The sequence below is a fragment of the Polaromonas sp. P1_E11 genome (assembly GCF_056405995.1).
The window spans coordinates 1,126,195-1,541,104 of record NZ_JBFUBA010000001.1; the positions used below are offsets into that span (position 1 = coordinate 1,126,195).

A 414,910-nucleotide genomic window follows, 5' to 3' on the forward strand; every position below is an offset into this window, starting at 1 on the left:
GTTGGAGCCGCCGCCCGAAATCAGGATGACGATGTTTTTCTGCGCAGTTGCCATAACCCTCTAGTTTAGAACGCTGCCGAGGGGCAAAGGAAAAGGCAAACTGACTTCTCATTGCCCGGCCTTTGCGTATGTCCCACCTGAGACATAAAATTGCGAACGACCGTGCTAAAAATAAGAAATCGACTGCAGGAATGCCTGCCAACCGCCTGGAGACAACCCCGCCATGGATTTAGCATTCACCCCTGAAGAACAGGCCTTTCGCGAAGAGATACGCGCCTGGGTTCACGCCAACCTGCCCAAGGACATCTCGCACAAGGTGCACAACGCCCTGCGCCTGAGCCGTGACGACATGCAGCGCTGGGCCAAGATCCTCGGCAAAAAAGGCTGGCTGGGCCACGGCTGGCCCAAGGAATTCGGCGGCCCGGGCTGGAACGCCGTGCAAAAGCATTTGTTTGAAGAAGAGTGCGCACTGGCCGGCGCGCCGCGCGTGGTGCCCTTCGGCCCGGTGATGGTCGCGCCCGTGATCATGGCCTTCGGCAGCCCCGAGCAGCAAAAGCGCTTCCTGCCCGGCATCGCCAGCGGCGAGGTGTGGTGGAGCCAGGGCTACAGCGAGCCAGGCTCCGGCTCCGACCTCGCCTCCGTCAAATGCCGGGCCGAGCGCCAGGGCGACAAATACATCGTCAATGGCCAGAAGACCTGGACCACGCTGGGCCAGTACGGCGAGTGGATTTTCTGCCTGGTGCGCACCAGCACAGAAGGCAAGCCGCAAACCGGCATTTCGTTTTTGCTGATCGACATGAAGTCGCCCGGCGTGACGGTGCGCCCCATCGTGCTGCTGGACGGCGAGGCCGAGGTCAACGAAGTCTGGTTCGACAACGTCGAAGTGCCGGCCGAGAACCTGATCGGCGAAGAGAACAAGGGCTGGACCTACGCCAAGCACCTGCTGAGCCACGAACGCACCAACATCGCCGACGTGAACCGCGCCAAACGCGAGTTGGAACGCCTCAAACGCATCGCCAAGGCTGAAGGCGTGTACGAAGACCTGCGCTTTCGCGACGAGATAGCCAAGCTCGAAGTCGACGTGGTGGCGCTGGAAATGCTGGTGCTGCGTGTGCTGTCGGCCGAAAAGTCGGGCAAGAACTCGCTGGACATCGCCGGCTTGCTGAAAATCCGCGGCAGCGAAATCCAGCAACGCTACAGCGAGCTGATGATGCTGGCCGCCGGCCCCTTCAGCCTGCCCTTTATCGAAGAAGCCATGGAGGCCGGCTGGCAGGGCGACTTCCCCGGCGGTCTGCCGGGCGATGCGCCGCTGGCGTCCACCTACTTCAATATGCGCAAGACCACGATTTACGGCGGCTCCAACGAAGTACAACGCAACATCGTCTCGCAAGTCGTTCTCGGCTGATTTGGTCGCACCAGAAAACAGGAAACACACCATGGATTTCGATTTCACCGACGACCAGGAACAGCTGCGCGACGCCGTGCGCAAATGGGTCGACAAGGGCTACGACTTTGAACGCCGCCGCGGCATCGCCAAGGCGGGCGGCTTCTCGCGCGAGGCCTACGGCCAGATCGCCGAACTGGGCCTGACCGGCCTTTACATTCCCGAAGCCGACGGCGGCCTGGGCATGGGCCCTGTCGAGGGCATGGTGGTGATGGAAGAGCTGGGTCGCGGCATTGTGCTGGAACCCCTTGCGCAGACATTGATTGCCGGCGGCGTGCTGTCCAGCTATGCCCCCGAAGCCGTGAAGGCCAACTGGCTGCCGAAAATCGCCGCGGGTGAAAGCCTGGTGGTACTGGCCTACCAGGAACGGGCTGCACGCTACGACTTCAAAAAATGCGAGGCAAAAGCGGCTGCAGCCGGCGATGGATGGGCGCTAACAGCTATCAAAAGCATAGTGCCGGCCGGTGACAAGGCCGATGCCTTTATCGTCCCTGCCATGGCCAATGGCAAGCTGGCGCTGTTCCTGGTTGAGCGTGCGGCAGCCGGAGTTACAGCCACGGGTTACGGCACGCAGGACGGCGGCCGCGCTGCCGAAGTGACACTGAAAAACGCCCCCGCCTCTTTGATCACCCTGGAGGGCCTCACGGCCCTGGCCCACGGCGTCGACATCGGCATCGCCGCCACCTGCGCCGAAGCCGTCGGCGTGATGGACAAGACCCTGGCCATCACCGTCGAATACATGAACACCCGCAAGCAGTTCGGCGTGGCCATCAGCAGCTTCCAGGCGCTGCGCCACCGCGTGGCCGACATGAAGATGCAGCTGGAGCTGGCGCGCTCGATGAGTTACTACGCCTCACTCAAGCTCAATGCGCCGGCCGACGAGCGCGCCCGGGCGCTGGCGCGCGCCAAGTACCAGTTGGGTGTGTCCATGCGCTTTGTGGGGCAGCAGGCAGTGCAGTTGCATGGCGGCATCGGCGTGACGGACGAATACATCGTGAGCCACTACTTCAAGAAGCTGACGCAGCTGGAGATGACTTTTGGCGACACGCTGCATCAACTCGGCGAGGTGTCGAGCCGCATGCAGGAGACGGCTGGCGTCTTTGCCTAGAGCAACACTCACCCCCGATGCGGCCTGCGGCCGCCTCCCCCTCAAGGGGGCGCCACCAGCGGCCCGGCGAAGCCGGTTCCGCGGTGGCCTTGGCCCTGCCGCGCGCGCGCTATCAGGAGAGTTACGCGTGCAGGCGTGAGGGGATGGAAGGCGTCACGCGTGCAGGCGTGACGTCTTCGGAATATGCGCCATCAAAAACTCCATCTGGTCCGCCAGGATGCGGCGGTTGCGCAGGATGAAGTCTTCCCAGAGGCTGGGCACATAAGGCGTGTAAAGCAGCGGCATGTGGGCCTGTTCGGGCGTGCGGCTGCTTTTGCGGTGGTTGCAGGCGCGGCAGGCGGTCACCACGTTCATCCAGGTGTCTATGCCTTTTTGGGCAAACGGAATGATGTGCTCACGCGTCAGGTCTTCCTCATGGAAATGACCGCCGCAGTAGGCGCACACATTGCGGTCACGGGCGAAAAGTTTGCCGTTGGTCAGGCCCGGTTTCAGGTCAAACGGGTTGATGTTGGGCACGCCCTTGGTGCCGATGATGCTGTTGACGGTGATGACGGACTGCTCGCCCGTGATGGCGTTGTGCCCGCCATGGAAGGTGACGACCCGCGCGCCCATCTCCCAGCGCACCTCGTCAGCCGCGTAATGCAACACGGCTTGTTCAAGGCTGATCCAGGATTGCGGCAATCCCTGGGCTGAGAGCTTCAAGACCTTCAAAACGAACCTCCATCATGGTGGATGACGCATGGAAACACGGCGTTCGGCTGACTGTGTATCAATATACAGTGAAATCATGGCAAACAGGTTCAAATCCCCCATAAACCACTTTGAAGCCCCGTTGAGACGGCCTCCAGCGCTATAAAAACGATAATTGCCCCCATGAAAATTTTCCGCGGCTACCACCATCCCCAGCTGGCGGCGCAATGCGCCCTGACCATCGGCAATTTCGATGGTGTGCACCGCGGCCACCAGGCCATGCTGGCGCTGCTGAAAAATGAGGCGCAGCACCGCGGGGTTCCCAGCTGCGTCATGAGCTTCGAGCCCCATCCGCGTGACTACTTCGCAGGTGTGGCCCGCAAGCCCGAACTGGCGCCTGCGCGCATTGCCACATTGCGCGACAAACTCACTGAACTGGCTCGCTGCGGGATCGATCAGTGTGTGGTTCTGCCCTTCAACGCCGCGCTGGCATCCCAGCCCGCCGAATCGTTTATTGAAGATGTGCTGATCAAAGGCCTGGGCGTGCAATACGTGCTGGTGGGCGACGACTTCCGCTTTGGCGCCAAACGGGTGGGCGACTACGCCATGCTGGACGCCGCTGGCGACCGCCTGGGCTTTGACGTGGCCCGCATGAACAGCTACGAGGTGCGCGGCCTTCGGGTGTCCAGCTCCGCAGTGCGGGAGGCGCTGGCCGAAGGCCGGATGGACCGCGTCGCCAGCCTGCTCGGGCGGCCTTACAGCATCTCCGGCCACGTGGTGCATGGCCGCAAACTGGGTCGCGACCTGGGTTTTCGGACACTCAATTTACGGTTTTCGCACTGGAAACCAGCGGCCAGCGGGATTTTTGCGGTGCAGGTGTTTGGCCTGGCCGATCAGCCCATTCCCGGCGTAGCCAACCTGGGGATCCGGCCCTCGCTGGACCCTGCCGACATCAACGGCGGGCGCGTGCTCCTGGAGACCCACTGCCTCGAATGGCCGGCCAGCCTGGGCCCCGAGGGGGCATACGGTAAAATCATCCGTGTGGAACTGCTGCACAAACTGCACGACGAACTGAAGTACGACAGCCTGGACAGCCTGAAAACAGGCATCTCCAAGGACTGCGATGAGGCGCGGGCTTTTTTTGCCTCCATGCACACGGAAACCAGCCGCCAGACCACGCGCGACCGAATTTAGACGATCTCGTCGCCTCTGGCCCTCGCTTTGCCTTCCACTGGCGAGCGGCTTACTTCCCCACCGTATTTCCGGCGGCCCGGCCTTTTTTCAGGCCGCCTAACAAAAGCATTCCAAGAGCATCCCATGTCCGACACCAAAACCGATTACCGCAGCACCCTGAACCTGCCCGACACCCCCTTTCCCATGCGTGGCGACCTGCCCAAGCGCGAAGCCGGCTGGACAAAAGAGTGGGACGAAAAAGGCATCTACAAAAAGCTGCGCGACGTGCGCGCCGGCAAGCCGAAGTTCGTGCTGCACGACGGCCCACCCTATGCCAATGGCCAGATCCATATGGGACACGCCGTCAACAAGATCCTCAAGGACATGATCGTCAAGGCCCGCCAACTCAAGGGCATGGACGCGATTTATGTGCCGGGCTGGGATTGTCACGGCCTTCCAATCGAGAATCAGATCGAAAAAACCTTTGGCCGCAACCTGAGCCGCGATGAAGTGCAGGCGAAAAGCCGTGCCTACGCCACCGAACAGATCGCACTGCAAAAAGAAGACTTCAAGCGCCTGGGCGTGCTCGGCGAATGGGACAACCCCTACCTGACAATGAACCCGGCGAATGAGGCCGACGAGATCCGCGCGCTCAAGCGCATCATGGAGCGCGGCTTTGTCTACCGGGGCCTTAAACCCGTGTACTGGTGCTTTGACTGCGGCTCGTCCCTCGCCGAATTCGAGATCGAATACGCCGACAAGAAATCGCAGACGCTGGACGTCGGCTTCAAGTGCGCCGAGCCGCAGAAACTGGCACTGGCTTTCGGCCAGGCCTCTCTGCGCAAAGACGCCTTCGCCGTCATCTGGACGACGACCGCGTGGACCATCCCCGCCAACCAGGCGCTGAACCTGAACCCCGAACTCGAATACTCGCTGGTGGACACCGAGCGCGGGCTCCTGGTGCTGGCATCGGTGCTGGTCGACAAATGCCTGGAGCGCTATCAGCTGGAAGGACGCGTCATCGCCGTCACCAAAGGCGAAAACCTCGCGAAAATCAACTTCGAGCATCCTTTCTACGACGTTGACCCCGGCTACCAACGTTTCAGCCCGGTGTTCCTGGCCGACTACGCCACCGCCGACGACGGCACGGGTATCGTGCATTCGTCGCCCGCCTATGGCGTGGAGGATTTCAACTCCTGCATCGCCAACGGCATCGCCGTGGACGACATCCTGAATCCGGTCCAGGGCAACGGGCGCTACGTCGACGAATTGCCTCTCTTCGGCGGCCTGAACATCTGGAAGGCTGCGCCCCTCGTCATCGACAAGCTGCGCGAAAGCGGCCGCCTGTTCGCCACTGAAACCATCAGCCACAGCTATCCCCATTGCTGGCGCCACAAGTCGCCGGTGATCTATCGCGCCGCGGCACAGTGGTTCATCCGCATGGACGAGGGTGAAGGCGTATTCACCAAAGACAAAGCACCGCAGACGCTGCGAAAGCTGGCATTGGACGCCATCGAACAAACCAGCTTCTATCCCGAGAACGGCAAGGTGCGCCTGCGCGACATGATCGCCGGCCGGCCCGACTGGTGCATCAGCCGCCAGCGCAACTGGGGCGTGCCCCTGCCCTTCTTCATCCACACCGCCACCGGCGAGCTGCACCCGCGCACCATGGAGCTGATGGACACCGCCGCCGCCATGGTGGCCGAAGGAGGCATTGAAGCCTGGAGCAAGGCCACGGCCGAATCGCTGATCGGCGACGACGCTCCGTTCTATACAAAAAGCAACGACATCCTCGATGTCTGGTTCGACTCGGGTACGACGCACTTTACCGTGCTGAAAAACAGCCACAAAGCGCAGTCCACCTGGCCGGCCGACCTCTATCTCGAAGGCCACGACCAGCATCGCGGCTGGTTTCACTCCTCGCTGCTGACGGCTTGCGCGATGTACGACCGCGCGCCGTACAAAGGCTTGCTGACGCACGGCTTTACCGTCGATAGCCAGGGCCGCAAGATGAGCAAGTCGCTCGGCAACGGCGTCGATCCGCAAAAGACCAGCGAGAAACTGGGCGCCGAGATCATCCGCCTCTGGGTGGCGTCGAGCGACTACTCGGGTGACATCGCCGGCGACGACAAGATCCTCGCCCGTGTGGTGGACGCCTACCGCCGCATCCGCAACACGCTGCGCTTTTTGATGGCCAACGTGAGCGACTTCGACCCGGCAAAAGACGCCGTGCCGTTTGAGCAGATGCTGGAAATCGACCGCTACGCGCTCAGCCGCGCGTCGCAGCTGCAGGCGGACATCCTGGCGCACTACGAGGTGTATGAATTTCACCCGGTGGTTTCCAAGCTGCAGATCTATTGCAGCGAAGACCTGGGCTCTTTCTATCTCGACATCCTGAAAGACCGGCTCTACACCACCGGCCCCAAATCGCTGGCCCGCCGCAGCGCGCAAACTGCGCTCTGGCAGATCACGCACGCCATGCTGCGCTGGATGGCGCCTTTCCTCAGCTTCACGGCGGAAGAGGCCTGGAAGGTGTTCGGGCAGTCCGAGTCCATCTTCATGGAAACGTATGCCGAGTTTCCTGCGCCCGACGCCGCGCTGCTTGCCAAGTGGTCGCGCATCCGCGAAATCCGCGACGCAGTCAACAAGGACATCGAAGCCCTGCGCACCGATGGCAAGGTAGGCTCTTCGCTGCAAGCCAACGTCGCGCTGGAAGTGGCAGCTGAAGACCATGTGCTGCTGGCCTCGCTCGGTGAAGATCTCAAATTTGTCTTCATCACGTCGGCTATCGATTTGATAGCTGCTGGCGCAGTTTCAACGCGGGTTACAGCCAGTTCTGATATCAAGTGCGAGCGCTGCTGGCATTACCGGAGCGACGTGGGCCACGACCCGGCCCACCCGACCATTTGCGGTCGTTGCACCAGCAACCTGTACGGTGCCGGTGAAGACAGGAAGTTCGCCTGATGCCCAAAACGACCTTCATCAAATCACCGGGCAGCATGCTCCCCTGGCTGGGCCTGGCACTGCTGATCCTGATCGCTGACCAGTTCACCAAAGTATTGATCCTCGGCTATTACCGCCTGGGCGACACCACCTACGTGACCAGCTTTTTTAATGTCGTACGGGTGCACAACACCGGTGCGGCGTTTTCTTTCCTGGCGGAAGCGTCGGGCTGGCAGCGCTGGTTCTTCACCGCCATCGGCGTTGCCGCGGCGCTCTTTATTGTGTGGATGCTGCGCTCGCATGCCGGGCAAAAGCTGTTTTCCTTCGCGCTGGCCTGCGTCCTGGGCGGCGCGGTCGGCAACGTGGTTGACCGCACCCTGCATGGCTACGTAGTGGATTTCCTGCAGTTCCACTGGCACGGCTGGTATTTTCCATCGTTCAATATCGCCGATGCCGCCATCACCGTTGGCGCGGTTTGCCTCATCCTGGATGAGCTGCTCCGGGTTCGGCGTACCCGATAAACCGGGGCCAAACCGCTTGCAGCCACCCGGTTCAAGGGTATAGTGGTTCCGACCTTATGAAGCATTTGTTGAATCTTTTGGCAGCCATTGCGCTGCTCGTGTGGGGCACCCATCTCGTTCGTACCGGCATCCTGCGGGTGTTTGGTGCCAATCTGCGCCACGTGCTGGCGGTCAGCATCAGCAACCGGCTGGCGGCGGCCGTCTCGGGCATCGGGGTGACGGCCCTGGTGCAGTCCAGCACCGCCACCTCCCTTATCGTTTCGTCATTTGTCGGGCAAGGCCTGGTCACCCTGCCGCTGGCGCTGGCTGTCATGCTGGGCGCGGACATCGGCACCAGCCTGATGGCCGTGGTGTTCTCTTTTGACCTGTCCTGGCTGTCGCCGCTCTTTATCTTTGTCGGCGTCGTGCTGTTCATCTCGCGGCAGGACACCAATGTCGGCCGCTTTGGCCGGGTGCTGATCGGCCTGGGCCTGATGCTGCTGGCCTTGCGGCTGGTCACGGCTTCCACCGAAGTTCTGACCCAGGCACCGGCCGTGAAAGCCCTGCTGGGCTCCCTCAGCAGCGACCTGCTGCTCGAAATCACCGCCGGCGCCTTCCTGGCCGTGGTGTCGTATTCCAGCTTGGCGATCGTGTTGCTCACGGCCACGCTGGCCGCCTCGGCCGTCATTCCCATCGACGTGGCGCTGGGCCTGGTCTTGGGCGCCAACCTCGGCAGCGGGCTGCTGGCGGTGCTGACCACACTGCGCTCGGCCGTTGAAGTGCGGCAGGTGCCGCTGGGCAACCTCTTCTTCAAGCTCTTGGGTATCGTCGTCGCGGCACCCTTCATCGGCCTGTGGCTGCGCCACGTGCGCCCCTACCTCGGCGAAGCGGCCACCGTGGTCGTCCTGTTCCACCTCACGTTCAACGTGGTGGTGGGCGCCATGTTCATCGGTTGGACGCAGGTGATCGCGCGCTGGGTGGAAAAACTGCTGCCCAAGCCCGACAAAAACAAGGCCGGCGGCCGCCCCCATCATCTCGACCCTTCCGCGCTGGCCACGCCGTCCCTGGCCATTTCCTGCGCGGCCCGCGAAGCGCTGCACCAGGCCGACGTGGTGGAAACCATGCTGCTGGGCGTGCTGGCAGTCATCCAGAAGAACGACCTCAAGCTGGCCGAAGACCTGCGCAAGATGGACGATGCCGTCGACGAGCTGTATTCGTCGATCAAGTACTACCTCACCAAGATTTCACGCGAAGCGCTGGCCGAGGAAGAAAGCCGCCGCTGGACCGACATCATCAGCTTCACCATCAACATGGAGCAGATCGGCGACATCATCGAGCGTGTGCTGATCGACATCGAAGACAAGAAGATCAAGCCGGGCCGCAACTTCTCGGACGCCGGCATGGCTGAAATCGTCGAACTGCACGAGCGCCTGGTGGCCAACCTGCGCCTGGGCATGAGCGTGTTCCTCAACGGCACGGTGCGCGACGCGCAAAAGCTGCTGGAAGAAAAAGCCCGTTTCCGCGACCTGGAACGTGCCTATGCCACGACCCACCTGGGCCGCCTGTCGGCCAATACGGTGCAAAGCCTGGAAACCAGCTCACTGCACATTGACCTGATCAGCGAACTCAAGCGCATCAACTCGCACATCTGCTCGATCGCCTACCCGATCCTGGATTCGGCGGGCGCACTGGCCCCCAACCGCTTGCGCCAGCCGGCGCTGACCGACCAGGTCTAAGTAAGGCCCATGGCGCCTGAAAGAATCAGCGTCGCTTCGGCCGTGAATTCGCCGCGCTGCATGGCCTCGAGCAAGTCCCCGGCCTCCATCAGGCGAAACTGCTCGACCTCGCCGTCCTGGTTGTCGGGCACCATGCCCTCAGGTACGGTGCAGACATACCAGTCGATGTCCTCCACCACATAACCCGCGCCGTTGCCGTCGGTGGCCGGCCGCCGCGCCGCCAGGCGCCCGCCGTAGCGCATAGCCTGCAGCGCGGCCGTGTGCAGGCCGGCCTCTTCCCAGGTCTCGCGCACGAGCGCGGTTTCCACCGTATCGGCCGCCGACACCATGCCGCCCATCAGCGTGTCCCACAGGCCCGGATCATTCGATTTGTTGAAAGCACGCTGCTGCACCCAGAAGCGCCCGTCAGGTGACTGCCCCACCAGGTGCACCGCCAGCGTGGTGATGCCCAGCGGCCGCACAGCCGCGCGCTCCACCGTGCCCTTGCGGTGGCCGAACTGGTCGGGCACCGCGAGCTGCTCGTCGCGCCAGGCACCGGCGAGGCCCGCTTCATGCAGCGCCACCGCGATTTTGTTCAGGCTGGTCGTGACGTCACCCATCACGCGCCAGCCCAAGGTTGAGGGGCGCTCTTCCTTGAGCAGCGGATGGTCGCCGTCGGTCATGGTGTGGAGGGCCAGCTTGTGGAAGAAGCCGGGTTCTACCGAGCCGATTACCGATTCACCGGCCCACAGCGGCACACGTGGGCGCAGCGGTGGCTGGATCGCTCCGGCGCGCAGGGCTTGCAGCCATTGGGCATCAAAAGCAGGCGGCATCATCATGCGTCCTTGGGGCCAGGCAGGCCGTGGATATGCAAAAGACCGGGGGGCAGCAGGCTCAGCCGGGATTCTGCTGAGCAGTTTACTTCGCCCGTACCCACCGGCGCTGCAAGCCTTGCGGTAAAACACAATGCATCACCTTCCGGAAGTTTATTTGCTATTAATTTAATAGCTGCTTGCGCACGTCCTTATTGGGCGGAACGGCAAAATCCTTAAATCCCGGCCTGCAGGGTCAAGCCTTGACGAACAAACCGTCCAGGCGCTTGTCCCACCTGGCTCCCGGCAATACATCAGCCAGCTGCGCATCACCAAACGCAAAAGTCCTCCGCAGCACCTGGGCCAGCACCGCGCGGTAATCGTGGTGCGCCGGCAGGTCGCGGCCTTCGTTGAGTTGGGCCAGGCCCGTCCATTGGCCATGCCAGCGTCCGCCGGCGACACGGTTGCCCATGAGCCACATGGCGTTGCCAAAGCCGTGGTCGGTGCCGCGTGTGCCGTTTTCGGCGCTGGTGCGCCCGAATTCGCTCATCACCACGACAACATCGCCGGGTTCGGAAAAATCCTGGCGCAGCTGCGCGATGCCGCGCGCCAGGTTGCCGAGGTTGTTGGCCAGCTGGCCGGTGGCAGCGCCCTGGTTGGCATGGGTGTCCCAACCGCCGGCCGACAAAAAGCCGAGGCGCAGTTTGCGGTCGTTGCGCATCAGCGTGCCCAGGTGCTGCGCGTCGAGTTGCAGGCCCACCGGGTCGGCCGCGCCGTTGCTGGCCGCCTGCATTTGCGCGTTCAGCGCCTGCGGATTGCCAGGCGTGCCATCGCGGTCCAGGCGCTTGTCTGCCATGCGCCTGCTGTCTTCCGCCATTTTCTCGGTCCTGGCATTTTTCTGCTCCGTGAGCTCCTGCGCACTCTGCATGCGGCTACCCGCACCCTGGCGGAAGGCTTCGCTGATCTTGTCATCACCGGCATACAGGTCCATCAGCGCCTGGCGGGTTCTGTCGTTGGCCAGCACGCCGGTGCGTTCGGCCGACTGGCCGCGTGGAATCAACCTGACGGCCGCCTGCCCGCCCAGGATGGCAGGGTTGGCCTCGCCCACGCCGAGAGCGGCGGCGCCCGATGCAGCGGCTTTACCCAGGCCCGCTGTGGTGTTGAGCCATCCCGGTGCGCTGCTGGTCTTGCCGCCCTGCGCAATCTCCATCTGGTACTGCGCATCGAAATGCGAACGGTTGGGCGCGGGCAGGCCGGCCGCGGGCACAAAACCCAGAACACCTTGCTGCCACAGCGGCAGCAGCGGGGCCAGCGCGGGATGCAGGGCAAAAGTCCTGTCGAGCTTCAAGGCGGTTTGCGCCGTGCCGTCGGGCGCCGCAATCGCGATGTTGGGGCGCAAAGCGTAGTAGTCCTTGTCGGCGTAGGGCACAAAGGCCGACAGGCCGTCATACGCGCCGCGCAGGAAGACGACGACGAGGCGCCCGCCATCCAGGCTTGACCGGCTTGCGGGCAAGGCTTGCGCCCACACGCCGGGCGCTGCCAGCGACAAGGCGGACAGCGCGCCCAGGCCCAGCAGCCGGCGGCGTTGCTGCAGATTCGCCGATGAAGAAAAAATGGAGTTCATAGGAGTCCTTGTTGCGGCATATTCCATGTCCAAATCAAGCGTGAACGCGAAGGCCCGCCGCAGACAGTGCTACAGCACGGCAAGGCGGGCCGACAAAGTGCACGTTTGATTTGGACATGGAATTATTTGCGCATGAAGTCGGGGCTGGCCAGCATCAGGCCGGTGCGCATCTGCGCGGGTTCCTGCGCGATGCGCTCGCGCGTCGCAATGCTGAAAAAGGCGTTGAGGTAAGACGGCTCAGCTGTGCGCTGGGCCAGGCCCATGGCGTAATCGGCGCGGCGCGTCAAAGCCTCAGGCGCAAGCCAGGTACCTGCATCGGTTTTATAGCCGTCGGGCGTTTGCCAGCCATGCATGGGCTGGCCGGCCTGCGCCAGGAAGCCCAGGGTTTGCACGACGTCGCGGCGCTCCTTGACGCCCCCGGCCGCAGTGAGCGCCGAACAGGCAAAGTCCAGCGGGGTTTTAAACAACTGGTTGTCTTGCGCCCAGAACTCCGGTGACTCGATCAGGGCGCGCATCACCGCGCGGATGTCGCCCTGGGTAGCCGTGAAGGCAGTCGCCAGCCGGTTGACCAGCGCGGCAGAGGGTTTGTCGGCCACGAAAAAACTGGCCAGCCGGATAGACACACGCCGTGCCGTCTCGGGCCGACGTGCCAGGTAGCGAATGGCTTCCTCGCCTTCCGCAACGCCCTCGCTGCCGAACGTACGGCCCAGCAGGACCTTGCCTTCCTTGTCGTGCAGGCGCTCGGCAAAACGAAAACCCTCGCCGTCCTTGAGGTTCACCGTCCAGCCGGTGAGAATGCGGGCCAGTTCGTGCACGTCTTTTTGCGTGTAGCCGCTGTTCACGCCCAGGGTGTGCAACTCCATCAGCTCGCGCGCGTAGTTTTCATTGAGGCCGCGGCTGTTGCTCTGCGCCTGGTCCAGGTAAAACAGCATGGCCGGGTGCCTGGCGCTGGCCAGCAACAAGTCTTCAAAACGGCCCAGGGCGTTGGCGCGAATCACATTGATTTCGTAGTGACCGACAAAGGGGCGCACCGGGCCCTTGCCGACGAACACGTTAAGGTGGTTGAACCAGAACTCGGTCATCCGGGCCAGCAGCGGATTTTCCAGGGCCGGATCGCTGCAGGACATCAGCCGCCAGGCGGCCGCGCCCTGGGCCATCTCGCGGCTGAACTTTTCCCCGCCTGTGTCGGCCGCGGCGGCCATACCGGGCTTGGGCGTTTCGCGCGCGGTCTTGCGCGCCTCCCGCTCGGCCTGGAAGCTGCGCGCAATGTCACTCAGCGGTGCGTTGATGCCGGCAAGTTCGGCGGGAAGGTTGGGAGGCCGCAGGCTTGCGGCATAGGCCACATCCAGCTGCTGCAACGCCCAGGCGCGGGGTGAGGCCGCGGCGGCCTGCGTCGAGGCCGGCGTGGGCGCATACCCCAGGCGCGAAGCGGCGCGCCATGTGGCGGCAAGCTTGGCCGGCGGCGGCACGGCATCGGCCTGCGCCTGCGCCGCCGGGGCGGCGAGGCAAGCCAGGAAGGCCGCGAGCATGCCGGCCTGGGTGATCGCTGGGGGCATCATGTTCTCCTGGGGTCTGTTAACAGGCCCTCGCCCCTTGTAACGCATCCGCCACGCCTTGCGTTGAATGCCGCCCGTGGCTTTACACAGGTTTACCGCCCCAGGGCCGGTGGTTACAGCGTCAGGATGGTGCAGCCCGTGGTCTTGCGCGCTTCGAGAGCGCGGTGCGCCTCGGCCACATCCGCCAGCGCAAAGCGCTGGTCTATGGGGATGTGGACCTTTCCGCTGGTGACCATGGCGAACAGCTCGTCCGCCATTTCCTGTGTGGTCTCACGCGTCGCAATGTGGGTAAAGAGCGTCGGCCGTGAAACGTAGAGCGAGCCCTTGGCAGCCAGCAGGCCGAGGTCCAGCGGCGGCGTCTTGCCCGAGGCATTGCCAAAGTTGGCCAGCAGACCAAAGGGGCGCAGGCAGTCCAGTGACTTGAGGAAGGTGTCCTTGCCGACTGAGTCGTACACCGCCTTCACGCCCTTGCCACCGGTGATCTCCTTGACGCGGGCCACGAAGTCTTCTTTCGTGTAATTGATGGCGAAGGCTGCCCCCTGCGACAGGGCCAGCGCGCATTTTTCATCGGAACCGGCAGTACCTATGAGTTGCAGGCCCAGAGCTTTGGCCCACTGGCAAGCGATCAGGCCCACGCCACCGGCGGCCGCGTGAAACAGCACATGGTCGCCGGCCTGCAAGCCGCCCTGCGGTTGCGTGCGGCGCAGCAGGTACTGCGTGGTCAGGCCCTTGAGCATCATGGCCGCGCCGGTTTCAAACGAGATCGCGTCGGGCAGCTTGCACACGCACCTGGCCGGCATCACGCGCACTTCACAGTAGCTGCCGGGCGGCTGGCTGGCATAGGCCGCGCGGTCACCCGCTTTCAGGTGGGTCACACCCTCACCAACGGCCTCGACGATGCCGGAAGCCTCCATGCCCAGCTGAAGCGGCATGGCAAGCGGGTAGACACCGCTGCGTTGGTACACGTCGATGTAGTTCAAGCCAACGGCCTTGTGACGGATACGTATTTCGCCCGGGCCGGGGTCGCCTACCGTCACGTCTACCAGTGTGAGTTCTTCAGGTCCGCCGTGCTGGTTGATGCGTACGGCTTTGGAGGTGATGGAGGCCATGGATTTCCTTGCAAAGGTTGCAGATGGAGAAAGAAAAAGGGTGGCTGCCATGGTGCCATGAATCGAAATGGGCCGCAGGCGCCGAGGGTTGAACCCCGTACGGCGAGAGGAAAACCATCGTGCTTGATAAAGTCCCCGTCATGACCCAACGCCTTACGCCCGCCACCGCCACGCTGCTGGTGGTCCCTCCCGTGCTCTGGGCCGGCAACGCCGTCGTCGGCCGCCTCGTCACTGGCCTGGTGCCGCCCATGACGCTCAACTTCCTGCGCTGGGCCCTGGCCTTCGTGATCCTGTTGCCGCTGGCCTGGCACCTGCTCAAACCGGGCAGCAGCCTGTGGCCTCACTGGAAACGTTTCGCGGTGCTGGGCCTGCTGGGTGTGGGTTGCTATAACGCCTTGCAGTATCTGGCGCTGAAAACCTCCGCGCCGCTCAACGTGACGCTGGTGGCGTCCAGCGTGCCGATCTGGATGCTGATTGTGGGGGCGCTGTTTTTTGGCCAGGCTGTGTCGAAGCGACAGATCGCCGGTGCCGTGCTGTCGATTGCCGGCGTGCTGGTGGTGCTGTCGCGTGGCCAGTGGGAATTGCTCATGCAGGTGCAACTGGTGCCCGGCGACCTTTACGTGCTGTTGGCCACGCTGGCCTGGGCGTTTTACAGCTGGCTGCTGTCGCAACCCAAAGAGCCGGCGGAAATCCGCCACGACTGGGCAGCCTTCCTGCTCGCGCAAATCGTGTTCGGGCTGGCCTGGTCGGGCGCGTTTGCCGCCGGTGAATGGGCGTTGACCGACGCGCATATCCAATGGGGCTGGCCGTTGGCCCTGGCCCTGGTGTATGTGGCGGTGGGGCCTGCAGTCATTGCCTACCGCTGCTGGGGCATGGGTGTGCAGCGTGTAGGGCCGGCGATTGCGGGCTTTTTTTCCAACCTCACGCCGCTGTTCGCTGCGCTGCTGTCGGCGGCCTTTCTCGGTGAGTTGCCGCATCTCTACCACGCGCTGGCTTTTGTGCTGATCGTGGGTGGCATCGTGGTGTCGTCGCGGCGCTGAATCGCGCAGCAATGAACGCAACGGCGGTTTGATTTTCACAACACATTGCGAAAAAACGCTGCATAAAACTTGCCAAGCCCGCGCGGGCTCTTCAAAATCCGTTCCTTGCTTTGAGCCACTGCGCAACGAATGACCTTGTGCAGCCACCCTTGAAGCCCTCAAGACCCATGACTTTGTTCACTCACACCTGACGCACCCTCCACTGCCCCCGGCTGGATGTGGTGCCCACCATACCCAGCCCTGCGGGCAGTCGGTGCCGCGCCTTCACGTGTGAAGCGCGCTCCGCGAACCCCAGGCTGATTTTTTCGCCGGGGTTTTTTGCTTTCTGGAGCGTGCACATGAGTGCCAAAACTTTTTCCCGTGACTTTGCCGACGGCAAGGTCAAGCATTTGCGGCGCATGAAGCAGCCGCTTGCCTTGACATTGCCACTGCCCGCCCCGCGCAATCCCGTGGTGCAGGCCCTCGCCCAGCGTGCCATCACGTCCGGCGCGGGCAAACATATTCGCAGCAACGGCGCCCATCGCCGTGCTGAAACCGTGGCTTTGCAAAAAGCCCTCCGAAATTTGACTGACTGACATGAAAAACGATATGACAACCGAGACGGTGGCCGCAGCCCGCGTGCCGCCCGAGCTCATGCGCGAGCGCAGCGCCCACCTGGCCCTGGTCGCCGCAGAACTGAAGACCGAGCTGTTCGGTATTGACGACATCATCGACCGGGTGATCGAGTCGATCCGCGCCTGGTATGTGCTGCCGCACATCATTCGCCGGCCGGTGATCGTGTGCCTGTGGGGACTGACCGGCACCGGCAAGACCCAGCTCACGCGCCGCCTGGCGCAGAAGCTGGGCTTTTACGACCGTTTTGTCGAAGTGCAGATGGACGGCTTCAGCAACGGCAGCAGCTGGCGCAGCGCCGACTCCATCAGCGGCATGCTGTCGGAATCCGCCGTTGCCGAGAGCGAGCCGGGCATTCTGGTGCTGGATGAATTCCAGCGCTTTCGCACCATCAACGAAAAGGGCGACGAGGTCGCCGTCAAACGTTACCAGGACGTGTGGCAGCTTCTGTCCGACGGGCGCCTGCCGCCGTCGCTGTCTTTTCTGCAGGAATTGGAATCGTCCCTGGCTTTTTCGCTGTACGACCACGAACGCGAGGAACAGGCTGATGAAAAGCCCGCAAAGAACGGCGTCCAGCCCAAAAAACTGAAATTCGCCCTCTCGCCCTACCAGGCCCAGGAGTTCAAGCAAAGCCTCAAGCTCAAGGAACCGCTACAGGAGGTGATGACCTGGACACCCCAGCAACTGCAGGAGCGCATGCTGGCGTTCAGGGCATCAACCGACTCGTGGGAAACGGATTACAGCCGCCTGCTCATCATCGTCTCGGGCAACCTCGACGAGATGTATGAGGGCACCGCCAAACGCGTGGAAGACTGCGACACCGACGCAGACATCTTTCACACACTGACGAAAAAGCTGTCGGTCATTGACGTCAAGAAGGCACTGGGAGAGCGCTTCAAGCCCGAGCAGATCGCCCGGCTGGGGAACAACCACGTGATCTACCCTTCGTTGAGCCAGGCCACGTACGAGCGGCTGATCCGCAGCACCTGTGCCAGGTACGTTGGTGAAATGCAAGCGAGTGCGGGGCTGTTTTTTGACCTGCATGAATCGGTGTATGAGGGCATTTATGCGAACGCAGTCTTCCCCGCCCAAGGCACACGCCCGCTGTTCTCGTCGATTCACGCCATTCTGAGCGCGCCGCTGGTGAGTGCCGTGCTGTGGGCGTTTGAGCATGATGTGCCGGCGGACACCACGCTGCATGTGAGGCTGGACGCCGCCACGCAATCCCTGCACGTCAGCCATGGCGAGTGCGGAGGCGGGAGCGTCGCCTACCCCGTGCCGCTGGACCTGAACCAGCTCAAGCAGCGCGCCAGCCCCGACTTTCGGGCCTTGCTGGCCGTGCACGAGGCCGGCCACGGCCTGGCCTACGGCCGGCTGTTCGGCCATGCACCGCAGGAGGTGAAGATCAACGTAGCCTCTTTCGAAGGCGGCTACAACAGCTATGTTCGCCTGAAAGCCGAGTCGCGGCAAAGCTGCCTGGACCGCATCTGCGTGGGCCTGGCCGGCCGCGCCGCCGAAGCGCTGGTGTTTGGCGAAGACGCCTGCACCACGGGCAGCGAAAGTGACTTCAAGAACGCCACGGCTCTGGCCGCGCGCTTTGTGCGCCACTTCGGATTCAGCAACCGGCTGAGCCGCACCGATGTGACCGACAGCACCGAGGAAAACCTCAACACCGACGTTGAACCGACCAACGCCGAGATCGAGGCCCTGCTCGCGCAGGCCTATGCACGAGCGCAGGCGCTGCTCAAGGCCGATTCGGCCCTGCTGCTGCGCATCGTGGAAGAGCTGCTGGCGCACGGCCAGGTGAGCAAGGAGAAGATGGCCGGCCTGCTGGGCGTGGGCATCGCGACGGAAGAGAGGACGCTCATGCCTTATGCCGAGCAGCTCCAGCTGTTCAGCCTGCAACACGGGCTGATGCAGCGGGTTAGTGCTACTGCTGTGGAGGCTGTCGAACCTGCGCTTGAATGATTGCCTGAACGTTAAGGCTGACTTGAGTGCTGGCGGCACTCAATCCAGGTCCAGGCCGAAGTGCCGCCTGAAGGCATCGCAAAATTCCGCGGTCCCGCTGAACGACAAGGTCAGCGTGTGCCGCGGCTTGCCGGGCGTGCCGGCTTCCACCTTCAGGCGATGCGCCGCCTCGTCATAGTGCAAGGCCTCGGGCGCCGTCAGCTCCTGCATGCCATGCAGGTCGTAGTCCCAGTCAAAGCCGTCCTCAAGCGGGCCGCGCCGCCCGGGGAATTCCGCGTGGGCCCATGTCAATACCTGGACGGCTTCAGCATGGACGGCCAGCACCTGGTCCGGCCATGTGGAGGCCATGGCTTCCAGCGTGCCCGTGCCGTCACTGCCCTCGGCGTAGTCGAATTGGAGGTAGTCCAGGCTCAAGGGCAAGCGCCTGGTGCTCAATAAGTACCCGGATAAGCCCCGCCGTCGGCCAGCACGTTCTGCCCCGTCATGTAGGCGGCATGCGTGCTGCACAGGAAGGCGCAGATGGCGCCGAACTCCTCGGGCGTGCCGAAGCGCTGGGCCGGGATGTTCTTTCGGCGCGCATCCATGATGGCCTCAAGAGGTTGACCGGTTTTTTGCGCCGCGCCGCTCATGGTGCCGCGCAGGCGGTCGGTATCGAAGGCGCCCGGCAGCAGGTTGTTGATGGTCACGCCTTGCGCCGCGAGTTTGGTGCGTGCCACGCCGGCCACAAAACCGGTCAGGCCGCTGCGCGCGCCGTTGGACAGGCCCAGGATGTCGATGGGCGACTTGACCGAACTGGAAGTGATATTGACGATGCGCCCGAAGCCGCGTGCCGCCATGCCGTCGACCGTGGCCTTGATGAGCTCGATGGGAGTCAGCATGTTGGCGTCGACCGCCTTAAGCCAGGCGTCACGGTCCCAGTCGCGGAAGTCACCGGGCGGCGGGCCGCCGGCATTGGTCACCACGATGTCGAAGTACTTGCGCAGCGCGAACACCGCGGCCCGGCCTTCGGGTGTGGTGATGTCGGCGGCGACGTACTGGACGCTCGCACCCGCGGGTTTGCCCTTATCCGCCTTCAGTTTTTCAGCCGCGGCCTTCAGCGTTTCCTCGCCGCGCGCCACGATCATCACATTGACGCCTTCGCGCACCAGCGCCTCGGCGCAACCCAGACCCAAACCTTTGCTTGCGCCGCAGACCAGCGCCCATTTGCCTGCAATACCCAAATCCATAATAATTCCTCATTACAACCACGGGGGAGAGCGGCTCATGATACTGAGTAAATACAAAATACAGGCGGGGATGGTTATCGTTCCCCTGCTCACATCGCTGCTGGTTTTCAGTGCGGTGGCACAGGCCCAGCCTCAAGGCGAAGCCGTATTGATCAAGCGCGCAGCCCAATTGCGTGAAGGCCCGGGGGAATCCGCCCGCAGTCTGGCGCCGCTACCGGTACAAACTTCAGTGACCCGGCTGGGTGAACGCAGCGGCGCGTGGATCAAGGTCCGCACAGCAGACGGCACCAGCGGCTGGGTGCACATGTTTGACATCACGGCCCCCAGCTCACAGGCCGGTGCCGGCACCGGTGCACTGCGCAGCCTCTCGAGCTTTTTCAACAAAGGCAGCGCACAGGCGCCGGGCGGCGCAGTTGCCACATCCACCGTCGGCATTCGCGGCCTGGGTGCGGAAGACCTGGCCAATGCCGTTCCCAACCTGGCGGCCGTGGCGCAAGCCGACGCCAACCGTGCAAACGCTGCGCAAGCCCGGCAGTTCGCGGGCGGTGCCGCTCTGAACGTCCGGCAGGTCGATCCCCTGCCCACACCCGCACCGCCGGCTGCCGCACCCAGCGCCAGAACCGAACAATACGGCGGCTGAAAAAACAAGACAAGAGGCACCGCAATGAATCTTCACATCCTCCAAACACTGGCAACGCCCGCACGCCATGCAGTTTTTGCATTGACCCTGCTGGCCGGCTCACTCCCCCTGGGCGCCCATGCCCAGGATGCAGGTAAAGCGCTGGGCGGCCTGTTCCAGTCACTGATACGCCCGAACCAGCCGGCGCAGCCCGCACCCGCGCAACCCAATTCCGCCGCCGGCCTGGCCGGCGCATTGCTGGGCGCCAGCCTTACACCAGGCGGGCAGCAGGCCGCCCAGGGTGGCGACCTGTTCCAGCTGTTGTCACAGTCGCTGGATCAGATTGACGAGCCACGTGAAATCCAGATCGGCCAGCAACTGGCCGCCGTGCTGCTGGGCAGCAAACCGCTCTACCCTGACGTGGCCGCGCAGCGTTATATCAACCAGCTGGGCCGCTGGATCAGCCTGCAGTCATCGCGGCCCGACCTGCCCTGGACCTTCGCCATCCTCGACGACCCCGGCTTCAACGCATTTGCCACACCAGGCGGTTATGTCTTCGTCACCAAGGGCCTGATGGACCGCGTGGCGGACGAAAGCGAACTGGCCGGCATACTGGCCCATGAAATTACCCATGTCACAGCCAAGCACCACCTGATCGCCATGAACAAAGCGGCACGCGCCGGCCTTCTGACGCAGGTGATCAGCTCTCAGCTAAAGAGCGACCTGGGCGGCCTGGTGTCATCGCAGTTGCTGGCACTGGGCAAGAACATGTACACCAAGGGCCTGGACCAGCAGGACGAGTTTGACGCCGACCGTACCGGCGTGGCTCTCGCCGCGCGCGCAGGGTTCGATCCCTACGGCCTGGTGGCGGTGCTGCAGCAACTGCGCAGCGCCGCGCCGGACGATGCGCTATTTGCCCTGTCGCTCAGTACCCATCCCCCGGCACAGGTTCGCCTGAACCAGCTTGAGCAGGCCATGGGTAACCGGCTCGATGCTTACGCGGGCCAGCCGTCCGTCACGGTAGCGCAGCGAATGAGCGCTTCGAACCGCCGGCCTACGGCGCAGGCACCCGCACCCACGCGCACCACCGGCAAGAAAACGAACTAGGACGTAACGGGCCTGCGACGGCGGCCTTTCTTCACCAACCGGGGCCGCGGGACTGGCCTTGCCAGACCGCCGGCGCAGCGGCCCCTGGGTAATGAAAGGGGCAGGGAGAAGCCGCAGGCTACACGAAGTGAGCGACCGTGGGGGCTATCTGGTTCTGGTGAAGACGAATATTCCGGCGATGACCAAGACCGTCCCCGCCGCCACCCAGACCGTAAACGGCTCACCCAGAATCAGCACGCCCATCAGGATCGTGGACATCGGCCCCACCATGCCAGTCTGTGCGGCCATGCCGGCGCCGATGCGCTCGATGGCCATCATCACCATCAGCACCGGTACGGCCGTACACAACGTGGCATTGAGCAGCGACAGCCAGATCACCTCCGGCGCCACGGCCGCCGCACTCAGGGGCCGCAGCAATACAAACTGCAGCAGGCAGCACAGGCAGGCCACGGTGGTAGCCAGCCCCACCAGACGCAATGAGCCGAGCCGCCTGACCATCTCACCGCTGTAAACCAGATAGAGCGCATAGCTCACCGCGCTCAGGAACACCAGCAGCGCACCCCAGGCAGCGTCCGCGCCCTGCAGCGTGATCTCGTGGCCGAACACCAGCACCACGCCGCAATAGCTGATGGCCATGCCGATGATTTGCAGCGCACCAACTCGGCGCTTGTACATCACCAGGCCCAGCAGCAAGACCAGCGTGGGATTGAGGTAGAGGATCAGCCGTTCCAGCGACGCACTGATGAATGCGAGGCCGGCGAAGTCCAGGAAACTGGCGAGGTAGTAGCCCGTGAAGCCCAGCCAGAGCACACCCAGCCAGTCCTTGCGCGTCAGCGGGGCCTTGCCCCGGCTGGCCCACCACGCCATCACGGCGAAGATCGGCAGGGCAAACAGCATGCGGTACATGATCAGCGTGACGGCGTCGACTCCGTAGCGATAGGCCAGCTTGACGATGATGGCTTTACCGCTGAAGGCAATCGCTCCGAAAGTGGCGAGCAGCAAGCCGGGCGCTATGCTTTTTGTAGCTGCTTGCGCCCGTCCTGCCTGATCTGGCGGCCTGTTTTTATCAGATTTATCGCTCAAGGTCGCTTCTTAAAAACCCACGGCCTGACCGTCGCGGCGCGGATCACTCGCCGCCACATAGCCCTCGACCTTGGGGTTGCCGGCGCGCCAGATGAACTGGCCGGCGCCGAAGTCCTGGTAGGAGTCGTTGATAACTTCCATGCGGTGGCCGCGATCGGCAAGGCCCTGCACCGTGCCCGGGTCCATCGTGGCCTCCACATTGATCTCAAGGCCGGCGTTGTAGCGCCAGCGCGGTGCATCGCAAGCCACCTGTGGGCCCTGGCCGTAGTCCAGCATGCGCACCAGTGTCTGCATGTGGCCCTGCGGCTGCATGTTCGCGCCCATCACGCCGTAGCTCATCACCGGCTGGCCGTCCTTGCTGAGGAAGGCCGGAATGATGGTGTGGAAAGGCCGCTTGCCCGGTGCGACCTGGTTGGCGCCCGGTTGCAGGCTGAAGGCATGCCCACGGTTCTGCAGGCTGATGCCGAACTCGGGCTCGACGCAGCCCGAACCGAAACCCATGTAGTTGCTCTGGATGAAGCTCACCATCATGCCGTTTTCATCGGCTGCCGTCAGGTAGATCGTGCCGCCCTTGACAGGGTTGCCCGCACCGAAGTCCTGCGCCTTTTTCATGTCGATGAGTTTGGCACGGGATGCGAGATACGCGTCATCGAGCATTTGCTCGGCCGTCACCTCCATTGACGAAGGCTCGGCCACGTATTGGTAAATGTCGGCAAACGCCAGCTTCATGGCTTCGATCTGCAGATGCTGCGAATCCACGCCGTCAACCGGCAGCCCGGCCACGTCGAATTTATCGAGGATGCCCAGCGCAATCAGCGCCGCAATGCCCTGCCCGTTGGGCGGGATCTCGTGGAGGGTGTAGCCGCGGTAATCCTTGCCGATGGGCTTGACCCATTCCGGCTTGTAGCTTTCAAAGTCTTTGGCGGTGATGCTGCCGCCGTTTTGTGCGGAGAATTTTTCGATGGCCTGGGCAATGGCGCCGCCGTAATACGCCGCGCCCTTGGTTTGCGCAATCGACCGCAATGCTTTGGCCGCAGCCTTGAACTGGAACAGTTCACCGACATTCGGCGCGCGGCCCCAGGGCAGAAAAGATTGCGCAAAGCCCGGCTGCGACTTCAACTCCTCCGTAGCGGCCGCCCACTTCTGCTGCACCACGGGCGGCAACAAATAGCCGCGCTCGGCAATTTCAATCGCGGGCTCCATCAGGTCGGCGAACGGCAGCTTCCCGAAACGCTCGCTCAAGGCCACCCAGCCGGCCACCGCGCCCGGCACACTCACGGAATCCATGCCGCGCTTGGGCGGCGTCTGCGCATCGCTGCCGTATTTGCGTTTGAAGTAGTCCGGCGTCCAGCTTTGCGGCGCGCGGCCCGAGGCATTGAGCCCATGCAGTTCCTTGCCGTCCCAGAGGATGCAGAAAGCATCGCTGCCCAGGCCATTGCTGACAGGCTCGACGATGGTCATGGCGGCTGCGGCAGCGATCGCGGCATCTACCGCATTGCCGCCCTTGAGCAGCATGCGCAAACCGGCCTGCGCACCCAACGGGTGCGAAGTCGAAACAACGTTGCGGGCAAACAGCGGCAGGCGGGTGGAGGTGTAGGGGTTGCTGTAGTTGAACTTCATGGGTCACCTGTTGGAGGCAAGGAAGAATGGATGCCGGCGGTCATGGCGCGCAACCGCAGGCGGGGAAGTCAAACTGACCGGTATCGCCATGACCAGGGGGAGCGATGCGGTGAAAGGCACTAATCGGCGCTGATTTTCCGCTCGACAATGATTTTCTTCCACTTGGCCGTGTCCGTCTTCACCATGGCCGCAAAGGCCTGCGGCGTGCCGCCTGTGGGTTCGGCGCCCAGCCGGGCGAAGCGGTCTTTCACGTCAGCGTCGGCCAGGGCTGCGTTCACGGCCTGATTGACCTTGCCTGCCAGGTCTGGCGGCATGCCTTTCGGGCCGTACACCCCGAACCAGGTGACTGACTCAAACCCCGGCAGGGTCTCCGCCACCGCCGGCAGATCGGGAGCGAGCGCCGTGCGTTTGAGGCTGGTGACCGCAAGGACCCACAGCTTTCCGTCTTTCACGTGCGGCATGCCGGTGACGAAGGAGTCGAACAGCACGTCGATCTTGCCGCTGATCAGGTCCGGCATGGCCAGCGCCGTACCGCGGTAAGGGATGTGCAGGATGAAGGTCCCCGATTGGGCCTTGAAGTACTCGCTGGTCAGGTGGATGATGGTGCCGTTACCGCTGGACGCATAGTTCAGGCGCCCGGGATTTTTGCGCGCATGGTCGATGAATTCATCCATGGTTTTTGCTGGCGATGTATTGGGGACCAGCACCACGTTGGGCGAACTGGCCACATAGGCAATCGGCGTGAAGTCGGTTTCTGCGTTGTAGGGAATCCGCGGATTGATGGCCGGCCCGATGCTGTGGGTGCTGGATGTGGCCAGCAGCAGCGTGTAACCGTCCGGCGCAGATTTGGACGCCGCATCTGCCCCTATCGTGCCACCGGCGCCCGGCCGGTTTTCGACCACGACCGTCTGGCCAATTTTCTCGCCCAGTTTTTGCGACAGGGCCCGTGCCAGGATGTCCGTCGCGCCGCCTGCCGGAAACGGCACGATCATGCGAATGGGTTTGGATGGGTAGTTCTGGGCCACGGCAGGGCCCGCGAAAGTCACGGCGGAAGCCGCAGCCAGGGAAATAATATGTCTACGTTTCATCTGGCCATTGTGCAACGATTTTGGGCGCCGACTATGTAGCAAACAGGCAAAACAAAAGGCACCCAAAGGTGCCTTTTTTTGCGTGCGCTTTCGCGCCGGTTCTGCCGATTACTCCTCGACGAAAGCTTCTTCCCGTTTGTTTTTAATGCTCGGCAGCAACACGATGACCAGCAGCAGCAAGGCGGCTCCCAGCAGTCCGGCCGACAGCGGACGCGTCACAAACACGCTCCAGTCGCCGCGCGAGAGCAGCAGGGCCCGGCGCAGATTTTCTTCCATCATGGGGCCCAGGATGAAACCGAGCAACAAGGGAGCGGGTTCGCAGCCGAGCTTGACGAACATGTAGCCGATCACACCAAAGATGCCCACCATCCAGATGTCGAAGGTGTTGTTGTTGGTGGAGTAAACGCCAATCGCGCAGAACAGCACGATGGCCGGGAACAGGTAGCGATAAGGCACGGTCAGCAGCTTGATCCACATGCCGATCAGCGGCAAGTTCAGGATCACGAGCATCGCGTTGCCGATCCACATCGAAGCGATCAGGCCCCAGAACAGTTCAGGGTTGCTGGTCATGACCTGTGGGCCGGGCTGGATGTTGTGGATCGTCATGGCGCCCACCATCAGGGCCATCACGGCATTGGGTGGAATACCCAAAGTGAGCAACGGAATGAAGGACGTCTGCGCACCGGCATTGTTCGCCGACTCGGGGGCGGCCACGCCACGAATGTTGCCCTGGCCGAAAGCCACCTCGCCCGGCTTCGACTTGATCTTCTTTTCCAGTGCATAGGCAGCGAAGGCCGCGAGCAGCGCGCCGCCGCCCGGCAAAATGCCCAGTGCAGAACCCAGGAAGGTACCGCGCAGCACGGCCGGCAACATGTTCTTGAAGTCCTCCTTGGTCGGGAACAGGCCCGACACCTTGGCGGTGAACACCTCGCGCTCATGCTCAGGCTGCGCCAGGTTGCTGATGATTTCGCCGTAACCGAACACACCCATGGCGATGGTCACGAAGCCGATACCGTCGGTCAGTTCAGGAATGTCAAAACTGAAGCGGGCCACGCCGGAATTCACGTCGGTGCCGACAAGGCCCAGCAGCAGGCCCAGCACGATCATGGCAATGGCCTTGAGCAACGAACCGGAAGCCAGCACCACGGCGCCGATCAGGCCCAGAACCATCAGGGCAAAATATTCAGCAGGGCCGAACTTGAAGGCCAGTTCGGTCAGCGGGGGGGCAAAAGCCGCCAGGATCAGGGTGCCCACGCAACCGGCAAAGAAAGATCCCAGACCTGCCGCAGCAAGCGCCGGCCCGGCCCGGCCTTTTCTCGCCATCTGGTACCCGTCAATACAGGTCACCACTGAAGACGACTCCCCTGGCAGATTCACCAGAATGGCGGTGGTGGAACCACCGTACTGGGCGCCGTAATAAATACCAGCCAGCATGATCAGCGCCGACACGGGTGGCAGCGCATAGGTTGCCGGCAGCAGCATGGCGATCGTAGCCACAGGGCCGATACCCGGCAGAACACCAATCAGGGTACCCAAAATACAACCGATCAGGCAGTACAACAAATTGATGGGCGTGAATGCCACGCCAAAGCCTATCGACAGGTGATTTAGCAATTCCATTTTTTATTCTCCTTAGCCGATAAAGAATGGCCAGACCGGGAACTGCAACTTGAGCAGGACGACAAAAGCGAGGTAACTGCCGATGGCCAGCACCGTCGCAAGAATGAAGGTGTTTTTGACCTTCCAGCCTTCTTCAGCCATGCTGGAAATGAAGGTCAGCGCGTAGATTGCCACGATCATGCCCATGGCGGGAATCTTGATGCTCGGCAAACCGGCCAGCAAAATGCCGAATACCAGATTGGCCAAAATAATGAAGGAAAGGGGCTTCCAGGCCCACTTGCCGATCTTGTCGCCGCCCACGGTTTCCACAACCAGTGCCTTGAAAGTGATCGCAGCGCCCAGAACGGTCATCAAAATACCCAGCATGAGCGGGAAGTACCCCGGTCCCATACGGGCACCTTCACCCACGTTGTAGGTGGTAGCCCCCCATGCGAACGCCACACCGACGCCCATGAACATGAGGCCGGAGAAAAAGTCTTTCTGACTCTTGATATTCACGGCTGTCTCCTCAATACATATAAAAGAAAGAATCGGTGGATTGTGCATTCAATCCCCCTACCCCCGACATGTGGCTTTCACTTACCTTTCGTTTATCTTTGGCTTACCTCTTGCTTACATATAGAAGCAGGCGCCGGGAAAAACAGTGAAAACCCGCAGTAGCAGAACCTGTTGACGGCCAAAAACAGGGGCCGCGTTCAGGCGGTGTGCAGCTTCTCAAGCCAGAGGCGGAGTGGAGGCCAAGATTTCCTCGATGGTTGTCAGGCCCTCTGCCACTTTCAGTGCGCCGGCCAACCGAAGCGGGCGCATACCTTCGCTGACCGCCTGGCGGCGCAGCGCGTCGATGTTGGGCTCTTTCGAGACCTTTTCCTTGAAGCCCTCCGTGACCGTCAGCAGCTCATAAAGACCCATGCGCCCACGAAAACCGGTCATCCGGCAATCCACACAACCCACCGGCTTGTACGGCCGGTAGCCGCCGCTGATTTGCCAGGGTTTGACAAGGTCGGCGAGCGTTTCGCGTGAGGCAGCCTCATCGGGCTGACGGCAATTGCTGCACAAGGTGCGCACCAGCCGCTGGGCCAGCACACCCAGCAAGGTGGCGTTGATCAGGTAAGAAGGAACCCCGAGTTCCATCATGCGGGACACTGCCGACGGGGCGTCATTGGTATGCAGCGTGCTGAAAACCAGGTGGCCGGTCAGCGCGGCTTGCACGGCCATCTCGGCCGTCTGCAGGTCGCGGATTTCGCCCACCATGATGATGTCCGGATCCTGCCGCATCAGCGCGCGCAACCCTTCGGGAAAGTCGAAATCCAGATGCGGCTGGACCTGCGTCTGGTTAAAAGAGGCCTCGATCATTTCGATCGGGTCCTCAATCGTGCTGACGTTGACTTCTTCAGTCGCAAGCCGCTTGAGCGTTGAATAGAGCGTGGTGGTCTTGCCGGAACCGGTAGGCCCGGTGACCAGGACAATGCCATAGGGCCGCTTGACCAGTTGCTCCCATCGTTCGGCGTCGTGCTGCGAAAAACCCAGGGCATCCAGGTCCTTGACCGTGGTGTCTGGATCAAAAATACGCATGACCATCTTCTCGCCGAAGGCTGTGGGCAAGGTGGACAGGCGCATTTCAATCTCGTCACCGCGCGGGTTGCGGGTCTTGATGCGGCCATCCTGCGGGCGGCGCTTTTCCACCACATCCATGCGGCCCAGCAGCTTGATGCGGGCGGTCATGGCGTTGTGCACGCCCATGGGCAACTGATACACGGGATGCAGCACGCCGTCGATGCGGAAACGGATCACCCCCTGCTCGCGCCGCGGCTCCAGGTGGATGTCGCTGGCGCGCTGGTCAAAGGCGTACTGCCAGAGCCAGTCCACGACCTGCACCACACCCTGGTCGTTGGCGTCCAGCTGCTTGTTGCTTTTGTTGAGTTCGACCAGTTGCTCAAAACTGGCCGAGCCCGAGCTTCCGCCCGACTTGATGGCGGCCTTGACCGATTTCGCAAGCGCAAAAAATTCGGCGGTGAACTTGGTGATTTCCAGCGGACTGGCAACCACAAGGCGCACGCTGCGCTTGGCTTGGCGTTCGACTTCCTGCACCCAGTCGGTCACGAATGGCTCCGAGGTGGCAATGACCACTTCGCTGGACGTCACCTGCACCGGCAGCACCTTGTGCCGCTCGGCGTACATGGCCGACATGGTGTCGGCCACCTTGCCCACGTCAACCTTGAGCGGATCGATCCGCAGGTAGGCAAGGCCGGCCCGTCCGGCCAGCCATTGCGTAATCGTTTCCATATCAAGGGGTTTGCCGTCAGCCACGCGTGTCATGCCGACACTGGCAAGCCGGGTCAGCGGAGGCTGCGCACTTTGCACCTGCGAGCAGCGTGCAATCGTTCGTTGCGCTTCGGCGGCGCTGATAACACCATCTTCACTGAGCCATTCAACCAGCATGCGCCAGTCCAGCAGTCCGGTGTGGGCCTTTTTCGCGTGCAAGTCTTTGGGGTGTTTGGAATGCGTCACGGCGCTCATGGGTCGCACTGTACCCCATCCACCCGGGTCTTTACCATCCGCACCTCTGCAGCATTACGCCGCCGGCGCAAAGAGCCGCAGCCATTTTTTGGCAGGCAGGTCCCAACGCGACTCAATGACACCGGCTTGCTGCAACAGGTCAGCCCGCTCGGGTCGCGTCGGGTCGCGTTGGGCAAGCACCACAGTGTTGCCTTCGCGCGTCGGCCGGAATGCCCAGACCGCCTCGGGCCCAAACGCTTCCGCGATTTTTGTCAGCGACTGCACGTAACTGGAATCACGGCCAAAAAGATTCACCGTCATCACGCCGTCTTCCGCCAGAAGCCCGCGGCAGTCTTCATAAAAATCCGCGCTATCCAGAACCGGCGCCGCCGCTTCGTGGTCATACAGGTCGACATGCAGAAAGTCCACCGTTCCCTGGTGCGCAGGTTTTTTTATTTCCAGCGCCGCATCGGCTTCAATGACATGCAGCCTCAGGTCGTCCCGCGGTAGCTTGAACCAAAGCCGGCAGGCCGTGATCACCTGCGGATTGATTTCAATCGCCGTGGTTTTCATGCGCAGCTTTTTATAGCAAAACTTGGTCAGCGCGGCAGAGCCCAGGCCCAGCTGCATGGCATGTTTTTTAGACACAGCCGCCGCGTCGGTGAACAGCAGCCCCGCCATCATGCGCTGCACATACTCCAGTTCGATGTCATACGGCGCATCGCGCAGCATGGAGCCTTGCACCCATTCGGTGCCCAGATGCAAAAAGCGCACCTCACCATAGTCGGAGAAATTGACTTCAGGTAGTTCGGCCGTCGTTTTCGCTGTTTCTTTTTTTGACATCAAACCAGTCCATGCTTTTCAAATACTTCACGCCAGGCAGCGAGTTTGCGCTCAAAGCTCCAGGAGGCGTTCGCCGGGCTGGTCGAGGGCAATTTATAAACCGGCAAGCCCAGCGCCAGCGTGTGTCTGGCATGCTTGAAGCTTTCGCCGCCGTTGTGCGCAATCGCTTCCAGTGCCGGGCACAGTTGCCGCAAGCTGGCGAGGTCATTGACCTGCGCATTGCGAATTGCGCTGTCCAGGCTGCCCTCGCGTTCACAGGCAGCGTACACGTCCCACAGGCCAAGCCCTTTTGACAAAAGCCATTCGCTACGAATTTGATAGCTGCTCGCGCCCGTCCCCACTGGCCCATCAAGCCAAATGGCTTGCAAAATCTTCCAGAAATGGTTTTGCGGGTGGCCGTAATACTGCTGCGCAGCCAGTGAGGCGGCGCCCGGAAAGCTCCCCAGTACCAGCAGGCGAGTGCCGGGAGAAACCAGCGGCGCCAGGCCCGCCAGCACAGGTTTCGCGGTGTCATTTTTCACGCCAGCAGGGCTCCCAGTTTCGGCAGCGCCCGCAATGCGTTGGCGGTCGTTGCGGTCGCCAGCGACTCCAGCGAAATTCCGCGCAAACCCGCCACCTGCTGCGCAATGCGCGGCAACTCGCCCGGCTCATTGCGGCCCTGGGCACGCCCCGCTTCGCGCTCCGCCGCGGTTTTGTAGATCCAGTGGGGCGGAATGTCAGGCGAGTCCGTTTCCATCACCAGCGCCTCCAGGGGCAGATCCGCCGCCAGGCGCCTGAGTTGCAAGGCCGGCTCAAACGTGACGGCGCCGCCAAAGCCCAGCTTCAGGCCCAGCTTGATGAATTCCCCCGCCTGCTGTTCGCTGCCATTGAACGCATGGCCGATGCCGCGCCAGCCGCCCTCAGGCGCCAGGTCGCGCAAGTGCTTGAGCAATTTGTCAGCCGATCGCCGCACGTGCAGGATGACCGGCAGGCCGTGCTTGCGCGCCAGCTTGAGTTGTTCGCGGTAGAAGTGCTCCTGGCGTTCACGCATCGGGCTTTGCGTCAGGGCCGGCACAAAATAATCAAGGCCGATTTCACCCACCGCGACCAATCGCGGATCAGACCGCCTCAACGCAAGTTCGTTATCCAGTGCCTGCAGGTCGGCGTCTTGCGCCTGGGGCACACACAGCGGATGGATGCCCAGCGCATAGCTGTCGGAAAAACGGTGTGCCAGCACACGGACTTCCTCGAAATTGAACACGCCCACCGCCGGCAGCACGCAGTGAGCAACGCCTGCAGCGGCTGCCCGCGCACGAACTTCGGCGACATCGGCGGCCAATTCACCGGCGTCAAGATGGCAGTGTGTGTCTACCCAGAAAGTCATTCAGTCAATGCGGCAGGGCACCCGGGATGTGAAAAGAAAAGGTACAAAAAAAGGGAAGACCTGGCGCAGGCCTTGCTTGCAGAAGATGTTGACACAGAAATGAAATCGGGACACGCTATGCTTTTTTTGAGGAAATGCACGCGCAATTCGTTACCGTTTTTTTGCCCCTGATCTCTTTTCGTCAACCACTGTCTACCACCGTCGACTGATAACACAAGGAAAAGCCAACATGAAATTATCCCGTCTGATGAGCCACATTCTCGGAGCCGGCCTCGTTGTTTCAGGTATGGCCAGCCCCGCCTGGGCACAAGACCAGAAGTTGCGGCTGATTACCTGGGCGGACTATGTGCCGGCTGATGTCGTGGCGCAGTTCAAGAAAGAGACCGGAATCGACGTTGAACTCACGCTGTCCAATAACGAAGAAATGATTTCCAAGCTGCGCGCCACCGGCGGCGCCGGCTTTGACCTGGCCCAGCCCTCGCAGGACCGCATCACCGGCCCGCAGCAGGAGTTCGGCATTTACAAGCCCATGGACCTCAGCAAGATCAAATCCGATCTGTTCATCCCGTCCATGCTGGAAGCCACCAAGAAAAACACCACACTCGATGGCAAGGTTTATGGCCTGCCGCACATCTGGGGCACCGACGGCCTGGTCGTCAACACCAAGCTGGCCAAGATGACCGACTACCCCGACCTGTGCAAGGCCGACGTCAAGGGCAAGACCGCCGTGCGCCTGAAGCGCCCCACCCTGCTGGCCTTCGCCTTTGCGTCCGGCAAAGACCCGTTTGCGCTCTACAAGGACCCGAAGGCCTATGGCGCGCTGATGGATGAAGTCGGCAAGACCATGATTGCCTGCAAGAGCAACATCAAGTTCTACTGGGACAACAAGGACCAGTTGCTCAACGGCATGCGCGCCGGTGAAGTGGTGGGCGCCATGATGTGGGACACCGGCGGCTGGAAGCTCAATGCCGAAAAACCTGAAATCCAGTTCATCGCACCGAAGTCGGGCGCACTCGGCTGGATCGACACCTTCGCCATCCCGGCCAAAGGCCGCAACGATGCCGCCGCCTACGCCTGGATCAACTTCAACATGCGCCCCGAGATTGCCGCAAAAGTGGCAGGCTCTGCCGGCAACTTCACCGCCTCCAAGGGAGCCGACCAGCTGGCCGATCCCAAGCTGAAAGCCCAGTTCGCCGCCAGCTTCCCTGAAGCCGCGTTGAAAAACGTGAAGTGGTATCCCGCAGTGCCTGCCGGCATCGAGGACATCGAAGGCCGCGTATTAGACCGCGTGAAAGCAGCCCAATAACCGGCAACCGGCCTATCACCGGTGCACGCAGACCTTCAAGCCGAACACGTCGGTAAAACCTACGCCGGCCAGCCCGCGGTCAAGGACTTGTCCTTTACCGTGGAGCGCGGCAGCTTCTTTTCCATCCTCGGCCCGTCGGGCTGCGGAAAGACGACGCTGCTGCGCATGATCGCCGGCTTTCTGTCGCCCGATGCGGGCCAGATCCACATCGGCGGCAGACCCATGAACGGCGTGCCGCCCAACCAGCGGCCCGTCAACATGGTGTTCCAGCACCTGGCGCTGTTCCCCATGATGTCGGTCGGTGAAAACGTTGGCTACGGCCTGGCACGGCGCGGCCTCTCGCGCGCCGACATCAGCGCCAAGGTCGGCGCCATGCTCGAACGCGTGAGCCTGCCCGGCATGCAGGACAAGCGGGTCGACCAGCTATCGGGCGGGCAGCGGCAGCGCGTGGCGATTGCGCGAAGCCTGGTGCTCGAGCCCACCCTGCTGCTGCTCGACGAACCCCTGGGCGCGCTGGATTTAAAGCTGCGCGAGCACATGAAAGTCGAGCTCAAGCAGCTGCAGGCGGCCTTCGGCACCACCTTTGTTTACATCACGCACGACCAGTCCGAGGCATTGGTGCTGTCCGACCATGTCGCAGTCATGAATGCCGGCAGCTTTGAGCAGGTGGGTACACCGCAAGAGCTGTACTACCAGCCGCAAACGCCTTTTGTGGCGGGCTTTGTGGGCGCCAACAACAAGCTGAGGGGCGGTGCCACCGCAGGCGCAGAGCCCGGCAACGTGGCGGCACTGACGACCGGCCAGGGCCTTGCCATGCATGCCCGTGCCGTCGGCAAAGTTCTGCCGGGTCAGACCGTGCAGGCTTTCGTGCGGCCCGAAGCGATCAGCCTGGCCCGCGACGCCGCAGAGCTGCCCGTTGACCACACCGCCTATGCAGGCCAGGTTGAGAGCCTGCTCTTCGACGGCGCCAATTCGGCCGTCTTGCTGCGCGAGACCACCAGCCGCACGGAATTTCGCATCGCGCTACCCCAGACCGGCCGCTTTGCCGACTTGCGTGTCGGTGAAACAGTGGCCTTCAGCTTCGACCCCGCGCAAGCCACCTGTTTTGGGACAGCCGGCGCCTAGCGCCCGCAGATCATGCAAGCCGCAGCCGCCATGCCCGCAGCAAATGCCGGATCCGCATCAGCACAGGCCAAACTTATCCTGCTGCTGTTGCTGGCACCGGCGCTGATCTGGCTGGTGGGCCTCATCGTGTTGCCACATATCGACCTGGCCATCCTGTCGCTGCGCGAACGCATCGCACCCCGACAATATGCACCCAGCATCGCGCAGTACCGCACCTTCATCGACGAGCCGTTGTACTGGCACACCTTTGTGCGCACGGCCGTCATGTCCATCCTGGCCACGCTGATCACACTGCTGCTGGCGTTTCCCATCGCCTGGACGATTGCCAAGCTGGTGCGCGGCCGTGCCAAGTCGCTGCTGCTGGTGATGTGCCTGATTCCTTTCTGGGTCAGCGAAACCGTGCGCACCCTGGGCTGGATGATTTTGCTGCGCGAATCCGGCGTGCTGCCCGCCGTGCTGGTGCAGCTGGGCCTCACCGATGCACCCGTCGAGTTGCTCTACCGCGACGCCACCATTCTGGTCGGCCTGGTCTATACCTCCATGTTGTTCATGGTGGTGCCGCTGATCAGCGCCCTCGAAAGTCTGGACGACACGCTGATCGAGGCCGCCTACGACCTGGGCGGGAATGGCCCCTCCATCCTGCGGCAAATCGTCATTCCGCATGCCGCGCCCGGCATCCTCGCCGGCTGCATTGTGGTCTTCATGCTGACCCTGGGCAACTACCTCACGCCTACCTTGCTGGGCGGAAAAAATTCGCTCTGGTTCACTGAACAGATCTACACCCAGTTCATCACGCGCTTCAACTGGGAACAGGGGGCCGCGTTTGGCTTTTTGCTGCTGGGTTTGTCGACGGCCATTGTCTGGCTCGGCCTGAAACTCACCGGACAAAAATTCGGCGAAGTCATGCGGCGCTCATGACCATGAAAGCCGCCGCATGATCGCCTCCCTGCCCCGCCCCGCCTGGCTGCGCACCGGTACGGTCGTGTATGCCCTAGCCTTCTTCGCCTTTTTATTCCTGCCGCTGGTAGTGGTGGCGGTATTCGCCTTCAACGACGCACCCTACCCGGCGCCGCCCTGGCGCGGCTTCACGCTCGACTGGTTTTTTGGCAGCAAGTCCGGACGCACAGGCCTTTTTGCCGACGGCCCCATGCTCGCCAGCCTCTGGACCAGCGTGGTGGTGGCCGGATGGGTCACGCTGCTGGCGGTGCTGGTGGGTACGACCAACGCCTTTTTGATTGAACGCAGCCGCTTTCCGGGAAAACAGGCGCTTTCGATGCTGATGCTGGCGCCGCTGGTAATTCCCGGCGTCATCCTGGGTATTTCGATCCTGGCCTTTGCCAGCCGGCTGGCGCAACTGGCCGACGACTGGTGGGGGCTGGAGCTGGATTTCCTGCGGCCGGGGCTGCCGCTGGTGGTGATAGGCCAGTTTTCTTACATCGTCTCCATCTCCACCCTCATCATTTCCGCCCGCCTGAAACGTTTTGACATCACGCTGGAAGAAGCCGCCTACAACCTGGGCGCCTCCCGCGCCGCGGTCTTCGCCACCATCACCCTGCCTTATCTGAAACCCGCGCTGATCGGCGCTGCAGCGATCTCGTTTTTGATGTCATTTGAGAACTTCAACACCACGCTGATGCTGGTCGGCTCAGACGCGCCACTCACCGTCATGATGTACGGCCGCATGCGCGAGGGTGCCACACCGGTGCTCAATGCCGTGAGCCTGTTCCTCATGCTGGCCTCGGCGGCCCTGGCGCTGACCCTGCTGCGCAGTCCTTCCGACACCTCCGGGCGTTAACAGCCGCTCACAAAACCCAGCGAAGCGGTCCTGGCTAGGCGCGACGCCGCAGACAGTGCTCCAGCACGGCAAGGCGGCGCAACAACGCCAGGAGGGTTTTGTGAGTGGCTGTTAGCGTCCGGGGCGCTTTACAAAGCCCCCTACGCCTATACCCAAATCACGTGCACGGATGCACAAATCGTGATACGGTGCAAACTGTAAATACGGGGCCTGAAGCAGGTTTTCACGCCCGGTGGTACCAGCCCGGTTTTGACATTGACCTCACAGGTGAACGGATGCGCAGGCCAGCCCTTTACAGCAGTTCAAACCGTCCGGCGCAGGGCGCAGGTGTTGCCGAGGCGCAGCCACTCGAGCAGGCTGCCGGCCCAGACGGAGCCGTTCCGGCCCCCGCACCTTCCCCACCTTCCCGTTTCCCCCGCGCCTCCCGCCTGGCCAAACGGCTTGCCCAAAACCAGCTTTACCTGCTCTGGTCGGTCGTCGGCCTGCTGGCCCTGTTGCTGGCCATCAGCTTTGCCTCTCCGCTGCGGCCTGCGGCCCGCAAGCTGACGCAGGAAGACATCAACGCGGCCGTCCTCAAAACGCTGGAGACCACGGTCCTGCCCTCCCCCGGAACCCGGGCTTACGACACCATCATCCCCTCTGTCGTGCGCATCGTGGGGCTGGGTAAAGACAAGGACGGCAAGGAAGATGGCGAGCGCAGCGTGGGCACCGGCGTGGTCATCGTCGACAAGGGCATCATCCTGACCAACCTGCACGTGGTGCAGGGCGCCACCACCATCAAGGTCACGTTCGCAGACGGCCTCGAATCCACCGCCAGCATCACCGGCGTGCAGCCCGAAAACGACCTGGCCGTGCTGCAGGCCCACAAGATTCCCGACGACCTGATTGCCGCCACCATGCGCTCCACCGCCGACCTGGCCCCCGGTGACCAGGTCATGGCAGTGGGCTACCCCTTCGGCATAGGGCCCTCGGCCTCGCAGGGCGTGATTTCCGGGCTCAAGCGCAACTTCCGCTCGCCCGAAGGCAAGCAGATGATGAGCAACCTGATCCAGTTCGACGCCGCCGCCAACCCCGGCAACTCCGGCGGGCCGCTGGTCACCATGGACGGCGAAGTGATCGGCATCGTGACCGCCATCTTCAACCCCAACCAGCAACGCACGTTTGTCGGCATCGGTTTTGCGGTGCCGATTGAAAACGCGGCCTCGGCCGCCGGCATGCCCCCCTTCTGAAGACTTTAAGGACATCGACGCATGGAACAGCACACGCCCGAACATTCCGCCACCGGCCATGACGCCACCGCGCAGCTGATGGAGCAGATCCTCTATGAAGTCAAACGTGTGGTGGTGGGGCAAGACCGCTTTCTTGAACGCGTCATGGTCGCCATCCTGGCACAGGGCCATTTGCTGGTGGAAGGCGTTCCCGGCCTGGCCAAGACGCTGACCATCAAGACGCTGGCCAACACCGTGCAGGGCAATTTCAAGCGCATCCAGTTCACACCCGACCTGGTACCGGCCGATCTGGTGGGCACACGCATCTACAACCAGAAAACCGGCGAGTTCACCACCTCGCTCGGGCCGGTGTTTACCAACCTTTTGCTGGCCGACGAAATCAACCGCGCGCCCGCCAAGGTGCAGAGCGCGCTGCTGGAAGTGATGCAGGAGCGCCAGGTCACGATTGCCGGCATCACCCACAAGGTGCCCGAACCCTTCCTCGTCATGGCCACGCAAAACCCGATTGAAACCGAAGGCACCTACCCGCTGCCCGAAGCGCAGGTCGACCGCTTCATGATGAAGGTGCTGGTGGACTACCCGACCGACGAAGAAGAATTCGTCATCGTCCAGCGCGTCACCGGCCCGGCTGTGGCGGTCAGCGCCGTGGCCACCACCGACCAGCTGGCCGCGCTGCAGGCCGAATGCCGCCGCATTTATGTCGACCCTTCCCTTGTGCAATACGCCGTGCGCCTGGTGTCGGCCACCCGCAACCCGACAAAGCATGGCCTGAAGGATTTGCAGCGCTTCATCACCTTCGGCGCCAGCCCGCGCGCCACCATCAACCTGACCGAAGGCGCCCGCGCGCTGGCCATGCTGCGCGGACGCAGCTACGCCTTGCCCGAAGACATGACCGACCTCGTACCCGACGTGTTGCGCCACAGGCTGGTGCTGTCGTATGAAGCACTGTCCGAAGGGCTGTCGGCCGACGGCCTGGTTGCGAAGATCATGGCCAAGATCCCCCCGCCCGCCAAACCCTTAGAGCATGAAAAACTCGCAGCCTAAAAATGTGAGCCCCCACGCTCCGCCGCTCCGCGGGTCGCTGCCCCCCGAGGGGGCCGCCCGCCTGCGGCCCGGCAAAGCCGGTTCCGCGGCTCATGCTGGTTTCGGAGGATCGCCATGAGCGCACCTTCATCCAACGCAGAACAACTGCTGCGCCGGCTGGAGTGGACTGTGCTGCGCCGGCTCGACGGCCTGCTACAGGGCGACTACCGCACCCTGCTGCGCGGCACCGGCATGGACCTGGCCGACCTGCGTGAGTACCAGCACCACGACGACGTGCGCCATATAGACTGGAATGTCACGGCCCGGCTTGAACAACCCCACGTACGCGTGTTTACCGAAGACCGGGAAATGAGCGCCTGGTTCCTGCTGGACCTGAGCCCCTCGATGGACTTTGGCTCCAGCGAGCTGCGCAAACGCAATGTGTCCGCGGAATTTGTCGCCGTGCTGGCCCGCATGCTGACGCGCCACGGCAATCGCGTGGGCGCCATGCTCTATGGCTCCGGTGTTGATGCCGTGATTCCCGCGCGCGGCGGCCGCCACCACGTGTTGCATTTGCTGCACACCCTGCAGGCCCGGCCCGAAACCACAGACCTCGGCCCCACACGCCTGCACGAACTGCTCGAGTCCGCGGCCAGCTTAATACGCCGGCGCTCCACTGTGTTTGTGGTGTCCGACTTCATCAGCGAGCCCGGTTGGGAAAAGCCGCTGGGCCAACTCGCCCGCCGGCATGAAGTGGTGGCCGTGCGCCTGCTCGATCCGCTGGAGCTGGACTTGCCGGACCTGGGCCTGATCCCCATCCGCGATGTCGAAACCGGCGAGCAACTGCTGGTCGATACCCACGACGCGGGCTTTCGAAAACGTTTTGCACGCATCGCGGCCCAGCGCGAGGCCGAGCTGCGCCAGTCGCTGGCGCGTGCCGGCGTGGACACGCTGGAGCTTTCCACCGACGACAACCTGGTTGATGCCATCCTGCGGTTTACCGAGCTCCGCAAACGGCGCAGCCGCACGTCAGGCGCCAACGCAGCAGGCGGCAAGCTGCCGGCCCACCTGAAACACGCCGCCTGAAGAAGCCGCCAAGGAACATCCATGAACTTCAGCTGGTTGACCTCATTCATGTCAAAGTTTCCCCTGCCGACTTTCCTCTGGCCGGAATTTTTGTGGCTGCTGCTGGCCATTCCCCTGCTGGTGGCCGTGTATGTGTGGCTGCTGCGGCGCAAGAAAAAAATGGCGCTGCGCTACGCCAGCCTCTCCATCGTGCGCGAAGCCATGGGCCGCGGCCAAAGCTTTCGCCGGCATGTACCGCCCCTGCTCTTTTTGCTGTCCATCGCCGCCATGCTGGTGGCGGCATCGCGCCCCTTCGCCGTGATCAGCCTGCCGTCGCAGCGCGAGACCATCATCCTCGCGATGGACGTCTCGGGCAGCATGCGCGCCACCGACGTACAGCCCAACCGCCTGGTCGCTGCACAAAATGCCGCCAAGGCTTTTCTGGCCGACTTGCCGCGCAATGTGCGTGTCGGCATCGTTGCGTTTGCCGGCACCGCCGCCGTCGTGCAGCAGCCCACCCTCAGCCGCGAAGACCTGACGGCAGCAATTGACAAGTTCCAGCTGCAGCGCGGCACCGCCATTGGCAACGGCATCGTCGTGTCGCTGGCCGAGCTGTTCCCCGACGCAGGCATCGACATTGCCTCCATGCAGTACGGAAGGGAAAAACCCCGCGGCACATCGCTGGACCAGGCCCTGAACCCCGACAAGAACGCGAAGAAAGAATTCACCCCCGTCGCTCCCGGCTCCTATACCTCGGCCGCCATCATCCTGCTGACCGACGGCCAGCGCACCACCGGCGTGGACTCCATCGACGCCGCCAAGCTCGCAGCAGACCGCGGTGTGCGCATCTACACCGTCGGCGTGGGCACGGTGGATGGCGAAACCATTGGTTTTGAAGGCTGGTCCATGCGCGTCAAGCTCGACGAAGAAACCCTTAAAGGCATTGCCCGCGCAACACAGGCCGAGTACTTCTACGCAGGTACGGCGGCCGACCTGAAGAAGGTGTATGAAACCCTCAGTTCGCGCCTGGCGATCGAGAAAAAGGAAACCGAGATCTCGGGGTTGCTGGCGCTTCTTGCCGCCGTGCTGGCGCTGGTGTCGGCGAGTTTATCGCTGCTGTGGTTTAACCGGATTCTTTGAGAGAAAGCCCCCGCGCAAGCAGCGATTACGACGCAAAAGTGATCGGATCAGGTCGGTCCAGCCTTGATAACAAAGGCCCGCAGCCCGGCCATCTTGCCATCCCGAAATCGCCAGACATCACAGTAGGCGTGGCGGACCGCCTTCCCCTCTTCGTCCTTCAAGGTGATTTCACCGAGCGCCGCGACAAAGTCATGCTCCGCAACCATGTGATGGACTTCAAACCTGGGCGGTTCTTTGTACGCGGTCATCATCCACTGGCGAACGGCCTCTTTCCCTTTGATCGTCCTGTCGCCCACAAAAATCCATTCCGAATCTTCCGTGCAGAACTTCAGGAATCCTTCAACGTCGCCTTCGGCGATAGCCGCGTTGGCCTTCTTCAGAATCTCTCTGTTCCTCTCTGACATCAAAAAATCCCTTCTTTGAGACTGCCGCAGTTCTACCCGTTCAATGCTTCTGGCATTCCTTCGCGAACGAAATCAGTGCCTGCGTGAAGGCTTCAGGGACCTCCAGCGGCGCGAATTCGCCGCTGCCGCGCAGCACTTCGCCTTTGATACGCCTGGCGCCGGCAGCCTTCAAGGCGGGAAGGTAGTCGTCGGGTGAACGCCCGTCGGCGTCGCCGCGGAGGTAGAGCATCGGTGTTTCGATATCCTTGTGCCGGCTGTTGTGTTGGGCGTCGGCCTGCAGGGTACGGTACCAGTCGAAGCCGGCCTTGAGCGCCTCGGGGCGCTCATAGGCGCGCGCAAGCGCGGCGCGATGCACTTCGGTCACGGCCTCCTTGTTGCCCGCCAGGAAGTCCGTGAAGAAATCAAAGTAGGTACGCTGGTGGCCTGAAACCAGGAGCTCCGGCAGCTCCGGCAACGCATGAAATGCAAAGTGCCAGATACGAGGATCCGACAGCACCTTCTCCCAGGGATCTATGCCGGGGACGACGGTATTCATGACCACAGCCCCCGCGATGCGGTGCCCATGGTCGCGTGCGGCTGCATAGGCGATCATGCCACCCACATCAAGGCCAGCCACGACCATTGAGCGCGCGCCAGCGCGTTCTGCTGCGCTGACGACGATGTCGGCCAGGATGGTTTTTTCGGCAGAAGGCGGCGCGCCACGCGAATCTCCTATCGCCGGCAAGTCAAAGGCCAGAACAAAATGGTCAGCAGCAAGCGCATCGACCACCGGTGCATAGACTTCCTTGCAATGGGGCCAGCCGTGCAGTAGCACAATCGCGGGCCTGGCGGAATCACCCGCCGCCAGCAAGCCCAAGCTCAGGCCTTCATGCTCTAGGGTGTCGACGCGCATACCGCAATGTACGAATGCACGCGCATGGAGCGCCTGCAAGGACACTCACGCGCGTGCGAGTCGTTCTGTGAACGAGGGCCGGTTTACCTCTTCGGTTTGGTGACCTCATGGCCAATCACACCGCCGACCGCGGCGCCGCCTACAGTGCCCAAGGCGCTCCCGCCTGTAAGGGCCGCGCCGGCCACACCGCCTACACCGGCGCCGATGGCGGTATTTTTCTCCTGAGTCGTCATGCCGCTACAGCCCGCCAGACCGGCAAGCACCACCGCAAAAAGCGCAGTTTGTTTGATTCCAATCATTTCAGTCTCCTTGAGAACGTTAATGAAAGTGAAGAGCAGATGCCGCTTGATCATGCCGCAAACTCCTCTTCACGTGAATGAATCGCACACGGTTACCGGCTGCACGCCGCGGTGGCTTTTCATTGCTGGTGTCTTCATGCTAGGAGGCTGCGGGTTCGGCGGTGTAGGACGAACTCCCGATATCGGTACGTACTACGTCCGGTACCTTCGGAGGAAATTTCGCATGCAAATCACGCCCGGACCACTTCTCAAGCCTGAACAGGAGCGCATGCGCAGCGGGACGCAAACGCGCGTCATCCCATCAAGCGTCTCAGCCCCGGCGCGCCGCCTCTATCGCGGCGACGTCAATCTTTTTCATGGTCATCATCGCGTCGAACACGCGCTTGGCCACCTTGGGGTCGGGGTCGGCTATACCGTCAGTGAGCGCGCGCGGGGTGATCTGCCATGACAGGCCCCACTTGTCCTTGCACCAGCCGCATTCGCTTTCCTGCCCCCCATTGCCGACGATCGCGTTCCACAAGCGGTCGGTTTCGGCCTGGTCATCGGTGGCAATCTGAAAAGAGAATGACTCGTTATGCTTGAAGAGCGGGCCACCGTTCAGCCCGATGCAGGGAATGCCGGCGACGGTGAACTCGACCGTGAGCACGTCACCCTGCTTGCCGTCGGGGTAGTCACCCGGCGCATAAAAGAGTTTGCCCACAGTGCTGTCGGGGAAGGTCTTGGCATAGAAGTTTGCGGCCTCAACGGCACCACCGTCGTACCACAGGCAAATCGTGTTCTTGCTGGTCTTTTTGCTGGCCATGTCGTGTCTCCTGAAGGGTTAGGCATCCAGCACCTGGCGCCCGCCAGAGTGCAAAGGACTCCCATCGTATTCAATTTCGGAAGCCGGGGCCAAGGGTCCCGGCGCAGGTTCCTGGCCGTTCCTAGCCTTTCGACCTGGAAGGGTCGGCAGAGCCTGGATAGGTCCGCTCTTCTTCGAACGTTCCGTCGGCGCGGTGAATTTTGACCGAAGCGGTTTTGCCCACCATGAACTCTCGCGTTGCCTCCAGAATCTCCGCCTTCGTGGGCTTGCTGATGGCCGCGCGGTCGGCGCCCTGCCGGGTCAGGTCCCAGTGGCCGTTGTGCGTCTTGATGTGATAGTTGTCCATACACGGTCTCCAAAAAAAGCCATCGTATTGGCAGGCTTCGAAACTCCGCTGTAGGACGGCGCCTATGGATTGCCGGCATCAAGTCGACTTTCAGCCGGCTGGTGCTTAAAAAATTCCGGGGTCGTGGCCAGCGTGGGCATGGGCTCGTCTTGGGACCCGTTGCGGTTTGCCGGTATGGGCATCGCAACGTTCTTGAACTGCTCGTACGCCGCCTCTTGCGGATCGCGGTGGCCCTGCGCATGCTGCGCCTCCATCGCCCAGATTGCCGCCTCGAGCACATCGACCGTGCCTCCGGCCAGGCCCATGATGGTTTCCGTAAAACTTCTGCGCCATTCCTTGCGCTCTTTGGTTGACATGTTGATTCCCCTTCGAGACAGATGAGTGGCATTTGCCACGGGCTCGACGGGGGCTGTCGCACAGCCGACAAGCGGTTAATGCTATTGCACCCTGACTTCAGCGGCTGCTTTGTAAGGGTATCGAACTGGCAGCTGTAAGACACGAGCCAGTTGCTGCGGGGCGCAAAGGCGCTGGAAGCATTCTGATGATCGTGGCTTTCGGACCGGTTATAGGCGTCGATGGTCAAAAAGGGAATGAGCTGTTTACGTGCGATCGTTCATATTGACGAGGCGGTTGGCAAGCTGTCCGCCTAGAATCGTTCGCGAAGCGTAGGCCCCTTTTCCCTCTTTTATCGAACTAAAAAAGCAAAGAATTCTTCATGCGTTACACAGTCATCTTGTCAACATTGCTGCTTTGCTCCGCCTGCAGCGAAACATCGTCGCAACCCGCCGCTGTCATTACGCCCACAGTGCCCGCCACCGCACCCGCCGCTGCCACTGCCACTGCCACTGCACTCGTGTTACCCGACGCAAAAGAGGCGACGCAAGCATTCCTTCTGATGATGGAGATGCAGGAGTACAAAACTGCCGAACTCAAGCTTGGCACCTGCATCCCGGCTGTTGATGCCAAGCACCCAGGTCAAATCGCCTGCTCGGTGTCATTGAAAATCGGGGCTGGAAGTTCTGAAACCCAGGCAGATTTTTACCGTCGCGGTAATAAGTGGGTGGCCCAGCCGAGCAGCTCGCAAGACAAGTTGCCGTTTCCGGATCCCAAGCTTTGAAAGCCATGTCTGACAGGTCGCTCAATGTCGGCAAGTCTGTTTTGGATGCCACATTCTTGGTGCATGATCGATCCAGCCATTTTTTCGCTGTACTTTAGTTAGATTCAGTGCCACGTTATCCGGTCTAAGTATGAAATTTATTGCACTTCTTTTGGTGATCTTTTCGGGTGTGTTCTATCTATTCGGCTCGGAAGAAAAAGAGCGGGTTGAGACGATGACCTCAGTTGCCAATTCTCCGGGCTTTGCCCCTGCCAAGATGGATGGCATGACCAAGACATCCGGAAAGCGCAGAGATTCATACCGGGTTCACTTTAAATACGTCGTCGACGGCGTGGCATATCGCACAAGTACATCATCGACAGATGAAAACGGTGCCCTGCAGTACGCCGCCCAGGCCAATGTAGAAGTGGCTTACGATACGCGCAAGCCGTCGGTCGCCACGCTGCGGCGCTACTACGACCTGCGGGACAAGCGGGATAGTGTTGGACGCGCCTTGTTCCTGTCTGCCGTTCTTTCGCTGGGCATTGCATTACCCATCGCCCTCGGCTTTGCCTGGCCACTTGGGTGGCTGCGCCGCAAGAAAAAGAATGCGGTCTGAGTCATCCATGCGCCAGCCTCTAGAAGTCACTTGCAATTTCAACGAAAAAATAGGCGATAAAACATTCAATATCGAACACTGGATGGATTCACCCGCAGAAAAATTGCGCGGTGCACATTTCCCCATACTGCCGGAGACAACACGTTGAAACATGGATCTCGACTTCTCGGCGCTGGCCTCATCGCATCGGTGGCCTGGGCTGTAATAGTTTTTGTGCTCACGTTACATACCTATCTAAAAGCGCCTACCTTTCAGGACGCACTCTCAAGGCCATGTCCGTTGCTGTTGAACCAGCTCCTTCCATCGATTGAGCCGGACCTTCAGGCTTTTCATCCTTCGTTGCAACTGCCGATCGTTGTTTGGTGGGATCGCAAGGCTCAAGCGCCTATCTCCATGTTTTATCCGGGCGAACAGGCAACGTCGTGCGTCTCTCTGGAGCAGCGTGCCAGATTGCAACTGGAACGCCAACGCTCCGGGGCGACGCAGCCCAAGCTCCAAATCATGAACCTCAGGCTCGCTGCGCTCGCTCTTACGCCTCTGGCTTTTTTTGCACTCCTGTCCTTGCTGGGCAAACGTCGGCCACCAAATAAAAGATAGATATGAAATGCTCTAAACGGTACTTTTTGCACATCAGCTTCGCGACGTTCGTTGGCACCGGGTTTGCCACCGCGTCCTCAAGCACTGAAGCGGCCGCATCAGGCGATTTATTGGGGCGCTGGGAGGTTGAAAACTCTACCGAGAATCACGAGTTGCAGGGCGTCAAGTCGCTGCTGATTAATGCCGATGGCAGCCTGGTCAAGTACTACAAGTCGTCTGACTTCCAGAAGCGGTGGAGCATCTCGAAAGGAAACCTGGTGCTTGCAGATGTGCAGGGCGTTACCCCGGGCCCACCTGAAGAGTTCGTCGCAACCTTCGCTGACTCCAACAAGCAACAGCTGCGCTTGAAAGTCGTGAATTCACGCCACGCCAAGGAGATCAGGCTGGTCAAAGTCCGCTAAGCCTCGCGGCACGAAGGAAACATATAAAACCCGCGTTCCCATCATCGCAGGCACAAACCGCCTATTGCACGTGGCATTCCCGCCGCAGCAGGGCCAGCGCGTCGTGTAGCGCATGGACGGCATCGCTTTGCAGCGCGGCCTGCGCCTCTTCCACAAAGTCATCCCACAAGCTGGCGTAGGCGTCCTGGTGCTGCACCGGCGCGTGGTCCACGATGTACTGGTGGGCCAGCTCGGGCTTGAAACCGGATTTGCGGATCTTGCGCAGCAGGGTTGCGGCGCTTTTCCCGGTCAGCAGGGTCTTGGGTGCGGAACCGGCGGCCACGCACAAAAACAGGGTCAACAGCGAACCATCGTCCGCATTGCCGCCGGTCACCTTGCTCCACACAGCGGAAGCCTGACGGTCATGGTGATCGACCTCGTTCAGGCCGTCTTCCACCCAGAAATACCGGCCCATGAAGGCCGGGCTGCGGTCAAACAGCTGGCGCGGCGGCAAGGCCGGATCGAGTATTTTTGGCGCGTCGGCCATCACGGACTGCCGCACTGCCTCCACCACATCCTGCAGGTGGGCAGGCAGCTTTTTCGGAACGGCGAGCGGTAACGCAATGGGAGCAGCCCCGTGCTTTTTGCGCAAGGCAGCAATCATCTTCTCGAACGCGACCCAGTCGGGCATCTCGGTGCGGCCCGTCGCCAGCACCAGCAAGGCGGTGCGAATCACCGCTTCGGCATCCGCACCCGCATCATCGAGTTCGGCGGCATCCATGCCCAGCTCGCCGGCAAGCCAGACGGCAGCATCCACCACCTGCGCCACCTGGCTGCGCCTGGCAAGTTCGGCCTGGTAGTCGGCCAGGTTGCGCAGCGACCATTTGGCCAGCAGCGGAATGTGCTCGTCGGTGAAGCCGCCGCTTTCATTCATGCCGAAGTGGCTGTTTTGCGGCATGGCGATCAGGTCCTTGAGCATGTCCGAGCCGCCCTTGGAGCGAGACAGCAGCGAGAAATCGCGCAGTGATTCAGCCGCCTGGTGGAGGTCACCCTCACAGGAATGTTCAAGGTACAGGCTGATCAGGTTGACCATGCGGTCACGGGCTTTTTCAAGGTCCGGGCGCAAATATTCATTGCCGAAATAACGCGCGATCTGCACCATGCCTTTGGGGCCTTCGACCCGCATGGCTTCGATTTTTTCGGCATCGATGATGCCGTGCTGCACGCCGTACTGCAGCGCCTTTTCAAAAAAAGCGCGCGTATCGTAGAGCGAGATGACGGAAGGCGAGGACATGGGTGTTTGCAAGTTCAGATCGCCGATTCCTCATCGGACTCGCGTGCCGTAGGCGTGGCCTTGCCGCGATCGGTGTCGCCGGTCTCGACCTTGCCGTCGTCCCGCGCATCGTCCTCGTTCTCTTCATCCTCATCAGAGGCCGCCTTGTGGGCACTGCCCTTGGCACGCAGCACCATCAGCATTTCAATGAACAGGTCCGGCAGTTCGTAACGCAGCAGCCAGGCGAGTTGCATCCAGTCCTGGTCGGCGATTTCATCCAGCTGTACACGCGGTCTCTCGTATGCCGAGGCCAGCAGCGCGGACTGGGACAACATCTTGCCGTACTCGTCGGCCAGCTCAAAGCTGCCACTGCGCGCAAAGGCCTCGACACGGCTCCACTGGTCAGAAAAATAATCGGCGAGGGCTTCGCTGCCGCCGTCCAGGTCACCAATCGCAGTGAGAAATTCCAGCGGGTCCGCGTCTTCCCGGAAGATCACCGCATTGACCATGCCGCGCAGGTGCGTGCGGGTCAGGTCCTTGTAGAGCTTTTCAATCACCACGGCGCGGGCAAACTGCGCGGGCGTGACCAGCAGGCTGACCACCGACTCCCGGGAATTGTCGTATTCGCGAATGACGGCCAGGACGTCCTTGGGCGGCAACTGCTCCAGCACCACCATCAGCGCTGCATCACCTTCGGCATCGGCCAGCCCGACCAGTGCAGCCTCGGCGCCGACGATGTCGCCGGCCGCAATCAGGCTTTGGGTTTTTTCAATCAGGGCGAGATGTGTTGTCATCAGTGTTTTACCTTCCAGGTCATGCTTGCTTGCGTCAGTCTTTGGCGTCAAAGCCCTGCTGGACCAGCCAGTCGGAACCTGCCTCGTGGCGTGCCCGGGCATCGGCGCTTTGCTCACGATCGTCATCGCCCTCAAACATCACCAAGGCGCCGTCGCCGCTCTCATCACTGTCTTCGTCGCCGTCATCGTCGCCGTCACCATCTGCTTCGGCGCTCACGGTGGACGCGGCCACCGGCAGACCCGCCATGTATTCCAGCCCCGCCGTCAGCGTCAGGAATTTCTCCCCGCCGGGCGCCTGCAGAACGATGTGCGCCAGGTCCTGGGCCCAGGGCGCCAGCACAAAGCCATCCGCCAGGCTGGCCCAGGCCGGAAAGCCATCGGCGTCGTGGCTATCGTGGGTGAGCAGGTGTTCCATCACGGTTTTCCCCGTGAAGTTAAAACCCTGGTGAAACACCACCGCCACCATCTCGGGGCTGGTGTCCATCATCTGGACCAGAAAAGCCATCTCCTGGCGTTTGCCGGCCAGGCGCTGGTGCAGCACGTCGCGCCCCTCAGAGTCGAATCGCAGGTCATCCATCTCGGACTGGTAGGCCGAGCGCAGGTCGAGGAAATAGGGGGAGACGCTCATGCTGCCGGGTTTTTCATGGGGTGTTCTTTTTTTGGTCAGCCAGGGTCACAGTAGCGGGTTGAAATAATCGGCCCAGATGGCACGCGCCGTGTCTATCGGGCTGTCGAGCAGGTTGCGGCGGCGGTTGTCGTCATAGGCCTGGCGCTTGTCCGCATCCGACAGCACCTCATACGCCTGCTGCACCGCCCGGAATCGCTCGGGCGCCTCGGGGTTGGGATTTTTGTCTGGGTGCCAGAAGGAGGCCTTCTGGCGAAAGGCTTTTTTGACATCGGCCAGCGTTGCGGCGCTGTCCAGCCCGAGGGCGGTGTAGTGATCAGTCATGCAAAAGTGGCTGTGTCCTGGACCGCAGGCAGGGAGCTGCACGGCATGTTGAAAGACTCACGAGATGAGGTGGATGCGCCTGCGCGCGCGGCGGAGGGATCAAGGATTATGCCCGTTCGGTGCCATTCAGGCTGGCGGCCGGCAAATGGCCTTGTTTGGTATTTTCCGCCCGCAGGTCGGGCCGCAGGTGCGGCCTGGGATGGCGGTGGTGCGAGAAGAGACCTTCGGCCCGGATTGTGCGACATGCTAGTGCACAAATGGCTGGCTGATTGATAGCAGACAGTCGAGCTTAGCCGTTCACTGATTTGTGTATATTGCAGCGAGATTCCGCGCTACAAACAACGACTAAATTGGGAGATGATGTGCGTTCTAAAATCAAATGTGCCATTCTTTTAGCCAGCTTCTGCCTTGCAAGCTGCGCGCCGCCTACGTTATACGTAGACAAAAATCCCGTGATCAACGAGCGCATGAAGAGTGCCAAGATCGTGTTTGGCAGACCCGCTGAAATGAGCATTTCTTATAAAGTTTATCGAGGCCAAACTCAACAAGCGGCTTTGAAGATCGCCACGGATCGCATTGAGCAAATAACAAAGGCGGTTGAGAACCATGTCCCTACTCAACTTGCAAGCGCTTTGCAGAAAAAGGGCGTTGCCCCGGGATCGGACGTCATTATTTCTCTAAGGCCGACATCTGGGTGGGGCGAGACGAATACCACGCCGCGCATCCAGTTAGAAGTCAGTGTTCAAGCTAGTGACCGAACAAAGCAACCCTGGATTGCGAGAATTTCGGATGGTAGCTGGGTCGAGCACACGACTGCAGAGCAAACCGCCCAGATATTCACCGACCGCATTGTTTTGGAGCTGGCTAAAGCGGGGTTTTTGCCGCAGTAATCTCGCAGCCTGGCCGCCAGCAGTGAATCATTTCGGGTTCGAACTCAACGAAGGCGCCAGTAACTACCTGCGCCACCGCCCTGATGCGACGGTACATGGTCACCTGGCATGACAAGCACCTAAAGCTTATTAGCGCAGCCGATCATTCCCACTCCGACAGGCGCCCCGATACCAACCTGAATCGCCGCCCACATCGCGAAGCTAGCGTTTCATCGTGCGTGACCAGCACAAAGGCCGTGCCGAAATCGCGTGCCAGTTGCAGCATCAACTCAAACACGCCGTCGGCGGTTGATCGATCCAGGTTACCGGTCGGTTCATCGGCCAGCACGCATGCGGGTTGCGTGACGAGCGCACGCGCAATCGCGACGCGCTGGCGTTCACCGCCCGAGAGTTCTGCAGGGCGGTGGTGGATACGATCTTGCAGGCCCACAGCCGCCAGCATCTTCGTCGCAACCCTTGCGCATTCCGCGGGCGATTCGCGGCGAATCCACAGCGGCATGGCGACGTTATCGAGCGCGCTGAACTCGGGAAGCAGGTGGTGGAACTGGTAAACAAAGCCCAGATGCTTGTTGCGCAGGTCGCCTTGTTGTTGGGGGGACAACGACGATAGCGTCTGGCCCTTGAGTTCGACTTGCCCGCTGGTGGGGGCGTCCAGGCCACCCATCAGGTGCAGCAGCGTGCTCTTGCCGGAGCCTGAGGCGCCGACGATGGCCAGCGTTTCGCCGGCGTGGACCTGCAGGTCTACGCCGTGGAGTACGGTCAGGTCGATCAGGCCTTCGTGGAAGCGCTTGGTGAGGCCGTTGGCTTTGAGCACTACTTCGCCGTTCGCGTTGGTGCTTTGCAGCGTATTCGTCATGTCGTTTTTGAGTTCACTCATAACGGAGGGCCTCCGCGGGGTTCACGCGGCTGGCGCGCCAGCTGGGGTAGATGGTGGCCAGGAAAGACAGCACCAGGGAGATGACGACGATCGGCATGATGTCGGCGTATTGCGGCTCACTCGGCATGCGGCTGATGAGGTAAATGTCTTTGGGCAAAAAGCTGGCATTGAGCGCGCGCTCAATCGCCGGCACGATGACGTCGATGTTGAAGGCTATGCCCAGGCCCAGAATCAGGCCCGAGAGTGTGCCGATGACGCCGACCAGTGCGCCTTGCACCATAAAAATTTTCATGATGCTTTTGGGGCTGGCGCCCAGGGTGCGCAAGATAGCGATGTCGGCGCGCTTGTCGGTCACTGTCATCACCAGCGTGCTGACGAGGTTGAAGGCCGCCACCGCCACGATGAGCGTGAGGATGATGAACATCATGCGTTTTTCGAGCTGTACGGCGGCAAACCAGGTTTTGTTCTGGCGCGTCCAGTCGCGAATCAGCAAATCGCCGCTCAGGCTGCGTGACAGCTCAAACGCGACTTCGCGCGCCTGATGCAGGTCTTTGAGCTTGATGCGGATGCCGGTGGGGCCTTCGAGGCGGAAGATCCGCGCGGCGTCGTCCTGGTGCATCATGACCAGGGCCGAGTCGTATTCAAAATGGCCGGAGTCAAAGGTGCCGACCACCGTCATTTGCTTTAAGCGCGGCACCACGCCCGCCGGGGTGACCTGGCCGCTGGGCGCAATCAGGGTGACGCTGTCGCCCTCACGCACACCCATGGCGCGGGCCAGCTCGCCGCCCAGCACCACGCCGAAGCTACCGGGCACCAGCTTGGCCAGCGTGGGGCCAGACGTTACGGCGAGGTCGGTGACCTGGCCTTCGAGTGCCGGGTCTATGCCGCGCACGACGGTGCCTTTCATGTCTTCGCCGCGCGCCAGCAAAGCCTGCGCGGCGATGAAGGTGGCGGCGCCGGTGACTTGCGGGTTGGCCTTGATTTCAGCCAGTGTTTTTTGCGGGTTCAGCAGGGCAGCGCCGTTGGGGGCGAACACCTCGATGTGCGAGATCACGCCCAGCATGCGGTCGCGCACTTCTTTCTGGAAGCCGTTCATCACGCTGAGCACGATGATGAGCGCGGCCACACCGAGCGCAATGCCCAGCATGGACACGCCTGAAATAAAAGAGATAAAGCCGTTGCGCCGGGTGGCACGGCCGGCGCGGGTGTAGCGCCAGCCCACGATCAGCTCATAAGGAATTTGCATACTCAACCTGGTAGTCGTTGCGGGCCACGGGTGACCAGCTCGAACGGATTCTTATAGGGTGCGATTTAAGCGCCCAAATTGAGCGCCCAAATTTGAACGCCAATTGTGGCATCCCGGACAATAGCCCCATGTCAGCCAATTCCCCCACTCATTTCACAGGGCCGCAGCTGCTGCTTCCCTTTGCGGCCTGCAGTGCAGAGGCCTGGCTGCCCACCATGAAGGCGCTGCCGGCGCAAAGCACGCACAACCTGAGCCAATTGCTCAAAGGCATGAAGTCAGTACACACTGATACGGCAGATGCACACACGCTGTCGCCGCCGCACGAGCGAGCCCTGGGCCAGGCGCTGGGCCTTGCCACTGCGGACACGCCCGACGGGTTGATTCCCTGGGCGGCGCAGGATGCGGCGCAGTACCTGCAGGCTGGCACCGACAAGGCCTGGGCCTGGGTAACGCCCTGCCACTGGGCCATGGGCCGCGAACACGCCACGCTGACTGACCCGGCTGCACTGGGCCTGACTGAAGCCGAATCCCGCACCTTGCTGGCGGCCATGCAACCTTACTTTGATGGCGACGGCATCACGATTCACTACGTGCCTGCCTTGGGGCCGTCGCGCTGGCTGGCTGAGGGCGAGGTGTTTCGGAACCTGCCCACGGCCTCACTAGATAGAGTACTAGGCCGCAACGTGGACCCGTGGCTGCCCAAGCAGAACAAGGACGACGCTCAGGGTATAGCCCGGAAGATGAAATTGCTGCAGAACGAAATGCAGATGCTGCTGTACACCCACTCGTTGAACGATGAACGCGCCGAGCGCCGCCAGCCACCGGTCAATTCTTTCTGGCTGAGCGGCACCGGCGCCCTGCCTGCCGGGCACGTGCCCACCAGCCAAACGCCGACCGTGCCGCGCAGCCTGGCGCAAGCGGTTTTTGCCGACGACTGGCAAGCCTATGCCCAGGCCTGGGCTGCGCTGGATGCGGGCGACATCGCGCAGCTGCTGGCCCGCCAGCGCGCGGGCGAGACCGTGCGGCTGACGCTGTGCGGCGAGCGCGGCTGGCAGACGTTTGAGACACAAAAAACGGGTTTTTTGGCCAAAATTTCAAGCCTTTTGATGCCGCAGCCCTTATGGTACGGGCGCGAGCAGCTATAAAAAAGATAGTAGACACACATGAAAATACAGGTACGCGATGTGCCCCCGCGCAGCGTCTGGGCGCTGCAGCAAGCCGGCATTCACCCGCTGCTGGCGCAGTTGTACGCCGCGCGCGGCGTGAATGCGGCCGACGAGCTGGACGACGGCCTGGCCCGGCTGCTGCCACCCGCTTCACTGCACGGCGCTGCCGAGGCGGCGCGCCTGCTGGCCGACGCGATGGCGGCCGGCAAAAAGATCTGCGTGGTGGCCGACTACGACTGTGACGGCGCGACCGCCTGCGCCGTGGCGCTGCGTGGCCTCAAGCTGCTGGGTGCGCAGCATGTCAGCTACCTGGTGCCCGACCGCGTCACCGACGGCTACGGCCTCACGCCGCCCATTGCCGAGCGGGTGAAGGCCGCTGGCGCAGACGTGCTGGTGACGGTAGACAACGGCATCGCCAGCATCGACGGCGTGGCGCGTGCGCGCGCCCTGGGCATGCAGGTGCTGGTGACAGACCACCACCTGCCTGCGCTGAAAGACGGCGAAGTGGTGCTGCCCGAGGCCGACGTGATCGTCAACCCAAACCAGCCTGGCTGCACGTTTGAAAGCAAATCGATTGCCGGCGTGGGTGTGATGTTTTATGTGCTGCTGGCGCTGCGGGCCGAGTTGCGCGCGCGCGGTGTGTTTGACGCGGGTCCCGCCGCCGGGCCGCCCCTAGGCGGGACAGCCCCCTCGGGGGGCAGCGCAGCACACGCAGTGGCAAGCGTGGGGGCCAATCCCCAGCCGAAGCTTGATACGCTGCTGCCGCTCGTCGCGCTCGGCACCGTCGCCGACGTGGTGAAGCTGGATGCCAACAACCGCCGGCTGGTGGCGCAGGGCCTCAAGCGCATACGCACGGGCCATTTGCCCGCAGGCCTTGCCAGTTTGTTCAAGGCAGCGGGCCGGCAGGCGCCCGTGGCCACCACGTTTGACTTTGCGTTTGCGCTGGGCCCACGCATCAATGCGGCGGGCCGGCTCAGCGACATGACGCTGGGCATTGAATGCCTGCTGACCGACGACGCGGCGCGCGGCGATGAGCTGGCGCAAATGCTGGACGGCATCAACCGCGAACGCCGCGACATTGAAGCCGGCATGCGCGAGCAGGCGCAACTGGCGGCCGACGCGATGATTGACGAAGACGAGGAGCCGCCGCCGGCGATTGCCATCTTCGACCCGGAGTTCCATGAAGGCGTGGTCGGCATCGTCGCCTCACGCGTCAAAGACAAGCTGCACCGCCCGACGTTCGTGTTTGCCGCCAGCCAGGCCGACGGCAAGGAGCACGAGCTCAAGGGCTCGGGCCGTTCGATTCCCGGGTTTCATCTGCGCGATGCGCTCGATTTGGTCGCCAAGCGCCACCCCGGCGTGCTGCTGCGCTTTGGCGGCCACGCCATGGCGGCCGGCTGCACCATTGCCGAAGAGCACTTTGAAGTGTTTGAAAGTGCGCTGCAGCAGGTGGCGCACGAATGGCTGGATGCCGCCACGCTGACGCGCCGCATGGACACCGACGGCCCGCTTCCGGCCGAATACCGCCGTACCGACGTGGTCGACACGCTGCACAAAGAGGTCTGGGGCCAGGGTTTTGCGGCGCCGACTTTCAGCGAAGTGGTGGAAGTCGTGTCTCAGCGGCTGGTGGGTGAAAAGCACCTGGCGCTCAAGCTCAAGCACCAGGGCCAGCCGGTCGACGGCATCTGGTTTGGCCATACCGAATCGCTGCCCGCGCGGGTCAAGCTGGCCTTCAGGCTGGATGCGGACGAGTGGCAGGGCGTGAAACGGGTGCGGTTTCTGGTGGAAGGCGCGGAGCTTTAGGCGGAGCGCTGCGCTCGCTTGGCAGCCGATGCACCTTCTGCCGCCCAGACCTCCAGGCCTTCACGCTGTAGCGCTTGTCCGACGGCTGCCGGGTGGAGCCACCTACAGCTGACTGCCGACGCGATGGGAATGATGACGCAAAGGTGCCCAACCCGGTGCGCCGCCTACCACCCCTGAGGCATCCATGAACACCATCATTTATATCGTCGGCCTTGTTGTCATCATCGGCGCCGTCCTGTCTTACTTCGGTTTTCGCTGAAATTTCAAGAAATCGGGGCTCTGGCCAACAGGAACGTGCGCGAGCAGCTCCTGAATTCATAGCAAATCGGGCTTCAATCTTTACTCCAAATGAGAGCAATTCTCATTTAAGATGGGTTTCCCCTCTTCCTTCGGCTGCGGATCGCCGGTTGTGGAGTGGGGCACCTTCATCTTCTGGAGACCCGACATGCAAGGACCCTGTAACGCTCTGCCCGGGCTTGACCGCGAACACCGCGCTTTGCTCGCCCAGTACGGCGAGATCCAGAAGCGCTGCAGCACCGTGATTGCCGCGCAGGCTGCGGAAATCGCGCGCCTGCAATCCCTGACGCTGCGCCTGCGCGCAGCAGCCATGGTGCGGGAGACGGCGCTGGCCTGGGAGCGTGAAGACCGCCAGGCCGTGGAGGCGGCGATCCCCGGCCTTCCCAAACGGCTGACGCTGGCGCGCCGGGTGGATTGGCTAATGGGCCGTGTTCATGATTTGCAGGGTTTGGTGCGGGAGCGCCTGGGCCGGCAAAAGAACGCGGTGGCGCCGGCAACGCTGACGGCGGCTTTGTCAGCTTCGCAAGCCACAGCCGCCCTGCATGAAAAGTCGGTGCTGTGCGTGGGCGAACAGGGCGCCGGAACCACCGCAGCCCGGCGCGTTGTTGAAATGGCTGGCGGGCACTTTTTGCACCATGCGGGCGACGACCTGCAGGACGCAGCCGCACTGGAGGCCAGCCTGGTCGCCGCCGACCTGGTGATCTGCCAGACCGGTTGCGTGAGCCACGACGCCTACTGGCGCGTGCAGGACCACTGCCGGCGCACCGGCAAGCAGTGTGTGCTCGTGGGTCAGCCGCAGGCCATGCAGTTTGTGCGCAGCAGGCATGCGCCGGGTTTGCGAATCACCCCGGAAGCAGAAAATATCAAGCCAAAAACGGCCCCAGCCCTTTAGGAATCAGCACGAGCAGCTATTTATTTAATAGCAAATCTTGCCGATATCACTGCAACGCAAACTCGCCACCGCGCGCAATGGCACGCTGGTAGGCGGGCCGGGCATGGATACGCGCCAGGAAATCCATCAGCCGGGGCCGGCTCTCGTTCAGCCCGCCGCGCGCAGCTGCCGCCTCTAGCGGAAAGCTCATCTGGATGTCTGCGCCGCTGAACTCGGCGCCGGCAAACCAGTCGCTCTGGCCCAATGACATTTCCAGGTAATCCAGGTGCTGCCGCAGTTGCGGCTCGATAAAGGTCTTCTTGACCTTGCCGGCGATGGCGCGGGCAATCGGCTTGACAAAAAACGGCATCGGCGAGTTCTCTACCTTGTCGAACACCAGCTTGAGGAGCAGCGGCGGCATGGCCGAGCCTTCGGCGTAGTGCAGCCAGTAGGTGTAGCGCAGGTGCGCCGGCGTGCCGGCCTCGGGCGCCAGGCGGCCGGCGCCGTAGCGCGCCACCAGGTATTCAATGATGGCGCCCGACTCGGCGAGCGTGAACTCGCCGTCGGTGATCACCGGTGACTTTCCCAGCGGATGCACCGCGCGCAGTGAAGGCGGCGCCAGCATGGTTTTGGGGTCGCGCTGGTAGCGCTGGATTTCATAAGGCAGGCCCATCTCTTCCATCAGCCAGAGGATGCGTTGCGAGCGGGAATTGTTGAGGTGGTGCAGGGTGATCAAGGGCGGCTCCATAAAACGGAAGCGCTGATGGTAGGCCATCGACTGCTGGCTTCAAGCTCCGGCGGCGACAGGAAGAAAACCTGAAAAGGGCAGGTGGCACCTCATGGTGGGCTCCCAAACCTGACGGCCAGAAGTTTCAGGAACTTCTGGTTACAGCATGCACCAGCATGGCAGGCGGGCACGGCTTCCTCGGCACCAGAATCATGCATTTTGTACACAATCCAGGTATAAATCGCATACAAAGCTGGCACAAGCCTTGCAAAGAGGGTTGGCATGAACGCTCTTGCCAGCCCGCCCCCCGCCGCCATTGAAGCCATTGCGCTGACCAAACGGTACGCGCAGCAAGACAAGCCGGCGGTTGACGGCATCAACCTGCGCATTGCCAGCGGCAGTTATTGCTGCCTGCTCGGGCCTTCGGGCTGCGGCAAAAGCACGACGCTGCGCATGATGGCGGGCCACGAGTCCGTCACCAGCGGCGACATCCTGCTGGAAAACCGCAACATCACCGACCTGCCCGCCGCCGGCCGCGGCACGGCCATGATGTTCCAGAGCTTTGCGCTGTTTCCGCATCTTTCGGCGCTCGACAACGTGGCCTTCAGCCTGAAGATGAAAGGCGTGGACAAGGCGGCGCGCCGCCAGCAGGCCAAAGACTTGCTGGAGCGCGTGGCGATGGGCCACCTGGCGGAGCGCAAGCCGGCTGAACTTTCGGGCGGGCAGCAGCAGCGTGTGGCGCTGGCACGCGCGCTGATCACGCAGCCGCGGGTGCTGCTGCTCGATGAGCCGCTGTCGGCGCTGGACCCTTTCCTGCGCATCCAGATGCGCGCCGAGCTGCGGCGCTGGCAAAAAGAACTGGGGCTGACCTTTATCCACGTCACCCACTCGCAGGAAGAAGCCATGGCACTGGCCGACACCATGGTGGTGATGAACCACGGGCTGATCGAACAGGTCGGTTCACCGCACGAAATCTACAACCGCCCCGCGAGTGAATTTGTGGCGCGCTTCATGGGCGGGCACAACGTGCTCGACACCCCCACCGGCAAGATCGGCGTGCGCACCGACCACATGCAGATCACCCCGGCCGGCCAGGCCGCGCCCGACGCGCCGCACAACCGGCGCGCTGTGGTCACCGATGTCGAATACCAGGGCCCTTACGTGCTGCTGGGCCTGCAAAACCCGGGCGTTTCACCTACGGCCCACAGCACAGCCGAGTTGTCGGTGATGGTGCCGGAAGCAGCGTTTGCGGCCCGGCCCTATGCGCCGGGTGACAGCGTGCAACTGTCATGGGCGCCCGAGGCGGCGCACACGCTGCAGGCCGCAGTTCCTGCCTGACAAGCACAGAGATACAGAGTTTTTCCACCCGTCCCTTCGCAAGAAGATTTCCACCCAAGCCACCAGGAGTTTTTCACCATGTCCGACGCTCTTCCTGATCAAAAAGACACCGCCATCGACACCACCGCGGGCGGCGTGCCGCGCCGCGCTTTGCTCAAGGGCACGGCGGGCATTCTGGCTACGGGCCTGTTCCCGGCCGTGCACGCGCAGGAAAAAATCGTGCTGCGTTACCTGGGCACCGCGGTGAATCAGGACAAGGCCATCGCCGAAAAATTCAAGGCCGACACCGGCATCACGATTCAATATGTGGCAGTGACCACCGACGACGTGACCAAACGCGCCGTGACCGCGCCCAACAGCTTTGACCTGATCGACACCGAGTACTTTTCGCTGAAAAAAATCGTACCCACCGGCAACCTGAAAGGCATTGACACCAAGCGCATCAAGAACGCCGACAAGATCACCACGCTGTTCACCACCGGCACCGTAGCCGGCAAGGCCGTGGGCGACCAGGGCACCGCGCCCAAGAAGGTGATTTACCTGGAAGGCGAAAAAAGCAAGGTATTCGCCAAGAGCCCGACGCAGTTCATGTCGCTCATTCCCACGGTGTACAACGCCGACACGCTGGGCATTCGCCCCGATTTGATCAAGCGCCCGATCAGCTCGTGGGCCGAGCTGCTGAACCCCGAGTTCAAGGGCAAGGCGGCCATCCTGAACATTCCGTCGATCGGCATCATGGACGCGGCCATGGTGGTCGAGGCCAAGGGCATCTACAAGTACCCGGACAAAGGCAACATGACCAAGAAGGAGATCGACCTGACGATTGCCACCCTGATCGAAGCCAAGAAGGCCGGCCAGTTCCGCGCGCTGTGGAAAGACTTCAATGAGTCGGTCAACCTGATGGCCTCGGGCGAAGTGGTGATCCAGTCGATGTGGAGCCCCGCCGTGACGGCCGTGCGCACCAAGGGCATCGCCTGCAACTTCCAGCCGCTCAAAGAAGGGTATCGCGCCTGGGCTGCCGGCTTTGGCCTGCCCGCCACGCTGTCGGGCAAGAAGCTGGACGGCGCCTATGAGTTCATCAACTGGTTCCTCGACGGCTGGGCCGGCGCTTACCTGAACCGCCAGGGCTATTACAGCGCCGTGCTGGAAACCGCCAAGGCCAAGATGGAAGCGTATGAGTGGGCCTACTGGATGGAAGGCAAGCCGGCCTCGCAGGACATCAAGAGCCCCAATGGCGATGTGCTGGCCAAGACCGGCGCGGTGCGCGACGGCGGCAGCTATGAAGCCCGCATGGGCGGCATCGCCTGCTGGAATGCGGTGATGGATGAGAACAATTACATGGTGCAGAAATGGAATGAGTTCGTCGCTGCGTAGGCACACCCCCGTTGACGCTCACTTCGTGTAGCGTCCTCCCCCCTTGCAGGGGGCGACACCAGCGGCCCGGCGAAGCCGGTTCCGCGGTGTCCTGGAACAGGCTTCGCTTCGCTCGCCCTAGCTCTTTTTTATTTTTGGATATTTATGAGCGCACCTGCAATCACCGCCCATTCCAACCCAGCGCAAGCGCCGGGGCGTGCGCTGGCCGCCTGGTGGCAGGCTACGCCGTTGACGGCGGTGTTTGTGGTGTTCTTTCTGGTTCCGCTGGCGCTGGTGTTGATGGTCAGCTTTTGGGACTTCAATGAGTATGAGTTGCTGCCGGGCTTTACGCTGAAAAACTACTTTGCCGTCTTTGAAGGTTGCGGCAACACGTCGGAGATGTGTGTCACCTTCAAGACCTATTTGTCGACCTTCAAGTTCAGTTTCCTGGTCTGGCTGATCACGTTGGTGACGGGGTTTTCGGTGTCGTACTTTCTGGCTTTTTATGTGCGCTCGCAAAGCGTGCAAACGCTGCTGTTTGTGCTGTGCACGATACCGTTCTGGACGTCCAATGTGATCCGCATGATCTCGTGGGTGCCGCTGCTGGGCCGCAATGGCCTGGTCAACCAGAGCCTGGCCGGCCTGGGCATCGTGAACCAGCCTGTGGAGTGGCTGCTGTTTTCGGACTTTTCGGTGGTGCTGGCGTTTGTGCACCTCTACACCATGTTCATGATCGTGCCGATCTTCAATTCAATGATGCGCATAGACCGCAGCCTGATCGAAGCGGCCAACGACAGCGGCGCCTCGGCCTGGCAAACGCTGTGGAATGTCATCGTGCCGCTGTCGCGCACGGGCATCATCATCGGCTCCATCTTCGTCATCACCATCGTGATGGGCGACTTCGTGACCATCGGCGTCATGGGCGGCCAGCAGATCGCGTCCATCGGCAAGATCATCCAGGTGCAGACGTCTTACCTGCAGTTTCCGCTGGCGGCGGCCAACGCGGTGATTTTGCTGGCGATTGTGCTGATGATCATCTGGGCGCTGACCCGCCTGGTCGACATCCGAAAGGAACTGTGATGCAAGACAAACGCACCGCCGGCTTCTGGTTCCTGGCCGCATTTTTTGCGCTGTTTGTGCTGTTCCTTTATGGCCCGATGTTTGTCATCGTGGTGCTGAGCTTTCAGGGGCCTGAAGGCGGGCTGACGTTTCCGCTGCGCGGTGTGTCGCTGCACTGGTTTTACAAGCTGGCCGAAGGGCTGGGCGTGGTGGACATCGGCGCGGCGCTCAAGCGCTCGCTGGGCCTGGGCCTGGCCGTGATGGCTTTCACGGTGGTGCTCTCGGTGCTGGCCGGCCTGGCTTTTCGCAAGAAACTCGCGGGCGGCAACACGCTGTTTTTTGTGGTGGTGGCAAGCCTGATCATGCCGTCGATCATCGTGTCGCTGGGTATTGGCCTGGAGTTCCGCCTGCTCGACACCGGCGTCAAGAAAGCGCTGGAGGCTTTCGGCATGGCCGATGCACTGGAAGGCTACGGCACCTCGCTGGGGCTCTTCACGTCGGCGCTGGGCGCGCACCTGACCTGGACGCTGCCCTTTGGCCTTTTGATCATGTTCGCGATTTTCAATCGCTTCAATCCGGCTTACGAAGAAGCCGCGCGCGACCTGGGCGCCACGCCGTGGCAGGGCTTCCGGCATGTGGTGCTGCCGTTGATTGCACCGTCGGTGGTGGGCATTGGCATGTTTGGTTTTACCCTGAGCTGGGACGAGATCGCCCGCACCTCGCAGGCCATCGGCGACGTGAACACCCTGCCGCTGGAGCTGCAGGGACTGACCACCACCGTCACCACGCCGTCCATTTATGCTCTGGGTACCGTCACCACTGTGGTGTCGTTGCTGGTCATGGCCCTGGCCCTGGGCCTGGCCTGGTGGCTGGGCCGCCGGCAAAAGAAAGGCACCCGATGACCGAGGCAACGACAGCCACTCCCCTGACCGATAGCGAAATGTATGAGCGCGTGATCTCGGCCATCCTGGACCACCGCCTGCCGCCGGGCACCAAGCTGGTCGAAGACAAGCTGGCCGGTGCCTTCGGCGTGTCGCGCACGCGCATACGCCCGGTGCTGGTGCGCCTGGCCAATGAGCAGGTCGTCACCCTTATCCCCAACCGCGGCGCCACTGTGGCCCAGCCTACCGAGCAGGAGGCGCGCGAAGTTTTTGAAGTGCGCCGGCTGATTGAACCCACGCTGGTGGAGCTCTTCATTGCCAAGGCGAGCGAGGCCGACATGCAGCAGCTCAAACGCTGCATCGACGACGAAGAAGCCGCGCGCCTGGCCGGCGACATGCACCGCGCGATCCGCCTGTCGGGCGACTTTCACCTGCAGATCGCCGAGCGGGCCGGCCACCAGACGCTGGGCCGCATCCTGCGCGAACTCACCTCGCGCACGTCGCTGATCCTGATGACCTACAGCACGTCCCACAAGGACAGCCGCGACGAAGCCGCCGCCTGCGGCTGCCGCGAGCACCGCAAGCTGCTGGACGCGATTCGCCTGCGCGACGTCCAGGAAGCCGCGCGCCACATGCGCGAGCACCTGACGCGGCTGGAGTCACAGCTGCAGTTCACACCGCCCGCAGACGACGCGCCTGATCTGTCTACGCTGTTCAGCTGATATGGCCACCAGAGGAGGTATTTCACCAGCGGGGGCCGAGGGCCCGGCTTTGCCGGCCCCAGGCGCCGTCCCCTTGAGGGGAGAACAGGCTACACGCAGTGAGCCTGGACAGGGGTGAATTTTTAATCATGCGCCGGCTGCTGGTGATCAATCCCAATACGTCTGTTTCGGTCAGCGCCTTGCTGCAAACCCACGTGCAAGCCGCCGCCGGGCTGCACGTGCAGGTACGCACCGTCACCGCGCGTTTCGGTGCGCCTTATATCTCGGACGAAGCCAGCTACGCGGTCGCCTCCCACGCCACGCTGGACGCCTGGGCCGCGGCGCTGGCCGGCACAGGTGAGACGGGTGGCGCACCTGAAACGCCTGATGCGGTGCTGATCGGCTGCTTTGGCGATCCTGGCTTGCTGGCGCTGCGCGAAAGCAGCCCGGTGCCGGTGACCGGCCTGGCCGAAGCGGCGTTCATCGAGGCGGCACGCCACGGCCGTTTTGCCATCGTCACCGGGGGTGAACGCTGGGGCCCGATGCTTCAGCGGCTGGCCCAGGCGCTCGGCCATGCGCCTGCGCTGGCCGGCATCCACACCGTTGCACCGACCGGGGCACAGCTTGCGGCCGACCCTGCCGCCGCGCGCACCCTGCTCGCCCAGGCCTGCCGCGACGCGGTGCGCCAGCTGGGCGCGCAGGCCGTCATTCTGGGGGGTGCAGGCCTGGCGGGAATGGCCGCGGCCCTGCAACCCGGGGTGAGCGTGCCGCTGATCGACAGCGTGCTGGCCGGCGCCCACTGGGCCCTGCGCAGCCATGCGCCGCCACCGCAGCGCAGCCAGCCGGGCTTTGATGTGCCGTGGGAAAAACTCTCGCCGGAGCTTACGGCTTTGGGGCTGTAAGGCTGCAGCCCAATTAAAACGGGCGCAAGCAGCTATATATTTAATAGCATCCGGCCGCCGTGAAGCATAAGGGCGCATACCATGCCAGCCAGCAATCGCTATCAAATATATAGCTGCTTGCGCCCGTCATCATTGGGGTTGCGACCTGAAACTCATCAAAATCGTCCTAGGTGCAAGGGCACCGCATGCCGGCGCACAGCGAGCCTTCTGAGGTCAGGGAGATTGCGCCCAGCCTGCACCAATACCCCGCAAAGCCTAAAATGGCTCAGTGACTCCCAAAAACATCCTGAATGCCGACCTGCACTGCCACTCTGTGGTGTCAGACGGCACGCTGACACCGGAGGCACTGGCTGAACGGGCCAAGGCCAACGGGGTCGAACTCTGGGCCCTGACAGACCACGACGAAATAGGTGGCCAGCACCGCGCCGCCGCCGCCGCCAAAGCGCAGGGGATGCACTACCTCACGGGCACCGAGGTGTCCGTCACCTTCGCGGGGCAAACGGTCCACATCGTTGGCCTGGGTTTCGACGCCAACGACCCTGCGATGCAACAAGGCCTGCGCAATACGCGCGGCGGCCGTGAACAGCGCGCCATGGAGATGTCGGACTCGCTGGCCAAGGTCGGCATCATGGGGGCTTACGAAGGCGCGCTGAAGTTTGTCGGCAACCCCGAGCTCATTTCACGCACGCACTTTGCCCGTTTCCTGGTGGAGTCCGGCGTGTGCCGCGAAACGCCTGAGGTCTTTCGCAAATACCTGACCGAAGGCAAGCCCGGCTATGTGCCGCACCGCTGGGCCAACCTGCGCGACGCCGTCACCTGGATCACCGAAGCCAAGGGCATTGCCGTGATTGCGCACCCGGGCCGCTACAAGTTCACCCCCAACGAGGAATACGCCTTGTTCACCGAGTTCAAGTCCCATGGCGGGCGCGGCGTGGAGGTTGTCACCGGTAGCCACACGCCGCAGGAATACCTCAGGTACGCCGAAACGGCCAAAGAGTTCGGCCTGGCCGCCTCGCGCGGCAGCGACTTCCACAGCCCCGACGAAAGCCACACCGACCTGGGCACCCTGCCCTTTCTGCCGGGCGAACTGACACCGGTGTGGGAGCTGCTGGCGGACCGCATCCAGTGATGGCCGGCCCCGCGAACAACACCTCGCACGTTCCGACCGGCATTGCGCTTTTGGTAGCCGCAGTGGCCTGCTTCGCGATTCTGGACACCACCACCAAATTCATTTCCGCCGGTGTGCCGCTGTTGATGGCCCTGTGGTTTCGCTACGCCTTCCAGGCCGTTGCCACCACCGTCGCTGTACTGCCGTCGCGCGGCTGGTCTGTGCTGCGCACGGCACACCCGAAATTCCAGTGCCTGCGCGGTGTGCTGTTGCTGTGCAGCAGCATGCTCGCGTTTTTCAGCCTGAAGCACATGCCGGTCGGTGAGTTCACGGCCATCGTCATGATCACGCCACTGGTCATCACGCTGCTGGCATCCCTCACACTGGGAGAGCGGGTGTCGTGGTTACGCTGGGCACTGGTCATCGGCGGATTTGCCGGCACGCTGATCATCATCCGCCCCGACGGCGACGACTTCACCTGGGCCATGCTGCTGCCGCTGGGGCTTGTGGTCACCAACGCCTGGTTCCAGATCCTGACCAGCCGGCTGGCGCGCACCGAAGACCCCTTCACCATGCACTTTTATACCGGCTGGGTCGGCACGCTGGTGGCTTCGCTGGCTCTGCCCTTTGTCTGGACCTGGCTGGACGCCTGGACGCTATGGGCCGGCCTTTGCCTGATGGGCTTCCTGGGAACGGTGGGACATTTCATGATGATCCTGGCGTACGGCCGCGCGCCGGCGTCGACCCTCACGCCGTTTCTGTATGCCCAGATCGGCTTTGCCATGCTCGGCGGCTGGCTGGCGTTTTCACATGTGCCTGATTTTTGGTCGATGTTTGGCATGGCCATGATCGCCATCTGCGGAGCCACAGGCGCGTGGCTGGCCGTGCGCGACAGCCGGGTCGCCATTGAACCGGTTGAGTCTTGAATTCGGTATACCCGGACAACATCTAAGCCACCTGAGTCACCATGTCGCAGTTTTTTGAAGTTCACCCCGAGAACCCGCACACGCGCCTGCTCAAACAGGCGGTGGCGCTGCTGGAGCGCGGCGGCATTGCGGCCGTGCCGACCGACTCCAGTTATGCGCTGGTATGCCATCTCGACGACAAGGCCGCGGCCGACAGCCTGCGCCGCATTCGCGGCGTCGACGACAAGCATCACCTGACCCTGCTCTGCCGCGACCTCAGCGAGCTGGCCAACTACGCGCGCGTCGACAACAAGCAGTTCCGCTTGCTCAAGGCCGCCACGCCGGGGCCCTACACCTTCATCCTCGAAGCCAGCAAGGAAGTGCCGCGCCGCGTGAGCCATCCGTCGCGCAAGACCATAGGACTGCGCGTGCCCGAACACAAGGTGCTGCAGGCGCTGCTGGAGCTGCATGGCGCGCCGCTGCTGGCCACCACGCTGATCCCCCGGGACGGTACCGAGCCGTTGAACGACGCGCACGAAATCCGCGAGCTGCTGGAGCATGAACTGGCTGCCGTGATCGACGCAGGCGCCTGCCACCAGGAGCCGACCACCGTGATCGACCTGACGGCGATGGGCGACGGCGGCGAGCCTGTCGTGGTGCGGCAGGGACGGGGTGAGCTGGCCGCGCTGGGCCTTTAGGTGACATTGCCCTGGCGGCGCCGGGCGGTCTGAGACAATCCCGGCATGGATATCGCCAACCTGATTCAAACCGTAGCCATCTACGCCTTGCCCGTGCTGTTCGCCATTACCGTGCACGAAGCTGCGCATGGGTATGTGGCCCGCTATTTCGGTGACAACACCGCCTGGATGCTGGGCCGTGTCACGCTGAACCCCGTAAAGCACATCGACCCCCTCGGTACCATCGTCATGCCGCTGCTGCTGTATTTCGCCACCTCAGGCACCTTTCTGTTCGGCTACGCAAAACCGGTACCCGTAAATTTCGGAAATTTGCGCAAACCCAAACGCGACATGATCTGGGTGGCACTTGCGGGTCCCGCCGCCAACTTCATACAGGTCGTACTTTGGGCCGTGTTGTATGCAGTACTGGTCAACGCCGGTGTCCAGGAGCCGTTCTTCCTGGTCATGTGCCAGGCCGGCGTACTGGTCAATCTCGTGATGTGGGCCTTCAATCTTTTTCCTTTGCCTCCGCTTGATGGCGGCCGCATACTGGTGGGCCTGCTGCCCTGGAAGCAGGCTCAGTTTGTCGCGCGCCTCGAACCATGGGGGTTTTTCATCGTCATGGGGCTCGTTCTCCTTGGCATCGTCAGCGCTTACTGGCTCTGGCCACTGGTGGTGCTGGGATACAGCTTGCTGGATCTGATCAACCTCCCCATTTCATTGCCCCCAAGATTGTCATGAGTACACCGTCCCCCACCCGCTTCCTCACCGGCATCACGACCACCGGTACGCCCCACCTGGGCAACTATGTCGGCTCGATCCGGCCATCGGTCCAGGCCAGCTTTCGCGACGATGTGCGCAGTTTTTACTTTCTGGCCGACTACCACGCACTGATCAAATGCGACGAGCCCGCGCGCATCCAGCAGTCCACACTCGAGATCGCAGCGAGCTGGCTCGCCGCAGGGCTGGACCCGGAGCGCGTCACGTTCTATCGCCAGTCCGACATCCCGGAAATCCCCGAACTCACCTGGTTGCTGACCTGCGTGACGGGCAAGGGCGTGCTCAACCGTGCCCATGCCTACAAGGCCTCGGTCGACAAGAACGAGGCTGCCGGCAACGACCCTGATGCCGACGTTACTGCCGGCCTCTTCATGTACCCGGTGCTCATGGGCGCGGACATTTTGATGTTCAAGACGCACAAGGTGCCGGTGGGGCGTGACCAGATCCAGCACATCGAAATGGCGCGCGACATGGCCCAGCGCTACAACCACCTGTACGGTGAGCACCTGGTGCTGCCCGAAGCGGTGATTGAAGAGTCCGTCGCGCTGCTCCCCGGGCTGGACGGACGCAAGATGAGCAAGAGCTACGACAACACGATTCCGCTTTTTACCCCGCGCGAGCAGATGCGCAAGCTGATCGCCGGCATCCTCACCGACTCACGCGCACCGGGCGAACCCAAGGAAGTCGAAGGCTCGGCGCTGTTCCAGATTTACCAGGCCTTTGCGAGCGCGGACGAAACGCAGGCTCTGCGCAAGGCCTATGCCGAAGGCATTGCCTGGGGCGATGCCAAACAGCTGCTGTTCGAGCGCATTGACCGCGAAGTCGCGCCCATGCGTGAGCGATACCACGACCTCATCAGCGACCCGGCAAAGATCGAGGCGACCTTGCAGGCGGGTGCGCAGAAGGCGCGCGCGGAGGCCACGCCTTTCATGGGCGAGTTGCGTCGCGCCGTTGGCTTGCGCAACCTCGCGACAAAACCGGCGGGCGCGTCGAAAGGGAAGTCAGTCAAAAGTGTTGCTCCGGCCTTCAAACAATACCGCGAGAAGGACGGCCAGTTCTATTTCAAGCTGCAGGACGCTGATGCCAAGGTGCTTTTGCAGAGCCAGGGCTTTGAATCTCCCCGTGAAGCCGCGCTGCTGATTTCCACCCTGCAGAACGAAGGAGCCGGCGCGCTTGCTGCACTGCAAGATAAGCTTCAAATCTTGCCCGGTATCGAGGCAGCCGAGGTGGAAATGGCGCTACGTTTCTTTGCACCTGTAACCCCCTGAGTTGCGGGATTAAGCAATTTGGGCCAGAGGCTTTGGCCGTACGCGGCGGCCCTCAACAGAATCACATTGGTACGAAAGACTTATTCATTGTTGTTTTGGGGTATTACCACCCTGAAAAAATACCGCAATTTCAAGTTTATTAGTGCCCCAAAGTTGACATTCACCAGTTATGCTCGATAGCTGACAGGAACGATACTTCAGACGTGAACTAATGAGTATTTTTGTAATAGATGACCATCCGCTGATGCGCGAAGCGGTTGTCATGTTGATTCGCCGCCTTAGCAGCAAGGCCACTGTGACCGAGCTGGACCGGCTCGCCGCGGTAACGCCTGCCGTGCAGCAACACGGGGTCCCCGAACTCATCTGCCTCGACTTGAGGTTGCCTGACACCAATGGTGTTTCTGGCGTGCGTGAGCTCAAACACCAATTCCCCAACGTGCCCCTGGTGGTGCTGTCGGCTGCGCCGGCCCAGGACTACGAGGACTTGTCCATTGAGGCAGGTGCCGATGCCTACATCCAGAAGTCTGCGGGGGCTACCGAGATATCGAACGTCCTGCGCGTCTTCCTGAGCGAAGAACTCGACCCGGAGCCATCCACCCCGACGGAAAAGCTGTCAAAGCGGCAAAAGCAGTTGCTGGTCATGCTCGACAAGGGCATGAGCAACCGCGACATCGCCGAAGAGCTGCAGATCAGTGAGCACACGGTGAAAGTGCATTTGTGGCGGCTGTTCAGGCGCCTGAATGTCAAGAGCCGCTCACAGGCCAGCCACCTGGCGCGTACCCAGGGCTTGCTTTAACAACACCGGGCCGGGTCACTGGCCCGGCGCGCGTAACTCCACCCAGAAGACACTGCCACGCCCGCTCCTGGAGGCAAGCCGCACAGGATGCCCCAGCGCCTCGCTCAGGCGCGAGACGATGGCCAGGCCCAACCCAAATCCTTCTTCGGTACCCTGCAGCGGAATCCGGTAGAACTCCTGAAAGATCGCCTTCTGGTGTTCTTTCGCGATGCCCACACCGGTGTCCCATATCTCGATGCATGGCACCCCGCGGCGCCGGCGCACAGCCAGCAGCACACCTCCGCGATGCGTGTTGCGCAGCGCGTTCGACAACAGGTTACCGACCAGCCGCTGAAGCAGCACGGGGTCGGACCTTACCTGTCCCACCGCAGGGCGGATTCTGAGGCGCAGGTTGCGCTCCCGCGCGAAGGGTGCGTATTGCGCCTCCAGATCCTGCACCAGCCCCGCCAGGTCTACGGCCTGCAGGTTGACCCGCAGTGGGCTGGACTCCAGCCCCGCCAGGTCGAAGAGGGAGTTGAACAGGTCGTTGACTGCCTTCGTCGACCGGACGATCTTGGGTGCTATCTGCGCCACGAATTCAGGCTCGGCAGCCAGCCAGCCGGCGTACAGGTCCAGGGCATGCACCGGCTGGCGCAAATCATGCGCGGCGCTGGCAATAAAGCGGTTCTTGATCTCGATGGCCTCAAGAGCGGCACGGCTTTTTTCAGTCAACGATCGGATCAGTTCGGAGTTGTCGTACTGCAGTTCGAGGTTGGCACGCTGCACCTGGTGAAAGCGCTGGCCCGACACGCGAATGACCACCCAGTAAATCACGATCAACACCACCATGCCCCAGGTATTGAACGTGGAAGAAATTCCTCTTTCCAGCATCAGCTGGTAGAAAAATACCGTCAGGGTGGAAACGCCCAGGCCGTTTACATAGCCCTTGAAGCAGGGGGGCCAGGAGGAAAAGGTGCCCACCGCAAACCCGGCCATCCCGACCAGGACGATCATCCCGAGGAACTGGTCATACACGGGCGCTTTGAGGAAGTACACAAACATCGACGCGCCCCAGACCATGGCGCTCATGGCCCACGTCCACGTGTAGCGCGCCATGAATGCGCGCAACGCAGGGCCGCTGACGCCCACCAGGGAACGCTGGTAGATGCCGATGACGCGGTACCGCACCAGGGTCACCAGCGTCGCTGCCGTTGCCCAGATGCCCAGGTTGAGCAGGTCTACATGGCGGTAAAGAATCGCCACCATGGACACGATCAGCACCAGCGCGGAATGCAGGGCCGGCCGGGCATACCGCATGAAGATATGGATCAGCCGCATTTCCACCCACTCCTCGCGCGAGATATCTGGCGCGCCCTGGATAGGCCGGATCGCTGTGGGGTGGTCCATGGAAAGCGAGTTTACGTCGCATCCGGGGCCGCGATGCCATCTGCGGCATACGCTTTTTGCGTTGCGGTCTAGGGACTTACGCTCAGTTAAAAGTCACGCCGGCCCAGCGCACACGGCCAAGCACGGCAAAATCCCGGTCCGTACTTTCGTAGCCCTGGATGTCAAACGGTTCATACGCCGGGTTGTAGCTGCTGACGCGCAATATCTTGCCGGGCAGGCGCTGCAGTTTTTTGATCAGCAAGGCCCCGTCAAGCCGCACCATGTGCACGCCCTCTGTCAGGGCATCGCGATCCCGCAAGTCAGTCAGTACTGCGTCCCTGGAATGCAGCCACGGCTCCATGGAGGCACCCGCCACCGTGGACATGACAATATCGTTATGGTCAATGCCCAGGTCATACCGGATGAACTGCACATCAAAGGGACGCATCGCCACAACCGAGCCAAGGTCGTTGAATACGTCCCGGCCCGGCGAAGCGCGGAGGTCAAACAGGGGCGCATAGACGAACGTGCCGGCCTCGACCGCGCGCACGTCGCGCGCCACTGCCACAGCAGCCCGGCTTTCGTCCGGAGCTTCCCGGCCCAGTAGCTGCCCAGGCGTCAACCGGTATTCCCTGGCGAGTACTTCCAGCTCGAACGCATCCGGCAGGCTGTCGCCACGCTCTATGTTCCAGATGGTGTTGCGGTGAACCCCGACCGTGGCCGCAACCTCATTGATTTCCCTTGTGCCCCGGGCCATGCGGCAACGCTGGCCAAACTGGCGCATGAAAACCGACCTGGCTTCGGTTCGCACTGACCTGGCACTCGCCTTGTCGACGGCTGCTGCGGCCTCATGCAGGTACCACGCAACGGGCTCTTCCGCCTTGACCGGCGTTACGGCGGCAAAGGAATAGTGCTGGAGCTTGCCAGATGAGCCAGAACCCCCCGCCCCCGATGCTGTTTCTTTTGTGTTCATGAACACTATTTTGTTCCCCCAACCACAAAATGAGCAAACATAACACTCATTTAATTAGTAAAAAATACAATAAAAGTAGCACAAATTGAAACAAGCAGAAAAAACCGTTTGACTTGGCCTGTTTTGTGCTCAAAATATTAGATATGAGCACAATTAAATCGACACCCGCACAGGAAGATATGCACCCCGCCGATGTCATTGCTGCCCTCCGCAAACGCGGTACCAGTCTTCGAAAAATTGCCATGGAAAACGGTTACAGCCACATACAACGCGTGCTGACCAGCCCCTGGCTGGCGGCCGAGCAGCTCGTGGCACGCGCCCTCGACAAAAGGCCCGAGGATCTCTGGCCGTCGCGCTACCTCAATCCCGCCAGCCGGGCACTGGCCTTTCAGCAGACGCGCAAGATCACGGTCACCATGCCGCACCAGCGCAATCAGGTTCAGCGCAAACTGGCACATGAGCTGACCGCCAACAATGCTCTCACGGATGGGCCTCCGTGCTCCCAACCGTAAACGACATCAGAGCGCCTGAGCGACATCGCGACCAATCATGGGCGACCTTATCACCCACGATGTACGTGCCCTGTGGTTGCTGTTGCGCGCCACCGGCGGCTGGTGGACGCTAGCCTCGCTTCACCCTCACTGGAAACCCACGTACGAACCCAGCGATGTCCAGCAAGCCATGGACATGCTGGAAGCGGGCGGCTTTGTGGAAAGCCGCCACCAGACCAGCCGGCTGAGCTACAGCGTCACCCCCGATTGCCAAACTCCGCCCGGCCTTGAGCCTGACCAGGAAGCCGCCACCCAGGCGGTGACGAAATGGGCCGATTGGCCCATCCGCCGATGGGTTGACTGGCAGGCAGCCAGAAATGAATTCATCGAAAGACGGATGGCCGGCGCCGTGCTACGGCGGCCACCTCATCCACACCGACACGACATCCAGTCAACCCGATCACAAAGGAATCACATGCTGCTATCCAGCACCGGAATCAAGTTGCGCGTTCATCTACGTACCCACGACGGTGAAAACGTCTTTGTAGAACTGGAAAACGAAGACATCGAGAAAGCGGCAATGGCCAAAGCCAGCGTGACCGAAGCCGAAGTTCATCCCATCAGGATGATGTGCGTTGAATTCGTGCAGGCGATGACCAGTCCGTTAAACAGCAGTGACCGCCTGAAAGCGTAACCGTAGCCTGGAAGGCCTTCCGTCCTTCGCGGGTGCTGTCCTGAGGGGCCATCGACGCCGTTGCGGCAGCCGCCCCTGCCAGGCGCAGCGGCGGTGACAGTCACCAGCACTGCGCATTCATGCCGCCAGCGTGAGCAGCAGCAAACCCCCAAAACCACAGCAGCATGAGCGCATGGAATGGTTTCATGGCGCCGGTCTTGTCACATATCGTGACATGTACCTCAACAGACATCTCCTCCAATTGAAGGATGCGGTATTCATCGAAATATAGGAAAGTGCACAGGTAAAGCGTGGTCGGTGCAATATGGCGTGATTTTTTGCACCAATTACTTACTACAGGTCCGCACTGCTACGCTTCAGTGGGCCTCCATGAAATGTCCCATTTGAAGGGGGTACGTCATGTCACAAAAATTTCCTGACGCAGACAGCACGACCAACCGCATCAGCCTGACTGATCCGCGCGTCGTGGAGTCGTGGTGCTCCGAGTTGAAATGCACAGAGTACGAATTGCGTGTGGCGGTCTATGCGGTAGGCAGCGAACCTGACGAGATTCGCAGCTATTTTCATCGCAGCAGAGACACCTGCCAGCAATGATTGCGAGCTGAGGCGTTTAGCAGAAATGCGGGTGCGCTACGATGAAACGAAAGAGAGCACCCCATGCCACGACGCCGAAAACCGAACTACCTCAGATCGCTTGTAACCCTGTTGCCAGGATTGTTTGCCGGCGCTGGGGCCTTTGCCGTCAGCCATTTTGACGAGTGCTCAATGATGCCGGCCGCTGTTGAGTGCCCGGGATTGATCCCAGCCTGGGGTTATCTCGTGGCATTTTCGGTGGTTATTGGATCGGTCGCCTGGACCTGCTGGGCCTGGTACAAAGATCATGTTCGCGGCGGCTACCAGGTCGACGTAATGACGGGTAAGGACAGATATAGGAACTGACCCATCAGCCTGCGCTCAGTCATTGCAATTGATTGCAAAGATGGCCGCGTAACGATACGGGGGAACTCCCGCCACCATTCCCCCAAAAATGCCTGGGTGTCAAAAGACCCATCTGGACTTTATGAAAACAAAAAAGCCCCGATTTACGGGGCTTTCAGGGCATTTCTCAGATCAATCGAGACTTCTCTGGATGCAATTTTGGCGGAGAGGGTGGGATTCGAACCCACGGTACCTTGCGGTACGCCTGATTTCGAGTCAGGTACATTCGGCCACTCTGCCACCTCTCCAGTGTGGAGCCGATATTCTATCAGCCCAGATATGGCCCCCACGGTCACTCATTTCATGTGTTCCCTGCCCCCCGAGGGGGCCGCCCGCCTGCGGCCTGGCAAAGCCAGTTCCGCGGCTCGGGCTGGGCTGAAGATTTACTTCCCCGCCGCCGGGGCCAGCACCTTGATGCCGCCCATGTACGGTTGCAGCACTTCCGGCACGGTGACTGAGCCATCGGCGAGCTGGTAGTTCTCCAACACGGCGACCAGGGTGCGGCCCACGGCCAGGCCCGAGCCGTTGAGGGTGTGCACAAACTCGTTCTTGCCTTGCGCGTTCTTGAAGCGGGCCTGCAGGCGGCGCGCCTGGAAGGCTTCGCAGTTGGAGACCGAGCTGATTTCGCGATAAGTGTTTTGCGCGGGCAGCCACACTTCCAGATCGTAGGTCTTGGCGGCGCCAAAGCCCATGTCGCCGGTGCACAGCAGCATGACGCGATACGGCAGGCCCAGCTTTTGCAAAATGGCTTCGGCGTGGCCCGTCATGGCCTCAAGCGCTTCGTAGCTTTTGTCGGGGTGGGTGATCTGCACCATCTCGACCTTGTCGAACTGGTGCTGGCGGATCATGCCGCGGGTGTCGCGGCCGTAGCTGCCGGCTTCGGACCTGAAGCACGGCGTATGGGCGGTGTACTGAAGTGGCAAGTCAGCTTCGGCGACGATTTCATCGCGCACGAAGTTGGTCAGCGGCACTTCCGATGTGGGGATCAGGTACAGCGCGGTGCTTTCGGCTTCAGCGGCGCCCTCTTGCCCGCCTTTTTTGGCGGCAAACAGGTCTTCTTCAAACTTGGGCAGCTGGCCGGTGCCGCGCAGCGAATCACCGTTGACGATGTAGGGCGTGTAGCACTCGGTGTAGCCGTGCTCTTGCGTCTGCACGTCGAGCATGAACTGCGCAAGCGCCCGGTGCAGGCGGGCGAGCGGGCCCTTCATCACGGTAAAACGCGAACCGGTCAGCTTGGTGCCGAGTTCAAAGTCCAGCCCCAGGGGCTGGCCCACGTCGACATGGTCTTTCACTTCAAAAGCAAAAGCCGGAGGCTCGCCGCCCGGGCCTTCAATCGGGGCCCATTTGCGTACTTCGACATTGCCGGCCTCGCCTGCGCCTTGCGGCACGCTTTCATGCGGCAGGTTGGGCACAGCCAGCAGCAGGGTTTGCATGTCGGCCTGGATCTGGTCCAGACGGGCGGCAGACGATTCAAGCTCGGCCTTGGAAGCGCTCACCTGCGCCATGATGGTGCTGGCGTCTTCACCCTTGGACTTGAGCTGGCCGATCTGCTTGGACAGCGTGTTGCGCTGGTTCTGCAGCTCTTCGGTGCGGATCTGCAGGGCCTTGCGTTCGGCCTCCAGCGCCTGGAAGGCTTCCACATTGAGGAAGGCTTGCGGGGTTTTACGGGTTTCCAGCCGGCGAATAGCCGACGGCAGGTCTTTGCGAAGCAGGTTGATATCTAGCATGGGGCCATTGTATTTTGTGCAGCTGCGATCACCAGAGCCCGTTCAGCTCAGTTCAGGCTGGCCGGGTCCAGGTTGGCGCCGCAGATGATGAGGCAGACCTTTTCGTCGGCGCGCGGGCTGTAGCGGCCGCTTTGCAGTGCGGCCAGCGGCAGGGCCGCGGCGGGCTCCACGGCCAGTTTCAGTTCCTTCCACAGCCACAACTGGGCGACACGGATGGATTCGTCAGTCAATAGCAACGCATCGCGCACATGCGCCTGCGTGGCCTCCCAGGCCAGGCCGCCAATGCGTTTGGCGCCCAGTGAGTCGGCGGCGATGCCGCCAACGGCCACGTCGATCGGCTCACCGGCCTCGCGGGCTTTGTACAAGGTGGGCGCCAGCTCAGGCTCCAGCGCCACCACACGGCTGCGCTGCTCAAACCAGCTGGCCACACCGCCAATCAGGCCGCCGCCGCCCACGCTGACGAGCACGGAGTCAGGCAGGCCGCCCTGCTGCTCAATCTCAGCCGCCATAGTGCCGGCGCCGGCCAGCACCTCGGGCTGGTCATAAGCATGGGTCAGCAGCGCGCCGGTTTCCTGCTGACGGGCCAGGCAGGCCTTCAGCGCATCCGCGTACGCCGCACCCGTCACCACCACCTCGGCGCCCAGCGCAGCCAGCTTGGCGCGTTTGGCGGGCGTCGACACTTCAGGCACAAAGACTTCGCAACGCACGCCCAGCTCTCGGGCCGCGGCGGCTGTGGCAATGCCCGCGTTACCGCCAGAAGCCACGATCACGCCGCTGGCGGGGATGGGGTTGGACAGCAGGCGGTTGAGCATGCCGCGCGCCTTGAAGCTGCCACCGGTTTGCAGGTGTTCGAGCTTGAGCCAGACCTCAGCGCATTCCACACCCAGCGCCTTCCCGGGCAGCTTCCACAGCGGGGTTTTATGAATAAAGTGGCCGTAGCCCGCTTCGAACGTGCGCAAGCAGCTCTCAATTTGATAGCGATTGGTCATGTAAAAAATCAGGTCAGAGCTGATGCAGCTGGCTGTCGTTGACTTCCAGCATCTGGCCTTGGGCATCGAGCTTCAGGCCCTTGGGCAGCGGGAACTTGATGGTTTCCTCAATGCCTTCCATCTTGCGCACCGACACGGCGCCCAGCGCCTTGATGCGGTCGATCACCTGCTTGACGAGGATCTCTGGCGCCGACGCACCTGCCGTAAGGCCCACCCGGCCCTTGCCCTCAAACCACGACTCTTTCAGCTCGCTGGCGTCGTCCACCATATAGGCCTCGGTGCCCAGCTTGGCGGCCAGCTCGCGCAGGCGGTTGCTGTTGGAGCTGGTCGGGCTGCCGACCACAATGAGGATGTCGACCTGCGGGCTCAACACCTTGACGGCGTCCTGCCGGTTCTGCGTGGCGTAGCAAATGTCCTGGTGTTTGGGTTCGCGCACTTGCGGAAAGCGCGCCTTTACCGCCGCACTGATCTCTGCCGCGTCGTCCACGCTCAACGTGGTTTGCGTCACTACGGCCAGGCGCTCGGTCTGGGCGGGGCTGATGCGCCACACGTCGGCCACGTCTTCCACCAGGTGGATGCCGCTGTCGAGCTGGCCCATGGTGCCTTCAACTTCCGGGTGGCCCTTGTGGCCGATCATGATGAATTCGTAGCCCTCTTTGTGCAGCTTGGCTACTTCCACATGCACCTTGGTCACCAGCGGGCAGGTGGCGTCAAAAATCTGGAAGCCGCGGCGCTCGGCCTCTTTCTGGATGGCCTGGCTCACGCCGTGGGCGCTGAACACCAGCGTGGCGCCCGGGGGCACATCGCTTAGCTCTTCAATGAAGATGGCGCCTTTTTCCTTGAGGTCGTTGACGACATAGGTGTTGTGCACGATCTCGTGGCGCACATAAATCGGCGCGCCGAATTTCGTCAGGGCACGCTCGACGATTTCGATGGCGCGGTCCACACCTGCGCAAAAACCGCGCGGCTCAGCGAGCAGGATTTCCTGGGGAAGCACTTTGGATTCAGTCATAGAACGCCTATTACCTGCACTTCAAACACCACCGGCTGGCCAGCCAACGGGTGGTTGAAATCAAACTGCACGGCATCGCCGCCTTCTTTAACCTGCTGCACCGCACCCGCGTACTGGCCCATGCCGTCCGGCGTGGGGAACTGCACCACGTCGCCCACCTTGTAATGTTCATCCGGGTCGCCCAGTTCGTTGAGCAGCTTGCGCGCCACCCACTGCACCAGCTCCGGATTGCGGTCACCAAAGGCAACGCCTGCGGGCAGCTCGAAGGTTGTGCGCGTGCCTTCGGGCAGGCCGATCAGCCGCTGCTCGATGGCCGGAGAAAGCTCGCCCGTGCCCAGGCTCAGGGTGGCGGGCTTGCCATCAAAGGTGTTGATGATGTCCGCGCCCGGTTTACCGTTCACGGACGGCCCGGCCATGCGGTAGTGCAGGGTCAGGAACGAGCCTTGCTGGACAAGGGTAGCGTCGGGGGATTCCACGGTGGACATAAGACTTTCTGCGGCCGGGCTGGCGCCGGGCAAGTGTTTGTAAACTGCCTCTATTGTAGAAAGTACGGCTTGACCGGACCAAATCAGGCTTAATCCGGTTTTTTAGCCTCACCGGCGCCGGCTTTCCTCTCCACTCAGCCCTACAGGCCTATCCATGCTCCTGAAAGACCTCCCAGAGGACGCCCGCCCCCGCGAAAAACTGCTGGCCCGCGGCCCCGGCGCGCTCAGCGATGCCGAGCTGCTGGCCCTGCTGCTGCGCACCGGCCTGCCCGGCAAGAATGCGCTGCAGATGGGCCAGGAACTGGTCGATACCTTTGGCGGTGTTGCCGGGCTGCTGCACACCGGCCCCGAAGCGCTGAAAAGCATCAAGGGCTTGGGCCCGGCCAAGCGCGCCGAACTGGTGGCGGTACTGGAGCTTGCCCGGCGGGCGCTTGCCGAAAAGCTCCGTGAAAAAACGCTCTTTGACACACCGCAGGCGGTACGGGACTATTTGCAGCTGCAGCTGGGCAGCCGGCCGCACGAGATTTTTGCAGTGCTGTTCCTGGACAGCCAGCACCGGCTGATCGTTCTGGAAGAACTGTTTCGCGGCACCTTGACGCAAACATCCGTCTACCCGCGCGAGGTGGTGGTGCGCGCGCTGGCGCTCAACGCCGCCAGCGTGGTGCTGGCCCACAACCACCCCAGCGGCACCGCCAAACCCTCACGCGCCGACGAGGCGCTGACGCAAACTCTGAAGTCTGCGCTCGCGCTGGTCGACGTGCGTGTGCTGGACCATTTTGTGGTGACAAGCTCCCAGGCCGTGTCGATGGCCGAATTGGGATTGTTGTAGAAGTCGAAACTCTTTCTAGATCGCCTCTTTTTTTACAACTTCCGGATTGATGGAAAGAAAGGGGTTGGACTTCCCGAATGCCTTGACGGCGGCATCAATCTCGGGTCGCCCAAACGCAGACAAGCCTTCCGATTTGGGGTCGAGATAAAACAGCATCGCCAAGGCCCGCCTGCGCTCGGCAGGGTTCCTGGTCAACCTGGCTTCCAGTGCATAAGCCCAGGATTGCCAGGGTTCGAACTTCTGACTCTTCTGGGCCCACTCCAGCGCCAAGGCCCTGATCTTGCTGCTGCCGGTCATTTCCGCCACCAGTTCGGAGATCTCTCCAAAGGTGTACTGCGTCAGCAAGGCCCTTTTCTCAGTGTGCGGACGCAGGTGCCGCGCGCGTTGAAGAAATTGCAACGCTTCCTCGTTTTTGCCGGATGCTGCGGCAAGAATCGCCATGGTCAGCTGATAGTCAAAGTCCTGTCTGGAGACCTCGGTGCCGCTTACCATCTTCTCAATCATTGAGGTGTCTCCCGCCTTGACAGCCGCATAAGCGTAGTAAGGCAAATAGCAGGTCAACGTTGAATTGACCTGGTAATCGGTCAGGTCGTAAAACTTTGCAGACTCGGAGAAAATTGCCTTCGCACCGGCAAAGTCCTTGAGTTTGATGGCCCGGTAAGCCTCCACAAAATACGCGTGCATGGATTTCACGCGCTCTTTCACTGGCGCTTTCAGCAGGATCGAATGCCCTTCATAAACCGGCTTGGGGTATTCGGGTAATTTCCATCGCGGCAAATCCAGTGCGTCTACCGCCTGAGACAAGCTGCTGGAAGGCGTGCGGTCCGTGGTTGCAAAACGCACAAGGTAAACGGTTGCGGCGATCTTGTCCTCCGTTGTGCCCCGGAATTTCCCCTGTTGCGCCCAGCTCACGACCTCCGCTTCAGGCTGACCGGAAATGTGATGCCCTACCAGCGCAGACTCCCAAATGTGAGGAGCGCGGCTTTGTTTCGCCAGCATTTCAAAGCCGGCCCAGGCCTCTTTGGAATGGCCGCTTGCGTGAAGAAGCCCCAGATAGTCCCGGTAAGCATACGACTCCTGGTAACGTTGCGCACGCCGCAAGGTGCCGGCCATCGCGCCCTGAATATCGCCGGCAAGAAGCTTCAGACGCGTATCGCTCGTGATTTCACCGGAAGACCCCGACCTCTGAGACACGGCGATTTGATAAAACGGCCTGGCAAGGTCGAAATAACCCGCCCAGTAAAAATACGACCCGGCCTCATAAGCAAGGTTCGCGGTGGCAACCCGGCCGTCTTCGGACCCTTTCTTGAAGCCCTCGTAAGAATGGAACATCTTGGCGGCGGCCTTGACGTCACCCGCCGCGAACAGCATCCATGCCACATCGCTATAGGAAGTCCACCGCGTGGGTGCCAGCTTGAGGTTGTCCCGATAGTAAGCCTGCGCTTTCCCGGTGTCTCCCTGCCTCGTAGCCTCGGCGCCGAGGATGCTATTGAGTTCCGGGGAGCCCACGAAACGCCCGGCGATTGACGCCAAAAGATCGGTGTCCCGCCCCTGGTCGGGGAAAAACTGACGGTATAGCCCGTGCAGCTGCGAGAAGGTTCCGATTTCCGAAGTGGCATTCTTCAAAGCGGCAATTTCGTTTTCAACATGCGTCTGCAAGTTGCCGCCGTCTGCCCAGGTCCAGTAATAAGGACGGAACGGAACATCGGCATAGTAAAGATTGTCGTAGTGTCCATAGTACTGACCGCCGTCAGCATTGAAATGATTCAGGGCCCTTACTGCGACGAGCGACTGGCCTTGCTCCCAGTAGGCTGCGTCGAACGCGTTTTGGTGCGCGGCCTTGAGCAATTGCTCTTTTTCGGCTCCGGCGGACTTTGCAGCGAGCCTTGCCTCCACTCTTGAGCGCTCATACGCGTAGTACGGGTAACCCTTGTAGGTTGCGTCAATAGTGTTCGCAAAAACCAAGGCCTGATTCGGAATGCCCTGGACGTCGGACAGGAAATTGATGCGGCTCATCAGGTTGTCATGGCCAATAGCCTGGAGCAAGTCCAGATAGTCAAACGGGCCCGGCTTGCCAGGTGTGAGCCCACAGCACAAAATGGCCGTGTTGGCCTCGATGAACTTGCGGCCGTGATGAAACACCGACAGATTCACCATGGCCTGAACCTTGTCGGGGTCGGCAAGGGGCAATGCCGCGCGTGCCATGTCCACCATCGCGTAACCTTTGACCGGCAGTTCATAGTCAAGAAGCATTTTCAGGGAAGCATTATCGTTCTGAACCCACGGGTCTGTTTCTACAAAAACCCGCGTCACGATGAACGGCCATATGGTTCCGGGCAGCTTCAACGCCGCCACTTCGGCGACTGCCTTTTTGGTTGTCATCGTGCCGTAGGCTGTAGCAATCCTGTTCTCATCGATCTTTTGCAACAAGCGTTTTAAGGGATTCTTTTCAAGCGCCGCCATTGCACGCACTTCCAGGATATTTCCGTTCAGCGCGCCAAGCAGTTCTTTTTCCTCGACAGTTTGCGCGTCGCCCAGTGCCTTGATGGCAGCCATACGCAAACCCAATGCCATGTAGGTCCGCGCCCGAAGCGCCCGGTAGTCTGGCGACTGCGGTGACAAGTCCAAAAGCGCCAGATACGCCTTTTCGGCAAATATCTCTTTCGTTCTTTCGACGGTTGTGGGCGCCAGTGCGCTGTACAGCAGAAAAGCATATGCATCCTGCGCCGGGTTGCCGGCCGGTGCCACCAAGCCGAGCGGAGATGACGGCAGCGCTTCCAGCTCCAGCCGGCTGGCTGTCTTTTCGTCAAGCGGCGACGGGGGATAGGCGCCTACGGACTTGAGGATTTCCGGCAACACGGACTCATAGGCCTCGATGGCCGGGACTTCATCGCCAAATGGAATATTCTCAAATTTCTTCGTCTGAACAGGGCCGGTCCAGGCAGCGCCATTGCGCGTGGCGCCTGCGTGGTCCTGGGTCAGGATGGCGATCGCCATTTTTCCTTTCCGGTCATGCCCCGCGTAGCCCCGGACAATGCGTTTTGCACCAATGGCGTCGGCAAGTTTGTAGATTTCTTCCTGCTTGAGCTGGCGCTGTCCCTCACCAAGCGCTTTTGCCACCAGGTAAGGGTCAGGAATTTTCACTTTCTGTGATTTGGCGACGCCTGCGGCGAGCTCCGCTGTCATGATGGACCGGCTTGCCCTGTCGACAGCCCAGCCCCCAACCTGGAACGGCACAACGAGCACATCAAACTTTCCGCCCGACAGCAGCTGGCTGTAGAAGAGCTTTTCCTTGCCCTGCCAATCGGAAGCCTGCGGTGAATAGCGCTGCGGCAGGAACCGGGCCATTGCAATATCCGCAGACCACGGATTCATCTCGATCCTGTTGAACATGTCCACTCGAGCCTTTTCCGGAGAGGCTTCCCATCGAGCCTTTTCCGGAGAGGCTTCCCATTTCGCCCTCGCCTCTTTCTCGGCGACCGCGATGCGAAATTCCTGGATCTTGTTGACAGCCAATACACCCATGCAGAGCAACAGGACTCCGCAAAGCACGGCGGTGGACCGTTTCATTTTTTCTCTCCCTCAATTCAAAATCCGGATCTGGCAGAACGCGCGTCGATGACCTGATATCGCTCAGCAAGTTAGCGGAACATCGTAGCGTAGCCATCGCCAGATCCGCCGCTGAATGACCCGACGCGTGGTTTATCTACATCGGTGAGTACTGAAGCACTACGATAAAGTAAGCATCATGAAAGCGCCCGCACTCAAAAGCCTGCAGGACCTCAAGGCCGTCAAGCGGGACATTGAAGCCCGCGCGAAGTTTGAAAAAGAACAGGAAGCCGCGCGCGTGGCAGCAGCCGCCAAGGCCAAAGCCGAGAAAGAACTCTTCTCGCGCGCGGTCGGCCCCGTCAAGGCCCTGCCGGCCAAACACCTGCCGGGCCACAAGGCGGCGTTGCCGGTGGCGCAGGCAGCGCCCATCCCGGTGCAGCAGCAGCGCGATGAACTCGCGGTGATGCGTGAAGCCATCTCGGACGAGTTCGACGTGGAAACGCTGCTGGACACCGATGAAGCGCTGAGCTTCAGGCGGCCCGGCATGGGGCCTGACGTGGTGCGCAAACTCCGCCGCGGCGGCTGGAGCATCCAGGGCCAGCTGGACCTGCATGGACTGCGCCGCGAGGACGCGCGCGAAGCATTGGCTCACTTCATCAAGGATGCGCACAAGGTGGGCTGGCGCTGCGTGCGCGTGGTGCATGGCAAAGGCCTGGGGTCTCCCGGCAAGACGCCGGTGCTCAAGGGCAAGGTGCAAAGCTGGTTGATCCAGAAGCAGGAGGTGCTGGCCTTTGTGCAGGCGCGGCCGGCGGAAGGCGGCGCCGGGGCGCTGGTGGTGTTGCTGGAGGCTGGATAATAAGTACACCCCTATCGACGAGGATAGGCACACCCCTATCGACACTCACTTCGTGTAGTGTCTTTTCCCCTTGAAAGAGTCAGTACACCCCTATCGACACTCACTACGTGTAGTGTCTTTTCCCCTTGCAGGGGACGGCACCCTGCGGTCCGGCAAAGCCGGTCCCGCGGCGCCTGCTGGAACTTGGGCAAGATTGGCTGACTCCACACATTGCTATCAATTCAATAGCTGCTCGCGCTTTATGTGATTGGGTGGAAGGCGGATTTGATGCCTGAAATTCACCGAAAAAGGCCCCGGGCGGCTGTTTTTTTGCCCGACGGGCACCAATAACCCGGTTCGACGCCGCGAAAAGGCACTTTTCACGAACAGAAAATGCCTGCAGCCCAATCAGAATCTGCGCGAGCAGCTATATTTTTGATAGCAAGCCAGATACCCAGTCCCGTTTCAGCCGCCAGCCGTTTAAAGCCCGAACCCCGCCCGCCCGGCAGCGGCACATTCATAGCCATGCCTGAACACAAGCTCATACGTGGGCAGCGGCACCTTCTTCAATGAGGTCGGATAGGCAGCGGCCGCCATCACGCTCTCCGCGTCCAGCCATTCGCCGGCCGGGCAGTCGGCGCCTGCGCGTTCGGCGACCTCGTGGGCGGTGGCGCCTATGCGCAGGTAGGCCGCGCGGCCGGGCTGGCGCGCGGCGTAGGCCATCAGCCCCCTGGCGCGCAGCGCGCGGACCTGGTCGGACATGATGTCGGCCACATGCTTGAGCCGAAAGATGCTGAGGGGGCCCATCGCAAAGCCCACCGGCAAGGGCGCGCCGGCATCGGACGCGATGATCACGCCGTCGATTTTCGGCTTGGGGCCAAAGCCGGCGTCAAAGAACGGCTCCAGCCCGAGGTTGTCGTACACACCGCCATCGTAGAGGTGGATGCGGGCAAAGCGGTCTTCGGCCGGCCGGGCGTCTTCGCCGGAGGCAAACATCGGCAGGTTCCAGTCAAAGCTGTCGGTCGGCAGGACATAAGGGCCGATCAGGCCCGGAAACGCCGCCGACACGGCCATTGCGTCACGCAGCGGCAGTTGCTTCAGGCGTGTGGAGCCCAGCATCCAGTCGCGCAGCGCGTCGCCTTCGAGGCTGGCGCGCTTGCCGGTTTCGGCCGTGGTGGCATTGACCACCCAGGCCGGCGAAGCGGGAACGTCCTCCATGAGCGCGTTGACACCCCAGGCGCTGCCGATGGCTGATGCCAGCACGTTGGCGCGGGACAGCGCAAAGCGCCAGTTGCGCGGGTGCAGCATGGCGCGCATGGCGGCGTTCTGCAGGTCTGTGGTGGTCAGCAGCGTTTTCACGCGCGGCAGCAGCACCTCCAGGCATTCATTGCTGCCGGGCCAGCGCATCCCGTTGAGCTGCAGCAACAGGCCCACCAGCAGGCTGCCGCCCGAAACAGTAGACACCTTGCTGACCCGCTCCAGTGCCTGGTGTTCCGCCAGGAAGCTCAGCACGCCGCAGTGAAACACCATGGCGCGTGTGCCCCCGCCCGACAGCGCCAGGTACACGGGCCTCATGCCGCGGCCTTGCAGCGCACGTGGAGAGAAAGCGGGCAATGCGCAGTGATCACTGTGGGGTAGCCGTGTTGCATGTTTTTTTGTGGGGGTGGTAGCAGCCCCCGATTCTCCTACGGCTGCCGCCTCCATGCCGGCTTGCTTTATCTGTCCGCAGCGTGCCCGGCCTGCAGCAACGACCGGCCGGAAATCTGCCACGCATGTGAACGAATGCTCATTTCCGTTGGCCTCAGGCCACTGGCGCGTGGAATATGGCGCCGCCCCCTCCTTTAGTTGCCAGGGCCATCCGCGCAATGCGTCACATGCCGTTAGAGTCGCCCTACTAAAAACAAAGAGGAGTTGTCTGGATGAACGCGCTGCACAGGAAAAAACTTGGCATTGAAGATGGCAATCGGATCGTCCAGAGGGACATCAAGGTGGAAGCCAGTGAAACCCACGTGACGTCGGTGTACTGGTATGACGAAATTGACGGACAGGGAGATTTTGTGCGCGGCCATGTGCTCAGGGAAACCAACTTCATCCAGAAAGACAGGCAACCCGAACCCGCCAAGGCAGCAGAAGCCCCGCGCAATCGCGGTGAGGATCATCCGGATGATTTGTCGGCCAATTCGCTACGGGCGCACATTCGTGAGCGCATGTGGCTTCACAACGTGCTGCCTCACGGCCGGCGCCGGTACGCCCTCTAGCGGGGATCAATACCGGCTGCAGCCCTTTGCAGCCGGGCGCAGGCAGCTATATTTTTCATAGCATTCGGTGAACCGGCATTGCACCGGGGCGCGGCATCATCACTCGCCCCTGTTGCGCATCCAGTCGGCCGTCTGGAAAAACGACGCATTCAGCCGCGTACGCAGCGCTTCATCGACACCGGTTTCACGCATGGCCTGGTCCATGCACGCCAGCCACTGGTCACGCTCTGCAATGCCGATCGAGCCGCCACCGGTTTGCTGGGGCATGTGGCGCATGCGCAGGCGCGGATGGCCGAAGCGGTCGGTGTAGTACTGCGGCCCGCCCAGCCAGCCGCATAAAAACCAGAAGAGACGCTGGCGGGCGTTGTCCAGGGTGCTGCCGTGCGCGGCGCGCAGGGCTGTGTAGCGGGGCTCCAGGTCCATCAGGTCGTAGAAGCGCTCGACCAATGCCTTGACCCGCTCTTCGCCGCCTATCCAGGCATAGGGAGTTTCGAAGGGAGGGTTTCCTGGGGGCTTTTCTTCTATCTGCATCTTTGGATTATCGAATGTTGGGGTTTGGGGTTGGTTGAGAGGGGTCATTGGCCGGTTCTCGTTCCGGCTATGCGTCTTCTTCTGAGAGCTGCTGGCCGGGGGTAGCCCGGCGGCTACTCACTTTTCTTTTGCTTCGCCAAAAGAAAAGTAAGCAAAAGAAAAGGCGACCCTGCTGTCTGCGTCCCTTCGCTTCGCTACGGGCAACCTGCGGTGCTCGGTTCAGGCGGGGTCTCGCTCGAACTCGCCTTCGGCTCAGACAATCGCGATCCCTGATCCGCCTGAACCTGCGCTCCTCGGCGCAGACAGAAGGGGGTGGAGGCAGGAATACCAAACAACCGAAAACAAAACCCGAAATACCAGAAGAAACAAGGACTCGCCGTGGCGAGTCCTTGTTGGTATTTGTGTTGGTTTTGTATTTCTGTCCCCGCTCCCGATTGGCCCTTGTGTATGCGCCGAGGAGCGCAGGGCCAGACGGATCAGGGCAAAAACTTGTTTGAGCCGAAGGCGAGTTGTTTTTGACCCCGGCTGGACCGAGCACCGCAGGTTGCCCGCAGCGAAGCGCAGGGACGCAGGAACCAGGGTCGCCTTTTCTTTGCTTACTTTCTTTTGGCGAAGCAAAAGAAAGTGAGTTGCATGCCGGGCAACCCCCGGCCAGCTATCCTTTGATGAGAGCGCTACGCCGGAGCAAAAACCGGCTCGGCTACTGAGCCTTCCGCAAAGTCTCCACCACCGGCGTATTCAAAACCGACCTCAACCCCCACCACCCCGCCGCCAGCGCCAGCAAAGCCCCCGCCAGGCTGCCCACCAAAGGTACCGTCCACGAACCAGTCCAGCTGAAGTCAAACACAAAGCGAGCCAAACCCCAGCCCACCGCTAGCGCAACGATGGATGCCAGAAAGCCAGCCAACAAACCAACTCCGGCCAACTCAGCCCGCTGCACCTGCCGCAGCAAGGACGCACGCGCGCCGACCGCCCGCATGATGGCGAATTCCTTGGCGCGCTCTTCGCGCGTGGCGGTGATGGCGGCAAACAGCACGACCAGGCCCGCGGCCAGCGTGAAGCCGAACAAAAATTCCACCGCGCGTATCACCTGGTCAAGCACGCGCTGCACCTGCGCCAGCGTGCTGCTCATGTCGACATTGGTGATGTTGGGAAACGCCCTGACCAGTGTGTTGTCAAAACTCTGGGGCTGCGGCTGGCCGGGCGCCACAGCGGGGGCCTCGGGTGCGCGAAAAGCGCTAATAAAAGACACGGGCACATCGGCTGGGAGCTGCGCCACCGGATACATCACAAAAAAGTTGACGCGCATGGAACCCCAGTCGACCTTGCGCAGGCTGGTGATCTTCGCTTCACTGATCTGGCCGCCGATGTCAAAGCGCAAGGAATCACCGAGCTTGAGGCCCAATGTTTTGGCCAGGCCTTCTTCCACGCTCACGGCGTCTTTTTCGCCGCCGGTCCAGCGCCCGCCAGTGACCTGGTTGTGACCTGGCATGTCGGCACTGTTGGAAAGATTGAACTCGCGGTCCACCAGGCGTTTGGCGCGGTCGTCTTCAAAGTCGTCGGGCGTGACAGCCTTGCCGTTGACCGCCACCAGGCGGCCGCGGATCATGGGGTACCAGTCGAATTTTTTCACGCCGCCGTCGCGCAGTGCTTTCTGGAAAGCCTCGCCCTGCTCAGGCTGCACGTTGATGACAAAACGGTTGGGTGCATCGGGCGGCGTCGCCTTGCGCCAGCTGCTGATGAGGTCGGTGCGCAGCAGCACGAGCAGCATCAGGGCCAGCAAGCCGACCGCAAGGGCGCTGGTCTGCACCACGGCATACATGGGCCGGGCAGACAGCTGCCGTGTGGCCAGCACCAGCCAGCGCGGGGCGGTGACTTCGTTGACGCTGGCGCGCAGCAGCTTGACGGCGGCAAAACTGGCCGCGGCAAACACCAGCACCGCGCCGGCAAAACCGCCGACGGCAATCAGGCCCAGCTTAAGGTCGCTGCTGGCAGCAACCAGCAGGGCCGCAAAGCCGGCCACACCCACGCCCAGCACTGCCATTGACGCGGGCTTGAGGTTGCCGACGTCGCGGCGGATGACGCGCAATGGCGGCACCTGCGCCAGCTGCAGCACGGGCGGCAGGCCAAAGGCCAGCAGCAACGTCAAGCCCATGCCCATGCCAAAAACGACGGGCCACCAGGTGGCCGCCGGCAACGCGGTTTCAACCAGCCCGGCCAGCAGCAGCACAAAGGCGTAATGCACGGCGAAACCCACCGCCACGCCAAGGGCGCTGGCCAGCATGCCGGCGACGACAAACTCAAAGGTGTAGGCCAGCGCAATGGTGCGCTGGGGCTGGCCCAGCACGCGCAGCATCGCGCAGTCGTCCAGGTGCTTGGTGGCGAAACCGCGCGCGACGATGGCCACGGCCACCGCGCTCAACAGGGCCGCCAGCAAGGCCACCAGGTTGAGGAATTTTTCCGCGCGGTCCAGCGTCTGCCGCATCTCGGGGCTGCCCGACTCGAGCGACTCCAGGCGCACGCCGCGAATGCCCGACTCCGCACCGGGTTTCTTGATCTCGTCGGCGGCCCACTTCACATAGGCCTTGACGGCTTTGTCGTCGCCGGCCACGGCAAAGCGGTAGTTGGTGCGGCTGGCGGGCTGGATCAGGTTGGTGGCGGCCACGTCGGCCTGGTTGATCATCACGCGTGGAGAAAAACTGATGAAACCGGCCCCGCGGTCGGGCTCCTGCACGATGACGCGGGTGAGCTTGAAGCTGGCGTCGCCCATCAACAGCGTCTGGCCGAGCTTGAGGCCCAGCGCATCGATCAACGAGGCGTCGGCCCAGGCCGTGCCAGGAGCCGGCACCTCTCGCGTGTCCTCGCCGGGGCCGTCCAGGCTGTCGGCGATTTTCATGCTGCCGCGCAATGGGTAGCCCTCCGGCACCCCCTTGAAAGCCACCAGCTTGCTGGCGCCGCCGTCAGCGTCGGTTGCGCGGCCCATGGTGGGAAAGGTAACGGTGGAAATCGCCTTCAGGCCCAGCGCCTGAGCCTTGGCAATGAAGGCTTCCGGCGTGATGCCGTCGCTGCGGATCACGGCGTCGCCGCCCAGCAGCTGGCGGGCATCGCGTTGCAGGCCACCCTTGAGGCGATCGGCAAAAAAACCGACCGCGGTGAGCGCAGCAACCGCCAGGGTCACCGCGACGATCAGGAGGCGCAGCTCGCCGGCGCGCAGGTCACGCAACAGGGTTTTCCAGCCGAGCTTGAGGAAAAGGGTGTTCATGAAGCGACCATAACGCAAAGTCCGCATCCCGGCATCATGGCCGGGTTTTGCGAGGGATTTAGCGCAGGGTTACGGAGACGTTTTGAAGCCGGGTCCCGCCACCACCGGGGCTGGAGCTGGGGCCGAAACCGGAGCACCCGGCAAGGCATCCAGCCGCTGCTCCAGCGCGCGCAGCACCGGCCCGATGCCGGTTCCCGCCCTGATCTGCGGGTTGGAAAAGCCGTCATCCTTGCCGGCGTCGATTTCGCGCAGCTTGATCACCGGAACGGCACGGGAAAAAGCCTGCTCAAAAGAATGTGTCTTGCGCAACTGCTCGTCAAACATGGCGCGGCCGAAGAAGGTCAGTTCGGACAGGCGTCCACAACCGTAAGAGGTATGGGTGGCGTCGGCCGCCGTCATGACCAGGGTGGTGTCGCCAGCGAGCGCCTCGATCCAGCCGCCTGAATAGCAGGCCGATATCGCGATGACGCGGTGGCGGATACCGGCGTTGTCGAGCGCTTCACGCAGCTCGCCGGGGGTCAAGGGCGCCACTTCGAGCGGCCAGTGGGAAGCGGCCAGCTTGAAGTCGCTGGCACCGTGCGAAGTCATGTAGACCACCAACACGTCGTTGTCGCGATCCATGCGCTGGGCCAGCGCGTCGATGGCGCGCTGCAAATTCAGCGTGGTGGCCCAGGGATGGGTTTGCACGGTGCTGACATGGTTGACCAAGTGCATCACGCGGCCTTCGGCATCGAAGCGCTCGACAAGCACACGGCTGACCATGCTGCTTTCCCGCAGGAATACATCTTCCGCGGCATAAGGAGCAAACACCAGGCCGTAGACGTCGGTGATACCGCGACGCTGCGGCTCGATGGCGGCCATGGTCTTTTCCATCAGCGCCTGCTGCTCTTCAAAAACCTGCTGGCTCAGCTGCAGGCGGGGCCGGCCGTCTTCGGTGGCCTGGCTCGCGTAGTCCACCCCCCAGGTACGCGCCTCGAATTGCCAGGCGGAAAGGCCTGTGGTTGCCAGCAGGACCAGCGCAAATACGACAGTCCGCCAGGTCCATCCGGCGAAACGCACGAAGAGGAAAAGGCTCACGCCAAGCGCCCAGACCGTCACCGCCGAATAGAACGCCCAGTAAAACCAGGGAGCCGAAAACACCGCCGCCTTGATCCAGCCGTGCGCAATCGCAGCAACCACGCCCTGGGCGAGCAACACATTGGGCAGCCCCGCTGCCAGCCACAGCGCGAAAAAGGCCGCCACACCGCGAGGCGGCTGGTCACCGGGAAACGGCTCGTCCGCTTCAGGGGCAGGCACAACTGCCGAAGCAGGAAAAGCCCACCACGCCAGGCCAACGCCCAACCCGATCGTCCACCATGTCGACAACCAGGCCTGCAGGTTAAACACCGCGGGACCTGCAATTTCCAGCCGCATCAATGCAACTTCCATGGTTGCGGCCAGAATCACAATACCCATCACCTGCAATGGCGTCGGTGTTTTCCCCGCCACGCGGACAGGCAGGAAAAACGCAGCACGGACCCCCTCCTTTATCCAGCGTGATGTGCTCAGCCTCCCAGAGGTATCAGGACGACCGCGGTCCACCGGGCTCAGCAAGGGTTCCGGGATGCCAGGCGAGGTGTGTTGAACGCGGGCGTCGTGCATGGCGGCATCATGCCACGGCAGATTCAGGGCTCAGCGCCCGCCATGCGAGGGCGGGGGCCGGCCAGTTCGGGCTGCAGCTTGAGCCGCTGTGGGTTGGCATAGCAGACAAAGCGCTTGTTGGTGGCGCGGCCAATCGCACACAGGCCGACGGATTGCGCGACCTGGTGCCCCATTTGTGTGATGCCGCTGCGCGAGACCACGATGGGGACCCCCATCTGCGCGGACTTGATGACCATTTCGCTGGTGAGGCGGCCGGTCGTATAAAAAACTTTGCCTGCCTCTCTCACCGAGGCGCTGGCCTGCATCCATATCCAGCCGGCGATGGTGTCTATGGCGTTGTGGCGGCCCACATCTTCGACGAAGAGCAGCATCTCGGGGTCACCGGCCGTCATCGCAAACAATGCACACGCATGCACCGAACCGGCAGACTTGTATGTCGTTTCCTTGAGCCGTATGGTGTTGACCAGGGCATAGAGCTGACCATGGCTGATGTGTGCATCGGCCGGCAGCACGATCGCATCGACCTCGTCCATCAAGCCGCCGAACACACTGCCCTGGCCACAGCCGGTGGTCACCACGCGTCTGGCAGTTTTTTCCTCAATGTCCTCAATACCGTGGCGCGTCTTGACGGCGGCCGCGCCCACATCCCAGTCGACGGTGATGGATTCGATATCGGCCACGTCCTTGACGAGCCGCTGGTTGCGCAGGTAGCCAAGCACCAGCAGCTCGGGGTGGGCGCCCAGGGTCATGAGCGTCACAAGCTCGCGCTTGTCGACATACACGGTGAGCGCGCGCTCGGCGGGGATGGCGACTTTGTGCGTCTCGCCATATTCATTGACGGCGTCAACCTCGCAGGTCAATGGTGCCTGGGCGTTGGTCAGCCGGGGCAGGCTTTGCAGGCGTGAGGGAGGAGGTGTCGAAGCGGGCATGAAGGAAGACTACAACAAAAAAGCCGGCCTCTTGCGGGGTCGGCTTTTTGAGGAAGCGAATGAATCCCTGGATAGTTCAGGACTTCTTGGCAGGATTTCCAACCGCATCGGGCTGCTTGGTGCTGGGCGGGCTGGTGGCCGTGCCTGCGGGTGAATGCGCACCGGAGGCTTCGATCGGCTTGGCTTCAGGCGGGGTATAGGCGAAGGGGCCGGGGTCTGCGCAGGCAGGCGCTGCGGCCGGCGGCTTGGTTTCCTTGCCGGCAGCCTTGGCCGATTTGTAATAGGCGGCGGCGACCTTGTCTTGCGACTTGCACAGCTGGTAGGCCTCGAGCTTGCCCGTCCATGCGGTCTTGGCGGCGGCTTCTGCGGCCTTGGCCTTGGCTTCGTCGCTCAGGGCGGGCAGCTTGGCCAGCGACGCGGCCGACGCGGCGGCCAGCAAGCTCATGATCAGGATTTTTTTCATGGGATTCCTCACTACAACTCTTCGGGGCTTATGCCTGCGCCGTCTGACCGGGTGGGTCAACAGGCGTGCTGCGCTGGGCCGGGATGTTTCCGGCTTTCACGTCGTCATACCAGTATTCGTGGTGCTCGCGGGCCCAGGTCTCGTCGACATACCCGGTGCGCATGGCCTTGTAGGCGCCCTGCATGCCGATGGTGCCGAGATAAATGTGGCCCAGAAACAAACACATCATGAGCACGGTGGCCACGGCGTGCACCATGTGTGCGACCTGCATGGTCGAGCGCTCATAGATCAGGCCGGGCAGCAGCTTGTCGAGCACAAAACCCGAGGACACGACAACGATGCCCAGGAAGAACACGCCGCCCCAGAAGATGAGTTTTTCGCCGGCGTTGAAACGGTTCGAAGGCGGTTCTTCGCCGCCGGTGATCAGGCCACCGCCTTTGGCCAGCCAGTGCAGATCGCCCTTTTGCGGCCAGTTGTCGCGCAGGAAGGTCAGGAACACGATCACCAGAGACACCGCGAACAGCGGGCCGGCAAAGTTGTGCATGGTCTTGAGGGTCCAGGTCAGCCAGCCGAAGAGCGCGCCACCAATGACGGGCAGCAGGAAGAATTTGCCAAACGCCATGACCAGGCCTGAGATGGCCAGGATGCAGAACGCAATCGCGTTGGACCAATGCGCGGCACGCTCAAACGGCGTGAATCGTTCGATCTTGCGGCCAGTGTCGACGCCGTGGGTTTTGATCGAACCCTTGCTGAAGTAAAAAATCGCGATGGCCAACAGCACGATCAGGAACAGCGAGCCCCCATAGGGAATGATCCAGTTGTTGCGCACCTGGCGCCAGGCTTCGCCGGCGTTGGTAAGACGTGAGCCTGGGTACTGCACAAAGGGCTGAATCAGGTTGCCGGCTTCGGGCGCTTCGCTCCTGGGCAGGCTGCTATAGCCGGTGACGCCCTCGCCCACCTGGCGCCACATGGGCGCGTTGTTGCCCGGTTGCACCTTGGCGCGTTCACCATTGGTCTGCTTGGCGTAGTTGGGGTCGGCGCTGGCTTCAGGTTTGACCTCAAAGATGCTCTGGCCCTGGATGCCGCCGGCGGCGGCGGGAGCAGCAGCTGGCGCGGCGGTGGCCGGCGCAGCCGCAGGCGCCTGCGCGCAGGCTAGTCCCGCCAGGCAGGCCGCTATGAAAAATATAGCTGTTCGCGCACGATACATAAGGCCTCCGGTCACTATTTCGAGTTACCGATCTTGTTGTACTCGTTCTGGCTGTTCTGCGCACGGGCCTTCAGGCCTTGCTCCCAGCTGGTCTTGTCACCGGCCTTCCAGCCCGGCGCCGCAAACTGGGTTTGCACGCCCTGGTAGGCAGCGCCGTCGCTTTTCACACCGCTGCCCAGGGTTTGCGGTTTTTCGCCGCAGGCCGACAAAGCCGACAAGGAGAGGGTCAGGACAAGAAGGCGCATCATGATTTGGCTCCTGCGGGCGGCTGGCCGGCCTGTTTGGATCCGTAGGCCGTGCCCCAGCCCCAGACTTCGGCGCCCTTGCCGCGTTGCACCACACGGTTGCGGAAGATGTCGGCGACCACATCACCGTCGCCGGCGAGCAGGGCCTTGGTCGAGCACATTTCGGCGCAGGCCGGCAGCTTGCCTTCGGCCAGGCGGTTACGGCCGTATTTTTCAAACTCGGCCTGGCTGCCGTTGACTTCAGGACCGCCGGCGCAGAAGGTGCATTTGTCCATCTTGCCGCGCACGCCAAACGTGCCGGCGGCCGGGAACTGCGGCGCGCCGAAGGGGCAAGCGTATGAGCAGTAGCCGCAGCCGATGCAGACGTCCTTGTCATGCAGGACCACGCCTTCGTCGGTGCGGTAAAAGCAATTGACGGGGCAGACAGCCATGCAGGGGGCGTCGCTACAGTGCATGCAGGCCACCGAGATGGATTTTTCACCAGGGACACCGTCGTTGAGCGTGACCACGCGGCGGCGGTTCACACCCCACGGGACTTCGTTTTCGTTTTTGCAGGCGGTGACGCAGCCGTTGCATTCGATGCAGCGCTCAGCGTCACAGACAAATTTCATGCGTGCCATGGTGATTCCTTATGCTCGCTCGACGTTGCAAATGGTTGTCTTGGTTTCTTGCATCATCGTGACGCTGTCGTAGCCGTACGTTGTCGCGGTGTTGACGGCCTCGCCGCGCACAACAGGCGCCGCGCCATTGGGGTAGTAGGCCAGCATGTCGGCGCCCTGCCAGCGTCCCGAGAAGTGGAAGGGCATCCACACCGTGTCGGGGCCGACGCGCTCAGTCAACATCGCTTGCACATTGAGGCGTGCGCCGGTCGGGCTGTTCAGCCAGACACGTTCACCGTTGCGGATGCCGCGGTCAGAGGCCGTCTTCGGATTGATTTCGACGAAGGCTTCCTGCTGCAACTCGGCCAGCCACGGGTTGGAGCGGGTTTCTTCACCGCCACCTTCGTATTCGACCAGCCGGCCTGAGGTCAGGATGAGCGGGTACTTTTCGCCGACCTTGTCCGCGATGTTCTTCTGCTGAATCGTCTTGTAGAGGGTGGGCAGGCGCCAGAACGCTTTCTTGTCGTCATGCGTGGGGTACTTGACCATCAGGTCGGCCCGCGTGCCGTAGAGCGGCTCGCGATGCTGCGGTATGGCATCAGGGAAGTTCCACACCACGGCACGCGCCTTGGCATTGCCGAACACGTGGCAGCCGTGGACCTTCATGGTGACGCGGATGATGCCGCCTGATGAATCGGTCTTCCAGTTCTTGCCTTCGGCCGCGGTTTTTTCGGCGTCGGTCAGGTCGGCCCACCAGCCCAGCTTCTTGAGCAACAGGTGGTCGAACTCGGGATAGCCCGTCGTGATGTCGGCGCCCTGCGAATAGGAGCCGTCTTCGGCCAGCAGGTTGACGCCGTCCTTTTCAACGCCGAAGTTCGCCCGGAAATTACCACCGCCGTCCATGACATGTTTGGAGGTGTCGTACAGATTGGGTGAGCCGGGGTGTTTGAGGTCCGGATTGCCCCAGCAAGGCCAGGGCAGGCCGAAATAGTCGCCCGTGGTGTCGTAGCCGGTGGCCTTGTCCTTGCCGCCTTTGGACTTGAGGGTCTTGACGTCGAACAGGTGCATGTTGCGCATGTGGGCCTGCAAGCGCTCAGGGCTCTGGCCGGTGTAGCCGATGGTCCACACACATTTGTTGATCTCACGCAGGATGTCGTCCGGCACGGGCTCGTCCATGCCCTTGACCTTTTGCATCTTGTAGTTCTTCGACAGCTCCTTGGCGAAGCCGAGTTTTTCGGCGAACTGGTGCATGATCATGTGGTCGGTGCGGCTCTCCCAGAGCGGTTCGATCACTTTTTCGCGCCACTGGAGGGACCGGTTGGAAGCCGTCACCGAGCCGCTGGTTTCAAATTGCGTGGCGGCGGGCAAGAGGTAAACCGCGCGTTTGGGGTTGAGGTCTTCCGCCTTGCCGGGCATCGCTGCCATTGCGGCGGTGGCCGATGGATACGGGTCCACCACCACCAGCAAGTCCAGCATGTCCATCGCCCGCTTCATCTCGAGGCCGCGCGTTTGCGAGTTAGGCGCATGGCCCCAGAAGAAGACGCCGCGCAGGTTGGAGTCCTGGTCGATGAGTTCGTTTTTCTCCATCACGCCGTCGATCCAGCGCGAGACGGTGATGCCGGGCTTGCCCATCATCGCGGCCGATGCGTAGCGGCCCTTGATCCAGTCGAAGTCCACACCCCAGGTCTTGGCAAAGTGCTTCCACGAGCCTTCTGCCAGGCCGTAGTAGCCGGGCAGTGAATCGGGGTTGGGGCCGACGTCGGTCGCGCCCTGCACGTTGTCGTGGCCGCGGAAAATGTTGGCGCCGCCGCCGGACACACCGATGTTGCCCAGCGCCAGTTGCAGGATGCAAGAGGCGCGCACGACCGCATTGCCGGTGGTGTGCTGCGTCTGGCCCATGCACCAGACGATGGTGCTGGGACGGTTCTGGCTCATCATGGTGGCCACCTTGAGCGTGGTGGCCTCGTCAACACCGCAGGCCTCCAGCACCTTGTCCGGCGTCCACTTGGCCATCACGTCGGCCTTGACCTTGTCCATGCCGTAGACACGGTCGTTGATGTACTTCTTGTCTTCCCAGCCGTTCTTGAAGATGTGATACAGCACACCGAAGAGAAAGGGGATGTCGGAGCCGGAGCGGATGCGGACGTACTCGTCGGCCTTGGCGGCCGTGCGGGTAAAGCGCGGGTCGACCACGATCATCTTGCAGCCCGCCTCCTTGGAGTGCAGCATGTGCAGCAGGCTGACCGGGTGGGCTTCCGCGGCGTTGGAACCGATGTACAACGCGCACTTGCTGTTTTGCATGTCGTTGTACGAATTGGTCATGGCGCCGTAGCCCCAGGTGTTGGCAACGCCGGCCACCGTGGTCGAGTGGCAGATGCGGGCCTGGTGGTCGCAGTTGTTGCTGCCCCAGAAGCTCACGAACTTGCGCATCAGGTAGGCCTGCTCGTTGTTGTGCTTCGAAGACCCCACCCAGTACACCGAGTCCGGCCCGCTCTCCTTGCGCAACTCCAGCAGCTTCGCGCTGATTTCATTGAGTGCGGTGTCCCAGCTGATGCGCTCGTACTTGCCGTTGACCAGCTTCATCGGGTAACGCAGGCGGTATTCGCCGTGGCCATGCTCGCGCAATGCCGCGCCCTTGGCGCAATGGGCCCCAAGGTTGATGGGCGAATCAAACACCGGCTCCTGGCGGACCCAGACGCCGTTCTCCACTACGGCGTCGACCGCACAGCCGACAGAGCAATGGCTGCAAACGGTACGCTTGACCTCAATTTTCCCGGTGCCGTCGCCGGCGCCAGGTGTGGCCGCCTTGGCCTTTTTGACCAGGGTTAATTGCGTAGCTGCCAGGCCAACGCCGACACCCAGGCCGGAGCGGCGCAGGAAGGCGCGGCGGTCCATGGTAGGCAGCGCGTTGGACAGGCCCCGCGACAGGCTTTGCACAAAGCGCGCGGAACCCGCGCGGTGCACGGGATGGACATCAGAAGATTTTTTCGTGAGCAGCATGAAGCTCTCCGTAGAAGGTGAAATCGGGGGCCGGTCGGTCGGAACTGGAAGCCAGGGCTATCTAGACGCGGGTGGTCTTGTAGTAGCGTTTGACGTGTTCCGAGAGGCTGTAGCCGCCGCCTTTTTCAGGGGCCGGCTTGGGCTCTGGAAGCTCGGCTTGAAGCGCAGGTGCGCCGGGCAACGCGACGATGGCCGCGGCTGCCGCGCCGGTGGCGGCTGCGCCGAAAAAGAATCCCCTGCGCGAGGGTTTTGGCTGGCTGTCCTGCATGGTGATCTCCAGGGAAGGCTTGCTGGCTATGTAACCGTTTGCATAGTACTGTAAGGCAGAGTGCTGCGCACCACAATGGTTAGCGCCGCTCAACGTCCAAGTCTAGGGAAAACGATAAGCGATCTTATTGTCAGACCCGGCGGATCTGGCCGGCTGGCCATTCAAAAGCTGTCTCATTTTGAGAAAAAAAAGTTCATGCACTCCCTCAGGCCAGCATGTCGAAGCCCTGCGCCTCAACGCTGATGAAGGTCTGGGTAAAGGCCGCGAGCGCGGCGTAAAAACGCGCCTTGGGATGCGCCGTGATGGCATCGCACATCAGCGGCACCCAGGGCTGAACATGGCGCGCGAAAAATTCGCGCTGCCGCGTGAGATTGGCGACCTCCACGTCGTCACCGGCAATCAGGTAGCGCATGACTTCGCACAGGTAGGCCACGTGGTCTTCGGTTTCGGGCATGGCCTCGTCACGTGCCAGGCCCAGCGCGGCGATGTCGGTGCGCAAGGCCGCCAAAGGCTTCTCATTGAGGAAACCGCTGAGGTAGTGCGAACCAAAGAGGTACACCTCAGGTTTTCCAACGCCGCCGAACAGGGCATCATGCTCCTGCGTGACATCTGCAAGGCTCAGCGTGCGGGCGGCTGCCACGAGTTCGCTCCACGAACTTTCAAGCAACCCACCGGCGGCGGGTGCCTCGGTCACGGCAATGCGGAGGTTTTCATGCAGCTCCGCCGAAGGCGCGGCGTAGTAAAGCGCAGCCAGCAGCCCATAAACTTCGGCCCGCGCGGTTTCTTCGTCCAGGGAGGAGGCGGTGAGTTGGGCTTGCGTCATGGTGCGTCTGGTTTTATGGGCTTACCGGATGTCGGTGATCTTGAGTTCGTTTTCGGCGGAGTAGATGTCGATGACCCGGCAATCACCGCACATCTTGAGGCGATCTGCTGCCGCGCCCTGGAACATCGCATGCCCCGCGAGCTTGCCCAGCATGGACTCGATGGCCTTGAGTGTGCCGAAGGGTTTGCTGCAGCGTATGCACTGGTAAGGCAGGCTTTCATTGAGCACGCGCGCCTCTTTGCGCTGCGGTGTCAGCAACAGGCGCGGTTGCAGCGTGATGGCGTCCTCAGGACAGGTGGTGGCGCACAGACCGCATTGCACACAGTTTTTCTCGATGAACTTGAGCTGCGGGCGGTCGGGGTTGTCTTGCAGCGCGCTGGCGGGGCAGGCGCTCACGCAGCTCAGGCACAGCGTGCAGGTGTTTGCGTTGACGGTCAGGCTGCCGAAGGGCGAGCCTTTGGCGGGCAGCGCGATGGCTTCGGGCAAGGCTTCGGGCGCCTGGCTCATGAGGTGGTCCAGCGCCATATCGAGCGTGCTGCGCTTTTCTTGCGCCACTGCAAAGCGCGCCGCAGTGGCGGGCACTGTGGGACGTCCGCGCGCCAGCGTCTGCAAGCTGGCGTCGAGCCCAGTGATTGCGTCAGCACCCTCGCTGGCTTGCAACAAATGAAGGTGAACGCCCGCATAGCCCAGACCATTGAGCAGAGTTTGCGCGATGCGCATTTGATCCGTCAGGCCTTCGAGGTAAGCAGGCGCCTCTTCGCGCGTCACCAGCACGGCGACCTGGGACGCACCAAAGGCAATGGCGCTGAGCCACAAATCCAGGCCCACGCTGGCCGTGTGCCACAACGCCTGCGGGATCACATTGGCCGGCACACCCCGCACGGTTTTTTGCAGCCGCGCGGCGCGCCCCAGGGACTCAACCACCTGCTGCCCGCTGTCCTGACTGTGAAACAGCAGCACCGCTTGCGTGCCGCCGGCTTTGGCATACGCCGACAGCAGGGTCTTGATGCGAACGCCCTGCTCGCTGGCACGCGGGTAGGCGTAGGTGAGAGCGCCCGTGGGGCACACCGTGGTGCACGCACCGCAACCCACACACAGGTTGGGGTTGACGACGATCTGCTGGCGGCTTTTCTCGCTGCTGACGGCGCCGGCGGAGCAGATGTCGATACAGGCATTGCAACCTACGGTTTCATTGCGGCTGTGGGCGCAGAGTTTTTGCTTGTAGGCGAAAAATTTGGGCTTTTCAAACTCGCCCACCATGTCGCGCAGCTTGACCATCGTGGCCAGCAGGCCGGGTGAGGCCAGGCCGGCGGAAGCATTCAGGGCAAAGTAGCCTTGGGGTGGCGCATGCAGCGCGACCAGCGGTTTGGCGCCAAGGTCGAGCACCAGGTCAAACGCTTCGGTGAGTTTTTGCGGCGCGCGGTTGAAGTCTATGGCGCCGGCCACCTTGCATACAGCTACGCAATCACGGTGGGATGTGCATTTGGCCGCGTCGACCTGGTAGCTCAGGTCGATAGCGCCTTCGGGGCACACGGCAACGCAGGCATTGCATCGTGTGCAAAGGTCCAGGTCGATCGCGTTGGTCTTGTCCCAGCTCGCCTCAAACGCACCCAGCCAGCCTTTGAGCGCGAGCCGCTCGCCGCTGATCACAGGATATTTTCGCTCTTGCGAGGGAAACCCGGCCTGCGCCTGGGACGAAACGCCCTGGGCGAAGATCGTCACGTCCAGCGTGTCGGCCACAAGCGCCGCCACCTGCTCGGCCTGGTCGATCGCGCCCACGATGAGCAGGCGCCCGGCGCTTTTGTAGGTGACCGTGGCCACCGGCTCGGCGTCCGGCAGGTGGGCCGCGGCCAGCAGGGCGGCGATTTTGGGTGTGGCGCTGGCAGCGTCCTTGCTCCAGCCGCCGGTCTCGCGGATATTGACGAACTTCACCACCGAGGTGACGCCCTGGGTCTGCTCGCCGACTTCGGCAAACAGCCGCTTTTCCTGGGTGCAGGCAACAACGACATCGTCGCCGGACTGCGCGGCCTTCTGGAAGGCGCCTACCTCGCGGCGACACAGCGCCGAATGCAGCGTCAGGGTCTCGTTAAGTGCCGCGCCCAGCGCCTGGGGCTGGAGCGGCATGGTCTGGTTGCAGTCGCAAATCAGTGTGGGCATGGTCTTCTTGGCTGGCACCGGCCGGGTCGGGCTGGGATTGGCTGGTTGATAAAGCGCCTGGCGCTTGCGACGGGGCTATGTCCGGATTTTCATAGGACTGTGCCACGGTTTCGCCCGTGGGGTTATTGGCGCTTTCCCGTGGCGGGTTGGCGGGGTCGTCTTGCGGGCCGGTGATGGAGCCTTCAGCCTGCTTGGCTTTCCCTTTGTCCTCGTCGTCATCAAAGAGGTTGAGAAACTTCGCACTGGTCATCTGCCGCAGCATGGACTCGGGGATGGGGTCGGACTTGGAATAGTCGTCGATGTAGATGTCCAGGCCGTCCATCACATTGAAATGCGGGTCGGCAAAGAGCTGTTTCATCGCCGCGTTGCGCACATCAGGTGTCACATCGCCGGCCATGAAAGGCTTGAAGTCGGAATCCTTGGTCAGCAGTTTGGCGTCTGCCAGTGTGAGCGCCTTCTTTTCCGGTGGCGGCTCCACGGGTTCCTGTTGTGCCTGGCTTTGTGCAGCGGGTGCCTTGGCATCCGCTGGCGGCGGGGCGTGCGCCACCGGCTCCTCCAGTGGTTTGCCCTGCACAGCGTCGGCCTTGCGGCGGGACCATCGCCCCAAAAAGCCCTTCGGTTCGTCAGCCATGCTGGCCCCCGCCGGTTTTCTTTTCCGTGCTGACCCGCGCCGGATTGCCGAAGCGGTCCGTCAGCGGCTTAAAGCTTTGCGGGCGCTGCCGGCGCTTGGCTTCGATGACGTAGTGCTGGTCCACAAACTGCTGCAGCCACTGCACGACCTGCAGCGGCGCGGGCACCTGCTCGACCGTTTCCTGCGCGTCCAGCCACCGCCCGGCATCGTGGTAACTCAGGGTGACGATTTGCGGGATGGCGATGGGTTCATCGGCCAGCAGGGCTTCTTCTTCCATACGCCAGACCACCCAGAAGCAGGGCTGCCCGGTGCTGGCATTGAGGTAATAGCCTTCGGCGTCGTCGGTGAAAAGCTCGACCTTGAAGTGGGGGTGCAGCCAGCGCTCTTCACGCTCGTCTTTCAGCAAGAGCCGCGGCGCGGCGCCAAAGGCGTCCTCGTGGGGAACGATGTCGGCCAGTTCCCAGCGCCAGGGCTGCCAGCGGTTGTCGATGCGCTCGCGGCGCATGACAACGGCGACCGCGGTGCACGGGCGGTGCAGCGTGGCGTCTGTTTCAGGGGACTGCAGCAGGAAATCCGACATGCCCGCAGTGTACGGCGGGCAAATGGGACGCTCGCAATAACCCTATCCCCAATAAACCTCTAGACCAGCAAGGACCGGTGTTCCAGGGCGGCACGGCGCACCACGTCGCTGATCCCGTCGCCACCGTTGCCTTCTATCAACTCCAGCAGCGCCTTGCGCATGCGCGGGTCCCAGAACTTCTTGAGGTGCATGGCCAGCTCCTGGAGGGCTTCCGTGCGGTCGGGCATGGTTTCAAAGAATGCGCCGATCTGGTTGACCATGCGGATCAGGTTGTCGTTGTTCACAGGATGTACTCCAGGTTGACACGCTCCTTGTGGCTGTACACGGAAAGGTCTTCACCGCGCACAAAACCCAGAAGCGCCACGCCGGCGGTTTGCGCCACATCAATCGCCAGGCCGGTCACGCCCGACACGGCGGCCAGCAGCGTCACGCCGGCCATGGCGGTTTTGTGCACCATCTCGTAGCTGGCGCGGCTGGTGACGACGATAAAACCTTCATTGGCCTTGACCCGGCCGCGCTGCAAGGCGCCTATCAATTTGTCCAGCGCGTTGTGCCGGCCGACGTCTTCGCGCAGCACCACGATGTCGCCGTCCGCATTGCACCAGGCGGCCGCGTGGGTGGCGCCGGTGGCGCTGAGCAGCAACTGCTGCTCGCGCAGGTTGACCAAGGCGCGGGTGATGGCGCCCGCTTCAAATCCGGCACCGCCGTGCAGGCGGGGCGGCAGCCGCACCGCGTGCGCCAGGCTTTCAGTGCCGCACAGGCCGCAGCCGGTGCGCCCGGTCATGCTGCGGCGGCGGTCTTTCAGGCGCGCAAAGCACGATGCCGCGATGGTCAGGTGCAACGTCTGCCCTTGCTCACTGCTGGTCTGTTCAATGTCGTGAATCTGGGTGTAGTCGTCCACGATGCCTTCGGTCACGGAAAAGCCGAAAGCAAAGTCTTCCAGGTCGGAGGGGCTGGCCAGCATCACGGCGTGCGAAATACCGTTGTATTCCAGCGCCACAGGCACCTCTTCGGCTACCCAATCCGAACGATCGAACGCGCGATGCGCCCGCACCCCCGTCACAGGGGCTTCGCGGCAACCTTCAACCACCTGCATGAGCTGCCTCCGCTGCAGAGCTGCCTGCCGGCTGTGACGCGGCATCCAGCAGCTGCAGTTGCTGCTTGTTGAAGCGCGAGTAGGATTTTTGCCATTCCGACGGCTGCGCCACCGGCATCACCTGCACCGCCGTGACCTTGTATTCCGGGCAGTTGGTGGCCCAGTCGGAGCTGTCGGTCGTGATGACGTTGGCGCCCGATTCGGGGAAGTGGAAGGTGGTGTAGACCACGCCCGGCTGCATGCGCTCGGTCACCACCGCGCGCAGCACGGTTTGCCCGGCGCGGCTTTCAATGCCCACCCAGTCGTCGGCCTTGATGCCGCGGTCTTCGGCGTCGTGCGGATGGATCTCCAGCCGGTCTTCACTGTGCCACTGGTTGTTGTCGGTGCGGCGCGTCTGGGCTCCGACGTTGTACTGCGACAGGATGCGGCCGGTGGTGAGCAGCAGCGGGAATTTGCGCGTGACCTTCTCGTCAGTCGCTACGTATTGGGTGATGATGAAACGGCCCTTGCCGCGCACAAAACCATCCTTGTGCATGAACTCGGTGCCGAGCTCGGCCGTGTCTTCGTTGCACGGCCACTGCACGCTTCCGTGCTTTTCGATCTTGGCAAAGGTCACGCCGCGGAAGGTCGGCGTCAGCGACGCGATCTCGGCCATGATGTCGCGGGGATGCACGTACTTCATCGGGTAGCCCAGTGCATTGGCCAGCTTGACGGTGACTTCCCAGTCGGCCAGGCCTGCCTTGGGCGGCATGACCTTGCGCACGCGCGAAATGCGGCGCTCGGCATTGGTGAAGGTACCGTCTTTTTCCAGGAAGGACGAACCCGGCAGGAACACGTGCGCGTACTTGGCGGTTTCGTTCAGGAAGATGTCCTGCACCACGATGCATTCCATCGACGTGAGGGCCTTGGCCACGTGCTGGGTGTCGGGATCTGACTGCACGATGTCTTCGCCCTGGCAATACAGGCCCAGAAAGCTGCCCGCTACAGCCGCATCAAACATGTTGGGGATGCGCAGGCCGGGCTCTTCATTGAGCGTCACACCCCAGGCCGTTTCGAACTCGGCGCGCACCGTGCTGTCGGACACATGGCGGTAGCCCGGCAGCTCGTGCGGGAAAGAACCCATGTCGCAGGCGCCCTGCACATTGTTCTGGCCGCGCAGCGGGTTCACGCCCACACCTTCGCGGCCCACATTGCCGGTGGCCATGGCCAGGTTGGCAATGCCCATGACCATGGTCGATCCCTGCGCATGCTCTGTGACGCCCAGACCGTAGTAAATGGCGGCATTGCCGCCGGTGGCGTAGAGGCGTGCGGCTGCGCGAACGTCTGCGGCCGGCACGCCGGTGACGGCTTCCATGGCTTCAGGGGAATTGTCGGGACGGGCGACAAACTCACGCCATTCGCGGAAGGATTTTTCGTCGCATCGCTCGGCAATGTAGTCGTCGGCCAGCAGGCCTTCCGTCACCACTACGTGAGCCAGCGATGAGATCATGGCCACGTTGGTGCCGGGGCGCAGTTGCAGGTGGAATTCAGCCTCGACGTGCGGTGAGCGGACGATATCAATCTGGCGCGGGTCGACCACGATGAGGCGGGCGCCTTCACGTAAGCGCTTTTTCATGCGCGAGGCAAACACCGGATGGCCGTCAGTCGGGTTCGCGCCGATGATCAGGATGACGTCGGCCTTTTCAACCGACTTGAAGGTCTGCGTGCCGGCTGAGGTGCCGTAGGTCTGGCTCAAGCCGTAACCGGTGGGTGAATGGCAGACGCGGGCGCAGGTGTCGACGTTGTTGTTGCCGAAAGCGGCGCGCACCAGCTTTTGCACCAGGTAGGTTTCTTCGTTGGTGCAGCGCGATGAGGTGATGCCGCCAATCGAATCCTTGCCATGTTTGGCCTGGATGCGGCGGAACTCGCTGGCGGCGTAATTGATGGCTTCGTCCCAGCTCACTTCCTGCCACGGGTCGCTGATGTTCTTGCGGATCATGGGCTTGGTGATGCGGTCCTTGTGGGTGGCGTAGCCCCAGGCAAAGCGGCCTTTCACACAGGCGTGGCCTTCGTTGGCCTTGCCGTCTTTCCACGGCACCATGCGCACCACTTCGTTGCCCTTCATCTCAGCCTTGAAGGCGCAGCCCACGCCGCAATAGGCGCAGGTGGTAATTTTGTTGTGTTCAGGCTGACCCAGCATGATCACGGTTTTTTCCTGCAGCGTAGCGGTCGGGCAGGCCTCAACGCAGGCGCCGCAGCTCACGCATTCGGATTCCATGAAGGGCTGGTCTTGTCCCGGCGATACGCGTGACTCAAAGCCTCTTCCTTGAATAGTCAGCGCAAACGTGCCCTGGGTTTCTTCGCAGGCGCGCACGCAGCGGTTGCACACAATGCATTTGGAAGCGTCGTAGCTGAAATAAGGGTTGGAGTTGTCGATTGCCGGCTTGCTCTCGTTACGAAAGTGGTTGGCGCCCTCCATGCCGTAACGTACTTCGCGCAACCCCGTCACGCCGGCCATGTCCTGCAGCTCACAGTTGCCGTTGGCCGAACAGGTCAGGCAGTCCAGCGGGTGGTCGGAGATATACAGCTCCATCACACCCTTGCGCAACTCCTGCAGGCGCGGTGACTGGGTGCGCACTTTCATGCCGGCTTCTGCCGGTGTGGTGCAAGAGGCCGGAAAGCCCTTGCGCCCATCAATTTCAACCATGCACAAGCGGCAGGAGCCAAAGGGCTCCAGGCTGTCGGTGGCACAGAGCTTGGGCACCTGGATGCCTGCATCGACCGCCGCACGCATGAGCGAAGTGCCCGCGGGAACCGTGACGCTTTCGCCGTCGATCTCCAGCGTGACTTCCTGGGTGGACTCGCGTTTGGGGGTGCCGTAATCGGTTTCTTTGAGGTGTTCGAGCATGGGGTCTCCTGTCCGTCTTGTCTTGTTGGGTGTTGCCGGTGCTGGGGAATTACGCGGCTTTGCGGTCCGGCACGGTCATGCCGAAGTCCTGCGGGTAATGGTCGAGTGCCGAGAGCACCGGGAAAGGGGTCATGCCGCCCATGGCACAGAGCGAGCCGTGCACCATGGTGTCGCAGAGGTCGCGCAGCAGCTTGATCTGCTGCGGGCGTTGTTCACCCGGGCCGTTGGCGATGCGGTCAATCACTTCCACACCGCGTGTGGAGCCGATGCGGCAGGGCGTGCATTTGCCGCAGGACTCGATGGCGCAGAATTCCATCGCGTAACGCGCTAGGCTGGCCATGTCGGCCGTGTCGTCATGCACCACGATGCCGCCGTGGCCCACCACTGCACCGACGGCTGCATAGGCTTCGTAATCAAGCGGCGTGTCCCATTGCGATTCAGGCACATAGGCGCCCAGCGGGCCACCCACCTGTACGGCCTTGATGGGCCGGCCCGAAGCCGAGCCGCCGCCGTAGTCGTACATCAGCTCGCGCAAAGTCACGCCGAAGGCTTTTTCGACCAGTCCGCCGAACCTGATGTTGCCGGCCAGCTGGATAGGCAAGGTGCCCCTGGAGCGGCCCACGCCGTAGTCTTTGTAAAAGGTTGCGCCGCGCGACAGGATGATGGGCACGGAGGCAAAGGTGATGACGTTGTTGATCACGCTCGGCTTGCCGAACAGGCCCTGGATGGCCGGAATGGGCGGCTTGGCACGCACGATGCCGCGTTTGCCTTCGATGCTTTCCAGCATGGCGGTTTCTTCGCCGCAGACATAAGCGCCTGCTGCCTTGCGCACATGCAGGTGAAAGCTGTGACCCGAGCCGAGGATGTTGTCGCCCAGAAAACCACCTGCCTCGGCCACGGCGATGGCCTCGCGCATGGCCGCCACGGCGTGAGGGTATTCAGAGCGTATGTAGACATAGCCCTGCGTGGCACCGGTAGCCACCGCGGCAATCGTCATGCCTTCGATCAACATGAAGGGGTCGCCCTCCATGGTCATACGGTCCGAGTAAGTGCCCGAGTCGCCCTCGTCGGCATTGCAGACCACATACTTTTGGGTGGCTTTCAGGCTCGCCACAGTTTTCCATTTGATGCCCGCTGGAAACGCTGCGCCGCCGCGGCCGCGCAGGCCGGCGTCCAGCACTTGCTGCACCACGTCTGCGGCAGGAAGGTCCAGTGCGCGGCGCAGCCCGTCATAGCCCTCATGCGCCCGGTAGTCTGCCAGCGATAGCGGGTCCGTTATACCCATGCGCGCAAAGGTCAGGCGCTCCTGCCTTTTCAGGTATGGAATCTCTTCGGTAAAACCCAACTGCAGCAGGTGGACGCCGCCCAGCTGAAAACCGGCATCAAAAAGGCCTGCGACGTCCTCAACCTCAACCGGGCCATAGGCGATGCGGCCTGCACCGGTCTGCACTTCGACCATGGGCTCCAGCCAGAACAGGCCGCGGGAGCCGTTGCGAACCAGCTCGATGCCGATGCCACGCTTTGCGGCCTCGGCGGTGATAGCTGCAGCCACCTCGTCAGCGCCCGCTGCCAATGCGGCGGAGTCGCGGGGCACGTAAATCTTGATGCTCATGCGGCGCTCCCGGCTTGCGCCACCAGGCGGTCGAATTTTTCAATCCCGACGCGGGCATGGACCTTGTCGTCCAGCGTCATCGCGGGGGACTGTGCGCACAAGCCGAGGCAATACACCGGCTCAACCGTGAAGGCGCCGTCTTTGGTGGGGCCGTGGCCGTCGCTACCCAGGTGGGAGCAGGCATGCGACCACAGCGCGTCTGAACCCATGGCCTTGCAGCTCTCGGCGCGGCAGATCTGCACCACGTGCCGGCCCGGCGGCTCGGAGCGGAAGTAGTGGTAATACGTCACCACGCCGTGCACTTCAGCCCTTGACAGGTTCAAGGCCTCAGCAATGGGCGGAACAGCTTCGGACGGGATATACCCCAGCGCGTCCTGAATGCCGTGCAGTATGGGCATCAAGGCGCCGGGCACATGCTTGGCCGACGCAATGACGCGTTCGACGGCCTGGCTTGCAACTTCATTCATCGTGTGGACCCCTGTCTCTGTCTATGCACAAAGTATGTGCAAGGGACAGGGGCTACGTCCAATTGAATCGGGACACTGCCCTATTCACGGATTGAATGTATGCAAACGCTTGCCTAGGTTGGCTTGTTTCCCATGCTCTCTGGGTGCGCGCTGTAGTCAGCCGCGTGGCGCAGCCAGGCGGGCTCGGCGGCCAGCGCCATCGCGGCCTCCAGCGTGCGGGAGGGCCTGTCGCTGGCCTGCATCATGAAGCCGACGGGGGTTTCCACGTCCGGCGTCAAAGGCAGGGCTTCGAGTTCGCGGTAACCCTGCACGGCGCACACCAGGGCACCGGCCAGCACGCTGCAGACCTCGCCGACGACGACGGTCAGGGCCAGCGTCAGCATGGAATTGGTTTCCATCACGGGCTTGACGATGACTCCCGCAGCGGCAAACGCGGCATCCACCCGCGTGCGGCTGTGCATGTCGGGTGTGAGCAGGCACAGCGGCAGTTTGGCGGCATCGGCCCAGGTCATGGATGCGCCAAAGCGCAACACATCGGGGCTGGGCGTGGCGGCGCGGCGCACCAGGAAATAACGCTCGGTGTACTGCGGCAGCGTGGTCAGCCGCGTGTTGCGCGCGCTGAGGCGCTCGGTGTAGCCCAGCGCCATGTCCAGCGACAGGTTTTCGAGCCGGGTTTCGATGTCGTGCGAATTCAGCGACAGCACCACTGGCGTGATGCCTGGGTGCCGGGCGTGCAGCATCGCAGCAAAGCGCGCGGCGATGGAGACCGCCGTGGGAACGACGCCTATCGTCAAATGGCCACGCGGGCTGTCGACTGAGCTGTCAAGCTGCTGCTTGAGGATTTCGCGCTCATGCAGCATGCGCCGGGCGCTGGCGAGGACGCGTTCACCTTCTTCGGTGAAGCCGACAAACGCACGCCCGCGGACCACGATGGCCGCACCGAACTCGTCTTCCAGCGCGCGCAAGGCGTTGGACAAGGCGGGCTGGGTGATGTTGCAGGCCTGCGCCGCCCGGCCGAAGTGCTTGTGCTCGTCAAGCGCGGCCAGGTAGCGCAGTGAAGCCAGCAGGTTCATGGCAAGAACGCCTTAAGTGTTCTTGGAGATCGTGATGGTCGGAAACTTGGCGGAAAAATCCTTGGCCTTCGCGGCCACGGTAATGGCCATCTTGCGCGCCACGGCCTTGTAGATGCCGGCGACCTCGCCGTCGGGGTCGGCCACCACAGTAGGGCGGCCGTTGTCGGCCTGCAGGCGGATCTGGATGTCCAGCGGCAGGGCGCCCAGGTAGTCCATCTTGTAGTCGGCCGCCATTTTTTTGCCGCCGCCTTCGCCGAAGATGTGCTCGGCATGGCCGCAATTGCTGCAGATGTGCACCGCCATGTTTTCGACGATGCCCAGGATGGGCACGCCGACTTTCTCAAACATCTTGATGCCCTTCTTGGCGTCGAGCAGCGCGATGTCTTGCGGCGTGGTGACGATGACCGCGCCCGTCATGGGCACCCGCTGCGACAGTGTGAGCTGGATGTCACCGGTGCCGGGCGGCATGTCGACGATCAAATAGTCCAGGTCTTTCCAGTTGGTCTGGCGCAGCAGCTGCTCCAGCGCCTGGGTGGCCATGGGGCCGCGCCAGATCATGGCTTCGTCCTGCGCGACCAGAAAACCGATGGACATCACCTGGATGCCGTAGTTCTCCATCGGTTCCATGTTTTTGCCGTCCACGCTCTCGGGCCGGCCTTCAATGCCCATCATCATGGGCTGGCTGGGGCCGTAGATGTCGGCGTCGAGCAGGCCGACGCTGGCGCCTTCAGCTGCCAGCGCCAGGGCCAGGTTGACGGCGGTGGTGCTTTTACCCACACCGCCCTTGCCCGAGGCCACGGCGATGATGTTCTTGACGTTGGGCAGCAGCTGCACGCCGCGCTGCACGCTGTGGCTGGCGATCTTGACCGTGACGTTGACGGAGACATTGCCAACGCCCGGCACGCCCTTGACGGCGGTGATCAGGCTTTTGCGCAGGCCGGCGATCTGACTTTTGGCGGGGTAACCGAGTTCGACATCAAACGAGACGTCGCTGCCGCTGAGCTGCAGGTTTTTCAGCGCCTTGGTTGTGACGAAGTCTTTGCCGGTGTTGGGGTCCAGCACGGTTTGCGCGGCGTTCAAGACGGCCTGTTGGTCCAGGGACATGGGGAAATACTCCGTTGAAACTGACTGAGCGGGACGGGCGCCTGGGGGCGGCGCGCCGGCGGGGGTGTTGGCGTGAAGTCTAACGCTGCGCCGCCAGCCTTGGGGTCATGGGGACTTGCCGGGGCGGGCCCAAGGCCGGGCGACTTAAAATCGCGGGTTACCCCTCCCCATAGCCATAAAGCCCCCTATGTCCCAGCGCCGCCTGTTTGTCACCACCGCCCTGCCCTACGCCAATGGCAATTTCCATATCGGCCACATCATGGAATACATCCAGGCCGACATCTGGGTGCGGTTTCAGCGCATGCAGGGCCATGCGGTGAACTTTGTGGGCGCCGACGACGCCCACGGCGCGCCCATCATGATCGCGGCTGAAAAAGCCGGCAAAACGCCGCAGCAGTTTGTGGCCGACATCGCCGCGGGCCGCAAGCCCTACCTGGACGGCTTTCACATCAGCTTTGACAACTGGCATTCGACCGACGGGCCGGAAAACCACCAGCTGGCGCAGCAGATCTACCTGGACCTGAAAAAGGCCGGCCTGATTGAGACCAAAACGATCGAGCAGTTCTTTGACCCTGAAAAGAACATGTTCCTGCCGGACCGCTACATCAAGGGCACCTGCCCCAGGTGCGGTACCAAAGACCAGTACGGCGACAACTGCGAGAACTGTGGCGCGGTGTATGCCCCCACGGATTTGATCAACCCGTATTCAGCCTTGTCGGGCGCCACGCCCGTGCTTAAAAATTCGGAGCATTTTTTCTTTAAATTGTCTGACCAGCGCTGTGTCGACTTTCTGGAAAAGTGGACGCAAGACGGCAAGCTGCAGCCTGAAGTTGCCAACAAGGTCAAGGAGTGGTTCAGCATTCGTACCAACCCTGACGGCACCCAAAGCGAAGGCCTGGGCGACTGGGACATCAGCCGCGACGCGCCCTATTTCGGCATCGAGATTCCGGATGCGCCGGGCAAGTACTTTTACGTGTGGCTGGACGCGCCTGTCGGCTACCTGGCCTCACTGAAAAACCTGCTGGAAAAGCGCGGCGAAAACTACGATGCCTATATGGCGACGCCGGGCCTGGAGCAGTACCACTTCATCGGCAAGGACATCGTCACCTTCCACACGTTGTTCTGGCCGGCCATGCTGCACTTCAGCGGCCGCAAGACGCCCGACAACGTGTTTGTGCACGGTTTCCTCACGGTGAACAACGGCGAGAAGATGAGCAAGAGCCGCGGCACCGGGCTGGACCCGCTCAAGTACCTGAGCCTGGGCATGAACCCCGAATGGCTGCGCTATTACCTGGCCGCGAAGCTCAATGCGCGCAACGAAGACATCGACTTCAATGCCGACGACTTCATGGCACGCGTCAACAGCGATCTGGTGGGTAAGTACATCAACATCGCCAGCCGTGCTGCGGGCTTTGTCGCCAAGCGCTTTGCCGGCAAGCTGGGCGAAGTGTCTGCCGACGGCACGGCACTGCTGGACACCCTGCGCGCCGCAAAGGAAACGATCGAGCCGCTGTATGAAAGCCGCGAGTTTGCCAAAGCCCTGCGCGAAACCATGCTGCTGACGGACCGCGTGAACGCGTATGTGGACCAGAACAAGCCGTGGGAGCTGGCCAAGCAGCAAGGCATGGACACGCGCCTGCAGGATGTCTGCACGGTATGTATCGAAGCCTTCCGCCTGCTCACGATCTACCTCAAGCCTGTGCTGCCCGCCCTGGCGGCGCAGGTGGAAGAGTTCCTGAAGGTCAAACCGCTGACGTTTGCGGATGCCGTCTCCAGTCTCGGTAACGGCCACGTCATCGGCGACTACAAGCACCTCATGCAACGCGTCGACATCAAGCAACTTGAGGCATTGTTTGAGCCTCCAGCCCAGGCAGAGCCAGCGCAAGCAGCTACTGAATTGATAGCAGAAGCAACTGTGCCCGGCGGCGAGGCCATCGCGCCCGTCATCACCATCGACGACTTCGCCAAGGTCGATTTGCGCATTGCAAGGATCGTCAACTGCGAACCCGTGGAAGGCTCGACCAAACTGCTGCGCCTGACGCTGGACGCCGGCGAAGGCCGCATGCGCAACGTGTTCAGCGGTATCGCTTCAGCCTACAAGCCCGAAGACCTGGTCGGCAAACTCACGGTGCTGGTGGCCAACCTGGCGCCGCGAAAAATGAAGTTCGGCATCAGTGAAGGCATGGTGCTGGCCGCCAGCCACGCGGATGAGAAAGCCCAACCCGGCATCTATGTGCTGGAACCCTTGCCGGGCGCAACACCGGGCATGCGCATTCACTGAGTTTGCGGCGCAACGCCGCCGTCTGCTTCAGGCCGGTGCCGAATTCCTGGCATCCGCCGCCCCGGCCGCAAAGCGCAGCCCAGTGCCCGAACGGCTGGAAAGCTCGCCAAGCACAAGGCCCAGCGAGTGCAGCAATTGCGTGGCATCGCCTTCCCTGAACGGCGCTTCGGCCACCGCGACCTTGAACTGCAGCACGGTGTTGGGCGGCAGGCTGGGGCTGTCGGCCAGTCCGCGGGCAATCAGCCGCTGGCCGATATCGGTAAGCGCCCCGCGCGTCAGGTGCCCCTGCAGGATCAGCACAAAGTCTCCATCGCGGTGCCGGGCAACCGTATCGCCTTCCTGGGCAACACTTGTGACACAGGCGCCGGCCTGGACCACCGCGCTTTGTGCCGCCTCCATGCCGTAGTCCTGCCGGATATCCACGGCGTTGCCCAGCCGGATGCGCACCACCGCGCCCGCACCGGGGTCGCGCTGCTGGCGAATCAGCAACGCGTCCAGCCGCTGCAGCAGCACGCGGTGGTTGCCCAGGCCGGTCAGCGGGTCGACACGTGTCAGCGCACCGACGCGCGCCTGGTTGTCGCGCTTTTCCCGGCTGCGCAGATACAGGGCCATCATCAGGAAAAGGATTTCCAGGGCGGCACCGATTTGCGCGCCGAACTGCGTGGCCGTGCCCAGGGGCATCAGGCCCTGCGTGCGCAGGATAGGGAAGATGGAGCCCACGGTGAGGCACACCATCGCGGCCATGATCCAGATACCCACGGCCGGCCGGCGCCAGGTGTACCAGGCGGAAACAAAAAGGTAAACGGCGATGCTTCCAACGTAGTAAGGCGTGGCCAGGTTGAAAGACGACTTGTTCCCCAGAGCCAGGAAGGCCAGCACGATCGCAAAGCCCAGAACGGTCATGGCCAGCAACCCGCGGGAAAGCCAGGGCACATCGCGGTCAACCACCATCTGGCGCAGCACAAGATGCAGCAATGCGGCAGTGGCAAGCGACAGCGCCACGGGCGCGCAGTCGTTCCACCAGGCATTGCGGGGCCAGAAAAATTCCCCTGCCAGGCCGGTCAGCGACAACTGGCCAAGCGCCACGACCAGCACATAACCGGCGTACAACAGGTGGATGGAATCGCGCCACGAGACCGCGTGGAAAGCGCTCATCAGCGCCATCAGCAGCACCAGGCCGATGTACACCCCCAGCAGGAGGTGCCATTGCTTGGACTGCTCGTGAAAACTGCCCGGGTCGGTCAGAACCCAGTGCATGCTGATCGGATAGTTGTGGGTGACCCGAAGGTAAGTGGGCCGCGTCTCACCGGGGCGCAGCAGCATCTCGAACGCCGGTGTCAGGTGGCGCACCGGCCACTCTGCTACGGGGATGGAATCACCTGAGCGCCTGATTTGCCATTGCCCCGCAGCGAGAGGGTCTTGCGAGGGGCGGTACAGCGAGACACTGTCCATGTTGGGATGCGGTGTCGTGAGCATGACCCGTGTGGGCTGGCTCACCGAAGGCAGCGTCAACCGGTACCACAAGGCACGCCCGTCGCCAGTCGGCATGATCTGTTCGGGCCTGGCCGGCTCGCCTTCACCGGCTTCAAAGCGGCCGTGGGCCTGCTCAAAGGTCAGCGAGCCGGTGTTGTCGACCAGCACCAACCCCTGGCCAACCGCGTCGTAGCCCGCAGACGGCACGCTTTGTGCAACAACAGCCGCGACGGGGGAAGGCGGGGCGGCCGTTTCCTGTGCAACGGCCGCAGCGTGGGCCAACAGCAAGGCCGCCAGGCAGGCAGACAGGCGCGGCGGCATTGCAGACAAAAAACTTAAAAGGCCAAACAATCACTTCCCCAAAAAACCATACGCAGATGATCAAAACGGGACGACACTGATGATTCGACCCTGAAATCACACGAAAAGTAACTATTTCTACCTAACAAAACCTTCTAATGTACCGAATGTTGAGGCTTCGAACAATGGAAAAAAGTCATACGGGGCATTCAATGCCTGCGCCGTTGCCCATACCACCAGTCACGCAAATCCCACGCCCCACGCCCGCCGCATGATGCATTTACCGGCCTATCTCGCCCCGTTCCGCCCTCGCCTGTTTTCAGCGCTTGCCGGCTACACCCGCGAGCGGTTTTTCAAGGATGCCGGGGCCGGCGTCACGGTGGGTATTGTGGCTTTGCCCCTGGCCATGGCTTTTGCCATCGCTTCCGGCCTCAAGCCCGAGGCCGGCATCTGGACGGCGATCATCGCCGGCGCGCTGATCTCGGCGCTGGGCGGCTCGGCGGTGCAGATAGGCGGCCCGGCCGGCGCCTTTATCGTCATTGTCTACGGCATTCTTGAACGCTACGGCCTGGCCAACCTGCTGATCTCCACTGCCTGCGCGGGCGTGCTGCTCTTTTTGCTGGGTTTTTTCAAAATGGGCACGCTGGTGCGTTACGTGCCGGTGAGCATCGTGGTGGGTTTTACCAACGGCATCGCAGTGCTGATCGTGCTGTCGCAGGTCAGGGACCTGCTGGGGCTGGTGGTGCCCAAGATGCCGGCCGATTTTTTCTCGCAGCTGCGTGTGATCGGCGAACACCTGGACAGCTTCAACCCCTACGCGCTGGGGCTGGGGCTGGCCTGCCTGCTCGGCCTCTTTGTATGGCCCAAGCTGTTTGCCGCGCACACGCGAAGCGCCGGCGGTTTCACCACGCGGCTGATCAGGCTGATGCAGGCCGTCGAGGGCGTGCAACTCAAGCGGGCCACGCGCATGGCCTCGCGCATGCCGGGGCCTATCGTCGCGCTGGTGACGCTGACCGCATTTGCCTATTTATTGCACCTGCCGGTGGAGACCATCGGCACACGCTTCGGCGGCATCCCGCGTGCGCTGCCTTCATTTGCGCTGCCCGACTTTTCCTGGGAAACCGTGCGGCTGCTGGTGGCGCCCACCATCACCATTGCGCTGCTGGGCGCAGTGGAATCGCTGCTCTGCGCGCGCGTGTCCGACCAGATTTCCGGACTGCCGCGCCACGACCCCAACCAGGAGCTGATGGCCCAGGGCGTGGCCAATTTTGTGGTGCCGTTTTTTGGCGGTATGCCCGCCACCGGCACCATTGCCCGCACGGTGACCAATGTGCGCTCGGGCGCCACCTCCCCCGTCTCGGGCGTGGTTCATGCGCTCACGCTGGTGGTCGTGGTGCTGGTAGCCGCCCCGCTGGCAGTGCATGTACCGCTGGCGGTGCTGGCGGGCATCCTGCTGTATGTGGCCTGGAACATGGGGGAATGGCGCGAATTCGCCCGCCTGCGCCAGGCCAGCAGCCACTACCGGCTCATCATGCTGGGAACGTTTTTGCTGACCGTGGTTTTTGACCTGACGGTAGCCCTGCAGGTCGGCCTTATCCTGGCCTGCGTGCTGTTTGTGCGGCGCATGAGCACTCTGTTTCAGGTGGTGGAGGTTTCGCGCAGCGCCGATGGCGCCAGCTTCCAGCTGTACGGCTCGCTGTTTTTTGGCGCCGTCGCCAAGCTCGACCCCATCCTGAACGTGGTGGAAAGCGCGCCCAAAGGCCTGGTGGTACGGCTGGATGTGCAATCGCTGCAGTCGCTGGACACCTCCGGGCTCGATGTGCTGGAGCAGCTGCACAAGGCCATCGTGCTGCGCGGCGGCCGGCTGGTCATGGCAGGGCTCAATGCCCAGCCGCGGGCCGTGATGCAGCGCTCGGGCTTCCTGGAGAAAATTGAAACGCTATGAAAACAGGAGCTGCTTGCGCCCGTCACTGTTGGGCTGCAGCCATTTTTCCTTTATAAACCCGGCTCGTCAGCGATTGCCGCCTGCGGTGCTCGCGCTTTCATCGTCCACCGAGCCCGTGCTGACCACCTTCAGGTCCCGATCAAACACCACGGTAAAAATACGCGCCGCCGACGGTGGCTCCACATAACGCCAGTCGTAGTGGGTTTCCTGTTTCAGCGCATAGGGGGTGACCTTCATTGGCTTGCCCAGCATTTTGCGCACCTGCTCCATGCGCATGCCGGGCTGCACCCTGGCGAAATTTTGCGGTGTCAGCACCTGCCGAAGCGCACTCATCCTGCCGTCTGCGCCTATGGTGATCATGTAGTTGACCTTGCCTTCCGGCTGGCGGTTGTATTCGAAGGTACGGGCGCCCGGCGCCGCTGCAGCGCCGGGCTGCGGGGTTTCGGCCATATCGGCCGCTTCCCAGATTTTTTCGGGCTCACCAAAACGGGCGCGTACATCGGCTTCCGTGGCCACGCCCTCTTCCAGTTCGGCAATACGCTGCGCGTCGCACGCCACCAGGCCCAGGACAAATGAGAGCAGACCCATACAGATGACCGTCCTGACGGAAAAAAGTGCTGAAAAGCCCCTTCGGGCCGGTGCAAAGGAGGGTGGGAAAGGTGGTAACAATGGGCGCAAGGCAGACCCCGGTAAAATCAGCAAACTATACGATTCAGGCAGTTTAGACCCATGTCCCTCCTCAACTTCTTCCGCCGCTCCGACTACACCTCCGATACCACGCAGTTCATCGACCAGCTGAAGGCCAACAAGCCCACCCTGGAAGCCGAGCAACGCGCCGGGCGCGCGCTGTTGTGGGATAAAAACCTGAACCGCACCGAACAGGCGGAATACGGCGAGGCCAAGGTTCCCCAGCAGCCTTACGTGTACGGCACCAGCAGCCACCCGAACGGAAAATAAGGGCCGAACAGGCTTTCAGCCCTTGCAGGACGAGCGCAAGCAGCTATCTTTTTCATAGCGAATCTTTAACGCGCGCACCGCTTCGGCCTCTTTCATGTCCCAAACCCCTTTTTCACCATCCCCCCAGGAACTGCCGCCGGCCGCCGGGCAGGAGCTGTCCGCAGCCCTGAGCCCGGACATGCCCGCCGTGATCGACCAGGTGGCGCTGGCCCGCCTGTACGGCGAGCCGCTGTTTGCCATGCCGCACGACCTGTACATCCCGCCGGATGCGCTGCAGGTCTTCCTGGAGGCGTTTGAGGGACCGCTGGACTTGCTGCTGTACCTGATCCGCAAGCAGAACTTCAACATCCTCGACATCCCGATGGCGGCTGTGACACGCCAGTACCTCACCTACGTCGACGAAATCCGCTCCACCAACCTGGAACTGGCGGCCGAGTACCTGCTGATGGCGGCCATGCTGATCGAAATCAAGTCGCGCATGCTGCTGCCGCCCAAGAAGGTGGCGGAAGGCCAGGAGCCCGAAGACCCGCGCGCCGAACTCGTTCGCCGCCTGCTCGAGTACGAGCAGATCAAGCTGGCCGCCCACAAGCTCAACGAAGTGCCGCAATTCGGCCGCGATTTCCTGCGCGCGCAGGTGTATGTCGAGCAATCGCTGCAGCCGCGCTTTCCGGATGTGCACATCGTGGACCTGCAAGACGCCTGGCGCGACATTGTCAAACGCGCCCGCCTGGTGCAGCACCACGTCATCAGCCGCGAAGAACTCTCGGTGCGCGAGCACATGAGCATCGTGCTGCGCAAGCTGCAGGGCCGCAAGTTCCTCGAGTTCGAAGACCTGTTCGACGCCACACGCGGCATGCCGGTGCTGGTGGTGACCTTTATCGCGCTGCTCGAGCTTTCCAAAGAAGGCCTGCTGGAAGTGACGCAGGCCGAGGCTTTCGCACCCATCTATGTGCGGCTGGCATACACCCCCGCCTAAATATTGTCCCCACGGTCCATTGGAGCCCCACGGTCGCTCACTGCGTGTAGCTCCCTGCCCCCGAGGGGCCGCTCCGCCTGCGGTCTGGCAAAGCCAGTCCCGCGGCTCCTGCTTGACTGGGATAGCCCACCCCGCCAGGACCTGATTTCATTTCAACGATGAATGAGTTTCCATGACCGCTGACAGCCTGGGTTCACACAACTTCGATGTACTCATCATCGGCAGCGGCCTGGCGGGCCTGTCTGCCGCGCTGCTGCTGGCGCCGGGCCGGCGTGTAGCGGTAGTGACCAAACGTGCGCTTGGCGACGGGGCCAGCGGCTGGGCGCAGGGCGGCATGGCTGCCGTGCTGGCCGAGGGTGACTCGCTGGAGCAGCATGTGAGCGACACGCTGGTCGCAGGTGCGGGCCTTTGCGACCTGCCCGCCACGCGCGCCGTGGTCGAAGGTGCGCCCGAAGCCATCGTCTGGCTGCGTGGGCTGGGCGTGGCCTTTTCCGAAGACGCCGGGCACCCCGGCGAGCTGCACCTGACGCGCGAGGGCGGCCACAGCCAGCGCCGCATCGTGCACGCGGCCGACGCCACCGGCGCTGCCGTGCAGCGCACACTGATGCAGCAAGTCCGCAAGACGCCTGGCATCACGCTCTATGAGCACCACATGCTGGTCGACGTCATCACCGACCGGCATCTCAAACAACCCGGTAACCGCTGCCATGGCGCCTATGTGCTCGACACGGCCGGCGGCGAGGTGCTGACCTTCACCGCCGGACACACGATCCTGGCCACCGGCGGCGCGGGCAAGGTGTATCTCTATTCCACCAACCCCGACACCGCCACCGGTGACGGAATTGCCGCGGCCTGGCGCGCAGGTTGCCGCGTGGGCAACATGGAGTTCATCCAGTTCCACCCAACCTGCCTCTACCACCCGGACGCCAAATCGTTTTTGATCACCGAAGCCGTGCGCGGCGAAGGCGGCAAGCTGCTGCTGCCGCCCTCGGCCGGCGGCGGGCGCTTCATGCCCGCGCACGATGCGCGTGCCGAACTCGCACCGCGCGACGTGGTGGCCCGAGCCATCGACTTTGAAATGAAAAAGCACGGCCTCGACTGTGTCTACCTGGACATCTCGCACCAGAGCCCGGCCTTTTTGCAGGAGCACTTCCCCAACATCCTCAAGCGCTGCCTCGAACTCGGCATCGACATCACACGCCAGCCCATCCCGGTGGTGCCCGCCGCGCACTACACCTGCGGCGGCGTGATCACCGACCTGGCCGGGCGCACCGATGTGGCGGGCCTCTATGCCGTTGGCGAAACCGCCTGCACCGGCCTGCACGGCGCCAACCGCCTGGCGAGCAATTCGCTGGTGGAGTGCGTGGTGCTCGCACGCGCCACAGCCCACACGATTGAAGCCCAGGCACCAGCCGAAGTCCCCGCCCTGCCCGCCTGGGACGAAAGCCAGGTCACCGATGCCGACGAAGCCGTGGTGATTTCACACAACTGGGACGAGCTACGCCGCTTCATGTGGAACTACGTGGGCATTGTGCGCACCACCAAGCGGCTCGAACGCGCGGCGCACCGCATTGCCTTGCTCAACGCGGAGATCCAGGAGTTCTATGCCAACTTTCGCGTCACGCGCGACTTGCTGGAGCTGCGCAACCTGGTGCAGGTGGCTGATCTGATCGTGCGCTCCGCACACGGCCGGCACGAAAGCCGCGGCCTGCATTTCAGCCGCGACTTCCCTGGTACCGCTGAACAGGCTGTTCCCACCATACTGGTGCCGCCCGAAAACTGATCTTCCCTGAAAAAATTTTGCCACTTTTAATCCGGAACTCACATGCCTCACCTGACCGTTGAATACTCCGGCAACCTGGCCGGCTTTCCCAAGACCGAAGTGCTCCAGGCGCTGAACCAGGCCGTCGCCGCCAGCCCTGAAATACAGGACGAGTCCGACCTGAAAACCCGGCTCGTCGCCCTGGACGATTTTGAGATCGGCACCGCGCCGGCCTCACGCGCTTTTGTGCATGCCCAGCTGCGCTTGCTGTCGGGCCGCACGCCGGAAGCCAAGAAGGACCTGGGTGAGCGCATCGCCGGCGTGCTGCGCCGCCTGACCCCACGGCCAGCGGGCGTGATGGTGCAGCTGAGCGTGGAGATGGTGGACATGGACCGCGCTTCCTACGTCAAGGAAAAGCTTTAACGGTTTTGGAACGGGCAGGGCTTAGACAACCATCGCGTCTATCCAGCCCCTCAGGCTGTTCACAAACGCCCAGGCTTCTACCGTTGCCAATGCGTCCACCCGCACGACGCGTTCGGTCAGCCGGCCCTCTTGCAGCGCCAGCGCGCGGCCTACGCCCGGCAGCAGCCCGCAAGCCAGCGGCGGCGTGACCCAGCAGCCGTCCACGCGCATCGCGATGTTGCCACGCGTGCATTCGGTGATCTCACCCTCAGCATTCCACAGCACGCTGTCAAACACGCCAGGTTCGGTCGGCGTGAAGGCGTCGTAATGCGCGCGGCGCGTCGTTTTGAAGCGCACAAATTCGCCGTGCGCCGCGTCCAGCGGGCGGCCGGCCAGTTGCAGGCGCACCTGGGGCAGCGACGGTTCCATGGCATAAGCCTGGGCGGTGAATTTTCCGCTGGCGCTGAGCAGTAGCCGCACGCGCCAGAGGCCCTGCGGGTGCGCCTGCGCCAATGCCTGCAGGCACGCATGGGCCTGCACGGCATCCCATCGGTGGCCAAAGTGGGTCGCAGAAGCCGCCATGCGCGCCAGGTGATCTTCCCTATGGCGCAACTGACCCGCTTCCAGCGCCAGGGTTTCCAGAATCTCGAAGGGCATGCTGGCTCGCTCCAGGAAGGCCTGCTTGTGGCTCCACTCCTGCCATTCCCCTTCAGCCACAGAACCCGAGGTGATGCCGCTGCCGATGCCACAACGGGCTTGGGCGCCGCGCAGGCTGACGGTGCGGATCGGCACGTTGAAAGTCGCCGCGCCGCCGGGCTGCACCACGCCGACGGCCCCGCAATACACACCGCGCGGCCCGGCTTCCAGCTCACGAATCGCTTGCATGGCCCGTACCTTGGGTGCGCCGGTGATCGAACCGCAGGGGAACAGCGCGGCAAACACCTCGGCCAGGCTACAGCCGGGCCGCGTGCGCGCCTCGACGTCCGACGTCATCTGCCAGACCGCGGGCAGCGCCTCAGCGTGAAACAGGCGCGGCACACGCACGCTGAAGGGCTCGGCGATGCGCGACAGGTCATTGCGCAGCAGGTCCACGATCATCACGTTTTCGGCACGCTCCTTGGCTGACGTGCGCAGCATTTCGGCCTGGGCAGCATCGCTTTCGGGAGTTGTGCCGCGCGGCGCCGTGCCTTTCATCGGCCGTGTCAGGAGCTGACCGCCGCGCCAGTCAAAAAACAACTCGGGCGACACCGACAAGATCTGCTCATCACCGGTATCCAGGAAAGCGGCATAACCGCCGGGCTGCGCGCGCTGCAGGGCGCCAAACAGGGCATGGGCCGGCGCGGCATTCTGGCCTGCCGGCAGCCGGCCGGTCATCTGGGCCGTGAAGTTAACCTGGTAGTACGCACCGTTGGCAATCGCCCGTTGCAACGTGTCGAGGGCCTCGTCAAAAGCCGGGCGATCCAGCCCCGGTTGCCACTGCACCTGCACGTCGGCACTCGGCACGGCCTGTGGCCAGGGCAAGGCTTCGTCGTGTACCGCAAACCAGGCCAGCGGCCCGTCCGCGTCATGCACAGCCAGCGCCGCATCAAAAGCCGGCGCAGCTTCATAGCGCAGGTAACCCACACACCAGGCGCCCTGTGCGGCAGCGGCCTGCACGGCATCCAGTACCGGCCGTACCTCGCCGAGCGTGCGAGCCACCAGCACCGCACGCGGCGCGCCGAAAGCACGGCGCAGGCGCGGCGCGGCACTGTCATGCGGGTCCGAGAAGTCAATACAGGCTGTCATGGGGCTCATATCGGCCTCCAGCCCATACAAAACAAGCGCGAGCAGCTATCAAAACAGGAGCATCTACCGTACCCGGATCCGGCCTCAAGCCGCACCGATATGCGGCACCAGCCCTGCCGTGGGCTGTCCGTTTTTCAGGGCGGCTGTGAAAGCCAGCATGCGGTCTATCGGCAGCCGGGCACGCAGGCCCAGCGCGGGGTCTATCTTCACTTCATGCGCACCGGTTTCCAGCACGTGGGCCAAACCGGCCAGGCCATTCATGGCCATCCACGGGCAGTGCGCGCAGCTTTTGCAGGTGGCGCTGTTGCCGGCGGTGGGGGCTTCAATAAACACTTTACCGGGGTTGAGCGTGCGCAGCTTGTGCAGCATGCCGTTGTCGGTTGCCACAATGAATTCGCGCGCGTCCATCTCGCGCGCCGCCTTCAAAATTCCCGAAGTGGAGCCCACGGCATCGGCCAGCGCCACCACGTCGGCGGGCGACTCAGGGTGCACCAGCACTTTGGCGCCGGGGTGCTCTTTTTTCAGGGCCTGCAGTTCAAAGGCCTTGAACTCGTCATGCACGATGCAGGCGCCATTCCAGAACACCATGTCGGCACCGGTCTCGCGCTGGATGTAGCTGCCCAGGTGGCGGTCGGGCGCCCAGAGGATTTTCTGGCCCTGGTCTTTCAGCGCACGCACGATGTCGAGCGCGCAGCTGGAGGTCACCACCCAGTCCGCCCGCGCCTTCACGGCGGCGCTGGTGTTGGCATACACCACCACCGCGCGGTCCGGGTGAGCATCGCAAAAAGCGCTGAATTCATCCACCGGGCAGCCCAGATCAAGCGAACAGGTCGCGTCCGGGTCGGGCATCAGCACGCGTTTTTCAGGTGAAAGAATCTTTGCCGTCTCGCCCATAAAGCGCACACCCGACACCACCAGCGTCTGTGCCGCATGGTCACGGCCAAAGCGTGCCATCTCCAGCGAGTCCGACACCAGGCCGCCGGTTTCTTCAGCCAGGTCCTGCAGGTCGGGGTGTACGTAGTAATGCGACACCATGACAGCGTTGCGGGCCTTGAGCAGTTCGCGGATGCGTGCCTTCAGCGCGGCGCGCTCGGCCTGCGTGGGCTCGGCCGGCACACGGGCCCAAGCCTGGTGCGTGCTGCAAGCAGCGCCCTCGGGCTGCTCGTAGTCCACGCGAATGATCGGCAGCACCGCGCTCATGCCGCCACCGTGCTCTCGGCGTCAAAGCGCATGGAAAAATCAATCGCCCGCACGTCTTTGGTCAGGGTGCCGATGGAGATCCGGTCCACGCCGGTTTCGGCCAGGGTGCGCAGGCCCTCCAGGGTGACCCCGCCCGAAATTTCAAGGATGGCTCGCCCATTGTTGATGCGTACAGCCTCTTTGAGGTCGGGCAGGCTCATGTTGTCGAGCAGTACCATGCGCGCACCGGCGTTCAGCGCCTGGGCCAGCTCGTCCAGGTTCTCGACCTCAATCTCCACAAAGTCTGCCTGTGCGGCGACGTCCGCAGCGCGTGCCAGCACCTGCGCAATACCGCCCGCGGCCGCGATGTGGTTTTCCTTGATGAGCACCGCGTCATACAAACCCACCCGGTGGTTGGTTCCGCCGCCCGCGGCAACCGCGTATTTTTGCGCCAGCCGCAGGCCGGGAAGGGTCTTGCGTGTGTCCACAATAGCAGCCCGCGTGCCTTTCACGATGTCAACATAGACAGCCGTTTTACTCGCAACGGCGCTTAACAACTGTAAGAAATTCAACGCCGTGCGTTCGGCCGACAGCAGGGCCCGGGCCAGACCGCGCACCTCAAACACCACCTGGCCGGCTTCGCAGCGCTCGCCATCCTTCACATGCCAGACCAGCTGGGCCTCCGGGTCCAGCTGCCGCATCGTGGCTTCGACCCAGGCGCTGCCACACACCACCGCGCTTTCACGCGCCACCACCTGCGCCCGTGCCTGGCGGGCCGGGTCAATCAGTGCGGCGGTCAGGTCGCCGCTGCCGATGTCCTCCGCCAGCGCGCGCGCCGCATCCGCCCGGGCCAAGGCGCCAAGCACTTCGGTCGTGAAATCAAATGACTTTTTCATAAGTAATCTAAGAAAGAAACCGCGCAGTACCCTGCACTAAACTATTGAGTAGACCTCAAAACTGCCGCGAATGTTACAGCGCCCTTTGCCGCTGCCCGCCGCCGGCCCCTTCGCCCACCCCGGCGTTTTCCTTTTGCCTGAGTACATCCTCCACACACCATGTTCAGAACACTGCTCAAGTCCAAGATTCACCGCGCTGCAGTGACCCACTGCGAACTCAACTACGAAGGCTCCTGCGCCATCGACGAAGACCTGCTGGATGCCGCCAACATCGCCGAAAACGAGCAGGTGCACATCTGGAACATCAACAATGGCGAACGCTTCATCACCTACGCCATTCGTGCCGAACGCGGCAGCCGCATCATTTCGGTCAACGGTTCCGCCGCGCGGCGGGCTGCCGTAGGCGACCTGGTCATCATTGCGGCGTTTGCGCAGGTGCATGAAGAGCATGTCGCGGGCTTCAGCCCCAAGCTGGTGTTTGTCAACCCCGACAACCGCATCAAGGAAGAGCGCTCGACCATTCCGGTGCAGAAGCCCTGACCCGCGCCCGACTCGTGCTTTAGCCCCGGCTTGCAGCGCACGCCTGAGCTTTCGCCCTCCACTCTTCACCACGGGCCTTCATGGACAACCTCTCAATGATCCAGCGCAGCCTGCGCCATGTGTGGCACCCCTGCACGCAGATGAAGCTGCACGAGTCGCGACCTCCTGTGCCCATCGCCAGGGCCGAAGGGGTCTGGCTGTACGACTTCGAAGGCCGGCGTTACCTGGACGGTATCAGTTCCTGGTGGGTCAACCTGTTCGGCCACGGCCACCCGCACATCAAGGCGGCGCTGCGCGACCAGCTGGATCGGCTTGATCACGTCATGCTGGCCGGTTTCACGCACCAGCCCGTGGTGGAGCTGTCTGAGCGGCTGGGCGCATTGACCGGACTCGGCCACGCTTTTTACGGCAGCGATGGCGCCAGCGCCACCGAGATCGCCCTGAAGATGAGCGCGCATTACTGGCGCAACACCGGAAAGCCTGAAAAGTGCCGCTTCATCGGGCTGGCGGGCGGTTACCACGGTGAAACCGTGGGCGCACTGGCCGTGACGGACATTGCCATTTTTCGTGAAGCCTATGCGCCGCTGGTGCGGCTGGCTGCCACCGTGCCCAGCCCCGACGCACGCGGTGCACAGCCCAGTGAAAGCGCCGCAGACGTAGCACGTCACGCAGCCGCAGACCTGCAAAGCTGGCTTGAGCAGCATCACGCGCAAACTGCCGCGCTCATTTTGGAACCCATGGTGCAGTGCGCGGCCGGCATGGCCATGCACGATGCCGCCTATCTGCGCGAAGCGCGCGCGCTGTGCGACCGCTATGAAGTGCATTTGATTGCCGATGAAATCGCCACCGGATTTGGTCGCACCGGCACCATGTTCGCGCATCAGCAGGCAGGCATACGGCCTGACTTCATCTGTCTCTCGAAAGGCCTCACAGGCGGCACGCTGCCGCTGTCGGCCGTGCTGACCACCGATACCGTCTACAAAGCGTTTTACGACGACGACGTAGCGCGCGGCTTTTTGCATTCGCACTCCTACACCGGCAACCCGCTGGCCTGCCGCGCCGCGCTGGCCACGCTGGAGCTGTTCGGGCAAACCGATGTGCTGGCAGACAACGCGGTCCTGGCCAACACGCTGGACCAGGCCTTTGCGCCGCTGACACAACACCCCGCTGTACGGAACGCACGCAGGCTGGGCATGATCTGGGCTTGGGACATCGAGCCCACGACGGCGCCACACTTCGCACGCCGCTACACGCAGCACGCCATGGCCAACGGTGTCTTGCTGCGCCCGATAGGCCAGACGGTCTACGCCATGCCGCCCTATGTGATGGATGAAGAGGCGATTGATCACCTGGCGCGCGGCGCGCTGGCCGCGCTTGACGCCACCCTGGCCGAAGAAATTGCTGCACATGGCTGAAGCGGCGCACAAGACGGTTTCACTGTTCGTGACCGGCACCGACACCGGCGTGGGAAAAACGCTGGTCAGCGCTGCACTGTTGCATGCGCTGGCCCGCCGGCACCTTCGTGTGGTGGGCATGAAGCCGGTGGCGGCAGGCACGGTGCTGGTTGACGGTGTCGATGCCAATGAAGACGTGCTCGCCCTGCGCGCCGCTTCCAGTTGCCGCGTACCCCCCGAACTCGACAACCCGGTGTTGCTGCCCGACCCGGTATCACCACACATCGCAGCCGCCCGCGCTGGTGCACGCATTGACATTGCCCACCTGGTGGCCTGCCACCGCCAGCTCGCGCTGCAGGCCGATGCCGTGGTGGTGGAAGGCGCGGGCGGCTTTCATGTGCCGCTCTCGCCCACGGAGACCGGCGCCGATCTGGCTCAAGTGTTGGGCCTGCCCGTGGTACTGGTGGTGGGCCTGCGGCTGGGCTGCCTGAACCACGCCCTGCTCACCGCCGAAGCCATCCGCGCGCGCGGCCTCACGCTGGCCGGCTGGGTCGCCAACCACATTGACCCAAACATGCTGGCACAGGGGGACAACATCGCCTTTCTACAAAAGCAGTTGCAGGCGCCATTGCTGGCCACTGTTCCCTGGCAACCCAATATTGACGCACGCGAGGTCACCATCAACCTTCCTGCTGAATGGCAATGAACATCACCTCCTCCTGGCTCGACGAATTTCCGGCACGCGTGGCCGAACTGGACCGCACGCACCTGCGCCGCCAGCGCCGCGTGGTCATGCCTGAAAGCGGCGCACGCCTTTCGGTTAACGGGCAAAGCATGCTGGCCTTTTGCAGCAACGACTACCTCGGCCTGGCCACACACCCGGCCCTGGTGCAGGCGGCTTGCACCGGCGCACAAGCCTACGGTGTCGGGTCGGGCGCATCGCCACTGGTCAGCGGCCACAGCGCCGCCAACGAGGCGCTGGAACGCGAACTCGCGGCCTTCGTGGGCCTGCCGCGCGCGTTGTATTTTTACGCGGGGTACGCCACCAACATCGGCATCGTGCCGGCGCTGGTGGGTGCCGGTGACGCGATTTTTTCGGATGCGCTGAATCACGCCTGCCTGATCGACGGCGCAAGGCTGTCGCGCGCAAAAATCCACCGCTACGCACACACCGACCTGGACGCGCTGGCGCGAGAGCTCGCGCAAAGCGACGCACCGCGCAAGCTGGTCATCAGCGATGCGGTGTTCAGCATGGATGGCGATAGCGCCGACATTCGCGCCCTGCTGGCGCTGTGTGAGCGCCATGACGCCCTGCTGCTGCTGGACGATGCACATGGCTTTGGCGTGCTGGGCCCGCAAGGGCGCGGCAGCCTGGCTGCAGCCGGGCTGCATGGCGCGAAGGCCTCGCGCCGCGTGCTCTACATGGCCACGCTGGGCAAGGCGGCAGGCGTGGCGGGCGCGTTTGTGGCGGGCGACGAGGCCCTGGTTGAATGGCTGCTGCAAAAAACCCGCAGTTATATTTTTGCGACTGCCGCGCCGGCGCTGCTGGCCAGCGCACTGCGTGCCAGCCTCGCACTGATTGAACAGGATGACTGGCGCCGCACGCATTTGCAGCAACTCATTGCGCGCTTGCGCAGCGGCTTGCTGGCGGGCCTGAAAGGCAGCCACTGGCAGTTGCCGCCCTCGCAGACGGCCATCCAGCCGCTGCTGATCGGACGCAACGACGAAGCCCTGGCCGTGATGGAGGGCTTGCGCGCACGCGGCATCTGGGTACCGGCGATTCGCCCGCCCACCGTGCCCGATGGCACGGCACGCCTTCGCATTGCGCTGTCGGCCGCGCACACCGAAGCCGATATCGACCTGCTGGTCGAAGCCCTGACGGCCCTGGCAAAGCATTCGCTGCCAGGCTGAAGCAGGCTACTAAAAAACGCATCAGATAGACTCAAAAACCCTGTCCCCGAAAGGAAAGAGAACCATGTCCCACGTTGCAGAACAAACCATCACGCTCCACCGCCCGCGCCCTCAGCCATCGCCAGCTGAAAAGGCCGGCGCCGAGCGCTGGAGCGTAGACGCCATCGAAGCGCTGTTCAACCTGCCTTTTCCGGAATTGATGCACCGCGCCCAAACGGTGCACCGCGAAAACTTCGACCCCACGCACATCGAATTCGCCACGCTGCTGTCGGTCAAGACCGGCGGCTGCGCCGAAGACTGCGGCTACTGCCCGCAGGCCGCGCGCTACGACACCGGCGTGGAAGCCAGCAAGCTGATGGAGCCAGCCGAAGTACTGGCCGCCGCCCAGCGCGCGCAGGCCGCGGGCGCCACACGGTTTTGCATGGGCGCCGCGTGGCGCTCACCCAAAGACCGCGACATTGAAAAAGTCGCCGAGCTGGTGCGCACCGTGAAAGCGCTGGGCCTGGAGACCTGCGCCACGCTGGGCATGCTGGAAGACGGCCACGCGCAAACACTGCAAAGCGCGGGCCTGGACTACTACAACCACAACCTCGACAGCGCGCCTGATTTTTACGGCGACATCATCACCACGCGCGACTACCAGGACCGGCTGGACACGCTGGCGCGCGTGCGCAGCGCCGGCGTCAAGGTCTGCTGCGGCGGCATTGTCGGCATGGGCGAAACGCGACGCCAGCGCGCCGGCCTCGTGGCCGAACTCGCCAACCTCACGCCCTACCCCGAATCGGTGCCCATCAACAATCTGGTGAAAATTGAAGGCACGCCGCTGGCCAACCAGGCCGACCTGGACCCGTTTGAATTCGTGCGCACGATTGCCGTAGCCCGCATCACCATGCCGACCGCACGCGTGCGCCTGTCGGCCGGCCGCCAGCAAATGGGCGACGGCGTGCAGGCGCTGTGCTTCCTGGCCGGTGCCAACTCCATCTTTTACGGCGACAAGCTGCTGACCACCGGCAACCCCGACACCGAGGCCGATGTGAAGTTGCTTGAGCGCCTGGGCATGAGCCGGTCCGCGCCTGAAGCGCGCTAAGACGCACGGCTTGTCTGGACTCTCTAAACCGAACACAAAAAAGCACGCTGAAGCTGGTTAGACTCTCGCTAAATTCCGGACCTGCCCCATGACGACCCCCGCCAACACTACCGTTACGCCTTACGGCACCCTGCCACCGTCGTCCACGCCATCCGCACCGCCTGCGCGCAAGCCGGTCAGCCTGCCGCGCCTGCGTGAAATGCAGGCGCACGGCGAAAAAATCACCATGCTGACGGCCTATGACGCGACGTTTGCCGCCGTGGCCGATGCGGCGGGCGTGGAATGCATCCTGGTGGGCGACTCGCTGGGCATGGTCTGCCAGGGCCTGACCAGCACCGTCGGCGTGACGCTGGAGACCATGCGCCACCACACCGAATGCGTGGCCAACGGCCTGCGCCGTTCGCAGGCCACGGCCTGGCTGATCGGCGACTTGCCGTTTGGCAGTTACCACGAGTCCAAAGAGCAGGCGCTGCGCAGTGCCGCGGTGCTGATGCAGGCCGGCGCCCACATGGTCAAGCTCGAAGGCGGCGGCTGGACGGCCGAGACGACGCGCTTCCTGGTCGAGCGCGGCATCCCGGTCTGCGCCCACCTGGGGCTGACACCGCAAACCGTGCACGCGCTGGGCGGCTACCGCGTGCAGGGCAAGGGCGACGAAGCCGCTGCCACGATGACGCGCCACGCGCGCGAATTGCAGGACGCCGGCGCTGCGATGATGGTGCTGGAGATGGTGCCCGCAGCCCTGTCGGCCACACTCACGCAGGAGCTCACCCATTGCGCCACCATCGGCATTGGTGCGGGCAACGGCACTGCCGGCCAGGTGCTGGTGCTGCACGACATGCTGGGCATGAACCTGGGCAAGATGCCGAAGTTTGTACGCAACTTCATGGAAGGCCCGGACAACAAGACCGCCAGTGTGCGCGGCGCCATGGAAGCCTATGTGCGCGCCGTGAAAGACGGCAGCTTTCCGGTGAACGCCACCCACGCCTGGTAGCCCCACCGCCCCTTTCAGGAGACAAGATGCAGATCGTCCACACCATCCCGGAGCTGCGCGAGGCCCTCAGCCCGTTTAAACGCCCTTCCTTCGTGCCCACCATGGGCAACCTGCACGACGGCCACATCGCCCTCGTCAGGCAGGCCAAGCCGCTGGGCGACGTGAGCGTCTCCAGCATCTTCGTGAACCGCCTGCAGTTCGCGCCGCATGAAGACTTCGACAGCTACCCGCGCACGCTGGACGCCGATGCCGAGCGCCTGAAGGCGGCCGGTTGCAATGTGCTGTTTGCCCCGCTGGAAAAACACCTTTACCCCGAGCCGCAAAGCTACAAGGTGCATCCGGCCACCGACTTGAGCGACATCCTTGAAGGCCACTTCAGGCCCGGTTTTTTCATCGGGGTGAGCACCGTGGTGCTCAAGCTGTTTTCCTGTGTGTTTGCCGGCATGCCCACGGGCGTGGCGGCTTTTGGCAAGAAGGACTACCAGCAGGTGATGGTGGTGCGCCGCATGGTGCAGCAGTTCGCGCTGCCGATCGAGATCCTGGCCGGTGAAACCCAGCGCGCCGAAGACGGCCTGGCGCTGTCATCGCGCAACGGCTACCTGAACGCCACGCAGCGCGCCGAAGCGGTGGAACTGTCCAAAGCCATACGCGCATTGGGCGAAGCCGCGCGCGCCAGCGGCACGCCCGACCTGCCAGCTCTGGAAGCCCAGGCCATGCAGGCGCTGGCCCGCCGCGGCTGGAAGCCCGACTACCTCACCGTGCGCCGCCGCGCGGACTTGCTGGCGCCGCAAGGGCCGCTGGCCGATGTGCCGCTGGTGGTGCTGGGCGCTGCCAAGCTCGGCAGCACCCGGCTGATCGACAACCTGGAAATCTAGGCACGGGCCCAACCACGGCCAATCCCGGCCACCGCCGGACGCCATCCGGCGGACCGCCACGTTGCTCCATTTTTGATAGCTGCCTGCGCTCGAACCGCCTGGGCTGCAGCCATTTTTATTTAACAAACCGGTTCGCCACCTGATGGCGGATCTTTTGGCTTTTTTTTAACAGCTCAACATGAACACCCCTTCTGTACGCCTTGCCACTTTGGACGACCAGCCTGCCGTGGCCGCGCTGTTTGACACCTACCGCCAGTTTTACGAACAGCCCGCCGATGCCGCGCTGGCGCTGGACTTCATCGGCAACCGGATGCGAAACCGCGAATCGGTCATCCTGGTGGCCGAGCCGCAAGGCGCACCCGGTGCCGGCCCGCTCGCCGGTTTCTGCCAGCTGTATCCCGGCTTCTGCTCGGTGATAGCCCAGCCCATCTACACGCTGTATGACCTGTATGTGGCGCCCGCTTCACGCAAGAGCGGCGCGGGCCGCGCGCTGATGCAGGCCGCCCACGTGCACGCAAAACAGCACGGCTTTGCGCGGCTGGACCTGACCACCGCCAGGACCAACCACACCGCGCAGGCGCTGTATGAGTCCCTGGGTTGGGTTCGCGACGACATCTTCCTGGCGTACAACAAGGTGGTTTAGCCGCCGCGAGCACAGCTTCAGCCCGTGCGGGCCTTGGGGTATAACGCTTTCAGGTGGTTCAGGCACATGCCGCCACCTTTGCAGGAGTTTCACCATGGCCATTCCCCACGCCGCCTCCGGGCAACTCATCGACGTCCAGCCGCTGGCAGGCAAGCTCCTGGAGGCCCGGACCGTCGCGCTGTTCAAAAGCGATGAGCTGGAAGTCATGCGCCTCATCGTGCCGGCCGGCAAGCTGGTGCCCTCGCACCGGGTCAAGGGCGAAATCACCGTGCAATGCCTGGAGGGTGAAGTGGCCTTCACGGCAGAGGGGCAAACCCAGCGCATGAAGGCAGGCCAGCTGCTGTGGCTGGCGGGCGGCGTGGAACACGGCCTGACTGCCGTGCATGATGCATCGCTGCTGGTGACGCTGCATTTGCGAAAGTAGGGTCGGCTCCTGCTTCGTGGATTAATGATGCTTTAGGGCATTAGCCCAAATAGGGACGTGCGCGAGCAGCTATTAATTCAATAGCAAAAAAAATGACAACCGGGAAAAATCAACCGTGTGTCAGGCCAGTTCGGCAGTCGGGCCACGGCCCATCAGTGCCGCCACGGCTTCGGCCGGCCTGAGCTTGCCGTCCAGCAAGGCCACCACGCTTTGTGCAATTGGCATCTCGATGCCCAAACCGGCAGCGCGCTGCACCACGGTGCGGGCGCAATACACGCCCTCGGCCACATGCCCCAGCGAATCCACGGCCTGCGCCAGCGTCTTGCCCTCGGCCAGCAACAGGCCCACCTTGCGGTTGCGGCTCAGGTCGCCGGTGGCCGTCAATACCAGATCGCCCAGACCGGAAAGGCCTGTGAAGGTTTCGGCCCGCGCGCCCAGCGCCACGCCCAACCGGGTCATTTCGGCCAGGCCGCGGGTAATCAGCGCAGCGCGGGCGTTCAGCCCCAGCTGCAACCCGTCACAAAGCCCCGTGGCGATGGCCAGCACATTCTTGACGGCGCCGCCTACCTCCACCCCCACGACATCGTCATTGGCGTAAACGCGCAGGGTGGCGCTGTGAAAGGCGGACACCAGCGCTTCGCGCACTTCGGGGTGCTCGCTGGCGGCCACCAGCGCGGTCGGCTGGCCGCGAGCGACTTCGAGGGCAAAGCTGGGCCCGCTGAGCACACCCGCTCTTAAATTGATAGCAGCCTGCGCCCGTATTTCATGGACCATCAGGCCAAATGATGCTGAAGGAGGGGCAGAGGCAAGAGGCGCCTCAAACCCTTTGCTCAGCCAGGCCACCGGAACACTGGCGTGCTGCAGGGACTGCAGCATGCTGCGCGCCGCTGAGACGGGCGTTGCCAGGATGATGAGGTCCTGCCCTTGAATCGCCTCTGCCAGGGGCACATCGCCGCCCTGCAGCCGCAGGCCGGCAGGCAGGGACACGCCCGGCAGGTAGCGGGCATTGGTGCGGCTGGCCTGCAAGTCTTTGGCCAGCGCAGCATCGCGCGCCCACAGCGTGACATCGTGCCTGGCGGCGCTGCTCACGGCCACAGCCGTGCCCCAGGCGCCGGCACCGATGACCAGAATTTTCATGCGTGGATGGGCAGGAAGGCAGCCACCGGGGAAACCCCGGCAAGCCGTCAAACGATGATCTGGGGCGCAGCCGATTCGGCAGCGGCCTGGGACTGCTGCTGTTCGTACATGGCCTGGAAGTTGATTTCAGCCATGTGCACAGGCGGGAAGCCGCCGCGCTGGATCACGTCGGCTACATTGCCGCGCAAGTAGGGGTAGACGATTTGCGGGCAGGCAATGCCCAGGATGGCGCCCATCTGGTCATCGGGCACATTGCGGATTTCAAAGATGCCGGCCTGCTTGGCTTCCACCAGAAACACGGTTTTGTCGCCGATTTTCGTCTGCACGGTGGCCGTCACGGAAACCTCAAAAAGGCCGTCTGCCACAGGGGTAGCGCCCACGCCCAGCTGGATGTCCACCGCTGGCTGCTCCGGGCTCAGCAGGATTTCGGGCGAATTGGGCTGCTCCAGCGACACGTCCTTGAGGTAAACGCGCTGGATCTGGAATACGGGGTCAAGATTGGCTTCAGCCATGGTGCTCTTTCGGGTACGGGGAAGGTTGGATAGAGGATTCGATGCGCCGGCTAGCCGGTGACCAGCGGATTATAGGGAGCCCCCACGGTCGCTCACCTCGTTTAGCTCCCCGCCCCCCGAGGGGGCCGCCCGCCTGCGGCCCGGCGAAGCCGGTTCCGCGGCTCATGCTGGCAGGGAAGATCCCCCTGAAATTCAGGCGGGGGTATTCAGTAGGGGCATCAAGCCGCCGCGGCCATCGAGAGCCATCAGGTCGTCGCAGCCACCGACATGGGTATCGCCGATAAAAATCTGCGGCACGGTGCGCCGGCCGGTGATGTCCATCATTTTCTGGCGTTCACCAGGCACCATGTCCACACGGATTTCGTCAAGCTCGGTGACGCCGCGCTGCTTCAATATCTGCTTGGCCTGGATGCAATAAGGGCAGGTACCCGTGGTGTAAATTTTGACGGTTTGCATGGTTCCTCCGGAGGGGCTGGTCTACGCGCAGCGCAGGAAAAAATGGATAGCCAGGGTGAAAGCCGGGTCAACGCCCGGTCGCCATGGCATTGCAGCTTTCATGCCTGCCAAAAACCGGATCAGGAAACTGGTCAGAACCGATCTGATCAGGCCTTCTCAAGTGGCAGGTTAGCTTCTTTCCACGCTTTGAGCCCGCCGCCCAGCGATTGGGCCTGCTCGTAACCGAGCTTTTTGGCAACCGCAACAGCGCGGCCGGCGCGCGCGCCCGTGGCGCACACCAGAATCAAGGGCAAGGCCTTGTTTTTGACGGTGGCGGGGAGTTTTCCTTCCAGCTCGCTGAAGGGCACGTTTTTGGCGCCCGTGACATGGCCGGCAGCGAATTCTTCGGCCTCGCTGACGTCCACCACCACCGCTTTTTCGCGGTTGATCAGCTGTACGGCGCCGCTGGCCGTGAGCGCGCCGGCGTTCATGGCGCCGGAAATCATGGGCCAAACCAGCATGCCGCCCGAGGCGACCGCTATCGAAATCAGCATCCAGTTATCGATCAGAAATTTCACGTTGTACCCTTTGTATATTTTTCACCTAACCCGTGATTTTAGAATGGAGGGGCAAAACCGCCCTCGCGGCCCCGTCCATTGCCCCTGTTCCCCTTCCTTTACATCCCTAATCCACCATCCCGACCATGTACAAACTCGTGCTCATCCGCCACGGCGAATCGACCTGGAACCTTGAAAACCGCTTCACCGGCTGGGCCGACGTTGACCTTACCGAAACCGGCATCGAACAGGCCAAAAACGCCGGCAAACTGCTCAAAAGCGAAGGTTATGACTTTGACGTGGCCTATACCAGCGTGCTCAAGCGCGCGACCCGCACGCTCTGGCACACGCTGGACGAAATGGACCGCACCTGGCTGCCCGTGGTGCACAGCTGGCGTCTCAACGAGCGGCATTACGGCGACCTGCAGGGACTGAACAAGGCCGAAACAGCGAAAAAGTTCGGCGACGAGCAGGTGCTGATCTGGCGCCGCAGCTATGACACGCCGCCCCCGGCGCTTGATGCCTCCGACGAGCGCAGCGAACGGAACGACCCGCGCTACGCGAAGCTGCAGCCCGGCCAGGTGCCGCTGACCGAATGCCTCAAGGACACGGTGGACCGCGTCCTGCCGTTCTGGAATGAGTCCATGGCGCCGGCCATCAAGGCAGGCAAACGCATTGTGGTGGCCGCCCACGGTAATTCCATCCGCGCCCTGGTGAAGTACCTGGACAACATCTCCGACAGCGACATCGTGGGACTCAACATTCCCAACGGCATCCCGCTGGTCTATGAGCTGGACGCCGAACTGCGGCCCTTGCGCCATTACTACCTCGGTGACGGTGAGGCCGCGGCCAAGGCAGCAGCGGCCGTGGGTGCGCAAGGCAAGGCTTGAGGGGCAATTCAATGGCTCCCGTCAGCCCTGCGGGAGCCATTCTTGTAAAAGTCCTGTAAAAACTGGCTGTTTTGGCTCTTTTGCGGCGCCGGGTAGCATGAATGGCGGAACTGTGGCGACCGGCCTTTCTCCAAGGTGTATATTGCTTCACATAGGGGGAGCAGGGGCTCTTCAACAGGTTTACGAAGGTATTTTCTATGGGTCAGAAGCTCAAGATAGCAGGCTGGATTTCAATTGGTGCCGTGGCCGGAGCCCTCACCACCGTGCAGCTGCAAGCCGTGGCCCGTGCCGGTCTGGCACCTCTTCCCCTGGAAGAACTGCAGCAGCTCGCCGCCGTTTTTGGCATGGTCAAGACGGACTATGTCGAACCGGTAGACGAGAAAAAACTCATCACCGACGCCATTTCCGGCATGGTGGCCAGTCTTGATCCGCACTCGGTTTACTTCGACAAGAAGTCGTTCAAGGAATTCCGGGAAGGCACCACGGGCCGTTTTGTCGGTGTCGGCATCGAAATCAGCCAGGAAGACGGCCTTGTCAAGGTGGTGTCTCCCATCGAAGGCTCCCCTGCGGACCGTGCCGGCCTCAAGCCGAACGACCTGATCACACGCATCGATGACACGGCGGTCAAGGGCCTGAGCCTCAACGACGCGGTCAAGAAAATGCGCGGCGAACCCAAGACCAAGGTGCTGCTGACGATCTTCCGCAAGGACGAAAACCGCACCTTCCCGGTCACCATCACGCGCGAAGAAATCCGCACGCAATCGGTCCGCAGCAAAGTGGTGGAGCCCGGCTATGCCTGGATTCGCCTGAGCCAGTTCCAGGAACGCACGGTCGACGACTTCGTGACCAAGCTTGAGCAGATTTACAAGCAGGAGCCCAACCTCAAGGGCCTGGTGCTGGATCTGCGCAATGACCCGGGCGGCCTGCTGGATGCGGCAGTCGCCGTCTCGTCAGCTTTCCTGCCTGAAAACGTCACCGTGGTGTCCACCAACGGCCAGCTGGCTGAAAGCAAATTCACCTACAAGGCAGCGCCCGAGTTTTACCAGCGACGCAACGGCGCCGACCCGCTCAAGCGCCTGCCGGCTGCCCTCAAGAACGTACCGCTGGTGGTGCTGGTCAATGAAGGCTCGGCATCTGCCAGCGAAATCGTCGCGGGTGCTTTGCAGGACCACAAGCGTGCCACCATCATGGGCAACCAGACTTTCGGCAAGGGATCGGTGCAAACCGTCCGCCCCCTGGGGCCGGATACCGGCCTGAAGCTCACCACCGCGCGTTACTTCACGCCCAGCGGGAAATCCATCCAGGCGCGCGGCATCGTGCCTGACGTCATGGTCGATGAAACCGCTGAAGGCAGTCCTTTTGCCGCATTGCGCACCCGTGAAGCCGACCTTGAGAAACACCTCAACAGCGGCCAGGGCGCTGAAGTGAAAGACGCCGGCCGCGAAAAGGCTCGCGAAGAGGCCCTGAAGCGCCTCGAAGAAGAAGCCAAAAAGACACCTGAGCAACGTCGCCCGCCTGAACTGGGCAGCGACAAGGACTTCCAGCTGGCTCAGGCGATCAACAAGCTCAAGGGACGTCCCGTGCTGGTCAGCAAGACAGCCGTGGTCGAACCGAAAAACGAGAAAAAAGACAACTAGTAGGCCGATGCGCGGAGCAGAGCCGGCTTGCGCCGGATCCGCCCGCCCCTTCCGGGCCAGCCCGTCCTGCAGCCTGAACGGTTTCCCCTCATGAACGACGAACAGCTGCTTCGTTACTCGCGGCACATCCTGCTCGACGAGATCGGCATCGAAGGCCAGGAAAAAATCCTCCAGTCGCATGTGCTGATCGTCGGTGCGGGCGGGCTGGGCTCGCCCGTCGCGCTTTATCTGGGCAGCGCCGGTGTCGGCCGCATCACCATCGCTGACCATGACCGGGTGGATGCCACCAACCTGCAACGGCAAATCGCCCACAACCTGTCTCGCATCGGGACGTTCAAGGCAGAATCCGTTGCCCAGTCCATCGCGGCCATCAACCCCGACGTCGTGGTCACCCCGGTTACCCGGCGCGCGGAGGGCGCGCTGCTCGATCAGCTGGTCCAGGATGCCGATGTTGTGCTGGACTGCACAGACAACTTCTCCACGCGCCATGCCATCAACCGGGCTTGCGTCAAACACCGCAAGCCATTGGTATCGGGTGCAGCCATCCGCTTTGACGGCCAGATCGCCGTCTACGATTCGCGACGCGAGGATTCACCGTGCTATGCCTGCGTGTTTCCCGAATCAGACCAGCTGGAGGAAGCCCTTTGCGCGACGATGGGTGTTTTCGCGCCGATGGTCGGCATCATAGGCAGCACGCAGGCTGCCGAAGCCCTGAAGCTGATCTGCGGCATCAGCGGGTCGTTGACCGGGCGGCTGTTGATGCTGGACGGCAAACACATGGAATGGAGTGAAATGAAAATTGCGCCCCATGCGGCATGCGCAGTCTGCGGCGGCGGGGCCAAAAAAATTTCCTGAAAGAATCCGGCCGAAAGGCCGCGGGGAAACCTTATCTGGTGGCCGATGCCGGCATCCGGGAACCGGCAGAAGAGGCTGCGGCCTTCGCAAGAATCGCTGCACAGTTTTCGTCCTGGCCCGGTCCGGTTTCAATGGTAGCGGCCAATGCCAGCAAGGGATTGATCACCCCCAGTCCGATAGCAACGGCTGCACGTCCCGCGAGGGCTCCCTTGTCAGGGCCAGCCGATGGGGAGGCGAAGGTACCGCCAATCTTCAGGGGAGACCGCAAGCTCAGTATGCTGCGGTCTTTGGGCGCGGGATCCAGAACAAGGTCCAATGTCTCATCGGCAAGGCTAACCGTGCCGCGACCGTTGATGACCGTATCTGTCGTATCCAGCACAATCGTTTTGGTCGTCATCAGGCCTTTGTTCACTTCAAAAGCCGCAGCAGCGCAGCGCAACTGCACATTGCGGTCACCACGAACCAGGAACTTGATCACCTCTCCGCCGTCCAGGCCCATGAACTCAAGCAGGATATTGCTGATCTCACCCTTGCCCATCAACACGGCGACGTCGCCGGATGCGGTTCCCAGCATTTGTGCCAGTGAATTTCCACGCCCTTTCAGGTCCAGCTGGCCGCTGACCTTGCCCAGGCTGCTCCTGGTCGTTTCAACGGCAGGAAAGAGCTGGTTGAGCTGCACGGCCCGCAGGTCCAGCCGCGTCGTGAAAACCGCGGGCACAGGGTTGGAGTCGATGCGGATACTCCCTGCCACCGTACCGCCTGCAATGCCCAGCGAGATCGGTTCGAGTTGCAAAACACCGGCTTTCAGCTGGACATGAACGCTGCCCTTGTCAAGCGGCAACACTTTCACATGCCGTATATCAGCCGCAGAATAAATCACGTCGGCGTTCATCGCCTGCAACCGCGTTACATCAAGCACTGCGACAGGCAGAACCTTGCGTGCAGCGGGCACGGTTTTTCTGCCCGGCGCCGCCACCGAATTGCTGTCAGTCCTGGCGACGGGTGTGTCGGCACTGGCGGGTGCGGCCTTCCCTGATGGAGCCAGGCCGATCACGGGCGCAAGGTCGGCAAAATCAAGCAACCTGGACTGGACCTTGCCGGTCAGAAGCGGCACGGCAGCAGACTGGTCAAAACTGAGCGCCCCATTGATATCCGACCCCCCCAGAACGCCCTGCATCTGGGTGGCGGCCCATACCTTGCCATGCCTGGCCAGTTTGCCCCGGACTTTGTAGGGTGGTGTTGAAGGCAGCACAACGCCCACCAGCTTGTAGAGTTCTTCCAGGTTGCGTCCCTGCAGGTCGAAGGTCGCGTCTATGCCGGCCAGTTCTGCGAGATTGGATACCGAGCCTTTGGCCTTGAGGCTGGTCTTGCCGGCTACAGCGTTCACTTCTACCGGGAACGGCGCTTCGAGGTCTTTGCTCAGCTGGAGTACGCCGCCGGTGCGGCCAGTCGCATTGAAGGACTCGTTTTTCCACTTGCCGGCCGCCTTGTAGCTCAGGGGCAACTGCTCATTTGCTTCTTGTGCCAGTGAGAACTGAACATGGATATTGGCGCCTTGCGCTGCTGCCTGGTAGTCAACCGTGCCGCGGTCAATGACCAGCGCGTCGATTCGTGGAACGGATCCTTCGTCGGACGTATCCCGCGACAAGGCCCAGGTCCGGCGGCCATCGGGCTCTATTTGAAGCCCTATCTGCGGCTCGGTCAGCACAATGCGGGGCAACTCTACCCGGCCAAAGAGAAGCGGCCACAACCGGATATCAAATTCTGCGGCGGTTGCCGTCACCAGATAGGGTTTGCTGGCCCATTCGGGATTGGCGATTTCTACCCCGTCGGCCTTGACTGTCGCAGTACGTCCGAGCTGGACCGACAGGTGCCGGGTAATTTCAAAGCGCCTCCCGAGTTGCTCGGATACATGACGATTGATCGGGCCACGAAGCATGTCCCACGGAAAAAACACCGCAACCAGCACCAGAACCGCCACCAATACGGCAATGCCGATGAGTGTTCTACGCAGAAGAGGCGATGGGGACAAGATGTTGTTCATGCTGGGGGAGGAATCGTTCAAACCATTGCAAAGGCAGTCTGTAATGGCCAACAATGCGCGGCTACCGGCAATGTCCATCACCATGCAAGCAAGCGAAGCGCGCTGAACTACAGAGAATCACATTCAAATGTGCGACAGCTCACTCCAGAGGGCAGTCGGCAAGCGCCATGAGACGCTGTGGGCATGTGCCTACAGTTCTTTCGAGCGGGTCGTAGGAAACCTCCTACAGGCACTGCCCATGGTCACTGGCAGAATGGGCCACAATAAAAAGATACATTAGGAAACAAGGACACCGCGTTCTTGAGCCTTTTGTAATATTTCCGAGAAGCACGTAGCCTTCCCACCTGGACCCGAGCAGTGAGACTGAAAACGTACATCGTAGAAGACAATCCCACCATTCGAGAGAATCTGATCGGGACGCTTGAGGAATTGGCAGGCATTAACGCGGTAGGCACCGCCGAAACTGAAAACGAAGGCAAGGCCTGGCTTGTCGAGAACAGCGGCGATTGGGATTTGGCGATTGTTGACCTGTTTCTGAAACAGGGAAGCGGTTTGGGTGTGCTGGCTGCCTGCCGCGATCGCCCCTCCACGCAAAAAGTCGTCGTCCTCAGCAATTACGCCACTGCAGACATCCGCCAGAGATGTGCCCAGCTGGGTGTTGATGCCGTTTTTGACAAGTCCAACGAAATCGATGCCCTGGTGGACTATTGCATCCAGCAGAGCACCATTTCAGATTGAACTCAATCGATCAGCTTGTTCTTGAGCGCGTAGTAGGTCAGGTCGCTGTTGGACGACAGGCTCATTTTCTCCATGACACGCGTCCTGTAGGTGCTCACGGTTTTCACGCTCAGCGAAAGCGCCTTGGCAATATCGCCTGCGGTTTCGCCCTTGGCCAGCTTGAGAAAAACCTGGAACTCCCGCTCGGACAATTGTTCGTGGGAGGCCACGTCGTTGGGCCGGTTCAGCTGCTGCGCAAGGAGCTCTGCCACCGCCGGGGTAATGTAGCGTTTGCCAAGAGAAATCACGCGGATCGCATCCACAATCTCGGATGGATCGCATTCCTTGTTCAGATAGCCGCTGGCGCCCTGGCGAATCAGGTTGACCGCATAGTGCTCTTCAGGATACCCGCTCAAAATGAGGATGCCGACATCAGGCGCCTTGGCGCGAATCATGGCCAGCGCATCGATGCCGCTTTGCCCGGGCATGGACAAATCCATGACCAGAATATCCAGCTCAACGTTACGCACCAGATCAATTGCCTCACGGCCACTGCCGGCCTCCCCCACGACGCGCAGGTCTACCTGGTCGGAAAAAAACTGTTTGAGTCCAGAACGCACAATGGCATGGTCGTCCACAATTCCAATTTTGATCATGTCGCTGTCTTTCTATAAGGTCTGCGCAAGCGGGCAACGCAATGAAAAAGATGGCCTGCAGGACATCCGCATTGATTTTCAGTGTTCATTATTGACGAAATTCTCACCGAATTACTGAACGGAGTTTGCCGTGAAACGATTTGCGATCCCAAAAATGGCCATCAGCCTGCCCCTGGCGGTGCTGGCTGCCGCCATTCTTATCTTCATAAACGAGGCAAGCTTCCAGAAATCCACGGAGGCGGCGGCCAGTATTGAAGAGGCCCAGCAAACCCGCGGCGCCATCAACCGGTTGATGCAGCACATGCTGGATGCGGAAACCGGGCAGCGCGGCTACCTCCTGACCGGCGATGTTCGATATCTCGAGCCCTACAACTCCGCCCTGGCCGATATCGACCAGAACCTGGATGCCTTGCGCCGGTTGTTCACCCCCTATCAGGAGCAACTTTCAGAGTTCGGCGTCATGTCCAGGCATGTTTCGCGCAAGCTGGCCGAAATGGACCTGAGCGTGCGCATGCGCAAGGAAGGCAACGAGGACGCCTGGAAATTTGTCCTGACCACGGATGTCGGGAAGGAGCACATGGAGGCGATTCGCGCGCAGTCGGCGAAACTGGCTTCCAACAGCGTCAGCAAAATGGAGCAGGGGCAGGTTCAGATCAAGAAAGCGCTGGAGCTCTCCCGCATCGGCATTGCGGCCATGGCTTTGGCGGGCCTGCTGGCTTTTTACATGTACCTCCTTCAAACCAAGGCGCTGCTCGCTTCCGGCCGGCGCGAGCAGGAATCCCTGCAACGCGAGCGCGACTTCCTCGAAATACAGGTACGTGAAAGAACCGCCAACCTGGCCGAGCTCGCCACCCACCTGCAAAACGTGCGCGAAGACGAACGGGGTCACCTGGCGCGTGAACTGCATGACGAATTGGGCGCGCTTCTGACTGCCGCGAAACTGGATGTGGCCCGATTGAAATCCCGCCTGGCAGGCAATCTGCCGGAAGCGGCTGAACGGCTGACGCACCTGACCAACACGCTTAACAGCGGCATTGCGCTGAAACGCCGCATTGTGGAAGACCTGCGGCCGTCCTCGCTGTCGCACCTGGGGCTGGTCGCCTCTCTCGAGATCCTCGCACGCGAGTTTGAAGAACGCTCCGGACTTTCCATCACCACCGATCTGGAGCCTGTCGAACTCGGCGGCTCGGCCCAGCTGACCATCTACCGGCTGGTGCAGGAGTCACTGACCAACATCGGCAAATACGCAGAAGCCCGGCAAGCCGAGATCAGCCTTCACAACTTCGACAGCTACATCACGGTGGAAGTCAAAGACAACGGCAAAGGCTTCAAGCTTGAAAGCGTGGGCCCGGGAAGCCATGGCCTTGCCGGCATGCGCCATCGCGTCGAAGCCGCAGGCGGACGGCTGACGGTATCCAGTACCGAAGGCGACGGCACACGCATCTCAGCAGTGCTGCCCAAAACACTGTGACCCGTCTCTGAGCGCAGGCAAGCCGCCTGCTGTCATGCACTGCCCACCAAAGGGCTCAACACCCATCAGTTTTTCGAGGCATGCGACGCGTTGCTGGCGTAACAAAATGTCGGCCACCTCCTACAGGGCATGGCCGCTCGAACTGACAGGGGCACACGCTGGCAGCCGATGAAGGAAATCGAAGGCACTCATTAACCTTGCTGAAGGCGTTTCAAAAGAAGCACCACCCCCTTTTAGCCAAGCAAGGAGCCCGAGATGCTGCACTACTCCGTCGTTTTCCTGATCATCGCGCTGATCGCTGCCGTGTTCGGTTTTGGTGGCATCGCCGCAGGTGCCGTCGAGATCGCCAAGATCCTCTTCTTCATCTTCGCCGTCATGGCCATCGTGAGCTTTGTCATCAGCTTGCTCCGAAAGAATTGATTCCGTCCCTCCGGGAGCGCCGAACGCTTTTTCCGGGCGAGCGGCACTCTCTCCTCGCATCTCCATCGTCATTCACTCAACTCACCAAGGACCTGACATGAACACCCAAACCGCCACCAAGACCGCCCGCCAAAGCTCGGATGAGTTGCTGCAGAACGCAGAAAAAGCTGTTGACTCCACCCGCAGCTATGCCAACGAGGCATTTGACAAGGCAGAAACCAAAGTGCGCGAACTGCGCGGCAGTGTGGATCCCGTCGTGGACATGCTGGCGTCCAAGGCCCAGCACCTTGCCCGTCAGAGCCTTGAGATGGCATCTGAAGCCAAGCATCGCGCACAGCAGTCGCTGTCCAATGCCGCAGGTGCAACCACCCGTTATGTTGCCGAACAACCCCTGCGTTCGGTGCTGATTGCCGCCGCCGTCGGCGCCGGCATTGCGCTGCTGGTGTCGTCTGCACGCCATCGCAACCAAAACCGTTACTGATCGCCAGGCTCCCGCCCCCTTTCCCGGTACACCCCCCCGCACGCAGATTCGCCCACCCAATGCTTCACCCTCTGTTTTCCACCATCGTGCAGCGGCCTGACCTCGTCATGGACCATGTATCTGCTTACGCGGCGCTCTTTCATGAAGAGGCTTCCGATGCGGGTGCCGAGCTGGTTGCACGGGCTGTGGCGTGGGTGATTGCGGTGCTGGCGGCTGCCGTATTTTTGGGGCTCGCAGGAACTGCCGTCATGCTGGGGGCGCTTCAAAACCAGTTTCATTGGGCACTGGTGGTGGTTCCGGGCATTGCGCTGGCCATCGCCATCGGGGCGGCACTGCGGGCCAGAAAACCTTTCGCGAATGAACGCTTTCCCGAATTGAAAGCCCAGATCGACAGCGACGCACGTGCATTGCGCATGGCCGCCTGAGCCCGCGAGCCGGCAGAAACCACAATGTCTACCCTCACCGCCCCAACGCCACAGGAAAGACTGGCCAGTAGCCGCAAGGCCATTGTTCGGCACATGAGCCGGGAAAAACTGGACCATGAGGAAAACCCGGGCAATCCAGAGGCCGGCCCGGAGGATGATCCGGCGCACTTTCTCGACCGTGGAACCTGGGGCGTTCTCAAACATGCTTTGGGGAGCTGGTGGCGGCATCACCCCGTGAGCGTTGCAGTTGACATTGCCCGCCCGATGATTGACAGGTACGCCGAAGAAAAGCCGTTGCAGCTATTGGGTATTGCAGCTGCGGCAGGCGCCGCAGCGGTGGTGCTGCGGCCCTGGCGACTGGTATCTCTTGGCGGCTTGCTGCTGGCCGCCCTCAAGACGTCCGAACTCCCGGGCACCTTGCTGTCCATGTTGTCTGGCGCGCCGCACAAGCCTGAAAAAACACCCTACACACGATGAACACCTCCACGCTTTCCCGCACCGCTCCAGAGGAGCTGGCGCTTGACGAAACAGGGCTGAACGCGGCCCGCAACAGCCTCAATGACGGCGCAATCACGCCGGCCTACGGGCCGCACCGCGACGCGATCGTCAAGCTGCTGAATGACGCACTGGCAACAGAACTGGTTTGCGTATTGCGCTACAAGCGGCACTACTTCACGGCCAGCGGTGTGTCGTCACCGCCCATCGCCGACGAATTCCTGGTCCACGCGAATGAAGAATCCGGACATGCGGACCGCATTGCCCGGCGCATTGTGCAGCTGGGAGGCGAGCCGGACTTTTCGCCGGCCACTCTGTTGCAGCGCAGCCATGCGGATTACGACGAATCGAACGACCTCAAAACCATGGTGCGGGTCAACCTGATCGCCGAACGCATCGCGGTCGAAACCTATCGCCAGATGATTGCGCTGATCGGCGACAAGGACCCCACGACACGCCGCCTGCTCGAAGATGTTCTTGCCGATGAGGAAGAGCATGCCGACGAGCTCAAGGACTGGCTGGAGAAATAACGATTACCGCAGGTCGGCCGGCGTGGTGCCGCCAGTCGACAGGCCTTTTTAACCATGCACCAGACGATTAAATCAACTTAGAGGAAAACAATATGAAATACGCTCGCGCAATTGCATTCGCCGCACTGGCAGGCATCACCATCATCGGCAGCGGCTGCGCCGTTGGGCGTGGTCAGGAAACTGCTGGCGCTTATGTTGATGATGCTGCCATCACCACGTCAGTCAAGGCCAAGTTCGTCGAGGACAAAACCGTTGCCGCGTCCTCCATCAAGGTGGAAACGCTCAATGGCACCGTTCAGCTGTCCGGTTTTGCCAAGTCCAGCGCTGAAAAAGCCCAGGCCGAAAACATTGCCCGCAATGTGAAGAACGTCAAGGGTGTGCGTAACGACATCGTCGTTCGTCCTTGAGCGTAAGCGGCTGAACAAGCCGGGCCACCGCGCAGGTGGCTAAAAAAAAGCAGGCTACAGATAATCTGTGCCTGCTTTTTTTCGTTGTGACCAGGCGGCGATGCGGCCACTGCGGCGCCTGGAGCCTGCAGCAGTCTTCCTGCAGGCCCCAGGCCCCGGGTCTTTCAGTGGCAGCTTCCATGCTGCTTGCGGAACAGCGCCGGATACACAGGCGGCGCGCCCTTTGTCGATGCAAACAGCCCCAGCCTTGCGGCCTGGGCACGCTTTTCCGCCTGGGCATAGGGACCTGCATTGCCGCGGCTGCGGTAGGACCAGGCCATACCGTTTGCGACCATCCATTTGCCGGCATCTTCTCCGCTGAACACCACCCTGGCCAGGAGGCGGCCGTAGTCGTCGTGGTATTGGCCATGCACCGCCACACGCTTGCCCAGAAGCCGGCGCATCAGCGCATCGCGCGCGAGGGCCCCGCCCGGCTGGCAGATTTCCGGCGCGTCAATACCCTGGATACGAATGCTGACCGGCTTGCCCCCTGCCACCGGGCGCACCCGGACGGTATCGCCATCAACCACATAGGTGACGATTCCGGGCCATGCCACCATGGGGGGCGAGGCCGTGCGCGCCGACACACCCCCATGCATGAGCGCCACCAGAAAGAACACGCCCACGGACTTGACTGCGGAATTTTTCGTCACGTTAATTTGCTACTAAATTAATAGCTGCTTGCGCCCGCCAATATTGACCTGGAGGCAGAAATCTTGATAAACATTGAAGATCGTCTGCTTCGTTTTTTCTGCTGTCATCGCCAGCGCGCATTAAAGAGGAGCAGAGAAGCCCTGAATATACTGTACAAATAAACAGCCTCACTCCCGCCCTGATCACGCTGTAACGATCCACCCTTCCAGCGCATCCATTTCCACCGGCAAGCCGTAGCGGGGCGCACCCTGCTGTGCCGCCCAGGCCGCCTGCATCAGGCACAGCACGGCATCGAGGCTGTCGCCGCTGGCGTCGTCGGCCAGCAGGTCGCGCTGCGCGTGGCTGACCTTCAGGCGCAGCCCCAGACGCGTTTGGCCGTTCTCCAGCGCGGTGATCAGGTCTTTGCGTGCAATCAGCCGGTCGGGCGTCTGCCTGGCTTTGTCGTCGCTTTTGTAAGAGCGGCTGCCCAGCACCTCGCGCGCGAGCAGGCCTGGGTAACCCTCGAGCGCCACACGTTGGGTGTCGCCGTCATGCAGGCCGGGCAGGTGCACGCCCGCCGCGAGCAAACGCGGCACACCGGCGTGCAGCATGTAGGCCACAGGTGGGTTGACCCATTTCATCGAGGGGCTGGAGCCGGCCGGGCCGTCGGCGGCACGATGGGCGAACTTGCCGCCCACTGGCCGCGCGTCGCAGAAGGCGGCAAAGGTGCTCCGGATGTCTTCGCGGCTCAAGGCCGCATAGTGGTGCATGCAGGCTTCCCACTGCAGCGGCCAACCCAGATGCGCCACCAGTTCACGCGGCAGGCCAAATGGAAAATCAAACGCGCCCAGCCAGGGCTGGGGCTGTTGCAGCCAGTGCCCGAACGCCGCCAGGGACTCCAACCGCTCTATTTTTGATAGCACGCAGCGCCCATGAAACATAGACCCGAGGGCTAAAACAATGGGTTTTTTTCGGGTCGGGCTGCTGGAGAAATCGCAGCCGAGCAGCAAGGGCACCGTCATCGCGGCCTCGATCACGGTCTCAGCCCAGCGCCAGCGCCATCACGCCTGCCGCAATGCAGGCGGCGCCGATCAGGCGTAAGGCACGGTCGCCCTCGCCCAGCAAGTGGCCGCCTATCAGCGCGGCAAACAACATGGACACCTCGCGCGCAGGCGCCACATGCGACAGCGGCGCGGTCTGCATGGCGTACAGCACCAGCACATAGGACACGGGGCTGACGACGCCGACAAACACCGCGTACTTCCATTGCTGCTTCCACAACACCCTGGCCGCAGCGGGGTCGCGCAGCAAGGCGGGTGCCAGTACCACCATGCGCAGCAGGCAGCCCATGTAATCCACCAGGATCGGCGACATCAGCAGGATCTTGACCGCATAGCCATCGACGACGGTGTAGCTGGCGATAAAGGCGCCGCTCAGCAAACCATAGACCATGCCCTTGCGCACCCGCTGGCGCTGCGCCGGGTCGTGCGAGGCGCGCCACAGGCCCGGCCCACCGGCGACCAGAAACACGCCGCCCACGACACCCGCGATACCGGCAACACCGAGCGCGGAAATCTGCTCGCCCAGCAGCAAGATGGCGGCCAGCGACGACAGCAGCGGCCCCGAGCCCCGCGCCAGTGGATAGACCACGGTGAGGTCCGCCTTGCGGTAGCCGCGCAACAGGACGATGTAATAGATGGTGTGCAGCAAGGCGCTGGCGCACAGTAGCAGCCATTCAGCCCAACCCCAGCGCGGCAGCTCGGCAATGCCGAACCAGATACCCAACGGCGCCCACGCCACCAGCAGCACCAGGCCGGTAAAAGCGGCAAAGCGGGCATCACCGCCGGCCTTCTTGGCGGCGATGTTCCAGCTGGCGTGAATTAGTCCGGCGAGGAGTACGAGGGCCAGGGCGCCTGGAGACACGCGTCAGGCCTGGCGGTACGCAGGCCTCAAACCCGGCCGCAGATGGAAGCGGTCGCCATCAGGTCTTCCAGCAGTGCGAAAGACACCTTGCCCGACACCGAGTACGGATCGAGTTCGGCTTTTTCGGAGTATTTGAGCAGGATGGAATGGTTGAGTTTGGACAGGTTGACCTGGCCCATGGTCCATCCGCCGAAGCGCCGCTCGGAGATTTCTTCAAAATGCAGGAGGATCACGTCCTTGTGGCGGGCGTCCTGCTGGATGTGGCCGAACAGTTCGCTGACCGCCATGCGGCCGCCTTCAATCGCCTGCAGGAAGATACCGCCGCCGTAGCAGAGGATGCCGGTGATGCCGGACGAGGGGTTGTGCTGGCGCGACTGCGAGAGGATGCCCTCGATAGCTTCCGGGCTCGTATCAACCGCGCGGCTTGCGTAAAGTAAACGTACCAACATGGTCAGCCTTTCTGCGGGATCAATGCGAGGAATTCGCGGCGCAAGGTCGAATCTTTCAGGAAGACGCCGCGCATCACCGAGTTGATCATCTTGCTGTCCATGTCTTTCACGCCGCGCCAGGCCATGCAGTAGTGGCTGGCTTCCATCACGATGGCCAGGCCGTCGGGCTGGGTTTTTTCCATGATGAGGTCGGCCAGCTGCACCACCGCCTCTTCCTGTATCTGCGGACGGCCCATGACCCACTCGGCCAGGCGCGCGTATTTGGACAGGCCGATCACGTTGGTGTGCTCATTGGGCAGCACGCCGATCCAGATCTTGCCGATGACGGGACAAAAATGGTGGGAGCAGGCGCTGCGAACCGTGATGGGCCCGACGATCATCAGCTCGTTGAGGTGCTCGGCGTTGGGAAACTCGGTGATGGTGGGCGCATGCACGTAGCGGCCCTTGAACACCTCGTTGAGGTACATCTTGGCCACGCGGCGCGCGGTGTTGTTGGTGTTGTGGTCGCCGTCAGTGTCGATCACCAGGCTGTCGAGCACGCCCTGCATCTTGCCGGTCACTTCATCGAGCAGCTTTTCCAGCTCGCCCGGCTCAATGAATTTGGCGATGTTGTCGTTGGCGTGAAAACGCTTGCGTGCCTGGGCCAGGCGTTCGCGGATCTTGACGGAGACGGGCGTGCCCTCGTCGGTCGCGTCCTGGGGGGGCGTATCGGATTTCATAAGCATGCCAGATATTACCAGCCCGCCCCTAAACCGTCTTGTCCGGAATTTGATAAGGTTTTTGGCCTCCAGCCCTTTCCTCATGAGCGCAAGCAGCTATCAAATTCATAGCTAACGGCATGAAGGCCGGGCAGGCGCAAGGCGCCTCAATAGCGCTGGCCTGCCACCAGCAGCGCCAGCCGCACCAGGGCATAGGCTATCCAGCCCCGCAGCCGCTGGCCAAAGGGGCGATGGCTGTGGTCGGCCGGCTCCATGCGCCGCCCCTGTTTCGCCATGGCCTCGCGCACAATACCCGCCAGGCTTTCGGCAAAGGCCTTGTCTTCGACCACCACATTGGCCTCGCGGGCCAGCAGCAGGCTCAGCGGGTCCAGGTTGGATGAACCCACGGTGGCCCAATGCCCATCCACCACAGCCACCTTGGCGTGCAGGAAACCGGCTTCGTACTCATGGATTTCCACGCCGGCTTCCAGCAGGGCGCCGTAGACGGGCCGGGCCGCATGGTATTGCATGAAGTACTCGTAGCGCCCCTGCAGCAGCAAGGTGACACGCACACCGCGCCTGGCCGCCCCGATGAGGGCGCGCCGCAGCTTGCCACCCGGCAGGAAATAGGCATTGGCAATGATGATTTCGCGGTGCGCCTTGCCGATGGCCCTGCGGTAAGCGCGCTCGATGCTGCTGCGATTGCGCAGGTTGTCGCGAAGGATCAGCGCTGCCTTGGGGCCGGCAACGCCAGACCCGTCACCCGTCGCGAGCGATGTGCTGCCGGTGCGCCCGCCGTACCCCGCCGCCTTGAACTTCTCCCATGCGGCGGCCATGTGACGCTGCCGCGCACTGTAACCGGCCTGCACACGCCACCACAGCAGCGCCATGGCATCGGCGGCCTCCTGCGCCAGCGGGCCGGTGGCAGCCACAGCGAAATCGACGCGCGGAGTCTGGAGCTCCCCGTGGTTGGGATCGTAGAAATCATCGAGCACATTGATGCCGCCGCAAAACACCGTGTGCTGGTCCACCACGCAGAGCTTGCGGTGCAGCCGGCGCCAGCGCTCCGGCAGGAGCAGCCCCAGGCGGCTCAGGCCCGTCCCCAGGGGCGAGTACACGCACCAGTCGACTTTCGACGCCGCGAATTTTTCGCGCCACTCGGCCGGAAGGGGACCGGTGCCTATGCCGTCGACCAGCACCTGCACCGTTACGCCGCGCCGGGCCGCGCGAACCAGTGCTTCGGCGACATCCGTGCCGGCACCGTTGAAATCAAAAATATAGGTTTCCAGCTGGATCCAGGTCTGCGCCGCATCCAGGGCCTTGACGAGTGCAGGGAAAAAGTCCCGGCCGCCCTGAAGCAGTTGCAACGCACCGGACTTGTGGAGTGGAAACATGGCCAGCGGCTTTTTTCCTGGAAGTGTGGAGAGTTGGCGGGAAGGTCCATTCCATTTGAACCGACTGGCCGATGTTTGCCAATCCAGTGAAACGCCAAACTCACAAAGTGTTGCGCCTGCGCGCTGCGCGGCTCAAGCCATGAATTTCGGCAGGAGGAGCACCGCTTCCGCATTTGAAGGGGAAAAACACAGGTCGGCGGCGGCGTAGTGCGGCAGCCATTGCCAGGCGGTGTGCTCCCTGGGGCTGAGCTTCACATCGCAGGCCTGAGGCACACACAGGCTGAAGACATGTTCGGTGTTGTGGGTGATGCCGGGCGCATACCTGGCGCGCCAGACTGGATAAATCTCGTAGACGTTGGACAGGCCCCAGTCGCGAAACTGGCCGGGCGCGGCTGCGATGCCGGTCTCTTCCAGCACCTCGCGCACCGCGGTCTGCAGCAAGGTTTCGCCCGCCGTATCTTTGGAGCCCGTGACGCTCTGCCAGAACCCCGGGTTGTCGGTGCGCTCGATCAGCAGCACGTCCAGCTGCGGTGTGTGAATAACGACCAGCACAGACTCGGGGATCTTGAAGGCTTTCAAGGCACTCACTTCCCGAATCGAGTGACGTCAACGGAGCGCGCCGCGCCGCGAAGGGCCGCCCCGAGCAAGCGACGGCCCCCTAGGGGCTGGAGCCCGCGGCTCCCAAGCTGCCTGCGCAGCTTGGGACGGGCGACAGAGGCGAAGCGTCCCGCAAGCCGCGGCCTGCAAGGCCTCGCGCAGCACACAAAGTGGCAAGCGTGGGGGCACTATGACTAGACGGGCTGTGGATTACGCAGGCGAATGTGCAGTTCGCGCAGTTGCTTTTCGTCCACCGGGCTCGGAGCATGCGTGAGCAAATCCTGGGCGCGCTGGGTTTTCGGGAAAGCGATCACGTCGCGGATCGACTCGGCGCCCGTCATCATGGTGACGATGCGATCCAGGCCGAAGGCCAGGCCGCCGTGGGGCGGTGCGCCGTACTGCAATGCGTCCAGCAGGAAGCCGAACTTCTGCTGCGCTTCCTCCGGTCCGATCTTCAGGGCATTGAAGACCTTGCTCTGCACGTCCGCCTGGTGGATACGGACCGAGCCACCGCCCAGCTCCCAGCCATTGAGAACCATGTCGTATGCCTTGGCGATGCAGCGGCCCGGGTCGGTGTCCATCCAGTCTTCGTGCCCGTCTTTGGGTGCGGTGAACGGATGATGCACCGCGCTCCAGCGCTGGCCTTCCTCGTCAAATTCGAACATCGGAAAATCTACCACCCACAGCGGCTTCCAGCCTTTGGTGAACAGGCCGGTTTTCTTGCCGAATTCACTGTGACCGATCTTCAGGCGCAACGCGCCGATGCTGTCGTTGACGACCTTGGCCTTGTCGGCGCCGAAGAAAAGGATGTCGCCGTTCTGGGCCCCGGTGCGCTTGAGGATTTCTGCAATCGCCGCGTCATGGATGTTCTTGACGATGGGGCTTTGCAGGCCGTCGCGGCCCTTGGTGATGTCATTGACCTTGATCCAGGCCAGGCCCTTGGCGCCGTAGATCTTGACGAACTCGGTGTAGCCGTCGATCTCGCCGCGGCTCATTTCGGAACCCCCGGGAACGCGCAGGGCAACCACACGGCCGCCAACGGTAGTGGCAGGCGTGCTGAAAACCTTGAAGTCCACCGTCGCCATGACTTCGGTGAGTTCCGTGAACTCCAGGTTCACACGCAAATCGGGTTTGTCGGAACCAAAGCGATGCATGGCTTCGCTGTAGGCCATCACCGGAAATTCGCCCAGGTCGGTGTTGAGCACGGTCTTGAAAATGTTGCTGATCATTCCCTGGAACAGGTCACGGATGTCCTGCTCGCCCATGAAGGACGTCTCGATATCGATCTGTGTGAATTCGGGCTGGCGATCGGCGCGCAGGTCTTCGTCGCGGAAGCACTTGGTGATCTGGTAGTAGCGGTCAAAACCGGCCACCATGAGCAGTTGCTTGAACAGCTGCGGGCTTTGCGGCAGCGCGAAGAACATGCCTTCGTTGACGCGGCTGGGCACCAGGTAATCGCGCGCGCCTTCGGGCGTGCTCTTGGTCAGCATCGGGGTTTCGATGTCGATGAAGCCGTTGGCGTCGAGGAACTTGCGGGTTTCCATGGCCACGCGATAGCGCAGCATCAGGTTGTTCTGCATGTAGGGGCGGCGCAAATCCAGCACACGGTGCGTGAGGCGCGTCGTCTCCGACAGGTTATCGTCGTCAAGCTGGAACGGCGGCGTGACACTCGGGTTCAGCACGATCAGTTCGTGGCACAGCACCTCGACCTTGCCGCTTTTGAGGTTGTCGTTGGTCGTGCCTTCAGGGCGGGCCCGCACCACGCCTTTGACCTGCACGCAGAACTCGTTGCGCACGCCTTCGGCGGTTTTGAACATGTCGGCGCGGTCCGGGTCGCAGACCACCTGGACGTAGCCTTCACGGTCCCGCAGGTCGATAAAAATCACACCGCCATGGTCGCGGCGGCGATTGACCCAGCCGCACAGGCTCACGGTTTGGCCCAGCAAGGCCTCGGTCACCAGACCGCAATAGTTCGAACGCATTTGGGAAACGATAGCCATAAAAATCTCGGACTTTCAGCGCCTCGCGCGCAGTGTTGCAATTTTCGCCGTTTAAAGGGGAGGGGTCAGCGGCCGCGGTACAGGTTTGGAGGGCACCACGACGCCCATGGAAATCACGTAGGTCAAAGCCTCATCGACGCTCATCTGGAGCTCAATGCAGTCGCTTCTTTTCAGCATCACAAAATAGCCACCGGTGGGATTGGGCGTGGTGGGTACATAAACACTCAGGTAGTCGCCCTGCAGGTGATTGACCACATCGCCGCCGGGCAGTCCCGTCAGAAAGCCGATGGTCCAGACACCTTCACGCGGCCACTGCACCAGCAAGGCCTTGCGAAAGGCATTGCCGTTTTCCGAGAACACCGTATCGGAGACCTGCTTTACGCTGGAATAGATGGAGCGCACGATGGGAATGCGGCTCAGGAACGAGTTGCCCCAGCGGACCAGTTTCTTGCCGAAGAAATTGCTGGCAACCGCGCCCATCAGCAGCACGATCAGCAGCGTCAGCAGCACGCCGAAACCGGGGATATGGAAACCCAGCAGCTTGTCGGGATGCCAGGCGCCGGGAAGAATCAGCAGCGTCTGGTCCAGCGTGCCGACGATCCAGTCGAGCACCCACAGCGTGATGGCCAGGGGCACCAGCACCAACAGTCCGGCCAGAAGCCATCGGCGGATCGAAGCCATCACGAGGAAGTCTTGGAAGAGGAGTCGCTGGCCGAAGCCTTGGCGGGTGCGGCTGGCGCGGGAGCGGGGGCTGCTGCGGTGCTTGCCGGCGCGGCTGCACCGGAATCGGCCGGCTTGCTGTCCGCCCCGTTGCCGCTGGCAGTGGCGGCTTCGCCGCCGTCAGTCTTGGGCGCGGGCACGCCTGTGCTGTTGCCACCGCGAAAGTCCGTCACGTACCAGCCCGAGCCCTTGAGCTGGAAACCCGCCGCCGTGACCTGCTTTTTGAATGCGGGTTCGCCGCATTGCGGACACACCGAGAGGGGAGCATCGGAGATTTTTTGCAGAACGTCCTTGGCATGCCCACAGGACTCGCATTTATAGGCGTAGATTGGCATAGTGCTTAAGGCTTTGAGGGGCTGTCCCCGGGGTATTCCCGGGAATATCCCGGGGAATTTGCCTGGAAAAGGCTCCCAGATGCAAAGCCTTCAATTATAGGCCGTTGAGACCTTCCCCGGCCGGCCCTAAAACACCCGTATCCGCAGGACAAACTGCATGGCAATCAGCCCCAACACAAAGCCCAAACCGCCATAAATCAGGCTTTGCAGCAGTTTGTTGGTACGCTTTTGCTCATACAGCAGCTCCTCAAGCTCCCGCCGGTTGATTCCGGGGGGTGATTTCAGGTACTGGGACAGCAGGCGCGGCAAACCCGGGAGCAACTTGGCATAAGCGGGCGCTTCCGCCTTGAGCTGGGCCAGCAGTTTTTCCGGTCCCACCTGCTCGAGCATCCATTTCTCGAGAAAAGGCTTGGCGGTGCTCCAGAGGTCCAGGTCAGGGTCCAGCTCGCGGCCCAGGCCCTCGATGTTCAACAGGGTCTTTTGCAGTAGCACCAGCTGAGGCTGGATCTCGACATGGAAACGGCGCGAGGTCTGAAACAGCCGCATCAACACCAGCCCCAACGAAATTTCCCTGAGAGGACGGTCGAAGTAGGGTTCGCAGCAAGCGCGAATGGCGGCTTCCAGCTCGTCCACGCGTGTCTCGGGCGGAACCCAGCCGGATTCCAGGTGCAACTCGGCCACGCGTTTGTAGTCGCGCTGGAAAAATGCGCTGAAATTCTGCGCGAGGTATTCCTTGTCGACCTCGGTCAGGGTGCCCACGATGCCGAAGTCCAGCGAGATGTAGCGGCCAAAGGTCTCCGGCGCCAGACTGACCTGGATATTGCCGGGGTGCATATCGGCATGGAAAAAACCGTCGCGGAACACCTGGGTGAAGAAAATGGTGACGCCGTCGCGCGCCAGTTTTTTCATGTCGACACCGGCATCGCGCAGGCGCTGCGCCTGGCTGATCGGAACGCCTTTCATGCGCTCCATCACCATGACGTCGGGCATGCAGAAGTCCCAGACCATTTCAGGGATCATCACCAGGTCGAGGTTTTGCATGTTGCGGCGCAGTTGGGCCGCATTGGCCGCCTCGCGCAGAAGGTCCAGCTCGTCGTGCAGGTATTTATCGAACTCGGCCACCACCTCGCGGGGCTTGAGGCGTTTGCCATCAGCCGACGCGCCTTCCACCCAGCCGGCCATCATGTGCATCAGCGCCAGGTCCTTCTCAATGGCAGGCAGCATATTGGGCCGCAGCACCTTGACGGCCACCTCACGGCCGTTTGGCAGGGTCGCGAAATGCACCTGGGCGATCGAGGCGCTGGCGACGGGGATTTGTTCGAAGCTTGCAAAGATGCGGTCCAGCGGCCGACCAAAGGCTTTTTCGATGATGGCGACGGCGACGGCGGACTCAAAAGGGGGCACCCGGTCCTGCAGGCGCGCAAGCTCGTCGGCGATGTCGGGCGGAAGCAGGTCGCGCCGTGTCGACATCACCTGGCCGAACTTGACGAAGATGGGCCCCAGGCTTTCGAGCGCTTCGCGCAGGCGCTCGCCGCGCGGCGCCTTCAGATTGCGGCCCAGCGAAACGATGCGGGTCAGCAAACGGATCCAGGGACGTTCGAAACTGGAGAGCACCAGCTCATCCAGGCCAAACCGGAGCACGGTCCAGACGATAAAGACACCTCGGAAGAGGCGACTCATGCAGCAGGTGCTTTCACTGGCTCGGCATCGCCGCCTGCCGCAGGAGGACCCGCCTTGGGCACCGTTTCAGGGGGTTGGGCGCCGGAGGTTGCTGCCGCGGAGGAAGTTGGGGCTGACGCAAGAGGTGTACTTGCCAGAAACTGCTTGAGTCCCGCAAAAATTCGCCGCCCGGCGTCGGCCACTGCATGCGCGGGAGCGTCGCCGATCAAGCGGGAAAGGTCCTCTTCGGCATCCCAGCGCAGGTTTTCAGCCAGCCATCCCAGTTCGGCGGCCAGCTGCACATCGCCTTCGATTTTCACCGGCGGCGGCTTGCCGGCCAGTACGGACTGCATCACGGTCAGGGGCGATTCGGTGGCCACAGCCAGCAGCAGGTCCGGTTTGGCAGCAGGCTGGGCTCGATCCACCAGGCCCGCCGGCGTCACCACCAGGTCAATAGCAAACAGGCCCCAGCGCAGGTGCACCACGCGCCCTTTTTGCCGCAGCAGGCGGTCCTGCGCCTGCTTTTCCTGCATCAGGACATGGTTCAGGAAGAGCACCAGCCGTTGCTGCCCCTCATCCACCACCCAGGCGGGCGGCTGAAAGCGGGTGGCAATGGATTCCAGAAAAGAAAAAGGGGACGTGGTATTCATACGTCCCCATTCTGACATGGCCCCCACGGTCGCGCACTTCGTGTCGCTCCCTGCCCCCCGAGGGGGCCGCCCGCCTGCGGTCTGGCGAAGCCAGTCCCGCGGCTCATGCTGGCTTGAAGAATTCTTTGGGCACTACCACTGGAGGTATTTCACCAGCGGGGGCCGCGGAACCGGCTTTGCCGGGCCGCAGGCGCCGCCCCCTGAAAGGGGGGAACAGGCTACACGAAGTGAGCCTGGACGGGGGTTATTGGAGCGCTTGTACACCGGCAACCAGCCAGCCGCTGCCGCCGCTGCGTGGCTTGGTCATGTTCCAGACTTCGCGGAAGGGGCTGGCGCCTGCGGAAGCGTCTTCGCGGATCATGCCGGAAAACTCCACGCTGGCCATATAGACGTCGCTCAGTTCCTCGATGCCCAGCAATTGCGCATCCAGCATCACGACCTCGGTCTTGTTGACCACGCCGCCGGTGTGCGACTCGCGGTCGGCCAGCTGGGTCTTGATCTGCTCGAGCATGTCGTCCGTCATCATGGCGCGCAGGTTCTGGATGTCGGAGCGGTCCCAGGCATCCTGCAGCGTGACGAAGTTGGCCTTGCTGGCCTTGAGAAAGCCTTCGGCGTCAAAACCAGCCGGCACACCCCAGGACTGCGCCCCCAGCAGGGCCGAGCCGATCATGGAACCGCCTGCGGGCGCTGCCGCATCGTATTTGTTGGCGTCAAAAGCCATGCTGCTGCGTTCCCAGGGGCGTGCGGATGCATCGTTGCCGACGTTTTCAGGGCTGTAGTTCTTGGGGGTGGTGGCATTGCCCGCACCCTGGAAGGCAAAGGGTGCCTGCCCGGGCGCAGAACCTTGCGCACCAGCCGCTCCGCCCTTGAATTTGCGCATGATGAAGCCGATCACCAGCATGACCACCAGCGCCAGCAAGGCGAACATGATGATCTGGCCGAAGGCGCCGCCCAGGCCCAGCGACGAAGCCAGCCACGCCAGGCCCAGACCTGCGGCCAGGCCGCCCAGCATGGCACCCCAGGGTTTCTTGGGCGCAACAGGCGCCGGCGTTGCCGCAGGGGCCGCCGGTTTGGCGGCATTGGCACCGCCAGGCGCCGCCTCACGCTTGGTCACGTTGGACGACTGTTTGCCAAATGAAGAACCACCGCCCAGTCGTTTGGCGTCAGCAGCCGTTCCCCCCAGGGTCAGGGTTAACGCAAGCACTGCGGAAAAAATTGCCGGCCAGATTTTCATATCGTCTCCTTGATCACGGTTTTCAGGCCGTTCGACTTTTCAACACTTGATTCCAACATGCAATGCCACAACTCCGCCTGTCATGTTGTGATAGTCCACATGGCCGAAACCACTTTTATGCATAAGGGCTTTCAGCTCGTCCTGGCCGGGGTGCATGCGAATTGATTCAGCAAGGTACTGGTAGCTTGAATCGTCATTGGCCACCAGCTTGCCCAACCGCGGCAACACCTTGAAGGAATACCAGTCGTAAATTTTTTCCAGCGGCTTGGCGACTTTGGAGAACTCCAGCACCAGCAGCTTGCCGCCGGGCTTGAGCACGCGATTCATTTCGCGCAGCGCATCTTCCTTGTGCGTCATGTTGCGCAGCCCGAAGGCGACAGTCACCACGTCGAAGTTCGCATCGGGAAACGGCAGGTGTTCGGCGTCGCACACCAGGGTGGGCAAGCTGACGCCAGCATCGAGCAGCCGGTTGCGGCCTTCGCGAAGCATCGCCTCGTTGATATCGGTATGCACCACACGCCCTGTGCTGCCCACCTTGGGGGCAAAGGCCAGCGCCAGGTCGCCCGTGCCGCCGGCGATGTCCAGCACCTGGTAGCCCTCTTTGACATTGGCCACCAGCACCGTGTAGGCCTTCCAGGCACGGTGCAGGCCCATGGACATCAGGTCGTTCATCACGTCGTATTTGGGGGCCACAGAGTCAAACACCCCGCGCACACGGCGTGCCTTGTCCTGCTCGTCGACGGATTCAAAACCGAAATGGGTACTGCTCATACCATCAATGCTAGAGGGCAAAGGTGTAATTGCTCTCGACAACCCTGAGCTGACATGGGGCATTGCGGCTTATTGCCCACTTTTATGCTGGAAAAACAACAGTGGTGTGAACCGCGCATTCCCCGCCGCGGAGCGACAAAGGTCTTCGTACCGCTCGCCGAATCAGTGGCTTGCACAGCCGTGGCCGCCGGGGGCGGCCATGGGTGCGTCGCGCTCAACACCGGCCGCCTGCAGGCGCCTCTGGTACTCGTCCCACAGCTGGGCCTGGTCGGTGCCCAGTTTGTAGAGGTAGTCCCACGAGAAGATTCCGCTCTCATGGCCATCGGAAAACACGGGCTTGACCGCGTAATTGCCAATAGGCTCGAGCTCAACCACAGTCACTTCGCGTTTGCCGGTTTGCAAAATTTCCTGGCCCGGGCCATGGCCCTGCACCTCCGCCGAGGGCGAATAGACGCGCATGAGTTCAAACGGAATCCTGAACTCGGCGCCGTCGGAGAACGCGATTTCAAGAATGCGCGACTGGCTGTGAACCGTCAGTGCGGTGGGCGTGGGTGAACCGGGTTGAAGGCCTGCCATGGGAAATCGCTTTCTGAAAAGAAAAGGCCGGACGCATCAGGCCTTCATGAGGATTCGGCATTCTGGCAATAAGCCCGTTGACATCAAAACCAGAAATCGCCCTAGACCAGCACCCGTTCGATGCCGCCGTGGTTGGCCGCCTCCACATACGTGGGCAGCCACTCCTTGCCCAGGATCTGATTGGCCATTTCCACCACGATGTAGTCCGCCTCGAGCAGGCCGTTTTGCAGATCGTTGCCGTAGCGCGAGAGGCCTTGCAGGCAACTCGGGCAGCTGGTGAGTATCTTGACGTTCCCCGCCTCGGCAACGGCACCAGCTTCGCGAAGCTGGGCTTCGCCCTTGCGCAGCTCTTCTTCCTTGCGAAAACGGATCTGCGTGGAAATGTCCGGCCGGGTAACGCCCAGCGTGCCCGACTCACCGCAACAACGGTCATTTTTAAGCACGTTGTCGCCCAGCAGCGCCTTGACGGTCTTCATCGGCTCCTGCAGCTTCATCGGGCTGTGGCAGGGGTCGTGATAGAGGTAGCCCGCGCCGGGCTGGTCGGTGCGCAGGGTGATGCCTTTTTCGAGCAAATATTCGTGGATGTCGATGATGCGGCAGCCCGGGAATATCTTGTCGAATTCGTAACCCTGCAGCTGGTCATAGCAGGTGCCGCAGCTCACCACCACCGTCTTGATATCCAGGTAGTTCAGCGTGTTGGCGACGCGATGGAACAGCACCCGGTTGTCGGTGATGATTTTTTCGGCCTTGTCGAACTGGCCACTGCCGCGCTGCGGATAACCGCAGCACAGGTACCCCGGTGGCAGCACGGTCTGCACGCCCGCGTGCCAGAGCATGGCCTGCGTCGCCAGGCCCACCTGGCTGAACAGGCGCTCGGAACCGCAACCGGGGAAATAGAACACCGCCTCGGTTTCCGACGTGGTGCTCTTGGGATTTCGGATGATGGGAACGTAGTCCTTGTCCTCGATGTCCAGCAGCGCACGCGCGGTCTTCTTGGGCAGGCCGCCCGGCATCTTCTTGTTGATGAAATGGATCACCTGCTCTTTCACAGGTGCCCTGCCGACTGTCGCGGGCGGCAGCGCCGTCTGTTTGCGCGCCAGCCGGCGCATCAGGTCGTTGGCCAGGCGCTGGGCCTTGAAGCCCACGTCCACCATCGCACTGCGCATGAACTTGATGGTCTGCGGGCTGGTGGCATTCAGGAAGATCATGGCGGCGGCGTTGCCGGGCCGGAAGGACTTCTGCCCCATCTTGCGCAGCAGGTTGCGCATGTTCATCGATACTTCGCCGAAGTCGATGTCTACCGGGCAAGGCGTCAGGCACTTGTGGCACACAGTGCAGTGGTCAGCCACGTCTTCGAACTCTTCCCAGTGCTTGATGCTCACGCCGCGCCGGGTCTGCTCTTCATACAGAAAAGCTTCCACCAGCAGCGAGGTGGCCAGAATCTTGTTGCGAGGGCTGTACAGCAGGTTGGCGCGCGGCACATGGGTGGCGCATACCGGTTTGCATTTGCCGCAACGCAGGCAATCCTTCACGCTGTCGGCAATGGCGCCGATGTCCGACTGCTGCATGATCAGCGACTCATGCCCCATCAAGCCGAAGCTGGGGGTATAGGCATTGGTCAAATCGGCATGCAAGATCGGTTTAGCATCGTTTTTGGCCTGCAGCCCGCTTCCACCGTGCGCGAGCAGCTCCTGATTTCGTAGCAGCTTGCCTTTGTTGAAGCGGCCTTCCGGATCGACTTTTTGCTTGTATTCGGTAAAGGGCCGCAGCTCTTCGTCGGTCAGGAACTCCAGCTTGGTGATGCCGATGCCGTGTTCCCCGGAGATCACGCCATCCAGTGAGCGGGCCAGCACCATGATGCGCGCCACCGCCACATGCGCGGTTTGCAGCATCTCGTAGTCATCGCTGTTGACGGGCAGGTTGGTATGCACGTTACCGTCGCCGGCGTGCATGTGCAGCGCCGCCCAGACACGGCCCTTGAGCACACGCTTGTGGATGGCATTGCATTCCTCCAGGATGGGCAAAAACGCGCCGCCCGAGAAAATCGCCTGAAGCTGGGCCCGGATATCGGTTTTCCAGCTGGCGCGCAGCGAGTGGTCTTGCAACTGCGGGAACAGGGTCCCTACACCCGCCAGCCAGCCGGACCATAGCGCGCGTACCTCAGCTATCAGCGCCAGCGCCTGGCCCACACGGTCTTCCAGCAGTTCTGCCGAAGGAATATCGTTGGCATCGTCCGATTTGCCCAGGGGCAGGTTGCCCTTGAGGAAAAAAGTCTCCAGCTCGTCGCACAGGCGTATCTTGTTGGCCAGGCTGAGCTCGATATTGATCTGCTCGATGCCGTCGGTATATTCGGCCATACGGGGCAGCGGAATCACCACGTCTTCATTGATCTTGAAGGCATTGGTGTGCTTGGAGATCGCTGCGGTGCGCTTGCGGTCCAGCCAGAATTTCTTGCGGGCGTCGGGGCTGATGGCGATAAAACCTTCGCCGTGTCGGGAGTTGGCAATGCGCACGACTTCCGACGTGGCGCGCGCCACGACATCGGCGTCGTCGCCAGCGATGTCGCCAAACAGCACCATCTTCGGCAGGCCGCCGTGCTTTTTCGATTTGGTCGCATAGCCGACCGCCTTCAGGTAGCGGTCGTCCAGGTGTTCCAGCCCCGCCAGGATGGCGCCGCCGCGCTTTTGCTCGGCGAACATGAAATCCTTGATCTCGACGATGCTGGGCACGGCATCCTTGGCATTGCCGAAGAACTCCAGGCACACGGTGCGGGTGTGCGCCGGCATGCGGTGCACGATCCAGCGCGCGCTGGTGATGAGGCCGTCGCAACCCTCTTTCTGGATGCCGGGCAAACCGCTGAGGAATTTATCGGTGACGTCTTTGCCCAAGCCTTCCTTGCGGAAGGTTTTGCCGGGAATATCCAGCCGCTCGGTGCGGATAGGCGTTTTGCCGTCGGCTTCGAAATACTGGAGTTCGAAACTGGCCATCTCGGCATCGTGGATCTTGCCGAGGTTGTGGCCTACGCGCGTGACTTCCAGCCACTCGGCCTGGGGCGTGACCATGCGCCACGAAGCCAGGTTGTCCAGCGCCGTGCCCCACAGCACGGCCTTCTTGCCGCCCGCGTTCATCGCGATGTTGCCGCCTATGCAGGAGGCTTCGGCAGAGGTCGGGTCGACCGCGAAGACGAAACCGCCGCGCTCGGCCGCGTCGGCCACACGCTGGGTGACCACGCCGGCTTCAGTCCACACGGTAGCCACTAGCTTGTCAACGCCGGGCAACGAAACCATTTCGACCTCGGTCATGGCTTCGAGTTTTTCGGTGTTGATGACGGCCGATTTCCAGGTCAACGGAATCGCCCCGCCGGTGTAACCGGTGCCGCCGCCGCGCGGCACGATTGTCAGGCCAAGCTCGATACAGGCCTTGACCAGGCCGGCCATTTCAGCTTCAGTGTCGGGCGTGAGCACCACAAACGGGTACTCGACGCGCCAGTCAGTCGCATCGGTGACATGTGACACCCGCGAGAGGCCGTCGAACTTGATGTTGTCTTTGAGCGTCAGCTTGCGCAGCTTGCGTTCCGTCAGGCGGCGCAAGTCGTACATCTCGCTGAAAGAGGTGTAGAAGCGGGCGACGGCGCCGCGGGCGGCGTCCAGCAGTTCGCCCACAATGGCGTCGCGCTGCTGGTCTGCATCCGGTGTGCGGCGTTTTTCTACCTCAGTCAAACGGTGCTGCAAGGCGTCGACCAGCAGCTTGCGCCGCTTGGGGTTGTCCAGCAGGTCGTCCTGCAAATAGGGGTTTCGCTGCACGACCCAGACATCGCCCAGCACTTCATACAGCATGCGTGCGGAGCGGCCGGTGCGCCGTTCGTCGCGAAGCCGGTTCAGCAGGTCCCAGGCCCGTTCGCCGAGCAGGCGGATGACCACTTCGCGGTCGGAAAACGAGGTGTAGTTATAGGGAATCTCGCGGATGCGGGCTTCGCCAGCCTTTGCGTCATCGGCAAAGACGTTCAATTCTTGGAGGGTAGTAGGGGCGTTCATCGTGAAAAGCCAGCGGCTTCGGACCCGTGTCCAGCGCTGTTGCCCTATATTACCGCAGCGCAACATTTACCCTTGGCGCATGGAAGTCGTATGTGTCCTTATGGAAATCCCGCTTGTCGGGAAGCCCGCAAATCGATTAAATCGCGTGTCACAAACAGTTTCTACACTGTCCCGTTTAACGTGGCGCGCCCCGGTGCGCGCCCAATCCCAGGAGTTTTAATGAAAAACCGTCTCTCAGCATTCGCCTTCGCGGCCCTCGGCCTGTGTGCCCCGCTGGCCAGCCAGGCCCAGACCGAGATCCAGTGGTGGCATTCAATGACGGCCGTCAACGGCGAATGGGTCAATGACCTGGCCAAGCAATTCAATGAGAGCCAGAAGGAATACAAGGTAGTGCCCACCTTCAAGGGCACGTACGACGAATCCATGACGGCCTCCATCGCGGCTTTCCGCGCCGGCAATGCGCCGCATATCCTTCAGGTTTTTGAAGTGGGCACCGCCACAATGCAGGCCAGCAAGGGAGCCATCGTCCCGGTCGGCAAGATCATGCAGGACGCCGGAGAAAAATTCGACCCGAAAGCCTACATCCCCGCTGTTGCCGGGTACTACACCGCGCCAAACGGCCAGATGTTGAGCTTTCCGTTCAACAGCTCCACCACTATCTTCTATTTCAACAAGGACGCGTTCAAGGCTGCGGGCCTGCCTACCGACAAGGCCCCCGTCACCTGGCCTGAAGTCGTCAACGCCGCCGCCAAACTGAAGGCCTCCGGTCACAAATGCCCCTTCACGACCGCCTGGCAGAACTGGACACAGGTTGAGAGCTTTTCAGCCTGGCACAACGTCGAGTTCGCCTCCAAAGCCAACGGCCTGCAAGGCATGGATGCGCGCCTGAAGGTGGATTCGCCGCTGCACGTGCGCCACATCGAGAACCTGGCCAACATGGCCAAACAGGGCCTCTTTATCTACAAGGGCCGCGGCAACGTACCGGAAGCCAGCTTCGTGTCGGGCGAGTGCGCCATGATCAACACGTCTTCAGGCTTTTACGGCAACGTGGCGAAAAACGCCAAGTTCGCCTACGGCCTGGCCCCGCTGCCTTATTACCAGGACGTTCCCGGCGCGCCGCAAAACACCGTCATCGGCGGCGCCAGTCTGTGGGTCATGTCGGGCAAAAAGCCGGCCGAATACAAGGGCGTCGCCAAGTTCTTCAGCTTCATATCCACGCCTGAAGTGCAGTCGGCCAGCCACAAGCGCACCGGTTACCTGCCTGTGACGATGGCATCGTACGACCTGACCGAAAAGTCCGGCTTCTACAAGCAGAACCCGGGCACCGATGTCGCGGTCACGCAGATGATCCGCAAGGTCACGGACAAGAGCCGCGGCATCCGTCTGGGCAACTATGTGCAGATTCGCGCAATCGAGGACGAAGAACTCGAGCAGGTCTGGAACGGCAAAAAGACTGCCAAGGAAGCGTTGGGCTCCATCGTCAAGCGCGGCAATGAGCAGCTTGAGCGCTTCCAGAAAGCCAACAAGGGCGGCTGATCGCCCACGAGACAGAGCAAGCCCGACCGACGGGCTACACTCGGCCCGCCTGACTCCCCGCTCTTCCAGACAAGAGACGGCCAGGCGGGTTTTTATGTTTTAGCACTCACAGTTTTTGCCCACTGAAGGCCCTATGGAAAAACGCGTTGTCTTCCGATCCAGCTGGTTGCCCTGGCTGCTGCTGCTGCCGCAAATGGCGGTCATTTTGGTGTTTTTCTTCTGGCCGGCGGGGCAGGCCCTGCTGCAGTCGCTGCAACAGCAAGATCCTTTCGGCACCTCCATCGAGTTCGTCGGGCTGGATAATTTCAGGCAGCTGCTGGACGACCCAAGTTATGTGGAATCGTTCAAAACCACCGCTTTTTTCTCGGTGATGGTGGCCGGCATCGGCATCAGCCTGTCACTGTTGCTGGCGGTGTTTGCCGACCGCATCGTGCGCGGCGGCATGTTCTACAAAACCATGCTCGTGTTGCCCTACGCTGTGGCTCCGGCTGTGGCGGCCGTGCTGTGGGTCTTCATGTTTTCGCCCTCGCTGGGCGTGGTGGCCTATGCATTGGGCAAGATAGGCATCAACTGGAACCACCTGCTCGATTCGGGCCACGCCATGACCCTGATCGTGATGGCCTCGGTTTGGAAACAGATTTCCTACAACTTCCTCTTCTTCCTGGCGGGCCTGCAGTCCATACCAAAATCGCTGATAGAGGCCGCCGCGATTGACGGTGCCCGCCCATGGCGCCGCTTCTGGACCATCCAGTTCCCGCTGCTGTCGCCCACGACCTTCTTCCTGCTGGTGATCAACGTGGTCTACGCCTTCTTCGACACCTTTGCCATCGTCGACGCCGCCACGCAGGGCGGGCCGGGCAAGGACACGGCCATCCTGGTCTACAAGGTGTATTACGACGGCTTCAAGGCCATGGACCTGGGAGGTTCGGCTGCGCAGTCGGTGGTATTGATGATCATCGTGGTGGCCCTGACGGTCATCCAGTTCCGCTACGTAGAGAAGAAGGTTCAGTACTGATGACGCCCCCACGCTTTTCATTTCATGTAATGCGCTGCCCCCCGAGGGGGCGCTTTTTTCCTTGGGGCGGCCCGGCGGAAAAACATGTCTATCCCTCACACATACAGTCCAAGGTGAACGCCAATGGTTGAAAAACGCGGAACCCACGGCATACTTGCCCACGTCATCGTGATCCTGGGCGTCTTTATCGTCGCCTTCCCCCTCTACCTGGCCTTTGTGGCTTCGACCCACACCGCGCAGGAGATCGTGCAGGCGCCCATGCCATTGCTGCCGGGCACCAACATGCTCGACAGCTACAAGGCCGCGCTGTTCGGGCGTGAATCCGCTGCCGGCTCCAACGCACCCGTGGCGCACATGATGTGGGTCAGCTTCGTCACGGCGATGGTGATAGCCATCGGCAAGATCACGATCTCGCTGCTGTCGGCATTCGCCATCGTGTACTTCCGCTTTCCGTTCAAGAAGACCTGCTTCTGGGCCATTTTTGTGACGCTGATGCTGCCGGTGGAGGTGCGCATTTTGCCCACCTACAAGGTGTTGTCAGACTTGAACATGCTCAACACCTATGCAGGCCTCACGGTGCCGCTGATTGCCTCGGCCACGGCGACTTTCTTGTTCCGCCAGTTCTTCCTGACGGTGCCTGAAGAGCTCACCGAAGCCTCACGCATGGATGGCGCCAGCCCCATGCGTTTTTTCTTTGATGTGCTGCTGCCGCTGTCGAAGACTTCGATCGCCGCGCTTTTTGTCATCCAGTTCATCTACGGCTGGAACCAGTACCTCTGGCCGCTGCTGGCCACGACCAGTGAAGACATGTACCCGGTCGTCGTGGGCATCAAACGCATGATCGCCGGCGGCGACGGCCAGAACGAATGGAACGTGGTCATGGCCACAGCGATTCTGGCGATGCTGCCGCCCGCCCTCGTGGTGGTGCTGATGCAGAAATGGTTCGTCAAGGGCCTGGTCGACACCGAGAAATAAACGCCACAGCCCAGAGCGGCCCTGACAGCCAAGAACAACCAAGACACAACGGAAATACAGACATGGCATCCCTTTCATTCAACAACGTCATCAAGCGCTACGGCTCCGGCAAGGACGCACTTCAGGTTCTGCACGGCGTGAACGCTGAGATCAACGACCACGAGTTCATCGTCATCGTCGGGCCCTCGGGTTGCGGCAAGTCCACCCTGCTGCGCATGGTGGCTGGGCTGGAAGAAGTCAGCGACGGGCAAATTTCCATTGGCGGCAAGGTCGTCAACGAACTGGAGCCTTCCGAGCGCGACATCGCCATGGTGTTCCAGAACTACGCGCTTTACCCGCACATGAGCGTGTTCGACAACATGGCTTACGGCCTGAAGATCGCCAAGGTGCCCAAGGACGAGATCAAGACGCGTGTCGACAAGGCCGCCAAAATCCTCGAGCTGGGCCACTTGCTGGACCGCAAGCCGCGTGCCCTGTCCGGCGGGCAGCGCCAGCGCGTGGCCATGGGCCGCGCCATCGTGCGCCAGCCGCAGGTTTTTTTGTTTGACGAGCCGCTGTCCAACCTGGACGCCAAACTGCGCGTGCAGACGCGTCTTGAAATTCAGAAGCTGCACCGCGAACTCGGCATCACATCCCTCTTCGTCACGCACGACCAGGTCGAAGCCATGACGCTGGCCCAGCGCATGATGGTGATGAACGCCGGCCGCATGGAACAGTTCGGCACACCGGAAGAGGTTTACAACCGGCCTGCCACCACCTTTGTGGCCAGCTTTATGGGTTCACCGCCCATGAACTTGCTCAAGCAGGCACCGAACACCGACTTCGGCGGCAAGCCCGGCGCCATTCTGGGCATACGCCCCGAGCACCTGACGGTGGGTCCCACCGGCTGGGCAGTGCAGGTCGACACGATCGAAATGCTGGGCGCCGAGCGCCTGTTGTACTGCCGCATGGGCAGCGAAGCCATCATCGTGCGCACCGACGAAAGCCTCTCAACGGCACCCGAGATCGGCGCGACCATCCACGTTACGCCGCGCGCAGACCGCCTTCACTGGTTTGACTCCGAAACGGGCAAGCGGATCTAATTTCCGGCTTTCGCCTCGTCTCCACAGGTCCTGAGAACACCATGACAAATCCCGTATCTGCCGCCAACTGGCCGTATCCGCGCTGGGTGGCACACCGCGGCGCCGGCAAGCTGGCGCCTGAGAACACGCTGGCCTCGTTCATGATGGGCGCCAGCCATGGCTACCGCATGTTTGAGTGCGACGTGAAACTGAGCGCCGACGACGTTCCCTTTTTGCTGCACGACGCCACCCTGGAACGCACCAGCAATGGCAAGGGTGTGGCTGGCGCACAGCTCTGGAACGCGTTGGCAAAGCTGGATGCGGGCGGTTGGCATTCGCCGGCTTTTGCCGCGGAAGGCCTCGCCAGCTTTGAGCGCATTGCCCGCTACTGCCTGGACCACGGCTACTTCCTGAACATTGAGATCAAGCCCACGCCGGGTTCGGAAAGCCATACCGGGACGGTCGTCGCCAATGAGGCGGTCCGGCTGTGGCAGGGCACGGCGGTTCCGCCGCTGCTGACGTCTTTTCAGCCGCTGTCGCTGGAGGCCGCCAAAAACGCCCAACCCCAATTGCCGCGCGGCCTGCTGCTCGACCAACTCCCCGCCAACTGGCTGGAAACTGCGACAGGCTTGGGCTGCGTGGCCATCGTTTGCAACCACAAGCTCTGGAATGCCGATACGGTGGCCCAGGCCAAAAAAGCCGGATTCAAATTGCTGAGCTATACGGTAAATGACGAAGCGAACGTGCAGCGGCTGCTGGCCCTGGGCACCGACGGCATCATCACGGATGCGGTCGACGTCTTCAAGCCCGACTAGGGTCTCAGGCCCGCCAGGCGCCCAGCAAAAACCACTGGCAAACTGCGGCCCCAACCACCATGGCGGCGTAGGTCAGCATCTTCCCGTCATGGCCGAAGAACAGCAGGCCGGCGACCAAAATCGCCACATTTACTATAAAAACAATAGCTGCTTGCGCCCACCAGCTCTGGGCTAACGGCCTTTTTGAGCCAAACAAACCACCCAAAAGACGGCTGCACAACACCAACAGCACGGCCACGGCGACCGCTGGCACGACAAAATTGAGCAGGTGATTGGCCAGCAGGTAAAAGGTCATGCGTTGGGTCGATGGGGAGAACAACCGGGCGCCAGAAAGACGTCCGAAAAAGGGCTATCACGGTGATTGTCCGGGTTTCCTGCCTGCCGGAGCGCTTCAATTTTATAATCGGGAGATGTCAGTCTGGGCCCTTGGGCTAAACCATAACACCGCACCGCTCGATTTGCGCGGGCGATTTGCCTACGCCCTGGACCAAATCGAGCCCACTTTACGCGGCCTGCGCGAGTCGCTGGCGCGCCAGCCCGAGGCGACCCTGCTGTCGACCTGCAACCGCACCGAGATTTATTGCGCGGGCGAAACAAACGACCTGGAACACACGCTGGACTGGCTGGCACACAGCGGCGGCGTTTCGCCGGCTTTGCTGCGCTCACATGCCTATACCCTGCACGACGATGCGGCGGCCCGTCATGCTTTTCGCGTGGCCAGCGGGCTCGATTCCATGGTGCTGGGCGAGCCGCAAATCCTGGGCCAGATGAAAGACGCCGTGCGCGCCGCCGAAGACGCAGGCGCCATGGGCACCACCTTGCACCAGCTGTTCCAGCGCTCGTTTGCCGTGGCCAAGGAAGTGCGCAGCAGCACCGAAATCGGTGCGCACAGCATCAGCATGGCGGCGGCCAGCGTGCGGCTGGCCGGCCAACTGTTTGAAGACCTGGGCGATATCAAGGTGCTGTTTGTCGGCGCCGGCGAGATGATCGACCTGGCGGCCACCCACTTTGCCGCCAAGAACCCAAAAGCCATGGCAATTGCCAACCGCACGCTGGAGCGCGGCGAAAAGCTGGCCGGCCGCTTCGGCGCCGAAGTGATGCGCCTGGCCGATTTGCCCAGCCGCCTGCATGAGTTCGACGCGGTGATCAGTTGCACCGCCAGCACACTGCCCATCATCGGCCTGGGCGCGGTCGAGCGCGCCGTCAAGCTGCGCAAGCATCGCCCGATGTTCATGGTTGATCTGGCCGTGCCGCGCGACATCGAACCCGAAGTGAAGGCCCTGCCCGACATCTACCTCTACACGGTGGACGACCTGGCCCACGTGGTGCAGACCGGCAAGGACAACCGCAAGGCAGCCGTGGCACAAGCCGAGGTCATCATCGACGCGGGCGTTCAGAATTTCATGCACTGGCTGGGCCAGCGCCGCAGCGTACCGCTGATCCAGCAGCTCAACGCGCAGACCGACGAGTGGCGCGCCGCCGAGATCTTGCGGGCCAAAAAGCTGCTGGCCCGGGGCGAGCCCATCGACACGGTGCTGGACGCGCTGACCCGCGGCCTCACCCAGAAAATGCTGCACGGCGCGCTGGCTGAGCTGCATGCGGGCGATGCCAACAGCCGCGAAGCCACGGCACAGACCGTATCCAGGCTGTTTTTGCGCGGCCAGCTGCCCAAAATCCAGTCCGACGACAAAGAGCGTTAGCGGCCGCCAAGGCACTGACTTCCTGTGCCGGCGCAAGCCGGTGGCTCCGCTGGCGGAGCGTCGTTGTTGACGGCCTAGCGCCCCCCCTTTTTCCCAGTCCTCATTCCCATGAAACCTTTTCTTCGCCAAACCCTGGACCGCCAGCTGCTACGGCTGCACGAGCTGGACTCGCTGCTGTCCGCCAGCGACGTGGTCAGCGACCTGGACCGCTTCCGTTCGCTGACCCGGGAACATGCCGAGGCGAGCGTGATCGCCGACCAGTATTTGCGGCTCACCAGCCGCGAGGCCGACCTCAGCAGTGCCGAAGGCATGCTGGCTGAAGCCAAAGACGACCCGGAAATGGCGGCAATGGCGGAAGAAGAAATCGCCGCAGCCAAAGCCGATATTGCGCAGATCGACGAAGCCTTGCAGCTGATGTTGATTCCGAAGGACCCGGACGACGCGCGCGCGGCTTTCATCGAAATCCGTGCCGGCACCGGCGGTGACGAATCGGCGCTGTTCGCGGGTGACCTGTTCCGCATGTACACCCGCTTTGCCGAGCGCAACCGCTGGCAGGTCGAAATCATCAGCGAGTCATCCAGCGAACTGGGCGGCTACAAGGAAGTCGTGCTGCGCATTGACGGCGCAACAGACGCCCTGGGCGTCGGTGTGTACGGCAAGCTGCGCTTTGAGTCGGGCGGCCACCGCGTACAGCGCGTGCCCGCCACTGAAACGCAAGGCCGCATCCACACCAGCGCCTGCACGGTGGCCGTGATGCCGGAGCCCGACGAAGCCGTGGCCATCCAGATCAACCCGGCCGACCTGCGCATTGACACCTACCGCGCCAGCGGTGCCGGCGGCCAGCACATCAACAAGACGGATTCGGCCGTGCGCATCACGCACATCCCGACCGGCATCGTCGCCGAATGCCAGGAAGGGCGGAGCCAGCACAGCAACAAGGCCCAGGCGCTCAAAGTGCTCACGGCACGCATCCACGAAAAAGACCGCTCCGAGCGCGCCGCCAAAGATGCGGCCCTGCGCAAGGGACTGGTGGGCACGGGCGACCGCAGCGACCGCATCCGCACCTACAACTTCCCCCAGGGGCGGCTGACCGACCACCGCATCAACCTGACGCTGTACAAGCTCCTGGCCATCATGGAGGGCGACCTGGGCGACGTGGTTACCGCGCTGCAGGTGGCGCGTGGCGCCGAGCTGTTGGCGGAGCTTGAAACCGCCAACAACGGACTTTGAGACAACCACGCAATGGCCAGCCCCTGGTTTTTATATGTCAAATCGGCCAATAGACCAATAAAGACGGGCGCAAGCAGCTCCTGTTTTTATAGCAAAGAGAAAGCTCTTTCATGAATCCGCCAAGCTGCGCACAGGCCCTTGCAGCCGCCCAGAGCCTCGGACTGGACCGCCTGGACACCCAGCTGCTGCTGCTGCACGCGCTAGGCAAACCCGCTGATGCCCGGGCCTGGCTGCTGGCGCATGACACCGATGTGCTGCCGCAAAAAGCTGCCGAGGACTTTCGCGCCCTGAGCCTGCGCCGGGCCGCCGGTGAGCCTCTGGCCTACATCGTCGGCAGCAAAGAGTTTTTTGGTCTGGCGCTGGAGGTGGACGCTCGCGTGCTGGTGCCGCGCCCCGACACCGAAACACTGGTGACCTGGGCGATGGAGCTGCTGCAAACCCGCGCCATGCCCGCGGCGCCTGAGATTCTGGATCTGGGCACAGGCAGCGGAGCCATCGCACTGGCCATCGCGCACAGCTTGCAAACGGCCGGCCGCCAGAGCCATATCGTGGCGGTGGACGCCAGCGCGGGCGCGCTGGATGTGGCCCGTCACAACGCAGCCCGGTTGGGCCTGAGCCTGGATTTCATTCAAAGCCACTGGCTGGAGGAAGTTAGCGGACACTTCCATCTGATTGCCAGCAATCCGCCCTATGTCGCCAGCGCCGACCCTCACCTGGAGGCCCTGACCTATGAGCCTCTGGCTGCGTTGGCTGCCGGCCCGGACGGGCTGGATGACATCCGGGCGATCGTCCGGCAGGCACCTGACAGCCTGGTGCCGGGGGGTTGGCTATTGCTGGAGCACGGTTACGACCAGTCTGAGGCGGTGTGCGCCCTGCTGTCCCGGGAGGGCTTTGCCCAGGTCCAGAGTCGGCTCGACATGGCTGGCATCGCGCGCTGCTCGGGCGGATTGTGGCCGGGTGAATGAGGAATCGGCGCGAAATTCCAAACGGCGGGATAATTGGCCTGTTGAATTCTGGTTTCCAGATTCCATCTAAATGAAACGCCCGGCTGAAATTGTCAGCCCGGCACCGGCCCTTCGGCCCCTATCCCAGGATTCCTAAAGGACTTCATCATGAGCACGACAGACCCCACCCAGCAACGCATCGCCGAGATCGTCAAATCCAGCGACGTTGTCCTCTTCATGAAGGGCACGGCCCAATTCCCGATGTGCGGTTTTTCCGGCCGTGCCATCCAGGTGCTCAAGGCCTGCGGCGTGAACAAGCCCGCCACCGTGAACGTGCTGGAAGACGAGGAAATCCGCCACGGCATCAAGGAGTTCAGCAACTGGCCGACCATTCCACAGCTGTATGTGAAAGGCGAGTTCATCGGCGGCTCGGACATCATGATGGAGATGTATCAGAACGGCGAGCTGCAACAGGTGCTGGGAACCCCCACCACCAACTGAGCATTGCAGGCGTTGTGCCGGCTTTGCACCGGCACCATCGATGGATCAGCGCGTGTAGCCCGCGCAGGCACCCGCATCCACTGCGCCCTTGCATTCGCGTTTGAGCCGGGCATCGCGCTGGCCGGGTGTCTCGCCGGACCCTGAAATGAATTTGACTTTGCCGCCTGAATTTATCGCACCAGGCTGAGCGGCGGTCTTCCTGGTTTTTTTGGCCTTGGCGGGCTTTACCCCATCCTGGGCCGATTGAGCCTGCACATTACCGCCCAGCAGCGCCATGGCCAAGACGGCAGCCAGCGCATTGCAAAAATTCCTGTTCATACCTTTTTCCTCCCTTTTTTATTCTTTCGCAAACGCAGGTGACACTGCGTTTTGCCTCAAGCTTTATTGCAGCTTGGGGTCACCAAATTGTTCATCATCAGGTGGCACATCAGCCGGCAGGCGGAACCCTTCGCTGGCCCAGGCGCCCAAGTCTATGTTCTTGCAACGCTCGCTGCAAAATGGGCGAAAAGGGTTACTGGGTGCGTAAATGCTTTCACCGCCGCAGCCCGGGCATACGACCCGTTTTAGAGGCGGGGAATCTTTCTTCATCGCAGGCATGTTTGCAGACAGGTCTGGGGATCAATCGGGTGTGATGGCGAGGGAGGCAGCAAGTCCTGAAATCAGGAGCAAAGCGTCAGCTCAAACGCAGAATCTTCGGTGCTGGCGTGCAGCCGGTCGTCACTGCCGTGACGCATGAGGCGCACCGACACAATCAGCCGGTTACCGCTGATTTCGGGAATCAGCCCCAGAGCCGGGTCTATCCGCAGGCGCAACAGCTGGAAGGTACGCCCCTGCGGCAACGTCTGCTGGTATTGCCCGCCAGGCGCCACCACTTTTTGAGGCGCCCCGGAGTCACGCAACAGCGTTAGCAGTACACGTATGGATTCGGCCAGCGGCACCAGCGGCGTGATCCAGCGCTGCAGGTCTTGCTTGCGTGTCTCGGTGTCCAGGTGCTGCCACGCATAGTAGGCCGGCAAATCAAACTCACAGGTCCCGCCCGGGATGCCGACACGGCTGCGAATGCTCATCAGCCAGTCGTTTTCCGTCAGGGAATGACCGGCTTTGCCCGGCAGGTTGTTCAAAGCGGAAAAACAGCCTTCAAGCTGGCCGGTCACCTCGTCAAGAACAGCTTCGGAAATGGCCGGGTTGCCACGGTAACCATTGAGGACATGTTTTTGTTTCTCAAGGTCCTTGAGCACGTCGGTCTTCAGGTCGGCCCGCGCGCCGACATCCATGATTTCAAAAATGGTCGTGATCGCGTAATGATGATCCGTCGGGCTCTCACGTTCCACCAGTTCACCAAGACGGCGAAACAGGTGTTCAAGTCGCAGATAAGTGCGTATGCGTTCGTGAAAAGGATACTCGTAAAGGATCACAGCGCTAGATTTCGTCGGCTTTAAATGAGGAGATTTGTTTGCGCATCATAGCCCGAAGCGCCCGGCAAGCTGTCGGACCAGGGCTTCCAGGCTCGCCAGAGACAAGCCATCGTTATAGAGGCATATGTCAGCTGCAGACAGGCGCTGCGTGCGGCTTGCCTGGCCAGCCATGATTTTCTCCACCACTTCCCGTGGCCAGCCGTTTCGGGCCATCACGCGGTCAATCTGGGTCTTTTCACTGCAATCCACAACCATAACCTGGTCAAGCTGCTGCCGCCATCGTCCTGACTCCACCAGCAACGGGACGTCAAACACTACGCACGCACTGCCGCCTGCGACCGCCTGCTCATATTGGCGCAGGGTTTCCCGGCTTACCCAGGGATGCACGATGGACTCGAGCCTGCGACGTGCAGACGGGTCGTCAAAGACCAACTGTCGCATCCGTTCCCTGTGCATGGCGCCTTCGGGGGTGATCAATTCTCCGCCGAACAACGCTGCAATTTCCGGCACAGCCGCCCCGCCGGCTGCCGTGACCGCACGGGAAATGGCATCGGCATCCACCAACGCCGCGCCGTGGGCAACCAGAATACCGGCAAGCGTACTTTTACCGCTGCCTATGCCACCGGTCAGGCCAATACGCAGGGCTGCACGGGCCATGGCATCTCACAGACCAGCAAATCGCAAAATGGATTGCGGCCCAAAAATCATGGCCGTGAAACCCGCACCGGCCAGGAAAGGCCCAAAGGGCACATAACCACCTTCGCGCAAGCCCGTGGAAAATTTCATCGCAATGCCTATGACAGCACCAATCACCGAGGCCATCAGGATCATGGGAACCAGCGCAGGCCAACCGAACCAGGCGCCGAGTGCGGCGAAAAGCTTGAAGTCGCCATAACCCATGCCTTCCTTGCCGGTGGCCAGTTTGAAGGCCCAGTACACCAGCCACAAGGACAGGTAGCCGGCGACTGCGCCCCACAAGGCTGTTGGCAGGTTAACCGCCGGGTTCCACTGAAGGGCTGCGACGATCAGGCCGGCCCACAGCAAAGGCAAGGTGATGTCGTCCGGCAGCAAGGTGGTGTCCCAGTCGATCACCGCCAGGGCCAGCAGTGCGGCGGAAAAGCCGCACCAGCCCAGCGCAGTCAGCGACCAGCCCCAACGCCACACACAAAAGAAGAACAAGGCGCTCGTCACTGCCTCCACGACGGGGTAGCGCATACCGTAGGGCGAGCCGCATACCGAACACTTGCCGCGCAGGAACACGTAACTGACCACCGGAATGTTCTCGTACCAGCGGATGGCATGGCCGCAGCTGGAGCACCGTGAGCGTGGCACCAGCAGATTGAATTTGTCAGAAGGTTCTGCTGGATGCCCAGCCAGTTCCGCGCATTCCTGCGCCCACTGCCGCTCCATCATTTTGGGGAGACGGTAAATCACGACATTCAGGAAACTGCCAATCAGCAGGCCCAGGATGCCGGCCAGCGACGCATCAAACGCCGGGCCCAGACCCGTCCCCATCAAACGACTTGACCCAGCTTGAAAATGGGCAGGTACATCGATACCACGATACCGCCAATGAGGGTACCCAAAAACACGATGATGATGGGCTCCATCAGGCTCGAAAGGCCGGCCACCATCTCGTCGACTTCCGCTTCATAGAAGTCGGCGGCCTTACCGAGCATGTGATCGACAGAGCCGGATTCCTCACCGATGGCGCACATCTGCAACACCATGGTCGGGAACAGGTTCGCATTGCCCATCGCGGCCGTCAGGCTGGTGCCCGTGGAAACCTCCTGCTGGATTTTCTCGGTGGCATCGGCATAGAGGGAGTTGCCAGACGCTCCACCGACGGAATCCAGCGCTTCAACCAGTGGAACGCCGGCGGCAAACATGGTGGACAAGGTACGGGTCCAACGGGCAATGCATGACTTTTCAATCAAGGCGCCAAAAACAGGCACCTTGAGCAGCACCCTGTCCATCACCCTTTGCATTTTTTCATTGCGTTTCCAGGCCTGGAAGAAAAAGTAAAGGCCGCCGCCGATGCCACCAAAAATGAGCCACCAATAGGCTACGAAAAATTCACTGACGGCGATCACGAACAGCGTCGGCGCAGGCAAATCGGCGCCAAAAGATTTAAACACCTCTTTGAAAGCCGGAATCACAAAAATCATGATCACCGCGACCACCACAAAGGCCACAATCACCACCGAAATGGGGTACATCAGGGCCGACTTGATTTTCGATTTGATGGCTTCGGTTTTTTCCATGTAGACCGCAAGCCGATCCAGCAGGGATTCCAGAATACCCGCAGCTTCACCAGCTTCCACGAGGTTGCAATACAGTGCGTTGAAATACATCGGGTATTTGCGAAAGGCTGCGCTCAAGGAGGTGCCGGTTTCCACGTCAGTGCGCACATCATTGAGAAGCTTGGTGACACTGGCGTTCGCATTGCCGCGCCCCACAATATCAAACGATTGCAAAAGCGGAACGCCCGCCTTCATCATCGTAGCCAACTGGCGGGTAAAAATGGCGATGTCCCTCGGCTTGATCTTCTTGCCGGAGCGCATGCTGCGTTTTTTGATCTTGGTGGGCAAAACGCCCTGGCGGCGCAGGGAAGCCTTGACCTGATTTTCTCCGGCGGCCCGGATCTCGCCCCGAACCTGTTTGCCGCCACGGTCCTTTCCCTCCCACTCGAAAACAAATTCCTTGATGCCCCTGGTGGATGCTGCAGTTGCCATGATGGTTTTCTCGTTTTATCGATGGCCAAGCCATCTTTCGCTACAGACGCCGATTGTTCAAAACTTTACGTGAGTAAATTTAAACATTCGTGCAACCCAAAACCTCTTCCAGTGAAGTCATTCCGAGTTTAACTTTTTGCAATCCGGACTGGCGCAGGCTTCTGACCCCTTCGAGTTCGGCCTGCGCAGCGATTTCAAGCGCACTGCCGTCGCGAAGGACGATACGCTGGATTTCCTCAGAAATCGGCATCACCTGATAAATACCGACTCGGCCCTTGTAACCATTTGTGCACATGGAACAACCGACAGGCCGATACGGAGTCCACGAGCCGTCGACGTCATCCTCTTTGAAACCGGCCTCCAGCAACGTCTCGCGGGGGATATCCGCAGGCGCCTTGCAGTTTGGGCAAAGCCGGCGCGCCAGGCGCTGGGCGGTGATCAGGATGACGCTTGAAGCAATATTAAAAGGAGCGATGCCCATGTTGCGCATACGCGTCAACGTGGTCGGCGCGTCGTTGGTGTGCAGCGTGGACATGACCATATGTCCGGTCTGCGCGGCCTTGATGGCAATATCAGCCGTTTCAAGGTCGCGGATCTCACCGACCATGATGATGTCCGGATCCTGGCGCAAAAAGGCCTTGAGCGCGACAGAAAAAGTCATGCCCGCCTTGTCATTCATGCTGACCTGGTTGACACCGGGTAACGTGATTTCGGCGGGATCTTCAGCGGTGGCAATATTGACGCCCGGCTTGTTCAGAATATTCAGGCAGGTGTAGAGCGACACGGTTTTACCGGAGCCCGTCGGCCCCGTCACCAGCACCATTCCATAGGGCCGCTGAATAGCGGCCATCAGGCGCTCCTTCTCAATCGCCTCATATCCCAGCGCATCGATGCCCAGCTTGGCGCTGCTCGGATCCAGAATACGGATAACGATTTTTTCGCCATACATGGTCGGCAAGGTGCTCACCCGGAAATCGATCACACGATCAGGACCGATCTTGAGTTTCATCTTGCCGTCTTGCGGCACGCGTTTTTCCGAGATATCCAGCTTGGAAATAACCTTGATGCGCGCGGCGAGCTTTTCCTTGATGGCCACCGGCGGTGACGCGATTTCGCGCAGTTCGCCGTCTACCCGGAAGCGAACCCTGTAGGTATGTTCAAACGGCTCGAAATGCAGGTCAGAAGCGCGCATGCTGAAAGCATCGAGCAGCATCTTCTGAAGAAATTTGACGACCGGCGCGTCCTCAACTTCGGAGACACCCGCATCGTCTTCCACCGCACCAGAATCGGCACTGGTCTCATCAAACTCAAAGTCGTCGCCGATGATACTTTCCATCGCCTCAGAGGCGCTGGTGTTGGACACTTCCGACAGCTTGGACAGCTTGTCGTATTCAGCGATGACCCAGTCGACCCCCATCTGGGTGGAAAACTTGATTTTTTCGGCCGCCTCCTGATCGGAAGGATCTGCCGTCGCAACAATCAGCCGGTTATTGCGTTTGCTCAGGACAACGATGCGGTACGTTGCACAAATCTTGGTATCGAGCAGTCCCTTGGGCAGGCGCTGTATGTCTATGGCGTCCAGGTCAAGCAAAGGCGCCGCAAAGGCGGTCGACATGGTGTGTGCAAGGTCAGACGCGGAAACCGCCCCCGAGCCTGTCAGTTCGGCGATGAAGCTGGTGCGCCCCGTTTGGGCTTTGCGAAAGATGTCTTCGGCGGCCTTTTGACCCAGTTTCCCCGCAACCACCAGAGCCCGGCCCAGACCCGGCAATGCCATGGATGGCGGTTGGTTGATAGCGGTGTCGACAGCGGCCATGGGTTCTCTGGATAGGCTTAAATAGGTATCATCGCTTATAGATTACAAGGTGTAAATCGAAAACGCGCCGCAGACCTGCCAGACGTTGGAAGTATGCGAAGAAACGCACAGATATGGCCAAGGCCGAAACATTCCTGGTCGGGGTGAGAGGATTCGAACCTCCGGCCTCTACGTCCCGAACGTAGCGCTCTACCAGGCTAAGCTACACCCCGATCCGGCAGCTGTCAGAAACGCCTCTCAAGCAATTGGGAGGCCAGCTGCATCAGGGCATTACTGTAAATGTTTTGGGGCAATGCCTGCAAGGCATTCAGTGCGCGCTGTGCCTCCACAGCCGCAGCATCCCGGGTGGCCTGTAGTGCACCTGTCTGCTGCACGATGGCAATGATCTGCGCCATCTGGCCCGTGCCGCCAGTTTCAATCGCCTGCCGGATGGTCGTGCGTTCGGCCTCTGTGCCTCGCTGCATGGCAATGATCAGCGGGAGTGTCGCCTTGCCTTCGCGCAAGTCATCCCCCAGGTTTTTGCCCATTTCAGACACATCCCCGTCGTAGTCCAGCACGTCGTCGATCACCTGGAATGCGGTGCCAAGCGCCTGGCCGTAGTCTGCGCAGCTTTGCTCAATGGCTGGCGGCGCCTGGGCCAGCAAGGCCGCCAGGCGGGCGCTGGCCTCGAACAGCTTGGCCGTCTTGGAGCGGATCACCCGGAGGTAGCCCTCCTCCGACAGTGTCGCGTCATGCATGTTCATGAGCTGCAACACCTCGCCCTCGGCGATCACGTTGGTTGCTTCGGCAAGTGTCTGCATGACACGCATATCGCCGGCTTCGACCATCATCTGGAACGCCCGGGAATAGAGGAAGTCACCGACCAGAACGCTGGCAGGATTGCCGAAGGCTTCGTTGGCAGTCGTGCGGCCCCGGCGCAAGGTGGATTCGTCCACCACGTCGTCATGCAGCAAGGTGGCCGTGTGGATGAATTCCACCACGGCCGCGAGGTTGTGGCGCTGTTCCCCCCGGTACCCCAGTACACCGCACAGCAGCAGCAGCAGGGCGGGACGAAGTCGCTTGCCGCCGGCTGCCACGATGTACTGCGACACCTGGCTGACCAGCGGCACGTCGGATTTGAGCCGCCGCTCGATGACCGCGTCCATTCCACGCATGTCGTCGGCAATCAGGGCTAGGGCTGCGGCAGTGCTTGAAGAGTTGACGGACAAAGCGGATCCAGATGTTGAGAGATGGTAAGTTTGGGCAGATTATAGGAAGCCCCCTCCGTCCGGTGGCGCTGCCGCGCAGCCCGCAACCACCGCCTGAAAGCCGTAAAACAGCACTTCTGGCCAATTTGGCCCCGCCATGCTAGAATATTGGGCTCTGCGGAAATCCGTCTGCAGAACTCAATAAAGAGGTCTTACATGTACGCGGTCATAAAAACCGGTGGCAAACAATACAAAGTTGCTACTGGAGAAAAAATTAAAGTAGAACAGATTGCTGCGGACGTAGGCCAAGAGATCGTTATTGACCAGGTATTGGCTGTCGGCACCGGCAGCACAATCACGGTTGGTACGCCCTTGGTGTCCGGCGCCACTGTTACAGTCACTGTCCTTTCCCAAGGTAGGCACGACAAGGTTCGCATTTTCAAAATGCGCCGTCGCAAGCACTACCAAAAGCGTCAGGGCCACCGGCAAAACTACACGGAACTGCAAATCGGCGCCATCGCCGGTTAAGCACGGACGTACCAGGAGTAACGAAAAATGGCACAGAAAAAAGGCGGCGGCTCTACGCGAAACGGGCGTGATTCACAGCCCAAAATGCTCGGCGTCAAGAAATTTGGCGGTGAAGTCATCAACGCAGGCAGCATCATCGTGCGCCAGCGTGGCACCAAGTTCCACCCAGGCGTCAATGTCGGCATCGGCAAAGACCACACGCTGTTCGCGCTGGTTGACGGCTCGGTCTCGTTTTCCGTCAAGGGTGCGCTGAACAAGCACACCGTGAATGTGACCCCGGCGTAAGCTGATCACTTCGATAAGTCACTTCGACTGAAACGAAGCCCCGACCTGTCGGGGCTTTTTTGTTTGTAAACTTGATCTCCGGCCCCTGACGCCTCTGTTTTTTAACCGCAGCACAGCAGCACTCCATCATGAAATTTGTTGACGAAGCCTTTATTGACATTGCCGCAGGCGATGGCGGGAGTGGCTGCGTCTCCTTCAGCCATGAAAAATACAAGGAGTTCGGCGGCCCCAACGGCGGCGACGGCGGACGCGGCGGCCACGTGTATGCGGTGGCCGACATCAACCTGAACACCCTGGTCGACTTCCGGTTTTCACGCCGCCACGAGGCCCGTAACGGCCAGCACGGCATGGGTTCAGACATGTTCGGCGCCAAGGGCGACGACATCATCCTGAAAATGCCGGTCGGGACCATCCTGACTGACGGCGAAACCGGGGAAGTGCTGTACGAGCTGCTGGTCCCCGGTGAACAAGTGCTGATTGCCAAGGGTGGGGATGGCGGCTTCGGCAACCTGCGCTTCAAAAGCTCGACCAACCGCGCGCCACGCAGCAAGACGCCCGGCTGGCCCGGCGAGCGAAAAAGCCTCAAGCTCGAGCTCAAGGTGCTGGCCGACGTCGGCTTGCTGGGCATGCCCAATGCCGGCAAGTCCACCTTCATTTCGGCCGTGTCGAACGCGCGCCCGCGCATTGCAGACTACCCGTTCACCACCCTGCATCCCAACCTCGGCGTGGTACGCGTGGGCCCGGAACAAAGCTTCGTGGTGGCAGATCTTCCCGGCCTGATCGAGGGTGCTTCGGAAGGCGCCGGCCTGGGCCACCTGTTCCTCCGGCACTTGCAGCGCACCCGCCTGCTGTTGCATATTGTCGACATGGCACCTTTCGATGAAGGCGTGGACCCCGTGGCGCAGGCCAAGGCGATTGTGGGCGAACTCAAAAAATACGACGAAGCCCTTTACGACAAACCACGCTGGCTCGTCCTCAACAAGCTCGACATGGTGGACAAGGACAAGCGCGCAGCGCTCGTGAAGGATTTCGTCAAGCGCTTCAAGTTCAAGGGCCCCGTCTTCGAAATCTCGGCCCTGACGCGCGAGGGTTGCGAGCAGCTGGTCAAAACCATTTACCAGCATGTGAAGAGCGTCCAGAAAAGCGAACAGCCGGTGGAAGAGGTTGATCCGCGATTTGCCGAACTGCCGCCGGAATCCCCGTAACGGCCTTTCCCCGCTGATCTCCGGGCAAACGCCGCCGGCATTTGCTATATAAACGATAGCTGCTTGCGCCCGCCCTGATTGGGCCAGAGCCCTAAAATACACTTAAATGCAAGAACAAACCGGCTCCCTGGTCCTGCGCAACGCCAAACGCATCGTGGTGAAGGTTGGTTCCAGCCTGGTCACCAACGAGGGGCGCGGGCTGGATTCCGTGGCCATCGGCCAGTGGTGCGAGCAGCTGGCAGCCCTCGTGAAGGACGGCCGGGAGGTCATCATGGTCAGCAGCGGCGCCATTGCCGAGGGCATGAAACGCCTGGGCTGGGCGACCCGGCCCAAGGCCATTCATGAGCTGCAGGCCGCCGCCGCCGTGGGCCAGATGGGTCTGGTCCAGGTTTATGAAACCAAGCTGCGCGAAAACGGCATCGGGAGCGCCCAGGTTCTGCTGACGCACGCCGACCTGGCAGACCGCGAACGCTACCTCAATGCGCGCTCCACCCTGCTGGCGCTGTTGCAGCTTGGCGTAGTACCCGTCATCAACGAAAACGATACCGTCGTCAATGACGAGATCAAGTTTGGCGACAACGACACGCTGGGCGCACTGGTCGCCAACCTGGTGGAAGCCGATGCGCTGGTCATCCTCACAGACCAGCGCGGCCTCTACACCGCCGATCCGCGCAAGGACCCGGCCGCACAGTTTGTGCATGAGGCCAAGGCCGGCGACGCAGCGCTGGAGGCCATGGCGGGAGGCGCAGGTTCCAGCATCGGCAAGGGCGGCATGATCACCAAGATCCTGGCCGCCAAACGCGCCGCGGGCTCAGGCGCATCGACAGTTATCGCCTGGGGCCGCGAGCCGCAAGCCCTGGTCCGGCTGACCCGGGGCGAGCCCATCGGCACGCTGCTGGTGGCGCAAACCCAGAAGATGCAGGCCCGCAAGCAATGGATGGCCGATCACCTGCAGATGCGGGGCTCAGTGACTGTGGACGCAGGTGCCGTGGGCAAGGTGCGCGATGAGGGAAAAAGCCTGCTGCCCATCGGCATGACGGCCGTTCAGGGGGAGTTTTCACGCGGCGACGTCATCGCCATCAGGGACCCTGGAGGCGCCGAGATCGCGCGCGGCCTGGCCAATTACTCAAGCGCCGAAGCCCGCATGATCTGCCGCAAGGCATCGTCAGAATTCGAAAAACTGCTGGGCTACACGGGCGAGCCCGAAATGGTTCACCGCACCAACCTGGTATTGAGCCGCTAGGTTTGCCGGGCGCCACGCTGCGGCGTCGCAGCCGCGAGCCCTCGCCTATTCCCGGGTCCTGAAATTCGGGTTCTTCAGCCGCGACACCATCAGGTCCACTGTTTGCACAGGTGCCGCGCTGTCGCAGGCGCCGGCCCTGGCCAAACGGAAAGCATGCTTGGACGGCATATTGCCGAACACCGACTTCCACTCCGGATTGCTGACGTTGGTCCATTTGCCGTCTGAATAACGGGCGTAGGTCTTGAATTCTCCGGTGCTGCACCGTATGCCTTCGTACATCACATTGCGTGCGCCGCTGGAATTCGAGGCCACGATCACGTAGCGCACGACGCTGTCCTTGTTCGAAATCTGGATGGTCGCAGGGTCCACACCGTACACCAGCTGGGAATTGGGCGACACCTCAAACGTGACCAGTTTGGTGAGGTCGAAGGCCGGCGGCGCCGGGACGTTGTCTTCTTTCCAATCTGCGGGATCTTCCAGCGGGGCCACGGCCCACGATGTACAGCTGATCCCCAGCAAAAGGGCGGCGGCCACAAGGGCGGGTTTGAGATTCATGGTTTGGTTGGTTGGCTATTCGCATCCAGGCTGGTCTGCGGATCGGGTTCAAAAGTGGCGCCGGGCGGCAATTCAAAAGACGCCCCCAGCCGTGTCAGTGGTGCATGAAAGGGCTCACCAGCGGGCGCAAAACCGCCCTCGCCGGCCTGGCCCGCGTGGTCACGCTGATGCAAGCCCCCGCGCAAATAACGGTTGCGGTGGTCGGGGCGCTGCTCGAAACGCGCGTCCGTGCGCGGAACGAACCGCGACAGCTCGGTCAGGGCCATTTCGTACACGCCGCGCTTGAACTCGACCACCACGTCCAGCGGCACCCAGTAGTCGTTCCAGCGCCAGGCATCGAACTCCGGATGGTCTGTGGCGCGCAGGTTCAAGTCCCAGTCGTGGCCGACCAGTTGCAGCAGGAACCAGATTTGTTTCTGGCCTTTGTAATGTCCGCGCGCATCGCGGCGGATGAACCGGTCAGGCACCTCATAGCGCAACCAGTCTCGGGTTCGGGCCAGCACATTCACATGCTGCGGCATCAGCCCCACTTCTTCATGCAACTCGCGGTACATGGCCTGCTCGGGATTTTCGCCCCGGTCAATGCCACCCTGCGGAAATTGCCACGAGTGGGTACGGATACGTTTGCCCCAAAATACCTGACTTCTCTGGTTGAGCAAGATGATGCCGACGTTGGGCCTAAAGCCGTCCCGGTCAAGCATAATCAAACCTCAATTTTTTAAACTGAGTCCATTATGCACAGCGAAGGCCCCAGCGCCAAGCGCACGGCGGGCTGCAGCACCCCATTCCCGTTCCCTTTTCGTTCCTTTTTCGACTCATTTCCATCCTTTTTTCCAACCCCGGAATCCCCGAAAACCGCCCATGAAAGCCTCCCAGTTCTTTATTTCCACCCTCAAGGAAGCGCCTGCCGACGCGGAAGTCGTCAGCCACCAGCTCATGATGCGGGCCGGCATGATCAAGAAACTGGGCGCCGGCGTGTACAACTACATGCCGATGGGCCTGCGCGTGATCCGCAAGGTCGAGGCCATCGTGCGCGAGGAAATGAACCGCGCCGGCGCGATCGAAATGACCATGCCGGTGATCCAGCCGGCCGAGCTCTGGCAGGAAACCGGCCGCTTTGAAAAAATGGGCCCCGAGCTGCTGCGCATCAAGGACCGCCACGGCCGCGACTTTGTCGTCCAGCCGACCAGCGAGGAAGTCGTCACCGACGTGATGCGCCAGGACATCAAGAGCTACAAGCAGCTGCCCAAAAACCTGTACCAGATCCAGACCAAGTTCCGCGACGAACGCCGCCCCCGCTTCGGCCTGATGCGCGGACGCGAGTTCATCATGAAGGATGCCTACAGCTTCGACCGCGACCAGGCCAGCGCCAAGGCCAGCTACCAGGTCATGGCCGCAGCCTACCGCAAGATTTTTGACCGCTTCGGCCTGACCTACCGCGCCGTCGCGGCAGACAGCGGCGCCATCGGCGGCGACCTCAGCGAAGAGTTCCAGGTGATCGCCGCCACCGGCGAAGACGCCATCGTGTATTGCCCCGGCAGCGATTACGCGGCCAACATGGAAAAAGCCGAATCGCTGGCGCCCCAGGGCGCACGCAAGGCCGCTTCCCAGGCGCTGACCAAAACCGCCACGCCCGGCAAAGCCACCTGCGCCGACGTGGCGGAGCTGCTGGGCATCCCGCTCGCTTCCACCGTCAAGTCGCTGGTACTGGCCACCGACCAGATGGATGAAACCGGCAAGATCGTCAAGACGCAGGTCTGGCTGCTGCTGCTGCGCGGCGACCACGACATGAACGAAGTCAAGGTCGGCAAGGTGCCGGGCCTGGCGGACTTCCGCTTTGCCACCCTGCCCGAAATTGAAGACCATTTCGGCTGCAAGCCCGGCTACCTCGGCCCACTCAATTTGAAGAAGCCCGTCAAGCTGGTGGTTGACCGCGAAGTCGCGGCCATGGCTGACTGGGTGTGCGGCGCCAACGAACTGGACTTTCACACCACCGGCGTCAACTGGGGCCGCGACCTGCCCGAGCCCGAACTGGTGGCCGACATCCGCAACGTGGTCGCGGGCGACCCTTCGCCCGACGGCAAGGGTGCGCTGGTGATTGAGCGCGGCATCGAGGTCGGCCACGTCTTTTACCTCGGCACCAAATACAGCCAGGCCATGAACGCCACCTTCCTCGGTGAAAACGGCAAGCCCCAATTCCTGGAAATGGGTTGCTACGGCATCGGCATCACGCGCCTGCCGGCCGCCGCCATTGAGCAGAACCACGACGAGCGCGGCATCATCTGGCCCGACGCGATTGCGCCCTTCACCGTGGTGCTGTGCCCCATCAGCCCCGACCGCTTTCCCGAAGTCGAAGCGGCCGCCAACAAGCTTTACGCAGAACTGCTCGCAGCCGGCGTGGACGTGATCCTGGACGACCGCGGTGAACGCCCCGGCGCCATGTTTGCCGACTGGGAACTGATTGGCGTGCCGCACCGCGTCACCATCGGCGACCGCGGCCTGAAAGATGGCCAGCTCGAATACCAGCACCGGCGCGATGCGGCTTCCAGCAAGATCGACGTTGCCGGCGCCTTTGATTTCCTCAAGGGAAAGCTGGCGCTTTGACGCTCCAATGGTTTCCGTGCGCTCATTAACCCTGTCCGCATCCGGTGCCGCCCCGGCCAGGGCGCAGGGGATTTCCAGGCGAAGCTGCCTGCAGGCCCTGCCCATCGCCCTCAGCCCGCTGCTGCTGGCGCAGCAGGCGCATGCCGGCGCGCAGGTTGAAGAGCCGCTGATCGACTCGGTACGCACCGCGCTGAGTTCGGCGATTGCCAACCAGGCGCCTCCCGTGCCCGAGTTCAAGGACACCGAAAGCCGGCTCGCCTACCTGCGCTGGCTGGGCGCCATGAGCGAGCGGCTCAAGAAGAAGAAACCCGAGTGGCAGATCCGCAAGGAGTTTTTGCAGACTGTCTGGTACGAAAGCCGCCGCGCCGGGCTGGACACCACGCTGGTGCTGGGCCTGATCCAGGTGGAAAGCAACTTCCGCAAATTCGCCGTGAGCAACGTCGGCGCGCGCGGCTACATGCAGGTCATGCCTTTCTGGACGCGCGTGATCGGTGACGGGGATCCGTCCAAGCTCTTTCACATGCAGACCAACCTGCGCTTTGGCTGCGTGATCCTGCGCCACTACCTGGACCGCGAACGCGGCGACCTCTTCATGGGCCTGGGCCGTTACAACGGATCGCGGGGCAAGTCGCCTTACCCCAATGCCGTGATGGGTGCCAGCAAAGCCTGGGAATATTAGGCACACCCCCGTTCAGGCTCACTTCGTGTAGCCTGCTCCCCCCTTGCAGGGGGCGGCGCCTCCAGGCCGGCAAAGCCGGACCTGCGGCCCCTGCTGGTAAAGCGGGATGCTATCAATTCAATAGCTGCTTGCGCACGTCTCTATTAGGCTGAGGCGCTATTTGATGCCTGAAAATCGGGTTTTGGCGCTGTTTGGCGGCCGATACAACGGGTCTTGAGGGGCTTTTGAGCCTCTTTTTACCCAGAAATAGTGCCGCTATCCTAATACTGGCGAGCGCAAGCAGCTATAAATTTAATAGCGGCCGGCTGCCTTGCCAGCAGGGGCCGCGGATCTGGCTCTGCCAGTCCGCAGGCGCCGCCCCTGGAAGGGGGAAGGCGCTACACGCAGTGAGCGTCCGACGGGGTGAACTTAGTTTTCGGCTTTGCCGGGCCGCAGGCGCCGCCCCCTGCAAGGGGGGAGCAGGCTACACGCAGTAAGCCTGAACGGGGGTGTTCTATTTTTCTGCGGCAAACCAGTCGAGTACAGGCACCGTGCCCGGCAGCACCGGCTGCACTGTTACCGGCAGGTTTTGCCAGGCGTACGACTGGCCTTCATGCATGTGCAGCTCGCCGGTCCAGTCGAAGACCTTGCAGAAATTGAGACGGACCAGCGCATGCGGGTAGTCGACCATCTCGACTTTCCAGGGCTGGGCGGCGCCTATGGTGACGCCGATTTCTTCCTGCAGTTCGCGGCGCAGGGCCTGCTCGACGGTTTCGCCGGCTTCGAGCTTGCCGCCAGGGAATTCCCAATAACCTTCGTAAACCTTGCCGGGCGGGCGTGAGGTCAGAAGGAAATCACCATTAGGGCGAATCAGCACGCCGACGGCCACGTCGACCACCTTGCGGTCCACACCGCCCTCGCGCGGGCGCTCACCGTCGGCGACCAGCACGCTCATGTCGAATGGTCGGGGGCGTGGTCGCCGTCGGGCGACGCAGCCGCAGCCGCCGCGCCCGGCCGCTCATACGCCGCGATGGGCGCAGCCGCCACAGGCCGGCTGGCGCTGTCGCGGCCGGCGTAGTCGCGGGCGAACTGGTAGGCCACGCGGCCGCTGCGCGAGCCGCGCTCCAGCGCCCAGACCAGCGATGCCGGCCTGGCGGCTGCAATCGCGTCGGGGCCTACGCCGAAGGACGACAGCCACTGCGCGACGATGGTCAGGTATTCGTCCTGGGTGAAGGGGTAAAAACTGACCCACAGGCCAAATCGCTCCGACAACGAAATCTTTTCCTCGACCACTTCACCGGGATGCACCTCACCATCGTCACCGTGCGTATAGGTGAGGTTTTCCGTCATGTATTCGGGCAGCAGGTGGCGCCGGTTGCTGGTCGCGTAGATCAGCACGTTGGGCGTAGCCGCTGCCACGGACCCATCGAGGATGGACTTGAGCGCCTTGTAGCCGGGCTCGCCTTCTTCAAAACTCAGGTCGTCGCAGAAGACGATGAATTTTTCGGGTAGCCCGGACACCACGTCAACGATGTCCGGCAGGTCGGTCAGGTCGGCCTTGTCGACCTCGATCAGCCGCAGGCCACGCGCCGAGTATTCATTGAGGCAGGCCTTGATCAGCGAAGACTTGCCGGTGCCGCGGGCGCCGGTCAGCAACACGTTGTTGGCGGGCTTGCCGCTGACGAACTGCTCGGTATTGCGCCTGATTTTTTCCTTCTGGTCCTCGATTTCCTTGAGGTCACCGAGGCTCATGTTGCCAATGTGGCGCACCGGCTCCAGCGAGCCGTGACCGGAGCTGCGTTTGCGATAACGGTAGGCAATCGAGGCGCTCCAGTCGGGTGCGGTGAGCGGTTGCGGCAGCACGGACTCAATCCGCGCCATCAGGGACTCGACGCGGGTGATCAGGCGTTCAAACTGCTCGTTCATGCTCGGCCGGACTAGCTGCGGTAATCCGCGTTGATTTTGACGTAGTCATAGGAGAGATCGCAGGTCCAGACGGTGTCGGCTGCATCACCCCGGCCCAGCACCACGCGCACGGTGATCTCGCTTTGTTTCATCACGCGCTGGCCGTCGGCTTCGACATAGGCAGGGTGGCGGCCGCCGTTTTTGGCGACCAGCACATCGTCCAGGTACAGATCGATCTTCGTCTGGTCCAGGTCGTCGATGCCGGCGTAACCGACGGCCGCCAGGATGCGGCCGAGGTTGGGGTCGCTGGCGAAGAAGGCGGTTTTCACCAGCGGCGAATGCGCAATGGCGTAGGCGACCTTGCGGCACTCTTCGCCGGTCTTGCCGCCTTCGACGGCGACGGTGATGAACTTGGTCGCGCCTTCGCCATCACGAACAATGGCTTGTGCCAGCTTCTTCGCGATGCCCAGCATGGCGGCGCGCAGGGCCTTGCCTTCCGCGCTGTCCAGCGAGGTGATGGGCGGGTGTTTCGCCTTGTTGGTGGCCATCACGACGAACGAGTCATTGGTCGAGGTGTCGCCGTCGACCGTCACGCGGTTGAAGGAGCCTTCGGCAAGCTCCGTGGCCAGTTGTGCCATGAGCGGCTGGGCAACACAGGCATCCGTCGCCATGAAGCCGAGCATGGTGGCCATGTTGGGCCGGATCATGCCGGCGCCCTTGCTGATGCCGGTGATGGTGATGTCGGCGCCTGCAATCTTCACGCGCGCGGAGAAAGCCTTGGCGACGGTATCCGTCGTCATGATGGCTTCGGCGGCGTTGTCCCAGTTGTCGGCCTTGGCGGCTTCCAGCGCGGCCGGCAGGCCCGCCGCGATACGGTCGTTGGGCAGCGGCTCCATGATGACGCCGGTGGAGAACGGCAGGATCTGCTCGGGCGCAATGTCCAGCAGGCGGGCCAGCGCAATGCAGCTGGCGTGCGCGCGGCTCAGGCCGTCGTCACCGGTGCCGGCGTTGGCATTGCCGGTGTTGATGAGCATGGCGCGTATGCCGGCTGTTTTGCCGTCATTTTTGGCCAGGTGCTCACGGCAGATCTGCACGGGCGCAGCACAAAAGCGGTTTTGCGTGAAGACGGCCCCGACCGAGGCGCCCTCGTCGAGCAGCAACACCGACAGGTCTTTGCGATTGGCCTTGCGGATGCCCGCTTCGGTAATTCCCCAGCGCACGCCGGGCACAGGGTAAAGGTCCGCGGCGGGTGTGGCAACCAGATTGACGGGCATGTTCCAGGACTCCGGAAAATCAGGGTTAAATCGGCAGTGTTCAGCGCTGGCCGGGTTGTCAGTTCAGGCGGCCGTGGCAGTTTTTGTACTTCTTGCCCGAGCCGCAGGGGCAAGGGTCGTTGCGGCCCACACGCGGCACTTCGTCGGCCGGTATGGCCGATGCGCGGCGCTGAGATTCGCTGTCCAGCGTCGTTTCCACTTCACCGGTTTCAGTGGGCGCGGTGTAGGTGACGTTGGTGATGTTCTCGGCGCGGTTTTCCAGTTCCTCGGCAGCCTGCTCCAGCTGTTCGCCCGACTGGACCTTGACCGTCATCAGCACCTTGGTGACCTCGTTCTTCACGCTGTCCAGCAACTGGCCGAAGAGTTCAAAGGCTTCGCGCTTGTATTCCTGCTTGGGCTGCTTCTGTGCATAGCCGCGCAGGTGAATGCCCTGGCGCAGGTAGTCGAGGGCGCTCAGGTGTTCACGCCAGTGGCTGTCGATGCTCTGCAGCAGGACGATGCGTTCGAACTGCGTGAAGTTTTCTTCGCCGATTTTTTCGACCTTGTCGGCGAATGCGGCGTTGGCCGCAGCGATGACTTTTTCCACGACTTCGTCGTCGGTGATGGCGGTCGCGGCTTCCAGTTCCTGGCGCAGGGGCAACTCGATCTGCCACTCATCGCCCAGCACGTTCTCGAGCCCGGCGATGTCCCACTGCTCTTCAACGCTTTCAACCGGCACGTACTGCCGAGCCAGGTCGGTAAAACAGCCCTCGCGCAGGGAAGCGATTTGCGCCTGCAGGTTGGCCGCATCCATGATGTCGTTGCGCTGCTGGTAAATAACCTTGCGCTGGTCATTGGCCACGTCGTCATATTCCAGCAACTGCTTGCGGATGTCGAAGTTGCGCGCCTCGACCTTGCGCTGGGCCGATTCGATGCTGCGGGTCACAATGCCCGCCTCGATCGCCTCGCCGTCGGGCATCTTGAGCCGCTCCATGATGGCCTTGACGCGGTCGCCCGCGAAGATGCGCATCAGCGGGTCGTCCAGGCTCAGGTAAAAGCGCGATGAACCGGGGTCGCCCTGGCGGCCCGAACGGCCGCGCAACTGGTTGTCGATACGGCGCGATTCATGACGTTCAGTCGCGATGATGCGCAAGCCGCCCAGGGAGGTAACCTGTTCGTGTTCTGCTTTCCACACCGCGCGCAGACGGGTGATTTCCGCTTCCCTGGCCGCCACATCGAGCGACTCGTCCGTTTCAACCGCTTCAATCAATTTTTCAACATTGCCGCCCAGCACGATGTCGGTGCCGCGGCCCGCCATGTTGGTGGCGATGGTGATCATTTTCGGCCGCCCGGCCTGGGCAATGATGTCGGCCTCGCGGGCATGCTGCTTGGCGTTGAGCACCTGGTGCGGCAGGTTCTCCTTGATCAGCAACTGGTCGATGATTTCGGAGTTCTCAATCGACGTCGTGCCGACCAGCACGGGCTGGCCGCGCTCATAGCATTCACGGATGTCCTTGATCGCGGCTTCGTACTTCTCGCGGGTGGTCTTGTAGACGCGGTCCAGCTGGTCGTCGCGGCGGCTGACGCGGTTGGGCGGGATGACCGTGGTTTCGAGGCCGTAGATTTCCTGGAATTCGTAGGCTTCTGTATCGGCCGTTCCGGTCATGCCGGCCAGCTTGCTGTACAGGCGGAAATAGTTCTGGAAGGTGATGGAGGCCAGGGTCTGGTTCTCAGCCTGGATCTGCACGCCCTCCTTGGCTTCGACAGCCTGGTGCAGGCCGTCGCTCCAGCGGCGGCCCGACATCAGGCGGCCGGTGAATTCGTCAACGATCACGACCTCGCCGTCCTGCACCACATAGTGCTGGTCGCGGTGGTAGAGCAGGTTGGCGCGCAGCGCTGCATACAGGTGGTGCATCAGCGAAATATTGGCCGGGTCGTACAGTGTGGCGCCTTCCGGAATCAGGCCCAGGTTGAACAGCAGGCGCTCGGCGTTCTCATGGCCCTGCTCGGTCAGGAAGACCTGGTGGGTTTTCTCGTCGATGGTGTAGTCGCCGGGCTTGGTCACGCCTTCGCCGGTGCGCGGGTCGGCTTCGCCTTCCTGGCGCGCCAGCAAAGGCACGACCTTGTTCATCGCCAGGTACATCTCGGTGTGGTCTTCAGCCTGGCCGCTGATGATGAGCGGCGTGCGCGCTTCGTCGATCAGGATCGAATCGACCTCGTCAACGATGGCGTAATTCAGGCCGCGCTGCACGCGGTCAGCCACCTCGTAGACCATGTTGTCGCGCAGGTAGTCAAAGCCGTACTCGTTGTTGGTGCCGTAGGTGATATCGGAGCCGTAGGCTGCCTGCTTTTCCTCGCGCGACATGTTGGGCAGGTTGATGCCTACCGTCAGGCCCAGGAAGTTGTAGAGCTTGCCCATCCAGCGCGCGTCGCGGCTGGCCAGGTAGTCATTGACCGTCACCACATGCACGCCTTTTCCGGTCAGTGCGTTGAGGTAGACCGGCAGCGTGGCGGTAAGGGTCTTGCCCTCGCCAGTGCGCATTTCGGAAATCTTGCCGTTGTGCAGCGACATGCCGCCCAGCATTTGCACGTCAAAGTGACGCATCTTCATGACGCGTTTGCTGCCCTCCCGGACCACGGCAAAAGCTTCGGGAAGAATGGCATCGAGTTCTTCGCCTGCGGCCACCCGGTCTTTGAATTCCTGGGTTTTGGTGCGCAGCTGGTCGTCGCTCAGCTTCTCATACTCGAGTTCCAGCGCATTGATGCGTTCTACGGTTTTGCGGTAGGTTTTGAGCAGGCGGTCGTTGCGGCTGCCGAAAATTTTGGTCAGGATGTTGGAAGCCATAAATGCGAGGCCGCCTTTGACCGCTCCCGCGAGCTAGGCAATGCGGCCGAAATCCCTTTTTGTGTACGGAACCTAGGTGTGGGCGCCAACAGTTACTTCAACTGGGCCCAAACCCCTGATTTTAACTCTGCCAAGGGAGTCGCATGGCCCGTCGCCGTAAAACCGCAGCGGCAAGCCAAAAGCCGTGCACTTGGCACGGCTGCGGCAAGCGCCTAGTGGGGGCGCGGCAACTGGGGAGCCGGCACGGCCGGCCGCGGAGAAACCGCTGCCACCGTGGGCCCGGGCAGTTTTTGCCCTGCGGTCAGGAATTTTTGCGGGTCCTGGAAGACGCCCTGGACCAGCACCTCGAAATGCAGGTGCGGACCGGTGGAACGGCCCGTGGTGCCCACTTCTGCAATCTTCTGGCCGCGCTTGATCAGGTCGCCTTTTTTGACCAGCACGCGGGACGCATGGGCGTAGCGTGTGACGAGTTCGTTGCCGTGATCGATTTCCACCATGTTGCCGTAGGCGGGGTGGTATTCCTGCGTGACGACCACACCGCCTGCGGCGGCAAGAATCGCGGTACCCGGCTCGGACGGGAAATCCAGGCCGGTGTGCAAGGCGGAGCGTCCGTTCATCGGGTCAATGCGCCAGCCGAAAGGTGAGCCCAGATTGCCGCCGGCCACCGGTTCCTGGGTGGGAACCATCATTTTCTTGATCTTCTGGTCGAAGAGGCGCGACTCCATCACGGTCATGAGGTCCACGCGCTGGTCGGTCAGCTTGTCCAGGTCAGCCAGCGTGGCTTGCAGCTCTTCCATGGTCAGCGAAGGACCCGCCACCAGCACGCCGCCGCGGCCCGGCGTCACCTTGATGTCATTCGGGCTGACCCCTGCCAGGCCCGACACCCGCTCGCCGAGCGCTTCGAGCTGCATCATCTTGGCCTGCATTTCACCGACCCGCCTGGCCATGACATCAAGGTTCTCACGCATAAATCGGTCACGCTGGTCGAATTCGTCCTTGACCATGAGCTTGACCAGCGAGCCGACGACCGGCCAGCCTTCCCGCGCTCCCTTGAGGAACACCCAGTGATAGAGGCCCGCGGCCACGAGCATGAGCGCCAGGGCGGCGACAAAGCCGGCCAGCACCAGTTTGGTACCGCTTAAATAAATGGCCCGGCTTTTCGCCAGCCACGCATCCGTGATAATCAAATGCACTTGTCTACCTCTTTTTTTTCAGCTTGCGCTTGCCAGGCTGCTATCTGCCCATCATGACCACTGACCGGCGCCTTCCCCAGGCGCTTTCCGTTTACCAGGCGGCCGGGAATTCACCTTCCCTGGCACGGCTGACGGAGCTCGTTCAGGAGTCCGGCGAAAGGCTCAAGGCCATTGAATCGCTGCTTCCTGAAGCCCTGCGGCCCGCCGTTCAGGCCGGACCGATTGACGGTGAAACCTGGTGCCTGCTGGTAAATGGCAATGCGGCTGCTGCAAAAATCCGGCAGTTGCTCCCCCTGATCCAGGCGCGCCTTCTCGGCAAAGGTTGGAAGGTTACATCAATTCGGCTCAAGATACTAATAGCCAAAAAGTAGTCGTCCAGACCGGCTCACAGAAGCCTCAATACGTCCTGGCCCGCATGTTGATCACATTGCCTGCTACCAATTTCGTAGCGTATGGTACCCATATGGCATGGGGAAGGCAACAGGAAAGGGGAAATGGTGCCGCTTGTCGGAATCGAACTGACGACCTACCGCTTACAAGGCGGTTGCTCTACCAACTGAGCTAAAGCGGCACAAAGCTATTTTACTTGACCCGTTTCAGTGAAGGCCGTGTGCGCGGCGACTTGGGCGGATCCGGCGGCTCGGAACCGTCATCGGCTTGCGTATCAGCGTTGCTTTCGGGCACCAGCTGCATGATCTTTTCCGGGCCTTCCGCCGGATTGTGCGGGTGCGCAGCCGACGCGGCAGCCACCGGAGGTGCGCCATGAGGGTCTTCGGCACCCGCCTCAGCGCCGGAAACCGGACCGGCGGAAGCCGCAACCATGGGAAAGGCCATGCCTTGCCCGTTTTCACGGGCATAGATCGCAATCACGTGGCTGATGGGGACCATGATTTCCCGGGCACTGCCGGCAAACCGCGCCTTGAACTCGATGAAATCGTTGCCGAGCTTGAGCGACGAGGTCGCGTCAAAACTGATGTTGAGCACGATCTCGTTGTTCTTGACGTACTCGCGCGGCACCTGCACTGTGTCGTCCACCGACACGGCCACATAAGGCGTGAAGCCGTTGTCGGTGCACCACTCGTACAAGGCCCGTATCAAATAAGGACGGGTCGACGTGGAGTCCAGGGCGTTCATGAATTCAGCCAAGCTGCTTGTCCAGGAAATCGGATTCGATGCTTACTTGCGCATCACTTTCTCGGACGGCGTCAGTGCTTCGATATAGGCGGGGCGCGAAAAAATGCGTTCCGCATACTTGAGCAGCGGTGCGGCATTTTTCGACAGGTCAATGTCGTAGTAGTCCAGGCGCCACAGCAACGGAGCAATCGCCACGTCCAGCATGGAGAAGTTGTCGCCGAGCATGAACTTGTTTTTCAGGAAGATCGGTGCGAGCTGCGTCAGGCGGTCGCGGATGTGCGAACGGGCTTTTTCAAGCGCCTTTTCGTTGCCTTTGGAGGCGCGCGATTCCAGCGTGCTGACGTGGACGAACAGTTCTTTTTCGAAGTTCAGCAGGAAGAGGCGCACGCGCGCACGGTCAACCGGGTCACCGGGCATGAGTTGCGGGTGCGGAAAGCGCTCGTCGATGTACTCGTTGATGATGTTCGATTCGTACAGGATCAGGTCGCGCTCGACCAGAATAGGTACCTGTCCGTAAGGGTTCATCACATTGATGTCTTCGGGCTTGTTGTACAGGTCAACATCGCGAATCTCGAAATCCATGCCCTTTTCAAACAGCACAAAACGGCAGCGGTGCGAGAAGGGGCAGGTTGTGCCTGAATAAAGGACCATCATGGTGCGGAACTCCTAAATGCAAAGGAGTGGATACATTGAAAGCATCCACTCCAGAAGGTGCCGGGAGCTTAGCCCCGGCGAAAAATTACTTGACGTCTTTCCAGAACGCCGCATTCAGGCGCCAGGCAACAAAGGTCAAGCCGAGAAGGAAAATCAGCACCCAGACGCCGACGCGAATACGGGTGTTCTGGGCCGGCTCGCCCATCCATTGCAGGTAACCCACGAGGTCGCCCATCGCCTGGTCATACTGCAGCGGCGTCATGGTGCCGGGCGTGACCTGCTTCCAGCCCTTGAAGACCGACACCTTGTGGCCGTGCTCTTCCTTTTCGTCGAACACCGGCGCGCGCACGCCCTGCAGTTCCCACAGCACATGCGGCATGGCCACACTCGGGAAAGCCAGATTGTTCCAGCCGGTAGCCTTGGTTTCGTCGCGGTAGTAGGTACGCAGGTAGGTGTAAAGATAGTCGGCACCCGTGCCGCCGGCACCCGAGCGCGAACGCGCAATCACGGTCAGGTCGGGCGGATTGCCGCCGAACCAGTCCTTCGCCTGCTTGGGATCAATCGCGGCCTTCATGGTGTCGCCGACCTTTTCGGTCGTGAACAGCAGGTTGTCCTTGATTTGCTGCTCGGTCAGGCCGATGTCTTTCAGGCGGTTAAAACGCATGAAAGCAGCGGAGTGGCAGTTCAGGCAGTAATTGACGAACAGCTTGGCACCGTTTTGCAGGGAGCCCAGGTCATTCGTATTGTTCGGCGCCTTGTCCCAGGCCATGCCGCCTTCGGAAGCGTGTGCACCGGCAACCAGGCCGAGGGCTGCGATCAGGGAAAAAATCAGTTTTTTCATTGTTGTTATCTCCTGCTTAGTGACCGTGGAAAACAATACGGTCAGGCGGCGTTTTGGGCGTACCCAGGCGGCTCCACCACGGCATCAAAAGGAAGAAACCAAAATAGAACAGGGTGCCGAGCTGGGACACGCGCTCGCCGATGGCCGATGGCGGCTGAACACCCAGGTAACCGAGTACCAGGAAATTCACGACAAAAATGCCGTAGAGGTATTTGTGCCAGTCAGGGCGGTAGCGGATCGACTTGACCGGGCTGTGGTCCAGCCATGGCAGGAAGAACAGGATGATGACCGCACCACCCATCACGACCACGCCCCAGAACTTGGCGTCGATACCCTTGATCATCATGCCCCAGAGCTCGCCCAGGAAAGGCACGCCGGCCAGCGGTTTGGCCAGCGCATCCAGGCCGTGCGCAATACCGGCGCCGGCGGAAGGAATGACCAGGCCGATCCAGTTGGCGATGGAAGGCAGCAGGCCCAGCAGCAAGGCCGCGCCGATGGCAATCACCAGCACCGCCGGCTTGAAGATGCCGGAGAGTTTGCGGGCGGCAAGCACTGCGGCGACGATCGCGATGATGCCCAGTGCACCGGCCATTTCACCGGTGATGGCGCGCAGCATCGAGTAGTAAGGCGTGAAGTACCAGACCGGTGCGATGTGCGCAGGCGTCTTCAGCGGGTCGGCCGGGATGAAGTTGTTGTACTCCAGGAAGTAGCCGCCGAACTCGGGCGCGAAAAAGATGATCGCCGTGAAGATCATCAGGAAGACGCTCACACCGAAGATGTCGTGCACCGTGTAGTAAGGGTGGAAGGGAATGCCGTCGAGCGGGTGGCCTGCGGCGTCCTTGGGCGCATTGGGGCCCTTGATTTCAACGCCGTCAGGATTGTTGGAGCCGACTTCATGCAGCGCGATGATGTGCGCGGCCACCAGGCCCAGCAGCACCAGCGGCACTGCAATGACGTGGAAAGCAAAGAAGCGGTTCAGCGTCGCGTCGCCCACCACATAGTCGCCGCGGATCAGCAGCGCGAGGTCAGGGCCGATGAAAGGGATGGCGGCAAACAGGTTGACGATCACCTGGGCGCCCCAGTAGCTCATCTGGCCCCATGGCAGCAGGTAGCCCATGAAGGCCTCGGCCATCAGGCACAGGAAAATCGCGCAGCCGAAGATCCAGACCAGCTCGCGCGGCTTGCGGTAGCTGCCGTAGAGCAGGCCGCGAAACATGTGCAGGTACACCACCACAAAGAAGGCGGAAGCGCCGGTGGAGTGCATGTAGCGGATCAGCCAGCCCCAGGGCACGTCGCGCATGATGTATTCGACAGAGCCGAAGGCCAGTGCGGCGTCGGGCTTGTAGTTCATCGTGAGGAAGATTCCGGTCACGATCTGGATGACCAGCACCAGCATGGCCAGCGAGCCGAAGATGTACCAGAAGTTGAAGTTCTTCGGTGCGTAGTACTCGCTCATGTGCTCTTTGTAGAGCTTGCTGGCGGGAAACCGGTTGTCGACCCAGTTCATCGCCTTGACGGCGAGCGGGGCATCGGGGGAAATTTCTTTGAATTCAGCCATAACTGATCCTGGTTCGGTGGGATTCTTTGGCAAGCACCTGGTACGCGGCAGAAGGGTCGGCGGGTATCAGGTGCTGGCTACAGGGTCTTGTGAAGGAGCTTGGTTAACGCGGGTTACGGCAAGCGCCTTCAGGCCTTCTTGTCTTCACCAATCAGCAGACGGGTGTCCGAAAGGTACATGTGCGGCGGCACTTCCAGGTTGTCCGGCGCGGGCTTGTTCTTGTACACGCGGCCGGCCATGTCGAAGGTCGAGCCATGGCAGGGGCACAGGAAGCCGCCGGCCCAGTCGTTGGGCAGCGAAGGCTGCGCGCCAGGCTGGAACTTGTCGGAAGGCGAGCAGCCCAGGTGCGAGCAGATGCCCACCACCACCAGCGTTTCGGGCTTGATGGAGCGGTTTTCGTTGCGGGCGTATTCAGGGGTCAGTTCGTCGGGCTTGCGCTCGGATTTGGGGTCGGCCAGGAGGGCGTCGACCTTGGGCAGCTCGGCGAGCTGCTCGGGCGTGCGTTTGATGATCCAGACGGGCTTGCCGCGCCATTCCACCGTGATCTTTTCGCCGGGCTTCACGCCGGAAATATCGACCTCGACGGCCGCACCGGCAGCCTTGGCTTTTTCGGAGGGCTGGAAAGTGCTGACAAAGGGGATTGCGGTGGCTGCAACGCCTGCGCCGCCTACAGCGCAGGTGGCCACGAGCCAGTTTCTTTTATCTTTATCGACGGGGGCGCCGTGGGGCACACCGTTCGCGCTTGCTTCGCTTGCTTGGGTCATGAGAGTCCTTCAAGAACTGGCTTGAAATAGGCTTGGTGGGAGGCTTAGTGGGGTCAACCCGCAATTGTAGCGGAGCGCGATGTCGTTTTTCAAGGCAGAGGGCCCGGCCCGGGCGGTGGCGGCCCGCATGGCTGGGCTGGAAGTGCCTGTTTTTAAGGCAGCTGGCCACCTTCGCATACTTTGTTGCAAGCCGCCCCTTCCGCACCGGGCCTAAAAACACGGCCAGCCTTCATAATCATTTTTTTCGCGGTACGCCGGCATGGCGGACAACCGCTGCCAATAACAGGAGAGACTCATGGGAATGATGCAGGAATTCAAGGAATTTGCCGTCAAGGGCAATGTGATCGATCTGGCCGTAGGCGTGATCATCGGCGCCGCTTTCGGCAAGATCGTCGACGCCGTGGTGAGCGACCTGATCATGCCGCTGGTGGGCCTGGTCTTCGGCAAGCTGGACTTTTCCAGCATGTACGTATTGCTGGGCACTGTGCCGCCGGGCACCGACATGTCGCTTGAAGCCCTGAAAAAGGCAGGCGTCCCGGTCTTTGCCTACGGCCACTTCCTGACGGTGAGCGTCAACTTCGTCATCCTGGCCTTCATCATTTTCCTGATGGTCAAGCAGATTAACCGGCTCAAACGCCACCACGAAGCCGCACCACCGCCCGCCGCGCCGCCTGAAGACATCGTGCTGCTGCGCGAAATCCGCGACAGCCTCAAGAAGTAAGCACCCCCCTGTGGTCCGCTCACTTCGTGTAGCGGGCCTCTCCCCTGCAGGGGACGGCGCCTTGCGGCTGGCAAAGCCAGACCGCGGCCCCCGCTTGAAAGATATCTACCCCCCTGTTGCCCGCTCACTTCGTGTAGCGGGCCTCTCCCCTACAGGGGACGGCGCCTTGCGGCTGGCAAAGCCAGACCGCGGCCCCCGCTTGCGAAGAGACGGTGCTTGCTATTGATTCAATAGCTGCTAGCGCAGACTGCTATTGGGCCAGAGCCCGATTTCGCTTGATTTTTAGCCGACAACAAGCTGGCGCGCCATGCGAACAGCCGCCAGCAAGCTGGATGCGTCCGCGCGCCCCGTGCCGGCGATGTCAAACGCCGTACCGTGGTCGGGGCTGGTGCGCACCAGCGGCAGCCCCAGCGTCACATTCACGCCCTGCTCCACGCCCAGGTATTTGACCGGGATCAGCCCCTGGTCGTGGTACATCGCCACCACCACGTCAAACTCGCCGGGCTTGCCGGCGGCATGGCGCGCGCGCATGAATACCGTGTCGGGTGCGAAGGGACCGCTCACATCCAGCCCTTCTGCGCGAGCGGCAGCGATGGCCGGCGCGATGATGGCCTGCTCTTCGCTGCCGAACAGTCCGCCTTCACCGGCGTGCGGATTCAGCCCTGCCACCGCAATGCGCGGTGCCCGGCCCAGGCTGGCAGCCACCGCGCGATGGGTGATGCGCAAGGTCTGCAACACGTTGTCATAGGTGACGGCCTCAATGGCGCTGCGCAGTGACATGTGAATGCTTACCAACACGGTCTTGAGTTCGTCGTTGGCCAGCATCATGCGCACCGGCACGTCCGCCGCCGATTTACCCAGAAAAGCGGCAGCTTCAGCCTGGAGCATTTCGGTGTGGCCCGGAAAGGCCGCCGCCCAGCCGCCGGCCGCCGCCAGTGCCTCCTTGTGGATGGGCGCCGTCACCATGGCGCACGCCTCACCGGCCAGTACGCTGCGGGCAGCCCAGACGATGCAGTCGGCCGCAGCCTGGCCCGCCTGCGCATTGACCTGGCCGTAAGGCACGGCCTCCAACTCGCATTTTTGCAACACCCCGATGCAATGGGGCGGCACCCCCGCCGCATCGGCCAGGGCGTCCAGCCGGGCTACCGGCAACGCCAGCGGGGACGCTGTCAGCGCGGCAGCGCGGCGCATCGTGGCGACATCGCCCACCACGGCGCAACCCGCCATTTCAACGGGCGCATCGCGAAAAGCCCTGGCGATGATCTCCGGGCCGATGCCGGCGGCGTCACCCATGGTGATGAGCAGCGGCTTGTTCACAAGCCGGGCGCCGCCGCGGTGAATTGCGGCCGCGGGGTGCATTTGGTTACAGGACAGCCCATAATCACAAAGAAACAGGTCAACACACCGGCTGCACAGCGCGGCGCCGGATCAATGAATTCAGGGGGGTCGGTCAGATGCATGCTGGGGGTATTTTGGCGCAAACCACATCGCAGCGGCAGCTCGCCAGCGCACAGGACATCAGCCTGCCATGAATGCTGCCATGCCCGTCCTGATGTCCGACGGTGAAATGATGCTGTGGAGTGCTGCGGCCGGCGCACTTGGCCTGGTGCTGCTGCTGGCCCTGGCCGATGCCCTGTACAGCCGCACCCGCGCTGCCTGGCAGACCCTGGCTTACCTCGCGCTTTGCTGGCTGGTGGTGATGCTGCTGTGCGGCCTGCCCATGGAGCTCTGGCCGGACGGCAAGGAGTCGCTGGGCATTGCGCAGCTCCTTGTCGGGCCGACTTGCGCCTCGATGGGCAGCTTCGGCGCCAGCAAATGGCTGTCGGCCCACCAGCGCGACCACCTGATGAAGGTCAGCCTGCTAACCATCACGCTGGTCTGCATCGCCGGCGGGCCTCTCTGCCTGCTGCTGGAGCCGCAGTGGGCCCTGCCCGCCTCGGCAACGCTCGCCGTCGTCAATCTTTCCGTGGTGCTGTGGCTGTCGGTTCGCGCCACGCAACTCGGTGACCGGATGGCCTGGGGCCTGGCGCTGGGCTGCCTGCTGACGCTGCCCGCGCAGATCGGCCTGTACGGCCTGGCGCTGAGCCCCACCCGGTTTTCACTGCCGCTGCAGGCCGGCGTGGCCATGGCAGCCTTGCTCAGTGTGGTCATCACGGCCGCCATGCTGTGGCTGCGCAACCGGCAGACCCGGCAGTTGAAGCACGGCGAAGCGTCGGGGCACGACCCGATCACCCAGCTCTATGACGGCGTGGCGATGGTGCAGAAAATCATCCGGGCGCAGCGCCGGCGTCTGCGCACGCGGCGCGACGGCGCGCTGATGGCCGTGCTGCTGTTCGAGCCCGAAGGCCTGCTGCCCCAGATCGGCCAGGCTGGCCTGAACGAAATCTACATCCAGATGGCGCGCCGCATTCAGCGCCACACCGGCGCCGTCAACCCGGCCGGCCGTTACTACGACCGCTGCTTTGTGGTGCTGCTGGAAACCATGCATTCGCCGCGCTGGATACGCACACTGGGCCTGCGCGTAGCCTCCGACCTGCGCCGGCCGATGGACGTGACAGCCCTGGGCGGGGGGCGTGCCCGGATCAAGCCGGACATTGCCGTCGGCATCGTTCATCTGTCGGTCGCCGGCAAGGACGTCGCCCAGCTGCTGCACGAAGCGCAGTCTGTGGCGCAGGCTGCCCGCGCCATGCGCTCCCGCGCCGCGCTGCTGGACCCGGAAACCCGCACCGCCGTGCCGGTGGAGCATGCCGAGCTGGGCTCCAGCTGGCATGCGCTGCGAAACGCCGCGCCGCAAACACCGCTGCGGACCAAACCCGCCGGCCCTAACGCCAGCCCCAACACCGGCCGCGCCGGGCGGCAGCGCCACAAGCCGGCTTGACGCCGCAAGAAGCGCCTCAGGCCGGGTTGTCGATGTCGATGAACTGGTGGACCAGGCCCAGTTGCGTGGCAACCTGCGCCGCCACGGCCGGCGCGCCGTAGCGCTCGGAGGCGTGGTGCCCGCAGGCAATAAAGGCCACGCCCATCTCTCTCGCGTAGTGCGCCTGGGGCTCGGAAATCTCGCCGGTGATGAAGGCGTCGGCGCCTGCGGCAATCGCCGCCTCAAAATACCCCTGCGCGCCGCCCGTGCACCACGCTATGTTTTTGATAGCTGCTTGCGCTGGTCCTGCTTTGGTTACAGCCCGATTAAGTACTTTTTCCACATGTGTTGCCAGTGCGCCGGCATCTGAAAACTGCCCTCCATCGACACGCCCACCGATAAAACCCAGGTCCTGTTCGCCGAAGCGCCCCGTCGCCGTGAGGCCCAGTTGCAAGCCCAGCTGGGCGTTGTTGCCGAGCTCGGGGTGCGCGTCCAGCGGCAGGTGGTAGGCATAGAGGTTGATGTCGTGCGCCAGCAACAACGCCAGGCGCTGCTTCATCCAGCCCGTGACGCGGCCGTCCTGGCCGCGCCAGAACAGGCCGTGGTGCACAAAGACAGCGTCGGCCTGCGCCGCAATCGCCGCTTCAATCAGCGCCAGGCTGGCGGTAACGCCGGAAACGATCTTGCCGACCGACGGTTTGCCTTCGACCTGCAGGCCGTTGGGGCCGTAGTCCTTGAAGCGCGCGGGCTGCAAGAGCGTGTCAAAGGCCTGCAGCAAGTCCTGTCGTGTGGTGCTCATGGCCCCATTGTCTCAGGGCGCTGCCTGAGGACGCTCAGCTTTTCTCGAGGCCCAGCAAAGCGTCCTTGAGCATGAAGTCCGCCGGAACGGACCCCAGCCAGATGCCCAGCACCATGCGAAAGAACTCCGCATCACCGACGGCTGCGCCCTGTGGCTGCTCGGCGATGAAAAAGCTGGTGCCCTTGCCCGGCATGAACTCCATCGCGAACGAATCGCCGGGCATCAGCTTGCTGCGGCCCGAGAAGATATCGATCAGACGGTTGCTCGACACCGAGTGGCGGCTGACAGCGTCGCGGCTTGAGTTCTCGGCCATGCCTCGCAGGAAGAGCCGGCCCAGGTCGGTGCCGGAGACTTCACGCAGCGCCACAAAAGCCAGGCGGATGGGCGTGCCGAGCTTCATCGCCTCGTCGGCCGACGAGACCTTGCGGCTCGTGTACAGGGCCATGTCATAGACCTTGAAAATGGCCTTGAAGCGGGTGCCGGCGCCGTTGAGCTGCAGTGTGGTGCCCTGCGCCACCACACTGGCTGGAAATTTCGTCGCCGTGGGTGCGGCCAGAACCGGCAATGCCAGTCCCGCCGAACCCGCTGTCAATGCGGCCGCGCCACGCGCGAGCCAGGTCCGCCTTGAACACTGATGCATGTTGTCACCTCCGTTATGGTTGTTGACCGCGGGCAGCGGTTCAGGCTGCCCGCGGCTGCGGCCTTGCGGCAGCCAGGAACATGGTACCGGAGCCAGCCGGCGTGCTTCCTTACAGCGAGCGGGAACCCGAAGCGATAAACTCCATCAGTTGGCGCCGCGCCCCTTCCGGCCCTGTGCCGCCCCGGATTCCCGCCCCCTTTTGTCTTCCGCACCTTCGTACCGGCACGCCGACCCTCACGCCTCATGAAACGCACCTGGCTTCTTTTTTCCCAAACCGTCACCGTCCTGCTGGCGGCCTACTTCGTGGTGGCCACGCTCAAGCCGCAGTGGCTGGACCGCGGCAACATGCCGGGCGTGTCCGTCATCGAGGCCCCGGCCGGCAGCGCGCCGCGCAGCGGCGGCGCCGGAAGCGGCTTCGCGTCGGCGGCCAAAGTTGCCTCGGCAGCGGTGGTCAGCATCAACACCAGCAAGGCCGCTGCCAAAAACCCGCATGCCGAAGACCCGTGGTTCAAGTTTTTCTTCGGTGACCAGAGCCCCAATGAACCGCAGGGCGGACTGGGCAGCGGCGTCATCATCAGCGCCAGCGGCTACATCCTGACCAACAACCACGTGGTGGAAGGCGCCGACGAGATCGAAGTCATCCTCAATGACACGCGCAAGGCAAAAGCACAGGTCATAGGCACCGACCCCGACACCGACCTGGCCATCCTCAAGATCGACCTGGACAAGCTGCCCGTCATCGTGCTGGGCAACTCCGACGCCCTGCAGGTGGGCGACGCCGTGCTGGCCATCGGCAACCCGTTCGGCGTGGGCCAGACGGTCACCGGCGGCATCGTGAGCGCACTGGGGCGCAACCAGCTGGGCATCAACACCTTTGAAAATTTCATCCAGACCGACGCCGCCATCAACCCCGGCAACTCGGGCGGTGCGCTGGTCGACGTGAACGGCAACCTGATGGGCATCAACACCGCGATTTATTCACGCTCGGGCGGCTCCATGGGCATTGGTTTTGCCATCCCGGTGTCGACCGCCAAGCTGGTGCTCGACGGAATCGTAAAGGACGGCCAGGTCACGCGGGGCTGGATCGGCGTGGAGCCGCAGGACCTCAACCCCGAACTGGCTGAAACATTCGGCCTTCCGGCGGCTGCGGCCAAAGAAGGCGGTGTCATCATCACGGGCGTTCTGCAAAACGGCCCGGCCGCGCAGGCCGGCCTTCTGCCCGGCGACGTGATCACCGCCGTGAACGGCAAGGGTGTGCGCAACGTGAGCCAGTTGTTGACCGCTGTGGCGGCCCTCAAGCCCGGCACGCCGGCGCCTCTGACGGTATTGCGCAAGGACAAGCAGACCGAGATCCCCGTGACGCCCGGCAAGCGCCAGCGGCCCAAGGTTCAGCAGCGCTGACTAGCCAGGGCGGCGGGGAGCCCGCAGCCATCAGTGCGAAGGCGCTATTGAATTAATAGCTGCTTGCGCCCGTCCATATTGGGCTGCAGCCCATTTTTATTCAGGTTTTTTGAACAACCCCGGCGGGAAATCAGGGTTTGGCCACTTCGGTGTCGCTGTCGGTCTCTGGCGCCTTGGTGTGCTTGACGAACAACAGGGCCGCCAGGATGCCGACCTCATACAGCCCACCCACCACCATCAGCAGCATGATCATGGAGCCGGCGTCGGGCGGCGTGACCAGGGCGGTGCCGATGGCGGCAATCACCCAGAAATAGCCACGGTACTGGCGCAGCTGGGCCACGGTGAGGATGCCCATGCGCACCAGCAGGATCACCGCAATCGGCACTTCAAAGGCCAGCCCGAACGCCAGGAACATGCCCAGCACGAAGCTCAGGTATTCCTCGATGTCCGGCGTCGCCGTGATGGATTTGGGCGCAAAGCTCTGGATGAAGGCAAATACCTGGCCGAACACGAAGTAATAACAAAAAGCCACGCCGATGAAAAACAGCAGGGTGCTGGAAACCACCAGCGGCATGACCAGTTTTTTCTCATGCGAATACAGGCCCGGTGCGACGAAGGCCCACACCTGGTACAGCACCACCGGCAGCGCGATCATGAAGGCGGCCATGAAGAGTATCTTGATGGGCACCACGAACGGCGTGATCACGCTGATGGCGATCAGCGTGGCGCCCTTGGGGAGCGTGGCCACCAGCGGGGCGGCCATCAGGTCATAGAGGGCGCTGGCACCGGGGTATACCGCCAGCACGGCGGCCGCAATGCCGATGGCAATCACCGCCTTGATCATCCGGTCGCGCAGCTCCACGAGGTGCTGCACAAAAGGCTGCTCGGTACCCGCGAGTTCGTCGGGCTTGTCGGTGTGGGGATCGCTCATGGGAGGAATTTGCGCTGGTGGGGCTGCGCGGGGAGGCACGCAAACAGGAAGGAATCAGCAGGAAAGCAGCTCAAGGCATGCGGCCCGGCTGCGGACGGAAGCGCGCCACCCGGGCCGCGCCGGACTGGGCCTTGGTGCGCACGCCCGAACGGGCCTTGTACCACTGGGGTGTCGCGCCCTGCTTGAGCCGCCACTTCTTTTTCGGGTGCCGGTACTCGGGAAAGATTTCCATGCCCGGCAGGGCGCCGGAGGACGACTCGCCCGTGGCTTCGGCCCAGGACTTTTCAAAATCGCTGGCGTTGGTCTGGATGGAGTTCTCGACGTCGCGGGCGGCGCCCTCGACGGTTTCCTTCATCTTCTTGAGCTCGTCCAGCTCCATGGAGCGGTTGACCTCGTTTTTGACGTCGGCCACATAGCGCTGCGCCTTGCCCAGCAGCGTGCCCACGGTGCGCGCCACGCGCGGCAGCTTTTCCGGACCGATAACGATCAGCGCCACGGCGCCGATGAGCGCCATTTTGGAGATGCCTAGATCAATCACTGCAGAAGGTGTCGCTGGAAGGTTGCGTCAGATGATCGCGCTCAAGACTTCTGCTTGGCTTCAACGTCGATTGTCGTTTTGTCAGCGGCCTGGGCGTTGGTGACGCTGGCGGGCGGCACAGGCACGTCGGCGGGCGTCTGGCTGCCGTCCTTCATGCCGTCTTTAAAACCCTTGACGGCGCCACCGAGGTCGCTGCCCATGTTTTTGAGCTTTTTGGTGCCAAAAACCATCACCACGATCAACAGCACGATCAGCCAGTGCCAAATGGAAAATGAACCCATGATTTGCTCCTAATCTGTAAATACAGGTGTAAATGCAATATTGCCGGTTTGAGGCGGTTTGCACGCAGTTGCGTTGATTCTAAAGGCCCGGCCTGCCGGAAAACCAATTACACACATTGGCCTACCGGTTTAGTGTGATTGCGAGCGCCGGGGTTCCCTTTGGCTTGTAACCCTCTTAACCTTTCAGCCATGGACGTGGGCCGCCGATCACGTGAAAGTGCAGGTGATGCACTTCCTGCCCACCCTCGGCGCCGGTATTCGTCACGATGCGGTAGCCGCCCTCCGGATAAGGGTTACAGCCCTGCTCCATCGCCAGCTTGGGGGCCAGCACCATCATGCGGCCCAGCAATGCGGCGTGTTCCGGCCCCACCTGCGCCATGGACGGAATGTGGTCCTTGGGGATGATCAAAAAATGCACGGGCGCCCAGGGGTTGATGTCATGGAAGGCAAACAGTTCGTCGTCTTCGTACACCTTGCGGCTGGGAATGGCGCCCGCGGCGATCTTGCAGAAAATGCAGTTGTCGGAATGGTTCATGGCTTGGGGTGTGGCTGAAAGGGTTTACGTGGGACGGTGGCTGTTAAAACGCATCCAGCCGCGCACGCAACGGTACAGGTACCAGAGCCACACGATGCCGTGAGCCAAAAGTCCGGGCGGAAAAAGAAGCAACAACAGCCCCGACAGCAGCCAAAGCGGTGACAGCAGCACCAGCCACGCCAGCGTCCACCAGAAGGTACGGATCATGTAGCTGTGGTGGTCGATATAGAGCGCATCGGTTTCGTCGGCTCGGCGGATGTAGTTGATGATGACCGCGATCACCGCAAACACGCCGCCGCTGAACCACGCCAGCGTGTGCAGACCGTAGAGCACATGCATGATGTTGCGGTCGTTGGGATTCTTGCCTTCGAATTCGGCCAGGTCGGTTTCCATGCGTTCAGGTTCCAGTCAAAGCGATATCAGGGAGAAGAAAAATCAGTCTGGGTGATGAGGGGCCAGGAAACGCCCCTCTCAGGGCTTTTCGGCCGCATCACGGCGCTGGGCCTTGCGCAGGGCTTTTTCCTCGATGCCGCTGGTGCCTTCGCGGCGCTCCAGCTCGGCGATCACGTCCAGCGGGCTAAGGCCGTAGTGTGCCAGCGCGATCAGGCTGTGAAACCACAGGTCGGCCACTTCGCCGACCAGCTTGCCCTTGAGCTCCGCCGTGGGCCCGCCGCGGTCGATGTCCTTGGCCGCCATCACGGTTTCCGTGGCTTCTTCGCCGATTTTTTTCAGAAAAGCGTCGGGGCCTTTGTGCAGCAGGCGTGCCACATAGCTGGTGTCCGGGTCGCCGCCGTTGGCAGCCTTGCGGCTTTCGATGATCTGCGCCAGGCGCTGGAGGGAGTCATTCGTGGTCATGTTTGCCGGGAGTCTGTTTGTACATGGTTGTCGGGTCTTTCAGGACCGGCTCGGTCACCACCCACCGGCCGTCTTTATACACACTGAAAAAGCAGCTGTGGCGGCCCGTGTGGCACGCGATGCCCGGCGTGTGGCCGAGTTGCGTCACCTTGAGCAGGACCACATCGTTGTCGCAGTCCAGGCGGATCTCATGCACTGTTTGCTGGTTGCCGGACTCTTCACCCTTGTGCCACAGTCGCCCGCGCGAGCGGCTGAAATACACCGCCTGGCCGAGCTCGGCGGTTTTTTGCAGCGCCTCGCGGTTCATCCAGGCGAACATGAGCACATCGCCACTGGAGGCTTCCTGCGCAATGACAGGGATCAGGCCCTTGTCGTCCCAGCTGACTTCATCTAACCAGTTCATAAGGCTATTGTCGGGGATTTACTAGGACCCGATAAAGCAAGGATATCGCGGGACCGGCTTTGCCGGACCGCAGATATCGCCCCAGCAAGGGGGAAGGCGTAGCGACACGCAGTGCGCGAAACCTACGGGGGTTACGTCATCCTGACTGGGATTCCACGTGAAGCCATATGTTGCTTGGCCTGCTGCACCGTGTATTCGCCGTAATGAAAGATGCTGGCAGCCAGCACCGCATCTGCGCCGCCGTTTTGTATGCCGTCGGCCAGGTGCTCCAGATTGCCAACGCCGCCCGAGGCGATCACGGGCACGCTGATGGCGTCACTCACCGCGCGGGTCAGCGCCAGGTCAAAACCCGACTTGGTGCCGTCGCGGTCCATGCTGGTCAGCAAAATCTCGCCGGCACCGCGGCGCGCCATCTCGGTGGCCCAGGCCACGGCATCCAGGCCGGTGTTCTTGCGCCCGCCGTGGCTGTAGACGTCCCAGCCCGGGCCGACCGGTTCGCCGGTGGGTGTGAGGCGCTTTTCGTCCTCCACGCCACGACGTTTGGCGTCGATCGCCACCACGATGCATTGCGAGCCGTATTTGGCGGAAGCGTCGGCGATCACCTGCGGGTTGGCGATGGCGGCCGAATTGAAGCTGGTCTTGTCGGCGCCGGAGTTGAGCAGGCGGCGCACGTCTTCGACGGTGCGCACACCACCACCCACGGTGAGTGGAATAAACACCTGCGAAGCCACCGCCTCAATGATGGGCAGGATCAGGTCGCGGCCATCGCTGGTGGCGGTGATGTCGAGGAAAGTGAGCTCATCGGCGCCCTGCTCGTTGTAACGCGCGGCGATCTCCACCGGGTCGCCTGCGTCGCGCAGCTGGGTGAAGTTGACACCCTTCACGACGCGGCCGCCGGTCACGTCCAAGCAGGGGATGATTCTTTTAGCTAGCATGTGGCCCCCACGGTCGCCCACTGCGTGTGGCTTCCTGCCCCCCGAGGGGGCCGCTGCGCCTGCGGCCCGGCAGAGCCGGTTCCGCGGCCCCTGCTTGCTTGGGGCGCAGCGCCGCTATTTATTGCAGCGGTGGTCATCCGTTTAGTTCGTCGGCTCTCGCCTGAGCTTTCTCAAAATCGAGATCACCGCTGTAGATCGAGCGCCCGCAGATCACGCCTTCCACGCCCTCTTCCTCGACTTCGCAGAGCTTTTCGATGTCGGCCATGTTCGAGAGGCCGCCGGAGGCGATCACGGGAATCGTCAGCGCCTGAGCGAGCTTGACGGTGGCGTCGATGTTGATGCCGGTCAGCATGCCGTCGCGGCCGATGTCGGTGTAGATGATGGATTCGACGCCGTAGTCCTGGAATTTCTTGCCGAGGTCTACGACCTCGTGGCCGGTCATCTTGCTCCAGCCGTCGGTGGCTACTTTGCCGTCCTTGGCGTCGAGGCCGACGATGATGTGGCCGCCGAATGCGGTGCAGGCGTCTTGCAGGAAGCCGGGGTTCTTCACGGCAGCCGTGCCGATGATGACGTAGCGCAGGCCGGCGTCGAGGTAGCGCTCGATGGTGTCCAGGTCGCGGATGCCGCCGCCCAGCTGCACGTCGATTTCGCTGCCGACTTCGGCCAGGATCTGCTTGATGGCGGCCTCGTTCTTGGGCTTGCCTGCAAAGGCGCCGTTCAGGTCCACCAGGTGCAGGCGCCGCGCGCCCTTGTCGACCCAGCTGCGCGCCATGGCGGCCGGGTCTTCGCTGAAGATGGTGGATTGATCCATGTCGCCCTGTTTGAGGCGGACGCAGTGACCGTCTTTCAGGTCAATCGCGGGGATAAGTAGCATGTGCGGTTAAAGACGGTAAAACGGTAAAGGACAAAACGGACGCTCAGGGTAACAAAAAGCCGGACACCCCGGTACCGGGTCTGACCCAAGGCATTCAGGGATTCCAGTGCAGGAAATTGCGGTACAGGGCCAGCCCGTGGTCGGCGCTCTTTTCGGGATGGAACTGGGTGGCAAAAATATTATCGCGTGCAATCGCCGCCGTAAAGCGCGCGCCGTAGTCGGCCTCTCCCGCGATGTGGTGTGCATCCGACGGCCGGGCATAAAAGCTGTGTACAAAATAAAAGTACGCGCCGTCGGGCACGCCAGCCCAGACCGGGTGGGCCCTGGCCGTGCCCGCACCATTTTGGTAAACCTGGTTCCAGCCCATCTGCGGCACCTTGTAACGGCTGCCGTCGGGCTGGATTTTGCCGGCCAGCTCGAATTTGGTGACCTCCCCAGGGATTAATCCGAGGCCGGTGGTACCCACACCGCCGTCGCCAGGCTGGCCTTCGTCGCTGTGGCTCAGCAGCATCTGCATGCCGACACAAACGCCGAACAGCGGCTTGTTGGCGGCCGCGTGCAGCACCGAATCCAGCATGCCGGATTCGGCCAGCTCGCGCATGCAGTCGGCAATGGCGCCCTGGCCGGGCAGCACGATGCGTTCGGCCGCCATGACGTCTTCGGCCCGGGAGGTGACCAGCACGTCAAAGCCGCTGCCGCCCGCCACATGGCGAACAGCCTGTGACACGGAATGCAGGTTGCCCATGCCGTAGTCGACCACGGCGACTGTTTTGGGTTTTGCCATTGAAAGTCGAAAGGTAGTTTGCTACGAATTTAATAGCTGCTTGCGCCCGCCACCATTGGTCTGGAGGCAAAAACAAGCATGAAAACAAGGATTGGACGTGTTCCCGGCGTTGAGTGCGGAGGGGTTACAGCGAACCCTTGGTCGATGGAATCACGCCTGCAGCGCGCGGGTCGATCTCCAGCGCCATGCGCAGCGCGCGGGCAAATGCCTTGAACACGGTTTCAGCCTGGTGGTGGGCGTTTTCACCCTTGAGGTTGTCGATGTGCAAGGTCACAAAGGCGTGGTTCACAAAGCCCTGGAAGAATTCGTAGGCGAGCTGGCTGTCGAAAGTGCCGATCATGCCGCTCTTGAAAGGAACATGCATCTCAAGGCCAGGGCGGCCCGAAAAATCGACCACCACACGCGACAGCGCCTCGTCGAGCGGCACATAGGCGTGGCCGTAGCGGCGCAGGCCTTTTTTGTCACCCACAGCCTTGGCCACGGCCTGGCCCAGCGTAATGCCCACGTCTTCCACCGTGTGGTGGCCGTCGATGTGCAAATCGCCCTTGGCCTGGATGTCGAGGTCGATCAACCCGTGGCGGGCGATCTGGTCCAGCATGTGGTCGAAAAAGCCTATGCCCGTGGACAACTTGGCCTGGCCGGTGCCGTCGAGGTTGACCCTGACGGTGATCTGGGTCTCGGCGGTGTTGCGTGAAACCTCGGCAATGCGGGGAGCGTGGGTAGGGGTGGTCATAGGGATTTTTCAAGCGCCGCCAGCATTTGCACGTTCTCGTCCGCGGTGCCGACCGTCAGGCGCAAACAATTGGCCAGCAATGGATGCATTTTAGAAACGTTTTTGACCAGCACCTTGCGCGACCTCATGCCTTCGAAGGTTTTGGCCGCATCGGGCACCCGCACCAGGATCATGTTGGCGTCGCTTTTCCAGGCTTTGACGCCTTTGGCCTCCATGCCGGCCAAGGCTTCCAGCAACACAGCACGTTGGGCCACCAGCTCCGCGGCCTGGGCGGCGAATTCACCCTGATGCTCCAGCGCGAACAATGCGCATTCGTAGTTGAGCACACTGATGTTGTAGGGCGGACGCACCTTGTCGATCTCGGCAATCAGCGCTTTCGGGCCCATCATGTAGCCGATGCGCACGCCGGCGAGGCCGAACTTGCTCAGGGTGCGCATCAGCAACACATGGCCGTGCCTGGCGATGCGGTCGATGTAGCTTTTGCTGGAAAACGGCTGGTAGGCCTCGTCCATCACGACCAGGCCACCTTGTTCACCCATGGCTTCGATGATCTTTTCAATCACCGCGTCGTCCCACAGGTTGGCCGTCGGGTTGTTCGGGTAGGCCAGGTAGACGATGGACGGCTGGTGCTCGGCAATGGCGGCCAGCATGGCGGCTTCGTCGAGCTCAAAGTCGGCCGTCAGCGGCACGCCGATGAATTTGAGGCCTTGCAGCTGCGCGCTCATGGCGTACATCACAAAGCCCGGCAGCGGCGCCAATATGGAGCCCCCTTCCACATCGCAGGCCATGGCCAGCAGCGAGATCAGCTCGTCCGAGCCATTGCCCAGCATGATGTCGAAGCCCTCGGGCATCTGCGCATAGTCGGCCAGGGCCTTGCGCAGATCATTCACGCGGCCATCCGGATAGCGGTTCAATGCCAGCGCACCCAGGCGCTGGCCCAGATGGGCCTGCAGCGATGCCGGCAGGCGGTACGGGTTCTCCATGGCATCGAGCTTGACCATGCCGGCCGATTCCTGAATCGCATAGGCGTGCATGGACTGCACGTCCTGACGTATCAGTTTTTTGAGCTTTGGAGCCACTGCGGTGTCTGCCTGTTTCATGATCTGTAAATTGACTGTGTCTGGCGGTATTGTGAATGTCGGCGGTCAGCAACTGCTTTTCTGCACAAAAGCTGAGCCCGTGGGCATGCTCATGTTTGCCACATCCTTGCGGTTCAACAGCTCGCGGAACATGGGATCTACAAAAAGCTTCACACACTCCCCAGGCTGGAAAGTACCGCTCACGGGAAGCGTCAGCGATAAGGCGCTCGAAACCTTCACCAGGATGGAGCTGACGTCACGATTGCCCTGCTGCGCACCAATGGCGTTGGCCAGCATGACGCCAGCAGAGCCCCCAGCAAGCGTCGCGCTACTTTGCTGAACCGAACTCAAACCATAGTAGGGCGATGCAGACACTTCGGAGATCACTCCTGAAAGCTCAATCGCGTTGGGTGGCTTCTCTGAGGGTTGCACCACGGACGCGCAGCCTTGCAAGCCTGCCAAGACAATGCATGCCGCAACAAAATTCAGCGATCCGATGCTTGTCATTTACGACTTAACGGGCTTGGAAAGCCGCATCTCGGCGGCGCGGGCATGCGCCTGCAAGCCTTCCCCATAAGCAAGTTCAGCGGCGATCTTGCCGAGGACTTGCGCACCGGCTTCGCTGACTTCGATCAGGCTGGAGCGCTTCTGGAAGTCGTACACGCCCAGCGGTGAGCTGAATCGTGCCGTGCCGCTGGTGGGCAGCACGTGGTTGGGGCCGGCGCAGTAGTCGCCCAGCGATTCGCTGGTGTAGGCACCGAGGAAGATGGCGCCGGCGTGTTTGAGCAGCGGCTCCCACTTGTGCGGGTCGCGGCTGGAGACTTCGAGGTGTTCGGGTGCGATGCGGTTGCTGATCTCGCAGGCTTCTTCCATGCTGCGGGTGTGGATCAGCGCGCCGCGGCCGGTGAGGGACTTGGCGATGATCTCGGCGCGGGGCATGTCGGGCAGCAGGCGGTCGATGGCGGCCTGTACGGCATCGATATACGCGGCGTCGGGGCACAGCAAGATACTTTGCGCGAGTTCGTCGTGCTCGGCCTGGCTGAACAGGTCCATGGCCACCCAGTCGGCCGGCGTGCTGCCGTCAGCCAGCACCAGGATTTCGCTCGGGCCGGCGATCATGTCGATGCCCACCGTGCCGAAGACGCGCTTTTTGGCGCTGGCCACATAGGCGTTGCCGGGGCCGGTGATCTTGTCGACCTTGGGGACGGTCTGCGTGCCGTAGGCCAGCGCGGCCACAGCCTGCGCGCCGCCAATGGTGAAGGCGCGGGTGACACCCGCCACGTAGGCGGCGGCCAGCACCAGGGCGTTTTTCTCGCCCTTGGGCGTGGGAACCACCATGATGATCTCGCGAACGCCGGCCACGTGGGCGGGGATTGCATTCATCAGCACCGACGACGGGTAGGCCGCCTTGCCGCCGGGCACATAGATGCCGACGCGGTCTAGCGGCGTGACCTTCTGGCCCAGCAGGGTGCCGTCTTCGTCGCGGTAGCTCCAGCTTTCGCCGCTGGCCTTCTTCTGGGCCTCGTGGTAGCTGCGCACACGGCGTGCGGCGGCTTCGAGCGCATCGCGCTGGGCTGCGGGAATGGCGTCGAATGCGGCTTTCAGCTCGGCCTGGGTGAGTTCGAGCTGACCCATGGAAGACACATCCAGCCCATCAAAGCGCGCCGTGTATTCCAGCACCGCCGCATCGCCGCGCTGCTGCACATCGGCCAGGATGTCGGCCACGCGCTGCTCAATGGCTGCATCGGTGTCGGCAGACCAATGCAGGCGCGCCTTGAATTCAGCATCAAAATCAGCTGAAGCCGTTGACAGACGAGCGGGAGCAGCTATTAATTTCATAGCATCAAGATTTAAGGGAAGGTGCAGAGGTGGCGGCAGAAAAAGCGTCGATCAGCTTGCGGATGGGCTCTTGCTTGAGCTTGAGCGCAGTCTGGTTCACGACGAGGTGCGAGCTGATGTCCATGATGCGCTCGACCTCGACCAGGTGGTTGGCCTTGAGCGTGCTGCCGGTGGAGACGAGGTCGACGATAGCGTCGGCCAGGCCTGTGAGCGGCGCCAGCTCCATGCTGCCGTAGAGCTTGATCAGGTCGACGTGCACGCCCTTGGTGGCGAAAAAGTCCCGGGCAATCGCCACGTACTTGGTGGCCACTTTCAGGCGCGAGCCCTGGCGCACGGCGGCGGCGTAGTCAAAGCCCTCGCGCACGGCCACACTGATGCGGCATTTGGCGATTTGCAAATCGAGCGGCTGGTACAGGCCCTGGCTGCCGGATTCGATCAGCGTGTCTTTGCCGACCACACCGAGGTCGGCACCGCCGTACTGCACATAGGTGGGCACGTCGGTGGCGCGCACCAGCACCACGCGCAGGCCGGGCTGGTTGGTGTCCAGGATCAGCTTGCGGGACTTTTCCGGGTCGTCCAGCACCTCGATGCCGGCGCTTTTAAGCAGCGGCAGGATGTCGTCGAAGATGCGGCCTTTGGATAAAGCAAGCGTGATCATGCTTTTACCCTTTCGATGTCGGCACCAATTCCGCGCAGCTTGGCTTCCATCTGGTCATAGCCGCGGTCCAGGTGGTAGATGCGGTCCACCATGGTTTCACCTTCGGCCACCAGACCGACAATCACCAGGCTGGCGGAGGCGCGCAGATCGGTGGCCATCACGGTGGCACCCGACAGCTTTTCAACGCCTTCCATGACGGCAATCTTGCCGTCAATCTGGATCTTGGCACCCAGGCGCACCATTTCGTTGACGTGCATGAAACGGTTTTCAAAAATCGTCTCGGTCACCGTGCTGCCGCCCTGTGCAATGGCGTTCAGCGCCATGAACTGGGCCTGCATGTCAGTCGGGAAGCCGGGGTATTCGGTCGTGCGGAAGGATTGCGCCTTCATGCGGCCGCTGGCCTGGATGCGGATAAAACCCTCGCCCGCCGTCACCACTGCGCCGGCTTCGCGCAGCTTGTCGATCACCGCGTCGAGGTGGTCGGCGCGGCCGTGCTTCAAGACAACATCGCCGCCAGCAGCGGCCACCGCGCACAGGAAGGTGCCGGTTTCAATGCGGTCGGCCACCACCTGGTGGGTGCAGCCATGCAGGCGCTCGACGCCCTGGATACGAATGCGGCGCGTGCCGTGGCCTTCAATCTTCGCGCCCATCTTGATGAGCATTTCGGCCAGGTCGCCGATCTCGGGCTCCTGTGCGGCGTTTTCCAGGATGGTTTCGCCCTCCGCCAGGCTGGCAGCCATCAGGAAGTTTTCGGTACCAGTCACCGTCACCATATCGGTGGTGATGCTGGTGCCCTTGAGCCGCTTCTGACCAGCCGGCAGCTTGGCGATCATGTAGCCGTGCTCCACGGCAATTTCAGCGCCCATGGCCTGCATGCCCTTGATGTGCTGGTCGACCGGCCGCGAACCAATGGCGCAACCGCCGGGCAGTGACACGGTCGCCTCGCCAAAGCGCGCCAGCAGCGGGCCGAGGGCCAGCACGGAAGCGCGCATGGTTTTGACGAGCTCATAAGGGGCCTCGGGTGAGCTCAGGCCGCCGGCATTGAGGACCACGGTGCTGGGCACGTCCTGGCTGCGTTCGGCCTGCACGCCCATGTTACGCACCAGCTTGAGCATGGTGGCCACGTCCTGCAGGCGCGGCACGTTCTGCAGCGTCACCGTGTCGGCTGTCAGCAGGGCTGCACAAAGCTCCGGGAGCGCGGCATTCTTGGCGCCGGAAATTTCGACCGTGCCGGCGAGTGATTTGCCGCCCCTGATGAGTAATTTGTCCATGTTCTTTTATTGCGTATTGTTGTTGGCCCATTCCGCGGGCGTATAGGTCTTCATCGACAGCGCATGCACTTCGTCGGTCTGCATGCGGCCACCCAGCGTGGCGTACACCTTCTGGTGGCGCTGGATCAAACGCAGGCCCTCAAAGGCACTGGAGATGATTGTCGCGTACCAGTGGCGGCCGTCGCCTGACAGTTCTATGTGCTCACAGGGAAGGCCTGCGGCAATGATGGCTTGGAGTTCTTCGCTGGTCATGTTTTAGTGTCTTATTTTGTAGCCGGTGCGCAGCATATTGACGGCGATAGCGCTGACGGTCAGCAAGGCTGCCGAGACGATACCCAGGCTCAGCCAAGGGGACACATCGCTGACGCCGAAAAATCCATAGCGAAAACCATCAATCATGTAGAAAAACGGGTTCAGGTGGCTGACTTTTTGCCAGAAAGGCGGCAGCGAGTGGATCGAATAAAACACGCCGCTCAGGAAGGTCATGGGCATGATGACGAAATTCTGGAAGGCCGCCATCTGGTCGAACTTCTCGGACCAGAGGCCGGCGATGACGCCCAGCGCGCCCAGCATGGCAGCGCCCAGTACCGCAAACAGCACAATCCACAGCGGCGCCACAAAGGCGGGTTGGCCGAAAAATACGGTGACGGCAAACACGCCGGTGCCCACCAGCAGGCCACGCGCGACGGACGAGCCGACGTACGCAAAAAACCAGTGCCAGTGCGACAGCGGTGTGAGCAGCACAAACACCAGGCTGCCCATGATCTTGCTCTGGATCAGCGAGGAAGAGCTGTTGGCAAATGCGTTTTGCAGCACGCTCATCATCACGAGGCCCGGCACCAGGAAGGCTGTGTAGCTGACCTGGTCGTATACCTTGACCTGGTCCTGCAGCACATGACCGAAGATCAGCATGTAGAGCACGGCGGTCAACACCGGGGCTCCGACCGTCTGGAAACCCACTTTCCAGAAGCGCAAGGTTTCTTTGTAAAGCAGTGTTTGCCAGCCAGTCATTCAAAAGCCCCCACGCTTGTCGCTTCGCGTACTACGCTGCCCCCGAGGGGGCTGTGCTTGCTTGGGGCGGCCCGGCGCGGCGCACGGCCCTTCCTCCGGATGAACGCGATCATGTTGCCACTCCCATTAAATTCAGTTCGGTGGCTTCTCCGGCCGGCTTTTTGTTCATGACGTCCAGGAACACATCTTCCAGGTCGGCCTTACGGATTTCAACGTCTTCCGCGACCAGCCCCGCTTCGCGGATCGCCGCGAGGTATTGCTCGATCTCGTTGGCGTTGTGCGCCGGAAACTGCACGATGCGACCGGTGATACGGGCCTGCGCGGCCAGGTGTACCGGCAATTCGCTGTCGATCTTGAAACGCAACACGTTCGACGAAGCTGCCTTGAGCAACTCGGAAGTCTGGGCCAGCGCCACCACCCGCCCCTGCTTGAGCATGGCGATGCGGCTGCACAAAGCCTCGGCTTCTTCGAGGTAGTGCGTGGTGAGCAGCACCGTGCTGCCCTGCTTGTTGAGTTTGGCGATGAACTGCCACAGCGTCTGGCGCAGCTCCACGTCAACGCCTGCAGTGGGTTCGTCCAGCACGATGACCTGCGGCTTGTGCACCAGCGCCTGCGCCACCAGCACGCGGCGCTTCATGCCGCCGGAGAGCTGGCGCATGTTGGCATTGGCTTTGTCGGCCAGCCCCAGGCTGACCAGCAGTTCGTCGATCCAGTCGTCGTTGCGTTTGATTCCGAAATAGCCGGACTGGATGCGCAGTGCCTCGCGCACGGAGAAAAAAGGGTCGAACACCAGCTCCTGGGGTACGACGCCGAGCTTTCGCCTTGCATTGGCATAGTCGGTGAGTACGTCGCTGCCATGCACCAGGACCCGGCCGCTGCTGGCGCGCGAAAGGCCGGCGAGTATGCTGATGAGAGAGGTTTTGCCGGCGCCGTTGGGACCGAGCAGGCCAAAAAACTCACCCTGCCGGATGTCAAAACTGACGTCGTCAAGCGCCCGGACAATGGGGCCTGTTTGGCTTCGCGCAGAGGAATAGGTTTTGGAGACGGACTGAAATGAGATCGCTGGCATTAGCCCATCATTTTAAGGGCTGGCGCCGTTTTATCCCGGCGGGCACCTGAATGCCCTGCGGTCGGCCGATGCTGCAGCGGTACGGCTCAGGCCGTGGCAGGCACCAGCTCCGCCACGCCATAAAGGCCTGCCAGCTGGCGCAAGCGTACAGGCAAGCCGGTTACCGTGAACCCCTTGCCAGCAGCCAGCGCCTCACGGCGGCATTCGAGCAGGACGGCCAAAGCGGAAGAATCAAACTCGGTGAGTGCGCTTGCGTCCACCACCACCCCGCCCGGCTGGGACTGCACGGCCTGCTTCAGGCCGCGTGAAAAACCGGCAGCCACCGCATGGGTCAGGGCGGAAGGGAGCGTCAGCATGGCGCGGTCGCCGCTCAGGATTTCTTGGCGCCTGCGCCGGTATTGGACTGATTGCGCTGAACCAGGGAAGCGATCAGGCCATCAACGCCCTTGGCGCTGATTTCCTGGGCGAACTGGGTACGGTAGGTTTCCACCAGCCAGACGCCCAGCACGTTGAGGTCATAGATCTTCCAGCCGGTCGGGGTTTTTTCCATGCGGTAGTCCAGCTGGACGGGGTCGCCCCGGCCCAGAACTTCAGTGCGCACGACGACTTCCGTATCTTCCGGCGTTGCGCGCAAGGGCTTGACATTCACACTTTGATCGCTCACCTGCGCCAGCGCGCCCGAATACGTGCGGATCAGCAGGATCTTGAACTCTTCCTGGAGCTTCTTTTGCTGCTCAGGCGTGGCCTGGCGCCAGTTGCGGCCCACGGCCGAAGCCGTCATGCGCGTGAAGTTCACGTTGGGCATGATCTTGCTGTCGACGAGCGCAAGCACCTTGGTAAGGTCGCCGGCTTTTACGGCCTTGTCTGTCTTGATGTTGTCCAGCACCTCGGCTGATACGCGCTTGATCAGGGCATCGGGTGCCTCATCGGCTGCGCGAACGAACGGTGCGGACCCCATCAGAGCCAGGCTGAGGGCGGCGGTAAATAAATGGCCAAGTGTTCTACGTTTCATGATTTTCCTTCTATGACAAAGCATGCGGTTGCGAAAATTGCTGTACCCCTATGGATACGTCTCTGTTGCAACCGATGGTTCGATGGTTATTCTGGGGGATGGTTTCCGGGCTGTGAATGAAGTTTTACGGCAGTCTTGTAAATATTGTTTGCAATCAACAGCCTTTTGACCCCGCTCAGCCCCGGCAGGACGCTATTTGGCGGCGGGTGATGACACGGGTGCCGCTGGAGCAGCTTCCGGGAGGTCGTAGCGTTCTTCTTTTTCCGCAGAAGGCCTGCCTATCAGGCTGCGGCGTCGCTGCAGGTAGATTTCACGGGTGAAGCTGTATTTATCGAGTGCGGCCTGATCCAGGACATCACCGGCCCCGAGCACGTTGGCCCTGGCATTCACCAGGCGCAAAGTCGTCAGGGAATTGCGGGCACGGACATTGTCGATCCGGCTTACCAGGTCGCCCTGGTAGTCGACCAGCGAACCTACAGAATCACGCGCAGAAGAAGGGCCCAGCAAAGGCAGCACGAGGTAGGGGCCCGAGCCCACACCCCAAACGCCGAGCGTCTGGCCAAAATCTTCCGTGTGTTTGGGAATCTTCAGATCGCTGGCAACGTCAAAAATGCCGCCCACGCCCCAAAGGGTATTGGTCGTGACGCGGAAAAGACTTTCGACAGAAGCCTGGCCTTTACCCTGGAGCAGGTTGTTGACGGTGGACCACACATCGGAAATGTTGCCGAAGAAATTGGTAACGCCGGTGCGTACTGGCGCAGGCGTGATATCCCGGTACACGGTTGCCACGGGTTTGACGACGGCGCGGTCCACACCGTCATTGAAATTGAACATGGTCCGGTTAAACGGCTCCAGCGGATCGGTCGGATTGGCATTGGGACCGCTAGCACACCCCTGGAGAAGTGCCAGTGCAAGCACTGCCGCAGCCCAGCCGGTCGGCTTTTTCATCGTGATTTCTGCTGTCATTTTTTTTCTGGCGTCCCTGATGGCGGCGCAGACCCTGATCCGGAACTGCTGTCTGCCGCCTTGCTGTATAAAAACTGGCTGATCAGATTCTCAAGCACCACGGCGGACTGCGTGTTTTTGATCACGTCCCCTGCGGCAAGATTTTTCTCGTCCCCACCGGCCTCCACGCCGATGTACTGCTCGCCCAGCAATCCGCTGGTCAAAATCTTCAGCGAGCTGTCTTTCGGGAACACGTAACGGCTTTCCATGGCCAGATTGACGCTGGCCTGGTAGGACTTGTCGTCGAAAGTGATATTTTCAACCCTGCCCACCACCACGCCAGCGCTCTTGACCGCGGCTCGCGGCTTGAGGCCGCCAATGTTGTCGAATTTCGCCGTCACCTTGTAGGAGGTGTCGAAATTCAGGCTGAGCAGATTCGCGGACTTGAGCGCCAGAAACAGGATGGCGGCGCCGCCAATGAACACGAACAAGCCCACCCACAGATCATTTTTTGAACGTTGCATCGTTTTCTTTCAGTGGCCTGGTCCGGCGTTCGCCATTCCGGGCTGTTTTGTCCTTGCGGGTTCACCCAAGGCAAACACTGGGAAGCAGGATTTTCTCATGGGCGAATTAAAAATGTATGAAGACGGTTTTAAAGGCTGAACATCGAGGCGGTCAGCAGGAAATCCAGCCCGAGCACGGCCAGTGATGCAACCACCACGGTCCGCGTGGTCGCGCGCGACACGCCCTCGGGCGTCGGCTGGGCCTCGAAACCCTGGTGCAAGGCCACAAAAGTGACCGTGACGCCAAACACAAAGCTCTTGATGATGCCGTTGCCTACGTCGCGCCAGACATCGACTCCCGACTGCATCTGGCTCCAGAAGGAGCCCGCATCAATACCGATCATGACCACGCCCACCAGCCAGCCACCCATGATGCCCACAGCGCTGAACACGGCAGCCAGCAGGGGCATGGCGATGATGCCGCCCCAGAAACGGGGCGCCAGGATGCGCCGCACCGGATCCACCGCCATCATTTCCATGGCCGAGAGCTGTTCGCCGGCTTTCATCAGGCCGATTTCGGCCGTCAACGCCGTGCCGGCGCGGCCGGCAAACAGCAAAGCAGTGACCACCGGCCCCAGCTCACGCACGAGGCTGAGCGCCACCAGCAAGCCCAGCGCTTCTGCCGAGCCATAACGCTGCAGCGTGTAGTAGCCCTGCAGGCCCAGCACAAAACCGACAAAAAGGCCCGACACGGCAATGATGGCCAGCGAGTAGTTGCCCAAAAAGAAAATTTGGTCGCGCACCAGGCCAAAGCGGGCCAGGGCGGGGCCGGTGAGGGCCACCAGCCGGGACATCAGCCGCGCGGCGTAGCCCAGCTCGGCCAGCTGGCTGCGCACGGAAAAACCGAGGCCGGAAATCAGGGCGACAGGGCTATAGCGGCTCATGCGCGCTTCCCTGATTTGGCCGCCGGGTTGCCGAAATCGGCATCCACAGTGGGGCCCGGATAGTGGAATTTCACGGGGCCTTCGCTTTCGGCATTGACGAACTGGTGCACCAGCGGATCGGTGGAGCGACGCACCTCATCAGGTGTGCCCTGCGCCGCAATGCCGCCATTGGCCAGGATGATGACCTTGTCGGCAATGCGGAAGGTTTCTTCCAGATCATGCGACACCACCACGCTGGTAATGCCCAGCGTATCGTTGAGCTGGCGTATGAGCTGCGCGGCGGTACCGAGCGAGATCGGATCGAGCCCGGAGAACGGTTCGTCGTACATGATGAGTTCCGGGTCCAGCACAATGGCCCGCGCCAGCGCAACCCGGCGGGCCATGCCGCCCGAAATTTCGCTGGGCAGCAGGTCCCGCGCGCCGCGCAGGCCCACCGCATTAAGTTTCATCAGCACGATATCGCGGATCAGGGCTTCACCCAATTCGGTGTGCTCGCGCAAGGGAAACGCCACATTGTCGAAAACACTCAGGTCGGTGAACAAGGCACCGAACTGGAACAGCATGCCCATGCGGCGTCGCGCGGCGTAGAGTTCCGCCTGGGCCAGCTTGCCAACGTCCTTGCCGTCGAACAGCACAGCGCCGCTGACAGCCTTCTGCTGCCCGCCGATGAGGCGCAGGACGGTGGTTTTGCCACCTCCCGAAGCGCCCATCAGCGCGGTAACCTTGCCGCGAGGCACGGACAGCGTGACCTTGTCCAGGATGACGCGATCACCGGCGGAGCCGGGATACGAAAACGTCACATCCTTGAACTCAACCAATGATGAAGCGGAAATATCGGGCATTGAAGGAGAAAAGACAGGCCAGCAGGTGTGTTGGCTTGGGTAAGTAATACCGAATGATACGGGGTTTGCCCTTATACAGCCCCTGACCGGAAACCAAAAACCTTGGGCTGAGCGGCCTAAAGCAGCGAGGGTGGTCCAAAAAAACGGCCGCCTTATCGGGCAGATAGTGGCCGCAAGCCACAACTATCCGGCGCAAGCAGCTATTTTTTTGATAGCATCCGGGCTTTTCGGTGTTATTTGCCAACCAGGCAGGTGTGCGCAAAGCGCAACGGACCGTCACGCCAATTGGGTGATTTCCGGGCGTCCGGCACCATTTCACGCGACCCGGGCACCAACCTGGGCCTCTTGATCGCCCCTTTTTGGCGATTTGCGAAGGCCGGGCGTGGCGATTAACGCGGCAAGTCGCTAAAGCCCATCAGGAACTCGTCCACCGCTCGCGCGGCCTGGCGGCCTATGCGCACCCCAAGCGCGAGCTTGGGGTTTACTTAACCGCCCTTTGGGGCGATTTGCGAAGGCCGGGCGCGGCGATTAACGCGGCAAGTCGCTAAAGCCCATCAGGAACTCGTCCACCGCTCGCGCGGCCTAGCGGCCTACGCGCACCCCAAGCGCGAGCTTGGGGTTTACTTAACCGCCCCTTGGGGCGATTTGCGGAGGCCGGGCGCGGCGCTTAGCGAGGAAGGTCGCTATAGCCCATCAGGAATTCGTCGACAGCACGCGCGGCCTGGCGGCCTTCGCGAATCGCCCAGACCACCAGGCTCTGGCCACGGCGGATGTCGCCGGCGGCAAAAACTTTGGGCACGTTGGTGGCATAGCCACCGGTGAAGTCGGTGCCGGCCTTGGCATTGCCGCGGTTGTCTTTTTCGACGCCGAATGCGTCCAGCACGGAGGCCACCGGCGAAACAAACCCCATGGCCAGCAGCACCAGGTCGGCCTTGAGGGTTTGCTCGGAGCCAGGCACTTCCACCATCTTGCCGTCTTTCCATTCGACGCGAACGGTCTTCAGGCCGGTGACCTTGCCTTTTTCACCGATCAGTTCCTTGGTGGAGATGGCGAACTCGCGCTCGCAGCCTTCTTCGTGGCTGGAAGACGTACGCAACTTGATCGGCCAGTAAGGCCAAGTCATGGGACGGTTTTCTTCCTCGGGCGGCTGGGGCATCAGTTCAAACTGGGTGACGCTGGCAGCGCCGTGGCGGTTGCTGGTGCCCACGCAGTCGGAACCCGTATCGCCGCCGCCGATGACGATGACATGTTTGCCGTCCGCGCGCAGCTGGCCTTTGACCTTGTCACCGGCGTTGACCTTGTTCTGCTGGGGCAGGAATTCCATTGCAAAGTGCACGCCGTCCAGGTCGCGGCCGGGCACGGGCAGGTCACGCGACTGCTCGGCGCCACCCGTGAGGACCACGGCGTCGAAGTCTTTTTGCAGCTGCTCGGGGGTGATGCTTTCTTTCGCCCAGTTGGTGACTTTGGAGTCCTTGGGCAGGCTGCCCACCATCACGCCGGTGCGAAAATTCACGCCCTCGACCTTCATCTGATCGACGCGACGGTCGATGTGGACTTTTTCCATCTTGAAGTCGGGGATGCCGTAGCGCAGCAGGCCGCCAACGCGGTCATTCTTTTCAAACAGCGTCACGTCGTGGCCGGCGCGCGCCAGTTGCTGCGCGGCGGCCATGCCGGCAGGGCCGGAGCCGACCACGGCAACCTTCTTGCCGGTCTTGTGCTTGGGCATCACGGGCTTGACCCAGCCTTCGGACCAGGCGCGGTCGATGATGGCGTGCTCGATCGACTTGATGCCGACAGCGTCGTCATTCACGTTCAGCGTGCAGGCGGCTTCGCAGGGCGCGGGGCAGATGCGGCCGGTGAACTCGGGAAAATTGTTGGTGCTGTGCAGCGTGTCGATCGCGTTTTTCCAGTCAGCGCGAAACACCATGTCGTTGAAGTCGGGAATGATGTTGTTGACCGGGCAGCCGCTGTTGCAAAACGGCGTGCCGCAGTCCATGCAGCGTGCGGCCTGCTTGTTGGCCTGCGCGTCGTCCAGCCCGATGACAAATTCCTTGTAGTTCTTCAGGCGCTCCGGCACGGGCTTGTAGCCCTCTTCGATGCGCTCGTATTCCATGAAGCCGGTGATTTTTCCCATGATGCGGTCCTGTGCAATTCTTTAAGCGTTTTATGCCTCTAGCCCTTTAAAATCGGGCGCAAGCAGCTATAAATTCGATAGCAGTGAGTTTTGTGCGTGAAAAGCGTATTGGCCTATTTAGCCGCCACCGCTTCCTGGTTGGTGGCGACCTGAACCCTTGTGGTCTCTGTCGCGGCTTCCAGGCGGCGTTCCTTGCGCTCAATCAGGGCCTTCTTGTATTCGTTCGGGAAGACCTTCACAAACTTCAGGCGTGACTCGCTCCAGTTGTCGAGCAGTTCGCGCGCACGCTTGCTGCCGGTCCAGCGGTTGTGGTCTTGCAGCAAGCGCTTGAGCAATTCCTCATCGCTTTGTTCGGCATGCCAGTCAGCCTTGTCATGGGTGTGCTGTTCGGCCGTGGTGACGATGCGGTCCATCGACACCATGGATGTGTTGCAGCGCGTGGCAAACAAGCCGTCCTCGTCATACACATAAGCCACCCCACCGCTCATGCCGGCGGCGAAGTTGCGGCCGGTCTTGCCCAGCACCGCAACAGTACCGCCCGTCATGTATTCGCAGCCGTGGTCGCCTGTGCCTTCAACAACCGCCGTGGCGCCCGAGAGGCGCACGGCAAAACGTTCGCCGGCCACACCGCTGAAGAAGGCTTCGCCTGTGGTCGCGCCGTAGAGCACGGTGTTGCCGACGATGGTGTTCTTCACCGCGTCGCCGCGGAAGTCGATGCTGGGGCGCACGACGATACGGCCGCCCGACAAGCCCTTGCCGGTGTAGTCGTTGGCGTCACCGATCAGGTACATGGTGATGCCTTTGGCCAGGAAGGCGCCGAAAGATTGGCCGCCCGTGCCTTCGAGCTGGATGCGCAGCGTGTCGTCGGGCAGGCCTTGCGGGTGGTGGCGTGTCAGCTCGCCCGACAGCATGGCGCCGACGGTGCGGTTGACGTTGCGCGCCACTTCGATGAACTGGACTTTTTCGCCCTTTTCAATCGCGGCTTTGGATTTTTCGATCAGGCGCACGTCCAGCGCTTTTTCGAGCGCGTGGTCCTGCGCCATCACATGCATGCGCGGCACGTCGGCCGGCACGTTGGGCTGGTAGAACAGGCGGGCGAAATCAAGGCCACTGGCCTTCCAGTGCTCGATGCCTTTTTGCGTGTCGAGCAGGTCGGCACGGCCGATCAGGTCGTCAAACTTGCGCACGCCGAGCTGCGCCATGAGCTGGCGCGCCTCTTCGGCGACGAAGAAGAAGTAATTGACCACATGCTCGGGCTTGCCGCTGAATTTCTGGCGCAGCACAGGGTCTTGTGTGGCCACGCCAACAGGGCAGGTGTTGAGGTGGCACTTGCGCATCATGATGCAGCCTTCAACCACCAGCGGCGCGGTGGCAAAACCGAACTCATCGGCGCCCAGCAGCGCGCCGATGATGACGTCGCGGCCGGTCTTCATCTGGCCGTCGGCCTGCACGCGGATGCGGCCGCGCAGGCGGTTGAGCACCAGCGTTTGCTGCGTTTCAGCCAGACCGATTTCCCACGGCGAGCCGGCATGCTTGATGGACGACCAGGGCGAAGCACCCGTGCCGCCGTCGTGGCCGGCAATCACCACGTGGTCGGACTTGGCCTTGGCCACGCCCGCTGCAATGGTGCCAACGCCGACTTCACTCACCAGCTTGACGCTGATGCTGGCGCGCGGGTTGACGTTCTTCAGATCATGGATCAGCTGTGCCAGATCTTCGATCGAGTAAATGTCGTGGTGCGGCGGTGGCGAGATCAGCCCCACGCCGGGCACCGAGTAACGCAGCGAACCGATGTATTCGCTGACCTTGCCGCCGGGCAGCTGGCCGCCCTCGCCGGGCTTGGCGCCCTGCGCCATCTTGATCTGAATCTGGTCGGCCGACACCAGGTATTCGGCGGTGACGCCAAACCGGCCCGACGCGACCTGCTTGATGCGCGAACGCAGCGAGTCACCGTCTTGCAGCGGCAGATCAACCTCAACCTGTTTAGGGCCGATCACGCTTTTGAGGGTCTCGCCCTTCTTGATCGGGATGCCCTTGAGTTCTTGCCGGTAACGGTTCGGGTCTTCACCACCCTCGCCCGTGTTGCTCTTGCCGCCGATGCGGTTCATGGCCACAGCCAGCGTGGCGTGGGCTTCGGTGCTGATGGAGCCCAGAGACATGGCGCCGGTGGCAAAACGCTTGACGATTTCCTTGGCCGGCTCGACTTCATCAATCGGGATGGCCTTGGACGGGTCGATCTTGAACTCGAACAGGCCGCGCAGCGTCATGTGACGGCGGTTCTGGTCGTTGATCAGCTGGGCGTATTCCTTGTAGGTGTTCCAGTTGTTGGACCGCGTGGAATGCTGCAGCTTGGCAATTGCATCGGGCGTCCACATGTGGTCTTCGCCGCGCACGCGCCAGGCGTATTCGCCGCCGGCGTCCAGCATGTTGGCCAGCACCGGGTCGTCGCTGAAGGCAGCGCGGTGCATGCGCAGCGCTTCTTCGGCAATCTCAAACACGCCCATGCCTTCAACCTGGCTGGCCGTGCCGGTGAAGAACTTGGCCACGGTGTCACGGTTCAGGCCGATGGCCTCGAACAGCTGCGCACCGCAGTAGCTCATATAGGTCGACACGCCCATCTTGGACATGATCTTGGACAGGCCCTTGCCGATAGCCTTGGTGTAGTTGTAGACCGCCTTGTCGGTGCTGAGGTCGCCGGGCAGGCCTTTGGACAACTCGGCCAGGGTTTCCATCGCGAGGTAGGGGTGAACAGCTTCGGCGCCGTAGCCAGCCAGCACGGCGAAGTGGTGCACTTCGCGCGCGGAACCGGTTTCGACCACCAGGCCGGCGGTCGTGCGCAGGCCTTCCTTCACCAGGTGCTGGTGAATAGCCGACAGCGCCAGCAGGGCCGGAATGGCAACCTGCGTGGCGGTGATGCCGCGGTCGCTGACGATCAGGATGTTCTTGCCGTCCTTGATCGCGTCGACCGCCTCAGCGCACAGCGAAGCCAGCTTGGCTTCGACGCCCTCGTGGCCCCAGGCCAGCGGATAGGTGATGTCCAGGGTGTAGCTCTTGAACTTGCCCTGCGTGTGCGCTTCGATGTCGCGCAGCTTTTGCATGTCGGCCACGTTGAGCACGGGCTGGCTCACTTCAAGCCGCATCGGCGGGTTGACCTGGTTGATGTCCAGCAGGTTGGGCTTGGGGCCGATAAAGGACACCAGCGACATCACGATGGCTTCGCGGATCGGGTCGATGGGCGGGTTGGTCACCTGCGCGAACAACTGCTTGAAGTAGTTGTAGAGCGGCTTGTTCTTGTTGGACAGCACAGCCAGCGGGCTGTCGTTGCCCATGGAGCCGGTGGCTTCCTCGCCGTTGGCGGCCATGGGGGACATCAGGAATTTGATGTCTTCTTGCGTGTAGCCAAAGGCTTGTTGCCTGTCGAGCAGGGGAATGGTCGAAGCCGCGGGCACAGTGACCGGAGCGGTCTTGGCGGCCTTGCCGGCCACGTCGTCCAGCTTGATGCGCAGGTTTTCAATCCACTGTTTGTAGGGCTTGCTGTGGGCCAGTGTGGCCTTGATTTCCTCGTCGTCGACCATGCGGCCTTGCTCCAGATCGATCAGGAACATCTTGCCGGGCTGAAGGCGCCATTTGCGCACGATTTTGTGCTCGGGAATCGGCAGCACGCCCGACTCCGAGGCCATGATGACCAGGTCGTCGTCGGTCACGCAGTAGCGCGAAGGGCGCAGGCCGTTGCGGTCCAGCGTGGCGCCGATCTGGCGGCCGTCGGTGAACACGATGGAAGCCGGGCCGTCCCAGGGCTCGAGCATGGCGGCATGGTATTCATAGAAGGCCTTGCGGCGCTCGTCCATGGTGGTGTGCTGTTCCCACGGCTCGGGAATCATCATCATCACGGCCTGGCTGATGGGGTAGCCGGCCATGGTCAGCAACTCAAGGCAGTTGTCGAAGGTGGCGGTGTCGGACTGGCTGGCAAAGCTGATGGGGTAGAGCTTTTGCAGGTCGGCGCCCAGCACCGGCGAAGACATCACGCCTTCACGCGCCTTCATCCAGTTGTAGTTACCCTTGACGGTGTTGATCTCGCCGTTGTGCGCCACATAGCGGTAAGGGTGGGCCAACGGCCATTCGGGGAAGGTGTTGGTCGAAAAGCGCTGATGCACCAGGCCGAGCGCCGAGACGCAGCGCGGATCGGTCAGATCGCGGTAGTAGGTGCCCACTTGATCGGCCAGCAGCAGGCCTTTGTAGACCACCGTGCGGCTGGACATGCTGGGCACGTAATACTCTTTGCTGTGCGTCAGGCGCAGGTTCTGGATGGCGGCGCTGGCGGTCTTGCGGATGACATACAGCTTGCGCTCCAGCGCATCCTGCACGATGACGTCATTGCCGCGGCCAATGAAGATCTGGCGCAGGATGGGCTCTTTTTCGCGCACGGTGGGCGACATGGGCATGTCGCGGTTGACCGGCACGTCGCGCCAGCCCAGCAACACCTGGCCTTCGGCCTTGACTGCGCGCTCCAGCGCCTGTTCGCACGCCAGGCGGGATGCGTGCTCTTTGGGCAGAAACACCATGCCGACGCCGTATTCACCGGGGGGCGGTAGCTGCACGCCCTGGCTGGCCATTTCCTCGCGGTACAGCGCGTCGGGCAGCTGAATCAAAATGCCGGCGCCGTCGCCCATCAGTTTGTCAGCGCCTACCGCGCCCCGGTGGTCGAGGTTTTCGAGGATCTTCAGGCCTTGCTGGACGATGGCGTGGCTTTTGTGCCCCTTGATGTGCGCCACGAAACCGACGCCGCAGGCGTCATGTTCGTTTGCACCGGAGTACAAACCGTTTTCTTCAAAATGCTTGATTTCAGCAGCCGTGGTCATGGCAATTCCTCGTCAGTTGGGATGACGGCGGTGCCGCGAGGCCTTAGAAAAGACCTGGCAACGCTTCCATCCGCAAGGTTCATAATTTTTCGCAGGGAATGGGAGCATATTGCATTGCAACAACAATGCCAAGCGCTTTAAATGGGGTCAGATAACAATTAAATGTCGATTAATTTAATCAACAATAAATTAGGGACATATCATATTCAGACGCATCAAGCCTTGATAAATAAGGAATTAATCATCATCCACCACCTCGGCCACGCGTAGAGGTGGGCGCCCCGCCTGGTTCCTGGTGACGCGGCGCTCCGTGCGCTTTTGCAACTCCACCAGAAAGCCATCTCCACCCAGGGCCCAGCCACTCAGGGCGGACCGGGTCAGCTGGTCCTGCTGCTCCAGCGTGATGCCGGCGCGCACCAGTTCGGCGTAGGCCGCTTCACGGGCGAAGGGCGTGTTGCCCAACGCCCAGACCATCGGGTGCGGCGTGAGCAGGCCGTCGACCCGCAGGCCTGCGTAATGGCCGTAGCTGGACCATGGATAGTCTTTGACCTCGGCCACCAGTCCCGCGCGGACTGGATTGAGGTCCATATAGGCCATGCACGCCAGCAGGTAGCGCTCGGCCTCGATCACGGTGGCCCGGTAACGCCCTTCCCACAAGGTGCCGGAGCGGCCCTGGCTGTCGTTGAAGTAACGCACATAGCGCCGCCCGGCAGCTTGCATCATCTGCGGCAGGCTTTCTGCTGTGGACGGCGTGGCGAGCAAATGGAAATGGTTGTCCATCAGCACATACGCATGCAGGGCGACGCCGAATTTTCGGGCGCTTTCGTCCAGCAGCGCCAAAAACATCTGATGGTCGGCAGCTGAAGAAAACACGGCTTGCCGGTTATTCCCCCGCTGGATGATGTGGTGGGGATAACCGGGAAGCGTCAGACGGGGAAGACGGGCCATGGGATGCAATGCCAGGAGTTTGCATCATGATAAAAGGAATCTGGCCCCGATTTTTTGTACCCTGCACCAAGTCCATCGAAGCGCTGTTGAAGGCCCCGGAACGAAGGCGCTTAACGAACGACTTTGCCGTCAGGCGTGATGGTGACGAGGTCAATCGCGCGCACCGATTCGTATTTCTTGGGGCGCAGGTTCACACGAAAGCCGCCCACGTCGTAGTCCGTCATGGTTTCAAACGCCTTTTGCAGGCCTGCCCTGTCGGGTTTGCCGCTGCCGGCCGCACTGCGGCGCACGCCTTCGGCAAAAGTACGGGCAGCAATATAACCCTCCACACTTTCGTAACTCGGCGTCTGGTCCGTCTGGTTCAGTACATCCAGGTACTCCTTGATGATGGGCGTACCCGTGCTGCGTGGCGACGGCACCACCTGCGAGATCACCACACCGCCTATCTCCTTGCCCAGGGCACTGAACAGCGGATCGATACCCACGACGGAGAAATTGAGGAACTGCCCGCCGAAGCCGGCCTGGCGCATCTTGCGGATGAACGCTGCCGATGAATTGAACAGGCTGACCTGGATCACGGCCTGGGGTTGCGCCTTCATCAGCTGCGCCACCGCAGCATCGACCTTGTCGCTGTTGACCGGCGACAGGGCGCTACCAACGATGGCCGGGCGCTTCAGATCGATCAGGGCCTGGTTCACCGCTGCAAGGCCGCCCCGCCCCATGGCGTCATCTTCGGCAAATACACCGATACGGTCCTGATTGAGGGTGGCGCAGTGGCGCGCAATTTTGTAGGCCTCATCGGCCAGCGCCGGACGCACATGAAATATGTTTGCCAGAGAAGGATCGTGCAGCGCGTCTGAAGCCGCAAAAGGTGCGAAAAAGAGCGCCCCGGACGCCTTGGAAGCGGCAAACGCGGCGTCGCAGCTGGCTGTTCCGGCAAAGCCGAACAGCGCGTCGACGCCTTCGTCGATCAGCTGCTTGGCATTCGCGGCAGCCTTCGCCGGGTTGTAGCCGTCGTCGAGTGTCTTGACTTCTATCCTGTGGCCGCCGGCACCGCCCTTTGCATTGATGGCGTCGAAATAAATCTTTGCCCCATTCAGATACGCCAGACCGATCTGGTCGGCTGCACCTGTCAAGGGCACCGATTGGCCAAGAACGATTTTGCGGCTGGTTTTGCTTTGAGCCCAGAGCACAGGGCTTGCTACCGCAGCGCCCGCGGAAACCCCGCGCAGAATTAGTTGACGTCGATTGAAACCCATGAAAACACCTTTTGAGAAACGAAATAGCCAAAGCAGGTTTGATGCCCGTACCCCAGCATGCGCTCAATATTCCAGCGAAATGTCACAAATTGTGCGCAGACCCTCAGCGTAATCTGTGCAAACCTAAAAAACCAGCCTTGAAATGCCAACACGTCATAAGCCTATGCCACGGGTCGGCAACACCGGCAGAAGCTGATTTCGATGTGCGCGTTCAGATGTTTTGGTTGGCAGGTCCGCGCAAGCGATGAAGCAACATCGCCAACACGAGGGCGATGGCGGAACTGGCGGTCGCAAGCCAGCCCGTCCATTGCCATCCTCCCGCAGTGCCAGCCACCCAGGCAACCATCGGAGGGCCTGCAAATTGCCCCAGCGCCGACCATTGCTGAATCCAGCCGACGGTGGTCGACACGGCATCACGGCGAGGCGCAAGCTGGATTGCCAGGTTAAACAGCGTTGCGGGGATCAGGCCGCCCACCATCGAAAAGACCAGTATGGCCACGTACTGTATTTCCGGGGACAGTTGCACGGCAAATGCGAGCTGGGCACCTCCAGCCATCGACAGGAAACCTGCGCCGAGCAGAACCACCGGTCTTACACCACGCTCCAGCAGCCTGCCTGCCGCGACGTTGCCGATGATATTGACGGCAGCCGCAAGCGCCGTGAGCCAGGCCACCCATGCACCACTCACACCGGCCTGGGTGTAGATGGACGGCAGGAAACCGACAACGGCAAGCCACTGCCCCGAGTACATCGCAAAAGCAACAGCCATGTACCAGGCTGCGCGCGACCGCAGGGTCGCGCGGACAAGGTCTCTGCCACGGGAAAGAGGAGCCACCGATTGCCGGGAAGGCATGCCCTCCTGCAAATGCCCCTGTGCGGGGACTTGCCACGCGACCAGCAAGGCCAACACTGCGGCCAGTACGGCCAGAAACCACCACAAAATTCGCCAACCCCAGTCCGGTGCGGCCAGCCCGATGATCGCGGGGCCGCCCAGCAAGGCCAGAGAGGCCCCCAGCGGCATGTAGGCGCCCCATACTCCCAGCATGCCGTTGAGCCGCTCCTGTGGCACCAACTGGCGGATCATGGCTGGAGCCGGTAACACCACCCAGAGGAATCCCAGCCCTTCGAATACACGTGCGGCCAGCAGCCAATGCACATCGGGAGACATTCCACCCAGCAAGCCCGCACCACACAACACAAGCAGCCCGGCAACCATACTGCGCTTGAGGCCGGCACGCTGCACCGCAAGCCCGGTGACCAACCCGAGCGCCATACCTGCCAGTTGCACCAGCGACAACAGGAACCCCGCCTGCAACAGCGACACGCCGAGGGCTTGTCCCAACACAGGCAGCGCAGGCGGAAGCTTGCCCACGTACAGGGCGGCCACCACACCGGCAGCCATCACGTACCAGGCAGCCTTCGGCCTCGGGGATAGCGTGGGTCCGGATTCAGTCACGCAGGACGCGGTATGAGTGACGGCAGTTCAATCTAAACCGGAAAGGCTGCGCGCCCCTTAAGGCGCTCATGCTCTTTGGCGGCAAAGCGGTCTGTCATGCCGGCAATATAGTCGGCGACCACCCTCTCGGGTTTTGCGCCTGCCGCATGGGGGGCATCAATGCCGTCAAACCGGTCGATGTGAGCCTGCGGCATCTGGGCCGGGTCGGCCATATAGGCTTCGAACAGGTCGCGGACTACCTGCTTGGCAGCCTGCGTGGTTTCCACCACTTTCGGGTGGCGGTACAGGTTTCGCAGCAAAAACCGTTTGAGGGATGCAGACTGCGTCGCCATTTCTTCGGTAAAACACACCAGCGCGGGATGCCTGCGAACTTCGTCCACGCTGGCAGGGGCAACCTCGTGAATCGCAAGCGATGTCGCATCCATCACGTTGTAGACCTGTGCACTGAGCATGCGCCGTATGGTTTCAAACAGCAGCCGCCGGCCTTTCAAGGCTCGGTGCGCCAGCTGTGTTTCCCGGCAGTGCTGCGCGAACAACTCGACGCCCTCCAGTTGCTCCAGGCTTAACAGGCCGGAGCGCACGCCGTCGTCAATATCGTGTGCGTTGTAGGCTATTTCGTCCGCAAGGTTGGCCAGTTGTGCTTCCAGACCGGGTTGCTGCCAGCGCAGCCCGTCAGCGGGCTCTACGAACCGGCGGGCAACACCGTCCGGCTCGCGGGCTTCAATATGGCGAGCATTGCGCCTGGAACAATGCTTCAGGATTCCTTCTCGCGTCTCAAAGGTCAGGTTCAGCCCGTTGTAGGCCGGATAACGTTCCTCAAGGGAATCCACCACGCGCAGGCTTTGCAGGTTGTGCTCAAAGCCTGCGCTGTCCGGGTTGCAGGCCTTCAGGCAAGCGTTCAAGGCATCCTGGCCGGCATGGCCGAACGGCGTATGGCCGAGGTCATGCGCCAGCGCAATGGCTTCCACGAGGTCTTCGTTGAGCTGAAGCGTGCGGGCGATGGACCTGCCCAGTTGGGCAACTTCCAGCGAATGGGTCAGCCGGGTGCGAAACAGGTCACCTTCGTGATTCAGGAACACCTGGGTTTTGTACACCAGGCGCCGAAAAGCGGTGGAGTGCACGATACGGTCGCGGTCGCGCTGAAACTCGGACCGGGTTGGCGCAGCCGGCTCGGCAAAGCGGCGGCCACGCGAACGCGAAGGGTCACAGGCGTAGGGCTGGAGATTCATGGATGAAACGCAAAAATGGCCGGAATCCCATACTGCATGAGCGCAAGCAGCTCCTGAATTGATAGCATGGGAACATACTCCTTTTACGCTTTTTGCCGCTTATGCACAGCACATATCGATGACACTGCGCACCATGGCATCCGGCGCGCTGCGAACGGCTGCCTTCCCGGGGCCGTCGATCACAACAAACCTTATCTCACCCGCTTCGGATTTTTTGTCGATGCGCATAAGTTCGAGATAGCGGCCGGCATTGTCGGTGGTTGACAGCACAGGTCCTCGCACCGGCAGGCCGCATCGTCGGACAAGATTGGTCAGGCGTTCCGTAAAAGGCTTGTCAACCAGGCCCAGACGCTCTGACAGAAGCGCCGCCATCACCATGCCGCAGCCCACACCTTCGCCATGCAGCCATTCCCCATAGCCCAGGCCGGATTCAATCGCGTGGCCGAAGGTGTGACCGAAATTCAGGACGGCCCGCAAGCCCGACTCGCGCTCGTCCTGGCTTACGACCCATGCCTTGATTTCACAACTGCGCCGGATGGCGTGGGCCATGGCCACGGGCTCCCTGGCGAGCAGGTCCTCTAAGTTAGCCTCGATCCATTCAAGGAATGCCATGTCGGCAATGGGGCCGTATTTAATGATCTCGGCCAGGCCCGCACTCAGTTCGCGAGAGGGCAGCGTCGCCAGGACATCCAGGTCGCACACCACCTGCAAGGGCTGGTAGAACGCACCGATCATGTTTTTGCCCAGCGGGTGGTTGATCGCCGTCTTGCCGCCTACCGAGGAATCCACCTGGGCCAGCAATGTCGTGGGCACCTGCACAAATGGTACGCCGCGCATGTAGCTGGCCGCGGCAAAGCCGGTCATGTCGCCGACCACGCCACCGCCCAAGGCAAACAGCACCGTCTTTCGGTCGCAGCCGTTTTCCAGCAGCGCATCAAAAATCAATTGCAGGGTTGGCCAGTCCTTGTGGGCTTCACCATCCGGCAAGGTGACCAGCAGCACCTTGGCATAGCGTTGCTGCAATGCCCGGGTGAGTTGCACGGCATACAGCGGTGCCACGGTGGTGTTTGACACCACCAGCGCCGCCGCGGCTTTGGGCACGTCCTTGTAGGTATCGCTGCTTCCCAGAAGCCCGCTGCCAATGACGATCGGATAGCTGCGTTCGGCCAGATCAATCCGGATTGTCGCAACGGCGGAAGAGGAATTTTCTTGCATGGAAGAAGTGTAGAGGCTTCCACCCTTTCCAAGGCTTGCCAATGGTTATGGCCGGTCGGGAGGCGGAGCCATCACGCCTGCCAGCTCCAGCTGCATCAGGATCATGTTGACCAATGTAGAGACCGAAGGGCGGCCTGTTTCAATGACATAGTGTGCCGTTTCCCGATAGAGGGCGTCACGGGCGGCGTAAAGATCCCTGAGCCGCGCCAGCGGATCGGCCACCTGAAGCAAGGGGCGGTTCTGGTCATGCCGCAAACGGCGAAAAACCTCTTCGGGGATGGAATGCAGGTAAACCACCTGCGCCCGCTCCCGAAGATGTTGCCGGTTGGCGGGGCGCAGCACAGCCCCTCCGCCGCTGGAGAGCACGCAAGCCTCACCCTGAGTCAACTCATCGATGATCAGTTGCTCGATGTCGCGAAATGCGTCTTCACCTTCGCGCTCAAAAAACTCCCGGATAGAGCAACCGATACGTTGTTCTATTACCTGATCCGAGTCAATGAACCGCAACCCCATTCTTCGGGCAAGATGCCTGCCGACGGTGGACTTCCCCGATCCAGGCAAGCCCACGCAGGCGATTCTCAACGGATGTGCATTCAATTGATATGGAGGAAAGGTTGCCCAGAAGCATACCAAGCAACTACGCAGGGGACTGACAGTCCCGCGCGCAGTCCTTTGGCACTACGCCTTCTTTACCTACCGCTCTCGAACTCGCCCAAGGCGATCAAACAGGTGGTCGGAATTAATGCAGGGCAGATCCGTTGGTCAGCATTTTGGGTGTGATGAACACCAGCAATTCAGACTTCGTGGCAGATCGCGTTCTTTGTTTAAAGAGATTGCCAACACCGGGGATGTCTCCCAAAAGAGGGACTTTGGTTTCATTGTCGCGATCATTTTGCTCAAAAATACCGCCGATGACCACGGTTCCACCATTTTCCACCAGTACCTGCGTTTGAATATGCTTGGTATCAATCGCGAATCCATTTGCTGTTTCACGTCCCACGCTATCCTTGTTCACGTCCACTTGAAGGATGATGTTTCCCTCTGGCGTTATTTGCGGAGTGACTTCGAGTTTCAAATTTGCCTTTCGGAAGGCAATAGATGTAGCGCCGCTGGAGGTCGCCTGTTGATAGGGCAGCTCTGTACCCTGTTCAATCAAGGCTTTCACCTGATCAGCTGTCACTACACGCGGACTGGAAACAATTTTTGTCTTGCCATCTGCCTCAGATGCAGAAATCTCAAGGTTAAGGAATCGTGTCTTTGCGGCATTGAACAAAGAAATGGCAAACGTACTTGCGCTGAATCCGTTTTGACCTACGCCAGGCAAGCTCACGAACTCACCTGCAGTAGTTCCCGCCGCAAACGCGTTGTACGTTCCGCCAAAAGCGGTGTTCGTATTCTGGTTGAAAGGCCGTCCCCCCAACCTCACACCCAGAGATTTACCGAAGGAATCTGACGCTTCAACGATGCGAGCTTCAATCAACACTTGACGGACTGCTACGTCCAGTTTCGCGATCAACGCCTGCACTTGTTCAAGTCGCGATGGTATGTCAGTCACGAACAATTGATTGGTGCGCGCCTCCGATATCACGCTGCCTCGCGCAGACAGTATCTTTGTAGCACCGGAGCCGGAACCCAACAGCCCCGCTGCAATGTCTGCAGCCTTTGCATAGTTAAGCTTGAAATCCTGGGTCCGAAGCGTTTCCAGACTTTGAATCGCGTTCTTTGACTCCAGTTCCGTCTTGTCTTTGGCTGCAAGTTCGTCCTTGGGGGCGATCAACAGGACGTTGCCTGTTTTACGCATGCCCAGGCCCTTGGCCTGAAGAATAATGTCCAGCGCCTGATCCCAGGGAACATCTTTCAGACGCAACGTTACCGCACCGGTAACCGAGTCCGATGTCACGATATTGAAGTTCGTAAAGTCTGCAATCACCTGCAGGAGGGAGCGAATTTCAATGTTCTGGAAATTCAGGGACAGCTTCTCACCGTTATACCCAGGCCCTTGTGTCACCTTGCTTGGGTCATTTTTTTGCTGGCGTACTTCCAGGACAAACTGGTTATCGCTTTGATACGCACTGTGTTCCCAGGCACCCTTGGGTTCAACCACCATGCGGACCTTATCTCCCGTTTGAAACGTAGTGACGGTTTGCACCGGTGTTCCGAAATCGCCTACATCCAGGCGACGACGCAGACCTTCTGGCAGTGCTGTTTTCAGGAATTCGACCACCAAAGTCTGACCCTGTTGGCGAATATCCACGCCCACCTGGTTATTGGGCAAGTCCACGACAATACGGCCAGAACCCTCTACGCCGCGCCGGAAATCTATGTCCTTCAGGGGGAACGTATCGGTATTGCGATTTTCAGCAAATACAGGAGGCGCCACGGCGGATGGCGCAGCTACCGCCGCACCATCGAGAATGATCAACAACGATTTCCCCTGAATCTCAGCCTTATATGCTGTTGGTACTTTGAGGTTGAGCACCACTCGAGTTCTTTCGCCCGCCTGCACGACGTTTGCCGAACGCAGATTTCCCAAATTAAGATCAACGGCTGACCGCCCCATGGAATTTCCGACGCCTGGAAAATCAAGCGCGATACGCGCTGGGGTTTGAATGCTGAACCCTGTTGGAATTGCCGTTAAAGGCTCAGCCAAATCAATCCGAATGACTTCCGAACCGCCCTGAACCGATCCCGAAACCGCTTGAATGGCATTTTGCGCCTGTGCAAGCGATGGACTGGCGGTGACGAAAAATGCCAGACTGAGTGATGCGCAACGCAACACGCGCCCAAACAAAAGCTGCAGGCGGCCTCCCATTTCCTGCGCCTCTAATGCCCGTGTCTGCTTGTTCATTTTGATCCCTCTAATAGCTGTAATGTCGCGGTCCGCTCTATCCATTCACCCGCGGCGTCTTGCACTATCTCGCGCAAGGCGAGATCCGTTTCAGTGACCTTGGTGATCCGGCCGTAGTTTTGCCCCAGGTGATTTCCTACCCGAGCCTGATATATCAGGTTGTCCACTCGTACGAGCGCGACTGGCTGGCCAACCTTGATCAGGCTCCCTACCATGACAATGGCATCCAGCGGATATGCCTCCAGCGGTTCTTTGCGCCGGCTCAGTTCGGGCGCAATCAAGGCAGCGTTGGCCGTCGCCTGGTTGGACTCGCGCTTCAGTGCCTGTGCCAGCTTTTGGTTGCTAAAGGGTTCAATTGACCCCTCCTGACCATATGGCTGCGGCGAAAACTTGGTGGGCTCCGGCAACGGCTCCACTTTTGGCTTGGTGGCATTACGCTGTTGCGTCATCCACTCCTGCAACTCCTCTTGCTCAGAAGAACCACAACCGGACAAGCTCAACATCGCTCCCGCCAAACTGCAGATGACTATCGTGTATTTGCCTGCATTCATTTTTTGGCTCCCGGAGCACTCTTGCGCTGCAAGGCTACTTCGTCAGTATCCAGATAGCGGAATGTCTTGGCCGTAGTGTCCATGACCAGGGTCCCGTCCTTGACTGGCGTTATGGTCAGATTATTCAAGGTGACGATGCGGGAAAGATTGGCAATATCAGCTGCAAAAGCACCCATGTCATGGTATCTACCGGTGACTCGAACAGCGATCGGCAATTCTGCGTAATACTCTTTCACGCTGACCTGGCCAGGACGAAACAATTCAAACTGCAGACTGCGTCCTAAACCCGCCTGATTGATATCAGAAAGCAGCGCGTCCATCTCGGCTTTGCTCGGCAGCTGCTTTTCAAGCTGGGTTACATACTGTTGAACCTGTTCACGCTGCTTCTTCAGCACGTCCAGATTGACAGCCTGCGCAAGCTTCGCTGTGTAATCTTCCTTGAGCTTTACTTCCTTGGCCTTCTCCGCGGTCAGCTCTTCATCGGACGCGTTGAGCCATACAAACCAGAGCGCCACGACAACAAAAATCGTTACGGCCACGCACAGAAGGTAACGCGGAAGCGCTGGCCACGAAGGCGGATCATTGGGATCCAGGCCCACGAACTGGGACTTCAGACTGCTTTGAATGGCAGCAAAGTCGATGGAATTTTTAGAGGTTTTTGCCATGATCAAACTCGTTCATTCCGCCTCATACCTTGGCCGGCGCCGAAGCGGCGGAAGCGGGCTTGGCAGCCGCCCCGGAACCCACCGCTGCCGCCCCAGAGCTTGCCGGCGTCGCGCCGACAGCTTTCGAATCGCTGGCCCGCTTCAGGCCGACCTTCATCGAAAAATTGGATATCCTGCGCTGATCACGGGCAGTCAGCGCCACCGTGCTCGCAGTGATTTCCACAAGCTCCGGACGTGTCAACCACGCACTGTTGTTAGCAAGGTTGCGCAACAGTTCCGAAACACGTTCGTTCGACTGTGCGATGCCGCTGATCAATACGGTCTGGTTTTCTTGCCTCATGCTGGTGATATACACGCCATCGGGCAACTGCTTGACCAGTTCGCTCAGCAAATACACCGGCAGATTGCGGTTCCCCTGAAGATCTTCCACCGCATTCTGACGAGCCCTGAGTGCGGAAATCTCCGCCTGCAGCGTGGCTATATCCTTGATTTGTCCTTCCAGCCGGGTAATTTCCGTTTTCAGGAAATTGTTCTTTCCGCGCTGGCCCTCAATTTGGGCCAGATACCAGGAATAAACAGCACCGCAAATAAGACCACCGATCAAGGCAGCGATACCCAGCGTGGCAAAAAATACTTCGCGCCTGCGCTTGCGCGCAGCTTCGCGGTGGGGAAGCAGATTGACGAGAATCACTGCAGAAACCTCCGCAAAGCCAGACCGCAAGAGGTCAGGTAGGACGCCGCTTCGCGCCGCATTTTCTTTTCACGCACCCCATCACCGAGTTCCATTCCTTCGAAAGGATTGGCAAGCACGCAGGCAAACGAAGTCTGCTGGGTGACAGAATCGGTCAGACCTGGCAGCGCGGACGAGCCGCCGGCCAACATCACATAGTCAACCTTGTTGTGCGGGGTGCTGGTAAAGAAGAACTGCAAGGCTCTTCCGATTTCCTGCGCCATGCTCTCGACAAAAGGCTTCAGCACGCCGGATTCGTAGTCTTCCGGCAAATCGCCACTGCGCTTTTTGCTTTCTGCTTCTTCAGGAGAAAAACCGTACTGCCGAATGATGAGCTGCGTCAGCTGGGCTCCACCGAAAGCCTGATCACGTTCATAAAGTACTTCGTCGTTTTTGATGACCTGCATGCTGGTCGTCAATGCACCCACTTCAAACAGGGCCACCATGGTGTCCGCGCCCTGGTTGGGAAGGCTCTCAATCAAGCGGGCGGTGGCCAGGCGAGAAGCATACGACTCCACATCTATAACGATGGGCTTGAGCCCTGCGGCTTCTGCGAGGCCCTGCCGGTCCTGCACTTTTTCCTTGCGCGAAGCAGCAATCAGCACTTCAACGTCGCCGCTGGAGGTAGCGCTCGGACCCACCACGCAGAAATCGAGGCTGACTTCATCCAGCGAGAACGGAATGTATTGATTGGCTTCGGATTCCACCTGGATTTCCAGCTCTGCATCGCTGAGGCCGCCCGGGAGGATGATTTTTTTGGTAATGACCGCCGAAGCAGGCAGGGCCATTGCCACATTCTTGGTGCGGGTTCCGCTTTTTTTGACAAGCCGGCGCACCGCGTCGGCCACTTCGTCGAATTTTTCGACGTTGCCATCGGTAATCCAGCCTCGTTCCAGCGGTTCGATCGCACAGCGATCCAACACCAGATTACCGGCCTTGTCACGGCTCAACTCCACCAGTTTGACACTGGATGAGCTGATATCTAAACCCAGCAAAGCGGGTTGTTGGCGGTTGAATAACGATCCCAGAGAGATCAAGGCGGTCCCCAAATGACGGCTAATATGTAGCCCTGCATACTTAAGAAATCACTTGAATAGTAGCAGTAAGCTCTTTGTGCAGTAAGGATTTTTCCTGTTTTGGACATCTGGAACGTTGTCAAAAGCAGACGGTCGTGCCGGACCATGAGTTTGCAAGGTTCCCTAAAACGATGTCTGCAAACGTAAAAGTATGGCACTTGCCCTGACACCCCGCACAACCCGCTTCCCGGGATTTTTATAATGGTGACGCGACTTTACGATTGTCTACATGCCCTCCACACCCACGTCTTCTGATTCAAACTCTGCCCCGGTCAAGCAAGGTCGCGCAAAGTCCCTCGTCCCCCGCTGGCTGGTCATGCTTTTTTTATGGAGTGGCGGCCTGTTGCTGGCTGGTGTTGCCGCCGTCTTGCTGTTTGTGGCTGTAGCGCTGTCGGTTGCCTACCCCAACCTGCCGGATATCTCTGACCTGTCGGACTACCGGCCAAAGTTGCCGTTGCGGGTTTACTCCGCCGATGGGGTGGTTATTGGCGAGTTCGGGGAAGAACGCCGCAGTCTCACCCCGATCAAAGACATCCCGCAGGTCATGAAGGACGCGGTACTGGCCATTGAAGATGCCCGCTTTTTCTCGCATGGCGGCGTGGACTACCTGGGCGTGATCCGGGCCGGCTTTGCCAATGTGGGCCGGGCCAAGAGCCAGGGCGCCTCCACCATCACCATGCAGGTGGCCCGCAATGTCTATCTGTCAGCCGAGAAAAGCTATACCCGCAAGATCTATGAAATCCTGCTGACCTTCAAGCTGGAGCACCTGCTGACCAAGGACCAGATCCTTGAGATCTATATGAACCAGATTTTTCTGGGAAACCGGGCTTATGGCTTTGCCGCGGCCTCAGAGGCCTATTTCGGCAAGCCCCTGAAGAACATCACCATCTCCGAGGCAGCCATGCTGGCGGGCCTGCCCAAGGCGCCCTCAGCCTACAACCCCATCATCAACCCCAAGCGGGCCCGGGCCCGCCAGCTCTACATCATCGAGCGCATGGAAGAAAACGGCTTCATTACCGCCGAACAGGCCAAGGCCGCAAAAGAAGAAGAGCTCAAGGTCAGGACCGGGCCAGATGCAGGCCGGGTGCACGCGGAATACGTCGCGGAAACCGTGCGCCAGCTGGTTTACAACCAGTACGGGGACGAAACCTACACCCGCGGCCTGAATGTCTATACCACCCTGCGCGCCACCGACCAGACGGTCGCGTACAAGGCCTTGCGCAAGGGCATCATGGATTACGAGCGCCGCCAAATTTACCGGGGCCCCGAGAAGTTCATCGATCTGCCGGCCAATGCGCAAGAAACGGAAGATGCGATTGACGATGCGCTGACCGACAATCCCGACAACGGAGATGTGATGTCGGCGGTCGTGTTGGAGGCCAATCCCAAACGGATTTTGGCCATGCGCCAGAACAGCGAAACAGTTGAAATTACCGGCGACGGCCTGAAACCCGCCCAATCCGGGCTGGCAGACAAGGCCGGGCCCAACATCAAGATTCGCCGCGGCGCCTTGATCCGCGTGGCAAGAACACCAAAAAACACCTGGGAAATCACCCAGCTGCCTGAAGTGGAAGGCGCTTTTGTGGCCCTTGATCCGCGCGACGGCTCCATCCGCGCCTTGGTGGGCGGGTTTGATTTTGAGAAAAACAAGTTCAACCATGTGACCCAGGCGTGGCGCCAACCGGGTTCCAGCTTCAAGCCCTTTATATACTCCGCAGCCCTTGAGAAGGGCTTTACCCCGGCGACCGTGGTAAACGACGCCCCGCTGTTTTTCGACGCCGGCGTCACTGGCGGCCAGCCCTGGGAGCCCAAGAACTACGACGGCACTTTCGACGGCCCCATGAGTCTGCGGACCGGCCTGAAGAAATCCAAGAACATGATTTCCATCCGCATACTGCAGGCTATCGGTGCCCCGTATGCGCAGGACTGGATCACCCACTTCGGCTTTGAAGCCGAAAAACATCCCGCCTACCTGACCATGGCGCTGGGCGCCGGGTCAGTCACCCCGATACAGATGGCCACCGCCTATTCGGTGTTTGCCAACGGCGGTTACCGCGTCAATCCCTACCTGATCACCAAAATCACCGACCAGCGCGGCAAAGTCCTGCTGGAAAGCAAGCCCCCCGTGCTGGACGAATCAGCCCGGGCCATCGATGCGCGCAATGCGTTCATCATGGACAGTCTGTTGCAGGAAGTCGCGCGCTCGGGTACGGCGGCCAAAGCGCAAGCCACGCTCAAGCGCCCCGACCTTTTCGGCAAGACCGGTACCACCAATGACTCGATCGACACCTGGTTCGTGGGTTTCCAGCCCACCCTGACAGCAGCGGTGTGGATGGGTTACGACACGCCGAAAAAACTCGGCGACCGGGAAACCGGCGGCGGCCTGAGCCTGCCGATCTGGATCAACTTCATGGAATACGCGCTCAAGGGCGTTCCAGTGGCCGAATACCCGCCACCCGAAGGTGTCGTCAACGTGGGCGGAGAGTGGTATTACAGCGAATATGCCAAAGGCTCCGGGGTCAGCACGGTGGGCATACAACAAGACCCGGCAGCAGCAGCCACGCCGGCAGCGCCGGGCGCAATCCAGGTGCTGCCGCCTTCGGACGAGAAAAAGCGCATTCTGGATCTGTTCAAGAACTGAGATGAAACGCATCAAAAAAGGGCTCCACGGAGCCCTTTTTTGTTTCAACGCCCATCACGGCACACCTGCAAGCTTCGGCTGCTACGCTTTATTTGCTTCCACGGGGGCCGCGAACACCAACGTCTGGCCGGCCTGCTCGCTGGCATAGCGAGACAAGTTGGCAAAAAACTCGCTCGAGTCCTTGGTGTCAGCCCATTGCCCATTCCTGAATTTGTAGTGGAATCCGCCGGCCTTGGCCGCCATCCATATTTCCTGCAAGGGTTTCTGGAGGTTGATGATGATCTGGCTGCGGTTGGAGAAAGTCAGCGTGACCATGCCGCCGGTGCGCTGGTTATCAATGTCCGCGTCGGTCTCATCATTGATCCGGTCGCAGGCGATTTCAACGGCCCTGAGTGCACTCTCGGCCAGATCCTGGTATTCAAGGTCCGTCATTACAATCCCATCATGGTTTCTTCAGCTCAAATTTTAGGCCGCAACCGCTCTTCGGTCTCTCGCTATAGCCTTGCCGCAATTGTGGTCGGCGCGGCCTTGCTGGCCGGTTGTGGACAAAAAGGCCCACTTTACCTGCCAGTTCCCCCGAAGGTGCCGGCCACGGCCACCACAGCGCCGCCGGCTGCCGCGCCTGCGACGCCGGCGTCAGCCGCTCGCTGACCTGCAACCTGGCCGATTCATTGAAGATTCAGGCCATCCGGTGGCTGGGCCTTCAATCTAAAGGTGCCCGACCGTTCATGCCGTCAATCGATCATGGCGCGCAAGCCCTGCGCTCCTTAAGATAGTTGCCAATAACTCCAACCGCTTCAAAGCCCATTCTTCATGACCCGCCAACCTCTCCCCGGCCACCCCCATTTCGCTTACCGCGATACCGAGCTGTTTGTTGAAAATGTCCGGCTTGGCGATCTGGCCGCGGCACACGGCACGCCGCTGTTTGTGTATTCCAAGGCGGCCATGCTTTCGGCGCTGGCGGCTTACCAGCGTGGCTTTGCAGGGCGCAACGCACAAATTTGCTATGCCATGAAAGCCAACTCCTCCCTCGGCATCCTGCAGGCGTTTGCCCGGGCAGGTTGCGGCTTCGACATCGTTTCGGGCGGAGAACTCAATCGCGTACTGGCCGCTGGTGGCGAAGCCCGGAAGATCATTTTTTCAGGTGTGGGCAAAACCCGCAGTGAAATGCGCCAGGCCCTGAATGCCGGTATCGGTTGTTTCAATGTCGAAAGCGAAGCCGAGCTGGACGTGCTGTCCGGGGTGGCTCTCGCCATGGACATGCGTGCGCCGGTCAGCATTCGCGTCAATCCCGATGTCGACCCCAAGACGCACCCGTATATTTCCACGGGCCTTAAAGACAACAAGTTCGGCGTGGCGCACGAAGACGCGCTGCGCATCTACCGGCACGCGGCCTCACTGAAAGGTTTGCAGGTCGTCGGCATCGACTGCCACATCGGCTCGCAAATCACCGACACCACACCGTATCTTGACGCCATGGACCGGGTGCTCGACCTGGTAGCGGCCATTGAAGCCGCGGGCATCCCGCTCGAACATATCGATTTCGGCGGCGGCCTGGGCATCAACTACAACAACGACACCCCTCCCGAAGCCGACGCGCTCTGGCAGCAGCTGCTCGCGAAGATCGACGCGCGCGGCTACGGCAGTAAAAAATTGATGATCGAGCCGGGCCGTTCGCTGGTCGGCAATGCAGGGGTTTGCCTGACGGAAGTGCTCTACGTCAAGCCGGGCGAGCACAAGAACTTCTGCATCGTCGATGCAGCGATGAACGACCTGCCGCGCCCCGCGATGTACCAGGCTTTCCACGCCATCGTGCCTGTATTGGCCGGGGGCAAGACCGCCGAAGCGACGTATGACGTCGTGGGCCCGGTCTGCGAAAGCGGCGACTGGATAGGCCGCGACCGCGTGTTGTCTGTCGCGGCGGGTGACCAGTTGGCCGTGATGTCGGCAGGTGCGTACTGCATGAGCATGGCCAGCAACTACAACACACGTGGCCGGGCCGCTGAACTTCTGGTTGATGGTGGCGAAGTGCACCTCATACGCCGCCGGGAAACCGCCGAGGACCAGATGCGGCAGGAACAGCTGGTAGCGGGTTAATCCGGAACCACGCCCGGGGCAAGCGCGCGCCTCATCGGATCAGTGTCGATCAGCGCACACCGCTATCATTATGATAGTGGTTGCGCACATCGTATATGGGCTTCAACCTCTTTTTCCTCAAGAACTGCTGCACGCGCCAGCCGAGCAGTACGGCGATGATCGCGGCGTAAACAAACACTTCGGCAAAATTGTTCTTGCCGGCGCGCATCCAGAAAAAATGCAGCAGCCCCAGCCCGGCGATCAGGTAGACCAGCTTGTGCAGCCACTGCCAGCGTTTGGCACCCATGGCTTTGATGGCCGCATTGAAGGACGTGGCCGCCAGCGGTGTCAGCAACACAAAGGCCGAAAATCCGACCAGGATGAACGGCCGCTTGGCAATATCTTTGGCAATATCGGCAAAGTCAAAGCCCATGTCGAACCAGCTGTAGCTCAGCAGGTGGATGACTACATAGAAATACGCGAACAGCCCCAGCATGCGCCGAAAGCGCGCCAGTGCAGGCGTGCTGGTGATGACCCGCAGCGGCGTGACCGCCAGTACGATGCAGATAAAGCGCAGCGTCCAGTCGCCCGTGGCGCGGATCAGCGCCTCAGCCGGGTTGGCGCCCAGCTGGTTGGTGAAGGCGCCGTAGAAGAGCCAGGCAAAGGGCAGCAAACAGACAAGGAACAGCACCGGTTTGGCCGCAGGGTGTAGCAAGTATTTTTGCGCTGTCGACATCACAGCAATCCACCGCCGGGTCGACCTACATCGAAACGCAGCGCAGCGTGCGCCCCAAACAAGCAGGGGCCGCGGAACCGGCTTTGCCGGGCCGCAGGCGCAGCGGCCCCCTCGGGGGGCAGCGCAGTACGCGAAGCGACAAGCGTGGGGGCCATATCAGTCAGAAATTCTTCTTGAGGTCCATGCCAGCGTAAAGCTGGCCCACCTGCGCCTCATAGCCATTGAACATCAGCGTTTTGCGCTTCTTGGCAAAGAGGCCGTCTTCACCGATACGGCGTTCGGTGGCCTGGCTCCAGCGCGGGTGATCCACATCAGGGTTCACGTTGGAATAAAAGCCGTATTCCTGCGCAGCAGCCTTGTTCCAGGCGGTGCGCGGCTCCTTGTCGGTAAAGCGGATCTTGACGATGCTCTTGCCGCTCTTGAAGCCGTACTTCCAGGGCAGCACCATGCGCACCGGCGCACCGTTCTGGTTGGGCAGCACTTCGCCATACATGCCGAAAGCCAGCAGCGCCAGCGGGTGCATGGCTTCGTCCATGCGCAGGGCTTCCACATAAGGCCAGTCGAGCACGCGAGAGCCTACAAACGGCATGGTCTTGGGATCGGCCAGGGTGACGAATTCAACGTATTTGGCGTTGCCGAGCGGCTCGACCTTCTTGATGAGTTCCGACAGCGAATACCCCACCCACGGGATCACCATGGACCAGCCCTCGACACAACGCAGGCGGTAAATACGCTCTTCCTGCGGCGCCAGCTTTAGCAGGTCTTCGAGCGTGTAGGTCCTGGGTTGCTTGACCAGGCCTTCGACAGCCACCGACCAGGGCTTGGTCACCAGCGTGTGGGCGTTCTTGGCTGGGTCGGCCTTGTCGGTGCCGAACTCATAGTAATTGTTGTAGGTGGAGGCGTCTTTGTAGTCGGTGATCTTTTCCATGGTCACCGCACCGGCCACCGCCGATTTGCCGCCGGCCAGCGCCGCCAGCTTGCCGGGTTTTTGTACCGTCTGTGCCATCGCCTGGCGGCCCGCCCAGCTGGCCATGGCCGCGCCCGCGGCACCTGTGGCCATCAGCTTGATCAGGTCGCGGCGGCCGTGGTAAACGCCGCGTGGCGTAATCTCGCTGGGAACGAGGTGGTCGAAACCATCGGCATGGGTCTTGATGAGCATGTGAGTCCTTGAAATCCGTTGAGGGTTAGTCTGAATACGCAGCAACTTCTTACAGGGATTCAGCCAGGGCTTCTAAAAGACTCGCCGGCAGCTACAAGGTTCCGTAACTGTGCAGTCCCGACAGGAACATGTTGACGCCCAGGAAAGCGAACGAGGTAACTGCCAGCCCGACCAGCGCCCACCAGGCGGCGACGGTGCCGCGCAGGCCCTTCATGAGCCGCATATGCAGCCAGGCCGCGTAGTTGAGCCAGACAATCAGCGCCCAGGTTTCCTTGGGGTCCCAGCTCCAGTAGCCGCCCCAGGCTTCGGCCGCCCACAAGGCGCCGAGTACGGTGGCAATGGTGAAAAAGGCAAAGCCGACGGCAATGGCCTTGTACATCACGTCATCCAGCACCTCAAAGCTGGGCAGGCGCGCAGCAATGCGCTTGCGGCCCAGCAAGATGCCCGCAGCGATCAGCCCCGACACGGCCAGGTAACCGACCCAGTAATAGCTGCCGCCCACTTCAGCCGGCGACTTGCTGCGAAACACGATGGGCACGAAGCACAGCACAACGCCCAGCAGCCACAGTGGCGTGAGCCGGTGCCAGCGCGTTTCACCGGCCTGCTGCTTGATGAGATAGGACAGCGACACCATGGCAGCGAGCGAAAACATGCCGTAGCCGATGAAGTTGGCCGGCACATGCAGCTTCATCCACCAGCTTTTGAGGGCAGGCACCAGCGGCTGGATTTCATGGGCTTCGCGTATCACGGTGTACCAGAGCAAAAAACCGACCGCGGCACTGACCACCAGCATCACGAAAGCGCCGAGAGCGCGGGTGTTGTACTGCGATTCAAAGTACAGGTAGAACGCCGCCGTCATCCAGCAGAACAGCACGAACACCTCGTACAGGTTGCTGACGGGGATGTGCCCGACGTCGGCGCCGATCAGGTAGCTTTCGTACCAGCGCACCAGCGTGCCGATCAGCGCCATGCCAATCGCCACCCACGCAATTTTGGAGCCCAGCGACTCCAGCGTGCTGCTCTGGTCTTTGGCGAACATGCCCAGCCAGTAAAAAATCGTGCTCATGAAGAACAGCACGCTCATCCACAAAATGGCCGACTGGCTTGACAGGAAATATTTGAGCCAGAACACCTGTTCGGCGCGCGCCAAATCACCCTGGTAAGAAGCGATGCCCAGCAGTGCGAAAGCGCTGACCACCATCATCAGCACCCGCAACGGCCGCCAGAACCAGCCCATGGCGATAGCCGCCGGAATGGCCGCAAACAGGATGCCTTTTTCATAGACATCCATGAAGCCGCTGTAACGGGCGAAGGCATACAGAAAGCCGCCGGCGACCAGCGCGGCAAATACCCAGTCCAGCACATTGCGGCGGGCGAAATAGCCCTCGTTCAGGCTCAGCGTACTGTCGCCACCCGCCTTCAGCGTGGTGGTGCTCACCGCGGTGTTGTTGATCGTGGAGGTATTCATAAAGGCGCCTGCAACAGTTTCGTTTTCAACATCTCAAACTCCTTGTCGCCGTCCATGGTCTTGCGGTTGGTCGACAAGGCCATGGTGGCCTGACTGTGGCTTTCGGCCGATTCTGGCATTGAACCCGCAACATTGCCATCTTCTGCCTGACCGCCCCCTGCGCCGCGCGGCGCCAGCCAGACCCAGACACGGCGTTCGCGCACGTACAGCATGGCGAACACGCCCAGGATCAGGAAGGCACAGCCCAGGTAGACGATGGTCTTGCCCGGTGCACGCGCCACCTGGAACACACTGGCCTGGACCTGGGTGAAGTCTTTCAGCTCAAACGCCATGGGCGCGGGATAGAAATTGGCGTCCGACAGGCTCAGCACCATTTGCGACATGAAGGCCCGTGTTTTTTCATCCTGGCCCAGCGGCTTGAGCCCCGCTTGTTCGCGGGTCATCTGCGTCAGCTCAAACAAGGCACCGTTGAGGATGCGGATCAGCACCTCGCCGGCGCGGTTGCGCTCGGCCTCGGGCACATTGGCTTCCATGAAATCAGAGATGGCCTGCAGGCCTGCAGCGGTTTTGGGCTTGCCCGTCGAGCCTTGCGCGGCGCCTGCTGCATCTGCAACGTCACCGGCAAAAAGAGCCAGCGCCCGCGACGTCGATGCGGCGAGCTGCTGCATCAGTTCCGGCCGCTCCCGGCCAATGGCCTGGCTCGCGTAGCGCCTGACCGCCAGCTCACGCTGCGCCGGATTGGCGAGCGCCGCGCGCAGCCGCAAAAAGGTCTCCATGCTGCCTTCGGCGTCCACCGGGATCCGGAGGTACTGGAAGGGTGCGGACGGTGTTTCGCGCACACCCATCAGGTAGACCGCCGGGCTGTCTTCCGCCGGGTCCGTCTTGACCGGCAGCATGTAGTTGTGGAATTCACGGGCCTGCCCGGAGGCATCGCGCAGCTTGTAGCTCACGCTGGGGCCTACGTTGCGCAGCTCTTTTTGCGTCACGGTCTTGTTTGCCGCACCCAGCCGCGTGTCAATCGCCTGGTGCAGGTCGACCTTGCGCACATCCGCGCCGGAACCCATGCTCCCGCCCGACGCAAAATTTTCCACGTTGATGACTCGCAGCGCGGTGTATTCGAGTGTCAGCTTTTCGGCGCCTTCGCCCTGCCCGTTGGTCAGACCGCTGGAGCCGCCAATCGTGCCCTGAATTTCAAACGGCTTGCTCGCCGCAGCCATCGGAATGGCCTTGAGCGTCACGCTGGAGCCGCCGTCGTCAAAGCTCGACTGATAAATCTCAATGCCGCGGTGATTGGCCGGGTGATTGACCTCCACCCGCGCCGGGATCTTTTCACCGGTTTCCTTGTCGTGGATGATGATGTCGCTGGCAAAGAGCTTGGGCATGCCGGTCGAGTAGTACTCAACGATGAATTTCTTGAGCTCAATGGAAAACGGCAACTCCTGCAGCAATACGCCGCCGGGCTGGTTCAGGATGGCGGTGCTGGACTGCGTGCCTTCGGCCACCAGCAGGTTGGCGCGAAACGTCGGGTTTTTGTCGCTGAGCCTGTGCTGGGCCGGCACGTCGGCAATCAGGCCGCCGCCGGCATAAATCGACTTGCCGTTCAGCCACATCTGCGCGCGCACGATCATGTCGCCGTCGAGCAGGCCGCCCACGCAGACCAGCACGATCGCGCTGTGCGCCGCGATGTAGCCCAGTTTGTTGGCCGCGCCTTTTTTGGCCGCCACCATCCAGCCGTTGCCGGCGCGCTGCTGCAGCTTCACCTTCCAGCCGCTTTGCACCAGCGTCTGGCCAATGCGGCGCGCAGCCGCTTCGGGTGACTCGGCCAATGCAGCCTCGGCACGATGGCCAAAGGCCTTGAGGCTTTGCTCCCGGACGTTTTCCTTGAGCTGGTTCAGGTCCGCGAAGATCTTGGGCGCGTTGCGCGCAATGCACAAGGAAGTAGAGACCACCAGAAAAGCCAGGATCAGCAGGAACCACCAGGCGCTGTACACGGTATTGAGGCTGAGCAGGCTGAACACCTGCGCCCAGAACGGACCGAACTGGTTCACGTAGTTGCCCAGCGGCTCCGCCTGCTTGAGCACCGTGCCGATGATCGATGCGATGCAGATCACCGTCAGCAGCGAAATGGAAAACCGCATGGACGACAGCAGCTCCACCGCCGCCCGCCAGCTGCGGGAGCCCCAATTGACCTTCATACCCTCGGTGGAAACTGTCATGCTTGAAATGGAACCTGCGGTTGGCTCAGGAAAGCCTGCGAACCAGAAAAAGAAGGGACAAAGAAAAAAGGCGGGCTTTCATCAGAAAGACCCGCCTTGGTGTGATTGGTTTTGGAGGCTTGGGTTCAATACTGCAGGCAACCTGCGGGTACTTTCAGCAAAAAAACGCTCGCCTGCCAGTCCTTTGCTGTACTTTGCTTAACGCAGGCCGGCAATGTAGTCGGCCAGCGCACGGATTTCACGATCATTCAGCTTGGCAGCCACCTGGCTCATGGGCAGGCTGTTGCCGCGGCCGCCGTCACGGAAAGCCGTCAACTGCGTCACCGTGTACTCAGCATGCTGGCCGCTCAGGCGGGGATACTGGGAAGGAATGCCGGCGCCCGTGGGGCTGTGGCAGCCCGCGCAGGCTGCGATCTGGCGGTCCTGCACGCCGCCGCGGTAGATCCGCTCGCCGAGTGCGACCAGTTCCTTGTCTTTGGCAAAGCCGGTTTTGGCTTTCTTGGACGTCGCCCAGTAAGCGATGTTTTTCATGTCGTCTTCAGACAGTGCAGCCGCAAAGCCTTGCATGATGGGGTTCTTGCGCTTGCCGGCCTTGAACTCCTGCAGCTGCTTGACCAGGTATTCCGGGTGCTGCTGCGCGAGCTTGGGGTTGGCAGGGGTGCCGGAATTCCCGTCAGCACCGTGGCAGCTGGCGCAAACTGCGGTGAAGCTGGCCTCGCCCTTGACCAGATCAGGCTTGGCAACCTTGGCCGGGGCTGCTGCAGGAGCCGAAGCGGCGCCATGTGCAGGTGCGGCTTCGCCGGCAGCAAAAGACGACACAGCAGGCACGGCCAGCAAGGCGGCCAGGAGAGAAGTAACGAACAGCTTCATATCGGGGGTTTTAATTGGTTGGCGCACAAAACTTATAACTTTCTGATTTTACAATGGCTTCAGGGCACCCCCGATTATTCGGGTCTTGCCGCGGCAACGGGCCAGCAGCTCCGCACCGCCTCAGCGCTTAACGGGTTCCGCCCCCGAAGCCATTGCTCCCTCCAACGCATGCCGGTAGCGTGCAACCGATCTCCAGGGACCGCCCGATCATGACCTCACCCTCTCCGTCCAAACAACCTGTAGCCGCAACCGGCGTGCCCGATCCCAAAATCGCGATGGGCTGGCTGCACACTGCCAAATTTCTCACGACAGCGCCCGAGCTCAAGCACCTGCCCCGTGTCGACGTGCCGGAAATCGCCTTTGTCGGCCGTTCCAACGCCGGCAAATCCACCTGCATCAACACGCTGACGCAGCAACACCGGCTGGCGTTCGCCTCCAAGACGCCGGGCCGTACGCAGAGCATCAACCTCTTCAGCCTGGGCAAACAGGGTGTGACGGACGCCGTGCTGGCCGACCTGCCGGGCTACGGCTATGCGGCCGTGCCCAAGGAAGCCAAGTACCGCTGGCAGCAGGTGATGGGCAACTATTTGCAGACGCGCGACAACCTCAAGGCCGTGGTGCTGCTGTGCGACCCGCGCCTGGGCCTGACCGAGCTCGACGAAATCCTGCTGGACGTGATCCGGCCGCGGGTGGAAGACGGCCTGAAGTTCCTGGTGCTGCTGACCAAGTCCGACAAACTCAACAAGACCGAAGCGGCCAAGGCGCTGTCCATTGTGCGACTGCAGGCCGGCGGCGGAGACGTCAAACTCTTTTCTTCGCTGAAGCGCCGCGGTGTCGAGGAAGTCGCCCAGCATTTGTGGGACTGGGCCCATCCGGCAGAGAAGCCGGTAAAACCCGCCAAACCAGCGCCTGAAGAGCTGCCTGAGATCAACGACTGAGCAGTTTCAGCCGCAGTGGGTGCCGGGGCCTTGATTTTTTAAGGAAAAGCGGCTTTAACCCAACAGGAACGGGCGCGAGCAGCTATAAAAAATATAGCAAATGATAGCCACCAGCTTGCACATATTGCCCCACGGCATCACATTGTCTTGCCGGACTGCGGGTGAAAAAGGCCGCCCTGTCCTGATGTTCCTGCACGGCTTTCCGGAAGCCGCTTTTGTCTGGGACGGCTTGCTGGAACACTTTGCGCGGCCCGAAAACGGCGGCTTTCGCTGTGTGGCGCCCAACCTGCGCGGGTTTGAACATTCCAGCGCACCGCCGGACGTGGCCGCCTACCGGCCCAAACACCTGGTGCAGGACATTGCAGCGCTGATTGCGCTGGAAGGTGGCCAACTGGAATGCCTTGTGGCCCATGACTGGGGCGGCGCGGTGGCCTGGAACCTGGCTGCGGCTCATCCTGCGCTGATGAAAAAGCTCGCCATCATCAACTCGCCGCACCCCGGCACTTTTCTGCGCGAACTGCAGCATTCGCCGGCGCAACAAGCCGCCAGTGCCTACATGAACTTCCTGATTCGCCCCGACGCCGAAGCCTTGCTGGCCGAAGACGACTTTCGGCGGCTCTGGGATTTTTTTGCCAACATGGGCGCGGTCGATGGGCCGCACGCGTGGCTGACCGAAACCGTCAAGGACCAATACCGCGAAATCTGGCGCCTGGGCCTGACAGGCCCCTGCAATTACTACCGGGCTTCGCCCTTGCGCCCGCCCCGGCCCGGGCCGCCGCACAACGACCCGGCGGCCGCCGCAGTAAACATTCCGCGTGACATGCTGGAAGTCCACCTGCCAACGCTGGTGCTCTGGGCGCTGGGCGATACGGCCTTGCCGCCCGCGCTGCTGGAAGGCCTGGGCGACTATGTGCCGCAGATGGATTTACGCCGCATCGAAGGCGCAACCCACTGGATCGTGCACGAGCAGCCCGCATTGGTGGCGGCCCACCTGCAGGATTTCCTGCGCCGCTAGATTGCTATTGATTTAATAGCCGACCGCGCTCGCCCCACCTGGCCACAAGGCATTTTTTCCTAAATTTCCGACCCCAACCCGCCCGCCGTCAATACAGGGACGGTTCGCCTTCGGGCCGGGTTTTAAAGCGCTTGTGCACCCAGTAGTACTGGGCGGGCATGGTGTTGATGTAGTCCTGCAGCTGCGCATTCATGCGCGCGGTGTCGGCCACCGGGTCGTCGCTGGGGAAATCCGCCCAGGCCGGCAGCACCTCCACCTCATAGCCCGTCGGGGTGATTCGGGGCAACAGGGGCAGCACCTTGGCGCGGCCCAGGCGTGCAAATCGAGACAGAGACGGGACCGTTGCGGTTGGTATGCCGTAAAAAGGCACGAACACCGAATCGTCGGGGCCGAAGTCCATGTCGGGCAACAGGTAAAGCGGCTGCCCTTCCCGAAGCGCAGCCACAATGGGCTTGACGCCGTCACCCCGGCCAAAAAGCCGCAGGTTGCCAAAACGCCGACGGCCCCGCAGTATCCAGCGGTCCACCAGTTTGTTCGACTGGTCGGTGTAAATGGTGGTCGAGGGCCGCGGCATCTGCAGCGCCACACCGGCCCATGCCGCATCCAGGCCGACGAAATGCGGCAGGAATATCACCGTGGGCTCATTACCTTCCAGTTCCTGCACGGCACCCGTTACCCTAACGCGCCGCTGCACCCATGCCTGGGGTGCATGCCAGAGCCAGGCGCGGTCCAGCCAGGCCTGGGCAAAAAAAACAAATGTCAGCACCGTGAGGCGGCGCCGTTCTGCGGCCGGATAACCAGGAAAGCACAGCGCGAAATTGGTGGCCACCACGCGCCGCCGTGAGCCCACCACCGCATACAAAATCCAGCCGAACAACACGCCCAGGCCGCGGGTCCAGGACAGCGGCAGCAGGGCCAACACCCTCATGAAAGCAATGCCGCCGCGGGTCACGATCCGGCTGGCCATCTGGCGGGGAGTCTTCAAAGGGATGTTTCCTTGCGTGGTGTCTTGTAGCGCGCGTAACCCCACAAATACTGGCCCGGCTGGCTCAGCACAATGGCTTCGATCGCCCGGTTGATCTGTGTCACCCCATGCAGCAGGTCGGCGCGCGCGCCGGAATCCGAGGCGTCCATCCCCTGCACCGGTGGCCATATCTTGAGGAAATACCCTTTGCCGCGGGCCAGGCGCTCGCAACTGACGGGCAGCAGCACCGCACCGCTTTGCAGCGCCAGCCGAGCGGCCAGCGTCATCGTGTAGGCCGGCTTGCCAAAAAACGGCGCCCATACGCCCAGGCCTTCAGGTGGTACCTGGTCTGTCAGCAAGGCCACGGCCTGGTTGGCTTTGAGGGTTTTGTGCATGAGGCGAATGCCACTCAGGGACGCGGGCACGACGGTGAGGTTGGCCCGGTCGCGCGCCAGGCGTTCCAGCCGGGCCAGCCAGGCCTTGCGCGCGGGCCGGTAAATCGCGGTGATGGGCCCATACAGTTCGGCGAGCGCCTGAGGGCCCAGCTCGAAGCTGCCGCAATGGGGACCGAAAAAAATCACACCGCGGCCCTCGGCAAAAGCCTGCTCCGCATGCACCTGGCCTTCGACGCGGACATTGCCCAGGCAGGATTCCGAAGCCGGCCGCATCCACAGCTTGGGCAGTTCGGCAATAAAGCGCCCAGCCTCGGCAATCGCCGGGCGGGCGACCACGAATGGCAGCCCGGCCTGCGCCACATGCGCCCTGAACTGTGCGCGATAGCGCGGGCTCAAGCCCCACACCAGCCACCCCAGCATGCCGCCCAGCGCATGCAGGGCGGCCAGCGGCCAGAGGGAAAAGAAACGGAACAACCAGGGCATGAATCAGGTGAAAGGGGTATCGAAAGGTTACGCCGGCCAAAAAAACAGCCGCCATATAATGTTGGCTGTCGCCGAGTTACTGAACAACTTGCAGGGCGACATTAAACCAAACTGCTAAAGCGTTCGCCGAGGCATTCCAGGCCGGCAACGCGCCGACAAACTTCATGGAGTGTACGCAATGGCGAACGATTTTCTCTTTACATCCGAATCCGTCTCTGAAGGCCATCCCGACAAGGTCGCCGACCAGATTTCCGACGCGATCCTTGACGCAATTTTCAAACAGGACCCGCGCAGCCGCGTCGCCGCCGAAACCTTGACCAACACCGGCCTCGTCGTGCTGGCCGGCGAGATCACCACCAACGCGCATGTCGACTACATCCAGGTCGCCCGCGACACCATCAAGCGCATCGGCTACGACAACACCGAATACGGCATCGACTACAAGGGTTGCGCCGTCATGGTCTGCTATGACAAGCAGTCCAACGACATCGCCCAGGGCGTGGACCATGCTTCCGACGACCACCTGAACATCGGCGCCGGCGACCAGGGCCTCATGTTCGGCTATGCCTGCGACGAAACGCCGGACCTGATGCCCGCGCCGATTTATTACGCACACCGCCTGGTCGAGCGCCAGGCACAGCTGCGCAAAGACGGACGCCTGCCTTTCCTGCGCCCTGACGCCAAGAGCCAGGTGACCATGCGCTATGTGGACGGCAAACCCCACAGCATCGACACCGTGGTGCTGTCGACCCAGCACAGCCCCGACCAGAGCGACACCGCGCACAAAATGAAGGCCTCGTTCACCGAAGCCATCATTGAAGAGATCATCAAGCCGGTGCTGCCCAAAGAGTGGCTCAAGGACACCAAGTACCTGATCAATCCGACCGGTCGCTTCGTTATCGGCGGTCCTCAGGGTGACTGCGGCCTGACCGGCCGCAAGATCATCGTCGACACCTACGGCGGTGCCTGCCCGCACGGCGGCGGCGCGTTCAGCGGCAAAGATCCCAGCAAGGTGGACCGTTCGGCCGCCTACGCAGCCCGCTACGTGGCCAAGAACATTGTGGCCGCAGGACTCGCACGCCAGTGCCAGATCCAGGTGGCGTATGCCATCGGCGTAGCCCGCCCCATGAATGTGACTGTTTACACCGAAGGCACCGGCGTGATCTCCGACGAGAAACTCTCGGCTCTCGTCAACGAACACTTTGACCTGCGCCCCAAGGGCATCATCCAGATGCTGGACTTGCTGCGCCCCATCTACGAAAAGACGGCAGCCTACGGCCACTTCGGCCGCGACGAGCCGGAATTTACGTGGGAACGTACCGATAAAGCTGCTGCGCTGCGCGCTGCAGCCGGCCTGTAAGGCCGCTGGGCAACGCCCGGTATCGGTAGGTGGGCGACACTCATATCGCGCAGCGATGTTAGTGGCGACCAAAAGACGGACAAGGCAGCTGCGCTTCGCGCGGCTGCGGGCCTGTAAGGCCCTGAGCGAAGCGAGCTTATCTGGCTTTCAGCGCAGGCTCACTTCGCGCAGCGAAGTCAAAACCTAAGAGGTCCCTCCCGCTCGCTAATCCAGGAGATCGACCCCGCGCAGTTCAACCGCGCGTGTACGGGCTTTTCCCGACATGCGGGGTATTGCCCAATTCTTCGGAAGGCGCGTTGTCGGCCTTGGGCTGCGCGATGGTCTTGTTGGTGCCCTCTCTGCCGTATTCCTCGGCAGATATGGGGTCAGGCCGTGCGGCTGACCCGTTCTTGCGGTCACCATCACTCTTTGGATCGATGCGTTTTTTCAGACCCATCTTGCGTCCTTCGTGTCGCTGAACGTCAGGTTACAAAGCTGCCGGGATCCGCGGCGGGAAATGCGGATGCCGACATTGATGGCATTCCCCCCCGGGAATCACGGGCAGCGTGCGACACACCAAAACCGTTGCCGGTAACGATGAACGGCCAGGCACTGCGGGATTTCCCCGCTTCCATGGCGACTTCGCGCACAGGCCGGGTTGCCCGGATTTCTGGTTCATGCAGGGGAAAGCTGTCTAGAAACATGGCGGCGCCAATGAAGGCTTTGAGTGGCTGGATTTTGACTGTAGGTTCACGCCTGGCCACGATGCGTCAGCGGGATAGGAAATGTGTGTAGGACAAGCTCGAATCAGGCAGCACTTCCCTGGTTGGAGCTTCAATTCCCTGCTTCCGGCCGCTGTTTTTACCTGCGTCAGGCAACGAGGCAGGACATCAGGCTTTCGTAATCCACCGGTTTGACCAGGTGATGGTTAAACCCGGCCAGACTGGCAAGGGCTTTGTCTGTTGTCTGTCCCCAGCCGGTGAGCGCAATAAGGACCATGTTTTCAGCGGCCGGCTGCTGACGGATCAAGCGTGCTGCGTCGTACCCGTTCATGCCGGGCATTCCGATGTCCATGACGATAACGTCCGGCCTGTGGGCCCTGGCTGCGGCAACGGCGGCCACACCGTCATACGCCGTTGTTACTGCAAAACCGTCCATGCCAAGCAAAGCGCCCAAGGTATTGGCCGCATCCACGTTGTCGTCCACCACCAGGATTTTTTTGGCATTTCCGGACCGGACGGAGCCCGCCACTTGCACAGGCGCTACAGGCTGCCCGCCCTCCAGAACCACCGGCAGCGCCAGGACGAACTCACTGCCATGACCCAGGCCTTCACTGCTGGCGTGCAGAGTGCCGCCGTGCATCTCGGCAAACTGCCTGGCCAGGCTCAGACCGATCCCCAGGCCGGTCGGCGCCTCGCCAGGCACGGGCGTCTGGGCAAACAGGTCAAATATCTTTGCCAGAGAAGACGCCTCAAGCCCGATGCCGTTGTCGGCGACGCGGAAAGTCACCACAGGCCCCTCGACTTCCGCGCGCAGCACGATATGCCCGCCTGGATGCGTGAACTTGGCGGCGTTGACCAGAAGGTTGGCAACGCTTTGCACCAGGCGCGCGTGATCGGCATCCAGCAGATACGGTGCGTCCGGCTCCTGCACGTCCAGCCGGTGCTGCTTGCTTTCCATGGCGGAACCGGAAATCTCCACCGCATGGTTGATCACTGATTGCAGCGTGATCTGCCCCTTTTTCAGGGTGACCTTGCCGCTGGTGATGCGGGCCACGTCCAGCAGGTCATCCACCAGGCGCGTCAGATGCGCCACCTGGCGGTCCACCACATTGCGCAGCTGCGTGATCTGGCCCACCTCCGGATAAAGATGCTTGAGGATGCCCATGGATGTGCGGATCGGCGCCAGCGGGTTGCGCAGCTCATGCGCCAGCGTGGCGAGGAATTCATCCTTGCGCTTGTCGGCATCGCGAACCTGGTATTGCCTTTCGCGCGCCCGCACGGCTGAGCGGGTTGCGGTAATCAGGGCAATGGTGCGCACCGGCCGCTCCACCAGTGTCACGTTACCCAGGTGCTCGACCGCGCGCTGCACATCCAGTGAGTCTGCGCCGCTGCGTGTCAACAGCAAAATGGGTATGTCCGACCAGGTGGGTTGTGATGCGACGTATTCGGCCAATGGCCGCATGCCACTACCGCTGACGACTTCCTCCACCAGCAAGAGGGCGCCGGCACCCAGCGGCAATTGCGTCATAAGTTCGTCGCTGTTCGCGCAGACGATGCTGTGGATTCCCACCGACTGCAACACTCTGGCAGTCAGCGTCGCATCCCGGCCCGTGGGCGCACAAATGACGATTCGCCGCTCCACCTATCTTGCTCCGCGGGCAGCACCCACCTCAGGATCGTTGCCGAGGTAGACGGGCACCCCCGTCAGAATGCCGCGGAAGCCGCGCAGCGGCGCGCCGACATGGATGCCCTTGTGCGACATCGAGAATTCGCGGATGGTGCGCTCGTGCAGGCTGCCACGCTTTTTAAACACCGAAACGGCCTGCTTGACTTCACCGTCGTGCTCGAAGTAACGCAACATGAGCACGTTGTCGGCGAGGTAGCTGGCATCCACCGTGGTGGACATCTGGCCGCCCAGCATGCCTTGCTGAACGCCTATCAGGATGGTCACCACACCGCGCTGGCCCAGGTAGGTCAGCAATTCGTGCAAATGCGTTGTCAGAAAACGCTCGTCCGGCATGGCATTGAGGTAACCGTTGATGCTGTCGATGACGATGACTTTGCAGCCCCGGTCTGCGGCCCGGCACACCACGGTCGTGAACTCCCCGGGGGACAGCTCGGCCGGGTCAATCTGCTGAATGCTCAGCACGCCGCTTTCATAGGGCTCGCGGATTTTCATGCCCAGGCCGTCTGCGCGGTTCAGCAAATTGTTGGCCGCTTCTTCAAACAGGAACATGGCGCTGGTCTGCCCGCGCTGCGCCGCGGCAGTGACAAACTGGGCTGCCAGCGACGACTTGCCGGTACCGGGAGGCCCGGCGATGAGAGTACTCGTGCCCTCTTCCAGGCCGCCGCCAAGGAGGGTGTCGAGCTCGGTGAGGCCGCTTTTGAGCTGTTCCCGTTTTCCCATCACCCGCGACTCGGCCGCCACCAGGCGCGGGTACACGCACAGGCCCCCGTACTGGATGTCGTAGTCATGCAGGCCGCCACGAAAGGCGATGCCGCGGTACTTCACCACGCGCACCCGGCGCCGCTCGGCCCCGTAGTCCTTCACGGACTGGTCCAGCGTGATCACACCGTGCGCAATGCTGCGCACCTGAAGGTCTATGCCGGCAGCCGTGCGGTCGTCGAGCAACATCACGGTGCAGGAACGGCTGGCGAAGAACTGCTTGAGCGCCAGCACCTGGCGGCGATAGCGCAGCGGCGTATCGGCCAGCAATTGCAATTCGGAGAGGGAATCAATCACCACCCGGGTCGGTTTTCGCTCTTCAATCACGGACAGAATCATCTGTGTGGTGGTGCCCATCTCCACCTCCGAAGGGTGGAACATGGTGTATTCCGCCTCCGGCATCAGCAGGTTTTCAGACGGCAGTACCTCATGGATGTGAATGCCCCCCATGTCCCAGCCATGGGACTCGGCAACCCCGGCCAGTTCTGCAGCCGTTTCGGCCAGTGTGATGTACACGACGGACTCACCCTGCCGGGCGCCTTCCACCAGAAATTGCAGGCCGGTGGTGGTCTTGCCGGTGCCAGGCTCGCCTTCGATCAGGTAAATGCGGTCCTTGATGAGCCCGCCTCCCAGAATGTTGTCCAAGCCTGGGATGCCGGTTGAAAGGAACTGAAGCCCGGTTGAGGTCTTTGTGGTCATGGTTACAGGGATGCGGTTGTGAGCCAACATGGCACGGAAAGAACAATCCGCAACACCCCGTTAAAGAACGAAGCGGCTTGTAACACCTGGATAAATGGTAGCCAGCAGCCTCCAAAATCCCTGGTTTGCAGAGCCTGAGTTGAGCGTAGGACGACACGCCGTCCCTTAGTCTCCCATCAGCGTTGCTCCGCTGCCCCTCCGGGACGCCGCCGGAAGGCCCGGGGGTGGGAATCCGAGAATCAGTCCGGTTCACGGGTAAAGCACCAAAACAGCGGTTTTCAGCAGCGCCACCTTGAAAACAGGCCTGATTGCCTCTATGATTAGCACTCGATGGTATTGAGTGCTAACAAAGCACTGTCACACCACCAAGTTAACAGGCACTCACTTCTTTTGTGAGCCTTTTGATTCCTCTAAAACCATTGTTCTCAAACAAGGAGCTCTCATGAAACTTCGTCCTTTGCACGACCGCGTGATCGTCAAACGCGTGGAAAACGAAACCAAAACCGCTTCCGGCATCGTCATTCCTGACAGCGCCGCTGAAAAGCCTGATCAAGGCGAAGTGCTGGCCGTTGGCCCAGGCAAGAAGAACGACAAGGGCGAACTGAGCCCCGTGGGCGTGAAGGTCGGCGACCGCGTGCTGTTCGGCAAATACAGCGGCCAGACCGTCAAGGTCGACGGCGACGAACTGCTCGTCATGAAAGAAGAAGACCTGTTTGCAGTGGTCGAGAAGTAATCTCTCTTCTGCTATTTATTTGATAGCTGCTGGCGCACGTTATATATGGGCTGGCAGGCGATTTCATCCATAAACTTTAAGGAATCTGCATCATGGCAGCAAAAGACGTAATTTTCGGCGGCGAAGCCCGCGCACGCATGGTCGAGGGTGTGAACATCCTGGCCAACGCCGTCAAGGTAACCCTGGGCCCTAAAGGCCGTAACGTGGTTCTGGAGCGCTCGTTCGGCGCCCCCACGGTGACCAAGGACGGTGTGTCCGTCGCCAAGGAAATCGAACTCAAGGACAAGCTGCAGAACATGGGCGCGCAGATGGTCAAGGAAGTCGCTTCCAAGACTTCTGACAACGCCGGCGACGGCACCACCACCGCCACCGTTCTGGCACAAGCCATCGTCCGCGAAGGCATGAAATACGTGGCCGCCGGCATGAACCCGATGGACCTGAAGCGCGGTATCGACAAGGCCGTGCTGGCCCTGACCGAAGAGCTGAAGAAGGCTTCCAAGCCCACCACCACCTCCAAGGAAATTGCCCAGGTCGGCTCCATCTCGGCCAACTCCGACGAATCCATCGGCAAGATCATTGCCGACGCGATGGACAAGGTTGGTAAAGAAGGCGTGATCACCGTGGAAGACGGCAAGTCCCTGCAAAACGAACTCGACGTCGTTGAAGGCATGCAGTTTGACCGCGGCTACCTCTCCCCTTACTTCATCAACAACCCTGAAAAGCAGTCCGCACTGCTGGACAACCCCTTTGTTCTGCTCTACGACAAGAAGATCAGCAACATCCGTGACCTGCTGCCTACCCTGGAGCAAGTTGCCAAGGCTGGCCGTCCGCTGCTGATCATTGCCGAAGAAGTCGAGGGCGAAGCCCTGGCAACTCTGGTCGTGAACACCCTGCGCGGCATCCTGAAGGTTGTGGCTGTGAAGGCTCCTGGCTTCGGCGACCGCCGCAAAGCCATGCTGGAAGACATCGCCTGCCTGACCGGCGGCAAGGTCATCGCTGAAGAAGTCGGCATGTCGCTCGAAAAAGTGACGCTGGCTGACCTCGGCCAGGCCAAGCGCATCGAAGTGGGCAAAGAAAACACCATCATCATCGACGGCTCCGGCGCCGCTGCCGACATCGAAGCACGCGTCAAGCAAGTGCGCGTCCAGATCGAAGAAGCGACCAGCGACTACGACCGTGAAAAACTGCAAGAGCGCGTGGCCAAGCTGGCCGGCGGTGTTGCCGTGATCAAGGTTGGCGCTGCCACCGAAGTCGAAATGAAGGAAAAGAAGGCCCGCGTGGAAGACGCACTGCACGCAACCCGCGCTGCCGTGGAAGAAGGCATTGTGGCCGGCGGCGGCGTGGCTCTGCTGCGCGCCAAGCAAGCTGCAGGCAAGATCGCCGGCGACAATCCTGACCAGGATGCCGGTATCAAGCTGGTGCTGCGCGCCATTGAAGCCCCCCTGCGCGAAATCGTTTACAACGCAGGCGGCGAAGCCTCTGTGGTGGTGAACGCTGTTCTGGCCGGCAAGGGCAACTATGGCTTCAATGCAGCCAACGACACCTACGGCGACATGATCGAAATGGGTATCCTGGATCCCACGAAGGTCACCCGCACCGCACTGCAGAACGCAGCCTCCGTCGCATCGCTGATGCTGACGACCGAAGCCATGATTGCCGAGGCTCCGAAGGAAGAGTCCGGCGCTGGCGGCGGCATGCCAGGCGGCATGGGTGGAATGGGCGGCATGGGCGACATGGGCATGTAATACCTGCCTGAGCTTCTCGCTCCATCAAAAAGGGCCGCTTTCGCGGCCCTTTTTTTTATTGCCGCTTCATTTTGTACGAAAAATGTTTACACGCAGCAAGGCCCTTCGTCGGCCGCACCACAGTCTCTTCACAAAAATGGAATGGAAGATGCTGCATGCCGGCGCTAGCCGCTACCATGATTTCTCATGAGCCCTCGGATGACTTTCCTCACCCCGCGCGATGTCGCGAATACCACCCAAAAAATATTCATGGCGGCCGTCTTTGCGGCCTCTTCAGCACATGTTTTTGCACAACAGGCCGGAACCTGGTCCATCTCGGCAGGGTTCACGCGCATTGCGCCCTCGGTAGACAGCGGCAGCCTTTCGGCGCCATCCGGGACAGGCGTTATTCCAGATGCCAAGGTGGACGTCAGCAGCAACACCCGCTTAACCGCCGCAGTGAATTACATGGTCACTGATCACGTCAGCCTACACCTGCCGGTGGGCTTGGGTTTCAGGCATGACGTCAGCGGCGCAGGCGTGCTTACCGGTGTCGGCAAGGTGGCCGAGACCCGGGCTTTGCCCATCACGCTGATTGCCCAATACCGGTTTCTTGATGTCGACGCCCGGTTTCGCCCCTATCTGGGCGCCGGCCTTTCCTATGTGAAGTTCTACAAGGAACGCGGCTCGGCCATGCTGACTGCGTTGACCAACCCAGGGGGTCCTGCCACAGGCGTGTCTTTCAAATCGAAACTGGCACCCACTTTGCAAGTTGGGGGCATCTTCAATCTCGACAAAAAATGGTTTGTGGAAGCGAGTTATGCCAAGACCTTCCTGAAAACCCGCGGCACGCTCACGACCAACCAGACCATTGATGTGGGCCTTGACCCCAACTGCTTCACCTTGCAGCTGGGGTACAAGTTTTAATTTCACGCTTGCTTCCTGAAGCAAGATCGCACTTCGAATGCAGGCCCTCGTCAGGAGCGCAGGCCGCAAGGCTGGAGCGCAACGCGGATAAAGGTCCGAAAATTTTGTGCCGCTCTGCCAGGGTCGCGAGGCTAAGCGGCTCGGACTCCGAAGTGCCCGGGGTTAAGGCCCAAATAGATGCATGGCCTCCGACCAGGATTAAAACCGTCAGAAAAATCAGGGTGACCGGCCAAAACGGCCGTCGGCCTGCCGTCTGAACTCGGTAGGCGTCATGCCCTTGATCTCCAGAAAACGCCGGTTGAAGTTTGCAACATTGTTGAAACCGACCTGATAGCAGATGTCGGTGACGTTGTGGTCGGTCTGCATCAGCAGGTGGCAGGCGCTGTTGATCCGCACACGGTTGACGAAGTCGGTAAAGCTGTTGCCGGTGGAGCGCTGGAAGAAGCGGCTGAAGCGGCTCTCGCTCATGCCGAGCTCGGCCGCCACGACCGACATCGAGATGGGCTCCGCCATGTTGGCGGTAATGCGGTTGACGATGCCGTTGATCTGGTCGACCTGCGCGTCGCCATCAGCGCCCTGCGTGCCCTGCATCTGTACGCTCGACAGCAACCGGTAGTCCGTCCATTGCGCCAGGTCGGCCATGAACTCAAAAAAGTGGCCGAGGCGGCGCACGCCGCGCGCGGCCTTGATGTTGTCCCAGTGCGTCTGCGCCTGCTGCGACATGCCGAAGAACTCGATGCCATGACGTGCCCGTTCGAGCAGCTCCATCACTTCGCGCAATTCAGGAATTCCGGTTGCCGCGCGCTCGATGGGCTCGTGGTGGAACTGGATCACCCGGTCGCGTCCCGCAGCGCCGCCTTCGGGGGCGTCGAGCGAAATCCAGTTGTGCGGCAGGCGAGGGCCGCACAACACCAGATGACCGGGCTGAAACGGTCCGATCCAGTCGCCGACAAACGCTTTTCCCGAAGTCTCCGTGATCAGGTGCAGTTCATACTCTTCATGAAAATGCCAGCGTACCAACGGGCTCGGAAAGCCGTGTGCAAGACAGCGCACCAGACCGGTTTCAGGTGCCTCGTAACCCAGTGATGGGGAGCGCGCAATATCGCGCTCCAGCTCGGGTTGGCGCTGACGGGGGATCGGGCGTTTGGATGTGGACGTTGTCATGGCAGCCTGGGTCAGGACCGGGACGCAACGGCCTCATTGTCCTCCCGCACGAGCGCAGCGTGAACGGCTTCCAGCGTGGGCGGATCGGCACCTTCGCGGGTGCAGTTCAATGCGGCGGCCGTGGCAGCAAAGCGCATCACTGCGTGCCAGGCGTCGCCGCTCAGCTTGCCAAGCTGGGCCGGGTGTTCGACGTCATGCGCAAGCAGCGAGACTGAAAGCCCGGCCGTAAAAGTATCGCCCGCGCCGATGGTGTCGACCACCTCAACACGCGGTGCCGCCACGGTCAACGGCTCGTGCCCTGTGCGCCAGAGCGTGGCACCGCCGGCGCCGCGCGTGACGATGAACGCTCGGGCGCCGGCCCGCAGGCAATCGGCTGCCAGCGCATCGACAGGTCTGCCGGGCGCCAGCAGTCCGGCATCTTCGTCGCTGAGCTTGACCAGATCGGCCATCGCAAACCAGCTCATGACGCGCGCGCGGTAGGCTGTCATATCGGAAATCAGGCTCGGCCGCACGTTGGGATCGAACACAATCACACGGCGCCCGGCGTTGGCGGCCATCAGCCCGGTGATGCGCGCGGCAGCTGGTTCCTGCAGGAGCGCGATCGAGCCGAAATGCAGAAAGCGGCATTCCGCCGGCAACTGCGGCGGCGGTTCGGGTGCCCAGGTCGCATCGGCGCTGCCGTGCGTGTAGAAGGCATAGCGGTTGGTCTGTGGTGTGCGCTCAACGAAGGCCAGGGTCGACGGCGCGGGGCTGCGCAGGATGAAACGGGTGTCCACGCCGTTGCGTTCGAGAAAACGCATCAGGCGTTCGCCAAACAGGTCGGTCGACAGTTGCGTGAGGAAGCCAGTGGGCTGTCCGAGGCGTGCGCAGGCGACAGCCGTGTTGAGCGGCGAGCCGCCCTCGTGGCCGAGAAACGCCAGCGTGCCCGCCTCGCTGGCGGTGAAATCGATCAGGGCTTCGCCCGTGATTGCAATGCGCATGATGGATTGTCGGTCAATGCAAGGCGCCGTCGTCGGCCAAATCAGCTCATGACGTTGCCGCCATCGACATTCAGGGTCTGCGCCGTGATGTAACGCGCCTCGTCGCTGGCAAGGAATATGGCCGCTCCCGCGATGTCAGCGGGTACACCCATGCGGCCGAGCGGCACTTCGAGGCCCACGCGCCGCTTCTTTTCTCCCGGTGGCAACCCTTCTGCTCTGGCGAAGAGGCTGTCGACATGGTCCCACATCGGCGTATCGACCACACCGGGTGCAATGCCGTTGACGCGGATTCCATGCGGCGCCATGGCCAATGCGGCGCTCTGGGTATAGCTGATGACCGCGGCCTTGGTGGCGCAGTAGTGCGACACCAGGGCCTCGCCGCGCCGCCCGGCTTGCGAGGCCATGTTGATGACCGACGCGCCCTGAGTGCCGGCCTCGACCATGTGACGAAGCACGGCCTGCATGACAAAGAACATGCCTTTCACGTTGACGGCAAAGAGCCTGTCGAAAGAAGCCTCATCGCTGTCGAGCAAGGGCGCGAGATCGAATACGGCCGCGTTGTTGAACAGGGTATGAATGGGGCCAAAAGCGGCCTGTGCCTGCGCCAGCAGGCGCGCAATCGCCTGGGCTTCCGTCACGTCCGCCGCGATGTAGGCCACGCGGCCGGGATGACGTTTCTGCAGTGCCTGCACGGCTTCAGGCGTCGCCACTACCCGGTCGACCACGCTGCAGTGCGCGCCCTCGGCGATGCAGGCTTCAGCCACCGCCAGACCGATGCCGCCACCGGCGCCTGTCAGAAGCACATGACGGTTCTTCAGACGTTCGCTCATGTTCTTTTAACCCCTGAATTGACAAAACCGGCTACTCGCCCGATCGCGCCGCGCACGGCATCGGTCAGCCGGGTATCGCCTGCGGCACTCCCCCATAGCCCCGCGTCGGAGCACAGCGCGCGCACAGGATCGACAGCGTCGCAGATCGCGCGGGCCACGGCCTCGTCCATACCCTGGTCCTGGTAGGCATAGGGCAGCGCGCCCCGGTGCCAGCGCCGCAGGAAAACAAGGAACAGCGCAGGCAGCATTGCGACGCTGTCGATGGGCTGTCCCGCGGCGAGCCGCTCCCGTACCGTGGGCGCGATAAACCCTGGAATCTTCGAAAAACCGTCCGCTGCCACGCGTTGGTTGGTGTCGCGGATAGCAGGGTTGCCAAAGCGCTCGAGCACCACATCGCGGTATGCCGCGAGGTCGATCGGCCCGGGAGTGTCGGGAGAACTCAGGCAGGGAATCACGTCGTCGGTCACGTAGTCGTAGGCCATCTTCCGGATTACCGCGTGGTGTGTTCCTTCGTGAATGAAATTCAGCCCGACCAATGTGCCGGCCCACGCAATGCAGCTGTGCGTGGCATTGAGGATGCGGATCTTGGCCTCCTCGTAGGGCTGCACCGATTCGACCAGTTCCACGCCCACGCGGCCCCAGTCGGGGCGCCCGGCCGCGAAATTGTCTTCGATCACCCACTGGATGAAACTCTCACCAGTGATCGCGGCCGCATCATCCCGCCCCGTGGCGGCCTTGACGCGAGCGCGCAGCTCGGGTGGCGGACGCGGCGTGATGCGGTCGACCATCGTGTTGGGGCAGCGGGTGTTCCCCGCGACCCACGAAAGCAGCCCGGTATCGCCTGTGAGTTCGATGAATTCGCGCAACCCGGCACCGAAGCGGTCGCCGTTGTGGCGCAGGTTGTCGCAGTTGAGCAGGGTGACCGGGCCGGCCTGCGCCGCCTTGCGCGCGCGCAGGATCGCGCAGACGGCGCCGTAGATTGTCACGCCCGCCCCTCCTGCTTCGCAGCGGCGTGCGCGCTCAAGGTCTGCCGCGAGATCATTGAAAGACAGGTCCAGCCTGCCTTTCGTGTCGAGGTAGTAGCCTGCCTCGGTCACGGTGAATGAAACGACGCGCGTGGAGGGCGCCGCGCCGCGAGAGATCACCGCAGCCAGCGAGTCTTCCCAGGGAAGCACTTCGCGGATGGCCTCAATCTGTTCATAGCGGTACTCGCCGGCCGGCGATACGGTTTCCAGCGTGTAACGCCCGCCCTGTGCCTGCAAGGCCGCGACGACCTCGGCCATATCGGGCCGGATGTTGGCGCCCACTAGTGACCAACGGGTATCGCCCGCATCGATCAGCCGCTGAAGATAGACGGCCTGGTGGGCGCGATGAAATGAACCCAGTCCAAGGTGAAGCACCGTGAATTCCGAAGGCGCCGGTGGCGTTTGCGCAAGAAGCGCTGTTGCGAGAGTCAAGGGATTGTCCGAGGAAAAAAAGAAAATCAGGCCGGAACCGCACGGCCTTCACGGTTGAACAGATGAAGCACTGAAGGGTCGAGCTCGACCGCTACATCGTCACCTGCATGCAGCGGTGTCCGTTCGTTCTGGCGCGCTATCAACGGCACGCCGCCGACGTCGACGTGAATCAGGGTGTCGGCACCGAGTGCCTCGATCAGCTCCACGCGGCCTTGCACCCCCAAAGCAGCGGCCTGCTTCGGATGCACGCGCAAGCCTTCCGGCCGCACGCCCAGGAAACCATCGCTCGGCAGGCGCCCACCCGTGGCCGCCGAGAAGCTCGGAATCGCGCTCGCCGCCACCATGTTCATCGACGGCATGCCGATGAACTGCGCGACAAACCGGTTCGCCGGGTGGTCATAGAGCTCGAGCGGTGTACCGACCTGCTCGATCAGCCCGTCCCTGAGAACCACCACGCGGTCGGCCAGCGTCATGGCTTCGACCTGGTCGTGCGTGACGTAAATGGTCGTTGCGCCGAGCGCACGGTGCAGCTTGTGGATTTCGACGCGCGTATTGCCGCGCAACGCGGCATCCAGGTTGGACAAGGGCTCGTCAAACAGAAACACCTTGGGCGCGCGCACGATGGCGCGGCCAATCGCCACCCGCTGCCGCTGCCCACCCGACAGGTCTTTCGGTGTGCGGCCCAGGTACTGGGTGAGGTTGAGCGTTTTGGCCGCGTACTCGACCTTGGCCTGGATCTCGTCCTTCGGCACGCCCGCAAGCTTGAGCGCAAAGGACATGTTGTCGTACACACTCATGTGCGGGTAGAGCGCGTAGCTCTGGAACACCATCGCCAGGTCACGCTTGCCCGAAGGCGTCCAGGTGATGTCTTTGCCGTCCAGCAGCAAGTTGCCCCTGGTGATGGGCTCAAGCCCAGCGATGAGGCGCAGCAGTGTCGATTTTCCGCAACCCGAAGGACCGACAAAGACGATGAACTCGCCCTTGTTGATTTCAAGATCAACACCGCGGATGATTTGGGTTTCCCCGAAACTTTTCTCGATGTTCCTGAGTTCCAGATAAGCCATAAGTCAATTCCTTTCACTTCACCGCACCGAATGTCAGGCCCTGCACCAGCTGTTTCTGGCTGAACCAGCCGAACACGACGATGGGTGCGATCGCCATCAGCGAGGCGGCTGACAATTTGGCCCAGAACAGGCCTTCAGGGCTGGAGTACGAGGCGATCAATGTCGCCAGCGTGCCGGCCTTGGCCGAACTGAGGTTGAGCGCCCAGAAGGCCTCGTTCCAGCTCAGCACCAGGCAGAGCAGGCCCGTCGAAGCGAGACCGCCTACCGACAGCGGCAGCACCACATGGCGAAACTCAGTCCAGAGGCTCGCACCGTCCATGCGTGCGGCTTCCAGTATCTCGTTCGGAATGTCCTTGTAGGCGCTGTAGAGCATCCACACCATGATCGGCAGGTTCGCCAGCGTGAACACGATGATCAGCGCTGTGAGCGAATCCAGCAGGCCCGCGGTCTGCGCGAGAACGTAGATCGGCACCAGCGCGCCCACCGCCGGCATCATCTTGGTGGAAAGCATCCACATCAGGATGTCGCGCGTCCTCTTCGTACGGAAGAAGGCCATCGAGTACGCGGCGGGTGCCGCGATCAACAGGCCGATGAGGGTTGAACCCAGGCTGGTAATGAGCGAGTTGCGCGCATACAGCAAATAGTCGCTGCGGCGCTGCACTTCACTGAAGTTGTCGAGCGTGGGCTCGAAAATAAAGAGCGGCGGCACATGAATCGCCTGCAGTTCGGTCTTGAACGCTGTAAGAAACAGCCAGCCGAGCGGAAAGAACAGCAGCAGCGCCACGGCCCATGCGCCCACGGTGCGCAGCAGTTGCGGAAGGAAGTTGCTTGGTTGCATGACTCAGTTGCTCCACCGCATAGGGGTCAACACAAGGCTCATTCCAGGAACACCACGGAACCGGCTCTGCCGGGCCGTTGGTGTTGCCCCCTGCAAGGGGGTTGGCAAAGCGACACGAAGTGCGCGAAGACTGGGGGTGTGCGTCATTTTTTCAGTCGAGGTTCTTGCCGACGATGCGAATGAGGAACACCGCCACGATGTTGGCCACCACGACCGCGAACAACGCACCTGCCGATGCCACACCCACGTCAAAGTTCATCAGCGACTGCTTGAAGATCATGTAGGTGAGATTGGTGCTCTCGTTGCCCGGGCCGCCATTGGTGGTGATGGCGATCTCGGCGAACACGCTGAGCAGAAAGATCATTTCGATCATGATCACGACCGCCATCGGCCGGCCGAGGTGCGGAATGATGAGATAGAAGAAGCGCTGGAACGAACTTGCACCGTCCATGCGCGCCGCTTCCATCTGCTCGCGGTCGAGCGACTGCAGCGAGGTAATGAAGATCAGGCAGGCAAAGGGCAGCCACTGCCAGGCCACCATGATGATCACCGACAACAGCGGCACATCGGTGAGCCAGTCGACCGGTTGCGCGCCGAAAAAACGCCAGAGGTCGGCAAGCACGCCGTAGATCGGGTTCATCATCATGTGCTTCCACAGCAATGCGTTCACTGCGGGCATGACGAAGAACGGCGAAATAAGCAGCACGCGCACGATGCCCCGCCCCGGGAAGGGCTCGTTCACCAGGAGCGCGAGCAGCACGCCGAACACCACCGTGATGGCGATCACGCTGCCGATGAGCAGCAGCGTGTTCCAGGTCGCGGGCCAGAAGTCCGGATCGGTGATGAAGTACTGGAAGTTCTCGATGCCGACGAACGGATGGTCGCCGGGCTGCATGAGGTTGTAGCTCACGAACGAGAAGTACAGGGTCATCACGAGCGGCACGATCATCCAGAGGAAGAGCGTGAGCACTGCGGGCGCCATGAGCGCGCGAGGCAGGAGGCGGTTCATGTTGTGGGTCCCGGGGGCGTCAGGGCAGAACTGCCGCGAACCCGGCTTCGCCGGTCCGCGGGCAGGGCATGCTGCCTGTGGGTTTACTTGTAATACCCGGCCTTCTTCATCTCACGCTCGGCGGCCGTCTGTGATGTCTTCAGGGCCTGGTCCACCGTGACCTTGCCCGACAGCGCGGCACTCATCTGCTGGCCCACCGCCACGCCGATGGCCTGGAACTCGGGAATGGCGGCGTACTGCACGCCGACGTAGGGCGACTTGGGCAGCGTGCTGTCGCTCAGGTTGGCGCTGTCGATGGCCTTCTTCTCGGCGGCAGCAAACTTCGCAACCTTCTGGAACTCGGGGTTTGCGTAGGTCGACTTGCGCGTGCCGGTGGGTACCGTCCCCCAGCCATGTTCTTTGGCGACCAGATTGATGTACTCCCTGGAAGTAGCCCACTTCACGAAGGTCTGGGCAGCCGCGCCCTTGGTCGAGCTGGCCGGAATGGCCAGGTTCCAGGTCCACAGCCAGTTAGCGCCTTTGGGCGTGACGGCAACGGGTGCCTGGGCAAAGGCCACCTTGTCGGCCACCTTCGACTGCTTCGGATCGCTGATGAACGAGGCGGCGATGGTTGCGTCCACCCACATGCCGCACTTGCCTTCGTTGAAGAGTGCGAGGTTTTCGTTGAAGCTGTTGGCCGAGGCGCCGGGCGGGCCGTAGGCTTTCATCAGGTCCACGTAGAAGCCGATCGCGTCCTTCCAGGGCTTGGTGTCGATCTGCGGCTTCCACTGCATGTCGAACCACTGGCCGCCGTTGGTATTGACCAGCGTGGTCAGGAAGGCCATGTTGTCGCCCCAGCCCGGCTTGCCGCGCAGGCACATGCCGTACACCCCGGCTTTCGGATCGTGGATCTTGCCGGCCAGTTCCTTCACCTGAATCCAGGTGGGCTGCTCGGGCATCTTGAAGCCGACCTTGTCGGCGAGGTCCTTGCGGTACATGAGCATCGAGCTCTCGCCATAGAACGGCGCGGCGTAGAGCTTGCCTTCATGCGACAGGCCGGCGCGGATGGCGGGCAACAGGTCGTCGACGTCATAGGCGGCATCGGTGGCAATGGGCTGCAACCAGCCCTTCTTCGACCAGATCGGCGCTTCGTACAGGCCGATGGTCATCACGTCGAACTGCCCGCCCTTGGTGGCGATGTCGGTGGTGACGCGCTGGCGCAGCGTGCCTTCTTCGAGCGTGACCCACTTGAGTTTGATGTCAGGATGGGCCTTCTCGAAAACCGGCGTGAGCTTCTGCATTTCGATCATGTGGCCGTTATTCACCGTCGCCACCACGAGTTCGGTCACGGCATGGGCCATGCCGGCGCCCGAGAGTGCAAGCACCAGGCCTGCCTGGATAAAACGCTTCATAAGGGTGTCTCCTTCGTTATGTCAGTCGAAACGGCCGCTTTGCCGTTCACTGCATTTTGAAGAAAGGTCCTTGCGGGTTTGATACCAGATCAGGGCACTTCAATACTTTATTGCATTGAAGGAGTGGTAATTTCCCTAAACCTCGCATTATTAGATGCAACAAATTGTCAAGACCGACGTGACGCGCACTGCCAATCCAGGCCGCCAGCCTGCGTCGCTTGCTCAAGAGGCAGAAAAATGAAATCGGTCGGCGCAGACACGACCACCGGTCGCGGCGCTATTTGCGCGCGACAGCTGAAGCCGGCACCAGCTTGAGTGGCCCGTAAAAGGCCTGCAGCTGACCCTCGTTCTTTTCGCCTTCGGTAAAGACCGCGAAGCTAAGCAAGGCGCCCGGATCTTCGCCAAAGGCCTTGCGGTAGTCGGCGCGAATGTCACGCTCGTAGCTGCGCCATTCGTTGTAGCCGTGGTCGCCCGAGTCGACAATGATCTTGCGGATACGGTCGGTGCGGTCGTTGACGACGACTTCACCCGGCCGGTTGACGCGTGACCACGAATAAACCAGCGTCGCGAACGGCATTTCTTCGCCGGTCAGCAGCCGGCTCAGCTCGGACAGCAGGGAATTTTTCATCGACAGCCGCGAGCGGTCGCCTTCGAACGCGAGCACCACCCGCACCGGCACGTCCTCGAGTTGCGGCAGCGCAAGGTTGGTGCCCGCACCGGCGTCTGGCACGTTCCAGGAAAAGCGCACGAGGCCAAGCTGGTCGGGCTCGATGCGGTGGCGGTGGCGCAGGATGCTGCCGGACGCCTCGACCTTTGCGAGCACTGCGTCGCGGCCTTCATGGCGCACATAGCTGTAGCTGGCCGGCTGCTTGCCCGGCACGCGGAAGATTTCCCACCTGAGGTCGTCCGGCTTGAGCTCGCCGGCCTTGGGCGGTGCCGACATCTCGGCCCAGGCGGTGCCGGTCACCCCCTCCGCCGGGCCGAGCGTGCCGCCGCGGCTAACCGGCTCATCGACATCGGTGTCCTCGTCGGGAGCCGGGCGTGTCGCGCAGCCGGAGACCAGAGCCAGCGCGAAAAACGCTGCGGCGAGCATCGAAAAACGGGGGGAAAGGCGGCGAAGCGGAAGGGAAAAAGACATGATGCGAAGCCATCGAAAAATCGGCGAAGTGGCAAGTTGACCACGGAAGCGCGCGCTCCCGCAATGGAAAAACGCACACTTTTGCGGTATTCAGCCGGCAATCTTGCGCAGCAGGCCGGCGGTCGAGCCGTCAAGACCGGAGGCGTCCCCGCTGCGCAGGCGTGGCTCGATGTCTTTGGCCAGCACCTTGCCGAGCTCGACGCCCCACTGGTCAAAACTGTTGATGCCCCAGATCGCACCGCTGACAAACACACGGTGCTCCTGCAGGGCGATCAGCGCGCCCAGGCTGGCCGGGGTGAGCCGCTCAAGCAACAGGAAAGTACTGGGACGATTGCCGGGAAAATGCCTATGGCCTCCGACCTCTTCTTTGCCGGTCATCAAGGCTTGCGCTTGGGCCAGGACGTTGGCCAACAATTTGGCGTGATGCCCCGGCAGGTCGTGCGGTGCGTGCGCGGCTGTTTTGACCGCCACAAACTCGACCGGCACGACCGACGTACCCTGGTGCAGCATCTGGAAATAGGCGTGCTGGCCGTTGGTGCCGGGCTCGCCCCACAGCACCGGGGACGTTTCAAACGGCAAAGCCTTGCCGTCCGCATCTACGCGTTTGCCGTTGCTCTCCATCTCCAGCTGCTGCAGGTAAGCCGGCAGGCGGCGCAGGGCGCTGCTGTAAGGCGCGATGCTGCGGCTGGTGAAACCATGAAAGTTGCGATACCAGACGTCGAGCAGACCCAGGCGCACCGGCAGGTTGCGCTCCAGCGGTGCGGTGCGAAAGTGCTCATCCATGGAGTGCGCGCCGGCCAGCAGCTCGCGAAAGCCGGCTGCGCCAATGGCGATGGCCACCGGCAAGCCGATGGCCGACCACAGCGAATAACGCCCGCCTACCCAGTCCCAGAAACCAAAGGTAGTGCTGATGCCGAATTCGTTGGCCGCCGCGACGTTGGTTGTCAATGCGGCGAAATGCCGGCCAATGTCGCGTCCGCCCTGCGCCTCAAACCAGCGCCGGGCCGAATGCGCGTTGGTCATGGTCTCGGTGGTGGTGAAGGTTTTGGAAGCGATCAGGAACAGTGTGCTTTGCGGCTTGAGCCCCTTGAGCACGGTAGCCAGCTCGTCCCCATCCACATTGGAGACAAAGTGAACGCGTTTGCCGGTGGCGGCGAATTCGCCGAGCGCCAGCACCGCCATTTGGGGCCCCAGGTCGGAACCGCCTATGCCGATGTTGACGACATCGGTGATGGCGGCATCCGCGCGCACCTGTTCGGCATACGCCAGCATCGCATCCAGCGTGGTGTGAACCTGGGCCAATTCGGTTGCTATATTTTTAATAGCTGCCGGCGCACGTTCATATTGGGCTACGGCCGGATTTCGCAGTAAAAAATGCATCACTGCGCGCTTTTCGGTGCCGTTGATCAGCTCCCCGGCGAACATGGCGTCGCGGTGCTGCTCCAGCCCGCACGCACGCGCAAGGTCAAACAGCAAGGCCTGGCTGCCGGCATCGATCAGGTTTTTGGAAAGATCCGCAAAAACGTGGGGGGCGTCCTGGCTGAAGCTGGCGAAGCGATCCGGGTCGGCAGCAAATGCAGCCTTCAGGTCGAAAGTTTTGCCGGAAGCGGCATACAGCGCCTGCAGCGCAGGCCATGCAGAAGTCTGGTCGCAACGCAGTCGGTTCATGACGTGTCCTGTGCGGGAGGTTATGCGGCCAGCATCAGCTGCTCAAGCTTCACGGCATCGGCCGCGAAAGCGCGAATGCCTTCAGCCAGCTTCTCGGTGGCCATGGCGTCTTCGTTGAGAGCGTAGCGGAATCCGGCTTCGTCAAAGTTCACTGGAGGCAAGTCCAGCGCCGCTGCGGCTTTGGCATCGAGTGCGCGCGGCAACGCGGTATCGCTGGCGGCAAGCTGGGCCAGCAGTTCCGGGCTGATGGTCAGGAGGTCGCAGCCGGCCAGTGCAGTGATCTGGCCGACGTTGCGAAAGCTCGCGCCCATCACCTCGGTGGCAATGCCGAAGTGCTTGTAGTGGTTGTAGATCTCGCGCACCGACTTCACGCCGGGATCGTTGGCGCCAGCCATGGCGGCTTCGTCCCAGGCGGCGCCGGCAGATTTTTTGTACCAGTCGTAGATACGGCCGACAAACGGTGAGATCAGCTGAACCCTGGCCTGGCCGCAGGCGATGGCCTGGCAGAACGAAAACAGCAGCGTGAGGTTGGTGTGGATGCCGCGCTGTTCCAGCTTTTCGGCCGCCTGTATGCCTTCCCAGGTGGCGGCGACCTTGATCAGCACGCGGTCAATGTGAATGCCTTCAGCCTGGTAGAGCTCGATGATGCGTTCGCCGCGCGTATACGTGGCGTTGGCGTCAAAGCTCAGGCGGGCATCAACCTCCGTCGAGACCCGGCCCGGAATGATGGAAAGGATTTCGCAGCCAAAACGCACCAGCAGACGGTCCATGACTTCATCAAGCGCCCGGCCCTTGAAGCGGCTCACGGTGTCTTTCAACAACGGCTGGTAGTCGGTTTTTTGCACCGCCTTGAGGATGAGGGAAGGATTGGTGGTGGCGTCCTGCGGCTTGAACTGCCCCAGTTGCTTGAAGTCGCCGGTATCGGCAACCACGGTGGTGAACTGTTTCAGGGCGTCAAGTTGGTTCATGGCAAGGTGGCAGGTCAAAAAACGCGGAGTGGTCCGGATGACACACCGTGCGGCCGCTTACAAAGGCGTTTCACGGGTCCGGTATCGAGTTACCATTATGCCCATAGAATATGAAACTTTATTACCAAGACAATTTTTTACCATGAGTTTTGACCTCATCCTGTTTGGCGGCACCGGCGACCTGGTGTGGCGCAAGATCATGCCGGCCCTGTTCCAGGCCTTCCGCCACGGCTCGTTGCCGGAGGGCGGGCGCATTGTGGGCGTGGCACGCGACGATTTGTCGGACGACCAGTACCGCGCGCTGATCAAGTCCCGGTTTGACAATGTCGAGCTGGCCAAGCGGCCGAGCGAAGAGGAGTTCTCGCGCTTCGCGGCGATGTTGGGCTACCTGCGCATGGACTTGTCCAACCCGGCCGACTATGCCGCGCTGGCTGCGAAACTGCAGCAGCGGCCCGCCGACGTGGTGGTAATGTACGTGGCCACCGCGCCCAGCCTCTTCACCACGGTCTGCGAGCAGATCGCCGCCGCGGGCCTGAACGGCCCGCAGACACGCGTGGTGCTCGAAAAGCCGCTGGGCCACGACCTGGCATCCAACCGCGCCATCAACAAGACGGTACGCAGTGTTTTGAGCGAGCAGCAGATCTTTCGCATCGACCACTACCTGGGCAAGCCCTCGGTGCAAAACCTGTTTGCACTGCGCTTTGGCAATTCGCTGTTTGAGCCGCTGTGGCGCCGCGAGACGATTGCCAACATCCAGATCACCATTGCCGAAGACCTGGGCGTGGAAAAACGCGGTGCGTTTTACGACAGCACCGGCGCGCTGCGCGACATGGTGCAAAACCATGCGCTGCAGCTGCTGTGCGCCATCGGCATGGAGCCACCCATCAACTCGCACGCCGATGCCATCCGCGACGAGAAACTCAAGGTATTGCGATCGCTGAAAGCCTGGACGCCTGAAACGCTGAGCCAGCATGTGGTGCGCGGCCAGTACGCGGCCGGCAACATCGACGGCGAGGCCGTTCCCGGCTACCGCGACGAAAAAGGCGTGCCCCCTGACAGCAGGACCGAAACCTTTGTGGCCCTGCGCACCGAGATCGCCAACTGGCGCTGGGCCGGTGTGCCGTTTTATATCCGCACCGGCAAGCGCCTGGCTGGCCGCGACGCGCACATCGAGGTGAACTTTCGCCCCGCGCCGCACGCGATTTTCAAGTCGGCGCTGGCCGGCTCCAATGTGGCCAACCGGCTGGTGATCAACCTGCAACCCAAGGACGGCCTGGAGCTGCACCTGCTTGCGCAGGGTGCCGACCAGCGCACGGGAGGCCGCGGCACGCCTTCGCTGGCGCCGGTGCAGCTGGACCTGGATTTCGACAAACGCTTTGGCTCCGAGCGCGTGGGCGCTTATGAACGACTGCTGCTGGATGTGATCGACGGGCGGTTGAATCTTTTTGTGCGCAGCGACGAACAGGAAGAAGCCTGGCGCTGGGTCGAGCCCATCATGGACAGCTGGAGCAACCAGGCCAGTGCGCCACGGCCTTATGCCGCCGGCACCTGGGGCCCCAGTGCTGCGAGCGCAATGATTGCGCGCGATGGTTACTGCTGGTCCGAAGAATGTTAAGTATGTGGCCCCCACGGTCGCTCGCTGCGCGTAGCTCCCTGCCCCCCGAGGGGGCCGCTGCGCCTGCGGCCCGGCAAAGCCGGTTCCGCGGCCCCTGCTGGTTGGGGAAGATGCCAAGTGCCACTGGAGGCATACCCCGTGCTTGATCGAATTAAGGCCTCGTTGCCTTCGCTGGCCCCTGCGGAGCAACGTGTGGGCCGCCTGGTGCTGGCCGACCCGCGGGCTTTTGCCAATTTGCCGATCACGGAGCTGGCGAGCCGCTCGCATGTGAGCAAGCCGACAGTGGTGCGGTTTTGCCGCAGCATGGGTTATGACGGGCTGTCGGACTTCAAGCTCAAGCTGGCGGGCAGCGTGAGTGAGGGCGTACCGTTCATCCACCGCAGCGTGGACGCGGACGACAAGACCGGCGACGTGATGGTCAAGGTGATCGACAACACGGTGGCGGCGTTTTTGAAATACCGCAACGATGCGAGTTCCGTAGCCGTTGAACGGGCCGCCGACGCGTTGCTGGCCACTTACAACACCGGCAAGCGGATTGAGTTCTTCGGCGTGGGCAACTCTGGCATCGTGGCGCAGGATGCGCAGCACAAGTTCTTCCGCCTGGGCATCACCAGCATCGCCTACAGCGACGGTCACATGCAGGTGATGAGCGCCTCGCTGCTGGGGCCGGGCGACTGCGTGGTGGTGATCTCCAACTCTGGCCGCACGCGCGATTTGATGGACGCCTGCGACATCGCCCGCAAGAACGGCGCGACCACGATCGTCATCACGGTCACCGGCTCGCCGTTGGCCGCGGCCGGCAACATCCACCTGGCAGCCGATCACCCCGAGGGCTACGACCGCTACAGCCCCATGGTGTCGCGCCTGATGCACCTGATGATCATCGACATCCTGGCAACCTGTGTGGCACTGCGCATCGGCAGCAAACTGCAGCCGTTGCTCAAGGAAATGAAAAACAACCTGCGCAACAAGCGTTACGCCTGAGACGGGCACAGACAGGTGAGGCGCAGGCGTGGCCTGCGTCCCGCCCGTGATAACGGCCCCTTGGAGTATGAAGAAGAAATCGCTCGAAGCCTATAAAAGACGGGCGCAATCAGCTATCAAATTAATAGCGATCAGCGCAGTGGCAGCGAACGTTCAACAATTCCCGCAAACAGCGCCGAGCCCAGCGGCAGCACGCTGTCATTGAAGTCATAGCAGCTGTTATGCAAAAAGCGGCTGCCCACGCCGCCCACGGTTCCGCCTTTGCCATCGGGCAACTGCTCGCCCTGGCCCAGGCGCAAGTAGGCACCCGGCTTGACCCTGAGCATGAAGGAAAAGTCTTCCGAGCCCATACTGGGCTCAAGGTTGCGCACAACGTTCTCTGCCCCCACGAGTTGTTCGGCGACACTGGTGGCCAGCTCGTATTCGACCGGTGAGTTGATGGTGGCCGGGTAGATCCGTTCGTATTTGACGGTGGCCGTGGCGCCAAAGCCCTGCGCCACTGCGGCGCACAACTCCTTGAGGCGCCGCTCGACCAGGTCCTGCACTTCCGGTTTGAAGGTGCGTACCGTGCCGACCAGTGTGGCATTGCCGGGCACCACGCTCATGGCGCCCAGGTCGCCTGCCTGGACAGCGCAAATGCTGATCACGGCGTTGTCCATGGCCTTGACGTTGCGCGAGACGATGCCTTGCACCGCTGTGATGATGTGAGCGGCCACCAGCACCGGATCGACCGTGAGATAGGCGTGTGCTCCATGGCCGCCCTTGCCGGTAATCTCGATGGTGATGCGGTCGGCCGCGGCCATCATGGGCCCGGGATTGATCCCGATGGTGCCAGGCTGCATCGCAGGCCAGTTGTGCATGGCGTAAATGGCCTGCACGGGAAAACGCTCGAACAAGCCGTCCTTGATCATCGCATCGGCCCCGCCACGCCCTTCTTCCGCGGGCTGGAAAACCAGCACGGCATCGCCGGCAAAATTACGCGTCTCTGCGAGGTAACGGGCGGCGCCTACCAGCATGGTGGTGTGCCCGTCATGCCCGCAACCGTGCATCAACCCGGCCTTGGCGGACTTCCAGCCAAACTCGTTGTGTTCCGTCATGGGAAGGGCGTCCATGTCAGCGCGCAATCCGATCATGGGCTTAAAGCCGGGTTGCCCGGAAGCCTTGGCTGGCTGCTGACCCTTGATGACGGCCACAACACCTGTTTTACCGACACCGGTGTGCACCTCGTCAACACCGCATAACTTGAGCGCATGCACTACCCGGCTGGAGGTATAAACCTCTTCAAACCCGAGTTCCGGGTGCGCATGCAGGTCACGCCTGAAAGCGGTCAGTTCGGGGTGGTACTGCGCTATTTGCGCAAAGGCGCGGCCGGAGGCGCGAAGCGGAGAGGGGCGGTCCGGGTTTGCAATATCTCCCGCTGCGGCGGGCTGAATGGATGAAGCACTTGGAAGATTGGCCGGAGCGCGCATGTCAGTGGAGTCCCGAGTTCAGCAGGTTAAATACTAGTCCTGGAGGGATAGCGGTGCAAATCCAGGGGTTTGCGAAACGTGCAGCAATTCCGGAGCCATTGCGGGCGTGGCCACGATGCTTGCAGTTTTGCTTTTGAGGCTGACGGGGCCGTACCATGCCTTGGTGATCTGGCGCGTGTTGTCGCTGTCAGTCATGATGGCGACACCGACCAAAGCGCCGGGAGGCTCGCCGAAGGCCTTTTGGTAGTCGGCACGAATATCACGCTGGTAATCGAGCCAGCGATCCAGGCGGCCGGGACCGGATTCGATCACCACTTTGCGGATCCGGTCGGTCCGTGTATTGATGATCACGCTTTCTGGCGCGCTGTGAGAGCCCCAGACATACATGAGCGTCGCGTAAGGCAGCGGCTCGCCTGTCAGTGCCAATGCCAGTTCTGAAAGCATGGCGTTCTTGGCGGAAAACTTCGACCTGTCGCCTTCAAAAGCCAGAACCACACGCACGGGTGAATCATCGCTGTCGCGTTGCGTCATGTCCGCACCCGCAATCATCTTCGGTACCTTCCAGGAAAAGCCCAGGGTTCCAAGTTCTGCAGACTCTATGCGCAGGTTCTGCCGCAGCATGCTGGCGGCGCTGTCGGATTCACCGAGGATGGCATTGCGCCCGTCCAGAAGCACAGCGCGATAACGGGTCGACTTCTTGCCCGGAAAGGTACAGTGCTGCCATTTGATGACGTCTGCGTTGGCACCTGTGGACGACGCAGAAGTCCAGTCAACGTTCGCGCCTGCCGCAGGTGCGGAAGACTCGAATCCCGCACAACCCGCAATCAGTAGCAGGCATCCTGCCGCCAGCAGGCGCAAGGCACACGAAAAAAAATGGCGATGTGGCAATGACATGGAAAGATTAGGAACGCTGTGTCCTGGTATCAGTTGCGTATTGGCCTGAATGGCAAACCTCGGTATTTAACGCGGCAGATGCAGAAAAGTTTCACAAATTCCAACGACATACCAGCATCGGGCACGTAAACGTATCTTTCTTCACGAAAAAAGCCGTCCCGGGTTACCCCGGGACGGCTTTTAGATTCTCATCAGAAACTGGCTTAAGCCAGCTTCAGATTAGAACGTGTGGCGAATACCAGTGGCCAGCAGCGAACGCTTGCTGGTGGTAGCGGCATTCACGCCAGACTCAACCTTGGTGTTGATGTAACCAGCGTACAGGGTGGTGCGCTTGGACAGATCGTACGTGCCGATCAGGCTGTAGCCCTTACCCTTGTTGGTAGAACCGCCGCCTTCGCTCTTGGCGCGCTCGTAGCCAACGGCCACGGTTGCTGCACCGAAGGGAGCGCTCAGGCCGATTTGGTACTCTTTGTCTTTGAGCGTGTTGTTCTTGGCGGTGTTGTAGCTACCCACCAGTTTGACAACGCCGAAGTCGTAGGTTGCGCCGAGCAGGTTGTACTTGCGCGAGTCAGCAGCAGCAGCGCCAACACCAGCAGCAGGACCGCCGGTAGCGCCAGAGAACATGGTGGAAGCAGCTGCTTCTTTTTCACGCTGATATGCGTAACCGACCAGCAGAGGGCCGTTAGCGTATTTCAGCTGAACGCTGGAGCTGTTGGAAGCAGAAGCGGTAGCCGTCTTGTCTTCGCCGAAACCATAAACCACCGAGCCGCTGAAGCCGCCGAAATCAGGCGAGTCGTAACGCACGGAATTGTTAACACGGTTGCTGTAGTCTTGAATGCCCGTGCCCCACACAGTGCCGGTCTGGGCAAAGGTGTTGGAGTCATAGGTATTGTTGGTAGCGCCGCGGAGCGAGTCATAAGCGCTGTACTGACGGCCCAGGCGAACTTCGCCGAAGGAGCCCTTCAGGCCAACAGATGCAATGCGACCAAACAGGGTGCTGGTTGCGCCGGCAGCAGATTGACCGCCATTGTTGGCAGATGCGCCGGTAGAAATGTCAAAACCGCTTTCCAGCGTGAACACTGCAGCCAAACCGCCGCCCAGATCTTCGCTACCACGCAGGCCCCAACGCGAGCTGCTCAAGCCGCTGCCATTGATCTGGCCTTGGCTAATTTTGGTTTCGGTACCGGCGGTAGACACTTTGGTAACGTTTTGGCCGATGTAGGCATCAGCAACGCCGTACAGGGTCACGGAGGATTGGGCATGCGCGACGCCAGCGGTTGCAGCGAGTGCAGCCAGGGCGATAAGGGTCTTTTTCATTGAGAGTTTCTCCAAGGTTAAACATAGGGCTCCGGCACGGGGACCAATTCAGACTTACGCCTTCATGGCACCACCAGAGACCCGGGCCAACCCCCTTTTCGGGAAGTTGGGTCTATTGCACCAGACTGGGCTCCAATTCGCAAAGGAATGCCCGAAAAAACAGTCAAGCCGTTGTGCTCAAACCACAAACGGACAGTGACCCGTGGAAAAGAAACAACGCCAGCGAAAACCCGGGATTTCTGCTTGCCAGAATCTGGTTTTTGGCCCGATTTCAGTCGATCCAAAGAAAAAAGCCGTTTCACTGAAACGGCTTTTAGATGAAACCGGGACAAGCCCGGTTTAGATCAGACCTGGATTAGAACGTGTGGCGAACACCAACGCCGTAGGTGCTGGTCTTGCGATCAGCTACACCGGCACCGGTTTCCTTGCCGCTCTGAACACCAGCGTACAGGTTCGTACGCTTGGAGAGCGCATACAGACCAGCCAGGCTATAGCCGGTACGCTTCAGCTCGGAAGCACCAGCGGGGCGGGTGCTCTTGGAGCGGGCATAACCGCCGGACAGCGTAAACGTGCTGTTGACAGGGAAGTCCAGACCAATTTGGTACTCGGTCGCTTTGTCCTGTGCCAAGCCGGTCACGGGGGTGGTGCCGTTCTTCACGGTACCGTAAGCGCCAAGCAGCTTGACCACGCCGAAGTCATACGAACCATTCAACTGCGTGTACTTGATGGCAGTGCTGGCACCAGTGGCTTTTTCGGTCTGATAGGCCAAAGAAGCACCGATGGGGCCGCTTGCATAAGCAATGTTAAAGCTGGCGATCTTGCCGGCGCTGACAGTAGCGGTTTTGTTTTCGCCGAAGCTGTACATCGCAGCAGCAGAGAAACCGGCCAGATCTGGGGTCTGGTAGTACACGGAATTGCCGGGACGATCCTGGTAGCTGTTGCTGGCCCACACGCTGGTGGAAGGCGCGAACAGGAGCGAGTCGAAGCCAGCAGCGCCGGAGCCCTTGACCATGTCGTACGGGGTCCACATTTTGCCGAGCTTCAGTTCACCGAAGCCACCAGACAGACCAACCCAGGACTGACGACCAAAGATTGCATTGGAGGTCGCGCCGGTATAGGGGTTGGTGTAGCTGTTCGAAACACCGGTGCTGGGGTCAAAGCCGGCTTCCAGCAGGAAGTTGGCTTTCAGGCCGCCGCCGAGGTCCTCGGAGCCCTTCAGGCCGAAACGGCTGGTCTGCAGACCACCACCGCTACCGGAAAAAGGATGTGCAACGTTCACGCCGGACTGGCTGAGGTTGTTGTCCTTGACGGTACCGACCCAAGCGTCCACGAGGCCATAAACAGTCACGGTGGACTGTGCAGAAGCCATGCCGGAAACGGCCAGTACTGCCAAAGCAACTAGGCTTTTCTTCATCATTAGAAAATCTCCAAAAGGTGGAAAACAAACACTGCTACGAATAAACATTTATAAGGGCTCAGTGACTACCCTTAGGCCAATTTAACCAAAGAGTCACAAATCACACCAAGCCTTATCTCTACTATTAGCAACGTTCATACCTGAGTTGTTGGTCCCCAACAACGCATCATATTTTTCGCACACTGGAGGTGCGCATTCGAGGGAGCCGGCAGAACCGGCTCGTACGAGGGAGATTTCGACACTGCCGATACAGGTCGCCCCAAAGCAGGGCAATCGCCCCAAGGACGCCCCGCCTTGGTGAAAAAATCAATCCCAAAGTTGTACAGCCCGCATAACTTCCCGAAAATCGAACAAGGGCGCAATGAACGGGATAACGCCATGAACTGTTGTAATAGCGAGTCACTCCCGCGCCGCAAGCTCGCCAAAGGCCAGGGATTAGAGATCAAACCCTAGCCAGCAATTGAACGGATCTGCGTCATTCTCCAGCCCCGCATAAAACAGGCTTGGGCATCATGGTTTCAGAGGCAAACCCCACAAATCTGACAGCCCCCGCAGCTTCACTGCCGGCATCAGCCAGGGCAAGAAAACATCGGGTTTTCCCCTGTCGCAAAAGTGATACCCCCGGTATTCACACTCTTTACGGTTCACACCTTCACCATTAATCTTCCCTTCACAGAGATGGCCTGCAGGGTAACGACAGGCGTCAAGATATCCCGTTATTTTCCGCTTCCTCAATCAATTACAACTCTTGGAGACTCCATGAAAAAACTGACCCTCGTTGCAACTGCGATCATGGGACTGCTGTCCACTTCCGCTGCCATGGCACAAAGCACTGTGACCGTCTACGGCATTGTTGACGCTGGCTACAACCGTGTGAGCGGTTTGCGTCAAGGCACCGTGAACACCATCGCCAGCGGCATCATGGAAGGCTCGCGTTTCGGCCTGCGTGGCACCGAAGACATCGGCGGTGGTTACAAAGCCATCTTCACGCTGGAAAACCGCTTTGAAGCAGATACCGGTGCACTGGGCAACAGGACAAATTCGGGCACACAGTTGCCCGATCGCATGGTCAACGCCAATTTGCTGGTACCCACCTTTTCCGCCGCACAGCAAGCTGGCTTACAGACAAACTTTTTCACACCCATTGCCGCCAGTATCGGCGGCACCCTCGGCGTCAACACGGCCAATAACCTGTTTGACCGCCAGGCTTTTGTCGGCCTGATCACTCCGGTTGGCGCTATTACGCTGGGCCGTCAGTACACCCCAGGCTATCTGGTTGGCGCCACCTTCGACGCCTCGCAAACCCAGTCCAGTCTGGCTGCGGGTCAGGTTGCGAGCTTCCCACCTGCCTTTGATATTCGCCTGAGCAACACCGTTCAGTACGCCATCCAGACCAGTGGTGTAACCGCCTCGTTGATGTATGGCGCCGGTGAGGCAGCTACCGCCACAGTCGGTAATTCAGCCAGCCGTTTCCTGGGCGGAATGGTGATGTACAAGGCTGACGGCTGGTCAGTCGGCTTCGGTCACAACACGAAGAACAATAGCAGTGGACAGAAATCCCTGACCAACAATGTTTTGGGCGCGACCGTTGACGTCGGCCCAGGCACCATTTATGGTCAGTACGCCACGATCAAGGATGAAAACCCGGACGCTTTGGCACTGATCGCCCCGAGCTTGTCCACCCCAGCAGCGACCGCCGGTCTGACGGCTTTGGGCACCAATGCAGCGACGATTCTTGCAGCGTACTCCAACGCGCTGCGCCAGGACGCCAACCTCATGCACATCGGCTACCGCATGACCACCGGCCCGCACACCATCGTGGTTGCCTACAACCGTCTGGATGACAAGCGTCCCAATAATGCTGACACCTCATCGTATGGTGCAACCTATACCTACGCGCTGTCCAAGCGAACCAACCTGAATGCCGTGCTGACACGCTTCAGCAACAAGGGTTTGGGCCAGGCAGCCCCTGGTGGCAACGGCTTCCTCGGCGGCGTGACGTCTACAGCGGGTACCAACTCCACCAACCTCGCCTTGGGCATTCGCCATACGTTCTAAATGCAGAGGACATGGCCGGGCTGTCTTCCGGCCTCCCTTTCATAAAAGCCCCCGCATGGGGGCTTTTTCTTTGGCCGCTTCCATTCCACCGGACGAGGGATAACATGGGAGCATTCCCCCCAAGAACCGAAGCACCATGACCACCGCACTTGATACCGCGCTCAATGCCGCCGACGGCGCCCTGCGTACGCTTTTTGCCGCCCCGCGCGCCAGCCGTACCTGCCCTACCGTACCTGGTGAGAAAACCGAGCTTGCCGCGCAGGATAAGGCGCGCTCAGGCGCACTGATGCGCGTCAACCACGTGGGCGAAGTCTGTGCGCAGGCCCTGTACGCCGCGCAAGCTTTAGGTACCCGCGACCCGGCCCTGCGCGAGCACTTCCTGCAGGCCAGCCGCGAAGAGGGCGACCATCTCGCCTGGACAAAGACCCGGCTCGACGAACTCGGCGCCCGACCGTCCCTGCTCAATCCGCTCTGGTATGCCGGCGCCTTCGGCCTGGGCCTGGTCGCGAGCCGGCTCGGCGACCGCCTCAGCCTGGGCTTTGTCGTGGAAACAGAGCGCCAGGTTGAGGCTCACCTGGCAAGCCACCTGGAGCGCCTGCCGGCAGGCGACCACGAGTCGCGCGCCATCGTGGCCCAAATGAAAGACGATGAAGCGCTGCATGCACGCGATGCAGAGCAGGCCGGCGCGCTGCAATTGCCCGAGCCGGTCAAGGCCCTGATGCGCTCTGCGGCACGCGTCATGACGACAACGGCGCACTACATCTGAAAGATTCCGCTGAAGCGCAAGCTGATGCAGATCCAGTAGCTATATATTTGATAGCTGCTTGCGCCCGGCCATAAAGGGCTGCAAGCCAAAATCATCTCAAATTTCGATGACCTCAAGGCTGGTCGTGATCTCTGCCGTTTTCGCCAGCATGATGGTGGCCGAGCAGTATTTGTCGTGGCTCATGGCGACCGCGCGTTCCACTGCGCTGGTGGCCAGGCCTCGCCCTGTGACGACAAAATGCATGTGGATTTTGGTGAACACCTTGGGGTCGACAGGCGCTCTTTCAGCACTCAATTTGACCGAGCAGCCGCGAACATCCTGGCGGCCACGCTTGAGGATCAGCACCACGTCATAGGCCGTGCAGCCACCGGTGCCGGCCAGCAAGGTTTCCATGGGCCGGGGTGCCAGGTTGGCGCCGCCGTTTTCCGGTTTGTCGGCGTCGGGCGCACCGTCCATCACCAGGGTGTGGCCGCTACCGGTTTCAGCCAGAAAGCTCATGCCGGAGCGCGATCCTGTGACCGCCGTCGGGCCCGTCCAACTCACCGTGCATTCCATGAATCTCTCTCCTCATGCATAAAATTTATGATTAAACCGTGAAAAATGTCGAATTTCCGCCACAAGATATTGTGCAGCGCAACATCCGCCCGCTATACTGAAATCATCGCATCAAGATCAGTTGTCCGGCAACTCAGGGTCTTTTTGCACCGGTTGTCTCCTCCACCTCCTCTAAGGGTGGATTTACAGGCCCAGACTGCAAAGTCTGGGCCTTTTTTCTTGCCCACTATGATGTCAGGCTGCGAGAAAAACATGCCAACCCACACCAAACAAGCCACACGCCCTGTTCCCGAAGTCACCAAGGCAGCCAAAGCTCCGGGGAAACCTTCCGGCAAAACGTCGAAGCCCGCGCTGAAACCAGCCGACTACCTGAAAAAGATCCTGACAGCCCGGGTTTATGACGTGGCAGTGGAGTCCGCGCTGGAGCCCGCCAAAAACCTGAGCCTGCGCCTGAAAAACACCGTGCTGCTCAAACGCGAAGACCAGCAGCCGGTGTTCAGCTTCAAGCTGCGCGGTGCCTACAACAAGATGGCTCACCTGAGCCCCGGGCAGCTCAAAAAAGGCGTGATTTGCGCCTCGGCCGGCAACCATGCGCAGGGCGTTGCACTCAGCGCGCAAAAGCTCGGCACACGCGCCGTGATTGTGATGCCCACCACCACACCGCAACTCAAGGTCGACGCCGTCAGGGCCTGGGGCGGCACTGTCGTGCTGCACGGAGAAAGCTATTCCGACGCCTACGCCCACGCCGTAGTGCTCGAGAAAAAGCAGGGCCTGACCTTTGTGCATCCGTTTGACGACCCGGACGTCATCGCAGGTCAGGGCACGATCGCCATGGAAATCCTCATGCAGCTGCAAAGCCTCGGCTCCAGCAGGCTCGACGCCGTGTTTGTTGCCATCGGCGGCGGCGGGCTTATTTCCGGCGTAGCCAACTACATCAAGGCGGTGCGGCCCGAGATCAAGGTCATCGGCGTACAAATGAACGACTCCGACGCGATGCTGCAGTCAGTCAACGCCAAAAAGCGCGTGACCTTGAGCGACGTCGGCCTCTTCGCCGACGGCACGGCCGTCAAGCTCGTGGGTGAAGAAACCTTCCGTATCAGCCGCGAACTGGTCGATGAATTCATCACCGTCGACACCGACGCCGTCTGCGCCGCCATCAAGGATGTGTTCGTCGACACCCGCAGCATCGTCGAACCATCCGGCGCGATGGCCGTGGCGGCCGTCAAGCAGTACGCAGCCACCTACAAGACCAAGGGCGAAACCTACGCCGCGATTTTGTGCGGTGCCAACATGAATTTCGACCGCCTGCGTTTCGTCGCCGAGCGCGCCGAAGTCGGTGAAGAGCGCGAAGCCCTGTTCGCCGTGACGATTCCCGAAGAGCGCGGCAGCTTCCGGCGCTTTTGCGAAGTGATTGGCGAACTGCCCGGCGGGCCGCGCAGCGTGACGGAATTCAACTACCGCATCAACGACGACGCCAAAGCCCATGTCTTCGTGGGCCTGACCACCTCGGCCAAGGGCGAGAGCAGCAAGATCGCCGCAAATTTCTCGCGCCACGGCTTCAAGACGCTGGACCTCACGCACGACGAGCTCGCCAAGGAACACATCCGCCACATGGTGGGCGGGCACAGTGCGCTGTCCAAAGACGAGCGCCTGCTGCGCTTCATCTTCCCGGAGCGGCCGGGCGCGCTGATGAAGTTCCTCTCCAGCATGCGGCCGGGCTGGAACATCAGCCTCTTCCACTATCGCAACCAAGGCGCCGACTATGGCCGCATCCTGGTGGGCCTGCAGGTGCCCAAGGCCGACAACAAGGCCTTCAAGGATTTTCTGGACACGCTGGGCTACCCTCACGTCGAGGAAACCGCCAACCCTGTTTACCGGCTGTTCTTGCAGAGCTGACCGCAAAACTGACCGTAGAGCCGACAAGCCCATCCGCCATGAGCACACAGGCCGCATCCCAGGCAACATCCGCTCTGGCCAACACCTCGGTGTGCCCCCGCTGTGGCGCCGGCCTGCGCTGCGGCATGGTGGCCGGGGATGCGGAATGCTGGTGTGTCAAGCTGCCTCACGTCATGCCGGTTCCCGACCAGCGATCTCCCTTACCTGAAGGCAGCACGCCGTCATGCTTCTGCCCCGCCTGCCTTAAACAAATCACCGATGAACGCACCCGACTTTCCGCCCCTTCTCCTGCCCGCGATTGAGCCGACTGCCGACCTCCGGCTGGAGGCGGAGCTGCGGCACAAGATCGACCACAAAACCAAGCCGCTGGGCGCGCTCGGTCTGCTCGAAAGCGTGGCGCTGCAGCTGGGCCTGATCCAGCAAAGCGAGAACATCACGCTGCAAGCTCCCCAAATGGTGGTTTTCGCGGCCGACCATGGCATTGCCGCCGAAGGCGTTTCGGCCTTTCCGCAGGCTGTCACGGTGCAGATGGTGGGCAACATGCTGGCCGGCGGCGCCGCCATCAACGTCTTCGCGCGCCAGCACGGCTTTGCCTTGCACGTGGTGGATGCCGGCGTGGCGGCGGACCTGCCCGCGCACCCGCAGCTGTTGCAGCGCAAGATCGCCCACGGCACCCAAAACATCTGCAGCGGACCTGCGATGTCGCACCTGCAAACCCGCGCCGCGCTCACGGCGGGCATGGACATCCTGCAAGCGCTGCCCGGCAACGTGGTGGCGTTTGGCGAAATGGGTATCGCCAACACCTCGCCTGCCGCCCTGTTGCTGGCACGCCTTGCCGGCATCAGCATCGACGACGCCACGGGGCGCGGTACCGGCCTTGACGACCAGCAGCTGCAACGCAAGCGCGCCGTGCTGTCGCGCGCGCTGGCCCGTCACGCCGACGCAACGCAGCCTCTGGATGCATTGGCCGCCCTGGGCGGCTTTGAAATCGCCATGATGGCCGGCGCCATGCTGCAGGCCGCGAGCGAGCGCCGCGTGGTACTGGTCGACGGCTTCATCGCCGGCGCTGCTGCGCTGGTGGCCCGTGCGCTCGCGCCCGCGGTGCAGGACTACATGGTGTTTTGCCACCGTTCCGATGAGCACGGTCATCGCCTTCTGCTGGCGCACCTGAAAGCCCAACCGCTGCTCGAGCTCAAGCTGCGCCTCGGCGAAGGCACGGGCGCACTGCTGGCGTGGCCCCTGGTGCAGTCGGCAGCCGGCTTTCTCAATGAAATGGCGAGCTTTGACTCAGCCGGTGTGAGCGGGCGGGAAGACGCATAAACCATCATGGGCCCCGCATGACATCCATCACCCTGTTTGTCCGCGAGTTCCTGCTCGCCGTCCAGTTCTTCACACGCATCCCCATCACGGGGCGGCTGGCAGCCTGGGTGGGCTACAGCCCGGAGTTGTTGCGCGCCAGTGCCGGCCACTTCCCCGGCGTCGGCATTCTGGTCGGCCTGTTTGCTGCTGCCGTGTACGCACTGTTTCAGGCGGTGCTGCCCGACACCACGTTTTCGCCGCTCGTGGCCGCGGCTTTTTCCACCGCCGCCACCGCGCTGCTGACGGGCGGCTTCCATGAAGACGGCCTGGCCGATGTAGCCGACGGCCTGGGCGGCAGCCACGACAAGGGCCGCGCACTCGAAATCATGAAAGACTCGCGCGTGGGTGCCTTTGGCGCCATGGCGCTGGTGCTCGCCCTGCTGTGCAAGGTCGCGCTGCTGGCCATCCTCGGCTCGGTCGAAGGTGCGCCCGCCGGCTGGGGCGACTGGGAAGAGGCACCCTTTGGCAGCTGGTATGCCTGTACCGCGCTATGCACAGGCCACATCATGTCGCGCGGCCTGCCGCTGCTGCTGATCTACCTGCTGCCGCACGTGGGCGACACCGCCCTGTCCAAATCCAAGCCGCTGGCGGACCAGATCTCCCCCGGCAGCCTGCTGGTGGGTTTTTCCTGGTGCCTCGCCGCGCTGGCCCTGGCCACCTTCGTGCTCGACGTCATGAACCTCATCGTCGCCTGCAGCTTTGCCGTGCTCGCACTGCTGTGGATGGGCCGCTTCTTCAAGCGCAGGCTGCAAGGGTTCACCGGCGATTGCCTGGGTGCCACCCAGCAGGTTTGCGAAATCGCCTTTTACCTGGGCCTGGCCCTGAGCTTATGAAACGAGCCCCCACGCTTGTCACTTCGTGTACTGCGCTGCCCCCCGAGGGGGCCGCTGCGCCTGCGGCCCGGCAAAGCCGGTTCCGCGGCCCTGGCTGGTATTTGCAGCGCTGCCCCAGGCCGGTCTTTGAATGAAACTCTGGCTGGTTCGCCACGCAAAGCCCCTGATTGACGCCGGCGTTTGCTACGGCCGGCAGGATGTAGCGGCCGACGCTGAGGCGACCGCCAAATGCGCCCGAATGCTGGCAGAGATGCTCCCTCTTGCGACCAGGGTCGTCAGCTCCCCGCTACAAAGATGTGAGCACCTTGCGCTCGCCCTGAGCGGCTTACGGGCCGATTTGACCTATAAAACCGACCCGCGATTGCAGGAGATGGACTTCGGCAGCTGGGAAGGCCGCACCTGGCAAGACATCGGCCCCGCCGACCTGCGGGCCTGGACCGACAGCTTCGCCATGCATGCCGTGGGCGGTAGCGGCGAAAGCACCATGCAAGTGATGGCGCGCGTGGCCTCGGCCTTTGACGAGTTGCAGGGCGAAGCTGATACCTTGTGGATAACCCATGCTGGCGTGATCCGCGCTGCGGAACTGATTGCACGTGGCCAGCGTCAGATCACAGGGGCAGACGAGTGGCCGATCAATGCACCCAGCTATGGACAATGGTGCAAACTAGACCTGACATGAACACCCCGGTTGCCTACTCAACATCGACCTGACACAACAACGCATCAAAGGCATCAAACAATGGCAGCAACTCTGGATGGTCAGCTCGTGGTGGCAATCTCTTCACGCGCGCTGTTTGACTTTGAAGAAGAAAACCAGGTTTTTGAAACCGGCATGACTGCCGAGCCTTTGCCAGGCGCAAAAAAAGACGCAGCCTACATGAAGCTGCAGCTCGAGCGGCTGGACGTGCCGGCCAAGCCCGGCGTAGCATTTTCGCTGGTCAAAAAACTTCTGGCCTTCAACGAGGTACCCGAAAGCGCCGGGGAAGCGGCCAGCCCGACGGCGCCCGCCCAGCGCGTCGAGGTCGTGATCCTCTCGCGCAACGACCCGGTATCGGGGATGCGCGTTTTCCGTTCGGCCCAGCACTACGGCCTCAAGATAGAACGCGGCACCTTCAACCGCGGCGAGGCGCCCTGGCGCTACCTGAAACCGCTGCACGCCAATCTGTTTTTGTCGGCGCATCTGAGCGACGTGCGAGACGCCCTGCTGGCAGGCGTTCCGGCTGCACAGGTCTATCCGCATTCGGTGCGCGCCAGCGATGCACACCCCAATGAAGTGCGCATCGCCTTCGACGGTGACGCGGTGCTGTTTTCGGACGAGGCCGAACGCGTCTTCCAGGCACAGGGCCTGTCAGCCTTCCAGCAGCATGAGCGCGACAAGGCCACACAACCGCTGCTGGCCGGCCCCTTCAAGCCCCTGCTCGAAGCGCTGCACCGCCTGCAACAGGTCGGCACCTCGCACATGCGCATTCGCACAGCCCTGGTCACCGCCCGCAGCGCGCCCGCACATGAGCGCGCCATCCGCACGCTGATGGACTGGAACATCGAGGTCGATGAAGCCATGTTCCTGGGGGGTCTCGCCAAGGGCGAATTCCTGCGCGAATTCGAGCCTGACTTTTTCTTCGACGACCAGACCGGTCACGTGCACTCCGCCTCGCAGCATGTTCCCTCGGGCCACGTGGCCAGTGGTGTTTCCAACCAGCTTTCCTGAGCCGCGAAAGGGCTTTCATGAATCCGTCCAGTCTTTTCGCAAAATTTACCGCATTCAGTCTTTTTGCCAGGCGGATAGCCGCACTGGCCGCCCCCTACTTCCGGTCCGAAGAAAAATGGAAGGCTCGCCTGCTGCTGGTGGCCATCGTGCTGCTCAACCTCGGCACGGTTTACATGGCAGTGCAGTTCAACGACTGGTACCGCGTGTTTTATGACGCACTTGAAAAACGCGACCAGGTCGTCTTCTGGCAGCAGATGGGCCGGTTCAGCTATCTGGCCTTTGGCGCGATCATCATCGCCGTCTACAAGTTCTACCTGACCCAGTTGCTGCAAATGCGCTGGCGCGCGTGGATGACACGCGACTACCTGCGCCGCTGGCTGTCGCACCACGCCTTCTACAAGATGGAGCTCGCGCGTTATTCGGCGACAACCGACATCAACGCCAGCCCGGACAACCCGGACCAGCGTATTCAGGAAGACGTGCAGTCTTTCACCACCTCCACGATCACACTGAGCATGGGCCTGCTCAATGCGGTCGTGACGCTGGTCAGTTTTGTCGGCCTTCTCTGGGTTCAGTCGGGTCCGCTGGACTTCACCCTGGGCGCAAGCAGCTATTTCATCCCGGGTTACATGGTCTGGGCCGCGGTGGCCTATTGCCTGGTCGGCAGCGTGCTGGCGCATTACATCGGGCGGCCACTGATCAAACTCAACTTCTTGCAGCAGCGCTACGAAGCCAATTTTCGCCACCACATGGTACGGGCGCGTGAATACAGCGAATCCATTGCGCTGGACCATGGGGAGGCGGTGGAGCGCAGCCAGCTCGATGGTCGTTTCACGACGGTGCTGGCGAACTACCTGAACCTGATACGCGCCAACAAAAAACTCATCTGGTTCCAGAGCTTCTTCGGCCAGGCTGCCTTGATTTTTCCGTTCCTTGTTGCGGCACCTCGCTTCTTCGGCGGAGCAATCCAGCTTGGCCAGCTGATTCAGATTTCCTCGACCTTCGGCAAGGTTCAGGATTCACTCAGCTGGTTTGTGGATAACTACGACAATCTCGCCAGCTGGCGCGCGACAACAGATCGCCTGACAAGCTTCGAAGACAGCATGATTGCGCAGGCAAAAGACAACGTCGGCCTGGTCACCAGTGCGTCCACATCGCTCACGTCGAGCGACCTCAATCTGGCCCTGCCGACTGGAACCGTTCTCCTGACAGGCGTCGAACTGCATGCCGACGCCGGCGACCACATTCTGCTCAGGGGCCCTTCCGGCAGCGGAAAGTCCACCCTTTTTCGAGCTTTGGCGGGTATCTGGCCGTTTGCCACCGGCCGTATCACCCGACCTGAAAACGCCATGTTCATCCCGCAGCGCCCGTATTTCCCGAACGGCTCCCTGCGCGATGCCCTGGCCTACCCAGAGCCCGCGGCGAATTACAGCGATGACACACTGAAGCAAGCCCTGAACGAAGCCCTGCTGCCCGATCTCGCCGCTCGACTGGACGAAGAAGACGCCTGGAGCCAGAAGCTTTCTGGCGGCGAGCAACAGCGCCTTTCCATCGCCCGGGTGTTGCTGAAGAAACCCAAATGGATTTTTGCGGACGAAGCCACCAGCGCACTCGATGAAGCGGCTGAAAAAACGCTGTATGAACGCTTGCTGGCGCTCGTCAAAACATCGGGAGGCGCGATCATCTCGATCGCCCACCGCCCCAACGTGGCAGCCTTTCACAACAAGACCTGGGCTTTCGAAAAGCTGCCTGAAGGCTCACCCGCGCTGTTCACGCTGAACCAGCGTGCCGCACAGGAAGCGCCCTGAATGCCCGAGGAAGCCGCAAGAACCCCCGAGCCGGTAACGGCTGAATCCCTCTCCGCCTGGGCGCCCATCAAGCGCCCCGTGTTCCGCATGCTGTGGAGCACCTGGCTGGTCGCCAACATCTGCATGTGGATGAACGATGTGGCGGCCGCATGGATGATGACCTCCATGACCACCTCGCCCCTCTGGGTGGCGCTGGTGCAGTCGGCCTCGACGCTGCCGGTGTTTTTGCTGGGCCTGCCCAGCGGCGCGCTGGCTGACATCCTGGACCGGCGCCGCTACTTCATCATGACGCAGTTCTGGGTGGCGGTGGTGGCCACGCTGCTGTGCATTGCCGTGATCTCGGATGTCATGACGCCGCCCCTGCTGCTGGCGCTGACCTTTGCCAACGGCGTGGGCCTGGCCATGCGCTGGCCGGTGTTTGCCGCCATCGTGCCCGAGCTGGTGCCGCGCGTGCAGCTGCCCGCCGCGCTGGCGCTCAACGGTGTTTCGATGAACGCGTCGCGCATCGTCGGCCCGCTCGTTGCCGGCGCTTTGATTGCCGGCGCCGGCACCGAATACGTGTTTGTGCTCAACGCCGTGCTGTCGGTCATTTCGGGCTTTGTCATCATGCGCTGGCGGCGCGACCACGCGCCCAGCCCGCTGGGCCGCGAGCGCCTGGTCAGTGCCATGCGCGTCGGCCTGCAGTTTGTGAGCCAGTCGGCACGCCTGCGCGCGGTGCTGCTGCGTGTGGCGATTTTCTTTTTTCACTCCACCGCCCTGCTGGCTTTGCTGCCGCTGGTGGCGCGCGGCCTGCAAGGCGGTGATGCCGGCACCTTCACGCTGCTGCTGGCCTCCATGGGTACGGGCGCTATCATTGCGGCGCTGAACCTGGCGCGGCTGCGCCAGATGATGCCGCGGGACGTGCTGGTGATGCGCTCCACGCTGCTGCAGACGGCATCCACCGCAGCCATGGCTTTCGCGCCCAATGTGTATGTGGCCGTGCCCGCCATGCTGCTCAACGGCATGGCCTGGATCACCTGCGCCAATTCGCTCAGCGTATCGGCCCAGCTGTCATTGCCCGACTGGGTGCGCGCACGCGGCATGTCGATGTACCAGATGGCCATCATGGGCGCCAGCGCAGCGGGTGCGGCGCTCTGGGGCCACGTGGCAGGCCTCACCAGCGTGTCCACCGGCCTGCTGATGGCTGCCGCCAGCGGCTCGGTCGTGATGATGGTGGCGCAGTACCTCGTGTCGGACCTCAGCATTGAAGAAGACCTGACCCCGTCGCGCCAGTTCAAGGCGCCGGTGGCCGAAGAGCCACCCGGTGCAGGCCGCGTGGTGGTGAGGATTCACTACCAGATAGACCTGGCGCGCGCCGACGATTTCCGCGCGCTGATGCAGGAAAGCCGCCGCAGCCGCCTGCGCCAGGGTGCACTTGAGTGGGAACTGCTGCGCGACGTCAACAAGCCCGGCCATTACATCGAGCAGATCATTGACGAGTCATGGACGGAGCACCTGCGCCGCTTTGACCGCGTGACGGCCAGCGACGTGGCGCTGCGCGAACGCAAACTCGGATTTCACCTGGGCGAAGAACCCCCGCTTGTCACCCGCAGCATCGTCGAGAGTTAGGCCCCCACGGTCGCTCACTTCGTGTAGCTCCCTGCCCCCCGAGGGGGCCGCCCGCCTGTGGCCCGGCAAAGCCGGTTCCACGGCTCATGCTGGCTTAAGAGTTCATTGGGCACGACCAGTAGGGGTCGCGGAACCGGCTTTGCCGGGCCGCAGGTGCCGCCCCCTCGAGGGGGAACAGGCTACACGGAGTGAGCCTGGACGGGGGTGGTTTTATAGCCCGCATAGCCCCGCGCCCGCAGCTCGCAGGCCGGGCAGGTACCGCAACCATAGCCCCAGGCATGTCGGTGCACGCGATCGCCAAGGTAGCAGGTGTGCGTGTGTTCCACGATCATGTTGACCAGCGCTTCACCGCCGTTGGGCTCGCCGGATTTTTCACCGATGTCATGCGCCAGCCGCCAGGTGTCGGCCTTGTCGATCCACATCAGCGGCGTTTCGATCAGGAAGCGTTTGTCCATGCCCAGCGACAACGCCAATTGCATGGCCTTGATGGTGTCGTCACGGCAATCGGGGTAGCCCGAAAAGTCGGTTTCGCAAACGCCGGTGACCAGCACCTGCAAATCTCGCCGGTAAGCCAGCGCAGCCGCCAGCGTAAGGAATAGCAGGTTGCGTCCCGGCACAAAAGTGTTGGGCAGGCCCGAGTTTTCCATCTTGAAGGCGACGTCGCGCGTCAAAGAGGTGTCGCTGACCTGCCCCAGCACCGCCAGGTCCAGCAGGTGGTCTTCACCGATCTTGTGGGCCCACTGTGGAAACTGCTGTTTGATTTCGCGCAGCACATTGAGCCGCGCTTCCAGCTCTACTTTGTGGCGCTGGCCGTAGTCAAAGGCCACCGTCTCGACACGTTCGTATTTCGACAGCGCTTGCGCCAGGCAGGTGGTGGAATCCTGCCCGCCGGAAAACAGCACCAATGCAGAGGTATGCATCCGCCCTCTCCTTCTTTACAGCAGCTTGCGCCTGGCCAGGCTTTGCATGAGCGCCGAAATACCGAAAGTCCACGGCGCAGCCTTGTCGGAAGTCGTAACGCGGTTCACCAGGCTGCCCAGCTGCGGCGTGGCCACCGTCACCACATCGCCCACCACATGGGTAAAGCCCTGGCCCGAGCCGTGGCGGTCTTGCGTGGGCGCAAACATGGTGCCCAGGAAGAGCATGAAGCCGTCGGGGTACTGGTGGTTGGGGCCAATGGCTTGCGCCACCAGGTCCAGCGGGTCGCGGCTGATTTTCTTCAAGGAGCTGCCGCCCTTCATCACAAAGCCCTCAGGCCCCGTCACGGTGATGCTCAGGTCGCTGCTGCGCACATGGTCGATGGTGAAGCGTTCGTCGAGCAGGCGGATAAAGGGGCCGATGGCACAGGAAGCGTTGTTGTCCTTCGCCTTGCCCAGCAGCAGCGCACTGCGGCCTTCGAAGTCGCGCAGGTTCACGTCGTTGCCCAAAGCGGCGCCCACGGTTTCGCCGCGCGAGTTCACGGCCAGCACGACCTCGGGCTCGGGGTTGTTCCAGTCGCTGCCAGGGTGTATGCCCACTTCTGCGCCCGTGCCGACCGCGCTCATGGGCTGGCTCTTGGTAAAGATTTCCGCGTCGGGGCCGATGCCCACTTCCAGGTACTGCGACCACATGCCCTGGGCGATCAGCACATCTTTGAGTTGGGCCGCTTCGGGCGAGCCTGGCTTGATCTTGCCCAGGTTTTCGCCGATCACGGCGATCACCGTCTTGCGCGCACCATCGGCCTTGCTGGCGTCGCCGCCCGCGTGTTCTTCAATCACGCGCTCAAGCATCGATTCGACAAACGTCACGCCCGAGGCTTTCAGCGCCTGCAGGTCACATGGCGCCAGCAGCCAGGGCAGCTTGGTGTCACGCGCCTCCTCCGCGGAATTGGCCAGCACTTCGGCCGTACCCGCCAGGCGCGGCAGCTTCGCCGCAGCGGCCCGCACAACCTTGGCGACACCCGGTAATTCCAGCAGCTGGCTGGCGGTCGGCGCGACGCTGGAAAGGTCGTACACGCCGTCGGGTGTGACCAAAGCCAGCACCGGGCCAGTGCCTTCTATCCAGACACGCCCCACCAGCAAGGCATCAGCGGCATCAACAGGCAGGGTGGAAGCAGGGCTCAGGGAGTTTTTCATGATGTTGGAAGGGAAGAACAGGAAGGGCAGCACACAAAAGCGTATGAAGCTGTCAATAGTACAAGGAAGTACGAGGAGCCCAGGCGCCCCGCTGAGGGTTGAGGAAAAGCGCACGCACACGTCTCGGCCCCAGGCAAGCGCCGCTACACTGAAACTCGACCGCCGCTGGCCTGGCGCCTATGTCATCTTGCCGGATGGTCAGACTTTTCAACCCACCTGCTTTTTAAGTCAAATATGCCCCTGAGCCCCGATCAACGAGCGCAAGCAGCTATCGAATTAATAGCAAGGCGAACCACGGGAAAGGCGGGCCCACGCTTACCCGACAGCTGCCGTCCTGCCGACCTGGAAGACGGCTGGCAGGTGCAGCAGGAGGTCACCCGCCGGCTGGGCCAGCCCGTGGCCGGCTGGAAGGCCTCGCCGCCCAGTCCCGGCAAGCTGGTGGCCGCACCCATTTACCAGCCCACCCTCTGCCGCGCAGCAACCTATGCCGCCCCCTTCCCCTCGGGTGCCGACACCGTGGTGGTTGAACCGGAACTGGCTTTTGTACTGGCCAAAGACCTGCCCCCGCGCGCGCAGCCCTACACCGAGGCTGAGGTGGATGCAGCCATTGGCTCCGTCCATGCCGCGCTGGAAATCTGCGCCAGCCGCTACGTCGACCACAGCAGCCTGCCTTTTCCCGAACTGCTGGCCGACGGCGTGGTCAACAACGGCCTGTGGCTGGGGCCAGAACTGGGCGGGCCCGATGTCTCGGCATTTGAATTGACCTGGCAAGTCGCCGGGAAGCCTGCGCAAACCGCCGAAGCCAGGCACCCGAACGGCGACCCGCGCACGCCGCTGTACTGGCTGGCCAATTTCCTGAGCGAACGCGGCATTGGCCTGCTGGCAGGCCAGGCGGTGATCACGGGCTCCTATGCCGGTGTACTGACGCTGCCGTTTGGAAAGCGCACGCAGTTTGACTACGCGGGCCTGGCCCGGTTTGAGGTGGAATTTCGCAACCCGTAACCTGAAGTAAATAGGGCAGGAAAGGTCCGGAAACGGCCAGCCGCTTCATCCCGGCTTGCTAAGCTGTGCGCCTCGATTCTCCCATCCCGCCAACAACGACGGAGCCGCCATGCAAGTCCTTCACCACCAACAATTTGCCCAACTTCACAAGGCGCCCCACGGCGTTTTGCTGCTGCCCAATGCCTGGGACGCTGCCAGCGCCAAAATCTTTGAGGCGTCCGGCGCCAAAGCCGTGGCCACCAGCAGCGCATCGCTCGCCTGGGCCTGCGGCTATGCCGACGGCGGCGCCTTGCCGCCCGACGAGTTGCTCGATGCCGTCGCCCGCATCACCCGTGTCTTGAGCCTGCCCCTGACCGTCGACATGGAAGACGGCTACAGCGAGAGCCCCGCCGAGGTGGGCCGCCTGGCCGCCGAGCTGGTCGCCGTGGGGGCGGCTGGCATCAACCTCGAAGACGGCGGCGGCGCCCCAGCCCTGCTGGCCGACAAGATCAAGGCCATCCGCAGCACACTCAAAGGCGCATCACTGTTTATCAACGCCCGCACCGATGTCTACCTGCGCAAGCTGAAAGTCGAAGGCACACCGGCCCAGGCCAGCATCGCCCGCCTGAAGCTGTACCAGCAAGCCGGGGCAGACGGCGCGTTTGTACCCGGCCTCACGGCCTTGCCGGAGGTGAAGGAAATCTGCGCGGCCGTCACGATGCCGCTGAACCTGATGGCCATGCCCGGGCTGCCGGCCATTGCCGAGTTGCAGGCCGCTGGTGTGCGGCGCCTCAGCGTAGGGCCGGCGCCTTTCCAGGTGGCTTACGAACACGCCCGAACCAGCGTCGAAGCCTTGCTGAAACAGGACCTGTCACCGCTGCTCGGCTCCAAGCTGGACTATTCGGCGATGAACACCTTGTTGAACACGCCACGATAGAGCGCACAGGCGCTTGCCCGCTATCGCCTGTATTCCTTCGGGGATCAGGCGATTTTTCATTTATTTCATCTTTTTTTGAAGGCAGGCGTCACAACGCGTCACAAACGGCAAAGCTGAATCGTCAATACGGTGTGACACCCAACTTTTGACTCTTTTAAAAGGAAACACCATGACTGCCCTTACCGCTAACACCGCCGCCAACACTGCCCCCGTCCGTATCGACCTCGCGATTCCTGATGTCTACCCCGCCCTGCTCAAGGTCAGTCAAACCATTGGCGCCCAGGGCCTGGACAAAAAACTGCACCACCTGATTCACCTGCGCGCCTCGCAAATCAACGGCTGCGCTTTCTGCGTCAAGATGCACCTGCGGGAAGCCCGTGAAGACGGCGAAACCCAGGACAGGCTGGACCGCCTCGTCGTCTGGGCGCATGTCAATGACTTCAGTGAAGCCGAGAAAGCCGCACTGGCCTGGACGGAAGCGCTGACCACGCTGGACCACAAGACCGACTACGCCAGCCTGCGCGGCCGCCTGCGCCAGTCGTTCAGCGACAAGGAAATCGGCGCGCTGACCGCTACCATCGGCATGATCAACCTCTGGAACCGCATCCAGGTTTCGGCACACTGATCCAGACCGAGGCGCACGCACATGACAGGCATCGACCCCACCGCCGTGTTTGAAGAAAGGCGCAGGCATTTGTTTGGCCTGGCCTACCGCATCCTCGGTTCGCGGGCCGATGCCGAAGACGCCGTGCAGGAGGTCTTCATCAAATGGCTGGCGGCCGACCACGCGGGTATCGCGACACCCGCCGCCTGGCTCACCGCCATCTGCACGCGCCATTGCATCGACATGCTGCGCGACGCCCAGCGCAGCCGGGTCGACTATGTCGGTACCTGGCTACCCGAACCCATCCACACGCAAACCGAAGACACACCGGAAACACATGCCCTGCTGGCCTCATCGCTGAGCATGGCCTTTTTGCTGCTGCTCGAACGCCTCACGCCCAAAGAGCGCGCAGCCTACCTGCTTCATGAAATTTTTGAGACGCCTTATGCCGAAGTGGCCGAAATGCTGGACATGGAAGAAGCCGCCTGCCGCAAGCTGGTCTCGCGCGCCAGCACCAGCATCGCCCAGGGCAGGGTCCGGCACGTAACACCGCCCAAGGTGCAGGACGACCTGCTCACCGCTTTTCGCGAAGCCATCACCGCCGGCAGCACCGAATCGCTCGCCAGCCTGCTTTCGGACGACATCGCCCTGAGCACCGACAGCGGCGGCAAGGTCAGCTCGGTTGAAGGCATCTTCCAGGGCAAGGGCAGCGTGCTCACCCTGCTGACGACGCAGCTGGCCCGCTACTGGGCCCACTACGAATGGGTGCCCTGCGAGATCAACGGCGGCCGCGCCATCCAGCTGCGAACGAGCACCGGCGAAATCGCCGCCGCCATCACCTTTGCCTACAACGACGAAGGCAAGGCCAACAACATCTTCATCATTCGTAATCCCGACAAACTCGACGGGCTGGCCTTCGGCCCAGAGGCCGTGGCATGAACGCTGTGCCACAGGCAGCGCAGCCTGCAACATGGCATAAGCCCGAAGGTGAAGCATGAAAAAGCCGGTGCACCCAAAGGATGCACCGGCTTTTCGTTGACGCGGGTGTCTTGCTTACTTCCGCGAACGCAGCGCGTCAACGCTCCATGCACCACCGCCGGCAGCGGCAAAGAACAAAAACACAAAGCAGAACAACACGGCCGACTCGCCACCATTCAGCATCGGCGACAACACAAAGCCCTTGGTCGCATGGCCCATGAAATAGGCAAATGCCAGCAGGCCCGACAGCACAAACGCCACAGGCCGCGTGAACAAGCCAATCAACAGCAGCGCACCACCAAAGAGCTCAAGAATCCCGGCAAAGCCGATCAGCGACAACACCTGCAGCCCGTCGAAATAAGCCACGTGGGGAAAGCCCAGCAGCTTGGCCGTGCCATGCTGAATAAGCAAATAAGCAGAAACAATGCGAAGCACCGACAAGGCGCGTGAAGTCAGTTGGTCGTTTTGGGCAAAAGCCATGAGGTTCCCTCCGTTAAAAAGGTGTCTGACAGTCTCGTAGCGAAAAAGTTCAGCGCCGCTGCGCAAGTTTCTGCCGGGACTTGGGGCCACCCGGTGCGGGGCTGGCGATGCCTCCCGAACTTTTCTCGGCCAGCAGTTGAACCAGATGCTGCCGGATCACCGAGGTAATGTGCTCGCGCTTGCCCTGCTCCAGCATGCCGATCAGCCGTGTCGGTGGCCGGCCCGGCAGCGGCAGTACACGCAAAAGCGCATCGTTGGCCCAGTCGGCGTTCTTGACATGCGGCACGATGGTGACACCGACGTTCTGTCGCACCAGGTCGATGATGGCCGAGAGCGAGCTGAGCTCCAGAAAGTCCTGCGGCACCAGGCCCAGCTTGCGCAAGGTCTGCTCTATGCGGATGCCGCTCTGCGTGCGCCGGTCAAAGCGCAGGAAGGGTTGCTCACGCAGCAGCTTTTTGAAGTCGCTGCCCGGCGAAGCTACCTGGGAACTCGCGACCACCGTCAGCGGCTCGGTGTACAGCGGCGTCCAGCGCATGCCCTTTCGCTCCTGCGGCGAGTCGTCGACGAAGACCGCCGCATCGAGCTCACCGCTCCTGACACTGCGCGCCAGGCCGCTGGACTCCTGCATGACCAGCCGCACATTGAGGCGCGGATAGAGCGGCTTCATCCTGACGACGGTGTTTGAGAGCAGCCCCATCGATGTGACGATGGAGCCCACCGTCACGGTGCCGGCGATCTCGCCTTCGCCGGCCAGGCCTTCGCGCATCTGGTCGTAGTACCCGACAATTTTTTCCGCATGCGCAACCAGCGCGCGGCCTGCGTCCGAAAGCACCACACCGCGCCCCGAACGCTCGAACAGCACGGTCTTGAGCTCGGTCTCCAGCGCGCGCATCTGCAGCCCCACCGCAGCCTGTGTCAGCGCGACGCGATCGGACGCCCCAGCGAACGAGCCGCCCTGTGCGACAACCAGGAAGGTCTTCAAAAACCGGATCGTGCTCATGCGCGCACCGCCCCAATACAAAAGAATAACTTTAGCATCTCAAAACATAATATAGATATATTTTTCAAACCGGATGGAGAACAATCCGCCATAACAGGGTTATGTGACGGACGCATGTCTCCCGCCGCAACGGCGCATCTCCCTCGAAACGCGCGGCTTTTCCGGGCTTCTGCAGCAACAGCCCGGCCGCTTGTATGGCTTGTTTTTTGGGACGATGATTTATGTCTGATGCACTCCTGGCGAATACCGGCACGGCTTCACCACCCTCATTTGGGGAGAAACGGGCGGCAGCCATTTACGACCTGGGCCACAGCACGATTTTTGCGTCGCGCACCGACCCGCGCTTTTCCTACTGCACCTATGCCCCGCCGCACCTGGGCGAATCGAAACAGCCCATGCAGCTCGTGGTCGTGGTGCACGGCACGGGCCGCGCCTTCACCGAATACCGCGACGCCTTCGCCGCCTTCGCCAAATGGAATGACTGCATCGTGCTGTGCCCGCTGTTCCCGGCCGGTCCGCAGGGCGACGGCAACCGCGACGGCTTCAAGCACCTGCGCGAAGCCGACATCCGCTACGACCAGATCCTGCTCAGCATGGTCGACGAGGTAGCCCTCAAGTTCGGTTGCGACTTTTCAAAGTTCGCGCTCTTCGGTTACTCCGGCGGCGGCCAGTTCGTCAACCGCTTCGCCCTGCTGCATCCCGAGCGCCTCTGGGCGCTTTCCATAGGCGCGCCGGGCTCGGTGACTCTCATCGACAACCAGCAAGACTGGTGGGTGGGCGTGCGTGACTTCGAAAAGCGTTTCGGCAAACCACTGAATCTTGCGGCCCTCAAAGCCCTGCCGGTGCACATGGTGGCCGGCAAGGCCGACATGGAGACCTGGGAGATCACCCACCGCGAAGGCGGCAAGTTCTACATGGCCGGCGCCAACGACGCGGGGCGCACGCGCCCCGAGCGGCTGGAGACCTTGCGCCAGTCCTTTGTGCAGGCCGGCGTCAACGTCACGCTGGACCTGATCGACAACGTTCCCCACGACGGCCTGGCCTGCGTCGACACGGTGCAGGACTTCCTCGCGACCGTGCTGCGCGACGTCCGGAAAAAAGCGGCGGGCCGGGCCCAGTGATGTCACGCCAACCTCAAACCTGAAGACTGACCATGCTGCGTTTTGCGCTGTCCCGTCTTTTCATGGCCATACCGACGCTGCTGATCGTCGCGGTGGCCGTTTTCGTTCTGATCCGGCTCATCCCCGGCGACCCGGCGCAGCTGCTGTTGGGTGACCTCGCCGACCCGGTGCGCCTGGCCGACCTGCGCGCCCAGCTCGGGCTCGACAAAAGCTGGCCGGTGCAGTTCGGCATCTGGGGCCGGCACGTGCTGGGCGGCGACCTGGGCGTGTCCATCAACACCGGCGAGCCCGTGTTGCACCTGGTGTTGAGCCGCTTCCTGGTCAGCGCGCAGATTGTGCTCATTGCCGTGCTCTTCGCCACCCTGGTCGCGGTGCCCGCCGGCATGATCGCCGCGTGGAAGCAAAACCGCCTGCCCGACCTGATGCTGGTCGGCACCGCCACCCTGCTGGTGTCCATCCCTACCTTCTGGCTCGGCCTGTTGCTGCTGCTCTTCTTTGGCCTGAAGCTCGAATGGCTGCCCGTGGTCGGCTATGTCTCGATCATGAACGACTGGAAGTCAGGCCTGCTGTACCTGCTGATGCCCATCCTCACGCTGTTCCTGCATGAGATCGGCGTGCTGATCCGCATGGCCAGGGCCAGCACGCTGGAAGTGCTGCGGCTGGACTACATCACGCATGCGCGCGCCAAGGGCCTGTCGGAGCGCGCGGTGTTGATACATCACGCCTTTCGCAACTCCTTCGGCCCGACCTGGACTTTGATCGGCCTGGTGCTGGGCAACCTGTTGGGCGGCGTGGCCGTTGTTGAAACCGTGTTCACGATTCCCGGCCTGGGCCGCCTGCTGGTCGACGCGATATTCGCGCGCGACTACCCGGTGATCCAGGGTTGCCTGCTGCTGGTTGCCGTGATCTATGTCATCACCAACCTGGTCATCGACCTCTGCTATCCGATCTTCGACCCCAGGGTGCTGGCCGAATGAAAAAATTCCTTACCCCTCAGGCCCTGATCGGCCTCTTCATCGTGGGCCTGATCCTCGCCGCGGCCGTGCTGGCCTTCTTCTGGACGCCGCACGAGCCGCTCAAGATCAACTTCCTGGCGCGCCTGAAGCCGCCCAGCGCCACCTATTGGCTGGGCACCGACGAGTTCGGCCGCGACGAACTCTCGCGCCTCATGGCCGGCGCCTCCAACAGCGTCTGGATCAGTTTTCTCACGGTACTGCTCTCTATCACCGCAGGCACCGCCATCGGTGTGCTGACGGGCTTTGTGCGCGGCTGGACCGACCGCATCATCATGGCCTTTGTCAACGCCCTGCTGGCCTTCCCCGGCCTGTTGCTGGCGCTGGCGCTGCTCGCCGTCTTTGGCGCCAACAAGTACGGCATCATCCTGGCGCTGGGCCTGGCCTACACGCCCTCAGTCACGCGCATCGTGCGCGGCACGGTGATGTCATTGCGTGAAAAGGAATTCATCGAATCCTCGCGCGTGCTCGGCAACTCGGAGCTCTACACCATGTACCGCCACGTGCTGCCCAACTGCGTGGCGCCGCTCACCGTGTTGGCCACCTCGATGTTCGGCTGGGTCATCCTGGCGGAGAGTTCGCTCTCCTTCCTGGGCCTGGGCGTACCACCGCCCGCGCCCACCTGGGGCAATATGCTGGCCGCGGCCCGGCCCTTTATGGCGCAGGCGACCTATCTCTCCATCTTCCCGGGCCTGTGCATCGCGCTCACGCTGCTGGGCATCAACTTCCTGGGCGACGCGGTGCGTGATCTGCTGGACCCGCGCATGAGGGGTATCGAATGACGCAACTGGTCGATGTCTCCGGTCTGAGCCTTTCCATCGGCAAGGGCGGCCGCGAGATTGTGCGCAATGTGTCCTTCACCGTCGCGCCCGGCGAGATCGTTGGCATCGTCGGCGAATCCGGCAGCGGCAAGACCCAGGCGGCGCGCGCCATCATGGGCCTCACGCCGCTGCCGCTGGTGCGCAGCGCGGGCCGCATTTTGTTTGAAGGCGAGGACATGGCGGCGGCCGGCGATGCGCGTTTGCGCCAGCTGCGGGGCGCGCGCATCGGCATGGTGTTCCAGGAGCCCATGACCTCGCTCAACCCCTCGATGACGATTGGCCGGCAGCTCGACGAAGGCCTGGCCCTGCACCGGCCCGAGCTCTCGCCGGCCGCACGGCGCGACAGGGCCCTGGCCATGCTCGCGCGCGTCGGCATCACCGACCCGCAGGCCGCGCTCGCCGCATGGCCGCATGAATTCTCTGGCGGCATGCGCCAGCGCATGATGCTGGCCTCTGTCATGCTGCTGGAGCCCGCACTGCTGATCGCCGACGAGCCGACCACTGCCCTGGATGCGCTGGTACAGCGCGATGTGCTCGAGCTGATGGTCGGCCTCACGCGCGAACACAACACCGCCGTGCTGCTGATCAGTCACGACCTGCCCATGGTCGCGCGCTACACCCAGCGCATGATCGTCATGCAGCAGGGCGAAGTGGTTGAGGCCGGCGACACCGCCACCCTGCTGGCCGGCCCGAAGCAGGACTACACCCGCAAGCTGCTGGAGGCCATCCCGCGCCGGCAAGCCGCGCGCACGATTGCCGACGAACAGCCCGTCATCGAAGTACGCAACCTCGTCTTCGACTACCCCGGCAAGCGCCGCCTGTTTGCCAGGTCCACCGCCAAACGTGTGCTGCACGGCATCGACCTGGTGGTGCGCCCGCGCGAGATCGTCGCGGTGGTGGGCGGCTCCGGTTCGGGAAAAACCACGTTGGGCCGTGCGATTGCGGGCTTGCTCAAGCCGACCGAAGGCGAAATCCGTTTTCGTGGCCGCTCAATCGCGCGCAGCGACGCGGGCTGGCTCGATTACCGGCTCAATTGCCAGATGGTGTTCCAGGACCCGTACTCATCACTGAACCCGCGCATGAGCATTGGCCAACTGGTCGGTGAAGGGCTGCGGCTGGTTCCTGGCATCTCTTCAGCCGAGCGGCAAACGCGCGTAGCGAAGATGCTTGATGAGGTTGGTTTGGAGCCCCGGCATGCGCAACGTTACGCGCACGAACTCTCGGGCGGCCAGCGCCAACGCGTGGCGATTGCCCGCGCGCTGATACGCGAGCCGGCTTTTGTGATTGCCGACGAGCCGGTGTCCGCACTCGACGTGACCGTGCGCGCCCAGGTGCTGGCGCTGCTGGCCGAGCTGCAGGAGCGCCACGGTTTTGCCTGCCTCTTCATCAGCCACGACCTCGGCGTGGTCGAGCAGGTGGCCGACCGCGTGATCGTGATGCAGGCCGGCCAGATCATCGAGCAGGGCAGCCGCGACGAAGTGTTTGATAACCCGCAGCACGCCTACACACGCAAGCTGCTCTCCGCGATTCCTGCGCTCACGCCCACCGGCCAGGGCGGCATGCAACTCAAGTGGCGTTTTGACGAGCCCGATGCGCCGGCAGGCGCCCTGAACCCCCTACACCCTCTTCCGGTCTGATCTTTAAGGAGCTTTTCATGCTTTCCCTTCGATTGAAATTTCTGGCCACCGCCGTGCTGGCTGCCTGTTCCGCGGCCCAGGCCCAGACCCCGCAAATCGTGGTCGCGCAGCCGGCCGACATCCGCTCGACCAACCCCGGCGTCAACCGCGACAACACCACCGACGGCGTGGTGCTCAACATCGTCGAAGGCCTGGTGGCGTACCACGAGAACGGCACCGTCGGCCCACTGCTGGCGCGTTCCATCGTCACCAGCCCCGACGGCCTGACCTATATCTTCAAGTTGCGCACCAACGTGAAGTTTCACAACGGCGAGCCCATGACTTCGGCCGATGTGCTGTGGAGCTGGAAGCGCTACATGGAACCCAAGACCGACTGGCGCTGCCTCAGCGAATTTGACGGCCGCTCCGGCGTCAAGGTGACTTCCGTCACGGCACCGGACGCACAGACCGTGGTCATGCAGCTGGACAAACCCTCGGCTGTCTTTCTTGACAACCTGGCCCGCACCGACTGCGGCATGACGGCCGTCCTGAACAAAAAATCCGTCAAGGAAGACGGAAGCTGGGACAAGCCCATCGGCACCGGCCCCTTCAAGTTTGAAGAATGGAAGCGCGGCGAATACGTGACGCTCAGCGCCTTTGCCGACTACCAGTCGCCCCCCGGCACCAAGCCTGACGGCTACCTCGGCCTCAAGAAGCCGCTGGTCGGGCAGGTCAAGTTTTTGACCGTCCCCGACATGTCGACCTCCAAGGCCGGCCTGCAGTCCGGCGCCATCGATGCGGGCCAGATCACCTCGTCCGACGTGCAGGAACTCAAGGCCAACAAAAATCTCAGCGTGGTCGCCGCAGTGGATGCGGGCAAGAACACGCTGCTGATGCAGACCAACGACCCGCTGCTCAAAGACGAGCGCATCCGCCAGGCCATCGCGCTGTCGCTGGACATGAACCAGCTCGTCGCGGCCGCGTCCGAAGGCCTGGCGCGCGTCAACAACTCGGCCATCCAGGACACCTCGGCCTTCTACACGGCGGCCCAGAAAAAAGGCTACCGCCACGACCCAGCCAAGGCCAAGCAGCTGCTGAAGGAAGCCGGCTACAAGGGCCAGCCTATCGTGATCCAGGCCAACAAACGCGCCCATGTTCCCAGCTTTTCGGTCGCGGTGATGAGCCAGGCCATGATGCAGGCCGTGGGCATCAACGCGCAGATCGAAGTGCTCGAATGGGCAACCCAGCTGGACCGCTACAACAGCGGCAACTACCAGATGAGTTCCTTCACCTACTCTTCCCGCCTGGACCCGGCCCTGAGCTATGAGCAGTTCTCGGGCAACAAGGCCAAGCAGCCGCGCAAGGTGTGGGACGACCCGGTCGCGCAAAAGCTGATCGACCAGAGCTTCGCCGAAGCCGACCCGAAGAAGCGCCAGGCCTTGTTTGACCAGCTGCACGCGTTGATGATCGCCAAGACGCCGCTGGTCATCCTCTACAACGTGACCGATTCGTGGGCCGTGCGCAAACGCGTGAACGGGTTCACGGTGTGGGAAGGCAAGCCGCTGCTCTGGAATACCAAGCTGGCCGCCAGGTAGGCCTTTGCAGCATTGCTTCTGATTCGCCTTGATGCGCACCGCGCACAAGGCCTGGACAGGTACGCCTCGCGGCGGCCGCTATCGCCTCCAAGGCACGCCTTCCGACCCATTTTTTACGGCAGCACAGCACATGGCAAACATCGAGCAATTCCCTTTTATTTCGGTTTCCGGCAGCCCGCATGAACGCGGCCTGCAGTACGGGCAGCAAGCCGCCGACCGGGTACGCGGCAGCGCGCGCCTGTACGGCCAGACGCTGATCAACCTGGGCTACAGCGAACAGGCACGCGCGCGCTTGATCGACTTCTTCGCCAAGGAAATCGGCAACTTCGCACCCCACTACATCGACGAGATGCGCGGCATCGCCGAGGGCGCAGGCGTGGACTTCCAGGACATCGTGATGATCAACGCCCGCACCGAGGTGCTGGCCAAGGCCCGCGCCGACAAGGTCAAGGCTGCCGACCAGGAACCCGGCGACGGCTGCACCGGCGCCCTCATCCTGCCCGAGCGTTCGGCCAACGGCAACCTGCTGCATGGCCAGAACTGGGACTGGCGCGCCGAGTGCGTCGAGACCTCCGTCGTGCTGCGCGTGCGCAATGACAACGGCCCCGACTTCCTGACCTTTGTCGAAGCCGGCGGGCTGGCCCGCAGCGGCTTCAACAGCGCGGGCGTGTCCATCACCGCCAACTACCTCGAGTCAGACCGCGACTTCAAGCAGCTGGGTGTGCCGTTGTCGCTGATCCGCCGCAAGGTGCTGGAGCAGGAGATTTTTTCGCTGGCCATGAAGGCCGTCGCCGCCACACCCAAGTCCTGCTCCAACAACATCATGCTGGGCATGTCGCAGGGCTTCGGCATCGACTTTGAATGCACCACCAACGAATCGTTTCCGATTTATCCCGGCGCCGACAACCTGATCGTGCACGCCAACCACTGGATAAGCCCCGTCGCCCTCAGCAAGCTGGTGGACATGGGCATTTCCCAATCACCCGACAGCCACTACCGCGACTGGCGCGTGCGCAAGCTGCTGAACCAGCAAGACAAGCTGGGCCGCCAGGAATTGAAGAACGCGTTTTTCGACAACTTCGGCCTGCCCTACTCCGTCTGCCGCCCGCCCCGCATCGGCAGCCACGACAACCTCTCAGCCACGGTCGCCATGGTCATCATGGAACCCGCAGTGGGGGAAATGGAAGTGGCGCCCCTGCCGGCCCTGAACAAGGTGTTCACCTGCTACAGCCTGACGGAAGAGCCCAGGATTTCTGCCTGAGCGCATCGCGCAGCCCCTTTGCAGGATTGCTGCTGCCAACGGATCGAGGTACTGCGCGGTCGGGTTCAAGGCTTTGGCTCGCTTGACAACTTGTCTGCAAAGTAAGGCAAAAGAAATAGGAGGAGGCGCCGGGCGTGCTTCCTGACCTCGACGCGGCGGCGGCAGTGGCGGCAACTGACTCCCCACCAAGCCTGTTTCCTACAGCGCAACCGGCCCTGCTCCGGGATGCTGGCGGTTACCTCGCCACTCCCCACTCCCTCTTAAAGGACAAAGGCAGAAGCCATGGAAAGCCCCACCGATGCACTCACCATCTCCCGGCGAGGTATCCTGATCGCTAGTGCCGCCTCAGCGGCTGTGACCACTATGCCATCAGACGCCACTGCAGCCCCCTCTTCACCGCTCGCCGCACCCGGCTCCGTCCCTCAGGGGCGCGTGACCATCGAGGTCAACGGCGCGGCCCACACCCTGAACCTGGACACGCGCACCACGCTGCTCGATGCCTTGCGCGAGCATCTGCACCTTACCGGTACCAAAAAGGGCTGCGACCATGGGCAGTGCGGCGCCTGCACTGTGCTGCTCGACGGGCAGCGCATCAATTCCTGCCTGACGCTGGCCGTGATGCATGAGGGCAGCAAGGTGACCACCATCGAAGGCCTGGGAACCTTGCAGCGCATGCACCCGCTGCAGACAGCCTTTGTCAAGCATGACGGCTACCAGTGCGGTTACTGCACGCCGGGCCAGATCTGCTCTGCCGTCGGCGCACTCGACGAGCTGCGCCGGGGCGTCCCCAGCCACGTCAGCGCGGACATTACCGCTCGGCCGCTGCTCTCGCCCGACGAGCTCCGCGAGCGCATGAGTGGCAACATCTGCCGCTGCGGCGCCTACTCCAACATCGTTGAAGCCATCACCGAAGTAGCGGGGGCGCAGGCATGAAACCCTTCACATACGAGCGCGCCACCTCGCCGGCGCAAGCCGCCGCAGCGGTGGCCCGCAACCCGTCAGCCAGGTTCATCGCAGGCGGCACCAACCTGCTTGATTTGATGAAGCTGCAGATCGAAGCGCCTGCGCATCTTGTCGACGTGAACGGGCTGGCGCTGGACAAAATTGAAGCGACGCCCGAGGGCGGCCTGCGTGTGGGCGCGATGGTGCGCAACACCGCGCTCGCCTCCGACGAGCGCGTGCGGCGCGACTACGGCGTGCTGTCGCGGGCCTTGCTCGCCGGTGCCTCGGGCCAGTTGCGCAACAAGGCGACCACCGCCGGCAACCTGCTGCAGCGCACACGTTGCCCCTATTTTTACGACACCGACCAGCCCTGCAACAAGCGCCAGCCGGGCAGCGGCTGCAGCGCCATCGGGGGCGTGAACCGCCAGCACGGCATCATCGGCACCAGCACCGCCTGCATCGCCACCCACCCGAGTGATATGGCTGTTGCCATGCGGGTGCTCGACGCATCGGTAGAAACCGTGCGGGCCGACGGGCGTGCGCGTGTCATTCCGATTGCCGACTTTCACCGGCTGCCAGGCGAAACGCCGCACATCGAAAACACGCTGGAGCCCGGTGAGCTGATCACCGCTGTGACGCTGCCGCGCCCGGCCGGCGGTGTGCACATCTACCGCAAGGTGCGTGACCGCGCCTCTTACGCCTTCGCGCTCGTTTCCGTGGCTGCCATCGTGCAGCGTGATGGCTCCGGCAAGCTCGCCCTGGGCGGCGTGGCGCACAAGCCCTGGCGCGTTGAAGCCGCAGAGGCCGCCATGCCGCAGGGTGCGCGGGCTCTTGCGGCCGGCGTGCTGGCCGGCGCAACGCCGACACATGACAACGCCTTCAAATTGCCACTGGCAGAGCGAACCATCGCCGCCGTGCTGGCCCAGGCGAGGAGCGCATCGTGAAGTTCGACACCCCGGCCACCACCAACCCCATTGACCAGCTCAAGGTCATCGGCAAGCCCACCGACCGCATTGACGGCCCGCTCAAAACCACCGGCACCGCACCCTACGCCTACGAGCGCCACGACGCCGCACCGGACGCGGCCTACGGCTACGTCGTAGGCGCCGGCATCGCCAAGGGCCGCATCGCGTCGATGGATTTGCGCGCGGCCCGCACCGCGCCGGGCGTGCTGGCCATCGTCACGGCAGAGAACGCCGGCAAGCTCACCAAGGGCAGCTTCAACACCGCCAGGCTGCTGGGCGGGCCGGAAATCGACCACTACCACCAGGCCGTGGCGCTGGTGGTAGCCAACACGTTTGAGCAGGCGCGCGCCGCCGCGCAACTCGTGCGCATCACCTACGAGAGCACGCCGGGCAAGTTCAACCTGGCAAGCGAAAAAGACGGCGCGCCGCTGGCCAAGGCGTCTGATTTTTCGGGAGAACCTGAAACGAAGATGGGCGATTTCGCGGGCGCCTTTGCCGCGGCGCCTGTGCAGCTGGACGCCACCTACACCACGCCCGACCAGTCCCACGCGATGATGGAGCCGCACGCCACCATCGCCGCGTGGACGGGCGACAAGCTCACAGTGTGGACAGCCAACCAGATGATCGACTGGGGCGTGGGCGATCTGGCGAAGACGCTGGGCATCCCCAAAGCCAACGTCAGGCTGGTGTCGCCCTTTATCGGCGGGGGCTTCGGCGGCAAGCTTTTCCTGCGTGCCGATGTGTTGCTGGCCGCGCTGGGCGCGCGCGCGGTGCGGCGGCCGGTCAAGGTCGCGCTGCAGCGGCCGCTGATGATGAACAACACCACCCACCGGCCGGCCACCATCCAGCGCATACGCCTGGGCGCGGGGCGCGACGGCAAGCTCACTTCTATCGGCCATGAAGGCTGGTCAGGCGACCTGCCCGGCGGCGGGCCCGAGACCGCGGTGAACCAGACGCGCCTGCTTTACGCCGGCGCCAACCGTATGACCGCCACACGGCTGGCCGTGCTGGACCTGCCCGAGGGCAATGCGATGCGCGCACCGGGCGAGGCGCCCGGCCTGATGGCGCTCGAAATCGCGATGGATGAAATGGCCGAAAAGCTGGGCATGGACCCGGTGGAATTCCGCGTCCTCAACGACACGCAGGTAGACCCTGAAAAGCCAGCGCGCGCTTACTCCCAGCGCCAGTTGATTCAATGCCTGAGAACCGGCGCGCAAACCTTCGGCTGGAGCCGGCGCGTAGCCAAACCGGGCCAGCTGCGTGAAGGACGCTGGCTGGTGGGCCTGGGTGTCGCCTCGGCTTTTCGCAACAACCTGACTATGACGTCTGGTGCGCGCGTGCGGCTGGACAACACCGGTCTTGTCACGGTCGAAACCGACATGACCGATATCGGCACCGGCACCTACACCGTCATTGCGCAGACCGCCGCTGAAGTCATGGGCGTGCCGCTGCAAAAGGTGTTTGTGCGGCTGGGTGACTCCGCCTTTCCCGTGTCGGCCGGCTCCGGCGGGCAATGGGGCGCGAACAGCTCCACGTCGGGCGTGTACGCCGCCTGCATGAAGCTGCGCGAAGCCGTCGCCCAAAAACTGGGAATGCCGCAGGAAGGGGTGACCTTTACCGACGGCATGGTCAGCGCAGGCGGCCGCAGTGTGCCGCTGGCCGAAGCCGCCGGTGCGGCGGGCCTGGTGGTCGAAGACACCATCGAGTTCGGCGACCTCGGCAAAAAATATCAGCAGTCGACCTTCGGCGCGCACTTTGTGGAAGTGGGCGTTGACATCTACACCGGCGAGATTCGCGTGCGGCGCATGCTGGCCGTCTGCGCCGCGGGCCGCATCCTCAACCCCAAGAGCGCGCGCAGCCAGGTGATAGGCGCGATGACCATGGGCGTGGGCGCGGCGCTGATGGAAGAACTCGCCGTCGACAAGCGCCACGGGTTTTTTGTGAACCACGACCTGGCGGGCTACGAGGTGCCGGTGCATGCCGACATTCCGCACCAGGACGTGATCTTCCTGGAAGAGACCGACCCAACCTCATCGCCGATGAAGGCCAAGGGCGTGGGTGAACTCGGCATCTGCGGCGTTGGCGCGGCAGTGGCCAATGCGGTCTACAACGCCACCGGCGCGCGGGTGCGCCACTACCCGATCACACTGGACAAAGTGCTGGACAGCCTGCCGGCGCTGGTGTGAGCGCCGGCGCCTCATCACGCCGGCGGCGGGCGTGGAAGACACCTTAAAAGTGCCTGCTTTAGGCATAAAAAGTGCCTGAAACCCAATCAATACGGGCGCAAGCAGCTCCTGATTTAATAGCACCCCTGTTCAACCCTGAACGCCTTGCAGAGGCCCACCGGCGAGCAGAACGGCGGCCCGCCGCACCGCTGGAACAAGTCCTACACAGCAGCGTGTTCGCGCGCACTAGGATTGGTTTTACCTGTGAATCCGTTCCGTACTGACGGTGCCATGTCAACCCGCCCTTTTCGCCTCGCCACACGGCTGATCCTGGCGTCAGCCCTGGCCGCTGCGTGCCTGGGCACCGCTGCGCAGGACAAAGCCGCAGGCACATTGCCGCAGGTCACGATCGCGGCCAAGGCTAACCGCGACCCCGTCGAAAAGTCCTACCGCAAGATGGTCCGCGGCATGGACCTTTTCGAGAAACAGCGCGCCGCCATGGCGCCCAACGCGTCGCTGCGCTTCAAACTCTTGCCGCGCAAGCGCGAAACGGAGATGGACCGCATCGAGATGGAGGTCATCGGGACGACGGTGGCGTTTGGCGTGGCGGTGGCGCCGGACCATACCTTTACGCTGGAGCGTGACCCCAAGGCGTTTGGCGAAAACGCGCAGGTGATTCCGAACCGGAAGGCGCAGACCATGACGTGGCGCACCGAGATTCGCACGCCGGGCCTGCCGCCCAACACGCGTCGGCTGGGGGACTTGCGGCTGGAGTGCCAGGTGGGCATGGAGGCGGGCCTGGTGTCGAATACCACCAACGTGATCGGCCGGCTGGCGCGGGTGATTCTGGATACGCCGGCCTATTGCGACAGGAAGGCGCCGCTTTATCTTTTCTTTGCAGACCGGCCTTTGTTCAGCGTGGCCATGGTCAATGGCCCGCGGCGGGAGATTCTTTCCATCGACAAGCTGTACGCCGCCGCCAGCGACGACCCCAACCTGAACGGCGACCTGCCGTATTGCGACTGCGAGGTGCTGGTGGACCGCACTTACGTCTTGCCGCTGGGCGACCGGAGCTGGCCGGACGACACGCTGGTGGAGTTTGAGTACATGGACGGGCCATGATGAAAACCCTGCCCCGTCAAACGTTGCGGCATGCCGGTGCGATGCTGCTTGCCTGCCTGTGGCTGGCCGGCTGCGCGGGCCCGGGGGGATTGTTCGGCCGCGAGGAAGCACCGCCGCCTTTTCGCGACCCGGCCATGACGATGGAAAGCGCGCAGGGCGCCATCGTGGCCGGGCAATCCACCAAGGCCGATGTGGTGGCCGCGCTGGGCGACGCCGCCACGTCGGTGAAGTTCGACAGCGGGCTGGAGGTGTGGGTCTACCGGAAAAAAACGCCGCAACCCACTGCGGCCAACCCGGAGCTGGTGATTCTGTTCACACCGGCCGGCATTGTTAAAAAGACGCGGATTCGCCCGGCGTATTCGGCTGACCCGGCTTACGAAGAGCGCAAGGATTGACTGCGCAATTGATCCCGGGTCCAGCCCACCACTTCAGACCGGAATGACGGTCGTCTCGAACACTTCCTTGAGGCACACAAAGGTGCGCACCTGCCGCACGCCGGGCAGCGCCACAAGCTGGGCGCTGTGCATCTCGTTGAACGAGTCGATGCTTTTGATGCGCAGCTTCACAAAATAATCAAACTCGCCGGTCACCAGTTGCACCTCGAGGCAACCCGTGAGGCCGGCGGCGGCTTTTTCAAACGCGGCGAATGAGTCGGTGGTGGAGCGGTCGAGCACGACACCGATGATGACCAGGCCGTTGTAGCCCAGCGCACGCGGGTTGACCAGCACCACGGTCTTGCGGATCAGCCCCAGCTCCTTGAGCCTGGCCACCCGCCTGGAGCAGGCCGGTGCGCTGAGGTTGGTTTTTTCGGCCAGCTGCATGTTGGGCAATGAGGCGTCCTGCTGCAGCAGCTTCAGGAGCTTGCGGTCTACCCGGTCGAGTTCTTTTTCCATTGGGGGATTGTACAAATCTTGCACCAAATGGCAATTCAACAAAATAAATTGTGCGTTTATCCAATTCAAATATTCCTGAGTCACTTTATTCGCTGAAGTATGCAATTCATTCCACAGGCCCGGCGATACGATTTGATTCAGGACTGCACCCAACCCTTCACCCACATGCCCTCCTTTTTTGCGGCCATTTCAGTCTACGCACCAGGGCTTCAACCGAGAAAAACTTCCATGCCTACCCCACTCCAATACCCGCTCCAGCTCCAGAAATTTGCAAAGCACTCCCTGACCTTCGGGCCCAGCCCGATACAGCCGCTCAAGCGCCTGAGCGCCCACCTGGGCGGCAAGGTCGAGCTGTTTGCCAAGCGCGAAGACTGCAACAGCGGCCTGGCGTTCGGCGGCAACAAGACACGCAAGATGGAATACCTGATCCCCGAGGCGCTGGCGCAGGGCTGCGACACGCTGGTGTCGATAGGCGGCATCCAGTCGAACCAGACGCGCCAGGTCGCAGCGGTGGCGGCGCACCTGGGCATGAAGTGCGTGCTGGTGCAGGAGAACTGGGTCAACTACTCCGACGCGGTGTATGACCGCGTGGGCAATATCGAGATGTCGCGCATCATGGGCGCCGACGTGCGCCTGGACGCGGCGGGTTTTGACATCGGCATCCGCCCGAGCTGGGAGCAGGCGATGGAAGACGTGCGCAAGAAGGGCGGCAAGCCCTTCCCGATTCCGGCGGGCTGTTCAGAGCACCCGTATGGCGGCCTGGGTTTTGTCGGCTTTGCCGAAGAAGTGCGCGCGCAAGAGGCCGAGCTGGGCTTCAAGTTTGACTACATCGTGGTGTGCTCCGTCACCGGCAGCACGCAGGCCGGCATGGTGGTGGGCTTTGCGGCAGACGGCCGCGCTGACCGGGTAATCGGCATCGATGCGTCGGCCAAGCCCGCCCAGACCCACGCGCAGATTGTGCGCATTGCACAGAACACCGCGAAGCTGGTAGAGCTCGGCCGCCCCATCACCGAAAAAGACGTCGTGCTCGACACCCGCTACGGCGGCCCCGAATACGGCCTGCCGTCCGAAGGCACGCTGGAGGCGATTCGCCTGTGCGCCCGCCAGGAGGGCATGCTGACCGACCCGGTGTACGAAGGCAAATCGATGCAGGGCATGATCGACATGGTGCGGCGCGGCGAGTTTCCGGCCGGCTCACGCGTGCTGTATGCGCACCTGGGCGGCGTGCCGGCGCTCAACGCCTACAGCTTCCTTTTCCGCAACGGCTGAACATGGAACGGCCTGCAGCACTGACCGTGGCGCTGGCAACGCGACTGGTGGAAGCCTTGCGTGCGGCGCCCCTTGACGCTGAAGCACCCGAGAGCGCCGGCATGCCCCTGCTGCGTGCGGCACTGAATGACCCTTCCGTGCACACCGTGGTGCTGGCCATCAGCAAAAACGGGCCGGCTGCCAGCCTGGTGCAGGTGATACGGCAGCCGGACACGCTGCATCAATGGGTGGAGCTGGCCTGCATCTGAGCGTGGGCATCGGAGTATTGCTATCAATTAAATAGCTGCCAGCGCCCGAAATTATTGGGTTGCTGGCCTTTTTTATGCCTGAAAAGTGGGCTCCGGGGCCTTCGCACACCCGAAATCGCCTCGAAAAGCCCGTTTTTATGCATGAAAATCAGTTGCAGCTCAATGAATACGGGCGCAAGCAGCTATATTTTTAATAGCAAACTGCAGCCCGCAAACCGCTAGGTCCGGTCTTTCCAGCGCGTCATCTCCCATGACGGCAGGCCGCGCAGGTCGCCGACCTTCGCGCTCTGGAATTCCGTGATGGCGGGTTTGGCACCGAGCCGCTCGTAAGCCTGTTTGGCCAGCGGCGCGGTTTGCACGAACACACTTTTCACCTGCGCCCAGCTCAAGGGCTGCGGAATGATTTTTGCGCCTGCAATCATTTTGGAGGTGGCAAACAAGGCCAGCGCGTCACCTTCGGTGGACCAGGCCCAGCCGCGGCGGAACACGACTTCGTCGCGAACCACCCTGGCGCCATCTGCCGGCGACAGCCCCCAGTAGGACTTGACCAGTTGCGAGACGGCCTCGGGGTCCGCCTGGCTGAGCGCGCTCACGGCCTCCTGCTGCGCCAGCAGAAAGGCCAGCACGAGGTTGGGGTGTTTTTCCACGATGTTGTTATGCACGATGCGGAAGGACCGGTGCAGGTAATAGCCATCGGGGTAAAAGGGTGAGTTCTTCACCGAGGGCAGCAAAATTCCAGCGCCCTTGCCGGCGGGGCCGTCGTACTGGGCTTCGGTATAGCCGTAGGAGTTCATCACAGCCACCGTGCCCGTGGACTGCGCTTTCAGGAAGGCCGGGTACACGGCGAGCGTGGCGTCCACGCCGCTGGGCACCTGCGCAGCTTCGGGCAAGGTGGGCAGGTGCACCATGCGGATGCCGTGCGCGGCCGGATCGGGGTTGCCCAGCTCATAGCGCAGGATTTGCGTGAACGCGTTGTACGGGTCTGCACCCACCAGCGTGCCGACCGTCTTTCCCTTGAGGTCCTGCACGTTGCGGATGGGCGAGTCCTTGCGCGTGCACAGCAAAAAGCGCAGCCGCCCCTCCGCCACCGACACCAGGCTGAACGGAAGCTTCGCGACAATGGCGCGCAGCGTCGGCGTGTTGCCCCACATGGCCATGTCGAGCTGGCCGGCGGCCAGGGCCTCGACTTGCGGGGCTGCTGCGGGGTAGGCGCGGTAATCCATGGTGAGGTCGTAGCCAAATTCCGCCGCGTGTTTTTCGATCAGCTTTTTGTTGATCATGTGCTGCGTGACCGGCGAGTTACCTGCTGCCCACGGAACCCAGCCATAGGACATCGTGAACGGCTTGCCGGCCTGCGCGCGGGCAAGCTGCGCAACGCCCACCGCCGCTGCACCGGCCAGGCCGGCACCCTGGCGCAGCCAGTGCCTGCGCGTCAACATTGATCTGCCGGCCATAAAGACCCCTCTTTCACATGAAGAACAGCCACGCGGACCCGGCGGCGCAAACCTGCAGCTCACACGGCCGGCAGGCTCACCCCTTCGTGTTTCGCATGGTGTTCGTGGTCTATTCTTTCCAGGAGCTCATACACCTCGCAGGGCTCATCTTTCGGGCCCAGCGGCACTGTGGCCACCAGCCTGAAACGGAAAAACCGCGCGGCCGAAAGCGCCACCGCGCGGCTGGCGGCGATGTTCACGCCCAGCGCATTGGCCTGCCGCGCCAGCGCCCGGGCCCGGTCCAGCGGTGCGCCCACTGCGGTAAAGGTCAGGTGGTCCCAGGTGCCGAAGTTGCCGACGGTGGCATTGCCAAAATCCAGGCCGAAGCGCGGTGGCTTGACCGGTACATCAAGGCCTTCGGCCAGCGCCTTCATGGAGTCCACCGCGCGCAGCGCGGCCTCGCAGGCGTAGCCCGCCGGGTTGGACACATTGAGCGGTGTGTTCCACAGTGCAACGGCGGTGCAGCTTTCGTAGCGGTCCATCATGCCCTTGCCCTGCGCCACTTCCACCGCCAGGATCTGCAGGTAGTGGTCGGCATGCGGCGACCAGGTCATGGCCGTGGCGTGGTCGTCGTCCAGCGCGGCGCACAGCACGGCCAGCTCGCGTTGCTCGACGCCGGCCTGCGGCGTCAGGCGGTTGGCAATGAAATGCTGAACCAGCGGCCGCGGCACGTAACGCGAAAATCCCTGCAGCGCAATGCGTGCCAGCGCCAGCGACTCCTGCAGGCGGCGCACCTCGGCGATGTCGCTGTCCTGGGGAATGTCGCTGTCGAATTCAAATTGCCGGATGTGCCTGGCCGAGCGCACCAGGTTTTTCAGGGGCCTGGCCAGCCGGTTGGCCATCCAGAACAGCATGGGCATCAGAAGCACCAGCCCGGCCACGCCCACCCCCAGCAGCATCCAGCGCATGCGCCGCACCTGCGCCAGCAGCAGGTTCTGGTCAGACACGAGGGCCACATAGGCCTTGCGGCTGAACACGCCTTCGATCGGCACCACCACTGCAGCAAAACGCTGGCCGTCGGCGCCGTCGACTGAATGAATCGGCGTATCTTTCAGCGAAGCCTGCGTCATCAACGGCGGCAACGCGGCATACAGGGGGTCATTCAGCGCGGCAAGGCTCACGGGCCGCCCGGACGCCAGAAGACGGCGAAGGCGGTCTGCATCGGACCAGCCCCAGACGCGGCCCTGCTCATCAAAGAGGATCAGCTCGGCGTGGCTTTCCTGGCTGCGCGCACGCAGAAAATCCGAAAGGCCCGCGACCGTGAACGTTACCGCTGCAACGCCGCCCTTCGGCCCGCTGAGCGGCCGTGACAACGCCATGCCGAACTCCGCCGGAAGCTGCAGCACAAAGGGGTCGGTGGCCTGGAAGGTGCCCAGGTTCAACTCGCTCACCCCCTCGTACCAGGGCCTGCTGCGGGGGTCGTAGCGGTTGCCCCAGGGACGCCGTTCGCTGGCGATGGCGGTCATTTGCTGGTCGTAAAAGACCCACTCCTCCACCCGCTTTTCGTGTTCGTCGACCCGGATGATCTGCTCCGCGTAGCGGGCTTCCGGCAGCGATTTGGCCCAGGTCCGGTCACGTTCGGTGCGCAGCACCATGCTCTGCAGGTAACTGCCGTCCGGGTAACCGAACACCAGCGAGGCGATCTGGGGATAGCGGTTTTGCATCGACATCTGCATGCGCTGCACCGAAATGTCGTTCTCACCTTCGAGGCCGGCGTGCGGGTCGTTGGTGGTGGCTTCCAGCCAGGCACGGGCCGGTTCCTGAAAGCGCAGCAGCTGCTCCTGCGTGCGGCGGCCCAGTTGCTCCAGCTCACGCTGCGCGCCGTCGAGCACGATGCGGCTTGCGGCCAGCTCAGCCAGTACCATGAGCGCCACCACAAGCACCGTACCCAGCGCGGCATAGGTCCAGAACAGGTGGGAGCGAATCGACCTGGCGTGAAAAGTCAGCAACTTCAACTTTTTCAAGCGCGTCCCCCTGCTGTGCTTGTTTGATCGCAAGATACGCTGCAGTAATACCTTTGACAAGGCGGTTGCTACTGCCCTGCCAGGTAACTTTTCGTCTTCCACATTTTGTGACGTTTGTCAGAATTTTCAGCGTGACGGCTTACAGAGGGAGCATCACCAGAAATGCAAATTTTTTGGGCGCCAGCATGGATACAGATGGTGACATCGGTGCGGTCTGTTTGCGACATGTACTGCCGGAGTACACACCCCGGGCTATAACAGAAGCGCTACATGCGGGCGGCCGCCTTGCCGATTTGCTTTGTAGTGCACTGGATCAAGAAGCCTGCGATTGAGCGGAACGGTGCGGAGGCTATAACCGCGGCGGGACAAGCCAGATCCACAAAGCCGCGGCGAATCCGATCCAGATCAGCACGATCACGAACGCAGCAATCCGGCTGCCCGGCTTCGAGCCTTGCGTCTTCACCCAATCATCAGCCCGGTTACGGCAATCGGCGAGCACCTCGGGTGGCAAGAGCCTGATGGTCAACCAGATCAGCCCCGGCAGCAGCAGGACATCGTCCAGATATCCGAGCACCGGGATGAAATCCGGAATGAGGTCAATGGGACTCAGCGCATAGGCCACGACGAAGAGCCCAAGCGCCTTCGCATACCAGGGCGTTGCCGGGTGTTTGCCGGCGAACCAGAGCGTCAATCCATCGCGCTTGATCCGCCTGGCCCAATTGTCGAGTTTGCCGCGCACTGTCATGCGCGCAAGCATGCCACAGCGACTGGAGTGATTACATTGATTGCATGATTCCGTTTGTAAGGCGTAATAGGTATCGACGATCAGACAAAAGCAGCCATCTATCAACTGATCAAACAAGCGGCTGCAACCATGACACACTTGAATGGTTGTCTAAGCATTCTTAGCTCATACAGTTTCACCACCGCAAACAAACTATTCCCAGAGCCAGGAATATGACCCGACCCATTTCACTCGCCGCCTTGACTGTGCTGGAACTGACACCGCCTGAAATGGTGACGTGTGCCTTTGACGCCGGCTTCAGCCATGTAGGCATCCGCTTGCTGCCAGCAACGCCGACCGAGCCGCAGTACGACATTGTGGGAGACACGCAGATGCTGCGCGAAGTCGAACATCGCCTGGCAGACACCGGCATCAAGGTGCTTGATGTCGAAATCTTTCGCATCAAGCCCGATACCCTGGTCGGCGACTACGAAGCCGCGATTGCCACCGCTGCCCGGCTCGGCGCGAGCGAGTTGCTTGTGGCCGGAAACGATCCAGACGAGGCCCGGCTCACCGATACCTTCGCCGCATTCTGCGACCTCGCCGACAGCTACGGTCTGGCAGCCTCCCTGGAATTCATGCCCTGGACCGACGCGAAGGATTTGACCCAGGCTGCGCGTATCGTTGAGCGCACCGGCCGCAGCAACGCCGGTGTCCTGATCGACCCCTTCCATTTGAGCCGCTCGCGTAGCCGCATCAAGGACATTGCCGAAATTCCGCCGTCGCGCATGCGCTTCATGCAGTTTTGTGACGTGCCCGCAGCCATTCCGCCGACGATGGACGCGATCCTCGCCGAGGCCCGCTCCGAGCGCCTGTTTCCCGGCGATGGCGAAGTGGACCTCCTCGGTCTCCTGCGCGCCGCGCCGCGCAACATCCCGCTCAGCCTCGAAGTGCCAACGCACACGCTGGCACTCACCGTCGGCGCCACCGATCGCGCACGCCGAGCCCTTGCCGCCACACGGCGCGTGCTGGCGCAACTCGACACATGAACGGACGCTGACGACTGGGCTCGTGCCAGGAAGGAAAAGAAGCGGGATGAAGGCAGGTGTTGCCCGACACGGCAATCCGAACGTTCTGATGCATTTTTATTCAGGTCGAACAAGCCGTCTATCTGGCAAGGCATTGATCTAAAACAAGCTTCTCGTGGCACACCACTCGCATAGTCAGAACTGCCGAATCGGCACAAAGACCAAGGAAACGCCACATGAAACGGACTCTCTCCCTCGGCGCCATCGCCGCCGCCATCGGTATCCTCGCCACGGCTTTTTCCGTGCAGGCGCAGCCCGCCGCGCACCCGGCGCATACCACGGCCGCGTCCGGCAGCCCTTCAACCGCAGCGGCGCCCTCCGGGCTCAAGCGCTACGAACTGCACACCAACATCGTCGACGGGAAAATGGTGTTCGTCGACGACAAAGGACAGGTGAACCCGACCCTTGCTGCCAACGTGGACGACACCATCGAGATCGTGCTGGAAAGCGGCGAAGGCGCGGAGCACGACCTGGTAATTCCCGAACTCAACGTCGCATCGTCCAAGTTCAGCCCCGGCACCGGCAAGACCACCCTGCGGTTCAAGGTTCCGCGCTCTGGCACCTTCACCTACTTCTGCTCAATCCCCGGCCACCGGCAGATCGGCATGGAAGGCCGGCTGCAAGTCACCGGCCCCGCCGCGGCCCAAGCCACTGCGCCCACTGGCAGTGACTCCGGCCAGGCCGCACTTGCGCTCTATACCCCAGCCCCCGTGCCGCAGCGCGCCGCCGATCCCTCCGCAGTCAGCGTGGCCGCCAACCCGGCCACGGTGCCAGCCGCCATAGGGGGCAGGGCTCCCAAGACCCTGAAGTACCGCATGGAAACGGTCGAGTTGCCCGGCAAGCTCGACGACGGCACGAGCTTTACCTACTGGACTTTCAACCGCCAGGTGCCCGGTCCGATGCTGCGCGCCCGCGTAGGCGACACCATTGAGCTGACGCTGGCCAATGCGCGTGACAGCAAGATGATCCACTCGATCGACCTGCATGCGGTGACAGGCGGCCATGGCGGCGGCGAACACACTCAGGTTGCTCCGGGCCAGGAAAAGACCATCACCTTCAAGGCGCTCAATCCAGGTTTATACGTGTACCACTGCGCCACGCCCCTGGTGCCGCAACATATTGCGGCCGGCATGTACGGAATGATCCTGGTCGAGCCCGCAGGCGGTTTGCCCAAGGTGGACCGCGAATACTATGTAATGCAGGGCGAGATGTACACGGGCCGTCCGCATGGGGCCAAAGGGCACCAGGAGGCCGACCTTGAAAAGATGGCCAACGAGTTGCCCGACTACTACGTCTTCAACGGCGAAGTCGGTGCGCTGAACAAGACCCACAAGCTGCAGGCGAAAGTGGGTGAAACCGTGCGCATTTACTTTGGCGTCGGTGGCCCCAACAAAATCTCGTCTTTCCACGTCATCGGTGAGATTTTCGATACCGTGTACAGCGAAGGTTCCTTCACGGGTCTCAAGCACGACGTGCAGACCACGCTGGTGGCACCCGGCGGCGCGACCATCGTCGAAATCAAGGTCCAACACCCCGGAAGGTATTTACTGGTGGACCACGCCTTGTCACGCGCAGGCAAGGGCGCGGTCGGCGTGCTCGAAGTCACGGGCGAACCGGTACCCGGCGTCTACAAGGCCGGTGTGTTGTAACCCTGGACAGGACAGCGGCACGCGAGGTAGCCTGAATCTGTCGCCTTGCCAGCTACGCCTCCAGGCGTACGACGACCTTGCCGGAGTGCCGGCCCTGCAGCAGGTCTGACAGGGCGGCGGGTGCTTGCAAAAGACCATCCACAACGTGCTCCAACGCCTTGACCTGTCCACTGTTGATCCATTCACCCATTTCACTGCGGAACACGTCAAAGCGCGCACCGTAGTGGTCAAGAATAATGAAGCCCTGCACCCGCACCCGCTTCTGCAAAATGGCGGCCAGGAGTTGCGGCAGCTGGTTGGGGCCGGGAGAGCCTGCCGAGTCGTTGTAATGTGCGACAAAACCGCACACGGGCATACGAGCACCAAGATTGAGCAGAGGAAGGACTGCCGACAATACGTCACCTCCAACGTTCTCAAAGTACACGTCAATGCCCGCCGGGCATGCAGCAGCAAGCCGTTCCCCCAATAATGGCCCGTGTCTGTCGACGCAGGCATCAAAGCCCAGATCGTCGACGGCCTGGCGGCACTTTTCAGCACCGCCGGCGATGCCTACCACGCGGGCGCCCTTGAGTTTCGCGATCTGGCCGACCATGGCGCCCACCGCACCGGTCGCCGCTGCAACCACAACAGTTTCACCAACTTTTGGCTGACCGATATCCAGCAATCCGACGTGGGCTGTGAAGCCCGGCATTCCGAGCGCACCAAGCGCCAGAGACGGACGGACCATGTCACCAATGACCTGCAGGTCGATCCCATCGCTCAGAGCGTAGTCCTGCCAGCCGGCGTTGGCTAGCACGAGATCACCAACGCGATATTTGGGATGCCTGGAGTCGACGATGCGGCTGACTGTGCCGCCCGGCATGGTGCCGCCCAATGGAACGGGTAGTGCATATCCAGGCCCGATTTTGTCCATCAGGTTGCGCATGTACGGGTCAAGCGAAAGGAACTGCGTCTGTAACAGCACCTGGCCTTCACCCGGGCGCGGCACGGAGTCGGCCACGAGATCGAAGTCAGAGGCAACGGGCAGGCCGCGCGGGTGCGCCGCCAGTATGAGGCGCCGATTGGTGTTCAGGTCCGGTTTGGGATTTGTCATGATGGCCTCTGTGCTTCAGTCGCGGCGGGATCCGGGACCGCGCTGCCAAGCCAGCAGGCCACCCAGGGCCACGGCCACCATGGCGAACGCAGGAGCCCCGAGCGCTCCAGTCCAGTCAACGATGAGGCCTCCCGCGATGGCGCCCGTGGCAATGGCGATCTGGAACGCTGCCACCAGCAACCCGCCCGCGGCCTCTGCCTGGTCGGGTGCGGCGCGCACGATCCAGGTCTGAAAGCCGACCGGAAACGCGCCGAATGCGAACCCCCACAGCGTCACCGCGACAGCGGTGACCACGGTGGAGCTGCCGCCAATGAGCAGCGCAGCCGCAAGCAAGGCGATCATCCCGCTGCCTGCGACGATCGCGTATCGCTCACTGCGCCCCGCCAGCCAGCCCCCTGCAAAGTTCCCGAAGAAGCCGCCGATGCCGTAGCCCAGCAGCACGGCGGAAACCGCCGCCACCGACAGCTTGGTCACGTCTTCAAGCACGGGCCGGATGTAGGTGAAGCCCGCAAAATGGCCGGATATCACGAGCAGCACCGCCAGCAGCGCAATGCGTACCGGTCCCCGCGTGAGCAGATCGCGCAGGCCCTTCAAACTGGCCCGGTCGCGTGGCGGCAGTGCCGGCAACGCTATCAATTGCACAACAAAAGCGAGCAGGCCGACGACGCCTGCCGCGACAAAAGCGCTACGCCATCCCCAGAGACTGCCCATCCAGGCGCCGACTGGGGCCGCGCAGACGGTGGCAATGGACACGCCGGTCAACACGAGCGACATCGCGCGTGGAAACAGCCGCTCCGGCACCAGGCGCATGGCCAGTGCCGCCGCCATGGACCAGAATCCACCGAGCGCAATACCGAGCACCACGCGCGCGACCAGCAGTACCGCGAGCGAGGCGGCTGTCGCCGCCAACAGGTTGGATACGAACAGAAGGGCTGTGAGCGTCAGCAGCACCCGCTTGCGATCGAAGCGCGCCGTCAGCAGGGGAATGGTCGGCGCGGCCACCGCACCGACGAGCGCAGTGGCCGTGACGGCCTGGCCCGCAGCGCCCGCCGTGACGTGCAGGTCGGCCGCCATGGCGGTCAGCAGGCTGGCCGGCAGGAATTCGGCCGTGACCAGGCCAAACACACCGAGAGAGAGTGAAGCCACCGCCGCCCAGAGAGCGGCGGCTTCGCCAGGTGAATCGTTGCCGGGGGTCGCGCCGGCGGCCAGCGGATCGAGGCAGGCAGAAGAGGAAGTTGATGACATGAAATGTGAAGCCTTGTTGAGGACAGGGTTGCCAGCTTAGGCCTAGCATCGACACTTTTCCATGGCGAAAGAGCCGAAATGCTTGACGATTCCTCCAGAACTTTCACGCCCGTCGTTCAGCCTCCTCACGAAGGCGGGGGTCTTCCTGCCGCAGGCCCCGACCCCCTCACCAAAGTCCTGCTGGGCCTGCGCCTGGACGGCGTCGAGTACGGCCGCTGCCTGATGCATGCGCCGTGGGCGATTTCCTTCTCCGCGCAAGCTGCCGCACGTTTTCATTTCGTCGCCAGCGGAGATTGCTGGATGCATACGCAGCAGTCCGGGTGGATGGAACTGAAGGCCGGTGACGCGGTGCTGCTGCCCCGCAGCACGGCCCACACCGTGGCCAGCTCACCCGAGGTGCCGCCGGTGGACCTCGCGACTTTCGATCGCGAGCGGGTCGCAGACGACATCTATTTGTTGCGGGATGGAGCCCCCGCAGCGCAGACGCCATCCCACGTCATGTTCTGCGGCACCATGAAGTTCAACCTTGACCCTCTGCACCCCTTGCTGGCCATGATGCCGGAGGTGATACGCGCCGGCGACCTGGCCCAACGCGACCCGGGTGTACCCATGCTGCTCGACGCGATGGAGCGTGAAGCCTCGCTCAACCGCATCGGCGCCTGCGGCATCCTGGCCCGCATGGCCGATGTGCTCGCCGCGAGCATCATCCGTGCCTGGGTGGAATGCGCTTGCAGCAACTCGACAGGCTGGATCGCAGCGCTGCGCTCGCCCGGGGTGGGCAAGGTGCTTGCCGCCATTCACGCGACGCCGGAGCAGGACTGGAGCGTGCCGGAGATGGCGAACATCATGGGCGCATCGCGATCACGTTTTGCCCAGGCATTCAAGGATTCGGTGGGCGAGAGCCCTGCCCGATACGTGGCCCGCATTCGCATGTTTCAGGCTCGCAACTGGATCGCGCAGGACGGCATGCGTGTCACCACCGCCGCCGACCGGCTGGGCTTCGACTCCGAGGCCTCGTTCAGCCGGGCGTTCAAGCGTGTGATTGGACATCCGCCGAGCAAGGCGCGCAGTTCCATGTGAAGTCTCGCGGTGCGGTCATGCTCTTTGCAGGATTACGGGGGAGGGGTTTGTGTGGCCGCCCCCGTCATTGCGCTCGCGGCAAGATGACGTCGGCACGCGAGTACTGGAACAGGAACAGGAGACAAGGTGTTTCGCTCACGCAGCCGTCCACATGCAAATCACCGCCCGCCTGGCGTACGTAGGACCCGGGCGGCAAGGAAATTCCCGTGCCGTTTCCGTCCTCGTGGCGCCAGACGCCCTTGATCAGAACACCATGGTAGTCACCGCTGTGTGCATGTACCGGCGATCGAAAGCCAGGCGGCAGTTCAATGAGCTGGCCAAAGCCGCCATCACGGTTGCGGTCGCCCCACAGGTCTGTCAAGCGCTGCGGCAGCCCGGGTGCTTGTGGCCGGAACTGAAGTTGCTCAAGCGGGATGGACACGTTGCGGGCGTTGTCGAACGCATCGGCACGGGAGAGCATCGGGATGGCCAGTCCGGCAATCAACGCCGCGGCGGAGATGTGGCGATAGAGGGAAGGTTTTTTCATCATTTGGCGGCCGGGAATTCCGTGGCGTAGGGCTCTTTGTTGAACAGAAAAATGACGCAAGGCGTTTTCGAAACGCAGGCGTCTTCGTGCAGCTGCGTGTGCACCTGTGTCCAGTAGGCCCCGGGCTGCAGCGTTACATTCTTGCCCTCGCCGGTAGATGGCACCGAGTGCTTCCAGGTTCCACGTACGACTATCGCCCGGTAGTCGGCGGTGTGCGAGTGCGCTCCGCTCTTGAATCCCCCTGGCGCGGTCAACAGGGTGCCTGCCTCACCTTTGGCCCGGTCACCCCACAACGCCGCCAATTGCACGGGGACCCGCGGCGATTCGCGATACCAGGGCGTCCTGTCTGCAGGAACGTACTCGTTTTGCAGCCCCTGCGCCCACGCGATGGGTATGCCGATAGCGAACGGAAGGATAGTGAGTGTCTTCAAGATTTGCATGCAGGCTCCTGTAAAAAAAAGGGGATAACAACCGTGGCGCGGCACGACAGGAAATGGCGGGTCTCGCGTCGGTTCAGTGATAGTGCCGGCCTGCAGGGCGTATGTCGCACACAAACGGCCAGGCAAGCATAATTAGCCAATCCACCCACGGCGACAGGCAGCGATATGGTGAGCACATTTACATCAACCCACCTCCAGCCAGCAGGTTTGTGCGATGCGCAGGCCCGGGCCAACCACGGGATTTCGCTGCACCTTGGCTCTCCAGCTGCCGCGACGTGCCTGGACATGCCCGGAATGCCGCGTTTCCATCGCAGGCTCGGCGGTATGAACATCGTTCCGGCAGGCGTCCGGAGCCGCTGGGATATAGAGTCGCCTATCCAGATGCTGTGCTTGCGGTTGCCTACACAGACATTCGCTGCGGTGGCGCAAGGCATGGATCTGGATCCTTCGACAGTGCTGCTACAGCCGCAAAGACAGGTCCATGATGACCGCATATCGCTCGTGATCCGTGCATTGCATTTAGAACGCATGGAAGGCATGCCTCACGGGACGTTTCTGGCCGAAAGCCTGGAGAATGCCATTTGCGCTCGTCTGCTCCACACCTATGCGTCGCGGCGCGAGTTCCCGCGCTCCGCCCGGGCACGGTTCAGTGATGAGGGCCTGCGCAAACTCCTTGTCCACATCGAAGACCACCTGGAGGATTCGCACCTCACCCTGGAAGAGCTGGCGCTTGTGGCCGGCACTAGCGTGTCCTACCTGAAGCTGGGATTCCGGCACGCGGTCGGGAGACCAGTGCACCGTTACATCATCGAGCGTCGCGTAGGGCGCGCCGTCGCGTTCTTGCAAGCGGGGATGCCGATTAGCGCTGCCGCTACGGGCGCGGGCTTTGCCCACGCCTCGCATCTGGCCCTCTGGACTCGCCGCCTGCTGCAGGTCACACCGCAGGAGATCCGGCAGCGAGGAAGAGATGACGAAGACACGCGGTAAGTTTTGCATCGCCGGGCCATCTGAATCAGATGAAAACCCGAGCTTATACAGCGTGACCCCAAGCCATGCACATGTCACCCAGCTAGTCCAGTGCGCGAGGCTGCACGCCGATTGCTGCGCAATACCGGTGGTAGTCTGAGATCCGGTCGGCGGCGGTTATTTGCTGCAGTACGCTGTGGTGCGCTCCGAGGTATTCGACACTGCCCTTGACGACGACGTGCACCAGCAGATCCTCGTCCCCTACAGCTTCCCACCAGTCCACATTGCCGGCAGGCTCGTGAATGTAGTCCCCGACGCCCACCATGCGACCATCGTTCAGGCGACGCTGGCCAACCAGGGTCAGGGCGTGAACCTCGCCGGTGTGCCGGTGTAAACCCAGCCGTGTACCCGGCTTGAGCCGCATCAATTCGACCCAGCCTGAACCATCTGGCAGGAACTGGATCGGAAGTGACCATTTCCCTTCCCCTTCCGGGATCCAGGTGCTGAGTCCAGCCCGGCGCATGGCCGTGGCGATGATAGTGTTTGCTAGTTCCATGGCTCTGCCTCTCATTGGTCCGGATGTTGATGGCGGTATTCCTGGGTGCGCCCGCCATAGCCGTACGCGCTGCCGCGGACATCTTGCACGTACACGTAGCTTTCTGGGTGCAGGTCTCCAAGGATGCGCCCGAACGCTTCGAATGATTCTGCGACAAACCGGGCCTTTTCGGCCTTGGTGTTGGTCTCGTCCACCACCTTGATGTCGAAGTAGAAGCTGTTCATCTTCAGTTCGGCCAGCGACTTTCCGGCGATAAACCAGTCGCGCGAATCGACATGGTCGATCACTACCGCGGTGAGGTCACGCCGTTTTCCGAGCAAGCGGCTGGAAAGGTCCAGCAGCGTGTCGGTGACGAGTTGCGAGAGCTCAGGCGAACGGTTCGCCGATATCTTGACATTGAGGATAGGCATGGTTGTTTCCTTTGTTGGGGTTGGTGTGTTCACTTTAGGGCGAGCCCCTACAGCCGGAAACCACCGTCCCGCATAATCGGTTTTGCTCCAAACGCAAAGGCAAACCCGATGAAACACTTCCTGCCAGACCCTGCGGACCTGCGGTGGCTGGTTCGCTCACTCGACCTCAATTCGTTCTCTGCGGCCGCCCGGGAGCTGGACGTGGCAGTCTCAGTCGTGACCCGGGGTGTCAACCGCCTCGAAGCGGGGTACGGGGTGACTTTGTTACGCCGGTCCACGCATGGGCTGTCGGCGACTGCCGAAGGCCTGGAGTTGGCGCAGGAAGCGCGTGAACTGCTGGCGCGGATGGAGGACATCTCTGCCGCAGTGTCGAAACAGCGAAGTCGCGTGGCCGGCACGCTGCGGCTGGCCTCTAGCCAGGAGATCTGCGAGCAACTGATCGTGCCGCAATTGGTCCCGCTTCGTGCGCGATACCCGGACTTGCGTATCGAGGTGGTAGCCGATGACAGGGTTGCCGATCTCGTGACGGACGGGATCGATGTGGCCCTGCGCACCACAGTGGGCAATAGCGACGCTGTGGTCGCCCGTGCGCTTGGCTCCTTCGAACGCCGCCTGTATGCCTCGCCTGGCTATTTGCGCCAGCATGGGGAACCCGCCAGTCCGGATGAGTTGGGCGGGCATCAGACGGTAACCCATACCGCGCAAGGGCCAGTCATCACGTGGGCGTTCCGCAAGGCCGGACGGAAGGTCGAAGCCACTGTCAGGTCACAGCTCGCCATGAATACCACCGCCCTTGTGCATCACGCCCTGGTGGCTGGGGCGGGCATCGGCATGTTGTCGGTTCCGCTGGCTGCGGGGGACGTGACCAAGGGCCGTCTGGTGGAGGTCTTGTCGCCTTACGCTTCGGGTGTTACCCACACGATGTTCGCAGTGTCCCTGCCCAACCTGCGCAACGCGGCGCGCGTACGGGCCGTGATCGACTTCCTTCAGGCCGCCGCCCGCCGGCAGTGGGCCGTGACTTGCACCTAGCGGGGACCGGCCTTGAACTCCAGCACTTGGAACACTGCGCTTAAGGTTTGTTTTGATTCCTCATAACCTGCCCAGGAGGGGATGCAGACAAACGGACTATCAGGAGGTAGTTGACGTATTCGTGCCAAGACAGGATTCGAGCGGTCGAGCTCTACATCAAGTCCGGAAAACGCGTGAGGCCAATCATCCGTCAGCTGGGTTGCATGAATAAAGTCCTTCAGTTGGTGCTTTGAGCAAGCGCCGGCATGCGCATACCCTCATCCACAATCGTTAGCGGCAGTTCACCGGCACAGTTGCCGCGACCCGCCAGCGGGGCACACGCAGACAGCTGCCTGAACTCAGGCGCTGGCAGCGGCGTTTGCGCTTTTGCCTGCTGGTAGGGTGAGCCGCCGGTCGACCCTGCAGCCTGACCAGGCAGTAGTCCGGCCGTGATCAACAAGCTGCCGGGCGTGTAGTTGATCGTGTAGTTGCCATTGGCTGCCAGCAAACCCTGGTTGATCGCGTAATTGCCGGGCTGCTCGCCCGCCACGCGCTGCAACGCACCGCTCAGTACAGAGGCCGCGCTGTCGCCGGTGGCAAACGGTCCGGTGCTGTATGTCAGCAAAGGGTCTTGCGTATAGACCTGTTTGGCCTGGTTGTCCGCCACGACCGACAGAGACGCTGGCGTGATGACACCGCTGTTGTTGCCGACATAGCTGACGCTGTAGTTGTTGCCGCCATTGCCGTCGTTCATGACCAGTCCGGCGGCAGTCAGTGTCTTACCGCTTCCGGCATTTTTGTTGTCAAAGGTCTGCGTGGCCGCGCTGGCAACTGTGTCGTACAGCGCGCCGGTGATGACAGGCGCCGCTGCCGACGCGGTAGTGCCGTCGTAGACGCGGTTGTCGGCCTGCGCGGTCACGGTCAGCGCAGCAGGCGTAATGCTGGCGCTGGCCGCGGTCTGGTTAGTCATAGCGTAGTTGCCCGTATCGGCGCCGCTATAGCTGCTGCTAAGCGCCACGGTTTTTCCATTACCTACATGTTTGTTTGCAAAGGCGCCGGTGGCAGCAACCGTGACATCATCACCGCCGATCAGGCCGGCGTAGCTTGCACCCGTGGTGTTGACTGTCGCCGCAATGCTACCGTCATAAACCTTGTCGCTTGCCGTAATGCCACTGACGGTAAGCGCTTTAGGTGTAATGCTGGCCGTCGTCGTGATTTGGCCGGTGATGCTGTAGTTGCCAACATCAGCGCCACTGTAGCTGCTGGCCAGCGTGACGGTTTTACCGTTGGCTGCGTTTTTGTCGCCGAAGCTGCCGGTGGCACTGACTGTCAAGGAATCCCCGCTCACCAATCCCGCGTAGTTCGCGCCGCTGGCGTTGACGATAGCGGCGTTGTTGCCGTCATAGACCTTGTCGCCCACTGTAATGCCGCTGACGGTAAGTGCTTTTGGCGTAATGCTGGCGGTCGTCGTGGCTTGGCCTGTGATGCTGTAGTTGCCAACATCGGCGCCGCTGTAGCTGCTAGCGAGCGTGACGGTTTTTCCGTTGGCTACATTCTTGTCGGCGAAAGTCCCGGTAGCACTGACGCTGAGTACATCGCCGCCCACTAATCCCACGTAATTTGCACCGGTCGTATTGACGGTGGCGGTTGTGTTTCCGTCATAGACCTTGTCGGCAGCCGTGATGCCACTGACCGTCAAAGCCTTCGGTGTGATGTTGGCGGCGGTGGTGGCCTGGTCCGTGATGCTGTAGTTGCCGACATCGGCGCCGCTGTAATTGCTGGCCAGCGTCACGGTTTTGCCATTGGCCACGTTTTTGTCGCCGAAGCTGCCGGTGGCGTTGACTGTCAAGGCGTCGCCGCTCACCAATCCCGCGTAGCTTGCGCTGCCTGTGTTAACCGTAGCAGCAACGCTGCCGTCATAGACCTTGTCGTTTGCAGTGATGCCGCTGACCGTAAGCGCTTTAGGCGTGATGTTGGCCGTCGTCGTGCTTTGGCCGGTGACGCTGTAGTTACCGACGTCGGCGCCTGTGTAGCTGCTGGCCAACGTCACGGTTTTGCCATTGCCTGCATTCTTGTCGCCGAAGCTGCCGGTGGCACTGACTGCGAATACATCGCCGCTCACCAATCCCGCGTAATTTGCGCCCGCCGTGTTGACGGTAGCGACAGCGGTGCCGTCATAAACCTTATCGCTGGCCGTGATGCCGCTGACGGTAAGTGCTTTAGGCGTGATGCTGGCCGTCGTCGTGGCCTGGCCTGTGATAGCGTAGTTACCAACATCTGCGCCGGTGTAGCTGCTCGCGAGCGCGACGGTTTTGCTGTTGGCTACATTCTTGTCGGTGAAAGTCCCGGTGGCACTGACGCCAAGTACATCGCCAGTGACCAGGCCGGTGTAGCTTGCGCCGCCGCTATTAACGGTAGCGGTTGCGTTGCCGTCATAGACCTTATCACTGGCCGTGATGCCGCTGACGGTCAGTGCCTTGGGCGTGATGCTGGCCACCAGCCCGACCGGATTGCTGACGCTGTAATTGCCGGCGTCAGCGCCAGACAGCAGGCCGCTCCCGCTCAGGTTCACTGCCTTGGCATTGCCCACATTTTTATCGGCGAAGCTGCCCGTCACTCCGCTTAGACCCAGCGTCACAGCGTCGCCGCTTACCACTCCCGCCACCGCCGCCACACCCGTGTTCAGCGTGGCGGTGGTGTTGCCGTCGTACACCTTGTTGTCTGCAGTAAGCCCGCTGACCGTCAAGGCTTTAGGCGTGATGCTGGCGACCACCGCCGTCGGGCTGCTCACGCTGTAGTTGCCCGCATCAGTGCCAGACAACAAGCCCATGCCGCTTACTGCGACCGCCTTGCCGTTGCCTACGTTTTTATCGACAAAGTTGCCGGTAGCGCTGCTTAAATTAATGGCAACGTCATCGCTGCCCAGCACGCCAGACAACGTTGCCGCGCCGGTATTCAACGCGGCGATAGTGTTGCCGTCGTAGACCTTGTCGCTCGCCGTCACGCCGCTCACGGTGAGCGCGGCCGGCGTGATGGTCAGCAGGCCGCCCACGATGTCCAGCCCCTGCTGGTCGGAAAACGCGGTGTAGGTGCCGACGTTGCGGCCACTGGCGGCGGTGCCGGTGCGCGTGCCCGAGGGCGCCACCACGCTGCCGGCCTGCGTCGCCGCGTTGTACACCGCGCTCACATTGGACACGTTTTGCGCCACCAGAAAGTTGCGCAGCAGCGGGCCGGTCATGCCTTCGTAGATGCGCCAAACGGTGGACGTGCCGCCTGTGGCACCCACGTCCCATCCGGCAAAGGTGGCCTGCTGGCGCATCTGCGCGGTCGTGCGGCCGGTACCGGCAGCGCTGGCGGCCTGCCCGCTCGTGGCGGTGTCCCAGTAGCTGTTGGTGACCGTGCCGGAGGCCGAGCCGGCCAGCCCGCCCAGGGCGCTGGTGCCGCTGACGGCGCCGGTGGCGTAGGTCTTGTCCACCGTGCCGGCCACCACATCGCCGATCAAGCCGCCGACCTGGCTGCCACCGCTCACGCTGCCGCTCGCATAGGCGTCGCTGAGCGCGCCGCTGTTGCTCCCGATCAGGCCGCCCACCGCGGTGCCGGTGCCGGTGACGGCCCCCGACGCGTAGGCGCCGCGAATCACGCTGGCAGCGTCGGTGACCCCGACCAGGCCGCCCACGCCGCCGGCACCGACCACCTCTCCCGTGGCATAGACGTTCGAGGTGGGAACACCCCCGGTGTTGACGCTATGCCCGATCAGGCCGCCCACCCGGCTGCCGGCACCCTCCACCCGGCCGGTGGCGTAGGCATTGCTGAGCGTCGCCTCAGCCGATCCGATCAGGCCGCCGACATCGCTGTTGCCCGTGTCGGTCGCCCGCACGGAGCCTTCGGCGTGCACGTTGCTGATGACGCCCATGGTTTGCCCGAGCAGTCCGCCGACGTTCGTGAGGCCTTGCACGTTGCCGGTCGCCACCGCGTTGGAAAGCTGTGCGTCGGCGTTGCCGATCAGGCCCCCGACCGACCTGCGGCCCGTGACGTTGCCGGTGGCCCGGACGTCGGAGACCGTGCCGCCGGCGTACCCCGCCAGGCCGCCGACGTTCGCGCCGGAGACGAGGCTGTCGCCCGCGACCGCGCCGGTCGAACTCGACCGCGTCAGCGAGGTCCCTTCGAAGTTGCCGACCAGGCCGCCAACAAATGAATAGCCGCTCACGTCACCCGTCGCTTCCCCCTGGTCGATCGTCCCGCCGGCGACCCGCCCCACCAGGCCGCCGACGTTCGCGCCGGCATTGCCCACGGCGTTGCCTGTGTTGGTGACGGAGCCGGTGGCGGTGACGTTTCTGAGGTCGGCTCCCGTCGATCTGCCGATCAGCCCGCCGCTGTACTGCCGCTGGCTGGTGACGTTCGCGGTGGCGCGGGCGTTCTGGATGGCGCCGCCGCTGTGGTCGCCGATCAGTCCGCCGGTGTAATTGCCGGGTCCCTGCACGGTCACGGCGTCGGAGCGCGCGTCCGTCACCGCACCGGTGTTGCGTCCCACCAGGCCGCCCGTGTAGTCCCCGGTGGCGCTCACGTTGCCGGTCGCATAGACATTCGACAGCGCGCCAGTACTGTGCCCGACCAGCCCGCCGACGTACTGCGTGACGCCGGTGAGTCCCGTGGCCGTGACGGAGCCGGTGGCATACGAATTGGTGATGTCCCCCGAGTAGTTCTGGCCGACGAGGCCGCCAACCCCGGTATAGGTGGTGGTCGCGCCGCCGTCGGCCACCACCGCTCCGGTCGCGCTCGCCTGGGAGATGTTGCCGAAATTCCAGCCCACCAGGCCACCCACGTCGCGGGCCGCCCCGTTCACGCCCTGGCCGCCGAGCCTGCCGATGCCGTTGACGGTGCCGCTGGCGCTGACGTTGGTCAGGGTGGTGCCCGCGGTGAGCGCGTCGGCGTTGCCGTTCGCGCCCAGCAGCCCCCCCACGTGGGCGCGGCCCGTGACCGCGCCCGAAGCCCGCGCATTCTGCACGGTGGCGCCGCCGCTGAGGCGGCCCACCAGCCCGCCCACATAGTCGTAGTTGTTGCCCCCGTTGACCGCGCCGGAGGCCGACACGTCACGCAGCGTGGCCCCGTTGATGGCCTCGCCCACCAGGCCGCCAATCACCATGTCACCGCTGCTGGTCATGTTGATGGCCACCTGGGCGTGCGCATCCTGCAAGGTTCCCCCATTCAGGAAGCCCACCAGTCCACCGACGCTGGAGCCGGGACCTGCCAGCGTGCCTGAGGCACGCAGGTTGTGCAGCGTGGCATTGTTGGCGTCGCTGGCCAGTGCGCCTGCACCCGTAAAAGCATTGCCCGTCACGTTGACGAGGTCCAGGTTTCTGACCGTTCCGCCGATCACCGAGAACAAGCCCGTCATGCTCGTCGGCACCCAGAGCTTCAGGTTGCTGATGGCGTGGCCCAGACCGTCCATCACGCCGCCCAGCCCCGTCAGCGGCGAGGCACCCTTGTTGCCGTTCCAGCCCGCGGTCGCGCTGGCGTCGATGTCGGACCCCAGCGCATAACGCAGGCCGCCGTCTAGGTTGATGGACTGTAGGCCCGTAGTCGAGCCTTCGGTGCCAAGGGTGTTGATGACGATGTAGCCCTCGCCGTTGATCGTCAGGAAGCCCGTGCCCGCCCGGTCGAAACTCACGCGGCCGGCGAAGCCTGTCACCGGGTCCACCGGCACCTTCACCTTGCCGCCCGCGACGCGCGCATCGGTGCCGTTGGCGGTGCCGGTGTTCATGACCAGGGCCGAAGTGCCGGTGGCGTCCATCACGGCGCGGATGTTGATGTCGCGCGCAGCGGTCAGCGTCAGCGTGTTGGCGGCCCAGCTCACGTTGTCGTTGACGTGGATGTCGCCGTTGCCCGCCGCGTTGCTGCCGCTGCTGGACAGGATGGTGACGTCGCTGTTGGCCAGGTTGGCGGAGAGCGTGGCGCCGCTGATGTCGCCGCCGCTGGCGGCGATGGTGAAGTCCGCCGGGTCGATCAACCAGGTGCCGGTTTTGCTCTGCGCGGCGCGCGTGCTGACGCGTGTGCCTTCAGCCACTTTGACATGCGCGCCCGAGGTGTCGACAAAGCCGCCGTCGCCGCCGGTGGGCGCGGAAGCGTCCAGCGTGCCGCCCACCTGCACCGTGCCGCCGTTGAAGCCGCCCAGCAGCTTGATGACACCGCCGCGGTTTTCCAGCGTGCGCGCCTGGATGACGCCGGTGTTGTTGACCACGGTGCCGGCCAGCGCGTCGGCGGCTTTGGCGGTCAGCAGGGCGGTGCCACCGTCTGCCTGTATCAGTCCGCCGTTGTGCGCCAGTGCGTTGACAGCGCCTTCGTCGACCGCGAGTTTCAGGAGGCCGTCTCCTGCGAAGTCGAGCGTGACCTGCTTGCCGGCGGCCAGGGCCACCGTACCCAGGTTGGCCACCAGCGTGCCGGTGTTGCTGACCTGGCCGCCAATCAGCGCGATGCTGCCGCCGTCGGCCGCGCGTATCGTGCCCTCGTTGCGCACGCTGCCGCCACCACTGCCGTTGGCGCGCAGCACATAGCGTCCGGCCATGAAATCGGCGTCGCTCATGCCCAGGGTCGAGGCCACCAACCCGCCGACGCTGACCTGCGCGCTTTGGCCAAACAACACGCCGTTCGGGTTGAGCAAAAACACCTGCCCATTCGCATTGAGCCGGCCCAGGATCTGGCTGGCCTCAGTGCCCAGCACGCGATTGAGTGCAACGGCATTCGATCCGGGCTGCACGAAATTGACGCTCTCGTTGCCGGCAACGCCGAAGCTCTGCCAGTTGATGGCAAGTTTGGGTGTGGTCTGGGTGATGGTGGTGGTGTTGCCGCTTTGCGTGATGCCACCCTGGCCCGCGCTGACCTGGCCACCCGTGGGAGCGGCCAGCGCCTGCGCCGCTGCCAAGCCGGCGGCAAGGGCCAACGCGCGGAGCTTGCGTTCACGCTTGCCCAGGCTGCGTTTGCCCTTGCCGCTGGCTGTTTCGGCCACGGCTTCAAAGCAGGCACCGGCTTCGTTCCAGATGACGCTGTAGGTGTGGTTCATGGCGGTTTTTCCTTCGGTTGTGAATCAAATCGGGCTGCAGCCCTTTCAGGACGTGCGCAAGCAGCTATCAAATATGTAGCGCGAAATAGGCGGTGCGTTGGCCACTCAAAAACTCCTGGACACCTGCAGCCACAGCCGGCTGCTGCGATCCGGCTCGGCGGTGGCCGGGCCGCCGTGCAGCTTGCGTGCGTAAAAGAAGCGTGCGCTCCAGCCGTCGGCATGCGCCCAGTTCAGGCCCAGACCGGCACCCGACAGGCTTCGCCGGTTTGATGCGCCAACGCCGGACAACGGCTGCTCATTGCCGTAGCCAACGGCCGCGTCGTAAAAGCCGACCAGCTGCCAGCCGGCGCCCAGCGGGTATTGCAGTTCCAGCGTCAGCAGGCTGGCGCGGTCTGACGGCGCTTCGCCCTGCGGGTAGGCGCGCACGGCGCCAGCGCCGCCAAGCGGCAGCTTTTCGGACGAGTCCAGGTTCTTGCTGGGCCACTGGCCGGTATAGGAGACCAGCAAGTTGGCCTTGCCGACGCTTTGCTGGCGCATGGCCAGCAGGCCCAGCTTGCCGAAGCTGCCGGCGCTGCGCACGGTAGCCTCGTCGATGGCCAATGCGTCGGCACTGTTAATAGCCAGTTGGCCGCGCGTGTAAGTGGCCGAAAACCCCCAGACGCCACCGCCAACCCAGCCGTCGCGTGCGTCACCGGAAAGGCCAAGATTGAGCAGGTTCAGATGCTTGTCATCGGCCGAACCGACGAGGTCGATGCGGTCGCGCAGGCGCTTGTGCTCGGCACTGACTTGTGCGTTCAGGTTGTGCAGGCGTGAGCGCAGCACCGGGTGCGCGGCGAACAGGGTGGCTATGGAGGCGTCGCCGTGTGCGTCCAGGTTTGCAAACTCCCCGCCCAGGCGGTACCTCATCACCGAGACGGCAGCGCCCGCGCGCGTGCCGTTACCGCCCACCGGTAACTGCCACCCCAGGCGCGCATAGTTCATATCGCTCCCGGCGGTCAATGCGCGCAGGGACACCAGGTCGCCCAGGCCGGCCGGGTTGTTGAAGTACAGGCTGGCGCCTACCCGTTCGCGGCCGGTGGCGCGGCTGCCGAAATTGTCGGCCTCCAGCAAGCCCGTGACAGCCGGCCCCCGCTCAACGTCCACCACCAGTTCGCTGGTGCCCACCGACGCGCCGGGCTGCAGGGTCGAGCGCACCGCGATGCCGGGCACGTCGGCTGCCAGCAGCAGCGAACGCTCCAGTGCTGCGTCGTTCACCAGCTCGCCCGGCACCAGCGCGGCCAGTGGCAGCGGCGCGGGCAACTCGCCCTGAGGCTTCACGGTGATGGCGCCATAACGGCCCTCCACGACGGCGATTTTCACCACACCATCCTGGATGTCCTGCTGGGGCAGGTAGGCGCGCGCCACCGTATAGCCGTGCTGGCGATAAAAGCGGCTCAGGCGCACCGCCAGTTCCTCGAGACCGGCGAAGTCAAGCTCACGGCCGATGGCGTCCTGCAGCACCGTGAGCAGGTCTGCTTCAGAAAAAGCGGTGGCCCCCGAAATTTTTATCTGCGCCACCCGCACCTGGATTGCAGCATCCTCCGGTGATGCCTGTGGCATCGGGGATGCCGCGGCCGGTGCTGCAGGCAGCACAGCCGGCGCATCTTCGCGAGGCACGGGAGCCGCAGGCCTGAGTTGCTGCAACACATTGCCGGCATCGGGAGGGCTGGCCGCCGCTGCAGGCTCCAGCCCGGCCAGGCACGCGGCTCCGCACAACAGCGCCGCGGCGCGGCGCACGGGCCAGGGAGAGGCGTAAAAGCCCTGACGCAGCGGCAGCGAAGCGCCTGTCGTGGATCGGGTAGTGGTTTGCATGCCGCGTATGGTGTCGGGCCGGGAAGGCAATTGCCTCCCCTGATTCGGGGAGACGGTCCGAATTTTTTTGCGGTCAAATAGGCGCACCCGCTAAGATTCACGGCGGCGTCAGCCCCAACAACAACTGAAAGAATCAAGCGCATCCATGTCCATCCTGACCGTGACCCTGGTGGAAGACGACACACCAATTCGCGAGGAATTCGCGCGCATGGTGCGTGAAGATGTTGGCCTCAGGCTGCTGGAGGCGGTGGGTTCCTGCGCTGAGGCACGGCGCAGCTTTTCATTTGCCCAGCCGGACGTTGCGCTGATTGATTTGGGCCTGCCCGACGGCGACGGCACCGAACTAATCGCCGACCTGGCCAGCCGCTCGCGCCACACCAGCATCCTGGTGGTGACCATCTTCGGTGACGAGGCCCACGTAGTGCGCGCCCTGCAGGCGGGCGCCCACGGCTACCTGCTCAAAGACACGCCGACCGCGGAATTCGGCCGTGCGATCCGCGCCGTGAGCGAAGGCGCAGCCCCGCTTTCGCCGCAGGTGGCGCGCTATCTTCTGCGCAGCTTCGCCGCACCACGGACAGAGGCACAGCGCTGGCTGATGGAGCCGCTGACCCCTCGCGAAAAAGACGTGCTGACGGCCATCTCGCAAGGCCTTTCGGTGCCCGAAACAGCGCGGCACCTCGACGTCGCGCCGTCTACCGTAGCCGCCCATATCAAGAGCATTTACGGCAAGCTGGCCGTGCACTCGCGCGTCGAAGCCGTGAACCAGGCGCGTGCCCGGGGACTGATCTGAATGCGATTGCAGGGCATATGGGCCGCGCTATGCGCCTGCGCCACGCTGATGCTGGCGGCGCCGTCCTGGAGCGCCACGGCGGCCACCCTGGAACGGGCGGTGGTCGTAACTGTAGACGCAGGGCGCCCCGCCGAAGTCGATTTCAGCAAGGCTTCGCCCGTCACGCTGCCCGACAACTGGCGCCGCAGCCGCCCTGGTTTTGACGGCGTCGCCTGGTATTCGATCGCGCTCGACGCCCCTCTGAAGGCCGCCGGCGCTACCGGCCCGGAGCATGAACTTGTGCTCGTCGTGCCGCGTGTGGCTGACCTGGGCGAGTTCTGGCTCAACGGCGAACGGCTGGACCTTGGCACGGGCAACGGATTTACCCGCAACCGCGCGCTGTGGGTGCCCCTCGGAGGCCACGTACTCAAGCCCTCGGGCAACCTGCTGCAGGTGCGCGTCAGCGGCAGCGCCGACACCCGCGGCGGACTTTCGCGCATGAGCCTGGGAACCACTGCGGCTGTAGGGCCGGCCTTCCAGGTGCGCCGTTTCCTGCAAAGCATCGCCCCCACGATGCTGATGTTCGCGGTGCCCATCTGCCTGTTCGGCGCCATCCCGCTGTGGTTCAAGACGCGCCGCTACATCCACCTGCTGTTCGTGCTGCTGTGCCTGAGCTGGATGCCGCGGGCACTGGTGATGCTCGCGCCTGAAGCCGGGCCGCCCGGCCCCGAATCCCTGCTGTTTGCGCTGGCCAGCACCCTGGTGTCCAACACGCTCATGATCATGCTGCTGCTGGAGTACAGCCACTGGACCAGCCCGCCCTGGAAGCGCTACCTCAAAGTGCTCTACGGGGTCATCGCGCTGTCTTTCGCAGCGGGCGTCGCCGCCTACCTGAAGGGCGACATGCGGCCCAACGTCGCGGCCGTGCTGCACTGGCCGTATTTCGCCCTGACCATCGCCGTGGTGCTGGCCCAGGTTCACAGGGCTTGGCGCACACGCCGGCGCAACGAAGTGTTCCTGGCCGTGACGCTGATCCTCTGGTGGGCCGCGGTGCTGCAGGACCTGGCCATTCCCGCCGACCTGAACGCCTTCGACAGCTTCTTCATGGCCCCAGTGGCCGCACTACTGGTGCTGGCCACCCTGGTCGCGCGCACGCTCGAGGGCCTGGCGCTGCACAGGGCCAGCGCCGAAGAAGAGATCAACCTTGCGGTCGCCGGCGTCAGCACAGCGCACGGGCAGGCCCTGGAAGAAATGCGCGCGGAATTCGACCGCCGCAAGGCCGAGGAGCGCCAGGCCGTGATCGCCGCCGAGCGTACCCGGCTGCTGCACGACCTGCACGACGGCATGGGCAGCCAGCTGATCACCGCGCTGCGGATGACCCGCCGCGACGAGGTGCCGCGAGAGGAAGTCGCGCGCGTGATTGAGGACTCCCTGGAAGACATGCGGCTCATCATCGATTCGCTGGACCTTGAGGAAAGCGACCTGCTGCCCCTGCTGGCCAACTTGCGTTATCGGCTGGAGCCGCGGCTCAACGCCATCGGGGTTGGTTTGCAGTGGCAAGTGGGGCCGTTGCCGGAGATGGACTACCTGACACCTGAGACAGGCCTATCCATCCTGCGCACGCTCCAGGAGGCCATCAACAATGCAGTGCGCCATGGCGCGGCCAAAACCATCACCGTTCGCGCACGTGACACCGCCAGCACCGTGGAACTGTCCGTCACAGATGACGGCTGCGGCTTCGACACGCACGCCGTTCCCGCACCCGGCAAGACCCAACGCGGCCTGGCCGCGATGCGAATGCGTGCACAAAAACTGGCGGGCCAGGTCCGCATTTCCAGTGGCACACATGGAACCTGCGTGACGCTGGAGCTTCCGTTAAGACGTTGAGACGGCACCCTTCAACCGCATACACAAAACTTTGGTACGAAGCTTGAGCTGCCCTCTTCTTACGACACTCTTGTGGGCTGCGAGTCCGGCGCCTTGACCGACGCGAGCACGCGGTCGACCATCACGCCTGCCTGGCCCAGGTTATTCATCGGATCGCAGAACGAGGCCAGCTGCTCCCGTGTCACGTGCTTCTTGATTTCGGGATGCTCCGCCAGCAAATCGATCAGTGGGCGCTTTTGCTGGAGGGCGTCACGGCAGATGTCGTAGACCAGGTCGTGCGCGTATTCACGCCCGATGTAGGGGCCCAGGCCCATCATCACGGCCTCCGACATCACGAGGCCGTGAGTCATGTCGATGTTGCGGCGCATCTGCGCTGCATCGACTTCCAGACCCGCGAGGATGAACTTCGTCTGCTTGAGTGCGCCCGAGATCAGGCAGAAAATCTCGGGCATCGCCACCCATTCGATTTCCCAGGGGCCGGTGGAGCGTTCATGGTCGGCGACCATCGCGTCCATCAGCGATGCGGCCAGCTGGCGCACCACGGAGATGTTGGCGTGGATGTAGAGGCAGGAGATCGGGTTGCGCTTTTGCGGCATGGTTGACGAGGAGCCGCGGCCGGGCGCGAAGGGCTCGAACACTTCCGCGACTTCGGTCTGCATCAGCAGCTTCACGTCCATCGCGATCTTTCCGAGCGATCCACCGACGATGCCGAGGAAGGCACCAACTTCAGCGAAGTTGTCGCGCACGGTATGCCATGAGATCAGTGGTTGCCCGAGGCCGAGTTCCTTCATGAGGCCGGCCTGGGTTTCCATTGCGCCTTTTTCAAGCGAGGACAGCGTGCCCGACGCGCCGCCGAACTCGCCGACCAGCACCCGCGGCTTGAGCTGCGTGAGGCGCTCGCGGTGGCGCTCGATGCCCGCAAGGATGCTGGCCATCTTGTAGCCGAAAGTGATGGGCGTCGCCTGCTGCAGATTGCTGCGGCCGATGATCGGCGTGTCGCGGTGGTCGCGCGCCAGTTTGGCGAGCGAGGCCGAGATGTCCGCGAGATCGGCCTCGACCAGCGCGAGGCCCTCGCGTATCTGCAGCACGGCGGCCGTGTCGGTGATGTCCTGCGTGGTGGCGCCCCAATGGCAGTATTCGCCCAGGCCGTCCTTGCAATGCGCGTTGATCTGGTTGACCACGGCGATGATCGGGTAGCCGATCTGCTCGGTCTTGGCCTTGAGTTTGACCCAGTCGATCTGGCTGGGCTCGCAGTTCTTCACGATCTCTTCAGCCGCCTCTTTGGGAATGATGCCGAGGGCGCCCTGGACCTTGGCGAGCGCGCGCTCGATGTCCAGGTATTTGGCGGTGCGGTTCTCGTCTGACCAGACATGCCGCATGGCGGCATCGCTGAACATGTCGCCGAAAATTTTTGAGTCGATGATGGTTGCGGACATAGGTTCTCCGTTAGGTTATGTATCTTGTGAAAAATCAGGGGTGCGTGCAGCCAGGGCCACGATGCGCTCGGCCTTGAGGACAACCGGGCGATCGACCATCTTCCCGTCGAGCTGGATGACGCCGCCACCGGCGGCGCGCGAGGCGCTCAGGATGCGCTGAGCCCAGGCCTGCTCTTCAGCACCGGGTTGCAACGCGCGGTGTACGGCGGCAACCTGAGCGGGGTGTATGCACATCTTGGCGCCGAAACCGAGACAGCGTGCCTGCGCCATGTCGGCGGCAACCCGGTCCGCATCGATGTCGGGCGTGACGCCAGCCACGGGCGAGGGCAAACCCGCGGCGCGTGAGGCAATGGCAAGCTGGATCGCGGCGTGCTGCAACGCCGGGCTGTCGGCGGGAATGTCAAGGTCGGCCATGTAGTCGAGCGAACCGAAGGCCAGGCGTGCGATGCCGGGTGCGGTGGCAAGGTCGAAGGCGGCCAGCAGGCCGCGCGCTGTTTCGACCAGCGGCAACACGGTGGTACCCGCATCGAGCGAACCAAGGACGTCAGCTACCTGCCGTCTGCTTTCGCATTTCGGAAACATGACGCAGATCGCTCGAACCTGTCGCAGGAGCTGCAGATCGTCTGCGTACCAGTCCGTGCTCGCGTCGTTGATACGGATCAACAGCTTGCCGCGAATCTCCTCGTTGGCGGAGGGCATCCACGCCGCGATGGCTTCGCGCGCGGCAGTCTTGTCGGAGGGCGAGACCGCGTCTTCCAGGTCGATGATGACGCGGTCCGCGCCCGAGGCCAGCGCCTTCGCGAATCGCTCGGGCCGGTGGCCCGGCACGAACAGGTAGCTCAGCGGCACGGCGGGCGGCATGCTCATACCGCGCCTTCCTCGCGCAGCTGGGCAATCTGTTCGGTGCCGTAGCCGAAGTGGCTCAGGATCGCGTCCGTGTGTTGGCCCAGCGCGGGCACAGCGTCCATGCGCGGGGCGCCATGTTGCCAGGAACCGGGCGGCAACATGGCGGGCACGGCGCCGGCCGGGGTATCGATTTCACGCCAGCGCGCGCGCGCTTCGAGTTGCGGATGTTTCCACAGCTCACTCATGGTGTTGACTTGCGCGTTAGCCACACCAGCGGTTTCCAGCCGCTCGACGACTTGGGCGGCGGTCAAGGTGCTGAAGGCTTCAACAATGATTGACGAGAGTTCGCCCCGGGCGGCGCTGCGCTGTGCGTTGCCGGCGAAACGCGGGTCGCTGGCAAGCGCGGGCTGCAGCAGCACTTTTTCGCAAAACACCTTCCACTCGCGTTCGTTCTGCAGGCCCATCATCACGGTCTTGCCGTCACCGGCCAGAAACGGGCCGTATGGATAGATGGTCGCGTGGCTGGCACCCGTGCGCTGGGGCGGCGCCGCGCCTTCGAAGGCGTAGTAGAGCGGGTAGCTCATCCACTCCGACAGCGACTCGAGCATCGAGATGTCGATGCGCTGACCCTCACCGGTCTGCCGACGGTGCATGAGCGCGCCCAGGATGTTGGTGTAGGCATACATGCCGGCGGCGATGTCGGCGATGGACGGACCGGCCTTGGACGGTGTGTCGGGCGTACCGGTTACCGAGACGAAGCCAGCCTCGCTCTGGATCAGCAGGTCATAGGCTTTTTTGTCGCGGTAAGGGCCGTCGTCGCCATACCCCGAGATGTCGCACACGATGATGCCAGGCTTGCGCTTGGCCAACGCCTCGTACGACAGGCCGAGCCGTGCGGCAGCGCCCGGCGCGAGGTTTTGTACCACGACATCGGCCTCTTCAATGATCAGGCGCATGAGGATCTTCTGCGCCTCCTCGTGCTTGACGTCCAGCGTCAAGCTCTCCTTTGAGCGGTTGGTCCAGACGAAGTGCGACGCCAGGCCCCGCACGCGGCTGTCGTAGGCCCGCGCGAAATCGCCCACACCAGGGCGCTCGACCTTGATGACACGCGCCCCCATGTCGGCGAGTTGCCGTGTGGCGAAGGGCGCTGCGATGGCGTGTTCGAGCGTAACGACGGTGATTCCCTTGAGCGGTTGCATGGCGTCTCCTCAGCCCAGCGTGGCGGTGGCGTCCATCGTGAGCCAGCCTTCGTGGTCACGTCCCCACAGACGCACGCTCTTGCCGTCGGCCGAAGGCTGCCCGTGGATCGAGAACGGGTTGACGTCGAACGTAGGCCGGACCGCCTTGAACTCAAATTTGCGCACCGTGGCGTCGGGCATGTGCCGGCGCAACAAGTCCATGAGCAGCGTGGCGATCAAGGGGCCGTGCACGATGAGGCCGGGGTAGCCCTCGACTTCCGTGACGTACTTGCGGTCGTAGTGAATGCGGTGCCCGTTGAACGTGAGGGCCGAGTAGCGGAACAGCAGCACGTCGTCGGCAACGATGCGGCGCACCCACGCGAATTCGGCGGGCGCTGCCTGCGGCGGCGGGGTCACGTCTCCGGGCGCCGGCGCCGCACGGTAGACGATGTTGTGGTGCTCGGTCAACGCCACGCCTGCAGAACCGTTGCGGCGAAGTTCATGGCGCACCTTCACGAAAACCAGGCTGCCGGTACGGCCGCTCTTTTCCGTCACATCGACGATGGTTGAGGTGCGCACAAGCGCGTCGCCAACACACAGCGGCTCGTGGAACTCGAAATCGCTGCCGGCCCACATGCGGCGCGGCAGCGGAACGGGCGGCAGGAAGCCGCCTCGCCGCGCATGGCCATCCGGGCCGATCTCCGATTGCGCGTGGATCGGCAGGAAATACAGCCAGTGCCAGAGGTAGGGCAACGGCGTGCCGGGCGCGGGGCGCGAGGTGTCGGCGCGGTCGAGCGTGGCCGACAGCGCTGCGTATGGCGTGGCGGTGGCGGTGTCTTCCACTGTTTCGCTGCGGCCTGTCCAGTCTTGCAAGTTCATGCGCATACCCTCCTTTCAGTAAAACTTGCGCGACTCAGTCGAGCTTGATTTTTGCGGTCGCCACAACGCCCTTCCAGCGCGTGACCTCCTTTTGCACCAGGGTTTTGAGTTGCGCCGGCGTGCTGGTTTCAACCTCGGCTCCCTGGTCTTCGATGAATTTCTGCGCAGTTTTTTCGGCCAGTACGCGGTTGATCTCCTGGTTCAACCGGTCAACCACCACCTTGGGGGTTTTAGCGGGGGCGAACATCGCGTACCACTGCGACATGCTGACGTTGGGAATTCCCTGCTCGGCCAGAGTCGGAACGTCGGGCAAGACGGGAGATCGCTTGTCACCGGCGATGCCGAGCGCCTTGAGCTTGCCTCCCTTGATTTGCGGGTACGCGGTGAACAGGCTGGGAAACATGTATTGCGTAATGCCGGAGATGGTGCTCATCACGGCGGGCGCTGAGCCTTTGTGGGGAATTCCGATCACGTCCACCCCTGCGGACAGCTTGAACAGCTCGCCCGCGATATGCGGTGCGGTGCCGTTCCCCGCCGTCGCGAAGCTGAAACTGTCGGGTTTGGCCTTGATGAGCTGCACCAGTTCTTTGGCGGTCTTGGCCGGCACTTCCGGGCTGACGACCAGCACCGTCGGAGATGCCGCCACCATGCCGATGGGTTCAAAATCGGCGACCGGGTCGTAGCGCAGCTTTTGCAAGGCCGGGTTGATGCCGTGGGTAGCGATGTAGCCGAACATCAAGGTGTAGCCGTCCGGCGCGGCGCGGGCCACGAACTCGCTGGCAATCGCGCCGTTCGCGCCGGCCCGGTTGTCCACAATGACCGGCTTGCCGAGCCGACTGCTGAGTCCTTGGGCAAGGACGCGCGCCATCGCGTCATTGGCGCCGCCGGCGGAGGTCGGCACCACGATGGTGATCGCTTTTTCGGGCCAGTTTTTGGGCGTCGCCGGACTGGTCGCCGCCATGGAGAAGCCAGCTGCCAGCGGCAGCAAGCTCAGCATCAGCAAAGTCCGGACGTGGTGTTTCGGCAGCATGGTTTGTCTCCTGTGGATGTTCTGGTTACTGGATCTTCGGGGAATGCAGGGAATCCGTGAAGTGCAACTTTTGCTAATATTGGTGCGTGGCACGCATCAATTTCGATTTACAGCAACTCGAAGCCTTCGTGGCGGTGGCCGAGCGCGGGAGCTTTCGCGCAGCAGCCGACCATATCCATCTTTCGCCACCCGCTTTAAGCCGGCGCATCGACAAGCTCGAGACCATCCTGGGCGCGCGGCTTTTCAACCGCACCACACGAGAGGTCGAACTGACGGCCCTCGGGCACGTTTTTCTTGATCGCGCACGCGCCGCGCTGGACGATCTCGAGTCCGCCATGCTCGGCATCACCGACATCGCCGGTAGCCGGACCGGCCGGGTCACGGTGGCTTGCGTGCCTTCCGCGGCCATCCATTTCCTGCCCACGGTCGTAAGCTCTTTCTCGGAACGCTACCCACTGATCCGCGTCCGTGTGATTGACGAAGCCGCCGGCGCGGTGATGGCCAGCGTGGTGTCGGGCGAGTCGGACTTCGGCATCAGCTTCATGGGAAACCAGGTGCCCGGCGTGGACTTCGAGCCGATCCACACTGACCCCTTCGTGGTGGCCATGCCGCGCCGCCACGCACTCGCCGGCCGCAAGACGCTGTCCTGGAAGAACCTGGAAACCGAGCGCCTGATCGCGGTATCGCGTACCAGCGGAAACCGGCAACTGCTGGATGACGCGCTGGCCAAGGCGGGTATCAACCCTTCATACCGTCTCGAGGTGAGCCACATCGCGACGCTGCTCGGCATGGTCGAAGCGGGGCTCGGGCTTGCGGCGGTACCGCGCCTGGCCTTGCCGAACCGGCATCCGTCGATCATCGGCGTTGCGCTCACGGCGCCGGCGGTGTCGCGTGTACTGGGCCTCACCACCTTGCGTGGCACGACGCTGCGCGCACCGGCAAAGATGTTCTACGACTACCTGCACGCGGCGCTGAAAGAGCGTCGCTAAGGCAGGTGCCGGCCGGCACTGGTGCAAGCCAGGCGCCAATGCGGGGCAGCATTTGCCGCTCTATACAGGTTGTGATGAAACTCGAGCGCCACGAGCGATGGGTAGTGGAGCAACTCCCGCGCCCACCTCTGCCCTCCACCCGAACGATGAGCAGCCAGCACGGCGGCGCGAGCCGAAAGGATCGGCTGCGCCTGTTGCCATTCGCGCGCCAATTTGGTTATTATCAATAACTATTATTGTGACTCCGTAGCAACCAGTAGAAAGGGTGTATGACCTATCAACCCGCTGTGCAAGATACGCAATTCATTCTTTTCGACGTGCTGGACGCGGGCGGCCAATTGCGACCGATCGAGTGCTTCGCCGATGCCGACAACGACTTGCAGTGGCAGGTTCTGGAGGAAGCGGCAAAGTTCGTTGCCGAGGTTGTGGCGCCGCTGAATGCGGCGGGTGACAACCCCGGCTGCCGCTTCGATGCGGGCGTGGTCACAACGCCTCCGGGATTCGCATCGGCCTACAAGGCCTTCTGGCAGGCCGGTTGGCCCGCGCTTTCCTGCGCGCCCGAACACGGCGGGCAAGGCCTGCCCTGGGTGCTGGAAGGCGCGCTGTACGAATGGCTGAGTGCCGCCAACCATGGCTGGACCATGGCGCCCGGCCTCCTGCACGGAGCTTACGAGTGCCTGGCCTATCACGGCAGCGACGAACTGAAAGCGGCCTACCTGGGGAAACTGGCCTCCGGCGAATGGCTGGCCACGATGTGCCTGACCGAAGCACATGCCGGCAGCGATCTCGGACTGGTGCGCACCCGCGCAACGCCGAAGCCGGACGGCAGCTACCGTGTTAAGGGCAGCAAAATCTTCATTTCCGGTGGCGATCACGATCTCACCGGCAACATCCTGCATCTCGTCCTCGCGCGCCTGCCGGATGCACCTGCCGGCCCCAAAGGCCTGTCGCTGTTGCTCGCCCCCAAGCTGCTGGTGGACGGCAGCCGCAACCACGTCTACTGCGATCGCATCGAAGAAAAGATGGGCCTGCACGGCAGCCCCACCTGCGCCATGCGCTTCGATGATGCGACAGCCTGGCTGATCGGCCAGCCGGGCGAGGGCCTGAACGCAATGTTCGTGATGATGAACGCGGCGCGTTTGCACGTGGCGCTGCAGGGCATCGGCCTGCTCGAAGCCGCATGGCAAAAGGCCGATGCGTATGCGCGCGAGCGCAGGCAGATGCGCGTGCCCGGACCACGCACCAGCACCGAGCCCGCCGACTTCATCATCGGCCACCCGGCGATGCGCCGCCTGCTGGACACGCAGCGGGCCTGGATCGACGGAGGGCGCGTGCTGGCTTACCAGACAGGACTCGAGCTCGACATCGCCAGACACCACCCCGACCCCGCCCGTCGTGAAAGGGCGCAGCAATGGTGTGGCCTGCTCACACCCGTGTTGAAGGCTGCTTTCACCGATCAGGCTTTCCACGGCGCCAGCGAATGCCTGCAGGTTTTCGGTGGCCATGGCTACATCCGCGAATGGGGAATCGAGCAGACTGTGCGCGACTCACGCGTGACCATGATCTATGAGGGCACCAACGAGATCCAGGCCATCGACTTGCTGGCCCGCAAGGTGATACCGGACGGCGGCAAGACGTTGCGGCAGATGTTCCAGGTCCTGCAGGAGGGCCTGGACGATGGCCGCGCGAACGAGAAGGCTGTATTGAGCTGCTTCGCCCGCCTGGAGATGACGACCGCAGCATTGATCAAGGCCGCGGTTGCGGCGCCCCAGTTGCCCTATTGGGTCGCTGGCGACTACCTGCGCGCGGTGGCGCTGGCGCTGCTCGGTTGGGCTTGGGTGCGCATCTGCAACACGCCTGGCGCGCAAGGCAGTGAGCGCTGGCAAGGCCCAGGTGAAGCGCTACGGCGCTGGGTGATGCCTGAGTTCGACATGCGGCTGGGGATCATCGAACATGAAATCGGGCGGCAGGATTGACCGGTTTTTCATGTGAACGGGACGGCACCGAATCGACAGTCAACCCCAGCATGCCGTGGCATGCCTTCTAGCTTTGAACCCCGCGACTTCCCAAGGCTCGCTGCGCATCGTTTTCGAGCGCGATGGCCTCGTCGAAATGGCGAAGACCAATGTCGTTGAGGACCCGTTTGAAGCTGGCAGCCACCGCCGGCTGAAGCGACGCCAGCCTGGCGCCGATTTGTCGGGAAGCCGATCCGAGTTCCTGGTCGGGGACCACTTTCCAGACAAGACCCCATGCCATCGCCTGCGCGGCTGAGAACTCCTCGCCCAGTAGCATCAGCGCCTTGGCGCGCGCCACGCCTGCATAGGCAGATAAGGTGGCGGTCAATCCACCCGTCACAAAAACCCCGAGGGAGGACTCCGGCAGCTTGAAGCGGGTGCCTTCCCCCGCGACCACAATGTCCGCATTGAGCATCCACTCGAAGCCGGCGCCGACAGTCCAGCCATGAACCGAAGCAAGCACCGGCTTGGTCAGGGACACCAGCGCTTTGGACACGGCTTGCACCAAGACCAGGTCCTCTTCAGTGGGTGGCGCACTGACGTCCCTCCCCGCACAGAATGCCCGGCCATTGCCGCGCAAAAGGAGCACCCGGACGGCATCGTCGCGCGAGGCCAGCTCAATAGCGGCAAGAAGTGCACGCGCAAGCTCGTTGTCAATGGCATTAAGTTTGTCGGGGCGGTTCAGGGACACGGTCATGATGCCGTCCACGGACGCGATCAGCAGCTTGGGAGTTGTCATGGGTGTGATTCTGAACCGGGAAGCCGTCAGCGAACGCATAAATTTACGGTTCAATAGTTTTTCCCGGGGCCGTACGCATATCCCCCGAGGGAGCGGCGGCTTCGCTGGGTTCCTTGCCTCTGAAATTACTTGCCCAGGTTGGCCTTAAGCTCTTGCGATGCCTGCGCAATTGCGCTGCGGGGCGCCGGTAGATGGCTGAACCCGTTCGACAACCCAAAATCGTGAATCATGCCGTTGTAGCGCACCGACTTCACATGCACACCCGCAGCATCGAGCTTGCGACCGTAAGCTTCGGCTTCATCGCGCAGGACGTCGAATTCGGCGGTCTGAATCAGCGTCGGTGGCAAGCCCTTGAGCTGCTCCGACGTCGCTTGCAGCGGCGACGCGTAGATCTGCTTGCGTGCTTCGGCATCGGTCGTGTAATTGTCCCAGAACCACACCATCAAGTCTTTCGTCAGGAAGTATCCGTTGGCAAACTCCTTGTACGACGGCGTGTCGAAGTTTGAATCCGTCACCGGACAAAGCAATACTTGCGAACGCAGTGCAGGTGCGCCCTTCTCGTTCGCCATCAAGGCAACCGCGGCGGCTATGTTGCCGCCCGCACTGTTGCCAGCTACGGCAAGGCGCTTGCCGTCGACGTTGATCTCCTTGCCATGCTCGGCCACCCATTTGGTCGCCGCATAGGCTTGCTCGATGGCGACGCCGTATCGCGCCTCAGGCGACAGGGTGTAGTTGACGAAGATCGCCACCGCGCCCGAGCCTGCCACCAGGTCACGCACCAGCCGTTCGTGGGTCGGGAAGTCGCCCAGCACCCAGCCGCCGCCATGGAAGTACATGAACGCGGGCAGGGTCTTCTGTTTGCTGCCTACCGGGCGCACGATGGTCAGCTTCAGGTCGCCGCCATTGACGTGGATCGTCTTCTCGCTGACATCAGCCGCCGGCAATGCCACCTTGGGGCCAGCCTGCGCCCCCACCAGCGCGGCGCGGGCTTCGACCGGCGTCATGGTATCGAGCGTCTTGCCGCCTTCGAGGGATTGCAAGAATTTTGCCGTGTTGTGTTCGACGCCCGGCAAGCTGGCTGCAGAAGCATTACCAAGCGACAGGGTCAAGGCGGAAAGGGCGAGAGCGGAAGTGAGGGTTTTCATGATGTTTTCTTTTTAGTGAGTGCGTGCGAAGCAAAGCCGGAGCCGTCGTTCCAACGCTGAGCATGGTTGCCTTCTTGCTGAAAGCGGTTTCCATGCAGTCGTTGGTAAAGGCCCTGTGAATGCGTTCAACAAACACCGGGCGGGATGTGCAGCAAGGGGGAATCACGATCAGAGATACCAGGACGCCATGCCCCCTAGACCGGATCGGCCGGCAGTTGTATGCCAAGCGGTCGAATCAATTGGGGCGTTGATTAGCTGCGCAAATGACTGGTTAAGACGCCACGTGGGTTTGGAAAATCTTGCTGACCACCGTCCACTGGCCACCGACCTTCAACAGATGGAAGAAGTCGGTGAACGAGATGCCCGACATATCGTTTGCGTCGATGCGGGCGCTGGCCGCCGTACCGACGATCTCGATGCGGGTGATCGCGGCCGCCGCGTCAGGAGACGGACGGAAATCCTTGTCGACACCCTCGAACAGGATCGGAATCGCGCCACCGGTCAGCTTGCCATCGGGGCCGACGCTGTACATCGTCGCCTGTGGGCTGAAAGCGGACTTCATGATGCTGCTCTTGGCCTGCTTGCATCCTTCGATGTACTTGTTCAGCACTTCGGAGATGGCTTGGTAATCTTGCACGTACGTCGGTTTGCTCATGGTTTTTCCTTGGTTGGCTTGTGGGCGGGTTGGCGCGTCTGCGGCTTGGGCCGTTGTGCCCATGCCGACAGCGATCGCCGCGAAAATCAAAGTCTTGACAAAGGTCGTTTTCACTCGATTACTCCTGATAAGAGTCGCAGTGACTCGTCGATTCCACATCGGATATGGGGTCGGCAACCAACCTGCTCAGTCCACCAGCACGGTCCGCCAGCACAGGCCAGTCGGTGTAACCCTTGGCGCCGTTGCCGTAATAGGTTTCACGGGGGGCAACAGCCAGCTCAGCGCCAACTTTCAAGCGAAGCACCAGATCGGGATTGGCAATGAACGGACGGCCGAAGGCGACGGCATCGACCTTGCCTTCCAGGCGGCGATTCACCGCCAGGTCGAGGTCATAGTTGTTGTTACCGATGTAGGGGCCTTTGAACAGTGCGCGCAATGCGTCGAGGTCTATGCCTGCGGGCACGGAACGCGAAGTAGCCGTGGCGCCCTCGACAAAGTGCATATACGCCAGCTGGAAGCGATTCAGCTGCTCAATCAAATGGCCATACGTCTGCATGACCTGGCTGTCCAGAGGCGTGTTGCCTGCGTCAGGCGTCACAGGGGAGAGCCGAATGCCGACACGGTCGTGGCGCCAGACCTCGACGACTGCCGCAACGACTTCCAACGTGAGCCGGCTGCGATTTTCGATGGAGCCACCATATTCGTCATTACGCTGGTTGGTCGAATCCCGCAGGAACTGATCCAGCAGATAACTGTTGGCGGAATGCACTTCCACACCATCGAAGCCGGCGCGTTGTGCGCACTTCGCGGCATGCCGGTATTGCTGGATGATGCCGGGAATCTCGGACGTTTCCAGTGAGCGCGGCATCGAGACATCCAGCATTCCCTTTTCGGTATAGGTCTGCCCTTCTGCCCGAATCGCCGACGGTGCCACCGGGGCTGCCCCGTCCGGTTGGAGGTCCACGTGCGAGAAACGACCCACGTGCCACAACTGGCACACGATCAGGCCCCCGGCTGCATGAACCGCGTCGGTCACTTTTTTCCAGCCGGCGACCTGTTCTTCCGTCCAGATGCCTGGCGTCAACGCATAACCCCGCCCCTGGGCGGAGATATTGGTTGCCTCGCTGATGATCAGGCCCGCGCTGGCCCGCTGTGCGTAGTAGCGGGCGTGCATTTCGTTGGGAACGCCATCCGGCCCCATGCGACTGCGCGTCAACGGCGCCATGACAATGCGGTTTTCCAGCGTCAGCGCACCCATCGCCACTGGCGAAAAAAGATCGCTGAAAGAGCTGCTAGGCGTCATTTTTTTATTCCTTCGGCAACCAGGTTGCATGAAAAATTGATTTGATGTCTGCAGTATCGAGGCCGGCGATAATGACGTAAATAGACACTCATAGTGATTCAGTATGAACAAAAAATTCACAATCCCGGGTGTTGTGCAGGCTGATCGCACGGGAGCGGCGCTCGCCTCTCCGCCCGTGCATCTACCGGGGCTTCTGACGTTCGAGGCGGCGGCCCGGCATTTGAACTTTGCCCGGGCCGCGGCCGAATTGGGCGTTACGCCGACTGCGGTGTCCCGGACCATTAAAACCGTGGAAGCGCAATTGAATGTGCGGCTCTTCAACCGCACCACACGCAGTGTCAGCCTGACAGAGGCTGGCGCATCACTCAATTCGAAATTGGCACCCGCGCTCGCGCTAATCAGGAGCTCCTTGGCGGAGACTCTGCTCGCGACCGATCAGCCGTCTGGCACCGTGCGGGTCAACACTTCATACGTCGCATACCGTATGTTGATCGAACCCCATATTGAAGCCTTCCTGGCGATTTTTCCGTTGATCCATGTCGAGATTTCGCTGGACAACGTGCTCGGCGATATCGTCAACGCCGGCTTTGACGTCGGCATACGCATGGGAAAAAGAGTTCAGAACGACATGGTGGCCCTACAGCTAGGGCCGCGACAAAAAAGAATCGTGGTGGCAGCTCCGGACTATTTTCACGGGCGAAAGGAACCCAAGTCCCTCGATGATTTGCTGAAACACGACTGCATTCGGCAACGCTATTCCGTGGGCGGCCGGTGGTTTGAATGGAAGTTCGATGCCAAAGGCCAAACTGTTCAAATCGAGGTCCAGGGGCGCCTCTTATTTGACGAAATGAGGTCTGTCGTGGATGCGGCAATCCAAGGTCACGGCATCGGTTTCGTGTTCGAGGATTTCGCGAAGCAGGAATTGGCCAACGGCCAGTTGCGGCAGATTCTGAAGCAGCACAGCGGGATGGACGACGCGTTTCATCTGTATTACCCCCATCGCAAGCACATGCCAGGAAAGCTTCGCGCATTCATTGATTTCATGCTCAATGCTAATGCAGCGTAACCTCGCTGCGCGAAGTGAGCGTCCCCCAAATCCAATAAATCTGGCGACTGCGCCGCGCGGCATTTCATGCCGCGCCAATTATTCTGATCAATTAAAGTCGTAAACGCGGGCCTGGGATCCATGCGGGTTTGCGACGTTAAGAATTTGCAACAAGCAAAACTGAAGTCGTAAACATGCTCAGCTTGCACTTGCATCTCGACGCCACCACCAAAGGACAACGAGGAGTAGCCCGTGGTGGTGCCGATGACGCCGACACCTAGAACCAGCAGCTTTATGCCAAATTCCCTTGGCACAGGTACTTGGTGTGCAGGTATTCGTCCAGCCCCCAGTGCGAGCCTTCGCGACCGTAGCCCGATTCCTTGACGCCGCCGAAGGGCGCGGCCTGCGCCGCGATGGCGCCCTCGTTGATACCAACCAGGCCGGTCTCCAGCGCGGAGGCCACGCGCCAGACGCGCTTGATGTCGTTGGAGAAGAAGTAACCGGCCAAGCCGAAAGGCGTGTCGTTCGCCTGCGCGATCACCTCGTCTTCAGTGCTGAAGCGGAATATGGGCACCACCGGGCCGAAAGTTTCCTCGCACGACAGTTCCATGTCGGGCGTGGCACCGGTGAGCACCGTGGGCGCATAGTAGTTGGGGCCGTTGGCGACTTCCGTGCGCACGCGGCTTCCGCCAACGACCGCCTTCGCGCCTTTGGCCACGGCGTCGTTCACGTGGCGCTCGATCTTGTCGACCGCCCGCCCGTTGATCATCGGGCCGATCTCGGCCTCCGCCCAGCTGGCCGGGCCGACCCGCAAGGCGCCCACGCGGGCCGCCAGCTTGTCGACGAAGCGGTCATGTACGGCCTCGTGCGCGAAGACGCGATTCGGGCTCACGCAGGTCTGGCCGCCGTTGCGAAACTTGGCGGCCATCAGGCCTTCGACGGCGGCGTCCAGGTCGGCATCCTCGAACACGATGAAGGGCGCGTTGCCGCCGAGCTCGAGCGAAAGCTTCTTGACCGTGCCAGCCGATTCGCGCGCCAGTATCTTGCCCACGGCCGTGCTGCCGGTAAAGCTGACCTTGCGCACGCGGCCGTCGCGCAACCACTCGCCCACCACCTCCGGCGTGCGCTCGCGCGAGGCGGGCACGATGTTCAGCACGCCGGCGGGAACGCCGGCTTCCTCGGCCAGCTTCACCAGGGCCAGGGACGTGAGGGGCGTGTCTTCTGCGGGCTTGGCCACCACCGTGCAGCCGGCCGCCAGCGCGGGGGCGATCTTGCGCGCGATCATCGCCGCGGGAAAGTTCCATGGCGTGACCACGGCGACGACGCCGACGGCTTCCCTCAACACCAGGTAGCGCTTGCTCGACACCGGCGCGGCGATGATCTCGCCGTGGGCGCGCACGCCCTCTTCGGCAAACCACTCCACATAGCCGGCGCTGTAGGCGATTTCGCCGCGCGACTCCGCGAGCGGCTTGCCCTGCTCGCGCGAGATCAGTTCGGCCAGCGGCTCCACGTCTCGCTCGATCAGCGCCTGCCATTTTTTCAGGATCAGGCAGCGATCGCGCGGCGAGCGCGCCTTCCAGGCGGGCAGCGCCTCTGCCGCCGCGTCGGCCGCCAGCCGCGCGTCCGCCGCGCCGCCGTCGGCCGCGAGGCTGATCAGGCTGTCGTCGGCGGGATTGCGCACCTCGAATTGGCGGCCGTCCTGGGCAGCCTGCCAGCGGCCAGCGATGTAGTTGAGTGTTTGCATGTCAGTTCAATCTGTTCAGTTAAGTTCAATTCAGTTCGGTTCAATTCAACAAAGAGATTCCCGATGGCACCCGGGGTGCCAATCTTTATTGCGCACGCGGCGCTCCCGAGGCAGGCCGTCCGGATGGATCAGGCCGTGCATTCCCGCGGCGGCGCCTGGGTCTGCTGCAGTTGCAGCAATTCGTCGGCGCTGCGGTGGCAGAAGACCTCCACGCCGCCTTCGAGTTCATGCCGCGGCGGCGTCTTGCTGTCGCACACGCCGGCCACGCGCAAGGGGCAACGGTCCAGGAAGCTGCAGATGCCCGCGCGGTCGACAGGCGCCTGCACCAGCGGCAGGGCCGCACGCTGCGCCGCCCCGACTTCATCGAGCCATCCCGGGCGCAACTCGGGAACGGAATTGGCCAGCAAATGGAAATACGGATGGCGCGGCGCATGCGCGAAAGCCGACCGGGTCAGCGACTCCACCTTCTGCCCGGCGTACAGCACCACGATCTCGTCGCACACCGCACGCACGGTGTTCATGTCGTGGCTGATGAACATGTACGAAACGCCGAGTTCCTTGCGCAGCTGCGCCAGCAGGTCCAGGATGGCAGCACCCACCACCGTGTCCAGCGCCGAGGTGACTTCGTCGCACAGGATCAGGTCGGGGTCGGCGGCCAGCGCGCGCGCCAGGTTGACGCGCTGCTTCTGCCCACCGGAAAGCCCGGAAGGCAGTCGCCGGGCACAGGCCTGCGGCAGTTGCACGAGGTCGAGCAGCTGCGCGATGCGCTTGTTCAGGGCCTCGCCCTTCAAGCCGCGGTACAGCTGCAGCGGCCGCGCGAGGATGTCGGAGATGGTGTGCGCAGGATTGAGCGCCGTGTCCGCCATCTGGAACACGATCTGGATGCGGCGCAGTTCCTCGGGCGAGCGCTGCGACACCAGGCGCGGCAGCGGTTTTCCGTCAAACATGATCTGGCCGCCGGCGGGGCCAATCAGGCCGGCGACGGCGCGGGCCAGCGTGGTCTTGCCGGAGCCGGACTCGCCGATGACGCCGATCGCCTGGCCGCGGTACAGGGTCAGGCTCACATCGTCGAGCACCGGCGAGGCGGGCCTGCCGTGCTTGTCCAGGGGCCCATAGCCGGCGACCAGGTTGCGTACCTGCAGCAGCGGCGTGGCGCCCTCGGCCACCGTCTCGCCGCTGCGCGCCTTGGGATTGGCCGCGGCGATCAGGCTGCGCGTGTAGTCGTCCTTCGGCGTGTTGATGATCTGCGCCGTGGTGCCGATCTCGCGCTCGGCGCCGTCGCGTAGCACCAGGATGCGGCCAGCCATCTGGGCCACCACCGCCAGGTCGTGCGTGACATAGACTGCCGTGGTCTGGCGCTCGCGCACCACGCGCCGGAAGGCGTGCAGCACCTCGATCTGTGTGGTGACGTCCAGCGCCGTGGTGGGCTCATCGAAGATCACCAGGTCCGGGTCGCTCATCAGCGCCATCGCGGCCATCAGGCGCTGCAGTTGCCCGCCCGAGACCTGGTGCGGGTAACGCTGGCCGATGCTGTCGGGCTGCGGTAGTGCCAGCTCGCGGAACAGCGTCACGGCTTTTTTCTCGGCCTCGGAGCGCGGCATCAGGGAATGGATGTGGGCGGTTTCGACCACCTGGTCCATGATGGTGCGCGACGGATTGAAGGAAGCGGCCGCGCTCTGCGCGATGTAAGAGACACGGCGGCCGCGCAGGCGGCGCCGTTCTGATTCAGACAGGCCCAGCACATCGGTATCGCCGATACGCACGCTGCCTCCGGAGATGCGGCAGCCGTGCCGCGCATAGCCCATGAGCGCCAGGCCTATGGTGGTCTTGCCCGAGCCGGACTCACCGATCAGCGCCAGCACCTCGCCGGGCTCGATGCTGAAGGAAACGCCTTTGACGATCTCTGTATCGCCGCCGGCGGCTTGCGCCACGACGCGCAAGTCATTCACGAGGACAGTGGCACCCATTAATGTTTCTCCCGGTCAGCGTCGGTATGGCCCGGCAGGTTGTCGATCACCAGGTTGACGGCGATGGTCAGCGCGGCGATCGCGAAGGCCGGGGCGAGCACCGAGACACCACCCAGCGGCAAGGCACCGAGGTTCTCGCGCACCAGGGAGCCCCAGTCAGCCATCGGCGGCTGCACGCCCAGGCCCAGGAAGCTCAGGCTCGCCAGCAAGCGCAGGGCGTAGACAAAGCGCAGGCCCATGTCGGCCAGCAACGGGCCGGTGATGTTGGGCAGGATCTCGCGGCGCATGATGTAGGCCCGGCGTTCGCCGCGGGCACGCGCCACCAGCACGTAGTCCATGGCGTTGATGTTCACGGCCAGCGAACGGATGATGCGGTAGGCGCCCGGCGCGTAGACGACGGCCGTCACCGCAATCAGCAGCGGAACCGAAGAGCCGAAACCGGCAATCACCACCAGCGCGAACATCTTGCTGGGGATGGACACCAGCGTGTCGAGCACGCGGCTGAGCACAGCATCGACCGCGCCACCCGCCACGGCGGCCAGCAGCCCGAGAACCGCGCCCACGCCGCAGGCAATCAGCGTTGCGACAAAGGCCACACCGATGGTGTACGGTGTGCCGACAACGATGCGCGTGAGCATGTCGCGGCCCAGGTAGTCGGTGCCGAGCCAATGCTGCGCGCTCATGCCCTGGAACACGCCGGCGTCGGACATCTCGCCAAGCGCGCTGTCAGGCACGAAGCAGGCGAAGATCGCCACGGCCACCCAGAAGGCCAGCACGGCCAGCCCGAGTTTGCCGGCTCGCGACCAGCCCGCGAGCCAGGCGCGGCGCCTGGTAACGGCCGTCGAAGAAGCAAGTGTTGCAATAGTCATAGGAAAATCTCCGCGCGGCGCGCTGCGGTGCTCATTGATGCCTCAATCGGGGATTGGCGACGATGCCGCACACGTCGGCGAGCATCACCAGGACAAGGTAGGCCGAGCAGAAGATCATGGCGCAGGCCTGCACCAGTGGCATGTCCCGCTGCGCGACGGCGTCCACCATGAGTTTGGCGATGCCCGGGTAATTGAAGATCACCTCGACGATGATCACGCCGCCAAGCAGGTAAGAAAGGCTCAGCGCCACTGCGTTGGCGATCGGGCCGATGGCATTCGGCAGCGCGTGGAACAGCACGGTGCGCGCGGCGCTGGCGCCTTTGAGCCGCACCATCTCGATATAGGCCGCGGCCAGTTGGTCGATGACGGCCGCGCGCGTCATGCGCAGCATCTGGGCCACGATCACGCTGCCCAGGCTGAGCACCGGCAACGCGAAAGAGCGCAGCATCTCGCCTGGCGACGAAACGTCGACCGCGTACGACAGCGCTGGCAGCCATTTCAGTTGCACCGCGAACACCAGCACTGCCAGCGTGGCCACCAGGAATTCCGGCACCGACACGACGGCCACTGTCGCCATGCTGGTGAAACGGTCGAAAGCCGAGCCGCGCCGCAAGGCGCACAAAATGCCCAGGCCGAGGGCAAGCGGGACGGAAAACACCGTCGTCACCGCGGCCAGCTGCAGCGAAGCGGGCAGGCGGCTGGCGATGGCCTCACCCACCGGCATGCCGGTGACCACTGACTTGCCTGCATCGCCCTTGGCCATACCGCCCAGCCAGTCGAAGTAGCGCAGCACCGGGCTTCGGTCCAGGCCCATCTCGATGCGCAAGGCCTTCACCGCCTCAGGCGTGGCGTCCTGCCCCAGCTTCTCTTCGGCCGCGTCGCCGGGCAGTACGGAGGTGATGGCGAACACCACCACCGACACCGCCAGCAGCGAGCCGAGCCCGGCGAGTATGCGGCCGCCGACCAGTTTCAGGATAGTGAGGTTCATGGCATTTTTTCCGTATCAAGTGCCGGCGCGGAACCGGCTTTGCCGGGCCGCAGCGGGCGCCCCCTTGAGGGGGGAGCGCCGAAGGCGCTTCGGGGGTGGTTCACGCCTCCAACCACACGTGTTCGGCAAAGCCGTAGCCCATCATCCCACCCAGCGGGTTCACCTGCAGGCCCTTGAGCTTCTTGTTGTGGCCGTCCAGGCTGGAGAGGAACATCGGGATACCGATGCCGCCGTCCTGGTTGATCAGCGTCTGCATGTCGGCGTACATCTGGGTCCGCTTGGCCGTGTCGGTTTCGGCGCGCGCGCCCACCAGCAGCTGGTCAAACTTCTCGCTCTTCCAGCCCGCTTCGTTCCAGGGCGCATCGGACTTGAAGAACAGCGTCAGGGCCAGGTCGGCCGTGGGGCGCGTATTGACGTTGCCGAAATTGATCGGGTGTTTCATCCAGTGCTGCGACCAATAACCGTCGGCCGGCATATTGCGCACATCCAGGTTCAGGCCGGCTTGCCGCGCCGCATGCTGCAGCACCAGCGCCATCTCCACCGAGCTGGTGGCCGCGGACGAGGCCACCATCGGGATGGCGGCGCTGCCCAGGTTGGCCTTCTTCAGGTGCCACTTGGCCTTGTCGGCGTCGTAGGGGCGCTGCGGCAGGCCCTTGAAGAAGAAGCGGTTGCCCGGCGCGATGGGCTGGTCGTTGGCCACAACGCCGCGGCCCAGCTGGATGGACTTGAGCATCTGTTCGCGGTTGAACAGCAGCTTCATGGCCATCACGAAGTCCGGGTTGGCGCCCGGGCCGCTGTCGCGCCGCATGATCAGGTCGGTATACGAAACGCCCTTGGTCTCGAAGATGGCTGCCTTGCCGCTGGCGTTGACGCGGTCGATCGAGCGCGGGTTGACCGTGCCGATCAGGTCCAGCTCACCCGCCAGCAGCGCGTTGACGCGCGCCGACTCGTCGCTGATGCCCACGTACTCGATCTCGTCCAGGTAGGGGCGGCCGGGCTTCCAGTAGCTCTCGTTGCGCACGCCAATAGAACGCACGCCGGGCTTGAACTCCTTGACCTTGTAGGGGCCGGTGCCTATGCCGGCGTTGAAGTCGGTCGTGCCGTCCTTGATGATGTGGAAGTGGTAGGTGCCCAGGATCGCAGGCAGGTCGGCGTTGGGGGCCACCAGGCGGATGGTGACTTCATTGGGGCCGGAGGCAGTCACGTCCTCGATCTGGTCGGCCAGCACCTTGGCCTTGGAGCCGGTGGCCGGGTTCTTGTGCCGCATCATGGAGAACACCACATCGGCCGGCGTCAGCGGCTTGCCGTCGTGGAAGGTCACGCCCTTGCGCAGCTTGAAGATCCAGGTCTTGGCGTCCTTGGTGGTGAACTCCTCGGCCAGCGAGGGCTGAGGCGTGAGGCTGCTGTCCAGCCAGGTCAGCCCGTTGTAGAAGGTGAAGCCGCGGGCGTAGTCGGCCTGGTTGGCCTGCTTGGCCGGGTCCAGCGTATCGCTCACGGAGGAGACCGCGCCCGCCACCTTGATGCGGCCGCCCTTGCGCGGCGTTTGCGTTTGCGCCTGTGCACTCGCAGCAAGGCCGGCGATGCTGCCGGCCAGGGCCGCCTGCATGCCGCCGGCCGTCAACATGGCCAATACATCGCGCCGGCTCGCGCCGCGTTGCAACGCACCCAGGATGCGTGTGCTCTCTTCGGGGCCGATCAGGCCGTTCAGCTGCTTGTTATCTGCCATGGTGTTCTCCTGGTTTCTCGTGGTGGGGTAAAGGCATTGGAGCACCTGCCGACCGGGGATATACCTCGATCATGCCGGGGCGCTTGGTTAAAACTGCGGTTTTGCGGATAGCCGGCGGCATGGTGTGCGGCACTCCCCCGACGGCTTGTGCTGCCCTGCCTGGCCCCACCGCCCTTGTAATGCCGTAGCGCGTGCAGGCCATCCGGCGCGTGGGGAAACCAGTCAGCCTGCCGCGGTGATCGAAGCAGATGGACTTGGAACGAGAGGTCATGAAAGCGTCCTCCTGGAAGGGGTGATGCGAGCCTGCACCGGTTCACCGGCGCCATGCAATGAATGCTATTGAAGCGCCGCCGCAGATGCTGCGGTTGTGCGCCGCTTGCGCACCGTTCATGCCGAATGCCCTCGCATAAACGGCAGATCAATTCCGGGCAAGGGCGTACCATGACTTCGATTCTTTTGAGAGGGCAAGCATGGAATATGACGACACACCGCCGCGCAACGCACGCGGGTTCCGCAAGGGCAATTTCACCGCGGGGCTGCGCAGAATCCGCCGCGCCGCAGCAAACGATATGCGCCCATGAACGCCTCCCTTGTTGAGCAGCTCAAACTCGCCGGCCGCCTGGATCGCCTGTTCATAGACGGCGAGTGGGTCCTGCCCGCAGGCCAAGCCCGAGCCAACGTCATCAACCCGTCGACCGAGGAGCCGATCGCGCAGATCGCCTTGGGAACCGCACAAGACGTCGCTGTGGCTGTGGCCGCCGCCCGCAGCGCCTTCGCGAGCTGGTCCGTCAGCTCCGCCGAAAGCCGGGCCTTGCTGCTAGGCCGCGTCCACGCCTTGATCCTCGAAAGGGCGGAACTGTTCGCCCAGGCGATCTCGCTGGAGATGGGCGCCGCCATCGGCTTTGCGCGCAGCACCCAGGTGCCGGTCGCAGCCGAACACATCCGCGTGGCTCGCGACAACCTGGCCAGCTATCCCTTCCTCTCCCATCGCGGGGAGGTAGCCATCCTGCGCGAGGCCATCGGCGTGTGCGGCCTCATCACCCCCTGGAACTGGCCGCTCTACCAGATCACCGCCAAGGTCGGCCCCGCCCTGGCGGCCGGATGCACCATCGTCTTGAAGCCCAGCGAGCTGTCACCGCTGAGCGCGTTGCTGTTTGCCGAGGTGGTGCATGACGCCGGCATCCCGCCGGGCGTGTTCAACCTGGTGAGTGGCAATGGGCCCGAGGTCGGCGCCGCGCTGTCGGCGCATCCGGACGTGGACATGATCTCGATCACCGGCTCGACCCGGGCCGGCGTCCTGGTGGCTCAGGCGGCGGCTCCGACGGTCAAGCGCGTGGCCCAAGAGCTCGGCGGTAAATCGCCCAACGTGATCCTGCCGGACGCGGACCTGGCGCGCGCCGTGCCGGCGGGCGTGGCGGCCGCCTTTCGCAACGTCGGCCAATCGTGCAGCGCGCCGACCCGCATGATCGTGCCGCGCGAGCGGCTGCAGGAGGTTGAACGGATCGCGCTGGAAGCGGCCTTGAGCTTTGTTGTGGGCGACCCGCGCTCGGAGCAGACCACCCACGGCCCGGTGGCCAACCGCGCCCAGTTCAACCGGGTGCAGGAAATGATCGCCACCGGGATTGCCGAAGGTGCACGCCTTGTCTGCGGCGGCCCCGGCCGGCCGGAGGGCCTGGAGCGCGGCTTCTATTGCCGCCCGACCATCTTCTCTTCGGTTCACTCACAGATGCAGATCGCGCAGGAAGAGATCTTCGGGCCGGTGCTGGTGATCATTGCCTACGACAGCGTGGATGAGGCGGTGGAGATCGCCAACGACACGGTCTACGGCCTGGGCGCGCACGTGCAGGGCCAGGACCTGGCTGCAGCGCGTGTGGTGGCGGCGCGCATCCGCTCCGGGCAGGTGCACATCAACTACCCGGCCTGGAGCCCCCATGCCCCCTTTGGCGGCTACAAGCGCTCGGGCAACGGCCGCGAATACGGCATCGAGGGCCTTGAGGAGTACCTGGAGACCAAGGCGATCCTGGGCTTCGGGCAGGAGCAGCCGGCATGAGCACAACCTTCGTACAAAGAGCACAAACAGTGCAGACACCCAACAACGACCAAAATCCATCCATGTCCCAGCCCCTGCGCCTCCTCGAGACTTCCAGCACCCCACCGGCCAGCGCCGACGTCGTCGTGATCGGCGGCGGGATCATCGGTGTCTTTACCGCCTACTACCTGGCCAAGCGCGGCATGTCGGTCGCACTGGTCGAAAAGGGCCATATCGGCGCCGAACAATCGAGTCGCAACTGGGGCTGGTGCCGCCAGCAAAACCGCGATGCGCGCGAACTGCCAATGGCCACCCGGAGCCTCGAGCTCTGGGACCAGTTTGCCGCCGACAGCGGCGAAGACACAGGCTTCACGCGCTGCGGCTTGTTGTACCTCAGCGATGACGAAGCCCAGATTGCCGGCTGGGCAAAGTGGCGTGAATTCGCGACGACCGCCGGCGTGACCACGCACATGCTGAGCGGCCGCGAAGCTTCGGAGCGGGGCCAGGCGACCGGCCGCGCGTGGAAGGGCGGCGTCTTCTCGCCCAGCGACGGGACGGCCGACCCGGCCAAGGCGGCGCCCGCCGTGGCGGCCGCGCTCATGAAGCTCGGCGGCACCGTCCACCAGAACTGCGCCGCGCGCGGCATCGAGATGGAGGGCGGCCGGCTCAGCGGCGTCGTGACCGAAGCGGGAACCATCAAGACCCGCACCGCGGTGCTCGCCGGCGGTGCCTGGGCGTCCTCGTTTTGCAACCAGCTCGGTGTGCGCTTTCCGCTGGCCACGATACGCCAGTCCATCGTGCGCCTGTCGCCGGTGGCGCAGCAACTGCCGGCAGCACTGACCAGCCCACGCGTCGCCGTCACCCGGCGCCCCGACGGCCATTACGTCCTGGCCATCAGCGGCCGTGGGCGCGCCGACCCCACGCCGCAGCTGCTGCGCTTCGCGCCGCAGTTCATCCCGATGTTCGCCAAGCGCTGGCGCAATGTGTTTCCCGGCGGCCTGGAAGGCATACGCTGGGGCCACGAAACCCGCGCGCGATGGAAGCTGGACGCCCCCACGCCCATGGAACGGGCGCGCATCCTCAACCCGACTCCCGACCCCGCGGGTGTCCGCGAAATCCACCGCCGTGCCGTCGACCTGTTGCCCGTGCTGCGTGAAGCCCGCATCGCCAACACCTGGGCGGGCTACATCGACAGCACACCCGACGGCGTGCCCGGTATCGGGGAATTGCCGCAGGTGCCCGGCCTCATCCTGGCCGCGGGTTTTTCGGGTCACGGTTTCGGCATCGGCCCCGGCGCGGGCCACCTGATCGCCGACATCGTGTCCGGCACCCAACCGATCTTCGATCCGAAGCCTTTCGACCCCGCCCGGTTCAAGGAGTCGATGTGGGGCAAGGTGGCTGATTTCTAGCGGCCGAAGCCGGGACCATGCAAAATTCTGGCAAGCTCCCGGATTGAAACGGATTCCACTTGCACCGCATGTGAATGCGGCATTTCCCAAAGGCGGGGAATTCATAGACTCATCTCTATCCCAACAGCGAGGATCGTTCTATGACATTCAAACCCAAATTCATCAGCTTCGACTGCTATGGCACGCTCATCAACTTCGAGATGGGACCGACCGCCAAAAGCCTGTTCAAAGACCGCGTGCCGGCCGGCCGGATGCCGGCCTTCCTGGACAGCTTTCGGGCCTATCGCCTCGATGAGGTCCTGGGCGAGTGGAAGCCCTTCCTCGAGGTTGTGGAGAACTCGATCCGCCGTACCTGCAAGGCCCACGGCATCGATTGCCAAGCGTCGGATGCCGTGGCGCTGTACGACGCCATTCCCACCTGGCAACCGCACCCGAACGTCGTCGAGGTTCTGGAGGCGATCGCGCCGCACGTGCCCCTGGCGATTCTCTCGAACTCGATGGTCGATTTGATCCCGGCCAGCGTCACACACCTGAAGGCGAAGTTCCATGCGGTCTACACCGCCGAGGAAGCACGCGCGTACAAGCCGCGCTTCCAGGCCTTCGAATACATGTTCGACCAGCTCGGATGTGCGCCTGACCAGATGATGCACGTCTCGTCGAGCTTTCGCTACGACCTGATGACGGCTTCCGACCTGGGCTTCATGGCCAAGGCCTTCATCGACCGCGGGCATGAACCGACTTCCGACGCCTATGGTGTCAGCCGTTTGACCGACGTCCGCCAGCTTCCCGGCCTGCTCGGCCTATGACCGAACTGAACACCACCGCGCCCGACCTCTCGCCTGCGGCAGTGGAGGCCCTGGTCCGCCGCCTCTATGGCATCGAGGCTTCCACCCGGCCATTGGCGGGCGAGCGCGACCAGAACTGCCTGGTGGAGGCGGCCGATGGCTCTCGCTACGTCCTCAAGATCAGCAATCCGTCGGAGTCCCCCGCGGTCGTCGACTTCCAGATCGCGGCGCTCGACCACATCGCCCGCACGTCACCGGAGCAGCCGGTGCCACGCGTCGTGCGGACGCTGGAAGGACACACGCACGACACGGTTGCGCTCGACGGAGGCGTGCAGACACGCGTGCGCATGCTGAGCTACCTGGACGGCATCCAGATCCGCGAGACCGTGCGCACCGCCGCACAGCGGCGCGCCATGGGAACCGGGCTCGCCGGCTTGAACCGCGCACTGCAGGGCTTCGCGCATCCGGGCGCGGCGCATGACCTGCTGTGGAACGTCGCCACGGCGCATCGGCTGGGCGAACAGCTGGGTAGCCTCGTGGACGGCAAGCAGCGCGCACTGGCCCAGGCCTTCATGACGCGATTCACGACGCACGTGCTGCCGCACCTGGCATCGCTGCGGTCCCAGGTGATCCATAACGACTACCACTTCTACAACGTGCTGGTCGCCCCCGACGACCCCGCGCGCATCGTGGGCATCATCGACTTCGGCGACATGGTGCATGCACCGCTGGTCGGCGAGGTGGCGACAGCCGCCGCCTTCCACATGGCCGGCAACGCCGATCCTTTCGAGGGACCGGCCCAGTTCATGGCCGCCTATCACGCGGTGCTGCCGCTGACCGGCGCCGAACAGGAGGTCCTTGCCGATCTGCTGGCTACGCGCCACCTCATCACGGCGCTGATTTCGGAATGGCGCGCCGCGCGTTATCCCGAGAACCGCGCCTACATCATGCGGCACAACCCCGCGGCGTGGGAAGGCCTGGCCCAGATGGCCGACCTTTCCCGCGACACCGCACGCGACCGGCTGCTGGCCGGCGTACACGTACACGTAAAAACAGGAACCTCTCAATGAAAAGCACCACCGACCTGAACATGGTCAATGCCTATATCCCCGGCCGCGCCGACGTGGACCCGGCCACCGCGAAAATGATCGCGCGCCGCGACGCCCTGCTCGGCCCGGCCTACCGGCTGATGTACGAACGGCCGCTGCACATCGTGCGCGGCGAAGGCGCCTGGCTGATCGACCCCGAGGGACGACGCTACCTCGACGCCTACAACAACGTTACGTCGCTCGGACATTGCCACCCGGCGGTGACCGAGGCGATCTGCAAGCAGGTGCAGACGCTGGCGACCAACACGCGCTATCTGCACGACACGATTCTCGAACTGGCCGAGCGCCTGCTCGCGAGCGTGCCGGGCACCGACCTGGCCCACCTGATGCTGACCTGCACGGGCAGCGAGGCCAACGACCTCGCCTATCGCATCGCGAAGGTCCGCACCGGTGGCACCGGCATGATCGTGACCGACACCGCCTACCACGGCATCACCGACGCGGTGGCCAAGTTCTCGCCCTCGCTGGGCATGAGCGTCAATCTCGGCGAGCATGTGCGCCTGGTGCCGGCGCCGCGCCAGTACCACGCCGGGGGCGCCGACCTGTCCGAACGCTTCACCCGCGACGTCGAGGCGGCCATCGCCGACCTGCGGCGCCACGGCATCAAGCCGGCCGCGCTGATTGTCGATTCGCTGTTTACCAGCGACGGCATCCTCCCCGGGCCGCAAGGCTTCCTGAAGGGCGCAGTCGACGCGATCAAGCGGGCGGGCGGCATTTTCATTGCCGACGAAGTGCAACCCGGTTTCGGCCGGACCGGCGAACATCTTTGGGGCTTCCAGCGCCATGGGGTGGTGCCCGACATCGTCACCATGGGCAAGCCGATGGGCAACGGCCAACCGATTGCGGGACTGCTGGCGACCGCCGACGTGCTCGCCGAATTCGGAAAAAGTTCGCGCTACTTCAACACCTTCGCGGGCAATACCGTTTCCTGCGCGGCGGCACTGGCGGTACTGGACACGATTGAGCGGGACGGGCTGGTGCAGCATGCCGCCAAGGTGGGAAAAATCCTGCATGACGGCATCGCCGCCCTGGCGGCCCGCCACGAGGCCATCGGTGACGTGCGCGGTGCCGGCCTGTTTGTCGGGGTCGAGCTCGTCTCCGACCGGGCATCGCGCGCGCCGGACCGCGAGCTGACAAGCCAGGTGGTCAACCGGATGCGCGACAAGGGCGTGCTGATCAGCGCCTGCGCGATGGGGCACAACGTGCTCAAGATCCGTCCGCCGCTGGTGCTGTCGGCGGACCAGGCCGGTCTCGTCATCCAGGCGCTCGACGAATCCCTGGCTGAAGCGCGGGCGGCCGGTACTCACTAGCCGCATTCGGTATCCGGCGCTACCATCCGGCCATGACTCCCGCAACGTCTCTCGACCGCTTCGACCTCAAGATCCTCGCGCACCTCGAGCGCGAGGGTCGCTGCTCGAACGTCGAGCTGGCCGACGCCGTCGGCCTGAGCCAGAGCCCGTGCCTGGTGCGGACAAAGCGGCTGCAGGAAATCGGCGTGATTCGCGGTTATGGCGCCCACATCGCGCTGGAGAAGCTGGGCAATTGTGTGGTGGTGTTTTCCGAGGTGACGATCAGCAGCCATCGGCCTCCGGACTTCCGCAAGTTCGAGCAGGCCGTGGATCGCCACGGCGAAATCGTGGAGTGGTACAACCTCAGCGGCGGTTACGACTACCTGCTGAAAATCGTGGCGCCGAACGTCACCCATTTCCAGGCGCTGATGGAGAGCCTGCTGCAGGAAGATATCGGCATCGGGAAGTTCACAAGCCGGATTGTTTTGCGCCAGTCATCGGGCAAGCGGACGCACCCGCTCCATCTCATCGCGGCGCAGCTGGACCGGGCCTGAAGGCCACGATCCTCAACGGTCTTCAGGACAGCTTGTCCTTGAGGCGGTAGTAGGCGCCGACCAGCGGCAGGAACCAGGGAGGGCCGAAGTGGCCCGGGATGGCCGGCCAGGTGAAGTCTTTCCAGGGGTTCAGGTCGGTGCGCCCATCCATGACCTCCGCCATGATGCTTCCCATCAGCGTTGACATCTGGGTACCGTGGCCGCTGTACCCCATGGAATAGTAAATACCGTTGCGCTCGCCGGCGCGTGGCAGCCGGTCACGCGTCATGTCGACCATGCCGCCCCAGCAATAGTCGATGCGCGCATCGCGGAGTTCGGGAAACACCTCGTGCAGTGCAGTGCGCAGGATGGCGCCGCTTTTTTCGTCCGAGGCCGGATCGGACACGGCGAAGCGGGCGCGTCCGCCGAAGAGCAGGCGGTTATCGGGTGTGGTGCGGAAGTAGTTGACCAGGTTCTTGGTATCGACCGCCATCCTGCGTTTTGGCAGCAGCCGGTCCAGCGTCTCTTTCGGTAGGGGTTCGGTGACGATGAGGAAGGCGCCGACCGGCACGATCCTGCGCCGGATCCATCCCAGTGGCCCGGTCTGCGAGGTTCCGCTCGCCAGGAAAACCTGCTTGGCATGGAGTCGGCCCGTTGGCGTTTCGACGATGTGGCCGCCGCCAGGCGCAGGCCGCAGGGCCGTCATCGGCGAGTGCTCGTGGATTTCGGCGCCGCGCCGCGCCGCCGCTTCCGCCAGGCCGCGCACAAAGCGCCCCACATGCATGCCAGCACCCTTGCGGTAGACCAGCCCACCGTAGTAGCGGTCCGAACCGACTTCACCTGCCAGATCCGCGCGGCTCACCATATGCGTATCGGGATCCACCGTGGCGGCCAGCAACTCCTGGCTGCGCATCAGCTTGTCGTAGTGCTCGGGCTTGGCCGCCAGCTTGATCTTGCCGACGCGCGCGAAGCTGCAGTCGATGTTCTCTTCGGCCACCAGGCGCTCGACCAAATCGACCCCGGCATCAAAAGCCCGGTAGAGCCGGTTCGCGACGTCCTTGCCGAGTTTGGCCGACATCATGCCGTAGTCCTGGGCGAAGCCGTTGTTGCACATGCCGCCGTTGCGGCCGGACGCCGCGTTGCCTATCGTGTCCGCTTCCAGCAGCACCACGCGAGCGCCCTTCCTGGCAAGCGCCAGGGAGGCCGAAGCACCGGTGAGGCCGCCACCGATTACCGCCACGTCGCAGCTGCCCTGCACCGGCCCCGGGGTGGCGCCCTTGAAGGGCTCCGATGTGTCCAGCCAATAGGATGTCAGTTTCATATCACCTCCGGGGTCATTGTTGTCTGCTTGAATAAGGACTGGTTCGCGAGCCCGAACATGGCTGACTCAATCATGCCGTGACCCAGACCTTGCGCACGGTTTCAAGCGTGCGCCATGTGCCGATGTAGCCGGGCTTCATGATGAAACAATCGCCGGCCCGGTAGGTCATCGGGGCCTGCCCGTCCTCGGTGATCTCCGCCACGCCGGACAGGATCAGGCAGAACTCCCAGGTGTCGCCTTTGATGGAGCGGTTGACGCCCGGGGTCGATTCGAAGACGCCGGCGCGGACCTTGCCGTCCTTGGCGCTGTCGACGTCCCAGCTGCGGCACACGATGTCGCCTTCGATGACACGATCAGCGGGCGGCCGGTATTCGCGCGGTTCGCCAAGTTGGTCGAGCTTGAAGGTGACAAGGAGATTGTTGGGCATGGAAGTTGGGGCCGCGCTCATGCGTTGCCGTAGATGATCCAGATCTTGCGCGTGGTCTCGATGCATCGCCACTTGCCGACGTAGTCCGGCTTCATAACGAAGTTGTCCCCGGCCTGGATCCGGATGGGTTCCTTGCCGTCTTCGATCAATTCAGACACGCCGGAGAGGATGTGGCAGTACTCCCAGACACCGCCTTTGATCGAGCGGATGGTGCCGGGCGTGATTTCCCACACACCGGTGCGCAGCTTGCCGTCGGCCGTCTGTTCCACGTCCCAGTTTGCGAAGCGTGGATTGCCCTCGAGCAGGCGCTCGGGCAAGGGGCCGCTCTCGCGGCCGGGACCCAGGTTGTCGAGTTTGAAGAAAGTGAGGTTGCTCATGCTTGGCGGGTCCTTTGGCAATTGATGAAGGCTGGTATGTGCCCAATTACAGGCCGACCAGCGCCGGCAGCCCGTTGATGTCGCGGATTTCCACGTGGCTGTAGAACTCGCTGGGCTTGGGCTCGTGGCCGCGGTTGACGAACACCTTGTTCTTGATGCCCATGTCGTGGGCCGACATCAGGTCGTAGCGTGGGCTGGAGGACACGTGCAGGATGTCGTCCGGCGAGCAGCCCAGCTGGTCGAACATGTACTCGAAGGCCTGCAGGCGCGGCTTGTAGGCGCCTGCATCCTGCGCGGTGTACACCTTGTGGAAGGGCGCTTCGAGCTTGCGGACGTTGGCGTCGATCTGCTCGTTCATGGCGTTGGACAGGATCACCAGCGGGATCTTGTTGCCCACGCGGGTGAGCGAAAACGGCACGTCGGTGTGCGGGCCCCAGGTGGGCACCGCGTCGTAGAACTTCTGGCCGTCCTCGTCGCGGTAAGCGACCCCGTGGCGCTTGCAGGTGCGCGCCCATGCCGACTTGAGCACCTGGTCGTAAGGCTTCCAGTCGCCCATGGCCTCATCCAGCCGCAGGGCGCTGAAGTCCTTGATGAACTGCTGCATACGCTCGGGTGGAAGCTGGTCTCCCACAATGCCGTAGGCCACCTCGTGCATGCGAAAGTAGATGAGCGTGCCGTAGCAATCGAAGGAGATGTACTTGGGTCGGAAAATCATGGTTGGCCTCGTGGATGGTGGGATGGAGAAATAATTCAGGCGGTGCGTTGATTCGGATAGGAGCAATCCTAGGCAGCATCCGCCGCAGTTGTTGCGGTTCTGCGCGGCGCGAACGCAGCATTCCTTCGCAGTACCGCGGCCTCCAGGCGCTTTGTGCCGTTCTTCCAGCGGCCGCGGCCGGCGCCAAGATCGTACAAGCCGCCGGCCCTTGCGCCGAGCATCATCTTCCCCAAACCGCCCTTGACGTTTTTGAAGGAAAGCCCCATGCCCGACCACGTTTCCATTCCACAGGCCGCGCTTGCGGCAGTGGGCCGTCCATTGCCCGACGGCGTAACGCTTCGCCGGCTGAAGGAGGACGACCTGGAGGCGGCGCAGGGGCTGTCACGCGAGTTCGGGTGGCCGCATCGTCTGGAAGACTGGCGCTTCAGCCTGGCGCATGGCGAGGGCATGGCGGCGCTGCGCGACGGTGAACTGATAGGTACCGCGCTGCATTGGCCCTGGGGCAAACAGCACGCGACGGTAGGCCACGTGATGGTGTCGCCGCGCATGCAGGGCCAGCGTGTGGGCCAGCATCTCATGCATGCGGTGATGTCGGGCCTGCAAGACCGCACGGTGCTGCTGCACGCCACGGCCGAAGGTCGCGGCCTGTATGAACGCATGGGCTTCGAGATCACAGGCGAGATCCGGCAGCACCAGGGTCCGGCCGCGCCGGCGCAACTGGTGGCCCTTGCGCCCGGCGAGCGGCTGCGCCCGCTGGGCCGCAACGACGCAAAGACACTCGTTGCCCTGGATGCCATTGCCGCCGGCATGCCGCGCGATGCGATGCTGCGCCAGCTGCTGGGCGACGGCGAGACGGTGGTGCTGGCACGCGGCGGTGAAGCCGTGGGTTTTTCCGTCGTGCGGCGCTTCGGGCGCGGCCATGCCATCGGTCCCGTCGTGGCACCCGACCTCACCAGCGCGCAGGCGCTCATCGGCCACTGGTGCAGCCGCTTTGCCGGCAAATTCCTGCGCATCGACGTGGACGCCGCCAGCGGCCTGCCCGAATGGCTCGAAGCGCAGGGCCTGCCCCGCGTGGACACGGTCACGACCATGGTGCGCAACGGCCCGCTGGCACGAGGCCCGGCGGTCGGCGGCTGGGCGCTGGTTACCCAAGCTATGGGTTGATGGCCCACCCCCGTTCAGGCTCACTTCGTGTAGCCTGCTCCCCCCTCAGGGGGCGCACTCTGCGGCCCGGCTAAGCCGGTTCCGCGCGTGCACTGGTATCGAACACCGGCCACTGGCTATAACGTATTGCGGGCCGTTGCGGCTTCTGGAGAACTGAGATGACTTTCCTTTATAAAGGGCCGGCGCAACGCGGGGCCGTGTGGGCTGAGCAGTTCGCGCGCAGGATGCCGCAGCTGCCGTTCCAGACCTGGCCTGAGATCGGGGATCCGGCGCAGGTGCGCTTTCTTGCGGCCTGGGAGCCGCCGCCGCGCATCGCCGAAGCCTTACCCAACCTGGAGGTGCTGTTCTCGGTGGGGGCCGGCGTGGACCAGTTTGATTTCGCGTCGCTGCCACCCGGGCTCACAGTGGTCAGGATGGTGGAGCCGGGACTGACGGCCTGCATGTGTGAATACGTCAGCTGGGCCGTGTTGTCGCTGCATCGGGAGATGCCGATGTACCTGCGGCAGCAAAGCCTGGGCCAATGGAAGGAGCACCCTGTGCGGCCCGCCTCCACACGGCGCGTAGGCGTGATGGGCATGGGCATGCTGGGGCGCGCGGCGCTTGCGCAGCTGCGGCTGCTCGGCTTTGACTGCACGGGCTGGAACCGCTCGCGGCGCGGCGAGCCTGGCGTACGCTGCTACAGCGGCGAGGTGGAGCTGGACGAGTTCCTGGCCCGCACCGACATCCTGGTATGCCTGCTGCCGCTCACGCCCGAAACACGCGGCATTCTCGGCCGGCGCGTGTTCGACGCGCTGCCGGAAGGCGCCTGCGTGGTCAACGCCGCGCGCGGCGGCCACCTGGTGGAGGCGGACCTGCTCGCCGCGCTGGAAAGCGGGCGGCTCTCGGCCGCCGTGCTGGACGTCTGCGAGCCGGAGCCTCCCACACAGGGCCACCCGTTCTGGAACCATCCGCGCATCTGGCTCACGCCCCACATCGCGAGCGCCACCCAGGCCGAGACCGCGGCCGAAGCGCTGCTGGACAACCTGCGGCGATATGAGGCCGGCCTGCCGCTCGAAGGCGTGGTGGACCGCTCGCGCGGGTACTGAGGCTGCCATCCCCGGCCTGGCCGGGGGCAGCGGAATCGCGAAATCACGCGAAATCACCGCAGAATCTTCTACCGTACGCGCACGAACAACAGCATGGTCGTGCGCGCACGAGGGGGCAAGCCGCAGCACCCGCTGCGCACCCACGCCTAAGCTTGTACCCATGATGTCCACCAAAACCCTTTCCCTCGATTCGCTTGTGGCGCTAGACCGCGCTCACCTGATCCACCCTGTGGCCAACTGGCGCGGCCATGAGCAACGCGGCGCCACGGTGCTGCGCTCCGGCAAGGGCGCCTGGCTGCGCGACGCCGATGGCCGCGAACTGCTGGATGCTTTCGCCGGCCTCTGGTGCGTCAATATCGGCTACGGCCACGAAAGCGTCGTGGAAGCCGCCGCGCGCCAGATGCGCGAGTTGCCCTACGCGACGGGTTATTTCAGCTACGCCAGCGAGCCGGCCATCCGCCTGGCCGCCAAACTCGTGGAGATCTCGCCGCCTGGGCTCGAGCACGTCTACTTGACGCTGGGCGGCTCGGAAGCGATTGATGCGGCCGTGCGCCTCATCGTGCAGTACTACAACGCCACGGGCCGGCCGAGCAAAAAGCATTTCATCGCGCTACAGCGCGGCTACCACGGCTCTTCTTCCACCGGCGCCGGCCTGACGGCCCTGCCCGCCTTCCACCGTGGCTTCGACCTGCCGCGCCCCGAACAACACTACATCCCCTCGCCCTACCCCTACCGCAGCCCCGTGGGCGGTGATGCGCAAGCGGTGATCGCGGCCTCGGTGGCCGCGCTGCGCGAGAAGGTCAACGCGCTGGGCGCGGAAAACGTCGCGGCCTTCTTCTGCGAACCCATTCAAGGTTCGGGCGGCGTGATCGTGCCGCCGGCGGGCTGGCTCAAGGCCATGCACCAGGCTTGCCGCGAGCTGGACATCCTGTTCGTGGCCGACGAGGTGATCACCGGCTTCGGCCGCACCGGCCCGATGTTCGCCTGCGACGCCGAGGGTGTGTCGCCGGACCTGATGACGGTCGCCAAGGGGCTGACCTCTGGCTATGCACCCATGGGTGCGTTGCTGATGTCCGAGCACGTGTACGCCGGCATTGCCGACGGCACGCCGGCCGGCGCCCTGGTGGGCCACGGCGCCACCTACTCCGCACACCCGGTGAGCGCAGCCGTGGCGCTGGAAGTCATACGGCTTTACGAAGAGGGCGGCATCCTCGCCAACGGCCAGCGCGTCGCGTCTCATTTCGAAGCGGGATTGCGCGCCATGCTGCGCCATCCGCTGGTGGGCGACGCGCGCTCGCGCGGGCTGCTCGGCGCGCTGGAACTGGTGAGCGACAAATACACCAAAGCCAGCTTCGACCCCGCGCTGCAGCTGCCCGACCGCATCGCCAAAGCGGCCTATGAAAATGGCCTGATCTTCCGCGCTTTCGGCGATGGCATCCTGGGCTTCGCGCCCGCCTTGTGCTTCACGCCCTCGGAGTTCGAGCAGATGTTCGAACGGCTGAACCGCACGCTGGATACCGTGCTCGAGCAGCCCGAAGTGCGGCGTGCCCTGGCTTGACCTGATTGACTTGGGCGTGGAACTTGCTTAAATGGAGTTAACAATGAACACCTCCACCGGCAATCCCAAGCTTGACCGCCTCGACCTGCGAATCCTGTGCCACCTGCAAAAAAACGGGCGGGCCTCCAACGTTGAGATCGCCGACGCCGTCGGCCTGTCGCCCAGCCCCTGCCTGGTCCGCGTCAAGCGGCTGGAGCAAGCCGGCTATATCGGCGGCTACGGCGCGCAGATCCGCCTGGAGAAGCTGGGTGACACGCTGCTGGTGTTCACCGAGGTCACGCTGCAGGACCACAAGCGCGAGGACTTCGTCAAGTTCGAGATGAGCATCCGGCCCATCGACGAGATCGTCGAGTGCCACCTGGTCAGCGGCGGCTACGATTACCTGCTGAAGTTCGTCACACGCGGCGTGAACCACTACCAGGAAATCGTCGAAGGCTTGCTGGAAGCCAATATCGGCATCGAAAAGTACTTCAGCTATATCGTGATCAAGACGCCTTTCGTCAAGAACTACTATCCGATCGAGCAGCTGATGCAGCCGCACGCCTGAGCGGACTCCGAAGCCGGTTCCGGGCCGCAGCTTTTGCTGCAGCCCGACCCGATTCGACATTTGCTGCTGCGCCGGAGTCCGTTTCCGGTGCCATCTCCGGTGGGGCCGGCCTACGCTTGGAGCATGAACCCTCCTTCCCTCATCCCGGCACCTGCCCGCTCGGCCGCAGCGATCCAGCGTGTGCAGCGGCACATCCACGAGAACCTCAATCAGGCGCTGTCGTTGTCGGAGCTGGCCGATCTCGCCGGGCTCAGCATCTGGCGCTTCGCCACTGTGTTTCGCCAGCAGGTGGGGGTTTCGCCGCATCGCTACATCTGCCGGCTCCGCCTGGCACGCGCCCAAACACTGATCCGGCAGGGGATGCCGGTCGCCAGCGCGGCGAGCGAGGCGGGCTTTTATGACCAGAGCCATCTCTCGCGGCATTTCAAGACCGTGTTCGGCATGACACCGGGGCAGTACCTGACGACCGCCGGCCAGGCGCGAACGGCATGCTGAGCCCGACCATAAGGCAGGAAATCGCGGACCTGCTGCCCGAACTGGTGGCACTGCGGCGTGACCTGCACGCGCACCCGGAGCTTGCGTTCAAGGAACACCGTACGGCTGGCATCGTCGCATCGGCCCTGCGCGACCTGGGGCTGGAGGTGCATGAGGGCATAGGCGGCACCGGTGTTGTCGGTGTGCTGCGCGCCGGCAGCGGACAGCGCAGCGTGGGACTGCGTGCCGACATGGACGCGCTGCCCATTCTTGAGCAAGGCGAACGGCCCTACGTCAGCCGCTTCCCCGGCGTCCACCACGGCTGTGGGCACGACGGGCACACCGCCATGCTGCTGGGCGCGGCACGCCAGCTGGCACGCACCCGCCGCTTCGACGGCACCGTCAACTTCATCTTCCAGCCCGCCGAAGAAGGCCGGGGCGGCGCACGCGTGATGGTCCAGGAAGGGCTCTTCGACCGCTTCCCTTGCGATGCGGTCTACGCCCTGCACAACTGGCCGGAGCTGCCCGCCGGCACCGCCCAGACGCGGCCGGGCGCCATCATGGCGGCGGCGGATCGCTTTGACATCGTGGTACGGGGCCGGGGCGGCCACGCGGCCCAGCCGCATCGCACGCCCGACGCGGTGCTTGCCGCGAGCGAGCTGGTCAGCCAGCTGCACACCATCACGTCGCGCCGCATTCCGCCCACCGAGAATGCGGTGCTCTCGGTCACGCGCATCAGCGGCGGCCAGTCGCACAACGTGCTGCCTTCCGCGGTCGAGCTGACGGGCACGGTGCGCAGCTTCGACGCCGGCGTCCAGGACACCATCGAAGCGGCCATCCGGCAGATCGCGCAGGGCGTGGCCCAGGCCACGGGCACCACGATCGAAGCGGAGTACGTGCGCTACTACCCGGCCACCATCAACACGCCGCAAGAGGCATCGCTGGCCCTGCGCGCCGCAGAAGCCGCGGGCCTGCGGGCTTCGGTGGCGCCCTCGGCGGCGTTCACGTCAGAGGATTTCGCATTCATGCTGAAAGCCAGGCCCGGCGCCTACCTGTGGCTGGGCCAGGGCGCCGGCCCGGGGCGCGAAGACACCCCCTCATTGCACCATCCCAGCTACGACTTCAATGACGAGGTATTGCCATTGGGCGTCAGCTGGTTTGTCCAGGTGGCGAGCCTGGCGCTCGCGGGTTGACTCGGGAATAAACGCAAGAGAGCGGGTGCTCTCACCGGATTGAGGGCGCGTTCTCGCGCCGTGGCCCTTTCAGACGTTTCTATCGTTGAGATGTGGTCCGGTAGACGAATGTAAGGATACGGCGGCACCGATCAAGATCGCGTACTGGCCGGGATCAAGAGAATAGTTGTTGTTAAGCACACATTCTTTTGAAAAGGTCCACACGTGAACTCAAACCTGATGCTTGAAGATCTAGATCGAAAGCAATCCATACATGACTATACAAATCTCCGTCAACATGAAACCTCCGGGCCGCTGATCATGACCCGCGGGGTCACGGCATCGGTTTTCCTCTCTAATAGAATACGCCGTGCAGTTGCCAGCGGCCAGGCTATACCGCAGGCGCCGAGTTATACCGCAGACCTTGCGGTATACATTACGTTAGACGCCATCAGGAGCCGTCATGCCAGATCAAACGCTTGAAGGTGGTTGCCAGTGCGGATCAGTCCGCTATCGCATTTCAGGAAACCCAGTCATGGCCGCGCTCTGTCACTGCACCATGTGCCGGCGAGCCAATGCAGCGCCTGCGGTCGCTTGGGCAATGTATGAACTGTCGCAGGTCTTGTTCCTAACCGAACCACCGGCAATCTACGAGTCTTCTCAGGGAGCCAAGCGCGGTTTCTGCCCTCACTGCGGTACGCAGATCTGCTTTACAGCAGAGTACATCCCAGGGCTCATAGACCTCACGATCGGCAGCCTGGACGAGCCAAGCTTGGTTCCTCCCACCTTTCACTACTGGGAGTCCAAGCGTTTGCCTTGGCTGCACGTCGCAGATCAACTGCCTAGCTATCCTGAGTTTCCTCCCACAGAATAGGCGCCATGCAGAATGGCGCCTAACCCATCCATCGAGCTAACATGCCCCGGCAAGCCCGGTTATGCAGCTCATGTCAAACGTTAGATTGCTTATCCATGAAGCTTGACCTTCAACGCATCACTTTCTTCGTCGAAGACCTCGCCGGCACGACAGAGTTCTACCGAAGTGCCCTGGGCCTGGTCGCAAACGACATACGGGAGGGATGGGCTGGTTTCGCGGGCTCTGGCGGAGTGGAAATAGCGTTCCATAGCGGCAAGGGAAGGCGTCCGCGCTTGGAGTTCACGACAGCAAACGACTTGGGAGAAACGCGTGAGTACTTGAACGAGCGAGGAGCGCGCTTGGGCCCCATAAAGGACGTGCGTGGCCGCCAGGTTTGTCTCGGCAAGGATCGCGATGGAAATTCAATTCAGGTTGCGAGAGCATGAGCACGCAATCTAACTGGTCCGTCAACACGGAATCACAACAGCGAAAGGCGGCATGAGCTCAGTCCCAGCAACGTGCTCCCGAATAGTAGTCATCGGCTCCAGTTGCGCAGGCAAGTCAACGTTTGCGCAGCAGCTTGCCGATGCGAGGGGGTGTGCCCGCATCGAATTGGATGAGTTGTTCTGGGGCGAGAACTGGACGCCCAAACCCAAGGACGCGTTTCTTGATTTGGTGAAGTCCGCATCAATCGGCGATGCGTGGGTCGCTACCGGCAACTACAGTCCCGCTCGGGATCTGCTTTGGTCAAGAGCGACAACGGTCGTCTGGCTCAATTACAGTTTGCCGCTGGTACTCTGGCGAGGCATCAAGCGAACCGTCAGGCGTACCCTGTTTGGCGAAGTGCTCTTTCACGGCAATCGGGAGTCCTTTCGGAGGTCCTTCCTCTCCAAGGAGTCCATCCTGTGGTGGATCGTCAGTACCTATCGCCGGCGGCAGCGTGAGTTCGAATCAATTCGGGTCTCGGGCCAGTTCGATCACTTGCAGTGGTTAGAGGCACGTCACCCTGCCGCTACGGCTCAAATCCTGCAGTCGTTGCAAAATGCCGCCTAACCATTCCATCGAACGGACGGTTTTCAACGGGCCGCGCCCGCTTCCAACCGCCGCGTTGAGCGTATTTACTCATCTAGCCAAACCACAGAGTGTTCCGTGGTGATAAAACACATACTCTTCGACGCGGACGGTGTTCTCCAGTACGCCACGAGACACTGGCAACCTGCCCTTCAGTCAGTTCTCAACCTCGAAGACGAAACGCAGGCTAAGGCTGTCGTGCAAGACGTATTTGCCGCCGAAACCGAAGTCCTAGAAATAGACGGTGGTTTCACAGAGCGGCTTGAAGCAGTGCTGGCAAAGTGGGGGCGATCGGGCTTCCTCTCTGAAACGCTGGCAGTCCTTCATTCGATCAAAGTCCACCACGATGTCATGCAAACCGTCCAAGCTATTCGCCGCTCGGGCATTCGATGCCACATCGCAAGCAATCAGGAAACCCTTCGTGCAAAGCAAATGTCTGAAGGCCTGAACTACAGGTCTTTATTCGACACCGAGTTCTATTCTTGCTTCGTAGGTGCAGCCAAACCCAAGGCCAGGTTCTTTGAGAAGGTCATTGCGCAACTTGGTTGTGAAGCAAGCACCGTTCTATTCTTGGACGATAGAGCCGAAAACGTAGAGGGTGCGAAGCAGGCTGGGATAAACGCTGCAGTTTTCTTTGGCGAAAATGGGGCACTTTCGCTTCGGAGTGAACTGGCTGGCTTTGGTGTGTTCATAGAGCGCTGAGTAAAATGCACGAGACGTCCAGCCCATCCATCGAGAAGACGTCACTCAGTAAGCCGGGCGCCAAACGTTAGGCCTTATGTCGACCTCTATGCATCAAAAAGCACGCGCTTTCGCAGTTGCCGCACACGGTGAGCAGAAATACGGTGACCATCCGTATTCGTTTCATCTTGATGCCGTCGCAGCTATCGCCGCACCCTACGGCATCGAAGCCGTTACGGTGGCGTATCTGCACGACACGGTCGAAGACACGGACGCAACCGTTGCTGAAATTAACAGCCGGTTCGGGTCAAAGGTCGCAGCCTGCGTTAGCCTCCTGACCGATGAGTCAGGTGCTAATCGGAAAGAGCGAAAGGCCAAGACATACGCGAAGTTGGCGGTCGTCAGTGGGCCCACCGAACTCGCTCTATTGGTAAAGGCTGCGGATCGCCTGGCGAATGTTCGGGCTTGCGTTCAGGACCACAAGCAAGCGCTTTGGGAGCTTTACCGGAGTGAGCACGCCACATTCAAGGGCGCGGCCTACCGACCTGGGCTGTGTGACCCCTTGTGGACCGAGTTGGATTCTTTGCTGGCTGACGGTGCTTTCGATGCTCCGGTCTAGCAAGTCAGCCAGCTTTCGTCGTGCTCGGCGGGGAAGTTGAACGATGAGTTGCCTTCCTGTTGAATTCCGTCGAAATCTGACCCACTTAGCGCAGTAATTTCCATCCAAAACTGACCCACGTAGGCACTACCCTGCTTGTTTTAAAAGCAGAGGGAAATTAGGAGTGATAGACGTGGCGACATTGAATGTCATCAGACGTTGAGCATTGCGGGGTCAGACGTCCATCCGCGAGATCTCAAGGCGTACAGGCCTGGCTCGCAACACAATAAAGAAGCACCTGCGATCGGAAGAGAGCGAGCCCAGCTACTAAAGGCGGGCAACTCCAAGCAAGCTCGACCCCTACGCCGAGAAGCTGGCCACCTGGTTGGATATCGAGGCAACAAAATCGCGGAAACAGCGGCGCACTTTGAGACAGATCCACACAAAGGAGAAGATCAAGAACTTATCCACACTGTGAGCACCTTCTGCTCACAAAGAGTGTGGGTCAATATTCGATGGAAAACTCGGGTCAGACTTCAGCGCAATTCAACATGTTTACGACTTTAATAACCTGTTTACGACTTTAATTGCGCAGAATAAGAGATCACACGCACCGTGACTGTCATTCGACAGTCACGCTCTTTGCAAGATTGCGAGGCTTGTCCACATCCGTCCCTCGCGCCACAGCCGTGTGATACGCCAGCAGCTGCAGCGGCACCACGTGCAGCAGTGGGCTCAACGCGCCGTAGTGTTCGGGCATGCGGATGACGTGCAGGCCTTCGCCGCTTTCGATGTGGCTGTCTGCGTCTGCCAGTACATAAAGAACGCCGCCGCGGGCGCGGACTTCCTGCATGTTGCTTTTGAGCTTTTCGAGCAGTGCGTCGTTGGGCGCGACGCAGACGACGGGCATCTCGCTGGTGACCAACGCCAGGGGGCCGTGTTTGAGTTCGCCTGCGGGGTAGGCTTCTGCGTGGATGTAGCTGATTTCCTTGAGCTTGAGGGCGCCTTCAAGTGCGATGGGGTAATGCAGACCGCGGCCCAGGAAGAGTGCGTTCTCCATCTTGGCGAAATCTTCGGCCCAGCTGATGACTTGCGGCTCCAGCGCCAGCACGGCTTGCAGGGCGGCGGGCAGGTGGCGCATGGCTTTGAGGTGGCCGGCTTCTTCTTCGTCGCTGAGCTTGCCTTTGCTTTGGGCCAGGGCCAGCGTGAGCAGGAAGAGGCCTGCGAGCTGGGTGGTGAAGGCCTTGGTGGAGGCGACGCCGATTTCCACACCGGCGCGTGTGATGTAGGCGAGCTTGCATTCACGCACCATCGCTGAGGTTGACACATTGCAGATGGTCAGGGTCTGCGTCATGCCCAGGCTTTGCGCGTGGCGCAGTGCGGCCAGGGTATCGGCGGTCTCACCGCTTTGCGTGATGGTGACGACGAGTGATTTCGGGTTGGGTACCGATGTGCGGTAGCGGTATTCACTGGCCACTTCGACTTGCGTAGGGATGCCGGCAATCGACTCGAGCCAGTACTTGGCCGCGCAGCCGCTGTAATAGCTGGTGCCGCACGCCAGGATGAGTACCGAGTCAACATCCTTGAACACGCGGTAAGCCTCGTCGCCGAACAGCTCAGGCACGATGCCTTCCACACCTTCGAGCGTGTCGGCAATGGCGCGCGGCTGCTCAAAAATTTCTTTTTGCATGTAGTGGCGATACGGGCCCAGCTCTGCGGCGCCGCTGTGGGCGTGCACGGTTTTGACTTCGCGCTGGGCGGCCTTGCCTTCTTTGTCGAGCACCCAGTATTTGCCGAGCTGGATGTCGACCATATCGCCTTCTTCGAGATAGACGATTTGGTCCGTCACGCCGGCCAGGGCCATGGCGTCGCTGGCGAGGAAGTTCTCGGTCTTGTCTTTGCCCACGCCCAGGATCAGCGGCGAGCCGGCGCGTGCGCCGACGACGCGGTGCGGCTCGTCCTTGCAGAAGGCCGCAATCGCATACGCGCCGTGCAGTTGCGCGACGGTGGCCTTGAGGGCTTCGAACAAATCGCCGTCGTACAGGCTATCCATCAAATGCACGATGACTTCGGTGTCGGTCTGGCTGTCGAAGACATAGCCCTTGGCCTTGAGGCCGGCGCGCAACTCTTCGTAGTTTTCGATGATGCCGTTGTGCACCAGTGCGACCTTGCCTGCGCGCGCCGTGGCGCCCGCGCCGCTGCCATGGCTGAAATGCGGATGTGCGTTGTGAACGACTGGCGCGCCATGTGTGGCCCAGCGGGTGTGGGCAATGCCGGTGACGCCTTCGAGTTTGTCGGCGCTCACCTGCTCCTGCAATTCGGCCACACGCGACGTGCTGCGAGCGCGCTTCAGGCCGCCGGCGTACACGGCGACGCCGCAGGAGTCATAACCGCGGTATTCGAGGCGCTGCAAACCCTGCACCAGGATGGGAACGATATTTCGGGTCGAAACGGAAGCAACAATGCCGCACATGAAGGTCTCCTGAAGGTCAATGCGGTGATGCTACGTACTTACAGATTTCCAATGTGATCTATTTTTACTGTAAAATGGAATTTAATTTCATTAACTACAAAGTATTGAATTAAATTTCATTTATACTTAATTAATGGAACAAATACTCATTGACGATACCGACGTGAAGCTGCTGGACAGCCTGCAAACCGATGCCTCACTGAGCAACCAGGCGTTGGCCGAACGCGTCCATATCTCGCCGCCGACCTGCTTGCGCCGCGTGAAACGCCTGCGCGATGCCGGGCTGGTGGAACGTGAAATCGCCCTGCTGAGCCCAGACAAGCTGGCCGCCATTACGGGCCACGGGCTGACGGCCCTGGTCGAAATCACGCTGGATCGTCAAGGCGCCGAGCAGCAGGAGGCGTTTGAGGCGCGCGTGGTGCAGGACGAAGCAGTGCAGCAGTGCTACCGCGTCTCACCGGGGCCGGACTTCATGCTGGTGGTGCATGTGGCCGACATGCCGCGCTACCTGGCGCTGGCGCAGCGGCTTTTTACCAGCGATGCAAATGTGCGCAACGTGAAGGCGTTTTTCAGCACCAAACGTGCAAAATTTGAGCCAAAAGTGCTTCTAGGCCAATAAGAATCAGCGCGAGCAGCTATCAAAACAATAGCACATCCACGACCCCATCAGCACCCGCCACCAGCCGCAAGACCTTATGGGGTCGGTCCGGGGCCTTGCCGGGTTTGCCTGAGCAGCACCCACGCCATCAGCCCCAGCGCCAGCGCGCCCGCCAGCAAGACGCCCCACAACACCAGGCTGCGTGTCGGCATGCCCTGGCTGGGTGGCTGCGCCGCCACCAGCGGGCCGGCCGCACCTGCGCTGCCACCGGTGACGTCTGCTTTCGCCACATCGGCTTGGGCGACAGGCAGCGAATTTTCTTGCTGCGCCTTGTAGCCGGGAATCAGGCTGGCCATGGGCAGAAAAGCGCCTGCTGCCCCCGTTGCGCTGGCCAGGCCCGCAGCCAGGGTGAAAGGGCCCTGCCCGCTGGCCAGAAAGATGAGTTGCGCCGGTTCGAACTGCAGGACGATTTCAGGCGCGGCGGCAAACCCCGGCGTTTTGAGGTCGGCCTCGATCTTCATTTCGCGCACCGATGAGCCCTGCAATTCGACCGGGCCGCTAATTTGTTCTTTGCCCGCGGTGGTCATCCGGTAGACCACAGCGCTGGCCAGCAACGCCCAGGGCTGGTTGCGGTCATTACGGCCGAGCACGCGGATGGGCACCAGCACATTGCTGCCCTGCGGCGTGATCTTTAAGGCCGCAACAGGCGTGGCAAAGGGCAACGCAAAAGTCAGCTCATGGGGATTCGTCAGCACCGGCGTGGCCATGGTGGCGCCCACGCGCTGGCGCAGGGCCGTGCTGCGGGACGTGACCAGCGTGGCGCCGCGCAGGGTGACGGCGGCGTCGCCCCAGGTGATGCGCAGGTAGTGGTCTTTCAAATCCGCCATGGCAAGCGCCAGGCTGCTGTCACCCAGGCTGGCGGCCGGGGCGGAAGCATCGGCGCGGTACAGCACGGTGTCGGCCAGGGGCCGCCAGTTCTTCAGATCCTTGCTGGCCTGCACATTAAAGCTGGCGGGCTGGCCGACCGGCAGGTCGGCGTCCAGCGTCATGCGGGCGGCAGGCGCATTGACGCTGCGCGTGTCGAGCAGCGCGCCCAGCACCTTTTGCGATGAGGCCGCGCCTGCAGTGTTTGCCGCGCTGCCCGTGTTGAGCTGCACCACGCGCCGGCCCTGCCGCTCTTCAATGCGCAGCGACAGGCCTTCCAGGCCGGCGGCGCTTGCGGCACCCAGGATGGGATACGCCGTGAGCTTGACTTGCTGCTCCTGCGTAGCCGTTTCCGCGGCGACATTGGCCAGTGCCATGGGCACCGGCTGGCCCGCCGCGTTGAAGAGGCGTATGTCGGCATAACCGGCGCTTTGCAGCCGCACCAGGGCTTCGGCGGGCACCACCAGCCGCTGCAGCGGCGCATCAGGCGCCAGCGTGACGGGTATGCGAACGGCATACGATTTGGCGCTGCCGGCATCCGCGGCGTCGGCGGCCAGCACCAGCAACGGGGCTGCCAGCGCGGTGGAGAGCGCCAGAGTTAGCGCCTGGGTTAAAAAGCGTTGGTTGATTTTCATGACTGGGTTACCTTCAGGTCGCCCGCATCCTCGGGCAAAACATCTTGCGCAGTGGCAGCGCCGGCGGCCTTGGGCGGCAGCGGCGCAAAGTAGCCCACCACCAGCATCAGCACACCCACCACAATGAACGCGATGATGCGCTCTGCACCACCGGCGTTCGACAGGTCAATCAACAGCAGCTTGACGACCACCAGGCCCAGCAGGCCCGCGCCCACCAGCCACAGCGGCCGCTGCACACGCCGGTGCGCCAGCACCATCAGGCTCAGGGCCAGCAGCGTCCACAAAATGGCGTAACCGGTTTGCACCACGAAGCTGCCGAACAGCGCGTCGGCATCCCAGCGCACGCCGAAGAAATGGTGGGCGATGCGCAGCCACACGGTATTGACGGCGACAAACACGAGCAAGGCCAAAGCCACCAGCGCATTGCGGCCCGTCACCCAGCGCGCGTTGCCCGGCGGCGGCGCGGCCGTCACCAGCACGCGGCGCCAGAACACCAGGCCGCCCAGCGCGAGCGCCAGTGTCAGGTCGGTCGGGTTGAGCAGCGGAATATAGGGCAGCGGCGCGGTACGGCCCGAGGAAGTGACGGCGGCGGCGAGAGCCCCCCAGAACACCAGCACCGCCAGCGGCAAGGCCGCATACCAGTAGTAAGCCTGGGCATGCGGATTGAGGGGCCACTTCGCGCCCTGTCGCAGGGCCGCGCTGTTGGCCCGCCCCGCCCACACCGCCAGCAGCATCAGCACGGCGATGGCGCTGACCAGCAGGACCACGCCGGCCCACGAAGTGCGCCAGAGCTCGGCCTTGCCGATACCCGACCACAGGCAGTCCGCAAGAAGGAAGGTCACCAGCCACGCGCTTGCGGCGTGCAAAAAGCCATAGGGCGACCGGGCGTCCGTTCCCGCTGGCGAAGACAGGGCCAGCGCCTGCTTGTCAGACTGCCGCAGCATCCAGTAATGCAGCACCAGCACCGCCGGCCACACGGCCCACGCCGGCGTAGCGAGCACACGGTAGCCTTGACCAGCCTGCGCCACATAACCCAGCGCCAGCACACCCACGGTGATGCGCGCGGGCCAGGTCGCCACCGCCCATTGCTTCTTCAGGCCGAGCACCATCGACAAGGCCGCGCTGGCCACCACCGCCAGCATCATCAGCAGGCCGGTGGTGCGGTCGCTAAAGGCCTGCTGAGGAAAGGCATCGGCCTCCAGCGCCGGCACACGGCGGTTGATTTCCAACAACCAGGCCAGGCACCAAAAGAAAAAACCGTAGAGGTAAACAGGAACGCTGAGCTGCGACTCCACGCCGACATAGGCCTTGGCCCACGAAGACTCGCTGTGCGGCAGGGGCCGGCGCAGCCACCACGCCAGCTGCAGCGCCGGCAGCGCGATCAGCATGGCGCCGATAAAGGCCGGGTTGCCGAACGGAATGGCCGAGACAGGGTTACCCAACGCGCCTGCGTCATCAAGCCCGCCCAAAAATGCCATGGCGGCCACGCCCTGCAGCAGCAAGCCGAAAGCGCGCGGCATCCAGCGCGCCTGCCGCATGCCGACCCAGAACGCGCCCGCACCTTCGAGCGCCCAGACAGCCGAGGTCCACTTTGCATCAAGCGCCAGCGGCACCGCCAGCGTGGCAAAACCCACACCCACTGCAATAAAGCATTCAATCAGCAGGCGGTAGCTGGACAGCGCCCGGCGCACCAGCACCATCGCCGTCACCAGGTACAGCGCGGCAAAGCCCAGTGCCGAAAGGGCCGTGCCCAGTTCCATGGTGCGCACCAGCCCGGCCTGAAGGCCGAAGCCCACCAGCGGCGTGCCGAACACCAGCATGGTGTCGACGGCGTTGCCGAGCTTCGTGGGCGTGTTGCGCGCGTAAAGAATGGCGGCAAACAGGTAGATCAGTACAAAGCCGATGAGGAAGGGCTGGGTGCTGGCGTAATGCTCCGGCGTGTACTTGAGAACACCCCAGGCAGTGGCCACGCCGAAGGTGGCGATAAAACCCACCACGTTCAGGATGCGCCACGAACGTTTGTAGGCAATGAACAAAATGGCCAGGTTCAGCACTGAGTAATAGCTGAAGAGACCCACATGGCTGCCCTGCCCTGTCGACAGCAGAATCGGCACGGCAAAACCACCAGCGAATGCGGCCACCGCCAGCGCACGCGAGTTTTGCAGCAATGCCAGCGCACAGCTCAGCGCGCACACCACAATCATCAAACCAAAGGCCGGCAGCGGTTCCAGCAGGCCGTACATGCGGAAGGCCGCAAACACCGTGAGGTACATCACCGCCACACCGGCGCCCTGCAGAGCGAGTGCAAAGCCGGGCTTTTCCGTGCGCTTGCGAAAACCCACGGTCAGCAGCGCGATCGCCGCGGCGGCGATGGCCGCCAGGCGGAATTCCACCGGGAAGAGCCCGGCCGACGCCGCGTAGCGTGCCAGGAACGACAGGCCGATGAACAAAATGACCAGCCCGACCCGCACGATGGTGTTGCCGCCCAGGAACCAGTTTTTCGCGGCAATCAGGGCCAGCTCGATGGCGTTGGGCTCGGCCGGTGTGTAAGCCGGCCGGGTGGCGGGTGCTGCCTGGGCGCGCGGCAAGCCGTTCGGGGCCAGGTCTTCTTGCAGGGAAGCCTCTTCGTTGCTGACCGCCCTGAGCACTTTGGCGGCCGCCGGTGCCATGGTTTGCGGCGCAGCAGGTGCACGTGCGGGAAGCGGGGCAACGGGCGAAGGAGCGGTGTTTTCAAATTCCCTGAGACCGCCGTCGTCTTGCGCAACCTGGATGCTGCCGCGCGGCATGGCAGGCGGATGCGGTGCCGATGCGGTCGCCGCCCTGACCTGCGGTGCATGCTTTTTGTGTGCTGCCTCGACTTCGGCGCGCACGGCCCAGCGCAAGGAAAGGCCGGCGAACAAACCGAGGAAGCCCCCCAGAAAAACACCGAAATCGCCATAGCCCGGCCAGAACCAGCCCAGCACGGCACCCCAAACAATGCTCCAGATAATCATGACCCCGGCCTCCCTGTTGTTTTCCGTGCTGCGATGTAGCGGCAGCCTGCGCGATGGGCTGATGGTACTTGATGGGCACACCCATGAGCACCGGCGGTGCGGCGCCCGGCAAGCCGGTAGAAAGGGCCGTCCGCAGCCTCATTAGTATGGAAAGAAACTGGCTGAAACCCAATCAGAACGGGCGCAAGCGGCTATCAAATAAGTAGCGCCCTGATTCAGCGCGCCCTGGCCTCTTCATGAGCGGTGTTCCAGAAGGCACGTGCCAGCGGCGAAAGTTTGGCCACGTCCAGGCAGGCCAGCCCCACCGTGCGCGGCTGCGGCGGTGACAAGGGCCGGTACACCACGCCCCTGGGTGCATCGGGCAGCGCGAGGCGGGCAGCTACTGATACCGCCAGGCCCTGTTGCACAAATTGCAGGATGGAAATGATCTGCGTGAAGTGGTACAGCACCTTGGGCAACGCGATGTTTTTTTGCAGGATGGGTACGATGACCGGGCCGCAGCCGGCTTCCGTCAGCACAAAGTCCAGCCCCGTCAGAGCGGTAACCGGCACGGCCTTGTGTTTGGCCAGTGGGTGTTTGGCCGGCAGGATGGCGACAAACTCGTCCTGCACCAGCGGCAGCACCTCAAAGCGCTCGTCGGGCACGACGACAAATCCAAGCTCCACCCGTTTTTGCAGCAGCCAGTCATCCACCACTTCGTCGCTTTCCTCTTCAATGCGCACCTGCGCGCCCGGATGGCGCTTCTTGAATGCCGCCAACAGTGGCGGCAAAAGGTTGACGGTGGACGTGGGCCCAAATGAACCAATGCGCAGCGTGCCGGTTTTCAGTTCGCGGGCGTCGCCAAGCTCCTGCGTCATGGTGGCGGCCAGCGCGATCATTTCGCGGGCGCGCAACAGCAGGCGGTCACCGGCATCCGTCATGGCCACGCCGGACGCATCGCGCTGTGCGAGCTTGACGCCGAACTGCGTTTCAAGCGCGCGCAGCGCATGGCTGACGGCCGACTGCGTCGTGCCCAGGCGCATCGCCGCACGTGAAAAACTGCGGCATTCATCCAGTGTGATCAGGACTTCAAGTTGGGCGAGTGTCATGGTCGGCTCGAAAAAGCGGTAAAACGATAAAGCGGTGCGTAGGCGATCATGAGTAAACACTCATTTGATGGTGAGCTACTTAGCAGTTAATCTCATGCATCAATCTAACCGATGCCAGCCTTTTTTCCAACAAAAACACCGCATGACCGCCACAGCCACATCCTCCACCGCAGCCCCCTTGCCCAGCATCGCTCCCACAACCCCACCGGCTGGTAAAAACCTTCTGGGCCTGTACCTGCGCCTGACCTGCGTGCCCTTTCTCTGGGGCGGCACCTTCATTGCCGGGCGCGTCATCTCGGCCCACCTGCCGCCCGCCACGGCAGGTTTCATACGCTTTGTGTTTGCCACGCTGGCCCTGCTGGTGGCACTGCATTTCACCGAAGGCCTGCGCGCACTCACGACGCTGTCGCGCCGCCAGTTGCTGGGCACGATGGCGCTGGGCGCCACCGGCATCTTTACCTACAACCTGCTGTTCTTCACGGCGCTTTCCGTGCTGCCGGCAGGCCGCACCTCGCTCATCATTGCCCTGAACCCGGTGGTCACACTGCTGCTGGCCGCCGCATTCCTGGGCGACCGGCTTTCGCCGACGCGCTGGCTGGGCGTGGCCCTGGCGTTGCTCGGCGTGTGGATCGTCGTCACACGCGGAGATCTTTCGCAAATCGCGCAGTCGCTCGGCAAGGGGGAGCTGTCGATGTTCGGCGCGGTGTGCGCCTGGGCGGTGTACACCCTGCTGGGCCGCAAGCTGCTGCAGGGCTTGTCGCCCGTGCTGGCCACGCTCTGGGCGGCGATCTGGGGCACGCTGTTCCTCGGCCTGCTGGCCCTGCGCGACATCTCTGGCGTACATGCCGAATCATTCACCCCTGAGGTGTGGGCCGGCCTGGCCTTCCTCGGCGTGCTCGGCACCGCGGTGGCTTTTGTCTGGTACTACGAAGGCATACGCCAGGTGGGCGCAGCACGCACCGTGGTGTTCAACAACCTGGTGCCGGTGTTTGGCGTGTTGCTGGGGTGGCTGATTCTGGGGGAGCCCCTGAGCGTCAGTTTGCTGGCGGGCGGGGCGTTGGCGATTTTTGGGGTGTTTTTGGTGAATCGGGTGAAGGGGTGAGTTTGTGTTGATTTGATGGCCGCGCTTTTTGCTGAGGGCGGCTGGCCGGGGGTTGCCCGGCATGCAACTCACTTTCTTTTGCTTCGCCAAAAGAAAGTAAGCAAAGAAAAGGCGACCCTGGTTCCTGCGTCCCTTCGCTGCGCTACGGGCAACCTGCGGTGCTCGGTCCAGCCGGGGTCAAAAACAACTCGCCTTCGGCTCAAACAAGTTTTTGCCCTGATCCGTCTGGCCCTGCGCTCCTCGGCGCATACACAAGGGGGTGGGGAAGAAATACCGAACAGCCAACAGCCGAATACCGGACCCCGAACACCTGAAGAAACAAGGACACGCCATGGCGTGTCCTTGTTGGTATTGGAGTTGGTATTTGTCTTCAGTCCCCGCTCCCGATTAGCCCTTCTGTATGCGCCGAGGAGCGCAGGTTCAGGCGGATCAGGGATCGCGATTGTCTGAGCCGAAGGCGAGTTCGAGCGAGACCCCGCCTGGACCGAGCACCGCAGGTTGCCCGCAGCGAAGCGGAGGGACGCAGACAGCAGGGTCGCCTTTTCTTTTGCTTACTTTTCTTTTGGCGAAGCAAAAGAAAAGTGAGTTGCCGCCGGGCTACCCCCGGCCAGCAACCCTTAGACGAGGGCGCCCTACTCGAAGCAAAAACAGCCAAGACAAGGCTCTGCCAGGATAAGCAAAGACCTACCCCTTAGCCACCTTCACAGGTCGCTTCCAGTTAGGCAAACTGACCTGCTTGCCCCGCGCCACACTCAACGAATCCGGCGGCGTGCTTTTGGTGATGGTCGACCCGCCTCCCACTGTGCCGCCGGCACCTATGGTCACCGGCGCCACCAGCACGCAGTTGCTGCCGATGTGAACGTCGGCTTCAATCACCGTGCGGTGCTTGTTGGCGCCGTCGTAGTTGGCGGTGATGCYGCCGGCGCCGTAGTTCACGCGCTCGCCCACCGTCGCGTCACCTAGGTAAGCCAGGTGGTTGGCCTTGGCGCCCTTGGCCAGGGTGGCATTTTTGACTTCCACAAAATTGCCAATGTGTACCTCGGCGCCCAGCTGCGCGCCGGGCCGCAGGCGGGCAAAGGGCCCGATCAACGCGCCCTCGCCGATCTGCACACCCAGCTTCTCGCCGTCGATATGCGTAAAGGGATGGATCATGGCGCCGGCGGCAATGGTGCAGTTGGCAATCACGCAGTTGGCGCCTATGCGTACTCCGTCGCCCAGCGTGACCTGGCCTTCGAACACGCAATTCACGTCAATCTCCACGTCCCGTCCACAGTCAAGCGTACCGCGCACATCGAGCCGCGCCGGATCGGCCAGCCGCACGCCTTGCTCCATCAGCGCCGTGGCCAGGCGGCTTTGGTACACGCGTTCCAGTTCGGCCAGTTGCACCGGGCTGTTCACGCCGGCCACCTGGGCCGCGTCGGTGATCTGCTGCGCCACCACGGCCACGCCATCAGCCACCGCAAACTTGACGATGTCGGTGAGGTAATACTCGCCTTGGGCATTTTGATTGTCCAGCCGGGAAAGCCAGGCACGCAGCAGGCGCGTGGGGACGGCCATGATGCCGCTGTAAATTTCGCGGATTTCGCGCTGGGCAGGCGTCGCGTCTTTATGCTCGACGATGGCGCGTACCTGGGCCGAGGCTTCGGTGCCGGCCCGCAAGGGCTCGGAGGCGTGCGCTTGTGCGCGCACGATACGGCCATAACCTGTGGGGTCGGCCATGCTGAGCGTGAGCAGCGCCAGCCGCTGGCCGTCGCACTGCGCCAGCAGGGCCTGCAGGGTCCCGGCCTGGGTCAGCGGCACATCGCCCGACAACACCAGCGTGACGCCATCGTCGGCCAGCAGAGGAATTGCCTGCTGCACCGCATGGCCCGTACCCAGTTGCGGCTCCTGGCGCGCAAATTGCAGGCTGACCTTCGAACCCATGGCTGCTCCCTGCTGCGCAAAGCCCTGGCAGGCGGCCTCAACAGCCTCAGCGCCGTGGCCGGTAATGACGACCGCCTTGCGCGCTGACAAAGACGCAGCGCATTCGATGACATGCTGCAGCAAAGCCCTCCCGCCCAATCGGTGCAAAACCTTGGGTAAGCTGCTTTTCATCCGCATGCCTTTGCCTGCGGCCATGATGACGACATCAACTGGGGTTGCCATGAAGTTTCCTCTGGATTTTCGAAGGACAGGATTTGAAAAGCGTGCCACCCCCGCCGGGGCAGGGCTGGTACGCAGCTTACGGATTATCGGTGTGCTTGCCGCCGCGCTGCTGGGTGCGGCACTGCCCGGTTGCAATGTGATGATGAAACTGGCCTACAACCAGGCGCCTGAGCTGGTGTATTGGCATCTGGATGGTCATTTTGACTTCACCGACACGCAAAGCGTGCAGGTCAGGGCCGATCTGGACAGGCTGCATGCCTGGCACCGGCAAACCCAGTTGCCGGGCTATATCGACACGCTGCAAAAACTGCAGCACCAGATGCCGCAGGATATGGATACGGCAAAGGCTTGTGCGGTCTATACCGACCTGCGCCGAAAGCTGCTGGTGGTGTCGAACGAGGCGGAACCCCTCATGACAAAGCTGGCGGGCACGCTCCACGCCAGCCAGATGAAGAAGCTGCAGCAGCGTTTTGAAAAAGGCAATGCCGACTACCGCGAGGATTTTCTGGAGTCGTCCAAAACCAGCCGCAAAAAACGCTACAAAGAGGCGGTGAACCGGGCTGAAATGCTTTACGGGCGGCTGGAAGAAAAACAGCTGGACATCATTGGCCGCCGGATCGATACGTCCCACTTTGACGCCGCCGTGTCCTACCGGGAAAGGCTGCGGCGCCAGCAGGATGCCCTGCAAACCCTGCGCCCGCTGGCTGATGGCCACAGCACACCCGAGAAAGCGCAGGCCGCCGTGAACGGACTGTTTGAGCGCACGCTGAATTCACCCGACGTCGCTTATCGGGACTACCTCGAACACCTGACCCAGGACATTTGCCAGGGCTTTGCAGAACTGCACAACAGCACCACGCCCGCCCAGCGCTTAAAAGCCGTGGAAAACCTTCACCGCTATGAGCGGGATTTCAAAGCCCTGCACAGCCAAAAGTCCTGACCCCGGAACTGCCCCATACACCCCCTTATTTGCCGGGCGCTTTGGTATGGGACAAGCCTTCCTGCTCAGCTTTTTCCAGTTCTGCCGCCTGCTGGGGCGAATCGGGTTTCGCCGCCTTCGCATCGGCAGCGACATCTGCATCCTTGAGATAGGACCTGATGTTCTTCTGGTAGTCGCGGGTGGCTTCATAGCTCCCTTCGCCCATCTGACCGGCCGGGGCATCGCCCGGCCTGGACTGGCGCGGCTGGAACTCGCGTGAGCCGCTGCTTTGCTGTTGCTGGCGGTCCGAAACACGGCGGGGTTGCTGCTGCAGGCGTGTGCCGGGTGCTTGTGCGTGGTTCATGAACGTCTCCTGGGTGGTTGTCGGTGCCCGCCGCCACGGCCTTCCCTTCGCAGGGGGCAAATCGCGGGCAAGAGAGTCACCTTAAAACCGGATGGACGCCGCGTTTGTCATCCGCCCCATGGCCTTGTTGTCAGCAACCGCCTACACACCTGAACCAAAGCGCAAACAGATGAAATCAGAGCAAAGGAACGTGCGCTGGCGGCGTGTCGTAGTAGTCGGCAATGCGCTCCAGCGCGCGGGTATTGAGCAACCGGAGCTGCCCATTTTCAATCTCATGCAGGCCCAGCTGGCGCAAACGCCTGAGCGTCTTGTTGGTATGCACCAGCGACAGTCCCAGCGCGTCGGCAATATGTTGCTGGTTGATGGGAAACCCTATCCAGCCTTTTTCGGCCATGCCCACGCGTTCCAGCCTGCGGTACAGGTGCATCAACAGCATCGCCACGCGTTCGGTGGCGTTGCGCCGGCCTGCCGTCAGCAGATGGTCATCGACCATACCTTCCTCGCGCGCGCCCATCCACGTGATGTCGTAGCCCAGGCTGGGGTGGTTGCGAAACAGTTCCCACAGGCCGTCCCGCGGGAACACACAGAGGCTTACATCCGTCACGGCCTCGATGCCGTGCATGGCGCCGTCCGCGAACTTTTGCTGCAGGCCGATGAAGTCACCGGGCAGCAAAAAATTGAGTATCTGGCGGCGGCCATCGCTCAGGGTTTTGTAGCGGAAGGCCCAGCCCGAGTAGAGGGTGAAGAGTTTGCCGTTGGGCTTTTGCTCATGCAGGATGGTCGTGCCGGCGGCTACCTGCAAGATGCCGGTGCGAAAGGCCTCGATGAACTGGAGCTCTTCCGCTTTCACGGGCATGAATGCGCCGGTGTTGCGTAAACCGCAAGCATTACAGCGAGGCGGGCAGATGGCTGATGTTGGCGTCGGAATGCTCATGGAAGGCACATCTTAGGCGCAAATGGCTGTGTCTTTTGACATTGTGAGGGGAGCAGTCCGTCGTTACATTCGTCGCCATGACAAAAATAAGCACCACTTTGTATGAAATTCTTTACGTCAGCACACTGGCGCCGGAAGCGCCGTTGAGCGTGGTCGGGGATATTGCGGCCAAGGCTCGCCTGGTCAATGCGGAGCGCGACATTACGGGGATGCTGGTTTTTGACGGCATGCGGTTTTGCCAGCAGCTTGAAGGCGGCCAGAAGCAGGTGCTGGCGTTGCTGGAGCGCATCCGGCAGGACACACGCCACATCAATATGCAGGTCCTGCATCACGGCGAACTGGCTGCCCGGCGATTTCGGCGCTTCAGCCTGGGTTACTGCATGGTCGAAGACGACGACGTGCTGGACCGGATGGAGCGGATGGACGGGCAAGTTGCGCTGGAGTCATTTGTGGGACTGCTTTCCAGGCTCGATCTCGACGCCTGAGGTTCAGCCCTGCAGCGCTTGCCACATTTCCTGGTCGCGCTGGGCTGTCCAGATACGCGGGTTCTTGATGCCGCTGGCTTCGTCAAACGCCCGGCTCACGTCAAACGGCAGGCAGTGCTCGTAAATGAACACATGGCCGAAGATCGGGTCCATGCTTTTGCGGGTGTGGTCCATGGCGGCTTTGAGGTCCATGCCGGCGGCGGCGGCTTCCTTGCCCGCCTGGTACAGGGTTTCGACCCAGCGCTTCGTATAGTCCAGTGCCTTGTTGACATTGGCAGCGCCCTTCATGGCCTCGCCGCGGCCGGGCACGATGGCTTCGGCTTTCAGTGCGCGCAGGGCTTCCAGTGTGGCGGGCCATTCCTCCAGCTGCGCGTCGCCGGTGTAGACGCCGGCCTCGTACTCGACCAGGTCGCCCGAGAACAGCACTTTTTCTTCCTCGACCCACGCAATCGTGTCGCCGCGTGTGTGGCCGGGGCCCGGGTGCCAGACTTGCACCTTGACACCGCCCAGGTCCAGCACCAGCTTGCCGGGCACTTCGCCCTTCACCGGGTTGCCACCGTCGATGACCAATGTCGGCCAGGTCAGGCCAGGCACGCTTTCGGCGTTGCGAAAGAGGCGCGGAAAGCGCTCCATCTCGCTTTGCATGTCCTGCGCGCCGCGCTCGACGATGAGTTCGTACGTGCCCTGGCTGGCGATCACTTCCGTGGCGCCTTCCGCAATGTAGGCGCTGGCGCCCAGCACCCGGACCGCGTGATAGTGCGTCAGCAGCACATATTTGATGGGCTTGTCGCTCACGGTGCGGATACGGGCGATCAGGTCTTGCGCCATGGCCGGGGTGGCGGTGGCGTCGCTCACCATGATGAATTTGTCGCCAATGATCACGCCGGAATTGGGGTCGCCCTCGGCGGTATAAGCCCAGCAATGTGCGCTGAGCTGCTCAAAAGTGATGACCTTGTCGGTGAGATCGGACTGCGAGGCGAAGGCTTTAGACATGCGGTTCCTGTGTTTGGGACGCTGTGCCGGCGGTTCAATGAACCCGCGGCAGCTTTGGGTCATTTTACTTAAACGTAATGCGTTACGGATAGTTGAACCAATACACCTGCCCGGTGAAAACGATTTCCAAGGCCGCTATTTATTTGATAGCTGCTTGCGCTCGTCCTGATTGGGCTGCAAGGCAATTTGATGCCAAAAAACGGGCCCTGCAGGTGAGGCCGGCGGCAGGGCGCTAACCGCGGATTGCCAGCCAGGCAACCGCGCTGTCGGCCAGGGCTTCCAGGGAGGCATTCCCGGCCAGGGTCAACACGCCCGGCTCGGCCGAAGGGTCCTGCAGCGCCTCAAACTGGCTGGCGACCAGGCTGGGTGGGTAAAAGTGGCCCGGCCGCGCGGAGACGCGCCGCAAGGATTCGGCCTGGCTGATGGCCAGGTGCACAAACTGCAACCCGGGCACGGCGCCGCGCAGGCTGTCGCGATAGGCTGCCTTGAGGGCCGAGCAGGTCAGAACGACACCGGCCGGGTGACGCGCCAGTTCCACACCCAGCTGGCGCAGCCAGTCAGCGCGGTCCTCGTCCGTGAGGGGAATGCCTTGCTGCATCTTCTGGATGTTGCCGGAGGGATGGAAATCATCGCCTTCGATCAGCGGCAACGCCAGCTGGTCGGCCATCAGACGTCCGACCGCCGACTTGCCGCAGCCGGCCACACCCATGACCACCACATGGACTGCCGGCGCGGCGTGGCGCACAACGGGCGCGGAGAAGGAATGGGTCTGGGAAGCTGGGGCCATGCCCAAATTATCGCGGCCCGCCGCGTCTTTGCGCGTCGCGCCCGCGATATCTGCCAGGCACCGTTTTTTTTGAGCAAAGCGACAGCCATGGCGCGCTGCGCCCGCCGCAACACAATTGCGCCAGGTTTGGTATGGTTGCGCGATGGCTTCTTCCACGCATGATTTTGCGACCTACTGCTGCGAGCTTTTGTCAGGCGTCGGGCCCTGCACGGCCAAGCGCATGTTTGGCGGGTTTGGCATCAGCACCTCGGGACTGACGCTGGCCCTGGTGGCCGACCTGGGCGGCGGCGAGAAGCTGTGGCTCAAGGCGGATGCGCAGACCCGCAGCCTGTATGAAGCCCATGGCTGTGAGCGGTTCACCTATGAAATGACACGAAATGGCGTCAGTGCGCCGCACAGTCTCAACTACTACGCGGCCCCCGAAGAGGCGATGGAGTCGCCCGCCGTGATGCTGGAATGGGCGCGTGTAGCGTTGGAGTGTGCGTTGAAGGCGCGTGCGGTCAAGGCGACCAAAGCGCCCAAGACAGCGAAGGCGAGGAAAACGCCAAAGGCGCCGGCAACCAGGACTGCCAAAACGGCCAAGCCCCGAACCAGGCGCCCATAAAAAAACCCGCAGCCTTGCGACTGCGGGTTAAACGGTTTTCCCGGAGTAAAACTGTTGGCTATCTGCGCTTAGACCAGGTTGGACATGGCCAGCACGTTGTAGTTGCGCGGCTGGAGCTGATTGTCCCTGTAGGCGTCAAAGTCGTGGCCGGTGACGTGAGGCCGGGCGCGGGCAGTGACGAACACCAGGGCAACGGGGGTCAGCACCGCTTCAACAGCGGCGACAGCACCCATCGCCAGCCCGCGGACCAGGCGGCCCAGGGCGCTGGTGGCCAGGCCGAAGGCGGCACGCAAGTCACCCAAAGGCTGCATCACGCCGGCACGCCAGCCGGAAGTCTCTTTCATCTCGGGCACTTTGGCGCAGGCCGTTGCCGGCTCCCAGCTGAAATAAGCGGAAGCAGCGTGACCAGCGCTGAAGGACTCCATCACCAGCGACTCACCCGCCCGCAGCGAAAGGCTTTCGCCCCGGCTGAGGAAATGGTCGCCGGCGCGGACCTGGATGTCCTGGCTGGCGGAGTCGAAGGTGGCCCAGACCCGGCCATGCGCAATTCGCAACACCCCGGCCTGCGAGGCACGCAGCGTCAGCGCTCGGCCCGCCCCCAGTTTCCAGAAGCCCGCCAGGCCGGCCACATGGCCGTTGGTGGCATCGGAAGCCTGTTGCAAGAAACGATCTCCTGAGAGGTGAGCTGCGTGGTCCATGGTGTTCTCCTAAAAAGGCACAAAGTGAGTGATGAGGGTTGAATCATCTCGCCACGGGCTTGCACAGTCCAATGAAATCGCGGTAAGCTATTGATTCCATAATCGCATCAATCAATTAGGCCCGAATTGCCCTATTTGGCCTTTTTCATCCCCAACTGTCATGCTCCATTCACAAACACACTTGCGCTCCCGGCCGATTTCCGCCGGCCAGTTAAGGGCTTTTGAGGCCGTCGCCCGCCACCTCAACTTCCGCGCCGCCTCGGAAGAACTGGCCCTCACCCAGTCGGCTGTGAGCCGCCAGATCCAGGGCCTGGAAGAAGACGTGGGCGTGAGCCTTTTTCACCGCCACACCCGCGCCGTGGAGCTCACCACCGCCGGCGGCATCCTGCTGCGGGCCGTCACGCCCTCGCTGGAGCGCATCGACAACGCGGTGCGGCAGATACGCCAGACCGCCGGGCGCAAGAGCGTGTCGCTCACCACCTTTGCCTCGTTTGCCTCGATGTGGCTGATTCCCCGGCTGGAGGGCTTTCAGCGCGACAACCCCGACATCGATATCCGGATTGATGCGTCGGACGTGGCGGTTGACCTGGACATTTCAGACCTGGACCTGGCCCTGCGTTACGCCCCGGCCAGCCACATGCCGCCAGGCGCCATACGCCTTTTCGGCGAGCAGATCACGCCGGTGATCAGCCCCTGGTTGCTTAAAAGCGGGCCGCGCCTGAAGAAACCCGACGACCTGGCGCAGTTCACCTTGATTGAGGCGGGCGACGCCCATCAGACGCATCTGGAATGGCTGACCTGGCGCCGCTGGCTGGAAGAGCACGCCAGCCCCAAGCTGGAAGCCAAGCGCTGGCTGTATTTCAACTACGCCTACCAGATGGTGCAGGCGACGCTGACGGGCCAGGGCGTGGTGCTGGCGCGGCTGCCACTGATTGCCGAAAGCCTGGCTTCAGGCGATCTGGTGGAGCCGCTGCCGCAAATGCGCATGGAGTCCCCGATGAGTTATTGGCTGATCATCGGCCCGCGCAATGTGGCCCGGCCCGAAGTGCTGGCGTTTTGCGACTGGCTCAAAAGCCAGGCCGCGCTGACGCGCGAGGCGATTGGCGACGGGCCGGACCCCGACACCGTGGATTCCCTGGACTAGAAATAGGGCCCCCACGCTCCCCCACTTCGTGTGGGTCGCCGCCCCCCGAGGGGGTCGCCCGCCTGAGGCCCGGCAAAGCCGGTTCCACGGCTCATGCTGGGCTTAAGAGTTCATTGAGTACAGCGAGCGGGGCCCCATGCAAGCAGGGGCCGCGGGACTGGCTTTGCCAGACCGCAGGCACCGCCCCCTGAGGGGGGAACAGGCTACACGCAGTGAGCCTGGACAGGGGGGAGCCGTTTCAGCAAACGCCCGGCGCGCGCCTGCACCTGGACGCTCGCCGCATCAGCGGCGCCGGCCACATAAGCCAGCTCACCGTTCACAAACACCTTCTCGATGCCTTCCGACAGCGCGATCGGGTTTTCGTAAGTCGCCACGTCGCGCACACGGACCGGGTCCAGCACCACGACATCGGCATACCAGCCCGGCTGCAACTGCCCGCGCTGGTGCAGGCGGAAGTTGCGCGCCGAGAGGCCCGTCATCTTGTAGATCGCGGTCTCCAGCGACAGCAGCTGCTGCTCGCGCCAATAGCGCGCAAGCACCCGCGGGAAGGCGCCCCACAGGCGCGGGTGCGGATGCTTGTCATGCGGCAAGCCGTCCGATCCGATCATGGAAAGCGGGTGCGCAATGACGCGCCGTACGTCGTCCTCGTGCATCTGGAAATAGCAGGCCCCGCCGGGCTGCAGGCGGCGGCAAACTGTTTTCTGATCGACACCCCACTCGGCTGCAATCGACGCCAGAGTGCGGCCCATCATTTCCGGATGCGGAGCCGACCAGCTCACCAGCACGTCAATAATGCCGTCGACCAGGTCTTCGCGCAGCACGGTCGAGCCGGCCACGTAGGGGTAGACATCCATCGCGATGTCCTGGCGCTGCGCCAGCGTGTCGATCAACGGCAGTGTCTCCTGCGTGCGGCCCCAATTGGCCGGTCCGGCGCATTTGTGATGCGAGATCACCAGCGGCACACCAGCCTCGAAGGCGCAGCCGGCGGCCTCGTGCATGGCCTCCAGGATGTCGGCCATTTCCGAGCGCATGTGGGTGGCGTAGATGCCGCCGTGTCGCGCAACCACGCGCGCCAGCGATGTCACCTCGGCGGCCGGTGCCGGCATGGCTTCGGCATAAAAGAGGCCCGACGACAGGCCGATCGCGCCCTGGGCCATGCATTGCTCCAGCAGGGCGCACATGGCGGCCACTTCATCGGCGGTGGCTGGCCGGTTGAGGTCGCCCATGCAGGCATAGCGCAGCGTGGTGTGGCCGATCAGTGGCGCCACATTAACGGCCGGCTGCGCCTCGCCCACCGCCTGCGCATAAGCATCCACCGAGGGGTACTTGAATGAATTTCCCAGCAGGGTGAGGGCGCCCTGCGGCTCCTTCACCACGAAGGGCGCAACCGACAGGCCGCAGTTGCCGGTGACCACCGTGGTGATGCCCTGCGACAGCTTGGGAAACATGCCGGGCGCGTTCAGCACGATGGCATCGTCGTGGGTGTGCACGTCGACGAAGCCGGGCGCAATCACCAGGCCGCTGCAGTCGTACACCTGGACATCGGACAGAGACAGGCCGTCCGGCAGGCGGTGCCGCAGGCCCGTGCCCACGGCCACGATCCGGTCGCCCGCCAGCAGGAGGTCCCCGGGCCTGCCGGCCGCGCTGGTACCGTCTACCAGCAGGCCGTTTTCCAGCAAGGTGGCGCGCGTCATCGTACTTTTCCCATGGTGAGTTTGGCGCCTTCGTCCCAGTCCAGCCGGGGGTGGTGGTGCATGTCCACGCCGCGGGTTTCCAGCGTGCGCTGGATGTTGGCCAGCCGGTTCACGGCCTTGTCGCCCAGGCGCTGCGCCACCAGCACGGTGAGTATCTCGATCACCGTCAGGTGTGCCAGGTAGGCCTCGGGCCCCACCGGCATCACCGGGTCGGGAGCCACTTCCACGCCCAGCACGATGTCGGCCAGCGCCGCCAGCTGCGAGCCGGGCTGCGTCAGCGCGATGATGGTGGCGCCTTGCGAGCGCGCCACATCCACCGCTTCCAGCAGCGAGGGCATGCCGCCGACATGCGTGATGGCCATCACCACGCCGCGCGGGCCGATGGTGGCGGCCGAGATCAGCTGCAGGTGCGGGTCCAGGTAGCTGTTGGAGGCTACGCCCATGCGATACAGCCGCGCCTGCAAGTCGGAGGCCATGAAGTTGGAGGTGACGCCGACGCCATAGCAGTCCACCCGGGCGCCATCGACGATGGCGTCGGCCGCCGCCTGCACCGCCTCCACATTGAGCTGGGCCTGCACGCTGTTGATCACCGTGGTGGCGCCGCGCGTCACCTTGGCGATGACCTGGCGGGTGTCGTCATCGATGCGCACGCGCCGGTTCAGCGGCGAGCCACCCACCGCCAGCTCTTGCGCCAGCGCCAGCTTGAACTCGCGCAGCCCGGGATAGCCCAGGTCGCGGCAGGTGCGCATGATGGTGGGGACCGAGCTGTTGGCGCGCTGGGCCAGGGTTTCGAAGGTTTCGTCCAGCACGCGCTGGGGGTCTTCCAGGATCAGGGCCAGCACCGTGCGCCGCGCGGCGGGCGCGCGGTCCATGATCTCGGCAATTTTTTCAAGAACGCGTGGGGTCATTAAAAGCAGGTGACGATGGCGTCACACACGTTGTTTTGTTCGTCCACCACCGGCATCCAGCGCCATTTGTCGAAGGTGGTGCAGGGGTGGGAGATGCCCAGCGCGACCAGGTCGCCCACGTGCAGGGCCTGGTGTTCCGGGCCGCTGCCGCGCAGGTAAGCATGCTGGTCGTTCAGGCCGGCGATCTTCCAGTCGGCCGGCGCCGGCGTCATGGCAGTCTCGCCTGCCCGGCACACGCCCAGGGGCACGGGAAGCTCCAGGTCGTAGGAAATGTCGCGCTTGCCCACCGAGAGGATGGCCAGGCCCGGCTCGGGGCAGGATTGCACCGCCGCCCACACCTGCATCGCCGCGTGCAAGCCATGGCCGCAGCCCATGCGCGCGGCGACCGTATTCATGAAGCGGTGGTACGTGCCATGGTCGTGCGTCACATAGCAGCCCGAACGCAGCAGGCCCTGCACGGGCCGCGAGAGTTTCATCTTCAGGTGTTCGGCTACCAGATCGAAGATGGCGGAGCCGCCGGCCGTGAGGAGGATTTCATCCGTTTCGAACAACTGCTGCTCGTCGCAGGCTTGGGCGATGTCGCGCACACGTTGCATCAGCGCATTGGCGTAGGCCGTGTCGGCGTCTGACTGGCCGGTGGCGCCCAGGCCTTCGTAGCATTCGATGCCGACCAGCCGCGTGGCCTTGCCGCTGCGCAGGCGCTGAGCCAGGGCCAACGCTTGCTCGTGGCTGCGGCAGCCGGTGCGGCCGCCGTCCACGCCGATCTCCAGCAGCACGTCGAAAGGTTCGGCGTGTGCATTCACTGCATGCCAGGCCTCAATGAGCTCTGCCTGCGCCAGGGAATCCACCAGGAAAGCCACGCTCAGCCCGGCATGGGCACGCTTGAGGTCGGCTATGCCCTGCAGGTCCACCGCCTGGAACACCTGGTTGGCGATCAGGCAACGTTTTGCACCGGCCGTCACGCCCGCGCGCAGCTGCGTCACAGTGGCGAAAGTCAAGCCCCAGGCGCCGGCATCGAGCTGGCGCCGGAACAGCTGCGGCGACATGGTGGTCTTGCCATGCGGTGCCAGGCCTACGCCATGACTGCCGGCGAAACCCTGCATCCATTGCAGGTTGCCGGCCAGGGCGTCGCGGCGGATCACGGCCAGCGGCAACGGCAGGTCGCCGCGCAACACGTTCCAGCCCTGGGCGCCGACGGCCGAGCGGCGCAGCGGCGGGCTGTGGTGCGGAAAGCCCTTCCAGGAGGCGTCGAGCAGGGGGTCGAGAATATCTTGCAGTGTCATGGTGTCGTCAATGATTCGATGTCGTCTCGGATGCAGGCTTTGAGGCGGCCGCCGCCCATGTCGCGCGGCTCCGGCCGCGTCTCGGCACAGGCGTCAATGGCATGCGGGCAGCGGGTGCGAAACACGCAGCCCGAAGGCGGGTTGACCGGGCTGGGCATGTCGCCTTTCAAGGGCACATGCACCATCTTCAAAGCCGGGTCGGGTTTGGGCGAAGCGGCCAGCAGGGCCTGGGTATAGGGATGCAGCGGCCGCGCAAACAACGCCGCCGTCGGCGCTACTTCCATCACCCGGCCCAGGTACAGCACGACCACCCGGTCGCACAGGTATTCCACCACATCCAGGTCATGCGAGATGAACAGCATGGTCAGCTTCAGGCTATCGCGCAGGTCGCACAGCAGGTTGACCACCTGCGCCTGGATGGACACGTCCAGTGCCGAGAGAGGCTCGTCGGCCACGATGAATTCGGGCTGCACCGACAGCGCCCGCGCCACGCCGATGCGCTGCCGCTGGCCGCCGGAAAACTCGTGCGGGTAGCGTGCCGCGTGCTCAGGTGGCAGCCCGACCAGCTGCAACAACTCGGCGATGCGCTGCGCGGTGGCTTCCTTGCCTTTGGCCAGGCCGTGCACCTGCAACGCCTCGCCCAGGATATCGCGCACCCGCATCTTGGGGTTCAGGCTGGCGTATGGGTCCTGGAAGATCATCTGCAGCTTGCTGCGCAGCGCGCGCATGCGGCTGCCCGAGGCCGCGCCCAGGTCTTCGCCGCGGTAGCTCACCGTGCCGCCGGTGCTGTCGACCAGGCGCAGCAGGGCGCGGCCGATGGTGCTCTTGCCTGAGCCCGATTCGCCCACCAGGCCCAATGTCTCGCCGGGATGGATCACGAAGGACACATCGTCCACGGCGCGCACCGGCCGCACGGAGGAACCGAAGAACTTCTGCAGGTTGCGCACCTCGATCAAGGGCGCGGTGGCTGGCCTCTCTATGCTCATGCGGCCTCCGGCACCAGGATGCAGCGGGCGCTGCCGCCGGCTTCGTCGTTGCGCAACGCCGGCATGGCGTCGCGGCAGGCCGCGATGGCCTTGTCGCAGCGCGGCTCGAAGGCGCAGCCCGGTGGCGGCGCCAGGGGGCTGGAGACCTGGCCGCGGATGGCGTAGAGCCGGCGCTTGCCTCCCGCCGCATGCGGGCCTTCGCTCCCGCCCTCGCCCGCCGGCGCCCGCCCGCGCTGCTGCGCCGGCAGGCAGGCCAGCAGGCCCTGGGTGTAGGGATGCTGCGGCCGTGCGAACAGGTCGTTGACGGGCGCGGCCTCCACGATGCGGCCGGCGTACATCACCGCCACGTCGTCGGCATGGTGGGCCACCACGCCCAGGTTGTGGGTGATGAACAGGATGCTCATGCCGGTCTCAGCCTGCAACCTGCGCATCAGCGCCAGGATCTGCGCCTGGATGGTCACGTCCAGAGCGGTGGTGGGTTCGTCGGCGATCAGCAGCGTCGGGTCGCAGGCCATGGCCAGCGCGATCATCACCCGCTGGCGCATGCCGCCGGAAAGCTGGTGCGGGTATTCATGCAGGCGCTGGGCAGCCGCCGGGATCTCGACGAGCTCCAGCATGCGCAGGGCTTGGGCCAGGGCGGCCGCATGGCCCAGGCCCTTGTGCAGGCGGAGCGTCTCGGCCACCTGCTCGCCCACGGTGAAGACCGGGTTCAGGCTGGTCATCGGCTCCTGGAAGATCATCGCCACCTCGTTGCCGCGGATTGCGCGCATGCGCGGCTCGGGCAGCGTCAACAGGTCCAGCGTCTCGCCGGCACGGTTGACGAACAGGGCCTGGCCGCTGACCTGCGTCGAAGCGGTCCGCGGCAGCAGGCGCATCAGCGTCAGGCTGGTGACCGATTTGCCCGAGCCCGATTCACCAACAAGGGCCGTGGTCTTGCCGGCACGAATGTTGAAGCTCACGTCGGCGACGGAGCGGATCAGGCCTTCGTCGGTATCGAAGAAGGTGGAAAGGTGGCGTACTTCGAGACGGTTCACATCGATTTCCGCAGGCGCGGATCCAGCAGGTCGCGGATGCCGTCGCCCAGCAATTGGAGAGACAACGCGGTAAGGATGATGGCCAGGCCCGGGAACAGCACGATCCACAGCGCCTGGTGGGCGTATTGCTGGCTGCCGGCGACCATGGTGCCCCAGGTCGGGATTTCGGGCGGCACGCCCACGCCCAGGAAAGACAGCGCGGCTTCCGCCAGGATGGCGTAGGCAAAGATGAACGAAGCCTGCACCAGGATCGGCGACATCAGGTTGGGCAGCACATGGCGCCACAGGATGCGCACGGTGGAGACCCCGACGGCGCGTGCCGCCTCCACAAAGAGCAGCTCGCGCACCACCAGCGTCGAGGCGCGCACCACCCGCGCCACGCGTGGCGTGTAGACCAGCACCAGGGCCAGCACCACGTTCAGCATCGAGGGGCCCAGGATGCCGACCAGGGCGATGGCCAGCAGGATGTCGGGAAAGGACATCATGGCGTCGACCACCCGCATGACGGGTGCGTCGAGCCGGCGAAAGAAACCTGCAACCAGGCCAAACAAGGTGCCGGCCACCACCGACCCCAGCGCCGTCAGCAGCGCGATGGTCAGCGAATAACGGCCGCCGAAGGCGATGCGGGCAAACAGGTCACGGCCCAGTTCGTCGGTGCCGAACAGGTGAGCAGAAGAAGGTTGCGCCAGGCGCTGGCTCACGGCGGTCTCGTTCGGGTCCAGCCCACTCAGGGGGCCGGCGAAGAGTGACACCAGCACCACCACGACCAGCGCGATGGCCGCGGCCAGCACGATGCGGCGGCGAAACAGCTTGCGCAAAATAAGAGGAAGTTGAGGCATACGCATCGCTTCAGTACTTCACGCGTGGATCGACCACGGTGTAGAGCAGGTCAATCGCAAAGTTGATGACCACATAGATCGCAGCCACCACCAGCAACGCACCCTGGATCACCGGGTAGTCGCGCCGGATCACCGCGCTCACCACCAGGTTGCCCACGCCGGGCAGGCCGAATACCGTCTCGGTGACCACCGCGCCACCTATCATCAGCGCCACTGTCAGGCCGAGCACGGTGACGATGGGCACCAGCGCATTGCGCAGCGCATGCTTGAGCACCACCACGTTTTCCGAAAGACCCTTGGCGCGGGCGGTACGCACGTAGTCCTCACCGAGCACGTCGAGCATGGAGGCGCGGGTGAAGCGGATGATCAGCGCCGAATTGAGCACGCCCAGCACCGTGGCCGGCAGCACCAGGCAGTGGATGCGGGCCGCCAGCGAGGCGCCCGGCTCGCCATAGCCCGAGACCGGGAACCAGCCCAGCGAGACCGCGAAGATCTGCATCAGCACCAGGCCGAACCAGAAGCTGGGGATGCTGGCGCCCAGCATGGCAAAACCGGTGAAGGCCTGGTCGACGGCCCTGCCGCGATACACGGCCGAGACGATGCCGCAGGGCACGCCGATCAGAGCGGCAATGGCAATCGCCATCAACGAGAGCAGGGTCGTGGGCTCGGCCCGCTCCCACAGCGCCTGGGTTACCGGGCGCTGCAGAAAGATAGATTCGCCCAGGTTGCCGCGCGCCAGCTCACGGACCCACAGGCCGAACTGCACCGGCAGGGGCTTGTCCAGGCCATAAACCTTCTGCACACGCGCAATATCCTCGGCCGTGGCCTGGTCGCCCAACAGCACCGCGATCGGGTCGCCCGGGGCGGCCCGCGTGAGAATGAACACCAGCACCGCCACGATGGCCATGACCACCAGCATGCCGCCCAGCCGGGACAGAAGGTACCGTGTCATGACATTGCTTTATTCAATGATGCGAATTTTTTACTCATTCGAAGGCACTCCACGTCCCCATCTCCACGCCCGCCGAAAGAACAGCGAAATAAAGCCAGTTGAGCCGCGGAACCGGCTTTGCCGGGCCGCAGGCGGACGGCCCCCTCGGGGGGCAGCGCAGTACGCGAAGCGACAAGCGTGGGGGCTCAACTCTTCAGGCTGGTGTTCCAGAAGAACGGATAGGTATAGGGCGTATAGCCTTGCAGCGCCGGTGCGCGCGCTGACAGACTGGCAAATTTTCCGACCTGGATGTAGGGCACCTCGTCATACACCACCTGCTGCACCTTGCCCCACAACGCGCCGCGTTTGGCAGGGTTGGGCTCCTGGTTCAGCGCGGCCAGCGCCTCGGCCTTGGCGGGCGAGCTCCACCAGCCCGGCGCGCCGTCGCCCAGTTGCGGTGGCGAAAGCATGGGCTCGGGGAACAGGCCCGAATGGGTGATGTAGATGTCCCACAGCTTGGGGTCGGCGCGGCGCTGCAGCAGCGTTGCCCACTCGACCACGTTGAGCTCGGCCTTGAAGCCGGCGCGCTTGAGCTGCTCGGCCATGATCAGTGCCATGTTGTAGTGAAAGTCATACTGCCGGCTGGTCAGGATGCGCACCGGCTCACCCTTGTAGCCCGCCTGCTCGGCCTGGCTCTTGGCTTTCTTGGCATCGCGTTCGTTATAGGCTGCGGTGCCGGCGGTGGAATAAAAAGGCGTGCCTTTGGGAAAGTGGTTGCCTTCGGCGATGAAAAAGCGCGTGTCGCCAAAGCCCGCCGCCAGCATCTCGCCTTCGCCCAGCGCGGTCTGCACCGCCTTGCGTACAGGCTGCCGTGCCAGCGAGCCTTCCTTGGTATTGAACACCAGGTAAGGAAAGCCGAACGAGGGCGTCATGATGGGCACGACCTTGCCGCCGGCTTTTTCCAGCCGCGGCAGCGCCTCAATCGGCAGCAGATCGGCGTAGTGGAACTGGCCGGCCAGCGCACCCTCCACCCGCGTGTTGGCATTGGGCACCGGTACGAAGCGCAGTTCCTCTACCGCGGCCACCCGCTTGCCGCCGTAGCCGCTGGCAGCTTCACTGCGCGCGCTGTAGCCGTCAAAACGGGTGAGCAGCACGTACTGGTCGGGCTTGCGCTCCTTGAACTTGTAGGGGCCGGTGCCTACGTATTCGCGCAGCGGCTGGGCCAGGGATTCCTTGGCCATGATGGCTGCCATGCCCGACGCCATGGCCAGTTGCGAGAGCAGCGGCGCATAAGCGTTCTTCAGGCTGATCTCGACACCGTGCGAGCCCTTGGCCGACAGGTCGGCCACCTGCACCGCCACCGACTTGCCGCGCGGCGAGACTTCCATCCAGCGTTTCAGGCTGGCTACCACGTCATCGGCATGGAGCTCGCGGCCGCTGTGCAGCATCACGCCCTTGCGCAGTGCAATGCTGTAGAGCTTGCCGTCCGCCGAGATCTTGGGCATCGCCTCGGCCAGCATCGGCACCAGGGCCGCCTTGGCGTCGAAGGTGAACAGCGGCTCGTAGACGTGCTGCATGATGATGCAGACAAGGTCGGCCGGGGTCGACTGGATGTCCAGTGTCGGCGGCTCAGCCACCATGGCCAGGTTCAGGGCTGACTTGCCCGTCTGCGCGGCGGCCGGACCGAAGCCGGCGCCGGCCGCACCCAGGGCCAGCAGGGAGGACAGGGCAGTGCGGCGGTGCATGCGAATTCCACGGATCATGACAACTCCTGATTGAAGTTAAATTTCAAAAGTGAAGATTAATTGATCTGAAGATGATCATTTTCAGGATAAACCCGAGTATTTGCGCATAATAATGAAAATATATTTCAGAATTTGCCACAAAAGAGACTGAAAAAAGGAGTTCTTCATGCCTCTGGAACATTTCGGAAATCCTCCGCTGGCCTCTGACCGCCAGCCCCGCCCGTTCTCACCCGCTGTGCGTGCCGGCGACTTCGTCTATGTCTCCGGCCAGGTGCCGGCCAATGAAAACGGCGAAATCGTGACCGGCGGGATTGAGGTGCAGACCCACCAGGTCATGAAGAACCTGCAGGCGGTGCTGGCCCTGGCCGGTTGCACGCTGGACGACGTCTGCAAGAGCACGGTATGGCTGCAGGATGCGCGTGATTTCGGCAGTTTCAACCGCATCTACATGGGCTATTTCGGTGAGAAGAAGCCGGCCCGCTCGACGACTGAGGCGCGGTTGATGGTGGATGCGCGGGTGGAGATTGATGTTGTGGCTTACAAGCCCAAGGGCTAGGCCTGGCTTGCTCCGGCGGTGCGCCCTCCTTTGAATCCTGCTGGCCGGGGGTTGCCCGGCATGCAAGTAACTTTCTTTTGCTTCGCCAAAAAGAAAGTCACCAAAGAAAAGGCGACCCTGCTGTCTGCGACCCCTTCGCTTCGCTACGGGGCAACCTGCGGTGCTCGGTTCAGGCGGGGTCTCGCTCGAACTCGCTACGTTGCACTTCGCTCAGACAATCGCGATCCCTGATCCGCCTGAACCTGCGCTCCTCGGCGCAGACAGAAGGGGCTGACGGGAGCGGGGACCGAAGACAAATACCAACTCCAATACCAATACCGACAAGGACACGCCATGGCG

Annotated in this window: 393 protein-coding genes, 3 tRNA genes and 1 pseudogene (1 of these 397 cut by a window edge); 166 read left to right on the forward strand and 231 right to left on the reverse strand. The window is 62.4% G+C overall.

Annotated features, from left to right (window positions below; translation table 11 throughout):
- Positions 1–54 carry the 5' end (the start) of a phosphoribosylglycinamide formyltransferase gene (gene purN / locus AC1D11_RS05505; RefSeq protein ID WP_457279504.1) on the reverse strand. 543 nt of this gene lie to the left of the window's left edge, so only the first 54 of its 597 coding nucleotides appear in the window; the start codon lies at positions 52–54; its stop codon lies off the left edge, out of view.
- 169 nt (positions 55–223) lie between these two features.
- On the opposite strand from purN, the gene AC1D11_RS05510 reads away from it, so the two are divergent.
- Positions 224–1,405: an acyl-CoA dehydrogenase family protein gene (locus tag AC1D11_RS05510; RefSeq protein ID WP_477647996.1), complete on the forward strand. Its 1,182-nt coding sequence runs from the start codon at positions 224–226 to the stop codon at positions 1,403–1,405.
- A gap of 31 nt (positions 1,406–1,436) precedes the next feature.
- The gene (locus AC1D11_RS05515) at positions 1,437–2,552 is read left to right on the forward strand and encodes an acyl-CoA dehydrogenase family protein (protein WP_477647997.1); all 1,116 of its coding nucleotides are present in this window, start codon (positions 1,437–1,439) and stop codon (positions 2,550–2,552) included.
- A 153-nt stretch (positions 2,553–2,705) separates the two neighbouring features.
- On the opposite strand, the gene AC1D11_RS05520 is transcribed toward AC1D11_RS05515, so the two are convergent.
- Positions 2,706–3,263 carry an HNH endonuclease gene (locus tag AC1D11_RS05520; protein WP_477647998.1) on the reverse strand — a complete coding sequence of 186 codons (558 nt, stop codon included), beginning with the start codon at positions 3,261–3,263 and terminating at the stop codon, positions 2,706–2,708.
- 162 nt (positions 3,264–3,425) lie between these two features.
- Between AC1D11_RS05520 and AC1D11_RS05525 the strand changes: the two genes are divergently transcribed.
- The 4 genes from AC1D11_RS05525 to AC1D11_RS05540 all read left to right on the forward strand — a co-directional run bounded on the left by AC1D11_RS05525 (position 3,426) and on the right by AC1D11_RS05540 (position 9,594).
- Positions 3,426–4,436, forward strand: a complete 1,011-nt coding sequence (locus AC1D11_RS05525; RefSeq protein WP_477647999.1) for a bifunctional riboflavin kinase/FAD synthetase — start codon at positions 3,426–3,428, stop codon at positions 4,434–4,436.
- Positions 4,437–4,559: 123 nt separating this feature from the next.
- On the forward strand, positions 4,560–7,379 hold the full coding sequence (gene ileS, locus AC1D11_RS05530; RefSeq protein WP_477648000.1) for an isoleucine--tRNA ligase: 2,820 nt from the start codon (positions 4,560–4,562) through the stop codon (positions 7,377–7,379).
- Positions 7,379–7,879, forward strand: a complete 501-nt coding sequence (lspA, locus tag AC1D11_RS05535) for a signal peptidase II (RefSeq protein WP_477648001.1) — start codon at positions 7,379–7,381, stop codon at positions 7,877–7,879. Before ileS ends, lspA begins: the two co-directional genes overlap by 1 nt.
- Positions 7,880–7,935: 56 nt before the next feature.
- A complete protein-coding gene (locus tag AC1D11_RS05540) occupies positions 7,936–9,594 on the forward strand; it encodes a Na/Pi cotransporter family protein (protein WP_477648002.1) in 1,659 nt (552 codons plus the stop codon).
- On the opposite strand, the gene AC1D11_RS05545 is transcribed toward AC1D11_RS05540, so the two are convergent.
- From AC1D11_RS05545 to AC1D11_RS05560, 4 genes are all read right to left on the reverse strand, one after another.
- Positions 9,591–10,412, reverse strand: a complete 822-nt coding sequence (locus AC1D11_RS05545; protein ID WP_477648003.1) for an NUDIX hydrolase — start codon at positions 10,410–10,412, stop codon at positions 9,591–9,593. The two genes, AC1D11_RS05540 and AC1D11_RS05545, sit on opposite strands and share 4 nt — an antisense overlap.
- Before the next feature lie 229 nt (positions 10,413–10,641).
- Positions 10,642–12,009: a DUF1501 domain-containing protein gene (locus AC1D11_RS05550; RefSeq protein ID WP_477650947.1), complete on the reverse strand. Its 1,368-nt coding sequence runs from the start codon at positions 12,007–12,009 to the stop codon at positions 10,642–10,644.
- A 122-nt stretch (positions 12,010–12,131) separates the two neighbouring features.
- Positions 12,132–13,565: a DUF1800 domain-containing protein gene (locus AC1D11_RS05555; RefSeq protein ID WP_477648005.1), complete on the reverse strand. Its 1,434-nt coding sequence runs from the start codon at positions 13,563–13,565 to the stop codon at positions 12,132–12,134.
- A 113-nt stretch (positions 13,566–13,678) separates the two neighbouring features.
- Positions 13,679–14,674, reverse strand: coding sequence for a quinone oxidoreductase family protein (locus tag AC1D11_RS05560; RefSeq protein ID WP_477651428.1), 996 nt, complete (start codon positions 14,672–14,674; stop codon positions 13,679–13,681).
- A 140-nt stretch (positions 14,675–14,814) separates the two neighbouring features.
- On the opposite strand from AC1D11_RS05560, the gene AC1D11_RS05565 reads away from it, so the two are divergent.
- From AC1D11_RS05565 to AC1D11_RS05575, 3 genes are all read left to right on the forward strand, one after another.
- The gene (locus AC1D11_RS05565) at positions 14,815–15,714 is read left to right on the forward strand and encodes a DMT family transporter (protein ID WP_477650949.1); all 900 of its coding nucleotides are present in this window, start codon (positions 14,815–14,817) and stop codon (positions 15,712–15,714) included.
- Between the two features lie 338 nt (positions 15,715–16,052).
- Positions 16,053–16,289 carry a hypothetical protein gene (locus AC1D11_RS05570; RefSeq protein WP_477648008.1) on the forward strand — a complete coding sequence of 79 codons (237 nt, stop codon included), beginning with the start codon at positions 16,053–16,055 and terminating at the stop codon, positions 16,287–16,289.
- A gap of 1 nt (position 16,290) precedes the next feature.
- Complete coding sequence (locus AC1D11_RS05575) at positions 16,291–18,294, forward strand: AAA family ATPase (protein WP_477651429.1); 2,004 nt, start codon at positions 16,291–16,293, stop codon at positions 18,292–18,294.
- 39 nt (positions 18,295–18,333) lie between these two features.
- Here the strand turns inward: AC1D11_RS05575 and AC1D11_RS05580 are convergent, their stop codons facing one another.
- Positions 18,334–18,708: a hypothetical protein gene (locus AC1D11_RS05580; protein ID WP_477648010.1), complete on the reverse strand. Its 375-nt coding sequence runs from the start codon at positions 18,706–18,708 to the stop codon at positions 18,334–18,336.
- 17 nt (positions 18,709–18,725) lie between these two features.
- The gene (locus AC1D11_RS05585) at positions 18,726–19,520 is read right to left on the reverse strand and encodes an SDR family oxidoreductase (protein ID WP_477648011.1); all 795 of its coding nucleotides are present in this window, start codon (positions 19,518–19,520) and stop codon (positions 18,726–18,728) included.
- Between the two features lie 70 nt (positions 19,521–19,590).
- Here AC1D11_RS05585 and AC1D11_RS05590 point away from each other — a divergent pair, with 70 nt between their 5' ends.
- Both AC1D11_RS05590 and AC1D11_RS05595 read left to right on the forward strand, forming a co-directional pair.
- Complete coding sequence (locus tag AC1D11_RS05590) at positions 19,591–20,160, forward strand: SH3 domain-containing protein (RefSeq protein ID WP_477651430.1); 570 nt, start codon at positions 19,591–19,593, stop codon at positions 20,158–20,160.
- A gap of 24 nt (positions 20,161–20,184) precedes the next feature.
- On the forward strand, positions 20,185–21,246 hold the full coding sequence (locus AC1D11_RS05595) for a M48 family metalloprotease (RefSeq protein ID WP_477648013.1): 1,062 nt from the start codon (positions 20,185–20,187) through the stop codon (positions 21,244–21,246).
- 144 nt (positions 21,247–21,390) lie between these two features.
- Here AC1D11_RS05595 and AC1D11_RS05600 read toward each other — a convergent pair whose 3' ends face one another.
- From AC1D11_RS05600 to AC1D11_RS05640, 9 genes are all read right to left on the reverse strand, one after another.
- Positions 21,391–22,260: a DMT family transporter gene (locus AC1D11_RS05600; RefSeq protein ID WP_477648067.1), complete on the reverse strand. Its 870-nt coding sequence runs from the start codon at positions 22,258–22,260 to the stop codon at positions 21,391–21,393.
- 78 nt (positions 22,261–22,338) lie between these two features.
- On the reverse strand, positions 22,339–23,949 hold the full coding sequence (locus AC1D11_RS05605; protein ID WP_477648014.1) for a gamma-glutamyltransferase family protein: 1,611 nt from the start codon (positions 23,947–23,949) through the stop codon (positions 22,339–22,341).
- Between the two features lie 119 nt (positions 23,950–24,068).
- Complete coding sequence (locus AC1D11_RS05610) at positions 24,069–25,037, reverse strand: Bug family tripartite tricarboxylate transporter substrate binding protein (RefSeq protein ID WP_477648015.1); 969 nt, start codon at positions 25,035–25,037, stop codon at positions 24,069–24,071.
- Positions 25,038–25,145: 108 nt separating this feature from the next.
- The gene (locus AC1D11_RS05615) at positions 25,146–26,657 is read right to left on the reverse strand and encodes a tripartite tricarboxylate transporter permease (protein WP_477648016.1); all 1,512 of its coding nucleotides are present in this window, start codon (positions 26,655–26,657) and stop codon (positions 25,146–25,148) included.
- Between the two features lie 12 nt (positions 26,658–26,669).
- Complete coding sequence (locus AC1D11_RS05620; protein ID WP_477648017.1) at positions 26,670–27,155, reverse strand: tripartite tricarboxylate transporter TctB family protein; 486 nt, start codon at positions 27,153–27,155, stop codon at positions 26,670–26,672.
- A gap of 216 nt (positions 27,156–27,371) precedes the next feature.
- Positions 27,372–29,174 carry a type IV pilus assembly ATPase TfpB gene (tfpB, locus tag AC1D11_RS05625; protein ID WP_477648018.1) on the reverse strand — a complete coding sequence of 601 codons (1,803 nt, stop codon included), beginning with the start codon at positions 29,172–29,174 and terminating at the stop codon, positions 27,372–27,374.
- A 54-nt stretch (positions 29,175–29,228) separates the two neighbouring features.
- Positions 29,229–29,996, reverse strand: a complete 768-nt coding sequence (locus AC1D11_RS05630) for a class I SAM-dependent methyltransferase (RefSeq protein ID WP_477648019.1) — start codon at positions 29,994–29,996, stop codon at positions 29,229–29,231.
- A complete protein-coding gene (locus tag AC1D11_RS05635; protein ID WP_477648020.1) occupies positions 29,996–30,517 on the reverse strand; it encodes a DNA-deoxyinosine glycosylase in 522 nt (173 codons plus the stop codon). The genes AC1D11_RS05630 and AC1D11_RS05635 overlap by 1 nt, the downstream gene beginning before the upstream one ends.
- Positions 30,514–31,359 (reverse strand): TatD family hydrolase, encoded by an 846-nt coding sequence (locus tag AC1D11_RS05640; protein ID WP_477648021.1) that lies wholly within the window; start codon positions 31,357–31,359, stop codon positions 30,514–30,516. Before AC1D11_RS05640 ends, AC1D11_RS05635 begins: the two co-directional genes overlap by 4 nt.
- 229 nt (positions 31,360–31,588) lie before the next feature.
- Here AC1D11_RS05640 and AC1D11_RS05645 point away from each other — a divergent pair, with 229 nt between their 5' ends.
- From AC1D11_RS05645 to AC1D11_RS05680, 8 genes are all read left to right on the forward strand, one after another.
- A complete protein-coding gene (locus AC1D11_RS05645) occupies positions 31,589–32,665 on the forward strand; it encodes an extracellular solute-binding protein (protein ID WP_477648022.1) in 1,077 nt (358 codons plus the stop codon).
- Positions 32,666–32,686: 21 nt separating this feature from the next.
- The gene (locus AC1D11_RS05650; RefSeq protein WP_477648023.1) at positions 32,687–33,790 is read left to right on the forward strand and encodes an ABC transporter ATP-binding protein; all 1,104 of its coding nucleotides are present in this window, start codon (positions 32,687–32,689) and stop codon (positions 33,788–33,790) included.
- A 12-nt stretch (positions 33,791–33,802) separates the two neighbouring features.
- Complete coding sequence (locus tag AC1D11_RS05655; protein ID WP_477650951.1) at positions 33,803–34,708, forward strand: ABC transporter permease; 906 nt, start codon at positions 33,803–33,805, stop codon at positions 34,706–34,708.
- A gap of 16 nt (positions 34,709–34,724) precedes the next feature.
- Positions 34,725–35,585, forward strand: coding sequence for an ABC transporter permease (locus AC1D11_RS05660; RefSeq protein ID WP_477648025.1), 861 nt, complete (start codon positions 34,725–34,727; stop codon positions 35,583–35,585).
- Between the two features lie 275 nt (positions 35,586–35,860).
- Complete coding sequence (locus tag AC1D11_RS05665) at positions 35,861–36,814, forward strand: S1C family serine protease (protein ID WP_477648026.1); 954 nt, start codon at positions 35,861–35,863, stop codon at positions 36,812–36,814.
- Positions 36,815–36,835: 21 nt separating this feature from the next.
- A complete protein-coding gene (locus AC1D11_RS05670) occupies positions 36,836–37,858 on the forward strand; it encodes an AAA family ATPase (protein WP_477648027.1) in 1,023 nt (340 codons plus the stop codon).
- Positions 37,859–37,972: 114 nt separating this feature from the next.
- Positions 37,973–38,923 (forward strand): DUF58 domain-containing protein, encoded by a 951-nt coding sequence (locus AC1D11_RS05675; protein WP_477648028.1) that lies wholly within the window; start codon positions 37,973–37,975, stop codon positions 38,921–38,923.
- 48 nt (positions 38,924–38,971) lie between these two features.
- Positions 38,972–40,042, forward strand: a complete 1,071-nt coding sequence (locus tag AC1D11_RS05680; protein ID WP_477648029.1) for a VWA domain-containing protein — start codon at positions 38,972–38,974, stop codon at positions 40,040–40,042.
- 47 nt (positions 40,043–40,089) lie between these two features.
- Here the strand turns inward: AC1D11_RS05680 and AC1D11_RS05685 are convergent, their stop codons facing one another.
- The 6 genes from AC1D11_RS05685 to AC1D11_RS05710 form a co-directional block, all read right to left on the reverse strand.
- Positions 40,090–40,446: a nuclear transport factor 2 family protein gene (locus AC1D11_RS05685; RefSeq protein WP_477648030.1), complete on the reverse strand. Its 357-nt coding sequence runs from the start codon at positions 40,444–40,446 to the stop codon at positions 40,090–40,092.
- 40 nt (positions 40,447–40,486) lie between these two features.
- Complete coding sequence (locus AC1D11_RS05690; RefSeq protein WP_477648031.1) at positions 40,487–41,338, reverse strand: alpha/beta fold hydrolase; 852 nt, start codon at positions 41,336–41,338, stop codon at positions 40,487–40,489.
- Positions 41,339–41,421: 83 nt separating this feature from the next.
- Positions 41,422–41,637, reverse strand: a complete 216-nt coding sequence (locus AC1D11_RS05695; RefSeq protein WP_477648068.1) for a glycine zipper 2TM domain-containing protein — start codon at positions 41,635–41,637, stop codon at positions 41,422–41,424.
- 310 nt (positions 41,638–41,947) lie between these two features.
- Entirely contained in the window at positions 41,948–42,439 is a 492-nt protein-coding gene (locus AC1D11_RS05700; RefSeq protein ID WP_477648032.1) for a VOC family protein, read from the reverse strand.
- A gap of 121 nt (positions 42,440–42,560) precedes the next feature.
- Complete coding sequence (locus tag AC1D11_RS05705; protein WP_477648033.1) at positions 42,561–42,785, reverse strand: DUF2188 domain-containing protein; 225 nt, start codon at positions 42,783–42,785, stop codon at positions 42,561–42,563.
- Positions 42,786–42,847: 62 nt separating this feature from the next.
- A complete protein-coding gene (locus AC1D11_RS05710) occupies positions 42,848–43,141 on the reverse strand; it encodes a hypothetical protein (protein WP_477648034.1) in 294 nt (97 codons plus the stop codon).
- 359 nt (positions 43,142–43,500) lie between these two features.
- Here AC1D11_RS05710 and AC1D11_RS05715 point away from each other — a divergent pair, with 359 nt between their 5' ends.
- The 4 genes from AC1D11_RS05715 to AC1D11_RS05730 all read left to right on the forward strand — a co-directional run bounded on the left by AC1D11_RS05715 (position 43,501) and on the right by AC1D11_RS05730 (position 45,498).
- Entirely contained in the window at positions 43,501–43,902 is a 402-nt protein-coding gene (locus AC1D11_RS05715) for a hypothetical protein (protein ID WP_477648035.1), read from the forward strand.
- Between the two features lie 130 nt (positions 43,903–44,032).
- On the forward strand, positions 44,033–44,500 hold the full coding sequence (locus AC1D11_RS05720) for a DUF3592 domain-containing protein (RefSeq protein WP_477648036.1): 468 nt from the start codon (positions 44,033–44,035) through the stop codon (positions 44,498–44,500).
- A gap of 144 nt (positions 44,501–44,644) precedes the next feature.
- Positions 44,645–45,097 carry a hypothetical protein gene (locus AC1D11_RS05725; RefSeq protein ID WP_477648037.1) on the forward strand — a complete coding sequence of 151 codons (453 nt, stop codon included), beginning with the start codon at positions 44,645–44,647 and terminating at the stop codon, positions 45,095–45,097.
- A 2-nt stretch (positions 45,098–45,099) separates the two neighbouring features.
- Positions 45,100–45,498, forward strand: a complete 399-nt coding sequence (locus tag AC1D11_RS05730; RefSeq protein ID WP_477650952.1) for a hypothetical protein — start codon at positions 45,100–45,102, stop codon at positions 45,496–45,498.
- 61 nt (positions 45,499–45,559) lie between these two features.
- Here AC1D11_RS05730 and AC1D11_RS05735 read toward each other — a convergent pair whose 3' ends face one another.
- Genes AC1D11_RS05735 through AC1D11_RS05750 form a run of 4 tightly spaced genes read right to left on the reverse strand, consistent with a single transcriptional unit; the run spans position 45,560 to position 48,493 of the window.
- The gene (locus AC1D11_RS05735; protein WP_477648039.1) at positions 45,560–46,771 is read right to left on the reverse strand and encodes a hypothetical protein; all 1,212 of its coding nucleotides are present in this window, start codon (positions 46,769–46,771) and stop codon (positions 45,560–45,562) included.
- 14 nt (positions 46,772–46,785) lie between these two features.
- Complete coding sequence (locus tag AC1D11_RS05740) at positions 46,786–47,544, reverse strand: hypothetical protein (protein ID WP_477650953.1); 759 nt, start codon at positions 47,542–47,544, stop codon at positions 46,786–46,788.
- 34 nt (positions 47,545–47,578) lie between these two features.
- Positions 47,579–48,172, reverse strand: coding sequence for a hypothetical protein (locus tag AC1D11_RS05745; RefSeq protein WP_477648041.1), 594 nt, complete (start codon positions 48,170–48,172; stop codon positions 47,579–47,581).
- 45 nt (positions 48,173–48,217) lie between these two features.
- On the reverse strand, positions 48,218–48,493 hold the full coding sequence (locus tag AC1D11_RS05750; protein WP_477648042.1) for a DnaJ domain-containing protein: 276 nt from the start codon (positions 48,491–48,493) through the stop codon (positions 48,218–48,220).
- 452 nt (positions 48,494–48,945) lie between these two features.
- Between AC1D11_RS05750 and AC1D11_RS05755 the strand changes: the two genes are divergently transcribed.
- A complete protein-coding gene (locus AC1D11_RS05755; protein ID WP_477648043.1) occupies positions 48,946–49,383 on the forward strand; it encodes a hypothetical protein in 438 nt (145 codons plus the stop codon).
- 142 nt (positions 49,384–49,525) lie between these two features.
- On the opposite strand, the gene lolD is transcribed toward AC1D11_RS05755, so the two are convergent.
- Together lolD and AC1D11_RS05765 are read right to left on the reverse strand one after the other, a co-directional pair.
- Positions 49,526–50,260, reverse strand: a complete 735-nt coding sequence (gene lolD / locus AC1D11_RS05760; protein ID WP_477648044.1) for a lipoprotein-releasing ABC transporter ATP-binding protein LolD — start codon at positions 50,258–50,260, stop codon at positions 49,526–49,528.
- Positions 50,253–51,506, reverse strand: a complete 1,254-nt coding sequence (locus AC1D11_RS05765) for a lipoprotein-releasing ABC transporter permease subunit (RefSeq protein WP_477648045.1) — start codon at positions 51,504–51,506, stop codon at positions 50,253–50,255. Before AC1D11_RS05765 ends, lolD begins: the two co-directional genes overlap by 8 nt.
- Positions 51,507–51,634: 128 nt before the next feature.
- On the opposite strand from AC1D11_RS05765, the gene AC1D11_RS05770 reads away from it, so the two are divergent.
- From AC1D11_RS05770 to AC1D11_RS05780, 3 genes are all read left to right on the forward strand, one after another.
- Complete coding sequence (locus tag AC1D11_RS05770; protein ID WP_477648046.1) at positions 51,635–52,651, forward strand: hypothetical protein; 1,017 nt, start codon at positions 51,635–51,637, stop codon at positions 52,649–52,651.
- Between the two features lie 18 nt (positions 52,652–52,669).
- Positions 52,670–54,475, forward strand: a complete 1,806-nt coding sequence (gene recJ / locus AC1D11_RS05775; RefSeq protein WP_477648047.1) for a single-stranded-DNA-specific exonuclease RecJ — start codon at positions 52,670–52,672, stop codon at positions 54,473–54,475.
- 586 nt (positions 54,476–55,061) lie between these two features.
- Positions 55,062–55,664: a DUF2325 domain-containing protein gene (locus AC1D11_RS05780; RefSeq protein ID WP_477648069.1), complete on the forward strand. Its 603-nt coding sequence runs from the start codon at positions 55,062–55,064 to the stop codon at positions 55,662–55,664.
- Positions 55,665–55,710: 46 nt separating this feature from the next.
- Here AC1D11_RS05780 and AC1D11_RS05785 read toward each other — a convergent pair whose 3' ends face one another.
- Positions 55,711–56,379, reverse strand: a complete 669-nt coding sequence (locus tag AC1D11_RS05785) for a glutathione S-transferase (RefSeq protein WP_477648048.1) — start codon at positions 56,377–56,379, stop codon at positions 55,711–55,713.
- A gap of 273 nt (positions 56,380–56,652) precedes the next feature.
- Between AC1D11_RS05785 and AC1D11_RS05790 the strand changes: the two genes are divergently transcribed.
- From AC1D11_RS05790 to AC1D11_RS05845, 12 genes are all read left to right on the forward strand, one after another.
- A complete protein-coding gene (locus AC1D11_RS05790) occupies positions 56,653–57,708 on the forward strand; it encodes an ABC transporter ATP-binding protein (RefSeq protein WP_477648049.1) in 1,056 nt (351 codons plus the stop codon).
- Positions 57,709–57,786: 78 nt separating this feature from the next.
- Positions 57,787–59,082: an ABC transporter substrate-binding protein gene (locus AC1D11_RS05795; RefSeq protein ID WP_477648050.1), complete on the forward strand. Its 1,296-nt coding sequence runs from the start codon at positions 57,787–57,789 to the stop codon at positions 59,080–59,082.
- A gap of 144 nt (positions 59,083–59,226) precedes the next feature.
- Entirely contained in the window at positions 59,227–60,141 is a 915-nt protein-coding gene (locus tag AC1D11_RS05800) for an ABC transporter permease (RefSeq protein WP_477648051.1), read from the forward strand.
- Positions 60,141–61,022: an ABC transporter permease gene (locus AC1D11_RS05805; protein WP_477648052.1), complete on the forward strand. Its 882-nt coding sequence runs from the start codon at positions 60,141–60,143 to the stop codon at positions 61,020–61,022. Before AC1D11_RS05800 ends, AC1D11_RS05805 begins: the two co-directional genes overlap by 1 nt.
- Positions 61,019–61,723: a GntR family transcriptional regulator gene (locus tag AC1D11_RS05810; RefSeq protein WP_477648053.1), complete on the forward strand. Its 705-nt coding sequence runs from the start codon at positions 61,019–61,021 to the stop codon at positions 61,721–61,723. Before AC1D11_RS05805 ends, AC1D11_RS05810 begins: the two co-directional genes overlap by 4 nt.
- Positions 61,724–61,851: 128 nt before the next feature.
- Entirely contained in the window at positions 61,852–62,604 is a 753-nt protein-coding gene (locus tag AC1D11_RS05815; RefSeq protein ID WP_477650955.1) for an aspartate/glutamate racemase family protein, read from the forward strand.
- Positions 62,605–62,872: 268 nt separating this feature from the next.
- Positions 62,873–63,733, forward strand: a complete 861-nt coding sequence (locus AC1D11_RS05820) for a 3',5'-nucleoside bisphosphate phosphatase (RefSeq protein ID WP_477648054.1) — start codon at positions 62,873–62,875, stop codon at positions 63,731–63,733.
- Positions 63,733–64,638: a DMT family transporter gene (locus tag AC1D11_RS05825; RefSeq protein WP_477648055.1), complete on the forward strand. Its 906-nt coding sequence runs from the start codon at positions 63,733–63,735 to the stop codon at positions 64,636–64,638. Before AC1D11_RS05820 ends, AC1D11_RS05825 begins: the two co-directional genes overlap by 1 nt.
- A gap of 41 nt (positions 64,639–64,679) precedes the next feature.
- Positions 64,680–65,315: an L-threonylcarbamoyladenylate synthase gene (locus AC1D11_RS05830; RefSeq protein WP_477648056.1), complete on the forward strand. Its 636-nt coding sequence runs from the start codon at positions 64,680–64,682 to the stop codon at positions 65,313–65,315.
- A gap of 45 nt (positions 65,316–65,360) precedes the next feature.
- Positions 65,361–66,035: a site-2 protease family protein gene (locus AC1D11_RS05835; protein WP_477648057.1), complete on the forward strand. Its 675-nt coding sequence runs from the start codon at positions 65,361–65,363 to the stop codon at positions 66,033–66,035.
- Entirely contained in the window at positions 66,032–67,342 is a 1,311-nt protein-coding gene (locus AC1D11_RS05840) for a tryptophan--tRNA ligase (RefSeq protein ID WP_477648058.1), read from the forward strand. Before AC1D11_RS05835 ends, AC1D11_RS05840 begins: the two co-directional genes overlap by 4 nt.
- A gap of 211 nt (positions 67,343–67,553) precedes the next feature.
- The gene (locus tag AC1D11_RS05845; protein ID WP_477648059.1) at positions 67,554–68,138 is read left to right on the forward strand and encodes a response regulator transcription factor; all 585 of its coding nucleotides are present in this window, start codon (positions 67,554–67,556) and stop codon (positions 68,136–68,138) included.
- Positions 68,139–68,153: 15 nt separating this feature from the next.
- Here AC1D11_RS05845 and AC1D11_RS05850 read toward each other — a convergent pair whose 3' ends face one another.
- Together AC1D11_RS05850 and AC1D11_RS05855 are read right to left on the reverse strand one after the other, a co-directional pair.
- Positions 68,154–69,524: a sensor histidine kinase gene (locus tag AC1D11_RS05850; protein WP_477648060.1), complete on the reverse strand. Its 1,371-nt coding sequence runs from the start codon at positions 69,522–69,524 to the stop codon at positions 68,154–68,156.
- 82 nt (positions 69,525–69,606) lie between these two features.
- Positions 69,607–70,476 (reverse strand): XRE family transcriptional regulator, encoded by an 870-nt coding sequence (locus AC1D11_RS05855; protein WP_477648061.1) that lies wholly within the window; start codon positions 70,474–70,476, stop codon positions 69,607–69,609.
- A gap of 143 nt (positions 70,477–70,619) precedes the next feature.
- Between AC1D11_RS05855 and AC1D11_RS05860 the strand changes: the two genes are divergently transcribed.
- From AC1D11_RS05860 to AC1D11_RS05875, 4 genes are all read left to right on the forward strand, one after another.
- Complete coding sequence (locus AC1D11_RS05860; protein ID WP_477648062.1) at positions 70,620–70,988, forward strand: helix-turn-helix domain-containing protein; 369 nt, start codon at positions 70,620–70,622, stop codon at positions 70,986–70,988.
- A gap of 37 nt (positions 70,989–71,025) precedes the next feature.
- On the forward strand, positions 71,026–71,661 hold the full coding sequence (locus AC1D11_RS05865) for a hypothetical protein (protein ID WP_477650956.1): 636 nt from the start codon (positions 71,026–71,028) through the stop codon (positions 71,659–71,661).
- A gap of 399 nt (positions 71,662–72,060) precedes the next feature.
- The gene (locus tag AC1D11_RS05870) at positions 72,061–72,255 is read left to right on the forward strand and encodes a DUF3606 domain-containing protein (RefSeq protein WP_477648064.1); all 195 of its coding nucleotides are present in this window, start codon (positions 72,061–72,063) and stop codon (positions 72,253–72,255) included.
- Positions 72,256–72,318: 63 nt separating this feature from the next.
- Complete coding sequence (locus AC1D11_RS05875; protein WP_477650957.1) at positions 72,319–72,600, forward strand: hypothetical protein; 282 nt, start codon at positions 72,319–72,321, stop codon at positions 72,598–72,600.
- A gap of 199 nt (positions 72,601–72,799) precedes the next feature.
- On the opposite strand, the gene AC1D11_RS05880 is transcribed toward AC1D11_RS05875, so the two are convergent.
- From AC1D11_RS05880 to AC1D11_RS05900, 5 genes are all read right to left on the reverse strand, one after another.
- Positions 72,800–72,887 (reverse strand) — tRNA-Ser (locus AC1D11_RS05880).
- A gap of 135 nt (positions 72,888–73,022) precedes the next feature.
- Entirely contained in the window at positions 73,023–74,366 is a 1,344-nt protein-coding gene (gene serS / locus AC1D11_RS05885) for a serine--tRNA ligase (protein WP_477650141.1), read from the reverse strand.
- Positions 74,367–74,413: 47 nt separating this feature from the next.
- Positions 74,414–75,355: a threonine/serine dehydratase gene (locus AC1D11_RS05890; protein WP_477650140.1), complete on the reverse strand. Its 942-nt coding sequence runs from the start codon at positions 75,353–75,355 to the stop codon at positions 74,414–74,416.
- Between the two features lie 13 nt (positions 75,356–75,368).
- The gene (gene ispH, locus AC1D11_RS05895; RefSeq protein ID WP_477650139.1) at positions 75,369–76,367 is read right to left on the reverse strand and encodes a 4-hydroxy-3-methylbut-2-enyl diphosphate reductase; all 999 of its coding nucleotides are present in this window, start codon (positions 76,365–76,367) and stop codon (positions 75,369–75,371) included.
- Positions 76,364–76,852 carry an FKBP-type peptidyl-prolyl cis-trans isomerase gene (locus AC1D11_RS05900; protein WP_477650138.1) on the reverse strand — a complete coding sequence of 163 codons (489 nt, stop codon included), beginning with the start codon at positions 76,850–76,852 and terminating at the stop codon, positions 76,364–76,366. The genes ispH and AC1D11_RS05900 overlap by 4 nt, the downstream gene beginning before the upstream one ends.
- Before the next feature lie 154 nt (positions 76,853–77,006).
- Between AC1D11_RS05900 and radC the strand changes: the two genes are divergently transcribed.
- Positions 77,007–77,681 (forward strand): RadC family protein, encoded by a 675-nt coding sequence (gene radC, locus AC1D11_RS05905; protein WP_431095299.1) that lies wholly within the window; start codon positions 77,007–77,009, stop codon positions 77,679–77,681.
- A gap of 15 nt (positions 77,682–77,696) precedes the next feature.
- Here radC and AC1D11_RS05910 read toward each other — a convergent pair whose 3' ends face one another.
- Complete coding sequence (locus AC1D11_RS05910; RefSeq protein ID WP_477650958.1) at positions 77,697–81,251, reverse strand: tetratricopeptide repeat protein; 3,555 nt, start codon at positions 81,249–81,251, stop codon at positions 77,697–77,699.
- Positions 81,252–81,429: 178 nt separating this feature from the next.
- Between AC1D11_RS05910 and AC1D11_RS05915 the strand changes: the two genes are divergently transcribed.
- Complete coding sequence (locus AC1D11_RS05915; protein WP_477648445.1) at positions 81,430–82,086, forward strand: Smr/MutS family protein; 657 nt, start codon at positions 81,430–81,432, stop codon at positions 82,084–82,086.
- 459 nt (positions 82,087–82,545) lie between these two features.
- Here AC1D11_RS05915 and AC1D11_RS05920 read toward each other — a convergent pair whose 3' ends face one another.
- Entirely contained in the window at positions 82,546–83,640 is a 1,095-nt protein-coding gene (locus AC1D11_RS05920) for a patatin-like phospholipase family protein (RefSeq protein ID WP_477648446.1), read from the reverse strand.
- A gap of 344 nt (positions 83,641–83,984) precedes the next feature.
- On the opposite strand from AC1D11_RS05920, the gene AC1D11_RS05925 reads away from it, so the two are divergent.
- On the forward strand, positions 83,985–84,323 hold the full coding sequence (locus AC1D11_RS05925) for a hypothetical protein (protein ID WP_477648447.1): 339 nt from the start codon (positions 83,985–83,987) through the stop codon (positions 84,321–84,323).
- 99 nt (positions 84,324–84,422) lie between these two features.
- Here AC1D11_RS05925 and AC1D11_RS05930 read toward each other — a convergent pair whose 3' ends face one another.
- The 21 genes from AC1D11_RS05930 to apbC all read right to left on the reverse strand — a co-directional run bounded on the left by AC1D11_RS05930 (position 84,423) and on the right by apbC (position 108,898).
- Complete coding sequence (locus AC1D11_RS05930) at positions 84,423–84,854, reverse strand: group II truncated hemoglobin (RefSeq protein ID WP_477648448.1); 432 nt, start codon at positions 84,852–84,854, stop codon at positions 84,423–84,425.
- Positions 84,855–85,554: 700 nt separating this feature from the next.
- Positions 85,555–88,116, reverse strand: coding sequence for an ABC transporter permease (locus AC1D11_RS05935; RefSeq protein ID WP_477648449.1), 2,562 nt, complete (start codon positions 88,114–88,116; stop codon positions 85,555–85,557).
- Between the two features lie 69 nt (positions 88,117–88,185).
- Positions 88,186–89,571 carry a C13 family peptidase gene (locus tag AC1D11_RS05940; RefSeq protein WP_477650959.1) on the reverse strand — a complete coding sequence of 462 codons (1,386 nt, stop codon included), beginning with the start codon at positions 89,569–89,571 and terminating at the stop codon, positions 88,186–88,188.
- A 209-nt stretch (positions 89,572–89,780) separates the two neighbouring features.
- The gene (locus AC1D11_RS05945; protein ID WP_477648451.1) at positions 89,781–90,686 is read right to left on the reverse strand and encodes a formate dehydrogenase accessory sulfurtransferase FdhD; all 906 of its coding nucleotides are present in this window, start codon (positions 90,684–90,686) and stop codon (positions 89,781–89,783) included.
- A 76-nt stretch (positions 90,687–90,762) separates the two neighbouring features.
- Positions 90,763–91,149, reverse strand: coding sequence for a hypothetical protein (locus AC1D11_RS05950; RefSeq protein WP_477648452.1), 387 nt, complete (start codon positions 91,147–91,149; stop codon positions 90,763–90,765).
- 28 nt (positions 91,150–91,177) lie between these two features.
- Positions 91,178–92,356, reverse strand: a complete 1,179-nt coding sequence (locus tag AC1D11_RS05955) for a formate dehydrogenase subunit gamma (protein WP_477650960.1) — start codon at positions 92,354–92,356, stop codon at positions 91,178–91,180.
- A 14-nt stretch (positions 92,357–92,370) separates the two neighbouring features.
- Entirely contained in the window at positions 92,371–92,604 is a 234-nt protein-coding gene (locus tag AC1D11_RS05960) for a hypothetical protein (RefSeq protein WP_477648454.1), read from the reverse strand.
- Positions 92,601–93,221 carry a formate dehydrogenase FDH3 subunit beta gene (gene fdh3B, locus AC1D11_RS05965; RefSeq protein WP_477648455.1) on the reverse strand — a complete coding sequence of 207 codons (621 nt, stop codon included), beginning with the start codon at positions 93,219–93,221 and terminating at the stop codon, positions 92,601–92,603. Before fdh3B ends, AC1D11_RS05960 begins: the two co-directional genes overlap by 4 nt.
- A 9-nt stretch (positions 93,222–93,230) precedes the next feature.
- Positions 93,231–96,200, reverse strand: a complete 2,970-nt coding sequence (locus AC1D11_RS05970; protein ID WP_477648456.1) for a formate dehydrogenase subunit alpha — start codon at positions 96,198–96,200, stop codon at positions 93,231–93,233.
- A gap of 61 nt (positions 96,201–96,261) precedes the next feature.
- The gene (locus AC1D11_RS05975; protein ID WP_477648457.1) at positions 96,262–96,468 is read right to left on the reverse strand and encodes a formate dehydrogenase; all 207 of its coding nucleotides are present in this window, start codon (positions 96,466–96,468) and stop codon (positions 96,262–96,264) included.
- Positions 96,469–96,673: 205 nt separating this feature from the next.
- Positions 96,674–97,291, reverse strand: a complete 618-nt coding sequence (locus AC1D11_RS05980; protein WP_477648458.1) for a TorD/DmsD family molecular chaperone — start codon at positions 97,289–97,291, stop codon at positions 96,674–96,676.
- Between the two features lie 21 nt (positions 97,292–97,312).
- Complete coding sequence (locus AC1D11_RS05985; RefSeq protein ID WP_477648459.1) at positions 97,313–99,448, reverse strand: 4Fe-4S binding protein; 2,136 nt, start codon at positions 99,446–99,448, stop codon at positions 97,313–97,315.
- Positions 99,378–100,079, reverse strand: a complete 702-nt coding sequence (locus tag AC1D11_RS05990; protein ID WP_477648460.1) for a DUF3306 domain-containing protein — start codon at positions 100,077–100,079, stop codon at positions 99,378–99,380. Before AC1D11_RS05990 ends, AC1D11_RS05985 begins: the two co-directional genes overlap by 71 nt.
- Positions 100,072–100,659 carry a DUF3305 domain-containing protein gene (locus AC1D11_RS05995; protein ID WP_477648461.1) on the reverse strand — a complete coding sequence of 196 codons (588 nt, stop codon included), beginning with the start codon at positions 100,657–100,659 and terminating at the stop codon, positions 100,072–100,074. The genes AC1D11_RS05990 and AC1D11_RS05995 overlap by 8 nt, the downstream gene beginning before the upstream one ends.
- 59 nt (positions 100,660–100,718) lie before the next feature.
- Positions 100,719–100,943 (reverse strand): formate dehydrogenase subunit delta, encoded by a 225-nt coding sequence (locus AC1D11_RS06000; protein WP_477648462.1) that lies wholly within the window; start codon positions 100,941–100,943, stop codon positions 100,719–100,721.
- Complete coding sequence (fdhD, locus tag AC1D11_RS06005; protein WP_477648463.1) at positions 100,940–101,755, reverse strand: formate dehydrogenase accessory sulfurtransferase FdhD; 816 nt, start codon at positions 101,753–101,755, stop codon at positions 100,940–100,942. The genes AC1D11_RS06000 and fdhD overlap by 4 nt, the downstream gene beginning before the upstream one ends.
- Complete coding sequence (gene fdhF / locus AC1D11_RS06010) at positions 101,742–104,642, reverse strand: formate dehydrogenase subunit alpha (RefSeq protein ID WP_477648464.1); 2,901 nt, start codon at positions 104,640–104,642, stop codon at positions 101,742–101,744. Before fdhF ends, fdhD begins: the two co-directional genes overlap by 14 nt.
- Positions 104,643–104,691: 49 nt before the next feature.
- On the reverse strand, positions 104,692–106,254 hold the full coding sequence (locus tag AC1D11_RS06015; protein ID WP_477650961.1) for a formate dehydrogenase beta subunit: 1,563 nt from the start codon (positions 106,252–106,254) through the stop codon (positions 104,692–104,694).
- Positions 106,251–106,721 carry a formate dehydrogenase subunit gamma gene (locus tag AC1D11_RS06020; protein WP_477648466.1) on the reverse strand — a complete coding sequence of 157 codons (471 nt, stop codon included), beginning with the start codon at positions 106,719–106,721 and terminating at the stop codon, positions 106,251–106,253. Before AC1D11_RS06020 ends, AC1D11_RS06015 begins: the two co-directional genes overlap by 4 nt.
- Before the next feature lie 113 nt (positions 106,722–106,834).
- Complete coding sequence (locus AC1D11_RS06025; protein ID WP_477648467.1) at positions 106,835–107,794, reverse strand: LysR family transcriptional regulator; 960 nt, start codon at positions 107,792–107,794, stop codon at positions 106,835–106,837.
- Between the two features lie 12 nt (positions 107,795–107,806).
- On the reverse strand, positions 107,807–108,898 hold the full coding sequence (apbC, locus tag AC1D11_RS06030) for an iron-sulfur cluster carrier protein ApbC (protein ID WP_477648468.1): 1,092 nt from the start codon (positions 108,896–108,898) through the stop codon (positions 107,807–107,809).
- Between the two features lie 187 nt (positions 108,899–109,085).
- Here apbC and metG point away from each other — a divergent pair, with 187 nt between their 5' ends.
- A complete protein-coding gene (gene metG, locus AC1D11_RS06035) occupies positions 109,086–111,179 on the forward strand; it encodes a methionine--tRNA ligase (protein ID WP_477648469.1) in 2,094 nt (697 codons plus the stop codon).
- Positions 111,180–111,206: 27 nt separating this feature from the next.
- On the opposite strand, the gene AC1D11_RS06040 is transcribed toward metG, so the two are convergent.
- A complete protein-coding gene (locus AC1D11_RS06040) occupies positions 111,207–112,973 on the reverse strand; it encodes a sensor domain-containing diguanylate cyclase (protein ID WP_477650962.1) in 1,767 nt (588 codons plus the stop codon).
- Positions 112,974–113,226: 253 nt separating this feature from the next.
- Between AC1D11_RS06040 and AC1D11_RS06045 the strand changes: the two genes are divergently transcribed.
- The gene (locus AC1D11_RS06045; RefSeq protein WP_477648512.1) at positions 113,227–114,897 is read left to right on the forward strand and encodes a SulP family inorganic anion transporter; all 1,671 of its coding nucleotides are present in this window, start codon (positions 113,227–113,229) and stop codon (positions 114,895–114,897) included.
- Positions 114,898–114,963: 66 nt separating this feature from the next.
- On the opposite strand, the gene bamE is transcribed toward AC1D11_RS06045, so the two are convergent.
- Positions 114,964–115,485 carry an outer membrane protein assembly factor BamE domain-containing protein gene (bamE, locus tag AC1D11_RS06050; RefSeq protein ID WP_477648471.1) on the reverse strand — a complete coding sequence of 174 codons (522 nt, stop codon included), beginning with the start codon at positions 115,483–115,485 and terminating at the stop codon, positions 114,964–114,966.
- A gap of 141 nt (positions 115,486–115,626) precedes the next feature.
- Here bamE and AC1D11_RS06055 point away from each other — a divergent pair, with 141 nt between their 5' ends.
- The 4 genes from AC1D11_RS06055 (at position 115,627) to AC1D11_RS06070 (ending at position 119,015) form a co-directional block, all read left to right on the forward strand.
- A complete protein-coding gene (locus AC1D11_RS06055; RefSeq protein WP_457279614.1) occupies positions 115,627–115,854 on the forward strand; it encodes a DUF3460 family protein in 228 nt (75 codons plus the stop codon).
- A gap of 94 nt (positions 115,855–115,948) precedes the next feature.
- Complete coding sequence (locus AC1D11_RS06060; RefSeq protein ID WP_457279615.1) at positions 115,949–116,830, forward strand: segregation and condensation protein A; 882 nt, start codon at positions 115,949–115,951, stop codon at positions 116,828–116,830.
- A gap of 172 nt (positions 116,831–117,002) precedes the next feature.
- Positions 117,003–118,613 (forward strand): L-aspartate oxidase, encoded by a 1,611-nt coding sequence (nadB, locus tag AC1D11_RS06065; protein ID WP_477648472.1) that lies wholly within the window; start codon positions 117,003–117,005, stop codon positions 118,611–118,613.
- 42 nt (positions 118,614–118,655) lie between these two features.
- On the forward strand, positions 118,656–119,015 hold the full coding sequence (locus AC1D11_RS06070; protein ID WP_477648473.1) for a 5-carboxymethyl-2-hydroxymuconate Delta-isomerase: 360 nt from the start codon (positions 118,656–118,658) through the stop codon (positions 119,013–119,015).
- Between the two features lie 21 nt (positions 119,016–119,036).
- Here the strand turns inward: AC1D11_RS06070 and pabB are convergent, their stop codons facing one another.
- The 3 genes from pabB to nadC form a co-directional block, all read right to left on the reverse strand.
- The gene (gene pabB / locus AC1D11_RS06075; RefSeq protein ID WP_477648474.1) at positions 119,037–120,788 is read right to left on the reverse strand and encodes an aminodeoxychorismate synthase component I; all 1,752 of its coding nucleotides are present in this window, start codon (positions 120,786–120,788) and stop codon (positions 119,037–119,039) included.
- 75 nt (positions 120,789–120,863) lie between these two features.
- On the reverse strand, positions 120,864–121,979 hold the full coding sequence (nadA, locus tag AC1D11_RS06080; protein ID WP_477648475.1) for a quinolinate synthase NadA: 1,116 nt from the start codon (positions 121,977–121,979) through the stop codon (positions 120,864–120,866).
- Entirely contained in the window at positions 121,976–122,854 is an 879-nt protein-coding gene (gene nadC, locus AC1D11_RS06085; protein WP_477648476.1) for a carboxylating nicotinate-nucleotide diphosphorylase, read from the reverse strand. The genes nadA and nadC overlap by 4 nt, the downstream gene beginning before the upstream one ends.
- A gap of 159 nt (positions 122,855–123,013) precedes the next feature.
- Between nadC and panD the strand changes: the two genes are divergently transcribed.
- From panD to AC1D11_RS06130, 9 genes are all read left to right on the forward strand, one after another.
- Positions 123,014–123,394 (forward strand): aspartate 1-decarboxylase, encoded by a 381-nt coding sequence (gene panD / locus AC1D11_RS06090; protein WP_477648477.1) that lies wholly within the window; start codon positions 123,014–123,016, stop codon positions 123,392–123,394.
- A gap of 80 nt (positions 123,395–123,474) precedes the next feature.
- Entirely contained in the window at positions 123,475–124,809 is a 1,335-nt protein-coding gene (locus AC1D11_RS06095; protein ID WP_477648478.1) for an adenosylmethionine--8-amino-7-oxononanoate transaminase, read from the forward strand.
- Positions 124,802–125,494: a dethiobiotin synthase gene (gene bioD, locus AC1D11_RS06100; RefSeq protein WP_477648479.1), complete on the forward strand. Its 693-nt coding sequence runs from the start codon at positions 124,802–124,804 to the stop codon at positions 125,492–125,494. The genes AC1D11_RS06095 and bioD overlap by 8 nt, the downstream gene beginning before the upstream one ends.
- Positions 125,491–126,699 carry an 8-amino-7-oxononanoate synthase gene (bioF, locus tag AC1D11_RS06105; RefSeq protein WP_477648480.1) on the forward strand — a complete coding sequence of 403 codons (1,209 nt, stop codon included), beginning with the start codon at positions 125,491–125,493 and terminating at the stop codon, positions 126,697–126,699. Before bioD ends, bioF begins: the two co-directional genes overlap by 4 nt.
- Before the next feature lie 64 nt (positions 126,700–126,763).
- Positions 126,764–127,786 (forward strand): biotin synthase BioB, encoded by a 1,023-nt coding sequence (bioB, locus tag AC1D11_RS06110; RefSeq protein WP_477648481.1) that lies wholly within the window; start codon positions 126,764–126,766, stop codon positions 127,784–127,786.
- An 88-nt stretch (positions 127,787–127,874) separates the two neighbouring features.
- On the forward strand, positions 127,875–128,777 hold the full coding sequence (gene panB, locus AC1D11_RS06115; protein ID WP_477648482.1) for a 3-methyl-2-oxobutanoate hydroxymethyltransferase: 903 nt from the start codon (positions 127,875–127,877) through the stop codon (positions 128,775–128,777).
- A gap of 26 nt (positions 128,778–128,803) precedes the next feature.
- Positions 128,804–129,652: a pantoate--beta-alanine ligase gene (gene panC / locus AC1D11_RS06120; RefSeq protein WP_477648483.1), complete on the forward strand. Its 849-nt coding sequence runs from the start codon at positions 128,804–128,806 to the stop codon at positions 129,650–129,652.
- Positions 129,653–129,830: 178 nt separating this feature from the next.
- Positions 129,831–130,295, forward strand: a complete 465-nt coding sequence (locus tag AC1D11_RS06125; protein ID WP_477648484.1) for an N-acetyltransferase family protein — start codon at positions 129,831–129,833, stop codon at positions 130,293–130,295.
- 94 nt (positions 130,296–130,389) lie between these two features.
- Positions 130,390–130,719, forward strand: a complete 330-nt coding sequence (locus tag AC1D11_RS06130; protein ID WP_477648485.1) for a cupin domain-containing protein — start codon at positions 130,390–130,392, stop codon at positions 130,717–130,719.
- Positions 130,720–130,839: 120 nt separating this feature from the next.
- On the opposite strand, the gene AC1D11_RS06135 is transcribed toward AC1D11_RS06130, so the two are convergent.
- The 4 genes from AC1D11_RS06135 to AC1D11_RS06150 form a co-directional block, all read right to left on the reverse strand.
- Entirely contained in the window at positions 130,840–131,856 is a 1,017-nt protein-coding gene (locus AC1D11_RS06135) for an NAD(P)H-dependent glycerol-3-phosphate dehydrogenase (RefSeq protein WP_477648486.1), read from the reverse strand.
- A 47-nt stretch (positions 131,857–131,903) separates the two neighbouring features.
- Positions 131,904–132,368, reverse strand: a complete 465-nt coding sequence (gene secB, locus AC1D11_RS06140) for a protein-export chaperone SecB (protein WP_477648487.1) — start codon at positions 132,366–132,368, stop codon at positions 131,904–131,906.
- A gap of 192 nt (positions 132,369–132,560) precedes the next feature.
- Complete coding sequence (gene grxC / locus AC1D11_RS06145; RefSeq protein WP_477648488.1) at positions 132,561–132,824, reverse strand: glutaredoxin 3; 264 nt, start codon at positions 132,822–132,824, stop codon at positions 132,561–132,563.
- 146 nt (positions 132,825–132,970) lie between these two features.
- Complete coding sequence (locus AC1D11_RS06150; RefSeq protein ID WP_477648489.1) at positions 132,971–133,381, reverse strand: rhodanese-like domain-containing protein; 411 nt, start codon at positions 133,379–133,381, stop codon at positions 132,971–132,973.
- 125 nt (positions 133,382–133,506) lie between these two features.
- On the opposite strand from AC1D11_RS06150, the gene gpmA reads away from it, so the two are divergent.
- From gpmA to AC1D11_RS06165, 3 genes are all read left to right on the forward strand, one after another.
- A complete protein-coding gene (gene gpmA, locus AC1D11_RS06155) occupies positions 133,507–134,250 on the forward strand; it encodes a 2,3-diphosphoglycerate-dependent phosphoglycerate mutase (RefSeq protein ID WP_477648490.1) in 744 nt (247 codons plus the stop codon).
- Between the two features lie 197 nt (positions 134,251–134,447).
- Complete coding sequence (locus AC1D11_RS06160; RefSeq protein ID WP_457279634.1) at positions 134,448–135,887, forward strand: S41 family peptidase; 1,440 nt, start codon at positions 134,448–134,450, stop codon at positions 135,885–135,887.
- A gap of 90 nt (positions 135,888–135,977) precedes the next feature.
- Entirely contained in the window at positions 135,978–136,742 is a 765-nt protein-coding gene (locus tag AC1D11_RS06165) for a HesA/MoeB/ThiF family protein (RefSeq protein ID WP_477648492.1), read from the forward strand.
- 31 nt (positions 136,743–136,773) lie between these two features.
- Here AC1D11_RS06165 and AC1D11_RS06170 read toward each other — a convergent pair whose 3' ends face one another.
- Positions 136,774–138,786, reverse strand: a complete 2,013-nt coding sequence (locus AC1D11_RS06170; protein ID WP_477648493.1) for an AsmA family protein — start codon at positions 138,784–138,786, stop codon at positions 136,774–136,776.
- A 357-nt stretch (positions 138,787–139,143) separates the two neighbouring features.
- On the opposite strand from AC1D11_RS06170, the gene AC1D11_RS06175 reads away from it, so the two are divergent.
- A complete protein-coding gene (locus AC1D11_RS06175; protein WP_477648494.1) occupies positions 139,144–139,524 on the forward strand; it encodes a response regulator in 381 nt (126 codons plus the stop codon).
- A gap of 2 nt (positions 139,525–139,526) precedes the next feature.
- On the opposite strand, the gene AC1D11_RS06180 is transcribed toward AC1D11_RS06175, so the two are convergent.
- On the reverse strand, positions 139,527–140,159 hold the full coding sequence (locus tag AC1D11_RS06180; protein WP_007867910.1) for a response regulator: 633 nt from the start codon (positions 140,157–140,159) through the stop codon (positions 139,527–139,529).
- 130 nt (positions 140,160–140,289) lie between these two features.
- Between AC1D11_RS06180 and AC1D11_RS06185 the strand changes: the two genes are divergently transcribed.
- From AC1D11_RS06185 to AC1D11_RS06215, 7 genes are all read left to right on the forward strand, one after another.
- Entirely contained in the window at positions 140,290–141,630 is a 1,341-nt protein-coding gene (locus AC1D11_RS06185; protein ID WP_477648495.1) for a sensor histidine kinase, read from the forward strand.
- A gap of 255 nt (positions 141,631–141,885) precedes the next feature.
- On the forward strand, positions 141,886–142,050 hold the full coding sequence (locus tag AC1D11_RS06190; RefSeq protein ID WP_457279639.1) for a DUF1328 domain-containing protein: 165 nt from the start codon (positions 141,886–141,888) through the stop codon (positions 142,048–142,050).
- A gap of 97 nt (positions 142,051–142,147) precedes the next feature.
- Complete coding sequence (locus tag AC1D11_RS06195) at positions 142,148–142,531, forward strand: glycine zipper domain-containing protein (protein WP_477648496.1); 384 nt, start codon at positions 142,148–142,150, stop codon at positions 142,529–142,531.
- Positions 142,532–142,590: 59 nt separating this feature from the next.
- On the forward strand, positions 142,591–142,956 hold the full coding sequence (locus AC1D11_RS06200) for a hypothetical protein (RefSeq protein ID WP_477648497.1): 366 nt from the start codon (positions 142,591–142,593) through the stop codon (positions 142,954–142,956).
- 24 nt (positions 142,957–142,980) lie between these two features.
- Positions 142,981–143,433: a hypothetical protein gene (locus AC1D11_RS06205; protein ID WP_477648498.1), complete on the forward strand. Its 453-nt coding sequence runs from the start codon at positions 142,981–142,983 to the stop codon at positions 143,431–143,433.
- Entirely contained in the window at positions 143,430–143,981 is a 552-nt protein-coding gene (locus tag AC1D11_RS06210; protein ID WP_477648499.1) for a ferritin-like domain-containing protein, read from the forward strand. The genes AC1D11_RS06205 and AC1D11_RS06210 overlap by 4 nt, the downstream gene beginning before the upstream one ends.
- Before the next feature lie 92 nt (positions 143,982–144,073).
- On the forward strand, positions 144,074–144,388 hold the full coding sequence (locus AC1D11_RS06215; RefSeq protein ID WP_477648500.1) for a BON domain-containing protein: 315 nt from the start codon (positions 144,074–144,076) through the stop codon (positions 144,386–144,388).
- Between the two features lie 164 nt (positions 144,389–144,552).
- Here the strand turns inward: AC1D11_RS06215 and AC1D11_RS06220 are convergent, their stop codons facing one another.
- The 16 genes from AC1D11_RS06220 to AC1D11_RS06295 all read right to left on the reverse strand — a co-directional run bounded on the left by AC1D11_RS06220 (position 144,553) and on the right by AC1D11_RS06295 (position 162,100).
- Positions 144,553–145,080, reverse strand: coding sequence for a thermonuclease family protein (locus AC1D11_RS06220; RefSeq protein ID WP_477648501.1), 528 nt, complete (start codon positions 145,078–145,080; stop codon positions 144,553–144,555).
- A 183-nt stretch (positions 145,081–145,263) separates the two neighbouring features.
- Positions 145,264–146,082, reverse strand: coding sequence for a DUF429 domain-containing protein (locus AC1D11_RS06225; protein ID WP_477648502.1), 819 nt, complete (start codon positions 146,080–146,082; stop codon positions 145,264–145,266).
- 19 nt (positions 146,083–146,101) lie between these two features.
- Positions 146,102–146,983, reverse strand: coding sequence for an EamA family transporter (locus AC1D11_RS06230; protein WP_477648503.1), 882 nt, complete (start codon positions 146,981–146,983; stop codon positions 146,102–146,104).
- Positions 146,984–147,009: 26 nt separating this feature from the next.
- A complete protein-coding gene (locus tag AC1D11_RS06235; protein ID WP_348045618.1) occupies positions 147,010–147,432 on the reverse strand; it encodes a BLUF domain-containing protein in 423 nt (140 codons plus the stop codon).
- Between the two features lie 2 nt (positions 147,433–147,434).
- Entirely contained in the window at positions 147,435–148,157 is a 723-nt protein-coding gene (gene folE, locus AC1D11_RS06240; protein WP_457279649.1) for a GTP cyclohydrolase I, read from the reverse strand.
- Between the two features lie 140 nt (positions 148,158–148,297).
- A complete protein-coding gene (gene clsB / locus AC1D11_RS06245; protein ID WP_477648504.1) occupies positions 148,298–149,524 on the reverse strand; it encodes a cardiolipin synthase ClsB in 1,227 nt (408 codons plus the stop codon).
- A 132-nt stretch (positions 149,525–149,656) separates the two neighbouring features.
- Entirely contained in the window at positions 149,657–150,103 is a 447-nt protein-coding gene (nudB, locus tag AC1D11_RS06250; protein ID WP_477648505.1) for a dihydroneopterin triphosphate diphosphatase, read from the reverse strand.
- 212 nt (positions 150,104–150,315) lie between these two features.
- Complete coding sequence (aspS, locus tag AC1D11_RS06255; protein WP_477648506.1) at positions 150,316–152,121, reverse strand: aspartate--tRNA ligase; 1,806 nt, start codon at positions 152,119–152,121, stop codon at positions 150,316–150,318.
- Positions 152,122–152,172: 51 nt separating this feature from the next.
- Entirely contained in the window at positions 152,173–152,802 is a 630-nt protein-coding gene (locus tag AC1D11_RS06260) for a DUF502 domain-containing protein (protein ID WP_457279653.1), read from the reverse strand.
- Positions 152,802–153,176, reverse strand: coding sequence for an FmdB family zinc ribbon protein (locus AC1D11_RS06265; RefSeq protein ID WP_477648507.1), 375 nt, complete (start codon positions 153,174–153,176; stop codon positions 152,802–152,804). Before AC1D11_RS06265 ends, AC1D11_RS06260 begins: the two co-directional genes overlap by 1 nt.
- 126 nt (positions 153,177–153,302) lie before the next feature.
- On the reverse strand, positions 153,303–154,856 hold the full coding sequence (ubiB, locus tag AC1D11_RS06270; RefSeq protein WP_477648508.1) for a ubiquinone biosynthesis regulatory protein kinase UbiB: 1,554 nt from the start codon (positions 154,854–154,856) through the stop codon (positions 153,303–153,305).
- Complete coding sequence (locus tag AC1D11_RS06275) at positions 154,853–155,485, reverse strand: hypothetical protein (protein ID WP_477648509.1); 633 nt, start codon at positions 155,483–155,485, stop codon at positions 154,853–154,855. Before AC1D11_RS06275 ends, ubiB begins: the two co-directional genes overlap by 4 nt.
- A gap of 244 nt (positions 155,486–155,729) precedes the next feature.
- A complete protein-coding gene (locus AC1D11_RS06280; protein WP_477648510.1) occupies positions 155,730–156,719 on the reverse strand; it encodes a Tim44 domain-containing protein in 990 nt (329 codons plus the stop codon).
- A 39-nt stretch (positions 156,720–156,758) separates the two neighbouring features.
- Positions 156,759–157,490 (reverse strand): bifunctional demethylmenaquinone methyltransferase/2-methoxy-6-polyprenyl-1,4-benzoquinol methylase UbiE, encoded by a 732-nt coding sequence (gene ubiE / locus AC1D11_RS06285; RefSeq protein ID WP_457279658.1) that lies wholly within the window; start codon positions 157,488–157,490, stop codon positions 156,759–156,761.
- 162 nt (positions 157,491–157,652) lie between these two features.
- Positions 157,653–158,066, reverse strand: a complete 414-nt coding sequence (locus AC1D11_RS06290) for a gamma-butyrobetaine hydroxylase family protein (RefSeq protein ID WP_477650964.1) — start codon at positions 158,064–158,066, stop codon at positions 157,653–157,655.
- A 101-nt stretch (positions 158,067–158,167) separates the two neighbouring features.
- The gene (locus AC1D11_RS06295; RefSeq protein ID WP_477649834.1) at positions 158,168–162,100 is read right to left on the reverse strand and encodes a DUF3683 domain-containing protein; all 3,933 of its coding nucleotides are present in this window, start codon (positions 162,098–162,100) and stop codon (positions 158,168–158,170) included.
- A 219-nt stretch (positions 162,101–162,319) separates the two neighbouring features.
- Between AC1D11_RS06295 and ugpB the strand changes: the two genes are divergently transcribed.
- The 5 genes from ugpB (at position 162,320) to ugpQ (ending at position 167,502) form a co-directional block, all read left to right on the forward strand.
- The gene (gene ugpB, locus AC1D11_RS06300) at positions 162,320–163,636 is read left to right on the forward strand and encodes a sn-glycerol-3-phosphate ABC transporter substrate-binding protein UgpB (protein ID WP_477650965.1); all 1,317 of its coding nucleotides are present in this window, start codon (positions 162,320–162,322) and stop codon (positions 163,634–163,636) included.
- Positions 163,637–163,769: 133 nt separating this feature from the next.
- Positions 163,770–164,651, forward strand: coding sequence for a sn-glycerol-3-phosphate ABC transporter permease UgpA (gene ugpA, locus AC1D11_RS06305; protein WP_477649833.1), 882 nt, complete (start codon positions 163,770–163,772; stop codon positions 164,649–164,651).
- Between the two features lie 123 nt (positions 164,652–164,774).
- Entirely contained in the window at positions 164,775–165,626 is an 852-nt protein-coding gene (gene ugpE, locus AC1D11_RS06310) for a sn-glycerol-3-phosphate ABC transporter permease UgpE (RefSeq protein ID WP_477649832.1), read from the forward strand.
- A 62-nt stretch (positions 165,627–165,688) separates the two neighbouring features.
- Positions 165,689–166,708 (forward strand): sn-glycerol-3-phosphate import ATP-binding protein UgpC, encoded by a 1,020-nt coding sequence (locus AC1D11_RS06315; RefSeq protein ID WP_477649831.1) that lies wholly within the window; start codon positions 165,689–165,691, stop codon positions 166,706–166,708.
- 41 nt (positions 166,709–166,749) lie between these two features.
- Positions 166,750–167,502 carry a glycerophosphodiester phosphodiesterase gene (ugpQ, locus tag AC1D11_RS06320; RefSeq protein WP_477649830.1) on the forward strand — a complete coding sequence of 251 codons (753 nt, stop codon included), beginning with the start codon at positions 166,750–166,752 and terminating at the stop codon, positions 167,500–167,502.
- A gap of 4 nt (positions 167,503–167,506) precedes the next feature.
- Here ugpQ and AC1D11_RS06325 read toward each other — a convergent pair whose 3' ends face one another.
- Positions 167,507–167,797: a hypothetical protein gene (locus AC1D11_RS06325; protein WP_477649829.1), complete on the reverse strand. Its 291-nt coding sequence runs from the start codon at positions 167,795–167,797 to the stop codon at positions 167,507–167,509.
- Positions 167,798–167,912: 115 nt separating this feature from the next.
- Here AC1D11_RS06325 and hemA point away from each other — a divergent pair, with 115 nt between their 5' ends.
- The 4 genes from hemA to grxD all read left to right on the forward strand — a co-directional run bounded on the left by hemA (position 167,913) and on the right by grxD (position 171,877).
- On the forward strand, positions 167,913–169,202 hold the full coding sequence (gene hemA, locus AC1D11_RS06330) for a glutamyl-tRNA reductase (protein ID WP_477650966.1): 1,290 nt from the start codon (positions 167,913–167,915) through the stop codon (positions 169,200–169,202).
- 108 nt (positions 169,203–169,310) lie between these two features.
- Complete coding sequence (gene prfA, locus AC1D11_RS06335) at positions 169,311–170,432, forward strand: peptide chain release factor 1 (RefSeq protein WP_477649827.1); 1,122 nt, start codon at positions 169,311–169,313, stop codon at positions 170,430–170,432.
- A gap of 110 nt (positions 170,433–170,542) precedes the next feature.
- Complete coding sequence (prmC, locus tag AC1D11_RS06340; protein WP_477649826.1) at positions 170,543–171,397, forward strand: peptide chain release factor N(5)-glutamine methyltransferase; 855 nt, start codon at positions 170,543–170,545, stop codon at positions 171,395–171,397.
- Positions 171,398–171,544: 147 nt separating this feature from the next.
- Complete coding sequence (gene grxD, locus AC1D11_RS06345; RefSeq protein ID WP_457279670.1) at positions 171,545–171,877, forward strand: Grx4 family monothiol glutaredoxin; 333 nt, start codon at positions 171,545–171,547, stop codon at positions 171,875–171,877.
- A gap of 45 nt (positions 171,878–171,922) precedes the next feature.
- Here the strand turns inward: grxD and AC1D11_RS06350 are convergent, their stop codons facing one another.
- The 9 genes from AC1D11_RS06350 to AC1D11_RS06390 all read right to left on the reverse strand — a co-directional run bounded on the left by AC1D11_RS06350 (position 171,923) and on the right by AC1D11_RS06390 (position 179,048).
- Complete coding sequence (locus AC1D11_RS06350; protein WP_477649825.1) at positions 171,923–172,195, reverse strand: hypothetical protein; 273 nt, start codon at positions 172,193–172,195, stop codon at positions 171,923–171,925.
- Between the two features lie 63 nt (positions 172,196–172,258).
- On the reverse strand, positions 172,259–172,465 hold the full coding sequence (locus AC1D11_RS06355) for a DNA gyrase inhibitor YacG (RefSeq protein WP_477649824.1): 207 nt from the start codon (positions 172,463–172,465) through the stop codon (positions 172,259–172,261).
- 71 nt (positions 172,466–172,536) lie between these two features.
- Positions 172,537–173,292, reverse strand: a complete 756-nt coding sequence (gene zapD / locus AC1D11_RS06360; protein ID WP_477650967.1) for a cell division protein ZapD — start codon at positions 173,290–173,292, stop codon at positions 172,537–172,539.
- Between the two features lie 45 nt (positions 173,293–173,337).
- Positions 173,338–173,949: a dephospho-CoA kinase gene (gene coaE / locus AC1D11_RS06365; RefSeq protein WP_477649822.1), complete on the reverse strand. Its 612-nt coding sequence runs from the start codon at positions 173,947–173,949 to the stop codon at positions 173,338–173,340.
- A gap of 6 nt (positions 173,950–173,955) precedes the next feature.
- Positions 173,956–174,807, reverse strand: a complete 852-nt coding sequence (locus AC1D11_RS06370) for a prepilin peptidase (RefSeq protein ID WP_477649821.1) — start codon at positions 174,805–174,807, stop codon at positions 173,956–173,958.
- Positions 174,807–176,027 (reverse strand): type II secretion system F family protein, encoded by a 1,221-nt coding sequence (locus AC1D11_RS06375; RefSeq protein WP_477650968.1) that lies wholly within the window; start codon positions 176,025–176,027, stop codon positions 174,807–174,809. Before AC1D11_RS06375 ends, AC1D11_RS06370 begins: the two co-directional genes overlap by 1 nt.
- A 79-nt stretch (positions 176,028–176,106) precedes the next feature.
- Positions 176,107–177,840, reverse strand: coding sequence for a type IV-A pilus assembly ATPase PilB (gene pilB, locus AC1D11_RS06380; RefSeq protein WP_477650969.1), 1,734 nt, complete (start codon positions 177,838–177,840; stop codon positions 176,107–176,109).
- 135 nt (positions 177,841–177,975) lie between these two features.
- Positions 177,976–178,052: transfer RNA gene (locus AC1D11_RS06385), tRNA-Pro, on the reverse strand.
- Between the two features lie 12 nt (positions 178,053–178,064).
- The gene (locus AC1D11_RS06390) at positions 178,065–179,048 is read right to left on the reverse strand and encodes a polyprenyl synthetase family protein (protein WP_477649122.1); all 984 of its coding nucleotides are present in this window, start codon (positions 179,046–179,048) and stop codon (positions 178,065–178,067) included.
- Positions 179,049–179,243: 195 nt separating this feature from the next.
- On the opposite strand from AC1D11_RS06390, the gene rplU reads away from it, so the two are divergent.
- The 4 genes from rplU to proB all read left to right on the forward strand — a co-directional run bounded on the left by rplU (position 179,244) and on the right by proB (position 182,288).
- Positions 179,244–179,555 (forward strand): 50S ribosomal protein L21, encoded by a 312-nt coding sequence (rplU, locus tag AC1D11_RS06395; RefSeq protein WP_122955355.1) that lies wholly within the window; start codon positions 179,244–179,246, stop codon positions 179,553–179,555.
- 27 nt (positions 179,556–179,582) lie between these two features.
- On the forward strand, positions 179,583–179,840 hold the full coding sequence (rpmA, locus tag AC1D11_RS06400; RefSeq protein ID WP_122955354.1) for a 50S ribosomal protein L27: 258 nt from the start codon (positions 179,583–179,585) through the stop codon (positions 179,838–179,840).
- 128 nt (positions 179,841–179,968) lie between these two features.
- Entirely contained in the window at positions 179,969–181,045 is a 1,077-nt protein-coding gene (gene cgtA / locus AC1D11_RS06405) for an Obg family GTPase CgtA (protein ID WP_477649123.1), read from the forward strand.
- A gap of 106 nt (positions 181,046–181,151) precedes the next feature.
- The gene (gene proB, locus AC1D11_RS06410; RefSeq protein WP_477649124.1) at positions 181,152–182,288 is read left to right on the forward strand and encodes a glutamate 5-kinase; all 1,137 of its coding nucleotides are present in this window, start codon (positions 181,152–181,154) and stop codon (positions 182,286–182,288) included.
- A gap of 45 nt (positions 182,289–182,333) precedes the next feature.
- Here the strand turns inward: proB and AC1D11_RS06415 are convergent, their stop codons facing one another.
- Together AC1D11_RS06415 and AC1D11_RS06420 are read right to left on the reverse strand one after the other, a co-directional pair.
- On the reverse strand, positions 182,334–182,843 hold the full coding sequence (locus tag AC1D11_RS06415) for a CNP1-like family protein (protein WP_477649125.1): 510 nt from the start codon (positions 182,841–182,843) through the stop codon (positions 182,334–182,336).
- A complete protein-coding gene (locus tag AC1D11_RS06420; RefSeq protein WP_477649162.1) occupies positions 182,840–183,544 on the reverse strand; it encodes an RNA pyrophosphohydrolase in 705 nt (234 codons plus the stop codon). The genes AC1D11_RS06415 and AC1D11_RS06420 overlap by 4 nt, the downstream gene beginning before the upstream one ends.
- A gap of 160 nt (positions 183,545–183,704) precedes the next feature.
- Between AC1D11_RS06420 and AC1D11_RS06425 the strand changes: the two genes are divergently transcribed.
- Positions 183,705–185,447 carry a proline--tRNA ligase gene (locus tag AC1D11_RS06425; RefSeq protein WP_477649126.1) on the forward strand — a complete coding sequence of 581 codons (1,743 nt, stop codon included), beginning with the start codon at positions 183,705–183,707 and terminating at the stop codon, positions 185,445–185,447.
- 7 nt (positions 185,448–185,454) lie between these two features.
- Positions 185,455–186,126, forward strand: a complete 672-nt coding sequence (locus tag AC1D11_RS06430; protein ID WP_477649127.1) for a lytic transglycosylase domain-containing protein — start codon at positions 185,455–185,457, stop codon at positions 186,124–186,126.
- Between the two features lie 493 nt (positions 186,127–186,619).
- On the opposite strand, the gene AC1D11_RS06435 is transcribed toward AC1D11_RS06430, so the two are convergent.
- The 5 genes from AC1D11_RS06435 to AC1D11_RS06455 form a co-directional block, all read right to left on the reverse strand.
- Complete coding sequence (locus tag AC1D11_RS06435) at positions 186,620–187,060, reverse strand: NUDIX domain-containing protein (RefSeq protein WP_477649128.1); 441 nt, start codon at positions 187,058–187,060, stop codon at positions 186,620–186,622.
- On the reverse strand, positions 187,057–188,031 hold the full coding sequence (locus AC1D11_RS06440) for an ATP-binding protein (protein WP_477649129.1): 975 nt from the start codon (positions 188,029–188,031) through the stop codon (positions 187,057–187,059). Before AC1D11_RS06440 ends, AC1D11_RS06435 begins: the two co-directional genes overlap by 4 nt.
- Positions 188,032–188,042: 11 nt before the next feature.
- Complete coding sequence (gene argJ, locus AC1D11_RS06445) at positions 188,043–189,284, reverse strand: bifunctional glutamate N-acetyltransferase/amino-acid acetyltransferase ArgJ (protein WP_477649130.1); 1,242 nt, start codon at positions 189,282–189,284, stop codon at positions 188,043–188,045.
- Positions 189,285–189,342: 58 nt separating this feature from the next.
- Positions 189,343–192,108: a preprotein translocase subunit SecA gene (secA, locus tag AC1D11_RS06450; protein ID WP_477649131.1), complete on the reverse strand. Its 2,766-nt coding sequence runs from the start codon at positions 192,106–192,108 to the stop codon at positions 189,343–189,345.
- A 212-nt stretch (positions 192,109–192,320) separates the two neighbouring features.
- A complete protein-coding gene (locus AC1D11_RS06455) occupies positions 192,321–193,301 on the reverse strand; it encodes a M23 family metallopeptidase (RefSeq protein ID WP_457279690.1) in 981 nt (326 codons plus the stop codon).
- Positions 193,302–193,354: 53 nt separating this feature from the next.
- On the opposite strand from AC1D11_RS06455, the gene AC1D11_RS06460 reads away from it, so the two are divergent.
- Positions 193,355–193,672, forward strand: coding sequence for a hypothetical protein (locus tag AC1D11_RS06460; protein ID WP_477649133.1), 318 nt, complete (start codon positions 193,355–193,357; stop codon positions 193,670–193,672).
- A 124-nt stretch (positions 193,673–193,796) separates the two neighbouring features.
- Here AC1D11_RS06460 and AC1D11_RS06465 read toward each other — a convergent pair.
- From AC1D11_RS06465 to petA, 6 genes are all read right to left on the reverse strand, one after another.
- Positions 193,797–193,872: transfer RNA gene (locus tag AC1D11_RS06465), tRNA-Thr, on the reverse strand.
- A gap of 11 nt (positions 193,873–193,883) precedes the next feature.
- The gene (locus AC1D11_RS06470; RefSeq protein ID WP_477649134.1) at positions 193,884–194,435 is read right to left on the reverse strand and encodes a ClpXP protease specificity-enhancing factor; all 552 of its coding nucleotides are present in this window, start codon (positions 194,433–194,435) and stop codon (positions 193,884–193,886) included.
- A 42-nt stretch (positions 194,436–194,477) separates the two neighbouring features.
- Complete coding sequence (locus AC1D11_RS06475) at positions 194,478–195,089, reverse strand: glutathione S-transferase N-terminal domain-containing protein (RefSeq protein ID WP_007868077.1); 612 nt, start codon at positions 195,087–195,089, stop codon at positions 194,478–194,480.
- A gap of 85 nt (positions 195,090–195,174) precedes the next feature.
- On the reverse strand, positions 195,175–195,930 hold the full coding sequence (locus AC1D11_RS06480; RefSeq protein ID WP_457279693.1) for a cytochrome c1: 756 nt from the start codon (positions 195,928–195,930) through the stop codon (positions 195,175–195,177).
- Between the two features lie 16 nt (positions 195,931–195,946).
- Positions 195,947–197,488, reverse strand: coding sequence for a cytochrome b (locus tag AC1D11_RS06485; protein ID WP_477649136.1), 1,542 nt, complete (start codon positions 197,486–197,488; stop codon positions 195,947–195,949).
- A gap of 128 nt (positions 197,489–197,616) precedes the next feature.
- Positions 197,617–198,252: a ubiquinol-cytochrome c reductase iron-sulfur subunit gene (gene petA / locus AC1D11_RS06490; RefSeq protein WP_457279695.1), complete on the reverse strand. Its 636-nt coding sequence runs from the start codon at positions 198,250–198,252 to the stop codon at positions 197,617–197,619.
- Between the two features lie 295 nt (positions 198,253–198,547).
- Here petA and mscL point away from each other — a divergent pair, with 295 nt between their 5' ends.
- Complete coding sequence (gene mscL / locus AC1D11_RS06495) at positions 198,548–198,973, forward strand: large conductance mechanosensitive channel protein MscL (RefSeq protein WP_457279696.1); 426 nt, start codon at positions 198,548–198,550, stop codon at positions 198,971–198,973.
- Positions 198,974–199,255: 282 nt separating this feature from the next.
- Here the strand turns inward: mscL and pdxA are convergent, their stop codons facing one another.
- Entirely contained in the window at positions 199,256–200,290 is a 1,035-nt protein-coding gene (pdxA, locus tag AC1D11_RS06500; protein ID WP_477649137.1) for a 4-hydroxythreonine-4-phosphate dehydrogenase PdxA, read from the reverse strand.
- 211 nt (positions 200,291–200,501) lie between these two features.
- On the opposite strand from pdxA, the gene AC1D11_RS06505 reads away from it, so the two are divergent.
- Entirely contained in the window at positions 200,502–201,851 is a 1,350-nt protein-coding gene (locus AC1D11_RS06505) for a hypothetical protein (RefSeq protein WP_477651431.1), read from the forward strand.
- Positions 201,852–201,867: 16 nt separating this feature from the next.
- Here the strand turns inward: AC1D11_RS06505 and AC1D11_RS06510 are convergent, their stop codons facing one another.
- Positions 201,868–202,629: a Nif3-like dinuclear metal center hexameric protein gene (locus tag AC1D11_RS06510; protein WP_477649139.1), complete on the reverse strand. Its 762-nt coding sequence runs from the start codon at positions 202,627–202,629 to the stop codon at positions 201,868–201,870.
- Positions 202,630–202,663: 34 nt separating this feature from the next.
- Positions 202,664–203,269 (reverse strand): chalcone isomerase family protein, encoded by a 606-nt coding sequence (locus tag AC1D11_RS06515; protein WP_477649140.1) that lies wholly within the window; start codon positions 203,267–203,269, stop codon positions 202,664–202,666.
- 243 nt (positions 203,270–203,512) lie between these two features.
- Here AC1D11_RS06515 and AC1D11_RS06520 point away from each other — a divergent pair, with 243 nt between their 5' ends.
- Positions 203,513–204,670: a S1C family serine protease gene (locus tag AC1D11_RS06520; protein WP_477650970.1), complete on the forward strand. Its 1,158-nt coding sequence runs from the start codon at positions 203,513–203,515 to the stop codon at positions 204,668–204,670.
- Between the two features lie 130 nt (positions 204,671–204,800).
- Here the strand turns inward: AC1D11_RS06520 and tatC are convergent, their stop codons facing one another.
- The 38 genes from tatC to AC1D11_RS06710 form a co-directional block, all read right to left on the reverse strand.
- Positions 204,801–205,601 (reverse strand): twin-arginine translocase subunit TatC, encoded by an 801-nt coding sequence (gene tatC, locus AC1D11_RS06525; protein WP_477649142.1) that lies wholly within the window; start codon positions 205,599–205,601, stop codon positions 204,801–204,803.
- 70 nt (positions 205,602–205,671) lie between these two features.
- Entirely contained in the window at positions 205,672–206,139 is a 468-nt protein-coding gene (gene tatB, locus AC1D11_RS06530; protein WP_457279703.1) for a Sec-independent protein translocase protein TatB, read from the reverse strand.
- A 41-nt stretch (positions 206,140–206,180) separates the two neighbouring features.
- On the reverse strand, positions 206,181–206,420 hold the full coding sequence (tatA, locus tag AC1D11_RS06535; RefSeq protein WP_122955331.1) for a Sec-independent protein translocase subunit TatA: 240 nt from the start codon (positions 206,418–206,420) through the stop codon (positions 206,181–206,183).
- A gap of 175 nt (positions 206,421–206,595) precedes the next feature.
- Positions 206,596–206,955 carry a histidine triad nucleotide-binding protein gene (locus tag AC1D11_RS06540; RefSeq protein WP_477649143.1) on the reverse strand — a complete coding sequence of 120 codons (360 nt, stop codon included), beginning with the start codon at positions 206,953–206,955 and terminating at the stop codon, positions 206,596–206,598.
- 24 nt (positions 206,956–206,979) lie between these two features.
- Positions 206,980–207,348: a DUF4870 family protein gene (locus AC1D11_RS06545; RefSeq protein ID WP_477649144.1), complete on the reverse strand. Its 369-nt coding sequence runs from the start codon at positions 207,346–207,348 to the stop codon at positions 206,980–206,982.
- 78 nt (positions 207,349–207,426) lie between these two features.
- Entirely contained in the window at positions 207,427–207,810 is a 384-nt protein-coding gene (locus AC1D11_RS06550) for a phosphoribosyl-ATP diphosphatase (RefSeq protein WP_477649145.1), read from the reverse strand.
- On the reverse strand, positions 207,797–208,213 hold the full coding sequence (gene hisI / locus AC1D11_RS06555; protein WP_477649146.1) for a phosphoribosyl-AMP cyclohydrolase: 417 nt from the start codon (positions 208,211–208,213) through the stop codon (positions 207,797–207,799). Before hisI ends, AC1D11_RS06550 begins: the two co-directional genes overlap by 14 nt.
- Positions 208,214–208,344: 131 nt before the next feature.
- Positions 208,345–209,148, reverse strand: a complete 804-nt coding sequence (gene hisF, locus AC1D11_RS06560) for an imidazole glycerol phosphate synthase subunit HisF (RefSeq protein ID WP_477649147.1) — start codon at positions 209,146–209,148, stop codon at positions 208,345–208,347.
- Between the two features lie 133 nt (positions 209,149–209,281).
- The gene (gene hisA, locus AC1D11_RS06565) at positions 209,282–210,022 is read right to left on the reverse strand and encodes a 1-(5-phosphoribosyl)-5-[(5-phosphoribosylamino)methylideneamino]imidazole-4-carboxamide isomerase (RefSeq protein ID WP_477650971.1); all 741 of its coding nucleotides are present in this window, start codon (positions 210,020–210,022) and stop codon (positions 209,282–209,284) included.
- Positions 210,023–210,116: 94 nt separating this feature from the next.
- Positions 210,117–210,806, reverse strand: coding sequence for an imidazole glycerol phosphate synthase subunit HisH (hisH, locus tag AC1D11_RS06570; protein ID WP_477649149.1), 690 nt, complete (start codon positions 210,804–210,806; stop codon positions 210,117–210,119).
- A 124-nt stretch (positions 210,807–210,930) separates the two neighbouring features.
- Entirely contained in the window at positions 210,931–211,539 is a 609-nt protein-coding gene (gene hisB, locus AC1D11_RS06575; RefSeq protein WP_477649150.1) for an imidazoleglycerol-phosphate dehydratase HisB, read from the reverse strand.
- Complete coding sequence (hisC, locus tag AC1D11_RS06580) at positions 211,536–212,639, reverse strand: histidinol-phosphate transaminase (protein WP_477649151.1); 1,104 nt, start codon at positions 212,637–212,639, stop codon at positions 211,536–211,538. The genes hisB and hisC overlap by 4 nt, the downstream gene beginning before the upstream one ends.
- Before the next feature lie 45 nt (positions 212,640–212,684).
- On the reverse strand, positions 212,685–213,125 hold the full coding sequence (locus AC1D11_RS06585; protein ID WP_477649152.1) for a hypothetical protein: 441 nt from the start codon (positions 213,123–213,125) through the stop codon (positions 212,685–212,687).
- Positions 213,126–214,457 (reverse strand): histidinol dehydrogenase, encoded by a 1,332-nt coding sequence (hisD, locus tag AC1D11_RS06590; protein ID WP_477649153.1) that lies wholly within the window; start codon positions 214,455–214,457, stop codon positions 213,126–213,128.
- Between the two features lie 4 nt (positions 214,458–214,461).
- Positions 214,462–215,115 (reverse strand): ATP phosphoribosyltransferase, encoded by a 654-nt coding sequence (gene hisG, locus AC1D11_RS06595; RefSeq protein ID WP_477649154.1) that lies wholly within the window; start codon positions 215,113–215,115, stop codon positions 214,462–214,464.
- Positions 215,112–216,386: a UDP-N-acetylglucosamine 1-carboxyvinyltransferase gene (murA, locus tag AC1D11_RS06600; protein ID WP_477649155.1), complete on the reverse strand. Its 1,275-nt coding sequence runs from the start codon at positions 216,384–216,386 to the stop codon at positions 215,112–215,114. Before murA ends, hisG begins: the two co-directional genes overlap by 4 nt.
- A gap of 6 nt (positions 216,387–216,392) precedes the next feature.
- Positions 216,393–216,638, reverse strand: a complete 246-nt coding sequence (locus tag AC1D11_RS06605) for a BolA family protein (RefSeq protein ID WP_477649156.1) — start codon at positions 216,636–216,638, stop codon at positions 216,393–216,395.
- 3 nt (positions 216,639–216,641) lie between these two features.
- The gene (locus AC1D11_RS06610; protein ID WP_477649157.1) at positions 216,642–217,397 is read right to left on the reverse strand and encodes an ABC transporter permease; all 756 of its coding nucleotides are present in this window, start codon (positions 217,395–217,397) and stop codon (positions 216,642–216,644) included.
- A gap of 109 nt (positions 217,398–217,506) precedes the next feature.
- The gene (locus tag AC1D11_RS06615; protein ID WP_457279717.1) at positions 217,507–218,466 is read right to left on the reverse strand and encodes an ABC transporter ATP-binding protein; all 960 of its coding nucleotides are present in this window, start codon (positions 218,464–218,466) and stop codon (positions 217,507–217,509) included.
- A gap of 86 nt (positions 218,467–218,552) precedes the next feature.
- Positions 218,553–218,822 (reverse strand): STAS domain-containing protein, encoded by a 270-nt coding sequence (locus tag AC1D11_RS06620; RefSeq protein ID WP_477649158.1) that lies wholly within the window; start codon positions 218,820–218,822, stop codon positions 218,553–218,555.
- A 14-nt stretch (positions 218,823–218,836) separates the two neighbouring features.
- Positions 218,837–219,478, reverse strand: coding sequence for an MlaC/ttg2D family ABC transporter substrate-binding protein (locus AC1D11_RS06625; protein ID WP_477649159.1), 642 nt, complete (start codon positions 219,476–219,478; stop codon positions 218,837–218,839).
- A gap of 192 nt (positions 219,479–219,670) precedes the next feature.
- Positions 219,671–220,444: an MlaA family lipoprotein gene (locus tag AC1D11_RS06630; RefSeq protein ID WP_477649160.1), complete on the reverse strand. Its 774-nt coding sequence runs from the start codon at positions 220,442–220,444 to the stop codon at positions 219,671–219,673.
- Positions 220,441–220,947, reverse strand: a complete 507-nt coding sequence (mlaD, locus tag AC1D11_RS06635; RefSeq protein ID WP_477649161.1) for an outer membrane lipid asymmetry maintenance protein MlaD — start codon at positions 220,945–220,947, stop codon at positions 220,441–220,443. Before mlaD ends, AC1D11_RS06630 begins: the two co-directional genes overlap by 4 nt.
- Positions 220,948–221,075: 128 nt before the next feature.
- Positions 221,076–221,870 carry a lipid asymmetry maintenance ABC transporter permease subunit MlaE gene (mlaE, locus tag AC1D11_RS06640; protein WP_457279722.1) on the reverse strand — a complete coding sequence of 265 codons (795 nt, stop codon included), beginning with the start codon at positions 221,868–221,870 and terminating at the stop codon, positions 221,076–221,078.
- The gene (locus tag AC1D11_RS06645) at positions 221,867–222,712 is read right to left on the reverse strand and encodes an ABC transporter ATP-binding protein (RefSeq protein WP_457279723.1); all 846 of its coding nucleotides are present in this window, start codon (positions 222,710–222,712) and stop codon (positions 221,867–221,869) included. Before AC1D11_RS06645 ends, mlaE begins: the two co-directional genes overlap by 4 nt.
- A gap of 667 nt (positions 222,713–223,379) precedes the next feature.
- Positions 223,380–224,846 (reverse strand): glutamate synthase subunit beta, encoded by a 1,467-nt coding sequence (locus tag AC1D11_RS06650; RefSeq protein ID WP_477649305.1) that lies wholly within the window; start codon positions 224,844–224,846, stop codon positions 223,380–223,382.
- A 113-nt stretch (positions 224,847–224,959) separates the two neighbouring features.
- Complete coding sequence (locus AC1D11_RS06655) at positions 224,960–229,705, reverse strand: glutamate synthase-related protein (protein ID WP_477649304.1); 4,746 nt, start codon at positions 229,703–229,705, stop codon at positions 224,960–224,962.
- A 237-nt stretch (positions 229,706–229,942) separates the two neighbouring features.
- Positions 229,943–230,653, reverse strand: a complete 711-nt coding sequence (locus tag AC1D11_RS06660; RefSeq protein WP_477649303.1) for a transposase — start codon at positions 230,651–230,653, stop codon at positions 229,943–229,945.
- A 110-nt stretch (positions 230,654–230,763) separates the two neighbouring features.
- Positions 230,764–231,912, reverse strand: a complete 1,149-nt coding sequence (locus AC1D11_RS06665; protein ID WP_477649302.1) for an ABC transporter substrate-binding protein — start codon at positions 231,910–231,912, stop codon at positions 230,764–230,766.
- A gap of 211 nt (positions 231,913–232,123) precedes the next feature.
- Positions 232,124–233,368 carry an MFS transporter gene (locus tag AC1D11_RS06670; RefSeq protein ID WP_477651432.1) on the reverse strand — a complete coding sequence of 415 codons (1,245 nt, stop codon included), beginning with the start codon at positions 233,366–233,368 and terminating at the stop codon, positions 232,124–232,126.
- A 32-nt stretch (positions 233,369–233,400) separates the two neighbouring features.
- Positions 233,401–234,597 (reverse strand): deoxyguanosinetriphosphate triphosphohydrolase, encoded by a 1,197-nt coding sequence (locus tag AC1D11_RS06675; RefSeq protein ID WP_477649301.1) that lies wholly within the window; start codon positions 234,595–234,597, stop codon positions 233,401–233,403.
- A gap of 99 nt (positions 234,598–234,696) precedes the next feature.
- Complete coding sequence (gene aroB, locus AC1D11_RS06680) at positions 234,697–235,812, reverse strand: 3-dehydroquinate synthase (protein WP_477649300.1); 1,116 nt, start codon at positions 235,810–235,812, stop codon at positions 234,697–234,699.
- 45 nt (positions 235,813–235,857) lie between these two features.
- On the reverse strand, positions 235,858–236,394 hold the full coding sequence (locus tag AC1D11_RS06685) for a shikimate kinase (RefSeq protein ID WP_477649308.1): 537 nt from the start codon (positions 236,392–236,394) through the stop codon (positions 235,858–235,860).
- A gap of 157 nt (positions 236,395–236,551) precedes the next feature.
- Positions 236,552–238,660 carry a type IV pilus secretin PilQ gene (locus AC1D11_RS06690; RefSeq protein ID WP_477649299.1) on the reverse strand — a complete coding sequence of 703 codons (2,109 nt, stop codon included), beginning with the start codon at positions 238,658–238,660 and terminating at the stop codon, positions 236,552–236,554.
- The gene (locus AC1D11_RS06695) at positions 238,657–239,211 is read right to left on the reverse strand and encodes a pilus assembly protein PilP (protein WP_477650972.1); all 555 of its coding nucleotides are present in this window, start codon (positions 239,209–239,211) and stop codon (positions 238,657–238,659) included. The genes AC1D11_RS06690 and AC1D11_RS06695 overlap by 4 nt, the downstream gene beginning before the upstream one ends.
- Positions 239,208–239,876 (reverse strand): type IV pilus inner membrane component PilO, encoded by a 669-nt coding sequence (locus tag AC1D11_RS06700; RefSeq protein WP_477649297.1) that lies wholly within the window; start codon positions 239,874–239,876, stop codon positions 239,208–239,210. Before AC1D11_RS06700 ends, AC1D11_RS06695 begins: the two co-directional genes overlap by 4 nt.
- Positions 239,877–239,898: 22 nt before the next feature.
- Positions 239,899–240,567, reverse strand: coding sequence for a PilN domain-containing protein (locus AC1D11_RS06705; protein ID WP_477649296.1), 669 nt, complete (start codon positions 240,565–240,567; stop codon positions 239,899–239,901).
- The gene (locus AC1D11_RS06710) at positions 240,564–241,643 is read right to left on the reverse strand and encodes a pilus assembly protein PilM (protein ID WP_477650988.1); all 1,080 of its coding nucleotides are present in this window, start codon (positions 241,641–241,643) and stop codon (positions 240,564–240,566) included. Before AC1D11_RS06710 ends, AC1D11_RS06705 begins: the two co-directional genes overlap by 4 nt.
- 268 nt (positions 241,644–241,911) lie before the next feature.
- Between AC1D11_RS06710 and AC1D11_RS06715 the strand changes: the two genes are divergently transcribed.
- Positions 241,912–244,323, forward strand: a complete 2,412-nt coding sequence (locus AC1D11_RS06715; RefSeq protein WP_477649295.1) for a penicillin-binding protein 1A — start codon at positions 241,912–241,914, stop codon at positions 244,321–244,323.
- Between the two features lie 81 nt (positions 244,324–244,404).
- Here the strand turns inward: AC1D11_RS06715 and cyaY are convergent, their stop codons facing one another.
- A complete protein-coding gene (cyaY, locus tag AC1D11_RS06720; protein ID WP_477649294.1) occupies positions 244,405–244,755 on the reverse strand; it encodes an iron donor protein CyaY in 351 nt (116 codons plus the stop codon).
- 12 nt (positions 244,756–244,767) lie between these two features.
- On the opposite strand from cyaY, the gene lptM reads away from it, so the two are divergent.
- Both lptM and lysA read left to right on the forward strand, forming a co-directional pair.
- The gene (gene lptM / locus AC1D11_RS06725; protein WP_477649293.1) at positions 244,768–244,974 is read left to right on the forward strand and encodes an LPS translocon maturation chaperone LptM; all 207 of its coding nucleotides are present in this window, start codon (positions 244,768–244,770) and stop codon (positions 244,972–244,974) included.
- A 162-nt stretch (positions 244,975–245,136) separates the two neighbouring features.
- Entirely contained in the window at positions 245,137–246,420 is a 1,284-nt protein-coding gene (gene lysA, locus AC1D11_RS06730; RefSeq protein WP_477649292.1) for a diaminopimelate decarboxylase, read from the forward strand.
- Between the two features lie 49 nt (positions 246,421–246,469).
- Here lysA and AC1D11_RS06735 read toward each other — a convergent pair whose 3' ends face one another.
- The 4 genes from AC1D11_RS06735 to AC1D11_RS06750 all read right to left on the reverse strand — a co-directional run bounded on the left by AC1D11_RS06735 (position 246,470) and on the right by AC1D11_RS06750 (position 251,978).
- The gene (locus AC1D11_RS06735) at positions 246,470–247,135 is read right to left on the reverse strand and encodes a protein-methionine-sulfoxide reductase heme-binding subunit MsrQ (protein ID WP_477650973.1); all 666 of its coding nucleotides are present in this window, start codon (positions 247,133–247,135) and stop codon (positions 246,470–246,472) included.
- 160 nt (positions 247,136–247,295) lie between these two features.
- Entirely contained in the window at positions 247,296–248,294 is a 999-nt protein-coding gene (gene msrP / locus AC1D11_RS06740) for a protein-methionine-sulfoxide reductase catalytic subunit MsrP (protein ID WP_477650974.1), read from the reverse strand.
- 91 nt (positions 248,295–248,385) lie between these two features.
- Positions 248,386–249,762: a c-type cytochrome biogenesis protein CcsB gene (ccsB, locus tag AC1D11_RS06745; protein WP_477649289.1), complete on the reverse strand. Its 1,377-nt coding sequence runs from the start codon at positions 249,760–249,762 to the stop codon at positions 248,386–248,388.
- A complete protein-coding gene (locus AC1D11_RS06750; RefSeq protein ID WP_477649288.1) occupies positions 249,759–251,978 on the reverse strand; it encodes a cytochrome c biogenesis protein ResB in 2,220 nt (739 codons plus the stop codon). The genes ccsB and AC1D11_RS06750 overlap by 4 nt, the downstream gene beginning before the upstream one ends.
- Here AC1D11_RS06750 and AC1D11_RS06755 point away from each other — a divergent pair.
- Complete coding sequence (locus AC1D11_RS06755) at positions 251,977–252,180, forward strand: hypothetical protein (RefSeq protein ID WP_477649287.1); 204 nt, start codon at positions 251,977–251,979, stop codon at positions 252,178–252,180. The genes AC1D11_RS06750 and AC1D11_RS06755 overlap by 2 nt on opposite strands.
- Here the strand turns inward: AC1D11_RS06755 and AC1D11_RS06760 are convergent.
- On the reverse strand, positions 252,177–252,848 hold the full coding sequence (locus AC1D11_RS06760; protein WP_477649286.1) for a c-type cytochrome: 672 nt from the start codon (positions 252,846–252,848) through the stop codon (positions 252,177–252,179). The two genes, AC1D11_RS06755 and AC1D11_RS06760, sit on opposite strands and share 4 nt — an antisense overlap.
- 209 nt (positions 252,849–253,057) lie before the next feature.
- Here AC1D11_RS06760 and yihA point away from each other — a divergent pair, with 209 nt between their 5' ends.
- Positions 253,058–253,786, forward strand: a complete 729-nt coding sequence (gene yihA, locus AC1D11_RS06765; protein WP_477649285.1) for a ribosome biogenesis GTP-binding protein YihA/YsxC — start codon at positions 253,058–253,060, stop codon at positions 253,784–253,786.
- Positions 253,787–253,886: 100 nt separating this feature from the next.
- Positions 253,887–254,801 carry an alpha/beta fold hydrolase gene (locus tag AC1D11_RS06770; RefSeq protein WP_477649284.1) on the forward strand — a complete coding sequence of 305 codons (915 nt, stop codon included), beginning with the start codon at positions 253,887–253,889 and terminating at the stop codon, positions 254,799–254,801.
- Between the two features lie 88 nt (positions 254,802–254,889).
- Here AC1D11_RS06770 and AC1D11_RS06775 read toward each other — a convergent pair whose 3' ends face one another.
- Together AC1D11_RS06775 and AC1D11_RS06780 are read right to left on the reverse strand one after the other, a co-directional pair.
- Positions 254,890–255,786, reverse strand: coding sequence for a lysophospholipid acyltransferase family protein (locus AC1D11_RS06775; RefSeq protein ID WP_477649283.1), 897 nt, complete (start codon positions 255,784–255,786; stop codon positions 254,890–254,892).
- Positions 255,783–256,643: a lysophospholipid acyltransferase family protein gene (locus tag AC1D11_RS06780; protein ID WP_477649282.1), complete on the reverse strand. Its 861-nt coding sequence runs from the start codon at positions 256,641–256,643 to the stop codon at positions 255,783–255,785. The genes AC1D11_RS06775 and AC1D11_RS06780 overlap by 4 nt, the downstream gene beginning before the upstream one ends.
- A 178-nt stretch (positions 256,644–256,821) precedes the next feature.
- Between AC1D11_RS06780 and metK the strand changes: the two genes are divergently transcribed.
- Positions 256,822–258,003: a methionine adenosyltransferase gene (gene metK / locus AC1D11_RS06785; RefSeq protein ID WP_477649281.1), complete on the forward strand. Its 1,182-nt coding sequence runs from the start codon at positions 256,822–256,824 to the stop codon at positions 258,001–258,003.
- 232 nt (positions 258,004–258,235) lie between these two features.
- Here the strand turns inward: metK and AC1D11_RS06790 are convergent, their stop codons facing one another.
- The 3 genes from AC1D11_RS06790 to AC1D11_RS06800 all read right to left on the reverse strand — a co-directional run bounded on the left by AC1D11_RS06790 (position 258,236) and on the right by AC1D11_RS06800 (position 261,849).
- On the reverse strand, positions 258,236–258,439 hold the full coding sequence (locus AC1D11_RS06790; RefSeq protein WP_477649280.1) for a hypothetical protein: 204 nt from the start codon (positions 258,437–258,439) through the stop codon (positions 258,236–258,238).
- A 413-nt stretch (positions 258,440–258,852) separates the two neighbouring features.
- Complete coding sequence (locus AC1D11_RS06795) at positions 258,853–260,346, reverse strand: hybrid sensor histidine kinase/response regulator (protein WP_477649279.1); 1,494 nt, start codon at positions 260,344–260,346, stop codon at positions 258,853–258,855.
- Positions 260,347–261,849, reverse strand: coding sequence for an ATPase domain-containing protein (locus AC1D11_RS06800; RefSeq protein ID WP_477649278.1), 1,503 nt, complete (start codon positions 261,847–261,849; stop codon positions 260,347–260,349).
- A 442-nt stretch (positions 261,850–262,291) separates the two neighbouring features.
- Between AC1D11_RS06800 and AC1D11_RS06805 the strand changes: the two genes are divergently transcribed.
- The 3 genes from AC1D11_RS06805 to AC1D11_RS06815 all read left to right on the forward strand — a co-directional run bounded on the left by AC1D11_RS06805 (position 262,292) and on the right by AC1D11_RS06815 (position 265,233).
- Positions 262,292–262,582, forward strand: coding sequence for a co-chaperone GroES (locus tag AC1D11_RS06805; RefSeq protein WP_007872916.1), 291 nt, complete (start codon positions 262,292–262,294; stop codon positions 262,580–262,582).
- Between the two features lie 92 nt (positions 262,583–262,674).
- Positions 262,675–264,327, forward strand: a complete 1,653-nt coding sequence (groL, locus tag AC1D11_RS06810; RefSeq protein WP_411877453.1) for a chaperonin GroEL — start codon at positions 262,675–262,677, stop codon at positions 264,325–264,327.
- A gap of 198 nt (positions 264,328–264,525) precedes the next feature.
- Positions 264,526–265,233 (forward strand): OmpW/AlkL family protein, encoded by a 708-nt coding sequence (locus tag AC1D11_RS06815; RefSeq protein WP_477649682.1) that lies wholly within the window; start codon positions 264,526–264,528, stop codon positions 265,231–265,233.
- 216 nt (positions 265,234–265,449) lie between these two features.
- Here the strand turns inward: AC1D11_RS06815 and AC1D11_RS06820 are convergent, their stop codons facing one another.
- The 11 genes from AC1D11_RS06820 to tal all read right to left on the reverse strand — a co-directional run bounded on the left by AC1D11_RS06820 (position 265,450) and on the right by tal (position 277,740).
- Positions 265,450–266,397 carry an AraC family transcriptional regulator gene (locus AC1D11_RS06820; RefSeq protein ID WP_477649681.1) on the reverse strand — a complete coding sequence of 316 codons (948 nt, stop codon included), beginning with the start codon at positions 266,395–266,397 and terminating at the stop codon, positions 265,450–265,452.
- A gap of 11 nt (positions 266,398–266,408) precedes the next feature.
- Positions 266,409–267,377: a carbohydrate kinase family protein gene (locus tag AC1D11_RS06825; RefSeq protein ID WP_477649680.1), complete on the reverse strand. Its 969-nt coding sequence runs from the start codon at positions 267,375–267,377 to the stop codon at positions 266,409–266,411.
- Positions 267,378–267,418: 41 nt separating this feature from the next.
- Positions 267,419–268,207, reverse strand: a complete 789-nt coding sequence (locus AC1D11_RS06830) for an L-iditol 2-dehydrogenase (RefSeq protein WP_477649679.1) — start codon at positions 268,205–268,207, stop codon at positions 267,419–267,421.
- The gene (gene dalD, locus AC1D11_RS06835; RefSeq protein WP_477649684.1) at positions 268,204–269,607 is read right to left on the reverse strand and encodes a D-arabinitol 4-dehydrogenase; all 1,404 of its coding nucleotides are present in this window, start codon (positions 269,605–269,607) and stop codon (positions 268,204–268,206) included. The genes AC1D11_RS06830 and dalD overlap by 4 nt, the downstream gene beginning before the upstream one ends.
- Positions 269,608–269,690: 83 nt before the next feature.
- Positions 269,691–270,728, reverse strand: coding sequence for an ABC transporter ATP-binding protein (locus AC1D11_RS06840; RefSeq protein WP_477649678.1), 1,038 nt, complete (start codon positions 270,726–270,728; stop codon positions 269,691–269,693).
- 13 nt (positions 270,729–270,741) lie between these two features.
- Positions 270,742–271,566 carry a carbohydrate ABC transporter permease gene (locus AC1D11_RS06845; protein WP_477649677.1) on the reverse strand — a complete coding sequence of 275 codons (825 nt, stop codon included), beginning with the start codon at positions 271,564–271,566 and terminating at the stop codon, positions 270,742–270,744.
- 151 nt (positions 271,567–271,717) lie between these two features.
- Positions 271,718–272,575: a carbohydrate ABC transporter permease gene (locus AC1D11_RS06850; protein WP_431095102.1), complete on the reverse strand. Its 858-nt coding sequence runs from the start codon at positions 272,573–272,575 to the stop codon at positions 271,718–271,720.
- A gap of 83 nt (positions 272,576–272,658) precedes the next feature.
- Positions 272,659–273,966, reverse strand: coding sequence for an ABC transporter substrate-binding protein (locus AC1D11_RS06855; protein ID WP_477649676.1), 1,308 nt, complete (start codon positions 273,964–273,966; stop codon positions 272,659–272,661).
- A 277-nt stretch (positions 273,967–274,243) separates the two neighbouring features.
- Positions 274,244–275,104 carry a DUF3047 domain-containing protein gene (locus tag AC1D11_RS06860; protein WP_477649675.1) on the reverse strand — a complete coding sequence of 287 codons (861 nt, stop codon included), beginning with the start codon at positions 275,102–275,104 and terminating at the stop codon, positions 274,244–274,246.
- 90 nt (positions 275,105–275,194) lie between these two features.
- Entirely contained in the window at positions 275,195–276,772 is a 1,578-nt protein-coding gene (pgi, locus tag AC1D11_RS06865) for a glucose-6-phosphate isomerase (RefSeq protein WP_477649674.1), read from the reverse strand.
- A 20-nt stretch (positions 276,773–276,792) separates the two neighbouring features.
- Complete coding sequence (gene tal, locus AC1D11_RS06870; protein ID WP_477649673.1) at positions 276,793–277,740, reverse strand: transaldolase; 948 nt, start codon at positions 277,738–277,740, stop codon at positions 276,793–276,795.
- 142 nt (positions 277,741–277,882) lie between these two features.
- Between tal and zwf the strand changes: the two genes are divergently transcribed.
- Together zwf and AC1D11_RS06880 are read left to right on the forward strand one after the other, a co-directional pair.
- The gene (gene zwf, locus AC1D11_RS06875) at positions 277,883–279,355 is read left to right on the forward strand and encodes a glucose-6-phosphate dehydrogenase (RefSeq protein ID WP_457282601.1); all 1,473 of its coding nucleotides are present in this window, start codon (positions 277,883–277,885) and stop codon (positions 279,353–279,355) included.
- A 138-nt stretch (positions 279,356–279,493) separates the two neighbouring features.
- Positions 279,494–280,339 (forward strand): MurR/RpiR family transcriptional regulator, encoded by an 846-nt coding sequence (locus AC1D11_RS06880; protein ID WP_457282600.1) that lies wholly within the window; start codon positions 279,494–279,496, stop codon positions 280,337–280,339.
- A gap of 131 nt (positions 280,340–280,470) precedes the next feature.
- On the opposite strand, the gene AC1D11_RS06885 is transcribed toward AC1D11_RS06880, so the two are convergent.
- The 3 genes from AC1D11_RS06885 to AC1D11_RS06895 form a co-directional block, all read right to left on the reverse strand.
- A complete protein-coding gene (locus AC1D11_RS06885; RefSeq protein ID WP_477649672.1) occupies positions 280,471–281,808 on the reverse strand; it encodes a M20 aminoacylase family protein in 1,338 nt (445 codons plus the stop codon).
- Positions 281,809–281,841: 33 nt separating this feature from the next.
- A complete protein-coding gene (locus tag AC1D11_RS06890; protein ID WP_477649671.1) occupies positions 281,842–282,702 on the reverse strand; it encodes a DUF3047 domain-containing protein in 861 nt (286 codons plus the stop codon).
- 219 nt (positions 282,703–282,921) lie between these two features.
- Entirely contained in the window at positions 282,922–284,019 is a 1,098-nt protein-coding gene (locus AC1D11_RS06895; protein ID WP_477649670.1) for a porin, read from the reverse strand.
- A gap of 202 nt (positions 284,020–284,221) precedes the next feature.
- Here AC1D11_RS06895 and AC1D11_RS06900 point away from each other — a divergent pair, with 202 nt between their 5' ends.
- A complete protein-coding gene (locus tag AC1D11_RS06900) occupies positions 284,222–284,362 on the forward strand; it encodes a hypothetical protein (protein ID WP_477649669.1) in 141 nt (46 codons plus the stop codon).
- A gap of 12 nt (positions 284,363–284,374) precedes the next feature.
- Here the strand turns inward: AC1D11_RS06900 and AC1D11_RS06905 are convergent, their stop codons facing one another.
- A complete protein-coding gene (locus AC1D11_RS06905) occupies positions 284,375–285,436 on the reverse strand; it encodes a porin (protein ID WP_477649668.1) in 1,062 nt (353 codons plus the stop codon).
- A 759-nt stretch (positions 285,437–286,195) separates the two neighbouring features.
- Here AC1D11_RS06905 and AC1D11_RS06910 point away from each other — a divergent pair.
- Both AC1D11_RS06910 and coq7 read left to right on the forward strand, forming a co-directional pair.
- Positions 286,196–287,494: a porin gene (locus tag AC1D11_RS06910; RefSeq protein ID WP_477650976.1), complete on the forward strand. Its 1,299-nt coding sequence runs from the start codon at positions 286,196–286,198 to the stop codon at positions 287,492–287,494.
- A gap of 136 nt (positions 287,495–287,630) precedes the next feature.
- Positions 287,631–288,260 carry a 2-polyprenyl-3-methyl-6-methoxy-1,4-benzoquinone monooxygenase gene (gene coq7, locus AC1D11_RS06915; protein ID WP_477650977.1) on the forward strand — a complete coding sequence of 210 codons (630 nt, stop codon included), beginning with the start codon at positions 287,631–287,633 and terminating at the stop codon, positions 288,258–288,260.
- Positions 288,261–288,356: 96 nt separating this feature from the next.
- Here coq7 and AC1D11_RS06920 read toward each other — a convergent pair whose 3' ends face one another.
- Entirely contained in the window at positions 288,357–288,815 is a 459-nt protein-coding gene (locus AC1D11_RS06920) for an OsmC family protein (RefSeq protein ID WP_477649683.1), read from the reverse strand.
- 252 nt (positions 288,816–289,067) lie between these two features.
- Between AC1D11_RS06920 and ilvA the strand changes: the two genes are divergently transcribed.
- From ilvA to AC1D11_RS06960, 8 genes are all read left to right on the forward strand, one after another.
- Positions 289,068–290,711, forward strand: coding sequence for a threonine ammonia-lyase, biosynthetic (gene ilvA, locus AC1D11_RS06925; protein WP_477647562.1), 1,644 nt, complete (start codon positions 289,068–289,070; stop codon positions 290,709–290,711).
- A 38-nt stretch (positions 290,712–290,749) separates the two neighbouring features.
- The gene (locus AC1D11_RS06930) at positions 290,750–291,013 is read left to right on the forward strand and encodes a cysteine-rich CWC family protein (protein WP_477647563.1); all 264 of its coding nucleotides are present in this window, start codon (positions 290,750–290,752) and stop codon (positions 291,011–291,013) included.
- Entirely contained in the window at positions 290,970–292,031 is a 1,062-nt protein-coding gene (gene cobT, locus AC1D11_RS06935) for a nicotinate-nucleotide--dimethylbenzimidazole phosphoribosyltransferase (protein ID WP_477647564.1), read from the forward strand. Before AC1D11_RS06930 ends, cobT begins: the two co-directional genes overlap by 44 nt.
- A gap of 17 nt (positions 292,032–292,048) precedes the next feature.
- Entirely contained in the window at positions 292,049–292,903 is an 855-nt protein-coding gene (locus AC1D11_RS06940) for an adenosylcobinamide-GDP ribazoletransferase (protein WP_477647565.1), read from the forward strand.
- A gap of 130 nt (positions 292,904–293,033) precedes the next feature.
- Entirely contained in the window at positions 293,034–293,582 is a 549-nt protein-coding gene (locus AC1D11_RS06945; protein WP_477647566.1) for a histidine phosphatase family protein, read from the forward strand.
- 60 nt (positions 293,583–293,642) lie between these two features.
- Positions 293,643–294,611 carry a 5'-nucleotidase gene (locus AC1D11_RS06950; protein WP_477647567.1) on the forward strand — a complete coding sequence of 323 codons (969 nt, stop codon included), beginning with the start codon at positions 293,643–293,645 and terminating at the stop codon, positions 294,609–294,611.
- 17 nt (positions 294,612–294,628) lie between these two features.
- A complete protein-coding gene (locus AC1D11_RS06955) occupies positions 294,629–296,419 on the forward strand; it encodes an ABC transporter ATP-binding protein/permease (protein ID WP_477647568.1) in 1,791 nt (596 codons plus the stop codon).
- Entirely contained in the window at positions 296,420–298,027 is a 1,608-nt protein-coding gene (locus AC1D11_RS06960) for an MFS transporter (protein WP_477647569.1), read from the forward strand.
- A 179-nt stretch (positions 298,028–298,206) separates the two neighbouring features.
- Here the strand turns inward: AC1D11_RS06960 and queC are convergent, their stop codons facing one another.
- A complete protein-coding gene (queC, locus tag AC1D11_RS06965; protein ID WP_477650978.1) occupies positions 298,207–298,947 on the reverse strand; it encodes a 7-cyano-7-deazaguanine synthase QueC in 741 nt (246 codons plus the stop codon).
- 15 nt (positions 298,948–298,962) lie between these two features.
- A complete protein-coding gene (locus AC1D11_RS06970; RefSeq protein ID WP_477647571.1) occupies positions 298,963–300,141 on the reverse strand; it encodes a fumarylacetoacetate hydrolase family protein in 1,179 nt (392 codons plus the stop codon).
- 234 nt (positions 300,142–300,375) lie between these two features.
- Between AC1D11_RS06970 and AC1D11_RS06975 the strand changes: the two genes are divergently transcribed.
- The 4 genes from AC1D11_RS06975 to AC1D11_RS06990 all read left to right on the forward strand — a co-directional run bounded on the left by AC1D11_RS06975 (position 300,376) and on the right by AC1D11_RS06990 (position 303,602).
- On the forward strand, positions 300,376–301,143 hold the full coding sequence (locus AC1D11_RS06975) for a 2-keto-4-pentenoate hydratase (RefSeq protein ID WP_477647572.1): 768 nt from the start codon (positions 300,376–300,378) through the stop codon (positions 301,141–301,143).
- A 109-nt stretch (positions 301,144–301,252) separates the two neighbouring features.
- Positions 301,253–302,059, forward strand: coding sequence for an isocitrate lyase/PEP mutase family protein (locus AC1D11_RS06980; protein WP_477647573.1), 807 nt, complete (start codon positions 301,253–301,255; stop codon positions 302,057–302,059).
- A 169-nt stretch (positions 302,060–302,228) separates the two neighbouring features.
- Positions 302,229–302,684 (forward strand): carboxymuconolactone decarboxylase family protein, encoded by a 456-nt coding sequence (locus AC1D11_RS06985; RefSeq protein WP_477647574.1) that lies wholly within the window; start codon positions 302,229–302,231, stop codon positions 302,682–302,684.
- A 21-nt stretch (positions 302,685–302,705) separates the two neighbouring features.
- Positions 302,706–303,602 (forward strand): sigma-70 family RNA polymerase sigma factor, encoded by an 897-nt coding sequence (locus tag AC1D11_RS06990; protein WP_477647575.1) that lies wholly within the window; start codon positions 302,706–302,708, stop codon positions 303,600–303,602.
- Between the two features lie 114 nt (positions 303,603–303,716).
- On the opposite strand, the gene AC1D11_RS06995 is transcribed toward AC1D11_RS06990, so the two are convergent.
- Both AC1D11_RS06995 and AC1D11_RS07000 read right to left on the reverse strand, forming a co-directional pair.
- Positions 303,717–304,121 (reverse strand): DoxX family protein, encoded by a 405-nt coding sequence (locus tag AC1D11_RS06995; protein WP_477647576.1) that lies wholly within the window; start codon positions 304,119–304,121, stop codon positions 303,717–303,719.
- Positions 304,122–304,170: 49 nt separating this feature from the next.
- Positions 304,171–305,121 (reverse strand): LysR family transcriptional regulator, encoded by a 951-nt coding sequence (locus AC1D11_RS07000; protein ID WP_477647577.1) that lies wholly within the window; start codon positions 305,119–305,121, stop codon positions 304,171–304,173.
- A 221-nt stretch (positions 305,122–305,342) separates the two neighbouring features.
- Between AC1D11_RS07000 and AC1D11_RS07005 the strand changes: the two genes are divergently transcribed.
- The 11 genes from AC1D11_RS07005 to AC1D11_RS07055 all read left to right on the forward strand — a co-directional run bounded on the left by AC1D11_RS07005 (position 305,343) and on the right by AC1D11_RS07055 (position 318,137).
- Positions 305,343–306,242 (forward strand): alpha/beta hydrolase, encoded by a 900-nt coding sequence (locus AC1D11_RS07005; protein WP_477647578.1) that lies wholly within the window; start codon positions 305,343–305,345, stop codon positions 306,240–306,242.
- 32 nt (positions 306,243–306,274) lie between these two features.
- Complete coding sequence (locus AC1D11_RS07010) at positions 306,275–307,219, forward strand: ABC transporter permease (protein ID WP_477647579.1); 945 nt, start codon at positions 306,275–306,277, stop codon at positions 307,217–307,219.
- Positions 307,216–308,037, forward strand: coding sequence for an ABC transporter permease (locus AC1D11_RS07015; protein ID WP_477647580.1), 822 nt, complete (start codon positions 307,216–307,218; stop codon positions 308,035–308,037). Before AC1D11_RS07010 ends, AC1D11_RS07015 begins: the two co-directional genes overlap by 4 nt.
- A complete protein-coding gene (locus AC1D11_RS07020; protein WP_477651433.1) occupies positions 308,034–309,713 on the forward strand; it encodes an ABC transporter ATP-binding protein in 1,680 nt (559 codons plus the stop codon). Before AC1D11_RS07015 ends, AC1D11_RS07020 begins: the two co-directional genes overlap by 4 nt.
- A 17-nt stretch (positions 309,714–309,730) precedes the next feature.
- A complete protein-coding gene (locus AC1D11_RS07025; RefSeq protein ID WP_477647582.1) occupies positions 309,731–311,287 on the forward strand; it encodes an ABC transporter substrate-binding protein in 1,557 nt (518 codons plus the stop codon).
- Between the two features lie 130 nt (positions 311,288–311,417).
- Positions 311,418–312,548: a C45 family autoproteolytic acyltransferase/hydolase gene (locus AC1D11_RS07030; RefSeq protein WP_477647583.1), complete on the forward strand. Its 1,131-nt coding sequence runs from the start codon at positions 311,418–311,420 to the stop codon at positions 312,546–312,548.
- A 282-nt stretch (positions 312,549–312,830) separates the two neighbouring features.
- Positions 312,831–313,481, forward strand: a complete 651-nt coding sequence (paoA, locus tag AC1D11_RS07035) for an aldehyde dehydrogenase iron-sulfur subunit PaoA (protein ID WP_477647584.1) — start codon at positions 312,831–312,833, stop codon at positions 313,479–313,481.
- On the forward strand, positions 313,478–314,434 hold the full coding sequence (locus tag AC1D11_RS07040; RefSeq protein ID WP_477647585.1) for an FAD binding domain-containing protein: 957 nt from the start codon (positions 313,478–313,480) through the stop codon (positions 314,432–314,434). Before paoA ends, AC1D11_RS07040 begins: the two co-directional genes overlap by 4 nt.
- On the forward strand, positions 314,431–316,641 hold the full coding sequence (paoC, locus tag AC1D11_RS07045; protein ID WP_477647586.1) for an aldehyde oxidoreductase molybdenum-binding subunit PaoC: 2,211 nt from the start codon (positions 314,431–314,433) through the stop codon (positions 316,639–316,641). The genes AC1D11_RS07040 and paoC overlap by 4 nt, the downstream gene beginning before the upstream one ends.
- A gap of 270 nt (positions 316,642–316,911) precedes the next feature.
- Entirely contained in the window at positions 316,912–317,742 is an 831-nt protein-coding gene (locus tag AC1D11_RS07050) for a hypothetical protein (protein ID WP_477647587.1), read from the forward strand.
- Positions 317,739–318,137 carry a hypothetical protein gene (locus AC1D11_RS07055; RefSeq protein WP_477647588.1) on the forward strand — a complete coding sequence of 133 codons (399 nt, stop codon included), beginning with the start codon at positions 317,739–317,741 and terminating at the stop codon, positions 318,135–318,137. Before AC1D11_RS07050 ends, AC1D11_RS07055 begins: the two co-directional genes overlap by 4 nt.
- Positions 318,138–318,170: 33 nt before the next feature.
- Here AC1D11_RS07055 and AC1D11_RS07060 read toward each other — a convergent pair whose 3' ends face one another.
- Positions 318,171–318,635, reverse strand: a complete 465-nt coding sequence (locus AC1D11_RS07060; protein WP_477647589.1) for an Lrp/AsnC family transcriptional regulator — start codon at positions 318,633–318,635, stop codon at positions 318,171–318,173.
- 228 nt (positions 318,636–318,863) lie between these two features.
- Here AC1D11_RS07060 and AC1D11_RS07065 point away from each other — a divergent pair, with 228 nt between their 5' ends.
- Complete coding sequence (locus AC1D11_RS07065) at positions 318,864–319,904, forward strand: 1-aminocyclopropane-1-carboxylate deaminase (RefSeq protein WP_477647590.1); 1,041 nt, start codon at positions 318,864–318,866, stop codon at positions 319,902–319,904.
- 2 nt (positions 319,905–319,906) lie between these two features.
- Positions 319,907–320,152, forward strand: coding sequence for a hypothetical protein (locus AC1D11_RS07070; RefSeq protein ID WP_477647591.1), 246 nt, complete (start codon positions 319,907–319,909; stop codon positions 320,150–320,152).
- Positions 320,153–320,370: 218 nt separating this feature from the next.
- On the opposite strand, the gene AC1D11_RS07075 is transcribed toward AC1D11_RS07070, so the two are convergent.
- The 3 genes from AC1D11_RS07075 to AC1D11_RS07085 form a co-directional block, all read right to left on the reverse strand.
- Entirely contained in the window at positions 320,371–321,606 is a 1,236-nt protein-coding gene (locus tag AC1D11_RS07075; protein WP_477647592.1) for an ABC transporter substrate-binding protein, read from the reverse strand.
- A 59-nt stretch (positions 321,607–321,665) separates the two neighbouring features.
- Positions 321,666–323,609, reverse strand: coding sequence for a hypothetical protein (locus AC1D11_RS07080; protein ID WP_477647593.1), 1,944 nt, complete (start codon positions 323,607–323,609; stop codon positions 321,666–321,668).
- A gap of 349 nt (positions 323,610–323,958) precedes the next feature.
- The gene (locus AC1D11_RS07085; RefSeq protein ID WP_477647652.1) at positions 323,959–324,354 is read right to left on the reverse strand and encodes a YkvA family protein; all 396 of its coding nucleotides are present in this window, start codon (positions 324,352–324,354) and stop codon (positions 323,959–323,961) included.
- A 212-nt stretch (positions 324,355–324,566) separates the two neighbouring features.
- Between AC1D11_RS07085 and AC1D11_RS07090 the strand changes: the two genes are divergently transcribed.
- Both AC1D11_RS07090 and nirK read left to right on the forward strand, forming a co-directional pair.
- Positions 324,567–325,382: a sugar phosphate isomerase/epimerase family protein gene (locus AC1D11_RS07090; protein ID WP_477647594.1), complete on the forward strand. Its 816-nt coding sequence runs from the start codon at positions 324,567–324,569 to the stop codon at positions 325,380–325,382.
- Positions 325,383–325,597: 215 nt separating this feature from the next.
- Entirely contained in the window at positions 325,598–327,070 is a 1,473-nt protein-coding gene (nirK, locus tag AC1D11_RS07095; RefSeq protein ID WP_477647595.1) for a copper-containing nitrite reductase, read from the forward strand.
- A gap of 52 nt (positions 327,071–327,122) precedes the next feature.
- On the opposite strand, the gene AC1D11_RS07100 is transcribed toward nirK, so the two are convergent.
- Together AC1D11_RS07100 and AC1D11_RS07105 are read right to left on the reverse strand one after the other, a co-directional pair.
- Positions 327,123–328,163 (reverse strand): NADP-dependent oxidoreductase, encoded by a 1,041-nt coding sequence (locus AC1D11_RS07100; RefSeq protein ID WP_477647596.1) that lies wholly within the window; start codon positions 328,161–328,163, stop codon positions 327,123–327,125.
- 15 nt (positions 328,164–328,178) lie between these two features.
- Complete coding sequence (locus tag AC1D11_RS07105; protein WP_477647597.1) at positions 328,179–329,408, reverse strand: MFS transporter; 1,230 nt, start codon at positions 329,406–329,408, stop codon at positions 328,179–328,181.
- 78 nt (positions 329,409–329,486) lie between these two features.
- Here AC1D11_RS07105 and AC1D11_RS07110 point away from each other — a divergent pair, with 78 nt between their 5' ends.
- Positions 329,487–330,488, forward strand: coding sequence for an AraC family transcriptional regulator (locus tag AC1D11_RS07110; protein WP_477647598.1), 1,002 nt, complete (start codon positions 329,487–329,489; stop codon positions 330,486–330,488).
- A gap of 64 nt (positions 330,489–330,552) precedes the next feature.
- Here the strand turns inward: AC1D11_RS07110 and AC1D11_RS07115 are convergent, their stop codons facing one another.
- Together AC1D11_RS07115 and AC1D11_RS07120 are read right to left on the reverse strand one after the other, a co-directional pair.
- The gene (locus AC1D11_RS07115; RefSeq protein WP_477650981.1) at positions 330,553–331,014 is read right to left on the reverse strand and encodes a DUF4437 domain-containing protein; all 462 of its coding nucleotides are present in this window, start codon (positions 331,012–331,014) and stop codon (positions 330,553–330,555) included.
- Positions 331,014–331,454, reverse strand: coding sequence for a DUF4437 domain-containing protein (locus tag AC1D11_RS07120; protein WP_477647600.1), 441 nt, complete (start codon positions 331,452–331,454; stop codon positions 331,014–331,016). Before AC1D11_RS07120 ends, AC1D11_RS07115 begins: the two co-directional genes overlap by 1 nt.
- A 324-nt stretch (positions 331,455–331,778) precedes the next feature.
- On the opposite strand from AC1D11_RS07120, the gene AC1D11_RS07125 reads away from it, so the two are divergent.
- A complete protein-coding gene (locus tag AC1D11_RS07125) occupies positions 331,779–332,441 on the forward strand; it encodes a helix-turn-helix domain-containing protein (RefSeq protein ID WP_477647601.1) in 663 nt (220 codons plus the stop codon).
- Between the two features lie 82 nt (positions 332,442–332,523).
- Here AC1D11_RS07125 and AC1D11_RS07130 read toward each other — a convergent pair whose 3' ends face one another.
- Both AC1D11_RS07130 and AC1D11_RS07135 read right to left on the reverse strand, forming a co-directional pair.
- Entirely contained in the window at positions 332,524–332,976 is a 453-nt protein-coding gene (locus AC1D11_RS07130; RefSeq protein WP_477647602.1) for a cupin domain-containing protein, read from the reverse strand.
- An 11-nt stretch (positions 332,977–332,987) separates the two neighbouring features.
- Positions 332,988–333,386, reverse strand: a complete 399-nt coding sequence (locus AC1D11_RS07135; RefSeq protein ID WP_477647603.1) for a tautomerase family protein — start codon at positions 333,384–333,386, stop codon at positions 332,988–332,990.
- Positions 333,387–333,494: 108 nt separating this feature from the next.
- Here AC1D11_RS07135 and AC1D11_RS07140 point away from each other — a divergent pair, with 108 nt between their 5' ends.
- On the forward strand, positions 333,495–334,415 hold the full coding sequence (locus tag AC1D11_RS07140) for a LysR family transcriptional regulator (protein ID WP_477647604.1): 921 nt from the start codon (positions 333,495–333,497) through the stop codon (positions 334,413–334,415).
- Between the two features lie 217 nt (positions 334,416–334,632).
- On the opposite strand, the gene AC1D11_RS07145 is transcribed toward AC1D11_RS07140, so the two are convergent.
- Both AC1D11_RS07145 and AC1D11_RS07150 read right to left on the reverse strand, forming a co-directional pair.
- Positions 334,633–341,451 carry a YDG domain-containing protein gene (locus AC1D11_RS07145; protein ID WP_477650983.1) on the reverse strand — a complete coding sequence of 2,273 codons (6,819 nt, stop codon included), beginning with the start codon at positions 341,449–341,451 and terminating at the stop codon, positions 334,633–334,635.
- A gap of 105 nt (positions 341,452–341,556) precedes the next feature.
- A complete protein-coding gene (locus AC1D11_RS07150) occupies positions 341,557–343,302 on the reverse strand; it encodes a ShlB/FhaC/HecB family hemolysin secretion/activation protein (protein WP_477647606.1) in 1,746 nt (581 codons plus the stop codon).
- Between the two features lie 145 nt (positions 343,303–343,447).
- Between AC1D11_RS07150 and AC1D11_RS07155 the strand changes: the two genes are divergently transcribed.
- A complete protein-coding gene (locus AC1D11_RS07155) occupies positions 343,448–344,092 on the forward strand; it encodes a response regulator (protein ID WP_477647607.1) in 645 nt (214 codons plus the stop codon).
- On the forward strand, positions 344,093–345,958 hold the full coding sequence (locus tag AC1D11_RS07160; RefSeq protein ID WP_477647608.1) for a sensor histidine kinase: 1,866 nt from the start codon (positions 344,093–344,095) through the stop codon (positions 345,956–345,958).
- Positions 345,959–346,017: 59 nt separating this feature from the next.
- Here the strand turns inward: AC1D11_RS07160 and AC1D11_RS07165 are convergent, their stop codons facing one another.
- Genes AC1D11_RS07165 through AC1D11_RS07185 form a run of 5 tightly spaced genes read right to left on the reverse strand, consistent with a single transcriptional unit; the run spans position 346,018 to position 351,327 of the window.
- A complete protein-coding gene (locus AC1D11_RS07165; RefSeq protein ID WP_477647609.1) occupies positions 346,018–347,394 on the reverse strand; it encodes a class-II fumarase/aspartase family protein in 1,377 nt (458 codons plus the stop codon).
- A 15-nt stretch (positions 347,395–347,409) separates the two neighbouring features.
- Entirely contained in the window at positions 347,410–348,261 is an 852-nt protein-coding gene (locus tag AC1D11_RS07170; protein WP_477647610.1) for an HpcH/HpaI aldolase/citrate lyase family protein, read from the reverse strand.
- The gene (locus tag AC1D11_RS07175; RefSeq protein WP_477647611.1) at positions 348,258–349,439 is read right to left on the reverse strand and encodes a CaiB/BaiF CoA transferase family protein; all 1,182 of its coding nucleotides are present in this window, start codon (positions 349,437–349,439) and stop codon (positions 348,258–348,260) included. Before AC1D11_RS07175 ends, AC1D11_RS07170 begins: the two co-directional genes overlap by 4 nt.
- A gap of 9 nt (positions 349,440–349,448) precedes the next feature.
- A complete protein-coding gene (locus AC1D11_RS07180) occupies positions 349,449–350,297 on the reverse strand; it encodes an HTD2 family dehydratase (protein ID WP_477647612.1) in 849 nt (282 codons plus the stop codon).
- Positions 350,298–350,331: 34 nt separating this feature from the next.
- Complete coding sequence (locus tag AC1D11_RS07185; RefSeq protein ID WP_477647613.1) at positions 350,332–351,327, reverse strand: Bug family tripartite tricarboxylate transporter substrate binding protein; 996 nt, start codon at positions 351,325–351,327, stop codon at positions 350,332–350,334.
- 86 nt (positions 351,328–351,413) lie between these two features.
- On the opposite strand from AC1D11_RS07185, the gene AC1D11_RS07190 reads away from it, so the two are divergent.
- Together AC1D11_RS07190 and AC1D11_RS07195 are read left to right on the forward strand one after the other, a co-directional pair.
- Entirely contained in the window at positions 351,414–352,316 is a 903-nt protein-coding gene (locus AC1D11_RS07190; RefSeq protein ID WP_477647614.1) for a LysR substrate-binding domain-containing protein, read from the forward strand.
- A 269-nt stretch (positions 352,317–352,585) separates the two neighbouring features.
- The gene (locus AC1D11_RS07195) at positions 352,586–354,292 is read left to right on the forward strand and encodes an acyl-CoA dehydrogenase family protein (protein ID WP_477647615.1); all 1,707 of its coding nucleotides are present in this window, start codon (positions 352,586–352,588) and stop codon (positions 354,290–354,292) included.
- A gap of 67 nt (positions 354,293–354,359) precedes the next feature.
- Here the strand turns inward: AC1D11_RS07195 and AC1D11_RS07200 are convergent, their stop codons facing one another.
- The 4 genes from AC1D11_RS07200 to AC1D11_RS07215 all read right to left on the reverse strand — a co-directional run bounded on the left by AC1D11_RS07200 (position 354,360) and on the right by AC1D11_RS07215 (position 358,173).
- Complete coding sequence (locus AC1D11_RS07200) at positions 354,360–355,070, reverse strand: enoyl-CoA hydratase/isomerase family protein (protein WP_477650984.1); 711 nt, start codon at positions 355,068–355,070, stop codon at positions 354,360–354,362.
- Between the two features lie 125 nt (positions 355,071–355,195).
- Positions 355,196–356,215: an alpha/beta hydrolase gene (locus AC1D11_RS07205; RefSeq protein ID WP_477647617.1), complete on the reverse strand. Its 1,020-nt coding sequence runs from the start codon at positions 356,213–356,215 to the stop codon at positions 355,196–355,198.
- A 271-nt stretch (positions 356,216–356,486) separates the two neighbouring features.
- Positions 356,487–356,984 (reverse strand): nuclear transport factor 2 family protein, encoded by a 498-nt coding sequence (locus AC1D11_RS07210; protein ID WP_477647618.1) that lies wholly within the window; start codon positions 356,982–356,984, stop codon positions 356,487–356,489.
- Positions 356,985–356,988: 4 nt separating this feature from the next.
- Positions 356,989–358,173, reverse strand: coding sequence for an alkene reductase (locus tag AC1D11_RS07215; protein WP_477647619.1), 1,185 nt, complete (start codon positions 358,171–358,173; stop codon positions 356,989–356,991).
- A 103-nt stretch (positions 358,174–358,276) separates the two neighbouring features.
- On the opposite strand from AC1D11_RS07215, the gene AC1D11_RS07220 reads away from it, so the two are divergent.
- The gene (locus AC1D11_RS07220) at positions 358,277–359,239 is read left to right on the forward strand and encodes a LysR family transcriptional regulator (RefSeq protein WP_477647620.1); all 963 of its coding nucleotides are present in this window, start codon (positions 358,277–358,279) and stop codon (positions 359,237–359,239) included.
- A 271-nt stretch (positions 359,240–359,510) separates the two neighbouring features.
- Here the strand turns inward: AC1D11_RS07220 and AC1D11_RS07225 are convergent, their stop codons facing one another.
- From AC1D11_RS07225 to AC1D11_RS07245, 5 genes are all read right to left on the reverse strand, one after another.
- The gene (locus AC1D11_RS07225; RefSeq protein ID WP_477647621.1) at positions 359,511–360,962 is read right to left on the reverse strand and encodes an NAD-dependent succinate-semialdehyde dehydrogenase; all 1,452 of its coding nucleotides are present in this window, start codon (positions 360,960–360,962) and stop codon (positions 359,511–359,513) included.
- Between the two features lie 128 nt (positions 360,963–361,090).
- On the reverse strand, positions 361,091–362,929 hold the full coding sequence (locus AC1D11_RS07230; protein ID WP_477647622.1) for an ABC transporter ATP-binding protein: 1,839 nt from the start codon (positions 362,927–362,929) through the stop codon (positions 361,091–361,093).
- Complete coding sequence (locus AC1D11_RS07235; RefSeq protein ID WP_477647623.1) at positions 362,929–363,798, reverse strand: ABC transporter permease; 870 nt, start codon at positions 363,796–363,798, stop codon at positions 362,929–362,931. The genes AC1D11_RS07230 and AC1D11_RS07235 overlap by 1 nt, the downstream gene beginning before the upstream one ends.
- Positions 363,799–363,829: 31 nt before the next feature.
- Complete coding sequence (locus tag AC1D11_RS07240) at positions 363,830–364,786, reverse strand: ABC transporter permease (RefSeq protein ID WP_477647624.1); 957 nt, start codon at positions 364,784–364,786, stop codon at positions 363,830–363,832.
- Between the two features lie 100 nt (positions 364,787–364,886).
- A complete protein-coding gene (locus tag AC1D11_RS07245) occupies positions 364,887–366,512 on the reverse strand; it encodes an ABC transporter substrate-binding protein (protein WP_477647625.1) in 1,626 nt (541 codons plus the stop codon).
- A 577-nt stretch (positions 366,513–367,089) separates the two neighbouring features.
- On the opposite strand from AC1D11_RS07245, the gene AC1D11_RS07250 reads away from it, so the two are divergent.
- The 6 genes from AC1D11_RS07250 (at position 367,090) to AC1D11_RS07275 (ending at position 373,687) form a co-directional block, all read left to right on the forward strand.
- Positions 367,090–368,562, forward strand: coding sequence for an aldehyde dehydrogenase family protein (locus AC1D11_RS07250; protein ID WP_477647626.1), 1,473 nt, complete (start codon positions 367,090–367,092; stop codon positions 368,560–368,562).
- A gap of 62 nt (positions 368,563–368,624) precedes the next feature.
- A complete protein-coding gene (locus AC1D11_RS07255) occupies positions 368,625–369,950 on the forward strand; it encodes an NAD(P)/FAD-dependent oxidoreductase (RefSeq protein WP_477647627.1) in 1,326 nt (441 codons plus the stop codon).
- A gap of 140 nt (positions 369,951–370,090) precedes the next feature.
- A complete protein-coding gene (locus tag AC1D11_RS07260) occupies positions 370,091–370,756 on the forward strand; it encodes a haloacid dehalogenase type II (protein WP_477647628.1) in 666 nt (221 codons plus the stop codon).
- The gene (locus AC1D11_RS07265) at positions 370,753–371,805 is read left to right on the forward strand and encodes a phosphotransferase (protein WP_477647629.1); all 1,053 of its coding nucleotides are present in this window, start codon (positions 370,753–370,755) and stop codon (positions 371,803–371,805) included. Before AC1D11_RS07260 ends, AC1D11_RS07265 begins: the two co-directional genes overlap by 4 nt.
- A complete protein-coding gene (locus AC1D11_RS07270; protein WP_477647630.1) occupies positions 371,802–373,154 on the forward strand; it encodes an aspartate aminotransferase family protein in 1,353 nt (450 codons plus the stop codon). The genes AC1D11_RS07265 and AC1D11_RS07270 overlap by 4 nt, the downstream gene beginning before the upstream one ends.
- 32 nt (positions 373,155–373,186) lie before the next feature.
- Entirely contained in the window at positions 373,187–373,687 is a 501-nt protein-coding gene (locus tag AC1D11_RS07275) for an Lrp/AsnC family transcriptional regulator (RefSeq protein WP_477647631.1), read from the forward strand.
- 22 nt (positions 373,688–373,709) lie between these two features.
- Here the strand turns inward: AC1D11_RS07275 and AC1D11_RS07280 are convergent, their stop codons facing one another.
- The 5 genes from AC1D11_RS07280 to AC1D11_RS07300 form a co-directional block, all read right to left on the reverse strand.
- Positions 373,710–374,987 carry an NAD(P)/FAD-dependent oxidoreductase gene (locus tag AC1D11_RS07280; RefSeq protein WP_477647632.1) on the reverse strand — a complete coding sequence of 426 codons (1,278 nt, stop codon included), beginning with the start codon at positions 374,985–374,987 and terminating at the stop codon, positions 373,710–373,712.
- A 70-nt stretch (positions 374,988–375,057) separates the two neighbouring features.
- Positions 375,058–375,414 carry a cupin domain-containing protein gene (locus AC1D11_RS07285; RefSeq protein ID WP_477647633.1) on the reverse strand — a complete coding sequence of 119 codons (357 nt, stop codon included), beginning with the start codon at positions 375,412–375,414 and terminating at the stop codon, positions 375,058–375,060.
- A gap of 17 nt (positions 375,415–375,431) precedes the next feature.
- Complete coding sequence (locus AC1D11_RS07290) at positions 375,432–375,791, reverse strand: cupin domain-containing protein (RefSeq protein WP_477647634.1); 360 nt, start codon at positions 375,789–375,791, stop codon at positions 375,432–375,434.
- 46 nt (positions 375,792–375,837) lie between these two features.
- Complete coding sequence (locus tag AC1D11_RS07295; RefSeq protein ID WP_431095011.1) at positions 375,838–376,506, reverse strand: haloacid dehalogenase type II; 669 nt, start codon at positions 376,504–376,506, stop codon at positions 375,838–375,840.
- Between the two features lie 68 nt (positions 376,507–376,574).
- On the reverse strand, positions 376,575–376,772 hold the full coding sequence (locus AC1D11_RS07300) for a hypothetical protein (RefSeq protein ID WP_457282498.1): 198 nt from the start codon (positions 376,770–376,772) through the stop codon (positions 376,575–376,577).
- Between AC1D11_RS07300 and AC1D11_RS07305 the strand changes: the two genes are divergently transcribed.
- The 12 genes and pseudogenes from AC1D11_RS07305 to AC1D11_RS07360 all read left to right on the forward strand — a co-directional run.
- The gene (locus AC1D11_RS07305) at positions 376,771–377,670 is read left to right on the forward strand and encodes a GNAT family N-acetyltransferase (RefSeq protein WP_477647635.1); all 900 of its coding nucleotides are present in this window, start codon (positions 376,771–376,773) and stop codon (positions 377,668–377,670) included. The genes AC1D11_RS07300 and AC1D11_RS07305 overlap by 2 nt on opposite strands.
- A gap of 158 nt (positions 377,671–377,828) precedes the next feature.
- A complete protein-coding gene (locus AC1D11_RS07310) occupies positions 377,829–378,755 on the forward strand; it encodes a 2-hydroxyacid dehydrogenase (RefSeq protein ID WP_477647636.1) in 927 nt (308 codons plus the stop codon).
- Positions 378,756–378,915: 160 nt separating this feature from the next.
- Positions 378,916–380,313: an aminotransferase class III-fold pyridoxal phosphate-dependent enzyme gene (locus AC1D11_RS07315; RefSeq protein ID WP_477647637.1), complete on the forward strand. Its 1,398-nt coding sequence runs from the start codon at positions 378,916–378,918 to the stop codon at positions 380,311–380,313.
- A 43-nt stretch (positions 380,314–380,356) separates the two neighbouring features.
- On the forward strand, positions 380,357–380,860 hold the full coding sequence (locus AC1D11_RS07320) for an Lrp/AsnC family transcriptional regulator (RefSeq protein WP_477647638.1): 504 nt from the start codon (positions 380,357–380,359) through the stop codon (positions 380,858–380,860).
- A 123-nt stretch (positions 380,861–380,983) separates the two neighbouring features.
- Positions 380,984–381,355: a helix-turn-helix domain-containing protein gene (locus AC1D11_RS07325; RefSeq protein WP_477647639.1), complete on the forward strand. Its 372-nt coding sequence runs from the start codon at positions 380,984–380,986 to the stop codon at positions 381,353–381,355.
- Positions 381,349–382,527, forward strand: coding sequence for a M20 aminoacylase family protein (locus AC1D11_RS07330; RefSeq protein ID WP_477647640.1), 1,179 nt, complete (start codon positions 381,349–381,351; stop codon positions 382,525–382,527). Before AC1D11_RS07325 ends, AC1D11_RS07330 begins: the two co-directional genes overlap by 7 nt.
- Before the next feature lie 442 nt (positions 382,528–382,969).
- Entirely contained in the window at positions 382,970–383,380 is a 411-nt protein-coding gene (locus tag AC1D11_RS07335; RefSeq protein ID WP_477647641.1) for a GFA family protein, read from the forward strand.
- Between the two features lie 95 nt (positions 383,381–383,475).
- On the forward strand, positions 383,476–383,805 hold the full coding sequence (locus AC1D11_RS07340) for a VOC family protein (protein ID WP_477647642.1): 330 nt from the start codon (positions 383,476–383,478) through the stop codon (positions 383,803–383,805).
- Between the two features lie 52 nt (positions 383,806–383,857).
- Positions 383,858–384,412 carry a P-loop NTPase family protein gene (locus AC1D11_RS07345; RefSeq protein WP_477647643.1) on the forward strand — a complete coding sequence of 185 codons (555 nt, stop codon included), beginning with the start codon at positions 383,858–383,860 and terminating at the stop codon, positions 384,410–384,412.
- A 96-nt stretch (positions 384,413–384,508) separates the two neighbouring features.
- Positions 384,509–385,132 (forward strand): HAD family hydrolase, encoded by a 624-nt coding sequence (locus AC1D11_RS07350; RefSeq protein WP_477650986.1) that lies wholly within the window; start codon positions 384,509–384,511, stop codon positions 385,130–385,132.
- 88 nt (positions 385,133–385,220) lie between these two features.
- Entirely contained in the window at positions 385,221–385,730 is a 510-nt protein-coding gene (locus AC1D11_RS07355) for an HD domain-containing protein (RefSeq protein WP_477647645.1), read from the forward strand.
- 205 nt (positions 385,731–385,935) lie between these two features.
- A pseudogene (locus AC1D11_RS07360) lies at positions 385,936–386,151 on the forward strand (IS21 family transposase); the annotation flags it as partial.
- A 180-nt stretch (positions 386,152–386,331) separates the two neighbouring features.
- On the opposite strand, the gene glmS reads toward AC1D11_RS07360, so the two are convergent.
- Positions 386,332–388,182, reverse strand: coding sequence for a glutamine--fructose-6-phosphate transaminase (isomerizing) (glmS, locus tag AC1D11_RS07365; RefSeq protein WP_477647646.1), 1,851 nt, complete (start codon positions 388,180–388,182; stop codon positions 386,332–386,334).
- Positions 388,183–388,315: 133 nt separating this feature from the next.
- Between glmS and AC1D11_RS07370 the strand changes: the two genes are divergently transcribed.
- A complete protein-coding gene (locus AC1D11_RS07370; protein WP_477650987.1) occupies positions 388,316–388,801 on the forward strand; it encodes an Lrp/AsnC family transcriptional regulator in 486 nt (161 codons plus the stop codon).
- Positions 388,802–388,875: 74 nt separating this feature from the next.
- Here the strand turns inward: AC1D11_RS07370 and AC1D11_RS07375 are convergent, their stop codons facing one another.
- The 3 genes from AC1D11_RS07375 to AC1D11_RS07385 form a co-directional block, all read right to left on the reverse strand.
- Positions 388,876–390,339 (reverse strand): DUF3999 domain-containing protein, encoded by a 1,464-nt coding sequence (locus AC1D11_RS07375; protein ID WP_477647648.1) that lies wholly within the window; start codon positions 390,337–390,339, stop codon positions 388,876–388,878.
- Positions 390,336–393,332: a DUF2339 domain-containing protein gene (locus tag AC1D11_RS07380; protein WP_477647649.1), complete on the reverse strand. Its 2,997-nt coding sequence runs from the start codon at positions 393,330–393,332 to the stop codon at positions 390,336–390,338. The genes AC1D11_RS07375 and AC1D11_RS07380 overlap by 4 nt, the downstream gene beginning before the upstream one ends.
- 215 nt (positions 393,333–393,547) lie before the next feature.
- Positions 393,548–394,420 (reverse strand): LysR family transcriptional regulator, encoded by an 873-nt coding sequence (locus AC1D11_RS07385; protein WP_477647650.1) that lies wholly within the window; start codon positions 394,418–394,420, stop codon positions 393,548–393,550.
- Positions 394,421–394,562: 142 nt separating this feature from the next.
- On the opposite strand from AC1D11_RS07385, the gene AC1D11_RS07390 reads away from it, so the two are divergent.
- Positions 394,563–395,522, forward strand: a complete 960-nt coding sequence (locus tag AC1D11_RS07390) for a DMT family transporter (protein WP_477647651.1) — start codon at positions 394,563–394,565, stop codon at positions 395,520–395,522.
- Positions 395,523–396,206: 684 nt separating this feature from the next.
- Here the strand turns inward: AC1D11_RS07390 and glmU are convergent.
- Positions 396,207–397,667 carry a bifunctional UDP-N-acetylglucosamine diphosphorylase/glucosamine-1-phosphate N-acetyltransferase GlmU gene (glmU, locus tag AC1D11_RS07395; protein ID WP_477651434.1) on the reverse strand — a complete coding sequence of 487 codons (1,461 nt, stop codon included), beginning with the start codon at positions 397,665–397,667 and terminating at the stop codon, positions 396,207–396,209.
- Between glmU and AC1D11_RS07400 the strand changes: the two genes are divergently transcribed.
- Positions 397,666–398,607, forward strand: a complete 942-nt coding sequence (locus AC1D11_RS07400) for a DUF6279 family lipoprotein (protein WP_477648153.1) — start codon at positions 397,666–397,668, stop codon at positions 398,605–398,607. The two genes, glmU and AC1D11_RS07400, sit on opposite strands and share 2 nt — an antisense overlap.
- 25 nt (positions 398,608–398,632) lie before the next feature.
- Here AC1D11_RS07400 and AC1D11_RS07405 read toward each other — a convergent pair whose 3' ends face one another.
- Positions 398,633–398,950 carry a hypothetical protein gene (locus AC1D11_RS07405; protein ID WP_477648154.1) on the reverse strand — a complete coding sequence of 106 codons (318 nt, stop codon included), beginning with the start codon at positions 398,948–398,950 and terminating at the stop codon, positions 398,633–398,635.
- A gap of 175 nt (positions 398,951–399,125) precedes the next feature.
- Complete coding sequence (locus AC1D11_RS07410) at positions 399,126–399,884, reverse strand: Crp/Fnr family transcriptional regulator (protein ID WP_477648155.1); 759 nt, start codon at positions 399,882–399,884, stop codon at positions 399,126–399,128.
- 77 nt (positions 399,885–399,961) lie between these two features.
- Between AC1D11_RS07410 and AC1D11_RS07415 the strand changes: the two genes are divergently transcribed.
- A complete protein-coding gene (locus AC1D11_RS07415; protein WP_477648156.1) occupies positions 399,962–400,369 on the forward strand; it encodes a BLUF domain-containing protein in 408 nt (135 codons plus the stop codon).
- Positions 400,370–400,372: 3 nt separating this feature from the next.
- Here AC1D11_RS07415 and AC1D11_RS07420 read toward each other — a convergent pair whose 3' ends face one another.
- Positions 400,373–401,362: an MBL fold metallo-hydrolase gene (locus tag AC1D11_RS07420; protein WP_477648157.1), complete on the reverse strand. Its 990-nt coding sequence runs from the start codon at positions 401,360–401,362 to the stop codon at positions 400,373–400,375.
- Between the two features lie 232 nt (positions 401,363–401,594).
- A complete protein-coding gene (locus AC1D11_RS07425) occupies positions 401,595–402,149 on the reverse strand; it encodes a gluconokinase (RefSeq protein ID WP_477648158.1) in 555 nt (184 codons plus the stop codon).
- Positions 402,150–402,291: 142 nt separating this feature from the next.
- Here AC1D11_RS07425 and AC1D11_RS07430 point away from each other — a divergent pair, with 142 nt between their 5' ends.
- Positions 402,292–402,753, forward strand: a complete 462-nt coding sequence (locus AC1D11_RS07430; protein WP_477648159.1) for a TfoX/Sxy family protein — start codon at positions 402,292–402,294, stop codon at positions 402,751–402,753.
- Between the two features lie 68 nt (positions 402,754–402,821).
- Here AC1D11_RS07430 and AC1D11_RS07435 read toward each other — a convergent pair whose 3' ends face one another.
- The gene (locus AC1D11_RS07435) at positions 402,822–403,451 is read right to left on the reverse strand and encodes a DUF2917 domain-containing protein (RefSeq protein ID WP_457282475.1); all 630 of its coding nucleotides are present in this window, start codon (positions 403,449–403,451) and stop codon (positions 402,822–402,824) included.
- Between the two features lie 160 nt (positions 403,452–403,611).
- On the opposite strand from AC1D11_RS07435, the gene AC1D11_RS07440 reads away from it, so the two are divergent.
- A complete protein-coding gene (locus tag AC1D11_RS07440) occupies positions 403,612–404,595 on the forward strand; it encodes a LysR substrate-binding domain-containing protein (RefSeq protein WP_477648160.1) in 984 nt (327 codons plus the stop codon).
- Between the two features lie 203 nt (positions 404,596–404,798).
- Here AC1D11_RS07440 and AC1D11_RS07445 read toward each other — a convergent pair whose 3' ends face one another.
- From AC1D11_RS07445 to AC1D11_RS07480, 8 genes are all read right to left on the reverse strand, one after another.
- Complete coding sequence (locus tag AC1D11_RS07445; RefSeq protein ID WP_477648161.1) at positions 404,799–406,289, reverse strand: N-acyl-D-amino-acid deacylase family protein; 1,491 nt, start codon at positions 406,287–406,289, stop codon at positions 404,799–404,801.
- Entirely contained in the window at positions 406,286–407,197 is a 912-nt protein-coding gene (locus AC1D11_RS07450) for a MurR/RpiR family transcriptional regulator (protein ID WP_457282472.1), read from the reverse strand. The genes AC1D11_RS07445 and AC1D11_RS07450 overlap by 4 nt, the downstream gene beginning before the upstream one ends.
- Positions 407,197–408,480: an amino acid deaminase gene (locus tag AC1D11_RS07455; RefSeq protein ID WP_477648162.1), complete on the reverse strand. Its 1,284-nt coding sequence runs from the start codon at positions 408,478–408,480 to the stop codon at positions 407,197–407,199. Before AC1D11_RS07455 ends, AC1D11_RS07450 begins: the two co-directional genes overlap by 1 nt.
- On the reverse strand, positions 408,477–409,466 hold the full coding sequence (locus AC1D11_RS07460) for an ABC transporter ATP-binding protein (RefSeq protein WP_477648163.1): 990 nt from the start codon (positions 409,464–409,466) through the stop codon (positions 408,477–408,479). Before AC1D11_RS07460 ends, AC1D11_RS07455 begins: the two co-directional genes overlap by 4 nt.
- Positions 409,463–410,500, reverse strand: a complete 1,038-nt coding sequence (locus tag AC1D11_RS07465; RefSeq protein ID WP_477648164.1) for an ABC transporter ATP-binding protein — start codon at positions 410,498–410,500, stop codon at positions 409,463–409,465. The genes AC1D11_RS07460 and AC1D11_RS07465 overlap by 4 nt, the downstream gene beginning before the upstream one ends.
- A complete protein-coding gene (locus tag AC1D11_RS07470; protein ID WP_477648165.1) occupies positions 410,497–411,345 on the reverse strand; it encodes an ABC transporter permease in 849 nt (282 codons plus the stop codon). Before AC1D11_RS07470 ends, AC1D11_RS07465 begins: the two co-directional genes overlap by 4 nt.
- 4 nt (positions 411,346–411,349) lie before the next feature.
- The gene (locus tag AC1D11_RS07475) at positions 411,350–412,291 is read right to left on the reverse strand and encodes an ABC transporter permease (RefSeq protein WP_477648166.1); all 942 of its coding nucleotides are present in this window, start codon (positions 412,289–412,291) and stop codon (positions 411,350–411,352) included.
- Positions 412,292–412,476: 185 nt separating this feature from the next.
- Positions 412,477–414,033 carry an ABC transporter substrate-binding protein gene (locus AC1D11_RS07480; RefSeq protein ID WP_477648167.1) on the reverse strand — a complete coding sequence of 519 codons (1,557 nt, stop codon included), beginning with the start codon at positions 414,031–414,033 and terminating at the stop codon, positions 412,477–412,479.
- A gap of 148 nt (positions 414,034–414,181) precedes the next feature.
- On the opposite strand from AC1D11_RS07480, the gene AC1D11_RS07485 reads away from it, so the two are divergent.
- Positions 414,182–414,571 (forward strand): RidA family protein, encoded by a 390-nt coding sequence (locus AC1D11_RS07485; RefSeq protein WP_477648168.1) that lies wholly within the window; start codon positions 414,182–414,184, stop codon positions 414,569–414,571.
- The last annotated feature ends 339 nt before the right edge of the window (positions 414,572–414,910 follow it).

Excerpts from the sequence above, each read along its gene's own strand:
- AC1D11_RS05510 (WP_477647996.1), top strand. The coding sequence starts at position 224 with ATGGATTTAGCATTCACCCCTGAAGAACAGGCCTTTCGCGAAGAGATA.
- AC1D11_RS05515 (WP_477647997.1), top strand. The coding sequence starts at position 1,437 with ATGGATTTCGATTTCACCGACGACCAGGAACAGCTGCGCGACGCCGTG.
- AC1D11_RS05525 (WP_477647999.1), top strand. The coding sequence starts at position 3,426 with ATGAAAATTTTCCGCGGCTACCACCATCCCCAGCTGGCGGCGCAATGC.
- ileS (WP_477648000.1), top strand. The coding sequence starts at position 4,560 with ATGTCCGACACCAAAACCGATTACCGCAGCACCCTGAACCTGCCCGAC.
- lspA (WP_477648001.1), top strand. The coding sequence starts at position 7,379 with ATGCCCAAAACGACCTTCATCAAATCACCGGGCAGCATGCTCCCCTGG.
- AC1D11_RS05540 (WP_477648002.1), top strand. The coding sequence starts at position 7,936 with ATGAAGCATTTGTTGAATCTTTTGGCAGCCATTGCGCTGCTCGTGTGG.
- AC1D11_RS05545 (WP_477648003.1), bottom strand. The coding sequence starts at position 10,412 with ATGATGATGCCGCCTGCTTTTGATGCCCAATGGCTGCAAGCCCTGCGC.
- AC1D11_RS05550 (WP_477650947.1), bottom strand. The coding sequence starts at position 12,009 with ATGAACTCCATTTTTTCTTCATCGGCGAATCTGCAGCAACGCCGCCGG.
- AC1D11_RS05555 (WP_477648005.1), bottom strand. The coding sequence starts at position 13,565 with ATGCCCCCAGCGATCACCCAGGCCGGCATGCTCGCGGCCTTCCTGGCT.
- AC1D11_RS05560 (WP_477651428.1), bottom strand. The coding sequence starts at position 14,674 with ATGGCCTCCATCACCTCCAAAGCCGTACGCATCAACCAGCACGGCGGA.
- AC1D11_RS05565 (WP_477650949.1), top strand. The coding sequence starts at position 14,815 with ATGACCCAACGCCTTACGCCCGCCACCGCCACGCTGCTGGTGGTCCCT.
- AC1D11_RS05570 (WP_477648008.1), top strand. The coding sequence starts at position 16,053 with ATGAGTGCCAAAACTTTTTCCCGTGACTTTGCCGACGGCAAGGTCAAG.
- AC1D11_RS05575 (WP_477651429.1), top strand. The coding sequence starts at position 16,291 with ATGAAAAACGATATGACAACCGAGACGGTGGCCGCAGCCCGCGTGCCG.
- AC1D11_RS05585 (WP_477648011.1), bottom strand. The coding sequence starts at position 19,520 with ATGGATTTGGGTATTGCAGGCAAATGGGCGCTGGTCTGCGGCGCAAGC.
- AC1D11_RS05590 (WP_477651430.1), top strand. The coding sequence starts at position 19,591 with ATGGTTATCGTTCCCCTGCTCACATCGCTGCTGGTTTTCAGTGCGGTG.
- AC1D11_RS05595 (WP_477648013.1), top strand. The coding sequence starts at position 20,185 with ATGAATCTTCACATCCTCCAAACACTGGCAACGCCCGCACGCCATGCA.
- AC1D11_RS05605 (WP_477648014.1), bottom strand. The coding sequence starts at position 23,949 with ATGAAGTTCAACTACAGCAACCCCTACACCTCCACCCGCCTGCCGCTG.
- AC1D11_RS05610 (WP_477648015.1), bottom strand. The coding sequence starts at position 25,037 with ATGAAACGTAGACATATTATTTCCCTGGCTGCGGCTTCCGCCGTGACT.
- AC1D11_RS05615 (WP_477648016.1), bottom strand. The coding sequence starts at position 26,657 with ATGGAATTGCTAAATCACCTGTCGATAGGCTTTGGCGTGGCATTCACG.
- tfpB (WP_477648018.1), bottom strand. The coding sequence starts at position 29,174 with ATGAGCGCCGTGACGCATTCCAAACACCCCAAAGACTTGCACGCGAAA.
- AC1D11_RS05630 (WP_477648019.1), bottom strand. The coding sequence starts at position 29,996 with ATGTCAAAAAAAGAAACAGCGAAAACGACGGCCGAACTACCTGAAGTC.
- AC1D11_RS05640 (WP_477648021.1), bottom strand. The coding sequence starts at position 31,359 with ATGACTTTCTGGGTAGACACACACTGCCATCTTGACGCCGGTGAATTG.
- AC1D11_RS05645 (WP_477648022.1), top strand. The coding sequence starts at position 31,589 with ATGAAATTATCCCGTCTGATGAGCCACATTCTCGGAGCCGGCCTCGTT.
- AC1D11_RS05655 (WP_477650951.1), top strand. The coding sequence starts at position 33,803 with ATGCAAGCCGCAGCCGCCATGCCCGCAGCAAATGCCGGATCCGCATCA.
- AC1D11_RS05660 (WP_477648025.1), top strand. The coding sequence starts at position 34,725 with ATGATCGCCTCCCTGCCCCGCCCCGCCTGGCTGCGCACCGGTACGGTC.
- AC1D11_RS05665 (WP_477648026.1), top strand. The coding sequence starts at position 35,861 with ATGCGCAGGCCAGCCCTTTACAGCAGTTCAAACCGTCCGGCGCAGGGC.
- AC1D11_RS05670 (WP_477648027.1), top strand. The coding sequence starts at position 36,836 with ATGGAACAGCACACGCCCGAACATTCCGCCACCGGCCATGACGCCACC.
- AC1D11_RS05675 (WP_477648028.1), top strand. The coding sequence starts at position 37,973 with ATGAGCGCACCTTCATCCAACGCAGAACAACTGCTGCGCCGGCTGGAG.
- AC1D11_RS05680 (WP_477648029.1), top strand. The coding sequence starts at position 38,972 with ATGTCAAAGTTTCCCCTGCCGACTTTCCTCTGGCCGGAATTTTTGTGG.
- AC1D11_RS05685 (WP_477648030.1), bottom strand. The coding sequence starts at position 40,446 with ATGTCAGAGAGGAACAGAGAGATTCTGAAGAAGGCCAACGCGGCTATC.
- AC1D11_RS05690 (WP_477648031.1), bottom strand. The coding sequence starts at position 41,338 with ATGCGCGTCGACACCCTAGAGCATGAAGGCCTGAGCTTGGGCTTGCTG.
- AC1D11_RS05695 (WP_477648068.1), bottom strand. The coding sequence starts at position 41,637 with ATGATTGGAATCAAACAAACTGCGCTTTTTGCGGTGGTGCTTGCCGGT.
- AC1D11_RS05700 (WP_477648032.1), bottom strand. The coding sequence starts at position 42,439 with ATGGCCAGCAAAAAGACCAGCAAGAACACGATTTGCCTGTGGTACGAC.
- AC1D11_RS05705 (WP_477648033.1), bottom strand. The coding sequence starts at position 42,785 with ATGGACAACTATCACATCAAGACGCACAACGGCCACTGGGACCTGACC.
- AC1D11_RS05710 (WP_477648034.1), bottom strand. The coding sequence starts at position 43,141 with ATGTCAACCAAAGAGCGCAAGGAATGGCGCAGAAGTTTTACGGAAACC.
- AC1D11_RS05715 (WP_477648035.1), top strand. The coding sequence starts at position 43,501 with ATGCGTTACACAGTCATCTTGTCAACATTGCTGCTTTGCTCCGCCTGC.
- AC1D11_RS05720 (WP_477648036.1), top strand. The coding sequence starts at position 44,033 with ATGAAATTTATTGCACTTCTTTTGGTGATCTTTTCGGGTGTGTTCTAT.
- AC1D11_RS05730 (WP_477650952.1), top strand. The coding sequence starts at position 45,100 with ATGAAATGCTCTAAACGGTACTTTTTGCACATCAGCTTCGCGACGTTC.
- AC1D11_RS05735 (WP_477648039.1), bottom strand. The coding sequence starts at position 46,771 with ATGTCCTCGCCTTCCGTCATCTCGCTCTACGATACGCGCGCTTTTTTT.
- AC1D11_RS05740 (WP_477650953.1), bottom strand. The coding sequence starts at position 47,544 with ATGACAACACATCTCGCCCTGATTGAAAAAACCCAAAGCCTGATTGCG.
- AC1D11_RS05745 (WP_477648041.1), bottom strand. The coding sequence starts at position 48,172 with ATGAGCGTCTCCCCCTATTTCCTCGACCTGCGCTCGGCCTACCAGTCC.
- AC1D11_RS05750 (WP_477648042.1), bottom strand. The coding sequence starts at position 48,493 with ATGACTGATCACTACACCGCCCTCGGGCTGGACAGCGCCGCAACGCTG.
- lolD (WP_477648044.1), bottom strand. The coding sequence starts at position 50,260 with ATGAGTGAACTCAAAAACGACATGACGAATACGCTGCAAAGCACCAAC.
- AC1D11_RS05765 (WP_477648045.1), bottom strand. The coding sequence starts at position 51,506 with ATGCAAATTCCTTATGAGCTGATCGTGGGCTGGCGCTACACCCGCGCC.
- AC1D11_RS05770 (WP_477648046.1), top strand. The coding sequence starts at position 51,635 with ATGTCAGCCAATTCCCCCACTCATTTCACAGGGCCGCAGCTGCTGCTT.
- recJ (WP_477648047.1), top strand. The coding sequence starts at position 52,670 with ATGAAAATACAGGTACGCGATGTGCCCCCGCGCAGCGTCTGGGCGCTG.
- AC1D11_RS05790 (WP_477648049.1), top strand. The coding sequence starts at position 56,653 with ATGAACGCTCTTGCCAGCCCGCCCCCCGCCGCCATTGAAGCCATTGCG.
- AC1D11_RS05795 (WP_477648050.1), top strand. The coding sequence starts at position 57,787 with ATGTCCGACGCTCTTCCTGATCAAAAAGACACCGCCATCGACACCACC.
- AC1D11_RS05800 (WP_477648051.1), top strand. The coding sequence starts at position 59,227 with ATGAGCGCACCTGCAATCACCGCCCATTCCAACCCAGCGCAAGCGCCG.
- AC1D11_RS05805 (WP_477648052.1), top strand. The coding sequence starts at position 60,141 with ATGCAAGACAAACGCACCGCCGGCTTCTGGTTCCTGGCCGCATTTTTT.
- AC1D11_RS05810 (WP_477648053.1), top strand. The coding sequence starts at position 61,019 with ATGACCGAGGCAACGACAGCCACTCCCCTGACCGATAGCGAAATGTAT.
- AC1D11_RS05815 (WP_477650955.1), top strand. The coding sequence starts at position 61,852 with ATGCGCCGGCTGCTGGTGATCAATCCCAATACGTCTGTTTCGGTCAGC.
- AC1D11_RS05825 (WP_477648055.1), top strand. The coding sequence starts at position 63,733 with ATGGCCGGCCCCGCGAACAACACCTCGCACGTTCCGACCGGCATTGCG.
- AC1D11_RS05830 (WP_477648056.1), top strand. The coding sequence starts at position 64,680 with ATGTCGCAGTTTTTTGAAGTTCACCCCGAGAACCCGCACACGCGCCTG.
- AC1D11_RS05835 (WP_477648057.1), top strand. The coding sequence starts at position 65,361 with ATGGATATCGCCAACCTGATTCAAACCGTAGCCATCTACGCCTTGCCC.
- AC1D11_RS05840 (WP_477648058.1), top strand. The coding sequence starts at position 66,032 with ATGAGTACACCGTCCCCCACCCGCTTCCTCACCGGCATCACGACCACC.
- AC1D11_RS05845 (WP_477648059.1), top strand. The coding sequence starts at position 67,554 with ATGAGTATTTTTGTAATAGATGACCATCCGCTGATGCGCGAAGCGGTT.
- AC1D11_RS05850 (WP_477648060.1), bottom strand. The coding sequence starts at position 69,524 with ATGGACCACCCCACAGCGATCCGGCCTATCCAGGGCGCGCCAGATATC.
- AC1D11_RS05855 (WP_477648061.1), bottom strand. The coding sequence starts at position 70,476 with ATGAACACAAAAGAAACAGCATCGGGGGCGGGGGGTTCTGGCTCATCT.
- AC1D11_RS05860 (WP_477648062.1), top strand. The coding sequence starts at position 70,620 with ATGAGCACAATTAAATCGACACCCGCACAGGAAGATATGCACCCCGCC.
- AC1D11_RS05865 (WP_477650956.1), top strand. The coding sequence starts at position 71,026 with ATGGGCGACCTTATCACCCACGATGTACGTGCCCTGTGGTTGCTGTTG.
- AC1D11_RS05870 (WP_477648064.1), top strand. The coding sequence starts at position 72,061 with ATGTCACAAAAATTTCCTGACGCAGACAGCACGACCAACCGCATCAGC.
- AC1D11_RS05875 (WP_477650957.1), top strand. The coding sequence starts at position 72,319 with ATGCCACGACGCCGAAAACCGAACTACCTCAGATCGCTTGTAACCCTG.
- serS (WP_477650141.1), bottom strand. The coding sequence starts at position 74,366 with ATGCTAGATATCAACCTGCTTCGCAAAGACCTGCCGTCGGCTATTCGC.
- AC1D11_RS05890 (WP_477650140.1), bottom strand. The coding sequence starts at position 75,355 with ATGACCAATCGCTATCAAATTGAGAGCTGCTTGCGCACGTTCGAAGCG.
- ispH (WP_477650139.1), bottom strand. The coding sequence starts at position 76,367 with ATGACTGAATCCAAAGTGCTTCCCCAGGAAATCCTGCTCGCTGAGCCG.
- AC1D11_RS05900 (WP_477650138.1), bottom strand. The coding sequence starts at position 76,852 with ATGTCCACCGTGGAATCCCCCGACGCTACCCTTGTCCAGCAAGGCTCG.
- radC (WP_431095299.1), top strand. The coding sequence starts at position 77,007 with ATGCTCCTGAAAGACCTCCCAGAGGACGCCCGCCCCCGCGAAAAACTG.
- AC1D11_RS05910 (WP_477650958.1), bottom strand. The coding sequence starts at position 81,251 with ATGAAACGGTCCACCGCCGTGCTTTGCGGAGTCCTGTTGCTCTGCATG.
- AC1D11_RS05915 (WP_477648445.1), top strand. The coding sequence starts at position 81,430 with ATGAAAGCGCCCGCACTCAAAAGCCTGCAGGACCTCAAGGCCGTCAAG.
- AC1D11_RS05920 (WP_477648446.1), bottom strand. The coding sequence starts at position 83,640 with ATGAGGCCCGTGTACCTGGCGCTGTCGGGCGGGGGCACACGCGCCATG.
- AC1D11_RS05925 (WP_477648447.1), top strand. The coding sequence starts at position 83,985 with ATGAACGCGCTGCACAGGAAAAAACTTGGCATTGAAGATGGCAATCGG.
- AC1D11_RS05930 (WP_477648448.1), bottom strand. The coding sequence starts at position 84,854 with ATGCAGATAGAAGAAAAGCCCCCAGGAAACCCTCCCTTCGAAACTCCC.
- AC1D11_RS05935 (WP_477648449.1), bottom strand. The coding sequence starts at position 88,116 with ATGAACACCCTTTTCCTCAAGCTCGGCTGGAAAACCCTGTTGCGTGAC.
- AC1D11_RS05940 (WP_477650959.1), bottom strand. The coding sequence starts at position 89,571 with ATGGGTATTGTGATTCTGGCCGCAACCATGGAAGTTGCATTGATGCGG.
- AC1D11_RS05945 (WP_477648451.1), bottom strand. The coding sequence starts at position 90,686 with ATGCCCGCTTCGACACCTCCTCCCTCACGCCTGCAAAGCCTGCCCCGG.
- AC1D11_RS05950 (WP_477648452.1), bottom strand. The coding sequence starts at position 91,149 with ATGAAAAAAATCCTGATCATGAGCTTGCTGGCCGCCGCGTCGGCCGCG.
- AC1D11_RS05955 (WP_477650960.1), bottom strand. The coding sequence starts at position 92,356 with ATGTATCGTGCGCGAACAGCTATATTTTTCATAGCGGCCTGCCTGGCG.
- AC1D11_RS05960 (WP_477648454.1), bottom strand. The coding sequence starts at position 92,604 with ATGATGCGCCTTCTTGTCCTGACCCTCTCCTTGTCGGCTTTGTCGGCC.
- fdh3B (WP_477648455.1), bottom strand. The coding sequence starts at position 93,221 with ATGGCACGCATGAAATTTGTCTGTGACGCTGAGCGCTGCATCGAATGC.
- AC1D11_RS05970 (WP_477648456.1), bottom strand. The coding sequence starts at position 96,200 with ATGCTGCTCACGAAAAAATCTTCTGATGTCCATCCCGTGCACCGCGCG.
- AC1D11_RS05975 (WP_477648457.1), bottom strand. The coding sequence starts at position 96,468 with ATGCAGGACAGCCAGCCAAAACCCTCGCGCAGGGGATTCTTTTTCGGC.
- AC1D11_RS05980 (WP_477648458.1), bottom strand. The coding sequence starts at position 97,291 with ATGACGCAAGCCCAACTCACCGCCTCCTCCCTGGACGAAGAAACCGCG.
- AC1D11_RS05985 (WP_477648459.1), bottom strand. The coding sequence starts at position 99,448 with ATGCCCACACTGATTTGCGACTGCAACCAGACCATGCCGCTCCAGCCC.
- AC1D11_RS05990 (WP_477648460.1), bottom strand. The coding sequence starts at position 100,079 with ATGGCTGACGAACCGAAGGGCTTTTTGGGGCGATGGTCCCGCCGCAAG.
- AC1D11_RS05995 (WP_477648461.1), bottom strand. The coding sequence starts at position 100,659 with ATGTCGGATTTCCTGCTGCAGTCCCCTGAAACAGACGCCACGCTGCAC.
- fdhD (WP_477648463.1), bottom strand. The coding sequence starts at position 101,755 with ATGCAGGTGGTTGAAGGTTGCCGCGAAGCCCCTGTGACGGGGGTGCGG.
- fdhF (WP_477648464.1), bottom strand. The coding sequence starts at position 104,642 with ATGCTCGAACACCTCAAAGAAACCGATTACGGCACCCCCAAACGCGAG.
- AC1D11_RS06015 (WP_477650961.1), bottom strand. The coding sequence starts at position 106,254 with ATGAGCATCAAGATTTACGTGCCCCGCGACTCCGCCGCATTGGCAGCG.
- AC1D11_RS06020 (WP_477648466.1), bottom strand. The coding sequence starts at position 106,721 with ATGAATGAAGTTGCAAGCCAGGCCGTCGAACGCGTCATTGCGTCGGCC.
- AC1D11_RS06025 (WP_477648467.1), bottom strand. The coding sequence starts at position 107,794 with ATGAACCTGCTGGCTTCACTGCGCTACCTGGCCGCGCTTGACGAGCAC.
- apbC (WP_477648468.1), bottom strand. The coding sequence starts at position 108,898 with ATGTCCCTGGACCAACAGGCCGTCTTGAACGCCGCGCAAACCGTGCTG.
- metG (WP_477648469.1), top strand. The coding sequence starts at position 109,086 with ATGTCCCAGCGCCGCCTGTTTGTCACCACCGCCCTGCCCTACGCCAAT.
- AC1D11_RS06040 (WP_477650962.1), bottom strand. The coding sequence starts at position 112,973 with ATGCCGCCGCGCCTGTCTGCCTGCCTGGCGGCCTTGCTGTTGGCCCAC.
- AC1D11_RS06045 (WP_477648512.1), top strand. The coding sequence starts at position 113,227 with ATGCATTTACCGGCCTATCTCGCCCCGTTCCGCCCTCGCCTGTTTTCA.
- bamE (WP_477648471.1), bottom strand. The coding sequence starts at position 115,485 with ATGGGTCTGCTCTCATTTGTCCTGGGCCTGGTGGCGTGCGACGCGCAG.
- AC1D11_RS06055 (WP_457279614.1), top strand. The coding sequence starts at position 115,627 with ATGTCCCTCCTCAACTTCTTCCGCCGCTCCGACTACACCTCCGATACC.
- AC1D11_RS06060 (WP_457279615.1), top strand. The coding sequence starts at position 115,949 with ATGTCCCAAACCCCTTTTTCACCATCCCCCCAGGAACTGCCGCCGGCC.
- nadB (WP_477648472.1), top strand. The coding sequence starts at position 117,003 with ATGACCGCTGACAGCCTGGGTTCACACAACTTCGATGTACTCATCATC.
- AC1D11_RS06070 (WP_477648473.1), top strand. The coding sequence starts at position 118,656 with ATGCCTCACCTGACCGTTGAATACTCCGGCAACCTGGCCGGCTTTCCC.
- pabB (WP_477648474.1), bottom strand. The coding sequence starts at position 120,788 with ATGAGCCCCATGACAGCCTGTATTGACTTCTCGGACCCGCATGACAGT.
- nadA (WP_477648475.1), bottom strand. The coding sequence starts at position 121,979 with ATGAGCGCGGTGCTGCCGATCATTCGCGTGGACTACGAGCAGCCCGAG.
- nadC (WP_477648476.1), bottom strand. The coding sequence starts at position 122,854 with ATGAAAAAGTCATTTGATTTCACGACCGAAGTGCTTGGCGCCTTGGCC.
- panD (WP_477648477.1), top strand. The coding sequence starts at position 123,014 with ATGTTCAGAACACTGCTCAAGTCCAAGATTCACCGCGCTGCAGTGACC.
- AC1D11_RS06095 (WP_477648478.1), top strand. The coding sequence starts at position 123,475 with ATGGACAACCTCTCAATGATCCAGCGCAGCCTGCGCCATGTGTGGCAC.
- bioD (WP_477648479.1), top strand. The coding sequence starts at position 124,802 with ATGGCTGAAGCGGCGCACAAGACGGTTTCACTGTTCGTGACCGGCACC.
- bioF (WP_477648480.1), top strand. The coding sequence starts at position 125,491 with ATGAACATCACCTCCTCCTGGCTCGACGAATTTCCGGCACGCGTGGCC.
- bioB (WP_477648481.1), top strand. The coding sequence starts at position 126,764 with ATGTCCCACGTTGCAGAACAAACCATCACGCTCCACCGCCCGCGCCCT.
- panB (WP_477648482.1), top strand. The coding sequence starts at position 127,875 with ATGACGACCCCCGCCAACACTACCGTTACGCCTTACGGCACCCTGCCA.
- panC (WP_477648483.1), top strand. The coding sequence starts at position 128,804 with ATGCAGATCGTCCACACCATCCCGGAGCTGCGCGAGGCCCTCAGCCCG.
- AC1D11_RS06125 (WP_477648484.1), top strand. The coding sequence starts at position 129,831 with ATGAACACCCCTTCTGTACGCCTTGCCACTTTGGACGACCAGCCTGCC.
- AC1D11_RS06130 (WP_477648485.1), top strand. The coding sequence starts at position 130,390 with ATGGCCATTCCCCACGCCGCCTCCGGGCAACTCATCGACGTCCAGCCG.
- AC1D11_RS06135 (WP_477648486.1), bottom strand. The coding sequence starts at position 131,856 with ATGAAAATTCTGGTCATCGGTGCCGGCGCCTGGGGCACGGCTGTGGCC.
- secB (WP_477648487.1), bottom strand. The coding sequence starts at position 132,368 with ATGGCTGAAGCCAATCTTGACCCCGTATTCCAGATCCAGCGCGTTTAC.
- grxC (WP_477648488.1), bottom strand. The coding sequence starts at position 132,824 with ATGCAAACCGTCAAAATTTACACCACGGGTACCTGCCCTTATTGCATC.
- gpmA (WP_477648490.1), top strand. The coding sequence starts at position 133,507 with ATGTACAAACTCGTGCTCATCCGCCACGGCGAATCGACCTGGAACCTT.
- AC1D11_RS06160 (WP_457279634.1), top strand. The coding sequence starts at position 134,448 with ATGGGTCAGAAGCTCAAGATAGCAGGCTGGATTTCAATTGGTGCCGTG.
- AC1D11_RS06165 (WP_477648492.1), top strand. The coding sequence starts at position 135,978 with ATGAACGACGAACAGCTGCTTCGTTACTCGCGGCACATCCTGCTCGAC.
- AC1D11_RS06170 (WP_477648493.1), bottom strand. The coding sequence starts at position 138,786 with ATGAACAACATCTTGTCCCCATCGCCTCTTCTGCGTAGAACACTCATC.
- AC1D11_RS06180 (WP_007867910.1), bottom strand. The coding sequence starts at position 140,159 with ATGATCAAAATTGGAATTGTGGACGACCATGCCATTGTGCGTTCTGGA.
- AC1D11_RS06190 (WP_457279639.1), top strand. The coding sequence starts at position 141,886 with ATGCTGCACTACTCCGTCGTTTTCCTGATCATCGCGCTGATCGCTGCC.
- AC1D11_RS06195 (WP_477648496.1), top strand. The coding sequence starts at position 142,148 with ATGAACACCCAAACCGCCACCAAGACCGCCCGCCAAAGCTCGGATGAG.
- AC1D11_RS06200 (WP_477648497.1), top strand. The coding sequence starts at position 142,591 with ATGCTTCACCCTCTGTTTTCCACCATCGTGCAGCGGCCTGACCTCGTC.
- AC1D11_RS06205 (WP_477648498.1), top strand. The coding sequence starts at position 142,981 with ATGTCTACCCTCACCGCCCCAACGCCACAGGAAAGACTGGCCAGTAGC.
- AC1D11_RS06210 (WP_477648499.1), top strand. The coding sequence starts at position 143,430 with ATGAACACCTCCACGCTTTCCCGCACCGCTCCAGAGGAGCTGGCGCTT.
- AC1D11_RS06215 (WP_477648500.1), top strand. The coding sequence starts at position 144,074 with ATGAAATACGCTCGCGCAATTGCATTCGCCGCACTGGCAGGCATCACC.
- AC1D11_RS06225 (WP_477648502.1), bottom strand. The coding sequence starts at position 146,082 with ATGACGGTGCCCTTGCTGCTCGGCTGCGATTTCTCCAGCAGCCCGACC.
- AC1D11_RS06235 (WP_348045618.1), bottom strand. The coding sequence starts at position 147,432 with ATGTTGGTACGTTTACTTTACGCAAGCCGCGCGGTTGATACGAGCCCG.
- folE (WP_457279649.1), bottom strand. The coding sequence starts at position 148,157 with ATGCTTATGAAATCCGATACGCCCCCCCAGGACGCGACCGACGAGGGC.
- clsB (WP_477648504.1), bottom strand. The coding sequence starts at position 149,524 with ATGTTTCCACTCCACAAGTCCGGTGCGTTGCAACTGCTTCAGGGCGGC.
- aspS (WP_477648506.1), bottom strand. The coding sequence starts at position 152,121 with ATGGCTATCGTTTCCCAAATGCGTTCGAACTATTGCGGTCTGGTGACC.
- AC1D11_RS06260 (WP_457279653.1), bottom strand. The coding sequence starts at position 152,802 with ATGGCTTCGATCCGCCGATGGCTTCTGGCCGGACTGTTGGTGCTGGTG.
- AC1D11_RS06265 (WP_477648507.1), bottom strand. The coding sequence starts at position 153,176 with ATGCCAATCTACGCCTATAAATGCGAGTCCTGTGGGCATGCCAAGGAC.
- ubiB (WP_477648508.1), bottom strand. The coding sequence starts at position 154,856 with ATGAGTCGCCTCTTCCGAGGTGTCTTTATCGTCTGGACCGTGCTCCGG.
- AC1D11_RS06275 (WP_477648509.1), bottom strand. The coding sequence starts at position 155,485 with ATGAATACCACGTCCCCTTTTTCTTTTCTGGAATCCATTGCCACCCGC.
- AC1D11_RS06280 (WP_477648510.1), bottom strand. The coding sequence starts at position 156,719 with ATGAAAATCTGGCCGGCAATTTTTTCCGCAGTGCTTGCGTTAACCCTG.
- ubiE (WP_457279658.1), bottom strand. The coding sequence starts at position 157,490 with ATGAGCAGTACCCATTTCGGTTTTGAATCCGTCGACGAGCAGGACAAG.
- AC1D11_RS06290 (WP_477650964.1), bottom strand. The coding sequence starts at position 158,066 with ATGGCAGGCCTTCAACCCGGTTCACCCACGCCCACCGCACTGACGGTT.
- AC1D11_RS06295 (WP_477649834.1), bottom strand. The coding sequence starts at position 162,100 with ATGAACGCCCCTACTACCCTCCAAGAATTGAACGTCTTTGCCGATGAC.
- ugpB (WP_477650965.1), top strand. The coding sequence starts at position 162,320 with ATGAAAAACCGTCTCTCAGCATTCGCCTTCGCGGCCCTCGGCCTGTGT.
- ugpA (WP_477649833.1), top strand. The coding sequence starts at position 163,770 with ATGGAAAAACGCGTTGTCTTCCGATCCAGCTGGTTGCCCTGGCTGCTG.
- ugpE (WP_477649832.1), top strand. The coding sequence starts at position 164,775 with ATGGTTGAAAAACGCGGAACCCACGGCATACTTGCCCACGTCATCGTG.
- AC1D11_RS06315 (WP_477649831.1), top strand. The coding sequence starts at position 165,689 with ATGGCATCCCTTTCATTCAACAACGTCATCAAGCGCTACGGCTCCGGC.
- ugpQ (WP_477649830.1), top strand. The coding sequence starts at position 166,750 with ATGACAAATCCCGTATCTGCCGCCAACTGGCCGTATCCGCGCTGGGTG.
- AC1D11_RS06325 (WP_477649829.1), bottom strand. The coding sequence starts at position 167,797 with ATGACCTTTTACCTGCTGGCCAATCACCTGCTCAATTTTGTCGTGCCA.
- hemA (WP_477650966.1), top strand. The coding sequence starts at position 167,913 with ATGTCAGTCTGGGCCCTTGGGCTAAACCATAACACCGCACCGCTCGAT.
- prfA (WP_477649827.1), top strand. The coding sequence starts at position 169,311 with ATGAAACCTTTTCTTCGCCAAACCCTGGACCGCCAGCTGCTACGGCTG.
- prmC (WP_477649826.1), top strand. The coding sequence starts at position 170,543 with ATGAATCCGCCAAGCTGCGCACAGGCCCTTGCAGCCGCCCAGAGCCTC.
- grxD (WP_457279670.1), top strand. The coding sequence starts at position 171,545 with ATGAGCACGACAGACCCCACCCAGCAACGCATCGCCGAGATCGTCAAA.
- AC1D11_RS06350 (WP_477649825.1), bottom strand. The coding sequence starts at position 172,195 with ATGAACAGGAATTTTTGCAATGCGCTGGCTGCCGTCTTGGCCATGGCG.
- AC1D11_RS06355 (WP_477649824.1), bottom strand. The coding sequence starts at position 172,465 with ATGAAGAAAGATTCCCCGCCTCTAAAACGGGTCGTATGCCCGGGCTGC.
- coaE (WP_477649822.1), bottom strand. The coding sequence starts at position 173,949 with ATGGCCCGTGCAGCCCTGCGTATTGGCCTGACCGGTGGCATAGGCAGC.
- AC1D11_RS06370 (WP_477649821.1), bottom strand. The coding sequence starts at position 174,807 with ATGGGGACGGGTCTGGGCCCGGCGTTTGATGCGTCGCTGGCCGGCATC.
- AC1D11_RS06375 (WP_477650968.1), bottom strand. The coding sequence starts at position 176,027 with ATGGCAACTGCAGCATCCACCAGGGGCATCAAGGAATTTGTTTTCGAG.
- pilB (WP_477650969.1), bottom strand. The coding sequence starts at position 177,840 with ATGGCCGCTGTCGACACCGCTATCAACCAACCGCCATCCATGGCATTG.
- rplU (WP_122955355.1), top strand. The coding sequence starts at position 179,244 with ATGTACGCGGTCATAAAAACCGGTGGCAAACAATACAAAGTTGCTACT.
- rpmA (WP_122955354.1), top strand. The coding sequence starts at position 179,583 with ATGGCACAGAAAAAAGGCGGCGGCTCTACGCGAAACGGGCGTGATTCA.
- cgtA (WP_477649123.1), top strand. The coding sequence starts at position 179,969 with ATGAAATTTGTTGACGAAGCCTTTATTGACATTGCCGCAGGCGATGGC.
- proB (WP_477649124.1), top strand. The coding sequence starts at position 181,152 with ATGCAAGAACAAACCGGCTCCCTGGTCCTGCGCAACGCCAAACGCATC.
- AC1D11_RS06415 (WP_477649125.1), bottom strand. The coding sequence starts at position 182,843 with ATGAATCTCAAACCCGCCCTTGTGGCCGCCGCCCTTTTGCTGGGGATC.
- AC1D11_RS06420 (WP_477649162.1), bottom strand. The coding sequence starts at position 183,544 with ATGCTTGACCGGGACGGCTTTAGGCCCAACGTCGGCATCATCTTGCTC.
- AC1D11_RS06425 (WP_477649126.1), top strand. The coding sequence starts at position 183,705 with ATGAAAGCCTCCCAGTTCTTTATTTCCACCCTCAAGGAAGCGCCTGCC.
- AC1D11_RS06430 (WP_477649127.1), top strand. The coding sequence starts at position 185,455 with ATGGTTTCCGTGCGCTCATTAACCCTGTCCGCATCCGGTGCCGCCCCG.
- AC1D11_RS06435 (WP_477649128.1), bottom strand. The coding sequence starts at position 187,060 with ATGAGCGTGCTGGTCGCCGACGGTGAGCGCCCGCGCGAGGGCGGTGTG.
- AC1D11_RS06440 (WP_477649129.1), bottom strand. The coding sequence starts at position 188,031 with ATGAACGAGCAGTTTGAACGCCTGATCACCCGCGTCGAGTCCCTGATG.
- argJ (WP_477649130.1), bottom strand. The coding sequence starts at position 189,284 with ATGCCCGTCAATCTGGTTGCCACACCCGCCGCGGACCTTTACCCTGTG.
- secA (WP_477649131.1), bottom strand. The coding sequence starts at position 192,108 with ATGGCTTCCAACATCCTGACCAAAATTTTCGGCAGCCGCAACGACCGC.
- AC1D11_RS06460 (WP_477649133.1), top strand. The coding sequence starts at position 193,355 with ATGACCACTGACCGGCGCCTTCCCCAGGCGCTTTCCGTTTACCAGGCG.
- AC1D11_RS06470 (WP_477649134.1), bottom strand. The coding sequence starts at position 194,435 with ATGAACGCCCTGGACTCCACGTCGACCCGTCCTTATTTGATACGGGCC.
- AC1D11_RS06475 (WP_007868077.1), bottom strand. The coding sequence starts at position 195,089 with ATGATGGTCCTTTATTCAGGCACAACCTGCCCCTTCTCGCACCGCTGC.
- AC1D11_RS06480 (WP_457279693.1), bottom strand. The coding sequence starts at position 195,930 with ATGAAAAAACTGATTTTTTCCCTGATCGCAGCCCTCGGCCTGGTTGCC.
- AC1D11_RS06485 (WP_477649136.1), bottom strand. The coding sequence starts at position 197,488 with ATGGCTGAATTCAAAGAAATTTCCCCCGATGCCCCGCTCGCCGTCAAG.
- petA (WP_457279695.1), bottom strand. The coding sequence starts at position 198,252 with ATGACCCAAGCAAGCGAAGCAAGCGCGAACGGTGTGCCCCACGGCGCC.
- mscL (WP_457279696.1), top strand. The coding sequence starts at position 198,548 with ATGGGAATGATGCAGGAATTCAAGGAATTTGCCGTCAAGGGCAATGTG.
- AC1D11_RS06505 (WP_477651431.1), top strand. The coding sequence starts at position 200,502 with ATGAATGCTGCCATGCCCGTCCTGATGTCCGACGGTGAAATGATGCTG.
- AC1D11_RS06510 (WP_477649139.1), bottom strand. The coding sequence starts at position 202,629 with ATGAGCACCACACGACAGGACTTGCTGCAGGCCTTTGACACGCTCTTG.
- AC1D11_RS06515 (WP_477649140.1), bottom strand. The coding sequence starts at position 203,269 with ATGCATCAGTGTTCAAGGCGGACCTGGCTCGCGCGTGGCGCGGCCGCA.
- AC1D11_RS06520 (WP_477650970.1), top strand. The coding sequence starts at position 203,513 with ATGAAACGCACCTGGCTTCTTTTTTCCCAAACCGTCACCGTCCTGCTG.
- tatC (WP_477649142.1), bottom strand. The coding sequence starts at position 205,601 with ATGAGCGATCCCCACACCGACAAGCCCGACGAACTCGCGGGTACCGAG.
- tatA (WP_122955331.1), bottom strand. The coding sequence starts at position 206,420 with ATGGGTTCATTTTCCATTTGGCACTGGCTGATCGTGCTGTTGATCGTG.
- AC1D11_RS06540 (WP_477649143.1), bottom strand. The coding sequence starts at position 206,955 with ATGAACCATTCCGACAACTGCATTTTCTGCAAGATCGCCGCGGGCGCC.
- AC1D11_RS06545 (WP_477649144.1), bottom strand. The coding sequence starts at position 207,348 with ATGGAAACCGACCTGGCCGAATTCGAAGGCAAGAATCCCAACGACCGC.
- AC1D11_RS06550 (WP_477649145.1), bottom strand. The coding sequence starts at position 207,810 with ATGACCACGAATGACTCCCTCCAGCGCCTGGCGCAGATCATCGAAAGC.
- hisI (WP_477649146.1), bottom strand. The coding sequence starts at position 208,213 with ATGAACTGGTTAGATGAAGTCAGCTGGGACGACAAGGGCCTGATCCCT.
- hisF (WP_477649147.1), bottom strand. The coding sequence starts at position 209,148 with ATGCTAGCTAAAAGAATCATCCCCTGCTTGGACGTGACCGGCGGCCGC.
- hisA (WP_477650971.1), bottom strand. The coding sequence starts at position 210,022 with ATGCTACTTATCCCCGCGATTGACCTGAAAGACGGTCACTGCGTCCGC.
- hisH (WP_477649149.1), bottom strand. The coding sequence starts at position 210,806 with ATGGCAAAACCCAAAACAGTCGCCGTGGTCGACTACGGCATGGGCAAC.
- hisB (WP_477649150.1), bottom strand. The coding sequence starts at position 211,539 with ATGACCACCCCTACCCACGCTCCCCGCATTGCCGAGGTTTCACGCAAC.
- hisC (WP_477649151.1), bottom strand. The coding sequence starts at position 212,639 with ATGAAACAGGCAGACACCGCAGTGGCTCCAAAGCTCAAAAAACTGATA.
- AC1D11_RS06585 (WP_477649152.1), bottom strand. The coding sequence starts at position 213,125 with ATGACAAGCATCGGATCGCTGAATTTTGTTGCGGCATGCATTGTCTTG.
- hisD (WP_477649153.1), bottom strand. The coding sequence starts at position 214,457 with ATGAAATTAATAGCTGCTCCCGCTCGTCTGTCAACGGCTTCAGCTGAT.
- hisG (WP_477649154.1), bottom strand. The coding sequence starts at position 215,115 with ATGATCACGCTTGCTTTATCCAAAGGCCGCATCTTCGACGACATCCTG.
- murA (WP_477649155.1), bottom strand. The coding sequence starts at position 216,386 with ATGGACAAATTACTCATCAGGGGCGGCAAATCACTCGCCGGCACGGTC.
- AC1D11_RS06605 (WP_477649156.1), bottom strand. The coding sequence starts at position 216,638 with ATGACCAGCGAAGAACTCCAAGCCATCATTGCCGCAGGCCTTCCCTGT.
- AC1D11_RS06610 (WP_477649157.1), bottom strand. The coding sequence starts at position 217,397 with ATGACTGGCTGGCAAACACTGCTTTACAAAGAAACCTTGCGCTTCTGG.
- AC1D11_RS06615 (WP_457279717.1), bottom strand. The coding sequence starts at position 218,466 with ATGCCAGCGATCTCATTTCAGTCCGTCTCCAAAACCTATTCCTCTGCG.
- AC1D11_RS06620 (WP_477649158.1), bottom strand. The coding sequence starts at position 218,822 with ATGCTGACGCTCCCTTCCGCCCTGACCCATGCGGTGGCTGCCGGTTTT.
- AC1D11_RS06625 (WP_477649159.1), bottom strand. The coding sequence starts at position 219,478 with ATGAAACGTAGAACACTTGGCCATTTATTTACCGCCGCCCTCAGCCTG.
- AC1D11_RS06630 (WP_477649160.1), bottom strand. The coding sequence starts at position 220,444 with ATGACAGCAGAAATCACGATGAAAAAGCCGACCGGCTGGGCTGCGGCA.
- mlaD (WP_477649161.1), bottom strand. The coding sequence starts at position 220,947 with ATGCAACGTTCAAAAAATGATCTGTGGGTGGGCTTGTTCGTGTTCATT.
- mlaE (WP_457279722.1), bottom strand. The coding sequence starts at position 221,870 with ATGAGCCGCTATAGCCCTGTCGCCCTGATTTCCGGCCTCGGTTTTTCC.
- AC1D11_RS06645 (WP_457279723.1), bottom strand. The coding sequence starts at position 222,712 with ATGCCCGATATTTCCGCTTCATCATTGGTTGAGTTCAAGGATGTGACG.
- AC1D11_RS06650 (WP_477649305.1), bottom strand. The coding sequence starts at position 224,846 with ATGGGAAAAATCACCGGCTTCATGGAATACGAGCGCATCGAAGAGGGC.
- AC1D11_RS06655 (WP_477649304.1), bottom strand. The coding sequence starts at position 229,705 with ATGACCACGGCTGCTGAAATCAAGCATTTTGAAGAAAACGGTTTGTAC.
- AC1D11_RS06660 (WP_477649303.1), bottom strand. The coding sequence starts at position 230,653 with ATGGCCCGTCTTCCCCGTCTGACGCTTCCCGGTTATCCCCACCACATC.
- AC1D11_RS06665 (WP_477649302.1), bottom strand. The coding sequence starts at position 231,912 with ATGGGTTTCAATCGACGTCAACTAATTCTGCGCGGGGTTTCCGCGGGC.
- AC1D11_RS06675 (WP_477649301.1), bottom strand. The coding sequence starts at position 234,597 with ATGAATCTCCAGCCCTACGCCTGTGACCCTTCGCGTTCGCGTGGCCGC.
- aroB (WP_477649300.1), bottom strand. The coding sequence starts at position 235,812 with ATGCAAGAAAATTCCTCTTCCGCCGTTGCGACAATCCGGATTGATCTG.
- AC1D11_RS06690 (WP_477649299.1), bottom strand. The coding sequence starts at position 238,660 with ATGAACAAGCAGACACGGGCATTAGAGGCGCAGGAAATGGGAGGCCGC.
- AC1D11_RS06695 (WP_477650972.1), bottom strand. The coding sequence starts at position 239,211 with ATGAATGCAGGCAAATACACGATAGTCATCTGCAGTTTGGCGGGAGCG.
- AC1D11_RS06700 (WP_477649297.1), bottom strand. The coding sequence starts at position 239,876 with ATGGCAAAAACCTCTAAAAATTCCATCGACTTTGCTGCCATTCAAAGC.
- AC1D11_RS06715 (WP_477649295.1), top strand. The coding sequence starts at position 241,912 with ATGCCCTCCACACCCACGTCTTCTGATTCAAACTCTGCCCCGGTCAAG.
- cyaY (WP_477649294.1), bottom strand. The coding sequence starts at position 244,755 with ATGACGGACCTTGAATACCAGGATCTGGCCGAGAGTGCACTCAGGGCC.
- lptM (WP_477649293.1), top strand. The coding sequence starts at position 244,768 with ATGGTTTCTTCAGCTCAAATTTTAGGCCGCAACCGCTCTTCGGTCTCT.
- lysA (WP_477649292.1), top strand. The coding sequence starts at position 245,137 with ATGACCCGCCAACCTCTCCCCGGCCACCCCCATTTCGCTTACCGCGAT.
- AC1D11_RS06735 (WP_477650973.1), bottom strand. The coding sequence starts at position 247,135 with ATGTCGACAGCGCAAAAATACTTGCTACACCCTGCGGCCAAACCGGTG.
- msrP (WP_477650974.1), bottom strand. The coding sequence starts at position 248,294 with ATGCTCATCAAGACCCATGCCGATGGTTTCGACCACCTCGTTCCCAGC.
- ccsB (WP_477649289.1), bottom strand. The coding sequence starts at position 249,762 with ATGAATACCTCCACGATCAACAACACCGCGGTGAGCACCACCACGCTG.
- AC1D11_RS06755 (WP_477649287.1), top strand. The coding sequence starts at position 251,977 with ATGCTTGAAATGGAACCTGCGGTTGGCTCAGGAAAGCCTGCGAACCAG.
- AC1D11_RS06750 (WP_477649288.1), bottom strand. The coding sequence starts at position 251,978 with ATGACAGTTTCCACCGAGGGTATGAAGGTCAATTGGGGCTCCCGCAGC.
- AC1D11_RS06760 (WP_477649286.1), bottom strand. The coding sequence starts at position 252,848 with ATGAAGCTGTTCGTTACTTCTCTCCTGGCCGCCTTGCTGGCCGTGCCT.
- yihA (WP_477649285.1), top strand. The coding sequence starts at position 253,058 with ATGACCTCACCCTCTCCGTCCAAACAACCTGTAGCCGCAACCGGCGTG.
- AC1D11_RS06770 (WP_477649284.1), top strand. The coding sequence starts at position 253,887 with ATGATAGCCACCAGCTTGCACATATTGCCCCACGGCATCACATTGTCT.
- AC1D11_RS06780 (WP_477649282.1), bottom strand. The coding sequence starts at position 256,643 with ATGCCCTGGTTGTTCCGTTTCTTTTCCCTCTGGCCGCTGGCCGCCCTG.
- metK (WP_477649281.1), top strand. The coding sequence starts at position 256,822 with ATGGCGAACGATTTTCTCTTTACATCCGAATCCGTCTCTGAAGGCCAT.
- AC1D11_RS06790 (WP_477649280.1), bottom strand. The coding sequence starts at position 258,439 with ATGGGTCTGAAAAAACGCATCGATCCAAAGAGTGATGGTGACCGCAAG.
- AC1D11_RS06800 (WP_477649278.1), bottom strand. The coding sequence starts at position 261,849 with ATGACCACAAAGACCTCAACCGGGCTTCAGTTCCTTTCAACCGGCATC.
- AC1D11_RS06805 (WP_007872916.1), top strand. The coding sequence starts at position 262,292 with ATGAAACTTCGTCCTTTGCACGACCGCGTGATCGTCAAACGCGTGGAA.
- groL (WP_411877453.1), top strand. The coding sequence starts at position 262,675 with ATGGCAGCAAAAGACGTAATTTTCGGCGGCGAAGCCCGCGCACGCATG.
- AC1D11_RS06815 (WP_477649682.1), top strand. The coding sequence starts at position 264,526 with ATGACTTTCCTCACCCCGCGCGATGTCGCGAATACCACCCAAAAAATA.
- AC1D11_RS06820 (WP_477649681.1), bottom strand. The coding sequence starts at position 266,397 with ATGACAACGTCCACATCCAAACGCCCGATCCCCCGTCAGCGCCAACCC.
- AC1D11_RS06825 (WP_477649680.1), bottom strand. The coding sequence starts at position 267,377 with ATGCGCATTGCAATCACGGGCGAAGCCCTGATCGATTTCACCGCCAGC.
- AC1D11_RS06830 (WP_477649679.1), bottom strand. The coding sequence starts at position 268,207 with ATGAGCGAACGTCTGAAGAACCGTCATGTGCTTCTGACAGGCGCCGGT.
- AC1D11_RS06840 (WP_477649678.1), bottom strand. The coding sequence starts at position 270,728 with ATGGCTTATCTGGAACTCAGGAACATCGAGAAAAGTTTCGGGGAAACC.
- AC1D11_RS06845 (WP_477649677.1), bottom strand. The coding sequence starts at position 271,566 with ATGCAACCAAGCAACTTCCTTCCGCAACTGCTGCGCACCGTGGGCGCA.
- AC1D11_RS06850 (WP_431095102.1), bottom strand. The coding sequence starts at position 272,575 with ATGAACCGCCTCCTGCCTCGCGCGCTCATGGCGCCCGCAGTGCTCACG.
- AC1D11_RS06855 (WP_477649676.1), bottom strand. The coding sequence starts at position 273,966 with ATGAAGCGTTTTATCCAGGCAGGCCTGGTGCTTGCACTCTCGGGCGCC.
- AC1D11_RS06860 (WP_477649675.1), bottom strand. The coding sequence starts at position 275,104 with ATGTCTTTTTCCCTTCCGCTTCGCCGCCTTTCCCCCCGTTTTTCGATG.
- pgi (WP_477649674.1), bottom strand. The coding sequence starts at position 276,772 with ATGAACCGACTGCGTTGCGACCAGACTTCTGCATGGCCTGCGCTGCAG.
- tal (WP_477649673.1), bottom strand. The coding sequence starts at position 277,740 with ATGAACCAACTTGACGCCCTGAAACAGTTCACCACCGTGGTTGCCGAT.
- zwf (WP_457282601.1), top strand. The coding sequence starts at position 277,883 with ATGAGTTTTGACCTCATCCTGTTTGGCGGCACCGGCGACCTGGTGTGG.
- AC1D11_RS06885 (WP_477649672.1), bottom strand. The coding sequence starts at position 281,808 with ATGCGCGCTCCGGCCAATCTTCCAAGTGCTTCATCCATTCAGCCCGCC.
- AC1D11_RS06890 (WP_477649671.1), bottom strand. The coding sequence starts at position 282,702 with ATGTCATTGCCACATCGCCATTTTTTTTCGTGTGCCTTGCGCCTGCTG.
- AC1D11_RS06895 (WP_477649670.1), bottom strand. The coding sequence starts at position 284,019 with ATGAAAAAGACCCTTATCGCCCTGGCTGCACTCGCTGCAACCGCTGGC.
- AC1D11_RS06905 (WP_477649668.1), bottom strand. The coding sequence starts at position 285,436 with ATGATGAAGAAAAGCCTAGTTGCTTTGGCAGTACTGGCCGTTTCCGGC.
- AC1D11_RS06910 (WP_477650976.1), top strand. The coding sequence starts at position 286,196 with ATGAAAAAACTGACCCTCGTTGCAACTGCGATCATGGGACTGCTGTCC.
- coq7 (WP_477650977.1), top strand. The coding sequence starts at position 287,631 with ATGACCACCGCACTTGATACCGCGCTCAATGCCGCCGACGGCGCCCTG.
- AC1D11_RS06920 (WP_477649683.1), bottom strand. The coding sequence starts at position 288,815 with ATGGAATGCACGGTGAGTTGGACGGGCCCGACGGCGGTCACAGGATCG.
- ilvA (WP_477647562.1), top strand. The coding sequence starts at position 289,068 with ATGCCAACCCACACCAAACAAGCCACACGCCCTGTTCCCGAAGTCACC.
- AC1D11_RS06930 (WP_477647563.1), top strand. The coding sequence starts at position 290,750 with ATGAGCACACAGGCCGCATCCCAGGCAACATCCGCTCTGGCCAACACC.
- cobT (WP_477647564.1), top strand. The coding sequence starts at position 290,970 with ATGAACGCACCCGACTTTCCGCCCCTTCTCCTGCCCGCGATTGAGCCG.
- AC1D11_RS06940 (WP_477647565.1), top strand. The coding sequence starts at position 292,049 with ATGACATCCATCACCCTGTTTGTCCGCGAGTTCCTGCTCGCCGTCCAG.
- AC1D11_RS06945 (WP_477647566.1), top strand. The coding sequence starts at position 293,034 with ATGAAACTCTGGCTGGTTCGCCACGCAAAGCCCCTGATTGACGCCGGC.
- AC1D11_RS06950 (WP_477647567.1), top strand. The coding sequence starts at position 293,643 with ATGGCAGCAACTCTGGATGGTCAGCTCGTGGTGGCAATCTCTTCACGC.
- AC1D11_RS06955 (WP_477647568.1), top strand. The coding sequence starts at position 294,629 with ATGAATCCGTCCAGTCTTTTCGCAAAATTTACCGCATTCAGTCTTTTT.
- AC1D11_RS06960 (WP_477647569.1), top strand. The coding sequence starts at position 296,420 with ATGCCCGAGGAAGCCGCAAGAACCCCCGAGCCGGTAACGGCTGAATCC.
- queC (WP_477650978.1), bottom strand. The coding sequence starts at position 298,947 with ATGCATACCTCTGCATTGGTGCTGTTTTCCGGCGGGCAGGATTCCACC.
- AC1D11_RS06970 (WP_477647571.1), bottom strand. The coding sequence starts at position 300,141 with ATGAAAAACTCCCTGAGCCCTGCTTCCACCCTGCCTGTTGATGCCGCT.
- AC1D11_RS06975 (WP_477647572.1), top strand. The coding sequence starts at position 300,376 with ATGCCCCTGAGCCCCGATCAACGAGCGCAAGCAGCTATCGAATTAATA.
- AC1D11_RS06980 (WP_477647573.1), top strand. The coding sequence starts at position 301,253 with ATGCAAGTCCTTCACCACCAACAATTTGCCCAACTTCACAAGGCGCCC.
- AC1D11_RS06985 (WP_477647574.1), top strand. The coding sequence starts at position 302,229 with ATGACTGCCCTTACCGCTAACACCGCCGCCAACACTGCCCCCGTCCGT.
- AC1D11_RS06990 (WP_477647575.1), top strand. The coding sequence starts at position 302,706 with ATGACAGGCATCGACCCCACCGCCGTGTTTGAAGAAAGGCGCAGGCAT.
- AC1D11_RS06995 (WP_477647576.1), bottom strand. The coding sequence starts at position 304,121 with ATGGCTTTTGCCCAAAACGACCAACTGACTTCACGCGCCTTGTCGGTG.
- AC1D11_RS07000 (WP_477647577.1), bottom strand. The coding sequence starts at position 305,121 with ATGAGCACGATCCGGTTTTTGAAGACCTTCCTGGTTGTCGCACAGGGC.
- AC1D11_RS07005 (WP_477647578.1), top strand. The coding sequence starts at position 305,343 with ATGTCTGATGCACTCCTGGCGAATACCGGCACGGCTTCACCACCCTCA.
- AC1D11_RS07010 (WP_477647579.1), top strand. The coding sequence starts at position 306,275 with ATGCTGCGTTTTGCGCTGTCCCGTCTTTTCATGGCCATACCGACGCTG.
- AC1D11_RS07015 (WP_477647580.1), top strand. The coding sequence starts at position 307,216 with ATGAAAAAATTCCTTACCCCTCAGGCCCTGATCGGCCTCTTCATCGTG.
- AC1D11_RS07020 (WP_477651433.1), top strand. The coding sequence starts at position 308,034 with ATGACGCAACTGGTCGATGTCTCCGGTCTGAGCCTTTCCATCGGCAAG.
- AC1D11_RS07025 (WP_477647582.1), top strand. The coding sequence starts at position 309,731 with ATGCTTTCCCTTCGATTGAAATTTCTGGCCACCGCCGTGCTGGCTGCC.
- AC1D11_RS07030 (WP_477647583.1), top strand. The coding sequence starts at position 311,418 with ATGGCAAACATCGAGCAATTCCCTTTTATTTCGGTTTCCGGCAGCCCG.
- paoA (WP_477647584.1), top strand. The coding sequence starts at position 312,831 with ATGGAAAGCCCCACCGATGCACTCACCATCTCCCGGCGAGGTATCCTG.
- AC1D11_RS07040 (WP_477647585.1), top strand. The coding sequence starts at position 313,478 with ATGAAACCCTTCACATACGAGCGCGCCACCTCGCCGGCGCAAGCCGCC.
- AC1D11_RS07050 (WP_477647587.1), top strand. The coding sequence starts at position 316,912 with ATGTCAACCCGCCCTTTTCGCCTCGCCACACGGCTGATCCTGGCGTCA.
- AC1D11_RS07055 (WP_477647588.1), top strand. The coding sequence starts at position 317,739 with ATGATGAAAACCCTGCCCCGTCAAACGTTGCGGCATGCCGGTGCGATG.
- AC1D11_RS07060 (WP_477647589.1), bottom strand. The coding sequence starts at position 318,635 with ATGGAAAAAGAACTCGACCGGGTAGACCGCAAGCTCCTGAAGCTGCTG.
- AC1D11_RS07065 (WP_477647590.1), top strand. The coding sequence starts at position 318,864 with ATGCCTACCCCACTCCAATACCCGCTCCAGCTCCAGAAATTTGCAAAG.
- AC1D11_RS07070 (WP_477647591.1), top strand. The coding sequence starts at position 319,907 with ATGGAACGGCCTGCAGCACTGACCGTGGCGCTGGCAACGCGACTGGTG.
- AC1D11_RS07075 (WP_477647592.1), bottom strand. The coding sequence starts at position 321,606 with ATGGCCGGCAGATCAATGTTGACGCGCAGGCACTGGCTGCGCCAGGGT.
- AC1D11_RS07085 (WP_477647652.1), bottom strand. The coding sequence starts at position 324,354 with ATGACAGTGCGCGGCAAACTCGACAATTGGGCCAGGCGGATCAAGCGC.
- AC1D11_RS07090 (WP_477647594.1), top strand. The coding sequence starts at position 324,567 with ATGACCCGACCCATTTCACTCGCCGCCTTGACTGTGCTGGAACTGACA.
- nirK (WP_477647595.1), top strand. The coding sequence starts at position 325,598 with ATGAAACGGACTCTCTCCCTCGGCGCCATCGCCGCCGCCATCGGTATC.
- AC1D11_RS07100 (WP_477647596.1), bottom strand. The coding sequence starts at position 328,163 with ATGACAAATCCCAAACCGGACCTGAACACCAATCGGCGCCTCATACTG.
- AC1D11_RS07105 (WP_477647597.1), bottom strand. The coding sequence starts at position 329,408 with ATGTCATCAACTTCCTCTTCTGCCTGCCTCGATCCGCTGGCCGCCGGC.
- AC1D11_RS07110 (WP_477647598.1), top strand. The coding sequence starts at position 329,487 with ATGCTTGACGATTCCTCCAGAACTTTCACGCCCGTCGTTCAGCCTCCT.
- AC1D11_RS07115 (WP_477650981.1), bottom strand. The coding sequence starts at position 331,014 with ATGAAAAAACCTTCCCTCTATCGCCACATCTCCGCCGCGGCGTTGATT.
- AC1D11_RS07120 (WP_477647600.1), bottom strand. The coding sequence starts at position 331,454 with ATGCAAATCTTGAAGACACTCACTATCCTTCCGTTCGCTATCGGCATA.
- AC1D11_RS07125 (WP_477647601.1), top strand. The coding sequence starts at position 331,779 with ATGAACATCGTTCCGGCAGGCGTCCGGAGCCGCTGGGATATAGAGTCG.
- AC1D11_RS07130 (WP_477647602.1), bottom strand. The coding sequence starts at position 332,976 with ATGGAACTAGCAAACACTATCATCGCCACGGCCATGCGCCGGGCTGGA.
- AC1D11_RS07135 (WP_477647603.1), bottom strand. The coding sequence starts at position 333,386 with ATGCCTATCCTCAATGTCAAGATATCGGCGAACCGTTCGCCTGAGCTC.
- AC1D11_RS07140 (WP_477647604.1), top strand. The coding sequence starts at position 333,495 with ATGAAACACTTCCTGCCAGACCCTGCGGACCTGCGGTGGCTGGTTCGC.
- AC1D11_RS07145 (WP_477650983.1), bottom strand. The coding sequence starts at position 341,451 with ATGAACCACACCTACAGCGTCATCTGGAACGAAGCCGGTGCCTGCTTT.
- AC1D11_RS07150 (WP_477647606.1), bottom strand. The coding sequence starts at position 343,302 with ATGCAAACCACTACCCGATCCACGACAGGCGCTTCGCTGCCGCTGCGT.
- AC1D11_RS07155 (WP_477647607.1), top strand. The coding sequence starts at position 343,448 with ATGTCCATCCTGACCGTGACCCTGGTGGAAGACGACACACCAATTCGC.
- AC1D11_RS07160 (WP_477647608.1), top strand. The coding sequence starts at position 344,093 with ATGCGATTGCAGGGCATATGGGCCGCGCTATGCGCCTGCGCCACGCTG.
- AC1D11_RS07165 (WP_477647609.1), bottom strand. The coding sequence starts at position 347,394 with ATGTCCGCAACCATCATCGACTCAAAAATTTTCGGCGACATGTTCAGC.
- AC1D11_RS07170 (WP_477647610.1), bottom strand. The coding sequence starts at position 348,261 with ATGAGCATGCCGCCCGCCGTGCCGCTGAGCTACCTGTTCGTGCCGGGC.
- AC1D11_RS07175 (WP_477647611.1), bottom strand. The coding sequence starts at position 349,439 with ATGCAACCGCTCAAGGGAATCACCGTCGTTACGCTCGAACACGCCATC.
- AC1D11_RS07180 (WP_477647612.1), bottom strand. The coding sequence starts at position 350,297 with ATGAACTTGCAAGACTGGACAGGCCGCAGCGAAACAGTGGAAGACACC.
- AC1D11_RS07185 (WP_477647613.1), bottom strand. The coding sequence starts at position 351,327 with ATGCTGCCGAAACACCACGTCCGGACTTTGCTGATGCTGAGCTTGCTG.
- AC1D11_RS07195 (WP_477647615.1), top strand. The coding sequence starts at position 352,586 with ATGACCTATCAACCCGCTGTGCAAGATACGCAATTCATTCTTTTCGAC.
- AC1D11_RS07200 (WP_477650984.1), bottom strand. The coding sequence starts at position 355,070 with ATGACAACTCCCAAGCTGCTGATCGCGTCCGTGGACGGCATCATGACC.
- AC1D11_RS07205 (WP_477647617.1), bottom strand. The coding sequence starts at position 356,215 with ATGAAAACCCTCACTTCCGCTCTCGCCCTTTCCGCCTTGACCCTGTCG.
- AC1D11_RS07215 (WP_477647619.1), bottom strand. The coding sequence starts at position 358,173 with ATGACGCCTAGCAGCTCTTTCAGCGATCTTTTTTCGCCAGTGGCGATG.
- AC1D11_RS07220 (WP_477647620.1), top strand. The coding sequence starts at position 358,277 with ATGAACAAAAAATTCACAATCCCGGGTGTTGTGCAGGCTGATCGCACG.
- AC1D11_RS07225 (WP_477647621.1), bottom strand. The coding sequence starts at position 360,962 with ATGCAAACACTCAACTACATCGCTGGCCGCTGGCAGGCTGCCCAGGAC.
- AC1D11_RS07230 (WP_477647622.1), bottom strand. The coding sequence starts at position 362,929 with ATGGGTGCCACTGTCCTCGTGAATGACTTGCGCGTCGTGGCGCAAGCC.
- AC1D11_RS07235 (WP_477647623.1), bottom strand. The coding sequence starts at position 363,798 with ATGACTATTGCAACACTTGCTTCTTCGACGGCCGTTACCAGGCGCCGC.
- AC1D11_RS07240 (WP_477647624.1), bottom strand. The coding sequence starts at position 364,786 with ATGAACCTCACTATCCTGAAACTGGTCGGCGGCCGCATACTCGCCGGG.
- AC1D11_RS07245 (WP_477647625.1), bottom strand. The coding sequence starts at position 366,512 with ATGGCAGATAACAAGCAGCTGAACGGCCTGATCGGCCCCGAAGAGAGC.
- AC1D11_RS07250 (WP_477647626.1), top strand. The coding sequence starts at position 367,090 with ATGAACGCCTCCCTTGTTGAGCAGCTCAAACTCGCCGGCCGCCTGGAT.
- AC1D11_RS07255 (WP_477647627.1), top strand. The coding sequence starts at position 368,625 with ATGTCCCAGCCCCTGCGCCTCCTCGAGACTTCCAGCACCCCACCGGCC.
- AC1D11_RS07260 (WP_477647628.1), top strand. The coding sequence starts at position 370,091 with ATGACATTCAAACCCAAATTCATCAGCTTCGACTGCTATGGCACGCTC.
- AC1D11_RS07265 (WP_477647629.1), top strand. The coding sequence starts at position 370,753 with ATGACCGAACTGAACACCACCGCGCCCGACCTCTCGCCTGCGGCAGTG.
- AC1D11_RS07270 (WP_477647630.1), top strand. The coding sequence starts at position 371,802 with ATGAAAAGCACCACCGACCTGAACATGGTCAATGCCTATATCCCCGGC.
- AC1D11_RS07275 (WP_477647631.1), top strand. The coding sequence starts at position 373,187 with ATGACTCCCGCAACGTCTCTCGACCGCTTCGACCTCAAGATCCTCGCG.
- AC1D11_RS07280 (WP_477647632.1), bottom strand. The coding sequence starts at position 374,987 with ATGAAACTGACATCCTATTGGCTGGACACATCGGAGCCCTTCAAGGGC.
- AC1D11_RS07285 (WP_477647633.1), bottom strand. The coding sequence starts at position 375,414 with ATGCCCAACAATCTCCTTGTCACCTTCAAGCTCGACCAACTTGGCGAA.
- AC1D11_RS07290 (WP_477647634.1), bottom strand. The coding sequence starts at position 375,791 with ATGAGCAACCTCACTTTCTTCAAACTCGACAACCTGGGTCCCGGCCGC.
- AC1D11_RS07295 (WP_431095011.1), bottom strand. The coding sequence starts at position 376,506 with ATGATTTTCCGACCCAAGTACATCTCCTTCGATTGCTACGGCACGCTC.
- AC1D11_RS07305 (WP_477647635.1), top strand. The coding sequence starts at position 376,771 with ATGCCCGACCACGTTTCCATTCCACAGGCCGCGCTTGCGGCAGTGGGC.
- AC1D11_RS07300 (WP_457282498.1), bottom strand. The coding sequence starts at position 376,772 with ATGGGGCTTTCCTTCAAAAACGTCAAGGGCGGTTTGGGGAAGATGATG.
- AC1D11_RS07310 (WP_477647636.1), top strand. The coding sequence starts at position 377,829 with ATGACTTTCCTTTATAAAGGGCCGGCGCAACGCGGGGCCGTGTGGGCT.
- AC1D11_RS07315 (WP_477647637.1), top strand. The coding sequence starts at position 378,916 with ATGATGTCCACCAAAACCCTTTCCCTCGATTCGCTTGTGGCGCTAGAC.
- AC1D11_RS07320 (WP_477647638.1), top strand. The coding sequence starts at position 380,357 with ATGAACACCTCCACCGGCAATCCCAAGCTTGACCGCCTCGACCTGCGA.
- AC1D11_RS07325 (WP_477647639.1), top strand. The coding sequence starts at position 380,984 with ATGAACCCTCCTTCCCTCATCCCGGCACCTGCCCGCTCGGCCGCAGCG.
- AC1D11_RS07330 (WP_477647640.1), top strand. The coding sequence starts at position 381,349 with ATGCTGAGCCCGACCATAAGGCAGGAAATCGCGGACCTGCTGCCCGAA.
- AC1D11_RS07335 (WP_477647641.1), top strand. The coding sequence starts at position 382,970 with ATGCCAGATCAAACGCTTGAAGGTGGTTGCCAGTGCGGATCAGTCCGC.
- AC1D11_RS07340 (WP_477647642.1), top strand. The coding sequence starts at position 383,476 with ATGAAGCTTGACCTTCAACGCATCACTTTCTTCGTCGAAGACCTCGCC.
- AC1D11_RS07345 (WP_477647643.1), top strand. The coding sequence starts at position 383,858 with ATGAGCTCAGTCCCAGCAACGTGCTCCCGAATAGTAGTCATCGGCTCC.
- AC1D11_RS07355 (WP_477647645.1), top strand. The coding sequence starts at position 385,221 with ATGCATCAAAAAGCACGCGCTTTCGCAGTTGCCGCACACGGTGAGCAG.
- glmS (WP_477647646.1), bottom strand. The coding sequence starts at position 388,182 with ATGTGCGGCATTGTTGCTTCCGTTTCGACCCGAAATATCGTTCCCATC.
- AC1D11_RS07370 (WP_477650987.1), top strand. The coding sequence starts at position 388,316 with ATGGAACAAATACTCATTGACGATACCGACGTGAAGCTGCTGGACAGC.
- AC1D11_RS07375 (WP_477647648.1), bottom strand. The coding sequence starts at position 390,339 with ATGAAAATCAACCAACGCTTTTTAACCCAGGCGCTAACTCTGGCGCTC.
- AC1D11_RS07380 (WP_477647649.1), bottom strand. The coding sequence starts at position 393,332 with ATGATTATCTGGAGCATTGTTTGGGGTGCCGTGCTGGGCTGGTTCTGG.
- AC1D11_RS07385 (WP_477647650.1), bottom strand. The coding sequence starts at position 394,420 with ATGACACTCGCCCAACTTGAAGTCCTGATCACACTGGATGAATGCCGC.
- AC1D11_RS07390 (WP_477647651.1), top strand. The coding sequence starts at position 394,563 with ATGACCGCCACAGCCACATCCTCCACCGCAGCCCCCTTGCCCAGCATC.
- AC1D11_RS07400 (WP_477648153.1), top strand. The coding sequence starts at position 397,666 with ATGAAGTTTCCTCTGGATTTTCGAAGGACAGGATTTGAAAAGCGTGCC.
- AC1D11_RS07405 (WP_477648154.1), bottom strand. The coding sequence starts at position 398,950 with ATGAACCACGCACAAGCACCCGGCACACGCCTGCAGCAGCAACCCCGC.
- AC1D11_RS07410 (WP_477648155.1), bottom strand. The coding sequence starts at position 399,884 with ATGAGCATTCCGACGCCAACATCAGCCATCTGCCCGCCTCGCTGTAAT.
- AC1D11_RS07415 (WP_477648156.1), top strand. The coding sequence starts at position 399,962 with ATGACAAAAATAAGCACCACTTTGTATGAAATTCTTTACGTCAGCACA.
- AC1D11_RS07420 (WP_477648157.1), bottom strand. The coding sequence starts at position 401,362 with ATGTCTAAAGCCTTCGCCTCGCAGTCCGATCTCACCGACAAGGTCATC.
- AC1D11_RS07425 (WP_477648158.1), bottom strand. The coding sequence starts at position 402,149 with ATGGCCCCAGCTTCCCAGACCCATTCCTTCTCCGCGCCCGTTGTGCGC.
- AC1D11_RS07430 (WP_477648159.1), top strand. The coding sequence starts at position 402,292 with ATGGCTTCTTCCACGCATGATTTTGCGACCTACTGCTGCGAGCTTTTG.
- AC1D11_RS07435 (WP_457282475.1), bottom strand. The coding sequence starts at position 403,451 with ATGGACCACGCAGCTCACCTCTCAGGAGATCGTTTCTTGCAACAGGCT.
- AC1D11_RS07440 (WP_477648160.1), top strand. The coding sequence starts at position 403,612 with ATGCTCCATTCACAAACACACTTGCGCTCCCGGCCGATTTCCGCCGGC.
- AC1D11_RS07445 (WP_477648161.1), bottom strand. The coding sequence starts at position 406,289 with ATGACGCGCGCCACCTTGCTGGAAAACGGCCTGCTGGTAGACGGTACC.
- AC1D11_RS07450 (WP_457282472.1), bottom strand. The coding sequence starts at position 407,197 with ATGACCCCACGCGTTCTTGAAAAAATTGCCGAGATCATGGACCGCGCG.
- AC1D11_RS07455 (WP_477648162.1), bottom strand. The coding sequence starts at position 408,480 with ATGACACTGCAAGATATTCTCGACCCCCTGCTCGACGCCTCCTGGAAG.
- AC1D11_RS07460 (WP_477648163.1), bottom strand. The coding sequence starts at position 409,466 with ATGAGCATAGAGAGGCCAGCCACCGCGCCCTTGATCGAGGTGCGCAAC.
- AC1D11_RS07470 (WP_477648165.1), bottom strand. The coding sequence starts at position 411,345 with ATGCGTATGCCTCAACTTCCTCTTATTTTGCGCAAGCTGTTTCGCCGC.
- AC1D11_RS07475 (WP_477648166.1), bottom strand. The coding sequence starts at position 412,291 with ATGACACGGTACCTTCTGTCCCGGCTGGGCGGCATGCTGGTGGTCATG.
- AC1D11_RS07480 (WP_477648167.1), bottom strand. The coding sequence starts at position 414,033 with ATGATCCGTGGAATTCGCATGCACCGCCGCACTGCCCTGTCCTCCCTG.
- AC1D11_RS07485 (WP_477648168.1), top strand. The coding sequence starts at position 414,182 with ATGCCTCTGGAACATTTCGGAAATCCTCCGCTGGCCTCTGACCGCCAG.